The organism is Streptomyces longisporus (genome assembly GCF_039532765.1).
Classification (GTDB): Bacteria; Actinomycetota; Actinomycetes; order Streptomycetales; family Streptomycetaceae; genus Streptomyces; species Streptomyces longisporus.
Window position 1 is genome coordinate 55588 of sequence record NZ_BAAASG010000014.1, and the last position, 341626, is coordinate 397213.

313 protein-coding genes, 1 tRNA gene, 5 pseudogenes and 1 riboswitch (1 of these 320 cut by a window edge) are annotated in these 341626 nt (G+C 70.5%); of the genes and pseudogenes, 135 read left to right on the top strand and 184 right to left on the bottom strand.

Features of this window, described 5'->3' with window-relative positions:
• A protein-coding gene (locus ABD355_RS29180; RefSeq protein WP_344403748.1) for a class II aldolase/adducin family protein crosses the window boundary here: on the bottom strand, positions 1-30 show its 5' end (the start). Its footprint begins 702 nt before the window's first position; 30 of the gene's 732 nt are visible here — the first part of the coding sequence; it begins with the start codon at positions 28-30; its stop codon lies off the left edge, out of view.
• A 196-nt stretch (positions 31-226) separates the two neighbouring features.
• Here ABD355_RS29180 and ABD355_RS29185 point away from each other — a divergent pair, with 196 nt between their 5' ends.
• The 10 genes from ABD355_RS29185 (at position 227) to cobI (ending at position 13996) form a co-directional block, all read left to right on the top strand.
• The gene (locus ABD355_RS29185) at positions 227-976 is read left to right on the top strand and encodes a lysozyme (RefSeq protein WP_344403749.1); all 750 of its coding nucleotides are present in this window, start codon (positions 227-229) and stop codon (positions 974-976) included.
• Between the two features lie 153 nt (positions 977-1129).
• Positions 1130-2380, top strand: coding sequence for an inorganic phosphate transporter (locus ABD355_RS29190; protein WP_344403751.1), 1251 nt, complete (start codon positions 1130-1132; stop codon positions 2378-2380).
• A gap of 34 nt (positions 2381-2414) precedes the next feature.
• A complete protein-coding gene (locus tag ABD355_RS29195) occupies positions 2415-2642 on the top strand; it encodes a hypothetical protein (protein WP_030947947.1) in 228 nt (75 codons plus the stop codon).
• A gap of 151 nt (positions 2643-2793) precedes the next feature.
• Positions 2794-2935: riboswitch (cobalamin riboswitch) on the top strand.
• A gap of 100 nt (positions 2936-3035) precedes the next feature.
• Entirely contained in the window at positions 3036-4034 is a 999-nt protein-coding gene (locus ABD355_RS29200) for a cobalamin biosynthesis protein (protein ID WP_344403754.1), read from the top strand.
• Positions 4031-5542, top strand: coding sequence for a cobyric acid synthase (locus ABD355_RS29205; protein ID WP_344403756.1), 1512 nt, complete (start codon positions 4031-4033; stop codon positions 5540-5542). The genes ABD355_RS29200 and ABD355_RS29205 overlap by 4 nt, the downstream gene beginning before the upstream one ends.
• A complete protein-coding gene (cobN, locus tag ABD355_RS29210; protein ID WP_344403758.1) occupies positions 5539-9192 on the top strand; it encodes a cobaltochelatase subunit CobN in 3654 nt (1217 codons plus the stop codon). The genes ABD355_RS29205 and cobN overlap by 4 nt, the downstream gene beginning before the upstream one ends.
• Positions 9189-11201, top strand: a complete 2013-nt coding sequence (locus ABD355_RS29215) for a putative cobaltochelatase (protein WP_344403760.1) — start codon at positions 9189-9191, stop codon at positions 11199-11201. The genes cobN and ABD355_RS29215 overlap by 4 nt, the downstream gene beginning before the upstream one ends.
• Positions 11201-11800 carry a cob(I)yrinic acid a,c-diamide adenosyltransferase gene (gene cobO, locus ABD355_RS29220; RefSeq protein WP_344403762.1) on the top strand — a complete coding sequence of 200 codons (600 nt, stop codon included), beginning with the start codon at positions 11201-11203 and terminating at the stop codon, positions 11798-11800. The genes ABD355_RS29215 and cobO overlap by 1 nt, the downstream gene beginning before the upstream one ends.
• Positions 11763-13256: a cobyrinic acid a,c-diamide synthase CobB gene (locus tag ABD355_RS29225; RefSeq protein WP_344403764.1), complete on the top strand. Its 1494-nt coding sequence runs from the start codon at positions 11763-11765 to the stop codon at positions 13254-13256. The genes cobO and ABD355_RS29225 overlap by 38 nt, the downstream gene beginning before the upstream one ends.
• Positions 13253-13996, top strand: a complete 744-nt coding sequence (cobI, locus tag ABD355_RS29230; protein ID WP_344403765.1) for a precorrin-2 C(20)-methyltransferase — start codon at positions 13253-13255, stop codon at positions 13994-13996. The genes ABD355_RS29225 and cobI overlap by 4 nt, the downstream gene beginning before the upstream one ends.
• Before the next feature lie 11 nt (positions 13997-14007).
• Here the strand turns inward: cobI and ABD355_RS29235 are convergent, their stop codons facing one another.
• Complete coding sequence (locus tag ABD355_RS29235; protein WP_344403767.1) at positions 14008-14736, bottom strand: ZIP family metal transporter; 729 nt, start codon at positions 14734-14736, stop codon at positions 14008-14010.
• A 112-nt stretch (positions 14737-14848) separates the two neighbouring features.
• Here ABD355_RS29235 and cobM point away from each other — a divergent pair, with 112 nt between their 5' ends.
• From cobM to cobC, 6 genes are read left to right on the top strand one after another with little or no spacing between them, the layout of a single operon-like run.
• On the top strand, positions 14849-15667 hold the full coding sequence (gene cobM / locus ABD355_RS29240) for a precorrin-4 C(11)-methyltransferase (protein ID WP_344403769.1): 819 nt from the start codon (positions 14849-14851) through the stop codon (positions 15665-15667).
• Entirely contained in the window at positions 15664-16902 is a 1239-nt protein-coding gene (gene cbiE, locus ABD355_RS29245; RefSeq protein WP_344403771.1) for a precorrin-6y C5,15-methyltransferase (decarboxylating) subunit CbiE, read from the top strand. Before cobM ends, cbiE begins: the two co-directional genes overlap by 4 nt.
• Positions 16899-18590 carry a precorrin-3B C(17)-methyltransferase gene (gene cobJ, locus ABD355_RS29250; RefSeq protein WP_344403772.1) on the top strand — a complete coding sequence of 564 codons (1692 nt, stop codon included), beginning with the start codon at positions 16899-16901 and terminating at the stop codon, positions 18588-18590. Before cbiE ends, cobJ begins: the two co-directional genes overlap by 4 nt.
• The gene (locus tag ABD355_RS29255; protein ID WP_344403774.1) at positions 18587-19177 is read left to right on the top strand and encodes a precorrin-8X methylmutase; all 591 of its coding nucleotides are present in this window, start codon (positions 18587-18589) and stop codon (positions 19175-19177) included. The genes cobJ and ABD355_RS29255 overlap by 4 nt, the downstream gene beginning before the upstream one ends.
• Entirely contained in the window at positions 19174-20100 is a 927-nt protein-coding gene (locus tag ABD355_RS29260) for a sirohydrochlorin chelatase (protein ID WP_344403776.1), read from the top strand. The genes ABD355_RS29255 and ABD355_RS29260 overlap by 4 nt, the downstream gene beginning before the upstream one ends.
• On the top strand, positions 20090-21154 hold the full coding sequence (gene cobC / locus ABD355_RS29265) for an Rv2231c family histidinol phosphate aminotransferase CobC (protein ID WP_344403778.1): 1065 nt from the start codon (positions 20090-20092) through the stop codon (positions 21152-21154). Before ABD355_RS29260 ends, cobC begins: the two co-directional genes overlap by 11 nt.
• A gap of 84 nt (positions 21155-21238) precedes the next feature.
• Here cobC and ABD355_RS29270 read toward each other — a convergent pair whose 3' ends face one another.
• From ABD355_RS29270 to ABD355_RS29290, 5 genes are all read right to left on the bottom strand, one after another.
• On the bottom strand, positions 21239-22165 hold the full coding sequence (locus tag ABD355_RS29270; RefSeq protein WP_344403780.1) for an SCO1860 family LAETG-anchored protein: 927 nt from the start codon (positions 22163-22165) through the stop codon (positions 21239-21241).
• Between the two features lie 177 nt (positions 22166-22342).
• Positions 22343-23434, bottom strand: coding sequence for an amidohydrolase family protein (locus ABD355_RS29275; protein ID WP_344403782.1), 1092 nt, complete (start codon positions 23432-23434; stop codon positions 22343-22345).
• A 153-nt stretch (positions 23435-23587) separates the two neighbouring features.
• On the bottom strand, positions 23588-24379 hold the full coding sequence (locus ABD355_RS29280) for an amino acid ABC transporter ATP-binding protein (protein WP_344403784.1): 792 nt from the start codon (positions 24377-24379) through the stop codon (positions 23588-23590).
• Positions 24376-25212, bottom strand: a complete 837-nt coding sequence (locus tag ABD355_RS29285) for an amino acid ABC transporter permease (RefSeq protein ID WP_344403786.1) — start codon at positions 25210-25212, stop codon at positions 24376-24378. The genes ABD355_RS29280 and ABD355_RS29285 overlap by 4 nt, the downstream gene beginning before the upstream one ends.
• Before the next feature lie 3 nt (positions 25213-25215).
• Entirely contained in the window at positions 25216-26073 is an 858-nt protein-coding gene (locus ABD355_RS29290) for a transporter substrate-binding domain-containing protein (protein WP_344403788.1), read from the bottom strand.
• Positions 26074-26262: 189 nt separating this feature from the next.
• Here ABD355_RS29290 and ABD355_RS29295 point away from each other — a divergent pair, with 189 nt between their 5' ends.
• The 6 genes from ABD355_RS29295 to thpD all read left to right on the top strand — a co-directional run bounded on the left by ABD355_RS29295 (position 26263) and on the right by thpD (position 31623).
• Positions 26263-27363, top strand: a complete 1101-nt coding sequence (locus ABD355_RS29295) for a pyridoxal-phosphate-dependent aminotransferase family protein (RefSeq protein ID WP_344403790.1) — start codon at positions 26263-26265, stop codon at positions 27361-27363.
• A 215-nt stretch (positions 27364-27578) separates the two neighbouring features.
• On the top strand, positions 27579-28097 hold the full coding sequence (locus ABD355_RS29300; RefSeq protein ID WP_344403793.1) for a DinB family protein: 519 nt from the start codon (positions 27579-27581) through the stop codon (positions 28095-28097).
• Between the two features lie 318 nt (positions 28098-28415).
• Complete coding sequence (gene ectA, locus ABD355_RS29305; protein ID WP_344403795.1) at positions 28416-28922, top strand: diaminobutyrate acetyltransferase; 507 nt, start codon at positions 28416-28418, stop codon at positions 28920-28922.
• Positions 28923-29015: 93 nt separating this feature from the next.
• Entirely contained in the window at positions 29016-30287 is a 1272-nt protein-coding gene (ectB, locus tag ABD355_RS29310) for a diaminobutyrate--2-oxoglutarate transaminase (RefSeq protein WP_344403797.1), read from the top strand.
• 30 nt (positions 30288-30317) lie between these two features.
• A complete protein-coding gene (locus ABD355_RS29315; RefSeq protein WP_344403799.1) occupies positions 30318-30728 on the top strand; it encodes an ectoine synthase in 411 nt (136 codons plus the stop codon).
• A gap of 7 nt (positions 30729-30735) precedes the next feature.
• Entirely contained in the window at positions 30736-31623 is an 888-nt protein-coding gene (gene thpD / locus ABD355_RS29320) for an ectoine hydroxylase (protein ID WP_344403802.1), read from the top strand.
• 82 nt (positions 31624-31705) lie between these two features.
• On the opposite strand, the gene ABD355_RS29325 is transcribed toward thpD, so the two are convergent.
• The 4 genes from ABD355_RS29325 to ABD355_RS29340 form a co-directional block, all read right to left on the bottom strand.
• A complete protein-coding gene (locus ABD355_RS29325; protein ID WP_344403804.1) occupies positions 31706-32755 on the bottom strand; it encodes an aminotransferase class V-fold PLP-dependent enzyme in 1050 nt (349 codons plus the stop codon).
• Positions 32756-32854: 99 nt separating this feature from the next.
• Entirely contained in the window at positions 32855-33571 is a 717-nt protein-coding gene (locus tag ABD355_RS29330; RefSeq protein ID WP_344403806.1) for a DsbA family oxidoreductase, read from the bottom strand.
• Between the two features lie 69 nt (positions 33572-33640).
• Entirely contained in the window at positions 33641-34147 is a 507-nt protein-coding gene (locus tag ABD355_RS29335; protein WP_344403808.1) for a GNAT family N-acetyltransferase, read from the bottom strand.
• A complete protein-coding gene (locus ABD355_RS29340; protein ID WP_344403809.1) occupies positions 34144-35139 on the bottom strand; it encodes a GlxA family transcriptional regulator in 996 nt (331 codons plus the stop codon). Before ABD355_RS29340 ends, ABD355_RS29335 begins: the two co-directional genes overlap by 4 nt.
• A 70-nt stretch (positions 35140-35209) precedes the next feature.
• On the opposite strand from ABD355_RS29340, the gene ABD355_RS29345 reads away from it, so the two are divergent.
• Positions 35210-36577 carry an MFS transporter gene (locus tag ABD355_RS29345; RefSeq protein WP_344403810.1) on the top strand — a complete coding sequence of 456 codons (1368 nt, stop codon included), beginning with the start codon at positions 35210-35212 and terminating at the stop codon, positions 36575-36577.
• Positions 36578-36664: 87 nt separating this feature from the next.
• Here ABD355_RS29345 and ABD355_RS29350 read toward each other — a convergent pair whose 3' ends face one another.
• Together ABD355_RS29350 and ABD355_RS29355 are read right to left on the bottom strand one after the other, a co-directional pair.
• The gene (locus ABD355_RS29350) at positions 36665-37273 is read right to left on the bottom strand and encodes a DUF1349 domain-containing protein (protein ID WP_344403811.1); all 609 of its coding nucleotides are present in this window, start codon (positions 37271-37273) and stop codon (positions 36665-36667) included.
• A gap of 22 nt (positions 37274-37295) precedes the next feature.
• Positions 37296-38825, bottom strand: a complete 1530-nt coding sequence (locus tag ABD355_RS29355) for an aldehyde dehydrogenase (NADP(+)) (RefSeq protein ID WP_344403812.1) — start codon at positions 38823-38825, stop codon at positions 37296-37298.
• A gap of 155 nt (positions 38826-38980) precedes the next feature.
• Here ABD355_RS29355 and ABD355_RS29360 point away from each other — a divergent pair, with 155 nt between their 5' ends.
• The 3 genes from ABD355_RS29360 (at position 38981) to ABD355_RS29370 (ending at position 41775) form a co-directional block, all read left to right on the top strand.
• Entirely contained in the window at positions 38981-39754 is a 774-nt protein-coding gene (locus ABD355_RS29360; protein WP_115908899.1) for an IclR family transcriptional regulator domain-containing protein, read from the top strand.
• 18 nt (positions 39755-39772) lie between these two features.
• Positions 39773-40243 (top strand): GNAT family N-acetyltransferase, encoded by a 471-nt coding sequence (locus tag ABD355_RS29365; RefSeq protein ID WP_344403813.1) that lies wholly within the window; start codon positions 39773-39775, stop codon positions 40241-40243.
• Positions 40244-40323: 80 nt separating this feature from the next.
• Positions 40324-41775, top strand: coding sequence for a peptidoglycan D,D-transpeptidase FtsI family protein (locus tag ABD355_RS29370; RefSeq protein ID WP_344403814.1), 1452 nt, complete (start codon positions 40324-40326; stop codon positions 41773-41775).
• A gap of 10 nt (positions 41776-41785) precedes the next feature.
• On the opposite strand, the gene ABD355_RS29375 is transcribed toward ABD355_RS29370, so the two are convergent.
• Positions 41786-43237 (bottom strand): NCS2 family permease, encoded by a 1452-nt coding sequence (locus ABD355_RS29375; protein WP_344403815.1) that lies wholly within the window; start codon positions 43235-43237, stop codon positions 41786-41788.
• A 258-nt stretch (positions 43238-43495) separates the two neighbouring features.
• Between ABD355_RS29375 and ABD355_RS29380 the strand changes: the two genes are divergently transcribed.
• The 3 genes from ABD355_RS29380 to ABD355_RS29390 all read left to right on the top strand — a co-directional run bounded on the left by ABD355_RS29380 (position 43496) and on the right by ABD355_RS29390 (position 46705).
• Positions 43496-44062, top strand: a complete 567-nt coding sequence (locus ABD355_RS29380; protein ID WP_344403816.1) for a SigE family RNA polymerase sigma factor — start codon at positions 43496-43498, stop codon at positions 44060-44062.
• Positions 44059-44886 (top strand): hypothetical protein, encoded by an 828-nt coding sequence (locus tag ABD355_RS29385; protein ID WP_344403817.1) that lies wholly within the window; start codon positions 44059-44061, stop codon positions 44884-44886. Before ABD355_RS29380 ends, ABD355_RS29385 begins: the two co-directional genes overlap by 4 nt.
• Before the next feature lie 136 nt (positions 44887-45022).
• Positions 45023-46705, top strand: coding sequence for a rhamnogalacturonan lyase B N-terminal domain-containing protein (locus ABD355_RS29390; protein WP_344403818.1), 1683 nt, complete (start codon positions 45023-45025; stop codon positions 46703-46705).
• 88 nt (positions 46706-46793) lie between these two features.
• On the opposite strand, the gene ABD355_RS29395 is transcribed toward ABD355_RS29390, so the two are convergent.
• The 17 genes and pseudogenes from ABD355_RS29395 to ABD355_RS29475 all read right to left on the bottom strand — a co-directional run bounded on the left by ABD355_RS29395 (position 46794) and on the right by ABD355_RS29475 (position 64081).
• The gene (locus ABD355_RS29395; RefSeq protein ID WP_344403819.1) at positions 46794-47591 is read right to left on the bottom strand and encodes an HAD family acid phosphatase; all 798 of its coding nucleotides are present in this window, start codon (positions 47589-47591) and stop codon (positions 46794-46796) included.
• 119 nt (positions 47592-47710) lie between these two features.
• Positions 47711-48823: a right-handed parallel beta-helix repeat-containing protein gene (locus ABD355_RS29400; RefSeq protein WP_344403820.1), complete on the bottom strand. Its 1113-nt coding sequence runs from the start codon at positions 48821-48823 to the stop codon at positions 47711-47713.
• A gap of 229 nt (positions 48824-49052) precedes the next feature.
• On the bottom strand, positions 49053-50078 hold the full coding sequence (locus tag ABD355_RS29405) for a pectinesterase family protein (RefSeq protein ID WP_344403821.1): 1026 nt from the start codon (positions 50076-50078) through the stop codon (positions 49053-49055).
• Between the two features lies 1 nt (position 50079).
• Positions 50080-51183 (bottom strand): pectinesterase family protein, encoded by a 1104-nt coding sequence (locus tag ABD355_RS29410; RefSeq protein ID WP_425585803.1) that lies wholly within the window; start codon positions 51181-51183, stop codon positions 50080-50082.
• A 104-nt stretch (positions 51184-51287) separates the two neighbouring features.
• Entirely contained in the window at positions 51288-52604 is a 1317-nt protein-coding gene (locus ABD355_RS29415) for a pectate lyase family protein (RefSeq protein WP_425585804.1), read from the bottom strand.
• Positions 52605-52621: 17 nt separating this feature from the next.
• Complete coding sequence (locus ABD355_RS29420) at positions 52622-53428, bottom strand: rhamnogalacturonan acetylesterase (RefSeq protein WP_344403824.1); 807 nt, start codon at positions 53426-53428, stop codon at positions 52622-52624.
• Positions 53429-53445: 17 nt separating this feature from the next.
• Positions 53446-54783 (bottom strand): ABC transporter substrate-binding protein, encoded by a 1338-nt coding sequence (locus tag ABD355_RS29425; RefSeq protein ID WP_344403825.1) that lies wholly within the window; start codon positions 54781-54783, stop codon positions 53446-53448.
• Between the two features lie 133 nt (positions 54784-54916).
• Entirely contained in the window at positions 54917-55762 is an 846-nt protein-coding gene (locus tag ABD355_RS29430) for a DUF6807 domain-containing protein (protein ID WP_344403826.1), read from the bottom strand.
• Positions 55762-56907: a Gfo/Idh/MocA family protein gene (locus ABD355_RS29435; RefSeq protein WP_344403827.1), complete on the bottom strand. Its 1146-nt coding sequence runs from the start codon at positions 56905-56907 to the stop codon at positions 55762-55764. Before ABD355_RS29435 ends, ABD355_RS29430 begins: the two co-directional genes overlap by 1 nt.
• Positions 56904-57110 (bottom strand): annotated as a pseudogene (locus ABD355_RS29440) (pectate lyase); the annotation flags it as partial. The gene ABD355_RS29435 and the pseudogene ABD355_RS29440, both read right to left, overlap by 4 nt.
• Positions 57111-57203: 93 nt before the next feature.
• Positions 57204-58055, bottom strand: coding sequence for a carbohydrate ABC transporter permease (locus ABD355_RS29445; RefSeq protein ID WP_344404071.1), 852 nt, complete (start codon positions 58053-58055; stop codon positions 57204-57206).
• 29 nt (positions 58056-58084) lie between these two features.
• The gene (locus ABD355_RS29450) at positions 58085-59020 is read right to left on the bottom strand and encodes a carbohydrate ABC transporter permease (protein WP_344403828.1); all 936 of its coding nucleotides are present in this window, start codon (positions 59018-59020) and stop codon (positions 58085-58087) included.
• Positions 59021-59189: 169 nt separating this feature from the next.
• Positions 59190-60920: an L-arabinonate dehydratase gene (gene araD, locus ABD355_RS29455; protein WP_344403829.1), complete on the bottom strand. Its 1731-nt coding sequence runs from the start codon at positions 60918-60920 to the stop codon at positions 59190-59192.
• Positions 60917-61828 carry a dihydrodipicolinate synthase family protein gene (locus ABD355_RS29460; RefSeq protein ID WP_344403830.1) on the bottom strand — a complete coding sequence of 304 codons (912 nt, stop codon included), beginning with the start codon at positions 61826-61828 and terminating at the stop codon, positions 60917-60919. The genes araD and ABD355_RS29460 overlap by 4 nt, the downstream gene beginning before the upstream one ends.
• On the bottom strand, positions 61825-62514 hold the full coding sequence (locus ABD355_RS29465) for a GntR family transcriptional regulator (RefSeq protein ID WP_344403831.1): 690 nt from the start codon (positions 62512-62514) through the stop codon (positions 61825-61827). Before ABD355_RS29465 ends, ABD355_RS29460 begins: the two co-directional genes overlap by 4 nt.
• A 159-nt stretch (positions 62515-62673) precedes the next feature.
• The gene (locus ABD355_RS29470) at positions 62674-63426 is read right to left on the bottom strand and encodes an MBL fold metallo-hydrolase (RefSeq protein WP_344403832.1); all 753 of its coding nucleotides are present in this window, start codon (positions 63424-63426) and stop codon (positions 62674-62676) included.
• A gap of 61 nt (positions 63427-63487) precedes the next feature.
• Positions 63488-64081, bottom strand: a complete 594-nt coding sequence (locus ABD355_RS29475) for a TIGR03086 family metal-binding protein (RefSeq protein ID WP_344403833.1) — start codon at positions 64079-64081, stop codon at positions 63488-63490.
• A 124-nt stretch (positions 64082-64205) separates the two neighbouring features.
• Here ABD355_RS29475 and ABD355_RS29480 point away from each other — a divergent pair, with 124 nt between their 5' ends.
• On the top strand, positions 64206-65435 hold the full coding sequence (locus tag ABD355_RS29480) for an MFS transporter (RefSeq protein WP_344403834.1): 1230 nt from the start codon (positions 64206-64208) through the stop codon (positions 65433-65435).
• A gap of 747 nt (positions 65436-66182) precedes the next feature.
• On the opposite strand, the gene ABD355_RS29485 is transcribed toward ABD355_RS29480, so the two are convergent.
• Both ABD355_RS29485 and ABD355_RS29490 read right to left on the bottom strand, forming a co-directional pair.
• Positions 66183-67346, bottom strand: a complete 1164-nt coding sequence (locus ABD355_RS29485; RefSeq protein ID WP_344403835.1) for a hypothetical protein — start codon at positions 67344-67346, stop codon at positions 66183-66185.
• Positions 67347-67376: 30 nt separating this feature from the next.
• Positions 67377-68318 (bottom strand): 5-dehydro-4-deoxyglucarate dehydratase, encoded by a 942-nt coding sequence (locus tag ABD355_RS29490; protein WP_344403836.1) that lies wholly within the window; start codon positions 68316-68318, stop codon positions 67377-67379.
• Positions 68319-68550: 232 nt separating this feature from the next.
• Between ABD355_RS29490 and ABD355_RS29495 the strand changes: the two genes are divergently transcribed.
• The 7 genes from ABD355_RS29495 (at position 68551) to ABD355_RS29525 (ending at position 76170) form a co-directional block, all read left to right on the top strand.
• Positions 68551-69360, top strand: a complete 810-nt coding sequence (locus tag ABD355_RS29495) for an NAD-dependent epimerase/dehydratase family protein (RefSeq protein WP_344403837.1) — start codon at positions 68551-68553, stop codon at positions 69358-69360.
• Between the two features lie 285 nt (positions 69361-69645).
• The gene (locus tag ABD355_RS29500) at positions 69646-70425 is read left to right on the top strand and encodes a DeoR/GlpR family DNA-binding transcription regulator (protein WP_344403838.1); all 780 of its coding nucleotides are present in this window, start codon (positions 69646-69648) and stop codon (positions 70423-70425) included.
• A gap of 110 nt (positions 70426-70535) precedes the next feature.
• Positions 70536-71909 (top strand): ABC transporter substrate-binding protein, encoded by a 1374-nt coding sequence (locus tag ABD355_RS29505; RefSeq protein ID WP_344403839.1) that lies wholly within the window; start codon positions 70536-70538, stop codon positions 71907-71909.
• Positions 71906-72844 carry a carbohydrate ABC transporter permease gene (locus ABD355_RS29510; RefSeq protein WP_344403841.1) on the top strand — a complete coding sequence of 313 codons (939 nt, stop codon included), beginning with the start codon at positions 71906-71908 and terminating at the stop codon, positions 72842-72844. Before ABD355_RS29505 ends, ABD355_RS29510 begins: the two co-directional genes overlap by 4 nt.
• A complete protein-coding gene (locus ABD355_RS29515) occupies positions 72841-73689 on the top strand; it encodes a carbohydrate ABC transporter permease (RefSeq protein WP_344403842.1) in 849 nt (282 codons plus the stop codon). Before ABD355_RS29510 ends, ABD355_RS29515 begins: the two co-directional genes overlap by 4 nt.
• Entirely contained in the window at positions 73686-74675 is a 990-nt protein-coding gene (locus tag ABD355_RS29520; protein ID WP_344403843.1) for a zinc-dependent alcohol dehydrogenase family protein, read from the top strand. The genes ABD355_RS29515 and ABD355_RS29520 overlap by 4 nt, the downstream gene beginning before the upstream one ends.
• A gap of 280 nt (positions 74676-74955) precedes the next feature.
• Positions 74956-76170, top strand: a complete 1215-nt coding sequence (locus ABD355_RS29525; protein WP_344403844.1) for a TerD family protein — start codon at positions 74956-74958, stop codon at positions 76168-76170.
• A 174-nt stretch (positions 76171-76344) separates the two neighbouring features.
• Here the strand turns inward: ABD355_RS29525 and ABD355_RS29530 are convergent, their stop codons facing one another.
• The 5 genes from ABD355_RS29530 to ABD355_RS29550 all read right to left on the bottom strand — a co-directional run bounded on the left by ABD355_RS29530 (position 76345) and on the right by ABD355_RS29550 (position 83329).
• Complete coding sequence (locus ABD355_RS29530; protein ID WP_344403845.1) at positions 76345-77361, bottom strand: 1-aminocyclopropane-1-carboxylate deaminase; 1017 nt, start codon at positions 77359-77361, stop codon at positions 76345-76347.
• A gap of 20 nt (positions 77362-77381) precedes the next feature.
• A complete protein-coding gene (locus ABD355_RS29535; RefSeq protein ID WP_344403846.1) occupies positions 77382-78029 on the bottom strand; it encodes a GntR family transcriptional regulator in 648 nt (215 codons plus the stop codon).
• 84 nt (positions 78030-78113) lie between these two features.
• Positions 78114-79694 (bottom strand): TROVE domain-containing protein, encoded by a 1581-nt coding sequence (locus ABD355_RS29540; RefSeq protein ID WP_344403847.1) that lies wholly within the window; start codon positions 79692-79694, stop codon positions 78114-78116.
• A 457-nt stretch (positions 79695-80151) separates the two neighbouring features.
• The gene (locus ABD355_RS29545; RefSeq protein ID WP_344403848.1) at positions 80152-81597 is read right to left on the bottom strand and encodes an alkaline phosphatase PhoX; all 1446 of its coding nucleotides are present in this window, start codon (positions 81595-81597) and stop codon (positions 80152-80154) included.
• Between the two features lie 286 nt (positions 81598-81883).
• On the bottom strand, positions 81884-83329 hold the full coding sequence (locus ABD355_RS29550) for a hypothetical protein (RefSeq protein ID WP_344403849.1): 1446 nt from the start codon (positions 83327-83329) through the stop codon (positions 81884-81886).
• Between the two features lie 278 nt (positions 83330-83607).
• Here ABD355_RS29550 and ABD355_RS29555 point away from each other — a divergent pair, with 278 nt between their 5' ends.
• On the top strand, positions 83608-85434 hold the full coding sequence (locus ABD355_RS29555; RefSeq protein WP_344403850.1) for an endonuclease/exonuclease/phosphatase family protein: 1827 nt from the start codon (positions 83608-83610) through the stop codon (positions 85432-85434).
• A gap of 14 nt (positions 85435-85448) precedes the next feature.
• Here ABD355_RS29555 and ABD355_RS29560 read toward each other — a convergent pair whose 3' ends face one another.
• From ABD355_RS29560 to ABD355_RS29585, 6 genes are all read right to left on the bottom strand, one after another.
• The gene (locus ABD355_RS29560; RefSeq protein WP_344403851.1) at positions 85449-86183 is read right to left on the bottom strand and encodes an SRPBCC family protein; all 735 of its coding nucleotides are present in this window, start codon (positions 86181-86183) and stop codon (positions 85449-85451) included.
• A 14-nt stretch (positions 86184-86197) separates the two neighbouring features.
• On the bottom strand, positions 86198-86794 hold the full coding sequence (locus ABD355_RS29565; protein ID WP_344403852.1) for an ArsR/SmtB family transcription factor: 597 nt from the start codon (positions 86792-86794) through the stop codon (positions 86198-86200).
• An 89-nt stretch (positions 86795-86883) separates the two neighbouring features.
• Positions 86884-87408: a DUF3618 domain-containing protein gene (locus ABD355_RS29570; RefSeq protein WP_344403853.1), complete on the bottom strand. Its 525-nt coding sequence runs from the start codon at positions 87406-87408 to the stop codon at positions 86884-86886.
• Positions 87405-87824 (bottom strand): phage holin family protein, encoded by a 420-nt coding sequence (locus ABD355_RS29575; protein WP_344403854.1) that lies wholly within the window; start codon positions 87822-87824, stop codon positions 87405-87407. The genes ABD355_RS29570 and ABD355_RS29575 overlap by 4 nt, the downstream gene beginning before the upstream one ends.
• A gap of 72 nt (positions 87825-87896) precedes the next feature.
• Positions 87897-88589 carry a hypothetical protein gene (locus ABD355_RS29580; RefSeq protein WP_344403855.1) on the bottom strand — a complete coding sequence of 231 codons (693 nt, stop codon included), beginning with the start codon at positions 88587-88589 and terminating at the stop codon, positions 87897-87899.
• Positions 88586-88720, bottom strand: a complete 135-nt coding sequence (locus tag ABD355_RS29585; RefSeq protein ID WP_344403856.1) for a hypothetical protein — start codon at positions 88718-88720, stop codon at positions 88586-88588. The genes ABD355_RS29580 and ABD355_RS29585 overlap by 4 nt, the downstream gene beginning before the upstream one ends.
• A gap of 160 nt (positions 88721-88880) precedes the next feature.
• On the opposite strand from ABD355_RS29585, the gene dapA reads away from it, so the two are divergent.
• Both dapA and ABD355_RS29595 read left to right on the top strand, forming a co-directional pair.
• Positions 88881-89771, top strand: a complete 891-nt coding sequence (dapA, locus tag ABD355_RS29590; RefSeq protein WP_344403857.1) for a 4-hydroxy-tetrahydrodipicolinate synthase — start codon at positions 88881-88883, stop codon at positions 89769-89771.
• A 100-nt stretch (positions 89772-89871) separates the two neighbouring features.
• Positions 89872-90375, top strand: a complete 504-nt coding sequence (locus ABD355_RS29595) for an HAD domain-containing protein (protein ID WP_344403858.1) — start codon at positions 89872-89874, stop codon at positions 90373-90375.
• 54 nt (positions 90376-90429) lie between these two features.
• On the opposite strand, the gene dapD is transcribed toward ABD355_RS29595, so the two are convergent.
• A complete protein-coding gene (dapD, locus tag ABD355_RS29600; protein WP_344403859.1) occupies positions 90430-91419 on the bottom strand; it encodes a 2,3,4,5-tetrahydropyridine-2,6-dicarboxylate N-succinyltransferase in 990 nt (329 codons plus the stop codon).
• Positions 91420-91641: 222 nt separating this feature from the next.
• Entirely contained in the window at positions 91642-92916 is a 1275-nt protein-coding gene (locus ABD355_RS29605) for an MFS transporter (RefSeq protein ID WP_425585809.1), read from the bottom strand.
• A gap of 101 nt (positions 92917-93017) precedes the next feature.
• Between ABD355_RS29605 and ABD355_RS29610 the strand changes: the two genes are divergently transcribed.
• A complete protein-coding gene (locus ABD355_RS29610) occupies positions 93018-93905 on the top strand; it encodes a winged helix-turn-helix transcriptional regulator (RefSeq protein ID WP_344403861.1) in 888 nt (295 codons plus the stop codon).
• 283 nt (positions 93906-94188) lie between these two features.
• Here the strand turns inward: ABD355_RS29610 and ABD355_RS29615 are convergent, their stop codons facing one another.
• Together ABD355_RS29615 and ABD355_RS29620 are read right to left on the bottom strand one after the other, a co-directional pair.
• Positions 94189-94734, bottom strand: coding sequence for a TetR/AcrR family transcriptional regulator (locus tag ABD355_RS29615; RefSeq protein ID WP_344403862.1), 546 nt, complete (start codon positions 94732-94734; stop codon positions 94189-94191).
• The gene (locus tag ABD355_RS29620; protein ID WP_425585805.1) at positions 94734-95054 is read right to left on the bottom strand and encodes a DMT family transporter; all 321 of its coding nucleotides are present in this window, start codon (positions 95052-95054) and stop codon (positions 94734-94736) included. Before ABD355_RS29620 ends, ABD355_RS29615 begins: the two co-directional genes overlap by 1 nt.
• 224 nt (positions 95055-95278) lie before the next feature.
• On the opposite strand from ABD355_RS29620, the gene ABD355_RS29625 reads away from it, so the two are divergent.
• On the top strand, positions 95279-96109 hold the full coding sequence (locus tag ABD355_RS29625; RefSeq protein WP_344403864.1) for an AbfB domain-containing protein: 831 nt from the start codon (positions 95279-95281) through the stop codon (positions 96107-96109).
• Between the two features lie 60 nt (positions 96110-96169).
• Here the strand turns inward: ABD355_RS29625 and ABD355_RS29630 are convergent, their stop codons facing one another.
• Genes ABD355_RS29630 through ABD355_RS29665 form a run of 8 tightly spaced genes read right to left on the bottom strand, consistent with a single transcriptional unit; the run spans position 96170 to position 102741 of the window.
• Complete coding sequence (locus ABD355_RS29630) at positions 96170-96502, bottom strand: iron-sulfur cluster assembly protein (RefSeq protein WP_132854537.1); 333 nt, start codon at positions 96500-96502, stop codon at positions 96170-96172.
• Positions 96499-96966: a Fe-S cluster assembly sulfur transfer protein SufU gene (sufU, locus tag ABD355_RS29635; protein ID WP_115908855.1), complete on the bottom strand. Its 468-nt coding sequence runs from the start codon at positions 96964-96966 to the stop codon at positions 96499-96501. Before sufU ends, ABD355_RS29630 begins: the two co-directional genes overlap by 4 nt.
• 19 nt (positions 96967-96985) lie before the next feature.
• Entirely contained in the window at positions 96986-98242 is a 1257-nt protein-coding gene (locus ABD355_RS29640) for a cysteine desulfurase (RefSeq protein WP_344403865.1), read from the bottom strand.
• Entirely contained in the window at positions 98239-99003 is a 765-nt protein-coding gene (gene sufC, locus ABD355_RS29645; protein WP_115908853.1) for a Fe-S cluster assembly ATPase SufC, read from the bottom strand. The genes ABD355_RS29640 and sufC overlap by 4 nt, the downstream gene beginning before the upstream one ends.
• 8 nt (positions 99004-99011) lie before the next feature.
• Entirely contained in the window at positions 99012-99329 is a 318-nt protein-coding gene (locus ABD355_RS29650) for a bifunctional 3-phenylpropionate/cinnamic acid dioxygenase ferredoxin subunit (RefSeq protein WP_344403866.1), read from the bottom strand.
• On the bottom strand, positions 99326-100516 hold the full coding sequence (gene sufD, locus ABD355_RS29655; RefSeq protein ID WP_344403867.1) for a Fe-S cluster assembly protein SufD: 1191 nt from the start codon (positions 100514-100516) through the stop codon (positions 99326-99328). The genes ABD355_RS29650 and sufD overlap by 4 nt, the downstream gene beginning before the upstream one ends.
• 54 nt (positions 100517-100570) lie before the next feature.
• Positions 100571-101992, bottom strand: coding sequence for a Fe-S cluster assembly protein SufB (gene sufB / locus ABD355_RS29660; RefSeq protein WP_344403868.1), 1422 nt, complete (start codon positions 101990-101992; stop codon positions 100571-100573).
• On the bottom strand, positions 101989-102741 hold the full coding sequence (locus ABD355_RS29665; RefSeq protein WP_344403869.1) for a helix-turn-helix transcriptional regulator: 753 nt from the start codon (positions 102739-102741) through the stop codon (positions 101989-101991). Before ABD355_RS29665 ends, sufB begins: the two co-directional genes overlap by 4 nt.
• 172 nt (positions 102742-102913) lie before the next feature.
• On the opposite strand from ABD355_RS29665, the gene ABD355_RS29670 reads away from it, so the two are divergent.
• The 4 genes from ABD355_RS29670 (at position 102914) to ABD355_RS29685 (ending at position 106751) form a co-directional block, all read left to right on the top strand.
• Positions 102914-103774, top strand: a complete 861-nt coding sequence (locus tag ABD355_RS29670) for an AAC(3) family N-acetyltransferase (protein ID WP_344403870.1) — start codon at positions 102914-102916, stop codon at positions 103772-103774.
• 10 nt (positions 103775-103784) lie between these two features.
• Complete coding sequence (locus ABD355_RS29675) at positions 103785-104708, top strand: ABC transporter ATP-binding protein (protein ID WP_344403871.1); 924 nt, start codon at positions 103785-103787, stop codon at positions 104706-104708.
• 237 nt (positions 104709-104945) lie between these two features.
• Positions 104946-105662, top strand: coding sequence for an ABC transporter permease (locus tag ABD355_RS29680; RefSeq protein WP_344404073.1), 717 nt, complete (start codon positions 104946-104948; stop codon positions 105660-105662).
• 78 nt (positions 105663-105740) lie between these two features.
• A complete protein-coding gene (locus ABD355_RS29685) occupies positions 105741-106751 on the top strand; it encodes a COX15/CtaA family protein (RefSeq protein ID WP_344403873.1) in 1011 nt (336 codons plus the stop codon).
• 19 nt (positions 106752-106770) lie between these two features.
• On the opposite strand, the gene ABD355_RS29690 is transcribed toward ABD355_RS29685, so the two are convergent.
• The 3 genes from ABD355_RS29690 to ABD355_RS29700 form a co-directional block, all read right to left on the bottom strand.
• On the bottom strand, positions 106771-107877 hold the full coding sequence (locus ABD355_RS29690) for an amidohydrolase family protein (RefSeq protein ID WP_344403874.1): 1107 nt from the start codon (positions 107875-107877) through the stop codon (positions 106771-106773).
• Between the two features lie 57 nt (positions 107878-107934).
• A complete protein-coding gene (locus ABD355_RS29695; protein WP_181922503.1) occupies positions 107935-108267 on the bottom strand; it encodes a hypothetical protein in 333 nt (110 codons plus the stop codon).
• A gap of 83 nt (positions 108268-108350) precedes the next feature.
• A complete protein-coding gene (locus ABD355_RS29700; RefSeq protein WP_344403875.1) occupies positions 108351-109304 on the bottom strand; it encodes a heme o synthase in 954 nt (317 codons plus the stop codon).
• A gap of 356 nt (positions 109305-109660) precedes the next feature.
• Between ABD355_RS29700 and tkt the strand changes: the two genes are divergently transcribed.
• The 5 genes from tkt to pgl are packed head-to-tail and all read left to right on the top strand — an operon-like array spanning position 109661 to position 116283.
• Positions 109661-111748 (top strand): transketolase, encoded by a 2088-nt coding sequence (tkt, locus tag ABD355_RS29705; protein WP_344403877.1) that lies wholly within the window; start codon positions 109661-109663, stop codon positions 111746-111748.
• A 33-nt stretch (positions 111749-111781) separates the two neighbouring features.
• Positions 111782-112900, top strand: coding sequence for a transaldolase (tal, locus tag ABD355_RS29710; RefSeq protein WP_344403878.1), 1119 nt, complete (start codon positions 111782-111784; stop codon positions 112898-112900).
• Positions 112901-112904: 4 nt separating this feature from the next.
• On the top strand, positions 112905-114428 hold the full coding sequence (gene zwf, locus ABD355_RS29715; RefSeq protein ID WP_344403879.1) for a glucose-6-phosphate dehydrogenase: 1524 nt from the start codon (positions 112905-112907) through the stop codon (positions 114426-114428).
• Positions 114425-115504 (top strand): glucose-6-phosphate dehydrogenase assembly protein OpcA, encoded by a 1080-nt coding sequence (gene opcA, locus ABD355_RS29720; protein WP_344403880.1) that lies wholly within the window; start codon positions 114425-114427, stop codon positions 115502-115504. The genes zwf and opcA overlap by 4 nt, the downstream gene beginning before the upstream one ends.
• Complete coding sequence (gene pgl, locus ABD355_RS29725) at positions 115501-116283, top strand: 6-phosphogluconolactonase (protein WP_344403881.1); 783 nt, start codon at positions 115501-115503, stop codon at positions 116281-116283. Before opcA ends, pgl begins: the two co-directional genes overlap by 4 nt.
• 213 nt (positions 116284-116496) lie before the next feature.
• On the opposite strand, the gene ABD355_RS29730 is transcribed toward pgl, so the two are convergent.
• The 5 genes from ABD355_RS29730 to ABD355_RS29750 all read right to left on the bottom strand — a co-directional run bounded on the left by ABD355_RS29730 (position 116497) and on the right by ABD355_RS29750 (position 123128).
• A complete protein-coding gene (locus tag ABD355_RS29730; protein ID WP_344403882.1) occupies positions 116497-117336 on the bottom strand; it encodes a carbohydrate ABC transporter permease in 840 nt (279 codons plus the stop codon).
• Positions 117333-118694, bottom strand: a complete 1362-nt coding sequence (locus tag ABD355_RS29735) for a carbohydrate ABC transporter permease (protein ID WP_344403883.1) — start codon at positions 118692-118694, stop codon at positions 117333-117335. Before ABD355_RS29735 ends, ABD355_RS29730 begins: the two co-directional genes overlap by 4 nt.
• Positions 118695-118700: 6 nt before the next feature.
• The gene (locus ABD355_RS29740; RefSeq protein ID WP_344403884.1) at positions 118701-120029 is read right to left on the bottom strand and encodes an ABC transporter substrate-binding protein; all 1329 of its coding nucleotides are present in this window, start codon (positions 120027-120029) and stop codon (positions 118701-118703) included.
• Between the two features lie 66 nt (positions 120030-120095).
• The gene (locus ABD355_RS29745) at positions 120096-121721 is read right to left on the bottom strand and encodes a glycoside hydrolase family 13 protein (RefSeq protein ID WP_344403885.1); all 1626 of its coding nucleotides are present in this window, start codon (positions 121719-121721) and stop codon (positions 120096-120098) included.
• Between the two features lie 135 nt (positions 121722-121856).
• Positions 121857-123128 (bottom strand): ABC transporter substrate-binding protein, encoded by a 1272-nt coding sequence (locus ABD355_RS29750; RefSeq protein ID WP_344403886.1) that lies wholly within the window; start codon positions 123126-123128, stop codon positions 121857-121859.
• 121 nt (positions 123129-123249) lie between these two features.
• Between ABD355_RS29750 and ABD355_RS29755 the strand changes: the two genes are divergently transcribed.
• The 3 genes from ABD355_RS29755 to ABD355_RS29765 are packed head-to-tail and all read left to right on the top strand — an operon-like array spanning position 123250 to position 127310.
• Positions 123250-123765 carry a PadR family transcriptional regulator gene (locus tag ABD355_RS29755; protein ID WP_030933343.1) on the top strand — a complete coding sequence of 172 codons (516 nt, stop codon included), beginning with the start codon at positions 123250-123252 and terminating at the stop codon, positions 123763-123765.
• Positions 123762-124514, top strand: a complete 753-nt coding sequence (locus ABD355_RS29760) for an ABC transporter ATP-binding protein (protein WP_344403887.1) — start codon at positions 123762-123764, stop codon at positions 124512-124514. The genes ABD355_RS29755 and ABD355_RS29760 overlap by 4 nt, the downstream gene beginning before the upstream one ends.
• Positions 124515-124553: 39 nt before the next feature.
• Positions 124554-127310 (top strand): ABC transporter permease, encoded by a 2757-nt coding sequence (locus tag ABD355_RS29765; RefSeq protein ID WP_344403888.1) that lies wholly within the window; start codon positions 124554-124556, stop codon positions 127308-127310.
• Positions 127311-127415: 105 nt separating this feature from the next.
• Here the strand turns inward: ABD355_RS29765 and pgi are convergent, their stop codons facing one another.
• The 12 genes and pseudogenes from pgi to uvrC form a co-directional block, all read right to left on the bottom strand.
• Positions 127416-129071: a glucose-6-phosphate isomerase gene (pgi, locus tag ABD355_RS29770; protein WP_344403889.1), complete on the bottom strand. Its 1656-nt coding sequence runs from the start codon at positions 129069-129071 to the stop codon at positions 127416-127418.
• A 211-nt stretch (positions 129072-129282) separates the two neighbouring features.
• A pseudogene (locus ABD355_RS29775) lies at positions 129283-129651 on the bottom strand (MFS transporter); the annotation flags it as partial.
• A 130-nt stretch (positions 129652-129781) separates the two neighbouring features.
• Positions 129782-130117, bottom strand: a complete 336-nt coding sequence (locus tag ABD355_RS29780) for an RNA polymerase-binding protein RbpA (RefSeq protein WP_003976875.1) — start codon at positions 130115-130117, stop codon at positions 129782-129784.
• A 211-nt stretch (positions 130118-130328) separates the two neighbouring features.
• Positions 130329-130559, bottom strand: coding sequence for a preprotein translocase subunit SecG (gene secG, locus ABD355_RS29785; protein ID WP_207228689.1), 231 nt, complete (start codon positions 130557-130559; stop codon positions 130329-130331).
• A gap of 114 nt (positions 130560-130673) precedes the next feature.
• A complete protein-coding gene (gene tpiA / locus ABD355_RS29790) occupies positions 130674-131429 on the bottom strand; it encodes a triose-phosphate isomerase (protein ID WP_344404074.1) in 756 nt (251 codons plus the stop codon).
• A gap of 41 nt (positions 131430-131470) precedes the next feature.
• The gene (locus ABD355_RS29795) at positions 131471-132682 is read right to left on the bottom strand and encodes a phosphoglycerate kinase (protein WP_344403890.1); all 1212 of its coding nucleotides are present in this window, start codon (positions 132680-132682) and stop codon (positions 131471-131473) included.
• A 131-nt stretch (positions 132683-132813) separates the two neighbouring features.
• The gene (gene gap, locus ABD355_RS29800; protein WP_344403891.1) at positions 132814-133824 is read right to left on the bottom strand and encodes a type I glyceraldehyde-3-phosphate dehydrogenase; all 1011 of its coding nucleotides are present in this window, start codon (positions 133822-133824) and stop codon (positions 132814-132816) included.
• A gap of 228 nt (positions 133825-134052) precedes the next feature.
• On the bottom strand, positions 134053-137007 hold the full coding sequence (locus tag ABD355_RS29805; protein WP_344403892.1) for a M14 family metallopeptidase: 2955 nt from the start codon (positions 137005-137007) through the stop codon (positions 134053-134055).
• Positions 137008-137156: 149 nt separating this feature from the next.
• The gene (gene whiA / locus ABD355_RS29810) at positions 137157-138146 is read right to left on the bottom strand and encodes a DNA-binding protein WhiA (RefSeq protein WP_030933313.1); all 990 of its coding nucleotides are present in this window, start codon (positions 138144-138146) and stop codon (positions 137157-137159) included.
• Positions 138137-139204 carry a gluconeogenesis factor YvcK family protein gene (locus tag ABD355_RS29815; RefSeq protein WP_344403893.1) on the bottom strand — a complete coding sequence of 356 codons (1068 nt, stop codon included), beginning with the start codon at positions 139202-139204 and terminating at the stop codon, positions 138137-138139. Before ABD355_RS29815 ends, whiA begins: the two co-directional genes overlap by 10 nt.
• Positions 139201-140157 carry an RNase adapter RapZ gene (gene rapZ / locus ABD355_RS29820; RefSeq protein ID WP_344403894.1) on the bottom strand — a complete coding sequence of 319 codons (957 nt, stop codon included), beginning with the start codon at positions 140155-140157 and terminating at the stop codon, positions 139201-139203. The genes ABD355_RS29815 and rapZ overlap by 4 nt, the downstream gene beginning before the upstream one ends.
• Positions 140154-142184: an excinuclease ABC subunit UvrC gene (uvrC, locus tag ABD355_RS29825; RefSeq protein WP_344403895.1), complete on the bottom strand. Its 2031-nt coding sequence runs from the start codon at positions 142182-142184 to the stop codon at positions 140154-140156. The genes rapZ and uvrC overlap by 4 nt, the downstream gene beginning before the upstream one ends.
• A gap of 329 nt (positions 142185-142513) precedes the next feature.
• Between uvrC and ABD355_RS29830 the strand changes: the two genes are divergently transcribed.
• The 3 genes from ABD355_RS29830 (at position 142514) to ABD355_RS29840 (ending at position 145649) form a co-directional block, all read left to right on the top strand.
• On the top strand, positions 142514-143470 hold the full coding sequence (locus ABD355_RS29830; RefSeq protein ID WP_344403896.1) for a hypothetical protein: 957 nt from the start codon (positions 142514-142516) through the stop codon (positions 143468-143470).
• A gap of 158 nt (positions 143471-143628) precedes the next feature.
• The gene (locus tag ABD355_RS29835) at positions 143629-144732 is read left to right on the top strand and encodes a LacI family DNA-binding transcriptional regulator (RefSeq protein ID WP_344403897.1); all 1104 of its coding nucleotides are present in this window, start codon (positions 143629-143631) and stop codon (positions 144730-144732) included.
• Positions 144729-145649 carry a carbohydrate kinase family protein gene (locus ABD355_RS29840; RefSeq protein WP_344403898.1) on the top strand — a complete coding sequence of 307 codons (921 nt, stop codon included), beginning with the start codon at positions 144729-144731 and terminating at the stop codon, positions 145647-145649. The genes ABD355_RS29835 and ABD355_RS29840 overlap by 4 nt, the downstream gene beginning before the upstream one ends.
• Before the next feature lie 90 nt (positions 145650-145739).
• Here the strand turns inward: ABD355_RS29840 and uvrA are convergent, their stop codons facing one another.
• The gene (gene uvrA / locus ABD355_RS29845) at positions 145740-148769 is read right to left on the bottom strand and encodes an excinuclease ABC subunit UvrA (RefSeq protein ID WP_344403899.1); all 3030 of its coding nucleotides are present in this window, start codon (positions 148767-148769) and stop codon (positions 145740-145742) included.
• A gap of 229 nt (positions 148770-148998) precedes the next feature.
• On the opposite strand from uvrA, the gene ABD355_RS29850 reads away from it, so the two are divergent.
• From ABD355_RS29850 to ABD355_RS29870, 5 genes are all read left to right on the top strand, one after another.
• On the top strand, positions 148999-149685 hold the full coding sequence (locus ABD355_RS29850; protein WP_344403900.1) for a maleylpyruvate isomerase family mycothiol-dependent enzyme: 687 nt from the start codon (positions 148999-149001) through the stop codon (positions 149683-149685).
• Positions 149686-149739: 54 nt separating this feature from the next.
• On the top strand, positions 149740-150396 hold the full coding sequence (locus ABD355_RS29855; RefSeq protein WP_344403901.1) for an MBL fold metallo-hydrolase: 657 nt from the start codon (positions 149740-149742) through the stop codon (positions 150394-150396).
• A gap of 505 nt (positions 150397-150901) precedes the next feature.
• Positions 150902-151786 (top strand): ABC transporter substrate-binding protein, encoded by an 885-nt coding sequence (locus tag ABD355_RS29860; protein ID WP_344404075.1) that lies wholly within the window; start codon positions 150902-150904, stop codon positions 151784-151786.
• The gene (locus tag ABD355_RS29865; RefSeq protein ID WP_344403902.1) at positions 151783-152685 is read left to right on the top strand and encodes an amino acid ABC transporter permease; all 903 of its coding nucleotides are present in this window, start codon (positions 151783-151785) and stop codon (positions 152683-152685) included. Before ABD355_RS29860 ends, ABD355_RS29865 begins: the two co-directional genes overlap by 4 nt.
• Positions 152682-153434, top strand: coding sequence for an amino acid ABC transporter ATP-binding protein (locus ABD355_RS29870; RefSeq protein WP_344403903.1), 753 nt, complete (start codon positions 152682-152684; stop codon positions 153432-153434). Before ABD355_RS29865 ends, ABD355_RS29870 begins: the two co-directional genes overlap by 4 nt.
• A gap of 25 nt (positions 153435-153459) precedes the next feature.
• Here the strand turns inward: ABD355_RS29870 and aroQ are convergent, their stop codons facing one another.
• The gene (gene aroQ, locus ABD355_RS29875; RefSeq protein WP_344403904.1) at positions 153460-153933 is read right to left on the bottom strand and encodes a type II 3-dehydroquinate dehydratase; all 474 of its coding nucleotides are present in this window, start codon (positions 153931-153933) and stop codon (positions 153460-153462) included.
• A 226-nt stretch (positions 153934-154159) separates the two neighbouring features.
• Here aroQ and ABD355_RS29880 point away from each other — a divergent pair, with 226 nt between their 5' ends.
• Entirely contained in the window at positions 154160-155431 is a 1272-nt protein-coding gene (locus tag ABD355_RS29880) for an MFS transporter (RefSeq protein WP_344403905.1), read from the top strand.
• On the opposite strand, the gene ABD355_RS29885 is transcribed toward ABD355_RS29880, so the two are convergent.
• The 7 genes from ABD355_RS29885 to ABD355_RS29915 all read right to left on the bottom strand — a co-directional run bounded on the left by ABD355_RS29885 (position 155421) and on the right by ABD355_RS29915 (position 164112).
• The gene (locus ABD355_RS29885) at positions 155421-156521 is read right to left on the bottom strand and encodes a calcium:cation antiporter (RefSeq protein WP_344403906.1); all 1101 of its coding nucleotides are present in this window, start codon (positions 156519-156521) and stop codon (positions 155421-155423) included. The two genes, ABD355_RS29880 and ABD355_RS29885, sit on opposite strands and share 11 nt — an antisense overlap.
• Before the next feature lie 60 nt (positions 156522-156581).
• On the bottom strand, positions 156582-156896 hold the full coding sequence (locus ABD355_RS29890) for a hypothetical protein (protein ID WP_344403907.1): 315 nt from the start codon (positions 156894-156896) through the stop codon (positions 156582-156584).
• A 126-nt stretch (positions 156897-157022) separates the two neighbouring features.
• Complete coding sequence (locus ABD355_RS29895) at positions 157023-158024, bottom strand: TerC/Alx family metal homeostasis membrane protein (RefSeq protein WP_344403908.1); 1002 nt, start codon at positions 158022-158024, stop codon at positions 157023-157025.
• A 226-nt stretch (positions 158025-158250) separates the two neighbouring features.
• Complete coding sequence (locus ABD355_RS29900) at positions 158251-160245, bottom strand: TerD family protein (protein WP_344403909.1); 1995 nt, start codon at positions 160243-160245, stop codon at positions 158251-158253.
• A gap of 84 nt (positions 160246-160329) precedes the next feature.
• Positions 160330-160908, bottom strand: a complete 579-nt coding sequence (locus ABD355_RS29905; protein ID WP_115908810.1) for a TerD family protein — start codon at positions 160906-160908, stop codon at positions 160330-160332.
• 158 nt (positions 160909-161066) lie between these two features.
• On the bottom strand, positions 161067-163205 hold the full coding sequence (gene uvrB, locus ABD355_RS29910; RefSeq protein WP_344403910.1) for an excinuclease ABC subunit UvrB: 2139 nt from the start codon (positions 163203-163205) through the stop codon (positions 161067-161069).
• 40 nt (positions 163206-163245) lie between these two features.
• Positions 163246-164112, bottom strand: a complete 867-nt coding sequence (locus tag ABD355_RS29915) for an MHYT domain-containing protein (RefSeq protein ID WP_344403911.1) — start codon at positions 164110-164112, stop codon at positions 163246-163248.
• A gap of 280 nt (positions 164113-164392) precedes the next feature.
• Here ABD355_RS29915 and ABD355_RS29920 point away from each other — a divergent pair, with 280 nt between their 5' ends.
• Positions 164393-165268: a glycerophosphodiester phosphodiesterase gene (locus tag ABD355_RS29920; RefSeq protein ID WP_344403912.1), complete on the top strand. Its 876-nt coding sequence runs from the start codon at positions 164393-164395 to the stop codon at positions 165266-165268.
• Between the two features lie 46 nt (positions 165269-165314).
• On the top strand, positions 165315-165872 hold the full coding sequence (locus tag ABD355_RS29925) for a methylated-DNA--[protein]-cysteine S-methyltransferase (RefSeq protein ID WP_344403913.1): 558 nt from the start codon (positions 165315-165317) through the stop codon (positions 165870-165872).
• 119 nt (positions 165873-165991) lie between these two features.
• On the opposite strand, the gene ABD355_RS29930 is transcribed toward ABD355_RS29925, so the two are convergent.
• Together ABD355_RS29930 and ABD355_RS29935 are read right to left on the bottom strand one after the other, a co-directional pair.
• Positions 165992-166420, bottom strand: a complete 429-nt coding sequence (locus ABD355_RS29930) for a VOC family protein (protein WP_344403914.1) — start codon at positions 166418-166420, stop codon at positions 165992-165994.
• A gap of 65 nt (positions 166421-166485) precedes the next feature.
• A complete protein-coding gene (locus ABD355_RS29935; RefSeq protein WP_344403915.1) occupies positions 166486-167280 on the bottom strand; it encodes a methyltransferase in 795 nt (264 codons plus the stop codon).
• A gap of 253 nt (positions 167281-167533) precedes the next feature.
• Between ABD355_RS29935 and corA the strand changes: the two genes are divergently transcribed.
• On the top strand, positions 167534-168661 hold the full coding sequence (corA, locus tag ABD355_RS29940; RefSeq protein WP_344403916.1) for a magnesium/cobalt transporter CorA: 1128 nt from the start codon (positions 167534-167536) through the stop codon (positions 168659-168661).
• Between the two features lie 18 nt (positions 168662-168679).
• On the opposite strand, the gene ABD355_RS29945 is transcribed toward corA, so the two are convergent.
• The 3 genes from ABD355_RS29945 to ABD355_RS29955 all read right to left on the bottom strand — a co-directional run bounded on the left by ABD355_RS29945 (position 168680) and on the right by ABD355_RS29955 (position 170376).
• Positions 168680-169108: a CBS domain-containing protein gene (locus ABD355_RS29945; protein ID WP_344403917.1), complete on the bottom strand. Its 429-nt coding sequence runs from the start codon at positions 169106-169108 to the stop codon at positions 168680-168682.
• A 150-nt stretch (positions 169109-169258) separates the two neighbouring features.
• The gene (locus tag ABD355_RS29950) at positions 169259-169672 is read right to left on the bottom strand and encodes a PPOX class F420-dependent oxidoreductase (RefSeq protein WP_344403918.1); all 414 of its coding nucleotides are present in this window, start codon (positions 169670-169672) and stop codon (positions 169259-169261) included.
• 71 nt (positions 169673-169743) lie between these two features.
• A complete protein-coding gene (locus ABD355_RS29955; RefSeq protein WP_344403919.1) occupies positions 169744-170376 on the bottom strand; it encodes a nucleoside/nucleotide kinase family protein in 633 nt (210 codons plus the stop codon).
• Positions 170377-170517: 141 nt separating this feature from the next.
• Here ABD355_RS29955 and ABD355_RS29960 point away from each other — a divergent pair, with 141 nt between their 5' ends.
• The 3 genes from ABD355_RS29960 (at position 170518) to ABD355_RS29970 (ending at position 173664) form a co-directional block, all read left to right on the top strand.
• Entirely contained in the window at positions 170518-171213 is a 696-nt protein-coding gene (locus ABD355_RS29960; RefSeq protein WP_344403920.1) for a DUF2293 domain-containing protein, read from the top strand.
• Positions 171214-171572: 359 nt separating this feature from the next.
• Complete coding sequence (locus tag ABD355_RS29965) at positions 171573-172052, top strand: anthrone oxygenase family protein (RefSeq protein ID WP_344403921.1); 480 nt, start codon at positions 171573-171575, stop codon at positions 172050-172052.
• 124 nt (positions 172053-172176) lie between these two features.
• The gene (locus ABD355_RS29970; RefSeq protein WP_344403922.1) at positions 172177-173664 is read left to right on the top strand and encodes a glutamate synthase subunit beta; all 1488 of its coding nucleotides are present in this window, start codon (positions 172177-172179) and stop codon (positions 173662-173664) included.
• A gap of 15 nt (positions 173665-173679) precedes the next feature.
• On the opposite strand, the gene ABD355_RS29975 is transcribed toward ABD355_RS29970, so the two are convergent.
• Positions 173680-174159, bottom strand: coding sequence for a carboxymuconolactone decarboxylase family protein (locus ABD355_RS29975; RefSeq protein ID WP_344403923.1), 480 nt, complete (start codon positions 174157-174159; stop codon positions 173680-173682).
• Between the two features lie 47 nt (positions 174160-174206).
• Here ABD355_RS29975 and pdxR point away from each other — a divergent pair.
• A pseudogene (pdxR, locus tag ABD355_RS29980) lies at positions 174207-175653 on the top strand (MocR-like pyridoxine biosynthesis transcription factor PdxR).
• A 9-nt stretch (positions 175654-175662) separates the two neighbouring features.
• Here pdxR and ABD355_RS29985 read toward each other — a convergent pair.
• The 3 genes and pseudogenes from ABD355_RS29985 to ABD355_RS29995 form a co-directional block, all read right to left on the bottom strand.
• Positions 175663-176113 (bottom strand): annotated as a pseudogene (locus ABD355_RS29985) (SAM-dependent methyltransferase); the annotation flags it as partial.
• Positions 176114-176228: 115 nt separating this feature from the next.
• The gene (locus tag ABD355_RS29990; protein WP_344403925.1) at positions 176229-176483 is read right to left on the bottom strand and encodes a DUF397 domain-containing protein; all 255 of its coding nucleotides are present in this window, start codon (positions 176481-176483) and stop codon (positions 176229-176231) included.
• A complete protein-coding gene (locus tag ABD355_RS29995) occupies positions 176484-177344 on the bottom strand; it encodes a helix-turn-helix domain-containing protein (RefSeq protein WP_344403926.1) in 861 nt (286 codons plus the stop codon).
• Between the two features lie 227 nt (positions 177345-177571).
• Here ABD355_RS29995 and ABD355_RS30000 point away from each other — a divergent pair, with 227 nt between their 5' ends.
• The 3 genes from ABD355_RS30000 to ABD355_RS30010 all read left to right on the top strand — a co-directional run bounded on the left by ABD355_RS30000 (position 177572) and on the right by ABD355_RS30010 (position 180793).
• Complete coding sequence (locus tag ABD355_RS30000) at positions 177572-178231, top strand: ATP-binding protein (RefSeq protein WP_344403927.1); 660 nt, start codon at positions 177572-177574, stop codon at positions 178229-178231.
• Positions 178222-178662 carry a hypothetical protein gene (locus ABD355_RS30005; protein ID WP_344403928.1) on the top strand — a complete coding sequence of 147 codons (441 nt, stop codon included), beginning with the start codon at positions 178222-178224 and terminating at the stop codon, positions 178660-178662. The genes ABD355_RS30000 and ABD355_RS30005 overlap by 10 nt, the downstream gene beginning before the upstream one ends.
• A gap of 274 nt (positions 178663-178936) precedes the next feature.
• Complete coding sequence (locus tag ABD355_RS30010) at positions 178937-180793, top strand: ABC transporter ATP-binding protein (protein WP_425585810.1); 1857 nt, start codon at positions 178937-178939, stop codon at positions 180791-180793.
• A gap of 21 nt (positions 180794-180814) precedes the next feature.
• Here ABD355_RS30010 and ABD355_RS30015 read toward each other — a convergent pair whose 3' ends face one another.
• The 3 genes and pseudogenes from ABD355_RS30015 to ABD355_RS30025 form a co-directional block, all read right to left on the bottom strand.
• On the bottom strand, positions 180815-181000 hold the full coding sequence (locus tag ABD355_RS30015) for a hypothetical protein (protein WP_344403929.1): 186 nt from the start codon (positions 180998-181000) through the stop codon (positions 180815-180817).
• 165 nt (positions 181001-181165) lie between these two features.
• Positions 181166-182365, bottom strand: coding sequence for a cytochrome P450 family protein (locus tag ABD355_RS30020; protein ID WP_344403930.1), 1200 nt, complete (start codon positions 182363-182365; stop codon positions 181166-181168).
• Positions 182366-182381: 16 nt separating this feature from the next.
• Positions 182382-183040 (bottom strand): annotated as a pseudogene (locus ABD355_RS30025) (amidohydrolase family protein); the annotation flags it as partial.
• Between the two features lie 137 nt (positions 183041-183177).
• Between ABD355_RS30025 and ABD355_RS30030 the strand changes: the two are divergent.
• A complete protein-coding gene (locus tag ABD355_RS30030) occupies positions 183178-184131 on the top strand; it encodes an endonuclease/exonuclease/phosphatase family protein (protein ID WP_344403931.1) in 954 nt (317 codons plus the stop codon).
• Between the two features lie 48 nt (positions 184132-184179).
• Here the strand turns inward: ABD355_RS30030 and ABD355_RS30035 are convergent, their stop codons facing one another.
• From ABD355_RS30035 to ABD355_RS30050, 4 genes are all read right to left on the bottom strand, one after another.
• Positions 184180-185181 carry an SMP-30/gluconolactonase/LRE family protein gene (locus tag ABD355_RS30035; RefSeq protein WP_344403932.1) on the bottom strand — a complete coding sequence of 334 codons (1002 nt, stop codon included), beginning with the start codon at positions 185179-185181 and terminating at the stop codon, positions 184180-184182.
• A 110-nt stretch (positions 185182-185291) separates the two neighbouring features.
• Positions 185292-187217 carry an FUSC family protein gene (locus ABD355_RS30040; protein ID WP_344403933.1) on the bottom strand — a complete coding sequence of 642 codons (1926 nt, stop codon included), beginning with the start codon at positions 187215-187217 and terminating at the stop codon, positions 185292-185294.
• Positions 187218-187750: 533 nt separating this feature from the next.
• Entirely contained in the window at positions 187751-188482 is a 732-nt protein-coding gene (locus tag ABD355_RS30045; RefSeq protein WP_344403934.1) for a DUF7873 family protein, read from the bottom strand.
• Between the two features lie 64 nt (positions 188483-188546).
• Positions 188547-189326 (bottom strand): nucleotidyltransferase domain-containing protein, encoded by a 780-nt coding sequence (locus ABD355_RS30050; RefSeq protein ID WP_344403935.1) that lies wholly within the window; start codon positions 189324-189326, stop codon positions 188547-188549.
• A 7-nt stretch (positions 189327-189333) separates the two neighbouring features.
• Here ABD355_RS30050 and ABD355_RS30055 point away from each other — a divergent pair, with 7 nt between their 5' ends.
• The 6 genes from ABD355_RS30055 to ABD355_RS30080 all read left to right on the top strand — a co-directional run bounded on the left by ABD355_RS30055 (position 189334) and on the right by ABD355_RS30080 (position 192899).
• The gene (locus tag ABD355_RS30055; protein WP_344403936.1) at positions 189334-190107 is read left to right on the top strand and encodes a class I SAM-dependent methyltransferase; all 774 of its coding nucleotides are present in this window, start codon (positions 189334-189336) and stop codon (positions 190105-190107) included.
• 174 nt (positions 190108-190281) lie between these two features.
• Complete coding sequence (locus ABD355_RS30060; protein ID WP_344403937.1) at positions 190282-191073, top strand: GNAT family N-acetyltransferase; 792 nt, start codon at positions 190282-190284, stop codon at positions 191071-191073.
• The gene (infA, locus tag ABD355_RS30065) at positions 191070-191294 is read left to right on the top strand and encodes a translation initiation factor IF-1 (protein ID WP_344403938.1); all 225 of its coding nucleotides are present in this window, start codon (positions 191070-191072) and stop codon (positions 191292-191294) included. Before ABD355_RS30060 ends, infA begins: the two co-directional genes overlap by 4 nt.
• A gap of 98 nt (positions 191295-191392) precedes the next feature.
• Positions 191393-191809, top strand: coding sequence for a RidA family protein (locus ABD355_RS30070; RefSeq protein WP_344403939.1), 417 nt, complete (start codon positions 191393-191395; stop codon positions 191807-191809).
• Between the two features lie 8 nt (positions 191810-191817).
• The gene (locus ABD355_RS30075; RefSeq protein ID WP_344403940.1) at positions 191818-192417 is read left to right on the top strand and encodes a gamma carbonic anhydrase family protein; all 600 of its coding nucleotides are present in this window, start codon (positions 191818-191820) and stop codon (positions 192415-192417) included.
• Positions 192418-192428: 11 nt separating this feature from the next.
• A complete protein-coding gene (locus ABD355_RS30080) occupies positions 192429-192899 on the top strand; it encodes a GNAT family N-acetyltransferase (protein WP_344403941.1) in 471 nt (156 codons plus the stop codon).
• 22 nt (positions 192900-192921) lie between these two features.
• On the opposite strand, the gene ABD355_RS30085 is transcribed toward ABD355_RS30080, so the two are convergent.
• Genes ABD355_RS30085 through ABD355_RS30095 form a run of 3 tightly spaced genes read right to left on the bottom strand, consistent with a single transcriptional unit; the run spans position 192922 to position 196110 of the window.
• Positions 192922-193893: an MBL fold metallo-hydrolase gene (locus tag ABD355_RS30085; protein ID WP_344403942.1), complete on the bottom strand. Its 972-nt coding sequence runs from the start codon at positions 193891-193893 to the stop codon at positions 192922-192924.
• Entirely contained in the window at positions 193880-194641 is a 762-nt protein-coding gene (locus ABD355_RS30090) for an aspartate/glutamate racemase family protein (RefSeq protein WP_344403943.1), read from the bottom strand. Before ABD355_RS30090 ends, ABD355_RS30085 begins: the two co-directional genes overlap by 14 nt.
• A 5-nt stretch (positions 194642-194646) precedes the next feature.
• Complete coding sequence (locus ABD355_RS30095; RefSeq protein WP_344403944.1) at positions 194647-196110, bottom strand: NCS1 family nucleobase:cation symporter-1; 1464 nt, start codon at positions 196108-196110, stop codon at positions 194647-194649.
• A gap of 149 nt (positions 196111-196259) precedes the next feature.
• Between ABD355_RS30095 and ABD355_RS30100 the strand changes: the two genes are divergently transcribed.
• A complete protein-coding gene (locus ABD355_RS30100) occupies positions 196260-196931 on the top strand; it encodes a GntR family transcriptional regulator (protein WP_344403946.1) in 672 nt (223 codons plus the stop codon).
• Positions 196932-197017: 86 nt separating this feature from the next.
• Positions 197018-197197, top strand: coding sequence for a hypothetical protein (locus ABD355_RS30105; protein WP_344403947.1), 180 nt, complete (start codon positions 197018-197020; stop codon positions 197195-197197).
• On the opposite strand, the gene pip is transcribed toward ABD355_RS30105, so the two are convergent.
• On the bottom strand, positions 197151-198152 hold the full coding sequence (gene pip, locus ABD355_RS30110; protein ID WP_344403948.1) for a prolyl aminopeptidase: 1002 nt from the start codon (positions 198150-198152) through the stop codon (positions 197151-197153). The two genes, ABD355_RS30105 and pip, sit on opposite strands and share 47 nt — an antisense overlap.
• A gap of 36 nt (positions 198153-198188) precedes the next feature.
• Positions 198189-198881, bottom strand: a complete 693-nt coding sequence (locus ABD355_RS30115) for a uracil-DNA glycosylase (protein ID WP_344403949.1) — start codon at positions 198879-198881, stop codon at positions 198189-198191.
• A gap of 73 nt (positions 198882-198954) precedes the next feature.
• Between ABD355_RS30115 and ABD355_RS30120 the strand changes: the two genes are divergently transcribed.
• The 3 genes from ABD355_RS30120 to ABD355_RS30130 are packed head-to-tail and all read left to right on the top strand — an operon-like array spanning position 198955 to position 200214.
• Complete coding sequence (locus ABD355_RS30120; protein WP_344403950.1) at positions 198955-199188, top strand: hypothetical protein; 234 nt, start codon at positions 198955-198957, stop codon at positions 199186-199188.
• A 39-nt stretch (positions 199189-199227) separates the two neighbouring features.
• Entirely contained in the window at positions 199228-199656 is a 429-nt protein-coding gene (locus ABD355_RS30125) for an SRPBCC family protein (RefSeq protein ID WP_344403951.1), read from the top strand.
• 36 nt (positions 199657-199692) lie between these two features.
• Complete coding sequence (locus tag ABD355_RS30130) at positions 199693-200214, top strand: RNA-binding S4 domain-containing protein (protein WP_344403952.1); 522 nt, start codon at positions 199693-199695, stop codon at positions 200212-200214.
• Between the two features lie 52 nt (positions 200215-200266).
• Here the strand turns inward: ABD355_RS30130 and ABD355_RS30135 are convergent, their stop codons facing one another.
• Together ABD355_RS30135 and ABD355_RS30140 are read right to left on the bottom strand one after the other, a co-directional pair.
• Entirely contained in the window at positions 200267-200713 is a 447-nt protein-coding gene (locus tag ABD355_RS30135; protein ID WP_344403953.1) for a DoxX family protein, read from the bottom strand.
• Between the two features lie 99 nt (positions 200714-200812).
• Positions 200813-201712 carry an acyltransferase domain-containing protein gene (locus ABD355_RS30140; RefSeq protein ID WP_344403954.1) on the bottom strand — a complete coding sequence of 300 codons (900 nt, stop codon included), beginning with the start codon at positions 201710-201712 and terminating at the stop codon, positions 200813-200815.
• A 69-nt stretch (positions 201713-201781) separates the two neighbouring features.
• Here ABD355_RS30140 and ABD355_RS30145 point away from each other — a divergent pair, with 69 nt between their 5' ends.
• Positions 201782-202057, top strand: a complete 276-nt coding sequence (locus ABD355_RS30145; RefSeq protein ID WP_344403955.1) for a DUF6343 family protein — start codon at positions 201782-201784, stop codon at positions 202055-202057.
• A gap of 7 nt (positions 202058-202064) precedes the next feature.
• Here ABD355_RS30145 and ABD355_RS30150 read toward each other — a convergent pair whose 3' ends face one another.
• The 4 genes from ABD355_RS30150 to rpsA all read right to left on the bottom strand — a co-directional run bounded on the left by ABD355_RS30150 (position 202065) and on the right by rpsA (position 205928).
• A complete protein-coding gene (locus tag ABD355_RS30150; RefSeq protein WP_232648092.1) occupies positions 202065-202445 on the bottom strand; it encodes a tetratricopeptide repeat protein in 381 nt (126 codons plus the stop codon).
• A 50-nt stretch (positions 202446-202495) separates the two neighbouring features.
• Entirely contained in the window at positions 202496-203134 is a 639-nt protein-coding gene (coaE, locus tag ABD355_RS30155; RefSeq protein WP_344403956.1) for a dephospho-CoA kinase, read from the bottom strand.
• Between the two features lie 45 nt (positions 203135-203179).
• Positions 203180-204118 (bottom strand): PAC2 family protein, encoded by a 939-nt coding sequence (locus ABD355_RS30160; protein WP_344403957.1) that lies wholly within the window; start codon positions 204116-204118, stop codon positions 203180-203182.
• 313 nt (positions 204119-204431) lie between these two features.
• Entirely contained in the window at positions 204432-205928 is a 1497-nt protein-coding gene (gene rpsA, locus ABD355_RS30165) for a 30S ribosomal protein S1 (protein ID WP_099928071.1), read from the bottom strand.
• Between the two features lie 398 nt (positions 205929-206326).
• Between rpsA and ABD355_RS30170 the strand changes: the two genes are divergently transcribed.
• Positions 206327-207148, top strand: coding sequence for a class I SAM-dependent methyltransferase (locus tag ABD355_RS30170; protein WP_425585811.1), 822 nt, complete (start codon positions 206327-206329; stop codon positions 207146-207148).
• 4 nt (positions 207149-207152) lie between these two features.
• Positions 207153-210134 carry an ATP-dependent helicase C-terminal domain-containing protein gene (locus ABD355_RS30175; protein ID WP_344403958.1) on the top strand — a complete coding sequence of 994 codons (2982 nt, stop codon included), beginning with the start codon at positions 207153-207155 and terminating at the stop codon, positions 210132-210134.
• Here ABD355_RS30175 and pgfA read toward each other — a convergent pair.
• The 3 genes from pgfA to ABD355_RS30190 form a co-directional block, all read right to left on the bottom strand.
• Entirely contained in the window at positions 210124-211116 is a 993-nt protein-coding gene (pgfA, locus tag ABD355_RS30180) for a cell envelope lipid trafficking protein PgfA (RefSeq protein WP_344403959.1), read from the bottom strand. The genes ABD355_RS30175 and pgfA overlap by 11 nt on opposite strands.
• Positions 211117-211137: 21 nt before the next feature.
• On the bottom strand, positions 211138-211272 hold the full coding sequence (locus ABD355_RS30185; RefSeq protein WP_107118462.1) for an SPW_0924 family protein: 135 nt from the start codon (positions 211270-211272) through the stop codon (positions 211138-211140).
• A gap of 163 nt (positions 211273-211435) precedes the next feature.
• The gene (locus ABD355_RS30190) at positions 211436-213160 is read right to left on the bottom strand and encodes a lytic transglycosylase domain-containing protein (protein WP_344403960.1); all 1725 of its coding nucleotides are present in this window, start codon (positions 213158-213160) and stop codon (positions 211436-211438) included.
• Between the two features lie 343 nt (positions 213161-213503).
• On the opposite strand from ABD355_RS30190, the gene ABD355_RS30195 reads away from it, so the two are divergent.
• Positions 213504-214361: a DUF4184 family protein gene (locus tag ABD355_RS30195; RefSeq protein WP_344403961.1), complete on the top strand. Its 858-nt coding sequence runs from the start codon at positions 213504-213506 to the stop codon at positions 214359-214361.
• Here ABD355_RS30195 and ABD355_RS30200 read toward each other — a convergent pair.
• Together ABD355_RS30200 and polA are read right to left on the bottom strand one after the other, a co-directional pair.
• Positions 214327-214686 (bottom strand): hypothetical protein, encoded by a 360-nt coding sequence (locus tag ABD355_RS30200; protein WP_344403962.1) that lies wholly within the window; start codon positions 214684-214686, stop codon positions 214327-214329. The two genes, ABD355_RS30195 and ABD355_RS30200, sit on opposite strands and share 35 nt — an antisense overlap.
• A 275-nt stretch (positions 214687-214961) precedes the next feature.
• A complete protein-coding gene (gene polA, locus ABD355_RS30205; RefSeq protein ID WP_344403963.1) occupies positions 214962-217688 on the bottom strand; it encodes a DNA polymerase I in 2727 nt (908 codons plus the stop codon).
• Between the two features lie 518 nt (positions 217689-218206).
• On the opposite strand from polA, the gene ABD355_RS30210 reads away from it, so the two are divergent.
• The 9 genes from ABD355_RS30210 to ABD355_RS30250 all read left to right on the top strand — a co-directional run bounded on the left by ABD355_RS30210 (position 218207) and on the right by ABD355_RS30250 (position 228050).
• Positions 218207-220486 (top strand): FdhF/YdeP family oxidoreductase, encoded by a 2280-nt coding sequence (locus ABD355_RS30210; protein ID WP_344403964.1) that lies wholly within the window; start codon positions 218207-218209, stop codon positions 220484-220486.
• Positions 220487-220538: 52 nt separating this feature from the next.
• The gene (locus ABD355_RS30215) at positions 220539-221027 is read left to right on the top strand and encodes a hotdog fold thioesterase (protein WP_344403965.1); all 489 of its coding nucleotides are present in this window, start codon (positions 220539-220541) and stop codon (positions 221025-221027) included.
• Between the two features lie 52 nt (positions 221028-221079).
• Positions 221080-221511: a hypothetical protein gene (locus ABD355_RS30220; protein WP_344403967.1), complete on the top strand. Its 432-nt coding sequence runs from the start codon at positions 221080-221082 to the stop codon at positions 221509-221511.
• Entirely contained in the window at positions 221508-222086 is a 579-nt protein-coding gene (locus ABD355_RS30225) for a hypothetical protein (RefSeq protein WP_344403968.1), read from the top strand. Before ABD355_RS30220 ends, ABD355_RS30225 begins: the two co-directional genes overlap by 4 nt.
• Before the next feature lie 294 nt (positions 222087-222380).
• Positions 222381-223607: a branched-chain amino acid ABC transporter substrate-binding protein gene (locus ABD355_RS30230; protein WP_344403969.1), complete on the top strand. Its 1227-nt coding sequence runs from the start codon at positions 222381-222383 to the stop codon at positions 223605-223607.
• Positions 223608-223709: 102 nt separating this feature from the next.
• Positions 223710-224642, top strand: coding sequence for a branched-chain amino acid ABC transporter permease (locus tag ABD355_RS30235; RefSeq protein ID WP_344403970.1), 933 nt, complete (start codon positions 223710-223712; stop codon positions 224640-224642).
• Positions 224643-224647: 5 nt separating this feature from the next.
• Positions 224648-226438: a branched-chain amino acid ABC transporter permease gene (locus ABD355_RS30240; protein WP_344403971.1), complete on the top strand. Its 1791-nt coding sequence runs from the start codon at positions 224648-224650 to the stop codon at positions 226436-226438.
• A gap of 8 nt (positions 226439-226446) precedes the next feature.
• A complete protein-coding gene (locus ABD355_RS30245; RefSeq protein WP_344403972.1) occupies positions 226447-227337 on the top strand; it encodes an ABC transporter ATP-binding protein in 891 nt (296 codons plus the stop codon).
• Complete coding sequence (locus ABD355_RS30250; protein WP_344403973.1) at positions 227334-228050, top strand: ABC transporter ATP-binding protein; 717 nt, start codon at positions 227334-227336, stop codon at positions 228048-228050. Before ABD355_RS30245 ends, ABD355_RS30250 begins: the two co-directional genes overlap by 4 nt.
• A gap of 84 nt (positions 228051-228134) precedes the next feature.
• On the opposite strand, the gene ABD355_RS30255 is transcribed toward ABD355_RS30250, so the two are convergent.
• Positions 228135-228791: an ANTAR domain-containing response regulator gene (locus ABD355_RS30255; protein ID WP_344403975.1), complete on the bottom strand. Its 657-nt coding sequence runs from the start codon at positions 228789-228791 to the stop codon at positions 228135-228137.
• Positions 228792-228894: 103 nt separating this feature from the next.
• On the opposite strand from ABD355_RS30255, the gene ABD355_RS30260 reads away from it, so the two are divergent.
• Positions 228895-228967, top strand: a tRNA-Leu gene (locus tag ABD355_RS30260).
• A gap of 105 nt (positions 228968-229072) precedes the next feature.
• Entirely contained in the window at positions 229073-229831 is a 759-nt protein-coding gene (locus tag ABD355_RS30265) for a helix-turn-helix domain-containing protein (RefSeq protein WP_344403976.1), read from the top strand.
• 10 nt (positions 229832-229841) lie between these two features.
• On the opposite strand, the gene pyk is transcribed toward ABD355_RS30265, so the two are convergent.
• Positions 229842-231278 (bottom strand): pyruvate kinase, encoded by a 1437-nt coding sequence (gene pyk / locus ABD355_RS30270; protein WP_344403977.1) that lies wholly within the window; start codon positions 231276-231278, stop codon positions 229842-229844.
• 143 nt (positions 231279-231421) lie between these two features.
• Positions 231422-232135 (bottom strand): SIMPL domain-containing protein, encoded by a 714-nt coding sequence (locus tag ABD355_RS30275; RefSeq protein ID WP_344403978.1) that lies wholly within the window; start codon positions 232133-232135, stop codon positions 231422-231424.
• Between the two features lie 150 nt (positions 232136-232285).
• Here ABD355_RS30275 and ABD355_RS30280 point away from each other — a divergent pair, with 150 nt between their 5' ends.
• Positions 232286-234100: a bifunctional metallophosphatase/5'-nucleotidase gene (locus tag ABD355_RS30280; protein ID WP_344403979.1), complete on the top strand. Its 1815-nt coding sequence runs from the start codon at positions 232286-232288 to the stop codon at positions 234098-234100.
• A 20-nt stretch (positions 234101-234120) separates the two neighbouring features.
• Here the strand turns inward: ABD355_RS30280 and ABD355_RS30285 are convergent, their stop codons facing one another.
• From ABD355_RS30285 to ABD355_RS30320, 8 genes are all read right to left on the bottom strand, one after another.
• Positions 234121-235269, bottom strand: a complete 1149-nt coding sequence (locus tag ABD355_RS30285; protein ID WP_344403980.1) for a GDSL-type esterase/lipase family protein — start codon at positions 235267-235269, stop codon at positions 234121-234123.
• A 78-nt stretch (positions 235270-235347) separates the two neighbouring features.
• Positions 235348-236781, bottom strand: a complete 1434-nt coding sequence (locus ABD355_RS30290; protein ID WP_344403981.1) for a lysine N(6)-hydroxylase/L-ornithine N(5)-oxygenase family protein — start codon at positions 236779-236781, stop codon at positions 235348-235350.
• A gap of 95 nt (positions 236782-236876) precedes the next feature.
• Positions 236877-238262: a pyridoxal phosphate-dependent decarboxylase family protein gene (locus ABD355_RS30295; RefSeq protein ID WP_344403982.1), complete on the bottom strand. Its 1386-nt coding sequence runs from the start codon at positions 238260-238262 to the stop codon at positions 236877-236879.
• 195 nt (positions 238263-238457) lie between these two features.
• Complete coding sequence (locus ABD355_RS30300) at positions 238458-239279, bottom strand: NmrA family NAD(P)-binding protein (protein WP_344403983.1); 822 nt, start codon at positions 239277-239279, stop codon at positions 238458-238460.
• A 124-nt stretch (positions 239280-239403) separates the two neighbouring features.
• Positions 239404-241899 (bottom strand): aminopeptidase N, encoded by a 2496-nt coding sequence (pepN, locus tag ABD355_RS30305; RefSeq protein ID WP_344403984.1) that lies wholly within the window; start codon positions 241897-241899, stop codon positions 239404-239406.
• A gap of 56 nt (positions 241900-241955) precedes the next feature.
• Positions 241956-242507: a response regulator gene (locus ABD355_RS30310; RefSeq protein WP_344403985.1), complete on the bottom strand. Its 552-nt coding sequence runs from the start codon at positions 242505-242507 to the stop codon at positions 241956-241958.
• Between the two features lie 140 nt (positions 242508-242647).
• Positions 242648-242998, bottom strand: a complete 351-nt coding sequence (locus tag ABD355_RS30315) for a chorismate mutase (RefSeq protein WP_030933038.1) — start codon at positions 242996-242998, stop codon at positions 242648-242650.
• Between the two features lie 11 nt (positions 242999-243009).
• Positions 243010-243900 (bottom strand): helix-turn-helix domain-containing protein, encoded by an 891-nt coding sequence (locus ABD355_RS30320; RefSeq protein ID WP_344403986.1) that lies wholly within the window; start codon positions 243898-243900, stop codon positions 243010-243012.
• Between the two features lie 162 nt (positions 243901-244062).
• Between ABD355_RS30320 and ABD355_RS30325 the strand changes: the two genes are divergently transcribed.
• A complete protein-coding gene (locus ABD355_RS30325) occupies positions 244063-245811 on the top strand; it encodes a glycoside hydrolase family 35 protein (RefSeq protein WP_344403987.1) in 1749 nt (582 codons plus the stop codon).
• A 103-nt stretch (positions 245812-245914) separates the two neighbouring features.
• Entirely contained in the window at positions 245915-246796 is an 882-nt protein-coding gene (locus ABD355_RS30330) for a hypothetical protein (protein WP_344403988.1), read from the top strand.
• A gap of 88 nt (positions 246797-246884) precedes the next feature.
• Here the strand turns inward: ABD355_RS30330 and ABD355_RS30335 are convergent, their stop codons facing one another.
• Positions 246885-247292, bottom strand: coding sequence for an MFS transporter (locus tag ABD355_RS30335; protein ID WP_344403989.1), 408 nt, complete (start codon positions 247290-247292; stop codon positions 246885-246887).
• A gap of 71 nt (positions 247293-247363) precedes the next feature.
• On the opposite strand from ABD355_RS30335, the gene ABD355_RS30340 reads away from it, so the two are divergent.
• On the top strand, positions 247364-247639 hold the full coding sequence (locus ABD355_RS30340; RefSeq protein ID WP_344403990.1) for a hypothetical protein: 276 nt from the start codon (positions 247364-247366) through the stop codon (positions 247637-247639).
• Positions 247636-248160, top strand: a complete 525-nt coding sequence (locus ABD355_RS30345) for a MarR family winged helix-turn-helix transcriptional regulator (protein ID WP_344403991.1) — start codon at positions 247636-247638, stop codon at positions 248158-248160. The genes ABD355_RS30340 and ABD355_RS30345 overlap by 4 nt, the downstream gene beginning before the upstream one ends.
• Before the next feature lie 6 nt (positions 248161-248166).
• Here the strand turns inward: ABD355_RS30345 and ABD355_RS30350 are convergent, their stop codons facing one another.
• Together ABD355_RS30350 and ABD355_RS30355 are read right to left on the bottom strand one after the other, a co-directional pair.
• A complete protein-coding gene (locus tag ABD355_RS30350; protein ID WP_344403992.1) occupies positions 248167-249072 on the bottom strand; it encodes an SDR family oxidoreductase in 906 nt (301 codons plus the stop codon).
• Position 249073: 1 nt separating this feature from the next.
• Positions 249074-249832 (bottom strand): SDR family oxidoreductase, encoded by a 759-nt coding sequence (locus tag ABD355_RS30355; RefSeq protein ID WP_344403993.1) that lies wholly within the window; start codon positions 249830-249832, stop codon positions 249074-249076.
• 193 nt (positions 249833-250025) lie between these two features.
• On the opposite strand from ABD355_RS30355, the gene ABD355_RS30360 reads away from it, so the two are divergent.
• Genes ABD355_RS30360 through ABD355_RS30375 form a run of 4 tightly spaced genes read left to right on the top strand, consistent with a single transcriptional unit; the run spans position 250026 to position 253421 of the window.
• Positions 250026-250814, top strand: a complete 789-nt coding sequence (locus tag ABD355_RS30360) for an enoyl-CoA hydratase family protein (protein ID WP_344403994.1) — start codon at positions 250026-250028, stop codon at positions 250812-250814.
• On the top strand, positions 250811-251647 hold the full coding sequence (locus ABD355_RS30365) for a CoA transferase subunit A (RefSeq protein ID WP_344403995.1): 837 nt from the start codon (positions 250811-250813) through the stop codon (positions 251645-251647). The genes ABD355_RS30360 and ABD355_RS30365 overlap by 4 nt, the downstream gene beginning before the upstream one ends.
• Complete coding sequence (locus tag ABD355_RS30370; RefSeq protein ID WP_344403996.1) at positions 251644-252363, top strand: CoA-transferase subunit beta; 720 nt, start codon at positions 251644-251646, stop codon at positions 252361-252363. The genes ABD355_RS30365 and ABD355_RS30370 overlap by 4 nt, the downstream gene beginning before the upstream one ends.
• Positions 252363-253421, top strand: coding sequence for an NAD(P)H-dependent flavin oxidoreductase (locus ABD355_RS30375; protein WP_344403997.1), 1059 nt, complete (start codon positions 252363-252365; stop codon positions 253419-253421). The genes ABD355_RS30370 and ABD355_RS30375 overlap by 1 nt, the downstream gene beginning before the upstream one ends.
• Here ABD355_RS30375 and ABD355_RS30380 read toward each other — a convergent pair.
• The 3 genes from ABD355_RS30380 to ABD355_RS30390 are packed head-to-tail and all read right to left on the bottom strand — an operon-like array spanning position 253405 to position 256018.
• Positions 253405-254562, bottom strand: coding sequence for an acetyl-CoA C-acetyltransferase (locus tag ABD355_RS30380; RefSeq protein WP_344403998.1), 1158 nt, complete (start codon positions 254560-254562; stop codon positions 253405-253407). The two genes, ABD355_RS30375 and ABD355_RS30380, sit on opposite strands and share 17 nt — an antisense overlap.
• A 26-nt stretch (positions 254563-254588) precedes the next feature.
• Positions 254589-255200, bottom strand: a complete 612-nt coding sequence (locus ABD355_RS30385) for a TetR/AcrR family transcriptional regulator (protein ID WP_344403999.1) — start codon at positions 255198-255200, stop codon at positions 254589-254591.
• A 26-nt stretch (positions 255201-255226) separates the two neighbouring features.
• A complete protein-coding gene (locus ABD355_RS30390; RefSeq protein ID WP_344404000.1) occupies positions 255227-256018 on the bottom strand; it encodes an SDR family oxidoreductase in 792 nt (263 codons plus the stop codon).
• A 48-nt stretch (positions 256019-256066) separates the two neighbouring features.
• Here ABD355_RS30390 and ABD355_RS30395 point away from each other — a divergent pair, with 48 nt between their 5' ends.
• Positions 256067-257206: an acyl-CoA dehydrogenase family protein gene (locus ABD355_RS30395; protein WP_344404001.1), complete on the top strand. Its 1140-nt coding sequence runs from the start codon at positions 256067-256069 to the stop codon at positions 257204-257206.
• A gap of 181 nt (positions 257207-257387) precedes the next feature.
• Positions 257388-258371: an acyl-CoA dehydrogenase family protein gene (locus tag ABD355_RS30400; protein ID WP_344404002.1), complete on the top strand. Its 984-nt coding sequence runs from the start codon at positions 257388-257390 to the stop codon at positions 258369-258371.
• On the opposite strand, the gene qcrB is transcribed toward ABD355_RS30400, so the two are convergent.
• Both qcrB and ABD355_RS30410 read right to left on the bottom strand, forming a co-directional pair.
• Positions 258346-259995, bottom strand: a complete 1650-nt coding sequence (gene qcrB, locus ABD355_RS30405) for a cytochrome bc1 complex cytochrome b subunit (protein ID WP_344404003.1) — start codon at positions 259993-259995, stop codon at positions 258346-258348. The two genes, ABD355_RS30400 and qcrB, sit on opposite strands and share 26 nt — an antisense overlap.
• A gap of 245 nt (positions 259996-260240) precedes the next feature.
• Positions 260241-260966 carry a vWA domain-containing protein gene (locus tag ABD355_RS30410; RefSeq protein ID WP_344404004.1) on the bottom strand — a complete coding sequence of 242 codons (726 nt, stop codon included), beginning with the start codon at positions 260964-260966 and terminating at the stop codon, positions 260241-260243.
• Positions 260967-261099: 133 nt separating this feature from the next.
• Here ABD355_RS30410 and ABD355_RS30415 point away from each other — a divergent pair, with 133 nt between their 5' ends.
• A complete protein-coding gene (locus ABD355_RS30415) occupies positions 261100-262011 on the top strand; it encodes a rhomboid family intramembrane serine protease (RefSeq protein WP_344404005.1) in 912 nt (303 codons plus the stop codon).
• A gap of 56 nt (positions 262012-262067) precedes the next feature.
• Complete coding sequence (locus ABD355_RS30420) at positions 262068-262739, top strand: hypothetical protein (RefSeq protein WP_344404006.1); 672 nt, start codon at positions 262068-262070, stop codon at positions 262737-262739.
• 167 nt (positions 262740-262906) lie between these two features.
• On the opposite strand, the gene ABD355_RS30425 is transcribed toward ABD355_RS30420, so the two are convergent.
• The 3 genes from ABD355_RS30425 to ABD355_RS30435 all read right to left on the bottom strand — a co-directional run bounded on the left by ABD355_RS30425 (position 262907) and on the right by ABD355_RS30435 (position 270088).
• Positions 262907-264370 (bottom strand): glutamate synthase subunit beta, encoded by a 1464-nt coding sequence (locus ABD355_RS30425; protein ID WP_344404007.1) that lies wholly within the window; start codon positions 264368-264370, stop codon positions 262907-262909.
• Positions 264363-268955, bottom strand: coding sequence for a glutamate synthase large subunit (gene gltB, locus ABD355_RS30430; RefSeq protein ID WP_344404008.1), 4593 nt, complete (start codon positions 268953-268955; stop codon positions 264363-264365). The genes ABD355_RS30425 and gltB overlap by 8 nt, the downstream gene beginning before the upstream one ends.
• A 401-nt stretch (positions 268956-269356) precedes the next feature.
• Positions 269357-270088 carry a VIT1/CCC1 transporter family protein gene (locus ABD355_RS30435; protein WP_344404009.1) on the bottom strand — a complete coding sequence of 244 codons (732 nt, stop codon included), beginning with the start codon at positions 270086-270088 and terminating at the stop codon, positions 269357-269359.
• A 277-nt stretch (positions 270089-270365) separates the two neighbouring features.
• Here ABD355_RS30435 and ABD355_RS30440 point away from each other — a divergent pair, with 277 nt between their 5' ends.
• The 10 genes from ABD355_RS30440 (at position 270366) to ABD355_RS30485 (ending at position 279429) form a co-directional block, all read left to right on the top strand.
• Entirely contained in the window at positions 270366-271454 is a 1089-nt protein-coding gene (locus ABD355_RS30440; protein ID WP_344404010.1) for an ADP-ribosylglycohydrolase family protein, read from the top strand.
• A 573-nt stretch (positions 271455-272027) separates the two neighbouring features.
• Positions 272028-273437, top strand: a complete 1410-nt coding sequence (locus ABD355_RS30445) for an ADP-ribosylglycohydrolase family protein (protein ID WP_344404078.1) — start codon at positions 272028-272030, stop codon at positions 273435-273437.
• 8 nt (positions 273438-273445) lie between these two features.
• Entirely contained in the window at positions 273446-274612 is a 1167-nt protein-coding gene (locus tag ABD355_RS30450) for an ADP-ribosylglycohydrolase family protein (protein ID WP_344404011.1), read from the top strand.
• Positions 274600-276123 carry an ADP-ribosylglycohydrolase family protein gene (locus ABD355_RS30455; RefSeq protein WP_344404012.1) on the top strand — a complete coding sequence of 508 codons (1524 nt, stop codon included), beginning with the start codon at positions 274600-274602 and terminating at the stop codon, positions 276121-276123. Before ABD355_RS30450 ends, ABD355_RS30455 begins: the two co-directional genes overlap by 13 nt.
• Entirely contained in the window at positions 276120-277013 is an 894-nt protein-coding gene (gene rbsK / locus ABD355_RS30460) for a ribokinase (RefSeq protein ID WP_344404013.1), read from the top strand. Before ABD355_RS30455 ends, rbsK begins: the two co-directional genes overlap by 4 nt.
• Positions 277010-278203 (top strand): CaiB/BaiF CoA transferase family protein, encoded by a 1194-nt coding sequence (locus ABD355_RS30465; RefSeq protein WP_344404015.1) that lies wholly within the window; start codon positions 277010-277012, stop codon positions 278201-278203. The genes rbsK and ABD355_RS30465 overlap by 4 nt, the downstream gene beginning before the upstream one ends.
• The gene (locus ABD355_RS30470; RefSeq protein ID WP_344404016.1) at positions 278200-278337 is read left to right on the top strand and encodes a hypothetical protein; all 138 of its coding nucleotides are present in this window, start codon (positions 278200-278202) and stop codon (positions 278335-278337) included. The genes ABD355_RS30465 and ABD355_RS30470 overlap by 4 nt, the downstream gene beginning before the upstream one ends.
• Positions 278334-278471 (top strand): hypothetical protein, encoded by a 138-nt coding sequence (locus ABD355_RS30475; RefSeq protein WP_344404016.1) that lies wholly within the window; start codon positions 278334-278336, stop codon positions 278469-278471. The genes ABD355_RS30470 and ABD355_RS30475 overlap by 4 nt, the downstream gene beginning before the upstream one ends.
• The gene (locus tag ABD355_RS30480) at positions 278468-278605 is read left to right on the top strand and encodes a hypothetical protein (RefSeq protein WP_344404017.1); all 138 of its coding nucleotides are present in this window, start codon (positions 278468-278470) and stop codon (positions 278603-278605) included. The genes ABD355_RS30475 and ABD355_RS30480 overlap by 4 nt, the downstream gene beginning before the upstream one ends.
• A complete protein-coding gene (locus ABD355_RS30485) occupies positions 278602-279429 on the top strand; it encodes an HpcH/HpaI aldolase/citrate lyase family protein (protein ID WP_344404019.1) in 828 nt (275 codons plus the stop codon). Before ABD355_RS30480 ends, ABD355_RS30485 begins: the two co-directional genes overlap by 4 nt.
• A 58-nt stretch (positions 279430-279487) precedes the next feature.
• Here the strand turns inward: ABD355_RS30485 and lgt are convergent, their stop codons facing one another.
• The 11 genes from lgt to hisI all read right to left on the bottom strand — a co-directional run bounded on the left by lgt (position 279488) and on the right by hisI (position 288370).
• Complete coding sequence (gene lgt, locus ABD355_RS30490; RefSeq protein ID WP_344404020.1) at positions 279488-280498, bottom strand: prolipoprotein diacylglyceryl transferase; 1011 nt, start codon at positions 280496-280498, stop codon at positions 279488-279490.
• 105 nt (positions 280499-280603) lie between these two features.
• Positions 280604-281371 carry a DsbA family protein gene (locus ABD355_RS30495; protein ID WP_344404021.1) on the bottom strand — a complete coding sequence of 256 codons (768 nt, stop codon included), beginning with the start codon at positions 281369-281371 and terminating at the stop codon, positions 280604-280606.
• A gap of 108 nt (positions 281372-281479) precedes the next feature.
• Positions 281480-282298, bottom strand: coding sequence for a tryptophan synthase subunit alpha (gene trpA / locus ABD355_RS30500; RefSeq protein ID WP_344404022.1), 819 nt, complete (start codon positions 282296-282298; stop codon positions 281480-281482).
• Positions 282295-283578, bottom strand: coding sequence for a tryptophan synthase subunit beta (gene trpB / locus ABD355_RS30505; RefSeq protein WP_344404023.1), 1284 nt, complete (start codon positions 283576-283578; stop codon positions 282295-282297). Before trpB ends, trpA begins: the two co-directional genes overlap by 4 nt.
• A gap of 74 nt (positions 283579-283652) precedes the next feature.
• On the bottom strand, positions 283653-283877 hold the full coding sequence (gene trpM / locus ABD355_RS30510; protein ID WP_344404024.1) for a tryptophan biosynthesis modulator TrpM: 225 nt from the start codon (positions 283875-283877) through the stop codon (positions 283653-283655).
• Positions 283878-283898: 21 nt separating this feature from the next.
• Positions 283899-284708, bottom strand: a complete 810-nt coding sequence (gene trpC / locus ABD355_RS30515; protein ID WP_344404025.1) for an indole-3-glycerol phosphate synthase TrpC — start codon at positions 284706-284708, stop codon at positions 283899-283901.
• Positions 284709-284863: 155 nt separating this feature from the next.
• The gene (locus ABD355_RS30520; protein ID WP_344404026.1) at positions 284864-285313 is read right to left on the bottom strand and encodes a DUF2752 domain-containing protein; all 450 of its coding nucleotides are present in this window, start codon (positions 285311-285313) and stop codon (positions 284864-284866) included.
• A gap of 77 nt (positions 285314-285390) precedes the next feature.
• Positions 285391-285648, bottom strand: a complete 258-nt coding sequence (locus tag ABD355_RS30525) for an HGxxPAAW family protein (protein WP_344404027.1) — start codon at positions 285646-285648, stop codon at positions 285391-285393.
• A gap of 122 nt (positions 285649-285770) precedes the next feature.
• Positions 285771-286412, bottom strand: coding sequence for a TIGR02234 family membrane protein (locus ABD355_RS30530; RefSeq protein WP_344404028.1), 642 nt, complete (start codon positions 286410-286412; stop codon positions 285771-285773).
• 72 nt (positions 286413-286484) lie between these two features.
• Complete coding sequence (locus ABD355_RS30535; protein ID WP_344404029.1) at positions 286485-287963, bottom strand: anthranilate synthase component I; 1479 nt, start codon at positions 287961-287963, stop codon at positions 286485-286487.
• Positions 287964-287974: 11 nt separating this feature from the next.
• Positions 287975-288370, bottom strand: coding sequence for a phosphoribosyl-AMP cyclohydrolase (gene hisI / locus ABD355_RS30540; RefSeq protein WP_115913582.1), 396 nt, complete (start codon positions 288368-288370; stop codon positions 287975-287977).
• A gap of 140 nt (positions 288371-288510) precedes the next feature.
• Here hisI and ABD355_RS30545 point away from each other — a divergent pair, with 140 nt between their 5' ends.
• The gene (locus ABD355_RS30545) at positions 288511-289146 is read left to right on the top strand and encodes a TIGR03085 family metal-binding protein (protein ID WP_344404030.1); all 636 of its coding nucleotides are present in this window, start codon (positions 288511-288513) and stop codon (positions 289144-289146) included.
• Between the two features lie 48 nt (positions 289147-289194).
• On the opposite strand, the gene hisF is transcribed toward ABD355_RS30545, so the two are convergent.
• From hisF to hisD, 8 genes are read right to left on the bottom strand one after another with little or no spacing between them, the layout of a single operon-like run.
• The gene (gene hisF, locus ABD355_RS30550; RefSeq protein ID WP_344404031.1) at positions 289195-289950 is read right to left on the bottom strand and encodes an imidazole glycerol phosphate synthase subunit HisF; all 756 of its coding nucleotides are present in this window, start codon (positions 289948-289950) and stop codon (positions 289195-289197) included.
• 26 nt (positions 289951-289976) lie between these two features.
• Positions 289977-290369 (bottom strand): RidA family protein, encoded by a 393-nt coding sequence (locus tag ABD355_RS30555; protein WP_344404032.1) that lies wholly within the window; start codon positions 290367-290369, stop codon positions 289977-289979.
• Positions 290366-291091 (bottom strand): bifunctional 1-(5-phosphoribosyl)-5-((5-phosphoribosylamino)methylideneamino)imidazole-4-carboxamide isomerase/phosphoribosylanthranilate isomerase PriA, encoded by a 726-nt coding sequence (gene priA / locus ABD355_RS30560; protein WP_344404033.1) that lies wholly within the window; start codon positions 291089-291091, stop codon positions 290366-290368. The genes ABD355_RS30555 and priA overlap by 4 nt, the downstream gene beginning before the upstream one ends.
• Positions 291092-291094: 3 nt before the next feature.
• Positions 291095-291736 carry an imidazole glycerol phosphate synthase subunit HisH gene (gene hisH / locus ABD355_RS30565; protein ID WP_344404034.1) on the bottom strand — a complete coding sequence of 214 codons (642 nt, stop codon included), beginning with the start codon at positions 291734-291736 and terminating at the stop codon, positions 291095-291097.
• Positions 291733-291897 (bottom strand): hypothetical protein, encoded by a 165-nt coding sequence (locus ABD355_RS30570; RefSeq protein WP_030932891.1) that lies wholly within the window; start codon positions 291895-291897, stop codon positions 291733-291735. Before ABD355_RS30570 ends, hisH begins: the two co-directional genes overlap by 4 nt.
• Before the next feature lie 4 nt (positions 291898-291901).
• On the bottom strand, positions 291902-292495 hold the full coding sequence (gene hisB / locus ABD355_RS30575) for an imidazoleglycerol-phosphate dehydratase HisB (RefSeq protein WP_030932889.1): 594 nt from the start codon (positions 292493-292495) through the stop codon (positions 291902-291904).
• Positions 292492-293613, bottom strand: coding sequence for a histidinol-phosphate transaminase (locus ABD355_RS30580; RefSeq protein ID WP_344404035.1), 1122 nt, complete (start codon positions 293611-293613; stop codon positions 292492-292494). Before ABD355_RS30580 ends, hisB begins: the two co-directional genes overlap by 4 nt.
• On the bottom strand, positions 293610-294935 hold the full coding sequence (gene hisD / locus ABD355_RS30585) for a histidinol dehydrogenase (protein WP_344404036.1): 1326 nt from the start codon (positions 294933-294935) through the stop codon (positions 293610-293612). Before hisD ends, ABD355_RS30580 begins: the two co-directional genes overlap by 4 nt.
• A gap of 169 nt (positions 294936-295104) precedes the next feature.
• Here hisD and ABD355_RS30590 point away from each other — a divergent pair, with 169 nt between their 5' ends.
• The 4 genes from ABD355_RS30590 to ybaK all read left to right on the top strand — a co-directional run bounded on the left by ABD355_RS30590 (position 295105) and on the right by ybaK (position 299177).
• Positions 295105-296682 (top strand): oxidoreductase, encoded by a 1578-nt coding sequence (locus ABD355_RS30590; RefSeq protein WP_344404037.1) that lies wholly within the window; start codon positions 295105-295107, stop codon positions 296680-296682.
• A gap of 143 nt (positions 296683-296825) precedes the next feature.
• The gene (locus ABD355_RS30595) at positions 296826-297878 is read left to right on the top strand and encodes a hypothetical protein (RefSeq protein ID WP_344404038.1); all 1053 of its coding nucleotides are present in this window, start codon (positions 296826-296828) and stop codon (positions 297876-297878) included.
• A gap of 11 nt (positions 297879-297889) precedes the next feature.
• Positions 297890-298630, top strand: a complete 741-nt coding sequence (locus ABD355_RS30600) for an LON peptidase substrate-binding domain-containing protein (protein WP_344404039.1) — start codon at positions 297890-297892, stop codon at positions 298628-298630.
• Between the two features lie 43 nt (positions 298631-298673).
• Entirely contained in the window at positions 298674-299177 is a 504-nt protein-coding gene (gene ybaK, locus ABD355_RS30605) for a Cys-tRNA(Pro) deacylase (protein ID WP_344404040.1), read from the top strand.
• 538 nt (positions 299178-299715) lie between these two features.
• Here ybaK and ABD355_RS30610 read toward each other — a convergent pair.
• The 4 genes from ABD355_RS30610 to ABD355_RS30625 all read right to left on the bottom strand — a co-directional run bounded on the left by ABD355_RS30610 (position 299716) and on the right by ABD355_RS30625 (position 303718).
• Entirely contained in the window at positions 299716-300411 is a 696-nt protein-coding gene (locus ABD355_RS30610; RefSeq protein ID WP_344404041.1) for an AAA family ATPase, read from the bottom strand.
• A gap of 34 nt (positions 300412-300445) precedes the next feature.
• Positions 300446-301267, bottom strand: coding sequence for an ABC transporter permease (locus tag ABD355_RS30615; RefSeq protein WP_344404042.1), 822 nt, complete (start codon positions 301265-301267; stop codon positions 300446-300448).
• A 106-nt stretch (positions 301268-301373) separates the two neighbouring features.
• Positions 301374-302348 (bottom strand): ABC transporter ATP-binding protein, encoded by a 975-nt coding sequence (locus ABD355_RS30620; RefSeq protein WP_344404079.1) that lies wholly within the window; start codon positions 302346-302348, stop codon positions 301374-301376.
• A 158-nt stretch (positions 302349-302506) separates the two neighbouring features.
• On the bottom strand, positions 302507-303718 hold the full coding sequence (locus tag ABD355_RS30625) for an NYN domain-containing protein (protein ID WP_344404043.1): 1212 nt from the start codon (positions 303716-303718) through the stop codon (positions 302507-302509).
• A gap of 234 nt (positions 303719-303952) precedes the next feature.
• Between ABD355_RS30625 and ABD355_RS30630 the strand changes: the two genes are divergently transcribed.
• Positions 303953-304117, top strand: coding sequence for a hypothetical protein (locus tag ABD355_RS30630; RefSeq protein ID WP_344404044.1), 165 nt, complete (start codon positions 303953-303955; stop codon positions 304115-304117).
• Positions 304118-304235: 118 nt separating this feature from the next.
• On the opposite strand, the gene dnaE is transcribed toward ABD355_RS30630, so the two are convergent.
• Positions 304236-307775 carry a DNA polymerase III subunit alpha gene (gene dnaE / locus ABD355_RS30635; RefSeq protein WP_344404045.1) on the bottom strand — a complete coding sequence of 1180 codons (3540 nt, stop codon included), beginning with the start codon at positions 307773-307775 and terminating at the stop codon, positions 304236-304238.
• A gap of 204 nt (positions 307776-307979) precedes the next feature.
• On the opposite strand from dnaE, the gene ABD355_RS30640 reads away from it, so the two are divergent.
• The 4 genes from ABD355_RS30640 to ABD355_RS30655 all read left to right on the top strand — a co-directional run bounded on the left by ABD355_RS30640 (position 307980) and on the right by ABD355_RS30655 (position 312803).
• On the top strand, positions 307980-309305 hold the full coding sequence (locus ABD355_RS30640) for a DUF2252 domain-containing protein (RefSeq protein WP_344404046.1): 1326 nt from the start codon (positions 307980-307982) through the stop codon (positions 309303-309305).
• A gap of 78 nt (positions 309306-309383) precedes the next feature.
• Entirely contained in the window at positions 309384-310088 is a 705-nt protein-coding gene (locus ABD355_RS30645; RefSeq protein WP_344404047.1) for a hypothetical protein, read from the top strand.
• A gap of 118 nt (positions 310089-310206) precedes the next feature.
• Positions 310207-311025: a thioredoxin domain-containing protein gene (locus ABD355_RS30650; RefSeq protein ID WP_344404048.1), complete on the top strand. Its 819-nt coding sequence runs from the start codon at positions 310207-310209 to the stop codon at positions 311023-311025.
• 107 nt (positions 311026-311132) lie between these two features.
• The gene (locus ABD355_RS30655) at positions 311133-312803 is read left to right on the top strand and encodes an alkaline phosphatase D family protein (RefSeq protein ID WP_344404049.1); all 1671 of its coding nucleotides are present in this window, start codon (positions 311133-311135) and stop codon (positions 312801-312803) included.
• A gap of 24 nt (positions 312804-312827) precedes the next feature.
• Here the strand turns inward: ABD355_RS30655 and ABD355_RS30660 are convergent, their stop codons facing one another.
• Positions 312828-313397, bottom strand: coding sequence for a dienelactone hydrolase family protein (locus tag ABD355_RS30660; protein WP_344404050.1), 570 nt, complete (start codon positions 313395-313397; stop codon positions 312828-312830).
• Positions 313398-313504: 107 nt separating this feature from the next.
• Here ABD355_RS30660 and ABD355_RS30665 point away from each other — a divergent pair, with 107 nt between their 5' ends.
• Positions 313505-314614, top strand: a complete 1110-nt coding sequence (locus ABD355_RS30665; RefSeq protein ID WP_344404051.1) for a mechanosensitive ion channel family protein — start codon at positions 313505-313507, stop codon at positions 314612-314614.
• Positions 314615-314847: 233 nt separating this feature from the next.
• Here ABD355_RS30665 and ABD355_RS30670 read toward each other — a convergent pair whose 3' ends face one another.
• From ABD355_RS30670 to ABD355_RS44745, 6 genes are all read right to left on the bottom strand, one after another.
• On the bottom strand, positions 314848-315588 hold the full coding sequence (locus tag ABD355_RS30670; RefSeq protein ID WP_344404052.1) for an SDR family NAD(P)-dependent oxidoreductase: 741 nt from the start codon (positions 315586-315588) through the stop codon (positions 314848-314850).
• Between the two features lie 49 nt (positions 315589-315637).
• Positions 315638-317224, bottom strand: coding sequence for a Na+/H+ antiporter (locus ABD355_RS30675; RefSeq protein WP_344404081.1), 1587 nt, complete (start codon positions 317222-317224; stop codon positions 315638-315640).
• Between the two features lie 85 nt (positions 317225-317309).
• Positions 317310-317780: a GNAT family N-acetyltransferase gene (locus ABD355_RS30680; RefSeq protein ID WP_344404054.1), complete on the bottom strand. Its 471-nt coding sequence runs from the start codon at positions 317778-317780 to the stop codon at positions 317310-317312.
• Complete coding sequence (locus ABD355_RS30685) at positions 317777-318721, bottom strand: RluA family pseudouridine synthase (RefSeq protein WP_344404055.1); 945 nt, start codon at positions 318719-318721, stop codon at positions 317777-317779. The genes ABD355_RS30680 and ABD355_RS30685 overlap by 4 nt, the downstream gene beginning before the upstream one ends.
• 60 nt (positions 318722-318781) lie before the next feature.
• Positions 318782-319357 (bottom strand): signal peptidase II, encoded by a 576-nt coding sequence (gene lspA / locus ABD355_RS30690; RefSeq protein WP_344404057.1) that lies wholly within the window; start codon positions 319355-319357, stop codon positions 318782-318784.
• Positions 319358-319418: 61 nt separating this feature from the next.
• The gene (locus ABD355_RS44745) at positions 319419-321362 is read right to left on the bottom strand and encodes a TraR/DksA family transcriptional regulator (protein ID WP_425585806.1); all 1944 of its coding nucleotides are present in this window, start codon (positions 321360-321362) and stop codon (positions 319419-319421) included.
• A gap of 683 nt (positions 321363-322045) precedes the next feature.
• Here ABD355_RS44745 and ileS point away from each other — a divergent pair.
• Entirely contained in the window at positions 322046-325183 is a 3138-nt protein-coding gene (gene ileS / locus ABD355_RS30700; RefSeq protein ID WP_344404058.1) for an isoleucine--tRNA ligase, read from the top strand.
• A 179-nt stretch (positions 325184-325362) separates the two neighbouring features.
• On the opposite strand, the gene ABD355_RS30705 is transcribed toward ileS, so the two are convergent.
• The 14 genes from ABD355_RS30705 to ABD355_RS30770 form a co-directional block, all read right to left on the bottom strand.
• Positions 325363-326520: a DivIVA domain-containing protein gene (locus tag ABD355_RS30705; RefSeq protein ID WP_344404059.1), complete on the bottom strand. Its 1158-nt coding sequence runs from the start codon at positions 326518-326520 to the stop codon at positions 325363-325365.
• Between the two features lie 56 nt (positions 326521-326576).
• A complete protein-coding gene (locus ABD355_RS30710; RefSeq protein WP_016435858.1) occupies positions 326577-326861 on the bottom strand; it encodes a YggT family protein in 285 nt (94 codons plus the stop codon).
• A gap of 73 nt (positions 326862-326934) precedes the next feature.
• On the bottom strand, positions 326935-327576 hold the full coding sequence (locus ABD355_RS30715) for a cell division protein SepF (RefSeq protein WP_115908675.1): 642 nt from the start codon (positions 327574-327576) through the stop codon (positions 326935-326937).
• A 128-nt stretch (positions 327577-327704) separates the two neighbouring features.
• Positions 327705-328424 (bottom strand): YggS family pyridoxal phosphate-dependent enzyme, encoded by a 720-nt coding sequence (locus ABD355_RS30720; RefSeq protein ID WP_344404061.1) that lies wholly within the window; start codon positions 328422-328424, stop codon positions 327705-327707.
• A gap of 5 nt (positions 328425-328429) precedes the next feature.
• The gene (gene pgeF, locus ABD355_RS30725; RefSeq protein ID WP_344404062.1) at positions 328430-329167 is read right to left on the bottom strand and encodes a peptidoglycan editing factor PgeF; all 738 of its coding nucleotides are present in this window, start codon (positions 329165-329167) and stop codon (positions 328430-328432) included.
• Positions 329164-330360: a cell division protein FtsZ gene (gene ftsZ, locus ABD355_RS30730; protein WP_344404063.1), complete on the bottom strand. Its 1197-nt coding sequence runs from the start codon at positions 330358-330360 to the stop codon at positions 329164-329166. The genes pgeF and ftsZ overlap by 4 nt, the downstream gene beginning before the upstream one ends.
• 277 nt (positions 330361-330637) lie before the next feature.
• On the bottom strand, positions 330638-331432 hold the full coding sequence (locus tag ABD355_RS30735; protein ID WP_344404064.1) for a cell division protein FtsQ/DivIB: 795 nt from the start codon (positions 331430-331432) through the stop codon (positions 330638-330640).
• 25 nt (positions 331433-331457) lie between these two features.
• Positions 331458-332555 carry an undecaprenyldiphospho-muramoylpentapeptide beta-N-acetylglucosaminyltransferase gene (murG, locus tag ABD355_RS30740; RefSeq protein WP_115908670.1) on the bottom strand — a complete coding sequence of 366 codons (1098 nt, stop codon included), beginning with the start codon at positions 332553-332555 and terminating at the stop codon, positions 331458-331460.
• Between the two features lie 6 nt (positions 332556-332561).
• Positions 332562-333923, bottom strand: a complete 1362-nt coding sequence (ftsW, locus tag ABD355_RS30745; protein ID WP_344404065.1) for a putative lipid II flippase FtsW — start codon at positions 333921-333923, stop codon at positions 332562-332564.
• 258 nt (positions 333924-334181) lie between these two features.
• Positions 334182-335600, bottom strand: coding sequence for a UDP-N-acetylmuramoyl-L-alanine--D-glutamate ligase (murD, locus tag ABD355_RS30750; protein ID WP_344404066.1), 1419 nt, complete (start codon positions 335598-335600; stop codon positions 334182-334184).
• Complete coding sequence (mraY, locus tag ABD355_RS30755; RefSeq protein ID WP_344404067.1) at positions 335582-336655, bottom strand: phospho-N-acetylmuramoyl-pentapeptide-transferase; 1074 nt, start codon at positions 336653-336655, stop codon at positions 335582-335584. Before mraY ends, murD begins: the two co-directional genes overlap by 19 nt.
• Positions 336652-338058: a UDP-N-acetylmuramoyl-tripeptide--D-alanyl-D-alanine ligase gene (locus tag ABD355_RS30760; protein ID WP_344404068.1), complete on the bottom strand. Its 1407-nt coding sequence runs from the start codon at positions 338056-338058 to the stop codon at positions 336652-336654. Before ABD355_RS30760 ends, mraY begins: the two co-directional genes overlap by 4 nt.
• Positions 338059-338062: 4 nt before the next feature.
• The gene (locus ABD355_RS30765; RefSeq protein WP_344404083.1) at positions 338063-339583 is read right to left on the bottom strand and encodes a UDP-N-acetylmuramoyl-L-alanyl-D-glutamate--2,6-diaminopimelate ligase; all 1521 of its coding nucleotides are present in this window, start codon (positions 339581-339583) and stop codon (positions 338063-338065) included.
• 161 nt (positions 339584-339744) lie between these two features.
• Positions 339745-341626: peptidoglycan D,D-transpeptidase FtsI family protein (locus ABD355_RS30770; protein ID WP_344404070.1), on the bottom strand; the 1882-nt coding region annotated here is incomplete at its 5' end.

A 341626-nucleotide genomic window follows, 5' to 3' on the forward strand; every position in this document is an offset into this window, starting at 1 on the left:
GCCTCGCTGGTCCCGCCGCTGCTCCGCCATGCCGCGATCCTGCCAGGCGCACCTCCGCCGCGCCGTCGGACGGGGGCACTTTAGGGCGGAAGCCAGGCCTCCGAAAGTCCCCTTATAGGGACATATCCGCCTCTCTCCGTGCTTGGCCAGAGATCACCGGGTATTCGATGACCTTCCAGTAATCTCCCGTTGTTTTGTCGTGCACGTCGCCATTCCGGGGGGAAACATGGCTCGTGATCACAAACCGCTGCGCCGCCGCACCCGCGTCCTCGCGGTCTCCGTGGCGGCACTCACCGTCACCGGGGCGGCTCTCGCCGGGCTTCCGGCCTCGGCGGCGAGTCTGCCGCAGGGGCACGACGTCTCTTCGCACCAGAAGAACGTCGACTGGTCGAGCGCGAAGGCCAAGGGCGCCAGGTTCGTCTACGTCAAGGCGACCGAGTCCACGACCTACCGCAACCCCTACTTCGGTCGGCAGTACGACGGCGCCCGCGGCGCCGGCCTCATCCGCGGCGCGTACCACTTCGCACTGCCGGACAAGTCGTCGGGCAGGGCACAGGCGGCGTACTTCGTGCACCACGGCGGCAGCTGGCGGCCGGACGGCTGGACGCTTCCGCCGGCCCTCGACATCGAATACAACCCGTACAGCGCCACGCACGGGTGCTACGGCCTGAGCAAGGCGGGCATGGTCGGTTGGATCAAGTCTTTCAGCGGCGAGGTGAAGCGGCTCACCGGCCGCCACCCGGTGATCTACACGACCACCCACTGGTGGAACACCTGTACCGGCGGAAGCAGCGCGTTCGCCTCCGACCACGCACTGTGGATAGCCCGTCACGAGTCCGGGACCTCCGGTTCCCTGCCGGCCGGCTGGTCGTTCTGGACCTTCTGGCAGTACGACAACAGCGGCGGTCTGCCGGGTGACCAGAATCTCTTCAACGGGTCACAGACCCAGCTGAGGAAGTTCGCCCGGGGCTACTGACCAAGGGGCACCGCGGGACCGGGGGGTCGCCGGGACAGGGCGGAGCGGCGACCCCCTCATCCGGACATCGTGCAGCCGCTCTCAGTTCATCTTCCGTTCACCCAGGTTGCCTACGGTCAACCGACCGTTGACTTCGAACGATTGCCTGGGTAAATGGAAAACTTCTCGCTGATCCTCGCGATTGTGGTGGTAACCGCACTCGCGTTTGATTTCACGAACGGTTTCCACGACACCGCCAACGCGATGGCCACCACCATCTCGACCGGCGCGCTCAAGCCCAAGGTCGCGGTGGCCATGTCCGCCGTGCTGAACCTTGCGGGTGCCTTCCTCTCCGTGGAGGTCGCCAACACGATCTCCAAGGGTCTCGTCGACGAGACCGGCATACGTCCCGAGGTCATCTTCGCGGCGCTGGTCGGCGCGATCCTCTGGAACCTGCTGACCTGGCTCGTCGGGCTTCCCTCCAGTTCCTCACACGCCCTGATGGGCGGGCTGATCGGCGCCACCGTCGCCTCCGCCGGCATCGGCGCCGTCCACGGTGACGTGCTCGTCACCAAGGTGCTGCTCCCGGCGGTCGCGGCCCCCGTGGTCGCCGGCGTGGCGGCGATGCTCGCCACCCGGTTCTCCTACGGCATCGGCAAGAACGCCGACGGCGATGCCACCCGCAAGGGCTACCGCGCCGGCCAGATCGCCTCGGCGGGCCTGGTGTCCCTGGCCCACGGCACGAACGACGCACAGAAGACGATGGGCATCATCACCCTCGCGCTGATCGCGGGCGGCTCCATCGCCCCCGGCTCCAACCCTCCCACCTGGGTGATCCTCTCCGCGGGCCTCGCCATCGCGCTCGGGACCTACATCGGCGGCTGGCGCATCATCCGCACCATGGGCAAGGGCCTGACCGAACTCGAGCCGCAGCAGGGCTTCGCCGCCCAGACCAGCGCGGCCACGGCGATCCTCGCCTCCTCGCACCTCGGGTTCTCCCTCTCCACCACCCACGTCGTCTCCGGTTCGGTGATGGGTGCGGGCCTCGGCCGCAAGGGCGGTGTGGTCCGCTGGTCGACGGCGACCCGCATGCTCGTGGCCTGGTGTCTGACGCTGCCGGCCGCGGCGCTGGTCGGCGCGGGCGCGGAGTCCGTGACGGATCTCGGCGACTGGGGCACCGCCGTCGTCGCCGTCTTCCTGGTCGTCGCCAGTGCGGCCATCTGGAAGATCTCCCGGCGCGAGGTCGTCGACGCGTCGAACGTCAACGAGAGCGAGGAGCCGCCCGGCGTGGTGACCACGGCCATCGCCGCCGTGACCCCGCCTCCCACGGGCACGGTGACCGAGGACCTGACGGCCACGATCCCCGCCCCGGCCCCCGTGGCCGCCGTCCCCGACCCGGCGACGCCGCCGGCCGCGGCCGTCTGAGCCCGCCCACCCGGTACGAAGGAAGAGAAGCAGCATGAAGATCGACTGGGCAGCCCTGGGCTCCGTCTTCGGCGTCAGCCTCGCGGTCACGGTGGGCCTCGTGGCCCTGTTCACCCTCGGCATCATGGGCCTGTCACGCCGCGAGCGGGCCGTGGCGCAGGGCAACTCGGCGTCCCTGGCGGTGGCCGGCGCATATGTGGCCTTCGCGGGCTGCGCGGCGGCCGTGGCGTACGGAATCCATCTCGTGGTGGCCAAGGCCTGAGGCCGCGGCCGGACCGCCTTTCCGCACCGTCCCGTGGGGCGAGGAAGCACCCTTTCGTGCTCCCTCGCCCCACGGGTTTTTCCTGCCCGGTTCGGAGCGCCGGGTGTGGGCCTCAGCACACTCCCCCGTCGCAGGTCAACGGCAAGTTGACTGCCGTTCGGGGGCGTGGTGGACTGCCGAAGCCATCTACGGCGGCGCGAGAGGAAGCCGGTGCAAGTCCGGCGCGGTCCCGCCACTGTCACCGGGGTAGTAAGCCCCGGGAGCCAGGAACTCTCACCGCCGGTCTCGTCGAACCAGGGCGTGGACACCCTGAGTGAGGACATGTCGCCATGCCAGCCTGCCGTTTGAGGTTCAGGACCAGGTCGCTGCCCGACCCCACGGCCGGCTGAGCCGATGCGTGCCGATCGCGTCTTCGCGTACGGCGCCGCCGCCGGCCTCCTCGGTGACCATCTGCTCGGCGATCCGCGCCGAGGGCATCCGGTCGCCGTGTTCGGGCGGGCCGCGGGCGCCGTGGAACGGGTGTTGTGGCGGGACCATCGCGGGTGGGGCGCACTGCACACCGCCGTGTGCGCCGGGAGCGCCCTTGCGCTCGGTGTCGTCGCCCAGCGGGCCGTACGTCCGTCCCGTACCGCCTCCCTCGCCCTGACCGCCGCCGCCACCTGGGCCGTCGTCGGGGGGACTTCGCTCGCGCGCGAAGCCCGTGGCATCGGGCGTGCGCTGGAGGCCGGGGACGTCGAGGCCGCGCGGGCCAGGCTGCCGCATCTGTGCGGGCGGGATCCGCAGGCCCTGGACGCCGACGGGATCGCGCGGGCGGTGGTGGAGTCCGTTGCCGAGAACACCTCCGATGCCGTCGTGGGGGCGCTGGTGTGGGGGGCCGTGGGCGGGGTGCCGGGGCTGCTCGGGTTCCGGGCCGTCAACACGCTCGACGCCATGGTGGGGCACAAGTCGGCCAAGTACCGGCGGTACGGGTGGGCTTCGGCGCGGCTGGACGATGTGGCGGGGTGGCCGGGGGCCCGTCTGACCGCCGTACTTGCGACGGTCGCGGGGGGTGACCGTCGCGGGGCGGTGCGGGCCTGGCGTTCTGACGCCAGCAAGCATCCCAGCCCCAATGCCGGGCCTGTGGAGGCGTCGTTCGCAGGGGCGCTCGGGGTGCGGCTCGGGGGGACCTTGTCCTACGGGGGGCGGGTCGAGCATCGGCCTGTGCTGAACGAGGAGGGGCGGGCTGTGGAAGTCGGGGACATCGAGCGGGCCGTGCGGTTGTCGCGGCGGGTGGGGTGGCTGGCGCTGGGGGTCAGTGCGGCCGGGGCGGTGCTGCGGGGCCGGGTCGCACGGCGCCCGGCGGTGGGGGCTGTTCCCACTGCCGGCAGGCAGTTGTCGAGGGGTGTGTCATGACCGGCGGTGGGCTCCTCGTCGCCGGTACCACCTCCGACGCCGGGAAGAGTGTCGTCACCGCCGGGATCTGTCGTTGGCTGGTACGGCAGGGGGTCAAGGTGGCGCCCTTCAAGGCGCAGAACATGTCCCTGAATTCGTTCGTGACGCGCGAGGGTGCCGAGATCGGGCGGGCTCAGGCCATGCAGGCTCAGGCCTGCCGGGTCGAGCCGACCGCGCTGATGAACCCCGTGCTGCTCAAGCCCGGTGGCGAGCAGAGCAGCCAGGTCGTGCTGATGGGCAAGCCCGTCGGCGAGCTGAGTGCGCGCGGGTACCACGGTGGGCGGCAGCAGCAGCTTCTGGGGACCGTGCTCGACTGTCTCGCCGAGTTGCGGGGCACGTATGACGCCGTGATCTGTGAGGGTGCGGGTTCTCCCGCCGAGATCAACCTGCGCCGGACCGACATCGTGAACATGGGGATCGCCCGCAACGCGCGGCTTCCCGTGCTCGTGGTCGGTGACATCGACCGCGGCGGGGTCTTCGCCTCCTTCTTCGGGACCGTCGCCCTGCTCTCGGCCGAGGACCAGGAGCTGGTCGCCGGGTTCCTCGTCAACAAGTTCCGCGGGGACGTCAGCCTCCTGGAGCCCGGGCTGGACATGCTGCACGGGCTCACCGGACGGCGAACGTACGGCGTCCTGCCCTTCCAGCACGGTCTCGGCATCGACGAGGAGGACGGGCTGCGGGTCTCCCTGCGCGGGACGGTGCGGGAGTCGAACGTCGCGCCGCCCGTCGGCGAGGACGTGCTGCGGGTCGCCGTGTGCGCGATCCCGCTGATGTCCAACTTCACCGACGTGGACGCCCTGGCCGCCGAACCGGGCGTCGTGGTGCGGTTCGTGGACCGTCCCGAGGAACTCGCCGACGCCGACCTCGTCGTCGTACCGGGGACCCGGGGGACGGTGAAGGCCCTGGAGTGGCTGCGCGAGCGGGGACTTGCGGACGCCCTGGTCCGCAGGGCCGCCGAACAGCGGCCCGTCCTCGGCATCTGCGGTGGCTTCCAGGTCCTCGGCGAGCACATCGAGGACGAGGTCGAGAGCCGGCGCGGCCATGTGGAAGCGCTCGGAGTGCTGCCCGTGCGGGTGCGGTTCGCCCGCGAGAAGACCCTCACCCGGCCCGTGGGGGAAGCCCTCGGCGAGCATGTCGAGGGGTACGAGATCCATCATGGGGTCGCCGACATAGCCGGAGGGGAAGCCTTCCTGGACGGCATCCGCGTCGGGCAGACCTGGGGTACGCACTGGCACGGTTCGCTGGAGTCGGACGGGTTCCGGCGGGCCTTTCTGCGCGAGGTGGCGGCCGCCGCGGGCCGTCGCTTCGTACCGGCGCCCGACACCTCGTTCGCCGCGCTGCGCGAGGAGCAGCTCGACCGGCTCGGCGACCTGATCGAACAACACGCGGACACGGACGCGCTGTGGCGGCTCATCGAGTCGGGCGCGCCGCAAGGACTGCCTTTCATTCCACCGGGAGCGCCCGCATGAGCACAGTGTTGTTGTTGTCGACCGCCGACACGGATCTGTTGGCCGCTCGGGCCGCGTCCGGTGCCGACTACCGGATCGGCAACCCGACCCGGGTGGATGTGACCGAGGAGCTGCCCGGCCTGCTCGACGGCGCCGACATCGCCGTCGTACGGCTGCTGGGCGGGAAGCGGGCCTGGGAGGACGGGCTCGCCGCGCTCAGGGCGTCCGGGATCCCGACCGTGCTGCTCGGCGGGGAGGCCGTCCCCGACGCCGAGCTGATGGCCGAGTCGTCCGTGCCCGCCGGTGTGGTGGCGGAGGCGCTCAGGTATCTCGTCGAGGGCGGGCCCGGCAACCTGACGGAACTCGCCCGGTTCCTGTCCGACACCGTGCTGCTGACCGGCGAGGGGTTCGTCGAGCCGCAGAAGATGCCGGAGTACGGCGTCCACGGCGAGCGCCCGTTCGTCGAAGGCCGCCCGACCGTCGGCGTGCTGTTCTACCGGGCCCATGAGCTGAGCGGCAACACCGCCTTCGTGGACACCCTGTGCGACGCGATCGAGGCCAGAGGCGCCAATGCCCTACCTGTCTACTGCGGTTCGCTGCGCGGTGCGGACGCCGGACTGTACGAGATCCTCGGCCGGACCGACGCCCTGGTCGCCACCGTCCTCGCCGCCGGCGGCACACATGCCTCGCAGGCGTCGGCCGGCGGTGACGAGGAGGCGTGGGACATCGGGGCGCTGGCCGACCTCGACGTCCCCGTCCTGCAGGGCCTTTGCCTGACGTCGTCGCGTGAGGCCTGGGACGAGTCGGACGCCGCCCTGTCCCCCATGGACGCGGCGATGCAGGTCGCGATCCCCGAGTTCGACGGGCGGCTCGTCACCGTCCCGTTCTCCTTCAAGGAGCAGGGCCCCGACGACGTTCCGGTGTACGTCGCCGACCCGGAGCGGGCCGCGCGGGTCGCCGGGATCGCCGTACGGCATGCGCGGTTGAAGCACAAGGCGAACGCCGACAAGAAGCTGGCGCTCGTGTTCACCGCGTACCCGACGAAGCACTCCCGGGTCGGCAACGCCGTCGGTCTGGACACGCCCGCGTCGGCGGTGCAGGTCCTGGACGCGCTGAAGGCGGCCGGGTACTCGCTCACCGAATACCCCTCCGGCGGCGACGAGTTGATCCACCGGCTCATCGCGGCCGGCGGTCACGACGTGGAGTGGCTGACCGAGGAGCAGCTGGCCGCCGCGCCCGCGCGGGTGCCGCTCGCCGACTACCGGGCGTGGTTCGACAAGCTCGATCCGGAGCTCAGGGACGGGATGCTTCAGGCGTGGGGCGAGCCGCCGGGCAACCTGTACGTCGACGGGGAGGACATCGTCCTCGCCTCCCTCCAGTTCGGGAACGTCGTCGTGATGATCCAGCCGCCGCGCGGCTTCGGCGAGAACCCCATCGCGATCTACCACGACCCCGACATGCCACCCTCGCACCACTACATGGCGGCCTACCGGTGGCTGGAGAACAGTTTCGGCGCCGACGCGATCGTCCACATGGGCAAGCACGGCACGATGGAGTGGCTGCCCGGCAAGGGACTCGGGCTCAGCGGCGGATGCGCGCCGGACGCGGTGCTCGGTGAGCTGCCGCTGATCTACCCGTTCATCGTCAACGACCCCGGTGAGGGCACCCAGGCCAAGCGGCGCGGGCACGCCACGGTCGTCGACCACCTCGTACCGCCGATGGCCCGTGCCGACACCTACGGCGATCTCGCCAAGCTGGAGCAGCTGCTCGACGAGTACGCGCTCGTCTCCGACCTGGACCCGACGAAGGCCCCGGCGGTGCGTGCGCAGATCTGGACGCTGGTCAAGGCGGCCGAGCTGCACCACGACCTGCATGTGGACGAGCAGCCGGACGAGGACGAGTTCGACGAGTTCGTCATGCACATCGACGGCTATCTGTGCGAGATCAAGGACGTGCAGATCCGCGACGGACTGCACATCCTGGGCGGCGGGCCGGTGGGTGAGCCGCGGGTGAACCTCGTGCTGGCCGTGCTGCGCGCCTCGCAGGTGTGGGGCGGGCAGGCGAACGCGCTGCCGGGGCTCAGGGCCTCGCTGGCCGCCCATTTCGGGCTGGTCGAGAAGGAGCTGCTCGCCGAGCCCGGCGCTCCGGTGAAGGTGCCGGTCGAGCTGACCGATCTCGTCGAGGGCCCCGCCCGTACCGCCGCCGACGCCATCGACCTGCTGGAGCAGCTGTGCCGGCGGATCGCCGAGGGCATGGAGGCACGGGACTGGGACGTCGCGCTCGCCCCGGCTCTCGTACGTGGGGTGCTCGGCACGGAACTCCCGGACGCTGTCGCCGTGTTGGAGTTCGCCTGCACCGAGGTGGTGCCGCGGCTGGCCCGTACGACGGACGAGATCGACCACATCCTCAAGGCACTCGACGGCGGTTACGTGCCCGCCGGTCCGTCCGGTTCGCCGACCCGCGGGCTGGTGAACGTCCTGCCGACCGGCCGGAACTTCTACTCCGTCGACCCCAAGGCCATTCCCTCCAGGCTGAGCTGGGAGGTCGGCCAGTCGCTTGCCGACTCCCTCGTCCAGCGGTATCTGCAGGACACCGGCGAGTACCCGAAGTCCGTCGGTCTGACCGTCTGGGGCACGTCCGCGATGCGCACCCAGGGCGACGACATCGCCGAGATCCTCGCCCTCCTTGGCTGCCGTCCCGTCTGGGACGACGCCTCGCGCCGGGTGACGGGGTTCGAGGTGATCGGCCTGGCGGAGCTGGGGCGCCCGCGCATCGACGTCACCGTCCGGATCTCCGGGTTCTTCCGGGACGCGTTCCCGCACGTCGTCGGGCTGATCGACGACGCCGTACGCAAGGTCGCCGAGCTGGACGAGCCCGCCGAGCAGAACTTCGTGCGCGCCCACGCCGACGAGGACACCGCACAGCACGGCGACCGGCGGCGCGCGACCGCCCGGATCTTCGGCTCCAAGCCGGGCGCCTACGGTGCCGGGCTGCTGCCGCTGATCGACGCCCGCAACTGGCGCTCCGACGCCGATTTGGCCGAGGTGTACGCCGTCTGGGGCGGTTACGCGTACGGGCGCGGGCTCGACGGCCGGGCGGCCCGCGGGGACATGGAGACCGCGTTCAAGCGGATCAACGTCGCCGCGAAGAACGTCGACACCCGCGAGCACGACCTCGTCGACGCCGACGACTACTTCCAGTACCACGGCGGCATGGTCGCCATGGTGCGGCACCTGACGGGCGAGAGCCCCGAGGCGTACGTCGGCGACTCCGCCACCCCCGACCAGGTGAAGACGCGGACGCTGGGCGAGGAGACCCACCGCGTGTTCCGCGCTCGGGTCGTGAACCCGCGCTGGATGGCGGCCATGCGGCGGCACGGCTACAAGGGCGCCTTCGAGATGGCGGCGACCGTCGACTACCTCTTCGGCTACGACGCCACGGCCGGCGTCGTGGACGACTGGATGTACGAGAAGCTCAGCGCCGAGTACGTCTTCGCCCCGGAGAACCGGGAGTTCATGAAGCAGTCCAACCCGTGGGCGCTGCGCGGTATCACCGAGCGCCTGCTGGAGGCCGCCGACCGAGGGCTGTGGGCCGAGCCGGACGCGGAGACCCTGGAGCGGCTGCGCGCCACGTACCTGGAGCTGGAAGGCGACTTGGAGGGCGACCAGTGACCACCCCCTTCCCCTTTACGGCCGTCGTCGGCCAGGACGACCTGCGGCTCGCGCTGCTGCTGAACGCCGTGTCACCGGCGGTCGGCGGTGTGCTGGTGCGCGGCGAGAAGGGCACCGCCAAGTCGACCGCCGTGCGGGCGCTCTCGGCGCTGCTGCCGGAGGTGACCGTCGTCCCCGGGTGCCGTTTCTCCTGCGACCCCGCGGCACCGGACCCGTCCTGCCCGGACGGACCGCACGAGCCGGGGCCCGGCACCCGACGCCCCTCCCGCATGGTCGAGTTGCCGGTCGGCGCCTCGGAGGACCGCCTCGTCGGCGCGCTCGACATCGAGCGGGCGCTGGCGGAGGGCGTGAAGGCCTTCGAGCCCGGTCTGCTCGCGGACGCACACCGGGGGATCCTCTATGTCGACGAGGTCAACCTGCTTCATGACCATCTCGTCGACCTGCTGCTGGACGCGGCCGCGATGGGTGCGTCGTACGTCGAGCGCGAGGGCGTCTCGGTGCGGCATGCCGCGCGCTTCCTGCTCGTCGGCACGATGAACCCCGAAGAGGGCGAACTGCGGCCGCAGTTGCTCGACCGGTTCGGACTGACCGTCGAGGTCGCCGCCTCCCGGGAGCCGGACCAGCGGGTGGAGGTCGTACGGCGCAGGCTCGCCTACGACGACGATCCCGCCGGTTTCGCGGCCCGTTGGGCGGACGAGGAGGCTTCTGTACGTCAACGGATCGTCGCCGCTCGGGAGTTGCTGCCGTCGGTGCGGCTGGGTGACGGGGCGCTGCGGCAGATCGCGGCGACCTGTGCCGCCTTCGAGGTGGACGGCATGCGGGCCGACATCGTGATGGCGCGTACGGCCACCGCGCTGGCCGCCTGGGCCGGGCGGACCGAGGTGCTCGCCGAGGACGTACGGCAGGCGGCACTGCTTGCGCTGCCGCACCGCAGGCGCCGTAACCCGTTCGATGCGCCGGGGCTCGACGAGGACAAGCTCGACGAGACGCTGGAGGAGTTCTCCGACGACGATCCCGACCCGGACCCGGACCCGGACCCCGACGGCGGCGGACCGGGCGGTGGCGGGCAGCCGCCCTCCGGGGACTCGGACGGCCCTCAGGGCGGTGACACCGACGCGCGGCCGGAGGCCGGGGAGGGCGGGCAGCCGCAGGCCTCGGGGGCATCCGAGCAGTCCGCCGTACGGGCCTCGGAGCCCTTCCGTACCAAGGTGCTGAGCGTGCCCGGGATCGGTGAGGGGGCCGCCGGGCGGCGCTCGCGGGCGCGGACGGAGCACGGGCGGACGACCGGGGCCCGACGGCCCCGGGGGGCGCTCACCAAGCTGCACCTGGCGGCCACCGTGCAGGCCGCCGCGCCGCATCAGCGGGCGCGGGGGCGGTCCGGGCGGGGGCTGGTCGTACGGCGGGACGATCTGCGGCAGGCGACCCGGGAGGGCCGCGAGGGGAACCTCGTGCTGTTCGTGGTGGACGCGTCGGGGTCGATGGCGGCCCGCCAGCGGATGAGTGCCGTGAAGGGGGCCGTGCTGTCGCTGCTGCTGGACGCGTATCAGCGGCGGGACAAGGTGGGGCTGGTGACGTTCCGGGGGTCGGCCGCCGAGGTCGCGCTGCCGCCGACCTCCTCCGTGGACGCTGCGGCCGTACGGCTGGAGTCGCTGCCTACGGGTGGGCGGACGCCGCTCGCGGCCGGGCTGCTGCGCGCGCACGACGTGCTGCGGGTCGAGCGGCTGCGGGATCCGGCGCGGCGGGCGCTGGTCGTGGTGGTGACGGACGGGCGGGCCACCGGTGAGCCGGAACCGGTCGCGCTGGCCGGGCGGGCCGCCCGGCTGTTCGCGGCCGAGCAGGTCGCCTCCGTGGTCGTCGACTGTGAGTCCGGGCCGGTGCGGCTGGGGCTCGCCGGGCAGCTCGCGGGTGAGCTCGGCGGCACGGCGGTGACGCTCGACGAGTTGCGGGCGGACTCGATCGCCGGGCTGGTCAGGGATGTACAGGGTGGGACCAAGAGGAGGGCCGCGTAATGCCGCAGGGGCAGCCGAGTGTGGTGCCGGACGACGGACTGACGACTCGTCAGCGTCGCAACCGGCCGCTGGTCGTCGTGCACACGGGCATCGGGAAGGGCAAGTCCACGGCCGCCTTCGGGCTTGCGCTGCGGGCCTGGAACCAGGGGTGGCCGATCGGGGTGTTCCAGTTCGTCAAGTCGGCGAAGTGGAAGGTCGGCGAGGAGAACGCACTGCGGGTGCTCGGCGCCTGTGGCGAGGGCGGGACCGTCGACTGGCACAAGATGGGCGAGGGCTGGTCCTGGGTGCAGCGGGACTCCCAGATGGACAACGAGGAGAAGGCCCGGGAGGGCTGGGAGCAGGTCAAGCGGGACCTCGCCGCGCAGACGTACCGGCTGTATGTGCTGGACGAGTTCGCGTACCCGATGCACTGGGGGTGGGTGGACACCGATGAGGTCGTCGACGTGCTGCGGAACCGGCCCGGGACCCAGCATGTGGTGATCACCGGGCGGAACGCGCCCGAGAAGCTCGTCGAGTTCGCCGATCTCGTGACCGACATGTCCAAGGTCAAGCACCCGATGGATGCGGGACAGAAGGGGCAGAGGGGCATCGAGTGGTGATGCCGTCGTGAGTCCCTCCCTGTCCTCCGTCCCCCGGCTGGTCATTGCCGCGCCCTCCTCGGGCAGCGGCAAGACCACCGTTGCCACGGGGTTGATGGCCGCGTTCGCCGCGCGGGGGCTTGCCGTGTCCCCGCACAAGGTGGGGCCGGACTACATCGACCCCGGGTATCACGCGCTCGCCACCGGGCGGGTGGGGCGGAACCTCGACGCGTATCTGTGCGGGCCGGAGCTGGTCGGACCGTTGTTCCTGCACGGGGCTCGTGGGTGTGACATCGCCGTCGTCGAGGGTGTGATGGGGATGTTCGACGGGGCCGCGGGGGAGGGTGAACTGGCGTCCACCGCTCATGTGGCGAAGCTGCTCGGGGCACCGGTGGTGCTGGTGGTCGATGCGTCGTCGCAGTCTCGGTCCGTGGCGGCGTTGGTGCATGGGTTTGCGTCCTGGGATCCGGAGGTGCGGGTCGGGGGCGTGATCCTCAACAAGGTGGCTTCGGATCGGCATGAGGAGTTGTTGCGGGAGGCGTTGGAGTCTGCGGGGGTGCCTGTCTTCGGGGTGCTGCGGCGGGTGGCTCAGGTGGATACGCCGTCGCGGCATCTTGGGTTGGTGCCCGTCGCCGAGCGGCGGGCTGCGGCGGTCGATGCCGTTGCGGCGATGGGTGCGCAGGTGGCTGCCGGGTGTGATCTGGAGGGATTGCTCGGGCTGGCGCGAGGGGCGGGGGCGTTGGCGTGTGCGGCCTGGGATGCGGCTGAGGTCCTGGATTCCTCGCCCCCGCCGCCCCTTCCCGCCCCGACCCTGGGGGCTGCCGCCCCCAGACCCCCGCTTCGGCCTGAACGGCCTCGTCCTCAAACGCCGGACGGGCTGGTGGTCGCTGTTGCCGGGGGGCCCGCCTTCACGTTCTCCTACGCCGAGCACAGTGAACTGCTCGCTGCCGCGGGTGCCGACGTAGTTGTCTTCGATCCGCTCCGTGATGAGCAACTGCCCGACGGGACACGGGGGTTGGTCATCGGAGGCGGGTTTCCCGAAGTGTATGCGAGCGAGTTGTCCGCCAACGAACCGCTGCGCAAAGCCGTCGCCGCGCTTGCGGAGGGCGGGGCTCCCGTTGCTGCCGAGTGTGCCGGGTTGCTTTATCTGTGCCGGGAGCTCGACGGGCAGGCCATGTGCGGGGTGCTCGATGCGAGGGCGCGGATGAGCGGGCGGCTCACGCTCGGGTATCGGGACGCCGTGGCCGTCGGTGACAGTGTGCTGGCGCCCGCCGGGACCCGGATGCGGGGGCACGAGTTTCATCGGACGGTCGTCGAGCCGGGGGCGGGGGCGGCTCCCGCCTGGGGCGTGCGCGCCCCTGCGCCGCGGGTCGAAGGCTTCGTACAACAAGGTGTGCACGCCAGTTATCTGCACACGCACTGGGCGTCCGAGCCCGGTGTCGCCCGTCGGTTCGTGGAGAGGTGCCGGACGTCATGACCAGCAACAACAGCAGCAGGTTGATCGGGGTAGGGGTGGGTCCCGGTGACCCCGAGCTGGTGACCGTCAAGGGGGTCAACGCCCTGCGGGCCGCCGATGTCGTGGTCGTGCCCGTCATGGACACCTTGGAGCGGGGGCGGGCCGAGGCCACCGTGCTGCACTACGTGCCCGCGGAGAAGGTCGTCCGCGTGGTGTTCGCACTGAACGAGCGCAGTGATCGCGGGCGGCGGGAGGCTGCCTGGGACGCGGCCGGGGAGCGGGTCGCGCAGCTGCTGCGGGAGCGGGGCGTCGTCGCGTTCGCCACCATCGGTGATCCCAATGTCTATTCGACCTTCACCTATCTCGCGCAGACCATCGCCGAACTGGTGCCGGGGACCGGTATCGAGACCGTGCCCGGGATCACCGCCATGCAGGATCTCGCGGCACGCTCGGGTGCCGTGCTGACCGAGGGCACCGAGCCGCTCACCCTCGTGCCCGTCACCGCCGGGGCCGGCGTGCTGAAGGACGCCCTCAGCGGGCCGGGCACGGTCGTCGCGTACAAGTTCGGGCGGCAGGCCGGCGAGGTCGCCGAGGCCTTGCGCGAGACCGGGCGGCTCGACGATGCCGTGTGGGGCTCGGCGCTCGGGCTGGAGTCCGAGTCCATCCGGCCGGCGTCACAGCTCGACGGCGAGCCCCTCCCCTACCTCTCCACGCTCATCGCGCCCGCGCCGCGCGACGGCGGCCGCGGCGGCAAGCTGTGACCGGCGCCGGCTCACCCGGCCAGGCCGACCACCAGCCAGATGAACGCCGCCCCCGCCACCGTGCACAGCAGCGTCGAGCGGGCGGGGTGTTCGTGGTGCGCCTCGGGGAGGATCTCGGCGGCGGCGAGGTAGAGGAGTACGCCGCCGAAGAGGCCGAGGTAGCCGCCGAGCAGGCCCTCCGGGATGGTGACGAAGGCCGTGGAGGCCGCGCCGGCCACCGGGGCCACCGCGTCCGCGAACAGCATGGTCAGGGCCTTGCGGCGGGCGTTCCCGTACAGGCTGGTGATCGTGTACGTGTTGAAGCCGTCCGCGAAGTCGTGGGCGACGACGGCCAGCGCGACCGCCGCACCCATGCCGTCGCCGACCTGGAAGGCCGCGCCTATCGCCACGCCGTCCATGGCGCTGTGACCGACCATCGCCGCGGCCGCCGTCAGGCCCACCTCGGGCACACGGCCGTTGCTCTCCTCCCCGCCGTGCGCGGCCTGGCGGGCGGCCAGCAGGCGCTCCACCAGATGGGCCACCAGAAAGCCGGCCACGAACAGAAGCAGGGCCGCCGGTACGCCGAAGACCACTTCACCCGCCGCCTTGAGCGCCTCCGGCAGCAGGTCCAGGCCGACGACACCCAGCATCAGTCCGCCGGCCAGGCCCAGAACCAGGTGGCGGCGGTCGGTCACACGCTGTGCCGTCCAGCCGCCGGCCAGCGTCATCAGGAACGCGCCGAGCGCGACGAAGACCGCCATACGCCCTTGCTATCCGATCAACCCCCGTTCACGCACGTCCGACGGCAATAACCACACCACACTCGTAACCCCAAGAGCCCGACCCAGAGCTTTGCTAGAGAGGACCGTTCCCATGGCCGATGCCCCCACCGGCAAGGTGACCTTCGTCGGTGCCGGCCCCGGCGCCGCCGACCTGTTGACGTTCCGTGCCGCGCGCGCGATCGCCGAGGCCGACGTCGTGATCTGGGCGGCGAGCCTGGTGCAGGCGGAGGTCCTCGAGCACGCGCGCGAGGACGCGGAGATCCTCGACTCGGCGACGATGTCCCTGGAGGACGTCGTCGCCGTCTACGAGCGCGCACATCGCACCGGCCTGAAGGTCGCCCGTATCCACTCCGGGGACCCCGCTCTGTGGGGCGGTACGCAGGAGCAGATCGACCGGTGTGCTCGGATCGGCATCGAGACGGAGGTCGTACCCGGTGTGTCCGCGTTCTCGGCCGTCGCCGCGCTCGCGCAGCGCGAGTTGACCATCCCGGAGGTCGCGCAGTCCGTCGTGCTGACCCGGCTCGGCGGCGGCAAGACGCCCATGCCGCCCGGGGAGGAGGTGCGGGAGTTCGCCCGGCACGGCACCACCATGGCGATCTTCCTGTCCGCCGCGCGCAGCGGGCAGCTGGTGCGGGAGCTGCTGGAGGGCGGCTATCCGACGTCCACGCCGGTCGTCGTCGCCTACCAGGCGACCTGGCCGGAGGAACTGGTCGTGCGGTGCACGATCGGGACGCTGGAGGAGACGGTCAAGGAGCACAAGCTCTGGAAGCACACCCTCTTCCTGGTCGGCCCGGCGCTCGACGCCGAGGGCACGCGCTCGCACCTGTACCACCCCGGCCACTTCCACGGCTACCGCAAGGCCGACCCTCAGGCCCGCAGGGCCCTGCGCTCGCGGGGTGCCAGTACGTGATCACGGTCGTCGGTACGGGGACGGGCGCGCCCGTTCCCCTCGAAGCGGTGGCGGGGGCCGAGCTCGTCGTGGGCGGGCGACGGCACCTGGACGCCGTACGGCTGCCCGAGGGTGCCGAGCGGATCGTGCTCGGGCCGCTGGCGCCCGCCCTGGACGCCATGGAGGAGTACGTCGGCAAGGACCGGCGGGTGGTCGTGCTGGCCTCCGGCGACCCCGGCTTCTTCGGGATCGTACGGGCGCTCGCCGAGCGGTTCGGTGCGGAGCGTCTGGACGTACGGCCGGGTGTCTCGTCCGTCGCCATCGCCTTCGCGCGGCTGGGTCTGACCTGGGACGACGCGGTCGTCGTCAGCGCGCACGGGCGGGATCCGCGCACGGCCGTCAACCTGTGCCGGGCGCACCCCAAGGTGGCCGTGCTGACCGGGCCCGGCGCCGGTCCGGCCGAGTTGGGCGCCGCGCTCGCCCGTACGGCGCCCGGCCGGGTCCTCGTCGTCGCCTCCGCGCTGGGCTCCGGCGAGGAGCGCCTGGAGCGGCTCTCCCCCTCCGAGGCCGCGGGCCGTGACTGGGGTACGGCGGTGAGTGTCGTCCTGTGCCTGGACGAGACGCGGGTGCTCGGTCCCGTACGGACGCTCGCCGGGGCGGCCGTACGGCCCTTGGGATGGGCCCTGGACGAGGGCGCGTTCGCGCACCGCGACTCGATGATCACCAAGTTCGAGGTGCGGGCGCTGGCCGTGGCCCGGCTCGGGCCGCGCCCCGGCGACCTGGTCTGGGACGTCGGCTCCGGCTCGGGATCCGTGGCCGTGGAGTGCGCGCGGCTGGGTGCCGCCGTCAGCGCCGTCGAGAAGACACCGGACGGGGTGGAGCGGATCCGCGCCAACGCCGGTGCGCACGGCGTCGACGTGCACGTGGTGCACGGAACGGCGCCGGACGCGCTGGATGGACTCGACGCTCCCGATGCCGTGTTCGTCGGTGGCGGGGGGCGCGAGCTGCCCGACATCGTGCGGGCGTGCGCGCGGCGGGCCCGGCGGACGGTCGTGGTCGCCATGGCCGCGCTGGACCGGGTGCCCGCGGTGCGCACGGCGCTCACCGATGCCGGGTTCGGCTGCGACGGGGTGCTGCTGCAGTCCTCGCGGCTCGCACCGCTGCCGGGGGACGTGACCCGGCTGGCGGCGACCAATCCGGTTTTCCTGCTGTGGGGGGCCAGAACCCCCGTTTCTCATGAAGGAGTTGCCCTGTGATCGGCCTCATTTCCGCCACCGCGGCGGGGGCGGCGGCGCGCGACCGGCTGGCCGCGGCGTGGCCGGACCGCACGCGGGTGTACGAGGGTCCCGTCGGGGACGCCGTACGGGCCGCGTTCGGGGAGTGCGAGCAGCTCGTGTGTTTCCTGGCGACGGGGGCCGTCGTACGGCTCGTGGCGCCGCTGCTCGGTGACAAGGCGTCCGACCCGGGTGTGGTGTGCGTCGACGAGGGCGGGCGGTTCGCCGTCTCGCTGGTGGGCGGGCACGGGGGTGGTGCCAATGAACTCGCCGAGCGGGTGGGCGAGTTGCTGGGTGCCGAGCCGGTGGTGACCACGGCGACGGACGCGGTCGGCATCCCCGGCCTGGACACGCTCGGCCTCCCGGTGGAGGGCGACGTGGCCGGGGTGACGCGGGCGCTGCTGGACGGCGAGCCGGTCGCGCTGGACGCCGAAGTGCCGTGGCCGCTGCCGCCGCTGCCGTTCGCGGCGGAGGGCACGCGGACCGTCCGGTTGACGGACCGTGCCGTCGAACCCACCGACGGGGAGGTGCTGCTGCGTCCGCCGTCCCTCGTCGTCGGCGTGGGCGCGTCCAAGGGCGCCCCGGTCGACGAGGTGCTCGGGCTGGTCGAGAGCGCGTTGCGGGACGCGGGACTGTCTCCTCGCAGCCTCGCCGAGCTGGCGACCGTGGACGCCAAGCGGGACGAGCCGGGAATCGTCGAGGCGGCCGCGCGACTCGGGGTGCCCCTGGTGACGTACTCCGCAGAGGAGTTGGCGAAGATCGAGGTCCCCAACCCCTCCGACGCCCCGCTCACCGCCGTGGGCACTCCGTCGGTCGCCGAGGCCTCCGCGCTCGTCCGCGGCGGTGAACTCCTCGTCCCCAAGCGGAAGTCGGCACGTGCGGACGGGCACGCCTCGATGGCGACCTGTGCCGTCGTACGACGTGCCGCGCGCGGGCGGCTCGCGGTGGTCGGGCTCGGTCCCGGCGCCCGCGATCTGCTCACCCCGCGGGCCACGGCCGAACTGCGGCGCGCCTCCGTGCTCGTAGGGCTCGACCAGTACGTCGACCAGATCCGCGATCTGCTGCGGCCCGGCACCCGGATCCTGGAGTCCGGGCTCGGCGCCGAGGAGGAGCGGGCCCGGACCGCGGTGGCCGAGGCCAGGAAGGGGCAGGCGGTCGCGCTGATCGGCAGCGGCGACGCGGGCGTGTACGCCATGGCCTCGCCCGCGCTCGCCGAGGCCTCCGACGACATCGACGTGATCGGCGTACCGGGCGTCACCGCCGCGCTCGCGGCCGGGGCGATCCTGGGCGCGCCGCTCGGCCACGACCACGTGTCCATCAGCCTCTCCGACCTGCACACACCCTGGGAGGTCATCGAGCGGCGGGTGCGCGCGGCTGCCGAGGCGGACCTGGTGGTGACCTTCTACAACCCGCGTTCCCGGGGCCGGGACTGGCAGCTGCCGAAGGCGCTCGCGATCCTCGCGGAGCACCGGGAGCCGACGACGCCGGTGGGTGTCGTACGGAACGCGTCGCGGCCGGACGAATCCAGCCGGGTGACCGACCTGGGCTCTCTGGACCCGGCGACGGTCGACATGATGACGGTCGTGACCGTGGGCAACACGGCGACCCGTGAGATCGCGGGCCGCATGGTGACGCCGCGCGGCTACCGCTGGCAGGAGGCCGCCCAGTGAACCGTGTGGTCCACCCGATCGAGCAGGAGTCCTACCGGCGCCTGCGGGCCCGCCTGGACACCTCGCACTTCCCGCCGCTGACACGGGCGGTGGTGGAGCGGGTCGTCCACTCCGCCGCCGACCTCGACTACGCGACCGATCTCGTCATGGACGAGGCCGCCCTGGAGAAGGCGTACGCCGCCCTGCACGGCGGGGCGCCCGTCGTCGTGGACGTCGAGATGGTCGCGGCCGGTATCACCCGCCGCGAGACGGTCTGCCGGCTCAGGGACGCCGTCGCCGGTCCCGGACTGACCCGTTCGGCGCACGCGATACGGCTCGCCTACGAGCAGGTCGGCCCGGGTGCCCTCTGGGTGATCGGCAACGCGCCGACCGCTTTGGAGGAGCTGCTGACCCTGGACGCCGCCCCCGCACTCGTCATCGGCCTGCCCGTCGGCTTCGTCGGCGCGGTCGAGTCCAAGGCCGCGTTGCGCGAGAGCGGGCTGCCCGCCGTGAGCAACGTGTCCGAGAAGGGCGGCTCGGCGGTCGCGTCGGCCGCCCTGAACGCCCTGCTGTACCACCCCACTTCGTACTCCGAGGAGACATCGTGACCACCCCGCCGCCCGCCCTGCTCATCGCCGGTCACGGCACCCGGGACGAGGCCGGAGCCGAGGCGTTCCGCGACTTCGTACGGCAGCTGGGCGACCGCCACCCCGACCTGCCCGTCGCGGGCGGCTTCATCGAACTGTCGCCGCCCCCGCTCGGCGAGGCGGTCGCCGAACTGGTGGAGCGGGGGGTACGGCGTTTCGCCGCCGTACCGCTGATGCTGGTCTCCGCCGGGCACGCAAAGGGCGACATCCCGGCGGCCCTGTCCCGCGAGAAGGAGCGCCACCCGGGGATCTCCTACACGTACGGGCGCCCGCTGGGCCCGCACCCCTCGCTGCTGTCGGTGCTGGAGCGGCGCCTTGACGAGGCGCTCGGAGGAACCGCGCGGACGCCTCAGGACCGGGCCGACGTGACCGTGCTGCTGGTGGGCCGCGGATCAACCGACCCGGACGCCAACGCCGAGGTGTACAAGGCGGCGCGGCTGCTGTGGGAGGGGCGCGGGTACGCGGGCGTGGAGACGGCGTTCGTGTCGCTGGCGGCGCCGGACGTGCCGAGCGGCCTCGACCGGTGCGCGAAGCTGGGCGCGCGCCGGATCGTGGTCCTTCCCTACTTCCTGTTCACCGGCATCCTGCCGGACCGCGTACGGCAGCAGACCGAGGGCTGGGCGGCCGCGCACCCCGAGGTCGAGGTGCGCTCCGCGGACGTCATCGGCCCGGAGCCGGAGCTGCTCGATCTGGTGATGGAGCGGTACGAGGAGGCCGTCAAGGGCGATCTGCGCATGAACTGCGACTCGTGCGTGTACCGGATCGCACTGCCGGGCTTCGAGGACAAGGTGGGGCTGCCGCAGCAGCCGCACTTCCACCCGGACGACGACGGTCACCACCACCACGGTCACCACCACCACGGCGGACACGCCCATGCGCACTGAGCACGATCTCCGTCACCACGGCGACGCCGAGGTGCGCGACGACGGCTTGGCCCTGGTCGACCTTGCGGTGAACGTCCGCGCCGACACCCCGCCCGCCTGGCTGCGCGAGCGCATCGCAGGCTCACTCGGCTCCCTCGCGGCCTATCCGGACGGACGGGCCGCGCGGGCGGCGGTGGCGGCGCGGCACGGCCTCCCGGTGGAGCGGGTGCTGCTGACGGCCGGTGCCGCCGAGGCCTTCGTGCTGCTCGCCCGGGCCCTGAAGGTACGTCGACCGGTCGTTGTGCACCCGCAGTTCACGGAGCCGGAGGCGGCCCTGCGGGACGCGGGCCACACGGTGGACCGGGTACTGCTGCGCGAGGAGGACGGCTTCCGCCTCGACCCGGCGGCGGTCCCCGAGGACGCGGACCTGGTGGTGGTCGGCAACCCCACGAACCCGACATCCGTCCTGCACCCCGCCGCGGCCGTCGCGCGACTCGCCCGTCCCGGGCGGACGTTGGTCGTGGACGAGGCGTTCATGGACGCGGTGCCGGGGGAGCGTGAGGCGCTGGCCGGGCGGACGGACGTGCCCGGGCTCGTGGTCCTGCGCAGCCTCACCAAGACCTGGGGGCTGGCCGGCCTGCGGATCGGCTACGTCCTCGCCGCCCCCGAGACGATCGCCGAACTGGAGCGCGCCCAGCCCCTGTGGCCGGTGTCCACACCCGCACTGGCCGCCGCCGAGGCCTGCATGGGCCCGCAGGCCCTGGCGGAGGCGGCACACGCGGCCCACCGCATCGCCGCCGACCGAGCCCATCTCATCACCGGCCTCGGCGAGTTCACCTCCGCCGGCCTGCGAGTGACACAGCCCGCCGAGGGCCCCTTCGTGCTCATACGACTGCCCCAGGCAGCGGCCGTACGCGGGCACCTGCGGGACCTGGGCTTCGCGGTCCGACGCGGCGACACGTTCCCGGGGCTGGACGAGGAGTGGCTACGCCTGGCGGTCCGTGACCGGACGACGGTCAACACGTTCCTCCAGGCGCTGGACCAAGCGCTGACGCTGACGTCACCGGTTCGATAGCGCCCCGAAGGGGCGCGGGGAACTGCGCGACCAGCCCCCACAGTCCGCAGACAAAAGACGGCCCGTCCCCGCGGAGCGGAGCGCTCAGCTACGACCCCGCCGCGCCAGCGCCACCGCTCCCCCGCCCGCCAAGACCAGGGCGATCGCGCCACCCGCGATATACGGCGTCATGGAGTTGCTGCCGGTCTCGGCAAGTCCGGACTCCCCGCCCTGCGCCTTGGCGCCGCCGGTGCCACGGTTGGCGCCGGAGCCACCCGCAGGGCCCGGCGCCGCCGCCCCCTGCCCACCCGCCGCAGGCGCCTCGCAGGTCGCCTTGGCCAGCGTGACGGTGCCCTCCACATCGGCCACATTCAGCTTCAACGGGTTGACGGACACCTTGAGTTCAAGGGCGGTGGCGGCCGCCGTTCGCGAGGTGGTCTCCGTCCTCGACAGGTCAAGACGCACCTCACCGATGCCGGCCGCCTTGACCTGCGTGCTGCCGCCGGTCGTCAGGGTGACCTTCTTGCCCAGAACGGTCACCGAGCCGCCGAGGTTCGAGGAGGCGACGGGCTTCTTCCCGGCCTCGCAGACCGCCTTCGAGGTGACCTGCTCCAGCTCGATGAGGGACAGCAGCGGCAGCCCCGGCACATGGACGCCGGCGTGGGCGAGGTCGGCGTAGCCCTCGGCCCTGGTGGAGGTGACGCTCGCCGCGGACTTCGCCGTCCTTGCGTCCAGCACGCTGAAGGCCCTGCCGCCGTTGACGCCGTCCAGCTTGGCGCTCAGCGCCGTCTTCTCGGCGCTCTCCGGCGCCTCGACCTGGTTGAGCGAGACCGCAAGGGGGACGTTCACGGTCTTGTTGAGCAGGGAGACGTCGAGCCCGGTGCGCAGCACGACGGCGCTCGCCCGGCCCTGCTCGCCGGTCGCGTGCGCGGCGCCCGCGCCGGCCAGCGCCGCGGGACCTGCGGCGAGGGCCGTGGCCGTCGCGACGGTGGCGAGACGGCGTGCAGGCATGCGGAAGTTCTTGCCGTTCAAGGTGGGGACCCCTCAGAGGATTCTTGCTCGGGACCCGTCAAGAATTGCGCACCAGGGGTGCCCTGACCGCATTCCGGCGCCACTTCACCCCATCGTGCGTTCGCCGTGAACATTTTCGAATCCCCAGGCACAGGCGTTCCACTCTTTCACCGCCGTATCGCCTTGTGCCCACGCCGGTCAGCCGACGACGTGTCCGTTCACCACTACCCGCCGAGGCGCCTCGAGTACACGTACGTCGGCCCGGGGATCACTCTCGTACACCACGAGGTCGGCCGGGGCCCCCTCCTCCAGACCGGGGCGGCCGAGCCACTTCCGCGCGCCCCAGGTGGTCGCCGACAGCGCCTCGACGGGCGGGATGCCGGCGGTGACCAGCTCCGCCACCTCGCCCGCCACCAGGCCGTGCGCGAGGTGGCCGCCGGCGTCGGTGCCGACGTAGACGGGGATGCCGGCGTCGTAGGCGTTGCGCACGGTGTCGTAGCGGCGCTCGTGGAGCCGCCGCATATGCGCCGACCACTTGGGGAACTTGTCCTCGCCGCCGTCGGCGAGCTGCGGGAAGGTCGCGATGTTGACGAGGGTGGGGACGATCGCGACGCCGCGCGCGGCGAAGAGGGGGATCAGGTCGTCGGTCAGGCCCGTGGCGTGCTCGATGCAGTCGATGCCCGCCTCGACCAGGTCCTGGAGGGAGTTCTCGGCGAAGCAGTGCGCGGTGACGCGGGCGCCGAGGCGGTGGGCCTCGGCGATGGCCGCCTCCACGGCCTCCCGGGGCCAGCTGGGGGCCAGGTCGCCGAGGTCGCGGTCGATCCAGTCGCCGACCAGCTTCACCCAGCCGTCGCCGCGGCGGGCCTCCTGGGCGACGTAGGCGGTCAGTTCGTCCGGCTCGATCTCCCAGGCGTAGTTGCGCATGTAGCGGCGGGTGCGGGCGATGTGGCGTCCGGCCCGGATGATCTTCGGAAGGTCCTCGCGGTCGTCGACCCAGCGGGTGTCCGAGGGCGAGCCCGCGTCGCGGATGAGCAGGGTGCCCGCCTCGCGGTCGGTGAGCGCCTGCTTCTCGGCGACGTCCTGCTCGACCGGCCCGTGCGGGCCGAGGCCCACGTGGCAGTGGGCGTCGACGAGTCCGGGGAGGGCCCAGCCCTCGACGGTACGGACGTCGTCCGCGCCGCCGGGACGGTCGTAGGAGATGCGGCCGTCGACCACCCACAGCTCGTCCCGGACGTCCTCGGGTCCGACGAGGACCCTGCCCTTCACATGCAGCACCGCGCGATCGCTCATGGGCCTCAGCCTAGGACGGCGGGCAGCCCCTCCCCGATCCGGCTCAGCAGCCGGCCGCCGTGCACCCCGGGGGCGCCGAAGCCGCGCGGGTCGTCGTCACCGTCCGCGCAGCACCTCGGAAGATGTTGCCCTCGACGGTCAGGTCGCCGTCCGTCAGCCGGCCCCGCCCACCTGGTCCGAGGTCTCCTCCTCCACCTGGGCCATCGCCGGGTCGAGCAGCCGGGACAGGAAGTGGCGGGTGCGGTCGTGGACGGGGGCGCCGATGACCTGGTCGGGGGTGCCGTCCTCGACGATGGTGCCGCCGTCCATGAAGACGACCCGGTCGGCGACCTCGCGGGCGAAGGTCATCTCGTGGGTGACGACCATCATGGTCATGCCCTCGTCGGCGAGCATGCGCATCACGGCCAGTACGTCCCCGACCAGCTCGGGGTCGAGCGCCGAGGTCGGCTCGTCGAACAGCATCACCTCGGGGCCCATGGACAGCGAGCGGGCGATCGCCACGCGCTGCTGCTGGCCGCCGGAGAGGGAGGCGGGGTAGGCGTCCGCCTTCTCGGACAGGCCCACGCGCGCCAGGTTCTCGGCCGCCACCTGTGCGGCCTTCGCCTTGTCCCGTCCGAGCACCCGGCGCTGCGGCAGCGTGAGGTTCTCGGTCACCGTGAGGTGCGGGAAGAGGTTGAACTGCTGGAAGACCATGCCGATACGGCGGCGTACGGCGTCGATGTCGACGTCCGGGTCGGTGAGTTCGGTGCCGCCGACGAAGACCCGGCCCTTGGTGGGCTCCTCCAGCAGGTTCACACAGCGCAGCAGGGTCGACTTGCCCGAACCGGACGGGCCGATGACGCAGACGACCTCGCCCTGGCCGATCTCCAGGTCGATGCCGCGCAGCACCTCGTTGTCGCCGAAGGACTTGTGCAGGCCGCGTACTTCGATTTCCGGACGGCTCATTTGACGGCCTCCTGGGCCTTGGCCTCCATACGGCGTACGACGAAGCCGAGCGGGATGGTGATCAGCAGGTAGCACAGGCCCGCGACCAGGATCGGCGTGGAGTTGGCGGTCGTACTGGCCAGGTCACGGCCGTACTTGGACAGTTCGCGCTCCTCCAGGGTGACGCCGAGGAACAGGACGAGCGAGGAGTCCTTGAAGAGCAGGACGAGCTCGTTGGTCAGCGGCGGCAGGATGATGCGGAAGGCCTGCGGGATGATGATCGAGACCATGGCGCGGCCCGGCGAGAAGCCCAGCGAACGGGCCGCCTCCATCTGGCCCTTGGGCACCGCCTGGATGCCCGCGCGGATCGTCTCGGCCATGTAGGCGGCGGCGACCAGGCCGAGCGCCAGGGCCACCTTGCCGTAGGTGCCGCCGACGATCTCCGTACCGGGGAAGGCCAGCGGGACGGCGACTCCGATGAAGATGAAGATCAGCAGGGCGGGCAGGCCGCGGAAGATCTCGATGTAGATGCCGGCCAGCCAGCGGTACGGGCCCACGGAGGACAGCCGCATCAGCGCGATCACCATGCCGAGCGCCAGGCCGACGACGAAGCCGGACAGCGTGTACAGCACGGTGTTCTTCAGCGCCATCGTGATGACGTCCGGGAACATCTGCCGGGCGATGCTGCCCTGCGCGAACTGGTTCTTCAGCCGCCCCCAGTCCGCCGAGACCGCGAAGGCGATCACGGCGGCGACGAAGACGACGTACTGCGCGCCGCGCGACAGACTACGCTTCTGACTGCGCGTCAGACCCTTTTTCCTGGGCTGGAGTTGTACGTCCGTGTCAGTGCTCATGGGTCAGGACGCGGCGGGGGACGGGGAGGCGGCGGTGGGGTTGTACGGGCCGATCCACTTCTCGTACAGCTTCTTGTACGTGCCGTCGGCCTTGGCGTCCTTGATCGCCTTGTTGATGGCGGCGAGGAGCTTGGTGTTGCCCTTCTTCACCGTGAAGCCGTACTGCTCACCGGTGTTGAGGTTGTCGGCCACCTTGAACTTGTCCGCGTTGGCCTTGTCCTTGAGCCAGCCCTGGACCACCGGATAGTCGATGATGACGGCCTTGACCTGGCCGGTGCGCAGGCCGTTGAGGACGGCGTCGGAGGACTCGAAGGAGACCGGGTCGAAGCCCTGCTTCTTCGCGTAGTCCTCGCCGGTGGTCTGTGCCTGGGCGCCGAGTTTGACCTTCTTGGCCTTCGCGTCGGCGAGCGAGGTGATGCCGCTGCTCTTGTCGACCAGGAGGGCCTGGGTGGCGTCGAAGTAGGGGTCCGAGAAGTCGACGTTCTTCTTGCGCTCGGCGGTGATGGTCATGCCGGCCGCGGCCACGTCGCACTCGCCGGAGTTGAGGAAGGCGCCGGTCTTGAAGTTCTCGAACGGCGTGTCGAGGATCTGCTGCTTGACGCCCAGGTCCTTGGCGACGAGGTCGATCAGCGACACGTCGAAGCCCTGCACCTTGCCGTTGATCTCCGACTGGAAGGGCGGGTACGGCAGGTGGGTGCAGGTGGTGAGCTGTCCGGCCTTGACGAGTTGGACGCCGCCGGCGGCGGTCTTGCTGCCGCTGCCGCCGTTGCCCGTCGAGGTACAAGCGGCCACGAGCACCAGCCCGGCCGTCGCGGTGGTGGCGGCCAGGATGCGGGTCCGGCGCCCGGAGAACGTCTTCACGGGGTGGCCTCCTGTGTGGGAACTGAGGGTTCCGATTATAAGGAGATGTTTGGGTCTCTCAAATCAAACCGATGGTTGCGGGGCTGTCCGGCCTAAGAAGTCGCAAGTTGCAGGAGGGGCGGGAGTGGGGTCTCGGGTGGTGGATACCCTCGACCGAGCCGACCACTCGTGAACGAAGAGAGCACCGCCGTGACCCACCCTTTCCTCGATCTGCCCCCGATGAGTGCCGCGCACTTCGCGACGATCGAGGACCGGGTGGCGCGGCTCCTCGGCACCGAGCAGGACGTCGTGATCATGCAGGGTGAGGCGCTGCTGCCGCTGGAGGGGGCGATTCGCGCGACCGCCGGGCCGGGGACGGTGGCACTGAACGTCATCACGGGTCCGTACGGGCAGACCTTCGGGAACTGGCTGCGGGACTGCGGGGCGACGGTGATCGACCTGGCGGTGCCCTTCCATACGGCGGTCACCGCCGAGCAGATCCGGGCCGCGTTCGCCGAGCGGCCCGAGATCGACTTCGTGTCGCTGGTGCATGCGGAGGCGGCGACCGGAAACACCAACCCCGTCGCGGAGATCGGGGAGGTCGTACGGGAGCAGGGGGCGCTGTTCTATCTGGACGCCGTCGCCTCCATCGGGGCCGAGCCGGTGCTGCCGGACGCGTGGGGTGTGGATCTGTGCGTCATCGGGGCGCAGAAGGCGATGGGCGGGCCGGCGGGGGTGTCGGCGGTGTCGGTGAGCGAGCGGGCGTGGGCGCGGATGGCCGCCAATCCGCGGGCGCCGCGTCGGTCGTATCTGTCGCTGCTCGACTGGAAGCAGCGGTGGGTCGACGGCGGGCGGAAGGCGCTGCTGCATGCGCCGGCTCAGCTGGAGATGCTGGCGCTGGAGGCGTGTGTCGAGCGGATCGAGACGGTGGGGCCGGCTGTCGTCATGGCCCGGCATGCGGCTGCCGCGGCGGCGACCCGGGCGGGGGCGGTGGCTCTCGGTGGGGGGCTGGAGCCGTATGTGTACGAGGCACGGGAGGCTGCGCCGGTGGCCACGACGCTGAGGGTTCCTGCCGGGGTGGTGGCGTCTGAGGTGGTGGCTCGGGCGCTGGAGGGTGAGCCTTCGCTGCCGTTGGCGGCGGGTGGGGGTGCGTTGGCCAAGGAGATGGTTCGGGTCAATCACTACGGGGTGGATGCTTCGGTGGAGGCGGTGCAGGGGTGCCTGGCGGCGCTGGGCGGGGCGCTGGCCGAGCGGGGGGTGACGGTTGATCTTGCGGGGGCTCGACGGGCCGTGGAGCAGAGCTGGGGGTGACCGCCGCACCTTTTCGCCCCCGCCGCCCCTGCCCGTCCCGACCCGGGGGCCAGCCCCCGGACCCCCGCTCCTCAAACGCCGGAGGGGCTGAGTTTTCGCCGGCCGGGGTTTGATCTTTTCAGCCCGTCCGGCGTTTGAGGACGAGGCCGTTCAGGCCGAACGGGGGTCTGGGGGCGGCAGCCCCGAGTGCGTGCACAGGTGCCATGCTCACCCCCATGACTGACCTGACTCTTCCCGACGGGCGTCCCGTCCCCCACCTCACCGGTGACGAGCGCCCCATGCTCGAAAGCTGGCTCGACTTTCACCGGGGCACCCTGGCCCTGAAGTGCGCGGAGTTGGACGACGCGCAGGTGCGGACCGCGTCCGCCGAGCCCTCGGCGCTCACGCTGCTCGGGCTGGTGCAGCACCTCGCCGAGGTCGAGCGGAACTGGTTCCAGCGGGTGGTCGGCGGGCTCGACGTACCACCGGTGTTCGGCGAGGAGACCGGGTACGTGCTCGACCCGGCGCGCGGGCTCGACGAGGCGCTGAACGTATGGCGCCGGGAGATCGCGCGCGGGCGGGAGCTGTGTGCCGGGCGGCCGCTGGACGACACCGGGCGGCTCGTCGACGGGCCCATGGCGGGGCTGGAGGTCAGTCTGCGCTGGGTCTTCATTCATATGATCGAGGAGTACGCCCGCCACAACGGGCACGCCGATATCTTGCGGGAACGGATCGACGGAGTAACCGGCTACTAATTCCAGGGCCAACTCCGGGTGTAATTCAGGAATTCACTTCTGCACAGCTTCCCGTATTCTTCTGCCCGCTTTTCCCCGGCCTAAACGCAAAGATTTCGCGAACACCAAGCGGGGGAATTCGGGCAGATCTCGTGGGGGTTACCTGCTTGTGACGCGTTACACATCGGGGTCGATTTGCCCGGTATTTTCCGGACAATAACCCAGGTATCGCCTCCGCCTCATGCGACCGCTCGCGCCCGCGTGATAACACATAGGTCCGCCGTGCGTAACCCTCACCAGCGATGCAATTTCGAATTTCCCTCGGTAAATTAAATCCGCATGACTGCCGCTCAAGCAGATCTGCACATCGACCGTCCGCAGGTCGCGGACGGAGCCGCGTTGTGGCGGATTGCCAAGGACTCGAAGGCCCTCGACCTGAACTCGTCGTACAGCTATCTGCTGTGGTGTCGCGACTTCGCGGCCACCTCGGCCGTGGCCCGCGACGGGCGCGGGGAGCCGGTCGGCTTCGTCACCGCGTACGTACGGCCGGACCGCCCGCGCACCCTGCTGGTGTGGCAGGTGGCCGTGGACGAGGCGTACCGCGGGCGCGGCCTGGCCGGCGCCCTGCTCGACGAGGTCGTCGCACGGGCCGGTGCGGCGCACCGGATCACCGCCGTCGAGACCACCATCACGCCCGGCAACACCGGCTCCGAGCACCTGTTCACCTCGTTCGCCGAGCGGCACGGCGCCCTCGTGGAGCGCGAGGTGCTGTTCGACGAGGGCCTGTTCCCCGACGGGCCGCACGACCCCGAAGTCCTGTACCGCATCGGTCCCCTCTCCCTCTGACCGACGCGGACGACCACACCGATGACGGCACCGATGACCCACCCCACTGACGACCCACACGCACTCCCCCCACGCAACGAGGAGCGATTCGTCGTGACCATCACCCAGCCCGACCTCAGCGTCTTCGAGACCCTCGAGTCCGAGGTGCGCAGCTACTGCCGCGGCTGGCCCACCGTCTTCGACCGTGCGCACGGCAGCCGTATGTACGACGAGGACGGCCATGAGTACCTGGACTTCTTCGCCGGAGCGGGCTCACTGAACTACGGCCACAACAACCCCGTCCTGAAACGGGCGTTGATCGACTACCTGGAGCGGGACGGCGTCACGCACGGGCTCGACATGTCGACCACCGCCAAGCGTTCCTTCCTGCAGACCTTCCAGGACCTGGTGCTGCGGCCGCGCGACCTGCCGTACAAGGTCATGTTCCCGGGCCCGACGGGTACGAATGCCGTCGAGTCGGCCCTGAAACTGGCGCGGAAGGTCAAGGGGCGCGAGGCCATCGTCTCGTTCACCAACGCCTTCCACGGCATGTCCCTCGGCTCCCTCGCCGTCACCGGGAACGCCTTCAAGCGGGCCGGGGCCGGCATCCCGCTCGTCCACGGCACGCCCATGCCGTTCGACAACTACTTCGACGGCAAGGTGCCGGACTTCCTGTGGTTCGAGCGGCTGCTGGAGGACCAGGGGTCCGGGCTCAACAAGCCGGCCGCTGTGATCGTCGAGACCGTGCAGGGCGAGGGCGGCATCAACGTCGCGCGGCCCGAGTGGCTGCGGGCGCTGTCCGAGCTGTGCGAGCGCCAGGACATGCTGCTCATCGTCGACGACATCCAGATGGGCTGCGGGCGGACGGGGGCCTTCTTCTCATTCGAGGAGGCCGGGATCACCCCGGACATCGTCACCGTCTCCAAGTCCATCAGCGGCTACGGACTGCCCATGTCGCTGTGCCTGTTCAAGCCCGAGCTGGACATCTGGGAGCCGGGCGAGCACAACGGCACCTTCCGCGGCAACAACCCCGCCTTCGTCACGGCCACCGCCGCCCTGGAGGCGTACTGGGCGGACGGGTCCGCGATGGAGAAGCAGACCCGGGCGCGCGGCGAGCAGGTCGAGCAGACGCTGGCCGCGATCGCCGAGGAGAACTCGGCCGACGTCAAGGAGTACCGCGGACGCGGACTCGTGTGGGGCCTGGAGTTCCACGACAAGGGCCGGGCCGGCCGGATCGCGAAGCGCGCCTTCGAACTCGGGCTGCTCATCGAGACGTCGGGCCCCGAGAGCGAGGTCGTCAAGCTCCTCCCGGCGCTCACCGTCACGGCCGACGAGATGGACGAGGGGCTCAGCATCCTCGCCCGCGCCGTACGCGAAACCCTCTAGCAACGACCAGCAAGGAGTAGTGCAAGCACCGTGATCGTCCGTTCGTTCAAGGACATCGAAGGCACCGACCGGCATGTGAAGGCCGCGTCCGGCACATGGGAGAGCAAACGCATCGTCCTCGCCAAGGAGAGGGTCGGCTTCTCCCTGCACGAGACGATTCTGTACGCGGGTACGGTGACGTCGATGTGGTACGCGAACCACATCGAGGCCGTCGTGTGCGTCGAGGGCGAGGCCGAGCTCACCGACGACGAGACCGGGCAGAAGTACACGATCACGCCCGGCACCATGTACCTCCTCGACGGGCACGAGCGGCACACGATGCGGATCAAGGAGGACTTCCGCTGCATCTGTGTCTTCAACCCGCCCGTGACCGGCCGGGAGGACCACGACGAGAACGGCGTCTACCCGCTGCTCACCGAGCCCGAGCCCGAGGAGGTGTGACATCACCATGACCACCGTCACCGATCTCTATCCCAGCCGCGGCACCACCGAGGTGTCGACCCCGCGCCAGGACCCCGTCGTGTGGGGCTCCCCCGACACACCGGGCCCGATCACGACCGGCGACCTGCAGTCGTTCGAGCGCGACGGCTTCCTGGCCATCGACCAGCTCATCACCGACGACGAAGTCGCCGTCTACCGGCAGGAGCTGGAGCGCCTCGTCACCGACCCGGCGATCCGGGCCGACGAGCGCTCGATCATCGAGCCGAAGTCCAAGGAGATCCGCTCCGTCTTCGAGGTGCACAAGATCAGCGAGGTGTTCGCGAATCTCGTGCGCGACGAGCGGGTCGTCGGCCGGGCACGGCAGATCCTCGGCTCGGACGTGTACGTCCACCAGTCGCGGATCAACGTCAAGCCGGGCTTCGGGGCCAGCGGCTTCTACTGGCACTCGGACTTCGAGACCTGGCACGCCGAGGACGGCCTGCCGAACATGCGCACGGTGTCCGTCTCGATCGCGCTGACCGAGAACTACGACACCAACGGTGGCCTCATGATCATGCCGGGGTCGCACAAGACGTTCCTCGGGTGTGCGGGAGCGACGCCCAAGGACAACTACAAGCAGTCGCTGCAGATGCAGGACGCGGGCACACCCTCGGACGAGGCGCTGACCGCGATGGCGAGCGAGTACGGCATCAAGCTGTTCACGGGCAGGGCCGGCTCGGCGACCTGGTTCGACTGCAACTGCATGCACGGCTCGGGCGACAACATCACGCCGTTCCCGCGCAGCAACGTGTTCATCGTGTTCAACAGCGTGGAGAACGCGGCGGTCGAGCCGTTCGCGGCGCCGATCCGGCGTCCTGAGTTCATCGGGGCGAGGGACTTCACTCCCGTCCGGTGATCTCATTCTGGAGCGGGCGGCGTCACAGGCTTCACCGCCACGACAGTGACGCCGCCCGCTCCAGTGCGCCGCGCGCCGGGGTTCAGTCGGACAGGACGTCCAGCAGGCGGTCGACATCGGCCGCGGTGTTGTACAGGTGGAAGGCGGCACGCAGGTTGCCCGCGCGGTCGGAGACCTCCACTCCGGCGCTGCTCAACTCGCCCTGGCGGCGCCCCAGTTCGGGGACCGAGACGATCGGGGAGCCGGGCGAGGGGACGGGCTCGTGGCCGAGGGAGGCCAGGCCCGCGCGGAAGCGGTCGGCGAGGGCGAGGTCGTGGGCGCGTACGGCGTCCGTGCCGAGTTCCTCCAGGAGTTCCAGGGATCGGCGGGCGCCGGCGTAGGAGAAGAGGGCGGGACTCTCGTCGAACCGCCGTGCGGAGTGGGCGAGTTCGTCGATGGGGCCGTAACAGGCGTCCCAGGGCCGCTCCCCCGCCACCCACCCGGCGAACAGCGGGGTGAGTCCGCCGAGGTCCTCCGGTACGACGAGGAAGGCCACGCCCCGCGGGCAGACGAGCCATTTGAAGGCGACGGCGGCGCAGTAGTCGTACGCGTCCGCGTCGAAGTCCAGCCATCCGGCGGCCTGGGACGCGTCGACGTACGTGCGGGCTCCGTGCTCGCGCGCCGCCTGCCGGATCGCGGGCAGATCGGCCACGCGCCCGTCGGCGGACTGGGCGGCGCTGACCGCGACCAGGGTGGTGCCGGGCCGCACGGACTCGGCGACGCGCTCCAGCGGCACGTTGCGCACCTTGAGGTCGGAACGGACGTGGAAGGGGTTCACCACGGAGCTGAAGTCGCCCTCGGCGGTGAGGACTTCGGCGCCCTCCGGCAGGGAGGCGGCGATCAGCCCGCTGTAGACGGCGACCGAGGCCCCGGCCGCCACCCGGCGCTCGGGCACCCCGACGAGCCGCGAGAAACAGGCACGGCTCGCCTCGACGTCCGCGAACATGTCGGTCGGATCACCGGCCGCGGCCGCCTCCACGGCGATGCGCATGGCGGCCACGGTGCGCGCCGGCAGCAGCCCGGTGCTCGCGGTGTTCAGATAGGTGTTCTTCGGGGCGAACTCGGCACGGACGAGGCTCTCGAAGGTCTCCATGGATCCACTGTGAGCCCGCGAGAACCCATAGTCCATTGCCGATTTTTACGTGGTTTCACCAAGCAACGCTTATAGATACGCCCCGACCTGCACGCTTTCTCAGTGCTGCGGCACCGCGCACCCGTCGGGACCGCAGGCGTCCGCGTCACCCTGGTCGATCAGCTGCAGCGGTGAGCGCTCGCCCCACGCCTGGGTCAGCGCCTGGGTGAAGACCTCGGCGGGCTGGGCCCCCGAGACGCCGAACTTGCGGTCGAGCACGAAGAACGGCACACCGCCCGCGCCGAGCTGCGCGGCCTCGCGCTCGTCGGCGCGGACCTCGTCGGCGTACGCGGCCGGGTCGGCGAGCACCTTGCGGGCGTCCTCGGCCTCCAGACCGGCGGCGACGGCCAGCTCCACCAGCCGCTCGTCGCCCTCGCTGAAGACGGACCGCTCCTCGGCGAAGTTCGCCCGGTAGAGGAGCTGGATCAGCTCGTCCTGCCTGCCCTGCTCCTTGGCGAAGTGCAGCAGGCGGTGCATGTCGAAGGTGTTGCCGTGGTCGCGGTCCCGCGTACGGTACTCAAGGCCCTCGGCCGCGGCCTGCGCCCCCAGGTTCTCCTCGCCGGCCTGCGCCTGCGCCTCGCTCATCCCGTACTTCTTGGTGAGCATCGTGATCACCGGCTGGACGTCGCCCTTGGCGCGCCCCGGGTCCAGCTCGAAGGAGCGGTGCACGACCTCGACCTGGTCGCGGTGCGGGAACGCGCCGAGGGCCTTGTCGAAGCGGGCCTTGCCCACGTAGCACCAGGGGCACGCTATGTCCGACCAGATCTCGACCTTCATGTTCTCTCCAGCTCGTTCGGGCTACGGAGGCCGCCTCCGCCGAGTGGGTGAACGTTCAAGCAGTGGGGATCATTCCCCGGGCACCGGCAAGCACAGGAAGAGGTGATGGTCGCCCTCGGCGGGCGGGTGCTCCGGGTCCGGGACCCAGCCCCGACGGGCGTAGAAGGCCTGGGCGCGCTGGTTGTCGACGTGCACGTCGAGGACGGCCGTGCGCCTGCCGTCGGCCCGCCACTGGTCGGCGCAGGCGGTGTGCAGGGCCGTACCGATGCCGGAACGCCAGTGGTCGGGGTCGACGTGGAACTGGAAGAGCTTGACCGTGTCTGCCGGGGCGCCCTCCGGAGTACGGAAGGAGGCGATGCCGACCAGGCGGGCGTCGCGGACCGCGCACAGCACCTGGCCGTCGGGGCGCTCGATGGCCTGCCTCCAGACGGCCTGCCAGTCGAAGCCGTCGTCCGGCAGGCCGTCCGGGTAGTAGGTGGCCCGGGCGCGCACATGCAGGGCGGCGACGGCCGCGGCCTCGGCCGGCAGCGCGGTTCTGATCACCAGGGAGTCGACGGTCCGGTTCGCTCTGATCATGCAGCGGAGGACGCGGCCGCGGCGGCCTCGGTTCCCAGGCGGGTGAACTGGGCCCGGTAGGCGCTCGGGGTCAGGCCGGTGCGCCTGACCACATGGGTCCGCAGGGAGTCGGCCGTGCCCAGGCCGCAGGCGCGGGCCACCTGGTCCATGGGCAGGGTGGTGGTCTCCAGGAGCTCTTTGGCGCGCTCGATGCGCTGGTGCAGCAGCCACTGCAGGGGGCTGACGCCGCTCTCGGCGTGGAAGCGACGGGTGAGGGTGCGCACCGAGACGCCCGCGTGGCGGGCCAGGTCGGTCAGGGTGAGTGGCTTGTCGAGGTTGCGCATGGCCCAGCCGCGGGTGTCGGCGCAGACGGTGCCGCGCTCGGGCGGCAGCGGGGTGTGCGTGAACTGGGTCTGGCCGCCCGGCCGTACGGGGGCGACGAGGGCGAGCCGGGCGACCTCATTGGCGACGGCGGCGCCGTAGTCGGTGCGGATGACGTGCAGACAGAGGTCGATGCCGGCGGCGTAGCCGGACGCCGTGACGTACGGGCCGTCCTGGACGTACAGCACGTCTCCCTGGAGGTCGACCTGCGGGTAGCGCCGGCGCAGTTCTTCGGCGTGTGCCCAGTACGTCGTCGCCTTGCGGCCCTGGAGCAGGCCCGCCTCGGCGAGTTGGAAGGCGCCGGTGCACAGGGACGCGATCCGCTTGCCGGCGTCGGCGGCCTCGCGGACGGCGGCCACGATCCGCGGGTCCGGCTCGTAGGGCGCGCCCGTGCCGGCCACGACCACCGTGTCCGCCTCCCGCACGGCCTCCAGCCCGTCGCGCACATACAGGTCGAGCCCTCCGCTGGTGGGTACGGGCCCTGGCTCGGCGGCGCAGATGACCACGTCGTAGCCCGGCCGCCCGGCCACCTCGACCTTGCCGAACAGCAGCTCGGGGATGGCCAGGTTGAACATCGAGACGGGCGACGGCGCGATCACGGCGATGCGGTGCGGGGCGAGCCGGTCGGACATGGCCAGAACCTCCGGGTGCATGGCATTCGGGCCACTACTGTACGACGGCCCGGATCCGCAGCATGGAGTCATGTCGACCGACCGGATCCTCAAGGACGTACAACCCGCCCTCACCGAAGGGGAGTTGACGTCCGAGCGGCCTTCTCCCGGGCTCACCCTCACCGCCGCCCTGCTCGGCTTCGCGCTGATCTGCCTCGACGCGTCCGTGGTGAACGTGGCGCTGCCCGCGATCGGCTCCTCCCTCGGCGCGGGGATGTCCGGCCTGCAGTGGGTGGTGGACGCGTACACCCTTCCCTTCGCCGCGCTGATGCTGTCCACCGGCGCCTTCGCGGACCGGGCGGGGGCGAGCCGCGCGTTCGCGCTCGGCACGACGGTCTTCACGCTCGCCTCGGCGGTCTGCGGGCTGGCGCCGAACCTGCCGTCACTGATCGGCGCGCGGGTGGTGCAGGGCGCGGCGGCCGCCGTCGTGCTCCCGGCCTCGCTGTCGCTGGTGCGGCAGGCGTACCCGGAGCCGAAGCGCCGTGCGCGTGCGGTGGCGGCCTGGGCCGCCGGCGGTTCGGTGGCGGTGGCGCTCGGCCCGGTGGCGGGCGGCCTGCTGACCACCGCGTGGGACTGGCGCGGGATCTTCTTCGTCAATCTGCCGGTGGGGGCGCTGATCGTGGCACTGCTCGTGCGGGCCCCGCGCTCCGAACGGCGCCCCTCACCCCTGGACCTGCCGGGGCAGGCGACGGCGGTGGTGGCGCTCACGGGTCTGACGTTCGCGGCGATCGAGGGCGGTACGGCGGGATGGGCGGCCCTGGCCGTCGCCGTCCTGGCGGCCGTGGTCTTCTTCCGCGTGGAGTCCCGCAGCCCGCATCCGGTCGTCCCCCTCGGGCTCTTCCGCAACCGGACGGTGGCGGTGGCGGTCGCGGCGGGCGCGGCGGTGAGCGTGGCCTTCTACAGCGTGGTGTTCGTCTTCTCCCTCTTCTTCCAGCAGGTCCAGGGCCTGTCCGCGCTGCACGCCGGGCTGGCGTTCCTGCCCATGACGGGCCTGATCGCGGTGACGAACGTGGCGGCGGGCAAGCTCGCGGGGCGGTACGGGCCGCGGCTGCCGATGCTGGTGGGGCAGGGGCTGGCCGTCGTGGGACTGCTGGTCCTGCTGTACGTCGACGCCGGCACGTCTTCCGTCCTGGCGGCCGCGCTGCTCGTACCGCTGGCCCTGGGCTGCGCGCTGACGGTGCCGCCGCTGACGGCCGCGATGATGGACGCGGTGCCGGCGGAGCGAGCCGGGCTCGCGGCCGGTGTGCTCAACGCTGCGCGGCAGGTGGCGGGGGGTTTGGGGATCGCCGTCTTCGGGACGCTGGTGTCCCATGGGTTCACCGGGGGAATGCGGCTCAGCCTGGCGATCGGTGCGGGGTTGCTCGCGCTGACGGGTGCGGCCACGTCTCGGTTGCGGTAGGCGCTGGGGGCTCCGCCCCCAGGCCCCCGTTCGGCCCTTGAGGGGCCTCGTCCTCGAACGCCGGACGGGCTGGAGTGGCGACCGGCGTCAACTTCCGTCTCGCAGATCTGCCGGCCAGTTGGGGCGGAACTCTATGTGGTCGTACGTGACCACACACCCCTCCCCCATCGGTGACTGGGTCATGAAGCCGACGAGGGCGTCGCCGGTCTCCTTCTCGTTGCCCAGGGTGAAGAGGCGGATGAAGGTCCAGCGCCTGCCGTCCCGGGAGGCGTGGAAGGCGAAGGCGCGGCCGGTGCGGCTCACCCGGAGCCAGACCGAACTGCCGTCCACGGTGAAGGAGTTGGCGTCGTCGGAGTGCCCCCGGGTGACCACCGTGCAGACGGTGGGCACGTCCGGGGAGTACTCCAGGCAGAGCTTGGCCCAGGCCCGCTCGCCGACATGGACGTACAGGACCCCCGCGTCGAAGGCCGCGGCGAACCCGACCGTGACGCGCGCGATCAGCTGGAAGTCCCCCTCGGGCGCCCCGAGCAACCGGGGCGCGTCGGAGGCGGGCTCCAGCGCCTCCCCGGTGGGCGGCACGAACCGGTCCTGCCGGGGACCTGCCCATCCGCTGAGGATCCCGTCCTCGTACAACCAGTGCCCGTTGGGGCCGTAGGTGCGGAGACGGAAGGGCAGTTGGGAGAGTTCAACGTCCATCCGCATAGTCTCTCAGGAAGCGCTAACGCTCCAGCCGCCCGTTGAACCGCCGGGGCAGCCCCAGCGGGTTGTCGTCCCGAAGCTCCGGCGGAAGGATCGCCTCCGGAGCCGTCTGGTACGTCACCGGCCGCATCCACCGCTCGATGGCGGTGCCGCCCACCGACGTGGACGTGGACGTGGTCGCCGGGTACGGGCCGCCGTGGTGCTGGGCGGGGGCCACCGCGACTCCCGTCGGCCAGCCGTTCACCAGCACGCGGCCCGCGAGCGGCGTCAGCTCGGCCAGCAGCTCCGCGCCGCGGCCCTCCCCGGCCGCCTCCTCCGACGACAGATGAACCGTCGCCGTGAGATTGCCCGGCAGCCGCGACAGCACCGCCTGTACCTGGGCCTCGTCCTCGTAGCGGGCCACCACGGTGACCGGCCCGAAGCACTCCTCCAGGAGCAGGTCGTACTGGCCTTCCTCGGCCAGCTTGTCCGCCGAGACCGTCAGGAACCCGGCGCTCACCGTGTGCTCGCCGCCCGCGCCCGGTGTCACCGGGGACTCGACCTCGGGAAGCTCGGCCCGCTCGGCGACCCCGGCGATGAAGTTGTCGCGCATGCGGTGGTCCAGCAGGACTCCGGCGTCGGTGTCGCTCACCGCGTCCGTGAGGGACTTGACCAGGCGGTCGCCCGCCGCACCGCTCGGCGCGAGCACCAGGCCCGGCTTCACACAGAACTGGCCGACGCCCAGCGTCATCGACCCGGCGAGGCCCGTGCCGATGGCCTCGGCGCGCTCGGCGGCCGCGGCCTCGGTGACGACGACCGGGTTCAGGGAGCCCAGCTCGCCGTGGAAGGGGATCGGGGTCGGGCGTGCGGCGGCGGCGTCGAAGAGGGCCCGGCCGCCCCGTACGGAACCGGTGAAGCCGGCCGCCGCGACGAGGGGGTGCTTGACCAGCTCCACGCCGGCCTCGAAGCCGTGGACCAGGCCGACGACGCCCTCGGGGATGCCGTGCGCGGCGGCGGCCCGGCGCAGCACCTTGGCGACCAGCTCGGACAGGGCCGGGTGGTCGGGGTGGGCCTTGACGACGACCGGGCAGCCCGCGGCGAGCGCGCTCGCGGTGTCGCCGCCGGCGACGGAGAAGGCGAAGGGGAAGTTGGAGGCCGAGTAGACGGCGACGACGCCCAGGGGCACCTTGTAGCGGCGCAGGTCAGGGATGGGCGGGGTCGCGGTGTCGTCGGGGTGGTTGATGATCACGTCGAGGAAGGCGCCCTCGTCGACGATGTCCGCGAAGGCCCGCAACTGGTAGCAGGTCCGGGCGAGTTCGCCGGTGAGCCGGACCGGACCGAGCGCGGTCTCGGCGTCCGCGGTCTCGACGAGCCCGTCCTTCGCCGCCTGCAGCTGCTCGGCGGCGGTGCGCAGGAAGGCCGAGCGGACCGCGCGGTCGGCGAGGGCGCCGCGCGCGGCGTGTGCGGCGCGGACGGCGGTGTCCACCTCCTGGGCTGTGGCCTCCACCGCAACCTGTTCACGCTGCTTCCCGGTACGGGGGTCGACACTCCAGACTGGTGCTGCTGCCACCGCGGGTCCCTCCACGTATGTCTTGCGGTATGTCCTGCTTGTATTGCCGCAGTATCTGGGTCATCCACCAGGGTCGTTCGATATACTGAACGCTGTCTCTGATGATGAATATGCTGTTGGAGACTATTTCCCGTCGAACGAAGGGGTCAAGGGCGATGTCGGTAGCCGAGACAGGCGGCGGGGCACAGGTCAAGTCCGCGGTGCGGACGGTCGAGCTGCTCGAATACTTCGCCGGCCGGCCCGGTATGCACTCCCTCGCTTCGGTGCAGGAGGCCGTCGGGTATCCCAAGTCCAGTCTGTACATGCTGCTGCGCACCCTGGTGGAGCTGGGCTGGGTGGAGACGGACGCGACGGGCACGCGGTACGGCATCGGGGTGCGGGCACTGCTGGTCGGCACCTCGTACATCGACGGCGACGAGGTGGTGGCGGCGGCCCGCCCGACCCTGGACCGGCTGTCGGACGACACCACGGAGACCATCCACCTGGCCCGCCTGGACGGCACGAACGTGGTGTACCTGGCCACCCGGCAGTCGCAGCACTATCTGCGCCCGTTCACCCGGGTGGGGCGCCGGCTGCCCGCGCACTCCACCTCGCTGGGCAAGGCGCTGCTGAGCACGTACACCGACGAGCAGGTCCGCAAGATGCTCCCGGAGACCCTGCCGGCGCTGACCGAGAACACCATCACCGACCGGGAGAAGCTCATCGAGGAGCTGCACCAGGTCCGGGAGCAGGGCTTCGCCGTGGACCGCGAGGAGAACACGCTGGGCCTGCGCTGCTTCGGAGTGGCCATCCCCTACCGCACTCCGGCGCGCGACGCGATCAGCTGCTCGGTGCCGGTGGCGCGGCTGACCCCGGCCCATGAACAGATGGTCAAGGACGCCCTGTTCGACGCGCGCGACCGGCTGACCCTGGCGACCCGGAGGCTCTGACTCATAGGCTTCGGCGTCATGGACGTCGTACTCCGTGAAGTGCACGACAGCGATCTGCCGGTCTTCTTCCGGCAGATGAACGATCCAGAGGCGCTGCGCATGGCCGCGTTCACCCCGAAGGACCCGGCCGACCGGGACGCCTTCGAGGCCCACTGGAAACGGATCCGGGCCTCCGGGGACGTGCTGCGCACGGTCCTGGCCGACGGTGACGTGGTGGGCAGCGCCGCGGTGTACGGCGAGCCGGGCGAGCGCGAGGTCACCTACTGGATCGACCGCGCGCACTGGGGCCGGGGCATCGCCACGGCGGCGCTGCGGGAGCTGGTGGCCCAGGTGCCCGAGCGTCCGCTGTACGCCCGTGCGGCCGCCGACAACACCGGCTCCCTGCGGGTCCTCGGCAAGTGCGGATTCCGGGTGACCGCCCGGGCCTCCGGGTTCGCCAACGCGCGCGGCGAGGAGATCGAGGAGTTCGTGCTCGCGCTGGACGCCTGACACCGCCGTGGATGAGCGTCCGATGAGAAAGCCGGACACACGGGAACGATCGACCCGCTTCCGGTCGTCTTCCGAGTGGGATGAACAAGACGATCAGGCGGGCCGCCGTCTTCACACTGCTGCTGGTGATCGCTCTGCTGGTCAGGGCGACCTGGGTGCAGTTCTACGACGGCAAGGCCCTCGCGGACGACAAGTACAACCGGCGCAACGCGATCCAGACGTACGCGGACCCGCTCGGGAACATCATCGTGGGCGGCAATGCGATCACCGGTTCCGCGGTGACGAAGAACAGCGACCTCAAGTACAAGCGCACGTACAAGAACGGCAAGTTGTACGCGGCGGTGACGGGCTACGCCTCGCAGGCGTATGCGCCGACCCAGCTGGAGGGCATCTACCAGGACCTCCTCGACGGGACGGACAACCGCCTCAAGACAGTGATGGACACGATCACCGGCAAGCGGGCCGACCCGGGCAACGTGGTCACGACGATCGATCCGGATGTGCAGAAGGCGGCGTACGACGCGCTCGGCGACAAGAAGGGAGGGGCCGTCGCGATCGATCCGAAGACGGGCAGGATCCTGGCGGTGGTGTCGACGCCGTCGTTCGACCCGTCGACGCTGACGGACGCCAACACCGCGGGCACGGCCTGGAAGAAGCTCAACGACGACCCCGACAAGCCGCTGACCAACCGCGCGCTGCGCCAGCCGCTGCCGCCGGGCTCGACGTTCAAACTGGTCGTGGCCGCCGCGGCGTTGGAGGACGGGCTGTACTCGTCGGTGGACGAGAAGACGAAGAGCCCGGATCCGTACACGCTCCCGGGCACCACCCGCGACCTGTCCAACGAGAACCCGAACGCGCCCTGCGAGAACGCGACGATCCGCACCGCGCTGCAGTACTCCTGCAACAACGTCTTCGCGAAGATGGCCGTCGACCTCGGCCAGGACAAGGTGAGGGCGATGGCCGAGAAGTTCGGCTTCAACGACACGCAGCAGGACGTGCCGGTGCGGGCCTACACCAGCGTCTACCCCTCGAACATGGACAGGTCCTCCACGGCTCTGACGGGCATCGGGCAGTACGACGTCACCGCGACCCCGCTCCAGATGGCCATGGTGTCCGCCGCCATAGCCAACGGCGGCAAGCTGGTCTCTCCGCATATGGTCTCGCAGATCACCGACAGCGGCGGTGACGTGCTGAAGAACTACGACGACAGCGCGAGCAGCAAGGAGATCGTCAGCTCCTCGACCGCCGGGCAACTGCAGTCCGCGATGCAGACGGTGGTGGAGCAGGGCACCGGCACGAACGCCCAGATATCGGGCGCCACCGTGGGCGGCAAGACCGGCACCGCCCAGCACGGCGAGAACAACAGCAAGACGCCGTACGCCTGGTTCACGTCCTACGGCAAGGAGGGCGGCAAGGAGGTCGCCGTGGCGGTGATGGTCGAGCAGTCGGACGCGGCCCGCTCGGAGGTCAGCGGCAACGGCCTGGCCGCCCCCGTGGCCAAGGCCGTGATGGAGGCGGCCCTCAAGAACTGAGTCCGGTTTGCTACTTCACGCCCAGGATCTGCTCCACCGGGTCAATGGCGAAGTACACCAGGAAGAGGGCCGAAACCCCCCACAGCAGCCAGTGCACCTCCTTCGCCTTCCCCAGCACCGCCTTGATGAGGACGTAGGCCAGGAACCCCGCCCCGATGCCGTCGGTGATCGAGTAGGTGAACGGCATCGCGGCGATGGTCAGAAACGCCGGGATGGCGATCTCGTACCGGTCCCAGTCGATGTGCTTGACGTGCGTCATCATCAGGAACCCGACCGCGATCAGCGCGGGCGCAGCCGCCTGCAGCGGCACGATCGTCAGCAACGGCGTCAGAAACAGTGCGAGCCCGAACAACCCACCGGTGATCAGGTTCGCAAAGCCGGTGCGCGCACCCTCTCCGACACCCGCCGCCGACTCGATGTAAGCGGTGTTGGAGGAGGCGGACCCCAGACCGCCGGCCACCGCCGCCGCGCCGTCGATGAACAGCACGCGGCCGATCCCCGGCACCTGCCCCTGCTCGTCGAGCAGTCCGGCCTCCGCGCTGATGCCGACGATGGTGCCCATGGCATCGAAGAAGTCCGACAGGATCAGGGTGAACACCAGCAGGACGGCGGTGAGGATGCCGGCCTTGGCGAAGCCGCCGAACAGGCTGAAGTGACCGATGAGCCCGAAGTCGGGGGTGGAGACGATCTTGTCGGGCACATGCGGGGTGGTCAGCCCCCAGCTCTTGATGTCCGCCACCGCGTCGATGATGATCGCGACGATCGTCATGGTCACGATGCTGATCAGGATCGCGCCCTTCACCTTGCGCGCGAGCAGCGCGATGGTGAGCAGCACGCCGAGACAGAAGACGAGGACGGGCCAGCCGGTCAGCCGGCCCACGGCTCCGAGCTGCACGGGCACGGTGGTCTGTGCCGCGTCCGGGATCCGGCTGACGAACCCGGCGTCCACGAAGCCGATGAAGGCGATGAACAGCCCGATGCCGACGCCGATCGCCTGCTTGAGCTGCTGCGGAATGGCGTCCATGATCGCCTTCCGCAGTCCGGTGACGACCAGGACGCAGATCAGGATGCCCTCGAGGACGACGAGTCCCATCGCGTCGGACCAGCTCATCAGCGGGGCGAGCTGGAAGGCGACGACGGCGTTGAGGCCGAGGCCCGCGGCGATGGCGAGCGGGAGGTTGCCGCCGACGCCCATGATGATCGTCATCACACAGGCCACCAGGGCGGTGGCGGTGACGAGTTGACCGGTGTCGAGGCTGTGGCCGAACTTGTCCTTCGCGGAGCCGAGGATGATGGGATTCAGGACAAGGATGTAGGCCATCGTGAAGAACGTGGCGAAGCCGCCGCGTATCTCCCGGCCGAAGGTGGATCCCCGCTCGGAGATCCTGAAGTACCGGTCGACGCCGTTCGCCGCTGGTGGCGCGGCACTCGGCCGCTCGGCCGTCTTCCTGGTGTCGGACATGGCGGGTGCTCCTAGGTGCCTGATTGATCAGTGTGCGGATGCTGGCTGGATTGTTCCCGCGGTGAACCCGTTTCAGGTTTTCTCCGTGTTACGGAATCGATCGGCCCGCCAGACTTCGTTCGAGGTGCCGTACGGATTCGAAGCCCCGTACGAGCCCGGCGGCTTGATCACTGCTACGCTCCGGATTTCGTCCGGGCCTCCTCCGGATGATCACATGTCTCACATGTCATCTACATGCCACACGCAGAGAGGTCGCCCGTGGGCACTGTCGTCGACGATGCAGCCTCCGTGGAGTTCCATGCCTTCTTCGAGCGGCACTACGCAGAACTGTCCCGGTTCGCCCATCTGTTGACCGGCGAGGCGGACGCCGCCGACGATCTGGCCGCCGACGCACTGCTCACCCTGTGGCACCGCTGGGACCGGGTGCGCGCCGCGGACCACCCGGTCGCCTACGCCCGCGGAGTCGTCGCCAACCTGGCCCGCACCCGGATCCGCAGCGCCGTGCGTGAGCGCCGGCGGATCTCGCTGTTCTGGTCGCAGCGCGAGGAGAAGACCGAGAATCCCGACATAGCAGGCGTTGTCGACGTCCAGGAGGCGCTGCGCAGGCTGCCGTTCAGGAAACGGGCGTGTGTGGTGCTCCGGCATGCGTTCGACCTGTCGGAAAAGGACACCGCTCTCGCTCTGGGTGTTTCCGTGGGTACGGTTAAGTCCCAGACGTCCAAGGGAATGGCCGAGCTGCAGAAGATCCTCGGCTCCCAGGGCGTACCGCACAAGGTGCACGCGGCGATGGCGCGCGGCGGCGACAGTGGAGGAACGGACCGATGAGGCAGCAGGACGTGCACGACGAGCTGCGCGCCCGGCTGCACGAAACGGCCGAGGCACACCAGCCGGACCGGGCCAGGATCCTGGCCCGGATCGAGCGGGGCATGAGCGAGCACAGCCGCTCCGACCACCGGGCGACCCGTCCGCCGGTGTGGGGCTGGGCCCGGGTGGTGGGTGCGACGGCCGCGGTCGCGGGCATGCTCGCGGTCGGCGGTTACGCGGTGGCCTCCGCGGTGAAGGACCACACCCCGCAGCGGCAGACGGTCTCGGTCTCGCCGACGCCCACGCCGTCCCCCGATGCGACGAGCCGGGCGCCCGTCCCGCCGGTGGACCGGACACCGAGCTCTCCCCGGCCGTCCCACAAGCCGAGCAACTCCCCTTCCGGCAAGCCCTCCGCCTCCGTGCTGACGCCCGCCGCCCGTGGGAGCGACGGTCCGCTGTGGTCGGACGGCTCGGTGGACCCGCACGGCAACGACTTCTGGGCGCAGAGCGACATCACGGTCAGGACGAGCGAACAGCTGACCGCCCTGACGGTGCAGTTGAGGGTCGCCCAGACCGGAGGGGTCAGCTCGACCGGGGCCTGGCGCTCATTGCCGGAGCAGGACTTCGACCTCGCGGTCGGCGAGCAGAACGGCTTCCTCGTCTACACCTGGACGCTCAAGGCGGGCCGTACGGTCCCCAAGGGCCAGTGGGTGTTCGCCGGGCAGTACAACCACCAGCGAGGCGGCCGGGACGCCAAGGACGACACCTACGCCGTCACGGCCACGGCGGGCGGCACGCAGCGTGCGGTCGGCGGCGACTTCGCGGCCCACGCGGGCGACTCGTAGATCCAACTGCGCAGAAGCTCGCGCAAAATCTTGAAGAGGGCGGCAACCCTTTCCTCGGCGGCGGCAACCAGGAAGCAGAGGACGTCCTCTTCACCTGCAGCTGAGTGAACATTCAAGTACGACGGGATTGCGCCCCTTGAGCACGCACAAGAGACATCTCACCCGCCGCCGGGTGCTCGGGGCCTCCGCGCTCGGCGTCGCCGCCACCGGCGCCGCCGTGGCGGGAGGCGCCGGCCTGCTGTCGTCCGCGTCCGCCGCGGCCTTCGGCTACCAGGACGACGGCAGGAACTACGTCGTCGACACCGGTTCCTCCCTCGTCTTCAAGGTCTCCAAGACGACCGGTGACCTCACGTCCCTCGTCTACAAGGGCAAGGAGTACGAGGGCTACGGCGGCAAGCACTCGCACGTCGAGTCGGGGCTCGGGGCCTCCACCGTCACCATCAAGCAGTCGGGCCCGACGATCCTGATCAAGGTCGTGCACGGCGCGATCACCCAGTGGTACGCGGCCCGCAGCGGCCAGAACAACGTCTACCTGTGGACGAACAAGGCCGACGCGTCCTTCACGGCGACCCGCTACATCGTCCGCCTCAAGCCCGGCATGTTCCCCAACACCGGCTCGGACGCCTGGGACTCGACGAGAGACAAGATCATCGAGGCCGGTGACGTCTGGAGGAGCCCGGACGGCACGACCCACTCCAAGCACTACTCGGGCAAGCGGACCATCGACTACGACTACGTCGGCTTCACCGCCGGCTCGGTCGGTCTCTGGATGGTCCGCTCCAACCACGAGAAGGCCTCCGGCGGCCCCTTCTACCGCTCCCTGCTGCGGCACTCGAACGACGGCGGCGCAGGCCTGTACGAGATCCTGCACTACAACGAGGCCCAGACGGAGGCGGAGCGCTTCGGTCTGCAGGGCCCGTACGTCATCGCCCTCACCGACGGCGGCGCCCCCTCCTCCTCGCTCTTCCCGGCGAACCTGGACACCTCATGGGTGGACGGGCTCGGCATCACCGGCTGGGTCGGCAAGGCGGGCCGCGGCAAGGTGGCGGGCGTCGGCCTGAAGGGCATGGACGCCAAGTACCCCTACACCGTGGGCTTCGCGAACGCGGACGCGCAGTACTGGGCGAAGGCCGCGGCCGGCACGGGCGCCTTCTCCTGCAAGGGGATGCTTCCGGGGACGTACACGCTGACCGTCCACAAGGGCGAACTCGCCGTGCACACCGAGTCGGTGAAGGTGACGGCGGGCGCCACGACGTCCCTGCACACCCTGAGCATCACCGGCGACCCGTCCGCCGCCTCCGCCGTCTGGCGGCTCGGCGACTGGGACGGCACACCCGGCGAGTTCAAGAACGCCGAGCTGATGACGTACGCGCATCCCTCCGACGGCCGCGCGGCCAAGTGGACCGGCAACGTCACCATCGGCGGCGGCAGCGAGGCCGCGTCCTTCCCGGCGTACATGTGGCAGGACGTCAACGACGGCATCCTCGTCTACTTCAAGCTGACCAAGGCGCAGGCCGCGGCCGCGCACACGCTGCGGGTCGGAGTGACGGACGCGTTCGCCGGCGGGCGGCCGCGGGTGACCGTGAACGACTGGGTTTCGGCCATTCCCACAGCACCCACACAGCCCTCGACTCGTTCCCTCACCACGGGTTCGTACCGTGGAAACAACCACAGCTTCACTTTCAACGTCCCTAACAGTGCGTGGAAGACGGACACCTCCCAGTACAACGTCCTGAAGATCAACATCGTGAGCGGTTCGGGCGGCACGGCCTATCTCAGCGCCGGCACGTCGTTCGACTGCCTGGACCTGCTGACTTGAGCCCCCCTCGGTCAGCAGAAGAAGCGCCCCCGCCGGTGACGACCGACGGGGGCGCTTTACGCCCCGAAAGGGGCGCGGGGGGACGTGCTCAGCTGACGAAGTAGGTCGGGTTCGGCAGCTTGTAGGAGCGGTCGGCGTAGCCGCCGTCCAGGTCCGAGTACTGGTCGCCGAAGTTGGCGACGATCTCGTAGCCGAGGTCGTCCTCGATGTGCTTGCGGGTGCCGGACTTGTACTGCACGGTCGTGCAGGTCCAGGTGCCCGGCGTGGCGCAGGCGCTCAGATAGGCCGGCGGGTTCGCCTTGTCCTTGAGGAACATGTGGTCGGCGTCGAGGTTCACATCGGCGCCGATCTTCTTCAGGTTCGCGACGGCGGCGGTGCGCTGCGCCTCGCTCAGACCCGAGTTGTAGAAGACCTCGACGCCCTTGGACTCGGCGTACCGGACCAGCTCGGCGCTGCCGAACACGCCCGGGCGGTCGGCCTTGTTCACGTAGTCGGCCCAGGTGGTGGGGTTGTACGTGTAGTTGTAGCGCTTCTCGTAGTCGAGGCTGAGCAGCAGCGTGTCGTCGATGTCGAACATGACCGCGGGCTTCTCGCCCCGGTGGTGCGCCTTGCGGGCGGCCTGGTCCATGTACTTCCTGGCGGCGGCGTCGATGTGTGCCAGATCCTGGGCGTACGGGCTGTCCGGGGACGCCTGGTACACGCCGTTGGCGTCGGCCGTGGTGCCGTAGTAGGTGTCGATGTCCTTCACCAGGAGGCCGATGTTGTACGGCTCGTGGGTGGAGTTGGCCGTGGACTGGCCGGCCGTGGCCGCACCGGCCCCGTAGAGGGCGCCGCCGGCGAGGGCACACGCTGCGGCGATCGCCGCGATACGCAGTGGCTTATGCATGACAGGTTTCTACGCGCGTCACCCCGGCGGGCGCGAGGCCCGTTGCCTGATCGATATCTCTTCCACAGGCAAAAAACGGGTCAAGCGCCCTGGACGGGACGGTTCCGGATCGGTACGGCTCAGTTCATCGTCGCCCCGATCGTGGTGCTCCCCGTCGTCAGGAACGTCGTCGCGGGCAGGGTGCCGCTGGAGCTACGGGCGTTGTACGTCGTGGAGGCGTCCGTCGACTTGAAGGCCGGGGTCGAGATCCCGGAGTCCCAGTTGTTGCCGGACGAGGTGACCGCGGAGCCCTTGGTGACCGAGCCGCTGCCGTTGCCGACCGCGAGGTTCTTGCCGAGCCTGGCGGAGCTGGTGGCGAAGTAGTAGCCCCATTTGCCGTTGGCGTAGGCGGTGGTGCGGTTGACGGTGATCGAGCCGGTGTTGGAGTTCTCGGTGAAGCCGTTGCCCGCGTTGCCCCAGGCGGCGGAGTTGTTGACGACGTGGGCGACGGTGACGCCGTTGCCGCCCAGCTTGTAGCCGTTGCCGTTGCCCTCGAAGGCGGAGTCGCCCCAGCGGTTGACGCCGTTGCCGAAGGACCAGGAGTGCTCGATGGTGACCGGCGAGGAGAAGGACCACAGGTCGATGCCGTCGTCCGAGTTGTTGTAGAGGCGCGCTCCGGTGACCAGGTTGCCGGTGCCGGAGCCGAACTTGATGGCGACGCCGTCCGCGTTCTGGCCGTGACTGGCGGCGTCGTAGTTGCCGTAACTGTCCAGGTTCTTGACGGTGTTGTTGACCGTGCCGTCGCCGGTGAGCGTGAAGCCGGAGTCACCGCCGTTGATGGTCTTGATGTTGTTCCAGTTGGTGCCGGTGCAGGACTGGCAGACGACGGCGCTGTCCGGGGAGTTCTGGAAGGTGATGTCGGAGACGTTCCAGTAGTCCGCGGTCAGCTTGAAGATCCAGGAACCGGACGGCAGCGAGGACCCGTCGATCTTGACGGTCTCCGAGCCGTACGCGGTGAGGGTGATCGGCGCGGAGGAGGTGCCGTTGGCCGTGGACTGCAGGGTGGCCGTCGGGTAGTAGGTGCCGCCGCGGACCTGGATGACGGTGCCGGCGGTGGCGTTCTTGATGGCGTTGGACAGATCGGTCGAGTTGCTGACGACCACGGTGGCGGCCTGGGCCTGGGTGGGGAGCACGGCGAGACCGGCGCCCACGGCCAGGGCTGCGGCGGTGGCGAGTGCGGTACGACGAGACATGGAGAGCGGTTCCTTTCTCGTACGGGTTCTTGTGGGGTTCACAGGACGGTGTCGAGCCGGCTGAAGGCGGGAGCGCCAGACGGCGCGCAGCTTCTCGTGAGCCGTGCAGGCAGCGCCCTGAAGGGGTGCGAGGCTGCATGGGACATACGGCTTCCGCCGCGCGGGCGTGACCGGCCACGACGGACCCGCAGGAGACCGACGGCCCATTGCGGGACACCCGGCGGAGCGCCTACACACAAGGGCGCCAATCGCCGAGGTACGCCTCACGCGTATGCAACCGCGCCTCATCCGCGGTGAGTTGAGGCCGGTTCTCCGGAACCGTGACCACGGCCCCCGGGCCCGTGTTGCGGTACTCCCTGAACCGCATGGTCTGCCAGGGGTGGGCGTCCCGCATGTTGACGTAGGGCGTGACGGAGTCGATGCCGGGCCCGATCCGGGTGTCCCGGACGACGAGGGACGGCCAGGCGGTCGTCTCGTACGACGGGACCCAGGGCCGCGCCAGCTTGTACGCCCCCTCCTCGGCGCCGGAGGTGATGCGGGAACGGACGGCCAGGATCCCGTGCGGGTTGGCGCGGGCGGTGGAGGGGGCGAAGACCATGCCCTTGGGCGTGAAGGTCACGTCCCGCTGCAGCGTGTGGAAGTGGCACTCCTCGAACACGGCGGTCGCCCGCCCGAAGACGAAGTCGACGTCACCCTCGACGTAGCAGCGGTGGAAGTACTGCCGGTCGAAGGCGTCGAGCGCCGTCGTGTCGACGAAGAGGGTGTCCTGGTGGGCCAGGAGGCGGACGTTCTCGAAGCTCGACCGGTCACCCGTCACATATGCGGCAACCGCCTGGGTGCCGGTGATGTCCGGGTGGTCGGCGCGCAGCCAGTCGTTGGCGAGGGTCAGATCGCGGACGGTCAGTCCGGGGGCCGCGGAGGTGAAGGTGGCGGAGCCCGGCGTCCCGAATGTCGTGCCGTCGGGCTTCTTCGTGCCGTTCGCGTGGTCGAAGACGACGACGGTGTCACGCGGGTCGCGGGTGGCGCCGCGGATCGTCAACCCACCTTTGTCAGAAGGGATTTTGACGACCTCGCGGTACGTCCCCGGATGTACCACGATCGTCGCCCCGGGTCCGTCCACCGCGTCCACGGCCGCCTGGACGGAGCCGCCGGGGCGGACGTGCAGGACAGGACGGCGGGCGCCCGCGAAGGCGGGACCGGCTCCGGCGGTGGCCAGGCCTGCGGTGATGCCCGCCAGAAGAGTGCGTCGGCGCATGTCAGCAGGCCTCCTGCCACGGCTTCCAGTCGCCGAGGTAGGCCTCCCGGGTCGCCGACTCGGCCTGGGCGTCGGTGAGTTGGGGCCGGTTCTCGGGGACGGTGATCGCGGCGCCGGGTCCGGTGTTGTGGTACTCGGCGAACCGCTGGTTCTGCCAGGGATAGGTGTCCGACATGTTGGTGTAGGGCGCGACCGCGTCGATCCCGCGCCCGAGGTGGGTGTCCCGGACGGTGAGCATCGGGCGGGCGGTGGTGTCGGAGCCGGGCACCCAGGGCCGGGCCAGCTTGTAGGAGCCGTCCGGGGCTTCGCTGCTCACGCGGCTCCGCGTCACCAGGTGGCCGCGCGGGTTGGCGACCGCCGTGGAGGGGGCGAAGACGAAGCCGTAGGGGGCGGCGGCCAGGTCGGTGCGGTTCAGCGTCCGGAAGTGGCAGTCCTCGTACACCGCGGTCGCCCGCCCGAAGACGAAGTCGACGTCCCCTTCGACATAGCAGTGCGAGTAGTACTGCCGGGCGAAGGTGCCGAGCGCCATCGAGTCGGCGTACAGGGTGTCCTGGTGGCCGAGGAAACGGCAGTGGGTGAACGAACTCCTGTCCCCCTGCACCTTGATGGCCACCGCCTGCGTGCCCGTGATGTCGGGGTGGTCGGCGCGCAGCCAGTCGTTGGCGAAGGTGATCCAGCGGGCGGTGAAGCCGTCCGCCTGCACGGTCGTGGTGGCGGAACCCGTGGTGCCGTGGGTGCCGCCGCCGGGCTTGGGGGTGCCGGCCGCGTTGTCGTACACGATCACGATGTCACGGGGGTCCTCGGAGGCGCCGATCCAGGTCGCCTCCGTACGGGTGACGTCGACGGCGACCGTCTCCCGGTAGACGCCGGGGGCGAGGACGAGAGTGCGGCCGGTGCCGGTGGCTGCGGATACGGCGGCCTGGACGGTCGCGAAGTCGCCGCGGCCCTGTGGGTCGACGTAGAGGGTGCCGGGCGTGAGGCGGCGGGCCGGGGAACCGTACCGGCCGAACGGGCGCTCCTGCGCGTCGGCCCGCGCGGGCGTCGAGGCGAGCCCGAGCGCGGCGGCAACCCCGGCGCTCGCGGTGAGGAAACCCCTTCTGGACATGGAGAGTTGAGGACGAAGTGAGGGCGAGGGCATGCGGGTGCTCCTTCGCGGTGCGGCTCATGAGAGAAGCGGCCGGGGCGCACCGGGCGCCCCGGCCGAGAGCGTCAGCGCAGGTGGCCTGCGCCCGCGCAGTGGTCGACGATCCCGGGGACCGCCTGGGCCGGGTCCACCTTCGTCCGCAGGGTCGGGGTCCAGCCGGCACCGGACTGCAGGGTTTCGCTCGGCACCTGCGCGTTGTGGACGGCGATCAGATCGACCGGCTCACCGTTGACGTAGTTGTCGTCGGCGGTGATCGGCGCCTCCTTCCACTTCTTCAGGATCGTGCCCGCCTTGACGCCGTCCGGCAGGGTGAACGCGTTGTGCTCGGCGACGATCTGGGACTCCATGCCGACGCCGTAGCTGTACACGTAGTCGGCGCCGCCCACGACGAAGTGGTTGTCGTAGGAGTCGACCTTGCCGAAGCGGACGCGCGGGGCGCGCTCCAGCACATTGGTGTACAGGTTGTGGTGCAGGGTGACTCTGAGGTGGCCCCGGTCGATCGCGGCGGTGGCGGCGCCGTCGCTGTTGCCGATGAGGGTCGTCTTGTCGTGGTCCGCGAAGACGTTCCAGGACGCGGTGATGAGGTCGGATCCCTTGACGATGTCCATCTCGCCGTCGTGCTGCTCGTAGATCCGCCCGTAGTAGGACGGCAGGGAGCTGTCGGGGTGGTCGCCGTCGGTGAAGGTGTTGTGGTCCATCCAGACGTGTGTGCCGCCGTAGATCGTCACGTCGTCGTACTCGGAGTTCCAGTTGCCGACGGCCGTGTCGGTGGGATCCCACTGCGGGAAGCAGTCGAGGGCGCTCTGGAAGCGCAGATTGCGGACGATGACGTTGTCCACGCCTTTGATCATCAGGTTGGCGCCCTGGAATCCGGCGTCCTTGCCGATGCCGATGATCGTCGTGTTGGCCGGGACGTTCGCCTCGACATAGGAGGCCTGGTGGGCGGCGGAGGCGCGGCGCAGGCCCTCGGGGCTGTCGGCGGGCTCTCCGTCGAGGTTCTTGGTACGGCCCCACACCGCGGGGTCGTAGGTCTTCAGGTAGGTGGCGAAGTCGTAGCCGGGCACGGCGAACGAGGCACAGCCCGGCTCGTCGGCGCGGATCGTCCCCCGCACTCGAATGATCTTCGGTGCGCTGCCGCCGTCGGCGAGGGCGGCCTTGAAGCCGGCCCAGTCGGTGACGGTGTAGACATGCGCGGCATCGGCGGCCGCGCCGCCGGTGGTGCCGGTGCCGTAGGAGCCCCAGCCGTCGTTCGTGCCGAGCGTCTGCCGGCCCAGGTCCCGGGCCTGGGCCTGCGCGGAGGTGGTTCCCGTGAGGCCGAGCACCAGGGCGGTGCATCCCACGACGGATGCTATGACGCGTCCATGACATTTCTGTGTACGCACTGTGCGGCTCTCCTTGGTTATGCGACCGAGGCGCTGCTCGCCTCGGGCCAAGTGATCCAGGACGTCGGAATCCCGTCGTCCAGCCGGATGACGTCTCGCGGCGCGAGCACCCGCGTGCGCAGCAACTCCCGCGCCACGAGCCGCGCCACGGCGATCGCGCCCGGCGGATTGAAGTGCGTGTTGTCCTGCTCGGTGGCGGTCCAGTTGAAGTAGACCTTCGTCTCCTCGACCCCGAGCCGCTGCCACAGCGCGAGCGACAGCGCCTCGATGTCGAGCAGCGCCACCCGCTCCTGCGCGGCGAGCGCGCGCATCGCCGCCGGATACTCGCCGTGGGTCGGCACGGCGTTCCCGTCCGCGTCGAACCTGCGCCGCTCGACGGGCGTCGCGAGGACGGGCCGCGCCCCTTTCGAGCGTGCCCCCTCGATGTACAGCCGCAAGTAGTCCTGGTACGTCGTCCAGGGCTCGGTGTACCGGGTGGGGTCGTCGCTCTTCTCATCGTTGTGCGCGAACTGGACGAGAAGGAAGTCGCCGGGCTTGATCAGCCCGAGAACGACATCGAGCCGGCCCTCGTCGACGAAGCTCTTCGAACTGCGCCCGTTCACCGCATGGTTGGCGACGGTCAGGCCTTGGTTGAGAAAGAAGGGAATCGCCATACCCCACCCGGTCTCGGGAGCGGCGTCGGCGTATTTCTGCGCGGCGGTGGAATCACCGGCGATGTGGAGCGTGCGCTGCCTGTGTGCGGCGTGGGCGGTACCGGTGGCCGCAAAGGCGAGGGGAACGGCCGCGAGGGCAGCCACGGTGACCTGTCTACGAGTAAGCGACAAGACCGTACACCTTCCTCTCAGTGGTTCTTCTTCCAGTCCGCCTGCGCCTTGTTCAGCTGATCGGCCAACGTGTCCAGAAACTCCTTCGCGCTCAACTTTCCGAGCAGGACCTTCTGGAAGTTCGGCTCGTTGTCGGCCTTGGAAATCGTGTTCCAGTCCGGCAGGTAGTACGGCAACTGCACAATCTTGGTGTCAGCCCCGTTCAGCGCGGCAGCAGCCAGCTTCGTGGGCTCGGCCTTCTGGATCCATGCGTCCTGCGCGGCTTCCGTGTTCGCCGGAATCTGCCCCGCGGACTGGTTGAACTTCGAGTTCTCCTCGTGCGAGAGGGCGAACTCGACGAACTTCCAGGCAGCCGATTTGTTCTTGCTGGACCTGAAGACGCTCAGTCCGTCCACCGGGTTGGAGATCTGCACCCGGGTGCCGTTGTCCTGCGTCGGGTTGGGCAGCCCGCGGAACTTGTCCGCGCCCAGCGCCTTCAGATGGTCCTGATAGGACCCCAGGTTGTGGCTCAGCATGCCGATCGTGCCGCTGTCCCACTGGGCGACCATCTTGGTGAAGTCGTTGTTGACGTCGGCGGACGGCGTGTCCTTCTTGTAGAGCGCGACGTACTTCTCCAGCGCGGCGATGTTCTTCGGGTCGTTGACCGTGGTCTTGTCGCCGTTCCAGAACGAAGTGATACCGCTCTGGCTGTACGACGCGTCCAGCGCCGGCGCGATCGAGCCCTCGCCGCCGCGAATGGTGAAGCCGAATTCGTTCTTGCTCTTGTCGGTGAGCTTGTCGGCGGCCTCGTAGAACTTCGACCAGGTGGTCGGCGCGTCCAGACCGGCCTTCTTGAACAGGTCCGTCCGGTACCACAGGGTGCCGTTGTTGGACGAGGTCGGGATCTGGTACAGCTTGTCGCCGCCGCCCGCGGCCTTGCTGCTTTCCAGCAGGTTCTGGCTCAGTCTGCCGTTCAGGGAGCTCTTCGCCAGGCGGCCGTCCAGTGGCTCCAGCGCGCCCTGGACGGCGACCTCGGCGAGCATCGCGGTGCCCACGCCGCCGACGTCCGGCAGGCCGCCGCCCTGGATGGCGGTGTCGTACTTGGACTGGGCGCTCGCGGCGGGGATGCCGACGTAGTTGACCTTGATGTCCGGGTTCTTCTTCTCGAAGTCGGCGATGATCTGCTTCCAGATGTCGGTCCGGACACCGCCGTTGTTGTCCCAGAAGGTGATCTCGCCCTTGCCGGAGCCCTCGTTGCCCTTGTCCCCCGCGCTGCCGCTGCCGTCGTCGCCACAGGCGGTGGCGGTCAGCGCGAGCACGGAGCCCAGGGCGACGGCGACGGCCGTGCGCCTGCTTCTGCGGATGCTGCTCTTCATGGGTCGGCTCTCTTCTTCTGGATCCAAAGGAGACATGCACTCTGCGGGGGGTGTTGAGCTGCTGTCGGTCGGCTGCGGCCGGGCGCCTACCGGCGTGACTGAGCGTCCGTACGGGCGGAGTGGACGGCGTACGTCACCGGCTCACCGCCTTGCGGACCAGTGCCGCCGCCTCGTTGCGGCTCAGGCGGCCGTCGGCGACGACGGTGATGATGCGCCGTACGACGGTCTCGGCGGGTGGGATCGGGAGGCGTTCGGTGTGGGCCAGGGACGAGCCCACACCGGGGTATTCGGCGGTGCGTACGAACCACGGGTCGCGGCGGGTGGTGTCCGTGGCGCCGGCGAAGAGCAGGGTCCAGGTGGTGCCGGCGAGGGCGAGCCAGTCGGCGTGGGTGGCGTGCACCTCCGCTTCGCCCTCGCGGTCGGCGGTGAAGACATGCGGGGTGTCGTGCTCCTTGCGGGCGCGCCAGAAGAAGCCGCCGTAGGCCGCGCCGGGGCGTCCACTGGTGGCCGGGCTGCCGATCGACAGCGGCCTGTCGGTGACGTTCGTGAGCGAGAACGTGAAGTCCAACGCCCAGGCGACGTCGGTGAGTTCGGTGGCGGCGACCGTGCGGCGCTCGCGCAGCAGCTCGCCGCCGGACGCCACCCAGCGCAGTTCCTCCACGAAGCCGTCGGGGTCGCGCAGCTGGAAGGAGGTGTGGCGCTGGGCGCCGTGGTCGTCCAGCTCGGTCGGGCCCTGGTCGCGTACGTAGGTCCGCCCGCCCCAGAAGTTGTGCCCCTCGACATCGGGAACGGCGACACCGACGCCGAGGTGGTGGGTGTGGTCGGCGGGGCTCAGCTCGGTGACCGCCGTGCCGGCCAGGGTGGTCACGGGGTGCAGATAGGGGCGCGGGGAGAGCCTGGCCGGCAGTTCGGGCCGGGTGACGTAGCGGCCGACCGGGCGGCCGGCGACGCGCAGGACGGGCGAGTCGATGGTCGTCATCAGGTGCTCACCTCTTTCGGTGGGGCCCAGGTGGCGCCGAGCTCGGAGTAGAGGGAGAGACTGTCGGCGGCGGCCGCGACGAGTCCGTCGATGCCGGGCACGACCCTGCGGCCCTCGTCGGGGAGCAGGTGCCAGGCGCCGGCCGGCAGCGGGGCCGGGTCGGGGGCCTGCCGAATCGCTTCGACGACCCTCATGAAGGCGCCCGTCGCGTCCGGGGTGACCAGGAGGTCCGCGCCGTCGGTGAGGTGGTCGACCAGGTTCTCCAACAGGTCGGTGCGGCCGTACTCGTACTCCTCGGGGCCGCGGTCGGCGCGCTGGAGCAGGACGCGGTCCTGCTTGTACCAGTACGTGATCCGACCGCGGGTGCCGTGCACGACGACGTACGGCTCGTCGTCCCGCTCGGCGCACAGGGTCGCGGCGACGGTGACCTTGCGGCCCGGTGCGGTGGTGATGCGGACGCAGGAGGTGTCGTCGGACTCGATGTCGTTGGCGCGCAGCAGTTCGAGCTCGATGCCGGTGACGTCCTCGGCGCGTGTGGTGCCGTTGACGGCGAGTGCGGTGGCCACGGCGTGCGCGAGGGGGTTGGTGAGCACGCCGTCGATGACGTCGACGCCGTTCAGGCGCCGCTTGCCTGCCCAGGGCGCCCGCCGGTAGTAGGCCTCGGCACGCACCCAGGCACCGGCCCCGCCGACCCCGACCAGCTCGCCGACGGCGCCCTCGGCGACCATCCCGAGGATCGCGGGGACGGCGTGCGAGCCCAGCGACTGGAAGCCGATCTGGCAGACCACGCGCGCCTCGGCGACCCCGTCGGCCATCCGCCGGAACTCGGCGTACGACGGCGCGGGCGGCTTCTCCAGCAGCAGGTGCACGCCCCTGCGGGCGGCCGTGAGCGCCAGGTCGGTGTGGGTGGGGATCGGGGTGCAGATCACGGCGATCCGGGCGCCGGTGGAGTCGAGGAGCGCGCCGAAGTCGGCGGACTGCTCGGGCGTGCCGAGGCCCTCCGGGATCTCTTCCGCGGTCAGCGGGGTCAGCTCGCAGATGCCTGCCAGCCGTACGATCCCCTTGTCCTGGAGCCGACGGATGTTGTCCAGGTGCCAGCGGCCGTGGCCTCGCGCGCCCGCCAGGACGATGTCTACGGTGCTCATGGGATCCTCCCTGGGCCCGCGCCGTGTGCCACCTCTCGGTCGGCCGTCTCGGCGCTGTCGATCTTTGTGTGCAGGGTAGGCGTCCAGCCGACGTCGGCCGTGAGGTCGCGTTCGCTGCCCGAGTTGCAGGCGTTGTGGATGGCCGGCAGGTCCACCGGATAGCCGTTGAAGAGGGTGCCGGTCCGGTGGAGGGCGGTGCCGTTGTTCTCGGCGATCGTGGTCGGCGAACCGGCTCCCGGCTGAAGGCCTGGCACAGCCACACGCAGGCATGTCGGATCGGGCAACCGTTCGTGTCGTCATCCCTTCACCGCCCCCGCGCTGAACCCGGTGATCAGCCACTTCTGGATGAAGGCGAACACGATCACGACGGGTACTGCCGCGATGATGCCGCCCGCGGCGAGCGCGCCGAGGTCGACACTGTCCGCGCTCATCAGCGTGTTGAGGCCGACGGGGATGGTCTGTTTGCTCTGGTCGCTCAGGAACATCAGCGCGAACAGGAAGTGGTTCCAGGCGTGCACGAAGGCGAAGGAGCCGACGGCGATCAACCCGGGCCGCAGCAGCGGCAGTACGACGATACGGAACGCGGTGAACCGGTTGCAGCCGTCGACCCAGGCGGCCTCTTCGAGCGAGTACGGCACGTTGCGGATGAACCCGCTGATCAGGATCATCGACAGCGGCAGCTGGAAGACGGTCTCGGCGATGATGACGCTCACCAGGGAGTTGATCATCCGCAGGTTGGCGAAGATCTCGAAGAGCGGCACCAGGAGCAGCGCGCCCGGCACGAACTGCGTGCAGAGCAGGGCCAGCATGAACGCCTTCTTGATCTTGAAGTCGAACCGGGCGAGGGCGTAGCCGCCGGCCAGCGCGACCAGGGTCGTCATCACCAGGGTGGCGATGCCGACGAGCACGCTGTTCTGGAAGTAGGTGCCGAAGGCCCGCTCGTTCCAGACCTTTCCGAAGTGGTCGAACGTCATCGGCCAGGGCACCAGCGAGGTGGATCCGGCCGGTCGCAGAGCGAAGAGGAGGATCCAGTAGAAGGGGATCAGCGTGAAGAGGAGGTAGATCGACAGGGGGACGTAGATCTGCCGGCGGGGGACCTCGTCCCAGGCGCGGCGCTTCTTCCCCGGCCGGGCGGGCTCGGCGGCCATGCGCTCCGGCGCGGGTGCGATCTCGGTGATCACTTCTCCTCACCTCCGAACTTGCTCAGGCGCAGATAGACGATCGAGAAGAAGAGCAGAATCACGAACGCCACCGTGGTCAGGGCGGATGCGTAGCCGAAGTTGTGGGCGTCGACGCTGGTGTTGGCGATGTAGAGCGGGAGGGTGGTGGTCTCGCCGGCCGGTCCGCCGCCGGTGAGGGTGTAGAGCAGGTCCACGTTGTTGAACTCCCACACCGCGCGCAGCAGCGTCGACAGCACGATCGCGTCCTTCAGATGCGGCAGCGTGATGTGCCAGAACTGCTTGACACGGCCGGCGCCGTCGACCTCGGCGGCCTCGTAGAGGTCCTTGGAGACGGACTGCAGGTCGGCGAGGATGAGGATCGCGAAGAAGGGGACACCGCGCCACAGGTCGGCGACTATCGCCGCGGGGAAGACGGTCGAGGTGTCCGAGAGCCAGCTGGTGCCGTACGAGCCGATGCCCAGGTCGGCGAGGTAACGGGTGATACCCGTCTGGGAGTTGTAGAGCAGCACCCAGATCGCCGAGGTCAGCACACCGGACACGGCCCACGGGGAGAAGACGAGCGCCCGGCCCACCGCGCGTCCCACGAAGGTCTGGTTGACGATGAGGGCGAGTGCGAGGCCGAACAGCAGTTGCAGGCCCACCTCTACGACGACCCACTTGGCACTGAAGGTCAGCGTGTCCCAGAACTGGGTGTCCTTGGTGAAGATCTGGACGAAGTTGTCGAAGCCCGCGTAGCCGTTCCGCCACGGCTTGGTGGGGTTGAAGTTCTGCAGGCTGTAGTAGAAGACGCTGATCACCGGGTAGGCGATGAAGCCCAGCAGGAGCAGGGCCGCCGGGGCGATCAGCAGATACGGCAGCCTGCGCGGCGTGGCGGAGGCACGGCGCCGCCGGGGTGGCGCGGGCGGGTTCGCCACGGCTGCGGCTTGGGCCATGACAGTCTCCGTTTCTCGGTACGGCCGGCTCTTGCGGGGCAAGCGCTTTCTCGGTGCGCATGGGGTGCCGCTTGCGGCTGAACAGCGGCTGCTGGCTCGTTGTGGTTGATCGCGCCCACGCGGCGGAGCCGCATATCGATGCAGCCCCGCGCCCCCTACGGGGGCACGGTCAACCTGCGTAAGGGTCCGGTACCTTGCCAGGCTGGGCCAGGAACTCGAAGTCGCAGCCTGTGTCGGCCTGGGTGATCTGGTCGTTGTACAGGGCGCCGTAGCCGCGTTCGTAGCGGGTGGGCGGGGGTGTCCAGGCAGCCCTGCGGTGCTCCAGCTCCTCGTCGTCCACGTGGAGATGGAGGGTGCGTGCCTCGACGTCGAGGGTGATGAGGTCGCCGGTGCGGACGAGGGCGAGCGGGCCGCCGACGTACGACTCGGGCGCCACGTGCAGCGCGCAGGCGCCGTAACTCGTGCCGCTCATCCGGGCGTCGGAGATGCGGACCATGTCCCGTACACCCTGCTTGAGCAGGTGGTCGGGGATCGGCAGCATGCCGTACTCGGGCATGCCGGGGCCGCCCTTGGGCCCGGCGTTGCGCAGCACCAGCACGCTGTCGGCGGTGATGTTCAACTCCGGGTCGTCGATGGTGCGTTGCATGGCCTTGTAGTCGTCGAAGACGACCGCGGGACCTGTGTGCTTGAGCAGGTGCTGTTCTGCGGCGATGTGCTTGATGACGGCCCCGTCGGGGCAGAGGTTGCCGCGCAGGACGGCGACTCCGCCCTCGGCGGCGACCGGGTTCTCGCGGGTGCGGATCACGTCGTCGTTGTGGACGACGGCGCCCTCGATCTGCCCGCCCAGAGTGCCGTTGACGGTCGGGCGGTCCAGGTGCAGCAGGTCGGTGATCCGCGAGAGGAAGGCGGGCAGGCCGCCGGCGAAGTGGAAGTCCTCCATGAGGTGGGTCCGTCCGCCGGGCCGTACGTTGGCCAGCACCGGCACGGTCCGCGCGATGCGGTCGAAGTCGTCGAGGCCGAGCGGGACTCGGGAGCGGCCCGCCATCGCGATCAGATGGATGACGGCGTTGGTGGAGCCGCCGAGCCCGAGCACCGTGGTGACGGCGTCCTCGAAGGCCTCGCGGGTGAGGATCCCGGACGGCTTGAGCCCGGTCCAGGCGAGGTCCACGGCGCGGCGCCCCGACGCGGCCGCCATCCGCTCGTGCCCGGAGTCGACGGCCGGGATCGAGGAGGCGCCGGGCAGTGTCATGCCGAGGGCTTCGGCGGCCGCGGTCATCGTGGAGGCGGTCCCCATGGTCATGCAGTGACCGGGGGAACGCGCCAACCCGCCCTGCAGTTCCCGCAGTTCGCAGTCCGTCAGGTTGCCCGCTCGGTGCTCGTCCCAGTACTTCCACATGTCGGTGCCGGAGCCGAGGGTCTCACCGCGCCAGTGTCCCGGCAGCATCGGTCCGGCGGGCACGAAGATCGACGGTACGTCGGCCGAGGCGGCGCCCATGAGCAGCGCCGGGGTCGACTTGTCGCAGCCGCCGAGCAGCACGGCCGCATCCACGGGATAGGACCGCAGCAGTTCCTCCGTCTCCATCGCGAGCAGGTTGCGATAGAGCATGGGGGTCGGCTTCTGGTAGGTCTCCGAGAGCGTGGCGACGGGGAACTCCAGCGGGAAGCCACCCGCCTGCCACACGCCCCGCTTGACCGCCTCGGCGCGCTCGCGCAGATGGACGTGGCAGGGGTTGATGTCCGACCAGGTGTTGAGCACGGCGATCACCGGGCGGCCCCGGTACTCCTCCGCCTCGTAACCGAGCTGCCTCATCCGGGCGTTGTGCGACCAGGTGCGCAGCTGGCCCTCGGTCCCGTACCACTGGTGGCTTCTGAGTTCCTCGGGACGCATTCTGTCGGTCATATCGACCATCCGGCGGCTATGGCGGCGACCTCGGCGCGCTCGTCCTCGGAAAGGGTGCTGCTCGGGGGGCGGACGTCGCGGCGGCACAGGCCGAGGGAGGCGAGGGCCTCCTTGACGACGGTGACGTTGTTGGCGGAGCCGTTCGCCGCACGCAGTTCCTCGAAGCGGCGGATCTGCTCCCAGACCTTCATGGCGCCCGCGTAGTCACCGGATCGAAGCGCTTCGATCATGTTCAGCGAGACGGACGGGGCGACGTTCACGAGTCCGGAGGTGAAGCCGGTGGCGCCCGCGGAGAAGTACGAGGGCGCGTAGGGCTCGGCGAGGCCGGCGACCCACACGAAGCGGTCGAGCCCCGCGTCCCGTGCGAAGGCGGCGAACTTGGCGGCGTCCGGGACTGCGTACTTGACGCCGATGACGTTCGGGCAGGCGTCGGCGAGTTCGGCGAGGCGGGCGCCGGCCAGCCGGGCGTTGCGGATGTAGGGGACGACGCCCAGCTCGGGGACGGCCTCGGCGATGGCGCGGTGGTAGTCGACCCAGCCGCCCTGGGAGACATACGGATGCACGGGCTGATGGACCATCACCATCTGGGCGCCGTACTCACGGGCGTGCCGGGCGGAGGCGACGGCGGTGGGCACGTCGTGGCCGACGCCGACGAGGACGGCGGCGCGGTCGCCGGTCTCCTCGATGGTCAACTCGGTGACGAGACGGCGCTCTTCGGGGGAGAGCGCGTAGAACTCGCCGGTGTTTCCGTTGGGAGTGAGGATGCGGATCCCGCCCTCGAGCAGCCGACGCAGCAGGGCCCGGTGGGCGTCCTGGTCGACGGTGCCGTCCTCGGCGAACGGAGTCACCGGGATCGCCACCACGTCGGCCAGGGCCGCCCGCTGGGCCTCGAACGTCGCGCTGCTCATGCGGTGCCTTCCTGGTTCGCTGCCTGGTTCGCTCCCCGGTCCGTGAGGTCGGTTGCCTGGGGGAACGCTCGCTCGACGAAGGACGCGATATGGGCGTGCAGGGCGCGGGCCGCGCCGTCGGCGTCGCCCTCCAGGGCGAGCCGCAGGATCTCCCGGTGCTCGCCGGCCTCCCGCTCCCAGGAGGGCGAGGCCGCCCAGGCGACCGCGGAGACGAGGGCCGCCTGGTCGCGGACCTCGTCGAGCATGCGGCCGAGCAGCGGGTTGCCGCAGGGGAGGTAGAGGGCGCGGTGGAACTCCCGGTTGGCGAGGGACCGTTCGGCGGTGTCGGTGGCGTCGTCGGCCCTGGTCAGCGCGGTGCGCGCGGCGTCGAGTGAGGCGCCTCGCCGCACCGCCCGCCGGAGCGCCTCGGGCTCCAGCAGCAGCCGCACGTCGTAGACCTCGCGCGCCATGTCCGCGTCCACCATGCGCACCGTGACGCCCTTGTACTGGCTCATCACGACGAGACCGGTACCGGCGAGGGTCTTGAGCGCCTCGCGCACGGGGGTCTTGGACACCCCGAACTGTGCGGCGAGCTCGGTCTCGACCAGGGCCTGGCCCGGCGTCAACTGCCCGGTGAGGATGCGGTGTTTGATCGCGTCCAGCACGTACTGCGTGCGGGACGGGATCGGCGTGGGCACAGAGGTCATGCGCGCCTCTCGGAAGTCACGTGTCAGATCTCGGGTATCTGATCTCGCGTATCGCGTCTCATATATGACGTACGAAGTACGACGCGTTGAAGGTAGGAGGGGCCGCATGTTTCGTCAATGCTTCTGACAAAGGAAGTTGGGGTGCGGGAGGTCGGTCGTTCAGACGGTGGCGGTCTCGCCCTCGCGGGCGGTGGTGGTACGGCCGCCGAAGGCCGCGGCGGCCCTTTTCGTCGCCGACTCACGGGTGAGCGTGGGTCCGACGTGGGTGACGAGCAGTCGGCTCGCGGCGGCCGCGCGGGCCGTGTGGCCGGCGTCCTCGGGGGTCAAGTGCACCTGTTCGCCTTCGCGATGGGCGTCGATGTCGGCCTCGCACAGGAACAGGTCGGCGTCGGCGGCCAGTCGGCCGAGCGCCGCACACGGCCCGCTGTCCCCTGAGTAGGCGAGCACGCGCCCCTCGCACTCGGCCCGCAGTCCGTACGCCTCGACGTCGTGGACGACGGCGCGGGAGGTGAGGAGCAGGTCGCCGTACCGGGCGGTGTGGCCTTCGTACAAGGTACGGAAGTCGAGGATGCCGCTGAGGAAGCCGGCATCGGGGCGTCCGAAGAACCCGGCGAGGCGCTGGGCGCAGTCGCCGGGTGCGTGCACCGGAATCGGCGCGGGCGGGGTGAGTCCGCCGTACGCGAGTCCGTAGACCGCGGACAGCAGGTCGGCGCTGTGGTCCGCGTGCAGGTGCGAGATCCAGATGGCGCTCAGGCGCGCCGGGTCCGTGTGCCGCTGCAACTCCGCGAAGCTGCCGGGCCCGGCGTCCACCCACACCTCTGCGCCCCCGCCGCGCAGGAGATACCCGGAGCAGGGGTGGCCGGGCTGCGGGTGCGGGGAGGCGGTGCCGAGGACGGTGAGGGTGAAGGCCATGCGGGGAGCGTACGGTTCGCTCGCACGCCACGCCGCCTTGGCGGATGCCGTCGCCCGCCGGTCAGCGCGTGCGTGTCCACCCCGGGTCCCGCCCGCTGAGCCCCACCGCCCGGTCGAGCAGCGGAGCATCCGGCGGTACGGGCACCACGGGCCCGAAGATGCCGCCGCCCCGGCTCGGGTCGTTGGCCGCGGCCAGCAGGAAGTCGTGCGAGGCCTGGAGCGCGGCCGGGTCGGGGGTGTATTCCTGGCCGGTGGCGCGGGCCAGGTCCCAGCCGTGGATGACCAGTTCGTCGACGGCGACGGCAGCGGCGACCTCGCCGGGCAGGTCGATGCCGCCGGCCCTGGTCATACCGGCCCGGGCGGCCGGGTCGCGCCAGGCCTCGGCCAGTTCGTCGAGGACCTTGGGCAGGGCCTCGCGCCAGTCGGGGGCGAGGTCCGGGGCGGCGGCGCCGGGGTTGGTGTCGGTCGTGACGCCCAGGTCCTTGCGGGCCGCGTCGCGGAAGGCGACGGACAGTCCGAGCAGATGGCCCAGCATGTTGCGCACCGCGCAGTCCGGGCAGGGCGTCGGATCCGCCAGCTGCTCGTCGCCCACGCCCTCCGCGAGCCGCGCGATGACGCGGGTCTGGGGTCCGAAGTCGAGGGTCGTGTCACTCATGCGCTGCTCCTCACAGTCGTGTCTCGTCGATGTAGACCGACCGCGCCCCCGAAACTCATCGCAGCCCCGGTTAAGGCACTTGCCTCATCCCCGGCCGGGGGCCTTAGACCCACCATGGCCAGGCATGACGACATCGACATGGGCGGTCGTGCGGGTGCTGCGGGACCGCAATGCGGGTCTGTACCTCGCCGGCGTGGTGATCTCCGGTTTCGGGACGTCGGCGCTGTGGCTGGCGTCCGGCGTATGGGTCAAGGAGCTGACCGGCTCGGACGGCCTGGCCGCGCTGTGCCTGCTCGCCATGTGGGCGCCCACGCTCGCCGGCCCCCTGCTCGGCACCCTCGCCGACCGGCTCCGCCGCAAACCCCTGCTGATCGGCGCGAACCTCCTCCTGGCCGCCCTCCTGCTCACCCTCTTCACCGTCGACTCCCCGAGCCGGCTGTGGCTGCTGTACGCGGTCCTGCTCGTGTACGGCGCCGCGGGCGTCGTCCATGACGCCGCCGAGTCGGCCCTCGTCGCGGCCGCGGTCGACCGGTCCCTGCTGGGCGACTTCAACGGGCTGCGCATGACGGCGACCGAGGGCATGAAGCTGGTCGCTCCCCTCGCGGGCGCGGCCCTCTTCGCGGCATACGGCGGCCCGGGCGTCGCCCTGCTGGACGCCGTCACGTTCGTGCTGGCCACGGGCCTGTACGCCCTGCTGCGGGTTCGCGAGGAGAACCCGCGGCCGCCCGGCCGCCGGGCAGGGACCACGGAGGGCGTCGGGTACCTCTGGAAGCACGCCCGCCTGCGCCCCCTCGTCCTGGCGGGCGCCACCACGATGTTCTGCTCGGGCCTGTCCGGCGCACTGCTCTACGCCGTCATCGACGGCCTCGGCCACTCCCCTGCCTACGCCGGTGTCCTGTACGCCGTCCAGGGCATCGGCTCGGTGGCCGTCGGCCTGGTCTGCGGCCCGACCCTGCGCCGCCTGGGCGAACACCGCTTCGCGGCCTACGGGATCGCCCTCACGGGCATCGCGATCGCCGCCCGGGCCACCCCCTCGGACCCGGTGGCCCTGTTGTGCAGCGCGGCGATCGGAGCAGGGCTCCCCTGTGTCCTCGTCGCCGCACTGACCGCCGTACAGCACGAGACCCCGAACGCCCTGCTGGGCCGCACGGCCGCCACGGCCAACACCCTCCTCTTCACACCGAACGTGCTAGGACTGGCCACGGGAGCAGCCCTGGTCGAACTCACGGACTACCGCCCCCTGCTACTGGCCCTGGGCGCAACTCTGCTGCCCACAGCCACCCGACTCCTCCGACACCCGACAAACACCGACCACACCGCTTCCAGGCCACGGTCCGGCGCCAACCCGACGTGACACATCCGGGGTTCACCCGCGCCCGCGCCACGTCCCCGGCAGCGAGGCCGGGGCGAAGGGCGCCAACAGGCCTCCGGCCCAGCTCTGCCGGCCGGCTCCCTCAGATGCCCGGAGCGCAGACCGCACGGCCTCCAGGTCACCGTCCGACGCCACACAACCGCAGATTCGGCCGCTCCCCGGCCCCTACCCGCGCCGCGTCCGCAGCCAGGAAGGCGGGGGGACTACCGCCATCCCCCGCGGAAGGCGCCAACAGACCCCTGGCCCAGACCGCACACCATCCCCACCCGTCCCCGGCAAGCGCCGAGCACACCGCCTCCAAATCACCGCCCAACGCCAACCTCGCACCCCACAGCCGCACTTCGACCACCCCCGGCGCCCTACCCGCGCCGCAGCCGCGGCAGCAACACCGGGCTGCCATCCACCCCCGGCGAAGGCGCCAACAGACCCCTGGCCCAGCATGCAGACCGCCCCCACCCATCCCCGGCAAGCGCCGAGCACACCGCCTCCAAATCACTGGGCGACGCCAACCTCGCATCTCACAGCCGCAATTCGGCCGCCCCCGGCGCCCTATCTGCGCCGCATCCGCGGCCAAGGCGTCCGGGCCCCGGCGAAACGCCTCCAGGTCGTCGTCCGACGCCGACTCGGCATCATGAACCGCGATTCGGTCGCTCTCCGCCGCCCCTGCCTGCGCGAACATCCGCGGCAGGCCCATGGCACGGCCCTGCCGCCCGCCGTCAAACCGGCCCCTCAGAGCCCAGCGAGTGCCGACCGTACCGCCTCCAAGTCACCGTCCGAAGCCAAACCCGCGTGATACAGGCGTAGTTCCGTTGCCCCCTGGCGCGCTGCCTGTGCCGCGTCCGCGGTCAGTGTGGCCGGGGTGCCGCCCATTCCGGAGATCACGGGGAAGTTGGCGGCGATGACGGACCCATCCCGGGACTGCTCGGCGAAGGGTGTCAGCAGGTCCGTGCCGCCCGCGCACGGTACGACCACTCCGTTCGCGACGGAGAGGATGTGGGCGGGGTCCACGCCGGGATTGGCGCCGACGTGGTACGTCACGGGGTCGGCGTGCAGCAGGATCTGGAAGGCGTCGGGGGCCGCCGCGCGCACCGCCCGGACCGCGGTCTCCTGGAGCGTGCGGGCGGTCTCGTCGCGCCACGCGCGCGTGGCGGACGCCTTCGCCTCGCCGAGCAGCTTCTCGACCCCGGCCCACCCGCCGTCATCGGGCGCCCCGCGCCACAGCGGCTCCAGAGCGTCGCGTACGGAAGCTGCCAACTCGTCGGCGTCCAGGCCCTGTTCGCCGTAGCCGGTCCGGCAGGCGGGGCAGAAGCAGAGCGCCATCAGGTACATCCCGGCGTCCCCGAGGCCCACCCCGCCGGTCTTGTCGTGCGCGTGCAGATGCTGGAGGCCGTACCAGCCGAGCGACTCCAGCTCGGTGCCGCGTGCTCCCGGTCGTACGGCCGCCTCGACGGCCAGGTCGACGAGGTACGCGCGCGTGGCGGGCTGCGCGATGCAGGGGGCCCAGGGGTAGCGGTCACCGTAGGCGTTGACGACGGAGGTGTCCGGATGCTCGGCACCCAGGCGGGAGTTGTGGGCGAGGACGACCCAGGTGTGCACCTCCAGGCCGGCGGCCGCGAGAGCCGCGGCCGCCTCGCCATAGGCGTCTCCGGGCGCCCAGTCCCCGGCCGGGTAGGGGCGCAGCGCACGCCCTTCCCAGCGGTCGTCGGTGGGATACAGCACGGCCGCGTGCTCGGCGGTGACGATGCGGTGGCGCGGGTGGCGGGGTGTCAGCGCACGCGTGGAGTGGTACGCGGAGGCCAGCGTCACCTGCTGCACACCGAGCCCGGCGATGCGGCCCGCGGCCGCCGGGTCCCCGTTGACGTCCCAGGGGTAGACGAAAGTCGACGCCTTCACTGGCTCTCCGCCTTCACTGGCTCTCCGCCTTCACTTGTTCTCTTCCAACAGCGCATACCCGCGCTCGATCAGCTCGGCGAGCTGCTTGACATGCTCCTCGGTGGGCTCGTTCAGCGGCGGCCGCACCTCCCCGACGTCGAGCCCGCGCAGCCGTACACCCGCCTTGACCAGGGCGACGGCGTAACCCCGCCCCTGCGCGCGCAGTTCCACGAACGGCCGGTAGAAGCCGTCGAGGAGCCGGTGCGCGGTGGCCATGTCACCGGACTCCAGCGCCCGGTGGAAGGCGAGCGCGATCTCCGGGGCGAAGCAGAAGACGGCGGAGGAGTAGAGCGGGACGCCGATCGCGCGGTAGGCGAGCTGGGTCTGCTCGGCGGTCGGCAGGCCGTTGAAGTAGAGGAAGTCGCCGGGGGCCTCGCTGCGGACGGCGCTGACGATGCGCTGCATGAGGTCGAGGTCGCCGAGGCCGTCCTTGAAGCCGATGATCCCGTCCGTGCGGGCCAGTGCGACGACGGACTCCGGGGTGAACACGGCGTTGTCGCGCTGGTAGACGATCACGGGCAGCGCGGTCGCTGCGGCCACCTCCCGGTAGTGCCGCAGCAGCCCCTCCTGACCGGCGAGTACCAGGTACGGCGGCATGGCGAGCAGCCCGTCCGCCCCGGCGGCCTCCGCCACCCGCGCGTACCGGACGGCGAGCGCGGTGCCGTACCCCGCACCGGCCACCACCGGCACCCGGCCGTCCACCGCCTCCACCGCCACCCGCACGCACGCCTCGAACTCCTCGGGCGTGAGCGCATGGAACTCACCGGTGCCGCAGCACGCGAAGGCCGCGGCGGCCCCGCTCTCGACCCCGCGGCGCACATGGGTGCGGTACACGTCGAGGTCGACCGAGCCGTCGGGGGCGTAGGCGGTGACCGGGAAGAACAGCGGCCCGCTGGGGATGCCGAGTCGAGCGGCGAGAGGGACGGACGTCACGGGCACTCCCGATTCCGATGTGGATTCCACGGTCATGATCTGTGTCTACATTTCTGAACGGCACCACGCTAAGGTGCCCCTTTACGGCCGGTCAAGCGCGCCCACCGGCATCACATCAGCGGATTTCCCCATTTCGCAGAGCACTTGACGGGGTACGGCGCGGCTCCTTAGCGTGTCCACGGATGTGAATAACGTGCACGCATGCGCCCCGCCAACCGAAGGAGAAGCGAGGATGCCAGCCCCCCGCACCGTTCTGCTCACCGGCGCCGCCGGCGGGCTCGGCACCCTGATGCGGAACCTGCTGCCGGCCTTCGGCTACCAGCTGCGCCTCCTCGACGTACGCCCGATCGAGGGCGACCCGGACGCCGTCACCGCGGATCTCGCCGACAAGAAGGCCCTGCGCGAGGCGGTGCGGGGCGTCGACGCGATCATCCATCTGGCCGGCATCTCCCTGGAAGCCCCCTTCGAGAAGATCCTCGCGGCGAACATCGAGGGCACGTACAACCTGTACGAAGCGGCGCGCGAGGAGGGCGTCGGCCGTATCGTCTTCGCCTCCTCCAACCACGCGGTGGGCTTCACCCCGCGCCCCCAGGCGAACGACCCGCTGATCCCCATCGACACCCCGCGCCGCCCGGACACCTTCTACGGCCTGTCCAAGTCCTTCGGCGAGGACCTCGCGCAGCTCTACTGGGACAAGCACGGCCTGGAGACGGTCTCGGTGCGCATCGGCTCCTGCTTCCCCGAGCCCACCAGCGTGCGCATGCTGTCCATCTGGATGAGCCCGGCAGACGGCGCCCGCCTCTTCCACGCGGCCCTGACCGCCGAGAACGTCGGCCACACCGTCGTCTACGGCTCCTCGGCCAACACCCGCCTGTGGTGGGACCTGTCCACGGCACGGTCCCTCGGCTACGAGCCGCAGGACGACTCTGAGCCGTATGCAGAAAAGCTGATCGCCGAGCAGGGCGAACTGGACCCCGACAACATGGCCCACGCCTACCTGGGCGGCCACTTCGTGAGCGACCCCCCGATCTGGCCGTACTGAGTTCTCCGACGCCTCCAAAAGGCGGGAAACGATCGTTCGCGGGGGCGGGCGGGCACGGAACGGGCCCGCCCGCCCCGGCATTCGGTCACCGCGCCTGCCCGATCCCACGCCCCCACCCGCAGCCCCGCAGGTCCGAGGCGGGCACTCCGTTCGGCAAACGGGCACACACGGGCAGCATCGGCCCTGCAACAGGCCTGGTCAGTGCCGCGCCCCCGGGGGTAGAACTTCCTGCGAGGGCCCCACCGGGCCCGAACGGGCAGCACGGCACGGGAGCAGGTGACGGCGATGACGGCGAACTCCGCGAAGACGGCAGAAGAGCGCCAGCGGGAGATCGTACGGGCCGCGCGCGCCACCGGCTCGGTGGACGTCACCGCGCTCGCCGCCGCCCTGGGCGTGGCCAAGGAGACCGTACGACGGGATCTGCGCGCCCTGGAGGACCACGGCCTCGTCCGCCGTACCCACGGCGGCGCCTACCCCGTGGAGAGCGCGGGCTTCGAGACGACGCTCGAGTTCCGCGCCACCAGCCACGTGCCCGAGAAGCGCCGGATCGCGGCCGCCGCGGCCGAGCTGCTCGGGGACGCCGAGACGGTCTTCGTCGACGAGGGCTTCACCCCGCAGCTCATCGCCGAGGCACTGCCCAGGGACCGGCCGCTGACCGTGGTCACCGCATCCCTGCCGGTCGCGGGCGCACTCGCCGAGGCCGACGCCGTCTCCGTCCTGCTGCTCGGCGGCCGGGTCCGCCCCGGGACGCTGGCCACCGTCGACCACTGGACGACGAAGATGCTGGCCGGTTTCGTCCTCGACCTCGCCTTCATCGGCGCCAACGGCATCTCCCGCGAGCACGGCCTGACCACCCCCGACCCCGCGGTCAGCGAGGTCAAGGCGCAGGCCATCCGGGCCGCGCGCCGCACGGTGTTCGCCGGCGTGCACACCAAGTTCGGGGCGGTCAGCTTCTGCCGGTTCGCGGAGATCGGCGCACTGGAGACGATCGTCACGAGCACCCTGCTCCCCTCGTCCGAGGCCCACCGCTACTCACTGCTGGGCCCGCAGGTCATCCGCGTCTAGAGAACCCATCGCGCCCGCACCTCGCGCGTCTGAAATTCCAACTCGCCTCCCCCAGGGCACTTCCACGCCCGCAACCGCCCCTTATCTCCCCATATGTTCAGGAGCGATCCATGCGCACCCCGAGCCGACGACGGCCATCGCGAGCAACGCTCGCCATGGCCGCCGCAGGGACGCTGCTCGCCCCGCTGCTCTCCGGCTGTTGGGTCGGGGCGGGCGGGTCCGGTTCCGGCGGCGACTCCATCAACGTCCTGATGGTCAACAACCCGCAGATGGTGGAGCTGCAGAAACTCACCAAGGCGCACTTCACCAAGGAGACCGGCATCAAGGTGAACTTCACCGTGCTGCCGGAGAACGACGTCCGCGACAAGATCAGCCAGGACTTCGCCAACCAGGCGGGCCAGTACGACGTGGCGACGCTCAGCAACTACGAGATCCCTATCTACGCCAAGAACAGCTGGCTGCACGAGATGAACTCGTATGTCGCCAAGGACCCCGGCTACGACGAGCAGGACGTCCTGAAGCCGATGCGGCAGTCGCTGACCGCCGACGACGGAAAGCTCTACGGCCAGCCCTTCTACGGCGAGTCGTCCTTCCTGATGTACCGCAAGGACATCTTCGCCGAGAAGGGCCTGACCATGCCGGCCCACCCCACCTGGGACCAGGTGGCCAAGCTCGCCGCCGAGGTCGACGGGGCGAAGTCCGGGATGCGCGGCATCTGTCTGCGCGGCCTGCCCGGCTGGGGCGAACTGATGGCACCGCTCACCACCGTCGTGAACACCTTCGGCGGCACCTGGTTCGACAAGAACTGGAAGGCCGAACTCGACTCCCCCGCCTTCGAGAAGGCGACGAAGTTCTACGTCGACCTGGTGCGGGGACACGGTGAGTCGGGCGCCGCCCAGTCCGGCTTCGCCGAGTGCCTCAACAACATGACCCAGGGCAAGGTCGCCATGTGGTACGACGCCACCTCCGCCGCCGGATCCCTGGAGGCCAAGGGCTCCCCCGTCAAGGGCAAGCTCGGCTACGCCCCCGCCCCCGTCGAGAAGACCGGCTCCTCCGGCTGGCTCTACACCTGGGCCTGGGGCATCCAGAAGGCCTCCCGCAACCCCGACAAGGCCTGGAAGTTCGTGTCCTGGGCCTCCAGCAAGCAGTACGAGCAGCTGGTCGGCGACACCAGCGGCTGGTCCAACGTCCCCGCCGGCAAGCGCGCGTCGACGTACACCAATGCCGACTACCGCAAGGAGGCCGGCGCCTTCCAGGAGATGACGAGGGAGGCCATCGAGGGCGCCAAGCCCAATGACCCGGGGGTGCAGCCGCGCCCCGCGCCCGGCATCCAGTTCGTCGGCATCCCCGAGTTCACCGATCTCGGCACCAAGGTCTCCCAGGAGATCAGCGCGGCCATCGCCGGACGGCAGTCCGTCGACGCGGCGCTGAGGAAGTCCCAGCAGCTCGCCGAGAAGATCTCGAAGGAGTACGAGGGACGATGACCGCCACGACAACGGCTCCCCTGGCCGCAACTCCCGTACGCACCACCCGCCGGCCCTCCGCCCGGCTGAAGGCCTGGTCCACCCGGGCCCCGCTGCTGCCCGCCCTGGTCTTCATGATCGTGGTCACGCAGCTGCCGTTCGTGGCCACCCTGGTGATCTCGTTCTTCGACTGGAACGCCCTGTATCCCAAGGCGCGCCGCTTCACCGGCTTCGACAACTACCAGCAGGTCCTGACCGACGCCGATCTGCGCCAATCGGTGTGGACGACGATCCTGCTGACGGTGACGGTGGTCCTGGTCAGCCTGGTCCTGGGCCTGGTGCTCGCCCTGCTCCTCGACCGGAGGTTCCGGGGCCGGGGAGTGGTCCGCACCCTGCTGATCGCCCCCTTCCTGGTGGTCCCGGTGGCCGCGGCCCTGCTGTGGAAGCACGTCCTCTACAACCCCGAGTACGGCCTGCTCAACGGCCTGTTGCACTACGTCGGCGGTCCGCAGCCGGACTGGATCTCGGGCACCCCGCTGCTGGCGGTCGAGGCCTCCCTGATCTGGCAGTGGACGCCATTCATGATGCTGATCCTGCTGGCAGGACTGCAGAGCCGCGACAGCCAGCAGCTCGAGGCCGCACGCGTGGACGGCGCGAACGACTGGCAGATCTTCCGCCACCTCACGCTCCCGCACCTGCGCAGATATCTGGAGCTGGGCGCCCTGCTCGGCTCGATCTACATCGTCCAGAACTTCGACGCGGTCTTCACCATCACCTCCGGCGGCCTGGGCACCGCCAACCTCCCCTACACCGTCTACCAGAGCTTCTACCAGGCCCACGAGAACGGCCTCGCCTCGGCCGCGGGCGTCCTGGTGGTCATCGGCTCGATCATCATCGCGACCTTCGCCCTGCGCGTCGTGTCGTCCCTGTTCCGCGAGGAGGTGTCCCGCGCATGAGCACGGTCGCCGTACGAACGAGCCCCCGCCGCAAGGGAGTCGGCCTGGGCCTGGTGGCCTGGCTGCTCGGCGTCGTCTTCTTCCTGCCCATCGCCTGGATGGCGCTGACGTCCTTCCACTCGGAGTCGGACGCGGCGACCAACCCGCCGTCCTTCGGCGCCGCCCTCACCCTCGACGGCTACCGCGAGTTCTTCGGCACGGGCGGCGGTGCGAGCCCCTGGCCGGCGCTGGTCAACTCCGCGGTGGCGTCGGTGGGTTCGACGGTCCTGGTCCTGCTGCTGGCCCTCCCCGCCGCGTACGCCCTCTCCATCCGCCCGGTGAAGAAGTGGACGGACGTCCTGTTCTTCTTCCTGTCCACGAAGATGCTGCCGGTCGTGGCGGGCCTGCTCCCGATCTATCTGTTCGCCAAGAACACCGAGATGCTGGACAACATCTGGCTGCTGGTCGTCCTCTACACCTCCATGAACCTGCCGATCGCGGTGTGGATGATGCAGTCCTTCCTCGCCGAGGTGCCGGTGGCGGTGATCGAGGCGGCGCAGATCGACGGCGCCCGGCTGCCGACGATCCTCGCGCGTGTGGTGGCCCCGATCGCCCTGCCCGGCATCGCCGCAACGGCCCTGATCTGCTTCATCTTCAGCTGGAACGAACTTCTCTTCGCCCGGGTCCTGACCGGCGTGGTGGCCGAGACGGCCCCCGTCTTCCTGACCGGCTTCATCACCAGCCAGGGACTGTTCCTGGCGAAGGTGTGCGCCGCGTCGCTCGTCATCTCCCTGCCGGTGCTCGCCGCGGGGTTCGCCGCCCAGGACAAGCTGGTCCAGGGCCTGTCACTGGGAGCCGTCAAATGAAGGCCGCCGTCATCGAGTCCGTGGGCCGCGCCGTCGTCACCGAGGTCCCCGACCCGACACCCGGCCCGCGCGAGGTCGTCGTCGAGGTCGCCGCCTGCGGCCTGTGCGGCACGGACCTGCACATCCTCCAGGGCGAATTCGCACCCAAGCTGCCGATCGTGCCCGGACACGAGTTCGCGGGCCGGGTCGTCGGGGTGGGCACCCAGGTCACGGAGGTCGCGGTCGGCGACCGGGTGGCGGTCGACCCGTCCCTGTACTGCTACGAGTGCCGCTACTGCCGTACGGGCCACAACAACCTCTGCGAACGCTGGGCCGCGATCGGCGTCACGACGGCCGGCGGCGCGGCGCAGTTCGCGGTGGCACCCGTGGCGAACTGCGTGAAACTGCCCGAGCACGTACGCACCGAGGACGCGGCCCTGGTGGAGCCTCTTTCCTGTGCCGTACGCGGCTACGACGTACTGCAGTCACGCCTGGGCGCGCACGTCCTGATCTACGGCTCCGGGACGATGGGCCTGATGATGCTGGAGCTCGCCAAGCGCACGGGGGCGGCGAGCGTGGACGTCGTCGACCTCAACCCGGCGCGGCTGGAGACGGCGGTACGGCTCGGGGTGTCGGCGTCGGCTTCGAACGCGGACGAGTTGGACCGGCCGCAGGGGTGGGACGTCGTGGTCGACGCCACCGGGAACGCGGCCGCCATACAGGACGGGCTGGGGCGGGTGGCGAAGGCGGGGACGTTTCTGCAGTTCGGGGTCGCGGACTATGCGACGCGGGTGACGATCGATCCGTACCGGATCTACAACCACGAGATCACGATCACCGGTTCGATGGCGGTGCTGCACAGCTTTGAGCGGGCTGCGGAGTTGTTCGCGAACGGGGTGCTGGATCCGGAGGTCTTCATCAGCGACCGGATCCCGCTGGAGCGGTATCCGGAGGCGCTGGGGCAGTTCGCGGCGGGGGTGGGCCGCAAGATCGTGGTGGTCCCGTAGGTTTTCGCCCCCGCCGCCCCTACCCGTCCCGGGGGCCAGCCCCCGGACCCCCGCTCCTCAAACGCCGGAGGGGCTGATTTTTCACCGACCGGGGCTTGATCGTTTCAGCCCGTCCGGCGTTTGAGGACGAGGCCGTTCAGGCCGAAATCGGGGGTCTGGGGGCGGAGCCCCCAGGGGCGGGAATGGGAAGGGGCGGCGGGGGCGAGACAAAAGGCGGCCGGTTGGGGGGTGGGTAAGGGAACGGTAAAGCGGTCTCGCTCGTTCACCCGGCATGACAGCTATGACCCCTGGCTCGAACATCCCTCTCTCCACCGCCCGCGTGACGGTGGACGTCGCCGCCCCGGTGCGGCTCGACGTTTCGGGCCTGCTGCTCACCGGCGACGGCAAGGTGCGCTCCGACGACGACTTCATCTTCTACAACCAGCCCGTCGGCCCGGGCGTGACCTACCGCTCGGGCGGAGGCACGGCACCCGACGCGATCACCGTCGACACCGCCGCCGTCCCCCCGGGCATCGAGAAGATCGTGGTCACCGCCAGCCCGGACGCCCAGGGCCAGACCTTCCAGGGCATCGAACCGACGGCCACGATCCGCAACGCGGACGACAACACCGTCCTGGCCACGTTCACACCCCCGCAGCTCGGCACCGAGACAGCACTGGTGGTCGTCGAGATCTATCTGCGGGGCGGCCAGTGGAAGGCCCGCGCGGTCGGCCAGGGCTACGCCAACGGCCTGGCCGGCATCGCCACCGACTTCGGCGTCACGGTCGAGGAGCCCGCCGCCCCGTCCCAGCCGGTCACCCCGCCCACGCCCACGATGCAGCCCCCGGTGACCCCGCCGGCCCCGCCGCTGTCCACCACCCCGCCGCCTCCCCCGGCCACGCCCGCCCCACCGGCGGGCCCGCCCGCCCCCGGTACCGGAAAGATCAACCTCGACAAGGGCCGGGTGAACCTCCAGAAGAACCAGACGGTGTCCCTCGTCAAGGGCGGCCGCCCGCTGCTCTCCCAGGTCAAGATGGGCCTGGGCTGGGAGCCTGCCTACGGCGGCAAGGACATCGACCTGGACGCGTCGGTCATCGCGTACGGCCCGCAGCGCAACCACATCGACAGCTGCTACTTCGGCAAGCTGTCCATCCTGAACGGCGCGATCAAGCACTCCGGTGACAACCTCACGGGCGAGGGCGGAGGCGACGACGAGGTCATCGTGGTCGACCTCGGCCGCATCCCGCAGGAGGCCACCGGCCTGGTCTTCACGGTCAACTCCTTCTCCGGCCAGAAGTTCACCGAAGTCGCCAAGGCCTACTGCCGCCTCCTGGACGCGACCACCGACGAGGAACTCGTCCGCTTCGACCTCACCAACGCCGAACCGCAGACGGGCGTGATGATGGCAAAACTGATCCGCCAGTTCTCCGGAGAATGGGAAATGACAGCAATGGGCGACTTCGTAAAGGCCCGCACGGTCCGCAACATGGTGAAGCCGGCCGCACAGGCTCTCTAGCCGCTCCGGCCGTCGTAACTGCGGGCAGTCGTGCCGCGGGGGCGGCACGGGTGGGCGCAGCGGCACCCCGCACCGCCGGGTTGCGCGCCCACCCCCGCCCCGGCCGCACACGGGTCACCAGGTTTCGCTACGCCCGCGGCCCTTCCGTAAGAGCCGCATGGGATACAGCCCCGCTCAGAACAGGGCGCTGTAAGCATTGAGCGCGGGCTGTCCGCCGAGGTGGGCGTAGAGCACGGTCGAGTCCCGGGCGATCTCCCCGCGCTCGACCAGGTCCACCATCCCGGCCATCGACTTCCCCTCGTACACCGGGTCGGTGACCATCCCCTCGGTGCGGGCCGCGAGGCGCATTGCGGCCAGGGTGGTCTCGTCGGGGATGCCGTAGATCCCGGCGTGGTACCGCTCGTCCAGCTCGATGTCCGCCTCGGTCAACTTCCGCTTGACCCCGATGAGTTGGGCGGTGTTGCCGGCGATCCGGGCGATCTGCTCCCGGGTGGCGGCAGGCTTGGCCGAGGCGTCGATGCCGAGCACGCGACGCGGACGTCCGCCCGCCTCCTCCAGGGCGGCGAACCCGGCGACCATGCCCGCCTGCGTCGAGCCGGTGACGGAGCACACGACCACCGTGTCGAAGAAGATCCCCAACTCTCGCTCCTGCTCTGCGACTTCGTACGCCCATCCGGCGAAGCCGAGGCCGCCGAGCGGGTGGTCGGAGGCCCCGGCCGGAATGGCGTACGGCTTGCCGCCCGACTCCTCGACCTCCCTGAGCGCCTGCTCCCAGCTCTCCTTGAACCCGATGCCGAATCCAGCCCGCACCAGCCGTACGTCCGCCCCCGCGAGCCGGCTGATCAGAATGTTGCCGACCTTGTCGTACACGGAGTCCGGCCACTCCACCCAGCTCTCCTGGATCAGCACGCACTTGAGCCCGGCGCGGGCCGCGCAGGCGGCGACCTGGCGGGTGTGGTTGGACTGGACTCCGCCGATCGACACGAGCGTGTCGCAGCCCTGGGAGAGCGCGTCGGCGACCAGGTACTCCAGCTTGCGGGTCTTGTTGCCGCCGTAGGCGACACCGGAGTTGCAGTCCTCGCGCTTGGCCCACAGGCAGGCGCCGCCGAGGTGGGCGGTCAGGCGCTCCAGCGGGTGCACCGGCGAAGGGCCGAAGAGGAGCGGGTAACGCTCGTACGAGGAAAGGGACATGGGTCCTCCCGGGGTCGGGATCAGTCGCCGTCGGCGAGGTCGTCGGCGAGGGTGCGCCAGATCTCCGCGGTGGCGCGGACCGCCTCGTCCACGCTGCCGTGCGCGCAGGCGTCGATCAGCTGCTCGTGCAGGCCGGCCGAACGGCAGGTGCTCTCGCCGAAGCGGCGGCGCTCCAGCCGGCGGATGAGGGGGGTGTAGCGGGCGATGGTGGCGGCGGCCGCCTGGTTCCCGGCGACGCGGACCAGCACGTCGTGGAGTTCGTCGTCGGCGCGCAGGGCACCGTCGACGTCGCCCGAGCCGACGGCGGCGGCGAACCGCTCGTTGGCCGCGCGCATCGCCTGGACGTCGGCGGCGAACAGCCGGGACACGGCGACCCGGGTGGCCAGTTCGTGCATGGAGCCGACCACCGCGGCGGCGTCCCGCACCTCGGCGGTGACGAGCGGGGTCACCCGCGTGTAGCTCTGCGGTTTGCTCTCCAGCAGCCCCTCGTCGACCAGCCGGGAGAATGCCTGCCGTACCGGCGCCCGGGACAGCCCGAGCCGCTCGGCGAGCTCGGCGTCCCGCACCACGGCACCGGGTTCGAGTTCCCCGGCCACGATGGCGTCGCGGATGGATGCGTAGGCGCGGTCCCTGAGGAGGGTGCGCTCGACAGGTCGTATGGCCTCCACAAACTGAAATGTTAGATGTCAATCCTCGGCACGGGCAAGGGTGTGGCCCGCACCCCCGTGAGGTGCGGGCCACGATCGTGCGGCTCAGGCCGCCCAGGGCCAGTCGGCGCTCTGTGCGGCTTCGAGCAACGGGACCATGCGGAAGGCCGCGTCCGACAGGCCCCCGAAGGTGTGCCGGTTCGCCTTGCCCGACGGGCCGTGTCCCGCGCGGTACCCGGCGAGGTTCCAGGTGTAGACCGGCACATGCGCCGGGACCTGCTCGGTCGGGTCGCCGTGGCGGCTGTAGGTGTACTGCTCGTCGGTGACGATCAGCACCCGGTCCTGCCCCCGGTAGTGCGCGCGGACCGCCGAGGTGGTGTCGGTGCCGCCCAGGTCGCCGAAGCGGCCGAGGATCTTCAGCACCGACTCGCCCTCGTCGAACGCCAGCCGTCGGCTGGTGGTGCCGAACTCGACGAGGTCGGCGTCCTGCGCCCGCAGCGCGAGCGCCGTGCCGAAGATCGCCGCCGCGTCGGCCCGGTTGAGCTCCGAGCGGTCCGACAGCGGCGCCCACATCGAGCCGGAACGGTCGACGAGCACCAGCGTCCGGCCCGGCAGCGCGGGCACATTGGCCAGCGAGTGGCCGAGCGCCTGCTCCAGCGGGTACGACCAGCGCAGCGAGGGCGCGTGCTGGTACGCGGCGAGGTACCGGAAGGGGAACTGCCGCGAGCGCGCGACCTCCGCCGGGTCGCTGATGCGCGCGGCCACCTGGGCGGCCACCTTGTCGGAGACGCCGGCCTGGTCGAAGTTCCGCAGGTTCCTCACGAGCGCCATGACCCCCATGGACGGGATCACGGCCTCCCAGGCCGCCTTGTCCATCGGACCCTGCAGCCACCCGGCCAGCGCCTCCCATGTCATCCCGGCCGCGGCGAGCCGCTCCGCTCCGCTGCGCGAGGTCACGACCGCGCGCCGCTTGGCCACCGGCAGCGCCATCAGCTCGCGGTGCGCGCTCAGCACGCGGTTCGAGGCGGGCGGCACCGCGCTGTCCGGATTGTGCCGGCGGTCGAGGGCGTACTGGAACAGCTCGCCCTGCCACGGCTTGTCCGGATCGGGCGCGGCGTGTACCAGGTTGAGGATGTCGCCGAAGCGGTAGCCCTTGGACGCGGTGTCGTACTTCAGCAGCGACTTGCCGCTGTACAGGCGGCGCACGGCGTCGGCGATGCCGCGCTTGACGGGCTTGGGGACGCTGCGGCCGTACGTCGCGGTCCAGTACGCGAGCAGTTCGCCGGGCTCGTCCGGGCGCTGCAGTACGGAGGCGATGACCTGGCGGTTCGAGGGGCCGTCGGTGGCGCCCGCGTCGAGGCGTGCCTTCACGTACTCGGCGGCGCCGACGAGCGAGGCCGTACGGATGTTGCCCTCGCCGCGCAGCCAGCCGAGCAGACCGGCGGTCCAGGTCGGGTCCTCCACGGCGAGGCGCCGGACGAGGCGCGCGAACCGGTCGTCACGGTCGGTGCCGGTCTCGTAGAACGTCTGCTGCGACACGAAGTTGGCGACCGCGAGCAGAAAAAGCTCGGAGCGCTCGTCCCGCTCACGTCCGCGGCCGCCCTCGTACGTACGGAGCACTCGCCCCGTGGAGGTGACGCGCGAAGTGGGCTGTGCCCGGGCCGCCTTGGTGTTGAATCGTGCCATGGTGAATTCCCCCGAATTCGTTGTTCGTTTCGGAGGGAGGCGCGGCAGAAGGAGGGTGTCCGAGGTCGAAGTCGGTTGCGGTGCTTATAAACTGGCGCGTCTTCCGTTCCGCCACACCGACCCCGGGGTCGGTGACGGGATTAGAACCCGCATGAGGGCTTTTCCCCCACCAGTCCCCTGAAGTATCCGCCGCCTGCGCACCGGGCACCCACCTTGAGCTGCGCCTCCCCGAGATCAAATGCTTCACACCGGGAGGTGCAATGAAGTTGTGGTGTCCAGAGATCGAGGTCGGCGGAACCGACGTAGGTGCTCTAACCCCTGAGCTACACCGGCGCGTTGTACCGGTGGCGGGACTCGAACCCGCGGCCGCCCCATTATGAGTGGAAGTAGGTCCTGCCTTCGCACCTGGACGTTCATCACTGTAAGAGGCGTGCCGCGGGATGAGCGAGCGAATTAATCAGCCGCGCTTCTGGCGCTTCCAGGGGCCGGTGATCGCCAGCATGATCCCCGGCTCCTGAATGTTGGCGAACAGGGTGCGGCCGTCGGGTGAGAAGGTGACGCCGGTGAACTCGCTGTATTCGGGCTTCTCTTCGGTTCCGATGTTGAGTTCGTTGCGGGCGATCGGGTATGTGCGGCCACTGTCGGTCGCGCCGAACAGGTGCTGCAGGCCCTCGCCGTCCTCGGCGATGACGAGGCCGCCGTACGGGGAGACGGTGATGTTGTCCGGGCCGTCGAAGTGGCCCTCGGCGGACGGGTCGGGGTTGACGCCGAGCAGGACCTTCAGGGTGAGGGTGCGGCGCCCCGGGTCGTAGAACCAGACGGCGCCGTCGTGCTGCACGGGGCTCTCGTCACGGGCGTATGAGGAGACGATGTAGGCGCCGCCGTCGCCCCACCACATGCCTTCGAGCTTGCGGGCGCGGGTGATCTGGCCGGTGGTGAACTGCTTGCGGACGGGGGTCGTCCGCGCGTCGCGGTCGGGGACGTCCACCCAGTCGACCCCGTACACGGTGCCGATCTTCGTGGCGCGGGAGAGGTCGTCGACGAACTTGCCGCCGGAGTCGAAGCACTTGAAGGCCTCAAGGACACCGGCGTCGTCGGCGAGGGTGCGGAGCTTGCCGCGGCCGTGGCGGAAGCCCTCCGGCGGGGTCCAGCGGTAGAGGAGGCCGTTGGGGGTCGACGCGTCCTCGGTGAGGTAGAGGTGACCGCGCCTGGGGTCGACCACGACCGCCTCGTGGGCGTAGCGGCCCAGCGCCTTGATGGGCTTGGGGTCGCGGTTGGCGCGGCGGTCGCAGGGGTCGACCTCGAAGACGTAGCCGTGGTCCTTGGTCATGCCGTTCTGGCCGGCCTTGTCCTCGGTCTCCTCGCAGGTGAGCCAGGTGCCCCAAGGGGTGTTTCCGCCCGCGCAGTTGGTGGAGGTGCCGGCGATGCCGACCCACTCGGCGACGTGGTCGCGGCGGACCTCGACGACCGTGCAGCCGCCGGATGCGGCGGGGTCGTAGACGAGGCCCTCGGTGAGCGGGACGGGGTGCGGCCAGTTGGCGCGCGGGCCCTTCAGCTCGTGGTTGTTGACGAGGAGGGTGGCGCCGCGGGGGCCCGCGAAGGTGGAGGTGCCGTCATGGTTGGACGGGGTGAACTCGCCCGACTCCAGCTTGGTCCTGCCGCTGTAGGTGATGATCCGGTACGTGAAGCCGGCGGGGAGGGCGAGGATGCCGTCCGGGTCGGGGACCAGCGGTCCGTAGCCGACGCCGCCGTGTGCCTCGGCCGATTCCTCGCCCGCTTCCCCGGTGTCCGTGGAGGCAAGGGCGCCCGGGGCGGTGGCGAGGGCGCCGACGCTGCCTGCCAGTGCGACACCGGCACCGGTGATCGCGGATTTTCTGGCGAAGTCCCTGCGGGTGAGCGACATGGTGTCTCCTGTGACGGTGGGTGTGCCGTGGAGGGTGGCGGACCTCGGGTCCGCGCAACCGTTTCGCCCGTGCCTGAACAGGAGTTGAACGCCGGACGACACCTACGGGCTCTCTTCCATGAATCCGTACACGCAAGACCATGGAACTCAAAAAAACCTTGCGCCCGGGTAATCGGTCAGCCGAATCTCCGCAAGGAGCACGGCTCCTCCGCGTGGGCGCGACCGGCCACGGCGGGCCCGCAGACGATCGACGGCCACTCGCGGCACATCCGGTGGAGCGCTGAGCTCAACCCCCGTGCTGCGAGCGCGCCTTGAACGCCGCCTTCCGTGCTTCCTTCGCGATCCGCTTGTCGGGGTGCAGGCGCCCCATGGCCTCCAGTACGTCCGCCGTGGCGGGGTGCTCGACCCGCCAGGCCGCTGCGAAGAAGCCGCCGTGCTGGGCGGCCAAGCCCTGTACCAGCGCGCGGAGTTCCTCGGAGTTGCCCTCGGCGGCCAGCTGGGCGGCGATGGTGTCGATGGTGAGCCAGAAGATCATCGCCTCGGACGGGGCCGGCACGTCCGGGGCGCCGTGCTCGGTCAGCCAGACCCGGGCGAGGCCGCCCAGCTCCGGGTCGTCGAGGACCTCGCGCAGTGCGGGTTCGGCCTCGGCGCCGACGAGGGACAGCGCCTGCTGGCAGCGCAGGCGGCGCAGGGGGGCTCCGGCGTCCGCGCCGCGCGCCGCGGCCAGCAACTCCCGTGCGGCGGCGAGGGGTTCGCGACGGGCCAGCCACTGTTCGGTCTCGGCCTGCGCCGCCGCCTGGGGGAAGGTCGCCGTCCCGTCGAGCAGCGCGTCGGCGCCCTTGTCGACGAGGTCGCCGACCGCGGGCGCCGTGAGCCCGGCCTCCAGCAGCCGGGCCCGCAGCCCGTACAGGCCGAGCGGGGTCAGCCGCACCATGCCGTAGCGGGAGACGTCGGTGTCGTCGGCCCGGGTGGCGGTTTCCGCGGCAGCGTCCTCGGTCTCCGCCATCAGCGCCTCGTCGACCGGCTGGTACTCGACGAGTCCCACCGGCTCCAGCAGCCGGAACTGGTCGTCGAGCCGCATCATGGCGTCGGAGACCTGTTCCAGGACGTCGTTGGTGGGTTCCCCCATGTCGCTGGGCACGATCATCGACGCGGCGAGGGCGGGCAGCGGAACGGGCCCGTCGCCGGGGCCGTCCTCGCTGACGGTGAGCAGGTACAGGTTGCCGAGGACGCCGTCGAGGAACTCGGCCTCCGCCTCCGGGTCCCACTCCAGCCGGGAGAAGTCGATCTCGCCGCTCTCGTCGAGGGCGCCTTCCAGGTCGTCCAGGTCGGGGACGCCGGCGTCGGCGAGCACCGTCTCCAGGGCCTCCTGCCACACGCCCAGCACGTCGTGCGGCGAGCCCTGGGTGAGCAGTGCCAGGTCCTGCCCGGCGGCGACGGTGCCCTCCTCCCCCTCTTCGGAGTCCGCGATCTCGACGAGCCCCGTGTCCACGGCGACCCGCCAGGCCTCGCTCGTCAAGGCCGCGGCGTCGTCCCCGCTCAGCCCGAGCAGTTCGGCGGCGGCCGGCAGCTGTTCCTCCACGAGCCCGCCCCCGGCGTCGATCCGGGTGTCCGGCCCGGCCCAGCGGGCGAGCCGGGCGGCCCGGGAGAGCAGCGGTGTGGCCAACGCGTCCCGCGCCAGCTCCGCTTCGGGGTGCAGCCGCACCGGCGGCAGGGGGGAGCTGTCTGACATCGGCTGGTTCTCCTCGGGCGTGTCGTACCACTCAACCGCTCAGCCTAGACGGATTTCCACCCATGCCGCCCGGTTCATCTCCCGGACCCCGTCCGTACATGGCCGAAACCTTGACAACTGGCGTGCGTACGCAGGAGATTGACGCGCGTAGAAACGAAGCGGACACATGTTCACTGTATTTTCTACGCGCGTCGCCACCGCCCCACCGGTCGCGGCCTTGGACCGTCCCGAGCACCACCCTCGTCCCGGCGCCCACGCACGTCCCCGGAGGGATCCCGTTGCCGAGCAAGTCTTCCGCGCGTCTCGCCGCGCTCACCGTCGCAGCCGTCTGTTCCGCGGCGTCCGCCGTAGCCCTGACCTCGCCGGCGCACGCCGACTCCGTGCGCATCCATGACATCCAGGGCGCTACGCGCATTTCTCCGTACGCCGGCCAGAAGGTCACCGACGTGGCCGGAATTGTCACCGGCGTGCGCACCTACGGCTCCTCCAAGGGCTTCTGGATCCAGGATCCGAACCCGGACGACAACCCGGCCACCAGCGAGGGCATATTCGTCTTCACCAGCTCCGCCCCGAAGGCCGCCGTCGGTGACTCCGTCACGGTCACCGGCACGGTCTCCGAGTACGTCCCGGGCGGCGCCTCGTCCGGCAACCAGTCGGTCACCGAGATCACCAAGCCGACCGTCACCACCGTCTCCACGGGCAACGCGGTGCCGGCCCCCACGGTGATCGACGCGAAGTCGGTGCCCGCGCTCTACACCCCGGCCGGCGACACCGCCGCGAACGGCTCGATCAACGGTCTGCCGCTGCAGCCGTCGACGTACGCCCTGGACTACTACGAGTCCCTGGAGGGCATGAACGTCCAGGTCGCCGACGCCCGCGTGGTGACGGCCACCGACCCGTACTCCGAGCTGTGGGTCACGGTGAAGCCGCACGAGCACCGGACCCCCAGCGGCGGCACCCTCTACGGCTCCTACGAGTCGCAGAACACCGGCCGGCTGCAGATCCAGTCGCTGGGTACGACGGCCGACTTCCCGAAGGCGAACGTCGGCGACTCGCTGACCGGCACCACGACAGGACCGCTGGACTTCAACCAGTTCGGCGGCTACACCCTGGTCGCGAACCAGCTGGGGACGCTGAAGAGCGGCGGTCTGCAGCGGGAGACGACGCAGAAGCAGTCCCGCGGCGAGCTGGCGGTCGCGACGTACAACGTCGAGAACCTCGACCCGTCCGACAAGACCTTCGACGCACACGCCGCCGCGATCGTGAACAACCTGCAGTCGCCCGACATCGTGTCCCTGGAGGAGATCCAGGACAACAACGGCGCGACGGACGACGGCACGGTCGACGCGAGCCAGACGGTGAACAAGCTGATCGACGCGATCGTCGCGGCGGGCGGCCCGAAGTACGACTGGCGCTCCATCAACCCGGTCAACGACCAGGACGGCGGCGAGCCCGGCGGCAACATCCGCCAGGTGTTCCTGTTCAACCCGGAGCGGGTGTCCTTCACGGACCGCGCGGGCGGCGACTCCACCACCGCGGTCGGCGTCACCAAGGTGCACGGCAGGGCGCAGCTGACGGTCTCCCCCGGCCGCATCGACCCGGCGAACGACGCCTGGAAGTCCAGCCGCAAGCCGCTGGCCGGCGAGTTCGTCTTCCGTGGCCGCACGGTCTTCGTGATCGCCAACCACCTCAACTCCAAGGGCGGCGACCAGGGGCTGACCTCGCAGTACCAGCCCCCGACGCGCAGCTCGGAGACCCAGCGTCACGCGCAGGCGACGCTGGTCAACGCGTTCGTCAAGAGCATCCTGGACGTCCAGAAGAACGCGGACGTGATCGCGCTCGGCGACATGAACGACTTCGAGTTCTCCGGCACCGCGAAGATCCTGGAGGGTGACGGCGAGCTCTGGTCGGCGATCAAGTCGCTGCCGAAGAACGAGCGTTACACCTACGACTACCAGGGCAACCAGCAGGTCCTGGACCAGATCCTGATCAGCCCGTCGATCCGGCGGTCCGGCAAGTTCGAGTACGACAGCGTGCACGTCAACTCGGAGTTCAACGACCAGATCAGCGACCACGACCCGCAGGTGCTGCGCTTCCGCCCGTAACGGGCGGGCCCTGCTCAGGACTGGCTGAACACGCCGTTCAGCCAGTCCTGCCAGGCGGCCTCGCACTCCTTGATGTCGGCGTCCGGTGTGAAGTCGTGCAGGGAGATGCCCACCGGGTGACCCCAGTGGTTGCGCCCGAAGAAGCGGGTGAGGCCCCGGTCCGTGCGCAGTCCGATGAAGTACGGGTTGCGGAAGTCGACCACGGCGTCGAACTCGTCGGGCCCCCGGACCGTCACCCGGGTGCCGGCGGCCACGTCCTCGCCGACACCGAGCGCCCGCCCGACGACGGCGAGGGCGTCGGCGGCCTTCGAGGCCTCGGGCCCGTCGAAGGTGGCGAAGGCGGCCGGCCGGGGCGCGAAGTGGACCAGGTACTCGCGCAGGGTGTGCAGATAGAAGTCGGTGTGCTTGGCGGCGCCGTCGTACTGGTTGTCCCAGTCGTCGACGAAGATGCCGCTGTGCACGTACCGCACCCAGGCCCGGCGGCCCTCGTCACGCGGTTCGACCGTGTAGTCGAGCTGGTTGAGGGTCTGCTGGGAGATGCCGTCGACGTCCTCGACGCGGTTGGTGTAGCGGTGCGGCGGGTCCCAGGCGGTGACCTCGGACCCGAAGGGTCCCTTGCCGCCGACCCGGGGCTCGGGCGGCTCCATCGGCCACAGATACCCGCCGGTCCCGGTGGTGATCGCCTCCCACACCTCCTCGGGAGTGGCGTCGACCTCGAACTCGCGGGCGATCTCGAATTCCTTGGACATGGTGGGGCTCCTGCCTAGTCCTGCTCGGTTGCCTTGAGGGTGGGATGGACGGCCACGACGATCCGGTGGTCGCGCCCGCCCTCGGTGTCGGGCGCGTCGTACTTGCGGATCAGCGCGGTGACACCGGCCGTCAACTCCTGGACGAACGCGGCCCGTTCGGCGGCCGAGGCGAAGCGCACCTCGCCGTCGAGCGCATACGTGGCCAGCCGTTTGCGGGCCTTCGCGGCACCGGTGATCAGCGAGCCGACGTCCCGCACCAGCCGGGCGCCGAGCGCCAGCAGCCACCGCGCGGACAGCTGGTCCCGGAACCGGTCCGGGTCCGGCTGTACGGCGGCGAGTGCGAGCGGCGAGATGACGTACGAGGCCGCGGTGGCCTGCATCAGCCGCTCGGTGACATTGCCCTTGCGGCGCTCCCCGGCCAGCTCGACCAGACCGTGCCGCTCCAGCGCCTTGAGGTGGTAGTTCACCTTCTGCCGCGGCAGGCCGACCCGGCCGGCCAGCATCGCCGCCGACGCGGGTCCGGCCGCCAGCTCGGCGAGCAGCCTGGCCCTTACGGGGTCCAGGGAGACGGCGGCGGCCTCGGGGTCCTCGATGACGGTGACGTCCAACATGCGTCCACCGTCCCACCGAAAACTTTTTTTGTCCAGACGACTGAGGTTTTCGGTGGGACGGTGTCAGGGCCAGAGGCAGGAGCGTTCTGTTACCGCTTGGGGTACCTCCAGCCCACCACCACGACGAAGGCCAGCGCCGCCCCGATGGCCAGCGCGGGTCCCGGATGCCGTACCGCCGCCCTGACGACGGGGCCGGCGGGCCAGGGGACGTCGTGCTCCGCCCTGTGCTGCAGCGTGTGTCCCGTCCGGGATGCCCTGTCCTGGGCGGCGTGGCCCGCCGTCAGGGCTCGGTCGTGCACCTGGTGACCGGCCCTCACCGCCGTGTCCTGCACCTGGTGGCCCGCCTGCGTGGCCCGGTCGTGCACCTTGTGGCCGGTCTGCGTGGCCCGGTCCTGGACCGCATGGCCGGCGTGCGCGGCCGTGCTGCGCAGCTGCACGGTCATGGCGCTCGCCTTGTCCTTGAGGTCGGCCGCCCGGGCCCGAGCGCGTCCCTTCACATCCATCTTCTCCGCCAACTCCTCCACTGTTTCGCCCAGTTGACTGCGCGTCTGCTCGATCTGCCGCCGCAGCTCGTCGGGTCCCTTGGCGCCGGTCGGCCCTGCCCTGTCCGTCATCGGTGCGCCCTTTCCCTGATCTCCTCGACATCGGCCCGGACGCTCACGAGGGTCTCCTCGGGCGTCGGCGGTGCGGCGCGGCGCAGCTGGGCGCGGCCGGTCAGGGCCAGCAGGCCCGCGATCACGAACAGCACGGCGGTCACGATGAGCGCCGCGGCCCAGACCGACAGCACCAGCGAGAGGGCGGCGACGCCCGTGCCGGCCAGGGCGAGCAGGCCGGCATAGGCGAACGCGCCCGCAGCGCCGAGCAGTCCGCCGCCGAGTCCGGCGCGCCTGCCTTTCGCGGACAGCTCCTCCTTGGCGAGGGCCACTTCCTGTCGTACGAGCCGGGATAGCTGTTCGGTGGCCTGTCCGACGAGCTCGCCCACCGAGCGGTGCCCGTCGCGCACCGGCTGGGGGTGCATGGTCCCGGTCACGGGGTCGCCTCCTCTCGCGTTCCTTGCGGCTTCCTCCGTTCGGAACACTCCGGGTACCCCTGCCGACCTCCGCTACCCCTGCCGGCCACCGCCCGGCCCGCGCTCGCCGAGCCGGCCGAGCTGGGTCTGGAACCAGTCGAGGCGGGCCTGCAACAGCGCTGCCTCGGCGGCGAGTTCGGGCACCCCGAGCCCCTCGGGCACCGCGAGGTCCGCCGTCGGCAGCGCGGCGCCGCTGCCCGCCACCACCCGCAGGCCCTCCCCCGCCAGTCGCGCGAAGGAGGCGAGCGAGACGGACGTACGGCCGTGGACGCAGCCCGCGCAGGAGGGGGCCAGCCCGCGCCAGCCGGGCCGGCCCCAGCCCGCGTCGGCCAGGGCGGCGGCGACCGCGCCGCACCCGCAGGGTCCGACCGTGGCGGTCCGCACCCGCTGGCGGGCGTAGCGGAAGCCCCGCTCGAAGCGGATGTAGCGGCCGAGGACCAGGACCTCCAGCAGGACGGCCGCCCGGTGCTCGGCCGTGCACAGCAGTGCCTCTGCCGCCGTGCGCTCATGCACGCAGTGGAAGCCGCAGTCGCAGCGGCGGTGCGGTGCCCGGTGGCGCAGCCCGTAGACACAGGACGCGTCGGCCAGGACTCCGTACGGCAGCGCGCCGCCCAGCGACACACCGGTGAACCCGGCCCGGCTGCCGTCCTGGGACAGCACCGGGTGGGCGATCTTGTATCCGGTCGGCGGCTCCGTCGGGCGTTCCTCCGGAAGCCGCAGTCTCATCGGACCGCCGGAACCTCTTCGCGCGCGGACGCCTCGACGTCCTGGGTCTCCTCGGGCAGTTCGAGCTCTTCCTCATGGGTCTGCGGCTGTTCCTCCGCGACTCCGGTGGCCAGTGCCTTGCCGAGCTTCATGACGCCTCCATGGGCCGATGCCGATGACCGTCACGACCATGCTGACCCATGGCGGGCGAAATGGACATAGGGCCTGGCCGGTCGCACCATAGCAACGCTTATCAATATCTCGTAGAAGAATTAAGTGGAGCTTCACTGTTGGTCTGCCGAGACTGAGAGCATGACGACTACCGCCCCCTTCGGCCGGGCCCTCTGCGCGATGATCACTCCCTTCACCGAGGAGGGCGCGCTCGATCTCGACGGGGCGCAGCGGCTCGCCGACCACCTGGTCTGCCGGGGATGCGACGGTCTGGTGCTCTCCGGTACGACGGGCGAGTCGCCGACCACCACGGACGCCGAGAAGGCGGCGCTGGTCGAGGCGGTGCGGGAGGCGGTGGGCGGCCGGGCGTCGGTCGTGGCGGGTGTCGGCACCTTCGACACCCGGCACACCGTGGAACTCGCCCGGGAGGCCGAAAAGGCGGGCGCGGACGGTGTGCTGGTGGTCAGCCCGTACTACAGCAAGCCCCCGCAGGACGCCCTGGAGGAGCACTTCCGGACCGTCGCGGACGCCTCCGGGCTGCCGGTCGTGCTGTACGACATCCCGGGCCGCACCGGCACCCGCATCGAGTCCGACACGATGATCAGGCTCGCCGAGCACCCCCGGATCGTCGCGGTCAAGGACTGCTCCTACGACTTCCTGGCCGCTCAAAAGGTGTTGTCCCGCACGGAGTTGGCGTACTACGCGGGCTGCGACGAGCACAACCTCGCCCTGTACGCGGTGGGCGGCGCCGGATACATCAGCACCGTCGCGAACGTCGTACCGTCCGAACTCCGTGCCGTGCTGGACGCGTTCGAGGCGGGCGACACCTCGGTGTCCGCCCGCCTCCAGCAACGCGCCACCCCGCTCATCGAGTTGATGATGTCGGCCGGTCTGCCCGGCACCGTCACCACGAAGGCGCTGCTCAACGAGCTCGGCCTGCCGGCGGGAACCGTCCGCTCCCCGCTGCGGCCCGCTCGCCGCGAGACGGTCGACGGGCTGCTGGCGGCCTACGAGAAGCTCACGGCCGGGTGACCGATCCGGGCCAGGTTGGTGATCGTGCAGCTGCTGCAGGTCAGGCTGCTGCCGATGCCTTCCCGGCAGCAGTACGGCCCTCGTACCGTACGTTGTTGCCGTGAGCCGCCCCCTGCTGTTCCTCGACGTCGACGGCCCGCTCAACCCGTGGGCCGCGAAGCCCGAGCGGCGCCCGGAGGGCTATACGACCATCCGGGTGGCCCTGCATCCCGGTCGGGCCCTGCGGGTCTGGCTGAACCCGTCCCACGGCCCGGCACTGCTCTCGCTCGACTACGACCTGTGCTGGGCCACGACCTGGATGGACGCCGCCAACCGCTGGATCGCCCCGGTCGTCGGCCTGCCCGAGCTGCCGTACGTCGACTTCGGCGCGGGCCTGTTCGCGCTCCGGCCCGACGGGGTCCACTGGAAGACGGAGGCGATCGTGGCGTACGCCGAGGGCCGCCCCTTCGCCTGGGTCGACGACGAACAGAGCCAGGCGGACGAGGAGTACGTGCAGGCCCACCACCCGGGCCCCGCGCTCCTGCACCGTGTCAGCCCGCGGATCGGCCTGCGGGAGGACGACTTCGCGGCGCTGGCTCGGTTCGCGGCGCGGCCCGGGACATGAGCGAGCGCCCTCCCGCGCAGGGCGAAAGAGCGCTCACCGGGACGCCGGACGACGTCAGTTGTGGCTGTGCAGGATCTCGTTCAAGCCGCCCCAGACCGCGTTGTTCGGGCGGGCCTCGACCGTGCCGGTGACCGAGTTGCGGCGGAAGAGGATGTTGGAGGCGCCGGAGAGTTCACGGGCCTTGACGATCTGCCCGTCGGGCATGGTGACGCGGGTGCCCGCGGTGACGTACAGCCCGGCCTCGACGACGCACTCGTCGCCGAGCGCGATGCCGACGCCCGCCTCGGCGCCGATCAGGCAGCGCTCGCCGATGGTGATGCGGACGTTGCCGCCGCCGGACAGGGTGCCCATGGTGGAGGCGCCGCCGCCGATGTCGGAGCCGTCGCCGATCACGACACCCGCGGAGATACGGCCCTCGACCATCGACGTGCCGAGCGTGCCGGCGTTGAAGTTGACGAAGCCCTCGTGCATGACGGTGGTGCCCGCGGCGAGGTGCGCACCGAGCCGCACCCGGTCGGCGTCGGCGATACGCACGCCCTTGGGGGCGACGTAGTCCGTCATGCGCGGGAACTTGTCGACGGAGGTCACCTGGAGGTGCAGGCCCTCGGCGCGGGCGTTGAGCCGCACCTTCTCGATCTCGTCCACGGCGACCGGGCCGAGGGAGGTCCAGGCGACGTTGGGCAGCAGGCCGAAGATGCCGTCCAGGCTCTGGCCGTGCGGCTGGACCAGGCGGTGCGAGAGCAGGTGCAGCCGCAGGTAGGCGTCGTGCGTGTCGATCGGCTTCTCGTCCAGCGAGGAGATGACCGTGCGCACCGCGACGACCTCGACACCCCGGCGGGCGTCCGTCCCGATCGCCTTCGCCGCACCGTCCCCGAGCAGCTCCACGGCCTTCTCCGCGGACAGCCGCTCGGTCCCGGCCGGACCGGCCTCCTCGCTCAGCTCGGGCGCGGGGAACCAGGTGTCGAGAACAGTGCCGTCAGCGGCAATCGTGGCGAGCCCGGCGCCCACGGCGCCGGTGGTACGAGGAGCAGTCGTGTCGGTCATGAGGGCAACCTAACCGCCCAGAGCCCACCCAGGCCAACCGATCCCCCACCCGTCTCAGCCAACGAGCGGATGCCCCGTGCCAGCCGGCCTACGGGTACCGGGCGGGCTCCCACCAGGCCGGTCCCGGACAACGGGCGGGCGCCCACCCTTTGGTCCGGTCTCGGGTGACGCGCGGGTGCCCCCCTTTTTTCCAGCCCGTCCGGCGTTTGAGGACGAGGCCGTTCAGGCCGAAGGGGGGTCTGGGGGCGCAGCCCCCAGTGGGGCCGAGGGGGCGGCGCCCCTGGGACGGGACGGGTAGGGGCGGCGGGGGCGAGTAACTTCTGCGGCGGCGGACACAGGGCCGCCAGTCCGGCCCCCGGCCAGCAGCACCGCACCACCGGCCAGCACCCCCAGCCCCGCACACACCGGCCACAACACCCCCGGCGCAGCCCCGTACAGCACCCCGCCCAGCGGCGCAGCCAACACCACCCCACTGATCGACACCCCGGCATACAGCGACTGAAACCGCCCGAGCACATGCCCCGGCGCCTGATCAGCGACATAAGCCGTAGCGGTCGTCTTGTACAACACCTCCCCCACCGTCAACAGCCCCATCATCACCACGGCCGCCCCCTCCCCGGCCCCCACCAACAGCACTCCGTACCCCCCACCGACCAGCAACAGCCCGCACCCCACGATCCGCAACGGCGACCGCCGCCGCAGCACCACCGCCACCGGCAGCTCCAGACACAGCAGCACACCCCCGTTGATCGCGAGCAGCGCCCCGTACACCCGCGCATCCATCCCGTGGTCGGCGAGAAAGAGCGAAAACGTGGAGTACTGCTGCCGGTAGACGACGTCGATCACCAAAATCGCCGGCAACAGCACCAGCACCGCGGGCCGAGCCCGAAGCGCCGCCCACACCCCGCCCCGCTCCACACGCCCCGCCCGCCCCCGCCCGGCAGCCCCCCGCGCCGGCACCACCCGCGCGGTCCAGCCCGCCAGCCCCACGCTCCCGAGCCCCTCGGCGACGTACAGCCAGTCGTACGAGAAGCGCGTGGCGACCAGCGCCCCGAGCACAGGCCCCAGCGTGAACCCCCCGTTCGCCGCGGCCCGCACCACCGCGAACGCCTGCCGCCGCGCTCCCTCGGGCACGATGACCGCGACGAGCGCGGAGTTGGCCGCACGCTGCACCCCGGCCGCGTACTGCGACAGCGGCAGCGCGGCGAACAGCAGCGGGGTCGGCAGCAGCGGCACGGCGGCCAGGACCAGCCCGGACACCGCGGCGCCCACCAGCAGCACCCGTCGGTGCCCGAACCGGTCCCCGTACCAGCCGCCGGTGAAGTTACCCGCGACCAGCCCGGCCCCCGCGACACCGCTGAGCAGGCCCGCCTGGCCCGACCCGAGCCCCCGCGGCCCGGTCAGATACAGGAACGTATAGGCGAAGCTCACGCTCACGACCATGTTCACGAAGGTCCCGCAGGCCAGCAGCCAGACCGTCCGCGGCACTTCTCGCAGACCCCGCACTCGTCCCCCCAGTGAGTTCCTTTTAGGAACTTACTATGGAGGCATGACAACCTCAGGTCAACCACGACCTGTGCACGAAGGGACGGCAAGCCATGGCCCGCAGGACGAGCCCGGAGGACGCCACCTGCGCCATCGCCCAGGCCCTGGACGTGGTCGGCGACTGGTGGACGCTGCTGATCGTCCGGGACGCGGCACGCGGGGTGCACCGCTTCGACGCGCTGCAGGCCGAACTCGGCGTGTCCAGAAAGGTGCTGACCGAGCGGTTGCGCCTTCTCGTCGAGGCGGACGTGCTGTCCCGGGTGCCGTACCAGGAGCGCCCCGTCCGCCACGAGTACCGCCTCACCCCGCGCGGCCGTGCCCTGCTCCCCGTCCTGATCGCCCTCCAGGACTGGGGCGACACCTGGGTCCTGGGCGACGGGAGCACGACGGCCACGACGGCGGAGGCCTCCGCGGAGGCCCAGCGGGTGCACGAACTGGTCGGCGAGCGGATCCCCGAGCTCCAGCTCCCGGGCCACACGGGCGGGCTGCTGGACCCGGTCGCCGCCGACAGCGCGTACACCGTCCTGTACTGCTTCCCCGGCGCCTACGCCCGCGCCGACTCCTACCCGCCGGGCTGGACGGACATCCCCGGCACGCCCGGCTGCACCCTTGAGTCCTGCACCTACCGCGACCGGCTGGCCGAGTTCACCGCCGCGGGCGCCGCCGTGCACGGCGTGTCCACCCAGCGCCCGGACGAGCAGCGGGCGTTCGCGGAGAAGGAGGGGCTGCGCTTCCCGCTGCTGTCGGACGCCGGCCTGTCGCTCATCGCCGCGCTGCGGCTGCCGACGTTCCGCGCGGCGGGGGCCTGCCGGCTGAAGCGGCTCACGCTGGTCGTGGACCGGGAGCGGGTCGTACGGGAGGTGCAGTATCCGGTGACGGACATCGCGGGGAGCGTGGCGGCCGCACTGGCCACGGTCCGGCGTCTCGCCTCGGAGGAATGAGGCGGGCGGCCCGCGCTCCCTCGTGACGCGGAACGAGTCGCGCCGCCGAAGACCTTGTCGCCCTCGACCGGGCGGATGGGGATCGCCTCGAACCACGACCGGCCCTGCAGGGACAGGACGGGCGGGAGCGCCCGGCGGCGGCCCCTTGCCGGACGGTCGGCGAGTTTCCCGCCCGGCAGGAGCGCGAGGGCACGGTGCAGCGATGCCGGCTCCTGGTGCGCCGGAGTTCACGGTCTCCAGAAAGGCATGCGCACGACAGACGAGCACAGCCGGCGCCCGCTCGTCAACGGGCCCGGGGGATCATCCGCGCCAGCACCTCGCGCGCGTACCCCTCGTCGTAGGGCACCCCCGTCAGCAGTACCTGCAGACAGATGCCGTCCATCAGCGCGACCAGCGCCCGGGCCGTCACCGGGTCGGTGTGCCGGGCGATCTGCCGGGCGACGTCATCGGCCCATTCGGCGGCCACCGGGCGCAGGGCGGGCCGGCGCAGGGCGGCGAGATAGAGCTCGTACTCCAGCTCGACGCCGGTGCGGTCGCCCGCGAGCCACTCGCCCAGACAGCCCGCGAGTTCGGCGGCCAGGTCGGGCCGCGGATCCTCCAGGCCTCCGCGCGAGGCGACCACCTTCGCGAAGCCCTCGCTCGCCTGCCGCAGCGCGGCGACCATCAGCTCGTCGAGGGTCTTGAAGTGGTACGTCGTCGAGCCGAGCGGCACGTCGGCCTCGGCGGCGGCGGAGCGGTGGCTCAGCCCGGTCAGGCCCTTCTCGCCCACCACCCGGATCGCCGCGTCGATGATCCGCTGCCGCCTGTCGGGGTCGTAGCGGCGGGCCATCAGTGCGCGCCTCCCAGATTCAGCACCACGACCCCCACGATGATCAGCCCGATCCCCACGGCCTTCGGGACGGTCATGCCCTCGCCGAGGAAGAGGATGCCGATGGCCACGATGGCCGCGGTGCCGAGGCCGGCCCAGATCGCGTAGGCCGTGCCGACCGACATCGTCTTCAGCGTCTGGGCGAGCAGCCAGAAGGAGACGCCGTATCCCGCGAGCGTCAGCACGGAGGGCCACAGCCGGCTGAAGCCGTGGCTGAACTTCATGGCGGTGGTACCGCCCACCTCGGCGGCGATGGCCGCGAGGAGCATCAGGAATGCCATGTGTACGAGCGTACACAATGATGTGTACGTCCGTACACAGCGGCGCGCTGTCGCCGGCCGATGCGTAGTGCCGCATTCCGGATGGGGAGGTTCAACCTTCATAGAAATCGCTCGCTTAAACGACTCCCCGCGATCCCGTCACTCCACTAAGGTTTCACCGCTCACTCACATCACCCCCACCTCATCCCCGGCCGCCGCCTCGGGCGCCGCTGGAGGAACAGCGCATGCCAGAAACCACCCCCGAGCCGCCCCGGAACCAGCCCTGGGAGAACGGCTGGGTCCCCGACAGCTCCCGAGCCCCGGGAACCCGAAGACTCTGGCTGGCCGGCGCGCTGGCCCTGTCGACGATCGTCGCGTGTGCCACGGCGATAGCCGTGATGGACAGGGACTCCGACCGCCCGTCACGGGCATCCGGGATCCCGGCGTCGTCGGTCGCCGAAACGCCCCCCGGCCTGATCTCCTTCGCCTCCCCGTCCACGAACGGCGTCACGACGCCCGCCGGGAAGAGCGGCCCGTCGTCCGCGCAGACCAGTACGCCCCCCTCGCCCGGTCCGCACGACTCGGCGGCCGGAGGCAGCGAGCCGTCCAAGACGCCCAAGGGCCGTGCGAGTTCGCCGAGCCACTCGAATCCGTCGGCCACCTACCGGTCCGTGCAGTCGGTGAACTACCCCGACCGCTACTGGCATGTGAGCGGCGACTACGTGAAGCTCGACCCGCCGGCCGGCTCGGAGTCCCGCCAGGACTCGACCTTCAAGGTGGTCAAGGGCCTGGCGGACAGCGCCTGTTATTCCTTCGTCACGCACGACGGCAGGTACCTGCGCCACCGCGACTTCCTGCTCCGCGACGAACCGGACGACGGCTCCGCCCTCTTCGAACAGGACGCCACCTTCTGCCCCCGGGCGTCGGCGTACTCGGGAGCGGTGATGCTGGAGTCGGTGAACTATCCGGGCCGGTTCCTGCGGCACCAGAACTTCCAGCTGAAGCTGGATTCCTACCAGTACGGCGACCCCTACCAGGCGGATTCGGCGTTCCGGTTCGTGGCCGGACTGGCCTGAGACACGACAACGGCGACGCCCTCAGGGCGTCGCCGTTGTCCTTCAAGCAGCGGGTGGACCTCAGACGTTGAACCCGAGCGCCCGCAGCTGCTCGCGTCCGTCGTCCGTGATCTTGTCGGGGCCCCACGGCGGCATCCACACCCAGTTGATGCGCAGCTCGCTGACCAGGCCGTCCGTGGCGGACTTGGCCTGGTCCTCGATGACGTCCGTCAGCGGGCAGGCCGCCGAGGTCAGGGTCATGTCGACGGTCGCGATGTTCGCGTCGTCGACGTGGATGCCGTAGATCAGGCCGAGGTTGACGACGTCGATGCCCAGTTCGGGGTCGACGACGTCCATCAGGGCCTCGCGGAGCTCCTCCTCCGAGGCGGGCTTGATCTCAACGGTGTCACTCATGCCGTCTTCCTTTCGGCGTCGGCTCCGCCCAGGGCCTGGGCCGTCGCGTCCTTCCACGCCATCCAGCTGAGGAGGGCGCACTTGACCCGGGCCGGGTACTTGGAGACACCGGCGAACGCGACCGCGTCCTCCAGCACCTCCTCCATCGCGTCGTCCGGCTCGATCCGGCCCTTGGACTGCATCAGCTCCAGGAAGGTCTCCTGGATCTTCTGGGCGTCCGTCAGGTCCTTGCCGACCAGCAGTTCGTTCAGGACGGAGGCCGAGGCCTGGCTGATCGAGCAGCCCTGGCCCTCGTAGGAGACGTCCTCGATCTTCGTGCCGTCGTACTTCACGCGCAGGGTGATCTCGTCGCCGCACGTCGGGTTCACGTGGTGCACCTCGGCGTCGCCATCCCGAAGACCACGCCCGTGCGGGTTCTTGTAGTGGTCCAGGATGACTTCCTGGTACATCGAGTCCAGCTTCATGCGATCGCTCGCCAACCCCTCAGCCGAAGAAGTTCCGTACGTGCTCCAGCCCCTCGACCAGTGCGTCGATCTCGGCCGGCGTGGAGTACAGATAGAACGACGCTCGCGTGGTCGCAGGAATTCCGTAGCGCAGGCACACGGGCCGTGCGCAGTGGTGGCCGACGCGGACCGCGATGCCCTGCTCGTCGAGGACCTGGCCCACGTCGTGCGGGTGGATGTCACCGAGTGTGAAGGAGATCGCCGCGCCGCGGTCCTCGGCCGTGGTCGGGCCGATGATCCGCAGGTCCGGGACCTCGCCCAGCCGCTTGACCGCGTACTCGGTGAGGGCGTGCTCGTGGGCAAGGATCTTGTCCATGCCGATCGACTGCAGATAGTCGATCGCCGCTCCGAGACCCACCGCCTGCGCGATCGGCGGGGTGCCCGCCTCGAACTTGTGCGGGGCGGGAGCGTACGTCGACGAGTGCATCGACACGGTCTCGATCATCTCGCCGCCGCCGAGGAACGGCGGCAGGTCTTCCAGGAGCTCCTGCCGGCCCCACAGGACACCGATGCCGGTCGGGCCGCACATCTTGTGGCCGGTGAAGGCCACGAAGTCGGCCTGCAGCGACTGCACGTCCAGCGGCATGTGCGGGGCGGCCTGCGAGGCGTCGATGCAGACCAGCGCGCCGACCTCCTGGGCGCGGCGGACTATCGCCTCGACCGGGTTGACCGTGCCGAGGATGTTCGACACCAGCACAAAGGAGACGATCTTCGTCTTCTCGGTGATGATCTCGTCGATGTTGGAGAGGTCGAGGCGGCCGTCGTCGGTCAGGCCGAACCACTTCAGCTTCGCGCCCGTGCGCTGCGACAGCAGCTGCCACGGCACGATGTTGGAGTGGTGCTCCATCTCCGTGATGACGATCTCGGTCTCGTGGTCCACGCGGTAGGGCTCGTCGGCCCAGCCCAGCATGTTCGCCACGAGGTTGAGCGACTCGGAGGCGTTCTTGGTGAAGATCACCTCGTCGCGGCTGGGCGCGTTGATGAACGACGCGACCTTGTCCCGCGCGCCCTCGTACAGCGCCGTGGCCTCCTCGGCGAGCACATGCACACCGCGGTGGACGTTGGCGTTGTAGCGCTCGTAGTACTCGTTCAGGGCGTCCAGCACCTGGCGCGGCTTCTGCGAGGTCGCCGCGTTGTCCAGGTACACGAGCTTCTGCCCGTCGTGGACCTGGCGGTCCAGGATGGGGAAGTCCTTACGGATCGCCTCAGTGTCGAGGAGGCCCGGCAGCTGGGTCACTCGGATGCGCCACCCTTCGTGTATGCCTCGTAGCCCTCGTTCTCCAGCTTGTCGGCGAGCTCGGCACCGCCGGACTCGACGATCTTGCCGCCGGCGAACACGTGGACGTGGTCGGGCTTGATGTAGCGCAGGATGCGCGTGTAGTGCGTGATCAGCAGGGTGCCGACCTCGCCGGTCTCGCGGACGCGGTTGACGCCCTCGGAGACGACCCTGAGCGCGTCGACGTCGAGGCCGGAGTCGGTCTCGTCGAGAATCGCGATCTTCGGCTTGAGCAGTTCGAGCTGGAGGATCTCGTGGCGCTTCTTCTCACCGCCGGAGAAGCCCTCGTTGACGTTGCGCTCGGCGAAGGAGGGGTCCATGTTGAGGCGCTCCATGGCCTCCTTGACCTCCTTCACCCAGGTGCGCAGCTTGGGGGCCTCGCCGCGGATCGCGGTGGCGGAGGTGCGCAGGAAGTTCGAGACGGAGACACCCGGGACCTCGACCGGGTACTGCATCGCCAGGAACAGGCCCGCACGCGCGCGCTCGTCGACGGACATCTCCAGGACGTCCTCGCCGTCGAGGGTGACGGTGCCGCCGGTGATCGTGTACTTGGGGTGGCCCGCGAGGGAGTAGGCGAGGGTCGACTTGCCGGAGCCGTTGGGGCCCATGATGGCGTGCGTCTCGCCCTGCTTCACGGTCAGGTCGACGCCCTTGAGGATCTCCTTCGTGGCGTTGTCGGCCTCGACGGTGACGCGCAGGTCTCGGATTTCAAGCGTTGCCATGGATTGCCTCAGGACTCCTGGTTGAGGGAGACGAGCACGTCGTCCCCTTCGATCTTTACGGGGTATACGGGGACGGGGCGCGTCGCGGGCAGGCCGGACGGCTTGCCGGTGCGCAGGTCGAAGCTGGAGCCGTGCAGCCAGCACTCGATCTGGCAGTCCTCCACCTCGCCCTCGGAGAGCGACACGTTCGCGTGCGAGCAGATGTCGTGGATGGCGAACACTTCGCCCTCGGTCTGCACGACCGAGATGGGCGTGCCGTCGAGTTCCACCCGCTTCGGGGTGTCCTCCTCCAGCTCGCTCACCGCACAGGCGCGTACGAAGGTCATCGGCCCGATCCAGACACAGTCTCCAGCTCCTCGTCGATCTTCTCGAGCAGCCGGGCCTGGATGTCGTCGACGCCGATCTGCTGGACCAGTTCGGCGAAGAAGCCGCGGACCACCAGGCGGCGGGCCTCGTCGGCCGGGATGCCGCGGGCCATCAGGTAGAAGAGCTGCTCGTCGTCGAAGCGGCCGGTCGCGGAGGCGTGGCCGGCGCCGACGATCTCGCCGGTCTCGATCTCGAGGTTGGGCACGGAGTCGACCCGGGCGCCGTCGGTGAGGACGAGGTTGCGGTTCATCTCGTACGTGTCCGTGCCCTCGGCCTTGGCCTCGATGAGGACGTCGCCGATCCACACCGCGTGGGCGCCCTCGCCCTGCAGCGCGCCCTTGTAGACGACGTTGGACTTGCAGTGCGGGACGTTGTGGTCGACCAGGAGGCGGTGCTCCTGGTGCTGGTCGGCGTCCGTGAAGTACAGCCCGAACAGCTCGGCCTCGCCGCCGGTGCCGGCGTAGGAGACGCGCGGGTGCAGCCGTACGACGTCGCCGCCGAAGGTGACCACGACCGACTTGAAGCTGGCGTCGCGCCCGATGAGGGCGTTGTGCTGGGCCACGTGCACGGCCGTGTCGTCCCAGTCCTGGACGGAGACGACGGTCAGCTTGGCGCCGTCGCCCAGGATGTAGTCGACGTTGGCGGCGAGCACCGCGTCACCGGTGTGGTCGATGACGACGACGGCCTCGGCGAAGGCTCCGAGCTCCACGACCTGGTGGCCGTAGCGGACCCCGCCCTCGCCGTGCACGGCGATGCGGATCGGCTCGGTGAGCACCGTCTCCTTGGGGACGGTGACCACGCCGGCCTTCTCGAACGCCGAGTACGCCTGGGCGGCGATGCGGTCCACCGGGGTGCCGGCCTTGCCGATCCGGGCGTCGCCGCGGTCGACGGTCTCGACGGTGACGCCCTCGGGGGCCTCGACCGCGACCTTCACCTCGCCGGTCACGACGGCGGTGCCGTCGTGCAGGCCGCGCAGGCGCTCCAGCGGGGTGAACCGCCACTCCTCCTCGCGGCCGTGCGGGACCGGGAAGTCCGCGACGTCGAAGGACGGGGGCGCGCTCATGCGCGTGGCGACGGTCGACTCGGCGGCCACCGCGATCTGGCCCGCGGTGGTGGACCCCACGGGGATGTTCTGAGCCTCAGCCATGGCTGTCGGTCTGCTCTCTTCCTACGTAAGTGACTTGATGGGGGCGGCCGTCGCTCAGCCGACCGCGCCTTCCATCTGGAGCTCGATCAGCCGGTTGAGTTCCAGCGCGTACTCCATGGGCAGCTCCTTCGCGATGGGCTCGACGAAGCCGCGCACGATCATCGCCATCGCCTCGAACTCACTCAGACCGCGGCTCATCAGGTAGAAGAGCTGGTCCTCGGAGACCTTGGAGACGGTCGCCTCGTGGCCCATGGACACGTCGTCCTCGCGGACGTCCACGTAGGGGTACGTGTCGGAGCGGGAGATGGTGTCGACGAGCAGCGCGTCGCACAGCACGTTCGACTTGGATCCGGCGGCGCCCTCACCGATCTCGACCAGACCGCGGTAGGAGGTACGGCCGCCACCCCGCGCCACGGACTTCGAGACGATGTTGGAGGAGGTGTTCGGCGCCATGTGGACCATCTTGGAGCCGGCGTCCTGGTGCTGGCCCTCGCCCGCGAAGGCGATGGAGAGGGTCTCGCCCTTGGCGTGCTCGCCCATCAGGTAGACGGCCGGGTACTTCATCGTGACCTTGGAGCCGATGTTGCCGTCGATCCACTCCATGGTCGCGCCCTCGTAGGCGACGGCGCGCTTGGTGACCAAGTTGTAGACGTTGTTCGACCAGTTCTGGATGGTCGTGTAACGGCAGCGGGCACCCTTCTTCACGATGATCTCGACGACCGCGGAGTGCAGCGAGTCCGACTTGTAGATCGGAGCCGTACAGCCCTCGACGTAGTGGACGTAGGCGTCCTCGTCGACGATGATCAGCGTCCGCTCGAACTGGCCCATGTTCTCCGTGTTGATGCGGAAGTAGGCCTGGAGCGGGATCTCCACGTGCACGCCCTTCGGCACGTAGATGAAGGAGCCACCGGACCACACGGCGGTGTTCAGCGACGCGAACTTGTTGTCGCCGACCGGGATGACCGTGCCGAAGTACTCCTTGAAGAGCTCGGGGTGCTCCTTCAGGGCGGTGTCGGTGTCCAGGAAGATGACGCCCTGCTCCTCCAGGTCCTCGCGGATCTGGTGGTAGACGACCTCGGACTCGTACTGGGCCGCGACACCGGCGACGAGGCGCTGCTTCTCCGCCTCGGGGATGCCGAGCTTGTCGTACGTGTTCTTGATGTCCTCGGGCAGGTCCTCCCAGGACTCCGCCTGCTTCTCCGTGGAGCGCACGAAGTACTTGATGTTGTCGAAGTCGATGCCCGAGAGGTCGGAGCCCCAGTTCGGCATGGGCTTCTTCTCGAACAGGCGCAGGCCCTTGAGACGGAGCTTGGTCATCCACTCCGGCTCGTTCTTCTTGGCGGAGATGTCCCGGACGACGTCCTCGCTGAGACCGCGCTTGGCAGAGGCACCGGCCTCGTCGGAGTCGGCCCAGCCGTATTCGTACTTGCCCAGGCCCTCGAGCTCAGGGTGGGCAGTCTCCGTGGGGAGAGTCATGCGGGGTTCCTCCCGGCCGTGCTTGCAGTTGCGTTGTCAGTGGTCTTGGAAATCTTGGGGATGAACGTCGTGCAGACGCCGTCGCCGTGCGCGATGGTCGCCAGCCGCTGGACGTGCGTGCCGAGCAGCTGGGAGAAGATCTCGGTCTCCGCCTCGCACAGCTGCGGGAACTTCTCCGCGACATGGGCCACCGGGCAGTGGTGCTGGCAGAGCTGCTCACCTTTGTGCGGGAGGGGGGCGCTGCGCGCCGTAGCAGCGTACCCGTCCGCGCTCAGGGCCTTGGCCAGGGCTTCGGTGCGCTGCTCGGGGGCGGCGGCCTCGATCGCCTTGCGGTAGGCGGCGGCCTGCTCGGCGATCCTCGCGCGCGCGAAGGCCACGACCGCCTCGTCCCCGCCGAGGCGCTCCTGGATCCAGCGCAGGGCGTCCGCGGCGAGCTTGTCGTAGGACTGGTCGAAGGCGTCACGGCCGCAGTCGGTCAGCGCGAACACCTTGGCGGGACGGCCGCGCGTGCGCGCGCCGTACACCCGCTGGTCCCGCGCCTCGACGACGTCGTCCGCGACCAGCGCGTCCAGATGCCGTCGTACGGCCGCGGGGGTGAGCCCGAGGCGCCCGGCCAGCTCGGTGACGGTCGACGGCCCGTGGTCCAGGATCGACCGCGCGACGCGGTTGCGCGTGGAGCGCTCACCGGTCGCGTGCTCTTCCTGGTGCGACCCCGTGGGGGTCTCCAGAGCCTCGCCGACGTTTTTCACAACGCCATTGTTGCGTAATTCCTCAGGACCGGGCAAGCCGCGTCCCGGCAGCCGGACGGTGCCCTGCGTCACTTAGGCACACCTAACCTGACCTGGGAAAACGATCTTTGATCGATCAGAGACCGGCCAATTCGGTGGCGCCTCGGGGCCTCTTCGGGAACACTCCCCAACCATGCCGACACCCCCTCCGACCGGCCCTCTTGTCACCCGCGACACCGTCGCCGCAGAGCTGCGCCTCTTGGGTGTCGAGACCGGCGAGACCCTCCTGGTGCACTCCTCGCTCAGCAGCCTCGGCTGGGTGTGCGGAGGGGCCGTCGCGGTCGTGCAAGGTCTTCTCGACGCGGTGGGCCCGGAGGGCACGATCGTCGTCCCGACCCAGACCGGGGACCTCTCGGACCCGTCCCTGTGGGCGAACCCGCCGGTGCCCGAGGAGTGGTGGGAGCGGATACGGGCCGCCATGCCCGCCTACGACCCGCAGGTCACACCCTCGCGCGGGGTAGGCGTGGTCCCGGAGACCGTGCGCACCTGGCCGGGCGCCCGCCGCAGCGCGCACCCGCAGACGTCCTTCGCGGCGCTCGGCCCGCGCGCGGCGGAGATCGTCGACGGCCACGCGACCGACTGCCGCCTCGGCGAGCGCAGCCCGCTGGCGCGGCTGGAAGAGCGGGGCGCCCGCGTCCTGCTGCTCGGGGCCGGGTACGGCTCGTGCACGAGCTTCCACCTCGCCGAGTACCGGATACCGTCGCCGCTCGTCGCGGTGGGCCGCCCCGCGCCCGGGGGCGGCTGGGAGACGGTGACGGAGGTGTCGATCACCTCCGAGCGGTTCGACGAGCTGGGGTACGACTTCGAGCGGGACCGTACCGTCGTGCGCGGCAAGGTCGGCGCCGCCGACGTCCGGCTGTTCCCCGTGGCGGATGCGGTGGCGTACGCGGAGCGGTGGCTGGCGGTGCACCGGTCCCGTGAGGACGAGATCCCCGCACCCCCTGGGAGTGGAGATCCTGCACCCGCCCGTCCGGGCCGTGGGAGGCGTACCTAGACTCTGGCCCATGCGAAGTGAGCCCGTGGTCCAGGTTCAGGCCCTGGTGAAGCGGTACGGCACCAAAACCGCTGTGGACGGCCTCGACCTGGTGGCCAAGGCGGGCGTGACCGCCGTACTCGGCCCGAACGGCGCGGGCAAGACCACGACCGTCGAGACCTGCGAGGGATACCGCAGACCGGACTCGGGCACCGTGCGCGTCCTGGGGCTCGACCCCGTGCGACAGGCGCGCCAACTGCATCCGCGCATCGGCGTGATGCTGCAGTCCGGCGGCGTCTACTCGGGCGCCCGGGCGGACGAGATGCTGCGGCACGTGGCGAAACTGCACGCCGACCCGCTGGACGTGGACGCCCTGATAGAGCGGCTCGGCCTCGGCTCCTGCGGCCGTACGACATACCGCCGCCTCTCCGGCGGCCAGCAGCAGCGCCTCGCGCTCGCGATGGCGGTCGTGGGCCGCCCGGAGCTGGTGTTCCTGGACGAGCCGACCGCCGGCCTCGACCCGCAGGCCCGGCACGCCACCTGGGACCTGGTCCGCGACCTGCGCGCCGACGGCGTCTCGGTGATCCTCACCACGCACTACATGGACGAGGCCGAACAGCTCGCCGACGACGTCGCGATCATCGACGCCGGCCGGGTCATCGCCCAGGGCTCCCCGGAGGAGTTGTGCCGCGGCGGCGCCGAGAACACGCTCCGCTTCACCGGCCGCCCGGGCCTGGACGTGGGCTCTCTGCTCAAGGCGCTCCCCGCCGACTGCTCGGCCGCGGAGCTGACCCCGGGCTCCTACCGGGTCGTCGGCAAGGTCGACCCGCAGCTGCTGGCGACGGTGGCGTCCTGGTGCGCACAGCACGGGGTGATGCCGGACAAGATCTCGGTCGAACGGCACACCCTCGAAGACGTCTTTCTGGAGCTCACCGGCAAGGAGCTGCGCTCATGATTCGGGCTGACACAACGATCTGCTGGGGGTCCGGGGGTTACCCCCCGGGAAGACACAGCCTGGAGCTCACCGGCAAGGAGCTGCGCTCATGATTCGGGCTGACACAACGATCTGCTGGGGGTCCGGGGGTTACCCCCCGGGAAGACACAGCCTGGAGCTCACCGGCAAGGAGCTGCGCTCGTGACCACGGCCACCGGTACGTACGCGCCGAAGCCCGGCGCGGCCCCCCTCCCCCGCATGATCGCGGCCCAGGCCGCGCTCGAGACGAAGATGCTGCTGCGCAACGGCGAGCAGCTCCTGCTGACCGTCGTGATCCCGACCCTCCTGCTGGTCCTGTTCAGCTCGGTCGACATCGTGGACACGGGCAAGGGCAAGTCCGTCGACTTCCTCGCCCCCGGCATCCTGGCGCTCGCCGTGATGTCGACGGCATTCACCGGCCAGGCGATCGCCACCGGCTTCGAGCGCCGTTACGGCGTCCTCAAGCGCCTGGCCTCCTCGCCGCTCCCCCGCTGGGGGCTGATGACCGCGAAGACGGCGTCGGTGCTGGTCACCGAGGTCCTGCAGGTGATCCTCCTGACGGTGATCGCCTTCGCGCTGGGCTGGTCCCCGAAGGGCAATCCGGCAGCGGTCCTGCTCCTGCTGATCCTCGGTACGGCGGCCTTCTCCGGCCTCGGCCTCCTCATGGCGGGCACGCTCAAGGCCGAGGCGACCTTGGCCGCCGCCAACCTGGTCTTCCTGCTGCTGCTCGTGGGCGGCGGTGTGATCGTGCCGATGGACAAGTTCCCGCAGGGGGCGCAGGACGTGCTGGGGCTGCTGCCCATCTCGGCCCTGTCGGACGGGTTGCGGGACGTGCTGCAGCACGGCGCCGGAATGCCCTGGGGGGACCTGGGGATCCTGGGCGTGTGGGCGGTCGTCGGGCTCGCGGTGGCCGGGAAGTTCTTCCGCTGGGAGTAGCTGGGAACAGCTGGAAGCCGTTGGAGAGACGGGCGCGTCATGGACCCTCGTGAAAGCGTGCACAAGCGGCCCCCTACGATGGAACGCGTGCCAAACCTGACCCGCGCCGACGCCGTGGCGGCCCTGCGCAACCCGCTCTCCTTCATCGCCGGACGCTGGACCCCCGAGCCCCGGACGGTCCAGCGGTCGGCTCTTTCCGCGCTCGTCATGTCGGTGGTCATCGTGGTCACCGGCGGTGCGGTGCGGCTGACCGGCTCCGGGCTCGGCTGCCCGACCTGGCCCAAGTGCACCGCGAACTCGCTGGCGCCGACGGGCGAGATGAACTTCCACAGCGCCATCGAGTTCGGCAACCGCATGCTGACGTATGTGCTGTGCGCCGCCATCGGCTGGGCGATCGTCGCCGCGCGCTCCGAGAAGCCGTACCGGCGCAGCCTGACCCGGCTCGGCTGGGCCCAGTTCTGGCTGGTCATGAGCAATGCGGTGCTCGGCGGCATCGTGGTCCTGGTCGGCCTCAACCCGTACACGGTCGCCGCCCACTTCCTGCTCGCCTCCGCGCTGATCGCGGTCGCCGTCGTGATGTGGCAGCGCGCCCGCGAGGGCGACGGGGCGCCCCGTCCGCTGGTCGGCAAGCCGGTGCAGCAGATGGTGTGGTTCCTGGTCCTCGCCACCGTGCTGCTGATCGCGGTGGGCACAGTGGTCACCGGCGCGGGGCCGCACGCGGGTGACTCCAGCAAGGTCGAGCGGATCCCGATCGACTGGGAGACGGTCGCCAAGCTGCACGCGGTGCTCGCGTGGATCGTGGTGACGCTGACCTTCGCCCTGTGGTTCGTCCTGAAGGCGGTCGACGCCCCCAAGGAGCCGCTGGCCCGCACCCGGGAGCTGTTCCTGGTGCTGCTCGCGCAGGGCGTCATCGGCTACGTCCAGTACTTCACGCACCTGCCCGAGGTCCTCGTCGGCCTGCACATGTTCGGCTCCTGCCTGATCTGGATCTGGGCGCTGCGGGTGCTGCTGGCCCTGCGGGAGCGGCCGGAGGCGGTTGCCGACCTTCCCGGTCCCTCGACCGAGGTGACGGTGGGCACGCGGGCCTGAGGCTCTGTCGCAGTACGCCTCACTCCAGTCCGTACACCCTCCGCGCATTCCCCGCCGCCACCATCCCCGCCACCCGCTGCGCATCCGCCAGCGACCACGCACCCTCGGCGACCCAGCCGCCCAGGACCCGCCCCAGGGCCTCCCGGAACAGGCGTGCCCCCACGACGTGCAGTTCGGGCAGGCCATGGGCGCCGCTGGAGAAGAGGATCTTGCCGAAGGGTGCCAGTTCCAGGATCTCGGCGAGGACGGTTGCGGCGCGGGCGCCGGTGCGGACCAGGGCGGCGCCCGAGTCGGCGTAGACGTGCGGGAAGACGCCGGCCAGGTGGGCGGCGTGGCGGTGGTAGGGGTAGCCGTGCAGCAGGACCAGATCGGTGCCCAGGCCCGCCGTCGCGCGGACGAAGTCCGTGAGCAGCACCGGGTCGGTGCGGTCGATGCGCTGGCCCGGTTCGCCGAGGCCCGCGTGGAGCTGGAGCGGCAGTCCTGAGGCGACCGCGATCCACAGCAGATGCCGCAGGAGTACGGCGTCGGTCAGCTCGCCGCCCACCCTGCGTCCGGCCAGCCACCGGCCGGCGGCGCCCCGCACCTCACCCGGCCCCGGCGGCTCGGGCGCGAGCGCGAGACCGTGCCGTACGCCCGCGACCGACGTGAAGGCCACGGCGTTCGCGGCCGCGGCGTGCACCGACTCGGCGAGGTTGGCGAGGAAGGACTCCACGGTGCCGGAGGTGTCGGCGACCTGTTCGGCCAGTAACTCCAGGCGGACGATCTCGCGGGCCTCGGCGGCCCCGGCGGACGCCAGTTCGGAGGGGCCGGTCAGATCGCCGGGCAGGCCCGTGTCGACCAGATACGTCGTGATGCCGCTGCCGCGCAGCAGCCTGCGGCCCGTTTCCAGTACGCCCAGTTCACGACGGCGGGCGAGATAGCGGGCGGGCGGACAGTGCGGTTCCAGGCCGAGCAGCGGAGGGCACCAGCGTCGTACGGCGAAACCCGTCTGTGTGTCGAAGAGGGTGGTGCCGGGCGCGGGCGGGCCCTCGGTGCGGGACAGCTGGGCCTCGAAGGTGCCGAGGCCCAGCTCCGTCCTCAGTACGCCGTGGCAGTACTGGTCCACGAGGGACGGCGTTTCGATCATCCGGACTCCCCGTGTGCTGGCCCCTGCTGTCGCAGGGCCTAACGGGTGAACCCGGCACTAGGTGTTGCTAGGACCGCCCACCTGGATCCCGGCCATGCGCGTCCACTCGTACCGGCCCGTCTTCACCTTGGCCGCGAACTCGCCGTCGAAGTCCTCGTGGACGGTGATGCCGGCCTTCTCCACCGCCTTCTCGGCCAGCTCGTACGAGGGCGCCACCAGATCGCCCCAGCCGCCGTCCTCGCCGACGAGGACGATGCGCGCGCCGCGCTCGCCGATGTAGGCCACCTGTCCCTCGGCCCCGCCGTGCGCCTTGGAGAAGGCGCTGATCTGCTTGGCGAGCCGCGCCACCTTGCGCTCGGCCTTCGGGTCAACCTGCTGAGTCTCTGCCATGGCCAGGATGCTACCGACGGGTAGATCAAACGGCGACGGGCGGGGTGCGTGGCCTTGACCACGCACCCCGCCCGCCTGAGCCGCTAACGCAGGAAGGGGTCCACCGCGACGGCGACGAAGAGGATCGACACGTAGGTGATGGACCAGTGGAACAGGCGCATCTCCTTCAGCTTCGCGCCCGTCACCTCGGCCTTGGCCCGGTTCTGCAGGCCGTGTGCCTCCCAGAGCCAGTAGCCGCCGGCCAGCAGCGCCACGAGCATGTAGAACCAGCCCGTGTAGCCGAGCGGGGTGGGGAGCAGCGAGACCAGGACCATCACCCAGCTGTAGATCACGATCTGCCGGGCGACCACCTTGTTGGAGGCGACCACCGGCAACATCGGCACGCCCACGCGCGCGTAGTCCTCCTTGACCTTCATGGACAGCGGCCAGTAGTGCGCCGGCGTCCAGAAGAACATGACGAGGAAGAGGATGATCGGCGCCCACGACATGGAGTCGGTGACGGACGACCAGCCGATGAGCACCGGGAGGCAGCCGGCGATGCCGCCCCACACGATGTTCTGCGAGGTACGGCGCTTGAGGATCATCGTGTAGACGACGACGTAGAAGAGGAGTGCGCCGAGGGAGAGCCAGGCGCTCAGCCAGTTGACGGTGAAGCCGAACAGCAGCGTCGAGACGACCGCGAGGGTGATGCCGAAGGCGAGGCACTCGCGCGGGCTGACCATGCCGGTGACCAGCGGGCGCTGCGAGGTGCGGTCCATGAGGGCGTCGATGTCGCGGTCGATGTACATGTTCAGCGCATTGGCGCCGCCCGCCGAGAGGTAGCCGCCGACGCAGGTGAGCAGCACCAGCGTCAGGTCCGGCACGCCCTGCTGGGCGAGGAACATCACCGGAACGGTGGTGATGAGCAGCAGCTCGATGATCCGCGGCTTGGTGAGCGCCACGAACGCCTTGACACGGGCCCCGAACGGCCGGTGACTCGAGCTCCTGCTCTCCCCCAGCACCCCGGCTGGACGGGATTCGACGGCCGTCACGCACACCCCTACAGAGACATCCCAGCAAGCCTCGCCCGTGTGAAGTCCCGGTAAAGGCTCGCGCGTACCACGCCACTGTAGACGTTGCCCATACCCCGACCTTCGCGGGGGTGGGGTCGTGTTGGCAGGGGCCGTACAGAAGCTCGATCGACAGCTCGATTGAGCACTCGGATGAGCCGCTCCGTATTCAGTTGCCGAATGCGATCCGCCCAGTCGGGAGGCGGATCCCCCGTGGGCCCGGCAGTCTGGAATGACTCGAAAAATTGCACGTACTTACAGGGGTAGGCTCGACAGCGGCCGGTGGGCGTCCAGTGCGCCGGCATTCGACATGCGTGACATGTGGAGAGGAGCCCTGACTCAGGGTGAGCACCAAGCCGACCACCACAGACCTCGAGTGGACCGAGTTGGACCAGCGGGCCGTTGACACCGCCCGCGTCCTGGCCGCCGACGCCGTACAGAAGGTCGGCAACGGCCATCCGGGTACGGCGATGAGCCTGGCGCCCGCCGCCTACACCCTCTTCCAGAAGGTGATGCGGCACGACCCGGCCGACCCGGACTGGGTTGCCCGCGACCGCTTCGTGCTGTCCGCCGGTCACTCGTCCCTGACCCTCTACACGCAGCTCTACCTGGCCGGCTTCGGCCTGGAGCTGGACGACCTCAAGGCCTTCCGCACCTGGGGCTCGAAGACCCCGGGCCACCCCGAGTACGGCCACACCAAGGGCGTCGAGACGACGACCGGCCCGCTCGGCCAGGGTGTCGCCAACGCCGTGGGCATGGCGATGGCCGCCCGCTACGAGCGCGGCCTCTTCGACCCGGACGCCCCGCAGGGCGAGTCCCCCTTCGACCACTTCGTCTTCGCGATCGCCGGTGACGGCTGTCTCCAGGAGGGCATCTCCGCCGAGGCGTCCTCGCTGGCCGGCCACCAGAAGCTCGGCAATCTGATCCTGCTGTGGGACGACAACCACATCTCGATCGAGGGCGACACCGAGACGGCCGTCTCCGAGGACACCGTCAAGCGGTACGAGGCCTACGGCTGGCACGTCCAGCGCATCGCCCCGAAGCCCGACGGCGACCTCGACCCGCACGCCATCTACAACGCGATCGAGGCCGCGAAGCAGGTGACGGACAAGCCGTCCTTCATCGCGATGCGCTCGATCATCGCCTGGCCCGCCCCGAACGCGCAGAACACCGAGGCCGCGCACGGCTCGGCGCTCGGCGACGACGAGGTGGCCGCCACCAAGCGCGTGCTGGGCTTCGACCCGGAGCAGTCCTTCGAGGTCTCCGACGACGTCATCAAGCACACCCGCCAGGCGCTGGAGCGGGGCCGTGAGGCGAAGGCCGAGTGGGAGAAGTCGTTCCAGCTGTGGCGGCAGAACAACCCCGAGCGCGCCGCCGAGTTCGACCGCATCAACGCGGGTGAACTGCCCGCCGGCTGGGAGGACAAGCTCCCCGTCTTCGAGCCGGGCAAGGGTGTCGCCACGCGTGCCGCGTCCGGCAAGGTGCTGCAGGCGCTGGGTGCGGTCATCCCCGAGCTGTGGGGCGGCTCCGCCGACCTGGCCGGGTCGAACAACACGACCATCGACAAGAACTCCTCGTTCCTGCCGGCGGACAACCCGCTGCCGGAGGCGAGCCCGTACGGCCGCACGATCCACTTCGGCATCCGCGAGCACTCCATGGCCGCGGAGATGAACGGCATCGCGCTGCACGGCCACACCCGTATCTACGGCGGTACGTTCCTGGTCTTCTCCGACTACATGCGCAACGCCGTGCGGCTGTCGGCGCTGATGCACCTGCCGGTGACGTACGTGTGGACGCACGACTCCATCGGCCTGGGCGAGGACGGCCCGACGCACCAGCCCGTCGAGCACCTCGCGTCCCTGCGTGCCATCCCGGGTCTGAACGTGGTCCGCCCGGCCGACGCCAACGAGACCGCGATCGCCTGGCGCGAGATCCTCAAGCGGTACACCAAGGAGTTCGGCAAGGGCGCCCCGCACGGTCTGGCGCTGACCCGTCAGGGCGTGCCGACGTACGAGCCCAACGAGGACGCGGCCAAGGGGGGTTACGTCCTGTTCGAGGCCGAGGGCGGCGAAGCCCAGGTCATCCTGATCGCCACCGGTTCCGAGGTGCACGTGGCCGTCGAGGCGCGCGAGCAGCTGCAGGCCGACGGGGTGCCGACGCGGGTCGTGTCCATGCCGTCCGTGGAGTGGTTCGAGGAGCAGGACCAGGGGTACCGGGACAGCGTCCTGCCGCCGCAGGTGAAGGCGCGGGTCGCGGTCGAGGCGGGCATCGGCCTCACCTGGCACAAGTACGTCGGGGACGCCGGTCGCATCGTTTCCCTGGAGCACTTCGGTGCTTCCGCCGACGGCAAGGTCCTCTTCCGCGAGTTCGGCTTCACTGCGGAGAACGTGGCCGCCAAGGCCCGGGAATCCATCGCCGCCGCCCAGCGCTGACGCCCATATACGACACGTAGGAGATGTAATTCCATGACAGACGCACTCAAGCGCCTCTCCGAAGAAGGCGTCGCGATCTGGCTGGACGACCTGTCGCGCAAGCGGATCACGTCCGGCAACCTCGCCGAGCTGATCGACCAGCAGCACGTCGTGGGCGTCACCACCAACCCGACGATCTTCCAGAAGGCGATCTCCTCGGGCGATGGTTACGAGCAGCAGCTCACCGACCTCGCCGCCCGCAAGGTCACCGTCGAGGAGGCCGTCCGCATGATCACCACGGCGGACGTCCGGGACGCCGCCGACATCCTGCGCCCGGTCTTCGACGCCACCGACGGCCAGGACGGCCGCGTGTCGATCGAGGTCGACCCGCGTCTGGCGCACAACACCAAGGCGACGGTCGCCGAGGCCAAGCAGCTGGCCTGGCTCGTCGACCGCCCCAACACGCTCATCAAGATCCCGGCCACCAAGGCGGGCCTGCCGGCGATCACCGAGGTCATCGGCCTCGGCATCAGCGTCAACGTCACGCTGATCTTCTCGCTGGAGCGCTACCGCGAGGTCATGGACGCCTACCTCTCGGGCCTGGAGAAGGCCAAGGAGCGCGGCCTGGACCTCTCGCAGATCCGTTCCGTGGCGTCGTTCTTCGTGTCCCGCGTGGACACCGAGATCGACAAGCGGCTCGACGCGCTGGGCACCGACGAGGCCAAGGCGCTGCGCGGCAAGGCCGCCGTCGCCAACGCGCGTCTGGCCTACCAGGCGTACGAGGAGGTCTTCTCCTCCGAGCGGTGGAGCAAGCTGGAGAACGCGGGCGCCCGCAAGCAGCGTCCGCTGTGGGCCTCCACCGGCGTGAAGGACCCGGCGTACAAGCCGACCCTCTACGTCGACGACCTGGTGGCGCCGAACACGGTCAACACCATGCCGGAGGCCACCCTGCACGCCACCGAGGAGAGCGGCTCGATCACCGGCAACACCGTCGCCGGCACGTACGAGCAGGCCCGCGCCGACATCGACGCCGTCGAGAAGCTCGGGATCTCGTACGACGACGTGGTGCAGCTCCTCGAGGACGAGGGCGTCGAGAAGTTCGAGGCGTCCTGGAACGACCTGCTCAAGTCGACCGAGGCGGAGCTGGAGCGCCTCGCCCCCTCGGAGGGCTGAACCCTTGTCGAGCAGCAACCCGCTGCGTGACCCCGCCGACCGACGGCTCCCGCGTATCGCGGGGCCGTCGGGCCTGGTCATCTTCGGCGTCACGGGCGATCTGTCACGGAAGAAGCTCATGCCCGCCGTGTACGACCTCGCCAACAGGGGTCTGCTGCCGCCGGGCTTCTCCCTCGTCGGCTTCGCGCGCCGCGAGTGGCAGCACGAGGACTTCGCGGCCGAGGTGCACGACGCCGTCAAGGAGCACGCCCGTACGCCGTTCCGTGAGGAGGTCTGGCAGCAGCTCATCCAGGGGATGCGCTTCGTGCAGGGCACCTTCGACGACGACGACGCGTTCGAGCGGCTGCGCGGCACCATCGAGGAGCTCGACAAGGCTCAGGGAACGGGCGGCAACTTCGCCTTCTATCTGTCGGTGCCACCGCGCTCCTTCCCCGTGGTCATCCAGCAGCTGAAGAAGCACGGCCTTGCCGACCAGACCGGCGGCTCCTGGCGCCGCGCGGTCATCGAGAAGCCCTTCGGCCACGACCTGAAGTCGGCCGAGGAGCTCAACAAGGTCGTCCACGAGGTCTTCGCCCCGGACCAGGTCTTCCGGATCGACCACTACCTGGGCAAGGAGACCGTCCAGAACATCCTGGCGCTGCGCTTCGCCAACACGATGTTCGAGCCGATCTGGAACCGGTCCTTCGTGGACCATGTGCAGATCACCATGGCCGAGGACATCGGCATCGGCGGCCGCGCCGGCTACTACGACGGTATCGGCGCCGCCCGTGACGTCATCCAGAACCACCTCCTGCAACTGATGGCCCTTACGGCCATGGAGGAGCCCGCCTCCTTCGACGCGGACGCGCTGGCCGCCGAGAAGACCAAGGTGCTCGGGGCCGTACGGCTGCCGAAGGACCTGGGCCGGGACACCGTGCGCGGCCAGTACGCGGCCGGCTGGCAGGGCGGCGAGAAGGCGGTCGGGTACCTCCAGGAGGAGGGCATCGACGCCAAGTCGAAGACGGACACCTACGCAGCCATCAAGCTGGAGGTGGACAACCGCCGTTGGGCGGGCGTGCCCTTCTACCTGCGCACCGGCAAGCGCCTGGGCCGCCGGGTCACCGAGATCGCGGTCGTCTTCCAGCGCGCTCCGCACTCCCCCTTCGACCACACGGCGACGGAGGAGCTCGGCAAGAACGCGATCGTCATCCGCGTCCAGCCGGACGAGGGCGTGACGGTCCGGTTCGGCTCCAAGGTGCCGGGCACCTCGATGGAGATCCGGGACGTGTCGATGGACTTCGCCTACGGCGAGTCCTTCACCGAGTCCTCCCCGGAGGCGTACGAGCGTCTGATCCTGGACGTCCTGCTCGGCGACTCGAACCTCTTCCCGCGCACCGAGGAGGTCGAGCTGTCCTGGAAGATCCTCGACCCGATCGAGCAGTACTGGGACCAGAACGGCAGGCCCGCCCAGTACCCGTCCGGCACCTGGGGGCCCGTCGAGGCGGACGAAATGCTCGAGCGAGACGGACGGAGCTGGCGCCGGCCATGAAGATAGACCTCACGGACACCACGGCCAGCAAGATCAACAAGGCGCTGGTGCAGGGCCGCCGTGCCATCGGCACACCGGCCGTCGGCATGGTGCTCACGCTGGTCATCGTGACGGACGAGGAGAACGCGTACGACGCCCTGAAGGCCGCGAACGACGCCTCGCACGAGCATCCCTCGCGCACGCTCGTGGTCATCAAGCGCGTCTCGCGTTCGCCCCGCGACCGTACACAGTCGCGGCTGGACGCCGAGGTGCGGGTGGGCGCGGACGCGGGGACGGGCGAGACGGTCGTGCTCCGCCTCTACGGCGAGGTCGCGGACCACGCCCAGTCGGTCGTCCTGCCGCTGCTGCTGCCGGACGCCCCGGTGGTGGTCTGGTGGCCGGTGAACGCGCCCCTCGACCCGGCCAACGACCCGCTGGGCGCTCTGGCCCAGCGCCGGGTGACGGACACCTACGCCGCGGAGCAGCCGGTACGGGAGCTGACGGCGCGCGCCGACACGTACACCCCCGGCGACACCGACCTGTCCTGGACCCGCATCACGCCCTGGCGTTCCATGCTGGCCGCCGCGCTCGACCAGGTCACCTGCGAGGTGGAGGCCGTCGAGGTGGAGGGCGAGGAGTTCAACCCGAGCTGCGAACTGCTGGCGATGTGGCTGGCGGACCGGCTGGACGTGCCGGTGAAGCGGTCGCTGTCGGGCGGGCCGGGCCTGACGGCGGTCCGCATGGCCACCGACACCGGTCAGATAGTCCTGGACCGGGCGGACGGCTCCCTGGCGACCCTGTCCATCCAGGGCCAGCCGGACCGTGCGGTGGCGCTGAAGCGGCGTGAGACGGCGGAGCTGATCGCGGAGGAACTGCGGCGGCTGGATCCGGACGACACGTATGCCTCGGCGCTGCGGTTCGGGGTGGACCGGCTGAACCCTTCGCTGCCCACGCCGGACCTCTCTAAGGCCGTGACCCCCAAAGGAGAAGAGGTCGCCGTCGAAGCCGCTGAGGAAGCTTCCGCACCGCAGGAGGAAGCGCAGGCGCCGGTGAACGAAGCGGCCAAGAGCAAGGCGACGAAGGCGGCGGCGAAGTGAGTACTCCGCAGCTGGTCGTGCACCACGACAAGGAACTGATGGCGCAGGCCGCCGCGGCCCGCCTCATCACGAAGATCGTGGACGCGCAGGCCTCCCGGGGCTATGCGTCCGTGGTCCTCACGGGCGGCCGCAACGGCAACGGCCTGCTGGCCGCGCTCGCTGCCGCGCCGGCCCGGGACGCGATCGACTGGGGCCGGCTCGACCTGTGGTGGGGGGACGAGCGTTTCCTGCCGGAGGGCGACCCGGACCGCAATGTCACGCAGGCCCGCGAGGCGCTGCTGGACTCCGTCCCGCTGGATCCGAAGCGGGTGCATGCCATGCCGGCGTCGGACGGGCCGTACGGGGCCGATGTCGAGGCGGCGGCGGAGGGGTACGCGCAGGAGCTGGCCCGGGCGGCCGGTCCTGAGAACCACGGTGCCGTGCCGACCTTCGACGTCCTGATGCTGGGCGTGGGCCCTGACACGCATGTGGCCTCGCTGTTCCCGGAGCTGCCCGCGGTGCGGGAGACGGAGCGGACGGTGGTGGGCGTCCACGGCGCGCCGAAACCCCCGCCGACCCGGGTGACCCTCACCCTGCCGGCGATCCGCGCGGCCCGTGAGGTCTGGCTCCTGGCCGCCGGCGAGGACAAGGCCCAGGCGGCGGCGATCGCCCTGTCGGGGGCGGGTGAGGTGCAGGCCCCTGCAGCAGGGGCCCGTGGCCGCTCCCGCACCCTGTGGCTGCTGGACGCGGCGGCGGCTTCGCAGTTGCCCCGCTCCCTGTACCCACCGGCCTCGCCGTGAGTTGAGGGTGCGGCGGAGAGTTTTACGCCCCCGCCGCCCCTTCCCGTCCCGACCCGGGGGCCAGCCCCCGGACCCCCGCTCCTCAAACGCCGGAGGGGCTGATTTTTCGCCCGCCGGGGGTTTGATCTTTCAGCCCGTCCGGCGTTTGAGGACGAGGCCGTTCAGGCCGAAGCGGGGGTCTGGGGGCGGCAGCCCCCAGAGGAGCCGCACCCCTCACTTCACCGAACCCGCCATAACCCCCTGCACAAAGTGCTTCTGGAACGCGAAGAACACCACCACCGGCACCACCAGCGACACGAACGCCCCCGGTGCCAGCACATCGATGTTGCTCCCGAACTGCCGTATCTGCGACTGGAGTTGCACAGTCAACGGCTGCGAGGAACTGTCCGCGAACAACAGCGCCACCAGCATGTCGTTCCACACCCACAGAAACTGGAAGATCGCCAGGGACGCGATCGCCGGCCGCCCCACCGGCAGCACCAGCCGCGTGAAGATCCGCCACTCGCTCCCGCCGTCCATACGAGCCGCCTCCAGCATCTCCTTCGGCATCTCGGCGAAGTAGTTCCGCAGCAGGAACACCGCGAAGGGCAGCCCGTACGCCACATGGAACAGCACGACCCCCGGAATCGTCCCGAACAGCCCCAGCTGGCCGAAGAGTTTGGCCACCGGCAGCAAGCCGATCTGCACCGGCACCACCAAAAGGGCCACCACGACCAGGAAGACGGCCTCCCGCCCGGGGAAGTCCAGCCAGGCGAAGGCATATCCGGCCAGCGCCGCCAGCACCACGACCAGCACGGTCGCCGGCACGGAGATCAGCACCGTGTTCCAGAAGGCCTGGGTCATCCCGGAGTTCTTCAGCAGCGCCGAGTAGTTGTCGAAGGACAGCTGCCCCGGGCTGCTGAACACCGTCCACCAGCCGCTGCTCGCCGAGTCCTGCGAGGACCGCAACGACGACAGGAACAACCCCGCGAGCGGCGTCAGCCACACCAGACCGATCACCACCAGGAACGCCTGCACAAGCCCATTGCCCAGGCCACGCCTGACCGCGTTCATCGCTGACTCCTCCGGAAACGACGGACGTTGAAGACCATGGCGGGGACCACGAGCAGCAGGAGCAGCACGCCCAGCGCACTGCCGAGCCCCTGGTTGTTTCCGCCGCCGAAGGACACCAGCCACATCTGGGTGGCGAGCACGGTCGCGTCCTCCTGCACCGGCCCGGGCGCGATGATGTAGACGAGGTCGAAGACCTTCATCACATTGATCACGAGGGTCACGAAGACGACGGTGAGCACCGGCGCCAGCAGCGGCACCGTGATCCGCCGGAAGATCTGCCACTCGTTGGCGCCGTCCATCCGCGCCGCCTCCAGCGCATCGCGCGGCAGCGTCGCGAGCCCGGCGCCGATCAGGACCATCGCGAACCCGGTCCAGATCCACAGATACGCCCCGATGATCGCCGGCGTGACGAGCATCGGCCCGAGCCACGAGATGCCCTGGTACGGCTGGGCGAAGTTCGACGCGGGCAACTCGACCGTGTACGAGCCGGACTTCAGCCCCGAGAACCGGAAGGAGCCGTCAGCGGCCGTCGTCGTGCTCCCGGCCGTCGTCCCGTCGTCCCGCACCGCCTCGACCTTCATCTCCGGCAGCCCGCTCTCCCGCCGGTCGACCTGGCCCTGCTTCCCGCCTCCGCCGGGGGTGAAGTCCAGGTAGACGACCCCGCGCAGCTCGTCGGGCGCGGCCTTGCGGTGCGCGGCGCCGTACGCGGGCTCGGCACCGCCCGGCAGGTCCTTCGGCGCGACGCCGACGAGCCCGAGCGCCACCGACCGGCCCGGCGACACGCTCCCGCTCGTCCGGTACGAGCCGTCCGGCCCCGCCTTGAGCCCCTGGCCCACGCGGGCCCGTGCGGTCGGGTACTCCGAGGTGCCCTTGAAGGCGTCGTGCACCGAGACCACGGCCGCGTTCAGCACGCCCTTGTTCGGGTCCTCGTCGTAGGCGAGCCGGAAGATGATGCCCGCCGCCAGGAAGGACACCGCCATCGGCATGAACAACAGGAGCTTGAAGGCCGTCGCCCAGCGGACCTTCTCCACCAGTACGGCGAGGATCAGGCCGAGCCCGGTCAGCAGCGCGGGCGCCACCACGACCCAGATGGCCGTGTTCCGTACGGCTTTGAGGGTCGCCGGGTCCCGGAACATCTCGGTGTAGTTCTCGCCGCCCACGAAGCGCGTCCCGGACGCGTCGAAGAAGCTGCGGCCGATCGAGAACAGCACGGGGTACACGACGAGCGCACCCAGCAGGAGCAGCGCCGGGAAGACGAAGAGCAGAGCGATGAGCCGGGCCCGGCGGCGCGAGCGCCGAGCCCGCTCGACGCCCGCGACCGGGGGCGGACTTGTCTCTTTCACCAAAGTCGCGGTCATGGCGCGTCAGCCCTTGTACGCCTTGGCCGCCGCGGCCTCCAGCTGCGCCGCGGTGCCCTTCGGGTTCGACGGGTCGCTCAGGAAGTCCTGGAGCAGCTTCCACTCGCCCGCGCCCTTGGTGCCGCCGAACGCCGCCGGCGCCTGGTCGGACATGTCGAAGCGGACCGAATCCCCGGCCGACACGAGGGACTTGGCCGTGGCGCGGGTGACGTCGTCGCCGTAGGAGTCGAGGGACAGCTTCTTGTTCGGGGACAGGAAGCCGCCGGCCTTCGCCCATACGGCGGCGGCCTCCGGGGTCGCCAGGTACTCCAGGAGCTTCATGCCGGCGGTGGCGTTCTTGCCGTCCTTGAGGACCACGGCCGCGTCGCCGCCGCTGACCACCGGGGCCTTGCCGCCGTCGACCGCGGGGAAGGGGAAGAAGTTCGCGTCCGTGCCGATGGTCTTGCCGAACTGGTCGTGGGCGACCCCGGCGACGAAGTCGCCCTCGTAGACCATGCCGGCCTCGGGCTTGGGCCCGAAGACCTTCTCCACCGAGCCCGGGAAGTCGGTGTTGAGGGCCTCCTTCTGGCCGCCCGCTATCAGCTGCTTGTCCTTGAACAGCTTGCCGAGGGTGCCGAGCGCCTTGACCACCGAGGCGTCGGTCCACTTCAGTTTGTGGGCGGCCAGGGCGTCGTACTTCTCGGGGCCCGCCTGCGAGAGGTAGATGTTCTCGAACCAGTCGGTGAGGGTCCAGCCGTCCTGCCCGGCGACCGAGAAGGCGGCGAGGCCGGAGTCGGAGACGGTGTGTCCGGCCTTCAGCATCTCGTCGTAGGTCTTCGGCGGCTTGACGCCCGCCTGGGTGAGGGCGGTGGGGCTGTACCAGACCGTCGACTTGTGGGCGGCCTTGAAGTAGAGGCCGTACAGGGTGCCGTCGACGCTGCCGTACTTCTTCCACACGGGGGCGTAGCCCGTGTCCACGGCCTTCTCGGTGGTGGCGGACAGCGGCTTGAGCCAGCCCTTCTTGGCGAACTGCTGCAACACGCCGACCTGCGGGACCATCACCACGTCGGGGGCGTTGCCGCCTTCGATCTTGCTGCCGACGACGGTGGAGACGTTGTCGCCGGTGGAGATGAACTGGGTCTTGGCGCCGGTCTTCGCGCTGAAGGCGTCGAGCACCTTCTGGAAGTTCTTCTGCTCGCTGCCGGTCCAGACGCCGGCCACGGTGACCGTCTGCCCGCCCAGCGCCTTGTCGCCGCCGCCCGCGGAGACCGGTCCGCCGCCTCCGCAGGCGGTCGCGCCGAGGGAGAGGGCGAGGGCGGTGCAGCTCGCGAGCAGGGTCGTGCGTCGTCGCATCATCGTTGATGTCCCTTCAAGGGGTGGGAAACTGACGAACAATCAGGGGGGATGGCGGGTCGGTGGTGGTCAGAGGTCGTTGATCCACCAGGCCGCCGTCGAACCGGGCAGCACCCCGGCCGTGCAGGGGCCGCTGGAGAGCAGCGGGGTGCCGGAGACCGGTGCGGGCATGGGTGCCGTACCGAAGTTGACGGCACAGACGAGGCCGTCGCCGCGGGTGAAGGCGAGGACGCCCGGCGGGGTCTCCAGCCAGTCGAGCGTTCCCTCGCCCAACTGGGGGAGCGCGGCCCGCAGTTGGAGGCCGTCGCGGTACAGGTGCCAGAAGGAGCGGGTGTCGGCGAGGGCGCGGTCGGTGGCGTACTCGGCGAAGTAGGACGGCTGCGGCAGCCACGGCCGGGCGCTTTCGGCACCGGAGGTGAAGCCGAAGGGCGAGGCCTGCCCGGACCACGGCAGCGGCACCCGGCAGCCGTCCCGGATGCGGGCGCGGCTTCCGGTGCGGCGGAAGATCGGGTCGGTGAGCACGTCGTCGGGCAGGTCGACCACCTCGGGCAGGCCCAGTTCCTCGCCCTGGTAGATGTACGCGGCTCCGGGCAGCGCCAGCATCAGCAGCGCGGCGGCGCGGGCGCGGGCGGTGCCCAGGCCGCTGCCCTCGGGCGCGGGTTCGCCGTAGCGGGTGACGGTGCGGACCTGGTCGTGGTTGTTGAGGACCCAGGTGACCGTGGAGCCCGTGCCGGCTATGTCCTGCATGGCCTCGGTGATGACCTTGCGGAAGGCGTCGGCGTTCCAGGGGGCGCTGAGCAGGTCGAAGAAGAAGGCCTGGTGGAGTTCGTCAGGGCGGACGTACTGGGCGTGTTCGCGTGCGGTCGGCACCGACACCTCGCCGACCAGCAGCCGCTCACGGCCGTCGCGGGCCGTGTACTCCTCGCACACCGCCCGCCAGTGCCGCCACACGTCGTGCACCTCGGGCTGGTTCCAGGCGAGCGGGTTGACGGAGTCGCGGGTGCGGGCGTCGGCCTCGGGGTCGTCGGAGTCGGGCAGTTCGGGGTGCTTGTAGAGGCCGGCTGCGACATCGATGCGGAAGCCGTCGATGCCCCGGTCGAGCCAGAAGCGCAGGATCCGGTCGAACTCGGCGCCGGTGGCGGGGTTGCGCCAGTTCCAGTCGGGCTGCTCGGACGCGAACATGTGCAGGTACCACTGGCCGGGGCGGCCGTCGGGCTCGGTCACCCGGGTCCAGGCGGGGCCGCCGAACATGGAGTGCCAGTTGTTGGGAGGCTGGGAGCCGTCGGCGCCGCGGCCGTCGGCGAAGTGGAAGCGGGCGCGCGCCGCGCTGCCGGGTTCCGAGGCGAGAGCCTCCTGGAACCACGGGTGCTCGCTGGAGCAGTGGTTGGGCACGACGTCCAGCAGCACCTTGACGCCGAGCTTCCGGGCGGCCGCCATCAGCAGGTCGAACTCGGCGAGGTCGCCGAAGAGCGGGTCGACGTCGCAGTAGTCGGCCACGTCGTAGCCGTGATCGTGCTGCGGGGACGGATAGAAGGGGCTCAGCCAGATCCCGTCGACGCCCAGCTTCTTCAGATACGGCAGTCCGGCGCGGACCCCGGCCAGATCGCCGATGCCGTCTCCGGTGCTGTCCAGGAAGCTTCGGACGTACACCTGGTAGATCACCGCGTCACGCCACCAGCGGTACTTACTCAACATGCATGCATGTTAGGTAGGCGTGTCGTGAGGGTGTCAATGAAAGAAACAGAAGCTACTGCTGAGTTGCCATGGCAAAAGCGGACTTAAAGGGGCATCCTGCGACCAGATGAGACTTCCGCGTTACCTAACAAGTAACTAGCGACTGGAGACGGCCGCCAGCTCCCGTGCAAGCCTGTGCACCGCCGCCGCGGGTGTCTCGTGCCCGGTCATCGCGTCGTGCACGACCGCCTGCACCACCAGGCTGACCTGGTCGTAGCGCGGACTCTTGGGGCGCGGCGCGGCATGCAGGACGCTGGTGCGCAGGGTCGGCAGATACGGGAACCGCCGTATCAGCTCGGGGTCCTGGTACAGCGCGGCCCGTACGGGCGGCAGCGCGCCGCGGGTGAGGACCTGGCGCTGGACGGACTCGCTGGTGAGATACGCGAGCAGGCGCGCGGCGGAGTCCGGGTGCTGTGTGTGCGTGTTGACGGCCAGGTTGGAGCCGCCCAGGACGCTCCTGCCGGGCCCGTCCGGGCCGGGCAGCGGTACGGCTCCGATTTTGCCGGCGACCGGGGAGCCCTTGGCCGAGGCGCCGACGTAGGCGTAGGGCCAGTTGCGCAGGAAGAGCAGACGGCCGTCCTGGAAGGCCTGTTTGGACTCTTCTTCCTTGTAGGTGAGCGCCTTCTTCGGGATCCAGCCCTCGCGCACGCCCCGGGCGAGGAAGCCGATGCCCTCACGGGCGGCGGCCGAGTCGACGGTGACGCGTGCGCCCTCATCGCCGAGGATGCTGCCGCCCGCGGAGTAGACGGCCTCGGCGGCGTTGACGGTGAGGCCCTCGTACGGGAGGAACTGCCCCGCGTAGCCGTCGAGTCCGTACTTCGGCGCGATGGTCTTCGCGTCGTACTCCAGCTCGGCCCAGGTGCGCGGCGGCGGGACGCCCTCCTTGGCGAGGATGTCCTTGCGGTAGAGGAGCAGCCCGGCGTTGGTGACGTACGGGACGGCGTACAGATGGTTGTCGTAGGTCGCCGTGTCGACGACCGGCTTCAGGAAGCCCCGCATCGGGAAGCGGTCGCGGGGCAGCGGCCGTATCCAGCCCGCCGCCGCGAACTCCGAGGTCCAGCTGACGTCGATGTTGAGGACGTCGAACCGGCTGCGGTCCCCGCCGCGCAGGTCGGTGACCATCTGCGCATGGGTCTCGTCGGCGGAGTCCGGAAGCTCGACGAGGGTGACCTTCTCACCGGGGTGGGTGCGGTTCCAGCCCTGGAGGAGGGGGTCGAGGTAGTTGGTGAGGTCTCCGGCGGTGGCGAGCGTCAACGGCCCGCGGCCGCCCGCCGTGCCCTCCTCGGCGTGGGCCCCAGAGGCGACATAGCCGGTCATGACCACGACGAGAACAAGGAGGCCCCTACCCGCGGCATGGATCCACCGCATAGGTTCCTCCCTGTACACCGGCGCCGGGCATCTTCGCCCGGAGTCAGAGGCCATGTATACCTGTTAGGTATGCGCGATACTAGGGCCTGGAGCACATTCCGAGGACAGGAGGACAGCACGAGTGCGCCTGCCCCTCCTGGCACTCCTGGCACGCGGTCCGGCCCATGGCTACGAGCTCAAGCAGGACCTTGAGCAACTGCTGGGGTCCGCGTACCCTCAGCCGAACGTCGGCCAGATCTACGTAACCCTCGGCCGCCTCGAGAAGCAAGGGCTGATCGAGGGCGAGGACGTCGAGCAGTCGAGCCGGCCCAACAAAAAGGTCTACCACCTCACCGACACCGGGCGGGAGGCGTTGCGCGCCTGGTTCGAGGAGCCCGAGGACGAGCCGCGGGTGCGGGACGAGTTCTTCATGAAGCTGGCGCTCGCTCCGCAGACCGGTCTCGCCGAGCAGATCGCCCTGATCAACAAGCAGCGGCGCCAGTACCTCAACACCATGCGCGACCTGTCGAAGCTGGCCGCCGCCGAAGACCGCGACAACCGCATCGCCCATCTGCTGATCGAGGGCGCGATGCTGCACCTCCAGGCCGACCTCGACTGGCTGGAGAGGTGCCAGGAAGAGCTGGAGGAGCTGGAGTGAGCGACAGTCCCGCTCCTGTGCTGCACGCAGAAGGCCTGGTCAAGACGCACTACGGCGAGGGCGTACCGGCGCATGCCGTGCGCGGGGTCGACCTGTGCGTGCGGCAGGGCGAGTTCGTGGCCGTCACCGGTCCGTCCGGGGCCGGCAAGTCGACCCTGCTGCATCTGCTGGGCGGGCTGCAGCGGCCGGACGGCGGGAGCATCCGGCTGGACGGTGAGCGCACGGACACGTGGAGCGAGGCGCGCTGGGCGGTGGAGCGCAGGAAGCGGATCGGGATCGTCTTCCAGTTCTTCAACCTCGTCTCCAATCTGTCGGTCGCCGACAACGTGGAGCTGCCGGCCCTGCTCGCGGGTGTCACGCCGAAGCAGGCACGCGCCGAGCGGGAGCAGCTGCTCGGCGAGCTGGGGCTGGGCGGCAAGGAGCGGAGCATGCCGGGCGAGCTGTCCGGCGGCGAGCAGCAGCGGGTCGCGCTGGCCCGCGCCCTGGTCAACCACCCGCCCCTCCTGCTGGCCGACGAGCCCGCGGGCAGCCTGGACAGCAAGGGCACCCGTGAGGTGATGCGGCTGCTGTCCCGCTTCCACCAGCGCGGCCAGACGATCGTGCTGGTCACCCATGACGCCCGGCTGGCGAGCGCCGCGGACCGAGTGATCAGCTTCTTCGACGGCCGGATCGCCGACGACGCGGAGCTGGACGGCACCGGGGCGTCCCGTAAGAGCGGGATATCCGGGGTGCTGGAGCTCAGGGACTGACATGCGGGTGTACGACGATCCCCGGAAGGCCTGAGCCGTATGCGAGCAACACTGCGCTGGGCGCACTCCGATCTGCGCACGCACCGCGGCGAGGCGCTGTTCCTGGTCCTCGCCACCGCCGGGATCGTCGTCTCGCTGCTGCTGGCCACGGCCCTGTTCGGATACGCCACCAACCCTTGGCAGCGGATCTTCACCCAGGAGCGCGGCGCACACGTCTGGATCCACACCGACAAGTCCGCCCAGGTGGGGAAGCTGGCCGGCCTGGACGGCGTGGAGTCCGTCGCCGGCCCCTACCCCACGGCCGTCACCACCCTCGCCGCACGCGGCACCCGTGCCTCGGTCGAACTGCGCGCGACGGCCGAGCGCCCCCGCGTCGGCCGTCCGCTGCTCACCGCCGGCCACTGGCTGACCGCCGCCACCCCCGACGGCGTGGTCCTGGAGAGCCGCCTCGCCCGCGCCCTGCTCGCCGAACCCGGCGACACGCTCACCCTGCCGGGCACGGCGCGAACGGTGACCGTCGTGGGCGTGGCCGACAGCGCGGAGCCCCGCTATCGCGCGAACGAACAGCCGGGCCTGGTCTGGGCCCTTCCCTCCGCGGTCCCCCACCCCACCGGCCAGGTCATCGGACTGCGCCTGACCGACCCCGAGGACACGGACTACGCCGTCCAGCGCGCTGTCACCGTCCTGGGGGCGGGCGCCATCGGCGAGGTCTCCACCTGGCAGCAGGCCCGCGCCGAGGCCCAGGGCGACAACCGGCTGCTTGGGCAGGTCCTGGGCCTGTTCGGCCTCGGCGCGCTGGTCGCCGCGGGCCTCGCCGTCCACGGCGCGATCGCCACCCGCATCCGCGGCCACCTGCGCGACATCTCGGTCCTGAAGGCGATCGGCTTCACCCCGGCCCAGGTCGTCCGCGTGTTCCTGTTCCAGCACATCGCCTACGCCGTCCTCGGCGCCGCAGCCGCGGCAACGCTCACCGAAGCCCTGGGCAGCCACTTCCCCGGCCGCCTCGGAGACGCCCTCGGGGTATGGCAGGGCCTGCCCGGCCACACCCCGACCCTCTTCGCCATCCCGGCAGGCGCCGTCCTCTTCATCGGAGCAACAACGGCCCTGGCGGCGTGGCGAGCGGGCCGCGTACCACCGGTCCCGGTGGCGCGGCCCGCGGGTGCGGGTGGGGGGCTGGGTCTGGCCCGTCGGGCACTGGGCCTGGAGGCCGCAGCCCCATCGGCCCCCCGCCTCCCGGAGCCGGTCGACTCCCCCGGCTTGCACCTCACGGCGCCCCGGCCTGCGGCCGCGGGAGGCAAGGGGCTGCTGGAGACGGCCCGGCGAACCCCAGGACTGGAAGCCGCACATCCATCAGCCGACCGACCGCGAGCCCGAACTGCCGCCCTCCGACCTGCTGCTACGGGCGGCAGGAGGCTCCTGGAGGCGGTCCGACGAGGCCTGGGGCTGGGGCCCCGGCCCACCGCTCCGGAGGAACACCCTCCGACGGGCCCGGCGCGAGGGACGTTGACCCCTGAGCCCGCGGCACCGGCGATCGGGCATCCCGACACCGCCTCGGCGGAGGCGGCGTTCAGCGCGCGGCCTGCCGGGTCCGGGCGGCCCGGTGACCCCGCCCACCGCAGCCTGCGCTCCGCCGCCCCCTCCGGCGGGCACCTCTCCGGCATGGCCCGGTGGGCGCTGGGTGTCGGTGTGCCGCCCGCCCTGGTGCTGGGCTGGCACACTGCCTCGGTCCGTCGGCTGCGGTCGCTGGCCACCGTGGCCCGGCTGGCGCTGCCCCTGCTGCTGATCGTCGTGGCGATGAGTGCCTGGACCACCATCGACCGTTTCCACAGCAGGCCCGAGCAGATCGGGCTGCCGGCCGCTCTGACCGTCCACGCCGATGCCGGTCTCGGCGACCGGGACGCCCGCGACCTGCTGCAGCGCGACCCGCAGGTCGCCGCCGTCTACCCGGGTGTCGAGGTCGCCGCCCTGGTGCCGGGCCAGACGGCCACGATCGCCCTGCGCGGCCTCGGCACCAGCCGGAACCCCTACCCGTACACGCTGGCCGAAGGCCGTGCCGCCCGCGGCAGCGACGAGGCGGTGGCCGGGCAGGGTCTGTTGGACCTGCTGGACGTCCGCGTCGGCGACTGGGTGCGGATGACGGTCGGCGACCAGCCGCAGATCCTGCACATCGTGGGCCGCAGCATCGAACCGGAGAACGCCGGCCGGGTCATCTCCACCTCCCTCGACACGCTCCGCGAGAACGACCCGCGCCTCACCCCCACCCTCTACCAGCTCCGCCTGCGCCCCGGAGCCGACCCGCACGCGGTCGCCGGCCGGCTGGCCGCCGCCGGGCACGGCCGGCTCGACGTGCACGCCGTGACCAACCCGGCCGACGGGCTCTCCCCCCTGCGTTCGGTCGTCGTCGGCCTGATCGCCGTCCTGGCCCTCATCGGGCTCGTCGAACTGCTCACCGCGATCGGCGGCACCGTCCGCGAGGGCGAACGCGATCTGCTCGCCCTCAAGGCCATCGGTCTGTCCCCGCGCCAGATCACCGCGATCACCGTCACGGCCACCGGCTGCACCGCCCTGGCCGCCGTCCTCGCCGGTACGGCCCTCGGCACCCCCCTCGCGCACTGGCTGATCAACTCCCAGGGCAGATCCAGCGGCATCGGCTCCGGGATCGCCCAGAGCCCGTCGCCGGCACTGCTCCTGCTCTTCGGCGCCGCCGCGGTGCTCGGCGCGGCCGCACTCGCCGCCCTCCCGGCAGCACGCGCGGCCAGACGACGGCTCGCGGACACCCTCAGCGCGGTGGCCTGACCGGGGGCCGCCGCGAGCATCAACTGCCGTGGACCCTGCGGGTTGTACGGCGGCGGGAAGCGGACGGTCACGCACCGCTCGCTTCCCCCAGCCGTAGCGGCGGTGTTACGCCCGCCCCCGCAGCTCCCGGTACTTGGCGACCAGCGCCTTGCTGGACTCGTCCAGGCCCGGCACCTCGGCCCCCTCGGTCAGTGCGGGCTCGACCCGCTTGGCCAGCACCTTGCCGAGCTCGACGCCCCACTGGTCGAAGGAGTCGATGTTCCACACCGCACCCTGCACGAACACCTTGTGCTCGTACAACGCGACCAACTGGCCCAGCACGGACGGCGTCAGCTCGCGAGCCAGGATCGTCGTCGTCGGGTGATTGCCCTTGAACGTCTTGTGCGCCACCAGCTCCTCCGGCACCCCCTCGGCCCGCACCTCGTCCGGTGTCTTGCCGAAGGCGAGGGCCTGGGTCTGCGCGAAGAAGTTCGCCATCAGCGGGTCGTGCTGCGCCTTGAGCCCCTCGCTCAGCTCGGTCACCGGCTCGGCGAACCCGATGAAGTCCGCCGGGATCAGCTTCGTGCCCTGATGGATCAGCTGGTAGTACGCGTGCTGCCCGTTGGTGCCCGGTGTGCCCCACACCACCGGTCCCGTCTGCCAGTCCACCTCCCGTCCGTCCCGGCCCACGTACTTGCCGTTGGACTCCATGTCCAGCTGCTGCAGATAGGCGGTGAACTTGGAGAGGTAGTGGCTGTACGGCAGCACCGCATGCGACTGGGCGTCATGGAAGTTGCCGTACCAGACGCCCAACAGGCCCAGCAGCAACGGCACGTTGGACTCCGCGGGTGCCGACCTGAAGTGCTCGTCCACCAGCCGGAACCCGTCGAGCATCTCCCGGAAACGATCCGGCCCGATGGCGATCATCAGCGCCAGCCCGATCGCCGAGTCGTACGAGTACCGGCCGCCGACCCAGTCCCAGAACTCGAACATGTTCGCCGTGTCGATGCCGAACTCCGACACCTTCCCGGCGTTCGTCGACAGCGCCACGAAGTGCCGGGCGACGGCCTCCTGACCGGCCTTCAGCTCGCCGAGCAGCCACTCCCGCGCCGAGGTCGCGTTCGTGATCGTCTCGATGGTGGTGAAGGTCTTGGAGGCGATGACGAACAGCGTCTCCGCCGCGTCCAGGTCGCGGGTGGCCTCGTGCAGGTCGGCGCCGTCGACGTTCGACACGAAGCGGACCGTGAGGTCGCGGTCGGTGTAGCTGCGCAGCACCTCGTACGCCATCGCCGGACCCAGATCGGAACCGCCGATACCGATGTTGACGACGTTCTTGATGCGCTTGCCGGTGTGGCCCGTCCAGGCGCCGGAGCGAACCCGCTCGGCGAACTCGGCCATCTTGTCGAGCACCGCGTGCACACCCGGGACCACGTTCTCCCCGTCGACCTCGATCACCGCGTCGCGCGGGGCGCGCAGCGCGGTGTGCAGTACGGCGCGGTTCTCGGTCGTGTTGATCTTCTCGCCGCGGAACATGGCGTCCCGCAGGCCGAAGACGTCGGTGGCGGCGGCCAGCTCGCGCAGCAGCCGCAGGGTCTCGTCGGTGACGAGGTGCTTGGAGTAGTCGATGTACAGGTCGCCGACCTGGAGCGTGTACCCGGCGCCGCGTCCCGGGTCGGCGGCGAACAGGTCCCGCAGCCGCACTTCGCCGAGCTCCTCACGGTGCTTGGCCAGCGCGGTCCACTCGGGCGTCTGGTTGAGCCTGTTACGGACGTCTGCGTTCATTTCGGACTTCAGCCTTCTTTCCTGCCTTGCCCCGCTGCCGGTCCCAACCTAGTTGATCAGCGCGTGTCATGAGCCGTCGTGGTGTCGCCGTGCGGCGCAACCACAGGTACGTCCGGCTTGCGGGCAGGTGTCAGGGCGAGGACCGACAGGACGAAGGAGGCGGCGGTGAGCAGGGGCGGCGTGTTCAGGCCCCAGGCGGTGAGCGACCGCGCCGGGCGTTGGCACTGCCGAGCGCCTCCTGGTGCACCAGGACGGGGAGCAGGGCGGTGGAAGCGTTGTCGAAGAGTGTCTGGAGCGTGGTCAGCACGAAGGCGAGCACGATGAGCAGCGCGATCGAGGCGTGGCCGAGCGCCATGGCCACGGCGGAGGCGGCGACTAGCAGTCCTCGGGCCGCATCCACCGTCCACATGGCGCGGCGCTGGTCCACCCGGCCCGCGACCGCGCCGCCGAGCAGTCCGAAGACGATCCGGGGCAGATGGCCGCAGGCGGTCACGGACGCGATGAGCAGGGGGCGGTCGGTCAGGGATGTCCCCGCGCCATTCGGGCGCAAAACTGCCCACTGCCTCGACCGTCGCCACAGCTCCCCCTCACGGTCTGCCGATGCACAAACCGTAGAGGGCACCACTGACAATCGGTCCACGGGCGGCCGGGGGCCGGATACGAAACAGCTCCGGCCAGGCACCCCTCGGTGCCCGGCCGGCTCTCAACTCCTAGATCTCGCCCCGCAGTTTGGCGAGCGCCTCGGCGAGGATCGCCTCGCCGTCCGCGTCACTGCGCCGCTCCCTGACGTACGCGAGGTGCGTCTTGTAGGGCTCGGTGCGCGGCGGGTCCGGCGGGTTGTCCCGGTCCTGTCCGGCGGGGAAGCCGCAGCGCGGGCAGTCCCAGGTCTCGGGAACCTGCGCGTCGCTGGCGAAGCTGGGCTGCGTCTCGTGCCCGTTCGAGCACCAGAAGGAGATGCGCAGACGCGGCGCGGACTCGCCGCGCTCGGCCTCGCCCATCGGCCCCGCCCCGACCCGGCTTCCTCGGATCGCGTTGCCACTTGCCACGGTCGTAACTCCCTGCGTGATGGTGCCGCGAAGCGAGTCGGCGTTTCGCTTCGTTGCGAGCGCCTCAGTCTACGTAAGGCCCAACGCGCGTCCAGTGATTGGAGTTACACCCCCCACACCTAGACGCAAGCCCCATGATAGGCCGCGCTCAGCTGCGCGTACCGAACATGGGGCCTTACGTGCGGAATGTACGTGCTGTGTGCGTCGCTGCTCAGCTGTTCGTCTTCATGAGGATGCCGAGTACGACAATGCACGCGAACCAGAGCAGACCGATCACCACGGTGATCCGGTCGAGGTTGCGCTCGGCGACCGAGGAGCCGCCGACGGACGACTGCATGCCGCCACCGAACATGTCGGAGAGGCCGCCGCCCTTCCCCTTGTGCATCAGCACCAGCAGCATCAGCAGCAGGCTGAAGACGATCAGGGCGATCGAGAACCCCAAAACCACGGCTGGACCAACTTCCTCGGATTCGGATGGACGACGGGGGCACAGCAACCGGGCTGTGCCCCCGCAAGGGTACGACGTATCGCCGCTACCGCATACTCCCAGCTCGTGTCACTGGTCGCGGAAGCGCACGATCTTGACGAACTCGTCCGCGTCCAGCGAGGCACCGCCGACCAGGGCGCCGTCGATGTCGGCCTGCGCCATGATCTCGGCGACATTGCCGGCCTTGACGGAGCCGCCGTACTGGATGCGGACCTGGTCGGCCAGCTCCTGGGTGTACAGCTCGGCGATCTTGCCGCGGATGGCGGCGCAGACCTCCTGGGCGTCCTCGGCGCCGCAGACCTTGCCGGTGCCGATGGCCCAGACGGGCTCGTAGGCGATCACGATGGACTCGGCCTGCTCGGCCGGGAGGTCCTTCAGACCGCCCTCGACCTGGGCGAGCGTGTGGGAGACGTGGTTGCCCGCCTCGCGGACCTCCAGCTCCTCGCCGACGCACAGGATCGGGGTCAGGCCGTGCTTGTAGGCGGCCTTGACCTTGGCGTTGACCAGCTCGTCGGTCTCGGCGTGGTACTGGCGGCGCTCGGAGTGGCCGATGGCCACGTACGTGCACTTCAGCTTGGCCAGCATGGCGCCGGAGATCTCGCCGGTGTAGGCGCCGGAGTCGTGCGCCGAGAGGTCCTGGGCGCCGTACTTGATCTTGAGTTTGTCGCCGTCGACCAGGGTCTGCACGGAGCGCAGGTCGGTGAAGGGCGGCAGGACGGCGACCTCCACGGCCTCGTAGTCCTTGTCCGCGAGGGCGAAGGCGAGCTTCTGGACGTGGGCGATGGCCTCGAGGTGGTTGAGGTTCATCTTCCAGTTGCCGGCCATCAGCGGCGTGCGCCCAGAAGAAATAGATGGAGCCATTGAGGTCAGTCCTCCAGTGCGGCGAGGCCGGGGAGCGTCTTGCCCTCGAGGTATTCGAGGGAGGCGCCGCCGCCGGTCGAGATGTGGCCGAATGCGTTCTCGTCGAAGCCCAGGAGGCGCACGGCCGCGGCGGAGTCGCCACCGCCGACGACCGTGAAGGCCGGGGAGTCGAGGAGGGCCTGGGCGACCGCCTTGGTGCCCTCGGCGAAATCGGGGTGCTCGAAGACGCCCATCGGGCCGTTCCAGAAGACGGTGGCGGCGTCGGCGATCTTCGAGGCGTACAGCTTGCGGGTCTCCGGACCGATGTCCAGGCCCTCCTGGTCGGCCGGGATGGCGTCCGCGGCGACGGTGGTGGGGTTGGCCGGGGCTTTGGTCTTCAGGTCCGGGAAGTCCGTGGAGACCAGGGTGTCGACGGGCAGCACCAGCTCGACGCCGGTCTTCTCGGCGCGCTCGATGTACTCCAGGACGGCCGGGATCTGGTCCTCCTGCAGGAGGGACTTGCCGATCTCGTAGCCCTTGGCCTTGAGGAAGGTGTACGCCATGCCGCCGCCGATGAGCAGGCGGTCGGCCTTGCCGAGCAGCTGGTCGATGACGGCGAGCTTGTCGGAGACCTTGGCGCCGCCGAGGGCGACGACGTACGGCCGCTGCACGTCTTCGGTGAGCTTCTTCAGTACGGCGACCTCGTTCGCGATGAGGTAGCCGGCCGCGTGCGGCAGACGCGCCGGAAGGTCGAAGACCGAGGCGTGCTTGCGGTGCACCGCGCCGAAGCCGTCGCCGACGTAGACGTCCGCGAGGGCGGCCAGCTGATCCGCGAACTCGCCGCGCTCGGCGTCGTCCTTGGAGGTTTCACCCGCGTTGAAGCGCAGGTTCTCGATGACCGCGACCTGGCCCGGCTCGAGGCCGTCGACGGCCGCGTGCGCGGCGGGGCCGACGGTGTCCTGGGCGAAGGCCACGGGGGCGCCCAGCAGTTCTCCCAGCCGCTCGGCGGCCGGAAGCAGGGAGAAGGCCGGGTCCGGCGCGCCCTTGGGGCGGCCGAGGTGCGAGGCCACGACCACCTTGGCGCCCGCGTCCGCGAGGGCCTTGACGGTGGGCAGGACGGCGCGGATGCGGCCGTCGTCGGTGATGAGGCCGTCGGCGAGCGGCACGTTGAGGTCGGCGCGGACGAAGACCCGCTTGCCGTCCACGCCGTCGGCGAGAAGTTCGTCGATCGTCTTCATGTGAGGACTCCTGGTGAGGGCTGCTCTGATCGTACGAGGGCTGATCCGTACGTGAGTCAGGGCCCGGGCGGCGCGTCCCTGCGCTGCCCGAGCCCTGCGTTCACATCGAGGTGCCTGCTCTGTGGATCAGATCAGAGCTGGTTGCCGACGAAGACCGTGAGGTCGACGAGGCGGTTGGAGTAGCCCCACTCGTTGTCGTACCAGCCGAGGACCTTCACCGAGTTGCCCTCCTGGACCATGGTCAGGGAGGAGTCGAAGGTGCAGGAGGCCGGGTCGCTGACGATGTCCGAGGAGACGATCGGGTCCTCGGTGTACGACAGGTAGCCCTTGAGGTCGCCGTCCTCGGAGGCCTTCTTGAACGCGGCGTTGACCTCGTCCTTGGTGACCTCGCGCTGCAGCGTCACGACCAGGTCGGTGGCCGAGCCGGTGGGGACCGGGACGCGCATGGCGATGCCGTCCAGCTTGCCCTTGAGCTGCGGCAGGACCAGGGCGGTGGCCTTGGCGGCACCGGTGGTGGTCGGGATGATGTTCTCGGCGGCGGCGCGGGCGCGGCGCAGGTCCGAGTGCGGGAAGTCCAGGATGCGCTGGTCGTTGGTGTACGCGTGGACCGTCGTCATCAGGCCCTTGACGATGCCGAAGTTCTCGTCGAGGACCTTCGCCATCGGCGCCACACAGTTGGTGGTGCAGGAGGCGTTGGAGATGACGTGGTGGTTGGCCGCGTCGTACTTGTCCTGGTTGACACCCATCACGATGGTGATGTCCTCGTCCTTGGCCGGAGCCGAGATGAGGACCTTCTTGGCGCCGCCGGCGATGTGCTTCTCGGCGTCGGCCTTCTTCGTGAAGATGCCGGTCGACTCGACCACGATGTCGACGCCGAGCTCGCCCCACGGGATGTCGGCGGGGTTGCGCTCGGAGAGGACCTTGATGGTGTGCCCGTCGACGGTGATCGTGTCGGCGGTGTGCGACACCTCGGCCTTGAGGCGGCCCAGGATGGTGTCGTACTTGAGCAGGTGGGCGGTGGTCGCGGTGTCACCCAGGTCGTTGACAGCCACGATCTCGATGTCTGCACCCTGCTCCAGCAGCGCGCGGAAGTAGTTGCGACCGATACGACCGAAGCCGTTGATGCCTACGCGGATCGTCACGAACCGATCTCCTCGTTGGTACGCCGGCCATGCGGTGCCGGCGAGCTCTGTTTGGGATGTCCCCGACCACCCCCGACCCTACCTCCCTGAGGGCCCCGGAGTGACATCGAGACGCCCCATACATGGGCAGGCGGTCCGTACCCGCCAGTAGGGGTACGGACCGCCCGGGATGAAAGATCTGATCACTCTTTTTGACTACGCAGAGCTAGTCATCGTTGACCGGGCTGTTCACCCTTCCAGGGCCGCGAGGGCCTTCTTGACGAGGCTGTTGCGATCGGCCGCCGCGCTGACGTGCTCCAGGCCGAAGCCCAGCAGCACGGTCCGGTCGGTGGTGATCGCTCCGTAGGTCCTGAACAGGGCTCCGGTGCGCGTCCAGTCCTTGAGGACGGCCGGGCTGCCCGCGGGCGGTCCGGACACGCTCCAGGCGCCGAGCGACGTCTCGAAGCCCTCGGTCTGGGTCGGCGCGCCGCCGATGACGAGCGAGGCGTCGTCGGCGAGGACGCCGTGGCCGCCGGTACCCGGGTCGGTGACGTAGCTGATGGAGACCTCGACGGACTTGCCGGCGTACGCACTCAGGTCGAAGTTGACCTGCTGCCAGCCGTTGGAGGCGCCGGTGAGGCTGTTCCAGGAACCGCTCGTACCGGTCGCCGTGCAGTCGTTGTCGGCGAGGGTCAGGTAGTGCTTGAGCCACGGGTGCTCGTTCACCAGGAAGCCCGCCCCGCACTCGCTCGGTACGGTCTGGTGAGTCGCGCCGCCCTTCTCCGGGAGGGTCGTCCAGTCGTCGGCGCCGCTGGTGTGGGCCTCGACGATGACGTGGTCGTAGCCGGGCTCGGTGTCCCAGAGCAACTGGCTGCGCAGGGTCGGCTGCTGGGCCGCCGTGACACCGGTGAGGTCGATGGTGCGCGTGAGGCGCTTGTAGGCGTCGTCGGTGTGGACGGCGGCCGCCATGAAGGAGCCGGCGTACGGCCCGTACGGGTTGACGGTGCCGGCGAACTGGCCCGCGCCCGCGCTGGCGAACTGCGGGTACTTGTCGGCGGGAAGCGAGTCGGAGGTGACGCTGTAGGTGCCCGCCTTGTCGAGCGGGTTGCCGGTGGCGGCACCGAGCGCCCCGCTGAAGCCGTCGAGCTTGCCGGAGCCGGTGAAGCCGGTGGCCCCGGGGGTCGACGTACGGGAGTAGGCGCCCAGGTAGTACTGGCTGAAGTCGTTCGACAAGGTGCCCCCGCCGAGGTCGACGCTGCCGCCGGCCTGCTCGCCCGCCTCGATCAGCTTGCCGCCCTCGTTGAGGTAGGCGCGCAGCTGGAGCTGGGTGGCATTGCCGGGGACGCTCGCACCGGTGTAGTGGACGACCGTCCTGAAATGCTTCAGCACGCCGAGCGCGTCGGGTGCGCCCTGGGTCGCGACGTCCCACACGAGCGCCTTGCGGCCGTTCGCCTTCAGCGCGTCCACGTACGTCTGTGCCTGCGTGGCGGCCGCGCCCTCCTCGGCGACGACGAGGGTGTCGGCCTTGGGCCGCTGGGCGACGGTGTAGGTGAAGTGCTCGCTGGAGACCTTCTTGCCGCCCCTGCCCTTTCCGGTGAACCACACCTCGACCCTGTCGCCCGGGGCGCCGTCACTGACCTTGGCCCGGTACTCGTCGAAGTGCAGGTTGTCGTCCCCGCCGTAGGTCTCGCCGCCCTTCCATGCCTTGAGCCCCTCATCCTGCGTGGGGCCGCCGTTGACGCGGTACTTGAGCTTCTTGTCGCGCACGGCCTTGCGTACGACGACGGAGACCTCCTGATCGGCGCCGCGCGCGTACGACGTGGTGAACGTGGCCGGGGTGAAGTCGGCCGCGGTCAGGCCCAGCGAGGAGGACGGTGTGTCGGGGTGCGGGGCGGTCTCGGCGACCGACAGCGCGAACGGGATGTTCTTCTCGAACTCCTGCTGGATCAGCTTCTCGTCGTCCGGGAAGTTGAAGACGGACTGGCAGTCGGCCGCCTTCCACTGGTCGTTGGGGTCGATGTCGGACGCGGTCTGGCACGTCGACATCTCCGGGGTGAACATCGACATGCCGTTGACGTTCGCCGCGTGTCCGTCCGCCTCGCCGTTGGTGGTGTACAGCTCGGAGGAGACCTGCGGGCGGTAGCCGGGTATCGCGGAGTGGCCGGGTGAGCCGGCGAGGGCCTTGTAGACCACGTCGTCGGGCGTGGGGGTGGCCACCTGCCAGCCGACACCGTAGAGCAGGAGTTCGGCGGCGGAGTGGTAGTTGATGCCGTAGGTGAAGCCGATGCGCTTCTCGAAGGCGTCCAGCGCCCTGGTCTCGGGCTCGGAGGCGGGGCTCGCGCCGCGATAGGTCTCACTGGTGGGGTTGGGGGACGAACCCTCGTCGTCGTAGCCCCACTTGTAGGGGAAGTTGCGGTTGAGGTCGACGCCGTCACCCGTGGAGATGACACCGTCGCCGTTGACGTCCCGCAGGTTCTTGCGCCACAGGCGGGTGTCGGAGTTCTTGAACGTGTAGTCGTAGCCGTCGGGGTTGGCCGAGATCACGAACCACAGCTCGGTGGAGTCCACGATCTTCTTGATGCGCTGGTCCGTCTTGTAGTGGTCCAGGTAGTAGTGCATCAGCCGGCGGGTCATCTCCGGTGTGATCCACTCGCGCGCGTGCTGGTTGGACAGGTAGAGGACGGAGGGCTTCGAGCCGTCCTTGGACTTCTTCGCGCCCTTGGTCAGTTTGAGGGCGAGGATGTCCTGTCCGTTGACGGTCTTGCCGATGGAGACGACCTTGGTGAGGCCGGGGTTCTCCTGCCCGGTCCGGACGATCTCCTCCTTGAGGCCGCCACTTCCGCTGTACGGGCGGAACACGCCCTGGGCTGCGGCCTCCACGCGCTTGACGGCCCTGGCCGAAAGCGTGTGCTCGGTCAGGGCGACGCCCTGCTTCTCCAGCTTGTGGGCCTGTTGGCCGGTGAGGTAGAGCTCGACCGAGGCGGTGCCCTTCTCCGGCACCTGGTCGCCGAGTTCCTGGCCGTCCTGTCCGGCTGCCAGCAGCAGGGGTACCTGCTTGGCGGTGACGTCGGCGCGGTAGACCTTGACCTCGGTGGGGTCGGATCCCTGCGAACTTCCGTTCTGCGCCTGCGCGATGGGTGCGAGGCTCGCTCCGCCGAGCAGGAGCGCGCCGACAGCGAGGATCGATCTCGCTCTGTGTCTCATGAACCCCCCTAGCAGTCCTTCGTCACGGTGACGAAAGTGCTTGCCAGGCTCATGCCACTTCACAGCCGAGTCAAGGGCGCCTCAAAGACAGAGAAAACCGGTGCCGACGGCCCAAGTGGGCGTCGGCACCGGCGTGTTGACCGCGAGGGTCAGCCGACCAGGTTGTCGGCCATCTCCTCGGTGATGCTGGACTCCGTGCCCGGAATGCCGAGGTCGGAGGCGCGCTTGTCGGCCATCGCAAGGAGTCGCCGGATACGGCCGGCGACGGCGTCCTTGGTCAGCGGCGGGTCGGCGAGCGCGCCCAGCTCCTCCAGCGAGGCCTGCTTGTGCTCCATGCGCAGCCGCCCGGCGGCCGCGAGGTGCTCGGGAACCTCGTCGCCGAGGATCTCCAGAGCGCGCTGTACGCGGGCGCCGGCGGCGACGGCCGCGCGTGCGGAGCGGCGCAGGTTGGCGTCGTCGAAGTTGGCGAGACGGTTCGCCGTGGCCCGCACCTCGCGGCGCATCCGGCGCTCCTCCCAGGCCAGCACCGACTCGTGCGCGCCGAGGCGGGTGAGCAGGGCGCCGATCGCGTCGCCGTCACGGACGACCACACGGTCCACGCCGCGCACCTCGCGCGCCTTCGCGGCGATCGACAGCCGACGGGCGGCGCCGACCAGGGCGAGCGCGGCCTCCGGGCCGGGGCAGGTCACCTCCAGGGAGGAGGAGCGGCCGGGCTCGGTCAGCGAGCCGTGCGCCAGGAACGCGCCGCGCCAGGCGGCCTCCGCATCGCAGGTGGCCCCCGAGACCACCTGCGGGGGCAGACCGCGGATCGGGCGGCCCCGGCCGTCGACCAGGCCGGTCTGCCGGGCCAGCTGGTCACCGCCGGCGACGACCCGAACGACATAGCGCGAACCGCGGCGCAGTCCGCCGGGCGCCATCACGATCAGTTCGGAGCTGTGGCCGAAGATCTCCAGGATGTCCCGCTTCAGGCGCCGCGCCGCCATCGCGGTGTCCAGCTCCGCTTCGATCACGATGCGCCCGCTGACCAGGTGGAGGCCGCCGGCGAACCGCAGAATGGCGGAGACCTCCGCCTTTCTGCAGCAGGTCCGGGTGACGGGGAGCCGGGAGATCTCATCCTTCACCGCTGCCGTCATCGCCATGGGCCGATCCTTCCATGCATCCGAAAAATACGGTCGTACGCGGCGGCCAGCAGCTCCGGGTCGTGCCGCGGAGTTCCGTCCCTCCGGGCCACCGGCGCCAGCTCGACCGCGGCACCGAACCGCTTGGCGGCTTCGGTGAGCACGTCGCGGTCGGGCACGGCGGCCTCGTCGGCCAGCACCACGTCCAGGGCGAGTTTAGGGGCGTGTCGTCCCAAAACCTCCAAATGACGCTGCGGGGAGAAGCCTTCGGTTTCTCCGGGCTGCGGGGCGAGGTTCAGCGAGAGTACCCGGCGTGCCTTCGTCTCGGTGAGGGCGTCCAGGAGTTCGGGAACGAGCAGGTGCGGGATGACCGAGGAGAACCAGGAGCCGGGGCCGAGGACGACCCAGTCGGCGTCCAGGACCGCCTCGACGGCCTCGGGGACGGCGGGCGGGTCGTGCGGCACGAGGTGCACGGACTGCACCTCGCCCGGCGTGAGCGCCACCGTCGCCTGTCCCCGCACGGTGTCGACGTCCTCGGGCCGCTCCGGGTCGTGCCCCTTGACCAGTGCCTGCAGCTCCAGGGGTACGGCGGACATGGGCAGCACGCGCCCGTGCGCGCCGAGCAGCTTGCCGACCAGGTCGAGGGCCTGGACATGGTCGCCCAGCTGTTCCCACAGGGCCACGATCAGGAGGTTGCCGACCGCGTGTTCGTGCAGGTCGCCCTTGGACTGGAAGCGGTGCTGGATGACGCGGGCCCAGGTCTGTCCCCAGTCGTCGTCGCCGCACAGCGCGGCCAGCGCCTTGCGCAGGTCGCCGGGCGGCAGCACGCCCAGTTCGTCGCGCAGGCGCCCGCTGGAGCCGCCGTCGTCGGCCACGGTGACGACGGCGGTGAGGTCGCCGGTGATCCGGCGCAGCGCGGCGAGCGAGGCGGACAGGCCCATGCCGCCGCCGAGGGCGACCACCTTGGGCTGGGCGCCGCGGCGGCGCGGCCGGGCGCCGCGGGCTTCGACGGGCCGGCCCGCGCGGGACTCGGGCACGACCCGGCGCAGCCTGCTCAGCCGCGGAGAACGCTCCGTCATTCGCGTCCCATGTCCCGGTGCACGACCACCGTCTCCACGCCCTCGGCCGCAAGGCGCGCGGCGAGCTTCTCCGACATGGCCACGGAGCGGTGCTTGCCGCCCGTGCAGCCGATGGCGATGGTCACATACCGCTTGCCCTCGCGGCGGTAGCCGGCCGCGATGAGGCGGAGCAGCTCGGCGTAGCGGTCGAGGAACTCCTTGGCGCCGGGCTGGTTGAAGACGTACGCGGCGACCTCGTCGTTCAGACCGGTGAAGGGGCGCAGCTCCGGGACCCAGTGCGGGTTGGGCAAAAAGCGCATGTCCGCGACCAGGTCCGCGTCGACCGGCAGGCCGTACTTGAAGCCGAAGGACATGACGGTGGCCCGCAGCTCGGGCTCCTCCTCGCCGGCGAACTGGGCGTCCATCTTGGCCCGCAGTTCGTGCACGTTCAGGCTGGAGGTGTCGATCACCAGGTCGGCGTCGCCGCGCAGCTCGCGCAGCAGCTCGCGCTCGGCGGCGATGCCGTCGACGATCCGGCCGTCGCCCTGCAGGGGGTGCGGGCGACGGACCGACTCGAAGCGGCGCACCAGGGCGTCGTCGGAGGACTCCAGGAACACGATCCGCCGGGTGACGTGCTTGGCCTCCAGGTCGGCGAGGGAGTCGCGGAGGTTGTCGAAGAAGCGGCGCCCACGGACGTCGACGACGACCGCGATCCTGGCGACGTTGCCCTGCGAGCGGGCGCCGAGCTCCACCATGGTGGGGATCAGCGCAGGCGGCAGGTTGTCGACGACGAACCAGCCGAGGTCCTCCAGACACTTGGCGGCGGTCGACCTGCCCGCACCGGACATGCCCGAGATGATCACCAGCTCCGGGATGGCCGCCTCGGGGACCGCCCCGGGCGTGTCGCTGCCCGTACTCACCTGTGCTCCGTCTCCGGTCTGGCTTTCTTGCCCGTCGTGCTCGTTCACATTCATGTCTCCTGCCCCCGTCGTTCGTCCGGGGCGCCCATGGCTACGGGCTGCCCGCTGGAACCCGTGGTTCCGGGCTCCTCCTCCATGATCTCTCCAGTCGCCGTGTTCACGGCGGGCGCGGCCGGGGCCGCCTGGGCGAGGGCGACGGCGATCGTCTCGGCCGTCTTGCGGCCTATGCCGGGGACCTCGCAGATCTGGTCGATGGTGGCGGATCGTAGTTTCTTCAACGAACCGAAATGTTTCAGAAGTGCCTGCTTGCGTGTGTCGCCGAGTCCCGGGACGTCGTCCAGGGGGCTCGACCTGAAGCGCTTGGCCCGCTTGGTGCGCTGGTAGGTGATCGCGAAGCGGTGCGCCTCGTCACGGACGCGCTGCAGCAGATACAGGCCCTCGCTGGTGCGGGGCAGGACGACCGGGTCGTCCTCGTCCGGCAGCCAGACCTCCTCCAGTCGCTTGGCGAGTCCGCACACGGCGACGTCGTCGATGCCGAGCTCGTCGAGGGCCTTCTTGGCCGCGGCGACCTGGGGCTGTCCGCCGTCGACGACGACGAGCTGGGGCGGGTAGGCGAACTTCTTGGGGCGGCCGTCCTCCTCGGTGAGCGTGTTCTCGCCGTCGGCCCACTCGCCCGTCTTCTCCTTCTCCGCGAGGTACCGCTTGAAGCGGCGGTTGATCACCTCGTGCATGGAACGGACGTCGTCCTGGCCTTCGAAGCCCTTGATCTGGAAGCGGCGGTACTCGCTCTTGCGCTGCAGGCCGTCCTCGAAGACGACCATGGAGGCCACCACGTCGTCACCCTGGAGGTGCGAGATGTCGTAGCACTCGATGCGGAGGGGGGCGCTGTCCAGGTCGAGCGCCTCGGCGATCTCCTCCAGGGCACGCGAGCGCGTGGTCAGGTCGGAGGCGCGCTTGGTCTTGTGCAGCACGAGCGCCTGCTGGGCGTTGCGCTCGACCGTCTCCATCAGGGCTTTCTTGTCGCCGCGCTGCGGGATGCGCAGCGAGACCGCGGAGCCGCGGCGCTCGGTGAGCCACTCCTGAACGGGCTCGACCGGGTCGGGCAGGGCCGGGACGAGGACCTCCTTGGGGACGGAGTCGCCCTTCTCCTCGCCGTAGAGCTGCTGCAGGGCGTGTTCGACGAGGGCGCCGGTGGTGATCTCCTCGACCTTGTCGGTGACCCAGCCGCGCTGGCCGCGCACCCGTCCGCCGCGTACGTGGAAGATCTGGACGGCCGCCTCCAGCTCGTCCTCGGCGACCGCGATCAGGTCGGCGTCGGTCGCGTCGGCTAGCACGACCGCGTTCTTCTCCATGGCCTTCTTCAGTGCCTCGATGTCGTCGCGCAGGCGGGCCGCCCGCTCGTACTCCATCTCCTCGGCCGCCTGGGTCATCTGCTTCTCGAGGCGGCGCAGGTACGTCCCCGTACGGCCGGCCATGAAGTCGCAGAACTCCTCGGCCAGTTCGCGGTGTTCCTCGGCGGAGACGCGCTCGACGCAGGGAGCGGAGCACTTGCCGATGTAGCCGAGCAGACAGGGGCGGCCGGTGCGGGCGGCGTTCTTGAAGACACCCGCCGAGCAGGTGCGCACCGGGAAGACGCGCAGCAGGAGATCCACGGTGTCGCGGATCGCCCACGCGTGCCCGTACGGCCCGAAGTAGCGCACGCCCTTGCGCTTGTGGCCGCGCATCACCTGGACGCGCGGGAACTCCTCGTTCATCGTCACCGCGAGGTACGGGTAGCTCTTGTCGTCGCGGTACTTGACGTTGAACCGGGGGTCGAACTCCTTGATCCAGGAGTACTCCAGCTGCAGGGCCTCGACCTCGGTGGACACCACGGTCCACTCCACGGACGCGGCCGTGGTGACCATGCTGCGGGTGCGGGGGTGGAGTCCGGCCAGGTCCTGGAAGTAGTTCGCCAGGCGCTGGCGCAGGCTCTTCGCCTTTCCGACGTAGATCACCCGGCGGTGCTCGTCACGGAACCTGTACACCCCTGGCGAGTCCGGGATCTGTCCCGGCTTGGGGCGGTAGCTGGAGGGATCGGCCATGTCTCACACCCTACTGGCGAGGGCTGACAGTGCGGCGGGCCTGTGGACGACGCTCCCGCCCGGGCCACCGCGACTCGGGAAGCGTCACCCTCGGTGACCCACACCACCGCGCCGGGTCGAGACACCGATCGCGTCTCGGCCAGGAGTGCACCGCTGTTGGGCCTCAGGTGTTGTCGGGACTAGGTCAACACGCTTCAATGCGGGGGAACTCGGGACCGGGAACGACGGCGTACGGATGTGAAGACTCCCCGGCGCCGACGGGGTGGCCCCGAGGCACGCACAGACCCGGCCCGACCAGCCGTAGCGAGCATTCACAGAAAGGCCCCTGCATGCCGCACGCCACACAGCACGCGGACGTCGCCGCCGTCGTGACCGCGGAACTGGACTCCGCCCTGCGGGGCGGCCCCTTCCACGTCGCACTGCGTGCCGCGATCGCCGCCCGCGGACTGCCCCTGCAGCGCGTGCAGCACCATCTGTCGCGCTACGGGGTCAAGGTCGGTGTGACGAGCCTGAGTTACTGGCAGCAGGGTGCCCGACGCCCGCAGCGCCCCGAGTCCCTGCGGGCCGTACGCGCGCTGGAGGAGATCCTCCAGCTGCCGGAGGAGTCCCTGATCCGGCTGCTCGCGGAGACCGACGAACCCTCGTGCGCGGGGCGGCCCGCGGGCCGCTCCTACCGCTCCCTGGTGGAGGCGTCGGGCGTCCTGGAGCGGCTGCTGGCCGAGCTGGGCTCGCCCCTGGACGGCGGGCTGCACACCCTGGGGCACCACGAGCGGGTCCGCATCGGCGCCCACCGCGAACTGGCGGGCCGCGAATCCCACCACATAGTGCGCGCCCACAAGGACGGCGTGGACCGCTTCGTGGCCGTCCACCACGGCGACCCGGGCTGCGCGCCGGAACGCATGCGGGTGCACGCACTGGAGAACTGCCGCACGGGACGCGTGCGCGTGCACCACGACACCGGCGTACTCGTGGCCGAACTCCTCTTCGACACCCGCCTGCGGGCCGGGGACACCTTCCTCTTCCGCTACGGCATCGAGGACGGCACCGCCGGCGTGTCCCGCGAGTACATCCGCGGCTTCGGGCCGGCCGGCGGGCAGTACGCGCTCCAGGTGCGCTTCGACGAGCAGGCCCTGCCCTCCCGCTGCCACCGCTTCGCCCAGCACTCGCCCGCCGCCCCGCGCAGCGGCCGCCAGGAACTGCCCCTGAGCGGCCGCCACCACTCGGTCCACCTCGTCGAGCCCCGGGTGCGGACGGGAGTCGTGGGCATCGGGTGGGACTGGGAGTGAGTCCTGCCCCAGGGGCCGACCAGATCGACGTACTTCTGCGCCGTCACGCGACGTAAACGTTTGCGCAAGCGTTTACGCGGGACCGCGGATGGGATACCGTCCCGGCCGGAAGGCACGCCGTGCCGTCGAAAGGGGCGGGGCCCAGGAAGGGGGACGCGATGGCGACCATGGCCGACGTCGCTCGAAGCGCCGGGGTCTCCGTGGCGACCGTCTCGCACGTCCTGAACGACACCCGGCCCGTCCTCCCCCACACCCGCCAGGCCGTCCTGGACGCCGTCGACCGGCTCGGCTACACCCCGAACACCCTCGCCCGCTCCCTGGTGACCGCGCGCACCCGCTCCATCGGGCTCGCGGTGTCGGCGATCAGCAACCCGTACTTCACGGAGATCCTCCAGGGCGTCGAGGCCGGCGCCCTGGAACACGGCTACAGCCTGCTCATCGCCGATCCGCACGACGACCCGGAGCACGAGCGCAAGGTCGTCCAGCTGCTGCACGAACGCCGGGTCGACGGCATGATCGTCGCCCCTTCGGCGAACCCGGGCGACCTCCTCGCCTACCTCGGCCGCCACGGCGTGCCGGCGGTCTTCCTGGACCGGCTCCTCACGACCCCGGCCGACGGAACACCCGCCTACGACCAGGTCTGCGCCGAGAGCGTCGAACCGACCGCCCGGCTGGTCACCCACCTCGCCGAGCTCGGCCATCGCCGGATCGCCCTGGTCGCAGGCCGGCCCGGGCTCAGCACCACCCGCGAACGCGTCGCCGGATACCGTCACGGCCTCGCCGCCTCCGGGCTCCCCCACGACGAACGCCTCCTGGTGCACGGCAACTCCGAGTCCGCCGACGCCGAGCGCGCCACCACGGCTCTTCTGTCCCTTGCCGCCCCGCCCACCGCGCTCGTCACCGCCAACAACGCGATGACCATCGGTGCGCTGCGTGCCCTGCGCGAGCGCGGTCTGTCCGTGCCCGAGGACATGGCCCTGTGCTGCTTCGACGACTTCGCCTGGGCGGACCTGTTCTCGCCGCGGCTGACCGCCGTCGCCCAGCCCAGCCGCGAGATCGGCGCCCAGGCGGTCCAGGTACTCCTGGAACGCCTCGCCTCCCCGAGCCGCCCCGCCCGCACCCTGCGACTTCCCTGCACCTTGGTCCACCGGACCTCGTGCGGCTGCCCGGAAGGGACGGCGCGGTCCGCACAACCCGAACAGCCCGAGAGATTCGAGAAGCCCGAGAAGTCCGGGAAGCGCGAGAAAGGAACCGCCTCGTGATCGTCGTCGCCGGTGAGGCTCTGATCGACCTGGTACCGCAGGGCACAGGGGCTCTCGCGGGCCTGAAGCCGGCGCTCGGCGGCGGCCCGTACAACACGGCCGTGGCCCTCGGCCGTCTCGGCTCCGCCACGGCGTTCTGCTCCCGCACCTCACGCGACGCCTTCGGCGAGGCGCTGCTCGACGGGCTCCGGGCAGCAGGAGTGGACGTCTCGGCCGTGCAGCGCGGTGCGGAGCCGACCACCCTCGCGGTCGCCACGATCGACGCGGACGGATCCGCCGCCTACTCCTTCTACGTCGAGGGCACCGCCGACCGGCTGTTCGTGGCGCCCGAGGCGCTTCCCGCCGAGACCCGGGCGGTGTCCTTCGGCACCTGCTCGCTCGTCCTGGAGCCGGGGGCGACGGCCTACGAGACCCTGCTGCGGACCGCGGCCGCGCAGGGCGTGTTCACCGCGCTCGACCCCAACATCCGGGCGGGCCTGATTCCCGACGCGGACGCCTACCGGGCGCGTTTCCGGAGCTGGCTGCCCTCGGTTTCGCTGCTCAAGCTCTCCGAGGAGGACGCCCTGTGGCTGGGCGGCTCCCCGCGGGAGTGGCTGGCCGCCGGGCCCGCGGCCGTCGTGATCACCCATGGCGGCGACGGGCTCAGCGCCTTCACCCGGGACGGGGCCGTGCACCCCGTGCCGGGCGAGAAGGTCGACGTCGTCGACACCATCGGCGCCGGCGACACGGTGAACGCGGCTCTCCTGCACGGTCTGGCCGCCCAGGACGCCCTGTCCGCGGAGGCGCTCCTGGGGCTGGGCGCCGACGGCTGGACCAGGCTGCTGCGCTTCGCGGCGCGGGCTGCCGCGGTCACCTGCTCCCGGGCGGGCGCGGAGCCGCCGTATGCCTCCGAACTGGACGAGGTGCAGGCTCCGTAACTCTCCTGCGCGGGCCAGACAGCCCGGCTTGCAACGGTGCGGCGCCCCGCGGGAGTTCTCCCGCGGGGCGCCGCACCGTTCCGGATCCGTTCAGGCCTTTCGTGTCCGCGTCGTCTTCTTCGCGGGCGTGGCCTTCTTCGTGGCGCCGGCCGCCTTCTTCGTGGCGGTGTTGTCGGCGGTCCTGGCCGTCGCCGTCTTCTTGGCCGCCGACCCTGCCGCGACCGTCTTCCTGGCCGCGGTCTTGCGCGGGGCCGGTACCGAGCTGGCGTCGCTGATCCGGTCGGCGCCGAGGATCTCCCGCAGGAACTTGCCGGTGTGGCTGGCCGGGATCCCGGCGACCTCCTCGGGCGTGCCCTCGGCGACGACGAGTCCGCCGCCGGCGCCGCCCTCGGGGCCCATGTCGACGATCCAGTCGGCGGTCTTGATCACGTCGAGGTTGTGCTCGATGACGATGACCGTGTTGCCCTTGTCGACCAGGCCGGCAAGCACCGTCAGCAGCTTGCTGATGTCCTCGAAGTGCAGACCGGTGGTCGGCTCGTCCAGGACGTAGACCGTACGCCCGGTGGAGCGCTTCTGCAGCTCGCTGGCGAGCTTCACGCGCTGCGCCTCGCCGCCGGACAGGGTGGTGGCGGACTGGCCGAGCCGGACATAGCCGAGACCGACGTCGTTCAGCGTCTTGAGGTGGCGGTTGATCGCCGGGACCGCCTCGAAGAAGTTCATGGCTTCCTCGATGGGCATGTTCAGGACCTCGGCGATGGACTTGCCCTTGTAGTGGACCTCCAGGGTCTCCCGGTTGTAGCGGGCGCCGTGGCACACCTCGCAGGGGACGTACACGTCCGGGAGGAAGTTCATCTCGATCTTGATGGTGCCGTCGCCCGCGCAGTTCTCGCAGCGGCCGCCCTTGACGTTGAAGGAGAAGCGGCCGGGCAGATAGCCGCGGACCTTCGCCTCGGTGGTCTCGGCGAACAGCTTGCGGATGTGGTCGAAGACGCCGGTGTACGTCGCCGGGTTGGAGCGCGGGGTGCGGCCGATGGGCGACTGGTCGACGTGCACGACCTTGTCGACGAGGTCGTCGCCGTCCACGCGCGTGTGCCGCCCGGGGACGCTCCGCGCGCCGTTCAGCTCGCGGGCCAGGTGCGTGTACAGGATGTCGTTGACCAGCGTCGACTTGCCGGAGCCTGACACGCCCGTGACGGCCGTGAACACGCCCAGCGGGAAGGAGACGTCGATGTCCTGGAGGTTGTTCTCGCGGGCGCCGTGCACCGTGAGCCTGCGGGAGGGGTCCTGCGGGCGGCGGATGTCGGGCAGCGGGATCGACTTCTTGCCGGCCAGGTACTGGCCGGTCATGGACTCGGCGTTGGCGAGCAGCTCCTTCAGGGAGCCGCTGTGCACGACCTTGCCGCCGTGCTCGCCCGCGCCGGGGCCGATGTCGACGACCCAGTCGGCCACCTTGATGGTGTCCTCGTCGTGCTCGACGACGATGAGCGTGTTGCCCATGTCGCGCAGTCTGACCAGGGTCTCGATCAGCCGGTGGTTGTCGCGCTGATGCAGGCCGATGGACGGCTCGTCCAGGACGTAGAGGACGCCGACGAGGCCGGAGCCGATCTGGGTGGCCAGGCGGATGCGCTGGGCCTCGCCGCCGGAGAGGGTGCCTGCCGCGCGGTTCAGCGAGAGGTAGTCCAGGCCGACGTCGACCAGGAACCGCAGCCGCTCGTTGACCTCCTTCAGCACCCGCTCGGCGATCTTCTTGTCGCGGGCGTTGAGCTTCAGCTCACCCAGGAAGTCGGCGCAGTCGCTGATGGACATGCCGGAGACCTCGGCGATCGACTTCCCCATGATCGTGACCGCGAGGACGATCGGCTTCAGGCGGGTGCCCTCACAGGTGGGGCAGGGCACCTCGCGCATATAGCCCTCGAAGCGCTCGCGGCTGGCGTCGCTCTCGGCCTCGCTGTGCCGGCGCTTGACGAAGGGGACGGCACCTTCGAAGGGCGTGGTGTAGACGCGCTCGCGCCCGTACCGGTTGCGGTAGCGGACCTCGATCTGCGTCTTGTGGCCGTGGAGCAGCGCCTTCTTGGCGCGCTGCGGCAGGCCCGCGAAGGGGATGTCCGTGCGGAATCCCAGCGCGTCCGCCAGGGCGCCGATCAGGCGGCCGAAGTAGTCCTTGGTGTGGCCGTGCGACCAGGGGTGGATGGCGCCCTCGTCGAGGGATTTGTCCTCGTCCGGGACGATCAGCTCGGGGTCGACCTCCATGCGCGTACCGATGCCGGTGCAGTCGGGGCAGGCGCCGAAGGGCGAGTTGAAGGAGAAGGAGCGCGGCTCCAGTTCCTCGAAGGACAGATCGTCGTACGCGCAGTACAGGTGCTCCGAGTACATGCGCTCGCGCTCGGGGTCGTCCTCGGGGAGGTCGACGAAGTCGAGCACGACCATGCCGCCGGACAGGCCGAGGGCGGTCTCGACGGAGTCGGTGAGGCGGCGCTTGGCGGAGTCCTTGACCGTGAGGCGGTCGACGACCACCTCGATGGTGTGCTTCTCCTGCTTCTTCAGCGTGGGCGGGCTGGAGAGCTGGATGGTCTCGCCGTCCACACGCGCGCGTGAGTAGCCCTTGGTCTGGAGATCGGCGAAGAGATCGACGAACTCCCCCTTGCGCTCGCGCACCAGTGGCGACAGCACCTGGAAGCGGCTCCCCTCCGGCAGCTCCAGGACCTTGTCGACGATGGCCTGCGGCGACTGGCGCGAGATCGGGCGGCCGCACTCGGGACAGTGTGGCTTGCCGATGCGCGCGAAGAGCAGACGCAGGTAGTCGTAGACCTCGGTGATGGTGCCGACCGTCGAGCGCGGGTTGCGCGAGGTCGACTTCTGGTCGATGGAGACGGCCGGGGACAGGCCCTCGATGAAGTCGACGTCCGGCTTGTCCATCTGGCCCAGGAACTGGCGGGCGTACGAGGAGAGCGACTCCACATAGCGCCGCTGCCCCTCGGCGAAGATGGTGTCGAAGGCCAGCGAGGACTTGCCCGACCCCGACAGGCCCGTGAAGACGATGAGCGAGTCGCGCGGCAGGTCGAGCGAGACATTCTTGAGGTTGTGCTCGCGCGCGCCACGGACGATGAGACGGTCGGCCACGCCGGTCCGCACCTTTCTTGGCTTGAGAGGAGTGACAGGGGCGAGGCCCCCGTGCTTTCTCAGACTAGGGGGAGCCACTGACAACGCCGGTCGGATTCCCGGGTTGCATAACAATCCCCGGCTCTCCAGCATGCCCGACGCCACGCCCGACCATATAGCACGCGCATTCGATTTACGGCACGGCTTCACCACCTTCACCCAAAGGTGTGGCGGGGCTAGGGTCAGCAGCATGATTGATCACGGTCATGACCTGGCGTCCGTACGCAACGCAACGGACCGGCTGCTCACCGCAGCCGCCAAACTGGACAACGCATCGGTGGCCGAGCCGTCACGGCTGCCCGGCTGGAGCCGCGGCCACGTCCTCGCCCACCTCGCCCGCAACGCTGACGCCCTGGTGAACGTCCTCGAGGGCCGTCCCATGTATCCGTCCGGAAAGGCCCGCGACGCCGACATCGAGCGGGATGCCCCGCGGCCCCTCGACGTGCAGCTCACCGATCTGCGCGACAGCGCGGCCCGCTTCCAGGAGACGGGGGCGGTGCCGGCGGACTGGTCGCGCACGGTGGAGCTGCGCAACGGGGTCACCGACTCGGCGTCCCAGGTGCCGTTCCGCCGGTGGGCCGAGGTGGAGCTGCACCATGTGGACCTCGGGATCGGGTACGAGCTGGAGGATCTGCCGGCCGAGTTCTCACAGCGGGAGATCGATTTCCTGGCCGCACGCTTCTCAGGGCACCCCGATGTGCCCCCCACCCAGCTGACGGACGGTACGCGCGCGTGGCGGACGGGCCGGGAGGCGACCGAGCCGGAGGTCACCGTCTCGGGCCCGGCGCCGGAGCTGCTCGGCTGGCTGGCCGGGCGCCGTGACGGCTCCGGACTGACCGTGCAGGGCGGCCCGCTGCCGGCGCTTCCGCCGTTGTGACCGCGCGGCCCAGGGCGGGGGCTCCGGGCACGCTCCCCGCTATAGGCTGCCGCCATGACGTACAGCGGACAGGTGACGGTCGGCGGCCCGGCGGATGTGCACGAGCTGAAGGACCTGATGATCACCAAGATCGCGGTCGGCCCGATGGACAACAACGCCTATCTGCTGCGCTGCCGGGCCACCGATGAGCAGTTGCTGATCGACGCGGCCAACGACGGGGACACACTGCTCGGCATGATCGGTGACGACGGCATCGCCTCCGTCGTCACCACCCATCAGCACGGCGACCACTGGCAGGCGCTCGCCCAGGTGGTCACGGCCACCGGCGCCCGCACCTACGCGGGCCGGGAGGACGCCGTCGGCATCCCGGTGCCGACCGACGTCCTCGTCGACGACGGCGACACCATCCGGGTGGGACGCGTGGAGCTCACCGCGCGCCATCTGGTCGGGCACACGCCGGGCTCGATCGCCCTCGTCTACGACGACCCCCACGGGCATCCCCACGTCTTCACGGGGGACTGCCTCTTCCCCGGGGGCGTCGGCAACACCCGTAAGGATCCCAAGGCGTTCGCCAGCCTGATCCACGACGTCGAGACGAAGATCTTCGACGTGCTTCCGGACGAGACCTGGGTCTACCCCGGGCACGGCAACGACACGACCCTGGGCGCGGAGCGACCGCATCTGCCGGAGTGGCACGCGCGCGGGTGGTGAGAACGCCGAACGGCACACAGGGGCGGTCAGGCGGTACGACCTGACCGCCCCTGTACACCTCGGCCCGCTTGCCGCCTCGAGAGGACGGGCCCTGACCCATGGGAGTCATGCCCTACAGCGCGCAGGGCGGCAGATGCGTCACATCGCGGCGCACATGTCGTGATGTGCGGGGGCGCGTCTCCGCGTCCTCGGCCCTCGCTCCGGCGTGAACTTCCCCTACGCCCGCGCCGACTTGACGCACGCGCCCCGTGTGAACCATTCACACGAGCCGAAGTGCTGCGCGCGCTCCCCGGGCAGCTTGTTGCGCAGTCAACTGGGAGCAGCCCCGCACAGGATGACGGCTCCTGCGCGGTATGGGCCGCCGGTCTTTCGTTCCCCGCCCTCGACCGGCGGCCCCGGCGTTCTCTCAGGAAGTGTTCACAAGGCCGCAACACGCGTTCCCACTATGCGGACAATTCCCGACGTGACCTCGACAAACGGGACGCCGGACTGCCACTCTCCCGCCATGCACCTCGCCCCTCGCGCACTGCGCCGCGCCGTCGCCGCGGCAACCATAGGCCTGCTCGCCACCGCTGTCGGCTGCGCTCCGCAGCCGGAGGACAAGGCGGCGGCCACACCGTCCGGTTCGGCCTCGAAGACCTGCGCCAAGGGCAAGTTGGCCACCAAGACGTCCGGCAAGCTGACGGTCGCCACGGACGAGCCCGCCTACGAGCCGTGGTTCAAGGACGACAAGCCCGCCAACGGCAAGGGCTTCGAGTCGGCCGTCGCCTACGCGGTGGCGCAGCAGCTCGGCTACGACAAGAGCGCCGTCGTGTGGCAGCAGGTGCCCTTCAACAAGGCCTTCGCGCCCGGCGTGAAGACCTTCGACTTCGACATCAACCAGGTGTCCATCAGCGACGAGCGCAAGAAGGCCGTGGACTTCTCCTCCGGCTACTACGACGTGCGCCAGGCCGTCATCGCGCTGAAGGGCTCGAAGGCGGCGAAGGCGAGCAGCATCGCGGATCTCAAGGGCCTCAAGCTGGGCGCCCAGGTGGGCACCACGAGCCTGAACTACATCAGCGACGTGGTGAAGCCCTCGCAGGAGGCGGCCGCGTACTCCAAGAACGACCAGGCCATCTCCGCGCTCAAGAACGGCCAGGTGGACGCGATCGTCACCGACCTGCCCACCGCCTTCTACGTCACCGCCGCCCAGGTGACCGACGCCAAGATCGTCGGGCAGTTCGAGAACCAGGGCGGTACGCCCGAGCAGTTCGGGCTCGTCCTCGACAAGGGCAGTGCCCTCACCTCGTGCGTGTCGTCGGCCGTGGACGCCCTCCGCAAGGACGGCACGCTGGCGAAGCTGGAGAAGCAGTGGCTGTCCGACGCCGTCGACGCGCCGGTGCTCAAGTGACGGTCACGAAGGAGGAGTCCGGGAAGGACGCAGGCCAGGGTGACATGCCCGACGGGTACACCCCGTCCGAGCGGCGGCTGGCACGCGAGCGCTACAAGCGCGCGCGTGCCCGTCGCGCGACGGCCATCGCCGCCGTCTCGACGCTCGTCACCGCCGTCGTCCTCTACCTGGTCGTCGTCAGCGCTCCCGGCTGGGAGCGCACCAAGGAGACCTTCTTCGACGCGGGCTACGCACGCGAGGCGTTCCCCAAGGTCCTCGAAGGGCTCTGGCTCAACATCCGGCTGCTGCTGATCTGCGGTGTGCTGGTGCTCGTCCTGGGCATGCTGATCGCCGTCGCACGGACCCTGCCGGGGCCGGTGTTCTTCCCCCTGCGGGCGCTCGCGGCCGCGTACACGGACTTCTTCCGCGGTCTGCCGCTGATCATCAACCTGATGATCGTCGTCTTCGGCGTGCCTGCGCTGCGCCTACAGGGCGTGACCGTCGATCCCGTGTGGCTGGGCGGTACGGCGCTGACCCTGACGTACGCGGCGTACGTCGCCGAGGTGTTCCGCGCCGGCATCGAGTCGGTGCATCCGTCGCAGCGCGCCGCAGCCCGCTCGCTGGGCCTGACCAACCGGCAGGCGCTGCGGCACGTGGTGCTGCCCCAGGCGGTACGCCGTCAGGTGCCGCCCCTGCTGAACGACCTGGTGTCGCTCCAGAAGGACACCGGGCTGGTGTCGATCGGCGGTGCGATCGACGCCGTCCGGGCGTCCGACATCATCGCCCAGCGGAGCCTGAACTACACGCCGTACATCGTCGCGGGCCTGGTCTTCGTGGCGCTGACCATCCCGATGACCCGCTTCACGGACTGGGTGACGGCACGGATGGATCGCCGGCGGGCCCAGGGAGGATCGATATGAGCGACGCGCCCGTGCTGCGCATGGAGTCCGTGCGCAAGACCTTCGGCGACTCGGTCGTCCTGCGGGATGTCGACCTGGAGGTCGCGCCGCACACGGTGACCGCGCTGATCGGCGCCTCCGGCTCGGGCAAGTCGACGCTGCTGCGGTGCGCGAACCTCCTGGAGGAGATCGACGACGGGGCGATCTGGCTGGACGGCGAGGAGATCACCGATCCGCGCGCCGACCAGGACGCGGTACGCCGTCGTATCGGCGTGGTCTTCCAGGCCTACAACCTGTTCCCGCACATGACGGTCCTGGACAACATCACCCTCGCCCCGCGGCGGGTGCATGGCGCCTCCCGCGCGGAGGCCGAGGAACGCGCCCGGGAGCTGCTGGAGCGGCTCGGGCTCGGCGGCAAGGCGGGCGAGTACCCCGACCGGCTGAGCGGCGGTCAGCAGCAGCGTGTGGCGATCGTGCGCGCTCTCGCCGTACGGCCGCGACTGCTGCTGCTCGACGAGATCACCGCCGCCCTGGACCCCGAGCTCGTCGGCGAGGTCCTCACCGTCGTGCGGGACCTGAAGGACGACGGAATGACCATGGTGCTGGCCACGCACGAGATGGGCTTCGCCCGAGACGTCGCCGACCAGGTTTGTTTTCTGGACTCAGGGGTGGTCCTGGAACGCGGAACCGCCGAGCAGGTCTTCGGCGACCCGCAGCAGGAACGCACGCAGCGGTTCCTGCGGCGGATCGTGGAGGCGGGCCGGCTGTAAGACCCGCGCGCCTGGTGACCGGGGCTTACGCGTCGGTCTGAGCGGCTCCCACCAGCGCCGCGACGCGCTCCACGCCGAAGACGTACCCCTGCACTCCGCACCCGGCGATGACGCCGTCGGCGCGCAGGGAGACGTAGGAGTGGTGCCGGAACGATTCGCGCCGGTGGATGTTGGAGATGTGGACCTCCAGCACGGGCAGTCCGTCGCAGGTGTTGAGTGCGTCCAGAATCGCGACTGACGTGTGTGAGTAGGCCCCGGGGTTGATGACGATCCCGCAGTGGTTCAGCCGTGCCTCGTGGATCCAGTCGACCAGCTCGCCCTCGTGGTTGGACTGCCGGAAGTCCACCGTGCCGCCGTGCGCGGCGGCCGCCTTGGCGCACAGGGCCTCGACGTCGGCGAGGGTGTCCTTGCCGTAGATCTCCGGCTGGCGCTGGCCGAGCAGGTTCAGGTTGGGCCCGTTGAGGATCATGATCGGGGCGTTGGCCAGGGTGCGGGGCACGGTTCCTCCGGTCCGGTGGTGTCCGGCGATCCGTCGAGGACCGCTGTTCGCACCCGGTTTATCACGGTGCCTTCGCGGCGGGACGGCCCGCATCCCGACGGGCCGCCCGGCGCATCAACGTCATGTACGGACGAGGCCCGATCACGCCCGTGCGCCCCCGTAACCCGCTGTCACGGTGGGTAGTTGACGCGGCATGCACGACGTACGCACCGTAATGAGACCCTCCATGCTGCGGCTCGCGGCCGCCTCGCTCGCCGGGACGGCCATCGAGTTCTACGACTTCTTCGTCTACGGGACCGCCGCGGCACTGGTCCTGGGCCCGCTGTTCTTCCCGGCGTTCTCACCGGCGGCGGGGACGCTCGCCGCCTTCGTCACGTTCGGCGTGGGGTTCGTGGCGCGGCCGCTGGGCTCGGTGCTGTTCGGGCACATCGGGGACCGGCGCGGCCGCCGGCCGGTCCTGGTCGGCTCGCTGCTGCTGACCGGCGCCGCCACGGTCGCGGTCGGCTGTGTGCCGACCTACGAGTCGATCGGTGTGGCCGCACCCGCGCTGCTCCTGGTGCTGCGTTTTCTGCAGGGGCTGGGGCTCGGTGGGGAGTGGGGCGGGGCCGTGCTGCTCACCGCCGAGCACGCGCCCGCCGAACGGCGTGCCCTGTGGTCGAGCTTCCCGCAGGTCGGGCCCGCGCTGGGGTTCCTGCTCGCCAATGGTGTGGTGCTCGTGCTGTCGGCGACGCTGTCCGAGGCGCAGTTCGCCCAGTGGGGATGGCGGGTGCCGTTCTGGGCGGCGGGAGTGCTGGCCGCGGTGGGGCTGTGGCTGCGGTCGTCGCTGGCCGAGAGCCCCAGCTTCCTCGAGATCGACGACCACGCGCGCGTGCCGCTCGCGGAGGTCGTACGCCACCACTGGCGGCTCGTCCTGCTGACGGCCGGGGCCCTCTCGGTCGGGTACGCGATCTTCTACGCCGTGACGACCTGGTCCCTCGCGTACGCGACGGAACGGCTGGGAGTCAGCCGTATCGTCATGTTGACCTGCATCATGGCCGCGGTGGTGGTCAAGGGCGCGCTCACCCCGCTGGCCGCGCTGCTCGGCGACCGCTACGGGCGGCGCCCGATGTGCCTGGTGGGGTGCACTGCCGCTGCCGCGTGGATGTTTCCGACGGTCTACCTCCTCGCGACCGGTGAGCCGCTGCTGATGTTCGCCGGTTTCCTGGGGGCGCTGCTCGCGTTCGTCACGATGTTCGGAGTGATCGCCGCGTATCTGCCCGAGCTGTACGAGCCGCGGGTGCGCTGCACGGGAGCGGCCGTCGGCTACAACCTCGGCGGGGTGCTCGGGGGCGCGCTCACACCGATCGCGGCGACGGCGCTGGCCGGGCACGGGGGCCGGGTGCCATGGGGCGTGGGCGCCTATCTGACGGGGATGGCGCTGCTGAGCCTGGGGTGCTTCGCGCTGCTGCCGGAGACACGGCCGGCGGCGGTGGTCGTTGCGGAGCCGGTCATGGACTGACCGCGAGCTCCAAGTACGCCGCGAACAGCACCAGATGGACTCCGCCCTGCAGCGGCGTGGCCCGGCCCGGCACCACCGTCAGCGAGCTCACCACCACGGTCAGGGTGAGCAGCACCATGTGCGTGGAGCCGAGGCCGAGGACGAGCGGGCCGGAGAGCCAGACGGACGCCAGGGCGACCGCGGGGATGGTCAGACCGATGCTGGCCATGGCGGAGCCGAGGGCGAGGTTCAGGCTGGTCTGCACCCGGTCGCGGCGGGCGGAGCGCAGGGCTGCGATGGTCTCCGGGAGCAAGACCAGCAGGGCGATGATCACGCCGACGACCGCGTGGTGCAGTCCGGCGGCCTCCACTGCGGACTCGATCGTGGGCGACACGCCCTTGGCCAGTCCGACCACACCGATCAGCGCGAGACCGAGCAGGCCCAGGCTGATCCACGCGGTGCGGACGGCCGGGGTGGCCGCGTGGTCGTCCGCGGCGATCACCCCGCCCTGGCGGCTGATGGGCAGGAAGTAGTCGCGGTGCCGCACGGTCTGGGTCGCGACGAACAGGCCGTAGAGGATCAGCGAGGAGATCGCGGCGAAGGTGAGCTGTACCTCCGAGAACTCAGGGCCCGGCTTGCTGGTGGTGAAGGTCGGCAGTACCAGGCTGAGCGTCGCCAGGGTGGCGACGGTGGCGAGCGCGGCCCCGGTGCCTTCGGGGTTGAAGACCGCGGTGCCGTGGCGCACGGAGGCGACCAGCAGACAGAGGCCGACGATGCCGTTACAGGTGATCATCACCGCCGCGAAGACCGTGTCCCTGGCCAGGGTCGAGCTCTTGCCGCCGCCGTCTGCCATCAGGGTGACGATCAGGGCGACCTCGATGACCGTGACGGCGACCGCGAGCACGAGCGAACCGAAGGGTTCGCCGACCCGGTGGGCGACCACCTCGGCATGGTGCACGGCGGCGAGGACGGCGCCGGCGAGCACGAGGGTGACCACAGCGACCACCGCGGCGGGCAGAGCACGCCCCCAGGTGAAGGCCAGCAGCACGATCGCGAGCACCGGCACGACGGATGTCCACTGCGTCGTGAGCGACCCGATCCGAGCGATCATGCAGAGATCGTTGCAGAGCCCCAAGGGCCCCGCACCCCGGCGGTGCGGGGCCCGGGCCGGTCACTTCAGCTCGGTCATCTCCCGTACGTCGCAGTCGGTGAAGGACGGCGGCCGGCTGCACAGCGCCGCCATCCGCTCCGCCATCCTGCTCGTCTCCGGGTCGCTGTTGTTGCGCATGGCCTCGTCGTACGAGTCGAACTCGAGGACGACGAGATAGCGGCCCGGCTGGTTCCTGTCCTGGAGGACCAGGCGGTGCGTCGGGCCGCCGCTGCGGCTCGAGGCACGCTTGTCCGCTTCCTGGACCAGCGCACGCATCTCCTCGATGCGCTCGGTTTCGAAGTCGATGATCTGCGCGAACTTCATCGGTGCTTCCACGATGCCTCCACCCGGCAGCGGCGCTCCCCGGCGGAAGCGCTCAGCACTCAACGAAGCACCGGGAGAGGTGGTCGGCAATTCGCCGCGCACCGCTCCCGGTGCTGGTTGTTTCTACGTCCGTCGCAGTCAGGCCTGGATGCTGTCCTTCGCAGCGCCTTCGCTCTCGCCGTGCGCCGCCTGAGCCGCCGCCTGCTTCTTCGACGCCCGCAGGCTGGTGATGGTGGTGACGACGAGGACCGAGCAGATCACACCGAGGGAGACCGGGATGGAGATCTCCGGGACGTGGACGCCGGACTCGTGCAGCGCGTGCAGCACCAGCTTGACGCCGATGAAGCCGAGGATGATCGACAGGCCGTAGCTGAGGTGGACCAGCTTCTTCAGCAGTCCGCCGATCAGGAAGTACAGCTGCCTGAGGCCCATCAGCGCGAAGGCGTTGGCGGTGAAGACGATGTACGGGTCCTGGGTCAGGCCGAAGATCGCGGGTATCGAGTCCAGCGCGAACAGGACGTCGGTGGTGCCGATCGCGAGCATCACGACCAGCATCGGCGTCATGACCCGCTTGCCGTTCTGCCGGATCCACAGCTTGGTGCCGTGGTAGCGGTCGGCGACGCCGAAGCGGCGCTCGGCGGCCTTGAGCAGCTTGTTCTCCTCGAACTCCTCGTCCTCCTCATCGGCCCGGGCCTCCTGGATGAGCTTCCAGGCGGTCCAGATGAGGAAGGCGCCGAAGAGGTAGAAGACCCACGCGAAGCTGGCGAGGATCGCCGCTCCGGCGGCGATGAAGATCGCCCGCAGGACCAGGGCTATGAGGACGCCGACGAGCAGCACCCGCTGCTGGTACTGGGTGGGCACCGCGAACTTCGCCATGATCAGGACGAAGACGAAGAGGTTGTCGACGCTCAGGGACTTCTCGGTGATGAAGCCCGCGAAGAACTCGCCGCCGGCCTGGCCGCCGCCGAAGAGGAGCAGACCGAGCCCGAAGAGCCCGGCCAGGGCGATCCAGACGACCGTCCAGATACCGGCCTCCTTGATCGAGACGTCGTGCGGCTTGCGGCCGATGAAGAAGTCGACCGCGATCAGGGCGGCAAGGCCCACGATGGTCAGGACCCACAGGGTCGGGGAAACATCCACTGTGCCTCCGGCAATACGTAACGGCAGATGACCAGCGTCGTCGCGCTGCCGGAGGTCTCTTCCACCCAGGGTGGGCCGACGCCCCGGGATCAGCTCTGATCCGTATTGACGGGTACGCCGCAATCGACGGGAGTACTCCCCTCCGTGCGGACTACAGTACCCCAATCCCCAAGGAAAGGTAAAGCGATTAGCAAAGGAAAGACCAAAGAGCCAGTTCAGGGTGCCTTTACCGGTACTTGGTGCGAGCCGCTGCCACCTGGGTGAGGACCTGCTGGAGCACCTGACTGCCGGGCGGCACGAGGGCGGGTTCGTAGGTCCAGGCATGGCCGACCCACGGGTCGGCGAGATGGTCGTCGGGCAGCGGGGTGAGGCGCAGCAGCGAACGCCACAGGGGGTCGAGCAGGGGCCCGTAGCCGGCGGCCTCCTCGCGGTCCGCGACCATCATCAGATGGACGCCCACGGCCGGGCCCTCGTCCGCGAGGTAGCGCAGCTGGGTCACCGCCCGGTCGTCGAAGCCGTGCGGGAAGTCGTTGACGATCAGGAGCTGTTCGGCGGTGTCCAGGCCGGGCGGGAGCGAGTCGGCCGCACCGCCGCGCACCGCCATCTGCACCAGGTCGACGCGCTGGGTCAGCCGGGACAGGACGTCCGCCACTCCCGCCGCCCCCAAGGCGGGCGGGGTCGCGAGCACGCCGCTGTGCACCAGCGGTGCGAGCGCCTGAGCTGCGGCGCCGGCCGGGTCGATGACATGCACGGTGAACTCGGCCGCCGGATAGACCGCGAGCATCCGGGCCGCGATCGCCACCGCCGTGTCCATCGCGAGGCGCCCCAGCTCATCGGTGCTTGCGGACGAGTCGTCGAGTGATGCGGGACGTCCGCTGTCGATCCACAGGCCGCGTTCGAGCGGCAGGCGCACCAGCATCGGGATGCGCAGCAGCTCGCTCTCGGGCAGCGAGAGGTCGCCCAGGCGCAGGGCCATGGGGATCTCCATCGGCACCCGGTAGCCGTGCCAGACGGGGTTGTCCCAGCGCGCGTAAGCGGGCGGCAGCGCGGGCTCGACGACCTCGGCCTCGGCGGCGAGCTGGGCGAGGTCCCGGTCGAGCGCCGCCCTGGCCTGGTCGACGAGTTGCGCGTGCTTGGCGCGGGCCGCCTCGCGCGCGGCTTCGCCCTGGCCACCGATTCTGCCGCGCGGGTCGGACAGGGCCCGGTCGAGCTCCTTCTCCATGCGCGAGTCGGCGAAGTCGACGGCGCTGCGGTAGGCGGCCGTGGTGCGCGCCAGGTCCTCGAACATGCCCCAGACCTGGTTGTACAACCGCTCGTCCATGGACCAGCCGGTCGCGTCACCAGCGACCGGCGGCGCGGGCCGGCCGGGCGGGGCCGGAGGCACCGTCGGCGGTGGCGGTGGCGGTGCGGCGGCCTGCCGGCCCGGGTGGCTGTAGTCGACCGGGCCGCCGGCGGCGGGCGAGGACGTCTGCGTGACCGCGGAAGGATCCGCCGGGTATCCGGGCTGGGTGCCCTGTGGTCCATACGCAGATGTGGGCTGCGGTGGTACGGGGCCGGGGGCGCCCTGGGGTGCCGCGGCCTGGTCGGGTCCGTGCGCCGGTGCGGCGGCCTGGCGGGTGCGATCCCCCTCCGCGGTGCGCTGCGGGGGCGCCGGCACCGAGCGGGCCAGGCCCTGGGCCACCGCCTCGTTGATGGTGCCCGCCAGGCGGTGCGCCTCGGTCAGGCCCTGGTCGGCGAAGAGCTCGGCGAGGCCGCCCGCATACCCCTGGCCGACGGCACGCACCTTCCAGGCGCCCTGCCGGCGGTAGAGCTCCAGGGCGACGACGGCGCATTCGGCGTCCAGACCGGTGATCGTGTAGCTGGCTACCTCGGTGCCGTCCAGGCCGGTGACCGCCACGAAGGGAGCGGCGACCGTGCCGAAGCGGACCGGGCCCTGTCCGCCCGCTGTGGGCAGGGCGAGCAGCACATTGACCCGGTGCACGGCCTCCGGCATGGCGTCCAGGTCCACCGCGAGACGGTGGTCGGCGGCCGCCTGCTTGGAGACTTCGAGGCCGGGCAGGGTGGGCGCGCCGGGGTGGGCCACCCATTCGACGCCGCGTGCCTTGCCGTTCTCGTCGCTGAGCGTGGCCGAGGCCACGAGCGGCGTGCCGGCCGCAACCCTGATCTCCAGACGGGACTGGGAGAGCGGGTGGTTCTGCCCCCGCACCAGCTCGGCCGTCATCGCCCTCGTCCCCCTGTGTCGCTGGTGTGTCGTGTTGTGTGCCGCCAGGGCCCGTCTGCGCGGCGGGCCCTGGCGGGGTGGGCTCTACAGGTGCGGCAGGATCGCCGGCATCAGGTCCTGGAAGGTGCGGCCGTTGGCCGGGGTGCCGAGCGCCGTCATCGTCCAGCCCGGGCCAGAGCGGTGCACCTTCGCCATGATCTGGGCCGTGTAGGCGCCGCCGCCCGCGAGCGTGTAACGGGCGAGCTCCTGGCCGTTGGTCTCGTCGACCAGGCGGCAGAACGCGTTCTGCACCTCCTGGAACGTCTGGCCGGTGAAGGAGTTCACGGTGAAGACGATCTGGTCGATGTGGACCGGGACGCGCGCCAGGTCCACGAGGATCGCCTCGTCGTCGCCGCCCTGGCCCACGCCGCCGACCAGGTTGTCACCGGTGTGGCGCACGGAGCCGTCGTCGCTCACCAGGTGGCGGAAGAAGACGACGTCGACCGGCTGCTTGTCGGCGAACAGGACGGCGGAGGCGTCCAGGTCGATCTCCCGGGTGCGCGAGCCGAACAGGCCGCGCCGGGGAGCCGCCTGCCAGCCGAGACCCATGCGGACCGCGGTCAGGCTGCCTCCGTCGTTCTTCTGCAGACTGATGGCCTGACCCTTGGTCATGTTGACGGTCACGCGCTGTTCCCCTCTCGAACTGTCCCCTGTTGCCGCAAAGTCCGCGGTTGCCCAAAACCCTACGCAGGGCCACCGAGACTGCCGCACCCCGACCCGTACTTTGTGTCGGTCTTGCAACACAGAGCGCATGGCCGAGGTCCGGCAGCGGCAGCGGGTGCTCAGGCCAGGCCCGCCTCCCTCATCTGGCGCAGTTCCTTCTTCATCTCGGAGACCTCGTCGCGCAGCCGGGCCGCGATCTCGAACTGGAGGTCCGCGGCGGCGGCGCGCATACGCGCCGTCATCTCCTCGATCTGCTCGGCAAGTTCGGCGGCGGGACGGTCGGTCGGGACCGTCTCCTTGGCCTTGCCCTTGGCGGACTTGGCACCGCCGGCCGCCTTGGAGCCGAGAGCGGGCACGGGTGCCTTGGCGCCCTTGCCGTCCTTCAGCTTGCGGTAGCCCGAGCCGAGCAGCTGCTCCGTGTCGATGTCCTCGCGGGCGATCTGGGCGACGATGTCGTTGATCTTCTTGCGGAGCGGCTGGGGGTCGATGCCGTGGGCCGTGTTGTACGCGACCTGCTTCTCCCGGCGGCGGTTGGTCTCCTCGATGGCCTTCTCCATCGCCGGGGTGATCTTGTCGGCGTACATGTGGACCTGGCCGGAGACGTTGCGCGCGGCGCGGCCGATGGTCTGGATCAGCGACGTACCGGAACGCAGGAAGCCTTCCTTGTCGGCGTCGAGGATGGCCACCAGGGACACCTCGGGCAGGTCGAGGCCCTCGCGCAGCAGGTTGATGCCGACCAGGACGTCGAACTCGCCGGAGCGCAGTTCGCGCAGCAGCTCGACGCGGCGCAGGGTGTCGACGTCGCTGTGCAGATAGCGCACCTGGATGCCGAGCTCCAGGAAGTAGTCCGTGAGGTCCTCGGCCATCTTCTTGGTGAGGGTGGTGACCAGGACGCGCTCGTCCTTCTCGGTGCGGGTGCGGATCTCGTGCACCAGGTCGTCGATCTGGCCCTCGGTGGGCTTGACCACGACCTCCGGGTCGATCAGGCCGGTGGGGCGGATGATCTGCTCCACGGCGCCGTCCGCGCGCGAGAGTTCGTACTTGCCCGGGGTCGCCGACAGATAGACCGTCTGACCGATGCGCTCCTGGAACTCCTCCCACTTCAGCGGCCGGTTGTCGAGGGCGGAGGGCAGGCGGAAGCCGTGGTCGACGAGGGTGCGCTTGCGGGAGGCGTCGCCCTCGTACATCGCGCCGATCTGCGGGACGGTGACGTGTGACTCGTCGATGACGAGGAGGAAGTCGTCCGGGAAGTAGTCGAGCAGGGTGTTCGGCGGGGAGCCGGGCGAACGGCCGTCGAAGTGCATCGAGTAGTTCTCGACGCCGGAGCAGGAGCCGATCTGGCGGAGCATCTCGAGGTCGTATGTGGTGCGCATCCGCAGGCGCTGGGCCTCCAGGAGCTTGCCCTGCTTCTCCAGCTCGGCCAGCCGCTCGCCGAGTTCCTTCTCGATGTCGTTGACGGCACGCTCCAGGCGCTCCGGTCCCGCCACGTAATGGGAGGCCGGGAAGACGTAGAGCTGCTGGTCGTCGCTGATGATCTCGCCGGTCACCGGGTGGAGCGTGGAGAGCGCCTCGATCTCGTCGCCGAACATCTCGATGCGGACGGCGAGTTCCTCGTAGACCGGGAAGATCTCGATGGTGTCGCCGCGGACGCGGAAGGTGCCCCGGGTGAAGGCCAGGTCGTTGCGTGTGTACTGGATGTCGACGAAGCGGCGCAGCAGCTGGTCGCGGTCGATCTCGTCGCCGACCCTGAGGGGGACCATGCGGTCCACGTACTCCTGCGGCGTGCCGAGGCCGTAGATGCAGGAGACCGAGGCGACCACGACGACGTCCCGGCGGGTGAGCAGCGAGTTCGTCGCGGAGTGGCGCAGGCGCTCGACCTCCTCGTTGATCGAGGAGTCCTTCTCGATGTAGGTGTCCGACTGCGGGACGTATGCCTCGGGCTGGTAGTAGTCGTAGTACGAGACGAAGTACTCGACCGCGTTGTTCGGCAGCAGCTCACGGAATTCGTTCGCCAGCTGGGCGGCCAGGGTCTTGTTCGGCGCCATCACCAGGGTGGGGCGCTGAAGCTTCTCGATCATCCACGCAGTGGTGGCGGACTTGCCGGTGCCGGTCGCGCCGAGCAGGACGACGTCCTTCTCGCCTGCCTCGATGCGCCGGGCGAGCTCGGCGATGGCCTGCGGCTGGTCGCCGCTGGGCTGGTAGGGGCTGACGACCTCGAAGGGCGCCACCGTGCGTTCGATGTTGGAAACGGGCCGCATGGAATCAACCGTACGACCCGGCACTGACAACGCGGGCCGATCAGCGGTTTTGCGGGGTGCGGGAGCTGGGTCGGCCCGGCTGCCGGGCGGGGCGGAGCGGGGGGCGGTGGGCCCGGTGGTGGACGGCCGGGTGGGCCGGGACGCCCGGCTTGTTCTCGGCGGGGCTCGGGGCGGGCTTGCCCATGACCATCAGCGGGTCGAACATCACGACCACGGCGGCGAGCAGGAGGAAGGCGAGCGGGCCCACCAGCATGGGCCACAGCAGTGCGGCCGGCGAGTCCCCGGCGGCCGTGGCTGCCGTGTCGTGGAGGTGGACGCTGAGGGCCGCCATGCCCGTGTAGTGCATGCCGCTGACGGCGAGTCCCATGACGAGGCTCGCGCCCACGCTCCACAGGAAACCCCTGACCTGTCCGGCCGCCCACAGGGCGGCGGTCGCGGCCACCATCGCGATGACGACGGAGGCGGCGACGGTCACCGTGTTGTATTCCAGTCGTCCGTTCAGCCGCATTCCGGCCATGCCCAGATAGTGCATCGAGGCGATTCCCAGGCCGGTGATCGTGCCCCCGGTGAACAGCGCCGTTCCCTTCGCGCCCTTGTAACCGACGATGAAGATCCCGATACCCACCATGACAATGGCGACGCCGAGGCTGGCGAACGTGATCGGCTTGTCGTAGTGGATCGGCGCCTGTTTGACCGTGAACCCCATCATCGCGACGAAGTGCATGGTCCATATGCCGGAGCCGATGGCCGCCGACCCGAGGGCCAGCCAGCCGGGCCGCCAGGAGTGGGCGACGAGCATGGATCTGGTCGTGCAGCGCAGCCCCAGGGCGCCACCGAGGGAGGCCATGAGATAGGCCACCACCGGTGTGACGAGTCCGTAGCTGAATCCGTCGACCGTGCCTTGCATGCGCGGCTGCCCTTCCCGCCCTCTTACGTCCCGGAATTCCCTGAAATGCGCCCCCTCCCAGGACCGCCCGAGCGGTCAGGGTTGAGGCAGAGAGTATGACCCCCACCAGAATGGTCGAACGATTTTCCGGCAAAGAAACACGTCGTTGCCCCAGTTGTGCGGCCGCAGTGAGCGGACTTGGGCGACTCCATTCAATGTGTGGTCGTTCTGTACGCCACCGTCGTTGACGCTCTGCTGTCACAGTTGAGCTGTCCGTGTTCACACGACGCGAGGAGTACGCATGCACGCGCGCGCAGTCGCCGCCTTCACCACCGCGCTCCTGGGGACCGCCGGCCTCCTGCTGCCCGGCTCCGCCGCGCGGGCCGGCGACGTCGACGTACGCCCTCTGGTCATCGGGCACCGGGGGGCGCCCGCCTACGCGCCCGAGAACACCCTGGCCTCCATCGACAAGGCGGCGCGGCTGGGCATCACCTGGGTGGAGAACGACGTCCAGCGCACCAAGGACGGCGAGCTCGTCGTCATCCACGACGACAGCCTGCAGCGCACGACCGACGTCGAGGAGGTCTTCCCCTGCCGGACGTCCTGGGAGGTGAAGGACTTCACCGCGGCCGAGATCGCACGCCTCGACGCGGGGAGCTGGTTCGGCCGCCGCTATGCGGGCGCGCGCGTGCCGACGCTGGACGAGTACATGCGCCGGGTCGAGCACAACCACCAGAAGCTGCTGCTGGAGATCAAGAACCCCGAGCTGTATCCGGGCATCGAACAGCAGACCCTGAAGGTGCTCGGCAACGACGGCTGGCTCGACCCGCAGCACCTGGCCGGCCGGCTTGTCGTGCAGAGCTTCAGCGCGGACAGCCTGCGGATCGTCCACGACCTGAAGCCCGCCGTCAGGACGAGCTTCCTCGGCACACCGCAGTTCTCCGACCTGCCCTCCTACGCGCGCTTCACCGACGGGATCAATCCCTCCGTCGGCTCCATCTCGACGGCTTACGTCGCCGCCGTGCACGCCTTCACGGGACCACACGGCAAGCCGCTCAACGTCTTCACATGGACCGTGAACGACGCGGACACCGCCCGGCAGGTCACCCGGTACGGCGTGGACGGCATCATCACCAACGAGCCCGACGTGATCCGAGCCGCGCTGCAGGAGCCCTGAGCTCCGAGGTCGGGGCGTTGTCAGTGGCGGGTCGTACGGTGGGCGCATGGACAGCGATGGGCAGTACGAACAGCAGGTCGTGTGGGCGGTGGTGGTCGGTACCGGAATCGGTCCGCTGCTGCTGGCCGCGACCGGCGAGGGCCTGGTCAACGTCGTGTTCCACGCCACGGACGCGGTGCGTGACAGGGCGCTCGAGCGGCTGGCGTCCCGGCTGGGCCGCGAGCCCGTCGAGGCACCCGGCTCGCCCCTGCTGGCCGAGGCGATACGGCAGGTCGAGGCGTACTTCGCGGGCGAGCGGCGCAACTTCGAGCTGCCGCTGGACTGGTCGCTGATCTCGGGCTTCAACCGGCAGGTGCTGCGCGAACTGGCCTCGGGAGTGCCCTACGGCGCGGTCGTGGGCTACGGCGACCTGGCCGGGCGGGTGGGTCAGCCGGGCGCGGCCCAGGCGGTGGGGGTCGCGATGGGCTCCAATCCGCTGCCGGTCGTCGTGCCCTGTCACCGGGTGGTGGAGAGCGACGGCGGCATCGGCGGGTTCGGGGGTGGGCTGGAGACCAAGCGCAAGCTGCTCGCGTTGGAGGGGGTACTGCCCGAGCCGCTGTTCTGAGACCCGGGCTCCGGGGGCGCGCGAAGGGTGGCGGGACGCGGAGGCGGTAGCAGACTCCGCCATGCGGACGGGGTGCCCACGCGTGCGTGGGCACCCCGCTGATCCGCCTGGGCACCCCGCTAGTCGTAGTGGCGGGCCTCGAAGACGTTTCCGTCCGGGTCGCGGAAGTAGAAGCTGCGCCTGGCCTTTCCGCGGGCGCCGTAGGAGTCGTAGGAGAACTCGGAGACGGGGACGGCGCGTTCCTCCAGGCGGCTGTGCAGGGCGTCGAAGTCGTCGCCGGGCAGGGCCAGGCAGACGTGGTTGACGGGGTGGCCCGCGCTGCCGGCGGCGCCGGGGAGCATCTTCATGTGCTCCGCCATGGAGTGGGGCATGAGGTCGAGGATGGTCTCGTCGTTGAGCCGTACCGACGGGAACGACGCCTTCCCCGCGGAGAACTCGGTGATCCTCAGGGGGCGCAGCCCGACCGCCTTCTCGTAGAAGGCTGCCGAGGCGACCGGGTCGTGTACCCACAGGACGACATGGTCGAGACGTGTCGTGTTGTCCGTCATGTTCTTCAGGCTGGTCCTGCCTCCCGCGGGCTGCAAGGGTGCGACCGGAGCTAGCGGCCGTGGGGCTACGCCTTGCTCCCCCATGCCGAGATCATCGGGGCCGTGGCCAGGTCCATGCCGCCGGCTTCGATGTTCGCCAGGTGGCGGTCGATGTCCTCGTTCGTGGCGAGGTTCGCGGTGACGAGGGTTTCGCGGATCTGGCGGATCGTGGCCGACTCCAGGGCGGCGCAGGCCGGGGAGGCGAGCGGGAAGTACGCATCGGCCTCGACGCCGAGCAGTCCGGCCTCGCGGAGCAGGCGTGGCAGGCGGCGGCCGTAGGAGAGGTCGGCACCACGCTCGGCGAGCAGCCGGCGGAAGCCGTGCCGCAGACGGTTGGCGAGTCGTTGCTCGGGGCCGTGCTCGTCGGGGCAGACCAGGGGCTGCAGGGCGGGGTCGGCATCCTCGATCAGGAGCCGGCCGCCCGGCCGCAGGGCCTTGATCATCGACTGCAACGCCCGCTCGCGGTCCGGCACATGGACGAGGACCAGCCGGGCGTGCACCAGGTCGAAGCCCTCGCCCGGCGGTTCCTCGGCGCCCACGTCATGGACGCGCACGTCCACCGGCGGGCGGGCCACGGAGGCGAGCAGCGACGTGTCGATGTCGGTGGCGACGACCTGCCCGGTCGGGCCGACCTTCTCGGCCAGCCAGGACACCACGGAGGTGCCGCCCGCGCCGACCTCCCAGCAGCGCCAGCCGCAGTCGATGCCGAGCCCTTCGAGGTGCCGGAAGGTGGTGGGGTCGAAGAGGGTGGCGAAGGCGTCGAAGCGCTCTGCTGCCTCGGTCTGCCGGTTGTCGAGGAGATAGCCGTCGGATCGCTTCATGACGCGATCATCCCAGTTGCCCGGCTTGCGGGAAGCAGTCGACGAGTCACCTCCCGTAAGTCGGGCAGACGTTCCGTGGGCAAACCCCTTCGTCCACAGGCGGGAACCAAACGGAATGCCCTGTTCCCACAGGCTCACCCACCCCTTACACAGACCTGGCACACTGGCGCGCCAAGGCACAGACAGGCGGCTCACCACGGGGGCGGACCGCGAACCGCGCATCGAGCCCGGAGATCCACGCAAGGAGATCCATATGTCCATGGCAGGGAATCTGCGCAAGGTCACCCACCTCAGCGGGGTAGGCGGCCTGCGCAAGGTGGCACGGCTGGCCAGGCGGCGGCCACGCGTCGACCTGAGTCACCCGGCCCGGTCCCCGCTGGGCTCCTCGGTGGTGAACTGCGTGACGTACCGGGACGGCGTGCGGGTGCCCGGGGGCAGTGATCTGGTCGACGCCGTGGAGCGGGTGCGGAAAAAGGGCGACGGATTTGTCTGGCTGGGGCTGCACGAACCGACGGACCAGGAGTTCGCGGGCATCGCCGAGCTCTTCGATCTGCATCCGCTGGCGGTCGAGGACGCGGTCGAGGCCCATCAGCGCCCGAAGCTGGAGCGGTACGGCGAGACGCTGTTCGCGGTGTTCAAGACGGTCTGCTACGTCGAGCACGAGGAGCTGACGGCCACCAGCGAGGTGGTGAACACCGGCGAGATCATGGTGTTCGTCGGCGAGGACTTCGTCATCACGGTCCGGCACGGGATGCATGGTTCGCTGGGGCCGCTGCGCGAGGGACTGGAAGCCGACCCGCAGCAGCTCGCGAAGGGGCCGGCCGCGGTGCTGCACGCGATCGCGGACCATGTGGTCGACGACTATCTGCTCGTCACCGACTCGGTGCAGGCGGACATCGACCAGGTGGAGATGGACGTGTTCGCGGAGAACGGCGCGCGGGCCGACCCCGGCCGGATCTACCAGCTCAAGCGTGAACTCCTGGAGCTGAAGCGGGCCGTGGTCCCCCTCGGCCGCCCCGTCGAGGACCTGGCGACCCGACCCATCCGCGTGGTCGACCCGGAGATACAGGCCTACTTCAGGGACGTCCTGGACCATCTCATGCGGGCGAAGGAGCAGATCGCCTCCTTCGACGAACTGCTCAACTCGATTCTGCAGGCCCATCTCGCGCAGGTCACGGTCGCGCAGAACGAGGACATGCGGAAGATCACGGCCTGGGCCGCGGTGATCGCCGTACCGACGATGGTCTGCGGTGTGTACGGCATGAACTTCGATTACATGCCGGAACTGCACTGGAGTTTCGGATATCCCCTGGTCATAGGTGTGATGGCGGTGGCGTGCCTGGCTCTGTACCGCGGTTTCCGGCGCAGCGGCTGGCTGTGAGGCGCTCCGTCGGGCGGGTCAGCGCGCCGTGCTGCGCGCGTACACGCCGTGGGCGAAGTCGGCGATCTGCTCCTCCGTCAGATGCCGGGCCACGTCGGCCTCACTGATCATGCCGACCAGCCGCTTGTTCTCGATGACGGGGAGCCGGCGGATCTGGTGCTCCTGCATCTCCCGGAGCACGTCACCGACGTCGGCGTTCGCGTCGATCCAGCGGGGGGTGCCGTGAGCCATCTCGCCGGCCGTGACCTTGGCAGGGTCGTGGCCCATGGCCACGCAGCCGATGACGATGTCGCGGTCGGTGAGGATGCCGCAGAGCCGCTCGTTCTGGTCGCTGATGGGCAGCGCTCCGACGTTCAGTTCGCGCATCAGCTGGGCCGCACGGTCCAGTGTCTCGTGGGCGGGGATCCACTGGGCGCCACGGTGCATGATGTCTCCGGCGGTGGTCATGGAGTACCTCCCGGTGCCGGACGGCCGGCGCGGTGCGGGGACGCACCGCTAGTCCCGGCGCCCTACATTGTCGCCGCGCGGCCTGGCACCCGCACCCGGAACTGGCGGCAACGGGCGGCGGGGGCGCCGTCCCAGAGGCCTCAGGCAGCGTCAGGCCGAGAAACCCACGACCTTCCGCGGGACGATGCGGATGATCACCCGGACCTCGTCGTCCTTCTCGCCGGGCGGGTCGATGCCGAGGTACTTGTGCGAGAGCTCGTACGGGAGCTGCTTGCCCTCGTCGGGGAGGATCTCGGCGGTGCCGCGGATCTCGACCGAGGTGTAGGGGTCGGCGAGGTCGAAGACCGAGAGGCTGACGCGGGGGTCGCGGCGGAGATTGCGCACCTTCTGGCGCCCGTCGGTGGAGGAGAAGAGCACGGTGTCGCCCTCGCGCTTGATCCAGACCACCGAGTTCTGCGGGGCGCCGTCGGGGCCGAGCGTGGCGACGCTGGCGAAGTTCTTGCCGTCGAGGAGGGTGCGGACGGAGTCGGTGAAGGGGACGGGATCACTCGAGGAGGTCGTCATGGAACCACAGTAACTACATGCGCATGCATGTAAAAGAGGTGTGCCGGTTTGCCGGTCAGCCTCTCGATGGATCAACCCCTCCATGCCGGATGGCGCGGGTCGTCGGCTCGAACCAGGACGTCGGCCGTGCCTGCCGGGTCGGTCTCGTCCGCGTAGCGCTGGAAGGCGGGGAGTGTCCAGTGGTCGGCCTCGGGGGTGCGGCGCCGGAGGGCGCCGGGCGAGAGGAGGACATGGACGGACAGGTCGAAGGGGAACCAGTGGCGCAGCAGGAGGGGGCCGTGCAGCAACAGGAAGCCGCCGGGCGGGAGTTGGGTGTAGGGGGTGCGGGTGGCGCGGTCGGTGACCGGGTCCCACAGGTCGGGCAGGACGCGTCCGTCGCCGCCGGGTTCGAGAGGGCCGAACACCTCGCGCCACAGGGCGCCGGTGTCCAACCAGCCGTCGTAATAGGCGTCGACGTCGTGGTGGCCGTACTCGAGGCGGACGGAGGCGGGCCGCAGAAAGCCCTCCGCGCCGACGGTCAGCGAGGGGCGGCCGCGCACCCGCAGGGCTTCGGCGACGCGTTCGGCGAGGTCTCCTGGTCGGGCCGCCGGGGCTCCGTCGAAGGCGATGCGGGGCCAGGGGCCGCCGTCGGCGGGCTTGAGGTCGAGCAGTCGCTCGGCCAGGAGGTCGCCGAGCCGGTCCCAGGTGATCGCTTCGAGTCGCACATGGCCCATGATGCGTCAGCCGTCGACCGGGGTGCGCCTCGCGCGGATGGAAGGGCGGGGTGGAGGAGGAGCGGAGGACGAGGGTGCAGTGGGCGCGATTTCGCGGTAGTCCGCAGTGCCCTCGGAGGGAAGGAAACACCTATGGCACGTCTTGCAACTCCTGCGCCCCGCACCGGGATTGTCGTCTTCCAGCCGATCAAGAGACGGCACTGCGGGGAGTGTCATGCGGGGCCGTTGCCGCTGCTTGTGCTCGAGGAGGGGGCACCGCGGTGTCTCGACTGTGCCGACCTCGGGCATCTGATGTTCCTGCCGCGCGGCGACACCGCGCTGACTCGGCGGTCGCGGGAGGAGAGTGCGCTGTCGGCGGTCGTGGTGCGCTTCAACCGGCGCAAATCGCGGTACGAGCGGCAGGGCGTCCTGGTCGAGGAGGCAGGGCTCGCCCGGGCCGAGGAGCGGTGCCTGGCGGACGCGGAGGCGCGGCGGCGGCGCCGGGTGCGGGACGCCCGGCGGCGGATCGCTGAGGACCTGCGGTTCACGGAGGCGTTCGCGGCGGAGATAGGACGGCTGTTTCCCGGGTGCCCTGCGGAGCGGGCCCGGGCGATCGCGGCGCATGCCTCGGTGCGGGGCAGCGGGCGGGTGGGCAGGAGCGCGGCGGGGCGGGCGCTGTCCGAGGCGGCGGTGGTCTCGGCGGTCGCGGCCTCCGTACGGCACGTGGACACGCCGTACGACCAGCTGCTGATGAGCGGCGTACCGCGGCACGAGGCTCGGCGACGGATAGCGACGGCGGTGGAGACGGTGCTGCGGGGGTGGCGCTCGGGAGAGGCGGGGGTCGGTTGACGAGGAAGCGGGGGTCGGTTGACGCGGGGCGGGAGCCGCCGGCGCAGGCGGGACCGGTCGGCGAAAGGCCGGGGGCCGTGGGCGCGAGTCCGGGGCCCGTGGGCGGAAGTCCAGGACCCCTAGCCAAAGGCAGCGGCCGTTGAGGAAAAAGCTCGGGTCGATCCAGGAAAGGCGGGCCCGCCGACGAAGGATCATGGTCAGGTCCAGGGAAGGCTGCGACCCGCAGCCGCCGCCTCGCGGCTGGATGCTCGCGTATGCGGCCGCGTTCCTCGGCCATGGTCACTGTGCTCGTACGGGAATTCACTTGTGGTGACGGGAGGTGCCGGGGAAGATCTCGGCTCTACGCGGGAGTTGACGACATGATCGCTGGACCGTATTTCTGGCTGACGGTGCTGGGGGTGCTCGGGACCGGTCTGGTGGCCGGGGTGTTCTGCGCCTTCTCGACGTTCGTGATGAGGGGGCTGGCCGCGCTGCCGCCCGCGCAGGGCGTGGCCGCGATGAACGCGATCAATGTGACCGCGGTGATGCCTGCGTTCATGCTGGTGTTCGTGGGGTCGGCGGTGCTGTGCGCGGTGCTCGCCGTGGTGACGTTCGTGCTGTGGCCGGACGACGGGAGGGTGGAGTTGCTGGTGGGCAGCGCGCTGTATCTGTTCGGCTCGTTCGGGGTGACCATGGTCGCGAACGTGCCGCGCAACGACACGCTGGCCAAGCTGGACCCGGGCACTCCGGAAGCCGCCGCGTACTGGCCGTCGTACATACGCGAGTGGACGTTCTGGAACCACGTGCGGATGGTCGCCTCGGCCGGTTCGGCGGTGGCCTATGTGCTGGCGCTGACCTGAGAGAGGCAGTGCGGAAAGCGCTGTCCGTCCCCTCTGCGCACGGGGCCCGGGAGTCGTATCGTGGCCGAAAGAGTGCCGCCCGATGACGCACGGCTCGTCGCATGCGTAGGCAAGGAAGACGGCCATGGCCGATCCCAAGGGATTCATGACCACGCCTCGCCAGGACTGGCCCCGCCGCCCGGTCGCGGAACGGGTCCGGGACTGGGACGAGGTCTACGTCCCCGGGGCGCTGCTGCCCATCATCAACAAGCAGGCCGACCGGTGCATGGACTGCGGCATACCGTTCTGCCACGACGCCTGTCCGCTCGGGAATCTGATACCCGAGTGGAACGACCTGGTCAGCCGGGACGACTGGCGGCAGGCGGCCGACCGCCTGCATGCCACGAACAACTTCCCCGAGTTCACCGGGCGGTTGTGTCCCGCGCCGTGCGAGGCGGGGTGTGTTCTCGCCATCAACCAGCCCGCGGTCACGATCAAGAACGTCGAGGTCGCCATCGCGGACCAGGCCTGGGAGCTGGGGTTCACGCCGCCGCGGCCGCCGGACCGGCTGTCCGGGCGGACCGTCGCGGTGATCGGGTCCGGGCCGACCGGGCTGGCCGCGGCCCAGCAGCTGACACGGGCCGGGCACACGGTCGCCGTGTACGAGAAGGACGACCGGCTCGGCGGGCTGATGCGGTACGGCATTCCCGAGTTCAAGATGGAGAAGCATCATCTGGACCGGCGGCTGGAGCAGATGCGGGCCGAGGGGACCAAGTTCCGCACGTCGACGGCGGTCGGGCGGGACGTCGGGGCGGCGGAGCTGCGGGCCCGGTACGACGCCGTGGTGATCGCGACAGGGGCGACCGCCTGGCGTGAACTGCCCGTACCGGGGCGCGAGTTGGCCGGGATACAGCAGGCGATGGAGTATCTGCCGCTGTCCAACCGGGTGTGCGAGGGGGACTTGGAGAGCTCCCCGATGTCCGCCGCCGGGAGGCACGTCGTCATCGTCGGCGGCGGTGACACCGGGGCGGACTGTCTGGGGACCGCGGTGCGCGAAGGGGCCGCCTCCGTCACGCAGTTGGACATCTACGCCCAGCCCGGCGCCGATCGCGACGAGGATGCCGAGCCCTGGCCGACGTACCCGAAGATCTACCGGCTGTCGGCCGCGCACGAGGAGGCCCGGGATCTGGAGACGGCACCGGCGGCGGACGCCGACGCCCGGCTGTTCGCGGCGTCCACGCTCCGCTTCACCGGCGACGAGAGCGGGCGTGTGCGGTCGCTGCACCTGGTCGAGGTGGACGCGGCCCGGCGGCCACGGCCCGGCACCGGGCGGACGCTCCCCGCCGACCTCGTGCTGCTCGCGCTCGGCTTCTCCGGACCCGACCGTCAGGACGGGCTCGTCGACCAGCTGGGGCTGGCGATGGAGCCCCGCGGGACGATCACCCGGGATGCGGGGTTCGCGACGAACGTGCCCGGTGTGTTCGCGGCGGGGGACGCCGCACGGGGCCAGTCCCTGATCGTGTGGGCGATCGCGGAGGGGCGTGCGGTGGCAGCGGCCGTCGACCGTTATCTGACGGGGAGTTCACAGCTTCCGGCGCCCATTGGGCCGTACGACCGTCCGATGACGGTGTAGCAACCGCCGGTGCGTCTAACGGCGCCGCTCGTCCGTCCCGGCCACCTTGCCCGTGGCGAGGGCCACCCGGTTCCAGGTGTTGATCGTGAGGATCAGGGCGAGGACGTGGGCCAGTTCCTGCTCGTCGAACTGGGCTGCGGCCTGCGCGTAGACCTCGTCCGGGACGCCGCCGTCGGCCACCAGTGTCACCGCCTCCGTCAGGGCGAGGGCGGCCTGTTCCCGCTCGGTGAAGAAGTGGCGGGCCTCGCGCCAGACGGCCACCATGTGCAGCCGGTCCTCGCTCTCGCCGGCCTTGCGGGCGTCGTTGGTGTGCATGTGCAGGCAGTACGCGCAGTGGTTGAGGTGCGAGGCGCGGATCTGGATCAGTTCGACGAGGGCCGGGTCGAGTCCCTCGCGGGCGGCGGCGTCGAAGCCGATGAGCGCGCGGAAGACCTTCGGGGCGGACTTCGCGAGGTCCAGGCGGGCCGTCGTGGTGTGCGTCGTGTTTGTCGTCATGTGCTCCAACCTATGTGGCGGAAAGACCCACACTAAGGTGCATTTCCATGGCGAAAGCATGGGTCAATTCAGCTGAGCGGATCGGGGCCGACCTGCATCTGGAGCTGGTCGAGGCAGGTGGACGGCGGGCCGCGCTCATCGGGGCGCTGCGCGAGGCCGTACGGGAGGGGCGGCTTGCTCCCGGCACCCGGCTGCCGCCGTACCGCTCGCTCGCCGCCGACCTCGGTGTGGCCCGCAACACGGTGGCCGATGCGTATGCGGAGCTGGTCGCGGAGGGCTGGCTGAGCGCCCGGCAGGGCTCGGGCACCCGGGTGGCAGACCGTGCCGAACCTCTGCGGCAGACCGAGCGCACGCCCCGAAAAGCACCGCCACGCGCGCGTGGCCCTCGTCACGATCTGCGCCAGGGCACCCCGGACGCGTCCGCGTTCCCGCGTGCGGCCTGGCTGGCGTCCTATCGGCGGGCGCTGCGGCAGGCGCCCAACGAGGTGTTCGGCCCCGGTGATCCCGCCGGCCGGATCGAGCTCAGGGAGGCGCTCACGGAGTATCTGGCACGCGCGCGTGGAGTGCGCACCGAGCCGGACCGGATCGTGATCTGCTCCGGCTTCGCGCACGGGCTGCGGCTGCTCTTCGGCGGCCGGGACCGGGTCCTCGCCGGGCCGCTGGCCGTGGAGGCGTACGGGCTGCCGTTCCACGGGGAGTTGCTGGCGGCCGCGGGCGTGCGGACCGTACCGCTCCCCCTGGACGAACAGGGCGCGCGCGTGGACCGGCTGGCGCGGGAGCGTGCCGTTCTGCTCACGCCCGCGCACCAGTTCCCCACCGGCGGGCCGCTGCACGCGGAGCGCCGGGCCGCGGTGGTGGACTGGGCACGCGCGCGTGGCGCGGTGGTGGTGGAGGACGACTACGACGGGGAGTTCCGGTACGACCGCAGGCCCGTCGGGGCGGTCCAGGGGCTCGACCCCGAGCGGGTGATCCTGCTCGGCTCGGTCAGCAAGAGCCTGTCGCCGGCCGTGCGGCTGGGCTGGATGGTGCTGCCAGGGCGGTATGTGGACGGTGTGCTCGCGGCCCAAGGGCGAGCGGGAGGCTTGGGCGAGCGTCCTCGACCAGCTGAGCCTTGCCGACTTCATCGTCTCCGGCTCGTACGACCGGCATGTGCGGCGCATGCGGCAGCGGTACCGCAGCCGCCGTGACCGCCTCGTCGCGGCGCTCGCCGCGCACGCACCGCACATCGAGGTCACCGGGGTCGCGGCGGGCCTGCACGCGGTGCTGCGGCTGCCGCCCGGCACGGAACGCTCCGCCGTCAAGGCCGCCGCCTGGCAGGGCGTCGCCCTGGACGGACTGGCCGGATTCCGTCACCCGGCAGCGGACATGGCGGCCCAGGACGGCCTGGTCGTGGGATACGCGACGCCCTCCGAGCATGCGTACGGGGCGGCGCTGGAGGCACTGTGCGGGGTGCTGCCGCCGGAGGCGGGCAAGCCTTCTCGCGCCTCCCGATGACCGCAGGGATCAGGGCTTGCGTCCCACCGCCCCGTACCCCGGAATCACCCCGTCGTCCTGGCGGGGCACCGGCTCCCCCAGCTCGAGATGCCACAGTTGCGGCCCCTCGACGCCGGGCTCTACCAGCTCCAGGCCGTCGAAGAAGCGCGTGAACTCCGCGCGGGAGCGCAGTGCCAGGGTGACGCCCGCGGCCTTGAGCTGCTCGGCCGCGGCCTTCGACTCCTCCGGGGTGAAGTCGGCGGTCGCGTGGCCGGCCACCAGGTAGCTGCCGGAGGGCAGTTCGCCGGCAGCATGCGGACGAGTTCGTGCGCGCCGTCCTCGTCGGGGACGAAGTGGAGCAGCGCGATCAGCGAAAGGGGCCGAGGAACTGCCGTACGCCGTGCCCGGCCGGCCACCCTGTGGCGCGGTGCATGAACGCCCGGTTGACCCGCGCCATCACCGGCACCCGCGGGTCGAGGGCTCAACCATCAAGTGATGATCCATTAATTGATGATCCATCAGTTCGCAATCAAGACTTGCTTCACCATCAGGACGGTCAGTTGATCAAGTGTCCGAGCAGGCGCCGGACCAACACGTCACGACAGCAGGAAGTCCGCCTCCCCCGCCTTGGCACCCTCGATGAACGCCGTCATCTCGTCGGTGGTGTAGATCAGCGCCGGCCCGTCCGGGTCGGTGGACTGACGGACGGCGATCCGGCCGTCCGCCAGCTTCATCGCCTCCAGGCAGTTGCCGCCGTTGCCGCCGCTCCACGGCTTGAGCCAGCCCTCGCTGCCCAACTCCCGCGCGGGCATGCCGTTGTAGACGTGGCCCCGCGCCTTGATGCGATCCATTCACAGCTCCTTGCGGAGATCCTCGAGGATCTCCTTCGTGCGATGTGCCGTAGCGGCCTGTGCCGCCATGCGGTCCATGACCTCGAGGTGGGTCGCCACCTCGGCGCGCGCGTCCAGATAGACGGCGCCGGTCAGGTACTCGCTGTAGACCATGTCCGGCAGTTCTGACATGGCAAATCGGAACAGCACGAAGGGCCCGTACGTACCGGGGTGCGGGCCGCCCGCGAAGGGCGCGACCTGCACGGTCACGTTGGGCAGCTTCGTGGCCTCGAGCAGTCTGTCGATCTGGGCACGCATCACCTCCGGGCCGCCGACCGGGCGGCGCAGCGCGGTCTCGTCCAGGACGGCCCAGAAGCGGGGCGCGTCCTGACGGGTGAGCAGTTCCTGGCGTTGTATGCGCAGGGCGACATGGCGCTCGATGTCCTCGGGGCTGGTCTGGCCGATCGCACCCGAGCGCAGGACTCCGCGGGCGTAGTCCTCGGTCTGCAGCAGACCGGGGACGAAGTGGGGGTCGTAGGAGCGGATGAGGCTCGCGGCGCCCTCGAGGCTGACGTACATGGAGAACCAGCCGGGCAGGATGTCGTGGAACCGCTGCCACCAGCCGGGTCTGTTGGCCTCCTCGGCCAGCTGCACGAAGACCTCGGCCTCCTCCTCGGAGACGCCGTAGGACTTCAGAAGCAGCTGGAGGTAGGGGATTTTGAGGGAGACCTCGGCCATCTCCATGCGGCGGACGGTGGCGGGGGCGACCCGGAGGATGCGGGCGGCCTCCTCGCGCTTGAGGCCGGCATGCTCCCGCAGGTCCAACAGGCGGCGACCGAGGACGACTTGACCGACCGTCGGCGCGGACCGCGGTTCGCTCACCCTCCACCTCCCGTGGCCGCTCAGAGTCCAAAAAGCATGCTGACAGCCATACGGCGCCATTCGAAGACCTATTCGAAGATCTGTACGGTTTCGTACGGATCTCCGTCGATCCCAACTGGCGCCGTGTGACGTGCTGTTGCGAGCAGTGTGCCACGGCCTTCCACACCGTCACAGGCACTCTGCAATTTTCAGAGTGACACTTGCCAAGTGTTCACGCCGGGGCGATAGTGGCAAGCGTGATTCCGTCCGCGCCCTTAGGAACAGACGCGACCGAAGGCCGCCCCCACAGCCTCGGTGCACGCCACGCGGGGGCCATCGCCGAGCGCCGGTTCCGCTTCGAGCTGGCCGCGCACCCGGCTTCTCCCGCGCAGGCCAGACGCCTGACGAGGGCCCGGCTGAACGTCTGGTCGGTGTGCGAGGACATCTGCGACACCGCGGCTCTGGTCATCTCCGAGCTGGTCACCAACGCCCTTGTGCACACGGCGAGCAGCCACATCGTCTGCGAGCTGCACGACGGCGACGAACTGGTGCGCATAGCCGTGCGTGACGAGGGCTGCTCCCCGGGTGCGCCCCATGCGTCGCGGGCGCGGCCCGAGGAGGAGCACGGGAGGGGGCTGCTCCTCATCGACGCGCTGTGCGACGCATGGGGCGCCCATGAGCACGGTCCGGGGCTGCTGGTCTGGGCGGAACTGCCGCGCAAGGCCGACACTCCCCGCCATGACTGCGGGCCCTGCACGCAGGCGAACGAGCCATATGGCGACCTGGGATGGGGAGCCCGCCCCAAGCCGGGTCCGGCCGGTGGTTCGGGTGACGAGGACGAGGCGGCCGCACCGCACGGTGGGGACGCACACCACGGGCAGCACGGGACGGAGGCCGCATGGCGGTGAGCGCTGCGCCCGGCGGCCGGGTGCTGACCCTGGACACGCTGGTCCGCCTCGGGCGGGAAGTGCACACGGCGGGCACGCCCCGGCGGCTGCCGGTGCCGGACGGCATGACGGCCCCGATGGGCTGCGACGCGGTGGAGGTGCCCGCCCGCTTCGGCCCACTGGTGCTGTCCCGGCTGCCGCGCGTGGGGTGCGTGTACGCCGACGCGGCGCACTGGTGGTGGCTCGTCCCGTCCGACTCCGACTACGCACTGGAGTGGCCGACGCCCGCGCAGTACGCCGCCGGGGCGCTAGTTCCGGACGCCCCGGCGGTCCCCGACCTCATCCACCGGCCGGCCGGCACACTCCCCTACACCCCGCCGATCCCGCTGTATCTGGCCCTGTGCCGGGTGACGGGGACGACGCCGACGTGGTCGCGGCCGGCCGTCGCATGACCCCCGTGGTTGCGTAAACATCGCACCCCCGGCCGGGCGTACGCCCGCGCGCTCGCCCCGCTGCGGCACGCGCTCTCCCCCGCAGGGTCCGGTCCCGCGATAGTGGCCGTTCGTCGACGTGGATCGGGGGAGGCCGGCGGTGGCGGAATCACAGGGCTCGGGCGGGCGCGGAACGTCACGGGGGTCGGGCAGGCGGGAGAAGAAGCGCGGCGACGGCCCGCCCGAGGTCTCCGAGTCGGAACGGCTGCTCTTCGGCGGGCCGTTGCGCTACGACCTGGGCTGGAACCAGCACCGGGACGCGTTCATGGAGCTGAACTTCCGGGCCATGGTGACGCGGCTGCCGGCCCTGCTGGGCTCCAGTTTCCGGCTCGCCTGGCAGGCCGACCGGCGGGCGGCGCGGATCGTGCTGGCGGCCGAGGCGGGCCGGGGTGTGGCCCAGGCGGTGGGCCTGCTCGCCATGAACAGCGTGCTGGGACGGCTGATCACCGGTGGTGCGATCGGGGACCGGCTGCGCGACGCCGTACCGGTGCTGGCCGCGATGGCCGCCGTGGCGCTGCTCGGGGCACTGCTGCGGGGCGCGTCGACGTATGCGACCGGACGCCTGGAACCCAAGGTGGAGCGGGTCGCGACCGAGCTGTATCTGGAGCGGGCGGCGGCCGTGGAGCTGGCCGCGATCGAGGACCACGCCTTCCACAAACTGCTGGACACCGCGCAGTACGGCGCCGGCTCGGCGCGGCGGATGATCTCGTACTCCACGCGCGTGGTGAGCGCGCTGATCTCGCTGATGGCGGCGGCGGGCGTGCTGACCGTGCTGCACCCCGTGCTGCTCCCGCTGCTCGCGACGATGACGCTGCCGACGGCGTGGAGCGCGCTGACGAACGCCCGGCGGCGCTACGAGTCCTGGCACACCTGGGTGCAGCACGCCCGGGCCGGCTACCTGCTCAGCGGCCTGCTCACCGAACCGGCCGCGGCGCCCGAGATCCGGGTGCACGGGGTCGGCCCCTTCCTGCTGCGGCACTACCACGCCATGTCGGAGACGGCGGAGGCCGAACAGGCCCGGCTTGCCCGGCTGGCGGCGCGCACCGGGCTGATCGCCGCGGCCTGGACGGGCCTGGCGAACGTGGCCACGTATGCGACGCTCGGCGGACTGCTGCTCGCCGGGGCGATGGCACTGTCCGTGGCCGGTACGGCGGTGATCGCGATCCGCACGGGCTCGTCGAGCCTGGACAACCTGGTGGTGGCGGTCAACTCGCTTCACGAGGACGCCCTGTTCGTGGGCGATCTGCAGAAGCTGTACGTCGAGGCGGCCGAGCGGGCGATCCCGGTGGGCGGCGACCCACTGCCCGAGGACCCGCGGGAGATCCGCTTCGAGAACGTCACGTTCAGCTACCCCGGCGAGTCCGCCCGCCCTGCCCTCGACGACGTCACGCTCACCCTCCCGCTGGGCCGGATCGTGGCCCTGGTCGGCGAGAACGGCTCCGGCAAGACCACCCTGGTCAAGCTCCTCGCGGGCCTGTACAAGCCGGACGGCGGACGGATCCTGTGGGACGGCGTCGACGCGGCGACCGCGGACCGGCACCAGCTCGCCGAGCGGGTCGCGATGGTGGCCCAGGACTTCAAGCGCTGGCCGTTCACGGCCCGCGTCAACGTGGCCATCGGCCGCTCCTCGGTGCCCCTGACCGAGGAGCGCATGGCCACCTCGCTCGCCGAGGCCGGCGCGGAGGACGTGGTGGCCGATCTGCCGCGAGGCCTGGACACCCTGCTGGCCCGCCAGTTCAACGGCGGCCACGAGCTGTCCGGCGGCCAGTGGCAGCGGCTCGGTGTGGCACGGGCCGCCTACCGGCGCGGCCGGATCCTGGTCGTGGACGAGCCGACGGCGGCCCTGGACGCGCGGGCCGAGCTGGAGGTCTTCGAGAAGATCCGCGCCCTGGCCTCGGCCGGGCAGACCGTCGTGCTGATCACCCACCGGCTGGCGTCGGTGCGCCACGCGGACCTGGTGCACGTCCTCGACCAGGGCCGCCTGGCGGAGTCCGGCACTCCCGACGAGCTGCTGGCGAGCGGCGGCATCTACGCGGAGCTGTACTCGCTCCAGGCCGAGCAGTACTCGGCGCCGGTGCCGAAGGCCGGCTGAGCCGGCGCCGCTGCGGAGCGGTCAGGCGACCGCGTCGGCGGTCGCCTCGCCGCGGACGACCACGAGAAACGTGTCCGTCGCCAGGTCCATGACGACCTCGGCGGCCAGCCCTTCCATGCGCCGCGCATGCGCGAACTCCTCGGCCGGCCACGATCCCCGCGGCCCGCCCGCGGGAAAGCGTTCGAGCACTGTTCGCCCGTTCACCATCCTGCACCTCCAGAAAGCGTCGTACTTGTAGGAGTTAACGCCTTCCAGGGGCCGAACGCCTCGCTCAGTTGCCGGACTGAGACGTAGTTGACACTCGTTCACCGCGGACTGTGAGGATCCGGTCACTTATTGAAGATCCCGGCCGGGTTTCGACTACTTTCTGTTTCATTCTTTACACGCGCCGTGATCCCTCTGTGTATACGACACCGGGAGCTCGATGAGGCCCCGGGCGCGCAGGGAGGGGCGCCACCGCAGGTCGTCGTCCGCGAGTGCGAGTTCGGGGAAGCGTTCCAGGAGCGCGGCGAGGGCGATCTCGGTCTCGGCACGCGCCAGCGGTGCGCCCAGGCAGTAGTGGATGCCGTGGCCGAGGGCGAGGTGGCCGGAGGCGTCGCGGACGAGGTCGAGGCGGTCGGGGTCGGGGAAGCGGGCGGGGTCGCGGTCGGCGGCGGACGGGGAGACCAAGACCGTCTCGCCGGCGGGGATCGTGACCCCGCCGATGGTCACGTCCGCCACGGGGAAGCGCCGGATGGCGAGCAGCGCGGGGCCTTCGAAGCGCAGGAACTCCTGGACCGCGGCGGGGAGCCCGGTCAGGTCCTTGCGCAGGGCGGCCAGTTGCTCGGGGTGTCGCAGCAGGGCGAGGACGGCGTTGCCGATGAGCTGCACGGTGTTCTCGTAGCCGGCGAAGAGGATGAGGAAGGCGAGGGACATCAGTTCGTCCTCGCTGAGCCGGTCACCCTCCTCGCGCACGGCGATCAGGTCCGAGAGCAGGTCGTCGGCGGGCTCGCTGCGCTTGTCCGCGAGGAGCCGGGTGAAATAGCCGAGCATCGCCACCATCGCTTCCTTGGCGGCTTCGGGCCCTGCGTCCGGGGCCGGGGCGACGAGGGTGTCGGTCCAGATCCGGAAGTCGAGGCGGTGCTCGTCCGGGATGCCGAGCAGATCGCAGATGACGGTGATGGGCAGCGGCGCGGCATAGGCGGCGATCAGGTCGGCGGTGCCGTGCGGGCCGAGTGCGTCGAGGAGCCGGTCGGCGGTGCGGCGGATCGGCGTACGGAGCTGCTCGACACGACGCGTGGTGAAGGCGCGGCCGACCAGACGGCGCACGCGGGTGTGGTCGGGCGGGTCCATGTTGAGGAGGTTGGCGTCGAGCGCCGGCGGCAGCGAGAAGCCCTTGTAGGTGCCCGCGGTGGCATGCCGCTTGTCGAGCGAGAGCCGCGGGTCGGCGAGGGCGGCGCGTACGTCGTCGTACCGGGTGACGAGCCAGGCGGGGGTGCCGTCCGGTCCGGCGATGCGGTGCACGGGCGCGGTCTCGCGCAGCCGCCGGTAGGCGTCGTAGGGGTGGTCGAGGAGGCCGTCGGCGGGATCCATGGGGTCAGCGTAGGGCTCGGTTCTCGACGGCGTGGATGTGGACGGGCAGGCCGTGGGCGCGGGCGAGTTCGGCGGTGGCGGTGAGTTCGGTTTCGTCGACGGTGTACAGCGCGTGCGGGGCGGGGGCGGCGGTGATGCGGCCGCCGGCGCCACCCCGGTGTCGTAGCGCGAACTCCAGGGATTTCCCCCGGCCTCGGGAGCCCTGGGAGGAGAAGTACGCCTCTCCCGGATGGGCCCGGATCCCGCACTCCTCGACCACGGCGGCGACCGCGTCCATGGCGAAGTAGTGGTCCGCGAAACACGTGACACCGCCGCGGATCATCTCGGCGCAGACGAGCCGCGCCCCCAACTCCACGTCTTTTCGATGAGGTTGGACTCGACGGGCCAGACGACCTCGTTGAACCACTCCTCGGTGGGCAGGCCCTCGGCGACACCGCGCAGCGCGACCATCGGCGCGTGCGTGTGACAGTTGATCAGGCCGGGCATGGCGACCTGGCCGCGCCCGTCGATGCGCTCGGCCGCGGCGAGGTGCTGCACCGCGGAGGCGGCCGTCACCGCCTCGACGACCCCGTCCCGTACGACGGCGGCGTCCTCCTCGAACCCGACCCGTTCCTGGTCGTCGTGCACGAGGACGGTGCAGCCGGTGATGACGAGATCGGCCGGAGCGTCGGTCATCCCGCCAACGTACGACGGCGTCGTCGGCCGGCGTGAGCCGATGCGCGCATCCGGTCCCGTCCGGTCGCGCAAACGGCCGGTCTCGGGGACCCTGTCCTCACCACAGCTCGCCGCACGGCTTCTGGAAGGGGCCCGGCATGCTCCTCGGCACCTGGAACCTGGAGAACCTGTACCGGCCCGGCGGCCCCTTCGGGCCCAAGGACAAGGCCGCCTACGAGACGAAGCTCGCCTCGCTCGCCGCCGTGATCACGGAGCTCGACCCGGCGCTGCTCGGCGTGCAGGAGGTCGGCGAGCCCGAGGCGCTGGACGACCTGGTCGGCATGCTGGACGGCGACTGGCATGTCGCGCTGTCCGGCCATCCGGACGGCCGGGGCATCCGGGTCGGCTTCCTCAGCCGTACGGCGGTGGAGGTGGTCGCCGACACGAACGCGTTCCCGGCAAAGCTGCGGCCGGTGCAGGAGGACGACTCCGGTGCGCTCGTGTCGGCGGCCGGGCGCGGCTTCCTGGCGGTCGAGGTCGTGACGGAGTTCGGCCCGCTGCGGGTGGCCGTGGCGCACCTCAAGTCGAAGCTGCTGACCTATCCGGGGAACCGTTTCTTCCCCCATGACGAGGCCGAACGGGCCCGCTATGGCGCCTACGCCCTCTACCGGCGGGCCGCCGAGGCGACGACCCTGCGCGCGCTGGCCGACACCCTTTTGGCCGGGGACGGACGCGAACGGGACGTCGCCGTGCTGGGCGACCTGAACGACGAGGTGCAGGCCGCGACCACCCAGATCCTGCTCGGCCCGCCCGGCTCCGAGATCGGCACACCGGGCTACGACCATCCCGACCAGGGCGATGCGCAGCGGCTGTGGGACGTGGCCCCGCTGATCCCCGCCGAGCAGCGCTACTCCCGCATCAACTCCGGGCGCCGCGAACTGATCGACCACATCCTGGTCAGCCACCGCCTGGTTGTGCGGGTCACCGCGGCGGGGACGGGTCTGCCGGGCGACGGGACGCTGCGGCTGCCGTCGGTGGGGCCGGATCCGGCGGACCGGCAAGGAAAGCCGGGGTCGGACCATGCGCCGGTGTGGGTGCGGGTGGGGCAGTGAGCCGCTCGGCGGGGCGCATCCGAGTGGCACGCCCCGCCGCCGGGCCCGCTAGCGGTCCAGATGGGCGACGAGAAGGTTCGGGTCCTGCTGGGTGAAGTACGCGGCACTGTTGACGTAGAGCGTGCGCCCGCGCACCGCCACGGAGGTGGGGTTGGACAGCCCGTCCGCCTGGGTGAGGACGACGGAGTGGGTGCCGTCCGGGCGTACCTCGACGAGCTCGCTGACGCCGATCAGGGCAGCGAGAACGGTGTCGTCGTGCGCTCCCAGGAAGGCGAAGTCGTCGACGTTGGTGAGCCCGGTCGCCCGGGTCTCGACCGCGCCCGCGCAGCCGTCCGGCCGTACGGGAATGCGCAGCAGCGTGCCCCGGTCGCTGTTGGACACCCATACGGCTCCGCCGTGGACCTTGACACCGTTGGCACCGAAGCCGGCGCCCGTGACCGGGACCGGGTCGAGGGCGGTGTCCTTGGCCCACACGGTCGGCGTGCCCCCGGCCTGCGGAATCCGCCACACGATGCCCTGCGCCGAGTCGGCGGCGTAGAGGACGCCGTGGCGCTCGTCGAGGGCGAGGCCGTTGGGCAGTGCGGTCGTCGGGAGCTGCGCGATCTGCCGTGGTGCGCTGCCGTCGGGGTCGATGCGCCAGACGCCGGTCTTGTCGGTGCCGGTGGCGTAGTCGACGTAGAGCGTGCCATCGTGGGCGCGGGCGATGCCGAAGACGGTCGCGGCCTTCAGCACGGGGGTGTTGGGGTTCGGCTCGTCGGGCAGGGTCGCGCGGATCGCGGTGTTCCCGTCCCGGGTGACGTGGGCGACCTGCCGGGCGGAGGCGAAGGTCAGATCGGCGGAGCCGTCGGGTTCGACGGCGATGTTCTCCGGGGTCTGGCCTGCGGCGAGGTCGAAGTGGGCGAGAATGCGGGGCCCGGACACGGTCGGTTCGTCCGCGGACGCGGGAGCGGTGGCGAGCACCGCCAGGGCGACGGCGGCCGTGGTGGCGCCGACCAGGTGCGGGAGTCTGTGCAGGAACCTCTGCTGGGACATGAACCTCTGCTGGGACATGAACCTCTCCTGGGACTGGGGCACGAAGGCACACGAAGGCACCAGTGTGCGTCGCGGGACAGGAACTGTCGTACGAATTTCCGTGCACCGCCCGAGGGGGCGGTGGGGGGCTACACGGCGAGGGGCAGCTCGGGCAGGCGGAGCCCCGTCCGTTCGCGCCCCTTCTCGAACTGCCGGAGCAGCTCGGTGAGTTGCTCCCGCTGGCGGGCGGACAGCCGTCCCGAGTCGTCGAGCTGCACGGCACAGGCGGTGGTCGTGTCGACGAGCCGTTCGAGGACGGCGACGACCTCGTCCGCGCCCTCCGAGTGCCGGGCGAGTGCCGGGAGTTCGGCGGCGGCGAGGGCGATGGCGGTCTCGGCCTCGGCAAGTGTGCGGTAGGCCTCGCGGCGGAGGGTCCAGCGGGTGGCGCGGGAGTTGGGGCCGGCCATGGGGTCGCGGGCCTCGCACAGCACATGGGCGAGGTAGGAGTGCGCGGCGCTGCCCGCCGCGACGAGCCGGGCCCGCACCGTCCCGCCCCGCTGCCCGGGCATCGGCAGATGCCCCACGACGATGACGATCGCGCAGGCCAGCAGGGTCTCGCCGATCCGGCTGACGGAGGCCTGCGGCTCGCCTCCGACCATCACCAGGGCGAGCACGAGCACGGTGACTACGGCGGTCTGCGCGGCGAAGTGCCGTGTGGCGACGGGGATGAGGGCCCCGCTGACGGCCACGAGTGCGATGAGCCCTTCGGGCCGGGGCAGTACGGCGGCGAACCCGGCGAAGACAAGAGCGCCGAGCACGGTCCCGGCCGCCCGGCACAGCACCCGCGAGACCAGCGGCCCGAGGTCGGGCTTGACGAGGAAGACGGCGGTCGCGGGCAGCCAGTACCAGTGCGTGTGCTGCCCGTACCAGCGGGTGTGGTGCAGGGCCTGCGCCACGGCCGCGCCGGCCCCGAAGCACAGGGCGACCCGCAGCCCGTACTCCCGCCCACCGGCCCCGAAGGCGAGACGCAACAGGTCCTTGGCCGTACGCCGCCGGGTGTGCAGGTCGCCCCCTTCCCCCTGGTCGAAGGCGTCGGCGGCATGGAGCAGGGCGTCGTCGAGGGCGCGCAGGGCGGGAGCCATGGGGGTCCCCCCGCGCGAGCGAAGCCGAGCGTGGGGGAGGTGGGGTGCGGGCAGCGGCCCGGCGTGCGTGTTCTCCCGTACGGCGGCCGCGAGCCGCCGTGGCCCTTCGGACGCCCGCCCGGGGACGGCCTCCCCGGCCCAGGCGAGCGCGGTGGCGGCCTCGGCGAGCGGGAGGGCGGCGGCGTACTGCGCGTGCAGCCGCCGTTCCGCGGAGGAGGAGGCGTAACGCCGCAGCCGGGGGCCGGCGAGGGCGTCCTGCGCATGGTCGAGGGCCGCGGTCAGCGCGGCCCGGCGCGCGATGCCGTCCTTCGACCCCGCCGCTTCGAGCAGATCGGCGACGGCGTCGTACACGGCGGCCACGGCATCCCGCTCCCCGTCGAACCGGAAGTCACCGGCGGTGGCGCCGGGGGTGGGGAGCAGCAGCCGCAAGGCGAGCAGCCACCCGGCGCCCGCGAGAAAGGCCAGGGCCCGCAGCCACCCCGCCTCCGGGACCGGCATCCCGGCCCCGATGGCGGAGGCGACGAGCAACTGCGTGCCCGCACCGGAGGCGACGGGCCCGATGGCGCTGATGCCTCCGGCCAGCAGTCCGACACCGGTGAGCAGGAGGCTGAGCACGACCGCTCCGACATGCGCCCCGGCATACGTCCCGACGAGCAGCCCACCGGCCCCCGCGAGCGCGGGCACCCCGAGCCGCTTGACGGAGACGCGCCGGCTGCCGGGCCGGTCGTTGATCCCGGCGAGCATGGCGGCGATGGCGGCGACGACACCGAGGGAGGTGCGGCCCAGGAGGACGGCGGCGAGGAGAAGCGGCCCGGCGGCAAGAGCACCGCGCACGACGGCACTCCAGGGGATGGGGCCGCGCTGGGCGCGAAGGGCGTGGGCGAGCCAGGGCGGCAGCGCGAGGTGACGGCTTTCAGAGCCGGTGCGGGACACGGGGGCTGGGCTCCTGTACGGACGAGGGCGGGGTGTGCCTTCGGGCGACGGTGGCCGAGTTGCGGGGTGTGGTGCCCACGGTAGATCGCGTTCCTGGAGCGAACGGGACGATTGTGTTTCCGGGGTGTGACGGTTGGCCGTAAGGGCGCGTTCTTTATGAACGCAATTACCCGACGAATGCAGGCGGACCCGGGGGCGTAGCCTGCCCCCGGGCCCTGGGATGCCGTCCACAGTCACACGTCGGCACGCTTGAGAACCCAGGTCAGTCGTTATGTCGTCGCGTCCTGCCTTTGGACCACCGCACATCGAGCTGTGCGGACTGGACTTGAACCAGCATTTCGACGCGCTGGGGCCTGGGCCCGGTCGATCCGGCGATCGACGGCGAATGCTGAGTCTGGAGCGAGAGTCTGAGATTGATCGCGGCCCACCCCTGATGTCCTTGGCGGGTGCGGACCGCTGAGTCACGACAAGCTTCAGCTTCAGCTTGCGCTCTTCGCGCACCCCGGCCGCAAAGGACCGGGGGGTCTCAAAGGCTACCCGAACAGGTAGCCGAACACGGCGTCACCGACCCGCTGGTCGACGACATCGGTGCCGTTCGCCTCCTCACGCGCGAACTTCACTGCCTGCTGCAACTTCTCGACGCGGTCGAGGAGTTCGTTGACACGACGGGCGGGCAGAGCACCGGAGAACTTCACGGTGGTCCAGTACCCGACGGGAATGTCCTCGTAGTAGACCTCGACCTGGGCGGGATGCTTCTCGGTCGCCTCGGCCTTGACGTGGTTCCGCGGCACCTTCTTGGTGCGCAGCGTCCGTACCGGCTCCGTCTTCCAGGCGTCCGTGGACGGGTCCTGCACCCACGACTCGGAGGCGTCGAGAACGGGCAGCTTGCGTACGAAGGTGTTGAGATCGACGAGCTGCTTCTCGAGGAAGAGCAGGTAGGAGACGGGAACGTCGGCCACCAGCACCCGCCCGTCCACCTTCACATCGGCACGGGCGGTGCAGTTGGCCCAGTCCTTCGTGGCGGTCACGTCGAACAGCCGGGTCAGGGTCGCCGCGGTCTCCCGCAGCACGTCCTCGGCCTGCACCTGCACCCGCGTCGACTCGGGCGGCAGCTGCTCGCCCTCCTCGTCCTTCGGCTGGTAGGTACGCGAGATACCGGCCAGCAGTGCGGGCTTCTGCAGCCCGTGATGAGCGGCCGTCAGGTCCTGGTGCGCCTTGGACTTGATGCCCTTCTCCACTGCGATGATCTGATTGAGTTTCGCCACGTCCGGGACGGTAGCAGCGACAACTGCGCAATCTCGAAGGATTATTCGCCACCGAGCAAAAGGATTATTCGCCGCCGGGCAAGGGGGCCGTTGCAGAAGAGAAAAGCGCCTCCGCGTCATCGATCACCCGCACCAACGCCTCCGGATCCGAGCCCAGTTGCGCAAGTACCGCGTCGGTCCCCCGCAGTCCGGCCCGCTCCAGCAACCGCTTCTCATTCGTCACCCACTCCCCGCGTGCCGCCAGCACCGCGTGCCCGGTCTGTACGGCGGCCGTGGCGACGGCTCCGGCGACCTCGGTGAGGCGGCCGTGCGGGGCGTGGTTGGCCTTCGCGTAGGCGAGCGTGACGTGGGCCGTGCCCCGCCAGCGCTCGGCGGCTAAGGCCCGCAGCTTCTGCGGATACGCGGCCGGCCGGGGCGCCTCGCCCCGGAGCACCCGGTTGACCGCCAGTTCGGCGACGACCAGATAGCTCGGAATCCCGGCGAGATGGAACATCAACGGCTCCACCCGGAACCGCCCTTCCTCCGCCTCCGCCCACTCGTGCTCGACGACGTCGAGATCTCGGTAGTGGACGTCGACGCGCCGGCCGTCGATCGTCAGCCAGGCGCCTCCGTTGAAGACGCCGCCGCCCCAACCGCCGACCTCCGAGACCTCACCCTCCCAGCCGAGGGCGCGCAGATCGTCCGGGTCGAACGGCCCGCGGTAGTAGACGGCCAGGTCCCAGTCGCTGTCCGGGCGGTGCGTGCCCTGTGCGCGGGAACCGCCGAGGGCGACGGCCCGGACAGCGGGAAGGGCGGCGAGGCGGTCGGCGACGGTGTCGAGGAACCTCTGATCGTCTCTGGTCATCTCCGCCATGCCGGCCATCCTGCCAGGGCGTGACCGACACCACCTCATCGGCGCGGGCAGCCGCCGCAGCGCCTGCGGCACGCTCACCCTGTACGCCGACGACCGCCTCGAGGGGAACAGCATGCAGACCGAAGACGGACACGTACTGGCGCAGTTGGAGCAGGCTCTCCGGCCCGCCGCCCCCATCCCGCCGGGCGACAACTGGGCCGCGGCCCCCGATCTGCTGCTCTACCTCGTGGAGCAGATACGGTCGCGGCGCCCCGCACTCATCGTCGAACTGGGCAGCGGTACCTCGACGTTGTGGCTGGCGACGGCCCTGCGCAGCTTCGGCATACCGGGCCGGGTGGTGAGCCTGGAACACGATCCCGGCTATCACGAACAGACCGCGCAGGGGCTCGACCGCCTGGACCTCGGTGACTTCGCCGAGGTACGGCTCGCTCCGCTGGAGCAGTTCACCCTCCAGGGCGAGACCTGGCCCTGGTACGCCGAATCGGCCTGGCGCGACCTGAGGGGTTGTGGCCTGCTGTTCGTGGACGGCCCTCCGGGATGGTCCGCACCGCTCGCCCGCTACCCGGCCGTACCCCTGCTCGCCGACGCCCTCACTCCCGGAGCGGCGGTCCTCCTCGACGACCACGATCGCGCCGATGAGCAGGCCATAGTCGCCCGCTGGCGCTGGCAGCACCCCACCTGGTCCCTCGAACGCCTTGCACACCGGAAGGGAACGGCGGTGCTGCACCTTCCGGAGACGGAACCGAGTGGCGAGGGCGCAGAAATGGTTTGAGGGAGGCCGATCCCCGCTGCTACTTTCCTGATGGACCGTGAAGTCGTCGTATGGAGGTGAGCCCCGTGAACGCAGTTACCCGTGGGTGCTCCCTCAACCCGTCACGGTCCGGCGGCTGACGTTCGGTGTCGCCAGGAGCGCCTGAGATCGAGGCACTCCTGGAGGGAGACTCCGATGAACACAAAGCCTTTCACATCCAAGCCGGGTGAGAACGCGGTGGTGATCACGCGCGTCGCGGACCGGCAATGGCATGCACTGGACGACGACCTGGTGGTCGGCCGCGGGCATGCGGAGCACCGGCCCGACGGACGCCTGTTCGTCAGCATCGACGCCTGGCACGACGCCACCTTCGACCGGCTCGCCGAGGCGATGCTGGCGCAACTTCCGGCGCCGCTGTACACGGTGGTCGACGAAGCCGACGCCGAGCTGACGGCCGGCTGGCGGCGGGCCGGTTTCACCGTCCGGCGCCGTGAGTGGGAGTACGCCGTGCCGACCGACCCGCAGGTCACCGGGCTCGAAGCGGTCCTGCCGCCCGAGGGCGTGACGATCGTGCCCGCCGGTCAGGCGGACGAGGGCCTGCTGCGGGCGGTGGACCGCGCGATCCGCGCCGAGGTCGAGGCGAGTGCCGGATGGCATTCGATGCCCGCCGAGGTCATTCGCCGCTCCGCTGACGACACCATCGTCGACCCGTCGAAGTACGCGGTGGCCGCGGCGGCGGACCGCTACCTGGGGCTGATCCGGGGGGTGACGGTGATCCGGCCGCGCATCGGGCTGGTCGCCGTGCGGGCCGGTGAACAGCGTCGCGGCATCGCGCGGGCGCTGCTCGCCCACGCGCTGGGGACGCTGCACCGCTCCGGGTTCGCCACGGCCTGGACCGAGGTGCAGGAGTCCAACCGAGCGGCCTCGGCACTGTTCGAGGGCATCGGCGCCCGGCCTGCGAGCAGCAATCTGGAGCTGGTGCGATGACGAAGCACAGGAACGTCATCGAAGTCGAGGGCAGGGTCGTCGAGTGCCTGCGCAGCGCCATGTTCACCGTGGAACTCGACAACGGCCACCAGGTACTCGCGCACATCAGCGGCAAGATCCGTAAGAACTACATCAAGATCATGCTGGAGGACCGGGTGCTGGTGGAGCTGCCGCCGTACGACCTGACACGCGGCCGGATCGTGTTCCGGTACCGGAACTAGGGGCGACCGGGGCTGGACGGAGGGAAATTCGGATGCGCTCCCGGCGGCCGGACCGGACCATCGGTGAGTTGGCCGCCGCCCAGCCGAGGAGCCGTGTCGTGATCCGACGAGTCACCGTCCCTTCCCTCTTCCCGCCACCCCGCTATTCCCACGCCTCCCTCGTCGAAGCCGGCACCAAGCTCGCCTTCCTCGCCGGCTCCGTCCCCCTCGACGCCGAGGGAAAGCTGGTCGGCGAGGGCGATCCGGCGCGGCAGGTCGAGCAGGTGCTGGCGAATCTCGAGAAGCAACTGCATGCGGTCGGCAGCGACTTGGCGCATGTCGTGGCCACCGACGTGTACGTCGTCAGCGGTGAGACCGCCGTGCTCTCCGCCGTCTGGGACGTCGTCGAGGCGTCCGGGCTCAGTGTCGGGCCGCACTCGTCGACACTGATCGGCGTGGCGTGTCTGGGGTACACGGGGCAGCTGGTGGAGATTACAGCCACCGCCGTAGTTCCCGAGGTTTCCCACGTTTCGTAAGGGGTCGCATGTTGATCGAGCATCGCGGGCGGCGTCCCGTCGTCCCCGATTCCGCGTACGTCGCCCCGACGGCCGTCCTGTGCGGTGCCGTGACGCTCGGCGAGCGGGCCAGGGTGCTGCACGGCGCCGTGCTCACCGCCGAGGACGGGGAGGTCCGCGTCGGCTCGGACGTCGTGGTCATGGAGAACGCGCTGGTCCGCGGCCGGGCCGGGCACCCCGCCTTCGTCGGTGACGCCGTGCTCGTCGGACCGCACGCCCATGTCAACGGCGCGACCATCGAGGACGAGGTGTTCGTCGCCACCGGGGCCTCCGTCTTCCCGGGGGCCGTCGCGGGCGCCGGCTGCGAGTTGCGGATCAACAGCGTGCTGCACGTCAACTCGGTGCTGCCGCCCGGCACCGTCCTGCCCATCGGCTGGATCGCGGCCGGCACGCCCACCGCTCGGCTGTTCGCGCCCGGCGAGCACGACGAACTCTGGGCCGTACAGCAGGAGTTGGACTTCCCCGGCACTCTCTACGGCGTCCCACGCGGCACCTCCATGCGGGACATCATGGCGCGCCAGGTCGACTACTACGGCGCCCATCACCACGACCTCACCCTCAACGACTGACGGGATCGCACGTGCCTTCCGAAGCCACTCCCCCAACTCTCCGCCGAGCCGCCTCGGCCCCCGACGCAGCCGCCGCGGCCGACGTCTGGCTGACCTCCTTCGCCGCCGCCCTGCCCACGGTCGTCAGCCCCCGCTCCCCCGACGAGGTGCGAACCTACTTCCGGGACGTCGTCGTACCCCTGCGCGAGACCTGGGTCGCGGACGCCGGGGCGGAGGGCGGCATCGTCGGCGTGATGGTGCTCCACGACGACGAGCTCTCCCAGTTGTATCTGCGTCCCGACTGGCGCGGGCGCGGCATCGGTGACCGTTTCGTCGCGCTCGCCAAGGAGCGCAGCCCCGGCGGGCTCAACCTGTGGACCTTCCAGGTCAACAAGCCGGCCCACCGGTTCTACGAGCGGCACGGCTTCTTCGCCGTCGAGTACACGGACGGCAGCGGCAACGAGGAGCAGGAGCCGGACGTGCAGTACGTGTGGCGCCCCTGAACGTCCCAGACTGCCTCGTTGTTCAGGGCTTCCCGGGACCGTGGTCCCGGTACGCCCAGGCCGCCGCCTGCGCCGCGAGCCCGACCACGTCCACCTCTCGGGTGTCGCCGTCGAGGTGCCGGTATTCGACCGCCGTGAGGATCACGATCCGTTCGCGCAGGCCCAGGTGGTCGTGGAAGCCGGCGGCGAGGATGTCCGCGGCGGCCTCGCCCGCCGGGACGCCGGCCGCGTGGCGGGCGTGGACGAGGGCTTCCAGCTCCCGCAGGTAGGTGATGTAACCGCGGACGTCCTCGGCGCTCATCACCGGCCCGTGGCCGGGAACCACCACCTCGGGCTCCAGGGCCAGGATCGTCTCGCAGGCCGCTGCGACCCGGGCGAGCGGGCCGTCCCAGTGGACGGGGTGGTCCTCGGCGAACAGGACGTCCCCCGCACACACGACCCGCTGCGCGGGCAGGTGGACTATGAGGTCACCTGCCGAGTGCGCGGGGCCCACCTCGATCAGTTCGGCCTCGATGTCGCCCACCGTCAGGGCGTACCGGCCGGAGAAGGTGGTGGTGGGCGGGACGGCCTCCACGCCCTCGTACGTATAACGGCCGAAGTGCTCGCGCGCGTACCAGCCCAGCGGCTGGTCGGCGGGTGTCTGGTGGGTGAGGAAGTGCATCTGCTGCGGGGAGGGTTCGCGGCAGAGGTGCTCCGCGCTCGCCTTCGTGGCGATGATCTCGGCGCCCGGGAAGCAGCCGTTGCCGAAGGTGTGGTCGCCGTTGACGTGGGTGTTGACGATCGTCGTCACGGCGGCCGCGCCCGCGGGCAGGACCGGGCGGGCCGCGGCGAGCAGGGCCTCGGTCATCGGCTGGTCGTAGGGCGTGTCGACCAGGGCGGCCTGCTCGCCGGAGGTGATGAGCAGGCAGTTCGCGAAGCCCCAGGTGCCCGCGTGGCCCGGGGACCACAGGTGGAGTCCGTCGGCGACCGGGACGAGTCCGTCAGGAAGGTTCATGGCGCTCATTGTCGGGGACGGTGATCGCGAATTCGCCGGGCGCCCCCCACGTTCGCCTCTTCGGCACCGGCTTCGCATAACTGCCCGACCGGCTGGTGGTCAGCTCCAACGCGACCAGTGACTCCGCCAGTTTGACGGCCGCCCCGACCCCGTCCACCACCGGCAGCCCGAGCTTCTCCCCCACCACCCGCTGCAGGCCGGTCATCCCGGCGCACCCGAGCACCAGGACCTCGGCCCCGGCCTCCCGTGCCCGTTCGGCAGCCGTGAGGAAAGCGGCCTCCGTGCGGTCCGCGTCGGCCAGGTCGAGGACTCCCAGGCCGGTCCCGACGACGGCGGCGCAGTTGCGCCCGACGCCCGCCAGTTCGAGGCTGTCCTCGATCTGGCCGCACGATCGCTCCAGCGTCGTCACGACCCCGTACCGGCGCCCCAGCAGGCAGGCCAGATGGGCCGCGGCCTCCGTGATGTCGACGACCGGTACGTCGACCAACTCCCGTACGCCTTCCCGCCCGTGCTCCCCGAAGCCGGCCATCACGACGGCGTCGTACGAGGGGCCCTCGTAGGTGCGCAGCAGGTCGATGACGGCCGTGGCCGAGAGGTAGCTGTCGAGCCAGCCCTCCGCCGACTCCGGGCCCCACGCGGGGGTCAGACCGAGCACGGCGGTGCCCGGGCCTGCGGCGGCCCGGGCACCTCGTACGATCTCCTCGGTCATCTCCTGCGTGGTGTTGCAGTTGGTGACGACGATCCGCACGTTCGTCAGACCTCCACGGCAGTCGGTTCGGTGGCCCGCTCGGACCGGCAGATCACCAGGTACAGGCCGGCACCCAGGGCCGTGCCGATGAACCAGGAGTACGGGGCGACGTCGCTGAAGGTCTTCACCAGGGCGAGCACCGCCGCGACCGCCGCCGAGGGCAGGAACGCCCACAGGGCCTTGGGGTTGACGCCCTTGCGGTAGTAGTAGCGGGAGCCGGGGCGGGCGTCGAAGAGCTCGTTCACGTCCACGCGGCCGCGCTTGACGAGGTAGTAGTCGACCATGATCACGCCGAACAGCGGGCCGAGGAAGGCGCCGAGGCCGCCGAGGAAGTAGTTGACGACCGTGGGGTTGGAGAACAGGTTCCACGGGGTCACGACCAGGGCCGCCACCGTGCTGATCATGCCGCCGACCTTGAAGGTGATCTTCTGCGGCCAGACGTTGGCCAGGTCGTACGCCGGTGAGACGAAGTTGGCGACGATGTTGACGCCCATGGTGGCGACGGCGAAGGTGAACGCGGCCACGACCAGCACCCAGGTGTTGCCCACCTTCGCCACCAGCTCCGCGGGGTCCGTGATCGCCTGGCCGAACACCTTCAGCGAGCCGGCCGTCACGATCACCGACACGACCACGAAGGCCGTGGAGTTGATGGGCAGGCCCCAGAAGTTGCCGCGGCGGACCGTCCTGTAGTCGGGCGCGAAGCGGGAGAAGTCACAGAAGTTGAGCATCAGCGTGCCGTAGGTGGCGAGGATCAGGCCGATCGCGCCGAACCACTGCCGCCACTGCTCGCCGGTCGAGACCGGGTGCGGGGTGGAGGTGAGCGAGATGCTCCAGTCGGCCTTCGCCAGGACCCAGACCGCCAGCGCGATCATGACGAGCCAGATCGCCGGGCCGCAGAAGTCCTGGAACTTGCGCACGGACTCCATGCCCTGACTGATGATCAGCGCCTGGATCAGCCAGAGCGACAGGAACGACACCCAGCCGAGGGCGTTGAGCCCCAGGAAGGAGTGGTGCGTCCAGGACTCCAGGCCCGGCCAGGCGGCCAGCAGCATCACGTTGACGGCGACGGAGGCGAGGTAGGTCTGGATGCCGTACCACATGATGGCGATCACGGCCCGGATGAGGGCCGGGATGTTGGCGCCCCAGACGCCGAAGCTGATGCGGCTGACCACCGGGAAGGGCACGCCGTGGCGCTGGCCGATCCTGCCCATCCAGTTCATGCCGATGTAGATGAGGACGAACCCGACGAGCAGGGAGGTGAAGACCTGCCACACGTTCATTCCGAGGACCAGCAGTCCGGCGGCGAAGGTGTAGTTGCCGAGGTTGTGGACGTCGGACATCCACATGGCGAAGAGGTCGAAGACCTTCCAGTTCCGCTTCTCGGCGGGCGCGAGGTCTTCGTTGGTGAGCCGGGGATCGGGGACGAACGCTGGTGCGCCGGTGGCTTCGGCGCGGTCGGCGAGGGACACGGGGCCTCCATGGGACGGGAGCGGAGGGTGGAGACGGCAGCCGTTTGGTATACCAAACTGCGGACATGGTCCCGCCGTCAAGCATTCCGTCCGATGTCGCCATTGTTAACGCTCGGTAAAACAGCCCCGGAGTCGGAGAAGATGGCTTCATGAGCTCCACGACGACGAAGATCGAACCGCTGGGCGCGGTCCGCGAGCGGGTCCTGGCGAGTCTGCGGCAGGAGATCATCGCGGGCAGTCTGCGGCCCGGTGACCGGCTGGTCGAGCGGGAGCTGGCCGACCGTTTCGGGGTCTCCCGGGTGCCGGTCCGCGAGGCGATCCGCGCGCTGGTCGCCGAGGGGTTCGTGCACTTCGAGACGCCGCGCCGCACGGTCGTACGCCGTCTGACCCCGCACGACGTCCAGGAGCTCTTCGAACTGCGCGAGGCCCTGGAGGTCTACGCCGCCGGGCTCGCCGCGGCCCGCGCGACACCGCAGGACCTGGCCCAGGTCGAGGAACTGCTGGACCTCGCGGCCACCGCGACCGAGGCGGGGGACGCGGAAGCGATCACGGACGTCAACAGCCGTCTGCACGACCGCATCGTGGCGATGGCCGGCAACAGCCTGCTGACCGAGGCCCTGGAGCCGGTCGCCGGGCGACTGCGCTGGATGACCCGGCGGAACGAGGAGTGGCCCCAACTCCTCGTGGAGCACCGCGAGTTGTACGAGGCGATCGCCTCCGGGGACCCGGACCGCGCCCGCACCCACGCCCTCACCCATGTGCGGACCAACTACCGCTCCACGGTGCGGCATCTGTTCGGCGAAACCGAGATGCCCGGCTGACGCTGACCGCGACGGGCCTGGAACAGGAGGACCTCGCCTGCGAAGGCGTCAAGGTTGAGCCCGACTCCGGTTACGGCGACGAATCCGTGTCCCTGCGGCTGACACAGCCGGTGACGGGGAGCGGATACGACGACGCCGCCGTCCGGCAGGGCGCGACGGTCGCCGTGTTCAGCACGTCGAGCCGGGGCAAGGAACCGGCCGTCGTACCGGACGCGGTCGTCAGCACCCCGCTGAAGAACCTCGTCGCGCAGGTCGCCCCCGGCTGACCGCGTACCTGTCCGTCGCGGCCACCAGCGCATCGGCGACTCCCGTCGCCCGCGTGTCGTGCCCGACCTCGTCGACGACGGTCAACTCACTGCCCGGCCAGGCGTGGTGGAGCCGCCAGACAGTGCCGAGGAGGTTGCCGAAGTCGAGGCTGCCCTGGACGAGGGTGCCGGGAATGTCCTTGAGCAGGGGCGCGTCCCGCAGGACCACGCCTTCGTCGTTGCCCTCGCCGAGGAAGCAGTCGTGGCCCCAGTAGTGCGTGACCGTCCGGGCGAAGCCCATCCGGAACTCCGGGTCCTCGAAACGCTCCACCGAGCGCGGCGGCGCGGGAATGGTCGCCGTCTCCCAGTCGGTCCAGGCGCGCGCCGCCCGCTCCCGTACGGCGGGGTCGGAGGATTCCAGGAGGCGGTTGTACGCGGCGGCGAGGTTGCCGTCCCGGTCGTCGGCGGGCAGTTCGGCCAGGAACCGCTCGAAGGCTTCCGGGAAGATCTTTCCCAGCCCCCTGGTCAGCAGCGCGTGCTCCGCGTCGGCGCCGGTGGCGACGAGGGTCAGGACCAGCTCGGACACCGCCGACGGATGCGTCTGCGCGTACCGCAGCCCGAGCACCGAGCCCCATGACGCGCCCCACACCAGCCAGCGCTCGATCCCCAGGTGAGCACGGAGCAGCTCCAGGTCGGCGATGAGATGAGCCGTCGTGTTGACGCTCATGTCGGTGTCGTACGCGCTCGCATGCGGCATCGAGCGTCCGCAGCCGCGCTGGTCGAGCAGCACGATCCGGTAGGCGGCAGGGTCGAAAAGCCGCCGTGACCAGGGGGTGCAGCCGGAGCCCGGACCGCCGTGCAGCACGACCGCGGGCTTGCCCTGCGGGTTGCCGCTGGTCTCCCAGTACACGCGGTTGCCGTCGCCGACGTCGAGCATGCCGTGGTCGTAGGGCTCGATGTCCGGGTAGAGGGGCATCCGGGCACCGTAACGCTCCTACGGCCGCCCCGCCCCTCATTTCACGGGCAGTCCCGCCGCCTGCCCCGCCCTGCGCAGCACGTCCCGCAGCATCTCGGGGGTGAGCTTGCCGGTGAAGGTGTTGCGCTGGCTGACGTGGAAGCAGCCGAAGAGGTTCAGGCCGTCGAGCGGCACACGTGCGCCGTGGGCGAAGACGGGCCGTGGCCGGGGCACCGTCCAGCCCGCCTCGGTGAACGCGGGCAGCGCGGCCTGCCAGCCGAAGGCGCCGAGCACGACGACCGCGCGCAGGGTCGGCCGCAGCAGCGTGAGCTCCTGCACCAGCCAGGGGCGGCAGGTGTCGCGCTCCCCCGGGGTGGGCTTGTTCTCGGGCGGGGCGCAGTGCACGGGCGCGGTGACGCGGACGCCGTGCAGTTCCAGGCCGTCGTCCGCGGCCACCGACGTGGGCTGCGAGGCGAGACCGACCTCGTACATCGCCCGGTACAGCACGTCCCCGGAGCGGTCGCCGGTGAACATGCGGCCGGTGCGGTTGCCACCGTGGGCGGCCGGCGCGAGGCCGATGATCAGGAGCGAGGCGTCGGCGGGACCGAAGCCGGGCACCGGGCGCGCCCAGTACGTCCAGTCCTGGAAGGCCGCGCGCTTCGTCCGCCCGACCTCCTCCCGCCACTCCACGAGCCGAGGGCACGCGGAGCAGCCCGCGACACGGGTGTCGAGCTCGGCCAGGCTGTCCATGCCCCAACGGTATGACCACCGGATGGGCGGGCGTCGAGCGGCGGGTCCGCCGATCCCGGCCCATGCTGGAGTCATGGACGTGCAACCCCCTGTCGTCCCCCCTGTCGTCGTGCTTGCGCCGCAGGCGGACGGCGGACGGCGCGTGACGATCCGCGGCAAGCGCGTCGGCACCGCCTACACCCTCTTCGACGTGCTGGACTTCCTGCACAGCGCGGGCCTGCCCGCCGACGAGGACCGGGCCGTCGACGACCCCGAGCTGATCGATTGGCGTGGCGGCGGGCCATACGTGTGGAACGGCACGACCTAGCCGCCGGCACGCGCCATGAGCCGAACCTGGAGATGGGCCATGAGCACCCTCGAAGAACACGTCGACGTAGGAGTTCCGATCGACCAGGCCTGGGACAGCCTCCACCGGGTGGAGAACTACTCACGCTTCGTGGAAGGAGTGCGCGAGGCCCATGCGGAGCCGGCTGGGCGGGCGCACCTGGACGTGGAGGCCGGCGGCCGGGGCCGGGAGGTCGACGCCGAGGTCTCCGACCGCGGGGAACGCGTGATGGAGTGGCACACCATGGGCACCCCCGAGCTGACGGGCTCCTTCTCCCTGCAGCCGATCGACCGGAACCACACCCGGGTCCAGGCCCGCCTCGAGTACGACCCCGACGCCCTCAGGGCGGCCTTCGGCGGTCCGCGGGGCTTCGCCCAGGCGAGCACGATCGAACGGATCGTCCGCACCGATCTGCAGCACTTCAAGAAGTACGTGGAACGCGGGCGCTGACCCGCGGCTGCCGCCGGCACCGTTAAGGTCGGGAGCATGGCTTCCGAAGCTGACGAGGAGAACGGCGGGCCCGGTCCCGCCGAGCAGGCGGCACCCGAGGCAGTCGATCCCAAGATCGCGGCCGCCATCGCCGCCGCAGAGGCCGCGGGCCCGGCGGACGGTGTGAACGTGCGGATCGACAGCTGGATCTGGGCCGTACGTCTGGCCAAGACCCGCTCGGCCGGCGCGGCCGCCTGCAAGGGCGGGCATGTGCAGGTGAACGGGGTGCGTGTGAAGCCCGCGCACACCGTGCGGATCGGCGACGAGGTGCGCGTACGGCAGGAGGGCTGGGAACGGATCGTCGTCGTCAAGCGGCTGATCCGCAAGCGGGTGGGTGCCCCCGTGGCCGCCCAGTGCTACGTCGACAACTCCCCGCCCCCGCCGCCCCGCGCGCCCTTCGCCGCCCCGGCCGGCATCCGCGACCGTGGCACGGGCCGGCCGACCAAGCGGGACCGCCGGGACATGGAGCGCCTGCGGGGGCTCATGGAGGGCAGCAAGCCGAGGCCGAGCGGACGCTGACACACGGAGGTGGCGTCCGGCTCCGGCCGGACGCCACCTGCGTCTTCGGGGCTCACACCCGTCGTCGTACGAGCTTCAGCAGTTCCCCGGTGGACCCGCGCCGGGCCCAGGCGATGAGGGCCAGCGGCACGATCAGGATCAGGGGGGTCGCTGCGTTCTGGCCGTCGAAGACGGTGGACTGGACGACGAACGCGCCCACCATCAGCCCGCTCAGCGCGATCGCCGCGACCGACTGCAGCACCGGGATCAACAGGGCCACCGCACCGGCGAGTTCGAGGGCGCCGATGGTGTACATGCCCGTGCTGCCCCAGCCGATCTTCGCGAAGGCGTCCACGGCGTAGTGGTTCCCGATCAGCTTCGGCAGGGCGCTCGCGATGCCGTAGAACAGGGCGAGCAGCACCTGCAGGGTGCGCAGGGCGATCCGGGCACGGCGGCCGCGGGCGGTCGCGGACTCGGCGACGACGGGGGCGGAAGCGATGCGGGCGGTGGTCTCGGACATGGGGTTCTCCTGTGGTGAGCGGTTCGTCGTGCTGTCACAGGGGTAGACCGGCCGCCGCTCGGGAACTCATCGCCGCCGAGCGGACTTTCACGGAATTCCCTACAGCGGGAACCAGCCGTGCCCGATGTACCAGTGGCGGCCCGCCCTCAGGTGGTCGCCGACCGCCCGCTCCACCGCCGTACGCCGGGGCAGGGTCTCGACGGGCAACTCCGGGTCGCCGAACACGAACTGGACCGGTTCCTTGTCGGCCGGCTCCCGGTCCTCGCGGGCGACCCGGAAGCGGTCCTGGAACCGCACGATGTTGGAGTCCGCCGGCAGATACTCCTTCAACTGCGCATCCAGCAGCCAGGAGTGGCACAGCGCGGCCCGGTACTTCTCCTCGGGGTAGTGCCGCGCGAAGAACTCCGACGCCAGCGCGAGCGAGCGCTCGCAGGCCGCCGGTGACAGCGGGCCGAGGTAGTCGGGGATGTGGACGTTCAGACAGGGTGTGCCCGGCGCCACGTCCAGGCCGGCCGCCGCGATCACCCGCGAGGTGCGCTGCCCGTGCCGCGCCCGCTCGAACTGCAGCCGGCCGAGCTGGTACAGCTCGCCCCGGAAGTGGTGGGTGAGCCACCACGGCGCCTGCACACCCGCGCGGCGGTGCCGCCTGCGGTGCACGGCCATGTTCCGTCCGAGGTCGGCGAGGGTACGCCGGGAGACGTCGTCCGGGACGCCCCGCGCACGGTGATAGGCACGCGTGTACGGCAGCGCGGCCACGAACACGTACACGGGGAAGCAGCGCTGCAGCGGCCCCGACGCCCAATCCAGCTGGGGCAGGTCGACGGCGGTGCCGACCTCCCCCATCCCCCGGACGAGTTCCTCCACCGCTGCCTCGAGGGCGCGCAGCAGCTCCGGGTCGTCCGTCACGCGTCGGCCCATCCGTACGAGCTGGTTGATGTCCTCGTGCGGTACGGCGAGGTCCAGCAGCACCTCGGCGAGCTCATCGGCATCCGGCAGCACGCGGCGACCCCCTAGTCCCGTTCCCCTTGGTGAACGTCCGTCCCGAAGAGTACGTTGCAAACAGGAGTGATGATCCCGATGCGTACGGGCAGTGAGCCGACGACCGCGCGCAGTGCACTGCGGGCGCGGTTCTGGCTGAGCGTGTGGGGGCTGGTCTGGGCGATCTTCGGCACGACCGTGTTCGCCCTGGTGGGACGCCCCGGATGGGCCGCCGCATGCGGTGTGCTGTGGCTGGTGGTCACGGTCGACATGACCGTCATCCTCAAACACATGCGCGAGGGCCCGCACTACCAGCCGGGCCGCGACATCCCCCCGTACCGGCCACCGGAGAGCCGGCCCCGCTAGCAGTTGCTCAGGAGTCGAACCGGGCCGCCTTCAGGTACTCCGGGTTGGGGTCGAGGGCGGCCGCCAGTCGGAAATGGCGTTTGGCCTGCTCGGCCTCGCCCCGGCGCTCATAGGTCCGGGCGAGCGCGAAGTGCGCGAACGCGTTGTCCGGCTCGCGCTCCAGGACGATCGTGAACTCCAGCTCGGCGGGCCGCAGTTGCGCGGCGGCGAAGAAGGCACGCGCGCGCAGCAGCCGGGCCGCGGTGTTCTCCGGGTGGGCGGCGATGACGGAGTCGAGCAGCTTCACCGCGCCCCGCGGGTCCCGCGCGTTGAGCAGCTGCTCGGCGGCACGGAAGTCGATGACATGCGTCTCCGGAGTACGTCCGGTGGAACCGCTGGTCTCGGGCACGGCAGAGTCCTTCCCTCACTCCAAGGGTTCAACGCCCCGGTGAGGGGGCCCTATTCCTGCGGCGACCGTGGCGCACCGGACGGCCGGGACGTCGCCTGCGCTCTGCGCACGAGGTCCGCCCAGACGTCCTTCACGCGGCGCCGCAGGTCTTCCAGCGGTACGTCGTTGTCGATCACGACGTCGGCGATCTCCCGGCGCTTGTCGCGGGTCGCCTGCGCGGCCATGCGCGCGCGGGCGTCCTCCTCGGTCATGCCGCGCAGCCGTACGAGCCGGTCGAGCTGGGTCTCGGGGCTCGCATCGACGACGATCACGAGGTCGTACAGCGGCGCGAGGTCGTTCTCCGCGAGCAGCGGCACGTCGTGGACGACGACCGCGTCCTCGGCGGCCGCCGCCTCGAGCTCGCGGGAGCGCGCGCCCACCAGGGGATGCACGATCGAGTTCAGGACGGCCAGCTTCTCGGGGTCGGCGAAGACGATCGAGCCCAGCTTCGGGCGGTCGAGACCGCCGTCGGCGCCGAGCACCTCCTCGCCGAAGGCCTCCACGACCGCCGCAAGACCGGGCGTCCCCGGCTCGACGACCTCGCGTGCGATCCGGTCGGCGTCGATCAGCACCGCACCGCACTCGACGAGCAGTCGCGACACCTCGCTCTTGCCGGCACCGATCCCGCCGGTCAGCCCCACAGTCAACATGAGCGGAAGCTTAGGGCCTGGCACTGACAGCGGGACTGCCGGAGGTCAGTTGTCGCCCTCTCGTTCGGCCAGGAAGCGTTCGAACTCAAGGCCGATCTCGTCCGCCGACGGGATGTCGACGGGCTCGGCCAGCATGTTGCCCCGGCTCTCGGCGCCCGCGACCGCGTCGTACTGGTTCTCCAGGCCCGAGACGAGCGTGGTGAGCTCCTCGTCGCCCTCCTGGATCTGCCGGTCGATCTCGGTCTGGGTGCGGTGCGCGTCCGTGCGCAGCGAATGCGCGATGCCGGGGAGCACCAGGCCGGTGGCCGCGGTGATGGCCTCCAGGACGGTCAGGGCGGCGTCCGGGTACGGGGACCGGGCGATGTAGTGCGGGACGTGCGCGGCGACACCGAGGACGTCGAAGCCGGCCTCCATCAGGCGGTACTCGACCAGGGACTCGGCGCTGCCGGGGACCTGCGCCTCGTCGAAGGGGCTGCGGTGGCCCGGGACGAGGTCGGTGCGGTTGCCGTGCGGGGTCAGACCCACCGGGCGGGTGTGCGGAACGCCCATCGGAATGCCGTGGAAGTTCACGGACAGGCGCACGCCCAGCCGCTCCACGATCTGCTGGACGGCCGCGGCGAACCGCTCCCACTCGACGTCCGGCTCGGGGCCGGACAGCAGCAGGAAGGGCGCCCCGGTGGTGTCCTGGACGAGCCGCACGTCGATGGTGGGCTCCTCGTACTCGGTCCACCGGTCGCGCTTGAAGGTGAGCAGCGGACGGCGGGCGCGGTAGTCCACCAGCCGGTCGTGGTCGAAGCGGGCGACGACCTGTTGGGGCTGCGCGTCGAGGATCCGGTCGACGATCTGGTCGCCGGTCTCGCCCGCGTCGATGTATCCGTCGAAGTGGTAGAGCATGACAAGACCGGCCGACTCCTGGGCGAGCGCCATGTCGACGACGGCCAGCCCCTTCGGCTCCCATGCGTACAAACCCTGCGGATCAAGCACAGTGACCGCTCCTCCTCGTGTTCGTACGTTCCAACGTCCCCTGGGGCAAAGGCATTCCCGCCGGTACGCCTGATCAGCCATCTCTTATGGCCTTTTCATGGCAGCGGGCGGATGGGCAACGGCTTTGAGGGGCGCGGGGCTGTGTCGATTTGCGGCTCCGCCGCGATGGGGGTCCCCCCGCTCGAGCGAAGCCGAGAGTGGGGGAGCGACCAGCCACATCCGGTCCGCAGACGAAAAGCGACCCAAAAACGCCTGAGGGGCCGCACCTCGAAAGGTACGGCCCCTCAGTCAGGAGCTACTGCTCAGAGAGCGTTCAGCTCTGGCCACCCGCGAGCTTCTCGCGAAGCGCGGCCAGCGCCTCGTCCGAGGCCAGCGCACCGGAGGTGTCCGCACCCTCGGAGGAGTACGAGCCACCGCCCGCGGCCGGAGCCGCACCGGCAGCCTCGCCGCCCTCGGCGGCAGCGGCGGCGTCGGCCTCGCGGCTCTTGATGACCTGCTGCTGGTGCTGCTCGAAGCGGGTCTGCGCCTCGGCGTACTGGCGCTCCCACTCCTCGCGCTGCTTCTCGTAGCCCTCGAGCCAGTCGTTGGTCTCGGGGTCGAAGCCCTCGGGGTAGATGTAGTTGCCCTGGTCGTCGTACGAGGCAGCCATGCCGTACAGGGTCGGGTCGAACTCGACCGAGGCCGGGTCGGCACCGAAGGACTCGTTGGCCTGCTTCAGCGAGAGGCTGATGCGACGACGCTCGAGGTCGATGTCGATGACCTTGACGAAGATCTCGTCGTTGACCTGGACGACCTGCTCCGGGATCTCCACGTGGCGCTCGGCCAGCTCGGAGATGTGGACCAGACCCTCGATGCCCTCGTCCACGCGGACGAACGCACCGAACGGAACGAGCTTCGTGACCTTGCCGGGCACGACCTGACCGATCTGGTGCGTGCGGGCGAACTGCTGCCACGGGTCTTCCTGGGTCGCCTTCAGCGACAGGGAGACACGCTCGCGGTCCATGTCGACGTCGAGGACCTCGACGGTGACTTCCTGGCCGACCTCGACAACCTCGGAGGGGTGGTCGATGTGCTTCCAGGACAGCTCGGAGACGTGGACCAGACCGTCGACGCCACCCAGGTCCACGAAGGCACCGAAGTTGACGATCGAGGAGACCACACCGGAGCGGACCTGACCCTTCTGGAGGGTCGTGAGGAACGTCTGGCGGACCTCGGACTGGGTCTGCTCCAGCCAGGCACGGCGGGACAGGACCACGTTGTTGCGGTTCTTGTCCAGCTCGATGATCTTCGCCTCGAGCTCCTTGCCCACGTAGGGCTGGAGGTCGCGGACGCGGCGCATCTCGACCAGGGAGGCCGGGAGGAAGCCACGGAGGCCGATGTCGAGGATGAGACCGCCCTTGACGACCTCGATGACGGTACCGGTGACGATGCCGTCCTCTTCCTTGATCTTCTCGATGGTGCCCCAGGCACGCTCGTACTGGGCGCGCTTCTTCGAGAGGATCAGGCGGCCTTCCTTGTCCTCCTTCTGGAGAACAAGGGCCTCGATCTCGTCACCGACGGCGACGACCTCGTTCGGGTCGACGTCGTGCTTGATCGAGAGCTCGCGGCTCGGGATGACACCTTCGGTCTTGTAACCGATGTCGAGCAGGACCTCGTCCCGGTCGACCTTCACGATGACGCCGTCGACGATGTCGCCGTCGTTGAAGTACTTGATCGTCTCGTCGATCGCGGCGAGGAAGGCTTCCTCGTTACCGATGTCGTTGACCGCAACCTGCGGGGTGGTGGCGGTGGTCTCGGTGCTGCTCGTCATGTGGGAAAGGGCTCCGGTACGGACATTGAAGTCGTAGGTACTGCTACGCCGGGAGCCCGTATCGCTCTGAAGAAGCCGGACAGCCAAGGAAGCGCCCCAACAGCCAACTGGAAAACCAGATACTGGTGATGGCGCCTCGACAACCGAGGGGACATACAACAGATGCGAGCGCAGCCTGCTACGTCTGAGGTGCGCAGGCCCGCAGCGCAACTTGTAGCATACGGGGGCAGCCGGACAGGGTCAATGCGCGAAGGCGCACACCCGGGGCGGATCGCCGCATACCCGGCACAAGAACTGTCTCTGAAGGCCACGCAGGCCTGAGAGACCTCTTCCGTGACGCCGTCGAGAGGCCGACTGCGCCATCTGGGTGACGGAAGAGTACGACGAGGGAGCCGATCATCCAAGAGCCCGTATCTTCCGATTCCGCGTTCGAGCCGGAGGCCACCCGCCGCGCGTCCGACGTCACGGAGAGCGCCCGCGCCAACCGGGGCTGGTGGGACCGGAACGCGGACGAGTACCAGGTCGAGCACGGCACCTTCCTGGGCGACGACCGTTTCGTGTGGGGTCCCGAGGGCCTCGACGAGGTGGAGGCGGAGCTGCTCGGCCCGGCCGAGGAGCTCAAGGGCAGGGACGTCCTGGAGATCGGCGCCGGTGCGGCCCAGTGCGCGCGTTGGCTGGCCGCCCAGGGTGCCCGCCCGGTCGCCCTGGACATCTCGCACCGTCAGCTGCAGCACGCGCTGCGCATCGGCGGAACGTTCCCCCTGGTGTGCGCAGACGCGGGTGCGCTGCCGTTCGCGGACGGCTCCTTCGACCTGGCGTGCTCGGCGTACGGGGCGCTGCCGTTCGTCGCCGATCCGGTGCGGGTTCTCACGGAGGTGCGGCGGGTGCTGCGCCCGGGCGGGCGTTTCGTCTTCTCGGTGACCCACCCGATCCGCTGGGCGTTCCCCGACGAGCCGGGCCCCGAGGGCCTGTCCGTCTCCGCCTCCTACTTCGACCGCACGCCCTACGTCGAGCAGGACGAGGACGGGCGTGCGGTCTACGTCGAGCACCACAGGACGCTCGGCGACCGGGTCCGGGACGTCGTCGCGTCGGGTTTCCGGCTGGTGGACCTGGTCGAGCCGGAGTGGCCGGCCTGGAACACCTCCGAGTGGGGCGGCTGGTCGCCGTTGCGCGGGAACCTGATCCCGGGGACCGCGATCTTCGTGTGCGTACGAGACTGAGTGCGTGATCCGTTACGACGCCCTGGACGCGCTGCCGGTACGTGGTGCGCTGCCCGCCCTGAGCGAGGCGCTGGAGGGGCGCGGCACCGCCGTTCTGGTGGCGCCGCCCGGCACCGGCAAGACGACGCTGGTGCCGCTGGCGCTGGCCGGGCTGCTCGGGGACGGGCCCGCACGCCGCGTGGTCGTGGCCGAACCGCGTCGTATCGCGGCCCGTGCCGCTGCCCGGCGCATGGCGTGGCTGCTGGGTGAGAAGGCCGGAGGGAGCGTCGGGTACACCGTGCGCGGCGAGCGGGTCGTCGGGCCACGCGCGCGTGTGGAGGTCGTGACGACCGGGGTGCTGCTGCAGCGGCTGCAACGCGACCAGGAGCTGGCCGGTGTGGACGTGGTGGTGCTCGACGAGTGCCATGAGCGGCATCTGGACGCGGACACCGCGGCGGCCTTCCTGTGGGACGTACGGGAGACGCTGCGGCCCGAGCTGCGACTGGTGGCCGCGTCGGCGACCACCGACGCCGAGGGGTGGGCGCGGCTGCTCGGCGGCGCACCGGTGGTCGAGGCGGAGGGCGTCTCGCACCCCGTGGAGGTGATCTGGTCCCCGCCGGCCCGTCCCGTACGGCCACCGCACGGCATGCGGGTCGATCCGGCGCTGCTGACGCATGTGGCGTCGGTGGTGCGGCGGGCGCTGGCCGAGCGGGACGGGGACGTGCTGTGCTTCCTGCCGGGCGTGGGCGAGATCGCGCGTGTGGCGGGGCAGTTGGGGGACCTGGGCGGCGTCGAGGTGCTGCAGGTTCACGGAAGGGCGCCGGCGGCCGTGCAGGACGCGGTGCTGGCCCCGGGCGAACGGCGCCGGGTCGTGCTCGCCACCTCCGTGGCCGAGTCGTCGCTGACGGTGCCGGGTGTGCGGGTGGTCGTCGACTCGGGGCTGGCGCGCGAGCCGCGTGTCGACCACGCCCGCGGGCTGAGCGCACTGACGACCGTGCGGGCCTCGCAGTCGGCCGGACGGCAGCGGGCGGGGCGGGCCGGGCGTGAGGCGCCGGGGGCGGTGTACCGGTGCTGGACGGAGGCCGAGGACGCCCGCCTGCCGCGTTTCCCGGCACCGGAGATCAAGCTGGCCGACCTGACGGCGTTCGCCCTGCAGGCGGCGTGCTGGGGCGATCCGGAGGCGTCCGCGCTGGCGCTGCTTGATCCGCCGCCGGGCGGTGCGATGGCGGCGGCGCGGGCCGTACTGAGGGCGATCGGGGCGGTGGACCCCGCCGGACGGGCCACGGAGCGGGGCACCGCACTGGCCCGCCTCGGCGTGCATCCGCGGCTTGGCCGGGCCCTGCTGGACACGGCCGGCGAGGGAGCCGAGGCGGTGGCCCTGCTCTCCGAAGAGCCGCCACGCGACTACGGCGACGACCTGACCACCGCCCTGCGCACCGCCCGCCGCGGCGCCGACACCTACGCAACACGGTGGCGCACGGAGGTACAGCGCCTGCGAGCGGTCGCGAAGGAGCCCGCACGGCGTTCGGCCGGAGGGTCTGTTCCAGGGGCGGGAGGCATCGACGCCTCGCCCCACACGACCGGCAGCGATGCGACCGCCACGTCTCCACGCCCCGACGTGGCGCAGCAGACCACAGCGAACGAGCCCGCACGACGATCGACCGCAGGGCCCGTTCCGCGGCCGGGAGGCGCCGACGGCCCACCCCGCACGACCGACAGCGACGCGGTACGCCTCGAGCAGGCGCAGCACCTGCAGGCCGTCGCGAAGGAGCCCGCACGACCATCGGCCGGAGGGTCCGTTCCGGAGGCGGGAGGCGCCGACGCTTCGCCCGCGAGGGCCGGCCGTGACGCGACCGCCACACCTCGACGCCCCGACAAGGCGCAGCAGGCCACCGTGAACGAGCCCGCGGGGCCATCGGCCGCGCAGTCCGTTCCGCGGCCGGGAGGCGTCGGCGCCTCGCCCCGTGGAGGCGGCAGCGGCGCGGGTGTCGTGTCTGCTCGGGCCGGTCAGGCGGGCGGACTGGCGGGTGGTGGTGACGACCGTCTCGTCGGGCTCGTGGCGGCCCTTGCGTTTCCCGAGCGGGTCGCCAAGGCCGATGGTGGCTCCTTTCTCATGGCCTCCGGGACGCGCGCCGAACTCCGCGACGGCAGTCCTCTGCGCGGCGCCGACTGGATCGCGGTGGCCGTCGCGGATCGCCCCGTGGGAAAGGGGCACGCGCGCGTGCAGCTCGCCGCCGCGGTGGACGAGGACCTGGCCCGGTCCGCGGCGGCCTCGCTGTACTCCGAGGGCCAGGAGGTCCGCTGGGCCGACGGGGATGTCGTGGCGCGGCGGGTGGAGCGGCTGGGGGCGATCGAGCTGACGGTGCGGCCCCTGGCGGACGCCGACCCCGTACTGGTACGCACGGCGCTCCTCGAAGGGCTGCGGCAGGAGGGGTTCGGGCTGCTCAGGTGGTCGCCCGACGCGCTCGCGCTGCGGCAGCGGCTGGCGTTTGTGCGGCTGCACCTCGGGGAGCCGTGGCCGGACGTGTCCGACGATGCGCTGCACGCGCGCGTGGACGAGTGGCTGGAGCCCGAGCTGGGCCGGGCCCGGCGGCGGGCCGACCTCGCGCGGATCGACGCGGGCCAGGCGCTCACCCGTCTGCTGCCATGGGCCTCGGGAGAGGCGGGGCGGCTCGACGAGCTCGCCCCGGAGCGGATCACCGTCCCCAGTGGGTCCAGGATCCGGATCGACTACGGCAATCCCGAACAGCCGGTGCTCGCCGTGAAGTTGCAGGAGATGTTCGGACTGCACGAATCGCCCGCCGTCGCGGGGGTGCCGCTGCTGGTGCATCTGCTCTCCCCCGCCGGCCGTCCGGCCGCCGTCACGGCCGACCTCGCCTCCTTCTGGAAGGACGGCTACAAGGGCGTACGGGCGGAGCTGCGCGGCCGGTATCCGAAGCATCCTTGGCCCGAGGATCCCGCCGGCGCGGAGCCGACCCGGCACACCAACACGCGGCTCAGGCGGTGACCGGCTCCGGTGTGGTGGACTCGGCCGGTTCCGGGTCGCCGGGGCGGCGGCTGCGGGCCTCCAGCCACAGCGACAGGGCGAGCAGCAGGACGCCGAGGGTCAAAAAGCCCCAGGGCAGATAGGACGTCATCAGCAGGACCAGGGTGCGGTTGGACTTGACCAGGGCGACCGTGTGCCTGATGTAGTCCTCGCGCATCTTGACGTGCCCGGCGAAGGCGGTGACCTTGTCCCGCCCGCCCAGGAGCGTGCCGCCGCGGAGCTCTTCCTTGTGGATCTCCTCGCCGTACACGGGGGCACCGGTGACGGGCTCGACCCAGAACTTGCGGACCGTGGTGTACCAGCGGGTGGTGCCGGTCTTGGCGACCGACTCGGGGGTGATGCCCTGGACGGGCATGGTCCTGGGGAACTTGACCTTGGTCCAGGGGATGGTCTGCTCGAAGTAGTAGACCTCCAGGCCGCGGAAGTTCCGGGTGCCCTTGTAGTGGATGGGGTTGGTGGTGCGGGTCTGGGCGTCGAAGTACTCGTAGTCCCGCTTCTGGGTCAGGAACGGCCACTTGAACTCGATGCCGGTCCGCTTCACCGGGTCGCCGTCGACCATCTCACCGGTCGCGTGGACGGGGGCCTGGCTGTGGGCGTCGAAGATGTAGCGCTCGGGGATCCGGGAGACCATCTTGCCGTCGGGGCCCTGGACGTAGGAGAGGCCGTCCCAGACGACGACGTCCCGCCCGGCCGTCTTCTCGATCTCCTTCGCGGCCTCCACATTGCCCTTGAGGGTCTGCACGATGGTGACCTCGGGGACCGTGCGGGCCTTCATCGTGCCGTAGTCGAGCAGGGTCGCGTTCTTCGCCTCGAGGACCATGTCCTGGTACTGGTTGGCCGGGATCTTGGCCAGGCGCGGGAAGGCGTACCAGCGCAGCAGCGGGGACAGCGCCGCGAAGAACACGGCGAAGGCGAGCAGGACCAGACTGGCCTTGCGGCGCATCTCGGCCTCCCTCCCGGGCGGTTACGGGTGTGCGGGCACCGTCGTCAGCAGCGGTTTCGGGGACGTCCTGCCCGTGGGAGTGCCCATGGCCGTGATGGTGAGGACCAGCGCGAGGGCGAGGGCGAGACCGGTCGCGGCGGCGATCAGGGCGCGCATGCCTGCCTCCCCGGGGACGGGAACACGGTGGGAACTGATACATCGTCAGGTCCGGCACCGTAGCAACGGGCGGGCGAGATGAGAACACGTTGCACACACAACGACGGCGGCGGCGCCCTCTGGCCGAGGAGCGCCGCCGCCGTCGCAGGGACGATACGGAGAATTACGCGGAGGGGCTGGGCGACGGGCTGGGGCTCGCCGAGGAGCCGGGCGCTGCGACCGTCAGCTGGATGTCGAGGGTCGCGCCGCCCGCGGTGGTGATGCGCAGGACGAAGGTGCCGGTGTTGTCGTCGGCGTAGAGCTTCGGCAGTGTCAGCAGGCCCTTGGCGTCCGTCGTCAGGCCGGTCAGGGTGCGTACGGTCTTGCCGTCGGCGTCCTTGAAGTAGGGGCCCTTGTCGTTCTCGGTCGGGTCGAGCACCGACTTGATCAGCGTTGCGGTGACCGCGACCTTGTCGGCCACGGCGCCCTTGTAGGTGGCCTTCACCTCGGCCTGTTCGGCGAACTCGCCGCCCGGAGTGCAGGTCAGCGCGGTGTCGCTGGTGCGCACGACGCTGTCGGCGACGCGCTCGGTGACCGAGGCGGTGTAGTCGAGGCCGGTGACCGCGCGGCCCACGACCGTGGCGCGGACGGTGAACTCGCCGGTCTTCTCGCCCGCCTGCAGGGTGGGGGCGACGGCCACGCCGGAGCTGTTGGTGACGACCGTGGCCACGGTTTCGCCGCCGGTGAAGGTGGTGTCGGTGTCGCCGACGACGCTGAAGCGGACCCGGACCTTGCCGACCGCCTTGCCGGTCTTGGTCACGGCCTTGATGCTGATCTTCTTGGTGAACGCGTCGCCGGCCATCGCGGTGAGCTTCGGAGTGCCCGCGTCCGCCAGATGGTCCACGGTGTCGGTGGGAGTGGGGGTGGGGGTAGGCGACGGGCTGCCCGGCGTGCTCGGCGTGCCGGGCGTGCCCGACGGCGGTGCACTGGGGCTCGAAGGGCCGCTGCTCGGCGGCTTCGGCTTGGCGGGCGGCGTGGGCGAGGGCTTGGGGTTGGCCTTCTGGCCGTCGTCGCTGCGGCCCGAGGGGACGCTGCCGCTGCCGTCCGGGATCTCGTGGGTGCCCTTGCGGTAGTACTCCAGCCACGACAGGACGGTGTGCAGGTAATCCTGCGAGTTGTTGTAGCTCAGGATCGCCTGGTCGAGGTCGGCCGGCACCGACAGGTCCCAGTCGTTGCGGCACAGGTAGTGGCCGGCGGCCAGGGCGGCGTCGTACACGTTGTTGGGGTCCTTGACCCCGTCGCCGTTGCCGTCGCGGCCCGCCCACGCCCAGGTCGACGGGATGAACTGCATGGGGCCGACGGCCTGGTCGTAGCTGCTGTTGCCGTCGTACTTGCCGCCGTCGGTGTCCTTGATCAGCGCGAAGCCGTTGCCGTCGAGCTGCGGGCCGAGGATCGGGGTGATCGTGGTGCCGTCCGCGTTGACGCGGCCGCCGCCGGCCTGGCCCGACTCCACCTGGCCGATCGCGGCGAGCAGTTGCCAGGGCAGGTTGCAGCCGGGCTTGGACTCGCGCAGCTCGGCCTCGGCCTTCTTGTAGGCGTCGAGGACGGTCGCGGGGATACCCGCCTCGGCCGCGCCCGTCGACGCGGGGCTGCCGGTGGCGCCGGGGGTCGGCGAGGGGTTCGGGCTGTTGAGCGGCGGAAGAGCGGTGTAGTACGGCGAGTTGCCGGTCGCGGCGCCGTCGCCTGCGGTCGCATCGGGTGCGGGCTGGGCCTTGGAGGCGGTCTGTCTGCCGTGGTCGTCGACAGTGACCCCAGGAGCCTGGGACGCGGACAGGGCAGCGACCGCGACCGCTGCCACGGCTGTGGTTGCCGCTCCTTTGCGCAGCCTCATGCCGAATTGCGCCGCCATAGAGTGAACCCCTCCCGTGGACGCGTCAGCGTCCGTCTTCGTCTGCCCGGCGCACAGTGCGCCCGCCCTGTTCTGACGATCGACCCGGCGTGCGGGTTGCCCTCGTATCGCTCTCTTGTTTTCGTCGCATTTCTGTCGAGTAGCTGTGTTCACCTGTTCGACCGCACCGCCCGGCACGGTGACCCAGGCGACCCTACGACAACTTCCTTTCCACGGGGACCCGTTCGTGCCCGATATTCACCGGTTGGCCATGTGTGAACGGCGTGGAATCGCGGCACGCATACTGGACCGGAGCGATCACCCGGGCCGTCCGCTCGGGCAATGTCCGGCGTGAGGAGCCCAGTTGCCGTTCACCCTGAGCCATGCGGCCGCCGTCCTGCCCGCCGTGCGCGGCGACGGATCCGGTCGAGGACGGCTGATTCCGGCCGTTCTCGTGGCCGGTTCCTTTGCGCCCGACATGACCTACTACGCGGCAAGTGCGGTGCCCGGTGCGATGGAGTTCGGCACGGTCACGCACTCCTTTCCCGGCGTCTTCACGGTCGACGTGCTGGTGGCCTGGGCGCTGGTCGGGCTGTGGCTGCTGGTGCGGGAACCGCTGGTGGCGCTGCTGCCGGGGCCCTGGCAGCAGCGGCCGGCAGCCCTGTTGTGCTGCGGGGCGCCACGCGCGCGCGTACGGCCGTCCCTGGCCGCGTGGTGGTATGTGTCCGCGGCGCTCGGCGCCCTGACGCACGTGGTGTGGGACGCCTTCACGCATCACGACCGGTGGGGCGTACGGCTGTTTCCGGTGCTGGGCCGGGTGGTGTGGGGGTCTCCCCTGTACTCGGACCTGCAGTACGGGAGTTCGGTGCTGGGCGCGGTGGTGATCGCGGTGTGGGTGACGCGGGCGCTGCGCAGGACGCCCGCGCACCCGGTTTCGCGTGCGGTCCCCGTGTTGTCGCTGCGGGACCGGTGGTGGGCCTGTGTGGTGCTCTGCGGATGTGCGGGGGCCTGGGCCGTGGAGCGGGCGGTGCGGTGGTGGGCGTACTGGGGCGCGGTGGCGGGGCCCTGGGAGCTGATTCCGGCCGTGTGCTTCGGTGCGGGCGCGGGGCTGTTGCTCGGGCTGCTGCTGTACGTGGTGGGGGTGCGGGTGTGGCGGCCCGTGCCGTCCGCCGGGGAGCCGGAGCGGGTCAGCGTGCAGCAGGGCCGTCCGGCCGGTCGGTGAGGGTGCCCGCGCTCACGATGAACACCCTGACCGTGCGGGCGTGGCGGCTGCGGCGGACACGGACGAGCAGCCCGGTGACGTAACTGCGGCCCAGTCCCGCCCACAGCCGCCAGGCGGGCGGCTCTGCGGATCCCGTCCCGGGCCGGGCCGGCCGACGCCGGAGGCCCGCCGCCGCACGGCGCAGGACGACGGCGAGATCGGTGGGGATGCGGGCGGTGCTTGCACGAGCGGCGAAGGTCGGCACCGACGCGGGGGGCACGACGGGCGCCGCCTCGGCACTCGCCTGCGCTCTCGCCGGCCGGCGGTTGAGCATGCGTATACCCATGCCCGCATCCTTACGGGGCGAGACCGGTGGGGGCCTTTCCGCGGGGGCCACCTGAGTGACGGTCCCCTGCGGGGCTTGACGGGTGCGGCGGGGGTTCGGCCGCGCCCCGAAGGGGCGGGGCTGTGTCGATATGCGGCTCCGTCGCGTGGGCGCGACCAGCCACGACGCGCCCGCAGACACTCGATGACCCCCTGTGCGGAGAACTCACCCCCTGGCCGGAGGGCCGACGCGCCGCCCGGCAGGACAGCACCGATTCCCCGCCCCACCGCCGGAGGCTAGTGCGCAGCCGACTCCCAGTCGGACCCCACCCCCACCGAGACACCGAGCGGCACCCTCAGATGAACGGCGTCAGCCATCTCGCGGCGGACGATCTCCTCCGCGGCGGCACGCTCGCCGGGGGCGATCTCCAGGACGATTTCGTCGTGGACCTGCAGGAGCATGCGGGAGGTGAGGCCCGCCGCCCGCAGCGCGTCGTCCACCTTCAGCATGGCGATCTTGACGATGTCCGCGGCGGTGCCCTGGATCGGCGCGTTCAGAGCCATGCGCTCGGCCGCCTCGCGGCGCTGGCGGTTGTCGCTGTTGAGGTCGGGCAGATAGCGGCGGCGGCCGAAGAGGGTCGCCGTGTAGCCCGTGGCCCGCGCCTCGTCGACGGCCCGGCGCAGATAGTCCCGGACGCCGCCGAACCGCTCGAAGTAGGTGTCCATCAGGACCCGGGCCTCGCCCGCGTCGATGTTCAGCTGCTGGGACAGGCCGAAGGCCGACAGACCGTATGCCAGGCCGTACGACATGGCCTTGATCTTGCGGCGCATCTCCGCGTCGACGTGCTCCCGGTCGACCGAGAAGACCTGCGCCGCGACCGTGTTGTGCAGGTCCTCGCCGGAGGTGAACGCCTCGATCAGGCCCTCGTCCTCGGAGAGGTGCGCCATGACGCGGAGTTCGATCTGGCTGTAGTCGGCGGTCATCAGCGACTCGAAGCCCTCGCCGACGACGAAGCCGCGGCGGATGGCGCGGCCCTCGTCGGTACGGACGGGGATGTTCTGCAGGTTGGGGTCCGTGGACGACAGGCGGCCGGTCGCGGCGACCGTCTGGTTGAAGGTGGTGTGGATGCGGCCGTCGGCGGCGATCGTCTTGATCAGGCCCTCGACGGTGACGCGCAGCTTCGCCTGCTCGCGGTGGCGGAGCATGACCACCGGCAGTTCGTTGTCCGTCTGGGTGGCGAGCCAGGCCAGGGCGTCGGCGTCCGTGGTGTAGCCGGTCTTGGTCTTCTTCGTCTTGGGCAGGCCCAGCTCACCGAAGAGGACCTCCTGGAGCTGCTTGGGCGAGCCCAGGTTGAACTCGTGGCCCGCCGCCGCGTGCGCCTCCTTCACCGCCTGCTGCACGGCGCCCGCGAACATCTGCTCCATGGCCTCCAGGTGGGCCCGGTCGGCGGCGATGCCGTGGCGCTCCATGCGGGCGAGCAGGATCGAGGTGGGCAGTTCCATGTCGCGCAGCAGGTCCGCGGCGCCGACCTCCTCCAGGCGGCCCCGGAAGGCCTCGCCGAGGTCGAGGATGGCGCGGGCCTGAACCATGAGCGCCTCGGCCTCCGCGCCGTCGTCGGCGCCGAAGGCGAGCTGGCCGTCGGCCGCGGCGGCGGGGGCCAGCTCACGGCCCAGGTACTCCAGGGACAGCGCGTCCAGGTCGAAGGAGCGGCGGCCCGGCTTGACCAGGTAGGCGGCCAGGGCCGTGTCCATCGAGACACCGGCGACGGACCAGCCGTGCTCGGCGAGGACGCGCATGGCGCCCTTGGCGTTGTGCAGGACCTTGGGGCGGTCCTCGGCGGCCAGCCAGGCCGCCCACGCGTTCTCGTCGGCCTCGTCCAGCTGGGACGGGTCGAACCAGGCGGCCGGCCCCTCCGCGGTGGCGAGGGCGACCTCGGCGACCGAGCCGGTGCCCAGCGCCCAGGCGTCGACCGTGGCGATGCCGAGCGTCTCGGTGCCGTGCTCGGTGAGCCAGTCGGCCAGCTCGCCCGTGCCCAGCACCGTCCCGTCCAGCTCCACACCGGGCGCCACCGGCGTCGCCTCGGCCTGCTCGCCGCCCGGGTCGACGGCAAGCAGCCGCTCGCGCAGCGAGGGGTTCCTGATCTCCAGGGTGTCCAGGACCATCGCGACGGCCGTGCGGTCGTACGGGGCGCGCTCAAGGTCGGCGACCGCCTTGGGCAGCTCGACCGTACGCACCATCTCGGTCAGGCGGCGGTTGAGCTTGACCGCCTCCAGGTGCTCGCGCAGGTTCTGCCCGGCCTTGCCCTTGACCTCCTCGACGCGCTCGACGAGCTCCGCGAACGAACCGAACTGGTTGATCCACTTCGCGGCGGTCTTCTCACCGACGCCGGGGATGCCCGGCAGGTTGTCGGACGGGTCGCCACGCAGCGCCGCGAAGTCGGGGTACTGCGCGGGCGTCAGCCCGTACTTCTCGAAGACCTTCTCCGGGGTGAACCGGGTCAGCTCGGAGACGCCCTTCGTCGGATACAGCACCGTCGTGTGCTCGCTGACCAGCTGGAAGGAGTCGCGGTCGCCGGTGACGATCAGCACCTCGAAGCCCTCGGCCTCCGCCTGGGTGGCGAGGGTGGCGATGACGTCGTCCGCCTCGAAGCCGTCGACCGCGAACCGCGACGCGTTCATCGCGTCCAGGAGTTCGCCGATCAGCTCGACCTGCCCCTTGAACTCGTCCGGGGTCTTCGAGCGGTTGGCCTTGTACTCGGTGAACTCCTCGGAGCGCCAGGTCTTGCGGGAGACGTCGAAGGCCACCGCGAAGTGCGTGGGCTCCTCGTCACGCAGGGTGTTGGCCAGCATCGACGCGAAGCCGTAGATCGCGTTCGTCGGCTGCCCGGTCGCGGTCGTGAAGTTCTCCGCGGGCAGCGCGAAGAACGCGCGGTAGGCCAGCGAGTGCCCGTCCATGAGCATGAGGCGGGGCCGCGTGTTGCCGCCGGCGGTCTTGTGGGTCGTCTTCGATGCTGTTTCTGCCACGCCCCGATCCTGCCACGTGCCACTGACAGTCGTGGCTCCCCGCCGGATCGGCACCTCCCCACCGCATGGAGAGCCGGGAAGAGGCCCACCGCCGCAGCCGACCGCGGCGTACGCGGCCTGGGCGGCGCAAAGAAATGCGACGGGCGCCAACCCGACCAATGATCACGCTGCGCGCACAGAACCAGCTGCCGTCACGCCGCGCGCGAGGTCGGCTTCGCCCCGCCGCCCTTGATCCGGGAGGACCCGGCGCTCCCGCCGCAGTCGATCACCGTCACAGCGGAAATCCACTGGCGACGGGCGCCGACACACCTATGATCATGCTCCGCGCACAGAACCAGCTGCCCTCAACTGCCGCGCGCGAGGTCGGCATCCCCCGCCGCCCTGGGAGCCGGGAGGGCCCCGGGCGCCGGCACGACCGGAGATCACGGTCCACGCACAGAACCGGCTGTCCTCGCTGTCAGTCGCACGTGCGAGGATCGAAGTCGTAGCTCGCAGGTGTCTGTGAAGGAGAGTGCGCGATGGCGACGAAGCCGCCCAAGGGTGATCCGGTCCAGGACGCACCGCAGGTCGCCGGGCCCAAGCACGCGGCGGCGGGACTGCCGGCCATCGGGCACACCCTGCGCATCGCCCAGCAACAGATGGGCGTGAAGCGGACCGCGCTGACGTTGCTGCGCGTCAACCAGAAGGACGGCTTCGACTGCCCCGGCTGCGCCTGGCCGGAGCCCGACCACCGGCATGCGGCGGAGTTCTGTGAGAACGGCGCGAAGGCGGTCGCCGAGGAGGCCACCCTGCGCCGGGTCACCCCGGAGTTCTTCGCCGCCCACTCCATCGCCGACCTCGCCTCCCGCAGCGGCTACTGGCTGGGGCAGCAGGGCCGGCTCACCCACCCCATGCACCTGCCCGAAGGGGGCACCCACTACGAGCCGGTGAGCTGGGAGCGCGCCTTCGACATCGTCGCCGAGGAGCTCGCCGCCCTCGGCTCCCCCGACGAGGCGCTCTTCTACACCTCGGGCCGCACCAGCAACGAGGCGGCCTTCCTCTACCAGCTGTTCGCCCGGCAACTCGGCACGAACAACCTGCCCGACTGCTCCAACATGTGCCACGAGTCGTCCGGTTCGGCCCTGAGCGAGACCATCGGCATCGGCAAGGGCAGCGTCCTGCTGGAGGATCTCTACAAGGCCGACCTGATCATCGTCGCCGGCCAGAACCCGGGCACCAACCACCCGCGCATGCTCTCCGCCCTGGAGAAGGCCAAGGCCAATGGCGCGAAGATCATCAGCGTGAACCCGCTGCCCGAGGCCGGCCTGGAGCGGTTCAAGAACCCGCAGACCCCGCAGGGCATGCTCAAGGGCGCCGCCCTCAACGACCTGTTCCTGCAGATCCGCATCGGCGGCGACCAGGCCCTCTTCCGCTTCCTCAACAAGCTCATCCTGGAGAGCGAGGGCGCGGTCGACGAGGAGTTCGTGCGCGAACACACCCACGGCTTCGAGGAGTTCGCCGCGGCCGCCAAGGCCGCCGACTGGGACGAGACCCTGACCGCGACCGGCCTCACGCGCGCGGAGATCGAAGCCGCCCTGAGGATGGTCCTCGGCTCGAAGCGCACCATCGTGTGCTGGGCGATGGGCCTGACCCAGCACAAGCACTCCGTGCCGACCATCCGCGAGGTCGTCAACTTCCTTCTGCTGCGCGGCAACATCGGCCGCCCGGGCGCGGGCGTGTGCCCGGTGCGCGGCCACTCGAACGTGCAGGGCGACCGGACGATGGGCATCTTCGAGCGTCCCGCCCCCGCCTTCCTGGACGCCCTGGAGAGGGAGTTCGGCTTCGCGCCGCCGCGTGAGCACGGCTACGACGTCGTCCAGGCCATCCGCGCCCTGCGCGACGGCCGGGCGAAGGTGTTCTTCGCGATGGGCGGCAACTTCGTGTCCGCCTCGCCCGACACCGAGGTCACCGAGGCGGCCATGCGGCGCGCCCGCCTCACCGTGCACGTGTCGACCAAGCTCAACCGCTCGCACGTGGTCACGGGCGCGCGTGCCCTGATCCTGCCCACCCTGGGCCGTACCGAGCGCGATCTCCAGGGCAGCGGCGAGCAGTTCGTGACCGTCGAGGACTCCATGGGCATGGTGCACGCATCCCGCGGCCGCCTGGAGCCCGCGAGCAGCCACCTGCTGTCGGAGCCGGCGATCGTCTGCCGCCTGGCCCGCCGTGTGCTCGGCGAGGACAGCACGGTGCCCTGGGAGGAGTTCGAGAAGGACTACGCCACCATCCGCGACCGCATCGCGCGCGTGGTCCCCGGCTTCGAGGACTTCAACACGCGCGTGGCCCGCCCCGGCGGCTTCACCCTCCCCCACGCCCCGCGCGACGAACGCCGCTTCCCCACAGCGACCGGCAAGGCGAACTTCACAGCGGCTCCCGTCGAGTACCCCAGGCTGCCCGAAGGCCGTCTGCTGCTGCAGACGCTGCGCTCGCACGACCAGTACAACACCACCATCTACGGTCTCGACGACCGCTATCGCGGCATCAAGAACGGCCGCCGCATCGTCCTGGTCAACCCCGAGGACGCACGCGCACTCGGCGTCGCCGACGGTTCGTACGTCGACCTGGTCGGCGAGTGGAAGGACGGCGTCGAGCGCAGGGCGCCCGGCTTCCGCGTCGTGCACTATCCGACGGCACGCGGCTGCGCCGCCGCCTACTACCCGGAGACCAACGTCCTGGTGCCGCTGGACTCCACCGCGGACACCAGTAACACCCCGGCAAGCAAGTCCGTCGTCGTACGTCTGGAACAATCAGCCACCGACTGAGCGTTTGCTCAGGCAGGCTGGACGAGTGAATCAGACGAACGGAGCCGGGCGCATGGGCGAGCAGCAGTACGTGAAGTTCCCGCAGGAGGTCATCGACGAGTACGCCGCACTCGGCGTCGACCTCCCGGCTCTCTTCTCCGCCGGACACCTCGGCACCCGCATGGGCGTGGAGATCCTCGAGGCCTCCGCGGACCGCGTCGTCGGCACCATGCCCGTCGAGGGCAACACCCAGCCCTACGGCCTGCTGCACGGCGGCGCCTCCGCCGTCCTCGCCGAGACCCTCGGCTCCGTCGGCTCCATGCTCCACGGCGGCAGCTCCAAGATCGCAGTCGGTGTCGACCTGAACTGCACCCACCACCGCGGCGTACGCTCCGGCCTGGTCACCGGCGTCGCCACACCCCTGCACCGCGGCCGCTCCACCGCCACGTACGAGATCGTGATCAGTGACGAGGACGGACGGCGCGTGTGCAGCGCCCGCCTGACCTGCCTGCTGCGCGACGTCCGGCGCGGCGACGGCGCGCACATCGGCACCGCCGACTGACCGCGCAGCCGCCAGGGTTGTCCACGGACAACCCCCGCCCTAGCGTCAGAGCATGAGGCGAACCCCTCCCCGTCGCGGCCGACGCACCCTCACCGGCACCCGCGCCGTCTCCCGCACCCTCTCCCTCGCCGCCGCAGCCCTCGCCGTCACGCTCGGCGCGGGCTGCTCCTCCGGCTCGCCCTCGGCACACGGGACGCCCAGTCCGGACGACACCTCAGCCGTTGCCGCCTGCACCAAACTGATCTCGTACTGGGCCAAGGAGACGATCACCGGCGGGAAGTGGGCCGGCCTCGACTGGGAGCAGAAGGGCCTGTCCAACCAGCAGTACGAAATAATGGACACGATCGTCCAGAACGCCCGCACCGAGCAGGAACGCCACGGACTGGGCTCCGCAAAGAAGTTGATCGACCGTCAGTCGGAGCAGCGCTGCACCGAGGAGAACGGTGCCACCTGGAGCTCACAGAACTGGCGCCCACCGAAATGACCAGCGGCATCGGCCCGGTAGAGGAGTCCCCAGCCGAAGCCCGGGAGGCGGGTGAGGTCCTCGCCTCCGGCCGCCAACTCCCTTGGGGCCGCCCACGACTGCGCGCCGCCCTGACCGTCACCGGCCTGGCCGCCGCCCTCACCGCCACGCTCTTCACCGCGCCCCTCGACGACGCCCGGCAGGCCGCCTTCACCCCCTGGCCGCTCAGCGTCACCGAACTCACCTACACCGGCCTGCGCGAACCCCCCGACCCCCGCACCCGGACCTTCACCTTCCGGCTGCGGGCCCTTCTCGACGCCGGCCCGCCCACCACACTGACCCGCCTCGCACAGCCCTACGACGGCCTGACCATGAGCACCAGCCCCGCCACCCCCCTCACCCTGAGGGCCGGGAAACCCCGCACCCTCACCCTCCTGGTAGCCGTCCGCCACTGCACCGGACTTCCACAGGGCGTCGAACTTCCTTTCCTGAACGTAACGTTGCGTAACACGCGTGGAACGCAGAACCCGAGCTACATCCTCGGCGCCGCCTATGCGCAAGACCTCTCCGCGTCACTCCGCACCCTCTGCATGTGATACCGGTCACAAGATCTCGTCACGCCCGAACGGAACTGCGGATTCTCACCATGCGGTCACCCCGGCGCGGCCGGAAAGCCCGATCTGCCCACCTGAAGTCACAAGCTTCGATTTTTATGCATAACAAGAAAGTCACATCCTTACCTTCACCGGTCCCCCACCCCGCCGACTGGACCTAAAGTCACCGCCAGTCACTGTGCCACGGGGGCGTAAAAACGGATTCGAACCATCGAGTCCGGCCACCAGCACAACGGCACCTCACCAGAGGGAGCCGCGCCTGGGAAAGGACTGACCGTGCGAAACCGTTCCTTGCTCATCCTCACCACCGTGATCACCACTGGTGCCCTCACGCTGACCGCATGCGGCTCGCGCGACAAGAACGATTCCAAGAGCAACAGCGGCACCACCGTCGTCATCGGTGTCGACGCACCCCTCACCGGCTCGCTCTCCGCGCTCGGCCAGGGCATCAAGAACTCCGTGGACCTCGCCGCCAAGACGGCCAACAAGAACAACGAGGTCAAGGGCATCACCTTCAAGGTCGTCGCCCTCGACGACCAGGCCGTGCCCGCCTCCGGCCACCAGAACGCCGTCAACCTCGTCGGCAACAAGGACGTCCTCGGCGTCGTCGGCCCCCTCAACTCCGGCGTCGCCCAGTCGATGCAGAGCGACTTCGCCAAGGCCAACCTCACCGAGGTCTCGCCCGCCAACACCAACCCCGCCCTCACCCAGGGCGACAACTGGGCAAAGGGCGACCTCAAGCGCCCCTTCAAGACCTACTTCCGCACGGCCACCACGGACGTCATCCAGGGCCGCTTCGCCGCGCAGTACTACTACAACGACGCGAAGAAGCGGAAGGTCTTCGTGATCGACGACAAGCAGACCTACGGAGCCGGCCTCGCCGCGATCTTCTCCCAGGAGTTCAAGCGCCTCGGCGGCAAGGTCGTCGGCACCGACCACATCACCGTGAAGGAGACCGACTTCTCCTCCACCGCCGACAAGGTCAAGTCCTCCGGCGCCGACTCCGTCTACTTCGGCGGCCAGTACCCCGAAGGCGGCCTCATCTCCGACCAGGTCAAGAAGGCCGGAGCCAAGATCCCCACCATGGGCGGCGACGGCATCTACGACCCCGCCTTCATCTCCGCCTCCGGCGTCTCCAACGACGGTGACCTCGCCACCTCCGTCGGCTACCCCGTCGAACAGCTCGACACCGCCAAGACCTTCATCGCCGACTACAAGGCAGCCGGCTACAAGGACCCCTACGCGGCCTACGGCGGCTACTCCTACGACGCCGCCTGGTCCATCATCCAGGCCGTCAAGGCCGTCGTCGAAGCCAACAACGGCAAGCTCCCCAGCGACGCCCGCGCCAAGATCACCGAAGCCATGCAGAAGGTCTCCTTCGACGGCGTCACCGGCAAGGTCTCCTTCGACCAGTACGGCGACACCACCAACAAGCAGCTGACCGTGTACAAGGTCGAGAACGGCGCCTGGAAGGCCGTCAAGAGCGCCACCTTCAAGGACTGACCCGCACAACCAAGCCCCGCACCACCTGAAACCCACCGCGCGAGGGCGCAAACAGCGCCCTCGCGCGGAGTCATATCCGACACGCTCATCGGAGGCCCTGCGGTGCACGAACTGCCGCAAACGCTGGCCAACGGCCTGACCCTCGGTGCCCTGTATGGCCTCATCGCCATCGGCTACACCATGGTTTACGGGATCGTCCAGCTCATCAACTTCGCCCACGGCGAGATCTACATGATCGGGGGCTTCGGCGCCCTCACCATCTACATCTGGCTGCCCAGCGGCACCCCACTGCTCGTCGCCATCCCGTTCATGATCATCGGCGGCGTCATCGCCTCGGTGGCCGTCGCCACCGCCGCCGAACGATTCGCCTACCGGCCACTGCGCACCGCCCCACGCCTGGCCCCCCTGATCACCGCAATCGGCCTCTCCATCGCCCTCCAGCAAATCGTCTGGGGCTTCTACCCCGGCGCCAAGCAGGCCAAGAGCTTCCCCGAATTCCACGGAGACGCCTTCAAAATCACCGACAACCTGCAGATCCAGCGCGCCGACCTCTTCCTCCTCATAGCCGCCCCCCTCTGCATGCTCATGCTCGGACTCTTCGTCTCCAAGAGCCGCGCCGGCCGCGCCATGCAAGCCACCGCCCAAGACCCCGACACCGCCAAACTCATGGGCGTCAACACCGACCGCATCATCGTCATGGCCTTCGCCATCGGCGCCGCCTTCGCCGCCATCGCCGCCGTCTCCTCCGGCCTCAAATACGGCCAGATCAACTACGAGATGGGCTTCATCGCCGGCCTCAAAGCCTTCACCGCAGCCGTCCTCGGCGGCATCGGCAACATCTACGGCGCCATGCTCGGCGGCGTCGTCCTCGGCCTCGCCGAAGCCCTCTCCATCCAGTACATCCAGGACATCCCCGGAATGGACAAGCTCGGCGGCGGCGCCTGGGCCAACGTCTGGGCCTTCGTCCTCCTCATTCTCGTCCTCCTGGTCAGGCCCCAAGGCCTGCTCGGCGAGCGCGTCGCGGATCGAGCGTGATATCGATGACCACCCAAAACCACGAAAACACGCCCGTCATCCCCCTCCCGGAAGCAGGCGCACGCCTCACACTCGCCGTCGGCGCCCTCGCAACACTCGCGAGCACCTTCCTCTCCTGGACCTACACCACCGACTTCCCCGGCGACCTCACCGTCACCGGCTACCCCGGCGGCCTCCAAGTCCTCACCCTCGCGGGCGCCATACTCACCCTCATCTACGCCCTCGCCGGCCACGGCATACGAGGCTTCCGCTGGCTCAACCCCGCCGGCAACAACACCCCCCTGCTCCTGATGGCCCTCGGCACCTTCGCCACCACCTGGTTCACCGTCATCGCCATCGCCATCGAACTCGGCGGACTCGTCAACCTCGACCCCGGCGGCTTCATCGCAGCAGCAGCCTCACTCATCACGCTGCTCGCCGCCCTCGCGCTCCCCCTCCCGCGCGACACCGACCCCACCACCACCCCCGTCAAACGAGCCACCACCCCCCTCTTCGGCACCGCACACGGCCGCCTCAAGCAGCCCGCCACCCTCAACTCCTGGGCCGAAATCGGCATCATCATCGCCGTCTTCGCCCTCGGCCTGTGGATCGCCGCCTACGGCATCCAAACCCCCTACGGCGAACTCTTCGTCGGCTACCTCATCATCACCGGATTCGCCTTCGGCGCCATCGCCCGAGCCGGACTCACCACCCGCCTCCAGGCCCTCACCACCAAACACCGCCAAGTCACCATCGGCGCCGCCTTCGCCGCCGCCGCAGCATTCCCCTTCACCCAGAACACCGACGAATTCACCCTGCTCGCCGTCAGCATCCTGATCTTCGCCACCGTCGCCCTCGGCCTCAACGTCGTCGTCGGCCTCGCCGGACTCCTCGACCTCGGCTACGTCGCCTTCCTCGGCGTCGGCGCCTACACCGCAGCACTCGTCTCCGGCACCACCGCGAGCACCTTCCACGTCACCTTCCCGTTCTGGGCCGCCGTCCTCACCGGCGCCGCCGCCTCCCTCATCTTCGGCGTCCTCATCGGCGCCCCCACCCTGCGACTGCGCGGCGACTACCTCGCCATCGTCACCCTCGGCTTCGGAGAAATCTTCCGCATCGCCATGGGCAACCTCGACGGCACCTCAGGCCCCAACATCACCAACGGGCCCAACGGCATCCCCAACATCCCCGACCTCAAAATCCTCGGCTTCGACTTCGGCGCCACCCACAACATCCTCGGCTTCACCCTCGGCTCCTACGCCAACTACTTCTGGCTGATGCTCATCTGCACCGCGCTGGTCGTCACGATCTTCGCCCGCGCCGGCAACTCCCGCATCGGCCGCGCCTGGGTCGCCATCCGCGAAGACGAAACCGCCGCCACCGCCATGGGCATCAACGGCTTCCGCGTCAAACTCATCGCCTTCGCCCTCGGCGCCACCCTCGCCGGCCTCGCCGGCACCATCCAGGCCCACGTACAGCACACCGTCGTCCCCGAGATGTACGTCTTCGCCGGCCCCGTCCCCCCCAGCTCCGCATTCCTCCTCGCCGCCGTCATCCTCGGCGGCATGGGCACCATCACCGGCCCCCTCCTCGGCGCGACACTGCTCTACGTCATCCCCACCAAACTCCAGTTCCTCAACGACTACCAGCTGCTCTTCTTCGGCATCGCACTCGTCCTCCTGATGCGCTTCCGCCCCGAAGGAATCGTCGCCAACAAACGACAGCAGCTCGAATACCACGAGACCGACCAACTCGCCGTACCCGAAGGCGCAACCCTCCCCGAAGGCACGGTCGGCGTCTCCAAGGCAGGGGCGTGAGACCCGCGATGACCACCAACACCACCACCGAGTCGACCCCCGGCACCCCCGTACTCGAAGCCGCCGGAGTCACCATGCGCTTCGGCGGACTCACCGCCGTACGCAACGTCGACTTCACCGTCAACGCCGGCGAAATCGTCGGACTCATCGGCCCCAACGGCGCCGGCAAAACCACCTTCTTCAACTGCCTCACCGGCCTGTACATCCCCACCGAAGGCACCGTCCGCTACAAAGGCAACGTCCTACCCCCCAAGCCGCACCTCGTCACCAAAGCCGGCATGGCCCGCACCTTCCAGAACATCCGGCTCTTCGCCAACATGACCGTCCTGGAAAACGTCCTCGTCGGCCGCCACACCCGCACCAAAGAAGGCCTCTGGTCAGCACTGCTGCGCGGCCCCGGCTTCAAGAAGGCCGAAAAGGCCAGCGAAGAACGAGCCCTGGAACTCCTCGAGTTCATCGGACTGGAGCACAAGCGCGACCACCTGGCACGCAACCTCCCCTACGGCGAACAGCGCAAGCTCGAAATCGCCCGCGCACTCGCATCCGAACCCGGCCTGCTCCTCCTCGACGAGCCCACCGCCGGCATGAACCCCCAGGAAACGCGGGCAACCGAAGAACTCGTCTTCGCCATCCGCGACAAGGGCATCGCCGTCCTCGTCATCGAGCACGACATGCGCTTCATCTTCAACCTCTGCGACCGCGTCGCCGTCCTCGTCCAAGGCGAAAAACTCGTCGAAGGCACCTCCGAAGTCGTCCAGGCCGACGAACGCGTCATCGCCGCATACCTCGGCGAACCCTTCGAAGGCGACCCCGGAGAAGCAGAAGCCGCCGAAATAGCCGCCGCAGAAGCCGGAGCCGCCGACAGCACCACCAGCACCACCAAGGGAGAAGCCCAGTGACCGCACTCCTCGAGGTCGAAGACCTCCGGGTCGCCTACGGCAAAATCGAAGCCGTCAAAGGCATCTCCTTCAAGGTCGAAGCAGGCCAGGTCGTCACCCTCATCGGCACCAACGGCGCCGGCAAAACCACCACCCTGCGCACCCTCTCCGGCCTCCTCAAGCCCAGCCACGGAAAGATCACCTTCGACGGCAAGCCGCTCTCCGGCATTCCGGCCCACAAAATCGTCGCCCTGGGCCTCGCCCACTCCCCCGAAGGCCGACACATCTTTCCGCGCCTCACCATCGAGGAGAACCTGCAACTCGGCGCCTTCCTGAGAAAGGACAAGGAAGGCATCCAAAAGGACATACAGAGGGCCTACGACCTCTTCCCGATCCTCGGAGAACGCCGCAAGCAGGCCGCCGGCACCCTCTCGGGCGGGGAGCAGCAGATGCTGGCAATGGGCCGCGCGCTGATGTCCCAGCCGAAACTGCTGATGCTCGACGAGCCCTCCATGGGTCTCTCCCCGATCATGATGCAGAAGATCATGTCGACGATCGTGGAACTCAAGGCCCAGGGCACGACCATCCTCCTCGTCGAACAGAACGCCCAGGCAGCCCTGTCACTCGCCGACCAGGGACACGTCATGGAGGTCGGCAACATCGTCCTCTCCGGCACCGGCGAGGACCTCCTGCACGACGAGTCCGTACGCAAGGCGTACCTCGGCGAGGACTGAGGCTGACTCGCTCGGCTGTACGACGAGGCCCGCGCCCCTGGTTCTCCAGGGACGCGGGCCTCGGTCTGTGTATGGATGCCGGGGTCAGCCCTTCGCGGCCTTCTTCTCATCCGCGTCCTGAATGACCGCCTCCGCAACCTGCTGCATCGACATCCGACGATCCATCGACGTCTTCTGAATCCACCGGAACGCCGCCGGCTCCGTCAGCCCGTACTCCGTCTGGAGGATGGACTTCGCCCGGTCGACCAGCTTGCGGGTCTCCAGGCGGAGCGTGAGGTCAGCGACCTCCTTCTCCAGCTCCTTCAGCTCCGTGAAGCGCGAGACAGCCATCTCAATGGCCGGAACGACATCACTCTTGCTGAACGGCTTCACGAGGTACGCCATCGCGCCGGCATCGCGAGCCCGCTCCACGAGGTCGCGCTGCGAGAAGGCCGTAAGCATCAGCACGGGGGCGATGCGCTCCTCGGCGATCTTCTCGGCCGCCGAGATGCCGTCCAGCTTGGGCATCTTCACATCGAGAATCACGAGGTCCGGCTGGTGCTCACGGGCAAGCTCGATGGCCTGCTCGCCGTCACCGGCCTCGCCGACGACGCTGTAGCCCTCTTCCTCCAGCATCTCTTTGAGGTCGAGCCGGATCAGGGCCTCGTCCTCGGCGATGACGACACGGGTCGTCAGCGGAGGCACGTGCGACTTGTCGTCGTCGGGCGCGTCTACGGGCTGGGGCGACTCGGGGGCGGTCACGGGGGCTCCTCGTTCAGGGGCAGGGGTGCTGCTGACAAGAGCCTACCTAGCTGCGATAAGGTAGGAGCACAGCGGGTGACCGCTGACCTTTGTTTTAGAGGAAGCCCCGGTAGTCCAGCGGGAGAGACACGGTGCTCAAACCACCGACAGCGTGGGTTCGAATCCCACCCGGGGCACTTTTCCTTCGATTCGAAGGCGCGGCCTGAAAGCGGATGTCCACGTTCTCGTGAACATCCGCTTTTTGCTGCGTGTCGTCGCGATCACTCTCGCAGTCTGTTCGCATGTACGACATCAGCATGCGCAAGCGAGCGCTGGCGCTGGTCTCCCAAGGGCGCAGCCTGAACTCCGTAAGCAAGGAGACGGGTATCTCGCGCGCAGCGATCCGCTCTTGGCAGGACCGTCTCGAACCCCTCCCCCGTATGACGCCTCCGGCCCCCGAGCCTCCCGCTGACGAAATCGCGTACGCCTATCTGTTGGGCCTCTATCTCGGCGACGGTTGCATCAGTGCCCACCCGCGCAGCACGGGTTACTATCTAAGGATCGCGTGCGCCGACGCATGGCCCGGCCTCCTCCAGGAGTGCCGCGAGGCCATCCAGAAAGTGGTCCCCGGGATCGGTGTCTACACACTTCAGAGGCAGGGCTGCGCTGCGGTGACGAGCTATTCCCGGCAGTGGCCTCACCTCTTCCCTCAACACGGCCCCGGCAAGAAGCACGAGCGCGCCATCAGTCTCGTGCCTTGGCAGCGGGAAATCGTCAACACCCACCCGTGGGAATTCATCCGCGGCCTCATCCACTCCGACGGCTGCCGCATCACGAACTGGACCACTCGCCTCGTCGCGGGTACACGAAAGCGCTACGAATACCCGCGCTACTTCTTCACCAACGTGTCCGGCGACATCCGCCAGCTCTACACCGACACTCTCGACAAGCTCGGCGTGCAGTGGACGTACTGCACCCGCAACGGCGACCCGTTCAACATCTCCGTCGCCCGCAAAGCCTCAGTAGCCCTCATGGACGCCCACGTAGGCCCCAAGTACTGACCCCAGAGCCCTACTTGGGACTGTCATCCTCCCCAATGTGATGCACCCGCACCATGTTCGTGGACCCCGAAACCCCCGGAGGCGACCCCGCCGTAATCACCACGACGTCCCCCTTCTCGCAGCGGCCGTACTTGAGCAACAGCTCGTCCACCTGCTCGACCATCGCATCCGTCGAGTCCACGTGCGGCCCGAGGAACGTCTCCGCGCCCCACGTCAGGCTCAGCTGCGATCGCGTCGCCGGCTCCGGCGTAAACGCCAGTAGCGGGATCGGGGAGCGGTAGCGCGAAAGGCGGCGGGCCGTGTCGCCCGACTGGGTGAAGGCGACCAGGAACCTGGCGCCGAGGAAGTCGCCCATTTCCGCCGCCGCTCGGGCGACCGCGCCGCCCTGGGTGCGGGGCTTGTTCCGTTCCGTCAGGGGCGGGAGGCCCTTCGCGAGGATGTCCTCCTCTGCGGCCTCCACAATCTTGGCCATCGTGCGGACCGTCTCGATGGGGTATTTGCCGACGCTCGTCTCCCCGGACAGCATCACGGCGTCCGTGCCGTCGATCACGGCATTCGCGACGTCACTCGCCTCTGCCCGCGTGGGTCGCGAATTGTCGATCATCGAGTCGAGCATCTGGGTGGCCACGATGACCGGCTTGGCATTGCGCTTCGCCAACTTGATCGCGCGCTTTTGGACGATCGGGACCTGTTCGAGAGGCATCTCCACGCCCAAGTCCCCGCGCGCGACCATGATGCCGTCGAAGGCGGCGACGATGTCGTCGATCGCGTCGACTGCCTGGGGTTTCTCGACCTTGGCGATGACGGGCAGGCGGCGGGCCTCTTCGTCCATGATGCGGTGGACGTCTTCGATGTCGCGGCCGCTGCGGACGAAGGACAGCGCGATGACGTCGAAGCCGGTGCGCAGCGCCCAGCGCAGGTCTGCTTCGTCCTTGTCCGAGAGGGCGGGGACGGAGACCGCGACTCCGGGGAGGTTGAGGCCTTTGTGGTCGGAGACCATGCCTCCTTCGATGACCCTGGTGTGGATGCGGGGGCCGTCGACCTGGGTGACTTCGAGGGAGACCTTGCCGTCGTCGACGAGGATGCGTTCGCCGGGGGTGACGTCGTGGGCGAGGCCGGGGTATGTGGTGCCGCAGGTGTGGCCATTGCCTTGGACACCCTCCTCCACCGTGATGGTGAAGGTGTCGCCGCGTTCAAGGAGTGCGGGGCCTTCGGTGAAGTGGCCGAGGCGGATCTTCGGGCCTTGAAGGTCGGCGAGGAGTCCGACGCTGCGGCCGGTTTCGTCGGCGGCCTTTCGCACGCGCTGGTAGCGCTCCTCGTGTTCGGCGTGGGTGCCGTGGCTGAGGTTGAAGCGGGCTACGTCCATTCCGGCTTCTACGAGGGCTTTGATCTGGTCGTAGGAGTCGGTGGCGGGGCCCAGGGTGCAGACGATTTTTGCTCGGCGCATGGTTCGACCCTAGGCCTTACCAGCGGGTAGAGAATTTGGCGTGCGTGACTACTCAACAACCTTTGGATGAAGGCTTGTTGACAAGTATTGAATTGTGCAGATGCATGCTCTGATGAGCATTCGAACGGCTTCGGACCGGAGTTCTAGAGCCGTGGCGGGGTCATGGTGAATCGGGCATTGACGGCGGCGTAGACATGTTGGCGTTGGGGTTCGAGGTCGAGGGGTGCGGCGGTGTCTTCGGCGGCTGCGCCGTAGGCCATGGAGCGCATGCGGGCGCCGGGGGCCGGTGGGTAGGGCTGGGTGTTTTCGGCTCCGATGTCGGCGAGTTCTACGAGGGCTGCGAGGGTGGTACCGAGTGCTTCTGCGTATTCCTTGGCTCGTTGGACTGCCTCTTTGACGGCTTGTTGGCGGGCTTGGCGGTGGGCGGGTGAGTCGGGGCGCAGCGCCCACCAGGGGCCGTCGACTCGTGCGAGTTCGAGGTCGGCGAGGCGGGTGGTGAGTTCGCCAAGGGCGGTGAAGTCCGTGAGTTCGGCGGTGACGTGGACGCGGCCGTGGTAGGCGTGGATGCGTTCGCCGCGGCCGTGTTCTTTGAGTTCGGGCGTGATGGAGAAGGATCCGGTCTCCAGCCGCTCCACTGCCTCCCCATATGTCTTGATGAGGTCGAGTGCGGTGGTGTTGCGCCGGGTGAGGTCGTCGAGGGCGGTGCGGCGGTCTTTGCCGCGGGAGGCGACGGTGATGCCGATGCGGGCGATTTCGGGGTCGACTTCGAGGTGGGCTTCGCCGCGTACGGCGATGCGGGGGGCGTCGGGGGTGCCGTAGGGGACGGCGGGGTGGGTGTCGTGGGGTGGGGTGGTCATACGTCTCACTCTGTCAGTTCTGGGTTGGTTGCAGGTGGGGGTTGTGGGTGTTGGGGTCATCGGATCGAGACCTGCGGGGTCTGTTGCTGGTTGCCGTGTCCGGGTCAGAATCTACGCGCGTTGTTGACCATTCGCCGAGGAGATCCTGGCATGCCTTTGAACCGTCTGAACCGTCGGAAGTTTCTGAAGGAGTCCGCCGCGGCCGGGGCGGGGGTGGTGATCGCGGGTGCGGTGGCGGCCCCGGCGGCGCAGGCCGCGGAGAGCGCGGCGGTGAAGAAGCCGGCCAGGCGGTACTCGCTCACTGTGATGGGCACGACCGATCTGCACGGTCACGTCTTCAACTGGGACTACTTCAAGGACGCGGAGTACTCCGACAAGGCGGGCAATGCGCAGGGTCTGGCGCGTATCTCGACGCTGGTGAACCAGGTGCGGGCGGAGAAGGGCCGCTGCAACACGCTGCTGCTGGATGCGGGCGACACGATCCAGGGCACCCCGCTGACGTACTACTACGCGAAGGTGGATCCGATCACCGCGGAGGGTGGTCCGGTGCATCCGATGGCGCAGGCGATGAACGCGATCGGGTATGACGCGGCGGCGCTGGGCAACCACGAGTTCAACTACGGTATCGAGACGCTGCGGAAGTTCGAGGAGCAGCTGCGTTTCCCGCTGCTGGGTGCGAATGCGCTGGATGTGAAGACGCAGCGGCCGGCTTTTCCGCCGTATGTCATCAAGAAGTTCCGGGTGCCGGGGCTGCCGTCGGTGAAGGTGGCGGTGCTGGGTCTGACCAATCCCGGTATTGCGATCTGGGACAAGGCTTATGTGCAGGGGAAGTTGGAGTTTCCGGGTCTGGAGGAGCAGGCGGCGAAGTGGGTGCCGAGGCTGAAGTCGATGGGTGCGGATGTGGTGGTCGTGTCGGCGCACTCCGGCTCCTCGGGTACGTCGTCGTACGGTGACCAGCTGCCGTACGTCGAGAACTCGGCCGCATTGGTGGCTCAGCAGGTGCCGGACATCGATGCGATTCTGGTCGGTCATGCGCATGTAGAGATTCCGGAGTTGAGGGTCACCAATGCCAGGACCGGGAAGACGGTGGTGTTGTCCGAGCCGCTGGCGTACGCGGAGCGGCTGTCGCTGTTCGACATCGAGCTGGTCTTCGCGAAGGGCGGCTGGAGCGTGGAGTCCGTCTCGTCGAGGGTGCTCAACTCCAATTCCGTCGCCGACGACCCGAAGATCACCAAGTTGTTGTCGGACGAGCATGCGAAGGTCGTCGAGTACGTCAACCAGGTGGTGGGTACGGCGACGGAGACGTTGACGACGGTCGAGGCGCGGTACAAGGACGCGCCGATCATCGATCTGATCACCAAGGTCCAGGAGGATGTGGTGAAGGCGGCGTTGGCGGGCACCGAGTATGCGTCGCTGCCTGTGCTGGCGCAGGCTTCGCCTTTCTCCCGTACCTCGGAGATCCCGGCCGGCGAGGTGACGATCCGGGATCTGTCGAGCCTTTATGTGTACGACAACACGCTGGTCGCGAAGCTGCTGACGGGTGCGCAGCTCAAGGCGTATCTGGAGTACTCGGCGGAGTATTTCGTGCAGACGGCGCCGGACGCGGTGGTCGATGTGGAGAAGCTGACGAATGCGAACAACCGCCCGGACTACAACTACGACTATGTGTCGGGGCTGTCGTACGAGATCGACATCGCCCAGCCGGCGGGGTCGCGGGTGAGGAATGTGACCTACAAGGGTGCCGCGCTGGACGATGCGCAGAAGTTCGTGTTCGCGGTGAACAACTATCGGGCCAACGGTGGTGGTGCGTTCCCACATGTGGCGTCCGCGCAGGAGCTGTGGTCGGAGTCGACGGAGATCCGGACGCGGATCGCGGAGTGGGTGACGGCGAAGGGTGTGCTGGATCCGAAGGACTTCGCGTCGGTGGACTGGCGGCTGACGCGGGGCGGTGCGCCGGTTTTCTAGGGCGGCTGTTTCTGGAGCGTCTAAAGATTGAGCAGTGACAGGTCCACGGCGTCGGCGATGGCTTTTGCGCCGGCGTCGTTGACGTGGAGGCCGTCGCCGCCGTTGAAATCGGGGCGGATGCGGTCCGGGGCGGTGGGGTCGGCGACGGCGGCGGCGATGTCGATGACGGCGTCGAAGGGGTGCTCGGTGCCGAGGAGCCAGGTGTTGACGTCGCGGCGTACGGCCTGGCCGGTTTCGGTGTCGTAGCCCTCATGGACGGTGCCGCGGTAGGGGCCGATCGTGGAGCCGATGACGGTGAGTCCGGCGCTGTGCAGTCGGTCGGCGAGGGTGGTCAGGCCGGCGATGAACGCGGTGGCGGTGGGGCCTTCGGCGGCTTCGGGGTGGGCGATGAGGCCGGGGAGTCCGAGGTCGTTGAGGCCGATGTGGATGAGGACGTGGCTGACGCCGGGCACGGCGAGGACGTCGTGGTCGATGCGGGAGAGCAGGTGGTCGCCGATCTCGTCGGTGAGGAGGCGGTTGCCGGAGATGCCCTGGTTGACGATCCAGCCGCGGGTGAGTCGGCGGCTGAGCTGTGCGGGGAAGCTGTTGTCGGCGCCGGGGGTGGTGAAGGCGCCTTCGATCCAGGAGTCGCCGAAGGCGACGGCGATGCGGGTGTCGGCGGGGGCGAGGACGTCGACGCCGGTGAGGAAGTGGCCGGTGGGCAGTTCTTCGGCGCTGTGGAGCAGTTCGGCGGAGAGTTGGTTGCCGGGGACGGCGTGTCCGGTGTCGTAGGGCACTGCGCTGTAGGTGCTGAGTCCTGTGTCGCCGGGCAGGTAGAGGCTGAGGGTGAGTTCTTCGCCGGCGCTGACGGGGAGTTCGACGGGGTCGCTGGTGATGTCCTCGCCGACGGGGATGGTGACGGTTTCGGCGCCGGAGAAGTGCAGCGGTGTGTCGCTGGTGGGGTCGATGCCGCTGCCGTGCGTGCGTACGGCGAGGTGGGCGCCGCCGATGTCGAGGGGTTCCTTGCCGTAGCGGTTGCTGAGCCGTAGTCGTAGTGCTTCGCCTCCGCCGGCGAGGCGGATGGACTGCCGGATGGTCTGGTCGGTGAAGCCGCGGGGTTCGAAGAGGTGGAAGGCCTCGTGCGGGTTGATGACGGCGATGCGGTGGGCTGCGATCCAGGTCGTGGTCATGGCTTGCTCCAACGTCACCGCCGCCGGAGTTCTTCCTGCCTGTCTGTGGCGCCCGAATTCGGGTGCCTGTTCAGCGGCTCATTGCCTGTCGTCGACGAGGGGGGTGAGGACGGGTGCCTGGCGGGCGCGGGGGATGTGCGGGTGTTGCTGCTGGTCGAGTCCGAAGGTGGTGAAGGCGGTTCGGGCGGGGAGGGGGTAGGTCTCTTTTCCGGTGAGGGAGTTGAGGATGGTGGCCGAGCGCCAGGCGGCGAGGCCGAGGTCGGGGGTGCCGACTCCATGGGTGTGGCGTTCGGCGTTCTGGACGTAGATGTGGCAGTTGGCGGCACTGATGGAGGGGTCGAGGGCGAGGCGGAAGCGTTCGTCGATGCGGGGGCGGTGACGGCTGTCGCGTCGCAGGTAGGGGTCGAGGCCGGCGAGGAGGCGGTCGAGGGGGCGTTCGCGGTAGCCGGTGGCGAGGATGACGGCGTCGGTGGTGAGGCGGGAGCGGGAGTCCTGCTGGGTGTGTTCCAGGTGGAGTTCGACTTTGGTGGTGGCGAGGCGGCCTGCGGTGCGGACGCGGACGCCGGGGGTGAGGACGACGTCGGGCCAGCCGCCGTTCAGGGTGCGGTGGTAGAGCTCGTCGTGGATGGCGGCGATGGTGTCGGCGTCGATGCCTTTGTGGAGTTGCCACTGGCTGGTGACGAGGCGGTCGCGGACGGCTTCGGGGAGGGCGTGGAAGTAGCGGGTGTAGTCGGGGGTGAAGTGTTCGAGGCCGAGTTTGGAGTACTCCATGGGGGCGAAGGCCTCGGTGCGGCCGAGCCAGTGGATTTTTTCGCGGCCTGCGGGGCGGGCGCGGAGCAGGTCGAGGAAGATCTCGGCGCCCGACTGGCCTGATCCGATGACGGTGACATGGTCGGCGGTGCGGAACGTGTCGCGGTGGGCGAGGTAGTCGGCGGAGTGGACGACGGGTACGCCGGGGGCTTCGACGAGGGTTTTGAGTGGTTCGGGGATGTGGGGTTCGGTGCCGATGCCGAGGGCGATGTTGCGGGTGTGGGTGCGGCCGAGGGCTTCGGCTTCTCCGTCGGGGCCCAGTTGGGTGTAGTCGACTTCGAAGACGTCGCGTTCGGGGTTCCAGCGGACGGCGTCGATCTGGTGGCCGAAGTGGAGTCCGGTCAGGCCGGCGGCGACCCAGCGGCAGTAGGTGTCGTACTCGGCGCGCTGGATGTGGAAGCGCTCGGCGAAGTAGAAGGGGAAGAGGCGGTCGCGGGATTTGAGGTGGTTGAGGAAGGTCCAGGGGCTGGTGGGGTCGGCGAGGGTGACCAGGTCGGCGAGGAAGGGGACTTGGATGCGGGAGCCGTCGATGAGGAGGCCGGGGTGCCAGGCGAAGGAGGGGCGCTGGTCGTAGAAGGCGGTGTCGAGTGCGGTGAGGGGGTGGGCGAGGGCGGCGAGGGAGAGGTTGAAGGGGCCGATGCCGATGCCGACGAGGTCGCGGGGTGCGTCGGGCTCGTGGTGTGGGTGCGGGGGCGTGCTCATCGGGGTGGTTCCTTCCACGGGTCTTCGGCGGAGTCTGCGCAGTCCTGGGTGGGTGCGTGGACTTCGCGGGCGGCTTTCGCCTCGGGCGGCTTCGCTCAGGCGGGTTCGTCGGCGGCCTTTTCGACGAGGGTGAGCAGGGTGGCGAGGTCGTCGGGGCGGGTGTCGGGGTTGAGCAGGGTGGCTTTGAGCCAGAGGCGGTCGTCGAGGCGGGCGCGGCCGAGGACGGCGCGGCCCTGGTGGAGGAGTCTTCGGCGTACGGCGGCGACGGCGTCGTCGGTGGTGTGTGCGGGCCGGAACAGGACCGTGCTGATGGTGGGGCGGTCGTGGAGCTCGAAGCCCGGATGGTCCCTCACGAGGGCGGCGAACTCCTGGGCCCGGTCGCAGACTTGGTCGACGAGTGCGCCGAGGCCGGTGCGGCCGAGGGTTTTGAGGGTGACGGCGATCTTGAGGATGTCGGGGCGGCGGGTGGTGCGCAGGGAGCGGCCGAGGAGGTCGGGGAGGCCGGCTTCGGTGTCGTCGTCGGCGTTGAGGTAGTCGGCGTGCTGGTTCAGGGCGGTGAGGTCGTGGGGGTCGCGGACGGCGAGGAGGCCGGCTGCGACCGGCTGCCAGCCGAGTTTGTGCAGGTCGAGGGTGATGGTGTGGGCGTGGTCCAGGCCGGTGAGTTTGGTGCGGTGGCGGTCGCTGAGGAGGAGACCTCCACCGTAGGCGGCGTCGATGTGCAGGCGGGCGTGGTGGGCGGCGCACAGGGCGGCGATCTCGGGGAGGGGGTCGATGAGTCCGGCGTCGGTGGTACCGGCGGTGGCGGCGACGAGGTGGGGCCCGGGGAGGGTGGTGAGGGCCTCGTCGAGGGCGGCGGGGTCGAGGGTGCCGGTGGGGGCGGGGAGGGTGACGGGGTCGGGCAGGCCGAGGAGCCAGGCGGCGCGGGGCAGTGAGTGGTGGGCATTGGCTCCGCAGATCAGGCGGAGGCCGGTGCCGTGGATCTCGCGGGCGAGGAGGAGAGCGAGTTGGTTGGATTCGGTGCCGCCGGTGGTGATCAGGGCGTCGGGTGAGGGCGGGGTGGCTGCTCCGGCGTAGATCTCGGCGGCGAGCGCGCGGGTGACGAGCGTCTCCAGCTCGGATGCCGCGGGGGCCTGGTCCCAGGAGTCGAGGGAGGGGTTGAGGACGCTCGCGGCGAGGTCGGCGGCGGTGGCGACGGCGAGGGGCGGGCAGTGCAGATGGGCGGCGCACAGGGGGTCGGCGGGGTCGGCGGCGCCTTCGGCGAGGGCGTGCACGAGGGTGTGGAGGGCTTCGGGGTCGCCGTGCTGTGGCAGTACGTCGCCGAGGGCGGCCCGCAGGCGTGCGGCGACGGCGGCGGGTCCGCCGGCGGGCAGGGGGCCGCCGCGTGCGTGTGCGCCCTCGTCGAGTGCTTGGAGCACGGTGTCGAGCAACGGCCTCAGGGCGTGGGGGCCTTCGGGGCCGGAGGCCAGGCTCGGTGTGCTCATGGGTTCCTCCCGGGCGCGCGGGCAGAGGGGGTTCCAGCTTGTCGGTGGATGCGTGCGCGTGCCCGGGAGGTTCAACGATCGGAACCCGAAAGGGTGTCCTTACGGCTTTCCTACGGGGAAGACGTGTTGCGGTTCAGGGGTTTTGTGGGGTGTTGGGGTATGGGGGGCTTTGGGTAGGGGGCCGTGGGTCCGGTGTCAGGCCCGGAAGTCGTCCGTGTGGTCGTCGGCCCAGGTGGCGAAGGTGCGGGCCGGGGTTCCGGTGATCTTTTCGACGGTGGTGGTGATCTCCGGGGGGACGCCGACGGTGGCCGCGAAGGATGTCAGCAGGCTCTCGCGCAGCTGCGGCGGGAGGTGCGGGAAGAGTTCGGGTCCGGCCTGGTCAGGGGCCACCTCGACGAAGTCCAGATGGCGTCCGATCGCCCGGCCGATGGTGGCGATCTGGTCGGCGTTGCTGATCGCCTCGGGCCCGGTGAGGCGGTGGACGGCGCCTTCGTGGCCGGGGTCGAGGAGGGCGCGTTCGGCGACGGCGGCGATGTCGTCCTCGTGGATGGGGGCGCTCAGTCCGCCCGCGAAGACGCCGCGGACGGTGTCACCGGTGCGGATCTGCGGTGCCCAGTGCAGGGCGTTGGTGGCGAACGCGTTGGGGCGCAGGAAGGTCCACTCCAGGCCGCTGTCGCGGATCGCGCGTTCCACGGTGGCGTGCATGACGTGGATGGGGTGGGTCTCGTCGGCGCCGTCCTGGATGATCCCGGAGGACAGCAGGACGACGTGCCGGACGCCGGCCGCTCGGGCCGCCGCCAGCAGGTCGGTGCCGGCCTGGATGTAGAGGAAGAGCTTGGTCGCTCCCTCGAACAGGGCCTCGGGCCGGTCGTGCTGGAGCCGTACCACCTCGGCCCCGGCGGGCAGTTCGGCCCGCTGCGGATCCCGGGTCAGGGCCCGCACCGGCCGCCCGTCGGCGACGAGGCGTTGGACGAGGGCACGGCCGACGTTGCCGGTGGCGCCGGTCACTACGATCACGGGGTGCCTCCTGAGGAGAGTTCGGGCTGATCGTCCTTCGTCCGGTCGAGCCTAGGAAGGACGATCAGCTCCCCGCATCGTCGTCAGGGACCAGCCGCACCCGCGACGTCGTACGTCCCCGGTCCTACGCCTGCCTCACCCGCAACGCCCGTGCCAGGTCGTCGAGTTCGTCCGTCAGGCTGCGGCGCAGTGCGGGGATCGGGTCGGCGGTGTCGAGGCACTCCTGGCCGAGTTGCAGGTTCTCGGTGTCGACGGCGTGGGCGGGGAAGGCCCAGCGGCCGACGGCGGTGGCGATGGCGGGGCCGCGGCGGGCGGCGAGGGCGACGGCGTCCTCGTAGTAGCGGGGCACGTACTCGCGTACCAGGTCGGCCTGTTCGGGCTGCCAGAAGCCGCGGGCGGTGGCGGTGAAGAGATAGTTCGACAGGTCGGTGCGCTCGTCCGTACCGAACATGGCCTGCCAGGCCCTGGCCTTGGCTTCGGCGTCGGGCAGGGCGGCGCGGCAGCGGGCGGCGCCTTCCTGGCCGGTGGCGGAGGGGTCGCGGTCGAGTTCGGCGGCGATGGCCTGCTCGTCGGTGGCGCCGAGGACGGCGAGGCGGGCGAGGACGCGCCAGCGCAGTTCGGGGTCGAGTTCGGGGCCGCCGGGGACGGTGCCGTCGGCGAGCCAGGCGGCGATGGTGTCGGGGTGGGCGGCGACGTCGATGAGGTGGCGTACGGCGATCAGGCGCAGGCCGGGGTTGTCGCCGTCCTCGGTGCGGCGGATGAGGTCGCGGCACAGGGAGGTGAGGGTGGTCAGGGCCGCCGGACGCTGTTCGGGGGTGAGGTAGCGGTCGGCGACCTTGGTGGCGGCGAAGGCGAGGACGCCCTGGACGAGGGCCAGGTCGGTTTCGTACGGGAGGTGGGTGCGGGCGGTGTCGAGGTAGGTGGTGGGCGGGAGCCCGCCGTCGCGGACCGCGTCGCGCAGGGCGTTCCAGACGACGGCGCGGGTGAGGGGGTCGGGCAGGCCGGAGAGGCTGCTGCGGACGGTGTCGAAGGACTCGGGGTCGAAGCGGATCTTGGCGTAGGTGAGGTCGCCGTCGTTGAGGAGGAGCAGGGCGGGGCGCTTGCCGAGGGGCTCGGGCGTGGTGTGGGGGATGTCGAGGTCGAGGCGGTCGCGCAGGATGAGGTGGCGGCCCTCGTCGGCGACGTCCGGGTCGTAGAGGCCGACGGCGATGCGGTGCGGGCGGCTGCCGGTGTGTTCGACGGTGAGGGTGCAGGTGCCGTCGTCGCCGGGGGTGACCACGGGGGTGAGGGTGTCGACGCCGGTGGTGCGCAGCCAGGCGTCGGCCCAGGCGTGGACGTCGCGTTCGGTGGCGGAGGCGAGGGAGTCGATGAAGTCGGCGAGGGCGGCGTTGGCGAACTTGTGGCGGGCGAAGTGGGTGTTGATGCCGGCGAGGAAGTCCTTCTCGCCGAGCCAGGTCACGAGTTGGCGTAGTGCGGAGGCGCCCTTGGCGTACGAGATGCCGTCGAAGTTGAGGAGGGCGGAGGCCGTGTCGTTGACGTTCTCGGGCGCTACGGGGTGGGTGGACGGGCGCTGGTCGGCGTCGTAGCCCCAGGCCTTGCGGACGACTCCGAAGTCGGTCCAGGTGTCGCTGAAGCGGGTCGCTTCGGTGAGGGTCTGGTAGCCCATGTACTCGGCGAAGGACTCGTTCAGCCAGATGTCGTCCCACCAGCGGAGGGTGACGAGGTCACCGAACCACATATGGGCCATCTCGTGGGCGATGACCATGGCGCGGGTCTGGCGCTCGGTGTCGGTGACGGCGGAGCGGTAGACGAAATCGTCGCGGAAGGTGACCAGGCCGGGGTTCTCCATGGCGCCGGCGTTGAACTCGGGGACGAAGGCCTGGTCGTAGGAGTCGAAGGGGTAGGGCTCCTCGAATTTTTCGTGGTAGCGGTCGTAGCACTGCTTGGTGATCTCGAGGAGTTCCTCGGCGTCCGCGTCGAGGTGGGGGGCGAGGGAGCGGCGGCAGTGCAGGCCGAAGGGCAGGTCGCGGTGTTCGGTGCGCACGGAGTGCCAGGGGCCGGCGGCGACGGCGACGAGGTAGGTGGAGATCAGCGGGGTGGTGGCGGCCTGCCAGCGGCCTTCGCCGAGGTGTTCGGTGATGCCGTTGGCGAGGACGCTCCAGCCTTCTGGGGCCGTCACGGTGAGGTCGAAGACGGCCTTGAGGTCGGGCTGGTCGAAGGCGGCGAAGACGCGCTGGACGTCGTCCATGAACAGCTGGGTGTAGACGTAGGTCTCGCCGTCGGTGGGGTCGGTGAAGCGGTGCATGCCCTCGCCGGTGCGGGAGTAGCGCATGCTCGCGTCGAGGTGCAGTTCGTGCTCGCCGGCGGTGAGGTTCTTCAGGGGCAGGCGGTTGCCGTCGAGGGTTTCCGGGTCGAGGGGCTGCCCGTCGAGGGTGGCGGTGCGCAGCTGGGCGGGCTTGAGCTCGACGAAGGTGTCGGCGTCCGTGCGCGCGGTGAAGCGGATGACGGTGCGGGAGTCGAAGGTCTCGTCGCCGGTGGTCAGATCGAGGTCGATCGTGTAGCGGTGGACGTCGAGGAGCTTGGCACGGGTCTGCGCTTCGTCGCGCGTCAGAACGGACATGCAGGTAATGCTGCCCGATGGCACTGACAAGGCACAGGGGCGGACCGTTACGCGCCCTATGTCCGCTCCTCTTCGAGCTCCCCGCCCAGCGCCTGGCTGAGGCGCTGGGCGGGGAGGCGGGCGTCGGGGTGGGGCAGGGCGGCCGGGCGGTGGCCGGGGTCGTCGGCGTCGGCGTGGTCCTTGACGAGGGCGCGCAGTTCGCGGATCTCCTGCTCCAGGGCGAGGTGGCGGCGGTGGGCGTCGTAGAGGTAGCGGACCTTGGTGCGCAGCGACCAGGGGTCTATGGGTTTCATGACGAGGTCGGCGACGCCGAGGGCGAAGGCGGTGGAGGTCAGTAACTGGTCGGGGCCGAAGCCGGTGAGGAGGATGACCGGGATGTGCTGGGTCTGTTCCACGCGCCGCATGTAGCGCACCACGTCCAGGCCGCTGACGCCGGGCATGCGGACGTCGAGCAGCAGGAGGCCGACCTGTCCGCGGAGCACCTGCTTGAGGGCCTCGTCGCCGTTGGTGGCGCGGCCCAGCTGATAGCCCAGCGGGGCCAGGGCACTCTCCAGGGCGTACAGGGTGTCCTCGTGGTCGTCCACGATGAGGATCTTGGCTTCCGGCATGGCCCGTCGTCCCTCCTGCGTGGACAACCAGCTTATGTCCGAGGTGCTGACGTGCCGTGGCCGTCAGCTGACAAGGAGTGCACAGCGCAGCATGCCCTGTGCGGGCCCTTCTGTCACGTCCTCTGCGGCATCGACCGAGGTCAATTCGCCGTTTTTGCGGAGCCGTTCACGGCGTCGTCAGCGATGCGTTCGTGGTGGCGGATCACTTCGGCGATGATGAAATTCAGGAACTTCTCAGCGAATGCCGGGTCCAGTTTGGCGCTTTCGGCGAGGGCGCGCAGCCGCTCGATCTGGCGGGCCTCGCGGGCGGGGTCGGCGGGCGGCAGTTTGTGTGCGGCCTTGAGGTGGCCGACCTGCTGGGTGGCCTTGAAGCGTTCGGCGAGCATGTGGATGACGGCTGCGTCGATGTTGTCGATGCTGTCGCGCAGCCGGGCGAGTTCCTCGCGGACGGCGGGGTCGACGTCGCGGGTGCCGGTGTTGCTGGTGGTCATGGGCGCCCAGCCTACGTGGCGGAGGTGGGTTCGATCATCGGTGGATCGTCGGGGTCGGGGACGCGGTTGCTCCAGCCGCCGGGGACGGCGCGGTACTGCTGAACGCGGAAGCGGACGGGCGGCATGCCGACGCGGCTGGTGAACAGGCGGGAGAAGTAGGCGGGGTCGTCGTAGCCGACGCGGCGGGCGACGGCGGCGACGGGGAGTTCGGTGGCGGCGAGGAGTTCCTTGGCGCGGCCGAGGCGGATGCCGAGCAGGTAGTCCTTGGGGCTGCAGCCGGCGCCGCGGCGTACGGCGGTGCGCAGTTCGGCGGGGGTCATGCCGTGCCGGGCGGCGTGGTCGGCGACGGTGAGGGGCAGGCAGGCGTCGCGGGCGAGGGCCTTGAGGACGGGGTCGCCGTCGGGGGCGAGGTCGGCTCGGGCGCGGCGCAGGGCGACGAGGAGTTCGTGGACGGCGGCGCCGGTCTCCACCTCCAGGAGGGGGTTGCCGCGGCGGGCGGCGCGGGCGATGCGGCCGATGACGGCGCGCGGGCCGGTGGCGTCGGAGAGGGGGACGACGGGGCGGTCGGGTTCGATGTAGCCGAGTTCGGTGTACGTGGTGGTGGCGGGCCCGGTGAAGACGGCGAAGCCCTCGTCCCAGCCGGTGGCGGGGTCGGGGGCGTAGTGGTGCGGTGTGCCGGGCGTGAGCCACAGCAGTGCGGGTGCGGTGACGGCGGTGCGGTGGCCGTCGGGGTGCTGGTACCAGCCGCTGCCGGTGGTGATGACGACGGCGACGTGGTGGTCGAGGGTGCGGGGGCCGACGGTGGGCAGGGCGCCGTACTGCAGGCCGACGCCGAGGCAGACGAGGCCGAGGCGGTGATGGACCGGTCCGGGCGTGAAGAACCGCATCCAGGTGTGGTACATCGGCGTGCTCCTCCCGGCGTCGTTCGGGCCACGGCCGGCCTTTGTTCGAGCCGCCGGCGAACGCCGTTGTCCGGGTCGTCGTCCGGCGGTCGTGTTTTCGTCCAAGCAGCGCCGATCTTTGTCCATGGACGTGATCGCCGCCAAGGGGTGAGGCTGGGGCGCATGACCGAGTTCGAGGTGGGGGAAACGGATTTCCTGCTGGACGGGCGCCCGGTGCGGCTGCTGTCCGGGGCACTGCACTACTTCCGGGTGCACGAGGAGCACTGGGGCCATCGGCTGGCGATGCTGCGGGCGATGGGCCTGAACTGCGTGGAGACCTATGTGCCGTGGAACCTCCACGAGCCGGGGCCGGGCACCTACGACGACGCGGGGGCCCTCGGCCGTTTCCTGGACGCGGCCCGCGGGGCGGGGCTGTGGGCGATCGTGCGGCCGGGGCCGTACATCTGCGCCGAGTGGGAGAACGGCGGGCTGCCGCACTGGCTGACGGGCGAGCTGGGCACGCGCGCGCGTACCCGTGACGAGCGATTCCTGAAACACCTGGAGCGCTGGTTCGGCGTGCTCCTGCCCGAGGTCGTGGACCGGCAGATCGACCGCGGCGGTCCGGTGGTCATGGTGCAGGTGGAGAACGAGTACGGCAGCTACGGCTCGGACGCCGAGTACCTGCGCCGTCTCGCCGACCTGCTGCGGGAGCGGGGCGTCACGGTGCCGCTGTGCACGTCGGACGGCCCGGAGGACCAGATGCTCAGCGGCGGCTGCATCCCGGGGGTGCTCGCCACGGTGAATTTCGGCTCCCGCGCGCGAGAGGGCTTCGAGACGCTGCGCCGCTACCGCCCCGAAGGTCCGCTGATGTGCATGGAGTTCTGGTGCGGCTGGTTCGACCACTGGGGCGGCGAGCACATCACCCGGGGCGCCGACGACGCCGCTGCCGCGCTGCGGGAGATCCTGGAGTGCGGGGCCTCGGTCAACCTGTACATGGCGCACGGCGGGACCAGCTTCGCCGGCTGGGCGGGCGCCAACCGGGGCGGCGGCGCGCTGCACGAGGGGCCGCTGGAGCCGGATGTGACCTCGTACGACTACGACGCCCCGATCGACGAGTTCGGCCGCCCGACGGAGAAGTTCTGGCGGCTGCGTGAGGTCCTCGCCGAGTACGCCGAGGGTCCGCTGCCCGAACTGCCGCCCGCGCCCGCGCGGTTGGGGGCGTCGGCCGAGGTGCGCCTGGACGGGTGGGCGCCGTTGGACGTCGTACTGGAGGCCCGGGGAGGGCCGGAGACCTCGGGGCCCGTGCCGCCCACCTTCGAGGAGCTGGACGTGGACCGCGGGCTCGTCCGGTATGCGGTGACGGTGCCGGGGCCGCGGCAGCCGTACCCGCTGACCGCTCGCGGTCTGCGGGATCTGGCGGTGGTGTACGTCGACGGTGAGCGGGCCGGTGTGCTCACCGAGGGCGACGAGCAGCTCAAGGAGCCGATCGCCGGGCACGCGCGTGTGGAGCTGTGGGTGGAGTCCCTGGGGCGGGTCAACTACGGGCCGCGCAGCGGGGAGCCCAAGGGGATCACCGGGGGTCTGCTGCACGAGCGGCAGTATCTGCACGGGGTACGCGCGCGTGGGCTGCGTCTGGATGCGCTGGACGACATCGGGGACGTCCCCTTCCAGCCGCTTGCCGGGAACGGCGCTCCGGGGCTGTACCGGGGGACGGTCACCGTGCGGGGCGCCGGGGACGCAAAGCTCGAACTGCCCGGTTGGACCCGAGGATTCGTGTGGGTCAACGGGTTCGACCTGGGCCGCTACTGGTCGGCGGGCCCGCAGCGCTCCCTGTACGTGCCCGGTCCCGTGCTGCACGAGGGCGAGAACGAGGTGTGGCTGCTGGAGTTCGAGGAGGCGGCAGCGGAGGCCGTGCTCCTGCGGGCCCTCTAGCGATCTTCAGGGTGGGCGGGTCGACGGGGCGGGCGAGCGGGGGAAAAACCGCTCACCTCCCCGTACAGTGGAATCGGGTTCAGGGCGTCTTGGGGGTTCGGGCGTGGCGAACGGCGGACCGGTCGAGCACGGCTACCCACACCTGGAGACGGTGCGGGCCGCCATCACCGCGCTCTACAAACGGTTGTCGTACGACACCATCCAGACCTTCTCCAGCAGCGTCCTGCCCGCCGATGTGGCCTTCTGCGACACCGACGACCTCTATCTGGGCGCACAGCGCGTGGCCCGCGAGCTGGTGCGCCACTACCGGCTGCCGGACGCCCGGCTGATCGTCGGCTTCCGCGAGATGCAGCACGCGGCGAACGTCGAACTGGCGGCGGGCCCCGAGTACTTCGTCGAGCTGAACGACCGTTTCCGCACCCATCGTCGTGACATCGGCGCCGCCCTGGCGCACGAGATCATGCACGTGTATCTGCACCGCCTGGACCTGTCCTTCCCCGGCACCCGCGACAACGAGATCCTCACGGACACGGCGACGACCTACCTGGGCGCGGGCTGGCTGCTGCTGGACGCCTACCGGGAGGACTCGACCTCCTCCCAGAAGCTCGGCTATCTGACCCCCGAGGAGTTCGGCTACGTCCTGGCGAAACGCGCGCTGGTCTTCGGCGAGGACCCGTCGATCTGGTTCACCAGCCCCCAGGCCTACGAGGCCTACACCCGGGGCATGGCGGAGGCCCGCCGCGACGAGCAGCAGCCCCCGCTGACGGCCGCCGGCTGGGCGGGCCGCCGCCGCTACGCCCGCGACCGCCGCCACGCCCCGGGGCCGCAGCCCGGCGTGCCCTACACCTTCACCCCGGACGGCGGCGGCCGGCTGCGCGTCTCGTTCCCCTGCCCGACCTGCCATCAGAAGATCCGGGTGCCGGTACGGGGGCGCGTCCGCGCGCGGTGTGCGCTGTGCCGGACGGTGCTGGAATGTGACACCTAGGGGGTGCTGTTCTGCTCCCGGCACTGCAGCGGGGGCCCGGGGGGCTGCCGCCCCCGGGCCCCCGCTTTCGGGCTGACCGGCCTCGTCCTCAAACGCCGGACGGGCTGAAGGACACCGCCCGCCGCGGCAGTCCTGCGCAGAGCACCGCGCACGCCACGAACACCGCGGTCACCCAGGGCATCGCCGCCGTCAGCGCGTCCGTCAGGCCGCTGCCCGCGTGGTCGAAGAACACCGTGCCGACCGTGGCCGCCCCGAGCGCGCCCCCGAACTGCTGTGCCGTGGAGAAGATCCCGGACGCCCCGCCCGCCAGCTCCGCAGGCACCGCGGACAGCACCACGTTCACCAGCGGCACCACCAGGAAGCCCAGTCCGGCTCCCGCGACCACCAGGCCCGGGACCATCGGCCAGGCGCCGGTGTGTACGGGGGGCGCGTCGGTGACGGCTGCCCACACCCAGGCCAGACCGGCGGCCATCATCAGGGCGCCGGCTCCGAGCACCAGGCGCCCGAACCGGATAGGCGGAGACCAGCCACTGCAGCTCGCTCTGCGAGGCGTGCAGGTCACGGCCGATGGACGGGATCGCCACATTGACGATCGTGACGTCCAGCAGGTCCATCAGCGCCGCGATCATCATCACGACGGCGGCGGCCCAGCGGCGCGGATACGGACCCGCTTCGGTGGGCGGGGACATGGCAAGGGTGGTGGTCATGGCGTCTCCCGTTGGTCCGGATTTCGTCGAGTCCAGATTTATTTCGTTCGGACGAACGAAAGACTTGCACCGAAGCATGGGTGATCGCAAGTACTTAGTTCGGCCGAACGAAATATTTGCTACGCTGACGCCATGAGCGGCAGCGAGACGGGATCCGAACGGCGGCTGGTGCCGAACCTCGAGGCGGCCGTCCCCACGGACGACAAGCGGCGGGCCGAGACACTGTTGCGGCTGTTCGCCGCGGGCCGCGAGAACAGCGGGGCCACCGTGATGTTCCACTCCGCGGTGTCCGCCAGGCAGGGGCTGATCCCGAGCGAGGAGAAGGCCCTCGACCTCCTGGAGCGGCATGGCCCGCTGACCGCGAAGGACCTCGCCGAGCACACCGGCCTGGCTCCCGCATCCGTCACGGGCCTGGTCGACCGCCTCGAAGCCAAGGAATTCGTACGCCGGGTGAAGCATCCGACGGACAAGCGGCGGGTGCTCGTCGAGCTGAACCGGGAGAAGATCGCCCATCTCTTCGCGTTCTTCGAGGAGTGGGCGCGCGACATCGCCGCGGCGTGCGAGGCGTTCAGCACGGACGAGCTGGACACCGTGATCCGCTTCCTGCAGGTGATGACTCAGGAGCAGCGCAAGGCCGCCGCCCGTCTCAGCGGCTGAGGGGGCTCAGGCCCCGTACACCGCGCCCGGCTCCGCCGCCTCCGCGAGCAGTTTCAGCGCCGTCTCCCCCGCCTCACCGGGACTCCAGCGCGCCCCCTTGTCGGCGCTCGGACCCGGCCGCCAGCCCTCCATGACCGTGATCCGGCCACCCTCCGCCTCGAACACGCGCCCGCTCACACCGGCGCTCGCGGCGGAGCCGAGCCAGACGACGAGCGGGGAGACGTTTTCCGGGGCCATCGCGTCGAAGCCGTCGGCGGGCGCCGTCATCGTCTCGGCGAAGGTGCGTTCCGTCATCCGGGTGCGAGCGGCGGGCGCGACGGCGTTGACCTGGATGCCGTAGCGGCGCAGTTCGGCCGCGGCGACCAGCGTCAGGCCGACGATGCCGGCCTTGGCAGCGCTGTAGTTGCCCTGTCCGACCGACCCCAGCAGCCCGGCGCCGCTGCTGGTGTTGACGATCCGGGCCACCGGCATACGGCCCGCCTTGGCCTCGGCCCGCCAGTGCGCGGCAGCGTGTTTCAGCGGCAGGAAGTGGCCCTTGAGGTGAACGCGCAGAACGGCGTCCCAGTCGTCCTCGTCGAGGTTGACGAGCATCCGGTCGCGCAGGAAGCCGGCGTTGTTGACGAGGGTGTCGAGCCGGCCGTACGTCTCCAGGGCCGTCGCGATGAGGGAGGCCGCCCCTTCGGTGGTGGCGATGTCGCCGCCGTGGGCGATCGCCTGGCCGCCCGCCGCGCGGATCTCGTCCACCACCCGCCCGGCCGGACTGTCGGGGCCCGGCGCCCCGTCCAGGCCCACCCCCAGGTCGTTCACGACCAGCCGGGCGCCCTCCGTCGCGTACGCGCGCGCGTGCGCTCGCCCGAGGCCGCGGCCGGCGCCGGTGACGACCACGACCCGCCCGTCGCAGATTCCGCTCATCTCATGTCTCCTTGTTGGCAGTTGCCGCATCCAGGAACGCCGGCCGCTCCCCTCCCCCGTGCACCAGCAGGCTCGACCCGCTGATGTAGGCGGCCGCGTCGGAGGCCAGGAACACTGCGGCCGCGCCCACGTCGGCGGGGGTGGCCAGACGGCCGAGTGGCACCGTGCGGGAGACCGCCTCGATGCCGTCCTCGCCGCCGTAGTGGAGGTGGGCCAGTTCGGTGCGGACCATGCCGACGACGAGGGTGTTGACACGCACCTCGGGCGCCCACTCCACGGCCATCGAACGGGCGAGGCTCTCCAGGCCCGCCTTGGCCGCCCCGTAGGCGGCGGAACCGGGTGAGGGGCGGCTGCCGCTGACGCTGCCGATCATCACCACGGAGCCCTGCGCCCGCCTGAGGTGTTCGTACGCGGCGAGGGAGGCCGTGAGCGGCGCGAGGAGGTTCAGCTCCAGCACGCGCGCGTGCCGCTCGGCTTCCGCGTCGGCCAGCAGCCGGTAGGGCCCGCCGCCCGCGTTGTTGACCAGGACGTCCAGCCGGGGGAGCCCGGCGAAGAAGGACCGTACGGCGGGTGGGTCGCGCAAGTCCAGGGGGGCGAACTCGACGGCCTCGAACGGAACTTCGGGCGGTCTGCGGGCACAGGCGACGACCTCGGCACCGGCCTCGGCGAAGGCCTGCGCGATCCCGGCCCCGACACCCCGGGTGCCGCCGGTGACGACGACGGTCCTGCCGCTCAGCTGCGGCCGGGGCACGCTACTCATGGCGGCCTCGCGATGCCCGCGGCGACCACCGCTTCCGACCTGCTCTTTCTGCTGGGGGTCCGGGGGTCGCCCCCCGGAAAAACGCAGTATCCACAGGCCTCCCGCTCCGATCCGAGGGCTGCTAGCTTCGAAGCCTCGCACCTAACAAATGTTTGGTGGAAAGGCGTTGGTTGGAAAGGTAGCTGATGTGCCCATGGGTGTCTCCACCTCGTCCCCGGAAAAGGGACCCGAAAAAAGCGGCATCGCCGTCGTGACGGTCGACTTCCCGCCGGTGAACGCGCTGCCGGTGGACGGCTGGTTCGCGCTGGCCGACGCGGTGCGCGCGGCGGGCCGCGATCCGCAGGTGCGGTGCGTGGTGCTGGCCGCGCAGGGGCGGGGGTTCAATGCGGGCGTGGACATCAAGGAGATACAGGCGCAGGGTCCGAGCGCGCTGGCCGGCGCCAACCGTGGCTGCTTCGAGGCGTTCGCGGCGGTGTACGAGTGCGCGGTGCCCGTGGTGGCGGCGGTGCAGGGCTTCTGCCTGGGCGGCGGGATCGGGCTGGTGGGGAACGCGGACGTGATCGTGGCCAGCGAGGACGCCACCTTCGGGCTGCCCGAGCTGGACCGGGGCGCCCTGGGCGCGGCCACGCACCTGTCCCGGCTGGTCCCGCAGCACCTGATGCGGGCGCTGTACTACACCTCCCGCACCGCGACCGCCGCCGAGCTGCACGCGCACGGCTCGGTGTGGCGGGTGGTGCCGCGGGAGGAACTGCGGTCAGCCGCCCTGGAGTTGGCGGGCGAGATAGCCGCCAAGGACGGTGAGCTGCTGCGGCTGGCCAAGGCCGCCATCAACGGCATCGATCCGGTCGACGTGCGCCGCAGCTACCGCTTCGAGCAGGGCTTCACCTACGAGGCGAACGCGATCGGGGTGGGCGACCGCGTCCGCGACACCTTCGGCAAGGAGAAGAACGAGAGGGATGAGAGGGAGGGTGCACAGGCGTGAGTGACAAGACGATGACCGCCGAGCAGGTCGTCTCCCGTCTGCACAGCGGCATGACCCTCGGCATCGGCGGCTGGGGTTCACGGCGCAAGCCGATGGCCCTGGTCAGGGCGCTGCTGCGGTCCGGCATCGGTGACCTGACCGTCATCTCGTACGGCGGCCCGGACATCGGCATGCTCGCGGCCGCCGGACGGATCCGGAAACTGGTGGCGCCCTTCGTCACCCTCGACTCCATCCCCCTCGAACCGCACTACCGCGCGGCCCGCGAGGGCGGTGCCTTCGAGCTCATGGAGATCGACGAGGCGATGTTCATGTGGGGGCTGCACGCGGCGGCGAACCGGCTGCCGTTCCTGCCGGTGCGGGCCGGGATCGGCTCGGACGTGATGCGGGTCAACCCCGGGCTGCGGACGGTGACTTCGCCCTATGAGGACGGGGAGACGTTCGTGGCGATGCCCGCCCTGCGGATGGATGCGGCCCTGGTGCACCTGGGCCGTGCCGACCGGCTGGGCAACGGGCAGTACCTGGGCCCCGACCCGTACTTCGACGACCTGTTCTGCGAGGCGGCGGACGCGGCGTACCTGTCGTGCGAGCGGATCGTCGACACCGCCGAGTTGACGAAGGAGGCCGCACCGCAGACCCTGCTCGTCAGGCGCCATACGGTGACCGGGGTCGTCGAGGCCCCGAACGGCGCCCACTTCACCTCCTGCGCACCCGACTACGAGCGGGACGAGGCCTTCCAGAAGCAGTACGCGTCCACGCCGTGGCCGGAGTTCGCCGCACGGTTCCTCGCCGGGGACGAACAGGCCTACCAGTCGGCGGTCAGGGAGGCGACATGAGCGAGGTCAGCCGCGCCGAGTACTGCGTGATCGCCTGCGCCGAGGCCTGGCGGGACAACGGTGAGGTGCTCGCCAGCCCCATGGGACTGATCCCGTCCATCGGCGCCCGGCTCGCCCGGCTCACCTTCTCCCCGGACCTGCTGCTGACCGACGGCGAGGCGATGCTGGTCCGCCCGGACGGGACACCGGAGGGCTGGCTGCCGTACCGGCAGCATCTCGCCCTGGTCTCCGGCGGCCGCCGGCACGTGATGATGGGCGCGAGCCAGCTCGACCGGTTCGGCAACCAGAACATCTCGTGCATCGGTGACTGGCAACGGCCCACGCGGCAGCTGCTCGGGGTGCGGGGCGCACCGGTCAACACCCTCAACAACCCGACCAGTTACTGGGTGCCGAGGCATTCGCGGCGCGTGTTCGTCGAGAAGGTCGACATGGTCTGCGGGGTCGGATACGACCGTGCGGCCGGTGCGCGCTACCACCGCATCCCGTGTGTCGTCTCCGATCTGGGCGTCTTCGACTTCGCCACCCCCGACCACTCGATGCGGCTTGCTTCCCTGCACCCGGGTGTCACGGTGGAGCAGGTCAGGGAGGCGACGGGCTTCGATCTGACCGTCCCGGACGAGGTGCCGCCGACGCGTGAGCCGACCTCGGAGGAGCTGCGGCTGATCCGTGAGGTGATCGACCCGGCCTGCAGCCGTGCCAGGGAGGTCGGTTCGTGATGGAGACGGCTCTCACCCGGTTGGTCGGCATCCGGCATCCGCTCGTGCAGACGGGCATGGGGTGGGTGGCGGGCCCGCGTCTGGTCTCCGCTTCGGCGAACGCGGGCGCGCTGGGCATCCTGGCCTCCGCGACCATGACGGCCGACCGGCTGCGGGAGGCGATAAGGGAGGTCAAGTCCCGTACGGACGCGCCGTTCGGGGTCAATCTGCGGGCCGACGCCTCGGATGCGGGCGACCGGGTGCGGATCCTGATCGAGGAGAAAGTGCGGGTGGCCTCCTTCGCCCTCGCGCCCTCCGCGGAGCTGATCGCGGAGCTGAAGGAGGCGGGCGTGGTCGTCATCCCCTCCATAGGGGCCCGTCGGCACGCCGAGAAGGTCGCGGCCTGGGGCGCGGACGCCGTGATCGTGCAGGGCGGCGAGGGCGGCGGGCACACCGGCGAGGTCGCGACGACGGTGCTGCTGCCGCAGGTGGTGGACGCGGTGCGGATACCGGTGGTGGCTGCGGGCGGATTCTTCGACGGTCGGGGGCTGGTCGCTGCCCTGGCGTACGGGGCGGCCGGGGTGGCGATGGGCACACGGTTCCTGCTCACCTCCGACTCGACGGTGCCGGACGCGGTGAAAGCCAGGTATCTGGCGGCGACGGTCAAGGACGTCACGGTGACCACGGCGGTGGACGGGCTGCCGCACCGGATGCTGCGCACGGACCTGGTGGCCGCGCTGGAGGGCTCCGGCCGGGCGAGAGCCCTGCTGCACGCCATGCGCCGGGCGGCAGGGTTCCGGAAGCTGTCGGGGCTGACCTGGCGGCAGATGGTGCGCGACGGGCTCGCCATGAAGCATGGCAAGGACCTCACCTGGAGCCAGGTCCTGCTCGCCGCCAACACCCCGATGTTGCTCAGATCGGCCATGGTGGACGGCCGTACGGACCTCGGGGTGATGGCGTCCGGGCAGGTCGCCGGGGTGATCGAGGACCTGCCCCGGTGTGCGGAGCTGGTGGAGCGGATCATGAAGGAGGCGGAGGGGGTCCTCGCGTCGCTGGGGTCGCTCAGATCCGTTCGATGATCGTCACGTTGGCCTGGCCACCGCCCTCGCACATCGTCTGCAGTCCGAACCGGCCGCCGGTGCGCTCCAGTTCGTGCAGCAGGGTGGTCATGAGCTTGACCCCGGTCGCGCCCAGGGGGTGGCCGAGGGCGATCGCGCCGCCGTTGACGTTGACCTTGTCCGGGTCGGCGCCGGTCTCCTTCAGCCAGGCCAGGACGACCGGCGCGAAGGCCTCGTTGATCTCGACCAGGTCGATGGCGTCGATGGTCAGGCCGGTCTTCTTCAGGGCGTGGGCGGTGGCCGGTATCGGCGCGGAGAGCATGCGGATCGGGTCCTCGCCGCGCACGGAGAGGTGGTGCACGCGCGCGCGTGGCGTCAGTCCGTGCTCGCGTACCGCCCGCTCGGAGGCGAGCAGCATCGCCGCCGCCCCGTCGGAGACCTGGGAGGAGCAGGCGGCGGTGACGGTGCCGCCGTCGAGGACCGGCTTCAGCCCGGCCATCTTCTCCAGGGAGGTGTCCCGGCGCGGGCCCTCGTCGACGGCGACCGGGCCGTAGGCGACGGTCTCGCGGTCGAAGCGGCCCTCGTCGATGGCGCGCAGCGCCCGCTGATGGGACCTGAGCGCGAACTCCTCCTGGTCCCGGCGGCTGATCCCCCACTTGGCGGCGATCATCTCGGCGCCGACGAACTGGTTCACCGGCTGGTCCCCGTACCGTGCGCGCCAGCCCTCGCTGCCCGCGAAGGGGCCTGCGGTGAACCCCAGCGGCTCGGCGGCCTGGCGGGTCGCGAAGGCGATGGGGATCTGCGACATGTTCTGCACCCCGCCGGCGACCACCAGGTCCTGCGTGCCCGACAGCACGCCCTGCGCCGCGAAGTGCACGGCCTGCTGCGAGGACCCGCACTGCCGGTCGATGGTCACGCCCGGCACCTCCTCGGGCAGCCCGGCCGCCAGCCAGCAGGTCCGCGCGATGTCCCCGGCCTGCGGCCCCACCGCGTCCAGACAGCCGAACACGACGTCCTCGACGGCGGCCGGATCCACTCCGGAGCGGACCATCAGCTCCTTCAGCACATGGGCACCGAGGTCGGCCGGGTGGACCCCGCTCAGCCCGCCCCCGCGCCGCCCCACGGGCGTACGGACCGCTTCGACGACATAGGCCTCGGCCATGGCAACTCCCCAGTCTTCCCCATGGGTTACGTGCGTACGGCGATCCCGTCCAGCACCATCGACAGGTACTGCCGGGCGATCTCCTCCGGGCTGTGCTGCCCGCCGGGCCGGTACCAGGACGCGGCCACCCACACGGTGTCGCGCACGAACCGGTAGGTGAGCCGCACGTCCAGGTCGGCCCGGAAGACCTCGGCGGCGACCCCGCGCTCCAGCGTGGCCAGCCACGCCTTCTCGAACTTGCGCTGCGAGTCGGCGAGGAACGCGAACCGCTCCTGCGCGAGCAGCTGCTTGCTCTCCTTCTGGTAGATCGCGACGGCGGCGCGGTGCCGGTCGATCTCCCGGAACGACTCGGTGACCAGGGCCTCCAGGGTCTCCCGCGGTCCCAGCCCGGCGTCCAGGACGGTGTCGTAGCCGCCCCAGAGCTCGTCGAGGAAGGTGCGCAGGATCTCCTCCAGCATCGATTCCTTGGAGTCGAAGTGGTAGTAGAGGCTGCCCGCGAGCATGCCCGCGTGGTCGGCGATCTTGCGTACGGTGGTGGCGTTGTAGCCCTGCTCGGCGAAGACCTCGGCAGCGGTGTCGAGGAGTTCGCGCCGCCGGGCGGGTGCGGCGGTCACCTGGGGCTTCTTCTTGGTCGGCACGGGTCCATTGTCGTCCGCTCCGGTCCTCAGGGGTGCTGGCTGCTGACGGAGACGACTTCTCCGGTCAGGTACGAGGAGTAGCCGGACGCCAGGAACACGATCACGTTGGCCACCTCCCAGGGCTCCGCGTACCGTCCGAAGGCCTCGCGTGCGGTCAGTTCCTCCAGCAGTTCCGGCGTCGTCACCTTCACCAGGTGCGGGTGCATGGCGAGGCTCGGCGAGACGGCGTTGACCCGCACCCCGTACTCGGCGGCCTCGATCGCCGCGCACCGGGTCAGCGCCATCACGCCCGCCTTCGCCGCGGCGTAGTGGGCCTGGCCGGCCTGGGCGCGCCAGCCGACCACGGAGGCATTGTTGACGATCACGCCGCCGCGTCCGTCCGCCCGCATCAGCCGCAGCGCCGCCCTTGTGCACCGGAAGGTGCCGTTCAACGTCACGTCGAGGACGCGGGCCCACTGCTCGTCGCTCATGTCGACGAGGTCCGCCGTGCCGCCCAGACCGGCGTTGTTGACCACGACGTCCAGCCGCCCGTGCTCCCGCACGGCGGCCTCGAACAGCGCCCGCACCTGGCCCTCTTCGGTGACGTCGCACGGCAGAGCGGCGACCGACGCGGCCCCGAACTCGCCGGCGAGCTCGGCCTCGTACTGCTTGAGGCGCCGCACATGCGTGTCGCCGATCAGCACGCGCGCGCCCTCCTCCAGGAACCGCCGCGCGGTGGCGCCGCCGATGCCCGCCCCGGCCGCCGCGGTGATGACGGCGGTGCGTCCCTTCAGCAGCCCGTGCCCCGGCTCGTACACGGGACTCTCGACGACTGTCATAGGCCCACGCTAACCTACCAAACACTTGTTAGGGAAGGATGGCAGTCGATGGATCTCGCCTTCACGCAGGAAGAGGAGGCCTTCCGCGCCGAGGCCCGGGCCTGGCTCGCGGACCGGGTGCCGCGCGCCCCCCTGCCGTCCCTGGAGACCGCGGAGGGCTTCGCGGCCCACCGCGCCTGGGAGGCCCAACTGGCCGCGGACCGCTGGTCGGTCGTCAACTGGCCGACGGCGTACGGCGGAAGGGACTCCGGCCTCATCCGGTGGCTGATCTTCGAGGAGGAGTACTGGGCGGCGGGTGCCCCGGGCCGGGTCGGTCAGAACGGGATCAGTCTGCTCGCCCCGACCCTGTTCGACCACGGCACCGAGGAGCAGAGAGCGCGCGTGCTGCCGCCCATGGCCACGGGCGAGGTGGTGTGGGCGCAGGCCTGGTCCGAGCCGGAGGCGGGCTCGGACCTGGCCTCCCTGCGGTCGAAGGCGGTGCGCGCGGACGGCGGCTGGCTGCTGAGCGGGCACAAGACCTGGTCGTCGCGGGCCGCCTTCGCGGACCGCGCCTTCGGCCTGTTCCGCAGCGACCCGGAGGCCCCGAAACCCCACCAGGGCCTGACCTACCTGATGTTCGACCTGCGCGCGCCCGGTGTCACCGTCCGGCCGATCGGCCGCCTCGACGGGAAACCGGCGTTCGCCGAGCTGTTTCTGGACGAGGTGTTCGTGCCGGACGAGGACGTGATCGGCGCGCCCGGCGAGGGCTGGCGGATCGCGATGTCGACGGCGGGCAACGAACGGGGCCTGATGCTCCGCTCCCCCGGCCGTTTCCTGGCCGCGGCGGAACGGCTGCACCGCCTCTGGCGGCAACAGGGCTGCCCGCCCGCCGCCCAGACCCAGGTGGCGGACGCCCTGATCGGCGCCCGGGCGTACCGCCTGTTCACCTTCGCCGCCGCCTCCCGCTTCCTGGAGGGCGGCTCCATCGGCCCGGAGTCCAGCCTGAACAAGGTCTTCTGGTCCGAGTACGACATCGCGCTGCACGAGACGGCCCTCGACCTGCTCGGCGAACAGGGCGAGGCGGCGGACTCGGAGTGGGCCGAGGGCTATGTCTTCTCCCTCGCCGGCCCGATCTACGCGGGCACGAACGAGATCCAGCGCGACATCATCGCCGAGCGTCTGCTCGGTCTGCCGAAGGGGCGGCGCTAATGGCTCCGCCGGGTGCGCCGCGATGGGCCGTGTGTCGTCTGCGGCGCCGTCGTGGCTTGGCGCGCCCGCGCGGCGGTAGCCGCATGTTCAACACGGCCCCGCGCCCCGTTGGAGCGCTGTCGAACCGTAGCGGACATCGCCCGCCCGAAGTCATGCCCAGGGTCCTGAAGGGATGCCGTTGATGCGTTTCCTCCTTGACGACGAACAGCGCGCGTTCGCCCGGTCCTTGGACGCCATGTTGACCGCCGCCGACACCCCCTCGATCGTGCGGGACTGGAGCCGAGGCCGGCACGCGAGCGGCCGTGCGCTGTGGTCCCGTCTCGCGGAGGCGGGCGTCTTCGCGCTGGCGGTCCCCGAGGAGTACGGCGGCCTGGGGCCCCGTCCCGTCGAAGTGGCCGTTGCGTTCGTCGAGTTGGGGCGGCATGCGGTGCCGGGGCCGGTGGTGGAGACGGTCGCGGCGGCTGCCCTGCTCGCCGCGCTCGACGACACGGGACCGGCGAAACGCCTGTTGCCCGCGTTGGCCTCCGGTGAGTCGGCGGCGACGCTCGCGACGGGACCGTATGCGCTGGACGCGGACATGGCGGACGTACGGCTGACCGTGGTGACGAGGGACGCAGAGCTGCGCCTCGCGCCCCCGCCCGGGCGACCGCACCCCTCCCTCGACCGCGCCCGCCGCCTGTTCGCGCCGGCGGCGGGCGGGGAGCTGCTCGCCGCCGGTGCGCAGGTGTCCGGGGCCGTCACCCAGGGCCTGACCTGGGGTCGCCTCGCCGCTGCCGCACAGTGCCTCGGCCTCGGACTGGCGCTCCTGGACCAGACCGTCGCCTACGCCCGGCAGCGCACCCAGTTCGGCGTCCCCATAGGCTCCTTCCAGGCCGTCAGACATCAACTGGCCGACGCGAGGATCGCGTTGGAGTTCGCCCGCCCCCTGCTGTTCGGTGCCGCGCTCACCATGACCCCTGCCGACGTGGCCGCCGCCAAGGTCACGGCATCCGAGGCGGCGTACACCACCGCCCGTACGGCGCTGCAGCTGCACGGCGCGATCGGCTACACCGCGGAGTACGACCTGTCCCTGTGGCTGACCAAGGCCCGCGCCCTGCGCACCGCGTGGGGCGGGCCCGAGGAGTGCCGGGCCCTGGTCCTCAGTGGTGGTGATCGCCGCTGGTGAGTTCCCGGTACTCCTCCACCGTCGGCTTCGGGATGTGCGACTCCGAGCCGAACATCACCCGGGCCAGCCGGGCGCGCACCCGCTGCCCCGGCCTGACCGGCCGTCGTACGCCGTTCGCGTCGACGAGGGGGCCGATCTCGTAGGGCGGGTTCTGCTCGTGCTGGGTGAGGGTGAACAGCTGGTCCTGCGCGAGGGGCTCGTGAACCTCGACGAACTCGCCGTGCGGCAGCCGTTTGATGGTGCCGCTCTCCCTGCCGTGCAGCACCTTGTCCCGGTCCTTGCGCTGCAGGCCCATGCAGACTCGTTTGGTCACGAGGAACGTGACGACCGGCGCCACGAAGAAGGAGACCCGCACGAACCAGGTGATCGAGTTGATGGACAGATGCAGATGGGTGGCGACGATGTCGTTGCCGCCGCCGATCAGCAGCACGACGTACAGGGCCAGCCAGGCCGCGCCCAGGCCGGTGCGGACCGGCATGTTGCGCGGCCGGTCCAGGATGTGGTGCTCGCGTTTGTCGCCGGTGATCCAGGCCTCCAGGAAGGGATACAGGCCAAGGGCGAGCAGCAGCAGCGGGAAGAGCGTGAAGGGGATGAAGACGCCGAGCTCCAGGGTGTGGCCCCAGAAGTTGAGCTCCCATCCCGGCATCACCCGGATCAGGCCCTCGGAGAAGCCGAGATACCAGTCGGGCTGGGCTCCCGTGGTCACCAGGTCGGGTCGGTAGGGTCCGAAGGCCCACACGGGGTTGATGCTGGCGATGCCGCCCATGAGAGCCAGCACGCCGAAGACGAGGAAGAAGAAGCCGCCCGCCTTGGCCATGTAGACCGGCAGGAAGGGCATGCCGACGACCGTCTTCTGGTCCCGTCCGGGCCCCGGGTACTGGGTGTGCTTGTGGTAGAAGACCAGGATCAGATGGGCGACGACCAGGCCCAGCATGATCCCCGGCAGCAGCAGGACATGGACCGGGAAGAGCCGCGAGATGATGTCGTGCCCCGGGAACTCACCGCCGAAGAGGAAGAAGGACAGATACGTCCCGACGATCGGGACCGACAGGATCGCTCCGTCGGCGAAGCGGATGCCGGTGCCGGACAGCAGGTCGTCGGGGAGCGAGTAGCCGGTCAGGCCGGTGATGATGCCGAGGAACAGCAGGAGCCAGCCGAACAGCCAGTTGAGTTCGCGCGGCTTGCGGAACGCGCCGGTGAAGAACACCCGCATCATGTGCACGAGCATGCCGGTGACGAAGACCAGCGCGGCCCAGTGGTGGATCTGCCGGATCAGCAGCCCGCCGCGCACATCGAAGCTGATGTCGAGCGTGGACTCGTAGGCCCGGGTCATCGGGACGCCGTTGAGCGGGACGTACGAGCCGTGGTAGATCACCTCGACGCCGCTCGGCTCGAAGAACAGGGTGAGATAGATGCCGGTGAGGATCAGGATGAGAAAGCTGTAGAGGCAGATCTCCCCCAGCATGAAGGACCAGTGGTCCGGGAAGACCTTGCGCATATTGGCCTTGGCCAGCCCGTACAGACCCAGCCGCCCGTCGGCCCAGTCCGCCAGCTTCTCACCCTTGGCCGCCGGCTTCCTGCGCTCGGAGCCGGCCGTGTCGTTCCCCGATCGTGCGCCGTCCATACGTTCGTCGCCTCCCCGTCGGATCATCCTCAGGGTGGCACGGCGTCCCGGGTAAGCCAACGGTGAGAGCAGCCGTACGAGTGACTGAGCGCTCCGCTGGAAGCGCGCGAGAGGCCGTCGATCGTGTGCGGCGCCATGGTGGCCCGTCGCGCCAGCCGCATGGTCAACACAGTCCCGCGCCCCTTTGGGGCGCTGCCGAACCGCACCGGACTTCGCGCGGCCCGATCAGAGCCACTCACCGGCTCTCAGGCCGACCGCACGATCCCCCGGGCCCGGGCGGCGGCCAGCCAGGCCGGGAACTCGCCGACCAGCCGGTCGTACAGCTCGGCGTCGGTCATCCGCCCCGGATCCGATCCGGCGTGGAAGAAACCCGCGTTGTCGACGATCCGTTTCTGCGGCACCGCAAGATCGTCCAGCTTGCGCAGGAAGTCGAACTGCTTGCTGCCCGGGTCCCCGAAACCCACGAACTGCCAGAACAGCGGCAGTCCGGCCGCCTTGCACAGATAGCGTTCCGCGGCGAGCTTGTTGATCGGGCCGCCGTCCGTCTGGAAGACGACCAGGGCGGGGGCGGTCGAGCCGCTGTCGAGGTAGTGGTCGATGACCGCGTCCATCGCCAGGTGATAACTGGTCTTGCCCATGTGCCCGAGCCCGGCCACGATCTGGTCGATCCGGCCCTCGTGGCCGGCGAGCGCGATCTCGGTCTCGGCGTCCACGTCCGTCGAGAAGAAGACCACCGGCACGCGCCCGTCGTCGTCGAGATGCGCCGACAGCCCGAGCACCCGGTCGGCGAGGGCCTGCACACTGCCGTCCTTGTAGTACGGCTTCATCGAGCCGGAGTAGTCGACGACGAGGTACACCGCCGCCCGCAGCCCGTCCAGCCCGTGCTTCAGGAGCGACACCCCGGCGCTCTTGTAGAGGCTGACCAGCGCGGGCGCGCTCTCCTCGATCTTGCGGAGACTGATCGCGGCCATGCTCCCCCCTTCGTCCGTGCCGAGGTTACGTCACGCCCACCCCACCACTCCCACCAGCCACAGCCGTTCGCTATTTTGTTCGCCGCCGTCCCCACCGGCTCGCCGCCCGTCCCACCCCTCCGAGGAGCCGGCTGTGGAATCCGAGTCCACCGTCACCACCTGCTACCGCCATCCCAAGGTGGAGTCCCATGTCCGCTGCACCCGTTGCGACCGGTACATCTGCCCGGACTGCATGCGGGAGGCGGCCGTCGGCCACCAGTGCGTGGAGTGCGTGAGGGAGGGCGCGCGGTCGGTACGGCAGGCGCGTACCGCGTTCGGCGGCCGGATCACCTCGGCGCCCATGGTGACGTACATCCTGATCGGGCTCAATGTGCTCGCGTATCTGGGCGAGTTGGTGCGTCCGTCGATCGTGGACCGATTCGAGATGCTGGGCCGCGGGCTGGTCGGCCCGGACGGCGGCCACTACATGTGGGTGGCCGACCACCCCTTGGAGTTCCACGCCGAAGGGGTCGTGGCCGGCGAGTGGTACCGCCTGCTGACCGGCGCGTTCCTCCATCTGCCGGTCACCGGGGGGACGTTCGGCATCCTGCACATCGTGATGAACATGGTGTCGCTGTGGAACATCGGCCGGGTGGTGGAGTCCCAGCTGGGCCGCATCCGCTACATCACGCTCTATCTGCTGTCCGCGCTCGGCGGTTCGGTCCTCGTGCTGCTGATCGCGCCCGACACCCCCACCCTCGGCGCATCCGGCGCGATCTTCGGCCTCGGGGCTGCGTACTACGTGATGGCGCGCCGCCTGGGCGCCGACATGAGCCAGGTCAACCGTTTCATGGCGGGCCTACTGCTGTGGCTGCTGATCTCCGCGGGCCTCACCTCCTGGCAGGGCCACCTCGGCGGGCTGCTGGCCGGCGGTGCGGTGACCCTCGCCTATGCGTACGCACCCCGCGACCGGCGCCGCAACCTCGTCCAGGCGGGCGCATGCGTCGCCCTGCTGGCGCTCCTTGTGATCCTGACGGTCGCGAAGGCCACGGAACTGGCGGCCTGACCGGGCACGGGAAAACCAGGTGTCCGGCCGACGGGGCCGACCGTACGCTTCCGGCCATGGCTGAGCACCCGTGGTTCGTCATCGAACCGGAAGACGTCGAAGAGCTCGAACTGACCGACGACGACCGCGCCTTCGCGGCCGCGCTGCACGAGCGCACCGCCGGTTGGACCGAGGACCGCGTCGACGGCTGGCTCGACCGGACCGACGAGGCGCTGGTCGCCTGTCTGTCCTGCGGCGACCCCGGTGCCCGACGCCATCTGATCGACGTCGGTGTCCACTTCTACGGCGGTCGCGTCCGCGGCGACCGTCTGCACAACCAGCTGTTCCTGCTGCCCGAACGTCCCTCCGCCTGGGCGCTGGAGGCCACCGGCACGGTCGACCAGCTGGCCGAGCGGTCGGCGCGGTGGTTCAGGTCGGTGCTGGACAAGCCCGTCGTGCTGTACGTCTGGCTGAACGACGACCGGTACGCGTACGCGGCACGCTTCGCCTACGCCGACGAGGACCGGACGATCGGCCAGATGTACCGCAGGGACCTGGCTCCGGCCGGTCAGGCGGAGGAGCTGATCGCGGCCGGCCATGTGCACGGCAAGGGCTGGATCCAGACCGTCGGGCTGCCCACACCCACGCTCTACCAGCATGTCCGCGGTGACCGCGGCAGGGCCGTCGTACCGGCCGGGGCGCGGGCCGTCACCGAGCGCGGCCCGCTGCAGGGGGTCTGGTACGAGTAGGCCCGCCCGGAGGCGGACATGCAACGACGCCTGCCCAGGCGTCCGGTCGGGGACAGTCGGGCAGGCGCCGTCTCGGGGGGTCTGGGGGCCCGCGGCAGAGCCGCTGATGTCACTGCCCCCAGATATCCCGCCCGTACGCCTTTGTACGGGACGTATATGAGGGACCGTCAGGCCATCAGGGCACGGTCCGTCGGGCGGATCGGGGCCGGCAGGTCGCTGGCGCCCGTGAGGAAGCGGTCGGTGCCGCGGGCGGCCGAGCGGCCCTCCGCGATCGCCCACACGATGAGCGACTGGCCGCGGCCCGCGTCACCGGCGACGAACACGCCGGGCACATTGGTCTGGAAGTCGGCGTCGCGAGCGATGTTGCCGCGCTCGTCGAGCTCCAGGCCGAACTGCTCGACCAGGCCGTTCTCCCGGTCGGTGCCCGTGAAGCCCATCGCCAGCGTCACCAGCTGGGCGGGGATCTTGCGCTCCGTGCCCGGCTTCGGGGTCAGCTTGCCCTCGATGAACTCCACCTCGGTGAGGTGCAGCCACTGGACGTTGCCGTCCTCGTCGCCCTCGAAGTGGGTGGTGGAGACGGAGTAGACCCGCTCGCCGCCCTCCTCGTGCGCGGACGTGACCTTGTAGAGCATCGGGAAGGTCGGCCACGGCTGGGTGACGTTGTCCCGCTCGTCGTTCGGACGGGGCATGATCTCCAGCTGCGTGACGGAGGCCGCGCCCTGGCGGTGGGCGGTGCCCACGCAGTCCGCGCCGGTGTCGCCGCCGCCGATGACCACGACGTGCTTGCCCTCGGCCGAGATCGGGGAGGTGACGTAGTCGCCCTCCTGGACCTTGTTCGACAGGGGCAGGTACTCCATCGCCTGGTAGATGCCCTTGAGCTCGCGGCCGGGGACCGGGAGGTCACGGGCGGTCGTCGCACCGGCGGCGATGACGACCGCGTCGTAGCGCTTCTTCAGGTCGGTCGCCTTGAGGTCGCGGCCGATCTCGATCCCGGTACGGAAGCGGGTGCCCTCCGCGCGCATCTGCTCGATACGGCGGTTGATGTGCCGCTTCTCCATCTTGAACTCGGGGATGCCGTACCGGAGAAGGCCTCCGATGCGGTCCGCGCGCTCGTAGACGGCGACCGTGTGGCCCGCCCGGGTCAGCTGCTGGGCGGCGGCCAGGCCCGCGGGGCCCGAGCCGATGACCGCGACCGTCTTGCCCGAGAGGCGCTCCGGGATCTGCGGGGCGACATCCCCGGTCTCCCACGCCTTGTCAATGATCGAGACCTCGACGTTCTTGATGGTCACCGGCGGCTGGTTGATGCCCAGCACACACGCCGACTCGCACGGGGCGGGGCACAGCCGGCCCGTGAACTCCGGGAAGTTGTTCGTCGCGTGCAGACGCTCCGACGCGGCCGACCAGTCCTCGCGGTAGGCGTAGTCGTTCCACTCGGGGATGAGGTTGCCGAGCGGACAGCCGTTGTGGCAGAAGGGGATGCCGCAGTCCATGCACCGGCTGGCCTGCTTGCTGATGATCGGCAGCAGGGAACCGGGGACGTAGACCTCGTTCCAGTCCTTCAGACGCACCTCGACCGGGCGGGACTTGGCGACCTCACGGCCGTGGTTCAGGAAGCCCTTCGGGTCAGCCATTGATCGCCGCCTCCATCATCTTCTCGGTGATCTCGGACTCGGAGAGTCCCGCCTGCTCGGCGGCGTCCTTGGCGGCGAGCACTGCCTTGTACGTGCTGGGGATGATCTTGCTGAAGCGCTCGACCGCGGTGTCCCACTCGGCCAGGAGCTTCTCGGCGACCGTGGAGCCGGTCTCCTCCTGGTGGCGGCGCACCACGTCGTGCAGCCACTGCTTGTCGGTGTCGTCGAGGGCCTCGACGGCGCTGACGTTGCCGACGTTGACGTTGTCGACGTTCAGGTCGATCACGTACGCGATGCCGCCGGACATACCGGCCGCGAAGTTGCGGCCCGTCTCGCCCAGGACCACCGCGCGACCGCCGGTCATGTACTCGCAGCCGTGGTCACCCACGCCCTCGGAGACGACCGTGGCACCGGAGTTGCGGACGCAGAACCGCTCGCCGGTACGGCCGCGAAGGAAGAGCTCGCCGCCGGTCGCGCCGTAGGCGATGGTGTTGCCGGCGATCGTCGAGTACTCGGCGAGGTGGTCGGCGCCCCGGTCCGGGCGGACGATCACACGGCCGCCGGAGAGGCCCTTGCCGACGTAGTCGTTGGCGTCGCCCTCCAGGCGCAGCGTGACACCGCGCGGCAGGAAGGCGCCGAAGGACTGGCCGGCGGAGCCCGTGAAGGTGATGTCGATCGTGTCGTCGGGCAGACCGGCGCCACCGAACTTCTTCGTCACCTCATGGCCGAGCATGGTGCCGACCGTGCGGTTGATGTTGCGGATCGCGACCTGCGCGCGCACCGGCTGGGCGTCGGTCGCGGAGTCCGCGGCCAGGGCGTCGGCGGCGAGCTTGATCAGCTCGTTGTCGAGCGCCTTCTCCAGGCCGTGGTCCTGCGCGATGACCTGGTGGCGCACCGCGCCCTCGGCCAGCGCCGGCACGTGGAACAGCGGCTCCAGGTTCAGGCCCTGTGCCTTCCAGTGGTCGACGGCACGCGTGACGTCGAGCGCCTCGGCGTGGCCGACGGCCTCCTCGATGGAGCGGAAGCCCAGCTCGGCGAGGATCTCGCGGACCTCTTCGGCGATGTACTGGAAGAAGTTGACGACGTACTCGGCCTTGCCGGAGAAGCGGTCGCGCAGGACCGGGTTCTGGGTGGCGATGCCGACCGGGCAGGTGTCCAGGTGGCAGACGCGCATCATGACGCAGCCGGAGACGACGAGCGGCGCGGTCGCGAAACCGAACTCCTCGGCGCCGAGCAGCGCGGCGATGACGACGTCACGGCCGGTCTTCAGCTGACCGTCGGTCTGGACGACGATGCGGTCGCGCAGCCCGTTGAGCAGCAGCGTCTGCTGGGTCTCGGCGAGACCGAGCTCCCAGGGACCGCCCGCGTGCTTCAGGGAGGTCAGCGGCGAGGCACCCGTGCCACCGTCGTGACCCGAGATCAGGACCACGTCCGCGTGCGCCTTGGAGACACCCGCGGCGACCGTGCCGACGCCGACCTCGGAGACCAGCTTCACGTGAATCCGCGCCTGCGGGTTCGCGTTCTTCAGGTCGTGGATCAGCTGGGCGAGGTCCTCGATGGAGTAGATGTCGTGGTGCGGCGGCGGGGAGATCAGGCCCACGCCCGGGGTGCTGTGCCGGGTCTTGGCGACCCAGGGGTACACCTTGTGGCCGGGCAGCTGGCCGCCCTCGCCGGGCTTGGCACCCTGGGCCATCTTGATCTGGATGTCGTCGGCGTTGACCAGGTACTCGGAGGTCACGCCGAAGCGGCCGGAGGCCACCTGCTTGATGGCGCTGCGCCGGGCCGGGTCGTAAAGACGGTCCGGGTCCTCGCCGCCCTCACCGGTGTTGGACTTGCCGCCCAGCTGGTTCATGGCGATGGCGAGCGTCTCGTGCGCCTCGCGCGAGATGGAGCCGTACGACATGGCGCCGGTGGAGAAGCGCTTGACGATCTCGGAGACCGGCTCGACCTCGTCGATGGAGATCGACGGGCGGTCGGACTTGAAGCCGAACAGACCGCGGAGCGTCATCAGCCGCTCGGACTGCTCGTTGACGCGCTGGGTGTACTTCTTGAAGACGTCGTAGCGGCCGGTGCGCGTGGAGTGCTGGAGGCGGAAGACCGTCTCCGGGTCGAACAGGTGCGGCTCACCCTCGCGGCGCCACTGGTACTCGCCGCCGATCTCCAGCGCACGGTGGGCGGGCGCGATGCCGCTCGCCGGGTACGCCTTGGCGTGACGGGCGGCGACCTCCTTGGCGATGACGTCGATGCCGACGCCGCCGATCTTGGTGGCCGTGCCGTTGAAGTACTTCTCGACGAAGGCCTCGTCGAGACCGACGGCCTCGAAGACCTGGGCGCCGCGGTAGGAGGCGACGGTCGAGATGCCCATCTTGGACATGACCTTCAGGACGCCCTTGCCGAGGGCGTAGATCAGGTTGCGGATGGCCTGCTCGGGCTCTATGTCCGAGAGGAAGGTGCCCGCGCGGACCAGGTCCTCGACGGACTCCATCGCCAGGTACGGGTTGACGGCCGCGGCACCGAAGCCGATGAGCAGCGCGACGTGGTGGACCTCGCGGACGTCGCCGGCCTCGACCAGCAGGCCCACGTGGGTGCGCTGCTTGGTGCGGATGAGGTGGTGGTGGACGGCCGCGGTGAGCAGCAGCGACGGGATCGGCGCGTGCTCGGCGTCCGAGTGGCGGTCCGACAGGACGATCAGCCGGGCGCCGTTCTCGATGGCGGCGTCGGCCTCGGCGCAGATCTCCTCGATGCGCGCGGCGAGGGCGTCGCCGCCGCCGGAGACCCGGAACAGGCCGGAGAGGGTCGCGGCCTTGAAGCCGGGCATGTCACCGTCGGCGTTGATGTGGATGAGCTTGGCCAGCTCGTCGTTGTCGATCACCGGGAACGGCAGGACGACGCTGCGGCAGGAGGCGGCCGTCGGGTCGAGCAGGTTGCCCTGCGGACCGAGGGAGCTGCGCAGCGAGGTCACGAGCTCCTCGCGGATCGCGTCCAGCGGCGGGTTGGTGACCTGCGCGAACAGCTGGGTGAAGTAGTCGAACAGCAGCCGCGGGCGCTCGGAGAGCGCGGCGATCGGGCTGTCCGTACCCATCGAACCGATCGGCTCGGCACCGGCCTTGGCCATCGGCGCGAGGATGACGCGCAGCTCCTCCTCGGTGTAACCGAAGGTCTGCTGGCGGCGGGTGACCGAGGCGTGGGTGTGGACGATGTGCTCGCGCTCGGGCAGGTCGCCCAGCTCGATCTCACCGGCCTCGATCCACTCGGCGTACGGCTGCTCGGCGGCGAGGGCCGCCTTGATCTCGTCGTCCTCGATGATGCGGTGCTCGACCGTGTCGACGAGGAACATCTTGCCGGGCTGCAGCCGGCCCTTGCGGACGACCTTGGAGGGGTCGATGTCGAGGACGCCGACCTCGGAGCCGAGGACGACCAGGCCGTCGTCGGTGACCCAGTAGCGGCCGGGGCGAAGGCCGTTGCGGTCGAGGACCGCGCCGACCTGCTTGCCGTCGGTGAAGGTGACGCAGGCCGGACCGTCCCAGGGCTCCATCATCGTGGAGTGGAAGTTGTAGAAGGCGCGACGGGCCGGGTCCATGGAGTCGTGGTTCTCCCACGCCTCCGGGATCATCATCAGCACCGAGTGCGGCAGCGAACGCCCGCCCAGGTGCAGGAGTTCGAGCACCTCGTCGAAGGACGCGGAGTCGGAGGCGTCCGGCGTGCAGATCGGGAAGACGCGGTCCAGACCCTTGTCGCCGAAGAGGTCGGAGACCAGCTGCGACTCGCGGGCGACCATCCAGTTGCGGTTGCCCTTGACGGTGTTGATCTCACCGTTGTGCGCGACGAAGCGGTAGGGGTGCGCGAGCGGCCACGACGGGAAGGTGTTCGTGGAGAAGCGCGAGTGGACCAGCGCGATGGCCGACGCGAAGCGGCGGTCGGAGAGGTCCGGGAAGAAGGGCTCCAGCTGGCCGGTGGTCAGCATGCCCTTGTAGACGATGGTGCGCGCGGAGAGCGACGGGAAGTAGACACCGGCCTCACGCTCGGCGCGCTTGCGCAGCACAAAGGCCTTGCGGTCGAGGTCGATGCCCTCCGAGGCGCCGTCGGTGACGAAGATCTGCCGGAAGGCGGGCATCGTCGAACGGGCGGTGGCGCCGAGCAGTTCGGGCGCGACAGGAACCTCGCGCCAGCCGAGGACGGTGAGGCCCTCGTCGGCGGCGATCGTCTCGATCTGCGAGACGGCCTCGTCCGTGCCGTCCTCCGGCAGGAAGGCGATACCGACGGCGTAGGCACCGGCCGCGGGCAGCTCGAATCCGGCCACCTCACGGAAGAAGGTGTCGGGGACCTGGGAGAGAATGCCGGCGCCGTCACCCGAGTCGGGCTCGGAGCCGGTGGCGCCGCGGTGCTCCAGGTTGCGCAGCACCGTCAGGGCCTGCTCGACCAGGGTGTGGGACGCCTCGCCGGTGAGGGTCGCCACGAAGCCGACGCCGCACGCGTCGCGTTCGTTGCGGGGGTCGTACATACCCTGCGCAGCAGGGCGAGCATCCATGAAGGACCAGTTCTGGCCATTCGCGGAGTGCTGGGACGGCTGGCGCGGCGTACGCATCGGCTCTCCCGTCGTCGTCTCAAGTGGCTGGGGCCCCTCCCAGGCCCTTGAGGCTCTGGGGGAGTGCTTGCGAAGGGACGACGTTGGCCCTCTGCGGAGTGCAAAATTTCGTGCAGGTTACATGATGGAGCGGTTCTCGGAAACCGGGATATTCCGTTCCAGCATGCGGACACCGCGCGGCTGCAGTGCGGGTACCGCGCCTGCGGTGGAAGCTATGGGGACCGAGTGAGACAGATCGATGTCCATCGGCCCGAAAGACGGGGAGGGCTGCGTCGCCCTTCCCGCGGGTGCGCGGCAGGCCTCATTGCCCACAGCGCTTACGGCTCATGCCCGGTGGTTAAGCATTCGAAACCAGCGAGTAACGGCTACTTATGCGGCCCAACGCATAACTTGTAGCCGCCCTATCCTACGGCCGTTCCGAACACGATGCCCAGGGCGTACGTCACACCGGCCGCCGCGGCACCCAGTGCGAGCTGCCTGAACCCGCTGAACCACCAGGCCCGCGCGGTCACCTTGGCCACCACGGCACCGCAGGCGAACAGCCCGAAGAACGCGAGCAGCAGGGCAGGCCACAGCGCGGTCGCGCCGAGCAGATACGGCAGCACCGGCAGCAGGGCGCCCAGCGCGAAGGAACCGAACGAGGACACGGCGGCGACGAGCGGCGAGGGCAGATCCCCGGGGTCGATGCCGAGTTCCTCACGGGCGTGTATCTCCAGGGCCTGCTCGGGGTCCTTCGACAGCTGCCGGGCCACTTCCCGCGCCAGCTCCGGCTCGACACCCCGGGCCTCGTAGAGTGCCGCGAGTTCGGCCTCCTCGTCCGCCGGGTGCTTCCTCAGCTCGGCCCGCTCCACATCCAGCTCGGCCTCGACGAGCTCACGCTGCGAGGCGACGGAGGTGTACTCCCCGGCGGCCATGGAGAAGGCACCGGCGGCGAGTCCCGCGAGCCCGGTCAGCACAATGGTCTGCTGGCTCACGGCCCCGCCCGCGACGCCGGTCATCAGCGCGAGGTTGGAGACCAGCCCGTCCATCGCACCGAAAACCGCGGGTCGCAGCCAGCCGCCGTTCACATCCCGGTGCGTGTGGTTGTCGCGGTGCGCCACGTGCAGCGCGGCCTCGGTCTCGATGATCGCCATTGCGGGGGTCCCCCAGGGAAGCTAAGCCAAAGCTAACTTTGGACAAGTTCTACTCTTCGACAACAGCAAACCTACGCCGCGAATTCCCGTCCCGCCAGCAAGGAAAGGCTCGGCTAACCTGCAGCTTTACCTCGCTGCGCTCACCCGTGCGGAAAGCCGCACAAATGTCGACCGGGTGACATGGCTCCGTCCCAGGCGCAGGTCAACCGCCGACGGTGGGACACATGGGCAAAGGGTTTCGCGCCCTGTGCGAACCCCGCTCCCGGAGAGGCCGCGTATGGCATCGATCGCCTGCACTCCCTCGGTCCCCTCGCCCGGGAACGCCACCGGCCTCCGCGAGCGGGCGCGGGGAGCGCTGCTTGGCCTGGCCGTCGGCGACGCGCTCGGGGCCCCGGCCGAGAACCTGAAGCCCTCGGAGATCCGTGCCCGCTGGGGCCGCATCACGGGTTATGTGACGGACAAGCCGGCCGGTACGGACGACACCGAGTACGCGATCTTCTCCGGCCTGCTGCTGGCCCGGCACGGCTCGGCACTCACCCCCTCCCACGTGGAGGCGGCCTGGCACGAGTGGATCGCGGACCGCGAGGAGGGCCCCTTCCGGGGCGCGGGATTCAGCGAACGAGGCACCCTGGAGAACCTCCGCCGCGGCCTCGCCGCCCCCATCTCGGCCCAGCACCGCCACGCCTGGAGCGACGGCCTGGCCATGCGTGCGGCCCCCTTCGGCGTCTTCGCCGCGGGCCGCCCCGCCGAGGCGGCCCGACTGGTGGCGATCGACGGCTCGGTGAGCCATGACGGCGAGGGCATCCACGGCGGCCAGGCGGTCGCGGCGGGCGTGGCCGCGGCGATGGCGGGCGCACCGACGTACGCCGTCGTGGCCTCCGCACTGGCGGTCGTCCCGGACGACTCCTGGACGGCCCGATCACTGCGCCGGGCCGTGGCGGTGGCCCACCGCGGCGAACGGGCGGTCCGCTCGGCGGTCGTCATCGGCGGCTACCCCTGGACCGACCTGGCCCCCGAGGCCGTCGCCCTGGCCTTCGGCGCCTACGCGACGGCGGACGGCGACTTCCGCGACGCGGTGCTCACGGCGGTCAACATGGGCCGGGACGCCGACACGACGGCAGCGGTGGCGGGCGCACTGGCCGGAGCGACCCAGGGGGTCGCGGCGATCCCCCCGACCTGGGCAGCCGCCATCGGCCCGGCCCGGGGCAGCTGCCTGCCGGCCATGGCGGGCCACCACGTACTGGAGATCGCGGACCTACTGGTCCCGGACGAGGCCGCGTCCGCACGGAACCCCCCCACGGGCCGTGCTGGGGCGCACGGACTTCCCGCTGCCGGATCGCACCGCCTTCACCCTGGCCGCAACTGACGAGACGGAGACGCCCGGATGAGCCCACCCGCCCCCTGGAACGAGGGCACGACGGAGCCGACCGACCCCACCCCCGCATCCGAGACGGAAACCCACCCGGCCACCCCCACGGCGAACGCCACGGAGCCCCCTCGACAGGGGCCACCCCCACCCGACGACGAAAGTCGCACGTGCGCCCCCGCGCGACTGACCCGAGGCGCAGCCGCCACCGAGGAGACCGATCAGCAGGGGCCACCCGCACCCGACAACAAACCATGCACGCCCGCCCCCCCGGCCAACGGCGAGAAGCCCTCACAGGGACCACCCCCGCCCGACGCCAGACCACGCACGGCCGAACCCACGACCGCCAACAACGACAACTCCCAGCAGAGACCACCCACACCCGACCACAAACCACGCACGGCCGAACCCACGACCGCCAACGACAACAACTCCCAGCAGAGACCACCCACACCCGACCACACACCACGCACGGCCGAACCCACGACCGCCAACGACAACAACTCCCAGCAGAGACCACCCACACCCGACCACAAACCACGCACGGCCGAACCCGCAGTCGCCAACGGCGAAATCCCCCCACAGGGGCCACCCGCACCCGACGACGAAAGTCGCACGGGTGGTGCGGGTGGGAACCAATGCGCCGATGGCGAAGCCGAGGCGGCCGAGCGCCAGTACCCGCAAGGCCCCGCAGGGGCAGCCTGGCCCCAGTGCCCGCAGGACCCCGCCGAGGCCGCTGAGCCTCCGCACCCGCAGGGCCCCGAAGGGGCGACCGAGCCCCCGCACCCGCAGGACCCCGCCGAGGCAGCCGAGCCCCCGCACCCGCAAGGCGCCGCCGAGGCGGCCGGGCTCCCGCAGGGCACCGCCCGGGCCGGGAGGACCGTCGGGCTTCTGCTCGGTCTGGCTGCGGGCGATGCGGCCGGCTGGCCCGCCGCCCGCCACCGAGCCGCCCGTATGCCCGAGTGGACACGCCGCCTCACCCGCGAACTCGACACCTTCGCCGAACAGAACGCCACCACCACCCTCCCCGTCCCCATCGCCCTGAACCAACCCCCCGAACCCCTCCGCCTGGGCCCCTCCGACGACGCCGAGTGGGCTGCCTTCGCCGCGGAGGCACTCCTGCGCGCCGGCGACGACACCGCCCTGGCCGACCTCAGCCGACAACGCCGTACAAGAGCCGCCATCGACCTCACCTGGAACGCCCTCGCCGCCGAGGTGGCCGCCGCTGCGGACCGTGCCCCGGAGGTCGAGTCCGCCGTCCTCCCCCTCCGCGCCCGTATCTCCGTACGCGCCGGCCTCGGCAACCTCGCCACCGGCCTGCGTCCGCCCGCCACCGGCCACGACAACCCGCACTACTTCGACGACGCGGCCTGCGTACGGGCCTGCGTACTCGCCGTGGCCCACCCCGGCGCCCCCCGACTCGCCGCGGACCTGGCCGAGTTCGACGCCCGCTACACCCAGGACGGCGACGGAGTGCACGGCGCCCGGGCGATGGCGGCGGCCCTCGCACTGGCCCTGGTCGGCGGGGACGTCGAGACCTGCGTCGATGCGGCCCTCACCGAACTCCCCGAGACCACGGAGATCGGCCGCAACGCCCGCCACGCCCTCGAACTGGCCGCCGACGCCGAGACCGCCTTCACCCTGGTCCCCCTCCTGGAACACCAGATCGTCGACCACGTCTACAGCTACGGCATCGCCGCAGCCGAAACGGTCCCGGTGGCCCTGGCCCTGACCGCCGCGTCGAACGGCCGTATCGCCGAAGCGGTACCGGCCGCGGCCTGCCTCTCCCGTGTCGCCGACTCGGCCCCGGCCCTGGTCGGCGCCCTCACCGGCGCGCTGGGCGGCAGCGCGTGCATCCCCGCCACCTGGCGGGAAGCCTGCCGAACCCTCTCCGGCTGCGCTCTCCCCCGCCTCACCGGCACCGACCTGGTGGAACTCGCCGAACTCCTGGAAGCCGCACAACCGGCCCCACCAGGAGGATGATTCGGGCCATGAGGCCCAAAAACCCCAGAACCAGCCTCGAGGACCGGATCACCGGGGCCCTCGTGGGCGCGGCGGTCGGCGACGCCCTCGGCGGCCCCGTCGAGGGCTACTCCCCCGACCAGATCCTCGAACGCCACAGCGGCCGCGTCCACGGCATCGTCGGCCCCTGGAACGGCGAGGCCTGGCGCACGGCCCGCCCCCTCGCGCCGTACCACAAGGGCGACGGCCACGTCACCGACGACACCTTGATGACGCACGCCCTGATCCGGGTCTACGACCGGGTCCGCGACCACCTCGACGCCTACGCGATCGCCGACCACCTGGTCCCCGACCTGATGACGACCCCCCGTTGGATCCCGGAACTGGAGCAGGAGGCCCTCCCCCTGCACCGCATCTTCCTCGCGGAGAAGTGGCTGGTGGCACGCCTCCACTACGGCCATGTCGACCCCCGCGAGGCCGGCGTCGGCAACATCGTCAACTGCGGTGCGGCGATGTACATGGCGCCGGTGGGCCTGGTGAACGCGGCCAACCCCACGGCCGCCCACACCGAGGCGATCGACATCGCGGGCGCCCACCAGTCCTCGTACGGCCGCGAGGCGGCAGGCGTCTTCGCGGCGGCGGTGGCCGCGGCGACCACCCCCGGGGCAACCCCGGACTCGGTCGTCACCACGGCCCTGTCCCTCGCGAAGGACGGCACCCGCACGGCGATCGAGAAGGTGTGCGAAGAGGCGTCCCGACACACGGACTTCGAATCGGCCCTGATTCCGCTACGGGAAGCAGTCGCCCCCTACGACACGGTCGGCCCGGACTACCGCGCCCCGTCCCTCGGGGCCCGCCGCCCGTCCCGCCTCCACTCCATCGAGGAACTCCCCGTCGCGCTGGGCATGTTGCTGGTGTCCCGCGGCGACTACCGGCACGCGGTCCTGGGCGCGGTGAACTACGGCCGCGACTGCGACTCGATCGCCACGATGACCGGTGCGCTCGCCGGGGCGCTGGGTTCCCCGGTCCCGGAGGACTGGTCGAAGCAGGTGGCGGAGGCGAGCCGCCTGGACCTGTGGCAACCGGCGGCGACCCTGACCGCCGTGACCCGCGAGATCTTCGAACGGGACGTACACCGCCGCAGGGCCCACGAGTCGGCGTTCATCGACCTCGGAGACCCAAGATGCTCCGACTGACCTGGGTCCAGCCGGAGGACCTGATCGGTCACGAACTACGCCAGGCGGCCCTGGACGGCCGCGAGCCGTCGGCGATCGCAGCGAGATGGCGTGCCGCCGGCGGCACCCAGGCCCCCCTGCGCGCAGGCGCGTCAGCTGCCCCGGCCTCGCGCTATCTGCGGCTGCTGGCGAGGGACCTGCTGGACGAACTCGCGGAGCTGCCCAGCAGGTTGGCGGAGGAGGAACCAACCGATCTGGCCCGGATCAAATCCCTGTGCCCCGACTGGCCGGCCGCCGTCCCCTCCCCCGACCTGCGGCCGCTGACCCCACCCAGCCTGCGTCCCGTCACCCCACCCAGCCCGGGATCCGTGGCCCCACCCAGCCTGCGGGCGATCGTGCCGCCCAGGGCGGCACGGGTGGGCGCAGGCGGCACCCCGCCCGCGCGGGCCGGCGATCCCGCCCCGACAGCCACCCCAACGCACCGGCACCTGGAAGCCGCCTGGCTGGGCAGAGCAGTCGGCTGCCTCCTGGGCAAACCGGTGGAAAAACTCCCCCTGGAAGCCATCCGCCAACTGGCGCAGTCCACCGGCAACTGGCCCCTGAACACCTACTTCACGGCCCGCGGCGTCCCAGAAGCCCTCCTCTTGCAACACCCCTGGAACCGCCGCTCGGCAACCACCTCCCTCGCCGAGAACATCGACGGCATGCCCGAGGACGACGACCTCAACTACCCCCTCCTCAACCTCCTCCTGCTCAGGCGCCACGGAAAACACTTCACCACCACCGACGTCGCCGAGCTCTGGCTCACGGAACTCCCGGCCGGCCGCACCTTCACCGCCGAACGCATCGCCTACCGCAACCTCCTCCTCGGCCTGGAACCGCCCCAAACGGCCCGCCACCGCAACCCCTTCCGCGAATGGATCGGCGCCCTGATCCGAGCCGACGTCCACGGCTGGACCAACCCCGGCAACCCGGCCGCCGCAGCGGAACAGGCCCACCGCGACGCCACCCTCACCCACACCGCCAACGGCGTCTACGCGGCGATGTTCACGGCGGCCACCATCGCGCAGGCAGCCACCGCCACGCGCGACATCCACGCCTGCCTCCGCACCGGCCTCACGGTGGTCCCACCCCGCTCCCGCCTGTCCAGAACAGTCCGCCACGCCATCCAACTCGCCGAGGAACATGCCGACTTCGACACCGTCGTGGACGAGCTCCACGCCATGCACGCCGACACCCACCACTGGGTCCACGCCGTCCCCAACACGGCCCTGATCGCCGCCGCCCTCACCCACGCGGACGGCGACTTCACCGGGTCCATCTGCCGTACCGTGTCGGGCGGTTGGGACACGGACTCCAACGGCGCCACAGCAGGCAGCATCGCCGGCCTCCTCACCGGCGACCCCGTCGCCCTGCCCGACCGCTGGACCACCCCCCTCAAGAACCGACTGGCCACCTCCGTCGGCGACTTCAACGGCATCGGCTTCGACGCCCTGGCCCATCTCACCCTCCGGGAGGCATCCCGCCCATGACCCACATCGTCGTACTGGGCAGCACGAACATGGACCTCGTCACCTACGTCGAGAAGGCCCCGCAGCGTGGAGAGACCGTCACGGGACGTGAGTTCCGCACGATCTCGGGTGGCAAGGGCGCGAACCAGGCGATCGCCGCAGCCCGCGCGGGAGCCACCGTCTCGATGATCGGCGCGGTGGGCAACGACGCCTTCGGCACGCGTCTCCGCTCCACCCTGGAGCACTCGGGCGTCGACACCGACCTTCTGCGCACCGTCGAAGGCCCTTCCGGCACCGCCCATATCGTCGTCGACGACAAGGGCGGCAACTCGATCGTCGTGATCCCCGGCGCCAACGGCACCGTCGACCACCTCGTCCCCGGCGACGACAGTCTCATCGCCTCCGCCGACGCCCTGCTCCTCCAACTGGAGATCCCGCTCGCGGCCGTACTGGCGGGTGCGCGGGCCGCCCGCGCCCACGGCATCCGTACGATCCTCACCCCGGCCCCCGCCCGGCCGCTGCCGCCCGAACTGCTCGCCGCCACGGACCTGTTGGTCCCCAACGAGCACGAGGCGACCACCCTCACCGGCCGTACCGACCCGGCCGCCGCGGCCGCGGCCCTGCTCGACCAGGTGCCGGAGGTGGTCGTCACCCTCGGCGCGCAGGGCAGCCTGTACGCGGCCCGCGGCGCCGAACCGCTCACCGTCCCCGCGCCGCAGGTGACCGCCGTGGACTCGACGGGCGCGGGCGACACGTTCGTCGGCGCCCTCGCCGTGGCACTGACCGAGGGGCGACCGATGCGGTCCGCGCTGGCCTGGGCGGGCGCGGCCGCGGCGCTCTCCGTCCAGCGGCCCGGAGCGTCGGCGTCGATGCCCTGCCGCCCGGAGATCGAAGCGCAGTTCGCGTCATGAACGAAGCTGCCCCGCTCACCGGTCTGCGTGTCCTCGACCTCGCCACCCTCTTCGCCGGGCCGCTCGCCGCCACGATGCTCGGCGACTTCGGCGCGGAGGTCATCAAGGTGGAGCACCCGGTAAAGCCCGATCCCTCCCGTGGCCACGGCCCGTCGAAGGAGGGCGTCGGCCTCTGGTGGAAGGTCCTCGGCCGCAACAAGCACACCATCACCCTCGATCTGTCGAAGCCGGGCGGCCGCTCCACCTTGCTGCGTCTTGTCGCCACCGCCGACGTGGTCATCGAGAACTTCCGCCCCGGCACGCTGGAGAAGTGGGACCTGGGCTGGGCGGAGCTGTCCGCCGCCAACCCCCGTCTGATCCTCACCAGGGTCACCGCCTTCGGCCAGTTCGGCCCGTATGCGCACCGCCCCGGCTTCGGCACGCTCGCCGAGGCCATGAGCGGTTTCGCCGCGATCACCGGCGAACCGGACGCACCTCCGACGCTGCCGCCCTTCGGCCTCGCCGACTCCATCGCCGGTCTGGCCACCGCCTACGCCGTCATGACCGCGCTGTCCGCCCGTGACCGCACCGGCGAGGGCCAGGTCGTCGACATGGCGATCATCGAGCCGATCCTGACCGTCCTCGGCCCCCAGCCGACCTGGTACGACCAGTTGGGCTACGTGCAGCAGCGCACCGGCAACCGGTCGGCCAACAACGCGCCCCGGAACACCTACCGCACCGCCGACGGCACCTGGGTCGCCGTCTCGACCTCCGCGCAGTCGATCGCGGAACGCGTGATGTGCCTGGTGGGCCGCCCGGAGCTGATCGACGAGCCGTGGTTCGCGACGGGCGCCGACCGCGCCCGGCACGCCGACGTCCTGGACGAGGCGGTCGGCAGCTGGATCGCCGGGCGCACCCGCGAAGAGGTCCTCGCGGCCTTCGAGAAGGCCGAGGCCGCGGTCGCGCCCATCCAGGACGTACGGGACGTGATGACCGACCCGCAGTACGCGGCCCTGGACACGATCACCACCCTCGACGACCCCGACCTGGGCCCCCTGCGCATGCAGAACGTCCTCTTCCGCCTCTCCGCCACCCCCGGCGCAATCCGTTGGCCAGGCCGCCCCCACGGCGCCGACACCGAGACCGTCCTGACCAGCCTCGGCCTCACCCCGGCCGAACTGGCCACCCTCCGCAAGGAGGGCGCCGTATGACCCAGCACCTCCGCCCCTCCGACACGACCCATCGAGCACACCGCCCCCACGCCGCCAACACCCACACCCTCCCGACCAGCCTCGGCCTCACCCCGGCCGAACCGACCACCCTCCGCAAGGAGGGCGCCGTATGACCCAGCACCTCCGCCCCTCCGACACAACCCACCGGGCACACCGCCCCCACGCCGCCAACACCCACACCCTCCCGACCAGCCTCGGCCTCACCCCAGCCGAACCGACCACCCTCCGCAAGGAGGGCGCCGTATGACCCAGCACCTCCGCCCCTCCGACACAACCCACCGGGCACACCGCCCCCACGGCGCCGACACACTGGCCGTCCCGACCGGTCTCGGCCTCAGCCCGGCCGAACCGACGACCCTCCGCGAGGAGGGCGTCGTATGACAGCGCCCCCGCTCACCTGGCTCTACGCTCCCGGTGACCGCCCGCACGTGGTCGCCAAGGCGCTGACCGCCGGGGCCGACGTCGTCGTCATCGATCTGGAGGACGCGGTCGCCCCGGATCGCAAGGAGTACGCCCGCGCGGCCACCGCCGAGCTGCTCTCCGCCCCGCAGCCGGTCCCCGTCCACGTCCGCGTGAACGCCCTCGACGGGCCGCTGGCGTCCCGGGATCTGGAGGCGGTGACCGGGCGGCCCGGTCTCTCGGCGCTGCGTCTGCCGAAGGTCACCTCTCCCGAGCAGATCATCCGCACCGCGGAACGGTCCACGCCCGCCGGCGGTACGCCCGCTCTGTACGCCCTTCTGGAATCCGCTCTGGCCGTCGAACACGCCCATGCCATCGCCTGCGCCCACCCCGCCCTGCGCGGCATCGCCCTCGGAGAAGCGGACCTACGGGCCGACCTGGGGGTACGCGAGGACGCCGGCCTCGACTGGTGCCGCTCCCGGGTCGTGGTCGCCGCCCGGGCGGCGGGCCTGCCCCCGGCACCGCAGTCGGTCCATCCGGACATCCGCGACCTGGAGGGCCTGGCGGCCTCCTGCGCCCACGGCCGCGCCCTCGGCTTCCTGGGCCGCGCGGCCATCCACCCCCGCCAACTCCCCGTCATCGAGCGGGCCTACCTCCCCACGGAGCGGGAGGTCGAGGAGGCCGAGACGATCGTCAAGGCGGCGATGACCCAGCAGGGCGCCCAGGCCCTGCCGGACGGCAGGTTCATCGACGCGGCCGTGGTGGCGGCAGCGCACCGCACACTGTCACTCGCCCGCCGGAACTGAAGACGAGGGCGCCCGGACCTCGTGGCCCGGGCGCCCTCGTCGACGTACGACCGGACGGTCAGCTCTTCTTGGCCGACTCGGCGCTGTCCTTCGCGCTGTCCTCCGCCTCGTTCTCCGCGGCCTCGGGTTCTGCACGTTCTTCGGGTTCCGCTGCGGAGCCCTCCGCGTCCTGCTTCGCCGAGGGGGAGTCCACCTCGTCCTTGTCGAGGGCCACGGCGCCCTCGCCGTCGGCCTCGGCCGCTTCCTCCGCGGCACCCGGCTCGACCACTTCTTCCCTGCCGGGCCGCTTCTTCGCCGACACCACGATGTACGCCACCGCTAGCAGGAACACGATCCCCGCGGTCCAGTCGTTGAGCCGCAGGCCCAGGATGTGGTGGGCGTCGTCGACGCGCATGTACTCGATCCACGCCCGGCCCACGCAGTACGCGGCGACATACAGCGCGAACGCCCGGCCGTGTCCCATCTTGAAGCGGCGGTCGGCCCAGATCACGAGCAGCGCGACGCCGATGCACCACAGGGACTCGTAGAGGAAGGTCGGGTGGTAGTACCCGGGCACCCGGCCGTCCGCGGAGGACGTGATGTGCAGCGCCCAGGGAAGGTGGGTCTCCTTGCCGTACAGCTCCTGGTTGAACCAGTTGCCCCAGCGTCCGATCGCCTGCGCGAAGGCGATACCGGGGGCGATGGCGTCTGCGTAGGCGGGCAGCGGGATGCCCCGGCGGCGGCAGCCGATCCACGCGCCGACCGCGCCGAGCGCGATCGCACCCCAGATGCCCAGGCCGCCCTGCCACACCTTGAAGGCGTCCACCCAGTCACGGCCCTGGCTGAAGTACAGCTCGTAGTCCGTGATCACGTGGTACAGGCGACCGCCGACCAGGCCGAAGGGCACCGCCCAGACAGCGATGTCGGCCACCGTGCCGGCTCGCCCGCCCCGGGCGATCCAGCGCCTGTTGCCGAGCCAGACCGCGACGAAGACGCCGATGATGATGCAGAATGCGTAGCCGCGCAGCGGGATGGGGCCGAGGTACAGCACCCCGCGCGACGGGCTCGGAATGTAGGCAAGTTCTTCCATGGCAGAGTCGACGCTACCGTGCCGGGCCGGGCCGACGGCAAGCAGCCCGGCTACGGGTCCATAACGGGCGGGCGTGAAACTCTTACCCCAGGGCCTGGGCCCGCCCTACTTCGCCGCCAGCACCATCTGCTTCAGCTTCGCCGGTGTCAGCGTCTGGTCCTGGTAGATGTTCTTGCCGTCGAGCAGCACGGTGGGGGTCCCGCTGAAACGGCCGGCCTTGAAGGCGGCGTTCGACTTGTCGACCCAGCTGTCGTGTCTGCCGCCGTCGACGCACGTGCGGAAGGCCGCCGTGTCCAGACCGCCCACCTTGCGCGCCAGGTCGATCAGCTTGGCGTTGTCGGCGAAGGTGTCGACGGTCTCCTTGGGCTGGTTCTCGTAGAGCACGTCGTGGTAGTCGCGGAACTTTCCGGCGTTCTGCGCGCAGGCGGCGGCATTGCCCGCACGCAGCGAGCCGGTACCGCCGAGGTTGCCGTCGATCAGCCGGACCAGGTGGTATTCGATTCTGAGCTTGCCGGAGTCGGTCAGCTCATGGAGCGTCGGCCGGTACACCGTCTCGAAGGCCTGGCAGGCCGGGCAGCGGAAGTCCTCCCAGATGGTGAGCGTCCGCTTGGCGCCCTCCTTGCCCACGGCGATCGCGAGGCCGTCCTTGCCCTGCGCCCCGGAAGGCGCCACGACCGGGCCCGAGCTCTTGTTCTTGTCCTTGCCCGCGTTGGCGGCGACCACCCCGATCACCGCCGCGAGGCCGAGGACGCAGACGACGCTCGCGCCCACGATCAGCGTCCGCCGTCGCTTCTCCGCGGCCTTCTGCTTCTCACGCTCGACCGCCAGCCGCTCCCGGGCGGTGCGCTTTCCGTCTCGGTTCTTGTCGCTCACACCCCCAGAACGAAGCCGGGGAGGCGCAATGCGCCTCCCCGGCCCCAGATCCACTCGTTCGGAGGACCCCCGCGAAACGAGCGGACCCACGTGAGATGAACTGCCCGGTCACGCCTGTCGGCGCACGCCCTTGGCGAGCTCACCGGCGAGCGAGCGGACGGCCTCGACACCGGCCGCGTCGTCCGGCGCGTCCAGCATCCGCTTGACGAAGGCCGAGCCGACGATCACACCGTCGGCGAAGCCGGCCACCTCGGCGGCCTGCTCCGCGTTGGATACCCCGAGCCCGACACAGACGGGCAGGTCGGCGCCGGTGGCACGGGTGCGCTCCACCAGGTCCTGGGCCTGCGCGCCCACCGACTCCCGGGTGCCGGTGACGCCCATCAGCGAGGCGGCGTACACGAACCCGCTGCCCGCCGCGGTGATCTGCGCGAGCCGCGCGTCCTTGCTGCTGGGCGCGACCACGAAGACCGTGGCGAGCCCGTGCTTCTCGGCGTGCTCCCTCCACAGGGCCGACTCCTGCACCGGCAGGTCGGGCAGGATGCAGCCCGCGCCGCCGGCCTCGGCGAGCTCGGCGGTGAAGCGCTCGACGCCGTAGCGGTCGATCGGGTTCCAGTACGTCATCACGAGCACCGGCTTCCCGGTGGCCGTGTGCGCCTCGCGGACCGTCCGCATGACGTCGGCGATCTTGACTCCGCCGCGCAGGGCGATGTCGTCCGCGGTCTGGATGACGGGGCCGTCGAGGACGGGGTCGCTGTGCGGCAGCCCGACCTCGACGACGTCCGCACCGCCGTCGAAGACGGCCTTGATCGCTTCGATGCCGCCGTCCACGGTCGGGAACCCGGCCGGGAGGTAGGCGATGAGTGCGGCGCGCCCCTCCGTCTTCGCGGCGGCGAGGGTGTCGGACAGAAGTTGGATGTTCCCGCTCACTTGGCGTCCCCCTCGATCTCCGCGAGGTCGGCTTCGTCGGCGGCGACCTCGGCGTCGGTGTCGTACAGGCCGAAGTACCGGGCGGCCGTGTCCATGTCCTTGTCGCCGCGGCCGGACAGGTTGACGACGATCAGGCCGTCCTTGCCCAGCTCCTTGCCGACCTCCAGGGCACCGGCCAGCGCGTGCGCGCTCTCGATGGCCGGGATGATCCCCTCGGTGCGCGACAGCAGCCGCAGGGCCTGCATCGCCGCGTCGTCGGTGACCGCGCGGTACTCGCCGCGGCCGCTGTCCTTGAGGTAGGAGTGCTCGGGGCCGATGCCCGGGTAGTCCAGACCGGCCGAGATCGAGTACGGCTCGGTGATCTGGCCCTCCTCGTCCTGCAGGACGTAGGAGCGGGAGCCGTGCAGGATGCCGGGCTCGCCCGCGGTCAGCGTGGCCGCGTGCTCGCCGGTCTCCACGCCGTGGCCGGCGGGCTCGCAGCCGATGAGGCGTACGGACACGTCCGGGATGAAGGCGTGGAAGAGGCCGATGGCGTTGGAGCCGCCGCCGACACAGGCGATGGCCGCGTCGGGCAGGCGTCCGGCCTGCTCGAGAAGCTGGCGGCGGGCCTCGACGCCGATCACACGGTGGAAGTCGCGGACCATGGCCGGAAAGGGGTGCGGGCCGGCCACCGTACCGAACAGGTAGTGGGTGTGGTCGACGTTGGCGACCCAGTCGCGGAAGGCCTCGTTGATGGCGTCCTTGAGCGTACGGCTGCCGGACTTCACCGCGACGACCTCGGCACCGAGCATGCGCATCCGGGCCACGTTCAGGGCCTGGCGCTTGGTGTCGATCTCGCCCATGTAGATGGTGCACTCCAGGCCGAACAGCGCGCAGGCCGTCGCCGTGGCGACGCCGTGCTGGCCGGCGCCGGTCTCGGCGATGACGCGGGTCTTGCCCATGCGCTTGGTCAGCAGGGCCTGACCCAGCACGTTGTTGATCTTGTGGGAGCCGGTGTGGTTGAGGTCCTCCCGCTTGAGGAACACCCGGGCGCCACCGGCGTGTTCGGCGAAGCGGGGGACCTCGGTGAGGGAGCTGGGGCGGCCGGTGTAGTGGACCAGCAGGTCGTCGAGTTCCCGGGCGAACTCGGGGTCGTGCTTGGCCTTGTCGTACTCGACGGCCACCTCGTCGACGGCGGCGACGAGGGCCTCCGGGATGAACTTGCCGCCGAATGCGCCGAAGTAGCCTTCGGGGGTGGGGACTTGACCCTCCGGGTCGGGGATGAAGAAGTCGCTGGGCATGCGGAAACCTCACGGTGAGTTTGGGAAATTCCTGGTCGCCGTGGGGGCGGGGTGTGTATGTCGGCTGCAGGCCGTCAGTGGCTGGTCGCGCCCGCGCGGCGGTAGCCGCAAATCAAATAGAGCCCCGCGCCCCTGAGAAGCCGCTGCCATCGCCGGCCGTTGACCTGCCCCGGCTCGTCACCGATGACGTACCTGACCCTGCGGCCGTGCACCCTGCGTGCCGGGGCGCGGCAGCCTCGGGGCCGGCAGCCGCGCGCCAGGCGGGCGTGTCGGTCCAGGGTGGTCACGGTGAGAGTCATTGCAGTAAGCCTAGCGGGTGATCAGCTGCGTCCGTGCCGGAGTGCGGGGTGCTCACCCGCCGCCACCAGGTCGGACACCGCCGACTTCGGGTCCTTGCCGGTGACCAGGGATTCGCCGACCAGGACCGCGTCGGCGCCGGCGTTGGCGTAGGCGATGAGGTCGTGAGGGCCGCGGACGCCGGACTCGGCGATCTTGACGATGCCGTCGGGGATCTCGGGGGCGACGCGCTCGAAGGTGCCGCGGTCCACCTCGAGGGTCTTGAGGTTGCGCGCGTTGATGCCGATGACCTTGGCGCCCGCGTCCACCGCGCGCTCGACCTCGTCCTCGTCGTGGACCTCGACGAGCGGGGTGAGGCCGATGGAGACGGCACGCTCGATGAGGGATTCGAGGGCGGGCTGGTCGAGGGCCGCGACGATCAGCAGGGCGAGGTCGGCGCCGTAGGCGCGGGCCTCCCACAGCTGGTACGAGGTGACGATGAAGTCCTTGCGCAGGACCGGGATGTCCACGCGGGCGCGGACCGCCTCCAGGTCGGCCAGCGAGCCGCCGAAACGGCGCTGCTCGGTCAGGACGGAGATGACGGCGGCACCGCCCGCCTCGTAGTCCGCGGCGAGGCCCGCCGGGTCGGCGATGGCGGCCAGGGCGCCCTTGGAGGGGCTGGAACGCTTGACCTCACAGATGACCTTCACACCGTCGCCGCGCAGGGCGGCCAGGCCGTCCTTGGCCGCGGGAGCCTTCGCCGCGCGCTCCTTGAGCTCGTCGAGGCTGACGCGCGCCTGCCGCTCCGCGAGGTCGGCACGGACTCCGTCGATGATCTCGTCGAGCACACTCACGCGAGCGGCCCCCTTCCAGACGGTTGACTGTTCAAGCTGTGAGCCAAGCTGACCCCTGGGGAAAAGCAGATGGTCACTGCGATGGTATCCGCAGGGAGGGGTAGGCCTCACATCCGGTTGACGCCGGTCCCAGTACCTGGACATTCGCCCATTGATCAAGGATGTAGCCAGCCACCGAACGGCAGGTTCCGGACAACCGTGAAGACCAGCGACAACGTCCCCAGCACCCACAGCTGCCGGGTCCCGAGTTCGAGGCGGAACGGCCGTCCGCGCACGGCGCGCACCACCCATACGGTCCACAGCACGGCGAAGCCCAGATAGCCGACCACGGCGAGGGCGTTGGCCTGGAGCGCCGCGAGGAAGTCCCCGTGGATGAAGGAGTGCGCGCTGCGCAGGCCGCCGCAGCCGGGGCAGTACAGGCCGGTGAGCCGGTAGAGGGGGCAGACCGGGTAGTGACCGGGCTGGTACGGGGTGACCGTCCCCACGTACGCGAAGGCACCGGCGACGGCCGCCAGCACCCCGGCGGGGACGGCGAGCCGCGCCACCGCCGTGGGTTCGGTGGCGGACGGTGTGGCGGGTCGGCTCTCGGCGTTCACGTCTCGCATTGTCCCCCCGGGTGGGCGCCACGCACGCGTGAGGGGCGATCCGGCACCGGATCGCCCCTCAGCGGCAGTCGTGTGAGTCAGCTCTTGGCGCTGACGGCCGCCTGGCTCTTCTCGAGCGCGTCCTGGAACGTCTGGTGCGCGTCCTTCGGCTGGCCCATGCCCATCGCGCTCATGATCCAGCCGACGATGCCGCCGACGACCGCGATCGCCATGCCGACCCAGAAGCCCACGGGCTGAGCCATCACCATGAAGGCACCCGAGACGCAGAAACCGATGAAGGCGATCGTGACACCGGTCCAGGCGGCCGGGGTGTGACCGTGGCTGCTGCCCGCCATGACTTGCTCCTCGCTGATGTTTACGTGTCTGAGCCGGACGCTCAACGGACATTGTCCCGCACGCACACGCGTGCACTGCTCGGGGGTGGCTGCTTGCGCGTGGCGACCCGGGAGAGGGCGGGCTAGGCCCCCGTGGGGTCCTCGCCGCGGTCGAGTGCCTTCCAGATGTCCTCGGGGCGGTCGGGGTCCACGGACGCGGTCCTACGGCGGGCCTTGGGGGCGCCGTCGCGTTCGTAGCGGCCGGACATCGCGGGCCAGTTCCGACCGTAGCGCAGGGCGAGCAGGCCCGCGACGAGGAGCAGGAGGCCGCCCACGGCCGCGACGTACGGCCAGGCGGTGTGGGAGAGGCCGTCCACGGTGGCCGAGGTGTCGCCGGCGGCCTGCGCGGCCTTCTCGTCGAGCGCGGAGCTGTCGGAGACGCCCAGCAGGGCCGCGGCGACGGTGCCGGCGCCGGAGAGCGCGAGCAGGGCGGAGACCAGCAGGCGGCCCGCCCTGCGGACGGCGAAGACGGCGACGAGCGCGGCGAGGCCCACTATGGCGAGCGCCGCGGGTACGCCCGTGACGTCGCTGCCCTTGGCGGTCAGCGGGAAGGCGCCGCCGGCCACCGTCGCGGTCCCCTCCGCCCAGCGCTGACGGGTGGCCAGCAACGCCACGGCCGCGCCGAGCGCACCGCACAGCAGGGCAAGGGCGAGACTCCGGCGACCGGACCGCGCGGGTCCGTCGGCTTCGGAACGGGGGTGAGGAACAGCAGTCACGTACTCCACTATCGCCCGAACCCCGGGCGAGCCGTCACCCGGGGTTCACGTGAGAAGCACCCCACTGGCCGCCGGAAGGTCCTACCGGCCCAGCCGGTTGGCCGTGTGGACCGCCCGCAGCACGGCCGCGGCCTTGTTGCGGCACTCCTGGTCCTCGGCGAGCGGGTCGGAGTCGGCGACGATGCCGGCGCCTGCCTGGACGTACGCCGTGCCGCCCCGCAGCAGGGCCGTGCGGATGGCGATGGCGGTGTCGGAGTCCCCCGCGAAGTCCAGGTAGCCGACGCAGCCGCCGTACAACCCGCGCCGGGACGGCTCGAGTTCGTCGATGATCTGCATCGCCCGGGGCTTGGGGGCGCCGGAGAGGGTGCCTGCCGGGAAGCAGGCGGTGAGGACGTCGAAGGCGGTGCGGCCCTCGGCGACCTTGCCGGTGACGGTGGAGACGATGTGCATCACGTGCGAGTACCGCTCGACGGACATGAAGTCGACGACCTCGACCGAGCCCGGCTCGCACACCCGTCCCAGGTCGTTGCGGCCGAGGTCGACGAGCATGAGGTGCTCGGCGCGCTCCTTGGGGTCGGCGAGCAGTTCGTCGGCGAGGGCCTGGTCCTCCTGCGGGGTGGCCCCGCGGTGCCGCGTCCCGGCGATGGGGTGGACCATCGCATGCCCGTCCTCGACCTTGACCAGGGCCTCGGGGGAAGAGCCGACGACGTCGAAGCCGTCGAAGCGGAACAGGTACATGTACGGCGAGGGGTTGGTCGCCCGCAGCACCCGGTAGACGTCCAACGCGCTTGCCGTGCACGGCGTTTCGAAGCGCTGGGAGGGGACGACCTGGAAGGCCTCCCCGGCCCGGATGCGCTCCTTGATGTCCTCGACTGCCTCCTGGAATTCGGGGCCGCCCCACAGGGCCGTGTACTCGGGGAGTTCGGAGGGCGGGAGCACGGCGGGCGGCTGGGCGACCGCGCGGGAGAGGTCGGCCTCCATGGTGTCGAGGCGGGCGACCGCGTCCGCGTAGGCCTCGTCGACGCCCGTGTCGAGGTCGTTGTGGTTGATCGCGTTGGCGATCAGCAGGACCGAGCCCTCCCAGTGGTCCATGACGGCGAGGTCGCTGGTGAGCAGCATGGTGAGCTCGGGCAGCCGCAGGTCGTCCCGCTCCCCCGGGCCGATCTTCTCCAGGCGGCGCACGATGTCGTAGCCGAGATAGCCGACCATGCCTCCGGTGAAGGGCGGCAGGCCCTCCTGGTGCGGGGTGTGCAGGGCCTCGATGGTGGCGCGCAGGGCGACCAGCGGATCACCGTCGACGGGGACGCCGACGGGCGGGGCGCCGAGCCAGTGGGCCTGCCCGTCACGAGCCGTCAGGGTCGCTGCCGACCGCACGCCCACGAAGGAGTAACGGGACCAGGAGCGCCCGTTCTCCGCGGACTCCAGCAGGAAGGTGCCGGGGCGCTCGGCGGCGAGCTTGCGATAGAGCGCGACCGGGGTGTCGCCGTCGGCGAGGAGCTTGCGCGTGACCGGGATGACGCGCCGGTCGGTGGCCAGCTTGCGGAAGGTCTCGAGGTCCATGGCGGCAGACCTTACTGATCCGTGGACGCCGCGCCGGAACCGGCGCCGTCCTTGACGAGCACGTCGGCGTCGAAGCAGGTGCGGGCGCCGGTGTGGCAGGCGGCGCCGACCTGGTCGACCTTGACCAGCACGGTGTCCGCGTCACAGTCGAGGGCGACGGACTTGACCCACTGGAAGTGGCCGGAGGTGTCGCCCTTCACCCAGTACTCCTGGCGGCTGCGCGACCAGTACGTGCAGCGGCCGGTGGTGAGGGTGCGGTGCAGCGCCTCGTCGTCCATCCAGCCGAGCATGAGCACCTCACCGGTGTCGTACTGCTGGGCGATGGCGGGGACGAGCCCGTCGGCGCTGCGCTTGAGGCGCGCGGCGATCTCCGGGTCGAGGCTGCTGGGGGGCGGCGTGCTGGTCATGGGTGCCATTGTGCCTCCCGCCACTGACAGTGACCGGACGGTGTCCACTGATTGGAAGAGGCGGCGCGAAGCGCCTCGGTGAGGGGTGGTGGTCGGGCGACGGGTGGGCGGACCTCCGGGGCGGACGTAGGCTGGCTGGCATGTCGACTTTCGCCAAGCGTGAACGACTTCTCCTGGCCGACCTGTTGGAGGCCGAGGGCCCGGAGGCCCCGACCCTCTGCGAGGGCTGGCTCACCCGTGACCTCGCCGCGCACGTGGTGGTGCGCGAGCGCCGTCCCGACGCCGCCGGAGGCCTCCTGATCAAGCAACTCGCGCCGCGCCTGGACCGGGTGATGGCCGAGTTCACCGCCAAGCCGTACGAGGAGCTGATCCAGCTCATCCGCACCGGCCCGCCGCGCTTCTCGCCGTTCCAGCTCAAGCAGGTCGACGAGTTGTCGAACACCGTCGAGTTCTACGTCCACACGGAGGACGTCCGCCGTGCGCGGCCGGACTGGGCGCCGCGCGAGCTGGACCAGGTCTTCCAGGACACCCTGTGGTCCCGCCTCGAACGCTCGGCCCGCCTGATGGGCCGCAGCGCCCCGACAGGACTGGTGCTGCGCCGCCCGGACGGCCAGACGGCGGTCGCCCACCGCGGCACCCCCGTGGTGACGGTGACCGGCGAGCCGTCGGAGCTGCTGCTGTTCTCCTACGGCCGGCAGAGCGCCGCCAAGGTGGAACTGGACGGCGACAAGGACGCGGTCGCGAAGCTGCACGAGGCGAAGCAGCTGGGCATCTGAAGCGGCCGGCGGACCGGACCGGCGCCCCCGGCGCCGGTCGCGGCATGCTCAGCGGACGGGGTGCCCGGCCTCCCGCAGCGCCTGCTTCACCTCGCCGATGCGCAGGTCGCCGAAGTGGAAGACGGACGCCGCCAGCACCGCGTCCGCGCCCGCGCCGATGGCCGGCGGGAAGTCGGTCAGCCTGCCCGCGCCGCCCGAGGCGATCACCGGGACCGTCACGTGCTTGCGGACCGCGGCGATCATCTCCAGGTCGTAGCCGTCCTTCGTGCCGTCCGCGTCCATGGAGTTGAGCAGGATCTCGCCCGCACCCAGCTCGGCGGCCCGGTGCGCCCACTCGACGGCGTCGATGCCGGTGCCGCGACGGCCGCCGTGGGTGGTGACCTCGAAGGTGCCCTCGGCGGTGCGGCGCGCGTCCACGGACAGGACCAGCACCTGGCGGCCGAAGCGCTCCGCGATCTCGCGGATCAGGTCGGGGCGGGCGATCGCGGCCGTGTTGACGCCCACCTTGTCCGCGCCGGCCCGCAGCAGCTTGTCCACGTCCTCGGCCGTGCGGACACCGCCGCCGACCGTGAGCGGGATGAACACCTGCTCGGCCGTACGGCGGACCACGTCGTACGTCGTCTCGCGGTTGCCCGACGAGGCGGTGATGTCCAGGAACGTCAGCTCGTCGGCGCCCTCGGCGTCGTACACCTTGGCCATCTCGACGGGGTCGCCCGCGTCGCGCAGGTTCTGGAAGTTGACGCCCTTGACGACCCGGCCGTTGTCCACGTCCAGGCAGGGGATGACTCGGACCGCCAGGGTCATGAATCCACGGCTCCTCTGTATTGCCTCTAGCCCCGGAAGGCTTCCAGTTCCACTTCGACCAGGATGCGCGGGTCGACGAAGCCCTCCACCACGAGAAGGGTCGAGACCGGGCGCACCGTGTCGAACAGTTCCTTGTGGGCCCGGCCCACGGCGTCCACGTCCCGCGCATGGGTCAGGTACATCCGCGTAAGGATCACGGACTCGACGCCGAGCCCGAGTTCACCGATCGCCTCGATCGCGCTGGTGAAGGCCACCTTGGCCTGCTCGTAGGGGTCGCCCTCCCCGTAGAGCACGCTGCCCTTGAAGGACGTCGTGCCGGCCACCAGCACGCGGTCGCCCGCCGCCACGGCGCGGGCGAAACCGAAGGACTCTTCCCAGGGACTTCCGCTCTGCACACGCCGTACGGCTTCGGACGTCATAGCGACACAGCCTCCAAGGCCTCTTCCAGGGTGAACGCCTTCGCGTACAGGGCCTTCCCGACGATGGAGCCCTCGACACCGAGGGGTACCAGTTCGGCGATGGCGCGGAGGTCGTCCAGGGACGACACGCCGCCGGACGCCACGACCGGGCGGTCGGTCGCCGCGCAGACGTTCTTCAGCAGCTCCAGGTTGGGGCCCTGCAGGGTGCCGTCCTTGGCGATGTCGGTGACGACGTATCGTGCGCAGCCCTCCTTGTTGAGGCGCTCCAGCGTCTCGTAGAGGTCGCCGCCGTCGCGGGTCCAGCCGCGGCCGCGCAGGGTCGTGCCGCGTACGTCCAGACCCACCGCGATCTTGTCGCCGTGCTCGGCGATGACCTTGGCGACCCACTCCGGGGTCTCCAGGGCGGCCGTGCCGAGATTCACCCGGGTGCAGCCGGTGGCCAGGGCGGCGGCCAGGGAGGCGTCGTCGCGGATGCCTCCGGACAGCTCCACCTTGATGTCCATCGCCTTCGCGACCTCGGCGATCAGCCCACGGTTGTCGCCGGTGCCGAACGCGGCGTCCAGGTCGACCAGGTGCAGCCACTCGGCGCCCGACCGCTGCCAGGCGAGGGCGGCCTCCAGCGGGGAGCCGTAGGAGGTCTCCGTGCCGGACTCGCCGTGCACGAGGCGGACCGCCTGGCCGTCGCGTACGTCGACGGCGGGGAGGAGTTCGAGCTTGGCCATGGTCTACAGGGTTCCGATCCAGTTGGTGAGCAGCTGCGCTCCGGCGTCGCCGGACTTCTCGGGGTGGAACTGGGTGGCCCACAGGGCGCCGTTCTCGACGGCCGCCACGAACGGCTTGCCATGCGTCGACCAGGTCACCTTGGGGGCGAGCATCGTCGGGTTGTGCGTCTCCAGCGACCAGTCGTGGACGGCGTAGGAGTGCACGAAGTAGAAGCGCGCGTCGGCGTCCAGGCCGGCGAACAGCTGGGAGTCGGCGGGCGCCTCGACGGTGTTCCAGCCCATGTGGGGCACGATCTCTGCCTGCAGCGGCTCGACCGAGCCGGGCCACTCGTCGAGGCCCTCGGTCTCCACGCCGTGCTCGATGCCGCGCGCGAACAGGATCTGCATGCCCACGCAGATGCCCATGACCGGACGCCCGCCGGACAGCCGGCGGTCGACGATCCAGTCGCCGCGCGCCTCCTTCAGGCCCTGCATACAGGCGGCGAAGGCGCCGACGCCCGGCACCAGCAGGCCGTCCGCGTTCATGGCCTTGTCGAAGTCACGTGTGATCTCGACGCCCGCACCGGTGCGCGCGAGGGCACGCTCGGCGGAGCGGACGTTCCCGAAGCCGTAGTCGAAGACCACGACCTTCTTGGAGTTGCTCAATTCCACACCTCCAGCCTCAGGACACCCGCGACCAGACACATCGCGGCGCTGACGGAGAGCAGCACGATCAGGCTCTTCGGCATCTGCTGCTTGACGAAGGAGATGATGCCGCCGACCAGGAAGAGGCCGACGACGATCAGGACGGTCGACAGTCCGTTCATGGCTTTACAGCGCGCCCTTCGTGGAGGGCAGGATGCCGGCCGCGCGCGGGTCGCGCTCCGAGGCGTAGCGCAGGGCCCGCGCCAGCGCCTTGAACTGGCACTCCACGATGTGGTGCGCGTTGCGCCCGTACGGCACGTGCACGTGCAGCGCGATCTGGGCCTGGGCGACGAAGGACTCCAGGATGTGCCGGGTCATCGTGGTGTCGTACTCGCCGATCATCGGCGCCATGTTCTCGGGCTCGGTGTGCACGAGGTACGGGCGGCCGGACAGGTCGACGGTCACCTGGGCGAGCGACTCGTCCAGGGGCACCGTGCAGTTGCCGAACCGGTAGATCCCCACCTTGTCGCCGAGCGCCTGCTTGAAGGCGGCGCCGAGCGCGAGGGCGGTGTCCTCGATCGTGTGGTGCGAGTCGATGTGCAGGTCGCCCTCGGTCTTGACGGTGAGGTCGAACAGGCCGTGCCTGCCGAGCTGGTCGAGCATGTGGTCGTAGAAGCCGACCCCGGTCGACACATCGACCTTGCCGCTGCCGTCGAGGTCTATCTCGACGAGCACCGACGTCTCCTTGGTGACCCGTTCCACGCGTCCTACGCGGCTCATGCTCCGTGCTCCTTCTTCAGTTCACGTACCGCGTCCAGGAACGCGTCGTTCTCCTCCGGGGTTCCGGCGGACACCCGCAGCCACCCCGGGATGCCGTTGTCCCGTACCAGCACACCCCGGTCGAGGATCTTCTGCCAGGCGGCGTGGGAGCCGCCCTCGCCCTCGAACCGCCCGAACTGCACGAAGTTCGCGTCGGACTCGACGACGTCGAAGCCGAGCGCCCGCAACTCGCTCACCAGCCGGTCCCGCTCCGACTTCAGCTGCTCGACGTACTTCAGCAGCGTGTCGGTGTGCTCCAGGGCGGCCAGCGCCGTCGCCTGGGTGATCGCCGAGAGGTGGTACGGCAGCCGTACCAGCTGGACGGCGTCGACGACGGCCGGGTGCGCGGCGAGATAGCCCAGGCGCAGACCGGCCGCGCCGAAGGCCTTCGACATCGTCCGGGAGACGACGAGGTTCGGCCGGCCTTCGATCAGCGGCAGCAGTGAGTCGCCGTGGCTGAACTCGATGTACGCCTCGTCCACGATCACCACGGACGGCTTCGCGGCCTGCGCGGCCTCGTACAGCGCGAGGACCGTCTCCCGCGGAACCGCGTTGCCGGTGGGGTTGTTGGGGGTGGTGATGAAGACGACGTCCGGCTTGTTCTCGGCGATCCACCGCTCGGCGGCCGGGAGGTCGATCGTGAAGTCGGCGTTGCGCGGGCCCGAGATCCAGCCGGTGCCGGTGCCGCGCGAGATGAGCGCGTGCATCGAGTACGAGGGCTCGAAGCCGATCGCGGTGCGGCCCGGTCCGCCGAAGGTCTGCAGCAGCTGCTGGATGACCTCGTTGGAGCCGTTGGCGGCCCAGACGTTGGCCAGGCCGACCTGGTGGCCGGAGGTGTCCGTCAGGTACTTGGCGAGCTGGGTGCGCAGCTCGACGGCGTCGCGGTCCGGGTAGCGGTTGAGGTCACGGGCGGCCTCGCGGACGCGCTCCGCGATGCGCTCGACCAGCGGCTCGGGCAGCGGATAGGGGTTCTCGTTGGTGTTCAGCCGTACGGGGACGTCCAGCTGGGGCGCACCGTAGGGGGACTTGCCGCGCAGCTCGTCCCGTACGGGGAGATCGTCGATCCTCACGTCGTTCACTTGCTCTCGGGCACCTTCCAGCCGAACCTTGCCTTGATCGCCGCGCCGTGCGCCGGCAGGTCCTCCGCCTCCGCCAGCGTGACCACGTGGTGCGCGACCTCGGCCAGCGCGTCCTTCGTGTAGTCGACGATGTGGATGCCGCGCAGGAAGGACTGGACCGACAGGCCCGAGGAGTGGCAGGCGCAACCGCCGGTCGGGAGCACGTGGTTGGAGCCGGCCGCGTAGTCGCCGAGGGAGACCGGCGCCCAGGGGCCGATGAAGATCGCGCCGGCGTTCTTCACCCGGTCGGCCACGGCGGTGGCGTCCGCCGTCTGGATCTCCAGGTGCTCGGCGCCGTAGGCGTCGACGACCCTGAGGCCCTCGTCGATGCCGTCGACGAGGACGATCGCGGACTGCCGGCCCTGCAGAGCGGGCACGATCCGGTCCTCGATGTGCTTGGTCGCCGCGACCTGCGGCTCCAGCTCCTTCTCCACCGCGTCGGCGAGTGCCACGGAGTCGGTGACCAGGACGGCGGCGGCCAGCGGGTCGTGCTCGGCCTGGCTGATCAGGTCGGAGGCGACGTGCACCGGGTCGGCCGTGTCGTCGGCGAGGACCGCGATCTCGGTGGGGCCGGCCTCGGCGTCGATGCCGATCTTGCCGGTGAAGTAGCGCTTGGCGGCGGCGACCCAGATGTTGCCGGGGCCTGTGACCATGTTGGCGGGCGCGCAGGACTCGGTGCCGTGCGCGAACATCGCGACGGCGGTCGCGCCACCGGCCGCGTACACCTCGTCGACGCCGAGCAGCGCGCAGGCGGCGAGGATCGTCGGGTGCGGCAGTCCGTCGAATTCGGCCTGCGCCGGGGAGGCGAGGGCGATGGACTCGACGCCGGCCTCCTGCGCCGGGACGACGTTCATGACCACGGAGGACGGGTAGACCGAGCGGCCGCCGGGCGCGTACAGCCCGACGCGCTCCACCGGCACCCACTTCTCGGTGACCGAGCCGCCCGGCACGACCTGGGTCGTGTGGGTCGTACGGCGCTGCTCGCGGTGGACGAGACGGGCGCGCCGGATGGACTCCTCCAGGGCCGCACGGACCGCCGGGTCGAGCTCCTCCAACGCGCGCGTGAGCGCCGCGGCGGGCACCCGGACCTGGTCCAGCCTGACCCCGTCGAACTTCTCGGCGAAGTCGATCAGCGCCGCGTCGCCCCGATGATGCACGGCTTCGCAGATCGGACGCACCTTCTCCAGGGCGGCCTGAACGTCGAAGTCGGCTCGGGGCAGCAGGTCGCGCAGGGCGGGGCCCTCGGGGAGGGCGTCGCCGCGCAGATCGATTCGGGAGATCACGGGCTCAATTCTCTCAGACGGTGGTCAGACGTCGTCCGCGCGTTCCAGTGGCTGATACGGAACCGCGGCGGAACGCGGAAGATCGCCTTCACGTCTTGCGTTCGGGACGTCACACAGCGGGCATGAACGGTTGTGCGACCGCTATGAGGACCAGGGGGATGAAAGCGCAGTGACCGAAGGGGCCGGCTTCCGCGCCGGAGACCTGCCGGACGATCTGACCGCCGCCGAGGCCGGCATGTGGCAGGCCTTCCGCAACGGCAGTGTGTACGACCTGAGCAGCGGGGACACCCTCGTCGACGATCCGCACGGCGGGCATCCCTGGGGGCCCGAGCGGACCGTGCGGGCGCGCATCGTGTGCTGGCTGCTGCTGGACGGTCCGCCCGCGCTCGCGGGCCGGGTGTCCTCGCTGAAGCTGCGCGGGGTGCAGATCAGCGGCTCGCTGGACCTCGCGGGCGGCGTGGTGGTGCCGTACGTCGAGATGCGCGGCTGCCGCTTCGAGCGGGACGTGCTGCTGCCGGAGGCCCACTTCACGACCGTGCGGATGGTGGACTGCTCGGTGCCCCGGCTGGAGGCCGCGCGCGTGCACACGGAGGGCGATCTGCACCTCCCGCGCTGCCGCTTCCTGGGCGGCATCCGGCTGACCGACGCGCACATCGGTACGGATCTGCTGCTCAACCAGGCGATCGTCCACCGCGACCGCAGCGGCCGTTCGATCGCCGGCGACGGCATGATGGTCGGCCAGGACCTGCAGGCCGAGCTGCTGGAGTCGCACGGCGAGCTGAGCCTGCGCAGCGCGAAGATCGGCGTGTCGCTGAGCCTGCGCGGCGCGCGGCTGGCCAACCCGTACGGCAGGCTCGCGCTGAACGCACCCCAGCTGAGCGTCGGACGCACGCTGTACCTGACGCCCGCGGGCGTCGGCGCCTCGATGCTGAGCGGTGCGACGCCCGCGCGCGGGACGCGGATCCAGCGCTTCGAGTGCCAGGGCGGGGTGCGCCTGGACGACGGGCGCTTCGAGGACGCGGTCGATCTGGAGCGGGCCCGGTTCACCTTCACCGACGACCAGGAGCTGTCCCTGCGCCGGGTGCAGACGCCCGAGCTGCGCTTCCTCGGGGAGCGGCCGCAGCGCGGCAAGGTCGTCCTGTCGGGGGCGCGGGTGGTCAACCTGGTCGACCGGGCGAGCGCCTGGCCCGGTCCCGGCAATCTGCACATGGGCGGTTTCCAGTACGAGAACCTGGTGCCGCAGGGCCCCTTCCCGCTGACCGAGCGGCTGGAGTGGGTGACCGCGGCGACCGCCGAGTACAACCCGGAGCCGTACGAGCGACTCGCCTCGGTGCTGCGGGCCGGCGGTGAGGACGAGGACGCGCGCGAGGTGCTCCTCGCCAAGCAGCGCCGGCGCCGCGAGAGCCTGCCGATCGCCGCCAAGCTGTGGGGGTACGCGCAGGACTGGACGGTGGCCTACGGGTACCGGCCGGGCCGGGCCGCCGTGTGGATGGCGGTGCTGTGGGCGGCGGGCTCGCTGGCCTTCGCGCATGCGAGCCATCCGCCGCTGCAGCCGGGGGCCCACCCGCCGTGGAACCCGGCTCTGTTCGCGCTGGACCTGCTACTCCCGGTCATCGACCTGGGCCAGGTCGGGGTCTGGCAGCTGAGCGGCGGCTGGCAGTGGCTGTCCGCGGCGATGATCCTGCTCGGCTGGATCCTGGCGACGACGGTGGCGGCGGGGGCGACGCGGCTGCTGAGACGGAACTGAAGTCCTGGGAACACCCGGGTTTCGCACACAACAACCCAAACACTTGTCGAACAGTCACCCTTTACCGGTACTTGACCGATCCGCGTACAACTTTCCGCGACTTGTCCGTGGGCCCTGGCGCAGGGTTGACCAGCGGCCTTTCAATGGTCGACACCATGGCTCTGCTGCATCCGTTCAGCCGCGCGGCCCGGACCCCCCGGACCGCTGCGCTTCCCTCCGCCGGGCTCCCCGCCGCCGGACTCCCCGCCGACGACGAGGTGCTGCTCGACGTGCCCGACGACCGCCTCGGCTCCGCGCTGGTCGCGGCCGCGGGCGGCGAGCACGGCCCCGCCTCCGCGCTGCTCGCCGACACGCGCACGCGCGGCGACTGGGAGACCCGCGACCGGTACGCGAGACGCCTCGCGGCCTTCGCGCACGCCCGCCCGGAATGGCTTGAGGTGTGGTCCGCCGCCACCCCGCACGACCCGGACGTGCTGTTGATCAAGGCCCAGCTCGCGGTGGACGACGCCTGGCGCTCCCCGGCGCGCGCGGAGCTGCTGCGCGAGGTGAGCCCTCTGATCACGGCTGCCGCGCGCGGCGACGACCACGACCCGGTGCCCTGGCGGCTCGCGCTGGACCACGCGCGCGGCACCGGCGCGGGCCCCAAGTACTTCGGCGAGCTGTGGGAGGCGGCGCTGCGCCGCGCCCCGCACCACTACGGCTGCCATGTGGCGGCGCTGCGCTATCTGGCCGCGTCCTGGCAGGGCTCCCACCGCGAGTGCTTCGACTTCGCCGACCTGGCGGCGCAGGACGCCCCGGCAGGCTCCCTCATCCAGGCGCTGCCCTCGCGGGCGGCCTTCGCCTGTCTGACGGACGGCGTCGGCCCCGAGGTGCCGCGCGCACGGCTGGACGCGGCGGCCGACCGGGCGATCGCGTTCTCCGCCCGCTTCCCGGCGGCCGACCCGTGGCCGTCCGAGATCCGCAACAAGCTGATGTACGTCCTCGTACGGCTGGACCGCTGGGAGGAGGCGCTCACCGAGCTGCACCGGATCGGCCCGTACGCCACGTCCTTCCCGTGGGGCCGCTTGTCGGACGACCCGCTGGCGCTCTTCCTGAAGGTGCGCGGCGAGATCCTCGCCCGTACGACGGGCCTCATGCCCTCGCCCCGGCATCCACGGAGTGGGCGCGCCGGACGCGCCCGCTCCGCCGACCACTAGGCTCTTGCGTCGTGACCACCGTCCGTCTCCCGCTCTTCCCTCTGAACTCGGTGCTGTTCCCGGGGCTGGTACTGCCCCTGAACGTCTTCGAGGAGCGCTATCGCGCCATGATGCGCGACCTGCTCAAGACACCCGAGGACGAACCCCGCCGGTTCGCCGTCGTGGCGATCCGCGACGGCCACGAGGTGGCGCCGAGCGCGCCCGGCATGCCGGACCCCACGGCCCTGCCCGAACTCGGGCCCGCGGCGGGCTTCGGCCCCGATCCGGCGAAGTCGTTCCACGCGACGGGCTGCGTCGCGGACGCGGCGACGATCCGCGAACGCGAGGACGGCACCTTCGAGGTCCTGGCGACGGGCACGACCCGGGCGCGCCTGGTGTCCGTGGACGCGTCGGGCCCCTTCCTGACGGCGGACCTGGAGGAGCTCCCGGAGGAGCCGGGCGACGAGGCGGGCGCACTGGCCGAGGGCGTGCTGCGGGCCTTCCGCCAGTACCAGAAACGCCTGGCGGGTGCGCGGGAACGGTCCCTCACGACCGGCGCCGACCTCCCGGACGAGCCGTCCGTGGTCTCCTACCTGGTGGCGGCGGCGATGATGCTGGACACCCCCACCAAGCAGCGCCTGCTGCAGGCCCCGGACACCGCGTCCCGGCTGCGCGACGAGCTGAAACTCCTTCGCTCCGAGACGGCGATCATCCGTAACCTGCCGTCACTGCCGGCGTCGGAGCTGACGCGCGGCCGCACAAGCCTCAACTGAAGTCACTGCAGAAGTCATTTCAGAAGTCACTGCGAAGGCCGGAATGGCAAAGAAGACGAAGAAGAACCAGCAGCAGGGCGGCACCCCCGCGACGGTCGCCCTGACGTCCGCCGGGGTGCCGTACACGATCCACGCCTACGACCACGACCCCTCCCACCCGTCCTACGGCGAGGAGGCGGCGGAGGCGATGGGGGTGTCCCCGGACCGCGTCTTCAAGACCTTGGTCGCGGACGTGGACGGCGCCCTGACGGTGGCCGTGGTCCCGGTGGCGGGCCAGCTGGACCTCAAGGCCCTGGCCTCGGCGGTCGGCGGCAAACGGGCCGCCATGGCGGACCCCGCCCTCGCCGAACGCACCACGGGCTACGTCCGCGGCGGCATCTCCCCCCTGGGCCAGCGCAAGAAACTCCCCACGGTCCTGGACGCATCGGCCTCCGCCCACGCCACGATCTGCATCTCGGCGGGCCGCCGCGGCCTGGAGGTCGAACTCTCCCCCGAGGACCTGAGCAAACTCACGGAAGCGGTAGTGGCCCCCATCGGCCGTGCCTGACCCCTCGACGACTGCGCCTCCCTCGGCTAAGCACGAGAGACATGTCGAAGAAAACCCGCAAACGCAAGTGGCGCACCAAGAAGGGCCGCTCCAACCACGGCCACCGCCCGGCGTGAGAGAGCTTCTCAGGTCCTCAAACGCCGACCGGGACTTGATCTTTTCAGCCCGTCCGGCACAAGAGAGCCGCACGTCCTCAACCGCCGGCCACGGCCTGATCTTTTCAGCCCACCCGGCGTTTGAGAACGAGACCCTGCCATCCCGAACCCCCACCCACCCCCGGGGGCAACACTCCTCGACGGCCGCCGCGGCCTGATCTTTTCAGCCCGCCCGGCGTTTAAGAACAAGACCCGGCCATCCCCAACCCCCACCCACCCCCGCGGGGGGCAACACCGCCGAGGCTTGATCTTTTCAGCCTGTCCGGCGTTTGAGGACGAGGCCGTTCAGGCCGACAAGCGGGGTCTGGGGGCGCAGCCCCCAGGACGGGACGGGTAGGGGCGGCGGGGGCGAAAGAAACCCCGCGACCCCAAGGGCGCGGCCCCTAGGCCATCGGCGCCCCATAAGGATCCTTGGGAACACCCCCGTGTTCCTGATACTGCTCCGGATCCCGAGGCCCGAACAACGCCGTCAACCCGAGATGTACCACCAGCGCAGCCAACGACCACGCCAACAACGCCCCCTTCGCCCCCAGCTTCAGCGGCGCAGAGAACGTAACCCCCTTGCCCGCGGCCTTCGCATGGGCGATCACATCCTGCGGCGGCCCCAGCCACACCCCGAGCTTCCAGGCCAGCAACGACGCGAGCAGCCCCCCGACCCCCAGCGCCACCACCAACGGCACACCCCCACGCCGCCGCCAGAAGAACACCCCGAGCGCACTCACCACGCCGAAGGCCACCGCAAGCAGCGTGAACGTTCCGTCCACCCCGATCGCCTGCTCCCCCTCACTGTCGGAGAGGTAGACGACCCAGCTCTTGTCGACCACGTCACCGACGAGCGGCACATGCGGCGCCAGCCACCACCACAGCACCCCGAGCAGCGCGCCGGCGACCGTCACCGCCGCCGTGATCACGGCGGCCTCCCGCACTTCGGTCTTCATTCCGGGCCCGTCCTGTCCGTACGTGCCGTCCCACGCGACGTCATGCGTCACAGGGGCCACGTACCCGGCAGCCGGGGGCTGCCACGCGTTCTGCGAGGACTGTTCATGCGGCGGCGGAGGCGGAGTCAACGGTGCGGTCACCCTGCCATCGTGCCAGGCCCGTCTGTGCGGCGCGTCACCGGACGGCCGCCCGACGGTACGCCCACGTGGCGACGGCCAGCGAGACCACACCCACCCCGGCGCACACGGCGAGGTCCCCGGCCACGAAGGCCCAGTCGGGATGCGCCCCGAAAGTCCGCGCGAGGGCCTCGACGCCGTACGTCGACGGCAGCAGATCCCGCGCGAGCCGCACGACCTCGGGCATCCGGTCGGCCGGCAGCACCCCGAGCAGCAGTGCCGCGGACATGCCCAACTGGCCGAGCAGAGTGGCCAGTTCCGGCCGCGGAGCCAGCAGCCCGAGCGCCGCGCCCAGCCCGGCCAGCGCGGCCCCCGCCAGCGGAATCACCGCGGCGAGCACCCACAGATGCGCCAGCGGCAGCCCGAACAGCACACACCCGAACACCGCCGTGACCACGGTCCCCGGCACGGTGAAGGACGCGTACGCCCCGGCCGCCCCCAGCACCACGGACGCAGGCGGCACCGGCAGGGTCGCGTAATGGTCGAGCCCGCCGCTCGCCCGCAGCTGCCCGAAGTACTGCGCGAGCAGATTCAGCGCGACGAACGCCACCACGAGCACCGACGCCCCGGCGACCACCGACTCGGCCTCGCCGCCGCCGTCCACGACCCCCCGCATCAGGATCATGATCCCGACCGACTGGAAGGTCGCCACGAACAGCAGCGGAATCCGGGCCACCCGCGCGCGCGACAGCTGCGCCCGGTACACGGCGACGAGGGCCGGCCACATCCGCGCGCGCGGCCCGAGCTCGGCCGCGCCGCGGCCGTCCTCCTCCACGGCCAGGGCACCGCCCGGCAGAACCCCGGCGGGTACGACACTCACGACGCGCTGCTCCCCTTCTCACTCGGGCCCACAGGGCCCACCGAGCCGATCGCTCGTAGGGACCATACGGCCGCGGCGGCCCGCGCACTCACACCGACGACAACGCTCACGCCTTCACCAGCCCCTGTTGCGCGGCGCCCCCCAGCGCCAGATACACGTCCTCCAGGCTGGGCGTGGCCAGCGTGAAGTCGTCGAGCGCGGCGAACGCAGAGCCACCGGTGACGGTGGCGACGATCGCGCGGGCCTCCTCGGGGGCGAGCCTGAGCGTCCAGCGGCGCCCGGACTCGGCGGCCCGCTCGCGCAGCGCGGCGACCTCCGGCACATGCAGCGGCGCGCTCTCGCGCCACACCAGCTCGACCCGGACCTCCCCCGCGACCTGCTCCTTGAGCCCGGCGGGGGTGTCGCAGGCGATCACCCGCCCCTGGTCGAGAACGGCGACCCGGTCGAGAACCGTTTCCGCTTCGATGACGTTGTGGGTGACCAGCAGAACCGTCGTCCCGCGCTCGGCCCGCCGCCGGTCCACGGCCGCCCACACGGCCCGCCGGGCCACCGGATCCATCCCGGTGGTCGGCTCGTCGAGCACCAGCAGGGGCCGCTCCCCGACCAGCGCGGCGGCAAGACACGCCAGCCGCCGCTGCCCACCGGACAGCTTCTTCAGCGGCCGCCCGGCAAGGGACGTGAGGCCCAGTTCCTCCAGTACGGCATCCCGCTCGGCCCGCGCCTGACGGGCCTCCAGGCCGCGCAGCCGCCCGGTCGTCTCGGCGGCGAGGGACACGGTCAGTTCGTCGAGGGCGCTGGATTCCTGCCCCAGGTAGGCGAGGATCCGCGCGGCCCGCTCCGGGTGCCGCACGATGTCGTGCCCGAGGATCTCGACCCGCCCGGCATCGGGCCGCATCAGCCCGGTCAGCTGCCGTACGAGGGTGGACTTGCCCGCGCCGTTCGGCCCGAGGAGGCCGAAGATCTCGCCGCGCCGGATGTCGAGGTGCACATCGTCGGTGGCCCGCACGGCGGGCGTCCCCGGCGCACCCCGGCGCCCCCGCACCGCCGGATAGGTCTTGGTCAGTCCGCGCACCGCGCACACGACGTCCCCACCGTGCCGAAGTGCCTGTGCCGCGCGCGTACTCACAAAGGACGAGGGTACGGGGTCCGCGGGCCCCGTCCGCTCTCGGGTTGGTCCAAAGCGGCACAACCGCCAGTAAAGGCCCCGGTGAGAAACATGGTCAGCACACCGGTGAGGGACTACTCACCCGCGGGAGCGTGTTCCGCCGCCGTCCGCACGTCGATCTCCCGCCAGAACCCGGCCCGGATCGCATACCGGTCGTGCTCGTCGATCTGGTCGTCCTTGTGGGCGAGCAGACCGAACCGGGCGGCGTAGCGCAGCAGCTCCCCGTCGATGCGGTGCGGGACGCGCGGGTACATCCCGGACAGCTTCTGCAGATGGCTCTGGTCGCCGAGGCGCTCCATCCACCGCCGTGCGAACACCTGCCCGACCTCGTACGGGTCGCCGCCGACCGTGGTGATGTCCTCCTCGCGGTCGGCCCACCGCTGCTCGGCGGTGGTCAGCTGGGCCAGCGTCGGCATCGAGGCGGCCTCGGGGGCCTCCGCGGGGGGCCGGTCGACCCAGCCCTTGTCGGAGGACCAGCGCAGGGTCGCGTTCGCGGGATGCCGGTCGGGCTGCACGCCGGGGGCGCGCAGCGCGGCCAGGTCCTTCGGGGTGGGCACGCCCTTGGGTGCGGGCACCCGCTCCTGCGTGCCGTTCTCGGAGCGGGCCGCGGCGGGCGCGTGCTCGCCGTCCTCGGCGCCCCGCTCGGCCGCGGAGAGCGCGGACTCCGGCAGCGGCGCTGAGAGGATCGCGGCGATCTCGGGCCGCGGCACGGGCGGCGGTGCGCAGATCCCGCCGAGTTCCTTGGCCCGTACGGCCTTGGTGATCCAGGTACGGTCGAGGACGCGTCGCTCGTCGGCCTCGGCGACCAGGTCCTCGGACTGGTTGTAGTCCCCGTCGGCGGCCTGCACGGCCCACAGGTGTACGGCGACGCCGTGCTCCTTGGCGGCCATCATGCCCGGCAGCAGATCGCCGTCGCCGGTGACAAGGACGATGTCGGAGCAGGCGCGGTTGCGGGCCAGCTCGGTGAGCTCGGCGTGCATGGCGGCGTCGACGCCCTTCTGCGCCCAGCGTCCGTCGCTGCGGGTCAGGGCGCCGAGCCGGACGGTGACCCGGGGCATCACGCGCAGTCTGCGGTGCTCGGGCTGCGGGACGCGGTCGGGGGCGCCGTCGAACCAGTAGATGCGCAGCAGCGGCCGTTCCGTGTCGGACTCGGCGCGTTCGCGAAGGGCCTGGATGAGGGCGGCATGATCGACGGTGATGCGGGAGCGTGAGGGCTCCCCGGCAAGGAGACTGGCGGCGGCCCCCAGCAGATACCCGGCGTCCACCAGGACGATGCAGCGGTCCACGCGATCCACCCTCTTTCCGGGAGGTTTGCTTCGGGCTTCCTTCGAGTCTGCCCGACTGCGCGGGGGTTAACGGCCCGAACTCGATCTTCGGCGTGGCGTTTCGGCTCGCCTCCTACGTCCTCGCGCTCCGAGATGCCCTGTCACAGACGGTAATTATCCGAAATGCGCTCATTGTCAGCCTATGTGAATCTGGTCGCGGCCCTGGCCCCTAGATCCCCCACAGGAGGCAGAACCATGGCCAAGAACAAGAACCGTGAGCGAAAGCAGCCGCAGACCGAGCGTGGTCAGCAGGCGACCCAGCAGTCCACGATGGAGTCGCACGCCGAGCAGCACCTGAGCCAGGTGAGCCCCGGCGACATGGCGCGCAAGGGCAAGCAGAAACGCTTCGGCCACAACTGACGCGCTCACAACTGACATCTGCACAACGGGTCGTTGAGACCCAGGCACACAGAGGGGCGCATCCGGCTCACCGGATGCGCCCCTCGTCTCGGCTCGTTCGCCCGCGTTCGTACGCCGCTCAGCCGGCCAGGCAGGACGGCCCGAGCAGCACCTTCAGGTCTCCGAAGAGCGCCGGATCGGGCTTCACGCGGTGCCGGTCCAGACGCAGGACGGTCGTCTTGGTCGGGCCCTGGAGCTTGATGCGGACCTCGCTGTCGCCCTTGTGGTGGCTGAGGATCTCGCCGAGTCGGCTGACCATGGGCGGAGTGACCCTCGTGGCCGGGATGGTGAGGATCACGGGCGCGTTGGTGCCCGCGTTGGACAGGTCCGGGACCTGGAGTTCCATCGCCACCAGCCGCGGCACGTCCTCCCGCTTGTCGAGGCGGCCCTTGACGAACACGACGGCGTCCTCGACGAGTTGGGTCGACACCAGCTGGTAGGTCGCCGGGAAGAACATGCACTCGATGGAGCCCGCGAGGTCCTCGACGGTGGCGATCGCCCAGGCGTTGCCCTGCTTGGTCATCTTGCGCTGCAGCCCAGAGATGATGCCGCCGATGGTGACGACCGCGCCGTCCGCGTGCTCACCGCCGGTGAGCTGGGAGATGCCCGCGTCGGCCTTGTCGGACAGCACGTGCTCCAGACCGAAGAGCGGGTGGTCGGAGACGTACAGACCGAGCATCTCCCGCTCCTGGGCGAGCAGATAGGTCTTGTCCCACTCCTCGGTGGTGAACTCCACGTCGAGTCCGAAGCCCGGCTCGTTGCTCTCCTCCTCGCCCATGCCGCCGAAGAGGTCGAACTGGCCCTCGGCCTCCTTGCGCTTGACCGCGACCACGTTGTCGATCATCGGCTCGAAGTGCGCGGTGAGGCCCTTGCGGGTGTGCCCCAGGGTGTCGAACGCGCCCGCCTTGATCAGCGACTCCGTGGTGCGCTTGTTGCACGCGACCGCCTCGACCTTGTCGAGGTAGTCGGGGAAGGAGGCGTACTTGCCCTTGGCATTGCGGCTCTTGATGATCGACTCGACCACGTTGGTGCCGACGTTGCGGACGGCCTCGAGGCCGAAGAGGATCACGTCGTCGCCCTGGGCGGCGAAGTTGTGCACCGACTCGTTGACGTTCGGAGGCAGCACCTTGATGCCCATGCGCCGGCACTCGTTGAGGTAGACCGCCGACTTGTCCTTGTCGTCCTTGACGGAGGTCAGCAGCGCGGCCATGTACTCGGCCGGGTGGTTGGCCTTGAGGTAGGCCGTCCAGTAGGAGACCAGGCCGTAGGCGGCCGAGTGCGCCTTGTTGAAGGCGTAGCCGGCGAAGGGGACCAGCACGTCCCACAGGGCCTGGATCGCCTCGTCGCTGTAGCCGTTCTTCTGGGCGCCGGCCTGGAAGATGGTGAAGTTCTTCGCCAGTTCGTCGGGCTTCTTCTTGCCCATCACTCGGCGCAGGATGTCGGCCTCGCCGAGCGAGTAACCGGCGATGATCTGGGCTGCCTTCTGCACCTGCTCCTGGTAGACGATCAGGCCGTAGGTGACGTCCAGGACCTCCTTGAGCGGCTCCTCCAGCTCCGGGTGGATCGGGGTGATCTCCTGGAGCTTGTTCTTGCGCAGCGCGTAGTTGGTGTGCGAGTCCATGCCCATCGGGCCGGGGCGGTAGAGCGCGGAGACGGCGGAGATGTCTTCGAAGTTGTCGGGCTTCATCAGACGCAGCAGCGAACGCATGGGGCCGCCGTCGAACTGGAAGACGCCGAGGGTCTCACCGCGCTGGAGGAGTTCGAAGGTCTTGGGGTCGTCCAGCGGGAGGCTGAGCAGCTCCAGGTCGATGCCCTTGTTGGACTTCACCATCTTGACGGCGTCGTCCATGATCGTCAGGTTGCGCAGGCCCAGGAAGTCCATCTTCAGCAGGCCGAGCGACTCACAGCTCGGGTAGTCCCACTGCGTGATGGTCACGCCGTCGGTGTGGCGCACCCACACGGGCACGTGCTCGGTAATGGTCTCGCTGGACATGATCACGCCGGCGGCGTGCACACCCATCTGCCGGACCAGTCCCTCGACGCCCTTGGCGGTGTCGATGACCTTCTTCACGTCCGGCTCGTTCTCGTACATGCCACGGACCTCGCCCGCCTCCGAGTAGCGGGGGTGCGAGGGATCGGTGATGCCGTTGAGGTCGATGCCCTTGCCGAGGACGTCGGCGGGCATGGCCTTGGTGATGCGGTCGCCCATGGCGTACGGGTAGCCCAGCACGCGCGCGGAGTCCTTGATCGCGTTCTTGGCCTTGATCTTGCCGTACGTACCGATCATGGCGACCTTGTCGGCGCCGTACTTCTCGGTCACGTACCTGATCACCTCGACGCGCCTGCGCTCGTCGAAGTCGATGTCGACGTCGGGCATGGAGACGCGCTCGGGGTTGAGGAACCGCTCGAAGATCAGGCCGTGCGGGATCGGGTCGAGGTCGGTGATGCCCATGGCGTAGGCGACGATCGAGCCGGCCGCGGAGCCTCGGCCGGGGCCGACCGCGATGCCGTTGTTCTTGGCCCACATGATGAAGTCGGCGACGACGAGGAAGTAGCCCGGGAACCCCATCTGGATGATGACGTCCATCTCGTACTCGACCTGCTTCTGGCGGTCCTCGGGGATGCCGTCCGGGAAGCGGCGCTCCATGCCGCGGCGGACCTCCTCCTTGAACCAGGTGACCTCGGTGTAGCCCTCGGGGATGTCGAACTTCGGCATGAGGTTCTTCGCCTCGAACATGCCGGTGGTGTCGATCTGTTCGGCCACCAGGAGGGTGTTGCGGCAGCCCTCCTGCCAGGCGTCCGAGGAGTCGATGGCGTACATCTCGTCCGTGGACTTCAGGTAGTAGCCGGTGCCGTCGAACTTGAAGCGGTCGGGGTCGGAGAGGTTCTTGCCGGTCTGGATGCACAGCAGGGCGTCGTGGGCGGTCGCCTCGTGCGCGTACGTGTAGTGCGAGTCGTTGGTGACCAGGGGCGGGATGCCGAGCTTCTTGCCGATGTCGAGCAGGCCGTCGCGGACCCGGCGCTCGATCTCGATGCCGTGGTCCATCAGCTCCAGGAAGTAGCGGTCCTTGCCGAAGATGTCCTGGTACTCGGCGGCCGACTTCAGCGCCTCGTCGTACTGGCCGAGCCGCAGCCGGGTCTGGAGTTCGCCGGAGGGGCAGCCGGTGGAGGCGATCAGGCCCTCGGACCACTGGGAGATGGTCTCCTTGTCCATACGGGGCCACTTCTGCAGCCAGCCCTCGGCGTACGCGTCCGAGGAGAGGCGGAAGAGGTTGTGCAGACCCGTCGAGTTCGCCGCCCAGATCGTCTTGTGGGTGTAACCACCGGAGCCGGAGACGTCGTCGCGCTTCTGGTGCGGCTGACCCCACTGGATCTTGCGCTTGTTGCGCCGCGACTCCGGGGCGACATATGCCTCGATCCCGATGATCGGGGTGACCCCGGCCTTCTTCGCGGAATGGAAGAAGTCGTACGCCCCGTGCAGGTTGCCGTGGTCGGACATGGCGATATGGGTCATGCCCATCTCGTTGCACGCGTTGAACATGTCCTTGAGCCGCGCGGCACCGTCCAGCAGCGAGTACTGGGTGTGGACGTGCAGGTGCGTGAACGGCGGCTTTGACACGGTCGGGCCTCCAAGGGAAACGCTGGACGACGGGCTGGGGACAGTCCTGGGGTCAGCGTCGAAGTCTATGCCTCGGGACTGACAATCCGGGGGCTGCCCCGCGTACCTTCACTGCGAGGTTCGCGGGCACTTCCGCGCACCCTCGACCGTTGGCAAAAACAGAAACGCCGTCGTACACATCCAGGCACCAGGAGGCACCCCGCGATGTCGGTTTCCCAGCTCAACGACGAGCAGCGCGGCGAGGAGATCCTCGCCGTCTTCGACACCGCCTTCGGCCGGCTCCTGGCCGCCGACCCGGCCGCGTTCCGCGTGAAGTTCCGCAAGATGGCCGCCTCGGCCTTCGCGTTCTACCGGGGCACGGCGTGCCTCTTCTACCACGACCTGGACGCAGAGAAGCGGGGCGGCCCGTACCTGGACGAGCGCACCTCGCGGGTGTGGATCCACGGCGACCTGCACGCGGAGAACTTCGGCACCTACATGGACGCGAACGGCCGCCTGATCTTCAACGTCAACGACTTCGACGAGGCGTACGTCGGCCCCTTCACCTGGGACCTGAAGCGCTTTGCCGCCTCCATCGCCCTCATCGGCTACGCGAAGGCGCTCGCCGACGACCAGATCACCGAGCTGGTCGAGGTGTACGCGGGCGCGTACCGCGAGCGCATCCACGCCCTGGCGACCGGCGCGAAGAGCGACGAGGTACCTCCCTTCACGCTCGACACCGCGCAGGGACCGCTCCTGGACGCCCTGCGTGACGCGCGCTCCCTGACCCGCTTCGGCCTGCTGGACTCGATGACGGAGATCCGCGACTTCGAGCGCCGCTTCGCGCCCGGCGGCGGCTCCATCGAGCTGGACGCGGCGACCCGCTACAAGGTCCTCGCCGCCTTCGACGGCTATCTGGAGACGCTGCCGGACGCCTCCCTGGCCCGCCCCGACTCGTACCGGGTGAAGGACGTGGTGGGCCGCCGCGGCATCGGCATCGGATCGGCCGGTCTGCCGTCGTACAACATCCTGCTGGAGGGCCACAGCGACGCCCTGGAGAACGATGTGGTGATCTACATCAAGCAGGCCCAGACCCCGGCCGTCTCCCGGCACATCACCGACCCCGCGATCCGCGACTACTTCCAGCACGAGGGCCACCGCACGGTGATCTCCCAGCGCGCCCTGCAGGCGCACGCGGACCCGTGGCTGGGCTGGACCGAGCTGGACGGCGCGGGCCAGCTGGTCGCCGAGGTGTCGCCGTACGCCGTCGACCTGGACTGGGGCGACATCGACGACCCGGAGGAGATCGCGGCGGTCGTCGCCGACCTGGGCCGGGCCACGGCCACCATGCACGCGGCGGCGGACGACCAGTCGGGCGAGTCCCTGGTGCCGTTCTCCACCGAGCGCGCCATCGACGCGGCGATCGCCGCCGACGAGGACGGTTTCGCGGGCGTCCTGACCGACTTCGCGCACGGCTACGGCGCACGCGCGCGTGCCGACCACCAGATCTTCGTGGACCTGTTCCGCAACGGCCGGATCCCGGGTCTCTGACAGTCTGCTGTCGGTAAGCCGTCTCACAGGGCACTTTTAGGGGTCCCTTACGGGACCGCGTGACAGACTCTCCACACCATGGACATATCCGGGACCCGCATCAGAGCGCTTCGCGCGGCGCTGTTCACGGCACTCGTCGTGACGCTCAGCACCGCGTCGCACGTGCTGCTGTCGCGGGTCCCGCTGCCGCTCAACACGGTGGCCGCGGTCGCCGCCGCCGTGTTCACGGTCGCCTACGCCCTGGCCGGCCGTGAGCGCGGTTTCGCGCGGATCGCCGCCCTGCTGATCCCGCTGGAGCTGGCCGCCGACACGGTCTTCACCACCGGCCAGCACGTCTGCTACGGCCGCGCGGGCGGACCCGTCGCCGGCCCCCTGCGCTCCGTCGGCTTCGACGTGCTGTGCGGCAACGGCACCGGCCTCGGCTCCGGGGCGACCGCCCCGCTGGCCCGCGTGACCGGCACCGGCACCGACCGGCTCGCCGCCCTGCTCGCGCACGCCGACCCGGCCACCGCCTGGCTGCTGCTGGCCGCCCATGTCGGCGTCGGACTGCTCGCCGCCGCCTGGCTGCGCCGCGGTGAGCGAGCGCTGGCCCAGCTGGTCCGCGCCGTGACCGCGACCACGTTCCGTCCGCTGCTGCTGGCGGTCGCCGCGGTGACGGTCCGGCCGGCCGCGCCGGCGCCCCCCGTACGGCACACCGGCGGCCCCGCGGCCGGCGCCCGCGAGCGGATCCTCGTGCACTCCCTGGGACGGCGTGGCCCGCCGTGCTCGGTCGTCTTCGCCTGAGCGACACCCGGTGCGCTGCCCCGCACGCACCGTCCCTGCGCACAGCACCTGAGCACGACCAGTCCCCCACACGTATCCCGCGTACGACGTATGCGGGTCCCACATGGAGAACACCGACATGAGCAAGCGGAACAGCCAGGCCTCGAAGACGGCGGCCCGAGAGCGGCTGCGGCAGGAGCGCGAGCGCCAGGCGAAGAAGGCCAAGATCAGGCGGCAGGCCATCGTGGCCGGTTCGATCGTGGCCGTCCTGGCGGCGGCCGGCGGCATAGGTTACGCCGTCGTCCAGGCCAACAAGCCCAGCTACTGGGAGGGCCTGAAGGACGCCAAGGTCACGGCCCCCGCCAACACCACGGGAACCAACGGCACCACGGTCGTCATCGGCAAGAGCACCGCCAAGAAGACCCTCAAGGTCTACGAGGACCCGCGCTGCCCCGTGTGCGCCCAGTTCGAGCAGGTCGTCGGCCCGACCTTCAAGAAGGACCTGGACGAGGGCAAGTTCAAGTTCCAGTACGTCGGCGCCACCTTCATCGACCGGAAGGACAACGGCGAGGGCTCCAAGAACGCGCTGAGCGCTCTGGGCGCCGCGCTGAACGTCAGCGACCAGGCCTTCCTCGACTACAAGACAGCGATGTACTCGACGCAGTGGCACCCGGACGAGACGCAGGACAAGTTCAAGGACGACAGCTACCTGATCAAGATCGCCCAGACCGTTCCCGCCCTGAAGGACAACACGAAGTTCCAGGACGCGGTCAAGAAGGGCACCTACGACGCCTGGGCGATGGCCATGTCGAAGACCTTCGACGACAACAAGGACGGCGTGACCGGCACTCCGGGCTTCGTCATGGACGGCAAGCAGCTCTTCGCCGACGGCAAGAGCACGCCGCTCCTGACCGTGGCCGACTTCAACAGGGTGGTGGGCGCGGCCCTCAAGGGCTGACGCCGCAAGGGCCGAGGCCGAGGGGAAGTCCAGCCTCCGCATGAAGAGCGGGCGAACATTCCGGGTTCGCCCGCTCTCACGCATACCGATCAGTAACCTGTTCGGTCGTGACCAGTCGATACAGATCATCCGAGGCGTCCCAGGCCCTCAACTCGCTCTCTCCTCGCCGCCGTACGGTCGTCAAGGCCGCGGCGGCGACCGCTGTCCTGGCCGGCCCGCTCGCCGCCGCGCTCCCGGCCCGCGCGGCCGCGGACGCTCCCGCCTTCCTGCACGGTGTCGCCTCCGGCGACCCGCTGCCCGACGGCATCCTGCTGTGGACCCGGGTGACGCCCACCCCCGAGGCCATACCCGGCTCGGGGCTCGGCCCGGACACCGAGGTCAGCTGGGTCGTCGCCAAGGACAAGGCGCTGACGAACATCGTCGCCAAGGGTTCGACCACGGCGAGCGCCGCCTCCGACCACACCGTCAAGGCGGACATCCGGGGCCTGGAGCCGGCCACCGACTACTGGTTCCGGTTCTCCGCCGGCCCCACCGACTCCCCCATCGCCCGCACCCGCACGGCTCCCGCCGCCGACGCCGCCGTGCCGGGCCTGCGCTTCGGCGTGGTCACCTGCGCCAACTGGGAGGCCGGCTACTTCGCCGCGTACCGCCATCTCGCGGCCCGCAGCGACCTGGACGCCTGGCTGCACCTCGGCGACTACATCTACGAGTACAAGTCCGGCGAGTACGCGGCCCGCGGCACCGTCGTCCGCCCGCACGCGCCGACGAACGAGATCATCACCCTCGCCGACTACCGCACCCGGCACGGCAAGTACAAGACCGACCCGGATCTGCAGGCCCTGCACCACAAGGCGCCGGTCGTCGCGATCTGGGACGACCACGAGTTCGCCGACAACGCGTGGTCGGGCGGCGCGGTGAACCACACCGAGGGCGCCGAGGGCACCTGGACCGACCGCAAGGCGGCCGCCAAGCAGGCCTACTTCGAGTGGATGCCGGTCCGCCCGGCGATCGCGGGCACCACCTACCGCCGGCTGCGCTTCGGCAAGCTCGCCGACCTCTCCCTCCTGGACCTGCGCTCCTTCCGCTCCCAGCAGGCGTCCACGGGCTCCGGCTCGGTCGACGACCCGAACCGCACGATCACCGGTCGGGCCCAACTCGACTGGCTGAAGGCCGGGTTGAAGGCCTCCGACACCACCTGGCGGCTGGTCGGCAACTCGGTGATGATCGCGCCCTTCGTCATCGGCTCGCTCACCGCCGACCTGCTCAAGCCGCTGGCCAAGCTGCTCGACCTGCCGCAGGACGGCATCGGCGTCAACACCGACCAGTGGGACGGCTACACCCACGACCGGCGCGAGCTGCTGGATCTCCTGCACTCGAACAACATCGGCAACACCGTCTTCCTGACCGGCGACATCCACATGTCGTGGGCCAACGACGTGCCGGTGGACGCCGGGACGTACCCGCTGTCCGCCTCGGCCGCCACCGAGTTCGTCATCACCTCGGTGACCTCCGACAACCTCGACGACATCGTGAAGGTCCCCGAGGGCACGGTCTCCGCCATCGCCTCGCCGGTCATCAAGGCGGCCAACCGGCACGTCCACTGGGTCGACACCGACCGCCACGGCTACGGCGTCCTGGACATCACCGCCGAGCGCGCGCAGATGGACTACTACGTCCTTTCCGACCGCACGAAGGCCGACGCGACCTCGGCCTGGGTGCGCTCGTACCGCACGCGCTCCGGCACCCAGAAGGTCGAGCGGACATACGACCCCGTATAGCCCGTATAGAGGACCAGAGGGCTTCTAGAGGGTCTCGAGGAAGCCGAGCGCCACCCGCCAGGTGGCCTCGGCGGCCTCCTCGTCGTAGTCCGGCAGCCCGGGATCGGTGTAGAGGTGGCCCGCCCCCGCGTATCTGTACACCTCGACGTCCGCGCCCGCCCTGCCCATCTGCAGATACCAGGCGCTCAGCCAGTCGTCCGTCTCGAACGGGTCCGGCTCGGCGACATGCAGCTGGACCGGCAGCTCGTCCACGGACGCGTTGGGCGCGATGTCCGAGGTGCCGTGCAGAAGCAGCAGCCCGCGCGCCTTCTCGTCGCCGAGCGCCAGGGTCTGGGCGATGGAGGCGCCGAGTGAGAACCCGGCGTACACAAGGCCCCGCTCCGAGTAGGGCGCGGCGGCCAGGACGGCTCTCTTGAGCAGCTCGTCCTTGCCGATCTCGTCGTTGAAGGCCATGCCCTCCTCGACCGTCTCGAACGTACGCCCGTCGAAGAGGTCCGGGGTCCACACCTCGTGCCCGGCGCCGCGCAGCCGGTCCGCGGCCTCGCGCACCGCGGGCCGCAGACCGTAGGTCGAGTGAAAGAGCATGATGTTCATGAGGCCATCGTGCCAGCCGGGACTGACAGCGCCGCCTCGTGGCCATACCCCCTACGAGCCCGAACTCACATGTTCATGACCCCCGGAAGCCGGTTAGGTTCGCAGGCATGGAGAACGTACTCCGCCCGCTGATCGTGATCGGCGGCTCGGTCGTGCTCACGCTGCTCATCGGCTGGGCCACCGATCTGCTGCTGCGCAAGGCCGACGAACGGCACGGCGAGACCCCGCTGTGGGGGCTGCTGCGCCGCGGCCGCATCCCCTACCAGCTGGTGCTGTGCTCGGCCATGCTCAGAGGCTCCTACGACGAGGCGCAACTGCTGCAGGAGCACGAGATCGGCATCGGCCGGACGCTGACCCTGGTGCTGATCGGGTCGACGGCCTGGGTGGTGATCCGTATCGCGGCGGCCGTCGTGGAGACGTCCTACTCCCGTTATGCCCGCCTGCACCACGACCCGGCCCGGGTGCGGCGGGTGCGCACCCAGGTGTCGCTGATCATGAGGGTGGTCGCGGCGATCGTCGGCGTGGTGGCCGCGGCCGCGATGCTGCTGACGTTCCCGGCGATGCGCGCCGCAGGCGCCTCGCTGCTGGCCTCGGCCGGCGTCCTCGGCATCGTCGCCGGTGTCGCCGCCCAGTCGACGCTCAGCAACCTGTTCGCGGGCCTGCAGATCGCCTTCGGCGACATGGTGCGGCTCGGCGACACGGTCGTCGTGGACGGCGAGTGGGGCACGGTCGAGGAGATCACGCTGACCTTCCTGACCGTGCGGACCTGGGACGAGCGCCGGATCACCATGCCGGTGTCGTACTTCACCTCGAAGCCCTTCGAGAACTGGTCCCGCGGCAGCAGCCAGATGACGGGCATCGTCTACTGGCACCTCGACCACTCGGCGCCGGTGGAGCTGATGCGTGACAAGCTCCGCGACATCCTGCGCGAGTGCTCGGCCTGGGACGGCCGCAGCTACGGGCTGGCCGTCACTGACACCACCCCGAACACCATGCAGGTGCGGGCCCTGGTGACGGCCAAGGACGCGGACGACATATGGACGGTGAGGGTCACCGTCCGCGAGCAGATGGTCCGCTGGCTGTGCGAGCAGCACCCGTACGCGCTGCCCCGCGTCAACACCACGGACGCGGCGCTGCCGTCGAGCCGGCGCTCCTTCGACGGCTTCTCGGACGGCGCGGCCCGCCGCACACCCGCGCCGAGGACCGGTCGCGGCTAGGGCCTGGCCGGCGGATCGGGTCGGCTGCAGGAAACTGCCCTCATAGCGGGCCCGAGCGGGGTCAGGGGGGTGCCCCCGCTCGGGCGAAGCCGAGAGTGGGGGCACGTGCAGCTGCAAGGCGGAGGAGGCTGTGACATCAGCCGCTGCCGCGGCGGGCGACGCGGAGCGATGGGGGCCCCTCCCGCTCGAGCCCCGCCACGCCGAGCTGATTCGCCGGACAGGCCCCAACGGCCTCAGTGGCCGCGCTCCGCACCCCCGTTGACCTGGATGACCTGCGAGGTGACGTGCCCGGCCCCCGGTGAGGCGAGCCAGTGCAGGGTCGCGGCCACGTCGCCGGGGGTGCCGGCGCGCTTGTCCAGGGTGTCCTCGACGAGCCGTGCGCGCCGCGCGGGGTCGATCTGCGGGCCGAAGAACTCGGTGTCCTCGATGTAGCCGGGCGCGACCACGTTGGCCGTGATCCCGCGCGGCCCCAGCTCCCGGGCGAGGTCATGGGCGTACGGGTGCAACGCGGCCTTGGCGCCGCCGTACGCCCCGCTGCCGGAGCCCCGGTAGGCGGCGATGGAGCTGACGAACAGCACCCGTCCTCCCGGCGTGGCCAGCCGGTCCTTCAGGGCCTCCGTGAGCAGAGCCGCGGTGAGGGTGTTGATCCGGAAGTTGAGGGTCCAGTTGTGCGCGACCCGGTCGAGCGGGTCGTCGCTCTCGGCGGCGGGCTCCAGCTGCCCGGTGCCCCCGGCACTGTGGATGAGTACATCCACGGTCCCGAACTCCCGCTCCACGAAGCCGGCGACGCCGCGCACGGCAGCCGGATCACTCAGATCCGCCGCGTAGGCCGAAGCGCCCGGCACCGCGGCCTTCTCCAGCACCTCCGCCCGCCGCCCGAGCAGCAGGACCCGGTCCCCGTCCGCCGCGAAGACCTGCGCCGCGGCAAGTCCAATCCCCGTACCGCCACCGCTGATTACGACATTACGAGCCATGATCCGACCCTACGCACCGCAAGCCGCCGACGTCGAACGACCCATGGGGTCAGCGCAGACTCCGTACGTCGAGATGGCGCAGCACCCGGTCCACGATCTCCGGATCCGCCCCGGGCTCGCTGCGCGCGGCCAGCACCTCGTGCCGTGCCGCGCTGAGCATCTCGCCCTGGATCCGCCGCACCCGCTTCAGTCGGCGCACACGGTGTTCATGCGCCTCCCGCCGCTCCTCGTCCGCCATGTCGGGGCTGATCCGCACCCCGATGTCGAAGGCCCGCCGCAGCATCTGCTCGGACAGCTCCTCCGGCAGCTCCTCGACCTCCTCGATCTCCTTCAGCCGCCGCTTGGCCGCCTTGGCCGCCCGGACGGCGAGGGACTTCTCGAACTCCTTCTCCCGCTCCGTGTCGGCCTGCACCCCAAGCCGCTTCACCAGCCACGGCAGGGTCAGCCCCTGCAGCACCAGCGTCCCCATGATCACCCCGAAGGCGATGAACACGATCTCGTCCCGGTCGGGAAAGGCCGAACCGTCGTCGGTCCTCAGCGGAATCGCCAGCGCCAACGCGACCGAGGCCACTCCCCGCATCCCCGACCACCACATGACGACGGTCTCCCGCACACTCATCGGGATGTCCTCGTCGTAGTCCCGTCTCGCGTGCAGCCGCTTGGTGAGCCAGGTCGCCGGCAGCAGGTACACCAGGCGTACGACGACCACGACGGCCACGATCACGCCCGCCCAACCGAGCATCTCGCCCCATCGGCCGGACGCCGTGCGGATCGCGTTGTGCAGTTCGAGACCGATCAGCCCGAAGGCGACGCCCGTGACGAGCGTGTCGACGATGTCCCAGAACGCATGCCCGGTCAGCCGTGTCAGCACATCGTCGGCGTCGGTGGCGTACTCGGCGAGGAACAGGGCGGTCGTGAGCACGGCGAGCACACCGGAGCCGTGCAGCACCTCCGCGAGGACGTACGAGGCGTACGGCACGAGCAGTGTCATCCCGATCTGCAGGGTCGGGTCGCCCAGCAGATCCATGAGCCGGTTGGCGCCCCAGCCGAGCGCGAGCCCGACCGCCACGGCCACCACGGCGGAGAGCACCAGGTCGAGCGCGGCCCGTCCCGGGGTGAAGCTGCCGCTGACGGCGGCGGCGATCGCCACGTGGTACAGCACGATCGCCGTGACGTCGTTGAACAGGCCCTCGCCCTCCAGGATGGACACGAGCCGGCGCGGCAGCCCGAGCTGTCCGGCGACCGCGGTCGCGGCGACCGGGTCGGGCGGTGCGACGAGCGCGCCGAGCGCCACGGCGGCGGCGACGGGCAGCCCCGGCCCGATCGTGTGCGCGACGACGGCCACGCACACGGTGGTGACGAAGACCAGCGCCACCGCCAGCAGGAAGATCGGCCGCCGGTTCGCCGCGAACTGCCGCCAGGACGTGCGCCGCGCCGCCGCGTAGAGCAGCGGCGGGAGCAGCAGAGGCAGGATCAGCTCCGGCGGGACGTCGACGTTCGGCACGAAGTCGGCCACGGCGAGCACGATCCCGAAGAGGGTCATCAGCACCGGCGCCGGCAGTCCGAACCGGTCCCCGACCGGGACGCTCACCAGGGCCCCGAGCAACAGCACGAACAGCAGGGCCAACTGATCCACGGTCAGCACTCCGGGAAGGTCGACAGACGGGCAGCGGCTTTCAAGCCTGCCATGCCGCCGTCCCCGCGGGCGTTTTCGGGCTCGGCTACAGAGCGCGCCGCATCGCCCGGTGCGGGATGCCCGCCTCCGGGTACTCCGGCCCGTACGCCTCGTATCCGAGCCGCTCGTAGAACCCGAGGGCATGGGTCTGCGCGTGCAGATCCACCGCCGCGAGCCCACGCGCACGTGCCGCGTCCTCGATGGCCCGCACCAGGGCGATGCCGACGCCGAGCCCGCGGGCCTCCTTGGCGACGGCGAGCCGCCCGAGCGACCCCACCGTCAGGTCGCCGCCGACCTTGGCCGCGGCCGCCTCCCCGTGCAGCAGCCGCCCGGTGCCGAGCGGCACGCCGTCCTCCCGCACCGCCAGCACATGCACGGCCACGGCGTCGTACGCGTCGTACTCGATGTCCTCCGGGACACCCTGCTCGCCGACGAAGACCTCCTTGCGCACCGCGAAGCACGCCTGGCGGTCGGCGGGGTCCTCGGCGACGCGCACCACGTACGCGTGCGTGCTCATCCGTATGTCTCCGCGCGGACCTGGTCGAGGGCCTTCTGCAGGTCGGCGGGGTAGTCGCTGGCGAACTCCACCCACTGGCCGTCCCCTGGGTGCTCGAAGCCGAGGCGCACGGCGTGCAGCCACTGGCGGGTCAGATGCAGCCGCTTGGCGAGCGTCGGGTCCGCGCCGTAGGTCAGGTCGCCGACGCAGGGGTGGCGGTGGGCGGCCATGTGGACGCGGATCTGGTGGGTGCGGCCGGTCTCGAGCTTGACGTCGAGCAGCGAGGCCGCGCGGAAGGCCTCGATGAGGTCGTAGTGCGTGACCGAGGGCTTTCCGTCGGCCGTGACCGCCCACTTGTAGTCGTGGTTGGGGTGGCGGCCGATGGGTGCGTCGATGGTGCCGCTGGTGGGGTCGGGGTGGCCCTGGACGAGCGTGTGGTACCGCTTGTCGACCGTGCGCTCCTTGAACTGGCGCTTGAGCGAGGTGTACGCGCGCTCCGACTTGGCGACCACCATCAGGCCGGAGGTGCCGACGTCGAGGCGGTGCACGATGCCCTGGCGCTCGGCGGCACCGGAGGTGGAGATGCGGTAGCCGGCCGCGGCGAGGCCGCCGATGACGGTCGGTCCGCTCCAGCCGGGGCTCGGGTGGGCGGCAACACCGACCGGCTTGACGATCACGACCACGTCATCGTCGTCGTGCACGATCTCCATGCCCTCGACCGGCTCCGCGACGATCTGCACCGGCGCGGGCGCCTGCGGCATCTCGACCTCGAGCCAGGCTCCCCCGCTCACCCGCTCGGACTTGCCGACCACCGACCCGTCGACCGTGACCTTCCCCGCGGCGGCGAGCTCGGCCGCCTTGGTCCGGGAGAAGCCGAACATCCGGGAGATGGCGGCGTCGACGCGCTCGCCCTCCAGGCCGTCGGGCACGGGCAGGGTACGGATCTCGGGAATCGTGCTCACCCGACGAGTATGCCGGACACCACCGACAGCCCCCCAAACACGCCCCTCGGCCCCTGTGGATCAGTCCTTGTGGACGGTCCCGTCCGGGTCGAGCCCCTTGAACGACAGCAGCACGATCAGGATGCCGCCGCACACGATCGCCGAGTCCGCCAGATTGAAGACGGCGAAGCCCTTGGGCGAGATGAAGTCGACGACGCGGCCCTCGAAGACGCCCGGCGAGCGGAAGATCCGGTCGGTGAGGTTGCCGAGTGCACCGCCGAGCAGCAGGCCGAGCGCGACCGCCCAGGGCAGGCTGTAGAGCTTGCGGGCGAGCCGGGCGATCACCACGATCACGGCCGCCGCGATCACCGTGAAGATCACGGTGAAGGCCTCGCCGAAGCCGAAGGCCGCGCCCCCGTTGCGGATCGCCTCGAACTGCAGCCAGTCCCCGATGATCCGGATCGGCGCGTGGTGCTCCAGCTTGGCGACCACGATCATCTTGCTGATCAGGTCGAGGGCGTACGCGAACGTGGCGACCGCGAACAGCACGGCGATACGGCGCTTGCCCCTGGGGCGTGCGGTTTCGCCCTGTTCCGGCTCGGTCCCCGCCGCCTCTGGGGTGTCCGGCGTACCGATGATGCGCTCCGCCTCTGCCACGTGAGTCCTTCAACCTAGGTACCTGACTGAGGACGAGGGTACGACACGCGCGCGTACCGCCTCAGTACCGGCGTTCCTGCTTCTGCTTGCACTCCACGCACAGGGTGGCCCGCGGGAAGGCCTGCATCCGGGCCTTGCCGATGGGGTTGCCGCAGTTCTCGCACAGGCCGTAGGTGCCGGCGTCCAGCCGTACCAGGGCGCGCTCGGTCTGGGTGAGCATCTCGCGCGCGTTGGCCGCGAGGGCCAGCTCGTGCTCGCGCGTGATGTTCTTGGTGCCGGTGTCCGCCTGGTCGTCGCCCGCGCCGTCCCCCGAGTCCCGCATCAGACCGGCGACGGCGCTCTCGGACGAGCTGATCTCGTCACGCAGCCGCTCCATCTCGGACAGCAGCTCGGCACGCGCCTCCTCGACCTCCTCGGGGGTCCAGGGGTCCTCACCGGGGCGCACCGCAAGCTCGCCCGGCTCCGCCGCGGCGACCCGTGCCTTGGGTACGGCGGTCTTGGCCGCCGCGGCCGTGCCAGGAGTCTTCTTCGCAACCACCGTCGTGGCTCCCGTCTGCTCCGCGGCCTTGGCCGCGCCCGCCTTCTTGGCCGTGCTCTTCGTGCCGTCACGTTTCGCGACAGCGGTCTCCTTACCCGCCCGCCGCCCGCCGGCACCCTCGACCGCGCTCTTCGCCGCCGCGGCCTTCCTGCCCTTGCCGCCAGGTTCGGCGGTCGCGTCCGTGCCGACGGCTCTCCCGGCTGCGTCCCTCTTGCCTGCCGCTCTCTTCACAGCCGACTCCTTCACCGCCGCCCCCGCCTTCTTCGCTGCCGACTGCCCAGTACCCCGTTCAACACCTTCCCGAGCAGCACTTTCCCCGGCTACGGTCCTGCCCCCGCCCGCCTTCTCCGATACGAGCTCCTCGGAACCGCCCTCGGCAACACCGTCAGAAACGCCGGCCTTCTTGGCCGCCGCCTTACCACCACCGGCCCCCGCCCCCTCAGGACGGCCCCCCTCGACCACACCCTTCGCACCGACAGCCTTCTTTGCCGCCGCCCTACCACCAACGGCCCTCTTCGCACCCGCCCCCTCGCGACCGCCTTCCTCGGCCGCACCCTTCAGACCAGCAGCCTTCTTGGCCGCCTTACCACCACCGGCCTTGCCCGCAACCGCCTCACCACCCCCCGACCCCTCAGCACCGCCCTCCGCCGCAACACCCCCAGGAACCACGGCCTTCTTGCCCGCCGCCCCACCACCGGCCCTCTTCGCACCCGCCCCCTCGCGACCGCCTTCCTCGGCCGCACCCTTCAGACCAGCAGCCTTCTTGGCCGCCTTACCACCACCGGCCTTGCCCGCAACCGCCTCACCACCCCCCGACCCCTCAGCACCGCCCTCCTCGGCGGCGCCCTCAGGAACGCCGGCCTTCTTGACCGCCGCCTTACCACCGGCCTTCCCCCCAACCGCCCCACCGGCCCCCGCCCCCTCAGGACGGCCCCCCTCGACCACACCCTTCGCACCGGCAGCCTTCTTTGCCGCCGCCTTATCACGCACGGTCTTCCCGGCAACCGCCCCCTCAGCACCGCCCTCCGCCGCAACACCCCCAGGAACCACAGCCTTCTTGGTTGCCGCTTTCTTCGCTGCGGCCCTCACAACGGACCTCTTCGCCGCGGGCTTCCCTGTCGCCGCCTTCTTCGCCGTGCCCTTCTCCGCCGCGGGCTTCTCCGCCGCCGCGCGCCGCTCCACAGCGCCCTTTCCGGCCGCCGTCCCCTTGCCGCCCGCCGGCTTCTTTCCGGCGGCCGACCTCGCGGTGCCCGCCGGTCTCTCGGGTGCTTCCTCCTCGGCCGGTTTCTTCGAACGAGTCGTTCCGGAGGCGGTCGCCGTCTTGGCGGACTTCTTCCCGGGGGGCGGCTTGGCCGCAACCCCCCGCACCGTCTTCACCGGCTTCGCGGCCTGCTCCGTCACGGCCGCCCCGGCCGTCTTCCCCGCACGCGCCGGGGACCCTCCCCGCGCGCTCTTCTTGCCGGTCACATCCTTGGCCGCACCGCCGGAGGCCTGGGGGGACCCGTCGGACGCCGACTGCTGTACGGCGGTCTTCTTCGCCACCATGGCCGCGGCCCCTTCACATATTGTGATCTTGCACGCGAATCGTGCTGGGACGATAAATCGACTTCAGTCCCGCGGCAACGGGGCACACCGCCCGATTCGCCCGGCTCACGCACGCCGCTCCGCAAGCCTGCATGCGTTGTGCCCAGCTCCCCGCGGGGTAATCCGCCGGACCGCCCGTCCCAGAATCCGAACACGCGTACCGCTCCATTCGGGTCATCTCCGCACGTACGCCACCCCCCGCCCAAGGGCGCGCGAAAACCGGTCGGCCGCTGTCCGCGCGGCGCCGTACACTGGGCGGAGCGAAAAGCGTGGATGGGGACGAGTAGCGGCGTACGCAGCCCAGAGCGACCCGGGGACGGTGGAAGCCCGGGGGCGAGCGCGACGTGAAGATCACCCCGGAGCCGCCGGAAGAAAGCCGTAGCCGAAGGGCTGCGGCCGGTAGAACCGGCATCGCGACCCCAATGAGGGGGCTCACCGTTGCACGGCACGCACCGGAGAGCCAAGGAGGGTGGTACCGCGGGAGCGCGCCGAAACCGGCGTAGAGAAGGACACGGCTCTCGTCCCTCCGGACGGAAGGCAGCAAGTCCGCCGGAGGAAGCTCGCTGATGACATCGCCGACGTACCGCCAGGTGCCCGCCCAGGTCGACCTGCCCGCGCTCGAGCACGCCGTGCTCGACTTCTGGCGCGAGCAGAAGATCTTCGCCAAGACCCTGGAGCAGTCCGAGGGCCGCCCCGAGTGGGTCTTCTACGAGGGCCCGCCCACCGCCAACGGCATGCCGGGCGCCCACCACATCGAGGCGCGCGTCTTCAAGGACGTCTTCCCCCGCTTCCGCACCATGCGCGGCTACCACGTGGCCCGCAAGGCCGGCTGGGACTGCCACGGCCTCCCGGTGGAGCTGGCGGTCGAGAAGGAGCTCGGCTTCTCCGGCAAGAAGGACATCGAGGCGTACGGCATCGCCGAGTTCAACGCCAAGTGCCGCGAGTCCGTGACCCGCCACACCGACGCCTTCGAGGCCCTCACGACCCGCATGGGTTACTGGACCGACCTCAACGACCCCTACCGCACGATGGACCCCGAGTACATCGAGTCGGTCTGGTGGTCGCTGAAGGAGATCTTCAACAAGGGCCTGCTGGTCCAGGACCACCGCGTCGCCCCCTGGTGCCCCCGCTGCGGCACCGGCCTGTCGGACCACGAGCTGGCGCAGGGCTACGAGACGGTCGTCGACCCGTCCGTGTACGTCCGTTTCCCCCTCACCTCCGGTCCGCTCGCCGGCGAAGCCGCGCTCCTGGTGTGGACGACGACTCCCTGGACACTGGTCTCCAACACGGCCGTCGCCGCCCACCCCGAGGTCACCTATGTCGTCGCGACCGACGGCGAGGAGAAGCTCGTCGTCGCCGAGCCGCTCGTCGGCAAGGCGCTCGGCGAGGGCTGGGAGACCACGGGCCAGACCTTCACCGGCGCCGAAATGGAGCGCTGGACCTATCAACGACCGTTCGAGCTCGTCGAGTTCCCGGCAGAGGCGCATTTCGTCGTCAACGCCGAGTACGTCACGACCGAGGACGGTACGGGCCTGGTCCACCAGTCCCCCGCCTTCGGTGAGGAAGACCTCAAGGTCTGCCGCGCCTACGACCTGCCCGTGGTGAACCCCGTCCGCCCCGACGGCACCTTCGAGGAGGACGTCCCCCTGGTCGGCGGTGTCTTCTTCAAGAAGGCGGACGAACAGCTCACCGAGGACCTCCAGCAGCGCGGCCTCCTCTTCAAGCACATCCCCTACGAGCACAGCTACCCGCACTGCTGGCGCTGCCACACCGCGCTCCTCTACTACGCGCAGCCGTCCTGGTACATCCGCACCACGGCCGTCAAGGACCGCCTGCTGCAGGAGAACGAGAACACCAACTGGTTCCCCGACACGGTCAAGCACGGCCGGTACGGCGACTGGCTGAACAACAACATCGACTGGGCGCTGTCCCGCAACCGCTACTGGGGCACCCCACTGCCCATCTGGCGCTGCGAGGACGACCACCTCACCGTGGTCGGCTCCCGCGCGGAGCTCACCGAGCTGACCGGCACCGACCAGTCCGAACTCGATCCGCACCGCCCGTACATCGACGACGTCACCTTCGCCTGCCCCAAGTGCGCCAAGACGGCCACGCGCGTGCCGGAGGTCATCGACGCCTGGTACGACTCGGGTTCGATGCCGTTCGCGCAGTGGGGCTACCCGTACAAGAACAAGGAGCTGTTCGAGAGCCGCTACCCGGCGCAGTTCATCTCCGAGGCGATCGACCAGACCCGCGGCTGGTTCTACACGCTGATGGCCGTCGGCACGCTGGTCTTCGACAAGTCCAGCTACGAGAACGTCGTGTGCCTCGGCCACATCCTCGCCGAGGACGGCCGCAAGATGTCCAAGCACCTGGGCAACATCCTGCAGCCGATCCCGCTGATGGACCAGCACGGCGCGGACGCGGTGCGCTGGTTCATGGCGGCCGGCGGCTCCCCGTGGGCGGCACGCCGCGTGGGTCACGGCACCATCCAGGAGGTCGTCCGCAAGACGCTCCTCACGTACTGGAACACGGTCGCCTTCCAGGCCCTTTATGCCCGCACCTCCAACTGGGCGCCGAGCGAGGCCGATCCGGCTCCGGCGGACCGCCCGGTCCTGGACCGCTGGCTGCTGTCCGAACTCCACGCGCTGACCGACCAGGTGACCCAGTCCCTGGAGGCGTACGACACCCAGCGCGCCGGCAAGCTCCTGTCGGCGTTCGTCGACGACCTCTCCAACTGGTACGTCCGCCGCTCGCGCCGCCGCTTCTGGCAGGGCGACAAGGCGGCGCTGCGCACCCTGCACGAGGTGGTCGAGACGGTCACCAAGCTGATGGCCCCGCTGACCCCGTTCATCACCGAGCGGGTCTGGCAGGACCTGATCGTGCCGGTGACCCCGGGCGCCCCGGAGTCGGTGCACCTGACCTCCTGGCCGGAGGCGGACCTCTCCGCGATCGACCCGGAGCTGTCGAAGCAGATGGTGCTGGTGCGCCGGCTCGTCGAGCTGGGCCGGGCCACGCGCGCGGAGTCGGGCGTGAAGACCCGCCAGCCGCTGTCCCGTGCGCTCATCGCCGCGACCGGCTTCGACGCCCTCGACCGGGAGCTGTACACGCAGATCACGGAGGAGTTGAACGTCACATCCCTCGCGTCGCTCAGCGAGGTCGGCGGCAGCCTGGTCGACACGACCGCGAAGGCCAATTTCCGCGCCTTGGGCAAGCGCTTCGGCAAGCGGGTCCAGGAGGTGGCCAAGGCCGTCGCCGACGCGGACGCCGCCGCGCTGTCCCTGGCCCTGCGCGAGGGCACGGCCTCGGTCCAGGTCGACGGTGAGACGATCACCCTCGCCCCGGACGAGGTGATCATCACGGAGACCCCGCGCGAGGGCTGGTCGGTGGCCTCCGACTCGGGTGCCACGGTCGCCCTCGACCTGGAGATCACCGAGGAGCTGCGGCAGGCGGGCCTGGCCCGTGACGCGATCCGGCTGATCCAGGAGGCCCGCAAGAACAGCGGCCTCGACGTGGCCGACCGTATCGCCCTGCGCTGGACGTCCACGGACCCGGCGGTCATCGCGGCCCTCACCGAGCACGCGGCCCTGATCGCCGACGAGGTCCTGGCCACGGACTTCGGCCAGGGCGAGGCGGACGACTCCTACGGCGAGCCGTTCACCGACGAGGGCCTGTCCCTCACGTTCCGCCTGCGCAAGGCGTAAGCGAGCGCGCCGGGGTCCGGCTTCCCCACTCGGGGAAGCCGGACCCCGGCGCATGTCCGGCAGCAGAGCTCGAACATCGATCAACGCGCATAAAAGGGCGGGGCCCCGGATCGAGATCCGGGGCCCCGCCCTGTTGAACGCTGCCGACGCCTACGGCGTACTAATGGCCGTGGCGGCCGTCAGTTGTCGTCCTCGTCGATCAGGAACCCGCGCATGGGCGAGGGGGCCTGACCCATCGGCGACGGACCCTGCGGCCGCACCGGTGCCATCGGCTGGGTCATCGCCGGGGACATCTGCTGCTGGCCGCCGTAGGACGGAGCAGCGGGAGCCGGGGCGCCACCCATGGTCGGGTTGCCGCCGTACGACGGGGCGCTCGCACCGGCCGGTGCCATGGAAGGCGCCGGGGACGGCGGAAGCGACGCGGTCGCCGGGGTACGCGGCGGGGCCAGCGAGTCGTCGGCCTGGGTCTCCAGCTGACGCAGCTGGGACTCGAGGTACGACTTCAGGCGCGTACGGTACTCGCGCTCGAAGCCGCGCAGGTCCTCGACCTTGCGCTCCAGCGTGGCGCGGGCGGACTCCAGGGAGCCCATCGCGACGCGGTGCTTCTCCTGCGCGTCCCGCTCCAGCGCGTCGGCCTTGGCACGGGCGTCACGCTCGAGGCCCTCGGCGCGGCTGCGGGCCTCGCCGACGATCTTGTTGGCTTCGGAACGGGCCTCGGCGATCGCCTGGTCGGCGGTCTGCTGGGCCAGCGAGAGGACACGGGCGGCGCTGTCGCCACCGGGGCCCTGACCGGGGCCGCCCATCGGACCGCCCATGGGGCCGCCCATCGGACCACCCATCTGCTGCTGCATGGGAGGCTGGCCGCCCATCGGACCCTGACCCATGGGGCCCTGGCCCATCGGACCCTGACCCATCGGGCCGGGACCCTGGGGACCACCCTGACCGCCGGGACCGGCGGGCAGCTGCGGGGCACCGCTCGGCAGCTGGGGCGGACCACCCATGGGGCCACCCATCTGCTGCTGCGGCGGGCCCGATATGCCGGCGGGTACGGGAGCACCCGGACCGCGCATCCCCTGCGGAGGCATGCCCTGCTGCTGATCCTGCGGACCGGGACCGCCGGGACCCTCCGGGGGCTTGCGCATGTTCTGCTGGTTCTGAGCAGCAGCGCGCGTGGCCGCGGCCAGTTTGGCCCGCAGGTCCTCGTTCTCGCGGAGCAGGCGGGTCAGTTCGGCTTCGACCTCATCGAGGAAGGCATCGACCTCGTCCTCGTCATAGCCTTCTCGGAGGCGGACGGTCGTGAACTGCTTGTTCCGCACGTCCTCGGGGGTCAACGGCATCTCTTCACCTCAACGTAGTCGTCGGCATTCGGCAAGACGGTAGGTCACATCGCTCATCACAGCCGGCTCACGATCGAGATCAGGATGTAGACGATGATCATCAGTACGAAGAAGGACAGGTCGAGCGCCACGCCCCCGAGACGCAACGGCGGGATGAACCGCCGCAGAAGCTTGAGCGGTGGATCGGTGACAGTGTAGGTGGCCTCCAGAACGACCACCATCGCCTTGCCGGGTTGCCATGAGCGGGCGAACTGGAAGACGTAGTCCATGACCAACCGGAAGATGAGCACGATGAGGAAGCACATCAGCGCGATGTAGATGACATCCAGGACCACGCTCATTGCTGGTGCTTCCCTCTCCCCTGTTTCCGTGCTGCTGGGTACTGCTTTGTACTGCTGTTTCCGGTCGTGCGTCTCAGCTCTGGTTGAAGAACCCGCCCTCTGCGATGCGGGCCTTGTCCTCCGCCGTGACATCGACGTTAGCAGGAGACAACAGGAACACCTTCTGGGTCACCCGCTCGATGCTGCCGTGAAGACCAAACACCAAACCGGCCGCAAAGTCGACAAGTCGCTTCGCGTCTGTGTCATCCATCTCAGTCAGATTCATGATCACCGGGGTGCCCTCACGGAAGTGTTCCCCGATGGTACGGGCCTCGTTGTAGGTCCGCGGGTGAAGCGTGGTGATCCGGTAAGGCTCTCGTTCCGACACGACCTTGGGCATGATCACCGGTGCGTTCTTCTCCAGACTTGCGCGTTCTTGTGTGATGGACGCCACGGGCGCGATGCGCGCCGGACGGCCGGATTCCGCGGGGAGCGAAGCGGAACGTGCGACCGGCTCGCGCGCGGCGGGCGGTTGTACGATTCGCACCTCTTCATCCCTTTGGGACTGATGTGCTACGTGGGACTGGTGGGACGGCTCGTGCCTCCGATGGTCCCGTTCGGGTTCGGGGTCCAGTTCGGGCTCGAAGTCGTCATCGGGGTCGAATCCCCGGCCGTCGTACCCATCGTCCTCCACGAGGCCGAGGTAGACCGCCATCTTGCGCATCGCGCCGGCCATGCTCTGAGTCCTCCGCTCTGTGGTGGATCGGCTGACGACTGCCAAGTGCCCGCGATCCACGAGGTCGTTGCGCCCGCCTTCGGTGGCACTGACCATATTTTCTGCTGTGGTCCGACTTCCTGGCGACGTTACCCGAGCCTGGGGCGGACTCCGAGTACCGCGGTACCGACGCGTACATGTGTCGCTCCGGCGGCCACGGCCTGTTCGAGGTCCGCACTCATTCCTGCCGAGACCATGTTCGCAGCCGGATGAGCTCGGCGCAGGTCCGTCGACAAATCCATCAACCGCTCGAACGCGGCGAGTTCGCGCCCCGCGTAGGGACCGGTGAGCGGCGCGACGGTCATCAGACCGTCCAGCCGCAACCCCGGCGCCCCGGCGATCAGCTCGCCCAACTCCTCGACCCCGTCGGGCCCGACGCCACCGCGCTCCCCGCGACCGCTCTCGTCCGCGTCGAGCGCGACCTGGACCAGACAGCCGAGTTCGCGCTCCTGGCGCACCGCCTCCTTGGAGAGCGCCGTGACGAGCCGGGCGCGGTCGACGGACTGCACCAATCCGGCATAACCGACTACGGATCGCACCTTGTTGGTCTGCAATTGACCCACAAAATGCCAAGTCAGGGGCAGATCCGAGCAGGCCGCGGCCTTGGGTGCCGCATCCTGGTCACGGTTCTCGGCGACGTGCCGCACACCGAGTTCCGACAGAATCCGCACATCGCTCGCCGGATACGTCTTGGTGACCACGATCAGGGTCACCTCCTCGCGCTTGCGTCCGGCGGCCGTGCAGGCGGCGGCGATACGACGCTCCACCTTCGCCAGGTTTTCGGCGAGTTCGTCCTTACGGTCCCTCATGCCCCTCAGTCCAGCCAGACATATCCCGCGAGTCGCCCCGTGGTTCGATCGCGGCGGTACGAGAAGTGGTCGGCCGACTCGATCGTGCACACCGGCGACTGCTCCCGGTCGTGCACCCCGAGCCGCTCGAGCTGCGCGTGCACTCCGGCGGTCACATCCACCGCCGGCGTGCCCCAACTCGTCTCGGAGTACGCCGCCGGTTCGACGGCGGCCACCTCGGCGCGCATCGCCTCCGGCACCTCGTAGCAGCGGCCGCAGACGGCGGGTCCGGTGCGGGCGACGATCCGGCCCGGCTCGGCGCCGAGTTCCGTCATGGCCCGTACGGCGGCCGGGACGACCCCGGCGACCATCCCGGGCCGCCCCGCATGGGCCGCGGCGACGATCCCGGCGACCGGGTCGGCGAGCAGAACGGGCGTGCAGTCGGCGGTGAGGACGGCGAGGGCGAGACCGCGCCGCCCCGTGACGACGGCGTCGACCTCGGGGACCGGACGGTCCCCCCACGGGCCGTCGACCACCGCCACCTGAGCGCCGTGCACCTGGTTCATCCAGACCACACGAGCCGGTTCCAGACCAAGGGACTTGGCGGCCAGTTCGCGGTTGGTGCGTACGGCACCGGGGTCGTCGCCGACGGCTCCGCCGAGGTTGAGCTCCTCGTACGGAACGGCGCTCACCCCGCCCCACCGGTCGGTGAAGGCGAAGTGCGCGCCGTTCACGGTGCTCGTCGCGGAGCGCTGTCCTATCACTTCAGGAAGTCCGGCACGTCCAGTTCCTCGGCCGCGCTGTCCGCGTAGGACCGCGACGGCGGGACCGGCGGGGCGGCCGTGATGTCGCTCGCCGGCTCCGGTGCGGGCTCCGGGTCCTCCTTCGGCGTGACACTGCCGAGCGAGCCGAAGGACGGGCGGCTCTCGGGCTGCCGTACCGGAGTGGGCTCGTCGCGGCGGGCCGAGGCCGAGGACGAGCCCATGACGGTCTCCCGGCGGGCGGGAGGCTGGCCCCCGTCGAAGCCGGCCGCGATCACGGTGACCCGCACCTCGTCGCCGAGCGCGTCGTCGATGACCGCGCCGAAGATGATGTTGGCCTCGGGGTGGGCGGCCTCGCTGACCAGCTGGGCCGCCTCGTTGATCTCGAACAGACCGAGGTCGGAGCCGCCGGAGATGGAGAGCAGCACCCCGCGGGCGCCGTCGATGGAGGCCTCCAGGAGCGGCGAGGAGATCGCCATCTCGGCGGCGGCCACCGCGCGGTCGTCGCCGCGGGCCGAGCCGATGCCCATGAGGGCGGAACCGGCCTCGGACATCACGGACTTGACGTCGGCGAAGTCGAGGTTGATCAGACCGGGGGTGGTGATCAGGTCGGTGATGCCCTGCACACCGGAGAGCAGCACCTGGTCGGCCGACTTGAAGGCGTCGAGCACCGAGACCTGGCGGTCCGAGATGGACAGCAGCCGGTCGTTCGGGATGACGATGAGGGTGTCGACCTCTTCGCGCAGTTCGGCGATGCCGTCCTCGGCCTGGTTGGCGCGGCGCCGTCCCTCGAAAGTGAACGGGCGGGTGACCACACCGATGGTGAGGGCGCCCAGGGAACGGGCGATGTTGGCCACGACGGGCGCGCCGCCGGTGCCGGTGCCGCCGCCTTCACCGGCCGTCACGAAGACCATGTCGGCCCCCTTGAGGACCTCTTCGATCTCCTCGCGGTGATCCTCGGCGGCCTTGCGGCCGACGGCCGGGTTGGCTCCGGCGCCGAGTCCGCGGGTGAGTTCGCGGCCGACGTCGAGCTTGACGTCGGCGTCGCTCATCAACAGCGCCTGCGCGTCGGTGTTGATGGCGATGAACTCGACGCCCTTGAGACCGACCTCGATCATCCGGTTGATGGCATTGACACCACCGCCGCCGACACCGATGACTTTGATGACTGCGAGGTAGTTCTGCGGTGCTGCCACGTCGAAGGCCTCTCGCCTCGAGTTACGTGTCGCCGCTTCGCAGAGGATGCGATCCGGCGACTGATGCCGAATGGGACGGTCCGTTACGCCGACCCGAACCCTAACGTTGAAGTTTAGGGTTACCAGTGTGACTGTTCGCTGGAGTCTTCCGAACAGGACACTAAGTCGACAAGTGGCGCACGTTCAACGAACACGCCGAACCTCCCGTTTTTCTTTTCACCCTATGTGATCAGCCATAGCGCTGCCCAACCAGGGTGCTGGCCTGCGCTGATGTGCGTCAACTCCCCGATGACGCAGGGGCGGTGGGAACCGAGACGTCGAAGTGCCGCGCATCCGGCGCCGCTTTCATGAGTGCGGTGAGCGTACGGGCCTTCGCGGCACCCTTCTCACTGCTCCCCCACAGGACGTTCCGGCCGTCGCTCAACTCCAGTGAGATGTCGTCGTACGAGCGGACCTTGACGGCCTCGGTGGCGCGCGCGACGGCGGCCGGAATGGCGCGGGCCACGAGCGCCGCCTCCGCCACCAGGCGGTCCTCGCCGAAGCGCCGCAGGCTCGCGGCGGAGGACCGGGAGGAGGAGGTGCTCAATTCCAGTGCCGGAATGCCTTTCGGGGCTTCTGAAACCGTGGCGAAACGGACACCCTTGCGGTCCACTTCGACGAACTTTCCACCCTTTTGCACAATGAGAACCGGAGTACGCTCGCTCACTTTCAGCCCGATTCCGTGGGGCCAGGAACGGACCACGTCAACCGTGTCAATTCGGGGCAGTTTCCGCCGCAGTCGCGTCTCAATCGCATCGGTGTCGACGGAAATCATCGGCACCCCGACCGGAACCTGGGCGGCCTCGCGCACTTGCGCGGGCGTCAACACCCGGGTTCCGGAGATCGACACGCGCTCCACGCGCACCCATTGCGAGCCGTACAGCAGCCAGACCGTGCCCGCCCCGAGCAGGACGAGCAGCACGGCAAGGATGATGATCATACGAAGGCGGCGCAGCCTCAACCTCCGCGCCGGAGGCGGGCCGGACGACTCCTGCTGGCGTTCACCGCGCTCGGCGGTCGTCGGTCCGGCCACGCTTCCTGCCTTTCGTCACACGTGCCTAGTGGTGTGCACGCTTGGCGGCGATCGCCTCGTACACCATGCCGACGAGCAGGTCGTCGGCGTCCCGGCGGCCGAACTCGGCGGCGGCGCGGGACATCTCGTACAGCCGGTGCGGATCGGCGAGCACGGGCAGGACGTTGCCCCGTACCCAGTCGGGCGTCAGTTCCGCGTCGTCGACCAGCAGCCCGCCGCCGGCCTTGACCACCGGCTGGGCGTTCAGCCGCTGTTCGCCGTTGCCGATGGGCAGCGGGACGTAGGCGGCCGGGAGTCCGACGGCGGAGAGTTCGGCGACGGTCATCGCGCCCGCGCGGCAGAGCATCATGTCGGCCGCGGCGTACGCGAGGTCCATCCGGTCCAGGTAACTTACCGGGATATAGGGGGGCATTCCCGGCATCTGCTGCACCTGCGGCAGTTCGTTCTTCGGGCCTACCGCGTGCAGGATCTGGATGCCGGCCTGCTGCAGCCAGGGCGCGACCTGCTGGACGACCTCGTTGAGGCGGCGGGCGCCCTGCGAGCCGCCGGAGACCAGCAGCGTGGGCAGGTTGGGGTCGAGGCCGAACGCCGCGCGGGCCTCGGGGCGGGCGGCGGCCCGGTCGAGGGTGGCGATGGTGCGGCGCAGCGGGATGCCGATGTAGCGGGCGTCGCGCAGCTTGCTGTCCGGGGTGGAGACGGCGACCCTGGCGGCGTAGCGCGAGCCGATCTTGTTGGCGAGACCGGGGCGGGCGTTGGCCTCATGGATCACGATCGGCACGCCGAGGCGCTTGGCGGCGAGGTAGCCGGGCAGCGCGACATAGCCGCCGAAGCCGACGACGGCGTCCGCCTTGGTGCGCTCCAGGATCTGCTCGGTCGCCTTGATCGTGCCGCGCAGCCGGCCCGGGACGGTGATCAGCTCGGGCGTCGGCTTGCGCGGCAGCGGTACCGCCGGGATCAGCGCGAGCTCGTAGCCCCGCTGCGGAACGAGCGTGGTCTCAAGGCCCCGCTCCGTGCCCAGGGCCGTGATCCCCACGGTTGGGTCCTGCCTGCGCAGGGCGTCCGCGAGGGCGAGCGCGGGCTCGATGTGGCCGGCGGTCCCCCCACCGGCGAGTACGACATGCACCGAAATTCACCGCTCTCCGGACGAGCGCGCCGCCGAGGCACGCCGTCGCATCGTGTTCCATCTCCGAGGCCCCCGATCCCGCACGGCGCCTCCCGCCCGCTTTCTACCAAAGCGGGGTTGCCGCATGGAAAGCGCCGCCCGCGCAGCGGGCTCGTCACGCGCGAACGTGATCATCAGCCCGATGGCGAACATGGTCGGCAGCAGGGCGGATCCTCCGTAGGAGAACAGCGGGAGGGGGACGCCGGCGATCGGCAGCAGGCCGAGCACCGCACCGATGTTGATCACGGCCTGGGCCGTGATCCAGGTGGTCACGCCTCCCGCGGCATACCTGACGAAGGGGTCCTCCGTACGTCCGGCCACGCGGATACCCGCATAGCCTAGAGCCGCGAAGAGGGCGAGCACCGACAGCGTCCCCGCCAGGCCCAGTTCCTCACCGGTGACGGCGAAGATGAAGTCCGTGTGCGCTTCCGGGAGTTGCCCCCATTTTTCCACACTCGCACCGAGCCCGGATCCGAAGATTCCGCCTGATGCGAGGGCGTAGATGCCGTGCACGGCCTGCCAGCAGTCGGCGACCCCGGACTTCGGCTCGGTCGCGCCGATGCAGGCGAGCCGGGCCATGCGGTTGGGGCTGGTCTTGATGAGGATCACACCGATCGCGGCCGCGATCGACAGCACACCGACGAACAGCCGGGTGGGCGCACCGGCCAGCCACAGCAGGCCGAAGAGGATCGCCGTCAGGATGATCGCCGTACCCATGTCGCCGCCGAGCATGATCAGCCCGAGCAGCATGAAGGCGACCGGAACGAGCGGCACCAGCATGTGCTTCCACTGGGTGAGGAGCTTCTTGTCCTGCTTGCGGGCGAGCAGGTCCGCGCCCCACAGCACCAGCGCCAGCTTGCCGAACTCGCTGGGCTGGACCTGGAAGGAGCCGCCGAGCGAGATCCAGTTCTGGTTGCCGTTGACCGACATCCCTATCCCCGGCACCTGCACCAGCGCCATCAGGAAGACCGCACCCGCGAGAATCGGGTAGGCGAGCGCCCGGTGCAGCTTCACCGGCATGAGCGAGGCGATCAACAGCAGGACACCGCCGATGACGGCGGCGAGGAGCTGCTTGCGGAAGAAGTACGAGCCCGGCAGGGACATCTGCAGCGCCGTGATCTGGGAGGCCGAGTAGACCATCACCAGACCGAGCACGGTGATCAGCAGGCTCCCGCCCATGATCAGGTAGTAGGCGGTCAGCGGCCGGTCCCAGGCGCGCTTGGCGTTGAGGTAGAAGCGACGCAGCGGGTTCTCGCGGACCGGCCCGGCTGCGGCGGGCCGCCTGACGGCCCCCTGCACGGGCGGACGCCCGGTCCGGCTACCGGGCATCGGGGCCTCCGCCGTCCGTAGGGCCTGTCCGACGGATCAGCCCGGTGTCGAGGCCGGTCTGTGGCGATCCGCGCCGGCCGCCGCGGCAGCGGTTTATCGACGCGGCTGGGTCGCCCGGGAGCTGCACGCTGCCCATGACCCCGTCCGGGGCGGCTGCAAGACGCCGTTCCCCGCGGCCGCCCTGGTCCCAACGAAAGGACCTGGCCCTGAACGATCCCACGCGTCCCTCCCAAGGTCGCCCGGCTGCAGGCGGCCGGGTCAGGCGCCGAGTTCGCGGACCGCTTCTGCGAACGCGTCACCGCGCTTGTTGTAGTTGGCGAACATGTCCATCGAGGCGCAGGCCGGGGCCAGCAGCACCGTGTCGCCTGCGGCCGCGAGCCGCTGGGCCTCCCGGACAGCCGCGAGCATCGCCCCAGTGTCGGTCCGGTCGAGGTCGACGACGGGTACTTCGGGCGCGTGTCGCGCGAGGGCTTCACGGATGAGGGCGCGGTCCTTGCCGATGAGGACGACTCCGCGAAGTCGCTTTGCCGACTTGGCGACCAGCTCGTCGAAGGTCGCGCCCTTGGCGAGCCCGCCCGCGATCCACACGATGGACTCGTACGCCGCCAACGAGGCCTCGGCCGCATGCGTGTTGGTGGCCTTGGAGTCGTCGATGTACGCGACCCCGGACACGTCGGCCACATGCGCGATGCGGTGTGCGTCCGGGGTGAAGTTCCTGAGCCCGTCGCGTACGGCCGCGGCGGGCACCCCGAAGGCGCGCGCGAGCGCCGCCGCCGCAAGGGCGTTGGCGATGTTGTGCGGGGCCGGCGGGTTGACGTCGGAGACCTCGGCGAGCTCCTGGGCGTTCTTGTGCCGGTTCTCCACGAAGGCGCGGTCGACCAGGATGCCGTCCACGACACCGAGTTGGGAGGGGCCGGGCGTGCCGAGAGTGAAGCCGATGGCCCGGCAGCCCTCCTCGACGTCGGCCTCGCGCACCAGGTCCTCGGTGGCCTTGTCGGCGACGTTGTAGACGCAGGCGACGCGATTGCCCTCGTAGACACGGCCCTTGTCGGCGGCGTACGCCTCCATGGAGCCGTGCCAGTCGAGGTGGTCGGGAGCCAGGTTCAGGACGGCGGCGGAGTGGGCGCGCAGGGAGGGCGCCCAGTGGAGCTGGTAGCTGGACAGCTCCACGGCGAGGACGTCGTACTGCTCCTCGCCGAGCACGACGTCGAGGAGGGAGACGCCGATGTTGCCGACGGCCGCGGTGCGCAGCCCGGCGGCCTTCAGGATCGACGCCAGCATCTGGACGGTGGTGGTCTTGCCGTTGGTGCCGGTGACGGCGAGCCAGGGGGCCGCGTCGGGGCCCCGCAGGCGCCAGGCAAGTTCGACGTCGCCCCAGATGTCCACACCGGCCTCGCGGGCCGCGACGAACAGCGGCTTGTCCGGCTTCCAGCCCGGCGCGGTGACGATCAGCTCGGTGCCCTCCGGCAGGGTCGCCCCGTCACCCAGGCGCACGGTGATCCCCAGTGCCTCCAGCTCGGCGGCCTGCTCACGCGCGCGTGCGTCGTCGCCGTCGTTGACGACCGTGACGATCGCCCCGCGCGCGTGCAGCACCTTGGCCGCCGGGATACCGGAGACGCCGAGCCCGGCGACGGTGACGTGCTTGCCCTGCCAGTCGGTCACTTGTCCGCTGCCCATCCCGCGTAGAAGAGGCCCAGTCCGACGATCACACAGATGCCCTGGATGATCCAGAAGCGGACCACCACAAGGACCTCGGACCAGCCCTTGAGTTCGAAGTGGTGCTGGAGTGGCGCCATCCGGAAGACGCGCCTGCCGGTGAGGCGGAAGGAGCCGACCTGGATGACCACCGACATGGTGATGAGGACGAACAGGCCGCCCATGATGGCCACCAGCAGCTCCGTGCGGGAGAGGATGGCCAGACCCGTGAGGACACCGCCGAGCGCGAGCGAACCGGTGTCGCCCATGAAGATCTTGGCCGGCGAGGTGTTCCACCACAGGAAGCCGAGGCAGGCGCCCATCAGCGCGGAGGCGATGACCGCGAGGTCGAGCGGGTCGCGCACCTCGTAGCAGGCGTTGGGGTTGGTCAGGGTCTGCGCGTTGGCGCAGGACTCCTGGAACTGCCAGACGCCGATGAAGGTGTAGGCGCCGAAGACGAGGACGGAGGCGCCGGTCGCCAGACCGTCCAGACCGTCGGTCAGGTTCACGCCGTTCGACATGGCGAGGATCATGAACAGGGCCCAGACCACGAACAGCACCGGGCCGATCGACCAGCCGAAGTCCGTGATGAACGACAGCTTCGTGGAGGCCGGGGCGTTGCCGCGGGCGTCCTGGAACTGCAGGGCGAGCACCGCGAAGCTGATGCCGACGATCAGCTGTCCGGCCATCTTCGCCTTGGCCCTCAGGCCCAGCGAGCGCCGCTTGACGATCTTGATGTAGTCGTCGAGGAAGCCGACCAGGCCCATGCCGCACATCAGGCCGAGCACCAGCAGACCCGAGTAGCTCGGGGCGTAGCCGGTGATGACCTTGGAGAGGAAGTACGCGGCCACCGTCGCGAGGATGAAGGCGATGCCGCCCATGGTCGGCGTACCGCGCTTGCTGGCGTGCTCGCGCGGGCCGTCGTCCCGGATGTACTGGCCATAGCCCTTGCGGGCCAGCAGCTTGATCAGCAGCGGGGTGCCGACCAGCGTCAGGAAGAGGCCGATGACTCCCGAGAACAGGATCTGCTTCATCATCGGGCGGCAACCTCACCCTCGGCACCGGTCTCGAGCAGCGCCTGGGCGACGCTCTCGAGGCCGACCGAACGGGACGCCTTCACGAGTACGACGTCTCCCGGGCGCAACTCGCTGCGCAACAGGTCGACCGCCGCCTGTGCGTCGGACACGTGCACCGACTCCTCACCCCACGAACCCTCGTTATATGCGCCCAGTTGCAGCCAGGACGCTTCCCTGCCCCCGACCGCGACGAGCTTGCCGACATTGAGCCGGACGGCGAGCCGTCCGACCGCGTCGTGCTCGGCGAGCGCCTCGTCCCCGAGCTCGGCCATCTTGCCGAGCACCGCCCAGGTCCGCCGCCCGTTGCCCATGGCCGCGAGCGCGCGCAGGGCGGCTCGCATGGACTCGGGGTTCGCGTTGTAGGCGTCGTTGACGATGGTCACGCCGTCCGGTCGCTCGGTGACCTCCATGCGCCAGCGGGAGAGGGAGCCCGCCTCGGAGAGCGCGGTGGCGATCTCTTCCGCGGACATGCCCAGCTCATGGGCGACGGCGGCCGCGGCGAGCGCGTTCGACACGTGGTGCTCACCGTACAGGCGCATGGTCACATCGCTTGCACCGGAGGGTGTGTGGAGCGTGAAGGCAGGCTGTCCGCTGTCCGTGAGTCGCACGTTCTCGGCGCGTACGTCCGCTTCGTCGGCCTCTCCGAAGAGGAGCACCTTCGCCTTGGTACGGGACGCCATGGCCCGTACCAGGGGGTCGTCCGCGTTGAGGATCGCGGCTCCGTCCTCCGGAAGGGACTCCACCAGTTCGCCCTTGGCCTGCGCGATCTGCTCGCGGCCGCCGAACTCGCCGATGTGGGCGGTGCCGACGTTGAGGACGAGGCCGATCTTCGGGGGCGTCAGATCGGTGAGGTAGCGGATGTGGCCGATGCCGCGGGCGCCCATCTCCAGGACGAGGAACCTGGTCTCCTCGGTGGCGGACAGGGCGGTGAGGGGCAGCCCGATCTCGTTGTTGAGCGAGCCGGGCGTGAACACCGTCGGCGCCTTGCGCTGCAGGACCTGGGCGATCAGGTCCTTGGTGCTGGTCTTGCCCGCGGAGCCGGTGAGGGCGACGAGGGTCGCGCCGAGGCGTCGTACGACATGGCGGGCGAGGGCTCCGAGGGCGCTCTGGACGTCCTCGACGACGATCGCGGGCACGCCGACGGGGCGCGACGCCAGTACGGCGACCGCGCCCGCTTCGACGACCTGAGCTGCGAAGTCGTGGCCGTCGACCCGTTCGCCGACGAAGGCGGCGAAGAGGCTGCCGGGCTGTACCTCGCGGGAGTCCCGGACGACCGGAGCCGTGACCTGGACGGACGGATCCGGTATGTCGTGCGTCTGCCCGCCGACGACTTCTGCGATCTCGGCGAGAGAGAGGGCGATCACAAGTTCATCCCTGGGTCTTCTGGATGGCTTCTCGAAGCACCTGGCGGTCGTCGAAGGGACGGACCACCCCGGCGATGTCCTGGCCCTGCTCGTGGCCCTTGCCCGCGACCAGCACGGTGTCCCCGGGCCGTGCTCGGGCGACGGCTGCGGCGATCGCGGCGGCCCGGTCCTCGAAGACCTGGACCTCGCCGCGTTCGTGTGCTGGTACGGACGCCGCGCCCTCGAGCATGGTTGCAAGGATGGCGAGGGGGTCCTCGGAGCGGGGGTTGTCGGAGGTCAGTACGGCGGTGTCGGCGAGCCGGGCGACGGCGGCGCCCATCGGCGCGCGCTTGGTCCTGTCCCGGTCGCCGCCGCAGCCGAGCACGACGTGCAGCCTGCCCTCGGTGACCTTGCGCAGGGCGCGCAGCACCGATTCGACGGCGTCGGTCTTGTGGGCGTAGTCGACGACCGCGAGATACGGCTGTCCGGCGTCCACGCGCTCCAGGCGGCCCGGCACGCCCGGCACGGCGGCGATGCCGTCGGCGGCTGTCTGCGGGTCGAGACCCGCGGCGGCCAGGGCGACGATCGCGGCGAGGGTGTTGGCCACGTTGAAGCCGCCCGGCAGCGGCGCCTTGGCCTCGATCCGCTCGCCCTCGGGGCCGATCACGGTGAATGCCGAGTCCAGCGGGCCGACTTGGACGTCCTCGGCGCGCCAGTGGGCGTCGGGGTGGCCCTCGGCCGAGAAGGTCACGACGGGAACGGTGGCCTCGTCGATCAGCCTGCGGCCGTACTCGTCGTCGAAGTTGACGACGCCCAGTTTGCTGCGTTTCGGCGTGAACAGCTGTGCCTTGGCCCGGAAGTAGTCCTCCATGTCGGAGTGGAACTCCATGTGTTCCGGGCTGAGGTTGGTGAAGACGCCGATGTCGAAGACGCAGCCGTCGACCCGGCCGAGGACCAGCGCATGACTGGAGACCTCCATGGCGACCGCCTCGACGCCGCGTTCGCGCATGACGGCGAACAGGGCCTGCAGGTCGGTGGCTTCGGGGGTGGTGCGCTCGGACTTGATGCGCTCGTCGCCGATGCGCATCTCGACCGTGCCGATGAGACCGGTGTTGCTCTTGGTCCTCAGGCCGCCTTCGACGAGGTAGGCGGTGGTGGTCTTGCCGGAGGTGCCGGTGATGCCGATCTGGAGCAGATCGCGACCCGGGTGGCCGTAGATCGTGGCCGCCAGCTCGCCCATCCGCCCGCGCGGGTCGTCGACGACCAGGACCGGCAGACCGGTCGCGGCGGCGCGCTCGGCGCCGGTCGGGTCGGTCAGCACGGCGACCGCGCCGAGGCCGGCGGCCTGGGTGACGAAGTCGGCGCCGTGCAGGCGGGCGCCCGGGAGGGCGGCGTACAGGTCGCCGGGGCGGACCGCGCGCGAGTCATGGGTGATGCCCGTGACCTCGGCGGCGCTGTCCGGCGCGGTGGCACCCAGCTGATCGGCGAGTTCCGCGAGGGGTGTGGCGGAGACCTGCACCGGCCTGGGCGGCCCCGGGTATGTCACGGATGCGCCCTTCTGGGTGGTTTGGGACTGATCAGCGTGTGGCACGGCGGTGAGCGTACCGGGCGCACCCGCTCGGGAGCGAAGCGAGGGGGCGGGGGCGCCCGGGTTGCCGGAGTCGGGAGTGATCATGGTCACGGAGCGTTCCTGGCTGGTTGCGCTGATCAGAAGGTGACGGGCAGGTTCGCGGCCTGCGCACCCGTGGGCGGGACCTGGAGGGTCTTCAGTGCGAACTCCATCACCTCCTTGTAGATGGGTCCGCAGATCTGGCCGCCGAAGTAACTCCCGCTCGTGGCGTTCTGGATGGCGCAGTACACGGTGATGCGGGGGTTGTCCGCAGGTGCGAATCCGGCGAACGAGGAGGTGTAGCCGCGGTACTGGCCGGTGGCCGGATCCACACGGTTGGCCGTACCCGTCTTGCCCGCGACCCGGTAGCCGGGGATACGCGCCTTGTTGCCGGTTCCCTCCCGGTCGTCGACGACCGACTCCAGCATCTGGGCGAGGGTCCTCGCCGTCTTCGCGCTGACGACCCTTGTCTTCTCGGGCTTCGGGGTCGGGGTGAAGCGCCCGTCGGGTCCCTTGGTGCCGCGCACCAGCGTGGGCTGGATGCGGACGCCGCCGTTGGCGATGGTCGAGTAGACGGACGCCGCCTGCAGCGCGTTGATGGAGAAGCCCTGGCCGAAAGGAATCGTGTACTGCTGCGACGTCGACCACTTGGCGGGCGGAGCGAGGATGCCCTTGGTCTCGCCGGGCAGGCCGAGTCCGGTGTAGCTGCCGATGCCGAACTTCCGCAGGTACGAGTAGAGGACGTCGTTGGCCTGCTCCTGCGTCCTGCCCAGCTGGCCGGTGGCCAGGATGGTGCCGATGTTGCTGGACTTGGCGAGCACGCCGTTGAGCGTGAGGTTCCAGGTGTCGTGGTCGATGTCGTCCTTGAAGAGCCGGTCGCCGCGGTGCAGCCGGTTCGGCACGACGACATGCGTCAGCGGGGTGGCGACGTTCTCCTGGAGTACGGCCGCCATCGACATGATCTTGGCGGTGGAGCCGGGCTCGTAGGCGTCCTCGACGGCCCAGTTGTGCAGGGCGTTCGGGTTCGCCTTGGAGAGGTCGTTGGGGTCGAAGCCCGGCGCGTTGGCCATCGCCAGGATCTCGCCGGTGCGGGTGTCCTGCACTATCACGTACCCGCGGTCCGCCCCGGACTTCCTCACCTGCTGGCTGATCGCGTTCTGCGCTGCCCACTGGATGTCGCGGTCGAGGGTGAGCTCGACGTCGCTGCCGGGCACGGCGGGCGTCTCGGTGGAGCCCGCGGTGGGCACCAGCCGGCCGCCGGACTGGGCGTAGCGGATCTTGCCGTCCTTGCCGGCCAGTTCCTTGTTGAGCTCCTGCTCGACGCCTCCGCCGCCCTTGCCCTGGTCGTTGACCCAGCCCAGTATCCCGGCGGCGAGGTCCCCGTTGGGGTAGATCCGCTTGCTGCTGGGGTCGGCGAAGACGCCGGCGAGGACGTTGACCGTGGACTTGTCCTTCTCGCCCTTCGCGGTGAGCGCGGTCTTCAGGTCCTTGATCTGCTTCCAGACCTGCGGGGTCTGGCGGCGGGCGAGCAGGACGTAGCGCAGCTTCTTGTTCTTGGGGCGGAGCTTGTGGACGAGCGTGTCCTGGTCCATGCCGAGGATCGGCGCGAGGAGCGCTGCGGCCTGCTCGGGGCCGTCCCCGACCTTCAGCTGGTCACGGGTGAACATCGTGGGGTCGGCCGTGAGGTCGTAGGCGTCCACGCTGGTCGCGAGGGCCACGCCGTTGCGGTCGAGGATGCCGCCGCGCTCGGCGGTCAGGACATGGCCCACGTAGCGGTTCTGGTCGGCCTTGGCGGCGTAGGCGCTCGCATCGACGGCCTGCACCTGCAGCAGCCGTACGACGAAGGCGATCAGCACCAGGGTGAGCGCCAGGCTGACCATGCGCAGCCGGGGGCGGGGGCTGCCCAGCCGCAGGGCGGCCGAGGCCGCGGGGCGGCCCGGAGCCGGGCGGCGGGCGGGGCGGGCGCCTGAGCCCGGGCGC

Coding starts and splice junctions, on each gene's coding strand:
- ABD355_RS29185 (WP_344403749.1), top strand. CDS start 227: ATGGCTCGTGATCACAAACCGCTGCGCCGCCGCACCCGCGTCCTCGCG.
- ABD355_RS29190 (WP_344403751.1), top strand. CDS start 1,130: ATGGAAAACTTCTCGCTGATCCTCGCGATTGTGGTGGTAACCGCACTC.
- ABD355_RS29195 (WP_030947947.1), top strand. CDS start 2,415: ATGAAGATCGACTGGGCAGCCCTGGGCTCCGTCTTCGGCGTCAGCCTC.
- ABD355_RS29200 (WP_344403754.1), top strand. CDS start 3,036: ATGCGTGCCGATCGCGTCTTCGCGTACGGCGCCGCCGCCGGCCTCCTC.
- ABD355_RS29205 (WP_344403756.1), top strand. CDS start 4,031: ATGACCGGCGGTGGGCTCCTCGTCGCCGGTACCACCTCCGACGCCGGG.
- cobN (WP_344403758.1), top strand. CDS start 5,539: ATGAGCACAGTGTTGTTGTTGTCGACCGCCGACACGGATCTGTTGGCC.
- cobO (WP_344403762.1), top strand. CDS start 11,201: ATGCCGCAGGGGCAGCCGAGTGTGGTGCCGGACGACGGACTGACGACT.
- ABD355_RS29225 (WP_344403764.1), top strand. CDS start 11,763: ATGCGGGACAGAAGGGGCAGAGGGGCATCGAGTGGTGATGCCGTCGTG.
- cobI (WP_344403765.1), top strand. CDS start 13,253: ATGACCAGCAACAACAGCAGCAGGTTGATCGGGGTAGGGGTGGGTCCC.
- ABD355_RS29235 (WP_344403767.1), bottom strand. CDS start 14,736: ATGGCGGTCTTCGTCGCGCTCGGCGCGTTCCTGATGACGCTGGCCGGC.
- cobM (WP_344403769.1), top strand. CDS start 14,849: ATGGCCGATGCCCCCACCGGCAAGGTGACCTTCGTCGGTGCCGGCCCC.
- cobC (WP_344403778.1), top strand. CDS start 20,090: ATGCGCACTGAGCACGATCTCCGTCACCACGGCGACGCCGAGGTGCGC.
- ABD355_RS29275 (WP_344403782.1), bottom strand. CDS start 23,434: ATGAGCGATCGCGCGGTGCTGCATGTGAAGGGCAGGGTCCTCGTCGGA.
- ABD355_RS29280 (WP_344403784.1), bottom strand. CDS start 24,379: ATGAGCCGTCCGGAAATCGAAGTACGCGGCCTGCACAAGTCCTTCGGC.
- ABD355_RS29285 (WP_344403786.1), bottom strand. CDS start 25,212: ATGAGCACTGACACGGACGTACAACTCCAGCCCAGGAAAAAGGGTCTG.
- ABD355_RS29300 (WP_344403793.1), top strand. CDS start 27,579: ATGACTGACCTGACTCTTCCCGACGGGCGTCCCGTCCCCCACCTCACC.
- ectA (WP_344403795.1), top strand. CDS start 28,416: ATGACTGCCGCTCAAGCAGATCTGCACATCGACCGTCCGCAGGTCGCG.
- thpD (WP_344403802.1), top strand. CDS start 30,736: ATGACCACCGTCACCGATCTCTATCCCAGCCGCGGCACCACCGAGGTG.
- ABD355_RS29325 (WP_344403804.1), bottom strand. CDS start 32,755: ATGGAGACCTTCGAGAGCCTCGTCCGTGCCGAGTTCGCCCCGAAGAAC.
- ABD355_RS29330 (WP_344403806.1), bottom strand. CDS start 33,571: ATGAAGGTCGAGATCTGGTCGGACATAGCGTGCCCCTGGTGCTACGTG.
- ABD355_RS29335 (WP_344403808.1), bottom strand. CDS start 34,147: ATGATCAGAGCGAACCGGACCGTCGACTCCCTGGTGATCAGAACCGCG.
- ABD355_RS29340 (WP_344403809.1), bottom strand. CDS start 35,139: ATGTCCGACCGGCTCGCCCCGCACCGCATCGCCGTGATCGCGCCGTCG.
- ABD355_RS29345 (WP_344403810.1), top strand. CDS start 35,210: ATGTCGACCGACCGGATCCTCAAGGACGTACAACCCGCCCTCACCGAA.
- ABD355_RS29350 (WP_344403811.1), bottom strand. CDS start 37,273: ATGGACGTTGAACTCTCCCAACTGCCCTTCCGTCTCCGCACCTACGGC.
- ABD355_RS29360 (WP_115908899.1), top strand. CDS start 38,981: ATGTCGGTAGCCGAGACAGGCGGCGGGGCACAGGTCAAGTCCGCGGTG.
- ABD355_RS29365 (WP_344403813.1), top strand. CDS start 39,773: ATGGACGTCGTACTCCGTGAAGTGCACGACAGCGATCTGCCGGTCTTC.
- ABD355_RS29370 (WP_344403814.1), top strand. CDS start 40,324: ATGAACAAGACGATCAGGCGGGCCGCCGTCTTCACACTGCTGCTGGTG.
- ABD355_RS29375 (WP_344403815.1), bottom strand. CDS start 43,237: ATGTCCGACACCAGGAAGACGGCCGAGCGGCCGAGTGCCGCGCCACCA.
- ABD355_RS29385 (WP_344403817.1), top strand. CDS start 44,059: ATGAGGCAGCAGGACGTGCACGACGAGCTGCGCGCCCGGCTGCACGAA.
- ABD355_RS29395 (WP_344403819.1), bottom strand. CDS start 47,591: ATGCATAAGCCACTGCGTATCGCGGCGATCGCCGCAGCGTGTGCCCTC.
- ABD355_RS29400 (WP_344403820.1), bottom strand. CDS start 48,823: ATGTCTCGTCGTACCGCACTCGCCACCGCCGCAGCCCTGGCCGTGGGC.
- ABD355_RS29405 (WP_344403821.1), bottom strand. CDS start 50,078: ATGCGCCGACGCACTCTTCTGGCGGGCATCACCGCAGGCCTGGCCACC.
- ABD355_RS29410 (WP_425585803.1), bottom strand. CDS start 51,183: ATGTCCAGAAGGGGTTTCCTCACCGCGAGCGCCGGGGTTGCCGCCGCG.
- ABD355_RS29425 (WP_344403825.1), bottom strand. CDS start 54,783: ATGAAGAGCAGCATCCGCAGAAGCAGGCGCACGGCCGTCGCCGTCGCC.
- ABD355_RS29430 (WP_344403826.1), bottom strand. CDS start 55,762: ATGACGACCATCGACTCGCCCGTCCTGCGCGTCGCCGGCCGCCCGGTC.
- ABD355_RS29435 (WP_344403827.1), bottom strand. CDS start 56,907: ATGAGCACCGTAGACATCGTCCTGGCGGGCGCGCGAGGCCACGGCCGC.
- ABD355_RS29445 (WP_344404071.1), bottom strand. CDS start 58,055: ATGGCCGCCGAGCCCGCCCGGCCGGGGAAGAAGCGCCGCGCCTGGGAC.
- ABD355_RS29450 (WP_344403828.1), bottom strand. CDS start 59,020: ATGGCCCAAGCCGCAGCCGTGGCGAACCCGCCCGCGCCACCCCGGCGG.
- araD (WP_344403829.1), bottom strand. CDS start 60,920: ATGACCGACAGAATGCGTCCCGAGGAACTCAGAAGCCACCAGTGGTAC.
- ABD355_RS29460 (WP_344403830.1), bottom strand. CDS start 61,828: ATGAGCAGCGCGACGTTCGAGGCCCAGCGGGCGGCCCTGGCCGACGTG.
- ABD355_RS29465 (WP_344403831.1), bottom strand. CDS start 62,514: ATGACCTCTGTGCCCACGCCGATCCCGTCCCGCACGCAGTACGTGCTG.
- ABD355_RS29470 (WP_344403832.1), bottom strand. CDS start 63,426: ATGGCCTTCACCCTCACCGTCCTCGGCACCGCCTCCCCGCACCCGCAG.
- ABD355_RS29475 (WP_344403833.1), bottom strand. CDS start 64,081: ATGAGTGACACGACCCTCGACTTCGGACCCCAGACCCGCGTCATCGCG.
- ABD355_RS29480 (WP_344403834.1), top strand. CDS start 64,206: ATGACGACATCGACATGGGCGGTCGTGCGGGTGCTGCGGGACCGCAAT.
- ABD355_RS29495 (WP_344403837.1), top strand. CDS start 68,551: ATGCCAGCCCCCCGCACCGTTCTGCTCACCGGCGCCGCCGGCGGGCTC.
- ABD355_RS29500 (WP_344403838.1), top strand. CDS start 69,646: ATGACGGCGAACTCCGCGAAGACGGCAGAAGAGCGCCAGCGGGAGATC.
- ABD355_RS29505 (WP_344403839.1), top strand. CDS start 70,536: ATGCGCACCCCGAGCCGACGACGGCCATCGCGAGCAACGCTCGCCATG.
- ABD355_RS29510 (WP_344403841.1), top strand. CDS start 71,906: ATGACCGCCACGACAACGGCTCCCCTGGCCGCAACTCCCGTACGCACC.
- ABD355_RS29515 (WP_344403842.1), top strand. CDS start 72,841: ATGAGCACGGTCGCCGTACGAACGAGCCCCCGCCGCAAGGGAGTCGGC.
- ABD355_RS29520 (WP_344403843.1), top strand. CDS start 73,686: ATGAAGGCCGCCGTCATCGAGTCCGTGGGCCGCGCCGTCGTCACCGAG.
- ABD355_RS29525 (WP_344403844.1), top strand. CDS start 74,956: ATGACCCCTGGCTCGAACATCCCTCTCTCCACCGCCCGCGTGACGGTG.
- ABD355_RS29530 (WP_344403845.1), bottom strand. CDS start 77,361: ATGTCCCTTTCCTCGTACGAGCGTTACCCGCTCCTCTTCGGCCCTTCG.
- ABD355_RS29540 (WP_344403847.1), bottom strand. CDS start 79,694: ATGGCACGATTCAACACCAAGGCGGCCCGGGCACAGCCCACTTCGCGC.
- ABD355_RS29545 (WP_344403848.1), bottom strand. CDS start 81,597: ATGTCGCTCACCCGCAGGGACTTCGCCAGAAAATCCGCGATCACCGGT.
- ABD355_RS29550 (WP_344403849.1), bottom strand. CDS start 83,329: ATGTCAGACAGCTCCCCCCTGCCGCCGGTGCGGCTGCACCCCGAAGCG.
- ABD355_RS29560 (WP_344403851.1), bottom strand. CDS start 86,183: ATGTCCAAGGAATTCGAGATCGCCCGCGAGTTCGAGGTCGACGCCACT.
- ABD355_RS29565 (WP_344403852.1), bottom strand. CDS start 86,794: ATGTTGGACGTCACCGTCATCGAGGACCCCGAGGCCGCCGCCGTCTCC.
- ABD355_RS29570 (WP_344403853.1), bottom strand. CDS start 87,408: ATGACGGACAGGGCAGGGCCGACCGGCGCCAAGGGACCCGACGAGCTG.
- ABD355_RS29580 (WP_344403855.1), bottom strand. CDS start 88,589: ATGAGACTGCGGCTTCCGGAGGAACGCCCGACGGAGCCGCCGACCGGA.
- ABD355_RS29585 (WP_344403856.1), bottom strand. CDS start 88,720: ATGAAGCTCGGCAAGGCACTGGCCACCGGAGTCGCGGAGGAACAGCCG.
- dapA (WP_344403857.1), top strand. CDS start 88,881: ATGACGACTACCGCCCCCTTCGGCCGGGCCCTCTGCGCGATGATCACT.
- dapD (WP_344403859.1), bottom strand. CDS start 91,419: ATGACCGACACGACTGCTCCTCGTACCACCGGCGCCGTGGGCGCCGGG.
- ABD355_RS29610 (WP_344403861.1), top strand. CDS start 93,018: ATGGCCCGCAGGACGAGCCCGGAGGACGCCACCTGCGCCATCGCCCAG.
- ABD355_RS29615 (WP_344403862.1), bottom strand. CDS start 94,734: ATGGCCCGCCGCTACGACCCCGACAGGCGGCAGCGGATCATCGACGCG.
- ABD355_RS29620 (WP_425585805.1), bottom strand. CDS start 95,054: ATGGCATTCCTGATGCTCCTCGCGGCCATCGCCGCCGAGGTGGGCGGT.
- ABD355_RS29625 (WP_344403864.1), top strand. CDS start 95,279: ATGCCAGAAACCACCCCCGAGCCGCCCCGGAACCAGCCCTGGGAGAAC.
- ABD355_RS29630 (WP_132854537.1), bottom strand. CDS start 96,502: ATGAGTGACACCGTTGAGATCAAGCCCGCCTCGGAGGAGGAGCTCCGC.
- sufU (WP_115908855.1), bottom strand. CDS start 96,966: ATGAAGCTGGACTCGATGTACCAGGAAGTCATCCTGGACCACTACAAG.
- sufC (WP_115908853.1), bottom strand. CDS start 99,003: ATGGCAACGCTTGAAATCCGAGACCTGCGCGTCACCGTCGAGGCCGAC.
- ABD355_RS29650 (WP_344403866.1), bottom strand. CDS start 99,329: ATGACCTTCGTACGCGCCTGTGCGGTGAGCGAGCTGGAGGAGGACACC.
- sufD (WP_344403867.1), bottom strand. CDS start 100,516: ATGGCTGAGGCTCAGAACATCCCCGTGGGGTCCACCACCGCGGGCCAG.
- sufB (WP_344403868.1), bottom strand. CDS start 101,992: ATGACTCTCCCCACGGAGACTGCCCACCCTGAGCTCGAGGGCCTGGGC.
- ABD355_RS29670 (WP_344403870.1), top strand. CDS start 102,914: ATGCCGACACCCCCTCCGACCGGCCCTCTTGTCACCCGCGACACCGTC.
- ABD355_RS29675 (WP_344403871.1), top strand. CDS start 103,785: ATGCGAAGTGAGCCCGTGGTCCAGGTTCAGGCCCTGGTGAAGCGGTAC.
- ABD355_RS29680 (WP_344404073.1), top strand. CDS start 104,946: ATGATCGCGGCCCAGGCCGCGCTCGAGACGAAGATGCTGCTGCGCAAC.
- ABD355_RS29685 (WP_344403873.1), top strand. CDS start 105,741: ATGGAACGCGTGCCAAACCTGACCCGCGCCGACGCCGTGGCGGCCCTG.
- ABD355_RS29690 (WP_344403874.1), bottom strand. CDS start 107,877: ATGATCGAAACGCCGTCCCTCGTGGACCAGTACTGCCACGGCGTACTG.
- ABD355_RS29695 (WP_181922503.1), bottom strand. CDS start 108,267: ATGGCAGAGACTCAGCAGGTTGACCCGAAGGCCGAGCGCAAGGTGGCG.
- tal (WP_344403878.1), top strand. CDS start 111,782: ATGACAGACGCACTCAAGCGCCTCTCCGAAGAAGGCGTCGCGATCTGG.
- opcA (WP_344403880.1), top strand. CDS start 114,425: ATGAAGATAGACCTCACGGACACCACGGCCAGCAAGATCAACAAGGCG.
- ABD355_RS29730 (WP_344403882.1), bottom strand. CDS start 117,336: ATGAACGCGGTCAGGCGTGGCCTGGGCAATGGGCTTGTGCAGGCGTTC.
- ABD355_RS29735 (WP_344403883.1), bottom strand. CDS start 118,694: ATGACCGCGACTTTGGTGAAAGAGACAAGTCCGCCCCCGGTCGCGGGC.
- ABD355_RS29740 (WP_344403884.1), bottom strand. CDS start 120,029: ATGATGCGACGACGCACGACCCTGCTCGCGAGCTGCACCGCCCTCGCC.
- ABD355_RS29745 (WP_344403885.1), bottom strand. CDS start 121,721: ATGTTGAGTAAGTACCGCTGGTGGCGTGACGCGGTGATCTACCAGGTG.
- ABD355_RS29750 (WP_344403886.1), bottom strand. CDS start 123,128: ATGCGGTGGATCCATGCCGCGGGTAGGGGCCTCCTTGTTCTCGTCGTG.
- ABD355_RS29765 (WP_344403888.1), top strand. CDS start 124,554: ATGCGAGCAACACTGCGCTGGGCGCACTCCGATCTGCGCACGCACCGC.
- pgi (WP_344403889.1), bottom strand. CDS start 129,071: ATGAACGCAGACGTCCGTAACAGGCTCAACCAGACGCCCGAGTGGACC.
- tpiA (WP_344404074.1), bottom strand. CDS start 131,429: ATGGCCGGCAACTGGAAGATGAACCTCAACCACCTCGAGGCCATCGCC.
- ABD355_RS29795 (WP_344403890.1), bottom strand. CDS start 132,682: ATGAAGACGATCGACGAACTTCTCGCCGACGGCGTGGACGGCAAGCGG.
- ABD355_RS29805 (WP_344403892.1), bottom strand. CDS start 137,007: ATGAGACACAGAGCGAGATCGATCCTCGCTGTCGGCGCGCTCCTGCTC.
- whiA (WP_030933313.1), bottom strand. CDS start 138,146: ATGGCGATGACGGCAGCGGTGAAGGATGAGATCTCCCGGCTCCCCGTC.
- ABD355_RS29815 (WP_344403893.1), bottom strand. CDS start 139,204: ATGACGGAGCGTTCTCCGCGGCTGAGCAGGCTGCGCCGGGTCGTGCCC.
- rapZ (WP_344403894.1), bottom strand. CDS start 140,157: ATGAATGTGAACGAGCACGACGGGCAAGAAAGCCAGACCGGAGACGGA.
- uvrC (WP_344403895.1), bottom strand. CDS start 142,184: ATGGCCGATCCCTCCAGCTACCGCCCCAAGCCGGGACAGATCCCGGAC.
- ABD355_RS29830 (WP_344403896.1), top strand. CDS start 142,514: ATGCCGCACGCCACACAGCACGCGGACGTCGCCGCCGTCGTGACCGCG.
- ABD355_RS29835 (WP_344403897.1), top strand. CDS start 143,629: ATGGCGACCATGGCCGACGTCGCTCGAAGCGCCGGGGTCTCCGTGGCG.
- ABD355_RS29850 (WP_344403900.1), top strand. CDS start 148,999: ATGATTGATCACGGTCATGACCTGGCGTCCGTACGCAACGCAACGGAC.
- ABD355_RS29855 (WP_344403901.1), top strand. CDS start 149,740: ATGACGTACAGCGGACAGGTGACGGTCGGCGGCCCGGCGGATGTGCAC.
- ABD355_RS29860 (WP_344404075.1), top strand. CDS start 150,902: ATGCACCTCGCCCCTCGCGCACTGCGCCGCGCCGTCGCCGCGGCAACC.
- ABD355_RS29870 (WP_344403903.1), top strand. CDS start 152,682: ATGAGCGACGCGCCCGTGCTGCGCATGGAGTCCGTGCGCAAGACCTTC.
- ABD355_RS29880 (WP_344403905.1), top strand. CDS start 154,160: ATGCTGCGGCTCGCGGCCGCCTCGCTCGCCGGGACGGCCATCGAGTTC.
- ABD355_RS29885 (WP_344403906.1), bottom strand. CDS start 156,521: ATGATCGCTCGGATCGGGTCGCTCACGACGCAGTGGACATCCGTCGTG.
- ABD355_RS29900 (WP_344403909.1), bottom strand. CDS start 160,245: ATGACGGCCGAGCTGGTGCGGGGGCAGAACCACCCGCTCTCCCAGTCC.
- uvrB (WP_344403910.1), bottom strand. CDS start 163,205: ATGCGGCCCGTTTCCAACATCGAACGCACGGTGGCGCCCTTCGAGGTC.
- ABD355_RS29915 (WP_344403911.1), bottom strand. CDS start 164,112: ATGCAAGGCACGGTCGACGGATTCAGCTACGGACTCGTCACACCGGTG.
- ABD355_RS29920 (WP_344403912.1), top strand. CDS start 164,393: ATGCACGCGCGCGCAGTCGCCGCCTTCACCACCGCGCTCCTGGGGACC.
- ABD355_RS29925 (WP_344403913.1), top strand. CDS start 165,315: ATGGACAGCGATGGGCAGTACGAACAGCAGGTCGTGTGGGCGGTGGTG.
- ABD355_RS29930 (WP_344403914.1), bottom strand. CDS start 166,420: ATGACGGACAACACGACACGTCTCGACCATGTCGTCCTGTGGGTACAC.
- ABD355_RS29935 (WP_344403915.1), bottom strand. CDS start 167,280: ATGAAGCGATCCGACGGCTATCTCCTCGACAACCGGCAGACCGAGGCA.
- corA (WP_344403916.1), top strand. CDS start 167,534: ATGTCCATGGCAGGGAATCTGCGCAAGGTCACCCACCTCAGCGGGGTA.
- ABD355_RS29945 (WP_344403917.1), bottom strand. CDS start 169,108: ATGACCACCGCCGGAGACATCATGCACCGTGGCGCCCAGTGGATCCCC.
- ABD355_RS29950 (WP_344403918.1), bottom strand. CDS start 169,672: ATGACGACCTCCTCGAGTGATCCCGTCCCCTTCACCGACTCCGTCCGC.
- ABD355_RS29960 (WP_344403920.1), top strand. CDS start 170,518: ATGGCACGTCTTGCAACTCCTGCGCCCCGCACCGGGATTGTCGTCTTC.
- ABD355_RS29965 (WP_344403921.1), top strand. CDS start 171,573: ATGATCGCTGGACCGTATTTCTGGCTGACGGTGCTGGGGGTGCTCGGG.
- ABD355_RS29970 (WP_344403922.1), top strand. CDS start 172,177: ATGGCCGATCCCAAGGGATTCATGACCACGCCTCGCCAGGACTGGCCC.
- ABD355_RS29975 (WP_344403923.1), bottom strand. CDS start 174,159: ATGACGACAAACACGACGCACACCACGACGGCCCGCCTGGACCTCGCG.
- ABD355_RS29990 (WP_344403925.1), bottom strand. CDS start 176,483: ATGGATCGCATCAAGGCGCGGGGCCACGTCTACAACGGCATGCCCGCG.
- ABD355_RS30005 (WP_344403928.1), top strand. CDS start 178,222: ATGGCGGTGAGCGCTGCGCCCGGCGGCCGGGTGCTGACCCTGGACACG.
- ABD355_RS30015 (WP_344403929.1), bottom strand. CDS start 181,000: ATGGTGAACGGGCGAACAGTGCTCGAACGCTTTCCCGCGGGCGGGCCG.
- ABD355_RS30020 (WP_344403930.1), bottom strand. CDS start 182,365: ATGGATCCCGCCGACGGCCTCCTCGACCACCCCTACGACGCCTACCGG.
- ABD355_RS30030 (WP_344403931.1), top strand. CDS start 183,178: ATGCTCCTCGGCACCTGGAACCTGGAGAACCTGTACCGGCCCGGCGGC.
- ABD355_RS30035 (WP_344403932.1), bottom strand. CDS start 185,181: ATGTCCCAGCAGAGGTTCATGTCCCAGCAGAGGTTCCTGCACAGACTC.
- ABD355_RS30050 (WP_344403935.1), bottom strand. CDS start 189,326: ATGACCAGAGACGATCAGAGGTTCCTCGACACCGTCGCCGACCGCCTC.
- ABD355_RS30055 (WP_344403936.1), top strand. CDS start 189,334: ATGCCGGCCATCCTGCCAGGGCGTGACCGACACCACCTCATCGGCGCG.
- ABD355_RS30060 (WP_344403937.1), top strand. CDS start 190,282: ATGAACACAAAGCCTTTCACATCCAAGCCGGGTGAGAACGCGGTGGTG.
- infA (WP_344403938.1), top strand. CDS start 191,070: ATGACGAAGCACAGGAACGTCATCGAAGTCGAGGGCAGGGTCGTCGAG.
- ABD355_RS30075 (WP_344403940.1), top strand. CDS start 191,818: ATGTTGATCGAGCATCGCGGGCGGCGTCCCGTCGTCCCCGATTCCGCG.
- ABD355_RS30085 (WP_344403942.1), bottom strand. CDS start 193,893: ATGAACCTTCCTGACGGACTCGTCCCGGTCGCCGACGGACTCCACCTG.
- ABD355_RS30100 (WP_344403946.1), top strand. CDS start 196,260: ATGAGCTCCACGACGACGAAGATCGAACCGCTGGGCGCGGTCCGCGAG.
- pip (WP_344403948.1), bottom strand. CDS start 198,152: ATGCCCCTCTACCCGGACATCGAGCCCTACGACCACGGCATGCTCGAC.
- ABD355_RS30115 (WP_344403949.1), bottom strand. CDS start 198,881: ATGGACAGCCTGGCCGAGCTCGACACCCGTGTCGCGGGCTGCTCCGCG.
- ABD355_RS30120 (WP_344403950.1), top strand. CDS start 198,955: ATGGACGTGCAACCCCCTGTCGTCCCCCCTGTCGTCGTGCTTGCGCCG.
- ABD355_RS30125 (WP_344403951.1), top strand. CDS start 199,228: ATGAGCACCCTCGAAGAACACGTCGACGTAGGAGTTCCGATCGACCAG.
- ABD355_RS30130 (WP_344403952.1), top strand. CDS start 199,693: ATGGCTTCCGAAGCTGACGAGGAGAACGGCGGGCCCGGTCCCGCCGAG.
- ABD355_RS30135 (WP_344403953.1), bottom strand. CDS start 200,713: ATGTCCGAGACCACCGCCCGCATCGCTTCCGCCCCCGTCGTCGCCGAG.
- ABD355_RS30145 (WP_344403955.1), top strand. CDS start 201,782: ATGATCCCGATGCGTACGGGCAGTGAGCCGACGACCGCGCGCAGTGCA.
- coaE (WP_344403956.1), bottom strand. CDS start 203,134: ATGTTGACTGTGGGGCTGACCGGCGGGATCGGTGCCGGCAAGAGCGAG.
- rpsA (WP_099928071.1), bottom strand. CDS start 205,928: ATGACGAGCAGCACCGAGACCACCGCCACCACCCCGCAGGTTGCGGTC.
- pgfA (WP_344403959.1), bottom strand. CDS start 211,116: ATGCGCCGCAAGGCCAGTCTGGTCCTGCTCGCCTTCGCCGTGTTCTTC.
- ABD355_RS30185 (WP_107118462.1), bottom strand. CDS start 211,272: ATGCGCGCCCTGATCGCCGCCGCGACCGGTCTCGCCCTCGCCCTCGCG.
- ABD355_RS30190 (WP_344403960.1), bottom strand. CDS start 213,160: ATGGCGGCGCAATTCGGCATGAGGCTGCGCAAAGGAGCGGCAACCACA.
- ABD355_RS30200 (WP_344403962.1), bottom strand. CDS start 214,686: ATGGGTATACGCATGCTCAACCGCCGGCCGGCGAGAGCGCAGGCGAGT.
- ABD355_RS30210 (WP_344403964.1), top strand. CDS start 218,207: ATGGCGACGAAGCCGCCCAAGGGTGATCCGGTCCAGGACGCACCGCAG.
- ABD355_RS30215 (WP_344403965.1), top strand. CDS start 220,539: ATGGGCGAGCAGCAGTACGTGAAGTTCCCGCAGGAGGTCATCGACGAG.
- ABD355_RS30220 (WP_344403967.1), top strand. CDS start 221,080: ATGAGGCGAACCCCTCCCCGTCGCGGCCGACGCACCCTCACCGGCACC.
- ABD355_RS30225 (WP_344403968.1), top strand. CDS start 221,508: ATGACCAGCGGCATCGGCCCGGTAGAGGAGTCCCCAGCCGAAGCCCGG.
- ABD355_RS30240 (WP_344403971.1), top strand. CDS start 224,648: ATGACCACCCAAAACCACGAAAACACGCCCGTCATCCCCCTCCCGGAA.
- ABD355_RS30245 (WP_344403972.1), top strand. CDS start 226,447: ATGACCACCAACACCACCACCGAGTCGACCCCCGGCACCCCCGTACTC.
- ABD355_RS30265 (WP_344403976.1), top strand. CDS start 229,073: ATGTACGACATCAGCATGCGCAAGCGAGCGCTGGCGCTGGTCTCCCAA.
- pyk (WP_344403977.1), bottom strand. CDS start 231,278: ATGCGCCGAGCAAAAATCGTCTGCACCCTGGGCCCCGCCACCGACTCC.
- ABD355_RS30275 (WP_344403978.1), bottom strand. CDS start 232,135: ATGACCACCCCACCCCACGACACCCACCCCGCCGTCCCCTACGGCACC.
- ABD355_RS30280 (WP_344403979.1), top strand. CDS start 232,286: ATGCCTTTGAACCGTCTGAACCGTCGGAAGTTTCTGAAGGAGTCCGCC.
- ABD355_RS30285 (WP_344403980.1), bottom strand. CDS start 235,269: ATGACCACGACCTGGATCGCAGCCCACCGCATCGCCGTCATCAACCCG.
- ABD355_RS30290 (WP_344403981.1), bottom strand. CDS start 236,781: ATGAGCACGCCCCCGCACCCACACCACGAGCCCGACGCACCCCGCGAC.
- ABD355_RS30295 (WP_344403982.1), bottom strand. CDS start 238,262: ATGAGCACACCGAGCCTGGCCTCCGGCCCCGAAGGCCCCCACGCCCTG.
- pepN (WP_344403984.1), bottom strand. CDS start 241,899: ATGTCCGTTCTGACGCGCGACGAAGCGCAGACCCGTGCCAAGCTCCTC.
- ABD355_RS30310 (WP_344403985.1), bottom strand. CDS start 242,507: ATGCCGGAAGCCAAGATCCTCATCGTGGACGACCACGAGGACACCCTG.
- ABD355_RS30315 (WP_030933038.1), bottom strand. CDS start 242,998: ATGACCACCAGCAACACCGGCACCCGCGACGTCGACCCCGCCGTCCGC.
- ABD355_RS30320 (WP_344403986.1), bottom strand. CDS start 243,900: ATGTACCACACCTGGATGCGGTTCTTCACGCCCGGACCGGTCCATCAC.
- ABD355_RS30325 (WP_344403987.1), top strand. CDS start 244,063: ATGACCGAGTTCGAGGTGGGGGAAACGGATTTCCTGCTGGACGGGCGC.
- ABD355_RS30340 (WP_344403990.1), top strand. CDS start 247,364: ATGGACGGGATCGCCACATTGACGATCGTGACGTCCAGCAGGTCCATC.
- ABD355_RS30345 (WP_344403991.1), top strand. CDS start 247,636: ATGAGCGGCAGCGAGACGGGATCCGAACGGCGGCTGGTGCCGAACCTC.
- ABD355_RS30350 (WP_344403992.1), bottom strand. CDS start 249,072: ATGAGCGGAATCTGCGACGGGCGGGTCGTGGTCGTCACCGGCGCCGGC.
- ABD355_RS30355 (WP_344403993.1), bottom strand. CDS start 249,832: ATGAGTAGCGTGCCCCGGCCGCAGCTGAGCGGCAGGACCGTCGTCGTC.
- ABD355_RS30360 (WP_344403994.1), top strand. CDS start 250,026: ATGGGTGTCTCCACCTCGTCCCCGGAAAAGGGACCCGAAAAAAGCGGC.
- ABD355_RS30370 (WP_344403996.1), top strand. CDS start 251,644: ATGAGCGAGGTCAGCCGCGCCGAGTACTGCGTGATCGCCTGCGCCGAG.
- ABD355_RS30375 (WP_344403997.1), top strand. CDS start 252,363: ATGGAGACGGCTCTCACCCGGTTGGTCGGCATCCGGCATCCGCTCGTG.
- ABD355_RS30380 (WP_344403998.1), bottom strand. CDS start 254,562: ATGGCCGAGGCCTATGTCGTCGAAGCGGTCCGTACGCCCGTGGGGCGG.
- ABD355_RS30390 (WP_344404000.1), bottom strand. CDS start 256,018: ATGACAGTCGTCGAGAGTCCCGTGTACGAGCCGGGGCACGGGCTGCTG.
- ABD355_RS30395 (WP_344404001.1), top strand. CDS start 256,067: ATGGATCTCGCCTTCACGCAGGAAGAGGAGGCCTTCCGCGCCGAGGCC.
- ABD355_RS30400 (WP_344404002.1), top strand. CDS start 257,388: ATGCGTTTCCTCCTTGACGACGAACAGCGCGCGTTCGCCCGGTCCTTG.
- qcrB (WP_344404003.1), bottom strand. CDS start 259,995: ATGGACGGCGCACGATCGGGGAACGACACGGCCGGCTCCGAGCGCAGG.
- ABD355_RS30410 (WP_344404004.1), bottom strand. CDS start 260,966: ATGGCCGCGATCAGTCTCCGCAAGATCGAGGAGAGCGCGCCCGCGCTG.
- ABD355_RS30420 (WP_344404006.1), top strand. CDS start 262,068: ATGGCTGAGCACCCGTGGTTCGTCATCGAACCGGAAGACGTCGAAGAG.
- ABD355_RS30425 (WP_344404007.1), bottom strand. CDS start 264,370: ATGGCTGACCCGAAGGGCTTCCTGAACCACGGCCGTGAGGTCGCCAAG.
- gltB (WP_344404008.1), bottom strand. CDS start 268,955: ATGCGTACGCCGCGCCAGCCGTCCCAGCACTCCGCGAATGGCCAGAAC.
- ABD355_RS30435 (WP_344404009.1), bottom strand. CDS start 270,088: ATGGCGATCATCGAGACCGAGGCCGCGCTGCACGTGGCGCACCGCGAC.
- ABD355_RS30440 (WP_344404010.1), top strand. CDS start 270,366: ATGGCATCGATCGCCTGCACTCCCTCGGTCCCCTCGCCCGGGAACGCC.
- ABD355_RS30450 (WP_344404011.1), top strand. CDS start 273,446: ATGAGGCCCAAAAACCCCAGAACCAGCCTCGAGGACCGGATCACCGGG.
- ABD355_RS30455 (WP_344404012.1), top strand. CDS start 274,600: ATGCTCCGACTGACCTGGGTCCAGCCGGAGGACCTGATCGGTCACGAA.
- rbsK (WP_344404013.1), top strand. CDS start 276,120: ATGACCCACATCGTCGTACTGGGCAGCACGAACATGGACCTCGTCACC.
- ABD355_RS30465 (WP_344404015.1), top strand. CDS start 277,010: ATGAACGAAGCTGCCCCGCTCACCGGTCTGCGTGTCCTCGACCTCGCC.
- ABD355_RS30470 (WP_344404016.1), top strand. CDS start 278,200: ATGACCCAGCACCTCCGCCCCTCCGACACGACCCATCGAGCACACCGC.
- ABD355_RS30475 (WP_344404016.1), top strand. CDS start 278,334: ATGACCCAGCACCTCCGCCCCTCCGACACAACCCACCGGGCACACCGC.
- ABD355_RS30480 (WP_344404017.1), top strand. CDS start 278,468: ATGACCCAGCACCTCCGCCCCTCCGACACAACCCACCGGGCACACCGC.
- ABD355_RS30485 (WP_344404019.1), top strand. CDS start 278,602: ATGACAGCGCCCCCGCTCACCTGGCTCTACGCTCCCGGTGACCGCCCG.
- lgt (WP_344404020.1), bottom strand. CDS start 280,498: ATGGAAGAACTTGCCTACATTCCGAGCCCGTCGCGCGGGGTGCTGTAC.
- trpB (WP_344404023.1), bottom strand. CDS start 283,578: ATGCCCAGCGACTTCTTCATCCCCGACCCGGAGGGTCAAGTCCCCACC.
- trpM (WP_344404024.1), bottom strand. CDS start 283,877: ATGACTCTCACCGTGACCACCCTGGACCGACACGCCCGCCTGGCGCGC.
- ABD355_RS30520 (WP_344404026.1), bottom strand. CDS start 285,313: ATGCGAGACGTGAACGCCGAGAGCCGACCCGCCACACCGTCCGCCACC.
- ABD355_RS30525 (WP_344404027.1), bottom strand. CDS start 285,648: ATGGCGGGCAGCAGCCACGGTCACACCCCGGCCGCCTGGACCGGTGTC.
- ABD355_RS30535 (WP_344404029.1), bottom strand. CDS start 287,963: ATGGACCTCGAGACCTTCCGCAAGCTGGCCACCGACCGGCGCGTCATC.
- hisI (WP_115913582.1), bottom strand. CDS start 288,370: ATGACCAGCACGCCGCCCCCCAGCAGCCTCGACCCGGAGATCGCCGCG.
- ABD355_RS30545 (WP_344404030.1), top strand. CDS start 288,511: ATGTCGACTTTCGCCAAGCGTGAACGACTTCTCCTGGCCGACCTGTTG.
- hisF (WP_344404031.1), bottom strand. CDS start 289,950: ATGACCCTGGCGGTCCGAGTCATCCCCTGCCTGGACGTGGACAACGGC.
- ABD355_RS30555 (WP_344404032.1), bottom strand. CDS start 290,369: ATGACGTCCGAAGCCGTACGGCGTGTGCAGAGCGGAAGTCCCTGGGAA.
- priA (WP_344404033.1), bottom strand. CDS start 291,091: ATGGCCAAGCTCGAACTCCTCCCCGCCGTCGACGTACGCGACGGCCAG.
- ABD355_RS30570 (WP_030932891.1), bottom strand. CDS start 291,897: ATGAACGGACTGTCGACCGTCCTGATCGTCGTCGGCCTCTTCCTGGTC.
- hisB (WP_030932889.1), bottom strand. CDS start 292,495: ATGAGCCGCGTAGGACGCGTGGAACGGGTCACCAAGGAGACGTCGGTG.
- ABD355_RS30595 (WP_344404038.1), top strand. CDS start 296,826: ATGGTCGACACCATGGCTCTGCTGCATCCGTTCAGCCGCGCGGCCCGG.
- ybaK (WP_344404040.1), top strand. CDS start 298,674: ATGGCAAAGAAGACGAAGAAGAACCAGCAGCAGGGCGGCACCCCCGCG.
- ABD355_RS30630 (WP_344404044.1), top strand. CDS start 303,953: ATGGCCAAGAACAAGAACCGTGAGCGAAAGCAGCCGCAGACCGAGCGT.
- ABD355_RS30640 (WP_344404046.1), top strand. CDS start 307,980: ATGTCGGTTTCCCAGCTCAACGACGAGCAGCGCGGCGAGGAGATCCTC.
- ABD355_RS30645 (WP_344404047.1), top strand. CDS start 309,384: ATGGACATATCCGGGACCCGCATCAGAGCGCTTCGCGCGGCGCTGTTC.
- ABD355_RS30650 (WP_344404048.1), top strand. CDS start 310,207: ATGAGCAAGCGGAACAGCCAGGCCTCGAAGACGGCGGCCCGAGAGCGG.
- ABD355_RS30660 (WP_344404050.1), bottom strand. CDS start 313,397: ATGAACATCATGCTCTTTCACTCGACCTACGGTCTGCGGCCCGCGGTG.
- ABD355_RS30665 (WP_344404051.1), top strand. CDS start 313,505: ATGGAGAACGTACTCCGCCCGCTGATCGTGATCGGCGGCTCGGTCGTG.
- ABD355_RS30670 (WP_344404052.1), bottom strand. CDS start 315,588: ATGGCTCGTAATGTCGTAATCAGCGGTGGCGGTACGGGGATTGGACTT.
- ABD355_RS30680 (WP_344404054.1), bottom strand. CDS start 317,780: ATGAGCACGCACGCGTACGTGGTGCGCGTCGCCGAGGACCCCGCCGAC.
- ileS (WP_344404058.1), top strand. CDS start 322,046: ATGACATCGCCGACGTACCGCCAGGTGCCCGCCCAGGTCGACCTGCCC.
- ABD355_RS30705 (WP_344404059.1), bottom strand. CDS start 326,520: ATGCCGTTGACCCCCGAGGACGTGCGGAACAAGCAGTTCACGACCGTC.
- ABD355_RS30710 (WP_016435858.1), bottom strand. CDS start 326,861: ATGAGCGTGGTCCTGGATGTCATCTACATCGCGCTGATGTGCTTCCTC.
- ABD355_RS30715 (WP_115908675.1), bottom strand. CDS start 327,576: ATGGCCGGCGCGATGCGCAAGATGGCGGTCTACCTCGGCCTCGTGGAG.
- ABD355_RS30720 (WP_344404061.1), bottom strand. CDS start 328,424: ATGAGGGACCGTAAGGACGAACTCGCCGAAAACCTGGCGAAGGTGGAG.
- ftsW (WP_344404065.1), bottom strand. CDS start 333,923: ATGCCCGGTAGCCGGACCGGGCGTCCGCCCGTGCAGGGGGCCGTCAGG.
- murD (WP_344404066.1), bottom strand. CDS start 335,600: ATGGGCAGCGGACAAGTGACCGACTGGCAGGGCAAGCACGTCACCGTC.
- mraY (WP_344404067.1), bottom strand. CDS start 336,655: ATGATGAAGCAGATCCTGTTCTCGGGAGTCATCGGCCTCTTCCTGACG.